The organism is Pseudorhodoferax sp. (genome assembly GCF_047601025.1).
Lineage (GTDB): Bacteria > Pseudomonadota > Gammaproteobacteria > Burkholderiales > Burkholderiaceae_C > Pseudorhodoferax.
This window is the reverse complement of sequence record NZ_JASGJZ010000001.1, coordinates 3,466,761-3,917,780: the sequence shown is the minus strand read 5'-3', so window position 1 is coordinate 3,917,780 and position 451,020 is coordinate 3,466,761. Positions and strand designations below refer to the sequence as shown.

At 70.5% G+C, this 451,020-nt stretch carries 404 protein-coding genes, 6 tRNA genes, 6 pseudogenes and 1 riboswitch (2 of these 417 running past the window's edge); of the genes and pseudogenes, 193 read left to right on the top strand and 223 right to left on the bottom strand.

The features are described 5' to 3' along the window. The 3 genes from QM782_RS18335 to QM782_RS18325 all read left to right on the top strand — a co-directional run. A protein-coding gene (locus QM782_RS18335) for a fumarate hydratase (RefSeq protein ID WP_415204325.1) crosses the window boundary here: on the top strand, positions 1-501 show its final stretch. 1,053 nt of this gene lie to the left of the window's left edge; 501 of the gene's 1,554 nt are visible here — the last part of the coding sequence; its start codon lies beyond the left edge, outside the window; its stop codon occupies positions 499-501. After that, on the top strand, positions 498-1,337 hold the full coding sequence (murI, locus tag QM782_RS18330; RefSeq protein ID WP_415204324.1) for a glutamate racemase: 840 nt from the start codon (positions 498-500) through the stop codon (positions 1,335-1,337). Before QM782_RS18335 ends, murI begins: the two co-directional genes overlap by 4 nt. 54 nt (positions 1,338-1,391) lie before the next feature. After that, positions 1,392-1,465, top strand: a tRNA-Cys gene (locus QM782_RS18325). A gap of 621 nt (positions 1,466-2,086) precedes the next feature. On the opposite strand, the gene QM782_RS18320 is transcribed toward QM782_RS18325, so the two are convergent. Next, a complete protein-coding gene (locus QM782_RS18320) occupies positions 2,087-2,332 on the bottom strand; it encodes a DUF2274 domain-containing protein (protein WP_415204323.1) in 246 nt (81 codons plus the stop codon). After that, positions 2,329-2,543: pseudogene (locus QM782_RS18315) on the bottom strand (conjugal transfer protein TrbI); the annotation flags it as partial. The pseudogene QM782_RS18315 and the gene QM782_RS18320, both read right to left, overlap by 4 nt. Positions 2,544-2,837: 294 nt before the next feature. Here QM782_RS18315 and QM782_RS18310 point away from each other — a divergent pair. The 3 genes from QM782_RS18310 to QM782_RS18300 all read left to right on the top strand — a co-directional run bounded on the left by QM782_RS18310 (position 2,838) and on the right by QM782_RS18300 (position 6,042). After that, complete coding sequence (locus QM782_RS18310; RefSeq protein ID WP_415204322.1) at positions 2,838-4,319, top strand: MFS transporter; 1,482 nt, start codon at positions 2,838-2,840, stop codon at positions 4,317-4,319. After that, positions 4,316-4,975 (top strand): aspartate/glutamate racemase family protein, encoded by a 660-nt coding sequence (locus QM782_RS18305; protein ID WP_415204321.1) that lies wholly within the window; start codon positions 4,316-4,318, stop codon positions 4,973-4,975. The genes QM782_RS18310 and QM782_RS18305 overlap by 4 nt, the downstream gene beginning before the upstream one ends. Before the next feature lie 440 nt (positions 4,976-5,415). After that, positions 5,416-6,042, top strand: coding sequence for a DUF6806 family protein (locus QM782_RS18300; protein ID WP_415204320.1), 627 nt, complete (start codon positions 5,416-5,418; stop codon positions 6,040-6,042). On the opposite strand, the gene QM782_RS18295 is transcribed toward QM782_RS18300, so the two are convergent. The 3 genes from QM782_RS18295 to QM782_RS18285 form a co-directional block, all read right to left on the bottom strand. Further along, complete coding sequence (locus tag QM782_RS18295) at positions 6,039-6,932, bottom strand: DMT family transporter (protein ID WP_415204319.1); 894 nt, start codon at positions 6,930-6,932, stop codon at positions 6,039-6,041. The genes QM782_RS18300 and QM782_RS18295 overlap by 4 nt on opposite strands. A 126-nt stretch (positions 6,933-7,058) precedes the next feature. Next, positions 7,059-7,415, bottom strand: a complete 357-nt coding sequence (locus QM782_RS18290) for a hypothetical protein (RefSeq protein ID WP_415204318.1) — start codon at positions 7,413-7,415, stop codon at positions 7,059-7,061. Between the two features lie 169 nt (positions 7,416-7,584). Next, positions 7,585-9,726 (bottom strand): ATP-binding protein, encoded by a 2,142-nt coding sequence (locus QM782_RS18285; RefSeq protein WP_415204317.1) that lies wholly within the window; start codon positions 9,724-9,726, stop codon positions 7,585-7,587. A gap of 17 nt (positions 9,727-9,743) precedes the next feature. Between QM782_RS18285 and QM782_RS18280 the strand changes: the two genes are divergently transcribed. Then, positions 9,744-10,487, top strand: a complete 744-nt coding sequence (locus QM782_RS18280) for a response regulator (RefSeq protein ID WP_415204316.1) — start codon at positions 9,744-9,746, stop codon at positions 10,485-10,487. A 66-nt stretch (positions 10,488-10,553) separates the two neighbouring features. Here the strand turns inward: QM782_RS18280 and QM782_RS18275 are convergent, their stop codons facing one another. Next, the gene (locus QM782_RS18275) at positions 10,554-11,525 is read right to left on the bottom strand and encodes a hypothetical protein (RefSeq protein ID WP_415204315.1); all 972 of its coding nucleotides are present in this window, start codon (positions 11,523-11,525) and stop codon (positions 10,554-10,556) included. A gap of 624 nt (positions 11,526-12,149) precedes the next feature. On the opposite strand from QM782_RS18275, the gene QM782_RS18270 reads away from it, so the two are divergent. Continuing rightward, positions 12,150-12,596, top strand: a complete 447-nt coding sequence (locus QM782_RS18270) for a septal ring lytic transglycosylase RlpA family protein (RefSeq protein WP_415204314.1) — start codon at positions 12,150-12,152, stop codon at positions 12,594-12,596. 239 nt (positions 12,597-12,835) lie between these two features. On the opposite strand, the gene QM782_RS18265 is transcribed toward QM782_RS18270, so the two are convergent. The 5 genes from QM782_RS18265 to QM782_RS18245 all read right to left on the bottom strand — a co-directional run bounded on the left by QM782_RS18265 (position 12,836) and on the right by QM782_RS18245 (position 15,926). Further along, positions 12,836-13,852 carry a nucleotidyl transferase AbiEii/AbiGii toxin family protein gene (locus QM782_RS18265; protein WP_415204313.1) on the bottom strand — a complete coding sequence of 339 codons (1,017 nt, stop codon included), beginning with the start codon at positions 13,850-13,852 and terminating at the stop codon, positions 12,836-12,838. After that, positions 13,845-14,456: a DUF6088 family protein gene (locus tag QM782_RS18260; protein WP_415204312.1), complete on the bottom strand. Its 612-nt coding sequence runs from the start codon at positions 14,454-14,456 to the stop codon at positions 13,845-13,847. The genes QM782_RS18265 and QM782_RS18260 overlap by 8 nt, the downstream gene beginning before the upstream one ends. A gap of 319 nt (positions 14,457-14,775) precedes the next feature. Further along, positions 14,776-14,964 carry a hypothetical protein gene (locus QM782_RS18255; RefSeq protein ID WP_415204311.1) on the bottom strand — a complete coding sequence of 63 codons (189 nt, stop codon included), beginning with the start codon at positions 14,962-14,964 and terminating at the stop codon, positions 14,776-14,778. A gap of 24 nt (positions 14,965-14,988) precedes the next feature. Next, positions 14,989-15,621: an integrase gene (locus tag QM782_RS18250; protein ID WP_415204310.1), complete on the bottom strand. Its 633-nt coding sequence runs from the start codon at positions 15,619-15,621 to the stop codon at positions 14,989-14,991. 50 nt (positions 15,622-15,671) lie between these two features. Then, on the bottom strand, positions 15,672-15,926 hold the full coding sequence (locus QM782_RS18245) for a hypothetical protein (protein ID WP_415204309.1): 255 nt from the start codon (positions 15,924-15,926) through the stop codon (positions 15,672-15,674). Between QM782_RS18245 and QM782_RS18240 the strand changes: the two genes are divergently transcribed. Together QM782_RS18240 and QM782_RS18235 are read left to right on the top strand one after the other, a co-directional pair. Next, positions 15,925-16,800, top strand: a complete 876-nt coding sequence (locus QM782_RS18240) for a tyrosine-type recombinase/integrase (protein WP_415204308.1) — start codon at positions 15,925-15,927, stop codon at positions 16,798-16,800. The genes QM782_RS18245 and QM782_RS18240 overlap by 2 nt on opposite strands. Positions 16,801-16,809: 9 nt before the next feature. After that, on the top strand, positions 16,810-17,988 hold the full coding sequence (locus QM782_RS18235; protein WP_415204307.1) for an IS91 family transposase: 1,179 nt from the start codon (positions 16,810-16,812) through the stop codon (positions 17,986-17,988). Between the two features lie 524 nt (positions 17,989-18,512). On the opposite strand, the gene QM782_RS18230 is transcribed toward QM782_RS18235, so the two are convergent. The 6 genes from QM782_RS18230 to QM782_RS18205 form a co-directional block, all read right to left on the bottom strand. Then, entirely contained in the window at positions 18,513-19,946 is a 1,434-nt protein-coding gene (locus QM782_RS18230; protein ID WP_415204306.1) for an SMODS domain-containing nucleotidyltransferase, read from the bottom strand. After that, complete coding sequence (locus QM782_RS18225) at positions 19,946-20,869, bottom strand: S-4TM family putative pore-forming effector (RefSeq protein WP_415204305.1); 924 nt, start codon at positions 20,867-20,869, stop codon at positions 19,946-19,948. The genes QM782_RS18230 and QM782_RS18225 overlap by 1 nt, the downstream gene beginning before the upstream one ends. A 17-nt stretch (positions 20,870-20,886) precedes the next feature. After that, a complete protein-coding gene (locus QM782_RS18220) occupies positions 20,887-21,183 on the bottom strand; it encodes a hypothetical protein (protein WP_415204304.1) in 297 nt (98 codons plus the stop codon). 194 nt (positions 21,184-21,377) lie between these two features. After that, complete coding sequence (locus QM782_RS18215; RefSeq protein ID WP_415204303.1) at positions 21,378-22,643, bottom strand: nucleotidyltransferase; 1,266 nt, start codon at positions 22,641-22,643, stop codon at positions 21,378-21,380. Positions 22,644-22,681: 38 nt separating this feature from the next. Then, the gene (locus QM782_RS18210; RefSeq protein ID WP_415204302.1) at positions 22,682-22,999 is read right to left on the bottom strand and encodes a hypothetical protein; all 318 of its coding nucleotides are present in this window, start codon (positions 22,997-22,999) and stop codon (positions 22,682-22,684) included. Between the two features lie 7 nt (positions 23,000-23,006). After that, a complete protein-coding gene (locus QM782_RS18205; protein ID WP_415204301.1) occupies positions 23,007-23,180 on the bottom strand; it encodes a hypothetical protein in 174 nt (57 codons plus the stop codon). A gap of 100 nt (positions 23,181-23,280) precedes the next feature. Between QM782_RS18205 and QM782_RS18200 the strand changes: the two genes are divergently transcribed. Continuing rightward, positions 23,281-24,225, top strand: a complete 945-nt coding sequence (locus QM782_RS18200; protein WP_415204300.1) for a WYL domain-containing protein — start codon at positions 23,281-23,283, stop codon at positions 24,223-24,225. Positions 24,226-24,319: 94 nt separating this feature from the next. Here the strand turns inward: QM782_RS18200 and QM782_RS18195 are convergent, their stop codons facing one another. The 9 genes from QM782_RS18195 to QM782_RS18155 all read right to left on the bottom strand — a co-directional run bounded on the left by QM782_RS18195 (position 24,320) and on the right by QM782_RS18155 (position 36,922). Next, a complete protein-coding gene (locus QM782_RS18195; RefSeq protein ID WP_415204299.1) occupies positions 24,320-26,119 on the bottom strand; it encodes a tyrosine-type recombinase/integrase in 1,800 nt (599 codons plus the stop codon). Between the two features lie 231 nt (positions 26,120-26,350). Further along, positions 26,351-26,426 (bottom strand) — tRNA-Gly (locus QM782_RS18190). Between the two features lie 65 nt (positions 26,427-26,491). Next, on the bottom strand, positions 26,492-28,918 hold the full coding sequence (lon, locus tag QM782_RS18185; protein WP_415204298.1) for an endopeptidase La: 2,427 nt from the start codon (positions 28,916-28,918) through the stop codon (positions 26,492-26,494). A gap of 126 nt (positions 28,919-29,044) precedes the next feature. Continuing rightward, positions 29,045-30,310, bottom strand: coding sequence for an ATP-dependent Clp protease ATP-binding subunit ClpX (gene clpX, locus QM782_RS18180; protein WP_415204297.1), 1,266 nt, complete (start codon positions 30,308-30,310; stop codon positions 29,045-29,047). A 114-nt stretch (positions 30,311-30,424) separates the two neighbouring features. Beyond that, a complete protein-coding gene (gene clpP, locus QM782_RS18175) occupies positions 30,425-31,045 on the bottom strand; it encodes an ATP-dependent Clp endopeptidase proteolytic subunit ClpP (RefSeq protein WP_415204296.1) in 621 nt (206 codons plus the stop codon). 74 nt (positions 31,046-31,119) lie between these two features. Continuing rightward, positions 31,120-32,436 carry a trigger factor gene (gene tig / locus QM782_RS18170; RefSeq protein WP_415204295.1) on the bottom strand — a complete coding sequence of 439 codons (1,317 nt, stop codon included), beginning with the start codon at positions 32,434-32,436 and terminating at the stop codon, positions 31,120-31,122. Between the two features lie 32 nt (positions 32,437-32,468). Next, positions 32,469-32,554 (bottom strand) — tRNA-Leu (locus QM782_RS18165). A gap of 23 nt (positions 32,555-32,577) precedes the next feature. After that, on the bottom strand, positions 32,578-35,781 hold the full coding sequence (locus tag QM782_RS18160; protein WP_415204294.1) for an efflux RND transporter permease subunit: 3,204 nt from the start codon (positions 35,779-35,781) through the stop codon (positions 32,578-32,580). A gap of 7 nt (positions 35,782-35,788) precedes the next feature. Continuing rightward, positions 35,789-36,922 carry an efflux RND transporter periplasmic adaptor subunit gene (locus tag QM782_RS18155; RefSeq protein WP_415204293.1) on the bottom strand — a complete coding sequence of 378 codons (1,134 nt, stop codon included), beginning with the start codon at positions 36,920-36,922 and terminating at the stop codon, positions 35,789-35,791. Between the two features lie 155 nt (positions 36,923-37,077). Here QM782_RS18155 and hpnC point away from each other — a divergent pair, with 155 nt between their 5' ends. Together hpnC and QM782_RS18145 are read left to right on the top strand one after the other, a co-directional pair. Beyond that, positions 37,078-37,920: a squalene synthase HpnC gene (hpnC, locus tag QM782_RS18150; protein WP_415204292.1), complete on the top strand. Its 843-nt coding sequence runs from the start codon at positions 37,078-37,080 to the stop codon at positions 37,918-37,920. 46 nt (positions 37,921-37,966) lie between these two features. Then, on the top strand, positions 37,967-38,551 hold the full coding sequence (locus QM782_RS18145) for a peroxidase-related enzyme (protein ID WP_415204291.1): 585 nt from the start codon (positions 37,967-37,969) through the stop codon (positions 38,549-38,551). 16 nt (positions 38,552-38,567) lie between these two features. On the opposite strand, the gene QM782_RS18140 is transcribed toward QM782_RS18145, so the two are convergent. Continuing rightward, the gene (locus tag QM782_RS18140; protein ID WP_415204290.1) at positions 38,568-39,350 is read right to left on the bottom strand and encodes an SDR family oxidoreductase; all 783 of its coding nucleotides are present in this window, start codon (positions 39,348-39,350) and stop codon (positions 38,568-38,570) included. Positions 39,351-39,460: 110 nt separating this feature from the next. Between QM782_RS18140 and QM782_RS18135 the strand changes: the two genes are divergently transcribed. The 6 genes from QM782_RS18135 (at position 39,461) to QM782_RS18110 (ending at position 48,727) form a co-directional block, all read left to right on the top strand. Then, complete coding sequence (locus QM782_RS18135; RefSeq protein ID WP_415204289.1) at positions 39,461-41,158, top strand: electron transfer flavoprotein-ubiquinone oxidoreductase; 1,698 nt, start codon at positions 39,461-39,463, stop codon at positions 41,156-41,158. Between the two features lie 128 nt (positions 41,159-41,286). Beyond that, positions 41,287-41,388: riboswitch (glycine riboswitch) on the top strand. Positions 41,389-41,441: 53 nt separating this feature from the next. After that, on the top strand, positions 41,442-42,578 hold the full coding sequence (gene gcvT / locus QM782_RS18130) for a glycine cleavage system aminomethyltransferase GcvT (protein WP_415204288.1): 1,137 nt from the start codon (positions 41,442-41,444) through the stop codon (positions 42,576-42,578). Positions 42,579-42,620: 42 nt separating this feature from the next. After that, complete coding sequence (gene gcvH, locus QM782_RS18125; RefSeq protein ID WP_415204287.1) at positions 42,621-42,989, top strand: glycine cleavage system protein GcvH; 369 nt, start codon at positions 42,621-42,623, stop codon at positions 42,987-42,989. 12 nt (positions 42,990-43,001) lie between these two features. Continuing rightward, positions 43,002-45,896, top strand: a complete 2,895-nt coding sequence (gene gcvP, locus QM782_RS18120; protein ID WP_415204286.1) for an aminomethyl-transferring glycine dehydrogenase — start codon at positions 43,002-43,004, stop codon at positions 45,894-45,896. Positions 45,897-45,920: 24 nt separating this feature from the next. Continuing rightward, positions 45,921-48,011 carry an ATP-binding protein gene (locus QM782_RS18115; RefSeq protein WP_415204285.1) on the top strand — a complete coding sequence of 697 codons (2,091 nt, stop codon included), beginning with the start codon at positions 45,921-45,923 and terminating at the stop codon, positions 48,009-48,011. Between the two features lie 71 nt (positions 48,012-48,082). Beyond that, positions 48,083-48,727 (top strand): pseudouridine synthase, encoded by a 645-nt coding sequence (locus QM782_RS18110; protein ID WP_415205681.1) that lies wholly within the window; start codon positions 48,083-48,085, stop codon positions 48,725-48,727. A 74-nt stretch (positions 48,728-48,801) separates the two neighbouring features. Here QM782_RS18110 and QM782_RS18105 read toward each other — a convergent pair whose 3' ends face one another. From QM782_RS18105 to QM782_RS18095, 3 genes are all read right to left on the bottom strand, one after another. Then, positions 48,802-48,990, bottom strand: coding sequence for a hypothetical protein (locus tag QM782_RS18105; protein WP_415204284.1), 189 nt, complete (start codon positions 48,988-48,990; stop codon positions 48,802-48,804). Positions 48,991-49,133: 143 nt separating this feature from the next. Further along, on the bottom strand, positions 49,134-50,009 hold the full coding sequence (locus QM782_RS18100; RefSeq protein WP_415204283.1) for an amidohydrolase family protein: 876 nt from the start codon (positions 50,007-50,009) through the stop codon (positions 49,134-49,136). After that, a complete protein-coding gene (locus tag QM782_RS18095; RefSeq protein WP_415204282.1) occupies positions 50,006-50,986 on the bottom strand; it encodes a tripartite tricarboxylate transporter substrate binding protein in 981 nt (326 codons plus the stop codon). The genes QM782_RS18100 and QM782_RS18095 overlap by 4 nt, the downstream gene beginning before the upstream one ends. A 111-nt stretch (positions 50,987-51,097) precedes the next feature. On the opposite strand from QM782_RS18095, the gene QM782_RS18090 reads away from it, so the two are divergent. Genes QM782_RS18090 through QM782_RS18065 form a run of 6 tightly spaced genes read left to right on the top strand, consistent with a single transcriptional unit; the run spans position 51,098 to position 56,667 of the window. Then, positions 51,098-51,814, top strand: a complete 717-nt coding sequence (locus tag QM782_RS18090; RefSeq protein ID WP_415204281.1) for an aspartate/glutamate racemase family protein — start codon at positions 51,098-51,100, stop codon at positions 51,812-51,814. Between the two features lie 14 nt (positions 51,815-51,828). Continuing rightward, positions 51,829-52,902: an isocitrate/isopropylmalate dehydrogenase family protein gene (locus tag QM782_RS18085; RefSeq protein WP_415204280.1), complete on the top strand. Its 1,074-nt coding sequence runs from the start codon at positions 51,829-51,831 to the stop codon at positions 52,900-52,902. 18 nt (positions 52,903-52,920) lie between these two features. After that, the gene (gene otnK, locus QM782_RS18080) at positions 52,921-54,192 is read left to right on the top strand and encodes a 3-oxo-tetronate kinase (protein WP_415204279.1); all 1,272 of its coding nucleotides are present in this window, start codon (positions 52,921-52,923) and stop codon (positions 54,190-54,192) included. Next, a complete protein-coding gene (locus QM782_RS18075) occupies positions 54,189-55,109 on the top strand; it encodes a GntR family transcriptional regulator (protein WP_415204278.1) in 921 nt (306 codons plus the stop codon). Before otnK ends, QM782_RS18075 begins: the two co-directional genes overlap by 4 nt. Beyond that, on the top strand, positions 55,106-55,795 hold the full coding sequence (locus QM782_RS18070; protein WP_415204277.1) for an aldolase: 690 nt from the start codon (positions 55,106-55,108) through the stop codon (positions 55,793-55,795). Before QM782_RS18075 ends, QM782_RS18070 begins: the two co-directional genes overlap by 4 nt. After that, positions 55,789-56,667, top strand: coding sequence for a methylglyoxal synthase (locus QM782_RS18065; RefSeq protein ID WP_415205680.1), 879 nt, complete (start codon positions 55,789-55,791; stop codon positions 56,665-56,667). The genes QM782_RS18070 and QM782_RS18065 overlap by 7 nt, the downstream gene beginning before the upstream one ends. Positions 56,668-56,674: 7 nt before the next feature. Here QM782_RS18065 and QM782_RS18060 read toward each other — a convergent pair whose 3' ends face one another. Both QM782_RS18060 and QM782_RS18055 read right to left on the bottom strand, forming a co-directional pair. After that, positions 56,675-57,499, bottom strand: coding sequence for a citryl-CoA lyase (locus QM782_RS18060; protein ID WP_415204276.1), 825 nt, complete (start codon positions 57,497-57,499; stop codon positions 56,675-56,677). A gap of 24 nt (positions 57,500-57,523) precedes the next feature. Then, positions 57,524-58,273 carry an ABC transporter substrate-binding protein gene (locus tag QM782_RS18055; RefSeq protein WP_415204275.1) on the bottom strand — a complete coding sequence of 250 codons (750 nt, stop codon included), beginning with the start codon at positions 58,271-58,273 and terminating at the stop codon, positions 57,524-57,526. 149 nt (positions 58,274-58,422) lie between these two features. Here QM782_RS18055 and QM782_RS18050 point away from each other — a divergent pair, with 149 nt between their 5' ends. After that, a complete protein-coding gene (locus QM782_RS18050; RefSeq protein ID WP_415204274.1) occupies positions 58,423-58,674 on the top strand; it encodes a DUF6364 family protein in 252 nt (83 codons plus the stop codon). Next, positions 58,671-59,087: a PIN domain-containing protein gene (locus QM782_RS18045; protein ID WP_415204273.1), complete on the top strand. Its 417-nt coding sequence runs from the start codon at positions 58,671-58,673 to the stop codon at positions 59,085-59,087. Before QM782_RS18050 ends, QM782_RS18045 begins: the two co-directional genes overlap by 4 nt. Before the next feature lie 65 nt (positions 59,088-59,152). On the opposite strand, the gene QM782_RS18040 is transcribed toward QM782_RS18045, so the two are convergent. Genes QM782_RS18040 through acnA form a run of 3 tightly spaced genes read right to left on the bottom strand, consistent with a single transcriptional unit; the run spans position 59,153 to position 63,784 of the window. Beyond that, entirely contained in the window at positions 59,153-60,220 is a 1,068-nt protein-coding gene (locus tag QM782_RS18040) for a lactonase family protein (RefSeq protein WP_415204272.1), read from the bottom strand. Next, complete coding sequence (locus QM782_RS18035) at positions 60,217-61,113, bottom strand: FCD domain-containing protein (RefSeq protein WP_415204271.1); 897 nt, start codon at positions 61,111-61,113, stop codon at positions 60,217-60,219. Before QM782_RS18035 ends, QM782_RS18040 begins: the two co-directional genes overlap by 4 nt. A gap of 34 nt (positions 61,114-61,147) precedes the next feature. Then, on the bottom strand, positions 61,148-63,784 hold the full coding sequence (gene acnA / locus QM782_RS18030) for an aconitate hydratase AcnA (protein ID WP_415204270.1): 2,637 nt from the start codon (positions 63,782-63,784) through the stop codon (positions 61,148-61,150). Positions 63,785-63,864: 80 nt separating this feature from the next. Between acnA and QM782_RS18025 the strand changes: the two genes are divergently transcribed. Together QM782_RS18025 and QM782_RS18020 are read left to right on the top strand one after the other, a co-directional pair. Continuing rightward, positions 63,865-64,857, top strand: a complete 993-nt coding sequence (locus tag QM782_RS18025) for a Bug family tripartite tricarboxylate transporter substrate binding protein (RefSeq protein WP_415204269.1) — start codon at positions 63,865-63,867, stop codon at positions 64,855-64,857. 19 nt (positions 64,858-64,876) lie between these two features. After that, the gene (locus QM782_RS18020) at positions 64,877-65,860 is read left to right on the top strand and encodes a Bug family tripartite tricarboxylate transporter substrate binding protein (RefSeq protein ID WP_415204268.1); all 984 of its coding nucleotides are present in this window, start codon (positions 64,877-64,879) and stop codon (positions 65,858-65,860) included. Between the two features lie 24 nt (positions 65,861-65,884). Here QM782_RS18020 and QM782_RS18015 read toward each other — a convergent pair whose 3' ends face one another. Next, entirely contained in the window at positions 65,885-66,640 is a 756-nt protein-coding gene (locus tag QM782_RS18015) for a sulfite exporter TauE/SafE family protein (RefSeq protein ID WP_415204267.1), read from the bottom strand. Positions 66,641-66,737: 97 nt separating this feature from the next. On the opposite strand from QM782_RS18015, the gene QM782_RS18010 reads away from it, so the two are divergent. From QM782_RS18010 to QM782_RS18000, 3 genes are read left to right on the top strand one after another with little or no spacing between them, the layout of a single operon-like run. After that, on the top strand, positions 66,738-67,664 hold the full coding sequence (locus tag QM782_RS18010) for a LysR substrate-binding domain-containing protein (RefSeq protein ID WP_415204266.1): 927 nt from the start codon (positions 66,738-66,740) through the stop codon (positions 67,662-67,664). Next, on the top strand, positions 67,637-68,392 hold the full coding sequence (locus tag QM782_RS18005) for an SDR family NAD(P)-dependent oxidoreductase (protein ID WP_415204265.1): 756 nt from the start codon (positions 67,637-67,639) through the stop codon (positions 68,390-68,392). Before QM782_RS18010 ends, QM782_RS18005 begins: the two co-directional genes overlap by 28 nt. Next, complete coding sequence (locus QM782_RS18000) at positions 68,389-69,183, top strand: alpha/beta fold hydrolase (RefSeq protein ID WP_415204264.1); 795 nt, start codon at positions 68,389-68,391, stop codon at positions 69,181-69,183. The genes QM782_RS18005 and QM782_RS18000 overlap by 4 nt, the downstream gene beginning before the upstream one ends. On the opposite strand, the gene QM782_RS17995 is transcribed toward QM782_RS18000, so the two are convergent. The 3 genes and pseudogenes from QM782_RS17995 to QM782_RS17985 all read right to left on the bottom strand — a co-directional run. Continuing rightward, positions 69,170-70,033 (bottom strand): hypothetical protein, encoded by an 864-nt coding sequence (locus QM782_RS17995; protein WP_415204263.1) that lies wholly within the window; start codon positions 70,031-70,033, stop codon positions 69,170-69,172. The genes QM782_RS18000 and QM782_RS17995 overlap by 14 nt on opposite strands. Positions 70,034-70,395: 362 nt before the next feature. Continuing rightward, complete coding sequence (locus QM782_RS17990; RefSeq protein ID WP_415204262.1) at positions 70,396-71,553, bottom strand: IS5 family transposase; 1,158 nt, start codon at positions 71,551-71,553, stop codon at positions 70,396-70,398. Positions 71,554-71,629: 76 nt separating this feature from the next. Continuing rightward, a pseudogene (locus QM782_RS17985) lies at positions 71,630-71,893 on the bottom strand (transposase); the annotation flags it as partial. 115 nt (positions 71,894-72,008) lie between these two features. Between QM782_RS17985 and QM782_RS17980 the strand changes: the two are divergent. The 3 genes from QM782_RS17980 to QM782_RS17970 are packed head-to-tail and all read left to right on the top strand — an operon-like array spanning position 72,009 to position 77,835. Beyond that, the gene (locus tag QM782_RS17980; RefSeq protein ID WP_415204261.1) at positions 72,009-74,618 is read left to right on the top strand and encodes an AAA family ATPase; all 2,610 of its coding nucleotides are present in this window, start codon (positions 72,009-72,011) and stop codon (positions 74,616-74,618) included. A gap of 10 nt (positions 74,619-74,628) precedes the next feature. Continuing rightward, positions 74,629-74,955 (top strand): CU044_2847 family protein, encoded by a 327-nt coding sequence (locus QM782_RS17975; RefSeq protein WP_415204260.1) that lies wholly within the window; start codon positions 74,629-74,631, stop codon positions 74,953-74,955. Positions 74,956-74,958: 3 nt separating this feature from the next. Beyond that, positions 74,959-77,835, top strand: a complete 2,877-nt coding sequence (locus tag QM782_RS17970; protein WP_415204259.1) for an NACHT domain-containing protein — start codon at positions 74,959-74,961, stop codon at positions 77,833-77,835. A 47-nt stretch (positions 77,836-77,882) separates the two neighbouring features. Here QM782_RS17970 and QM782_RS17965 read toward each other — a convergent pair. After that, positions 77,883-78,626, bottom strand: a pseudogene (locus QM782_RS17965) (IS5 family transposase). A gap of 212 nt (positions 78,627-78,838) precedes the next feature. Between QM782_RS17965 and QM782_RS17960 the strand changes: the two are divergent. Next, a complete protein-coding gene (locus QM782_RS17960; RefSeq protein WP_415204258.1) occupies positions 78,839-80,095 on the top strand; it encodes an amidase in 1,257 nt (418 codons plus the stop codon). A 78-nt stretch (positions 80,096-80,173) separates the two neighbouring features. Here the strand turns inward: QM782_RS17960 and QM782_RS17955 are convergent, their stop codons facing one another. The 3 genes from QM782_RS17955 to imuA are packed head-to-tail and all read right to left on the bottom strand — an operon-like array spanning position 80,174 to position 85,455. After that, positions 80,174-83,488, bottom strand: a complete 3,315-nt coding sequence (locus QM782_RS17955) for an error-prone DNA polymerase (protein ID WP_415204257.1) — start codon at positions 83,486-83,488, stop codon at positions 80,174-80,176. After that, positions 83,481-84,767: a DNA polymerase Y family protein gene (locus QM782_RS17950; protein WP_415204256.1), complete on the bottom strand. Its 1,287-nt coding sequence runs from the start codon at positions 84,765-84,767 to the stop codon at positions 83,481-83,483. The genes QM782_RS17955 and QM782_RS17950 overlap by 8 nt, the downstream gene beginning before the upstream one ends. After that, the gene (gene imuA / locus QM782_RS17945) at positions 84,733-85,455 is read right to left on the bottom strand and encodes a translesion DNA synthesis-associated protein ImuA (protein ID WP_415204255.1); all 723 of its coding nucleotides are present in this window, start codon (positions 85,453-85,455) and stop codon (positions 84,733-84,735) included. Before imuA ends, QM782_RS17950 begins: the two co-directional genes overlap by 35 nt. Positions 85,456-85,615: 160 nt before the next feature. Here imuA and QM782_RS17940 point away from each other — a divergent pair, with 160 nt between their 5' ends. The 18 genes from QM782_RS17940 to QM782_RS17855 all read left to right on the top strand — a co-directional run bounded on the left by QM782_RS17940 (position 85,616) and on the right by QM782_RS17855 (position 104,727). After that, positions 85,616-86,113, top strand: coding sequence for a sigma-70 family RNA polymerase sigma factor (locus QM782_RS17940; protein ID WP_415204254.1), 498 nt, complete (start codon positions 85,616-85,618; stop codon positions 86,111-86,113). Continuing rightward, the gene (locus QM782_RS17935; RefSeq protein WP_415204253.1) at positions 86,106-87,107 is read left to right on the top strand and encodes a FecR domain-containing protein; all 1,002 of its coding nucleotides are present in this window, start codon (positions 86,106-86,108) and stop codon (positions 87,105-87,107) included. Before QM782_RS17940 ends, QM782_RS17935 begins: the two co-directional genes overlap by 8 nt. Before the next feature lie 98 nt (positions 87,108-87,205). Further along, a complete protein-coding gene (locus tag QM782_RS17930; RefSeq protein WP_415204252.1) occupies positions 87,206-89,596 on the top strand; it encodes a TonB-dependent siderophore receptor in 2,391 nt (796 codons plus the stop codon). Between the two features lie 155 nt (positions 89,597-89,751). Continuing rightward, positions 89,752-90,939 carry a pyridoxal phosphate-dependent aminotransferase gene (locus tag QM782_RS17925; protein ID WP_415204251.1) on the top strand — a complete coding sequence of 396 codons (1,188 nt, stop codon included), beginning with the start codon at positions 89,752-89,754 and terminating at the stop codon, positions 90,937-90,939. Between the two features lie 7 nt (positions 90,940-90,946). Then, positions 90,947-91,723, top strand: a complete 777-nt coding sequence (locus QM782_RS17920) for a 2-keto-4-pentenoate hydratase (protein ID WP_415204250.1) — start codon at positions 90,947-90,949, stop codon at positions 91,721-91,723. Positions 91,724-91,950: 227 nt separating this feature from the next. After that, the gene (locus QM782_RS17915; RefSeq protein ID WP_415204249.1) at positions 91,951-92,730 is read left to right on the top strand and encodes an SDR family oxidoreductase; all 780 of its coding nucleotides are present in this window, start codon (positions 91,951-91,953) and stop codon (positions 92,728-92,730) included. 15 nt (positions 92,731-92,745) lie between these two features. Then, a complete protein-coding gene (locus QM782_RS17910) occupies positions 92,746-93,570 on the top strand; it encodes an ABC transporter ATP-binding protein (RefSeq protein WP_415204248.1) in 825 nt (274 codons plus the stop codon). A gap of 28 nt (positions 93,571-93,598) precedes the next feature. After that, positions 93,599-94,387 (top strand): transporter substrate-binding domain-containing protein, encoded by a 789-nt coding sequence (locus QM782_RS17905; RefSeq protein ID WP_415204247.1) that lies wholly within the window; start codon positions 93,599-93,601, stop codon positions 94,385-94,387. A 35-nt stretch (positions 94,388-94,422) separates the two neighbouring features. Then, the gene (locus QM782_RS17900; RefSeq protein ID WP_415204246.1) at positions 94,423-95,121 is read left to right on the top strand and encodes an ABC transporter permease; all 699 of its coding nucleotides are present in this window, start codon (positions 94,423-94,425) and stop codon (positions 95,119-95,121) included. Positions 95,122-95,123: 2 nt separating this feature from the next. Then, positions 95,124-95,843 carry an ABC transporter permease gene (locus tag QM782_RS17895; protein WP_415204245.1) on the top strand — a complete coding sequence of 240 codons (720 nt, stop codon included), beginning with the start codon at positions 95,124-95,126 and terminating at the stop codon, positions 95,841-95,843. A gap of 10 nt (positions 95,844-95,853) precedes the next feature. After that, positions 95,854-96,669, top strand: a complete 816-nt coding sequence (locus tag QM782_RS17890; RefSeq protein ID WP_415204244.1) for an inositol monophosphatase family protein — start codon at positions 95,854-95,856, stop codon at positions 96,667-96,669. A gap of 50 nt (positions 96,670-96,719) precedes the next feature. Further along, on the top strand, positions 96,720-98,210 hold the full coding sequence (locus QM782_RS17885) for a PLP-dependent aminotransferase family protein (protein WP_415204243.1): 1,491 nt from the start codon (positions 96,720-96,722) through the stop codon (positions 98,208-98,210). A gap of 167 nt (positions 98,211-98,377) precedes the next feature. After that, a complete protein-coding gene (locus QM782_RS17880; protein WP_415205679.1) occupies positions 98,378-98,869 on the top strand; it encodes a Fur family transcriptional regulator in 492 nt (163 codons plus the stop codon). A 743-nt stretch (positions 98,870-99,612) separates the two neighbouring features. Then, the gene (locus QM782_RS17875; RefSeq protein ID WP_415204242.1) at positions 99,613-101,994 is read left to right on the top strand and encodes a TonB-dependent receptor; all 2,382 of its coding nucleotides are present in this window, start codon (positions 99,613-99,615) and stop codon (positions 101,992-101,994) included. 58 nt (positions 101,995-102,052) lie between these two features. Continuing rightward, the gene (locus QM782_RS17870) at positions 102,053-103,201 is read left to right on the top strand and encodes an alpha-hydroxy acid oxidase (protein WP_415204241.1); all 1,149 of its coding nucleotides are present in this window, start codon (positions 102,053-102,055) and stop codon (positions 103,199-103,201) included. Next, positions 103,192-103,875, top strand: coding sequence for a Fe2+-dependent dioxygenase (locus tag QM782_RS17865; RefSeq protein ID WP_415204240.1), 684 nt, complete (start codon positions 103,192-103,194; stop codon positions 103,873-103,875). Before QM782_RS17870 ends, QM782_RS17865 begins: the two co-directional genes overlap by 10 nt. A 20-nt stretch (positions 103,876-103,895) precedes the next feature. Further along, positions 103,896-104,168 carry a PepSY domain-containing protein gene (locus QM782_RS17860; RefSeq protein ID WP_415204239.1) on the top strand — a complete coding sequence of 91 codons (273 nt, stop codon included), beginning with the start codon at positions 103,896-103,898 and terminating at the stop codon, positions 104,166-104,168. Then, positions 104,152-104,727, top strand: a complete 576-nt coding sequence (locus tag QM782_RS17855; RefSeq protein WP_415204238.1) for a cytochrome b/b6 domain-containing protein — start codon at positions 104,152-104,154, stop codon at positions 104,725-104,727. Before QM782_RS17860 ends, QM782_RS17855 begins: the two co-directional genes overlap by 17 nt. Positions 104,728-104,868: 141 nt before the next feature. Here QM782_RS17855 and QM782_RS17850 read toward each other — a convergent pair whose 3' ends face one another. Then, positions 104,869-105,135 (bottom strand): BrnA antitoxin family protein, encoded by a 267-nt coding sequence (locus QM782_RS17850; protein WP_415204237.1) that lies wholly within the window; start codon positions 105,133-105,135, stop codon positions 104,869-104,871. Next, positions 105,128-105,394 carry a BrnT family toxin gene (locus QM782_RS17845; protein WP_415204236.1) on the bottom strand — a complete coding sequence of 89 codons (267 nt, stop codon included), beginning with the start codon at positions 105,392-105,394 and terminating at the stop codon, positions 105,128-105,130. Before QM782_RS17845 ends, QM782_RS17850 begins: the two co-directional genes overlap by 8 nt. A gap of 150 nt (positions 105,395-105,544) precedes the next feature. On the opposite strand from QM782_RS17845, the gene QM782_RS17840 reads away from it, so the two are divergent. From QM782_RS17840 to QM782_RS17825, 4 genes are all read left to right on the top strand, one after another. Continuing rightward, positions 105,545-107,542, top strand: coding sequence for a peptidase U32 family protein (locus QM782_RS17840; RefSeq protein ID WP_415204235.1), 1,998 nt, complete (start codon positions 105,545-105,547; stop codon positions 107,540-107,542). Between the two features lie 130 nt (positions 107,543-107,672). Then, positions 107,673-109,265, top strand: coding sequence for a TIR domain-containing protein (locus QM782_RS17835; RefSeq protein ID WP_415204234.1), 1,593 nt, complete (start codon positions 107,673-107,675; stop codon positions 109,263-109,265). 161 nt (positions 109,266-109,426) lie between these two features. After that, entirely contained in the window at positions 109,427-110,557 is a 1,131-nt protein-coding gene (locus QM782_RS17830; RefSeq protein WP_415204233.1) for a branched-chain amino acid ABC transporter substrate-binding protein, read from the top strand. 36 nt (positions 110,558-110,593) lie between these two features. After that, entirely contained in the window at positions 110,594-111,529 is a 936-nt protein-coding gene (locus QM782_RS17825; protein ID WP_415204232.1) for a 4-hydroxyproline epimerase, read from the top strand. A gap of 709 nt (positions 111,530-112,238) precedes the next feature. On the opposite strand, the gene QM782_RS17820 is transcribed toward QM782_RS17825, so the two are convergent. Next, entirely contained in the window at positions 112,239-114,371 is a 2,133-nt protein-coding gene (locus QM782_RS17820; protein WP_415204231.1) for a bifunctional 2',3'-cyclic-nucleotide 2'-phosphodiesterase/3'-nucleotidase, read from the bottom strand. An 809-nt stretch (positions 114,372-115,180) separates the two neighbouring features. Here QM782_RS17820 and QM782_RS17815 point away from each other — a divergent pair. Both QM782_RS17815 and pstS read left to right on the top strand, forming a co-directional pair. Further along, a complete protein-coding gene (locus tag QM782_RS17815) occupies positions 115,181-116,863 on the top strand; it encodes a Na/Pi cotransporter family protein (RefSeq protein WP_415204230.1) in 1,683 nt (560 codons plus the stop codon). A gap of 8 nt (positions 116,864-116,871) precedes the next feature. Beyond that, positions 116,872-117,984 carry a phosphate ABC transporter substrate-binding protein PstS gene (gene pstS, locus QM782_RS17810; RefSeq protein WP_415204229.1) on the top strand — a complete coding sequence of 371 codons (1,113 nt, stop codon included), beginning with the start codon at positions 116,872-116,874 and terminating at the stop codon, positions 117,982-117,984. Here the strand turns inward: pstS and QM782_RS17805 are convergent. Beyond that, the gene (locus QM782_RS17805; RefSeq protein WP_415204228.1) at positions 117,912-118,694 is read right to left on the bottom strand and encodes a hypothetical protein; all 783 of its coding nucleotides are present in this window, start codon (positions 118,692-118,694) and stop codon (positions 117,912-117,914) included. The two genes, pstS and QM782_RS17805, sit on opposite strands and share 73 nt — an antisense overlap. A gap of 218 nt (positions 118,695-118,912) precedes the next feature. Here QM782_RS17805 and QM782_RS17800 point away from each other — a divergent pair, with 218 nt between their 5' ends. Genes QM782_RS17800 through QM782_RS17790 form a run of 3 tightly spaced genes read left to right on the top strand, consistent with a single transcriptional unit; the run spans position 118,913 to position 121,625 of the window. After that, complete coding sequence (locus QM782_RS17800; protein ID WP_415204227.1) at positions 118,913-120,010, top strand: NAD(P)/FAD-dependent oxidoreductase; 1,098 nt, start codon at positions 118,913-118,915, stop codon at positions 120,008-120,010. Next, complete coding sequence (locus QM782_RS17795; protein ID WP_415204226.1) at positions 120,007-120,258, top strand: (2Fe-2S)-binding protein; 252 nt, start codon at positions 120,007-120,009, stop codon at positions 120,256-120,258. Before QM782_RS17800 ends, QM782_RS17795 begins: the two co-directional genes overlap by 4 nt. 59 nt (positions 120,259-120,317) lie before the next feature. After that, on the top strand, positions 120,318-121,625 hold the full coding sequence (locus QM782_RS17790; protein WP_415204225.1) for an FAD-dependent oxidoreductase: 1,308 nt from the start codon (positions 120,318-120,320) through the stop codon (positions 121,623-121,625). Between the two features lie 10 nt (positions 121,626-121,635). Here QM782_RS17790 and QM782_RS17785 read toward each other — a convergent pair whose 3' ends face one another. Continuing rightward, positions 121,636-122,223 (bottom strand): hypothetical protein, encoded by a 588-nt coding sequence (locus tag QM782_RS17785; protein WP_415204224.1) that lies wholly within the window; start codon positions 122,221-122,223, stop codon positions 121,636-121,638. A 225-nt stretch (positions 122,224-122,448) separates the two neighbouring features. Here QM782_RS17785 and QM782_RS17780 point away from each other — a divergent pair, with 225 nt between their 5' ends. The 6 genes from QM782_RS17780 (at position 122,449) to QM782_RS17755 (ending at position 134,420) form a co-directional block, all read left to right on the top strand. Beyond that, the gene (locus tag QM782_RS17780; RefSeq protein ID WP_415204223.1) at positions 122,449-123,558 is read left to right on the top strand and encodes a metallophosphoesterase family protein; all 1,110 of its coding nucleotides are present in this window, start codon (positions 122,449-122,451) and stop codon (positions 123,556-123,558) included. Beyond that, positions 123,555-126,203: an AAA family ATPase gene (locus QM782_RS17775; protein ID WP_415204222.1), complete on the top strand. Its 2,649-nt coding sequence runs from the start codon at positions 123,555-123,557 to the stop codon at positions 126,201-126,203. The genes QM782_RS17780 and QM782_RS17775 overlap by 4 nt, the downstream gene beginning before the upstream one ends. A gap of 90 nt (positions 126,204-126,293) precedes the next feature. Beyond that, positions 126,294-130,535, top strand: a complete 4,242-nt coding sequence (locus QM782_RS17770) for a leucine-rich repeat domain-containing protein (RefSeq protein ID WP_415204221.1) — start codon at positions 126,294-126,296, stop codon at positions 130,533-130,535. 320 nt (positions 130,536-130,855) lie between these two features. After that, positions 130,856-131,671 carry a uracil-DNA glycosylase family protein gene (locus QM782_RS17765; protein WP_415204220.1) on the top strand — a complete coding sequence of 272 codons (816 nt, stop codon included), beginning with the start codon at positions 130,856-130,858 and terminating at the stop codon, positions 131,669-131,671. After that, on the top strand, positions 131,668-133,500 hold the full coding sequence (locus QM782_RS17760; RefSeq protein ID WP_415204219.1) for an amidohydrolase family protein: 1,833 nt from the start codon (positions 131,668-131,670) through the stop codon (positions 133,498-133,500). Before QM782_RS17765 ends, QM782_RS17760 begins: the two co-directional genes overlap by 4 nt. A 278-nt stretch (positions 133,501-133,778) precedes the next feature. Then, the gene (locus QM782_RS17755) at positions 133,779-134,420 is read left to right on the top strand and encodes a peroxiredoxin (RefSeq protein ID WP_415204218.1); all 642 of its coding nucleotides are present in this window, start codon (positions 133,779-133,781) and stop codon (positions 134,418-134,420) included. Positions 134,421-134,517: 97 nt separating this feature from the next. On the opposite strand, the gene QM782_RS17750 is transcribed toward QM782_RS17755, so the two are convergent. Both QM782_RS17750 and QM782_RS17745 read right to left on the bottom strand, forming a co-directional pair. Continuing rightward, positions 134,518-135,081, bottom strand: a complete 564-nt coding sequence (locus QM782_RS17750; protein WP_415204217.1) for a peroxiredoxin — start codon at positions 135,079-135,081, stop codon at positions 134,518-134,520. Positions 135,082-135,309: 228 nt separating this feature from the next. Next, positions 135,310-136,107 carry an IclR family transcriptional regulator gene (locus QM782_RS17745; protein WP_415204216.1) on the bottom strand — a complete coding sequence of 266 codons (798 nt, stop codon included), beginning with the start codon at positions 136,105-136,107 and terminating at the stop codon, positions 135,310-135,312. A 67-nt stretch (positions 136,108-136,174) separates the two neighbouring features. On the opposite strand from QM782_RS17745, the gene QM782_RS17740 reads away from it, so the two are divergent. The 3 genes and pseudogenes from QM782_RS17740 to QM782_RS17730 all read left to right on the top strand — a co-directional run. After that, complete coding sequence (locus tag QM782_RS17740; protein WP_415204215.1) at positions 136,175-136,924, top strand: RraA family protein; 750 nt, start codon at positions 136,175-136,177, stop codon at positions 136,922-136,924. A gap of 27 nt (positions 136,925-136,951) precedes the next feature. Beyond that, on the top strand, positions 136,952-137,941 hold the full coding sequence (locus QM782_RS17735; RefSeq protein WP_415204214.1) for a Bug family tripartite tricarboxylate transporter substrate binding protein: 990 nt from the start codon (positions 136,952-136,954) through the stop codon (positions 137,939-137,941). A gap of 43 nt (positions 137,942-137,984) precedes the next feature. Further along, positions 137,985-138,221 (top strand): annotated as a pseudogene (locus QM782_RS17730) (helix-turn-helix domain-containing protein); the annotation flags it as partial. 38 nt (positions 138,222-138,259) lie between these two features. On the opposite strand, the gene QM782_RS17725 reads toward QM782_RS17730, so the two are convergent. From QM782_RS17725 to QM782_RS17710, 4 genes are all read right to left on the bottom strand, one after another. Then, complete coding sequence (locus QM782_RS17725; RefSeq protein ID WP_415204213.1) at positions 138,260-139,192, bottom strand: ABC transporter permease; 933 nt, start codon at positions 139,190-139,192, stop codon at positions 138,260-138,262. Next, a complete protein-coding gene (locus QM782_RS17720) occupies positions 139,189-140,004 on the bottom strand; it encodes an ABC transporter ATP-binding protein (RefSeq protein WP_415205678.1) in 816 nt (271 codons plus the stop codon). Before QM782_RS17720 ends, QM782_RS17725 begins: the two co-directional genes overlap by 4 nt. Positions 140,005-140,048: 44 nt before the next feature. Next, positions 140,049-141,059 (bottom strand): ABC transporter substrate-binding protein, encoded by a 1,011-nt coding sequence (locus QM782_RS17715; protein ID WP_415204212.1) that lies wholly within the window; start codon positions 141,057-141,059, stop codon positions 140,049-140,051. A gap of 73 nt (positions 141,060-141,132) precedes the next feature. Next, the gene (locus tag QM782_RS17710) at positions 141,133-142,029 is read right to left on the bottom strand and encodes a TauD/TfdA dioxygenase family protein (RefSeq protein WP_415204211.1); all 897 of its coding nucleotides are present in this window, start codon (positions 142,027-142,029) and stop codon (positions 141,133-141,135) included. 517 nt (positions 142,030-142,546) lie between these two features. Between QM782_RS17710 and QM782_RS17705 the strand changes: the two genes are divergently transcribed. Beyond that, entirely contained in the window at positions 142,547-145,513 is a 2,967-nt protein-coding gene (locus tag QM782_RS17705) for a CHAT domain-containing protein (RefSeq protein ID WP_415204210.1), read from the top strand. Between the two features lie 45 nt (positions 145,514-145,558). Next, the gene (locus QM782_RS17700) at positions 145,559-146,602 is read left to right on the top strand and encodes a patatin-like phospholipase family protein (RefSeq protein ID WP_415204209.1); all 1,044 of its coding nucleotides are present in this window, start codon (positions 145,559-145,561) and stop codon (positions 146,600-146,602) included. A gap of 90 nt (positions 146,603-146,692) precedes the next feature. On the opposite strand, the gene QM782_RS17695 is transcribed toward QM782_RS17700, so the two are convergent. From QM782_RS17695 to QM782_RS17615, 17 genes are all read right to left on the bottom strand, one after another. Beyond that, positions 146,693-147,031, bottom strand: a complete 339-nt coding sequence (locus QM782_RS17695; RefSeq protein WP_415204208.1) for a DUF3325 domain-containing protein — start codon at positions 147,029-147,031, stop codon at positions 146,693-146,695. Continuing rightward, positions 147,024-148,769 carry a PepSY-associated TM helix domain-containing protein gene (locus tag QM782_RS17690; protein ID WP_415204207.1) on the bottom strand — a complete coding sequence of 582 codons (1,746 nt, stop codon included), beginning with the start codon at positions 148,767-148,769 and terminating at the stop codon, positions 147,024-147,026. Before QM782_RS17690 ends, QM782_RS17695 begins: the two co-directional genes overlap by 8 nt. Continuing rightward, positions 148,766-149,110 (bottom strand): hypothetical protein, encoded by a 345-nt coding sequence (locus QM782_RS17685; RefSeq protein WP_415204206.1) that lies wholly within the window; start codon positions 149,108-149,110, stop codon positions 148,766-148,768. Before QM782_RS17685 ends, QM782_RS17690 begins: the two co-directional genes overlap by 4 nt. A 41-nt stretch (positions 149,111-149,151) precedes the next feature. Continuing rightward, positions 149,152-151,632 carry a TonB-dependent receptor domain-containing protein gene (locus QM782_RS17680; RefSeq protein ID WP_415204205.1) on the bottom strand — a complete coding sequence of 827 codons (2,481 nt, stop codon included), beginning with the start codon at positions 151,630-151,632 and terminating at the stop codon, positions 149,152-149,154. Between the two features lie 267 nt (positions 151,633-151,899). After that, on the bottom strand, positions 151,900-152,931 hold the full coding sequence (locus QM782_RS17675) for a FecR domain-containing protein (protein WP_415204204.1): 1,032 nt from the start codon (positions 152,929-152,931) through the stop codon (positions 151,900-151,902). 13 nt (positions 152,932-152,944) lie between these two features. Further along, complete coding sequence (locus tag QM782_RS17670; RefSeq protein ID WP_415204203.1) at positions 152,945-153,469, bottom strand: sigma-70 family RNA polymerase sigma factor; 525 nt, start codon at positions 153,467-153,469, stop codon at positions 152,945-152,947. Between the two features lie 79 nt (positions 153,470-153,548). Further along, positions 153,549-153,683 (bottom strand): hypothetical protein, encoded by a 135-nt coding sequence (locus QM782_RS17665; RefSeq protein WP_415204202.1) that lies wholly within the window; start codon positions 153,681-153,683, stop codon positions 153,549-153,551. A gap of 210 nt (positions 153,684-153,893) precedes the next feature. Continuing rightward, complete coding sequence (locus tag QM782_RS17660; protein WP_415204201.1) at positions 153,894-154,052, bottom strand: hypothetical protein; 159 nt, start codon at positions 154,050-154,052, stop codon at positions 153,894-153,896. Between the two features lie 103 nt (positions 154,053-154,155). Continuing rightward, the gene (locus QM782_RS17655; protein ID WP_415204200.1) at positions 154,156-154,953 is read right to left on the bottom strand and encodes a DODA-type extradiol aromatic ring-opening family dioxygenase; all 798 of its coding nucleotides are present in this window, start codon (positions 154,951-154,953) and stop codon (positions 154,156-154,158) included. Continuing rightward, positions 154,950-155,303, bottom strand: coding sequence for a thioredoxin family protein (locus QM782_RS17650; RefSeq protein ID WP_415204199.1), 354 nt, complete (start codon positions 155,301-155,303; stop codon positions 154,950-154,952). The genes QM782_RS17655 and QM782_RS17650 overlap by 4 nt, the downstream gene beginning before the upstream one ends. A gap of 55 nt (positions 155,304-155,358) precedes the next feature. Continuing rightward, on the bottom strand, positions 155,359-156,135 hold the full coding sequence (locus QM782_RS17645; protein WP_415204198.1) for an ATP-binding cassette domain-containing protein: 777 nt from the start codon (positions 156,133-156,135) through the stop codon (positions 155,359-155,361). Positions 156,136-156,142: 7 nt separating this feature from the next. Next, on the bottom strand, positions 156,143-157,105 hold the full coding sequence (locus tag QM782_RS17640; protein WP_415204197.1) for an aliphatic sulfonate ABC transporter substrate-binding protein: 963 nt from the start codon (positions 157,103-157,105) through the stop codon (positions 156,143-156,145). A 17-nt stretch (positions 157,106-157,122) separates the two neighbouring features. Next, entirely contained in the window at positions 157,123-157,974 is an 852-nt protein-coding gene (ssuC, locus tag QM782_RS17635; protein ID WP_415204196.1) for an aliphatic sulfonate ABC transporter permease SsuC, read from the bottom strand. 13 nt (positions 157,975-157,987) lie between these two features. Further along, a complete protein-coding gene (ssuD, locus tag QM782_RS17630) occupies positions 157,988-159,175 on the bottom strand; it encodes an FMNH2-dependent alkanesulfonate monooxygenase (protein ID WP_415204195.1) in 1,188 nt (395 codons plus the stop codon). A 124-nt stretch (positions 159,176-159,299) separates the two neighbouring features. Next, on the bottom strand, positions 159,300-160,325 hold the full coding sequence (locus QM782_RS17625; RefSeq protein ID WP_415204194.1) for a sulfonate ABC transporter substrate-binding protein: 1,026 nt from the start codon (positions 160,323-160,325) through the stop codon (positions 159,300-159,302). Between the two features lie 183 nt (positions 160,326-160,508). Then, positions 160,509-161,378: an EamA family transporter gene (locus tag QM782_RS17620; protein WP_415204193.1), complete on the bottom strand. Its 870-nt coding sequence runs from the start codon at positions 161,376-161,378 to the stop codon at positions 160,509-160,511. Next, positions 161,375-162,103, bottom strand: a complete 729-nt coding sequence (locus QM782_RS17615; RefSeq protein WP_415204192.1) for a phosphonate utilization associated transcriptional regulator — start codon at positions 162,101-162,103, stop codon at positions 161,375-161,377. The genes QM782_RS17620 and QM782_RS17615 overlap by 4 nt, the downstream gene beginning before the upstream one ends. Before the next feature lie 110 nt (positions 162,104-162,213). On the opposite strand from QM782_RS17615, the gene QM782_RS17610 reads away from it, so the two are divergent. The 6 genes from QM782_RS17610 (at position 162,214) to QM782_RS17585 (ending at position 169,866) form a co-directional block, all read left to right on the top strand. Continuing rightward, positions 162,214-163,242, top strand: a complete 1,029-nt coding sequence (locus QM782_RS17610) for a putative 2-aminoethylphosphonate ABC transporter substrate-binding protein (RefSeq protein ID WP_415204191.1) — start codon at positions 162,214-162,216, stop codon at positions 163,240-163,242. 23 nt (positions 163,243-163,265) lie between these two features. Then, positions 163,266-164,354, top strand: a complete 1,089-nt coding sequence (locus QM782_RS17605) for a putative 2-aminoethylphosphonate ABC transporter ATP-binding protein (RefSeq protein ID WP_415204190.1) — start codon at positions 163,266-163,268, stop codon at positions 164,352-164,354. Between the two features lie 12 nt (positions 164,355-164,366). Next, positions 164,367-166,076, top strand: a complete 1,710-nt coding sequence (locus QM782_RS17600) for a putative 2-aminoethylphosphonate ABC transporter permease subunit (protein WP_415204189.1) — start codon at positions 164,367-164,369, stop codon at positions 166,074-166,076. Between the two features lie 84 nt (positions 166,077-166,160). Continuing rightward, positions 166,161-167,294 (top strand): TIGR03364 family FAD-dependent oxidoreductase, encoded by a 1,134-nt coding sequence (locus tag QM782_RS17595; RefSeq protein WP_415204188.1) that lies wholly within the window; start codon positions 166,161-166,163, stop codon positions 167,292-167,294. A 41-nt stretch (positions 167,295-167,335) separates the two neighbouring features. Continuing rightward, positions 167,336-168,163, top strand: a complete 828-nt coding sequence (gene phnX, locus QM782_RS17590) for a phosphonoacetaldehyde hydrolase (RefSeq protein WP_415204187.1) — start codon at positions 167,336-167,338, stop codon at positions 168,161-168,163. A 56-nt stretch (positions 168,164-168,219) separates the two neighbouring features. Further along, positions 168,220-169,866: a Na/Pi cotransporter family protein gene (locus QM782_RS17585; RefSeq protein WP_415204186.1), complete on the top strand. Its 1,647-nt coding sequence runs from the start codon at positions 168,220-168,222 to the stop codon at positions 169,864-169,866. A gap of 116 nt (positions 169,867-169,982) precedes the next feature. On the opposite strand, the gene eutC is transcribed toward QM782_RS17585, so the two are convergent. The 3 genes from eutC to QM782_RS17570 are packed head-to-tail and all read right to left on the bottom strand — an operon-like array spanning position 169,983 to position 172,959. Beyond that, the gene (gene eutC, locus QM782_RS17580; protein ID WP_415204185.1) at positions 169,983-170,774 is read right to left on the bottom strand and encodes an ethanolamine ammonia-lyase subunit EutC; all 792 of its coding nucleotides are present in this window, start codon (positions 170,772-170,774) and stop codon (positions 169,983-169,985) included. After that, the gene (locus tag QM782_RS17575) at positions 170,771-172,192 is read right to left on the bottom strand and encodes an ethanolamine ammonia-lyase subunit EutB (RefSeq protein WP_415204184.1); all 1,422 of its coding nucleotides are present in this window, start codon (positions 172,190-172,192) and stop codon (positions 170,771-170,773) included. The genes eutC and QM782_RS17575 overlap by 4 nt, the downstream gene beginning before the upstream one ends. Positions 172,193-172,194: 2 nt before the next feature. Next, positions 172,195-172,959: a DeoR/GlpR family DNA-binding transcription regulator gene (locus QM782_RS17570; RefSeq protein WP_415204183.1), complete on the bottom strand. Its 765-nt coding sequence runs from the start codon at positions 172,957-172,959 to the stop codon at positions 172,195-172,197. A 260-nt stretch (positions 172,960-173,219) separates the two neighbouring features. Here QM782_RS17570 and hisN point away from each other — a divergent pair, with 260 nt between their 5' ends. Next, positions 173,220-173,996, top strand: a complete 777-nt coding sequence (hisN, locus tag QM782_RS17565) for a histidinol-phosphatase (RefSeq protein ID WP_415204182.1) — start codon at positions 173,220-173,222, stop codon at positions 173,994-173,996. A gap of 148 nt (positions 173,997-174,144) precedes the next feature. On the opposite strand, the gene QM782_RS17560 is transcribed toward hisN, so the two are convergent. Further along, positions 174,145-174,220 (bottom strand) — tRNA-Lys (locus QM782_RS17560). Between the two features lie 153 nt (positions 174,221-174,373). Between QM782_RS17560 and QM782_RS17555 the strand changes: the two genes are divergently transcribed. After that, positions 174,374-175,303 (top strand): PfkB family carbohydrate kinase, encoded by a 930-nt coding sequence (locus tag QM782_RS17555; RefSeq protein ID WP_415204181.1) that lies wholly within the window; start codon positions 174,374-174,376, stop codon positions 175,301-175,303. Here QM782_RS17555 and QM782_RS17550 read toward each other — a convergent pair whose 3' ends face one another. Beyond that, positions 175,304-176,281, bottom strand: coding sequence for a GMP reductase (locus QM782_RS17550; RefSeq protein ID WP_415204180.1), 978 nt, complete (start codon positions 176,279-176,281; stop codon positions 175,304-175,306). Positions 176,282-176,451: 170 nt separating this feature from the next. Here QM782_RS17550 and nudB point away from each other — a divergent pair, with 170 nt between their 5' ends. The 13 genes from nudB to QM782_RS17485 all read left to right on the top strand — a co-directional run bounded on the left by nudB (position 176,452) and on the right by QM782_RS17485 (position 186,391). Then, positions 176,452-176,901 carry a dihydroneopterin triphosphate diphosphatase gene (gene nudB, locus QM782_RS17545; protein WP_415204179.1) on the top strand — a complete coding sequence of 150 codons (450 nt, stop codon included), beginning with the start codon at positions 176,452-176,454 and terminating at the stop codon, positions 176,899-176,901. 48 nt (positions 176,902-176,949) lie between these two features. Then, positions 176,950-177,957, top strand: a complete 1,008-nt coding sequence (locus tag QM782_RS17540) for a ligase-associated DNA damage response exonuclease (RefSeq protein WP_415204178.1) — start codon at positions 176,950-176,952, stop codon at positions 177,955-177,957. Continuing rightward, positions 177,954-179,666 (top strand): ATP-dependent DNA ligase, encoded by a 1,713-nt coding sequence (locus QM782_RS17535; protein WP_415204177.1) that lies wholly within the window; start codon positions 177,954-177,956, stop codon positions 179,664-179,666. Before QM782_RS17540 ends, QM782_RS17535 begins: the two co-directional genes overlap by 4 nt. A gap of 15 nt (positions 179,667-179,681) precedes the next feature. Then, the gene (gene folE, locus QM782_RS17530) at positions 179,682-180,413 is read left to right on the top strand and encodes a GTP cyclohydrolase I (protein WP_415205677.1); all 732 of its coding nucleotides are present in this window, start codon (positions 179,682-179,684) and stop codon (positions 180,411-180,413) included. A gap of 5 nt (positions 180,414-180,418) precedes the next feature. Next, entirely contained in the window at positions 180,419-180,841 is a 423-nt protein-coding gene (locus QM782_RS17525) for a BLUF domain-containing protein (RefSeq protein WP_415204176.1), read from the top strand. A 157-nt stretch (positions 180,842-180,998) separates the two neighbouring features. Continuing rightward, positions 180,999-181,376: a response regulator gene (locus tag QM782_RS17520; RefSeq protein WP_415204175.1), complete on the top strand. Its 378-nt coding sequence runs from the start codon at positions 180,999-181,001 to the stop codon at positions 181,374-181,376. A 273-nt stretch (positions 181,377-181,649) separates the two neighbouring features. Beyond that, the gene (locus QM782_RS17515) at positions 181,650-182,996 is read left to right on the top strand and encodes a CHASE3 domain-containing protein (protein ID WP_415205676.1); all 1,347 of its coding nucleotides are present in this window, start codon (positions 181,650-181,652) and stop codon (positions 182,994-182,996) included. 167 nt (positions 182,997-183,163) lie between these two features. Further along, positions 183,164-183,328 carry a DUF1328 domain-containing protein gene (locus QM782_RS17510; RefSeq protein ID WP_415204174.1) on the top strand — a complete coding sequence of 55 codons (165 nt, stop codon included), beginning with the start codon at positions 183,164-183,166 and terminating at the stop codon, positions 183,326-183,328. Between the two features lie 69 nt (positions 183,329-183,397). Further along, complete coding sequence (locus tag QM782_RS17505; RefSeq protein ID WP_415204173.1) at positions 183,398-183,811, top strand: hypothetical protein; 414 nt, start codon at positions 183,398-183,400, stop codon at positions 183,809-183,811. Between the two features lie 27 nt (positions 183,812-183,838). After that, a complete protein-coding gene (locus QM782_RS17500) occupies positions 183,839-184,222 on the top strand; it encodes a hypothetical protein (RefSeq protein WP_415204172.1) in 384 nt (127 codons plus the stop codon). Beyond that, positions 184,212-184,643, top strand: coding sequence for a hypothetical protein (locus QM782_RS17495; RefSeq protein ID WP_415204171.1), 432 nt, complete (start codon positions 184,212-184,214; stop codon positions 184,641-184,643). Before QM782_RS17500 ends, QM782_RS17495 begins: the two co-directional genes overlap by 11 nt. 167 nt (positions 184,644-184,810) lie before the next feature. Continuing rightward, positions 184,811-185,128, top strand: a complete 318-nt coding sequence (locus QM782_RS17490; RefSeq protein WP_415204170.1) for a BON domain-containing protein — start codon at positions 184,811-184,813, stop codon at positions 185,126-185,128. Positions 185,129-185,212: 84 nt separating this feature from the next. Next, positions 185,213-186,391 (top strand): putative zinc-binding metallopeptidase, encoded by a 1,179-nt coding sequence (locus QM782_RS17485; protein WP_415204169.1) that lies wholly within the window; start codon positions 185,213-185,215, stop codon positions 186,389-186,391. 48 nt (positions 186,392-186,439) lie between these two features. On the opposite strand, the gene QM782_RS17480 is transcribed toward QM782_RS17485, so the two are convergent. Then, a complete protein-coding gene (locus tag QM782_RS17480) occupies positions 186,440-186,883 on the bottom strand; it encodes a BON domain-containing protein (protein WP_415204168.1) in 444 nt (147 codons plus the stop codon). A gap of 11 nt (positions 186,884-186,894) precedes the next feature. Next, complete coding sequence (locus QM782_RS17475; protein ID WP_415204167.1) at positions 186,895-187,092, bottom strand: CsbD family protein; 198 nt, start codon at positions 187,090-187,092, stop codon at positions 186,895-186,897. A 195-nt stretch (positions 187,093-187,287) separates the two neighbouring features. On the opposite strand from QM782_RS17475, the gene QM782_RS17470 reads away from it, so the two are divergent. Then, positions 187,288-188,157, top strand: a complete 870-nt coding sequence (locus QM782_RS17470; protein WP_415204166.1) for a TIGR00730 family Rossman fold protein — start codon at positions 187,288-187,290, stop codon at positions 188,155-188,157. On the opposite strand, the gene QM782_RS17465 is transcribed toward QM782_RS17470, so the two are convergent. Genes QM782_RS17465 through pncB form a run of 5 tightly spaced genes read right to left on the bottom strand, consistent with a single transcriptional unit; the run spans position 188,145 to position 194,241 of the window. Next, the gene (locus tag QM782_RS17465; protein WP_415204165.1) at positions 188,145-189,323 is read right to left on the bottom strand and encodes an MFS transporter; all 1,179 of its coding nucleotides are present in this window, start codon (positions 189,321-189,323) and stop codon (positions 188,145-188,147) included. The two genes, QM782_RS17470 and QM782_RS17465, sit on opposite strands and share 13 nt — an antisense overlap. Then, complete coding sequence (locus QM782_RS17460; protein ID WP_415204164.1) at positions 189,320-190,630, bottom strand: DNA recombination protein RmuC; 1,311 nt, start codon at positions 190,628-190,630, stop codon at positions 189,320-189,322. Before QM782_RS17460 ends, QM782_RS17465 begins: the two co-directional genes overlap by 4 nt. Further along, a complete protein-coding gene (locus QM782_RS17455) occupies positions 190,623-191,606 on the bottom strand; it encodes a 2-hydroxyacid dehydrogenase (protein WP_415205675.1) in 984 nt (327 codons plus the stop codon). Before QM782_RS17455 ends, QM782_RS17460 begins: the two co-directional genes overlap by 8 nt. Before the next feature lie 11 nt (positions 191,607-191,617). After that, positions 191,618-193,045, bottom strand: a complete 1,428-nt coding sequence (locus tag QM782_RS17450) for a sodium:proton antiporter (RefSeq protein ID WP_415204163.1) — start codon at positions 193,043-193,045, stop codon at positions 191,618-191,620. Continuing rightward, entirely contained in the window at positions 193,042-194,241 is a 1,200-nt protein-coding gene (gene pncB, locus QM782_RS17445) for a nicotinate phosphoribosyltransferase (RefSeq protein ID WP_415204162.1), read from the bottom strand. The genes QM782_RS17450 and pncB overlap by 4 nt, the downstream gene beginning before the upstream one ends. A 177-nt stretch (positions 194,242-194,418) precedes the next feature. On the opposite strand from pncB, the gene QM782_RS17440 reads away from it, so the two are divergent. After that, positions 194,419-194,643 carry a CsbD family protein gene (locus QM782_RS17440; protein WP_415204161.1) on the top strand — a complete coding sequence of 75 codons (225 nt, stop codon included), beginning with the start codon at positions 194,419-194,421 and terminating at the stop codon, positions 194,641-194,643. Positions 194,644-194,674: 31 nt separating this feature from the next. Beyond that, a complete protein-coding gene (locus QM782_RS17435; RefSeq protein WP_415204160.1) occupies positions 194,675-195,085 on the top strand; it encodes a hypothetical protein in 411 nt (136 codons plus the stop codon). Between the two features lie 39 nt (positions 195,086-195,124). Here QM782_RS17435 and QM782_RS17430 read toward each other — a convergent pair whose 3' ends face one another. Next, positions 195,125-195,565: an acyl-CoA thioesterase gene (locus QM782_RS17430; RefSeq protein WP_415204159.1), complete on the bottom strand. Its 441-nt coding sequence runs from the start codon at positions 195,563-195,565 to the stop codon at positions 195,125-195,127. A 191-nt stretch (positions 195,566-195,756) separates the two neighbouring features. Here QM782_RS17430 and QM782_RS17425 point away from each other — a divergent pair, with 191 nt between their 5' ends. The 5 genes from QM782_RS17425 to rpoD all read left to right on the top strand — a co-directional run bounded on the left by QM782_RS17425 (position 195,757) and on the right by rpoD (position 203,097). Beyond that, on the top strand, positions 195,757-196,308 hold the full coding sequence (locus QM782_RS17425) for a phasin family protein (RefSeq protein ID WP_415204158.1): 552 nt from the start codon (positions 195,757-195,759) through the stop codon (positions 196,306-196,308). A 180-nt stretch (positions 196,309-196,488) separates the two neighbouring features. Next, the gene (locus tag QM782_RS17420; protein ID WP_415204157.1) at positions 196,489-197,529 is read left to right on the top strand and encodes an extracellular solute-binding protein; all 1,041 of its coding nucleotides are present in this window, start codon (positions 196,489-196,491) and stop codon (positions 197,527-197,529) included. 19 nt (positions 197,530-197,548) lie between these two features. Then, complete coding sequence (locus tag QM782_RS17415) at positions 197,549-198,307, top strand: SDR family NAD(P)-dependent oxidoreductase (protein WP_415204156.1); 759 nt, start codon at positions 197,549-197,551, stop codon at positions 198,305-198,307. Between the two features lie 45 nt (positions 198,308-198,352). Then, positions 198,353-200,194, top strand: a complete 1,842-nt coding sequence (dnaG, locus tag QM782_RS17410) for a DNA primase (RefSeq protein ID WP_415204155.1) — start codon at positions 198,353-198,355, stop codon at positions 200,192-200,194. 584 nt (positions 200,195-200,778) lie between these two features. Then, positions 200,779-203,097 (top strand): RNA polymerase sigma factor RpoD, encoded by a 2,319-nt coding sequence (gene rpoD, locus QM782_RS17405; protein ID WP_415204154.1) that lies wholly within the window; start codon positions 200,779-200,781, stop codon positions 203,095-203,097. 102 nt (positions 203,098-203,199) lie between these two features. Here rpoD and QM782_RS17400 read toward each other — a convergent pair whose 3' ends face one another. From QM782_RS17400 to badH, 6 genes are all read right to left on the bottom strand, one after another. Then, positions 203,200-203,643 (bottom strand): MaoC family dehydratase, encoded by a 444-nt coding sequence (locus QM782_RS17400; protein WP_415204153.1) that lies wholly within the window; start codon positions 203,641-203,643, stop codon positions 203,200-203,202. A gap of 152 nt (positions 203,644-203,795) precedes the next feature. Continuing rightward, positions 203,796-204,572 carry an enoyl-CoA hydratase-related protein gene (locus tag QM782_RS17395; protein WP_415204152.1) on the bottom strand — a complete coding sequence of 259 codons (777 nt, stop codon included), beginning with the start codon at positions 204,570-204,572 and terminating at the stop codon, positions 203,796-203,798. 60 nt (positions 204,573-204,632) lie between these two features. Further along, the gene (aliA, locus tag QM782_RS17390; RefSeq protein ID WP_415204151.1) at positions 204,633-206,276 is read right to left on the bottom strand and encodes a cyclohexanecarboxylate-CoA ligase; all 1,644 of its coding nucleotides are present in this window, start codon (positions 206,274-206,276) and stop codon (positions 204,633-204,635) included. Between the two features lie 37 nt (positions 206,277-206,313). After that, positions 206,314-207,465 carry a cyclohexanecarboxyl-CoA dehydrogenase gene (gene aliB / locus QM782_RS17385; RefSeq protein WP_415204150.1) on the bottom strand — a complete coding sequence of 384 codons (1,152 nt, stop codon included), beginning with the start codon at positions 207,463-207,465 and terminating at the stop codon, positions 206,314-206,316. A 46-nt stretch (positions 207,466-207,511) separates the two neighbouring features. Continuing rightward, entirely contained in the window at positions 207,512-208,294 is a 783-nt protein-coding gene (gene badI, locus QM782_RS17380) for a 2-ketocyclohexanecarboxyl-CoA hydrolase (RefSeq protein ID WP_415204149.1), read from the bottom strand. A 36-nt stretch (positions 208,295-208,330) separates the two neighbouring features. Then, complete coding sequence (badH, locus tag QM782_RS17375; protein WP_415204148.1) at positions 208,331-209,098, bottom strand: 2-hydroxycyclohexanecarboxyl-CoA dehydrogenase; 768 nt, start codon at positions 209,096-209,098, stop codon at positions 208,331-208,333. A gap of 140 nt (positions 209,099-209,238) precedes the next feature. On the opposite strand from badH, the gene QM782_RS17370 reads away from it, so the two are divergent. Beyond that, positions 209,239-209,769 carry a MarR family winged helix-turn-helix transcriptional regulator gene (locus tag QM782_RS17370; RefSeq protein ID WP_415205674.1) on the top strand — a complete coding sequence of 177 codons (531 nt, stop codon included), beginning with the start codon at positions 209,239-209,241 and terminating at the stop codon, positions 209,767-209,769. A gap of 175 nt (positions 209,770-209,944) precedes the next feature. Here QM782_RS17370 and QM782_RS17365 read toward each other — a convergent pair whose 3' ends face one another. From QM782_RS17365 to QM782_RS17345, 5 genes are all read right to left on the bottom strand, one after another. Then, complete coding sequence (locus tag QM782_RS17365; RefSeq protein WP_415204147.1) at positions 209,945-211,261, bottom strand: ATP-binding protein; 1,317 nt, start codon at positions 211,259-211,261, stop codon at positions 209,945-209,947. Beyond that, the gene (locus tag QM782_RS17360; protein ID WP_415204146.1) at positions 211,254-211,949 is read right to left on the bottom strand and encodes a response regulator transcription factor; all 696 of its coding nucleotides are present in this window, start codon (positions 211,947-211,949) and stop codon (positions 211,254-211,256) included. The genes QM782_RS17365 and QM782_RS17360 overlap by 8 nt, the downstream gene beginning before the upstream one ends. A gap of 235 nt (positions 211,950-212,184) precedes the next feature. After that, complete coding sequence (locus QM782_RS17355) at positions 212,185-212,655, bottom strand: Spy/CpxP family protein refolding chaperone (RefSeq protein WP_415204145.1); 471 nt, start codon at positions 212,653-212,655, stop codon at positions 212,185-212,187. A gap of 94 nt (positions 212,656-212,749) precedes the next feature. Next, positions 212,750-213,754 (bottom strand): aldo/keto reductase, encoded by a 1,005-nt coding sequence (locus QM782_RS17350; RefSeq protein ID WP_415204144.1) that lies wholly within the window; start codon positions 213,752-213,754, stop codon positions 212,750-212,752. Between the two features lie 23 nt (positions 213,755-213,777). Further along, entirely contained in the window at positions 213,778-214,701 is a 924-nt protein-coding gene (locus QM782_RS17345) for a helix-turn-helix domain-containing protein (protein ID WP_415204143.1), read from the bottom strand. 138 nt (positions 214,702-214,839) lie between these two features. Between QM782_RS17345 and QM782_RS17340 the strand changes: the two genes are divergently transcribed. The 5 genes and pseudogenes from QM782_RS17340 (at position 214,840) to QM782_RS17320 (ending at position 219,757) form a co-directional block, all read left to right on the top strand. Further along, a complete protein-coding gene (locus QM782_RS17340) occupies positions 214,840-215,655 on the top strand; it encodes an SDR family NAD(P)-dependent oxidoreductase (RefSeq protein WP_415204142.1) in 816 nt (271 codons plus the stop codon). A gap of 17 nt (positions 215,656-215,672) precedes the next feature. Beyond that, complete coding sequence (locus tag QM782_RS17335) at positions 215,673-217,436, top strand: FAD-dependent oxidoreductase (protein ID WP_415204141.1); 1,764 nt, start codon at positions 215,673-215,675, stop codon at positions 217,434-217,436. Next, complete coding sequence (locus QM782_RS17330) at positions 217,433-217,804, top strand: NIPSNAP family protein (protein WP_415204140.1); 372 nt, start codon at positions 217,433-217,435, stop codon at positions 217,802-217,804. The genes QM782_RS17335 and QM782_RS17330 overlap by 4 nt, the downstream gene beginning before the upstream one ends. Positions 217,805-218,274: 470 nt before the next feature. Then, a pseudogene (locus QM782_RS17325) lies at positions 218,275-218,463 on the top strand (DUF1016 N-terminal domain-containing protein); the annotation flags it as partial. Then, positions 218,384-219,757: a GIY-YIG nuclease family protein gene (locus QM782_RS17320; RefSeq protein WP_415204139.1), complete on the top strand. Its 1,374-nt coding sequence runs from the start codon at positions 218,384-218,386 to the stop codon at positions 219,755-219,757. The pseudogene QM782_RS17325 and the gene QM782_RS17320, both read left to right, overlap by 80 nt. 92 nt (positions 219,758-219,849) lie before the next feature. Here the strand turns inward: QM782_RS17320 and QM782_RS17315 are convergent, their stop codons facing one another. The 7 genes from QM782_RS17315 to QM782_RS17285 all read right to left on the bottom strand — a co-directional run bounded on the left by QM782_RS17315 (position 219,850) and on the right by QM782_RS17285 (position 227,678). Beyond that, on the bottom strand, positions 219,850-220,692 hold the full coding sequence (locus tag QM782_RS17315; RefSeq protein ID WP_415204138.1) for a shikimate dehydrogenase: 843 nt from the start codon (positions 220,690-220,692) through the stop codon (positions 219,850-219,852). Continuing rightward, positions 220,689-222,281: an acyl CoA:acetate/3-ketoacid CoA transferase gene (locus QM782_RS17310; protein ID WP_415204137.1), complete on the bottom strand. Its 1,593-nt coding sequence runs from the start codon at positions 222,279-222,281 to the stop codon at positions 220,689-220,691. Before QM782_RS17310 ends, QM782_RS17315 begins: the two co-directional genes overlap by 4 nt. A gap of 5 nt (positions 222,282-222,286) precedes the next feature. Next, positions 222,287-223,447: an acyl-CoA dehydrogenase family protein gene (locus QM782_RS17305; protein ID WP_415204136.1), complete on the bottom strand. Its 1,161-nt coding sequence runs from the start codon at positions 223,445-223,447 to the stop codon at positions 222,287-222,289. Between the two features lie 167 nt (positions 223,448-223,614). Further along, entirely contained in the window at positions 223,615-224,445 is an 831-nt protein-coding gene (locus tag QM782_RS17300) for a sugar phosphate isomerase/epimerase family protein (RefSeq protein WP_415204135.1), read from the bottom strand. A gap of 10 nt (positions 224,446-224,455) precedes the next feature. Next, positions 224,456-225,082, bottom strand: coding sequence for an NIPSNAP family protein (locus QM782_RS17295; protein WP_415204134.1), 627 nt, complete (start codon positions 225,080-225,082; stop codon positions 224,456-224,458). A gap of 18 nt (positions 225,083-225,100) precedes the next feature. Then, positions 225,101-226,822: an FAD-dependent oxidoreductase gene (locus QM782_RS17290; RefSeq protein WP_415204133.1), complete on the bottom strand. Its 1,722-nt coding sequence runs from the start codon at positions 226,820-226,822 to the stop codon at positions 225,101-225,103. A 19-nt stretch (positions 226,823-226,841) separates the two neighbouring features. Beyond that, positions 226,842-227,678 (bottom strand): IclR family transcriptional regulator, encoded by an 837-nt coding sequence (locus QM782_RS17285; protein ID WP_415204132.1) that lies wholly within the window; start codon positions 227,676-227,678, stop codon positions 226,842-226,844. 182 nt (positions 227,679-227,860) lie between these two features. Between QM782_RS17285 and QM782_RS17280 the strand changes: the two genes are divergently transcribed. The 10 genes from QM782_RS17280 to QM782_RS17235 all read left to right on the top strand — a co-directional run bounded on the left by QM782_RS17280 (position 227,861) and on the right by QM782_RS17235 (position 237,766). After that, positions 227,861-228,667, top strand: coding sequence for a shikimate dehydrogenase family protein (locus QM782_RS17280; protein WP_415204131.1), 807 nt, complete (start codon positions 227,861-227,863; stop codon positions 228,665-228,667). Further along, a complete protein-coding gene (locus QM782_RS17275) occupies positions 228,664-230,400 on the top strand; it encodes an FAD-dependent oxidoreductase (RefSeq protein WP_415204130.1) in 1,737 nt (578 codons plus the stop codon). The genes QM782_RS17280 and QM782_RS17275 overlap by 4 nt, the downstream gene beginning before the upstream one ends. 233 nt (positions 230,401-230,633) lie before the next feature. Beyond that, positions 230,634-231,416, top strand: coding sequence for an SDR family NAD(P)-dependent oxidoreductase (locus tag QM782_RS17270; protein WP_415204129.1), 783 nt, complete (start codon positions 230,634-230,636; stop codon positions 231,414-231,416). A 21-nt stretch (positions 231,417-231,437) separates the two neighbouring features. Continuing rightward, positions 231,438-232,289 carry a branched-chain amino acid ABC transporter permease gene (locus QM782_RS17265; protein ID WP_415202914.1) on the top strand — a complete coding sequence of 284 codons (852 nt, stop codon included), beginning with the start codon at positions 231,438-231,440 and terminating at the stop codon, positions 232,287-232,289. 83 nt (positions 232,290-232,372) lie between these two features. Next, positions 232,373-233,359 carry a branched-chain amino acid ABC transporter permease gene (locus QM782_RS17260; protein ID WP_415202915.1) on the top strand — a complete coding sequence of 329 codons (987 nt, stop codon included), beginning with the start codon at positions 232,373-232,375 and terminating at the stop codon, positions 233,357-233,359. Between the two features lie 31 nt (positions 233,360-233,390). Beyond that, positions 233,391-234,110, top strand: coding sequence for an ABC transporter ATP-binding protein (locus QM782_RS17255; protein WP_415202916.1), 720 nt, complete (start codon positions 233,391-233,393; stop codon positions 234,108-234,110). Then, positions 234,107-234,814, top strand: coding sequence for an ABC transporter ATP-binding protein (locus tag QM782_RS17250; RefSeq protein ID WP_415202917.1), 708 nt, complete (start codon positions 234,107-234,109; stop codon positions 234,812-234,814). Before QM782_RS17255 ends, QM782_RS17250 begins: the two co-directional genes overlap by 4 nt. Positions 234,815-234,846: 32 nt before the next feature. Continuing rightward, positions 234,847-236,037: an ABC transporter substrate-binding protein gene (locus QM782_RS17245; RefSeq protein WP_415204128.1), complete on the top strand. Its 1,191-nt coding sequence runs from the start codon at positions 234,847-234,849 to the stop codon at positions 236,035-236,037. 2 nt (positions 236,038-236,039) lie between these two features. After that, on the top strand, positions 236,040-236,942 hold the full coding sequence (locus QM782_RS17240; RefSeq protein WP_415205673.1) for an NAD-dependent epimerase/dehydratase family protein: 903 nt from the start codon (positions 236,040-236,042) through the stop codon (positions 236,940-236,942). After that, positions 236,939-237,766 carry an SDR family NAD(P)-dependent oxidoreductase gene (locus QM782_RS17235; RefSeq protein ID WP_415204127.1) on the top strand — a complete coding sequence of 276 codons (828 nt, stop codon included), beginning with the start codon at positions 236,939-236,941 and terminating at the stop codon, positions 237,764-237,766. The genes QM782_RS17240 and QM782_RS17235 overlap by 4 nt, the downstream gene beginning before the upstream one ends. A gap of 27 nt (positions 237,767-237,793) precedes the next feature. Here the strand turns inward: QM782_RS17235 and QM782_RS17230 are convergent, their stop codons facing one another. Together QM782_RS17230 and QM782_RS17225 are read right to left on the bottom strand one after the other, a co-directional pair. Further along, on the bottom strand, positions 237,794-238,639 hold the full coding sequence (locus QM782_RS17230) for a class III extradiol dioxygenase family protein (RefSeq protein WP_415204126.1): 846 nt from the start codon (positions 238,637-238,639) through the stop codon (positions 237,794-237,796). A 37-nt stretch (positions 238,640-238,676) separates the two neighbouring features. Next, positions 238,677-239,027, bottom strand: a complete 351-nt coding sequence (locus tag QM782_RS17225) for a protocatechuate 4,5-dioxygenase subunit alpha (protein ID WP_415204125.1) — start codon at positions 239,025-239,027, stop codon at positions 238,677-238,679. Between the two features lie 76 nt (positions 239,028-239,103). Here QM782_RS17225 and QM782_RS17220 point away from each other — a divergent pair, with 76 nt between their 5' ends. Together QM782_RS17220 and QM782_RS17215 are read left to right on the top strand one after the other, a co-directional pair. Continuing rightward, entirely contained in the window at positions 239,104-240,024 is a 921-nt protein-coding gene (locus tag QM782_RS17220) for a LysR family transcriptional regulator (protein ID WP_415205672.1), read from the top strand. 114 nt (positions 240,025-240,138) lie between these two features. Continuing rightward, a complete protein-coding gene (locus QM782_RS17215; RefSeq protein ID WP_415204124.1) occupies positions 240,139-242,571 on the top strand; it encodes a glucose/quinate/shikimate family membrane-bound PQQ-dependent dehydrogenase in 2,433 nt (810 codons plus the stop codon). A gap of 64 nt (positions 242,572-242,635) precedes the next feature. Here QM782_RS17215 and QM782_RS17210 read toward each other — a convergent pair whose 3' ends face one another. From QM782_RS17210 to QM782_RS17195, 4 genes are read right to left on the bottom strand one after another with little or no spacing between them, the layout of a single operon-like run. Beyond that, positions 242,636-242,965, bottom strand: coding sequence for a DUF2149 domain-containing protein (locus tag QM782_RS17210; RefSeq protein ID WP_415204123.1), 330 nt, complete (start codon positions 242,963-242,965; stop codon positions 242,636-242,638). Beyond that, positions 242,958-243,500, bottom strand: a complete 543-nt coding sequence (locus tag QM782_RS17205) for a MotA/TolQ/ExbB proton channel family protein (RefSeq protein ID WP_415204122.1) — start codon at positions 243,498-243,500, stop codon at positions 242,958-242,960. The genes QM782_RS17210 and QM782_RS17205 overlap by 8 nt, the downstream gene beginning before the upstream one ends. A gap of 29 nt (positions 243,501-243,529) precedes the next feature. Further along, the gene (locus QM782_RS17200; protein ID WP_415204121.1) at positions 243,530-247,537 is read right to left on the bottom strand and encodes a cobaltochelatase subunit CobN; all 4,008 of its coding nucleotides are present in this window, start codon (positions 247,535-247,537) and stop codon (positions 243,530-243,532) included. Continuing rightward, the gene (locus QM782_RS17195; RefSeq protein WP_415204120.1) at positions 247,534-249,462 is read right to left on the bottom strand and encodes a TonB-dependent receptor; all 1,929 of its coding nucleotides are present in this window, start codon (positions 249,460-249,462) and stop codon (positions 247,534-247,536) included. Before QM782_RS17195 ends, QM782_RS17200 begins: the two co-directional genes overlap by 4 nt. On the opposite strand from QM782_RS17195, the gene QM782_RS17190 reads away from it, so the two are divergent. Further along, a complete protein-coding gene (locus tag QM782_RS17190; protein WP_415204119.1) occupies positions 249,461-250,183 on the top strand; it encodes an IS4 family transposase in 723 nt (240 codons plus the stop codon). The genes QM782_RS17195 and QM782_RS17190 overlap by 2 nt on opposite strands. Before the next feature lie 480 nt (positions 250,184-250,663). Here the strand turns inward: QM782_RS17190 and QM782_RS17185 are convergent, their stop codons facing one another. The 4 genes from QM782_RS17185 to gcvA all read right to left on the bottom strand — a co-directional run bounded on the left by QM782_RS17185 (position 250,664) and on the right by gcvA (position 260,862). Then, positions 250,664-252,385 (bottom strand): ShlB/FhaC/HecB family hemolysin secretion/activation protein, encoded by a 1,722-nt coding sequence (locus QM782_RS17185; RefSeq protein ID WP_415204118.1) that lies wholly within the window; start codon positions 252,383-252,385, stop codon positions 250,664-250,666. 55 nt (positions 252,386-252,440) lie between these two features. Then, on the bottom strand, positions 252,441-258,542 hold the full coding sequence (locus QM782_RS17180) for a YDG domain-containing protein (protein WP_415204117.1): 6,102 nt from the start codon (positions 258,540-258,542) through the stop codon (positions 252,441-252,443). A gap of 122 nt (positions 258,543-258,664) precedes the next feature. Then, positions 258,665-259,702 carry a helix-turn-helix domain-containing protein gene (locus QM782_RS17175; protein WP_415204116.1) on the bottom strand — a complete coding sequence of 346 codons (1,038 nt, stop codon included), beginning with the start codon at positions 259,700-259,702 and terminating at the stop codon, positions 258,665-258,667. Positions 259,703-259,914: 212 nt separating this feature from the next. Further along, positions 259,915-260,862, bottom strand: a complete 948-nt coding sequence (gcvA, locus tag QM782_RS17170) for a transcriptional regulator GcvA (RefSeq protein WP_415204115.1) — start codon at positions 260,860-260,862, stop codon at positions 259,915-259,917. A 199-nt stretch (positions 260,863-261,061) separates the two neighbouring features. Between gcvA and QM782_RS17165 the strand changes: the two genes are divergently transcribed. From QM782_RS17165 to QM782_RS17135, 7 genes are all read left to right on the top strand, one after another. Next, positions 261,062-261,835, top strand: a complete 774-nt coding sequence (locus QM782_RS17165; RefSeq protein WP_415204114.1) for an SDR family NAD(P)-dependent oxidoreductase — start codon at positions 261,062-261,064, stop codon at positions 261,833-261,835. Between the two features lie 62 nt (positions 261,836-261,897). After that, positions 261,898-262,179 (top strand): hypothetical protein, encoded by a 282-nt coding sequence (locus QM782_RS17160; RefSeq protein ID WP_415204113.1) that lies wholly within the window; start codon positions 261,898-261,900, stop codon positions 262,177-262,179. A 61-nt stretch (positions 262,180-262,240) separates the two neighbouring features. Further along, positions 262,241-262,588 carry a carboxymuconolactone decarboxylase family protein gene (locus QM782_RS17155; protein ID WP_415204112.1) on the top strand — a complete coding sequence of 116 codons (348 nt, stop codon included), beginning with the start codon at positions 262,241-262,243 and terminating at the stop codon, positions 262,586-262,588. An 81-nt stretch (positions 262,589-262,669) separates the two neighbouring features. Next, positions 262,670-263,338 carry a cupin domain-containing protein gene (locus QM782_RS17150; RefSeq protein WP_415204111.1) on the top strand — a complete coding sequence of 223 codons (669 nt, stop codon included), beginning with the start codon at positions 262,670-262,672 and terminating at the stop codon, positions 263,336-263,338. Between the two features lie 2 nt (positions 263,339-263,340). Beyond that, positions 263,341-264,450 (top strand): flavin monoamine oxidase family protein, encoded by a 1,110-nt coding sequence (locus tag QM782_RS17145; protein ID WP_415204110.1) that lies wholly within the window; start codon positions 263,341-263,343, stop codon positions 264,448-264,450. Beyond that, positions 264,447-265,478, top strand: a complete 1,032-nt coding sequence (locus tag QM782_RS17140) for an alcohol dehydrogenase catalytic domain-containing protein (protein WP_415204109.1) — start codon at positions 264,447-264,449, stop codon at positions 265,476-265,478. The genes QM782_RS17145 and QM782_RS17140 overlap by 4 nt, the downstream gene beginning before the upstream one ends. A gap of 12 nt (positions 265,479-265,490) precedes the next feature. Continuing rightward, the gene (locus QM782_RS17135) at positions 265,491-266,711 is read left to right on the top strand and encodes an MFS transporter (RefSeq protein WP_415204108.1); all 1,221 of its coding nucleotides are present in this window, start codon (positions 265,491-265,493) and stop codon (positions 266,709-266,711) included. A gap of 930 nt (positions 266,712-267,641) precedes the next feature. Here the strand turns inward: QM782_RS17135 and QM782_RS17130 are convergent. The 29 genes from QM782_RS17130 to QM782_RS16990 all read right to left on the bottom strand — a co-directional run bounded on the left by QM782_RS17130 (position 267,642) and on the right by QM782_RS16990 (position 293,997). After that, positions 267,642-267,962 carry a hypothetical protein gene (locus QM782_RS17130; RefSeq protein ID WP_415204107.1) on the bottom strand — a complete coding sequence of 107 codons (321 nt, stop codon included), beginning with the start codon at positions 267,960-267,962 and terminating at the stop codon, positions 267,642-267,644. Then, entirely contained in the window at positions 267,946-268,482 is a 537-nt protein-coding gene (locus QM782_RS17125; RefSeq protein WP_415204106.1) for a lysis system i-spanin subunit Rz, read from the bottom strand. Before QM782_RS17125 ends, QM782_RS17130 begins: the two co-directional genes overlap by 17 nt. Positions 268,483-268,573: 91 nt before the next feature. Further along, positions 268,574-268,951, bottom strand: a complete 378-nt coding sequence (locus QM782_RS17120; protein WP_415204105.1) for a Gp49 family protein — start codon at positions 268,949-268,951, stop codon at positions 268,574-268,576. A 54-nt stretch (positions 268,952-269,005) separates the two neighbouring features. Beyond that, positions 269,006-269,581 carry a lysozyme gene (locus tag QM782_RS17115; protein ID WP_415204104.1) on the bottom strand — a complete coding sequence of 192 codons (576 nt, stop codon included), beginning with the start codon at positions 269,579-269,581 and terminating at the stop codon, positions 269,006-269,008. Next, positions 269,578-269,817, bottom strand: a complete 240-nt coding sequence (locus QM782_RS17110) for a hypothetical protein (protein WP_415204103.1) — start codon at positions 269,815-269,817, stop codon at positions 269,578-269,580. The genes QM782_RS17115 and QM782_RS17110 overlap by 4 nt, the downstream gene beginning before the upstream one ends. A gap of 14 nt (positions 269,818-269,831) precedes the next feature. Next, positions 269,832-271,916, bottom strand: coding sequence for a GDSL-type esterase/lipase family protein (locus QM782_RS17105; RefSeq protein WP_415204102.1), 2,085 nt, complete (start codon positions 271,914-271,916; stop codon positions 269,832-269,834). A 37-nt stretch (positions 271,917-271,953) separates the two neighbouring features. After that, entirely contained in the window at positions 271,954-273,576 is a 1,623-nt protein-coding gene (gene terL / locus QM782_RS17100) for a phage terminase large subunit (protein ID WP_415204101.1), read from the bottom strand. Further along, complete coding sequence (locus tag QM782_RS17095; RefSeq protein WP_415204100.1) at positions 273,563-273,883, bottom strand: hypothetical protein; 321 nt, start codon at positions 273,881-273,883, stop codon at positions 273,563-273,565. The genes terL and QM782_RS17095 overlap by 14 nt, the downstream gene beginning before the upstream one ends. Continuing rightward, positions 273,883-277,338 carry a hypothetical protein gene (locus QM782_RS17090; RefSeq protein ID WP_415204099.1) on the bottom strand — a complete coding sequence of 1,152 codons (3,456 nt, stop codon included), beginning with the start codon at positions 277,336-277,338 and terminating at the stop codon, positions 273,883-273,885. Before QM782_RS17090 ends, QM782_RS17095 begins: the two co-directional genes overlap by 1 nt. Positions 277,339-277,395: 57 nt before the next feature. Next, positions 277,396-278,595 carry a hypothetical protein gene (locus QM782_RS17085; RefSeq protein ID WP_415204098.1) on the bottom strand — a complete coding sequence of 400 codons (1,200 nt, stop codon included), beginning with the start codon at positions 278,593-278,595 and terminating at the stop codon, positions 277,396-277,398. After that, positions 278,595-280,577 (bottom strand): hypothetical protein, encoded by a 1,983-nt coding sequence (locus QM782_RS17080; protein ID WP_415204097.1) that lies wholly within the window; start codon positions 280,575-280,577, stop codon positions 278,595-278,597. Before QM782_RS17080 ends, QM782_RS17085 begins: the two co-directional genes overlap by 1 nt. An 85-nt stretch (positions 280,578-280,662) precedes the next feature. Further along, on the bottom strand, positions 280,663-281,157 hold the full coding sequence (locus QM782_RS17075; protein ID WP_415204096.1) for a hypothetical protein: 495 nt from the start codon (positions 281,155-281,157) through the stop codon (positions 280,663-280,665). Next, on the bottom strand, positions 281,133-281,594 hold the full coding sequence (locus QM782_RS17070) for a GNAT family N-acetyltransferase (RefSeq protein WP_415204095.1): 462 nt from the start codon (positions 281,592-281,594) through the stop codon (positions 281,133-281,135). Before QM782_RS17070 ends, QM782_RS17075 begins: the two co-directional genes overlap by 25 nt. A gap of 8 nt (positions 281,595-281,602) precedes the next feature. After that, positions 281,603-283,792 carry a hypothetical protein gene (locus QM782_RS17065; RefSeq protein WP_415204094.1) on the bottom strand — a complete coding sequence of 730 codons (2,190 nt, stop codon included), beginning with the start codon at positions 283,790-283,792 and terminating at the stop codon, positions 281,603-281,605. A 1-nt stretch (position 283,793) separates the two neighbouring features. Further along, positions 283,794-284,357, bottom strand: a complete 564-nt coding sequence (locus QM782_RS17060; RefSeq protein ID WP_415204093.1) for a hypothetical protein — start codon at positions 284,355-284,357, stop codon at positions 283,794-283,796. A gap of 56 nt (positions 284,358-284,413) precedes the next feature. After that, positions 284,414-284,866 (bottom strand): hypothetical protein, encoded by a 453-nt coding sequence (locus QM782_RS17055; RefSeq protein ID WP_415204092.1) that lies wholly within the window; start codon positions 284,864-284,866, stop codon positions 284,414-284,416. 12 nt (positions 284,867-284,878) lie between these two features. Then, positions 284,879-285,745, bottom strand: coding sequence for a phage capsid protein (locus QM782_RS17050; RefSeq protein WP_415204091.1), 867 nt, complete (start codon positions 285,743-285,745; stop codon positions 284,879-284,881). 181 nt (positions 285,746-285,926) lie between these two features. Next, a complete protein-coding gene (locus QM782_RS17045) occupies positions 285,927-286,778 on the bottom strand; it encodes a hypothetical protein (protein WP_415204090.1) in 852 nt (283 codons plus the stop codon). Positions 286,779-286,797: 19 nt separating this feature from the next. After that, positions 286,798-287,067 (bottom strand): hypothetical protein, encoded by a 270-nt coding sequence (locus QM782_RS17040; protein WP_415204089.1) that lies wholly within the window; start codon positions 287,065-287,067, stop codon positions 286,798-286,800. After that, the gene (locus QM782_RS17035; RefSeq protein ID WP_415204088.1) at positions 287,064-288,692 is read right to left on the bottom strand and encodes a portal protein; all 1,629 of its coding nucleotides are present in this window, start codon (positions 288,690-288,692) and stop codon (positions 287,064-287,066) included. Before QM782_RS17035 ends, QM782_RS17040 begins: the two co-directional genes overlap by 4 nt. Further along, on the bottom strand, positions 288,692-288,934 hold the full coding sequence (locus tag QM782_RS17030) for a hypothetical protein (RefSeq protein WP_415204087.1): 243 nt from the start codon (positions 288,932-288,934) through the stop codon (positions 288,692-288,694). Before QM782_RS17030 ends, QM782_RS17035 begins: the two co-directional genes overlap by 1 nt. A gap of 2 nt (positions 288,935-288,936) precedes the next feature. Beyond that, positions 288,937-289,335 (bottom strand): hypothetical protein, encoded by a 399-nt coding sequence (locus tag QM782_RS17025; protein ID WP_415204086.1) that lies wholly within the window; start codon positions 289,333-289,335, stop codon positions 288,937-288,939. A 76-nt stretch (positions 289,336-289,411) separates the two neighbouring features. Further along, positions 289,412-289,621, bottom strand: coding sequence for a hypothetical protein (locus QM782_RS17020; protein WP_415204085.1), 210 nt, complete (start codon positions 289,619-289,621; stop codon positions 289,412-289,414). 138 nt (positions 289,622-289,759) lie between these two features. Further along, positions 289,760-291,595, bottom strand: coding sequence for a toprim domain-containing protein (locus QM782_RS17015; protein WP_415204084.1), 1,836 nt, complete (start codon positions 291,593-291,595; stop codon positions 289,760-289,762). Further along, positions 291,592-292,422 (bottom strand): helix-turn-helix domain-containing protein, encoded by an 831-nt coding sequence (locus QM782_RS17010; RefSeq protein ID WP_415204083.1) that lies wholly within the window; start codon positions 292,420-292,422, stop codon positions 291,592-291,594. The genes QM782_RS17015 and QM782_RS17010 overlap by 4 nt, the downstream gene beginning before the upstream one ends. Further along, on the bottom strand, positions 292,412-292,780 hold the full coding sequence (locus tag QM782_RS17005) for a hypothetical protein (protein WP_415204082.1): 369 nt from the start codon (positions 292,778-292,780) through the stop codon (positions 292,412-292,414). Before QM782_RS17005 ends, QM782_RS17010 begins: the two co-directional genes overlap by 11 nt. Before the next feature lie 10 nt (positions 292,781-292,790). Further along, positions 292,791-293,303, bottom strand: coding sequence for a hypothetical protein (locus QM782_RS17000; protein ID WP_415204081.1), 513 nt, complete (start codon positions 293,301-293,303; stop codon positions 292,791-292,793). Between the two features lie 173 nt (positions 293,304-293,476). Further along, complete coding sequence (locus QM782_RS16995) at positions 293,477-293,680, bottom strand: hypothetical protein (RefSeq protein ID WP_415204080.1); 204 nt, start codon at positions 293,678-293,680, stop codon at positions 293,477-293,479. Continuing rightward, positions 293,671-293,997 carry an AsnC family protein gene (locus QM782_RS16990; RefSeq protein ID WP_415204079.1) on the bottom strand — a complete coding sequence of 109 codons (327 nt, stop codon included), beginning with the start codon at positions 293,995-293,997 and terminating at the stop codon, positions 293,671-293,673. The genes QM782_RS16995 and QM782_RS16990 overlap by 10 nt, the downstream gene beginning before the upstream one ends. Positions 293,998-294,104: 107 nt before the next feature. Between QM782_RS16990 and QM782_RS16985 the strand changes: the two genes are divergently transcribed. Continuing rightward, the gene (locus tag QM782_RS16985; RefSeq protein ID WP_415204078.1) at positions 294,105-294,305 is read left to right on the top strand and encodes a hypothetical protein; all 201 of its coding nucleotides are present in this window, start codon (positions 294,105-294,107) and stop codon (positions 294,303-294,305) included. A 7-nt stretch (positions 294,306-294,312) separates the two neighbouring features. On the opposite strand, the gene QM782_RS16980 is transcribed toward QM782_RS16985, so the two are convergent. Next, on the bottom strand, positions 294,313-294,564 hold the full coding sequence (locus QM782_RS16980) for a transcriptional regulator (RefSeq protein WP_415204077.1): 252 nt from the start codon (positions 294,562-294,564) through the stop codon (positions 294,313-294,315). Between the two features lie 106 nt (positions 294,565-294,670). Here QM782_RS16980 and QM782_RS16975 point away from each other — a divergent pair, with 106 nt between their 5' ends. The 3 genes from QM782_RS16975 to QM782_RS16965 all read left to right on the top strand — a co-directional run bounded on the left by QM782_RS16975 (position 294,671) and on the right by QM782_RS16965 (position 296,708). Continuing rightward, positions 294,671-295,072 carry a helix-turn-helix transcriptional regulator gene (locus QM782_RS16975; RefSeq protein WP_415204076.1) on the top strand — a complete coding sequence of 134 codons (402 nt, stop codon included), beginning with the start codon at positions 294,671-294,673 and terminating at the stop codon, positions 295,070-295,072. 144 nt (positions 295,073-295,216) lie between these two features. Next, a complete protein-coding gene (locus tag QM782_RS16970) occupies positions 295,217-295,666 on the top strand; it encodes a hypothetical protein (RefSeq protein WP_415204075.1) in 450 nt (149 codons plus the stop codon). A gap of 436 nt (positions 295,667-296,102) precedes the next feature. Further along, positions 296,103-296,708, top strand: coding sequence for a hypothetical protein (locus tag QM782_RS16965; protein ID WP_415204074.1), 606 nt, complete (start codon positions 296,103-296,105; stop codon positions 296,706-296,708). A gap of 97 nt (positions 296,709-296,805) precedes the next feature. Here the strand turns inward: QM782_RS16965 and QM782_RS16960 are convergent, their stop codons facing one another. Together QM782_RS16960 and QM782_RS16955 are read right to left on the bottom strand one after the other, a co-directional pair. Continuing rightward, positions 296,806-297,108, bottom strand: coding sequence for a HigA family addiction module antitoxin (locus tag QM782_RS16960; protein WP_415204073.1), 303 nt, complete (start codon positions 297,106-297,108; stop codon positions 296,806-296,808). A 12-nt stretch (positions 297,109-297,120) separates the two neighbouring features. Then, entirely contained in the window at positions 297,121-297,399 is a 279-nt protein-coding gene (locus tag QM782_RS16955) for a type II toxin-antitoxin system RelE/ParE family toxin (RefSeq protein WP_415204072.1), read from the bottom strand. Between the two features lie 429 nt (positions 297,400-297,828). On the opposite strand from QM782_RS16955, the gene QM782_RS16950 reads away from it, so the two are divergent. Together QM782_RS16950 and QM782_RS16945 are read left to right on the top strand one after the other, a co-directional pair. Further along, entirely contained in the window at positions 297,829-298,650 is an 822-nt protein-coding gene (locus tag QM782_RS16950) for a hypothetical protein (RefSeq protein ID WP_415204071.1), read from the top strand. A 348-nt stretch (positions 298,651-298,998) separates the two neighbouring features. Continuing rightward, the gene (locus tag QM782_RS16945) at positions 298,999-299,121 is read left to right on the top strand and encodes a hypothetical protein (protein WP_415204070.1); all 123 of its coding nucleotides are present in this window, start codon (positions 298,999-299,001) and stop codon (positions 299,119-299,121) included. A gap of 178 nt (positions 299,122-299,299) precedes the next feature. Here the strand turns inward: QM782_RS16945 and QM782_RS16940 are convergent, their stop codons facing one another. Continuing rightward, complete coding sequence (locus QM782_RS16940; protein ID WP_415204069.1) at positions 299,300-300,076, bottom strand: Arc family DNA-binding protein; 777 nt, start codon at positions 300,074-300,076, stop codon at positions 299,300-299,302. A 72-nt stretch (positions 300,077-300,148) separates the two neighbouring features. Between QM782_RS16940 and QM782_RS16935 the strand changes: the two genes are divergently transcribed. The 9 genes from QM782_RS16935 (at position 300,149) to xerC (ending at position 305,263) form a co-directional block, all read left to right on the top strand. Beyond that, complete coding sequence (locus QM782_RS16935) at positions 300,149-300,325, top strand: hypothetical protein (RefSeq protein WP_415204068.1); 177 nt, start codon at positions 300,149-300,151, stop codon at positions 300,323-300,325. Then, positions 300,322-301,122, top strand: coding sequence for a Bro-N domain-containing protein (locus tag QM782_RS16930; RefSeq protein WP_415204067.1), 801 nt, complete (start codon positions 300,322-300,324; stop codon positions 301,120-301,122). Before QM782_RS16935 ends, QM782_RS16930 begins: the two co-directional genes overlap by 4 nt. A 125-nt stretch (positions 301,123-301,247) precedes the next feature. After that, positions 301,248-302,051: a hypothetical protein gene (locus QM782_RS16925; protein WP_415204066.1), complete on the top strand. Its 804-nt coding sequence runs from the start codon at positions 301,248-301,250 to the stop codon at positions 302,049-302,051. Continuing rightward, the gene (locus QM782_RS16920) at positions 302,048-302,893 is read left to right on the top strand and encodes a hypothetical protein (RefSeq protein ID WP_415204065.1); all 846 of its coding nucleotides are present in this window, start codon (positions 302,048-302,050) and stop codon (positions 302,891-302,893) included. Before QM782_RS16925 ends, QM782_RS16920 begins: the two co-directional genes overlap by 4 nt. Next, positions 302,887-303,180, top strand: a complete 294-nt coding sequence (locus QM782_RS16915) for a hypothetical protein (RefSeq protein WP_415204064.1) — start codon at positions 302,887-302,889, stop codon at positions 303,178-303,180. The genes QM782_RS16920 and QM782_RS16915 overlap by 7 nt, the downstream gene beginning before the upstream one ends. Beyond that, positions 303,177-303,815, top strand: coding sequence for a Bro-N domain-containing protein (locus QM782_RS16910; RefSeq protein ID WP_415204063.1), 639 nt, complete (start codon positions 303,177-303,179; stop codon positions 303,813-303,815). Before QM782_RS16915 ends, QM782_RS16910 begins: the two co-directional genes overlap by 4 nt. Next, the gene (locus QM782_RS16905; protein WP_415204062.1) at positions 303,806-303,934 is read left to right on the top strand and encodes a hypothetical protein; all 129 of its coding nucleotides are present in this window, start codon (positions 303,806-303,808) and stop codon (positions 303,932-303,934) included. The genes QM782_RS16910 and QM782_RS16905 overlap by 10 nt, the downstream gene beginning before the upstream one ends. A 35-nt stretch (positions 303,935-303,969) precedes the next feature. Further along, the gene (locus QM782_RS16900) at positions 303,970-304,149 is read left to right on the top strand and encodes a hypothetical protein (RefSeq protein WP_415204061.1); all 180 of its coding nucleotides are present in this window, start codon (positions 303,970-303,972) and stop codon (positions 304,147-304,149) included. Next, the gene (xerC, locus tag QM782_RS16895; RefSeq protein WP_415204060.1) at positions 304,130-305,263 is read left to right on the top strand and encodes a site-specific integrase; all 1,134 of its coding nucleotides are present in this window, start codon (positions 304,130-304,132) and stop codon (positions 305,261-305,263) included. The genes QM782_RS16900 and xerC overlap by 20 nt, the downstream gene beginning before the upstream one ends. 98 nt (positions 305,264-305,361) lie before the next feature. On the opposite strand, the gene QM782_RS16890 is transcribed toward xerC, so the two are convergent. The 9 genes from QM782_RS16890 to thrS all read right to left on the bottom strand — a co-directional run bounded on the left by QM782_RS16890 (position 305,362) and on the right by thrS (position 313,349). Further along, a tRNA-Pro gene (locus QM782_RS16890) sits at positions 305,362-305,438 on the bottom strand. Positions 305,439-305,462: 24 nt separating this feature from the next. Beyond that, positions 305,463-305,915 (bottom strand): MerR family transcriptional regulator, encoded by a 453-nt coding sequence (locus QM782_RS16885; RefSeq protein ID WP_415204059.1) that lies wholly within the window; start codon positions 305,913-305,915, stop codon positions 305,463-305,465. 104 nt (positions 305,916-306,019) lie between these two features. Beyond that, entirely contained in the window at positions 306,020-306,382 is a 363-nt protein-coding gene (locus QM782_RS16880; protein WP_415204058.1) for an integration host factor subunit alpha, read from the bottom strand. 15 nt (positions 306,383-306,397) lie between these two features. Next, positions 306,398-308,824: a phenylalanine--tRNA ligase subunit beta gene (gene pheT / locus QM782_RS16875; protein WP_415204057.1), complete on the bottom strand. Its 2,427-nt coding sequence runs from the start codon at positions 308,822-308,824 to the stop codon at positions 306,398-306,400. A gap of 32 nt (positions 308,825-308,856) precedes the next feature. Beyond that, entirely contained in the window at positions 308,857-309,933 is a 1,077-nt protein-coding gene (gene pheS, locus QM782_RS16870; protein WP_415204056.1) for a phenylalanine--tRNA ligase subunit alpha, read from the bottom strand. Positions 309,934-310,048: 115 nt separating this feature from the next. Next, positions 310,049-310,408 (bottom strand): 50S ribosomal protein L20, encoded by a 360-nt coding sequence (rplT, locus tag QM782_RS16865; protein ID WP_415204055.1) that lies wholly within the window; start codon positions 310,406-310,408, stop codon positions 310,049-310,051. A gap of 25 nt (positions 310,409-310,433) precedes the next feature. Beyond that, the gene (gene rpmI / locus QM782_RS16860; RefSeq protein ID WP_415204054.1) at positions 310,434-310,637 is read right to left on the bottom strand and encodes a 50S ribosomal protein L35; all 204 of its coding nucleotides are present in this window, start codon (positions 310,635-310,637) and stop codon (positions 310,434-310,436) included. A gap of 155 nt (positions 310,638-310,792) precedes the next feature. Further along, positions 310,793-311,395: a translation initiation factor IF-3 gene (gene infC, locus QM782_RS16855; RefSeq protein WP_415205671.1), complete on the bottom strand. Its 603-nt coding sequence runs from the start codon at positions 311,393-311,395 to the stop codon at positions 310,793-310,795. 46 nt (positions 311,396-311,441) lie between these two features. Continuing rightward, complete coding sequence (thrS, locus tag QM782_RS16850) at positions 311,442-313,349, bottom strand: threonine--tRNA ligase (protein WP_415204053.1); 1,908 nt, start codon at positions 313,347-313,349, stop codon at positions 311,442-311,444. 304 nt (positions 313,350-313,653) lie between these two features. Between thrS and QM782_RS16845 the strand changes: the two genes are divergently transcribed. The 12 genes from QM782_RS16845 (at position 313,654) to QM782_RS16790 (ending at position 327,725) form a co-directional block, all read left to right on the top strand. Beyond that, positions 313,654-314,106, top strand: coding sequence for an SH3 domain-containing protein (locus QM782_RS16845; protein ID WP_415204052.1), 453 nt, complete (start codon positions 313,654-313,656; stop codon positions 314,104-314,106). Between the two features lie 45 nt (positions 314,107-314,151). Beyond that, positions 314,152-315,237: a lipocalin-like domain-containing protein gene (locus tag QM782_RS16840; protein ID WP_415204051.1), complete on the top strand. Its 1,086-nt coding sequence runs from the start codon at positions 314,152-314,154 to the stop codon at positions 315,235-315,237. A 92-nt stretch (positions 315,238-315,329) separates the two neighbouring features. Beyond that, a complete protein-coding gene (locus QM782_RS16835) occupies positions 315,330-316,286 on the top strand; it encodes a LysR family transcriptional regulator (protein WP_415204050.1) in 957 nt (318 codons plus the stop codon). Positions 316,287-316,294: 8 nt separating this feature from the next. Next, positions 316,295-317,791: an FAD/NAD(P)-binding protein gene (locus QM782_RS16830; RefSeq protein ID WP_415205670.1), complete on the top strand. Its 1,497-nt coding sequence runs from the start codon at positions 316,295-316,297 to the stop codon at positions 317,789-317,791. Then, positions 317,788-318,762, top strand: coding sequence for an ABC transporter permease (locus QM782_RS16825; protein WP_415204049.1), 975 nt, complete (start codon positions 317,788-317,790; stop codon positions 318,760-318,762). The genes QM782_RS16830 and QM782_RS16825 overlap by 4 nt, the downstream gene beginning before the upstream one ends. Next, the gene (locus QM782_RS16820; RefSeq protein WP_415204048.1) at positions 318,759-319,664 is read left to right on the top strand and encodes an ABC transporter permease; all 906 of its coding nucleotides are present in this window, start codon (positions 318,759-318,761) and stop codon (positions 319,662-319,664) included. The genes QM782_RS16825 and QM782_RS16820 overlap by 4 nt, the downstream gene beginning before the upstream one ends. Beyond that, positions 319,661-320,653 (top strand): ABC transporter ATP-binding protein, encoded by a 993-nt coding sequence (locus QM782_RS16815; protein WP_415204047.1) that lies wholly within the window; start codon positions 319,661-319,663, stop codon positions 320,651-320,653. The genes QM782_RS16820 and QM782_RS16815 overlap by 4 nt, the downstream gene beginning before the upstream one ends. Before the next feature lie 59 nt (positions 320,654-320,712). Beyond that, on the top strand, positions 320,713-321,792 hold the full coding sequence (locus QM782_RS16810; RefSeq protein WP_415205669.1) for an ABC transporter ATP-binding protein: 1,080 nt from the start codon (positions 320,713-320,715) through the stop codon (positions 321,790-321,792). 27 nt (positions 321,793-321,819) lie between these two features. Next, positions 321,820-323,406, top strand: a complete 1,587-nt coding sequence (locus QM782_RS16805; RefSeq protein ID WP_415204046.1) for an ABC transporter substrate-binding protein — start codon at positions 321,820-321,822, stop codon at positions 323,404-323,406. A 7-nt stretch (positions 323,407-323,413) separates the two neighbouring features. Then, the gene (locus tag QM782_RS16800; RefSeq protein WP_415204045.1) at positions 323,414-324,721 is read left to right on the top strand and encodes an acyl-CoA thioesterase/bile acid-CoA:amino acid N-acyltransferase family protein; all 1,308 of its coding nucleotides are present in this window, start codon (positions 323,414-323,416) and stop codon (positions 324,719-324,721) included. Then, positions 324,718-325,893, top strand: a complete 1,176-nt coding sequence (locus QM782_RS16795) for a CMD domain-containing protein (RefSeq protein WP_415204044.1) — start codon at positions 324,718-324,720, stop codon at positions 325,891-325,893. Before QM782_RS16800 ends, QM782_RS16795 begins: the two co-directional genes overlap by 4 nt. Then, the gene (locus QM782_RS16790) at positions 325,890-327,725 is read left to right on the top strand and encodes a bifunctional metallophosphatase/5'-nucleotidase (protein ID WP_415204043.1); all 1,836 of its coding nucleotides are present in this window, start codon (positions 325,890-325,892) and stop codon (positions 327,723-327,725) included. The genes QM782_RS16795 and QM782_RS16790 overlap by 4 nt, the downstream gene beginning before the upstream one ends. Before the next feature lie 251 nt (positions 327,726-327,976). On the opposite strand, the gene QM782_RS16785 is transcribed toward QM782_RS16790, so the two are convergent. The 10 genes from QM782_RS16785 to QM782_RS16740 form a co-directional block, all read right to left on the bottom strand. Continuing rightward, positions 327,977-328,954 carry a branched-chain amino acid ABC transporter permease gene (locus QM782_RS16785; RefSeq protein WP_415204042.1) on the bottom strand — a complete coding sequence of 326 codons (978 nt, stop codon included), beginning with the start codon at positions 328,952-328,954 and terminating at the stop codon, positions 327,977-327,979. Continuing rightward, positions 328,951-329,826: a branched-chain amino acid ABC transporter permease gene (locus QM782_RS16780; protein WP_415204041.1), complete on the bottom strand. Its 876-nt coding sequence runs from the start codon at positions 329,824-329,826 to the stop codon at positions 328,951-328,953. The genes QM782_RS16785 and QM782_RS16780 overlap by 4 nt, the downstream gene beginning before the upstream one ends. A 15-nt stretch (positions 329,827-329,841) precedes the next feature. After that, complete coding sequence (locus QM782_RS16775) at positions 329,842-331,035, bottom strand: ABC transporter substrate-binding protein (RefSeq protein WP_415204040.1); 1,194 nt, start codon at positions 331,033-331,035, stop codon at positions 329,842-329,844. Between the two features lie 40 nt (positions 331,036-331,075). Beyond that, on the bottom strand, positions 331,076-332,263 hold the full coding sequence (locus tag QM782_RS16770) for an ABC transporter substrate-binding protein (protein WP_415204039.1): 1,188 nt from the start codon (positions 332,261-332,263) through the stop codon (positions 331,076-331,078). 37 nt (positions 332,264-332,300) lie between these two features. Continuing rightward, the gene (locus QM782_RS16765; protein WP_415204038.1) at positions 332,301-333,011 is read right to left on the bottom strand and encodes an ABC transporter ATP-binding protein; all 711 of its coding nucleotides are present in this window, start codon (positions 333,009-333,011) and stop codon (positions 332,301-332,303) included. Then, a complete protein-coding gene (locus QM782_RS16760) occupies positions 333,011-333,781 on the bottom strand; it encodes an ABC transporter ATP-binding protein (protein WP_415204037.1) in 771 nt (256 codons plus the stop codon). The genes QM782_RS16765 and QM782_RS16760 overlap by 1 nt, the downstream gene beginning before the upstream one ends. 215 nt (positions 333,782-333,996) lie before the next feature. After that, entirely contained in the window at positions 333,997-335,553 is a 1,557-nt protein-coding gene (locus tag QM782_RS16755; protein WP_415204036.1) for a DHA2 family efflux MFS transporter permease subunit, read from the bottom strand. A gap of 22 nt (positions 335,554-335,575) precedes the next feature. Continuing rightward, the gene (locus tag QM782_RS16750) at positions 335,576-336,853 is read right to left on the bottom strand and encodes an efflux RND transporter periplasmic adaptor subunit (RefSeq protein WP_415204035.1); all 1,278 of its coding nucleotides are present in this window, start codon (positions 336,851-336,853) and stop codon (positions 335,576-335,578) included. 36 nt (positions 336,854-336,889) lie between these two features. Then, positions 336,890-338,362 carry an efflux transporter outer membrane subunit gene (locus QM782_RS16745; RefSeq protein ID WP_415204034.1) on the bottom strand — a complete coding sequence of 491 codons (1,473 nt, stop codon included), beginning with the start codon at positions 338,360-338,362 and terminating at the stop codon, positions 336,890-336,892. Next, entirely contained in the window at positions 338,359-338,871 is a 513-nt protein-coding gene (locus tag QM782_RS16740) for a MarR family winged helix-turn-helix transcriptional regulator (protein WP_415204033.1), read from the bottom strand. The genes QM782_RS16745 and QM782_RS16740 overlap by 4 nt, the downstream gene beginning before the upstream one ends. Before the next feature lie 91 nt (positions 338,872-338,962). Between QM782_RS16740 and QM782_RS16735 the strand changes: the two genes are divergently transcribed. Together QM782_RS16735 and QM782_RS16730 are read left to right on the top strand one after the other, a co-directional pair. Further along, positions 338,963-340,762, top strand: a complete 1,800-nt coding sequence (locus QM782_RS16735; RefSeq protein ID WP_415204032.1) for an ABC transporter transmembrane domain-containing protein — start codon at positions 338,963-338,965, stop codon at positions 340,760-340,762. Between the two features lie 125 nt (positions 340,763-340,887). After that, complete coding sequence (locus QM782_RS16730; RefSeq protein ID WP_415204031.1) at positions 340,888-342,192, top strand: Glu/Leu/Phe/Val family dehydrogenase; 1,305 nt, start codon at positions 340,888-340,890, stop codon at positions 342,190-342,192. Positions 342,193-342,195: 3 nt separating this feature from the next. Here the strand turns inward: QM782_RS16730 and QM782_RS16725 are convergent, their stop codons facing one another. The 35 genes from QM782_RS16725 to QM782_RS16555 all read right to left on the bottom strand — a co-directional run bounded on the left by QM782_RS16725 (position 342,196) and on the right by QM782_RS16555 (position 375,396). Next, positions 342,196-342,636: a DUF1178 family protein gene (locus tag QM782_RS16725; protein ID WP_415204030.1), complete on the bottom strand. Its 441-nt coding sequence runs from the start codon at positions 342,634-342,636 to the stop codon at positions 342,196-342,198. A gap of 9 nt (positions 342,637-342,645) precedes the next feature. Next, positions 342,646-343,248 carry an NUDIX domain-containing protein gene (locus tag QM782_RS16720; protein WP_415204029.1) on the bottom strand — a complete coding sequence of 201 codons (603 nt, stop codon included), beginning with the start codon at positions 343,246-343,248 and terminating at the stop codon, positions 342,646-342,648. Then, positions 343,232-343,555 carry a DUF2818 family protein gene (locus QM782_RS16715; protein WP_415204028.1) on the bottom strand — a complete coding sequence of 108 codons (324 nt, stop codon included), beginning with the start codon at positions 343,553-343,555 and terminating at the stop codon, positions 343,232-343,234. Before QM782_RS16715 ends, QM782_RS16720 begins: the two co-directional genes overlap by 17 nt. Position 343,556: 1 nt before the next feature. Then, entirely contained in the window at positions 343,557-345,044 is a 1,488-nt protein-coding gene (nuoN, locus tag QM782_RS16710; protein ID WP_415204027.1) for an NADH-quinone oxidoreductase subunit NuoN, read from the bottom strand. Between the two features lie 21 nt (positions 345,045-345,065). Then, complete coding sequence (locus QM782_RS16705) at positions 345,066-346,541, bottom strand: NADH-quinone oxidoreductase subunit M (RefSeq protein ID WP_415204026.1); 1,476 nt, start codon at positions 346,539-346,541, stop codon at positions 345,066-345,068. A 21-nt stretch (positions 346,542-346,562) separates the two neighbouring features. Continuing rightward, a complete protein-coding gene (gene nuoL / locus QM782_RS16700) occupies positions 346,563-348,590 on the bottom strand; it encodes an NADH-quinone oxidoreductase subunit L (RefSeq protein WP_415204025.1) in 2,028 nt (675 codons plus the stop codon). 28 nt (positions 348,591-348,618) lie between these two features. Continuing rightward, a complete protein-coding gene (gene nuoK, locus QM782_RS16695) occupies positions 348,619-348,927 on the bottom strand; it encodes an NADH-quinone oxidoreductase subunit NuoK (RefSeq protein ID WP_415204024.1) in 309 nt (102 codons plus the stop codon). Beyond that, the gene (locus QM782_RS16690) at positions 348,924-349,589 is read right to left on the bottom strand and encodes an NADH-quinone oxidoreductase subunit J (RefSeq protein WP_415204023.1); all 666 of its coding nucleotides are present in this window, start codon (positions 349,587-349,589) and stop codon (positions 348,924-348,926) included. The genes nuoK and QM782_RS16690 overlap by 4 nt, the downstream gene beginning before the upstream one ends. Before the next feature lie 27 nt (positions 349,590-349,616). Continuing rightward, positions 349,617-350,126 (bottom strand): NADH-quinone oxidoreductase subunit NuoI, encoded by a 510-nt coding sequence (gene nuoI / locus QM782_RS16685; RefSeq protein ID WP_415204022.1) that lies wholly within the window; start codon positions 350,124-350,126, stop codon positions 349,617-349,619. Positions 350,127-350,140: 14 nt separating this feature from the next. Then, positions 350,141-351,217 carry an NADH-quinone oxidoreductase subunit NuoH gene (gene nuoH / locus QM782_RS16680; RefSeq protein WP_415204021.1) on the bottom strand — a complete coding sequence of 359 codons (1,077 nt, stop codon included), beginning with the start codon at positions 351,215-351,217 and terminating at the stop codon, positions 350,141-350,143. Next, positions 351,214-353,358, bottom strand: a complete 2,145-nt coding sequence (gene nuoG / locus QM782_RS16675) for an NADH-quinone oxidoreductase subunit NuoG (RefSeq protein ID WP_415204020.1) — start codon at positions 353,356-353,358, stop codon at positions 351,214-351,216. Before nuoG ends, nuoH begins: the two co-directional genes overlap by 4 nt. A 17-nt stretch (positions 353,359-353,375) precedes the next feature. Beyond that, a complete protein-coding gene (gene nuoF / locus QM782_RS16670; protein ID WP_415204019.1) occupies positions 353,376-354,719 on the bottom strand; it encodes an NADH-quinone oxidoreductase subunit NuoF in 1,344 nt (447 codons plus the stop codon). Next, positions 354,716-355,258 carry an NADH-quinone oxidoreductase subunit NuoE gene (gene nuoE, locus QM782_RS16665; RefSeq protein ID WP_415204018.1) on the bottom strand — a complete coding sequence of 181 codons (543 nt, stop codon included), beginning with the start codon at positions 355,256-355,258 and terminating at the stop codon, positions 354,716-354,718. The genes nuoF and nuoE overlap by 4 nt, the downstream gene beginning before the upstream one ends. After that, a complete protein-coding gene (locus QM782_RS16660; protein WP_415204017.1) occupies positions 355,255-356,508 on the bottom strand; it encodes an NADH-quinone oxidoreductase subunit D in 1,254 nt (417 codons plus the stop codon). Before QM782_RS16660 ends, nuoE begins: the two co-directional genes overlap by 4 nt. A 28-nt stretch (positions 356,509-356,536) precedes the next feature. Then, positions 356,537-357,145: an NADH-quinone oxidoreductase subunit C gene (locus QM782_RS16655; protein ID WP_415204016.1), complete on the bottom strand. Its 609-nt coding sequence runs from the start codon at positions 357,143-357,145 to the stop codon at positions 356,537-356,539. Between the two features lie 3 nt (positions 357,146-357,148). Next, positions 357,149-357,631, bottom strand: coding sequence for a NuoB/complex I 20 kDa subunit family protein (locus QM782_RS16650; protein ID WP_056175322.1), 483 nt, complete (start codon positions 357,629-357,631; stop codon positions 357,149-357,151). Positions 357,632-357,658: 27 nt separating this feature from the next. Next, on the bottom strand, positions 357,659-358,018 hold the full coding sequence (locus QM782_RS16645; protein ID WP_415204015.1) for an NADH-quinone oxidoreductase subunit A: 360 nt from the start codon (positions 358,016-358,018) through the stop codon (positions 357,659-357,661). 59 nt (positions 358,019-358,077) lie between these two features. Beyond that, positions 358,078-358,162, bottom strand: a tRNA-Leu gene (locus QM782_RS16640). Positions 358,163-358,320: 158 nt separating this feature from the next. After that, positions 358,321-358,707, bottom strand: coding sequence for a preprotein translocase subunit SecG (gene secG, locus QM782_RS16635; RefSeq protein WP_415204014.1), 387 nt, complete (start codon positions 358,705-358,707; stop codon positions 358,321-358,323). A gap of 22 nt (positions 358,708-358,729) precedes the next feature. After that, positions 358,730-359,485 (bottom strand): triose-phosphate isomerase, encoded by a 756-nt coding sequence (gene tpiA / locus QM782_RS16630; protein ID WP_415204013.1) that lies wholly within the window; start codon positions 359,483-359,485, stop codon positions 358,730-358,732. Positions 359,486-359,490: 5 nt separating this feature from the next. Next, a complete protein-coding gene (locus QM782_RS16625; RefSeq protein WP_415204012.1) occupies positions 359,491-360,477 on the bottom strand; it encodes an NAD(P)H-quinone oxidoreductase in 987 nt (328 codons plus the stop codon). Positions 360,478-360,563: 86 nt separating this feature from the next. Further along, entirely contained in the window at positions 360,564-362,720 is a 2,157-nt protein-coding gene (gene pnp / locus QM782_RS16620) for a polyribonucleotide nucleotidyltransferase (RefSeq protein ID WP_415204011.1), read from the bottom strand. Between the two features lie 214 nt (positions 362,721-362,934). After that, positions 362,935-363,201, bottom strand: a complete 267-nt coding sequence (gene rpsO / locus QM782_RS16615; RefSeq protein ID WP_415204010.1) for a 30S ribosomal protein S15 — start codon at positions 363,199-363,201, stop codon at positions 362,935-362,937. A 182-nt stretch (positions 363,202-363,383) separates the two neighbouring features. Continuing rightward, positions 363,384-364,259 carry a neutral zinc metallopeptidase gene (locus QM782_RS16610; RefSeq protein WP_415204009.1) on the bottom strand — a complete coding sequence of 292 codons (876 nt, stop codon included), beginning with the start codon at positions 364,257-364,259 and terminating at the stop codon, positions 363,384-363,386. Positions 364,260-364,335: 76 nt separating this feature from the next. Then, positions 364,336-364,902 carry a dCTP deaminase gene (gene dcd / locus QM782_RS16605; RefSeq protein WP_415204008.1) on the bottom strand — a complete coding sequence of 189 codons (567 nt, stop codon included), beginning with the start codon at positions 364,900-364,902 and terminating at the stop codon, positions 364,336-364,338. Between the two features lie 45 nt (positions 364,903-364,947). After that, positions 364,948-365,997: a BMP family ABC transporter substrate-binding protein gene (locus QM782_RS16600; RefSeq protein WP_415205668.1), complete on the bottom strand. Its 1,050-nt coding sequence runs from the start codon at positions 365,995-365,997 to the stop codon at positions 364,948-364,950. 484 nt (positions 365,998-366,481) lie between these two features. Next, entirely contained in the window at positions 366,482-367,270 is a 789-nt protein-coding gene (locus QM782_RS16595) for an SDR family NAD(P)-dependent oxidoreductase (RefSeq protein ID WP_415204007.1), read from the bottom strand. A 66-nt stretch (positions 367,271-367,336) separates the two neighbouring features. Further along, positions 367,337-367,861, bottom strand: coding sequence for a gamma carbonic anhydrase family protein (locus QM782_RS16590; protein WP_415204006.1), 525 nt, complete (start codon positions 367,859-367,861; stop codon positions 367,337-367,339). 21 nt (positions 367,862-367,882) lie between these two features. Continuing rightward, complete coding sequence (locus tag QM782_RS16585; protein WP_415204005.1) at positions 367,883-369,769, bottom strand: TRAP transporter large permease subunit; 1,887 nt, start codon at positions 369,767-369,769, stop codon at positions 367,883-367,885. Beyond that, a complete protein-coding gene (locus QM782_RS16580; protein ID WP_415204004.1) occupies positions 369,766-370,779 on the bottom strand; it encodes a TRAP transporter substrate-binding protein in 1,014 nt (337 codons plus the stop codon). The genes QM782_RS16585 and QM782_RS16580 overlap by 4 nt, the downstream gene beginning before the upstream one ends. 29 nt (positions 370,780-370,808) lie before the next feature. Beyond that, the gene (locus QM782_RS16575; protein WP_415204003.1) at positions 370,809-371,633 is read right to left on the bottom strand and encodes an SDR family NAD(P)-dependent oxidoreductase; all 825 of its coding nucleotides are present in this window, start codon (positions 371,631-371,633) and stop codon (positions 370,809-370,811) included. A gap of 28 nt (positions 371,634-371,661) precedes the next feature. Beyond that, complete coding sequence (locus QM782_RS16570; protein ID WP_415204002.1) at positions 371,662-372,069, bottom strand: PPC domain-containing DNA-binding protein; 408 nt, start codon at positions 372,067-372,069, stop codon at positions 371,662-371,664. Beyond that, positions 372,066-372,623 carry a PPC domain-containing DNA-binding protein gene (locus QM782_RS16565; RefSeq protein ID WP_415204001.1) on the bottom strand — a complete coding sequence of 186 codons (558 nt, stop codon included), beginning with the start codon at positions 372,621-372,623 and terminating at the stop codon, positions 372,066-372,068. The genes QM782_RS16570 and QM782_RS16565 overlap by 4 nt, the downstream gene beginning before the upstream one ends. Positions 372,624-372,634: 11 nt before the next feature. Then, complete coding sequence (locus QM782_RS16560; protein WP_415204000.1) at positions 372,635-374,230, bottom strand: acyl-CoA synthetase; 1,596 nt, start codon at positions 374,228-374,230, stop codon at positions 372,635-372,637. 2 nt (positions 374,231-374,232) lie between these two features. Then, positions 374,233-375,396, bottom strand: coding sequence for an acetyl-CoA acetyltransferase (locus QM782_RS16555; protein WP_415203999.1), 1,164 nt, complete (start codon positions 375,394-375,396; stop codon positions 374,233-374,235). 526 nt (positions 375,397-375,922) lie between these two features. Here QM782_RS16555 and QM782_RS16550 point away from each other — a divergent pair. Then, complete coding sequence (locus tag QM782_RS16550; protein WP_415203998.1) at positions 375,923-376,843, top strand: LysR family transcriptional regulator; 921 nt, start codon at positions 375,923-375,925, stop codon at positions 376,841-376,843. A 19-nt stretch (positions 376,844-376,862) separates the two neighbouring features. Here QM782_RS16550 and dld read toward each other — a convergent pair whose 3' ends face one another. The 9 genes from dld to QM782_RS16505 all read right to left on the bottom strand — a co-directional run bounded on the left by dld (position 376,863) and on the right by QM782_RS16505 (position 386,842). Continuing rightward, complete coding sequence (gene dld / locus QM782_RS16545; RefSeq protein WP_415203997.1) at positions 376,863-378,566, bottom strand: D-lactate dehydrogenase; 1,704 nt, start codon at positions 378,564-378,566, stop codon at positions 376,863-376,865. Positions 378,567-378,656: 90 nt separating this feature from the next. Beyond that, positions 378,657-379,412, bottom strand: a complete 756-nt coding sequence (gene glcC / locus QM782_RS16540; protein ID WP_415203996.1) for a transcriptional regulator GlcC — start codon at positions 379,410-379,412, stop codon at positions 378,657-378,659. Between the two features lie 166 nt (positions 379,413-379,578). After that, on the bottom strand, positions 379,579-380,616 hold the full coding sequence (locus tag QM782_RS16535; protein ID WP_415203995.1) for an adenosine deaminase: 1,038 nt from the start codon (positions 380,614-380,616) through the stop codon (positions 379,579-379,581). Positions 380,617-380,683: 67 nt separating this feature from the next. Continuing rightward, positions 380,684-381,838, bottom strand: coding sequence for a BMP family ABC transporter substrate-binding protein (locus tag QM782_RS16530; RefSeq protein WP_415203994.1), 1,155 nt, complete (start codon positions 381,836-381,838; stop codon positions 380,684-380,686). A 35-nt stretch (positions 381,839-381,873) separates the two neighbouring features. Further along, complete coding sequence (locus QM782_RS16525) at positions 381,874-382,794, bottom strand: ABC transporter permease (RefSeq protein WP_415203993.1); 921 nt, start codon at positions 382,792-382,794, stop codon at positions 381,874-381,876. Beyond that, complete coding sequence (locus QM782_RS16520; protein ID WP_415203992.1) at positions 382,794-383,864, bottom strand: ABC transporter permease; 1,071 nt, start codon at positions 383,862-383,864, stop codon at positions 382,794-382,796. Before QM782_RS16520 ends, QM782_RS16525 begins: the two co-directional genes overlap by 1 nt. Then, positions 383,851-385,374, bottom strand: a complete 1,524-nt coding sequence (locus tag QM782_RS16515; RefSeq protein WP_415203991.1) for an ABC transporter ATP-binding protein — start codon at positions 385,372-385,374, stop codon at positions 383,851-383,853. The genes QM782_RS16520 and QM782_RS16515 overlap by 14 nt, the downstream gene beginning before the upstream one ends. A 170-nt stretch (positions 385,375-385,544) precedes the next feature. Further along, positions 385,545-386,396 (bottom strand): OmpA family protein, encoded by an 852-nt coding sequence (locus QM782_RS16510; protein WP_415203990.1) that lies wholly within the window; start codon positions 386,394-386,396, stop codon positions 385,545-385,547. Between the two features lie 44 nt (positions 386,397-386,440). Next, a complete protein-coding gene (locus QM782_RS16505) occupies positions 386,441-386,842 on the bottom strand; it encodes a DUF4398 domain-containing protein (RefSeq protein WP_415203989.1) in 402 nt (133 codons plus the stop codon). Positions 386,843-387,186: 344 nt separating this feature from the next. Here QM782_RS16505 and QM782_RS16500 point away from each other — a divergent pair, with 344 nt between their 5' ends. Further along, positions 387,187-388,167 (top strand): tripartite tricarboxylate transporter substrate-binding protein, encoded by a 981-nt coding sequence (locus tag QM782_RS16500; RefSeq protein ID WP_415203988.1) that lies wholly within the window; start codon positions 387,187-387,189, stop codon positions 388,165-388,167. 69 nt (positions 388,168-388,236) lie between these two features. Further along, positions 388,237-388,875 carry an FMN-binding negative transcriptional regulator gene (locus tag QM782_RS16495; RefSeq protein WP_415203987.1) on the top strand — a complete coding sequence of 213 codons (639 nt, stop codon included), beginning with the start codon at positions 388,237-388,239 and terminating at the stop codon, positions 388,873-388,875. A 73-nt stretch (positions 388,876-388,948) separates the two neighbouring features. On the opposite strand, the pseudogene QM782_RS16490 reads toward QM782_RS16495, so the two are convergent. Beyond that, positions 388,949-389,397, bottom strand: a pseudogene (locus QM782_RS16490) (DUF4172 domain-containing protein); the annotation flags it as partial. A gap of 114 nt (positions 389,398-389,511) precedes the next feature. Here QM782_RS16490 and QM782_RS16485 point away from each other — a divergent pair. From QM782_RS16485 to QM782_RS16465, 5 genes are all read left to right on the top strand, one after another. Next, complete coding sequence (locus QM782_RS16485; protein ID WP_415203986.1) at positions 389,512-390,933, top strand: TolC family protein; 1,422 nt, start codon at positions 389,512-389,514, stop codon at positions 390,931-390,933. Beyond that, positions 390,930-393,050, top strand: a complete 2,121-nt coding sequence (locus QM782_RS16480; RefSeq protein WP_415203985.1) for an ATP-binding cassette domain-containing protein — start codon at positions 390,930-390,932, stop codon at positions 393,048-393,050. Before QM782_RS16485 ends, QM782_RS16480 begins: the two co-directional genes overlap by 4 nt. After that, entirely contained in the window at positions 393,047-394,216 is a 1,170-nt protein-coding gene (locus tag QM782_RS16475; protein ID WP_415203984.1) for an HlyD family efflux transporter periplasmic adaptor subunit, read from the top strand. Before QM782_RS16480 ends, QM782_RS16475 begins: the two co-directional genes overlap by 4 nt. A gap of 28 nt (positions 394,217-394,244) precedes the next feature. Continuing rightward, positions 394,245-401,342 (top strand): beta strand repeat-containing protein, encoded by a 7,098-nt coding sequence (locus tag QM782_RS16470; protein ID WP_415203983.1) that lies wholly within the window; start codon positions 394,245-394,247, stop codon positions 401,340-401,342. Positions 401,343-401,428: 86 nt separating this feature from the next. Then, positions 401,429-404,098, top strand: coding sequence for a sulfotransferase (locus tag QM782_RS16465; protein ID WP_415203982.1), 2,670 nt, complete (start codon positions 401,429-401,431; stop codon positions 404,096-404,098). A gap of 9 nt (positions 404,099-404,107) precedes the next feature. Here QM782_RS16465 and cysC read toward each other — a convergent pair whose 3' ends face one another. After that, the gene (gene cysC, locus QM782_RS16460) at positions 404,108-406,012 is read right to left on the bottom strand and encodes an adenylyl-sulfate kinase (RefSeq protein WP_415205667.1); all 1,905 of its coding nucleotides are present in this window, start codon (positions 406,010-406,012) and stop codon (positions 404,108-404,110) included. 506 nt (positions 406,013-406,518) lie between these two features. Between cysC and QM782_RS16455 the strand changes: the two genes are divergently transcribed. The 17 genes from QM782_RS16455 to QM782_RS16375 all read left to right on the top strand — a co-directional run bounded on the left by QM782_RS16455 (position 406,519) and on the right by QM782_RS16375 (position 426,912). Continuing rightward, positions 406,519-406,734 carry a hypothetical protein gene (locus QM782_RS16455; RefSeq protein ID WP_415203981.1) on the top strand — a complete coding sequence of 72 codons (216 nt, stop codon included), beginning with the start codon at positions 406,519-406,521 and terminating at the stop codon, positions 406,732-406,734. A gap of 33 nt (positions 406,735-406,767) precedes the next feature. Beyond that, entirely contained in the window at positions 406,768-407,034 is a 267-nt protein-coding gene (infA, locus tag QM782_RS16450) for a translation initiation factor IF-1 (RefSeq protein ID WP_415203980.1), read from the top strand. A gap of 104 nt (positions 407,035-407,138) precedes the next feature. Further along, positions 407,139-407,438 carry an RNA recognition motif domain-containing protein gene (locus QM782_RS16445; protein ID WP_415203979.1) on the top strand — a complete coding sequence of 100 codons (300 nt, stop codon included), beginning with the start codon at positions 407,139-407,141 and terminating at the stop codon, positions 407,436-407,438. Between the two features lie 185 nt (positions 407,439-407,623). Beyond that, positions 407,624-407,761, top strand: a complete 138-nt coding sequence (locus QM782_RS16440; protein ID WP_415203978.1) for a hypothetical protein — start codon at positions 407,624-407,626, stop codon at positions 407,759-407,761. Between the two features lie 26 nt (positions 407,762-407,787). After that, positions 407,788-410,508, top strand: a complete 2,721-nt coding sequence (locus tag QM782_RS16435; RefSeq protein WP_415203977.1) for a LuxR C-terminal-related transcriptional regulator — start codon at positions 407,788-407,790, stop codon at positions 410,506-410,508. Between the two features lie 282 nt (positions 410,509-410,790). Then, positions 410,791-412,803 (top strand): hydantoinase/oxoprolinase family protein, encoded by a 2,013-nt coding sequence (locus tag QM782_RS16430; RefSeq protein WP_415203976.1) that lies wholly within the window; start codon positions 410,791-410,793, stop codon positions 412,801-412,803. Between the two features lie 3 nt (positions 412,804-412,806). After that, entirely contained in the window at positions 412,807-413,256 is a 450-nt protein-coding gene (locus QM782_RS16425; protein ID WP_415203975.1) for an acetone carboxylase subunit gamma, read from the top strand. Positions 413,257-413,269: 13 nt separating this feature from the next. Further along, the gene (locus tag QM782_RS16420; protein ID WP_415203974.1) at positions 413,270-415,408 is read left to right on the top strand and encodes a hydantoinase/oxoprolinase family protein; all 2,139 of its coding nucleotides are present in this window, start codon (positions 413,270-413,272) and stop codon (positions 415,406-415,408) included. A gap of 17 nt (positions 415,409-415,425) precedes the next feature. Further along, positions 415,426-417,666: a hydantoinase B/oxoprolinase family protein gene (locus tag QM782_RS16415; protein WP_415203973.1), complete on the top strand. Its 2,241-nt coding sequence runs from the start codon at positions 415,426-415,428 to the stop codon at positions 417,664-417,666. Between the two features lie 2 nt (positions 417,667-417,668). Beyond that, a complete protein-coding gene (locus QM782_RS16410; RefSeq protein WP_415203972.1) occupies positions 417,669-418,508 on the top strand; it encodes a hypothetical protein in 840 nt (279 codons plus the stop codon). Between the two features lie 5 nt (positions 418,509-418,513). After that, complete coding sequence (locus QM782_RS16405) at positions 418,514-420,508, top strand: acetoacetate--CoA ligase (protein WP_415203971.1); 1,995 nt, start codon at positions 418,514-418,516, stop codon at positions 420,506-420,508. After that, positions 420,505-420,708 carry a hypothetical protein gene (locus QM782_RS16400; protein WP_415203970.1) on the top strand — a complete coding sequence of 68 codons (204 nt, stop codon included), beginning with the start codon at positions 420,505-420,507 and terminating at the stop codon, positions 420,706-420,708. The genes QM782_RS16405 and QM782_RS16400 overlap by 4 nt, the downstream gene beginning before the upstream one ends. Before the next feature lie 24 nt (positions 420,709-420,732). Beyond that, positions 420,733-421,422 carry an OmpW/AlkL family protein gene (locus QM782_RS16395; RefSeq protein WP_415203969.1) on the top strand — a complete coding sequence of 230 codons (690 nt, stop codon included), beginning with the start codon at positions 420,733-420,735 and terminating at the stop codon, positions 421,420-421,422. 9 nt (positions 421,423-421,431) lie between these two features. Next, positions 421,432-422,238 (top strand): SDR family oxidoreductase, encoded by an 807-nt coding sequence (locus QM782_RS16390; RefSeq protein ID WP_415203968.1) that lies wholly within the window; start codon positions 421,432-421,434, stop codon positions 422,236-422,238. Between the two features lie 380 nt (positions 422,239-422,618). Further along, a complete protein-coding gene (gene mutS / locus QM782_RS16385) occupies positions 422,619-425,237 on the top strand; it encodes a DNA mismatch repair protein MutS (protein ID WP_415203967.1) in 2,619 nt (872 codons plus the stop codon). After that, the gene (locus QM782_RS16380) at positions 425,234-426,061 is read left to right on the top strand and encodes a peptidase (RefSeq protein ID WP_415203966.1); all 828 of its coding nucleotides are present in this window, start codon (positions 425,234-425,236) and stop codon (positions 426,059-426,061) included. The genes mutS and QM782_RS16380 overlap by 4 nt, the downstream gene beginning before the upstream one ends. Beyond that, entirely contained in the window at positions 426,061-426,912 is an 852-nt protein-coding gene (locus tag QM782_RS16375; protein ID WP_415203965.1) for an alpha/beta hydrolase, read from the top strand. The genes QM782_RS16380 and QM782_RS16375 overlap by 1 nt, the downstream gene beginning before the upstream one ends. Before the next feature lie 28 nt (positions 426,913-426,940). On the opposite strand, the gene QM782_RS16370 is transcribed toward QM782_RS16375, so the two are convergent. Genes QM782_RS16370 through QM782_RS16345 form a run of 6 tightly spaced genes read right to left on the bottom strand, consistent with a single transcriptional unit; the run spans position 426,941 to position 431,211 of the window. Next, complete coding sequence (locus QM782_RS16370; protein ID WP_415203964.1) at positions 426,941-427,354, bottom strand: hypothetical protein; 414 nt, start codon at positions 427,352-427,354, stop codon at positions 426,941-426,943. 15 nt (positions 427,355-427,369) lie between these two features. After that, positions 427,370-428,197, bottom strand: coding sequence for an IclR family transcriptional regulator (locus QM782_RS16365; RefSeq protein ID WP_415203963.1), 828 nt, complete (start codon positions 428,195-428,197; stop codon positions 427,370-427,372). A gap of 14 nt (positions 428,198-428,211) precedes the next feature. Then, complete coding sequence (locus tag QM782_RS16360) at positions 428,212-428,973, bottom strand: SDR family NAD(P)-dependent oxidoreductase (protein WP_415203962.1); 762 nt, start codon at positions 428,971-428,973, stop codon at positions 428,212-428,214. After that, a complete protein-coding gene (locus tag QM782_RS16355) occupies positions 428,970-429,938 on the bottom strand; it encodes a tripartite tricarboxylate transporter substrate binding protein (RefSeq protein WP_415203961.1) in 969 nt (322 codons plus the stop codon). Before QM782_RS16355 ends, QM782_RS16360 begins: the two co-directional genes overlap by 4 nt. Positions 429,939-429,967: 29 nt before the next feature. Further along, on the bottom strand, positions 429,968-430,687 hold the full coding sequence (locus QM782_RS16350) for an SDR family oxidoreductase (protein WP_415203960.1): 720 nt from the start codon (positions 430,685-430,687) through the stop codon (positions 429,968-429,970). Further along, positions 430,684-431,211, bottom strand: coding sequence for a 2,4'-dihydroxyacetophenone dioxygenase family protein (locus QM782_RS16345; RefSeq protein WP_415203959.1), 528 nt, complete (start codon positions 431,209-431,211; stop codon positions 430,684-430,686). The genes QM782_RS16350 and QM782_RS16345 overlap by 4 nt, the downstream gene beginning before the upstream one ends. A gap of 106 nt (positions 431,212-431,317) precedes the next feature. On the opposite strand from QM782_RS16345, the gene QM782_RS16340 reads away from it, so the two are divergent. The 5 genes from QM782_RS16340 (at position 431,318) to QM782_RS16320 (ending at position 436,891) form a co-directional block, all read left to right on the top strand. Then, a complete protein-coding gene (locus QM782_RS16340) occupies positions 431,318-432,508 on the top strand; it encodes a trans-sulfuration enzyme family protein (RefSeq protein ID WP_415203958.1) in 1,191 nt (396 codons plus the stop codon). Next, the gene (locus tag QM782_RS16335) at positions 432,508-433,323 is read left to right on the top strand and encodes a DUF3750 domain-containing protein (protein WP_415203957.1); all 816 of its coding nucleotides are present in this window, start codon (positions 432,508-432,510) and stop codon (positions 433,321-433,323) included. The genes QM782_RS16340 and QM782_RS16335 overlap by 1 nt, the downstream gene beginning before the upstream one ends. 158 nt (positions 433,324-433,481) lie before the next feature. After that, positions 433,482-434,168: a response regulator gene (locus QM782_RS16330; RefSeq protein WP_415203956.1), complete on the top strand. Its 687-nt coding sequence runs from the start codon at positions 433,482-433,484 to the stop codon at positions 434,166-434,168. Between the two features lie 8 nt (positions 434,169-434,176). Further along, positions 434,177-435,958, top strand: coding sequence for a hybrid sensor histidine kinase/response regulator (locus tag QM782_RS16325; protein WP_415203955.1), 1,782 nt, complete (start codon positions 434,177-434,179; stop codon positions 435,956-435,958). Between the two features lie 528 nt (positions 435,959-436,486). Continuing rightward, on the top strand, positions 436,487-436,891 hold the full coding sequence (locus tag QM782_RS16320) for a YybH family protein (protein ID WP_415203954.1): 405 nt from the start codon (positions 436,487-436,489) through the stop codon (positions 436,889-436,891). A gap of 388 nt (positions 436,892-437,279) precedes the next feature. On the opposite strand, the gene QM782_RS16315 is transcribed toward QM782_RS16320, so the two are convergent. Then, a complete protein-coding gene (locus QM782_RS16315; protein ID WP_415203953.1) occupies positions 437,280-438,296 on the bottom strand; it encodes an IS110 family transposase in 1,017 nt (338 codons plus the stop codon). Between the two features lie 145 nt (positions 438,297-438,441). On the opposite strand from QM782_RS16315, the gene QM782_RS16310 reads away from it, so the two are divergent. Continuing rightward, positions 438,442-439,053 carry a hypothetical protein gene (locus tag QM782_RS16310; protein ID WP_415203952.1) on the top strand — a complete coding sequence of 204 codons (612 nt, stop codon included), beginning with the start codon at positions 438,442-438,444 and terminating at the stop codon, positions 439,051-439,053. A gap of 353 nt (positions 439,054-439,406) precedes the next feature. Here QM782_RS16310 and QM782_RS16305 read toward each other — a convergent pair whose 3' ends face one another. Beyond that, positions 439,407-440,021 (bottom strand): IS110 family transposase, encoded by a 615-nt coding sequence (locus tag QM782_RS16305; protein WP_415203951.1) that lies wholly within the window; start codon positions 440,019-440,021, stop codon positions 439,407-439,409. A gap of 460 nt (positions 440,022-440,481) precedes the next feature. Between QM782_RS16305 and nirB the strand changes: the two genes are divergently transcribed. From nirB to QM782_RS16285, 4 genes are all read left to right on the top strand, one after another. After that, positions 440,482-443,013, top strand: a complete 2,532-nt coding sequence (nirB, locus tag QM782_RS16300) for a nitrite reductase large subunit NirB (RefSeq protein ID WP_415203950.1) — start codon at positions 440,482-440,484, stop codon at positions 443,011-443,013. Between the two features lie 10 nt (positions 443,014-443,023). Further along, a complete protein-coding gene (gene nirD / locus QM782_RS16295) occupies positions 443,024-443,362 on the top strand; it encodes a nitrite reductase small subunit NirD (protein ID WP_415203949.1) in 339 nt (112 codons plus the stop codon). Positions 443,363-443,571: 209 nt separating this feature from the next. Beyond that, a complete protein-coding gene (locus QM782_RS16290; protein ID WP_415203948.1) occupies positions 443,572-444,384 on the top strand; it encodes a formate/nitrite transporter family protein in 813 nt (270 codons plus the stop codon). A gap of 84 nt (positions 444,385-444,468) precedes the next feature. Next, complete coding sequence (locus QM782_RS16285; RefSeq protein WP_415203947.1) at positions 444,469-445,476, top strand: SpoIIE family protein phosphatase; 1,008 nt, start codon at positions 444,469-444,471, stop codon at positions 445,474-445,476. A gap of 199 nt (positions 445,477-445,675) precedes the next feature. On the opposite strand, the gene QM782_RS16280 is transcribed toward QM782_RS16285, so the two are convergent. The 5 genes from QM782_RS16280 to QM782_RS16260 form a co-directional block, all read right to left on the bottom strand. After that, a complete protein-coding gene (locus QM782_RS16280; RefSeq protein ID WP_415203946.1) occupies positions 445,676-447,190 on the bottom strand; it encodes a tripartite tricarboxylate transporter permease in 1,515 nt (504 codons plus the stop codon). Positions 447,191-447,202: 12 nt separating this feature from the next. Beyond that, positions 447,203-447,625: a tripartite tricarboxylate transporter TctB family protein gene (locus tag QM782_RS16275; protein WP_415203945.1), complete on the bottom strand. Its 423-nt coding sequence runs from the start codon at positions 447,623-447,625 to the stop codon at positions 447,203-447,205. A 160-nt stretch (positions 447,626-447,785) separates the two neighbouring features. Further along, entirely contained in the window at positions 447,786-449,186 is a 1,401-nt protein-coding gene (locus QM782_RS16270; protein ID WP_415203944.1) for a sensor histidine kinase, read from the bottom strand. Next, positions 449,176-449,856 (bottom strand): response regulator, encoded by a 681-nt coding sequence (locus QM782_RS16265; protein ID WP_415203943.1) that lies wholly within the window; start codon positions 449,854-449,856, stop codon positions 449,176-449,178. Before QM782_RS16265 ends, QM782_RS16270 begins: the two co-directional genes overlap by 11 nt. 24 nt (positions 449,857-449,880) lie before the next feature. Then, positions 449,881-451,020: the 3' portion of a sigma-54 interaction domain-containing protein gene (locus QM782_RS16260; RefSeq protein WP_415203942.1), read on the bottom strand. Its footprint extends 405 nt past the window's final position; only the last 1,140 of its 1,545 coding nucleotides appear in the window; its start codon lies off the right edge, out of view; its stop codon occupies positions 449,881-449,883.

Sequence of the window (451,020 nt, the reverse complement as noted above, 5' to 3'; positions counted from 1 at the left end):
CGCGACGCCGCGCACAAGCGCATCCAGGACATGCTGGCCAAGGGCGAGAAGCTGCCGGTGGACTTCACCAACCGCGTCATCTACTACGTCGGCCCCGTGGACCCCGTGGGCGACGAGGCCGTCGGCCCCGCCGGTCCCACCACCGCCACGCGCATGGACAAGTTCACCGACATGATGCTGGAGCAGACCGGCCTGATCGCCATGATCGGCAAGGCCGAGCGCGGCCCCGTCGCCATCGAGAGCATCAAGAACCACAAGAGCGCCTACCTGATGGCCGTGGGCGGCGCCGCCTACCTGGTCAGCAAGGCCATCAAGGCGGCCAAGGTCGTCGGCTTCGCGGACCTCGGCATGGAAGCCATCTACGAATTCGACGTGGTGAACATGCCCGTGACCGTGGCCGTGGACGCCGGCGGCACCAGCGCGCACATCACCGGCCCGGCCGAGTGGAGCCGGCGCATCGCCAGCGGCGAGTTCAAGGGCATCGAGGTCGCAACCGCGTGAGCCACGACGCGCCGACGGCCGCGGACCCACGCCCGATCGGCGTGTTCGACAGTGGCACCGGCGGCCTGTCGGTGCTGCGCGCGCTGCACGCGGCGCTGCCGCACGAGGACTTCGTCTACGCCGACGACAGCGGCTTCGCGCCCTACGGCGAGCGCGACACCGGCTTCGTCCAGCAGCGCACGCGCGCCGTGGCTGCGGCGCTGCGGCGCTGCGACATCAAGGCCCTGGTGATCGCCTGCAACACCGCCACGGCCGCCGCCGCCGAGGCCGTACGCGCCGAATGGCCCGAACTGCCGATCGTCGGCGTGGAGCCGGCCCTCAAGCCCGCCGTGGCCGCCACGCGCACCGGCCGCATCGGCGTGATCGCCACGCGCTCCACGCTAGGCAGCGCACGCTTCGCGGCCCTGCAGGCCGCCGTGGCCGGCGACGTGGCCTGCGTCGCGCAGCCCTGCGACGGCCTGGCCGCGGCGATCGACGCCTCGGTACAGCGGCCGGACAGCCGCGACGCCGAGGTGCTGGCCGCGCGCTACCTGGCGCGCATGGCGCCGTTCGGCTGCGGTCCCGGCGAGATCGACACGCTGGTGCTGGGCTGCACGCACTACGTGCTGATCGAGCCACTACTGCAGGCCATGGTCGGCCCCTGGGTGCGGCTGATCGCGACCGGCGAGCCGGTCGCACGGCAGACCCGGCGCCGGCTCGGCGAGCGCCTGGCACAGCGCACGCGGCTGGGCTACCTGGCGCTGCTGAGCAGCGGCGACCCGCAGAACCTGGAGCTCGCCGCGCGGCACTGGGTGCCGCAGCTGCACGTGCCGGCGGCCTGCGCGCGCATGGCCTGACCGGGGCGGCGGCTGGTCCGCACGCCTGGGCGTGGTATAGAATGGCGGGCTTTCGGCGCGATAGCAAAGCGGTTATGCAACGGATTGCAAATCCGTCTAGTCCGGTTCGACTCCGGATCGCGCCTCCAGACCTTGCAAGCCCCTGCAGCCCCCGTGCGGCAGGGGCTTCTTCTTGCCCAAACCGCCCGGCAAGGCGCCGCCACCGCGGCGCCCCGACGGTGAGAATGGCAGACACGGCGAACTTAGAATAGTTTCTTTCGTCAAGGCTTTTCTGCTTGACCACCGGACCGGAAGTTCGACCGTGAAAGCGGTTCGCAGACATCCCCGGAACGGCCTCGCAGCTCGGCTTGACGGCCAGAAGCCAGCGAGGCGCCCGTAGATGGAGGTCGGTGTTTTCAGTGCGGTGAGCCCTCCGCCCGAGTGGTGAAATCGGTAGACACAAGGGACTTGAACAATTTGAGCCTTCGGAGGGAAACGTCCGAAGTGAAGCCCGTCAAACTCGGCGAAAGCCCTGGATGCTTCGGCATCCGAGCCAACGCCGAGCCAAGCCCGAGCAACAGCTTGGGAAGGTGTAGAGAGCAGACGGCGGGCACCTGCGGCCGCAAGGCCATGGTGAAGGCGTGCTCCAGACCACGAACGCCCTGCGTCGAGCAGGGCGGCGGCGAAAGCCGAAGTGGGAAGAAAATCCCTCGCCGAAAGGCGTGCCGGTTCGATTCCGGCCTCGGGCACCAATCCAAAGCCGTCCCGGCTCACGCTGGGACGGCTTTTCCGTTCTTGGCCCACCACGTGCGCTGGAATCCCCGATCCCCCGCCATGCACGCCTCCGGCATATGCGGGATCAGCGTCGCCGCATCGACCGTCTCGCCGTAGGTCTGCGCGTGCGGCGTGGCGTAGCGGTCGAGGTCGGCTTTCAGACGGGCCGGACAGCCCAAGGTCAGCTTGACGCGCTCAGTCTTGGGCAGCGGCCCGAGACGCAGTCTCTTGGCCGTGCTCATTGCGAAGCTCCCCGCTGGAAGAGCAGCGGCTGGTACGGCCGCAGCACCAGATCCCGGTTGACGATGATGCGAACCGGCAAGGGCCCGGCCGTGCCGTCAAGGTGGACTGCATGTTGGGATCGCGCCTCGTCACCTCCTGGCCGAACTGGCTCACCGTGTCCTGCTCGCCGTCGCGCCCGGCGATGACGATGCGGTGGTCGTGCTGGCGGTTTCCGCCTTCTCGCCTGCCGTGGCGAGGCCGGGTCGCGCCCCGGCCGAGGCACGAACGGCGTCAGATCACGGCGCTCCGTCTCCCACGGAGGGCTGCCCGGGAGCCGGTGTGCCCCGGGGCGGCCCTGGAGCGAATAAGGAACGGGCCCGGTGGGCAATTCGCGTCGTCTCTGCTACCCTCATTTCGGGTGGAGAAATCAGATGATCGCGATTTGAAATCCCCTTGGAAGGCTGGCTCCCCGAAGATCCGGGGCAGCATGGCGGCCAGACCAATCATTTGCAATGGAGAGAGCACATGTCCCGTGATCAGCAGAGTGCACAGGCCGTGGGTCTTGCGAACCCGGCTTCGTCGAATTCCGCGAGAGCGCCTCTTGCGGAGCAGATCGAGAAAGCCTACTCGGGCATCAAGCTCAACAAGGCTCACTACTACATCCTGGCCATGCTCCTGCTGGGGGTCTTCTTCGACTCCCTCGAGCAGAACGCGGTGGGCATCACGGGCCCGGTGCTGCGGAAATTCTGGGGGCTGACCACCGGCGACATCGGGTTCCTGAACACGGTCACTTTCACCATGGTGGCACTCGGCCGCCTGCTCACGGGCGCCATCGCCGACCGCTATGGCCGCCGCACGCTGCTGATCGTCAACCTGCTGATCTTCGCGGGGGGGTCCCTGCTGTGCGCGCTCGCGCCCAACTACGCGATGCTGGCGGTTGGCCGCGGCATCGTCGGTTTCGGACTGGGCGGTGAAATCGCGGTGGCGGTCGTCATGGCCTCCGAGTACTTCGGGGCCAAGCAGCGCGGCACGGCAGTGGCCCTCATCAACGTGACGGCGGCCGGTTTCGGCAACATGCTGGCGCCGGCCTTCGGCATCCTGGTCTTCACCCTCTTTCCGGGGGACGACCGCTGGCGCTGGGTATTCGGGCTGCTGTTCATTCCTGCGCTGCTGGTGATCTTCTTTCGCCGCTGGGTGCCGGAGACGCCGCGCTTCCTGGCGCAGCAGGGCAAGATCCACGAGGCGAACGAGGTCATCTCCCGCCTGGCCACCGGCAACCTGACGCAAAAACACGTGGAGGTGACCGAATACATCACCAAGCCCGATGCCACGCAGGCCAACCATCGGGCCATGGTGCCCGCGCTGGCGCCCGGGCTGGAGGGCACGCGCATGGACATCTTCCGTGGCAAGTACCTGCGGCGCACCATCGTGCTGGCCATCGGTGTAGCCTGCTCCTACGCCGCCCAGTTCTCGGTGCTCACCCTGATGACGACCATCCTCGTGGCGTCGGGCTACACGGTGAACACTTCGCTGTGGTACACGCTGGTGATGCAGTCGGGCTCGCTGGTGGGCGCCTTGACGGCAGCGTTCTTCGCACGCCGCCTGCCCCGCAAGGTCACGCTGAGCATCGCGGCGGTGATCGGTCTGGCCGCCGCGGGGGTGCTCGGCGCCATCGGCGGATCGACCATCGGCATGATCATCGTCTGCGGCTGGATATTCAACTTCGCGGTCATCATCTGCAACACCACCATCTGGGTATTCGCCCCCGAGAACTACCCCACCCGCATCCGCGGCTTCGGCACCGCTTTCATTCTGGCGGTCGGGTCGCTTTCCGGCGGCCTGTTCCCGATGATTGCCGGCAAGATCTTCGATGCCTACGGGCTGGCTTCGATGTTCGGCATGCTGGCCTGCCTGTTCCTCGTCATCGGCCTCGTCATCCAGTTGATCCGGGAAACGCTCGGGCAGCCGCTGGAGGAAGAGGATGAAGTGCCGGAGGCTGCGCGATGAGCAAGAAGCGCGTACTGCTCGTCAATCCCAATTCGAACGAGGCGACCACGCAGATGATGTGCCGGCTCGCGCAGGCCGAACTGCCCGAGTTCGAGGTGGTCGGGGCCACGGCGGCGGGGGGCCCCCGGATGATCGTCGAGGAGACCGCCCTGCGGCAGTCGCGCCGCTACGTCGTCGCGGCCGCGCTGCGCGTCCTGCAGGAGGATGCCGGGATCGCCGGCCTGATGGTCGCCGCCTATGGCGACCCGGGGCGCGACATCCTCGAAGACCTGCTGGACATTCCGGTGGTCGGCATCGGCAGGGCGTCCATCCTGGCGGCCTCGGCCGGTGGCCGCACGTTCGGGATCGCCACCAGTACCCCGGGACTGGTGCCGCCGATCAACGCGATGGTGGAGTCAGCCCGGGGAAGCGCGCGCTTCGTCGGCGTCTGCGTGACCCGATCCGAACCGACGGTGCTGGCCGCCGACCCCGAACGGCAGTTCGAAGAGCTTCGGGATGCCGTTCAGGAATGCGTCGGCAAGGGAGCCGAAGCCGTGATCATCGGCGGCGGCCCGCTGAGTGAAACCGCCCGCCGGCTGGCGGAATTGGGCATCGGCGTCATCGTCGAGCCGGTTCCATCGGCCTGCGCGCTGCTGCGCAAAGAGCTGATGTCCTGAACGCATCCGATGCCTGCAAGGCAGGCGCCAGGATGACGAACGGCGAGTCCCGCCTACGGCAACCGCCGCGGCCGCGCCGGTTGCATGCGTCAAACTGGGCTCCAGCGCCCATCCAGAATGCTCTTGCAGCCATACAAGGCATGGCGATCATGAGGTGATCTGACGACCATCGGCGCACTCGGCGCCACGCCGAGCATCCAGGCGCGTACGGCGCCTTCACCCGGCTGGGCGGCAGTTCGAAGGAGCCGGTGCTGTCCTGCCGCGATGTGTGGCCCGGCCCGGCCGTGCCCATGGGCAGGAAGGTGTAGCACGCGCGGCCGACTAAAATCCCCGGTTTTCCCGCGAGGGGACGTACCGGTTCGATCCCGGTTCTGGGCACCATCCACGGCAGCCGCCGCGCCGCATTGGCGCATCCCTCCTGCACCCGCTACCATCGTTCCATGCCAAGCTACAACGCCCCCTTCGAGATCCACGTCCACGGCCAGGTGCCACTGCGCGCGGATGTGACCTACGAGCAGATCCAGGAGGCGCTGAAACCCCTGTGGAAATACGCCGGCGCCCGCTCGCTGGCCGCGGCCGCGGCCAGCGCCTACGAGGAGGAGCCCGGCATCCGCTTCGAGCCGGCCGAGCACCTGCTCGACATGTGCTGGACCGTGGCCGGCGACGAGGACTTCAAGCAGGCGCTGGACGAGATGTGCATGAGCCTGAACGAACTGTCCGAGCAGGGCGCGGCCATCGAGGTCAGCTTCTACGACGCCGAGTACGACGAGGACGAGGACGGCCCCGAGGACGAGGAAGCGCGCGACGACTTCGTGATGCTGTTCGTCGGCCCGAACCCGGCGGCCATCATGCAGGTGCAGCGCGACCTGCTGGTGCAGGACGTGATCCACACGATGGAGCGGCACTTCGACGCCAGCGAGCTGTCGGGCGTCGTGGCCGAGATCGACAAGCTGTTCACGCAGCGCTTCGACGCGCTGACCAACTCGCTGGACCTGGGCAAGCCTTCGCGCGGGCCGGGTTCAGGTGGCCACGGCTCCGGCGGCCGCCGGCCGCGCCACCTGCACTAGGAACGCGGCGCCCGCGTGAGATTCAGCAGGTTCCCGAGCAGGATCAACGCGGTTCCCAGCGCCATCACCAGGTCGATGCGCTCGGCATAGAACAGCCAGCCGGCCAGCGCCGACAGCGGCACGCGCAGGAAATCCATCGGCACGACCACGGTCGCGTCCGCATGCCGCATCGCGCTGGCCAGGCAGTAGTGGGCATAGGTGCCGGCCACCGCGACCATGGCGACCCAGCCCCAGCCCGCCGCGGTCGGCCAGCGCCATGCCGACAGCGCCGGCCACAGCCCCAGCACGGACTGCACGACCAGCATCCAGAACATGATGGTCACGGCATGCTCGGTGCGCGCCATCGATTTCACCAGGATCACCGACACCGCGAAGCCCAGCGCCGCCGCCAGCGCGATCGCCTGCCCCGCCCCCATGCCGGCCCCCTGGGGCCGCGCGATCATGGCCACGCCGACGGCGCCCATCAGGACGGCGGCCAGCTTCCAGCGGTGCAGCCGCTCGCCCAGGAACAGCGCGGCCAGCAGCACCGTCCAGATCGGCATCGTGAACTCCAGCGCCACGACCTGGCCCAGCGGAATCAGCGTCAGCGCCAGGAACCAGCCGTACTGCGCGCCGTAGTGCACGAGATTGCGCACCACGTGGCGTGCCAGGTGGCGCGTCTGCAGCGCCTGCAGCCCTCCGGCGGCGCGCACCAACGGTACCAGCAGCAGCAGGCCTGCCAGCGAGCGCATCTCCATGATCTGGAACACGTCCAGCTCGCGCGTGGCCTGGCGGCCGGCCACCGCGACGACCAGCATCAGCCCCAACCAGCCGGCCATCCACGGCGCGGCACGGCGGGCCTGGGCGGCCACGCCCGGGGCGGCGGCCGATGGCGGGAGGGGGTTGGACATGCGCGGCGCGTGGTTTCCGGGGAGAGCGGGCCGCACTGTACAGTGCTGGCACCGTACCCCGGCCTGCGCCATCACCGCCCTCTGCACCGGCACCCGCACGCGACGGCGCCGCTGCCGGGCAGGCCGCTAGCCGTGCAGCCGTGCGCGCGAGCGCTCCAGCATCGCAGCGGCCGTCAGGCTGTCGTGGCGGCGCACGTGCCAGGCTGCGGCACCGAGCGCGGCCAGCTCGGACTGCATGGTCTCGTCGCGGCTGGCTTCCAGCATCTGCATCGCATGGTGGATCGCGATCAGCGCCCGGGCGTCGTGGTCGCAGTACAGCTCGACCTGCGCGAGGCGCAAGTCGTCCTCCGCCTGGGCCTGCAACGCAGCGCGGGCGGGCGCGTCGTCGTCACGGGGCGGCGCATCGTGCCGGCGGCTGCCGTAGCTGCCCGCGCCGAGCAGCGCGTCGACCAGCGTGGATTGGGCGGTGAAACGGTTGGTCATGGTGTCCTCCTGGAATTGCAGTGACCCCGGGGTTTCCGGTGTCCGCCGCAGCGGTCCTCGTGCAGCGGATGGCGCCATGGTGGCCGCGGCACATTGCCCGTGCGCTACGGCGCGGACGCCGCAGGTTTCAGTTGCAACCTGCGGCCGCCGGACCGGCCCGGGCGCCGAGTCAGCCGGCGCCGCCCGGGCCCTGCGCCTGCAGCAAGGCCTGGGCGACGGCCCGTGCCAGTTCGGCGCGGACCAGCGGCTTCTTCAGCAGCACGCGTATGCCGGCCGCGGCGGCGCGCTGCTCCAGGTCCGGCCCGCCGTAGCCGCTGGCCAGCACGACGGGCAGCCCAGGACGGATGCGCCGCAGCGCCTCGGCCAGCGCGGTGCCGGCGAGGCCGGGCATGCGCTCGTCGGTCAGCACGAGGTCGAAGCGCGCGGGCTCCCGGCGCACGCGCTCCAGTGCCTCGGTACTGGAGCTCAGGCCGAAAGGCTCGTAGCCCAGACTGGCCAGCATCTCCTCGGCCAGGGTGACCAGGGCCGGCTCGTCGTCCACGACCAGCACCGCCTGGCCTTCGCCGAACGGCAGGCCGTCGTCGTCCGCGGCGGCATCACCCTGCGCGCCGGCGTCCGGCGGCGCGTCCACGCAGGGGAAGTACAGCGTGAAGCAGGCGCCCTGCCCGGGCGCGCTGCGCACGTCGATGCCGCCGCCCAACTCGGCCATCACGCCGTGCACCACGGCCAGGCCCAGGCCGGTGCCCTGGCGCGGGCCCTTGGTCGTGAAGAAGGGCTCGAACAGCCGGTCCATGACCTCCGGCGGGATACCGGCGCCGGCGTCCTGCACGCGCAGCCGCGCATAGCGGCCGGCGGCGAGCCACGACTCGTACAGCGCGCGCGGCGCAGCCACGTCTTCCTCGTCCAGCGCCACGCCGAGCGTGCCGCCCTGCGGCATGGCCTGCACGCCGTTCGTGCACAGGTTCATCGCGGCCTCGTAGACCAGCGTGGGATCGCCGGCGACCACCGCCGCGGGCGCATGCAGCGCCGGCGCCAGCGCCACGCCGGCCGGCAGCGTGGGCTGCAGCATTTCCAGCACCTCCTGGACCACCGGCTGCAGCAGGAAGCGCCGCGGCACATGCATGGCGCCGCGGCTGAACGACAACACGCGCTCGACCAGCGCGCGCCCGCGCTGGCCGGCCTGCAGCACCTGGTCGAGCTGGCGGGCCTGGTCCGAGCCGTCCGGCGCGGCGCTGCGCGCCAGTTCGCCATAACCGATGACCGAGGCCAGGATGTTGTTGAAGTCGTGGGCCACGCCGCCGGCCAGCGTGCCCAGCGCCTCCAGCCGGCGCTCGCGCGCGGCGCGCTGCTGCTCGGCCGCCAGCAGGGCCTGCGCGGCCAGCCGCAGCCGCTGCTCGCGCAGGTTGCGCGCCAGCAGGAACAGCGTGACCGTCAGCGCCGAGGCCGCGAACGCGGCCACCAGCCAGGCCTGCTCGGCCCAGTCGGCCAGCGCGGCCCGCAGGTCGCGGCCGACCACCACCATCAGCGGATAGCGGTGCAGCGGCTGCGCGGCGACCAGGCGCTCGCGCCCGTCGGGCAGGCGCTCGACGCGCGGCGCGGGAGCGTCCCACAGCGCGGCGCTGACGGCGGCCGGCAGCAGGTCGGCGCTGCCGTCGCCCGGGCCGTCGGACACCAGGGCGTGGTCGCGCCGGTAGATCGCCAGGCTGGTGTCGGCCGTGGGGGCGATGCGGCGGAAGTCGCCGTCCAGGAACTCCGGGTCGGCCAGCAGCACCACCGTGCCCTGCCAGCGCCCGTCGGCCGCGCGCCAGTCCATGGAAACGCCGACCAGCGGCTGGCCATCGAGCCGGCTCGTGAACGGGCTGCCGACGAACAGGCCGGGCGCGGCGCCCTGCTGCGGGGCGCGCACCTCGCCGTGGCCGGCCAGCGGCGCCGCGAGCAGCGGACCGTCCCACGAGCTGGCGACCACGCGGCCTGCGGTATCGAGCACCGCCAGCGCGCGGAACTGCGGCAGCGCCGCCATGCGCGCGTGCAGAACGGCCTGGGCGCCCGCGCTGCCGGGCACGATCAGGCCGCCGGCCAGCTCGCCGCGGGTGGCGCGCAGCGTCGCGTCGGCCACGTCCAGCGCGGCATCGGCCTGGGCCGACAGCGCCGCGGCCAGCGAGGCGAGCCGGCGCATCTCGCCGTCGAGCGACTGCTGGCGCAGCATCCACAGGCCCCAGCCCACGGCCGCGAGGATCAACGCCTCCAGCAGCAGCACGGCGGCCACGCTGCGCAGCTGCGGGCGGGCCGGGGCTATAGTCTGCGCGTCCATCCGAACAAGCCTAGCGCATGTACGCCCCGCCACCCGCAGTCGCCGCGCCCCACGTGCTGGTGGTCGACGACGACGTCGCCGTGCGCCAGCTGCTGCGGGAGTACCTGTCCGCCAACGATCTGCGCGTGTCCGAAGCCGACAGCGGCAAGGCCATGCTGGACGTGCTGGACCGCGAGGCCATCGACCTCGTGTTGCTGGACCTGCGCCTGCCCGGCGAGGACGGCATGCAGCTGGCCCGCGCGCTGCGCGAACGCGCCGGCATTCCCATCGTGCTGCTGACCGGCAAGGCCGAGGAAGCCGACCGCGTGATGGGCCTGGAACTGGGCGCCGACGACTACGTGACCAAGCCCTTCAGTCCGCGCGAACTGCTGGCGCGCATCCGCGCCGTGCTGCGCCGCTACCACGCGCAGGCCGGGCTGGCCGCGCGCGAGGACAAGCGCCGCGCCTACCGCTTCGAGGGCTGGGAGTTCAACCTGCGCACGCGCAGGCTCACCGCGGCCGATGGCCGCAAGCTCGACCTCAGCAACAACGAGTTCAGCCTGCTGGCCGCCTTCTGCAGCGCGCCGCAGCGCGTGCTGAGCCGCGACCAGCTGCTGCAGCTCTCGCGCCTGCACAACGCCGAGGTCTACGACCGCACCGTGGACGTGCAGGTGCTGCGGCTGCGCCGCAAGATCGAGCCCGACCCGTTCAACCCACGGCTGATCCTGACCGAGCGCGGCGCCGGCTACCTGTTCAACGCCCACGTCGAAACGCTGTATTGACCACGCCATCGGCGGGTTGAACAAGCCGGGCCCGGTGGTAAGGCGGCTCGGGTCTTCCTGCGACGGTCAGACGCTCCAGTTGCCGCCCATGCCGCCGTCGTCGCGGTCGTCGTCCCAGCCGCCGGCATCGGCCGCGCTGGTGCTCCGGCCGTCGTTCCAGCCGCCGTCGTCGCGCACGCCGAAGTCGGGATCGTCGGCCCAGCCCGCGGGGGCCACGGGTTGCGCCGCCGCCGCGCCGACGGTTTCCGAGCCGATCGGAGTGCCGTGCGAAAACAGGCGATGCGCCAGTTCCTGCCCGGCCACGGCGGCCGCACCCGCTGCCAGGCCGCCGGCCACGCCGGCCGCCACCTGCGAGCCCCAACCCGGGGTCGCACCGGCCGGCACCTGCGAGCCCCAGCCTAGCGCCGTACCGGCCGGCATGGGCATGGCCCCAGCGCCAACCGGCCCGGCGGCGCGTGGCCAGGCAGCCCCGGAGGCGCCGAGCGGCGAGACGACCATCGATGTCGCCGCAGCAGGCGGCACCGCGCGCGGACGGCCGACGCGGGTCAGCAGCCAGCCCAGCAAGGCACCGAAGGCCACGGCGATCAACAGGCCCCAGGCCGCAGTGCGGCCATGCGCGGGGCTGGCAGCCGGCAGGCTCGGCAGCGCTGCCGCGGGCACGGAAGTCTGGCGGTCCAGCACCTGGTGCAGGTGCTGCAGCGAGGCGTCCTGCACGAACGGCAAGCCGGGCGCCAGCCGCTCGGCCATGGCCAGCTCGGCCTGCGCGGGACCCAGCCGGCCCTGCTGCGCCAGCAGCTCGGCCTCCACGTAGTGCGCCTTGGCGCTGCGCGGATGGTCGCGCAGCACCGGGGCCATCATCTGCAAGGCATCGTCCACGTGGCCGCCATGGGCAGCCTGGTAGACCTGATCGAGGCTGGGTTCGGACTGCGCGAGCGCCTGGCCCGCCACGGCCAGCGTACAGGCCAGGGGCAGCGCCATCACCACGCTCGCCACCCAGCGTCCTGCCACGCGGGCTTGTCCACCTTTGAGAGTCGCCATGTGCATCTCCGTCGAACCGGTGCGGCACCGCTGCCGCACCCATGGGGAGACTGTGGCGTCGCGCCGCTTCGGGCGGGTTGCAGCCCGCGAGCGCCCGATGACATTTGCAACATGGGCCGGGGCCGGCCCTGCTGGTTCAAGCCGGCAGCCAGGCCTCCCGACTGCGGTCGCAGCTCAGACCCGGCGCCGGCCATGCCGCCGGCGGCGACACGCGCCGCGACGCGGGGGCGGCGCGCACCGGCGCCGGCTCGACAGGCGACGCCGCTGCGACGCAGCGCCACAGCTGCCGCGGGCAGCTGGCGGAGACATGGCCTTCACGGCCGCAAGCGATGCACTTCATGGCGTTGGCTCCCAGACTGGTGGCTGAATGAAGAATGGGCGCCAACCGGCGGGATTGCCAGTGACGGATTCCCGTTCTGGCGTCGGCAACAGTACCGATCGCGGCGATCGTGACACATGCCGCGCTGTCGGACGACACGACGCCAAGCGGAGCCCTCGCCTCCATCGAAGCGCCGGGCCCGCCATCCGCAGTGCCGGCGGCCTGCTCCGGAAGCGATGCAGGGCGTGCCGAGGCTCTCCGTCACAATGGCGCCCTCGACCTGTCACCCCGGAGGACGCCACCGCATGGAAATCCGCACCAAGCTGCACGCACGCGCCCGCATCGGCGCCGCCGCGCTGCTGCTGGCCGCCGCCACGGGCGCGTGGGCGCAATCGCCGGCGGCCTCCGTCTCCAGCCGGCTGGCCGACACCGTGCATGCCCTGGAAGGCAGGACCAGCTACTACGCGCACCAGTTGGCCGGCCAGTTGACGGCCAGCGGCGAACGCTTCGACCCCGAAGCCATGACCATGGCGCACAAGACCCTGCCCTTCGGTGCGCTGGTGCGCGTGGTCAATCCTGCGAACCATCGCTCGGTCGTCGTGCGCGTGAACGACCGCGGCCCCTGGACGGCGGGCCGCATCGGTGACCTTTCGGTGGCCGCCGCACGCGAACTCGGCATCCTGCGCAAAGGCATCGCGCGGGTGCGCATGGAAGTGCTGGGCCTTGGAAGCGCTGCCCAGGTACGCGACTGACGAAGCGGCAGCGCCAAAGACAAAAGGCCTTGCGAATTACTTCGCAAGGCCTTTGATTCTGGAGCGGGAAACGAGTCATGCACTAGGGCACTAAGTCGTTGATTCCCAAGCTCTTTCTCCGCCGAGGTAGGCAGCGAAGACCTTTGTTGTAGCCCCATTTTGCATCCTCGACGGCAGAGCTGTCCATCGACTTCCAAGGACGTCCAACGAGCGTCCATCTATCTGCTGCGAGCCACGGCTCATCCTTGGCAATTGATCTCCCTCTCCAACGCGGTCAGGCGCTCGACGATGCGATCGAAGGCCAAGGTCTCGCCGTAGAACATCTGAGCATCCAGCATGGCCTGGTAGTCCCGTTGCAACGCATGGAGCAATGGAGCACCGGGAATCAGCCGCAGGCCACCTGCCTGGCACAGTTCGTAGTGGCTGAACCCGCTGCGGTAAAAGGTCTCCTTGATGCGCAGCACGTCACGCAGCAACTCGGTATCGGCCAGTGCCCTGCGCCCCACTTCGTGATCGGCCAGGCGTGCCAGATCGTACCAATGTCGCGACAGCCGCTCGGCGCCGACGCGCAGGTCAGGACGATGGCACTCGACATGGATCAGCGTGGCTTTCTCCCAGAATGTACGCATCGGCGACAGCACCGCCACCTGGGCAGTCGGGAACGCGAGCCCCGGCACGTGGGCGGCCACATCCGGCACAATCGTCATGGTGTCCTGCGGCAGCGTGGCATTACGTCCACCGAATTCGAGCAAGACGCTCGGCCGCAGGTAGGCATCCGTGTTCTCCACCGCGCTCGGGTAGTACAGCCAGAGCTTCTCCGCGTCGTCGCTGACTTCGATGGTGACTTCATGCGCGGGGAGCGCTTGCGCCAGCGCTTCTCGCAGGGCCGGCACCAGTTCCTCGGTGACGTGCTTCACCAAAGCCACCTTGAGCGCATCGGACAGCTTCTTGCGCTGGGTGTTGGAAAGGCTTGCAAGGTCAGGCACATCGGCCACGAGACTCCGGTAGTCGATGGTGACGTCGATATCCTCGGAGAAACGTTCGATGGCCTGATAGACCTTGGACAGCGACGTGCCACCCTTGAACGCCATCGGCTTGCGAATCGGCAGCGCGAACAAGACACCCAGAACCTGGCACAGCCAGATGTCTTTTTCCAGAATTTCAGCGCGGCGGCCCAGCACCGGTGCCAGGCCATGCAACAACTCGGCCTGCTCGGCCAGGGACAAATCGAAGTAGTGCGCCGTGGATTCAGGCATGGGCCGGTTCGCTTCGCTCATAGCGGGCCAGGGCTTCCACCATCCAGGCCGGCATTGACGCCTTGGCTCCGCTCAGCGCCTCGAACTCGCCCGCCGGCAGTTTCTTCGCGATCTGCTTGAACGTGTCCGGTGTGACCTGGCTGCGCCCCAGGTACCAGAGGGCCGACAGCGCCTGCCCCGCAGGCCGCCCAGCCAGCGCCAGTTTGCGCGGCGCCACGTGCTGTAGCCGGACGACCAGTTTGCCCAACCGAAGCTGGTGCGAGGAACCTGTGGTCTGAAAAACCGCTTGCGCCGGCATCTGCGTGGACAGTCCCAGGCGCCGTGCGGCTTCTGCCCCGTGAACCTCGATCGTCGCCCCTTCCGCCTCGGCCACGGTCCGCGCCACCAGTTCGGGCGCGGGCATCGCCTTGATGCCGAACCGCCCGGCCTTGGGCACGAGATACAGGCCATGACCAATGCGCTCGACGCTGCCCGCCTTCGCCAGCCGCATCAAAGCCTGATCGATGGCCGCGCGCGAACCCAGCCCCGCGAACAATGCGGGGGTGAAGGGCTCGCCTGCGGGTTGCGAGGCGATGCGTTCACGGATGGCTTGGGACGTGCTCATGGCTGAATCGACTTTGATTGTTAGATATTTTAGTTAAAAATCCAACATCTGTCACCCACCTCGTTTCAGGGGCAATACGGGCACCTGGTTCTTGCCGAGTTCTCCAGCAGGGCCGCGCGATCACAGCCTCGATGTGAGCGTGCGCTCAAACCTAAAACGAGATCCTTGTAGATCTGCTAGCTCAACTTGTTCGCCAGCCGGGCAACTCCGGCAGTGGAGGGTTGTGCGGCTGGCCGAAGGATGCGCCAGCGTTCCGTCATCCGAATGGGATAAGTAACGCCGAACACGGCGCTGTTTTCCCTGACGTCAGCCTCGGTCGTCAGAGCGCGACATCGCCTTCAAAGTCCTCATCCAGGGCGGCTCCATGGCAAGCGAAGGTCTGCATGGCTTGGAGCCAGTCGTCCGGCAGCGGCTGGAGATGGCGTCCGGCGTCGATGTCCTTGTCCAATAGTCCAAGAAATGCCTGGAGGGCTGGGGTTTCTTGCTCGATTTTTGGGCGATGGGACATTTCACGCCTCCGCACCATTGTTCATCAATGCACGCCCAGCACGTTGAAGACGACTTTGGCGACTGCATCAATCGAATCCTCCGTCACGGCGTCGACCGGGGAGAGGCCGTTCAGTCCTTCGAGGGGATCGGACAAAGCCCGATAGAGCGTCCATGTGTCGGATTCGGGCACGCCCTGCAGCACCGTCTGGGTGAGCCGGTGTTTGACCGGATCGAGTTGCCAATCGGGCAGTTTGCGCCCGCGGGGGCCAACGTTGAGTGCCAGCAGTCGTCTCTCGTCGATGTCCTTGTAGATCTGCTGGCGGACTTTGTTCGCCAGCCGGGCAAACACCGGCAGCGGCAGGTTGTGCGGCCGGCCGTAGGCTTCCAGCATCGCCTCGCGGCCGCGCTGGATATCTGTCCTGCCGGGTGTCCAGCGGGTATCTGCCTTCAAGGCTGCGGCCTGGACAACCAAGGCATGCTCCACTGCTTGTCGGGACAACGCTATCTCCAGAGACGCGGGCAATTCGACCCGCTGCAGCCATTCCTGTATGAACACCTCCAGTTCGGCGGCAAAGGCCTCAGCATCACGGACCTCCACGGTGCCGACAAATCGACGCACTTCATCCGGCGTTACTCGAGGCAAGCGACCGGCGATGAGTCTCATGGCGTTCGGCAAGAAAACTCTCCTTCAGAGAGCCGTCAGCTTGTTCTCCTTTGTCTCCTGTGTCAACGATGCAACCGGATCAGCGCCCACTCAATCAGCCACCTGGAATCGGTCAGAGAAAATGCCATGGGCAATGGTTCAAGAACGACAGGAGAAGCCTCGTAGCCGTCATCTTCCCAGTGACAACTTTGCAGCGTGGGACTAAACCGCTCGCGCGGTAGGCGCTCCGCGCGATGCGTGGGCGCTTGATTGCCGCGTTGCTGCCACCGTTGACGGCGAGGCAATCCCGCCTCGCTCATCGACGGAGCAGCAACCATGGACACGATCATTGCGGCGGTAACCCCGCTGCGTCAGCGCATGCTCGAAGACATGCGCCTACGCAAGCTGGAGCCACGCACGCAGGAGGCCTACATCCGCGCCGTGCGCAAGCTGGCAGCGTATCTGCACCGCTCGCCTGACACGGCAACCGTAGAGGACCTGCGCAACTTCCAACTGCACTTGGTCGATACGGGCACCTCGCCTATCACCCTGAACGCCACGCTGACCGGCCTGCGGTTCTTCTTCGACGTGACGCTTGAGCGAATGGACCTGATGGCCCGGATGCAGCCGGTCAAGCTGCCACGCAGGCTGCCGGTGGTGTTCAGCTCGCAGGAGGTCTCGCGCCTGATCGCTGCGGCCTCCAACATCAAGCACCAGGTGGCGCTGTCGGTCGCCTACGGTGCCGGGTTGCGCGCCAGCGAGGTCGTCCACTTGAAGGTCACCGACGTGGACGGCGAGCGCATGACGCTGCGGGTGGAGCAAGGCAAGGGACGCAAGGACCGCTACGCGATGCTCAGCCCAGTGTTGCTGCAGCGACTACGCACCTGGTGGCGCATCGCCCATGCCCAGGGCCGCATGCTGCCCGGCGGCTGGCTGTTCCCGGGCTTGAACCCAACCGACCCGCTGACGCCCCGCCAACTCAACCGTGCCGTGCACGCCGTCGCCGAGGCCGCCGGCATCGACAAGCGCGTGTCACCGCATTCGCTTCGCCACGGGTTTGCAACGCACCTGCTGGAGCGCAAGGTCGACATCCGCGTGATCCAGGTGCTGCTGGGCCACAAGCGGCTTGAGACGACGGCGATCTACACCCACGTAGCCACCGATCTGCTGCGCGAGGTGATCGGCCCGCTGGAGCCGCTGCCGCCGTCTTGAGGCGCAGCCGTGAGACGGCCTGCCCTGGAGGTGGCCGACGTCTTTCACCAGCATGGCCCGGCATGGCGTGCCGCACAGCGCGGCCACCTGAGCCTGGGTCAGCTCAAGGTGATGTCGGCCATCGAGCGGTGCCGCAGCGCAGCACTGGGAGGACACGTGCTGCGCTGCGAAGGCTGCGGCACCGACCAGATCTCCTACAACTCCTGCCGCAACCGGCACTGCCCCAAGTGCCAGAGTGCGGTGGCGCAGCGCTGGCTCAATGCCCGCCAGGCCGATCTGCTGCCGGTCGAGTATTACCACGTGGTGTTTACGTTGCCGGCGCCGGTGGCGGACATCGCGTACCAGAACAAGGCTGTGCTCTATGGCTTGCTGTTCGACTTGGCCGCCGAAGTGCTGCTGACCATCGCCGCCGATCCGAAGCACTTGGGTGCCAGGATCGGTGCGACGCTGGTGCTGCACACCTGGGGCTCGGCCTTGACCCACCATCCGCACGTGCACGGCATCGTGCCCGGTGGAGGGCTGGGGGCCGACGGCAAGGCCTGGGTGGCATGCCGGCCGGGCTTCTTCCTGCCGGTACGGGTGCTGTCATGCCTGTTCCGGCGGCGCTTTCTCGAAGAACTGCAGCGATTGCATGCGAGCGGCAAGCTGCAGTTCTTCGGCGGGCATACCGCCTTGGCCGACGCACGGGCCTTCAAGCGGTGGCTGGCACCACTGCGCAGGGTCGAGTGGGTGGTCTACGCCAAGCGGCCGTTCGCCGGACCCCAGGCTGTCCTGGCCTACCTGTCGCGCTACACCCACCGGGTGGCGATCTCCAACGGCCGGCTGCTCGCGCTGGACGAGCGCGGCGTGACGTTTCGTTGGAAAGACTACCGCACCAAAGGCAGGACGCGGCACAAGACGATGACGCTGGAGCCGGCGGAGTTCATGCGTCGCTTCTTGCTGCACGTGCTGCCCACAGGCCTGCACCGCATTCGGCACTACGGGTTGTTGGCAAACGGTTGCCGCAAGGCCAGCCTGGCGTTGGCGCGCGAGCTGCTGCAGGTCCTGCCAGAGCCAATCGCACCGGACCGTGAGGCCACGGCGTCGACCTCTCCAGCTGCCACCTTCATCTGCCGGCACTGCGGCCAGCCGATGGGCGTCGTCCAGGTCTTCATGCGCGGCATGGCCATCCGCGCTCCGCCACCATGATCGGCAACGGCACGCACGCATCGCACGACGCGCTGATCGGCCACTGGCCGGCATCGGCGGGGAACACCCGCGCGTGGCGGCTACAACGCCATCGCGGAACGCGGTTCATCGACTGCCGCGGCCTCTTCCGAACAGGTGGCGTTGCCAAGGAAAGCTCCCCCCGGCGTGCGCGCATCTGCTACGTGCCAACCAAAACCCGAGCCGCACTCCTCAAATCCCCATAGGTCGTCGCGGCAAACTGCCGCAGCGACGCAATCCGCGGTTTCCTCCCTCGAGGCTTGTGCGACACCTGCCCTCAAGTCGTACCTCACCCACGACCTGTGGCTTGCCGGGCAGGTATCCCACAACCCTAAACATGATCGGTCTTTCAGCTCTTCGATCTCGGCGCCTGATAGCTGTCGTTCTATGGTTCCTCCAAAATATCGGAAAGAGCGATTGGACGTCGGGAAACTTCAATCATGCAGACGTCCAGTGCAGCAACCCTCAATGAGCGGGTCTGGGAAACCTAGGAGCCGCATGCCTAACTACTCGATGACAACGTAGAAGGGGTCTGACTGCCCCACCAGCCGGTTGTCGCGCTTGCGAATCAAAAATGCCTCAACAAAGTGAACGCCGCGGTACTCCAGCCTTTCCGAACGACTTGTGCCAGTATCGGAGGGATAGAACTCACCTCGAAGAGCACCCGCACGGGATGCGACCCTGTCAGTGTTCGTCACGCGCCATTGAACTTTGTAGTCAGCGGAGAACGGCATGCCGTGGGCGCCGCTAGCGTTAAACCGAACCCAATAGCTCGGCTGCAATGCCTCGGCCGACTGGATGGTCCGAACGGTATTTCCATACTGCCCGGTCCGTAACTCTGCGACCACTCGTATAGCATGTTGTTCTGGAGCCTTGCGCCAGGTGGGCCTTCGTACATGGGGCAACTGGCGCAGCTTCGCAGGTACTGCGGCAGCACCCAGAGCCTTCACCTTTTCCACCAGATCCTGGAAATGATTGCCCAGAACTAACGCGCCCGTGATAGCAGCCTCGCTGACTTGCTCGGCGGCCCGCTTCGCTTCGCTCGCAGCAAAGTTGTCACCAAAGACACGTTGCCACTTGCCAATACTTTCATCGCGGTCCGCCTCTGCATACGCATCGTCAATCCAACCACGGTAAAGGTTCACCTTGTCGCGAAAATTTCCATACTGCGTTTGGTCCCAGCCACTTGCTTGGTCTTCCTGAGGCAGCTTTGGATTTGGCACGACTGGCACGTTCGGCCGAGCCTGCAGCCAATCATCCAGGCGGCCGACCAGCGTTTTAAGCGTAGTGGTCAAGTCAGCAAACTGAGCACTGTCTCGGTCGCTTTCATAGACCTGCAGCCCCATCAGGGTGGTCAGCAAGAACGAGGGGCACGTGAAGTTGCCCTTGATGTCGCGCATGTACTTCAGTAGCCGGGTGACCTTCTTTAAGTCATTACCGCCGGCGACACCATTCTTGCCTTTCACCCACTCCGTGTATGCAGACGGCGCAGAGGCCTCGAACTGGTCGGCATTGCGATTGCAGACCTCGTACTGACCCGCATAGAGCCGATTGACCACACAAGGCGCAACGTCAATCTTGCGCTCGCCCGCGTACTCAATCGTGGCGCAATGCGAGTAACGACGGATTTTCCCTTCGTACTTGGAGAGCTGCCCGAGCTTGGTGGCAAGCTCGTTCACGTAGTCCTTCGGCGCCCAGCCCTCCTTCGCCTCGACGAACACCAACAAATCAGCATCGAATGGCTGTCCCAACTGTGGCTTGATGATGGTCTCATGGGCCCAGGAACCTTGCGGCGCGAACGAGATGATTTTCGGACCCCAGGCAAGGGCGCGTACTGCGTTTTCAATAGCAACAATGCTGTCCTCCAGCAAGCCGAGACGCGTGCTGTTCAGGTTGACATGGTCGTCGAGGAAAGTCTTGAAGTGTTCGTGCAGCTTCATCAGACCCCCGATAGGTTCAGCTTGCTCACGGCTTCGGCAACAAGCTTCTCAACTGCATGTTTAGCCTGCGCTTCTGTCTTCTTGCGAAGTCGGTTGTAGAGCCAGTCGAACACCAGCGGATTGCCCGCGCGGTGCCGATAAATGGCGTCCTGCAATGCACGCGAGTTCAGCGTCAGGTCCTCCGCCGATGCACCGGCGAGAGCTTTGTCCCAAATCTTTTCGATTTCCCCCTTCAGCGTCGTTAACGATTCGATGGTGTCCTCTTGCTTGCGGTATTCCCGCAGGACAAAACTGACCAGCGGCAGGACTGGAAGAGCTACCGAGATGATGAGCTCGTCGAGCTTGAGCCCCTGATAAAGACCAACGGCAAACAGCGCAACACCAAGAACTCCAGCGATGGAGAAAAGTGCTGCTGAATACTTTCGCCGCACTCGCAAGTCGTAGACCACGTTCGTTCGCTGGCATAGAAGCCGTCCCAATGGCAATGGCAGTCTGCTGATGGCGCCTTCGTACCAGGCTTCCAGTCCCTTCTTCTCCTTGTCGGACATCTCGTCTGGCGCAATAGCACGCAGCTCTTCAGGGTCCATTCGGTTACCAGCGACCAACTTGTTCCAGTCCAGCTTCAAGACCTCGGTGTCGAATTGCTCCTGAACCTTGGCTCCCGCCTTGCTACTAGCACGCTGCTTCGACGAGAGGATCGCCACGTCGAGAAGCAGTAGGGCAATAGATGCGAAGCCAAGATAGGATCGAATAGTTGGGAACTCAGCACCGAAAAGCAGCCCCAACACCGGCAGCATCAGGGCTGTGATGGCCACGAAGTTCTGATAGTTCTTCGCACGGGAATAGAAGCATCGCTGCGCGCGCAGTAGTTCCAGTCGTTCGGGCTTGTTTTGCTCGATGTCGATTCGATGTTCCGTTGTCATTGGTGGTTCTTCCCTTTTCAATGTTTTGTAGAGGTAGCTACGGCGTTTTGGATGAACGGCGGTCGCCGTCCCCACCTCCGCGTCTTGGGTTCTGGATGCTCTCCGCCGCCAGCCCAAACATCAGTCACGAGCCATTCCTCGAAGTAATCGAGCCACTCAGCGGCCCAGGGCAGATAGGTCTCGCGAAAACGCATCTGCGGCACCCATTCGTGCGTCCGCGGGAGCCAAAGACACAACTTGATACCCAGCCCTTTATGTGGATAGACGTGCGGCAACGTTCGCCCTGCAGCGAGCTCTTTCAGGTCCGGATCCATCACCAACAGCTCAGGGAAATTGGAGGTATAGACCTTCAGAAGACATTGATAGACCCGAGCCATTGGTGTTGGAGCCACCTTGAATCCGAATCTGAGCTCTCGGCCCTGGACGAACTCCAGCGTCGACTCTGGCCACCGGAGTGACTTCAATTCAGCGTGGCGCTGGGCAATGCTCGGAAGACGCAGCGGTGGCCTCAATTGGAAGGCCCTCCGAAATAGGTGTGCGCGCGGGCCGGAGTAACGACCGACGCCGCACCGGCAACCACAAAACTCGCCTGCTTTAACGTCCGGTGGCTCTCACGTCGTTGCGCGCTCTGCTGCAGCACGGCCTGCTTTGCTTGTGGGCCGAACGCGTTCTCCACTGCCTTCGAGACAGCACCGAGTCCCTGGTTGCCTTCGATGGCAGCCAGCAATCCGTCCAGGTCGGCCACGAACTTCTGTTGCCATTGAGAAAACGCTTGCTGGCGTTTCGACTCGTTCATGGAGGCAGCAAGGTTGTCAGACTGCGCGCACGGATTCATCAAAATCCAGATTTCCTTACCGGACTGAAGAATCTCCCGCTCAAACAGCTCCGGCAGGAGTTCCACGATGTCGAAGAACAAGTCCAGAGGACCATCGTGCGGCTTCGGCGCCAAGATGGCGTATGCCTTCGCGAACAAGCTCGTCAAAAACACCGAGGTCGGCGCAATGTCGGAACCTGCCTCCAGCTCTCCGAATGAAATGTTCCGGTGCACCTTCCCCAGCTGGACGAACCTGCTCAGAAGACGGGCAAATACCTCGTCCGCCACCGGCAGTGGCACGAGGTCGGCCTTGCGCGCCTCCGCAAATTCCGCTGTCAGAGCCTCCGAAAGCCGAAAAACTGGCGACACCTCTGCAGCCACATCAAATCCCAGGCAGTATCCCTTCGGATTGGTAGAAAGGTAGTTCTTGCGCTCGCGGTCAGGGATGCGCCCGTGGTGCTCGCCATAAGGAAGCACATGCCGCGGGTCGTCAATGACTGGGGCAAAGTCGGCTTGCATGTCACCCGAGTAGATAAGCGTCACGCACCGCTCCCATCGCTCGATGCCAAGTCCATGCCGCTCGGCATAACGCTTCAATACGACATACAAGTGCTCGAGCAACAGCGCCGCACCGCCGGGGCCGCCATATCTGACGAGTGCCGCCTTGGACAATCGCACCACCAGGTCAATGTCGAAGCCCTCGCGGTTCGCTTCCATAGGCCGGACGATGGTTCCCATTTGGCGGGAACCCTGTGCGTGTACCTGTTCCACTAACCCATCGAATTCAACGCAGTCGATGAGGTACTCGCCAGTCGCTTTATAGGCCCGCTCAAGCTCCTGGAGCTGTGTGACCGTGGGTTCGAAGGCCCTCGCAATGGCTTCCGCCAGGTACGTAAAGCGAGCCGACGCTGAGGCAGTGACTTTGCGAGTAGCGCGAGGGAAATAGCCGGTTCGGTTCATGGGGAGGTCTGGCTGTAAGGCTGTCGTTCAAAAAGGCGTCAGTTGCCCAGGTAGCGCTCGTAGACGCGTCCTGTGCGAACCGCAATCAAGCCTGCGATTAGCAACAGCATCGCCACTGCAAAGCCCAGCGCACTCTCCGGCATCCAGACGCTGAGGTAGCCGGGCAGCACATCTGACAGTGCGACCTCGGCTTGCATGCCGCCGCCCAGCCCTTTCACGGCCGATGCACCTGTGGTTTCTACCCGCCCTACGAGGCCAGCGACCACGAGGAAACCGCCTGCACGCACCAGCCCAGCCCCAAGCGTGACGAGGCGCCTTGGCTTGGCGATGAAGTAATCGGTCAGACGTTCGAGCATGGTCGGCCTACTTTTTTTCGCGCCGGACGCCCTTGAAAGGGGTCTTGTCCGACTTCACGTCCATGAAGCGCCCCGTCTGCGTATCACGCTTGACGTAGTGCCCCGAGGGCGTGATGGTCTGGCTGCGCTCGCATACAGCGCCGATTCGGTGCCCGTCGCCGGGCGGGTTGTTCTTTACCATTGCGACCTCATATTTCATTTTAGTTTAGTATATCTAATCATTTTGATGATGTCGCAATATTTTTTTGTTGTCGTTATGTCACGTCATCTATGATGCGGAGATGGCAGAAAACCTTGACCGGCGAACGCAGCGCCTCGCTGACTTGACCAAGACACAGCGGGAGCGGCTGTCGCACATTGACTTCAAGCTGTACTTCCTGGGCGAGCTCCGGCGAGCCGACGTTGTTGACCGCTTCGGCACCGGCCCCGCCGGCGCTACGCGGGACATTGCGCTCTATCGAGAAATCGCACCTGAAAACCTCGAACTGGACAGTTCCGATAAGGTCTACCGGCCGACCCCCGCGTTCAAACCGCTGTTCAAGCACAACCCTCGTCGAGTCCTTACTGCCCTGACGCAGGGCTACGGTGAAGGGTTGGGGGAGCTCCTAGGCGACGAGGCGCAACCCATGCTGAGGTGCGAGGTGCCGAACGCACTGAGCCTGCCGAAGATGGCGGTGCTGGCCCCCATTACTCGAGCCATCAACCGCGGCAAAGCTGTGCGCCTCGGCTACACGTCCATTGATAGCGGTCACACAGAACGCGAGCTGGTTCCTCTGGCGCTGGTAGACATCGGCATTCGCTGGCACGTCCGGGCCTTCGACCGGAGACGCAAGCAGTTCCGCGACTTCGTCTTCACGCGAATGGAGGAACCTGTAGTTCTTGAGGACAGCTCCGTTCAGCGCGAAGAAACGGCTGAGTTCGATATGCAATGGAGCCGCATCATTGAACTGGAGCTAGTGCCCCACCCCGAGCATCCCAGCCCGGAAATCGTGAAAATGGATTACGAGTTCCCGGAGGAAGGCGTGCTTCGAGTCCGCGTCAGAGCGGCCAATGCCGGGTATATGCTTCGTCGCTGGTCCGTGGACTGTTCGTCGGACCACCACCTGCGTGGTCTTGAGTACGCCCTATGGCTGCGCGACCCGCTCGCGCTCTACGGGGCAAGCAACGCACTGCTGGCTCCAGGATATCAGGCCCCACGCTCAGACCGAGAAATCAAGGCTCTCTGAACGTACTACCGGCAAATCTCTCAATCCATCGAACTAATGCCAGCATTGCGCATCATGCCAACCAATGCCGAGCACCCGCCAATTTCCCTTACCCTCATTCTTGCCCCATCAACGACCCGCAGACCATGCCTCCAACCTCCAGGACCGTCCCCGCCGTCACGATCTCCAAAGGGGAGTGACCCGACAGCCGAGCCGTTGGTGTGGAGAGGGATCGATAGACCGCCCAGGCGTCTGCCCCTTCCGCGTGGGTCAGAACGACCAGGGTCAGCAAATACTTAGTAGGATTCAACTGCCAGTCAGGGATGCGATACCCCCGATCGCTCAAATGCAAAGCCAGTAGCCGGCCAGCACGGATGTCTCGGAGGATCTGCTCCTCAGAATTTTGTGCCAGAGCAGCGAATATCGACAGCGGAAGGTTGTCCGGGCATTCATAGATACTCCGTTGCTCGCTCTCTGACAGGCAGGATGCCCTCGTTGGTGGATTCGGTATGCAAGCCTGCACCCCGGCTTTGTTTTGCGCATGTCCTGCAGAGATGGTGATGGTCACTGTGGTACCGCCATCCAACTCGACCACATTGGTAGAAGCAGATCCGGCTTCTTTCCACTGGAGCAATTCTGCAGGTACGCCCCGCGCAGGCGCACGAGCAGCGTCCACATTACCCCGTTCCAACAGATCCAGGCGATCCGCCCAGTCCTGCATCATTCGGCGACGCTGTTCGATGTGCTCTGCATGGTTGTAGGCATCCTGGTCTCCTTGGGGAGTCACATGCGACAGTTGAGCTGCCACCCAGGCACTCGGATATCCGAATTCATTCAGAGCGGTCGAGATGGTGGCTCGGATACCGTGTCCGGTCAGCAACCCGTCAAACCCAAGTGTCTTGAGACCTTGATTCAGGGTGCTTTCACTGATGGGTAGCCTAAGATCGCCGCGATGTGGCAGCAGGTAACGTTGAGCTGGGCGCATCGCATCCCACAACTGGCGGACGACCGCCATCGCCTGTGTTGACAAGGGCACCAAGTACGACGGGATGTCCTGGGGGCCAAGGCCTTCCTTGCGGATCTTGGCCTGCAGTTGCTTCACATGTACCGCCGGGATGGTCCAGAGCCCTTGAGTCAGATCAAACTGGTCTTGCGTTGCCTGCCTCAGCTCACCAGTCCGAACACCTGTCAGCAGCAGCAGGTGAAGTCCCATTTGAACGGCCCTGGTTCCTCGATAGCTGTGTAGTGCCTGAAGCAGCTCCGGCAGATCCTCGATCTGCAAGAAAGGGTTGTGGGCAACCGGTGGTCTGGGAATGGCCGCCACGACCAGATCCCGTGCCGGGTTCTTGTCCAACCCGGGAACCTTGACCATGGCGAACCGGAAGAGTTGCCGGAGCCATGAGCGGCATTTTTCGGCGGTGGTGAGTGCCTCGCGTTTCTCGATCCTGGACAGCACCTGCAGCAGGTCGGCCTGCGTGATCTCGTAGATCGACCGTTTGGCAAGGGCAGGCAGGATGTCCTTGCGGAAGATCCGCTGGATCTGTTCGAGTGTGCTTTGGCGCCCCGGTTGCAGGACAAGACTGCGGTGTGCGAGCCATTGATCGTAGACGCTCTGGAATAACCGATCTGCAGCCAAGTGCTTGACCAGGATCTCCTGCTGTCGATGCTTGAGTGGGTCGATTCCCTGTGCAACCAAGGTACGGGCGGCTTCGCAGCGACCGCGCGCCTCTTTCAGGCTGATCTCCGGGTACTTACCCAGCGCGATGCGTTTTTGTTTACCTACCCAGTAGTAGCGGAAATGCCAGCTCTTGCCGCCACCCGGCTTCACACACAAGCCCAGTCCGCGACCATCGGTGAGGGTGTAGACCTTGTCCTTGGGCCGGGCTTGCCGGACTGCGATGTCCGTGAGCGGCATGGCATTCCTCCTCTCGGGACGAAAGCTCGGTTCTTGGCCCGGTGGCCAGCGTAACCTCTATAAGTACTGCGCCGATGTGAGGCGGACGATGGCCTCAAAACGTGCCTTAAAAAGGCTGGCTGCAGATGGACGTCTCTAGAGCTCAGTGGACGGTCCAGAAACGAAAAAAGGAGCCGAAGCTCCTTTTCTCTGCACTCCATGGATCTCCGTGGATGTCTATGGACAAATACTTGGAGCGGGAAAACGGTCTCGAACCGTCGACCTCAACCTTGGCAAGGTTGCGCTCTACCAACTGAGCTATTCCCGCGTTATGAGCTTCAAATTATAGCCTGAAAAATCGGGGCTTCACAAGCTGATCTGATTTTTTCTGGATCAGTGCTTGGTCGACACGGCCGGCTCTGGCGAGGGCGGCACGTCCATGGCAGCGGGAGCGGCTGTGGCCTCTTCCTCGGACAAGGGCGTCGGCAACCGCTCCAGCGCCACCTCGAGCACCTGGTCGATCCACTTGACCGGCACGATCTCCAGGCCATTCTTCACGTTCTCGGGGATCTCCTGCAGGTCCTTGGCGTTCTCCTCGGGGATCAGCACGGTCTTGATGCCGCCGCGCAGCGCGGCCAGCAGCTTCTCCTTCAGGCCGCCGATGGCCGTGACCTCGCCGCGCAGCGTGATCTCGCCGGTCATCGCGACGTCGCTGCGCACCGGGATGCCGGTCAGCGCCGAAACGAAGGCTGTGGTCATCGCCGCGCCGGCGCTCGGCCCGTCCTTGGGCGTCGCGCCGTCCGGCACGTGGATGTGGATGTCGCGCTTCTCGAACACCTCGTCCTTGATGCCCAGGCGCCGCGCACGGCTGCGCACCACGGTGCGGGCGGCCTCGACCGACTCCTTCATCACGTCGCCCAGCGAGCCGGTCCGCAGGATCTGCCCCTTGCCGGGCATGATCGCCGCCTCGATCGTCAGCAGGTCGCCGCCGACCTCGGTCCAGGCCAGGCCGACGACCTGGCCGACCTGGTTCTGCTGCTCGGCGCGGCCGTAGGTGTACTTGCGCACGCCCAGGAAGTCGTTGAGGTTCTCGGCATCCACGACCACGCGCGGCGTCATCTTCTTGAGCTGCAGCGCCTTGACGACCTTGCGGCAGATCTTGGACAGCTCGCGCTCCAGCGAGCGCACGCCGGCCTCGCGCGTGTAGTAGCGCACCACGTCGCGCACCGCGTCCTCGGTGACCAGCAGCTCCTCGTCCTTCACGCCGTTGTTCTTGAGCTGCTTGGGCAGCAGGTAGCGCAGCGCGATGTTGACCTTCTCGTCCTCGGTGTAGCCGGACAGCCGGATCACCTCCATGCGGTCCAGCAGCGCCGGCGGAATGTTCATGGAATTCGAGGTCGCCACGAACATCACGTCGGACAGGTCGAAATCGACCTCGACGTAGTGGTCGCTGAAGGTGTGGTTCTGCTCGGGATCCAGCACCTCCAGCAACGCGCTCGACGGATCGCCGCGGAAGTCCGTGCCCAGTTTGTCGATCTCGTCGAGCAGAAACAGCGGGTTGCGCGTGCCGACCTTGGACAGGCTCTGCAGCACCTTGCCCGGCAGCGCGCCGATGTAGGTGCGGCGGTGGCCGCGGATCTCGGCCTCGTCGCGCATGCCGCCCAGCGCCATGCGCACGTACTTGCGGCCGGTGGCCTTGGCGATCGACTGGCCGAGCGAGGTCTTGCCCACGCCCGGCGGCCCGACCAGGCACAGGATCGGCGCCTTGACCTTGTCCACGCGCTGCTGCACCGCGAGATATTCGAGGATGCGATCCTTGACCTTCTCCAGGCCGTAGTGGTCTTCGTTCAGCACGCCCTCGGCATTGGCCAGATCGTGCTTGATCTTGGTGCGCTTGCTCCACGGCAGGCCGGTCAGCACGTCGATGTAGTTGCGCACGACCGTGGCCTCGGCCGACATCGGCGACATCAGCTTGAGCTTCTTGAGTTCGCCCTCGGCCTTCTTCAGCGCGTCCTTGGGCATGCGGGCGAGGCGGATCCTCTTCTCGATCTCCTCGATGTCGGCGCCCTCCTCGCCTTCGCCGAGCTCCTTCTGGATGGCCTTGACCTGCTCGTTCAGGTAGAAGTCGCGCTGGTTCTTCTCCATCTGTCGCTTCACGCGGCCGCGGATCTTCTTGTCGACGTTCAGGATGTCGACCTCGCGCTCGAGCTGGGAGAACAGGTTCTCCAGCCGCTCCTGCACCTCGGCCAGGTCCAGCACGGCCTGCTTGCTGTCGAGCTTGAGCGGCAGGTGCGCGGCGATCGTGTCGGCCAGGCGGCCGGGATCGTCGATGCTGGAGATCGACGTCAGGATCTCCGGCGGGATCTTCTTGTTCAGCTTGACGTACTGGTCGAACTGCTGCATCACCGCGCGGCGCAGCGCCTCGACCTCGGTGCTCCTGCCGGCATCGGCCGGCAGCTCGATCGGCGTGACGTTGGCGGTGAAATGCGCCTCGCCATCCTCGATGTGGTTCACGCGCGCGCGCTGCTGGCCCTCGACCAGCACCTTCACGGTGCCGTCGGGCAGCTTGAGCATCTGCAGGATCGTGGAGACGCAGCCGACGTCGAACATGTCGGTGACCAGCGGATCGTCCTTGGCGGCGGCCTTCTGCGCGACGAGCATGATGCGGCGCTCGGCCTCCATCGCCGCCTCCAGCGCCTTGATGCTCTTGGGCCGGCCGACGAACAGCGGGATCACCATGTGGGGGAACACCACCACGTCGCGCAGGGGCAGCAGCGGAAGATCCAGCGGCACGGCTGGCAGGGGAGTTTGACCGGACATGGGCATCCTTTGAGTGACCCGGTGAATATGGTCGCCGGCGTCACGAATTCAACCTGCGCCGCGCACGGCACAGGCGGGTTGAACGAAAACCGGCCCCACGACCCCGTGGCAGGGCCGGTCGCACGGTCAGGCCGTCTTGGCCGCTTCCCGGTAGACCAGCAGCGGCGGCTTGTTTTCCTCGACGGTGGACTCGTCGACCACCACCTTCTCGACGTTGGCGGCGTTCGGCAGGTCGAACATGGTGTCGATCAGCGACTGCTCGAGGATCGAGCGCAGGCCGCGCGCGCCGGTCTTGCGCGCCAGCGCCTTGCGTGCGATCGCCTTCAACGCCGCCGGCCGGATCTCCAGATCCACGCCTTCCATGGACAGCAGCCGGCCGTACTGCTTCACCAGCGCATTCTTGGGCTCGGTCAGGATCTGCACCAGCGCTTCCTCGGTCAGTTCGGCCAGCGTCGCGACGACGGGCATGCGGCCGACCAGTTCCGGGATCAGACCGAACTTGATCAGGTCCTCGGGCTCGACCTCGCGGAACACCTCGGTCAGTCCGCGCTCCTTCTTGCTGCGCACGGTCGCGCCGAAGCCGATGCCGGAGGATTCCTGCCGGCTCTCGATGATCTTCTCCAGCCCGGCGAAGGCGCCGCCGCAGATGAACAGGATGTTGGTCGTGTCGATCTGCAGGAAGTCCTGGTTCGGATGCTTGCGCCCGCCCTGCGGCGGCACGCTGGCCATGGTGCCTTCGATCAGCTTGAGCAGCGCCTGCTGCACGCCCTCGCCCGACACGTCGCGCGTGATCGACGGGTTGTCGGACTTGCGCGAGATCTTGTCGATCTCGTCGATGTAGACGATGCCGCGCTGCGCGCGCTCCACGTCGTAGTTGCAGCTCTGCAGCAGCTTGGCGATGATGTTCTCGACGTCCTCGCCGACGTAGCCGGCTTCGGTCAGCGTGGTCGCGTCGGCCATCACGAAGGGCACGTCCAACATGCGCGCCAGCGTCTGCGCGAGCAGCGTCTTGCCCGAGCCGGTCGGCCCGATCAGCAGGATGTTGCTCTTGGCGAGCTCGACGTCGTCCTTCTTGGCCGTGTCCTTGTGGCGCAGGCGCTTGTAGTGGTTGTAGACGGCCACCGACAGCGTGCGCTTGGCGACCTCCTGGCCGACCACGTAGTTGTCCAGGTTGGTCTTGATCTCGTGCGGCGTCGGCAGGTCGCTGCGGCCTTCGCGCGCCTCGCCGGCGGCCGGCACCTCGTCGCGGATGATCTCGTTGCACAGGTCGATGCACTCGTCGCAGATGAACACCGAAGGACCTGCGATGAGCTTCTTGACCTCGTGCTGGCTCTTCCCGCAAAACGAGCAGTACAGGGTCTTTTCGCTGGAGGAGCCTTTTTTCTCGGCCATGGAAGAACGCCTTCTACAAGCAGTTGGGCAATGATAACCAAACGAAAAACGGCGCCTTCCAGTGGAGAAAGCGCCGTTTTTCGCGCAGGCCGCGCGGCTGCAGCGTGGGCCGGATCAGGGCCGCCGCGCGATCACCTGGTCGACGAGGCCGTAGTCCTTGGCTTCGTCGGCGGTCAGGAAGTAGTCGCGCTCAGTATCGGCCTTGACCTTGTCCAGCGGCTGGCCGGTGCGCTCGGCCAGGATGCGGTTCATCTGGTCCTTGGTGCGCAGGATGTCGCGCGCGTGGATCTCGATGTCCGTCGCCTGGCCGCGGGCGCCGCCCAGCACCTGGTGGATCATGATCTTGGAATTCGGCAGCGAGAAGCGCTTGCCCTTGGCGCCGGCCGCCAGCAGGAACGCGCCCATGCTGGCCGCGAAGCCGCAGCACAGCGTCGACACGTCCGGCTTGATGAACTGCATGGTGTCGTAGATCGCCATGCCGGCCGTGACGCTGCCGCCCGGCGAGTTGATGTAGAACGAGATGTCCTTGTCGGGGTTCTCGCTCTCCAGGAACAGCAGCTGCGCGACCACCAGGTTGGCCGTCTGGTCGTTGACCTCGCCCACCAGGAAGATCACCCGCTCCTTCAGCAGGCGCGAATAGATGTCGTACGAGCGCTCGCCGCGGCCCGACTGCTCGATGACCATGGGGATCATGCCCAGGTTCTGCGTTTCGAGCGCACTGTTGTGGATGACCATGTTTTCTCCGGGAAGGTGGTGTCGCCAGTTCGGCACGTGGGGGCGGAGAACGCGTTCTCAACCCCCGCGTCCGTTCACCCCTGCTGCTGCGCCATCAGTTCGTCGAAGCCGATGGTCCTGTCGGTGACCCTGGCCTGCGACAGCACATAGTCCGTCACGTTGTTCTCGAGCACCGCGGCCTCCACGTCCGCCAGGCGATCGCGGTCGCCGTAGTACCAGCGCACCACGTCCTGCGGCTGCTCGTAGCTGGCGGCCAGTTCCTCGATGTGGGCCTTGACCTGCTCCGGCTTGGCCTGCAGGTCGTTCTTGCGCACCAGCTCCGCGACGATCAGGCCCAGGCGCACGCGGCGCTCGGCCTGCGGACGCACGATCTCCTCGGGGATCGGCGCCTTGTCGGCATCCTTCAGGCCGCGGGCCTTCAGGTCGGCACGGGTGCTGTCGATCATGCGGCCGACCTCGGCCTGCACGCTGGCGTTCGGAAGGTCCAGTTCGGCCTTGGCGATCAGCGCGTCCATCACGGCCTGCTTGTTGCGGGCCTGCAGGCGGTACTTGACCTCGCGCTCCAGGTTCTTGCGGATATCCGCGCGCAGGCCGTCCACGCTGCCGTCGGCGATGCCCAGCGACCTGGCCAGTTCGTCGTCGACCTGCGGCAGGCGCCCTTCCTCGATCTTCTTGACCGTGACCAGGAAATCGGCCTGCTTGCCGGCCACGTCCTTGCCGTGGTAGTCGGCCGGGAAGGACAGCGGGAAGGTGCGGCTGTCGCCGACCCGCATGCCGCGCACGGCATCGTCGAACTCCTTGAGCATCTGGCCTTCGCCGGCCACGAACTGGAAGTCCTCGGCCTTGCCGCCCTCGAAGGGCTCGCCGTCGATCTTGCCCTCGAAATCCACGGTCACGCGGTCGCCCGGATCGACGTAGCCGCCGGCCGGGCGCTCCAGGAACACGCGGCGCTGCTTGCGCAGGATGTCCAGCGTCTTGTCGATGGCCTCGTCGGTCACTTCGGCGTTCAGGCGCTCGATCTCGGCGGTGGACAGGTCGTTGACGACCACGTCGGGAAACACCTCGAACACGGCATCGAAGGTCACCTGGCCTTCGGGCGCGCCTTCCTTCTCGCTGATGCGCGGCTGGCCGGCCACGCGCAGGTTGGCCTCGTTGGCAGCGGCGGCGAAGGCTTCGCCGACCTTGTCGTTCATGACCTCGTAGTGCACCGAATAGCCATAGCGCTGGGCCACGACGTTCATCGGCACCTTGCCGGGCCGGAAGCCGTCCATGCGCACGCTGCGCGCAATCTTGCGGAGGCGGTTGTTCACCTCGTTCTGGATCGCCTCCACCGGCAGCGACAGGGTGATCTTGCGCTCCAGCTTTTCCAGGTTCTCAACGGTAACTGCCATGGTGGTCTCGGGATGAAGGAAATCTATGTCGATGGTGCGCGGGGGGGACTCGAACCCCCACACCATTGCTGGCGTCAGGACCTAAACCTGGTGCGTCTACCAATTTCGCCACCCGCGCGGGTTTCGGTCGAACCGACCATTTTAGCCCTTGGCGAGGGGGTTGCCGGCCACGGCCTGCGCATGCGCCTCGTCGGCCGGCTTCTTCACGCGGAACCAGGCGGCGTACATGGCCGGCAGCGCCAGCAGCGTCAGCGCCGTGGCCACGATCAGCCCGCCCATGATGGCCACCGCCATCGGCCCCCAGAACACCGAGCGCGACAGCGGGATCATGGCCAGCACGGCCGCCGCCGCGGTCAGCACGATGGGCCGCAGCCGGCGCACGGCCGACTCGACGATGGCGTCCCAGGCCGGCACGCCGCGCGCGCGGTCCTGCTCGATCTGGTCGATCAGGATCACGGAGTTGCGCTGGATCATGCCCATCAGCGCGATCACGCCCAGCAACGCGACGAAGCCGAACGGCCGGCCCAGCACCAGCAGCGCGCCGGCCACGCCGGCGATGCCCAGCGGCCCGGTCAGGAACACCAGCACCGACCGGCTGAAGCTCTGCAGCTGCAGCATCAGCAGCGTGAAGGTCAGGAACAGCATGATGGGCACGCCGGCCGCGATCGAGGCCGAGCCGCGGCTGCTCTCCTCCACCGCGCCGGCCACCTGGATGGCGTAGCCGCCCAGGCCCTGCTGCCGCCACTGGTCCTCCAGCCCGCGCAGGCGCGGCAGCAGCTCGTTGGTGACGGTCGCGCCCTGCAGGCCCTCGGCGATGTCGCTCTGCACCGTGATCGCGTACTCGCGGCCCTCGCGCCACATCACGCCGGGCTCCCATCCGAACACCGGCGTGGCGATCTGCGTCAGCGGGATCGCCCGGCCCGAGGCCGTGGGGACGTAGGCGTTCACGATGTCGGTGATCAGCGCCCGCTCGCTGGCCGGCTGGCGCAGCACGATGTCGATCAGCTTGTCGTGCTCACGGAACTGGCCGATGGTGGCGCCGGTCAGCGCGATGTGGGCGGCCTGGGCGATGGACTGGCTGGTCACGCCCAGCGAGCGCGCCTTGGCCTGGTCGACCTCCAGCCGCACGGTCTTGACCGACTCGTTCCAGTTGTCGTTGACGCCGCGCGTGTTGGGGCTCTCGCGCATCGCGGCCTTGACCTCGTCGGCGCGCCGGCGCAGCAGCTGCGGGTCCGGCCCGACCACGCGGAACTGCACCGGGTACGGCACCGGTGGGCCGTTGGGCAGCAGCTTGACGCGGCCGCGCACCTCGGGGAACTCCTCGGCCAGCAGCGCCGGCAGGCGCACGCGCAGCCGCTCGCGCAGCGGCAGCGACTGCGGCAGCACGATGAACTGCGACACGTTGGTCTGCGGGAACACCTGGTCCAGCGGCAGGTAGAAGCGCGGCACGCCCGAGCCGATCCAGGCCGTGACCGAGCGCACACCCTCCTCGCGCATCAGGCGCTCCTCGACGCGCCGGGCGATGGCTTCGTTCGACGCGAACGAGGCGCCCTCGGGCAGCCAGATGTCCACCAGGATCTCGGGCCGGCTGGAATCCGGGAAGAACTGCTGCTGCACCTTGCCCATGCCGACGAGGCCCAGCGCGAACACCCCCACCGTGGCCAGGATGACCAGCCAGCGGTGCGCCACGCACCAGTGCACCATGCGGCGGAAGGCGTTGTAGAAGCCCGAGTCGAACAGCTCGTGCGGCTGCCCCGGCACGCCGGCCCGCGGATGGGGCTTGAGCAGCAGCGTGCCGAGGTAGGGCACGAAATACACCGAGACGAGCCAGCTCAGCACCAGCGCGATCACGGTCACCGCGAAGATCGCGAAGGTGTACTCCCCGGTCACGGACTTGGCGATGCCGATCGGCAGGAAGCCCACGGCCGTGATCAGCGTGCCGGTCAGCATCGGCATCGCGGTGATCTCGTAGGCGAAGGTGGCGGCGCGGACCTTGTCGTAGCCCTCCTCCATCTTGCGCACCATCATCTCCACGGCAATGATGGCGTCGTCCACCAGCAGGCCCAGCGCGATGATCAGCGAGCCCAGCGAGACCTTGTGCAGGCCGATGTCCCAGTACCACATGGCCAGGAAGGTCGCGGCCAGCACCAGCGGGATCGTGACCGCCACCACCAGGCCCGGGCGCACGTCGATGTACCAGCGCCGCCACCAGCGCCGCTCGCCCGGCCGGCCATGCAGGCCGAGCGAGACGAAGCTGACGGCCAGCACGATGACCACGGCCTCGACCAGCACCTTCACGAACTCGTTGACCGAGCTGGACACGGCGCTCGGCTGGTCCTGCACCTGCGCCAGGTGCACCCCGACCGGCAGGCCTCGCTCGATGTCGGCGAAGGCCGCCTTGAGCGCCTTGCCGAGCCGGACGATGTCCCCGCCCTTGGTCATGGACACGCCGAGCGCGATGACCTCGCGCCCGTCGTGCCGCACCTTCACGGTCGGCGGATCGACGTAGCCGCGCCGGATCTCGGCGATGTCGCCCAGCCGCAGCTGCGCGCCGGAGGGCCCGCGGATCGGCATGGCCCGCAGCGCGCCGATGTCGCCGAACTGCCCCGTCACCCGCAGCTGCACCACGTCCAGCGGCGTCTGTACCGCACCGGCGCTGGCCACCGCGTTCTGCTGGCGCAGCTGCTCCAGCACCTGGTTGAAGTCCAGGCCCAGCTGGGCCAGCCGGCGCTGCGGCAGCTCGATGTAGACCTTCTCGTCCTGCACGCCGAACAGCTCGACCTTGGCCACGTCGGGCACGCGCAGCAGCACCTGGCGCGCGTCGTCGGCGAACTCCTTCAGTTCGGCGTAGCTGAAGCCCTCGGCCGACAGCGCATAGATCACGCCGTAGACGTCGCCGAAGTCGTCGTTGAAGAACGGGCCGGCCACGCCCTGCGGGAGCAGGTACTGCATGTCGCCGATCTTCTTGCGCACCACGTACCACAGGTTGGCCACGTCGCGGGGCGGCGAGTTGTCCTTGAGCTCGAAGATGATCTGCGACTCGCCCGGCTTGGAGTAGCTGCGGATGCGGAACGCGTACGGCACCTCCTGCAGCGTGCGCTCGAGCTTGTCGGTGACCTGCTCGGCCACCTGCTGCGCGGTGGCGCCGGGCCAGTAGGTGCGCACCACCATGGCGCGGAAGGTGAACGGCGGGTCCTCGTCCTGCCCCAGCTGGAAGTACGCCGCGAAGCCCAGCAGCATCACCACCACCATCAGGTAGCGCGTCAGCGCCGGGTGGTCGAGCGCCCAGCGCGAGAGGTTGAAGCCGGCCCCGGACCGGGCCGGCGGCGAGTTCGGTGCACTCATGGCGGATTCAACGCGGTGCGGAAGCGGGCGCCGCGGCCGGCGCGTCGGCACCGGTGCCGACGCGCGGCTGGTAGACGCTGACCTTCTGGCCCGGCGCCAGCACGTGCACGCCCGCGGCCACGACGCGCATGCCCGGCGCCAGGCCCGCGCTGATCACCGCCTCGTTGCCGTCGGCGGTGGCGATCTCCACCGGCTGCGAACGCACCGTCATGCTGGCCTCGTCCAGCAGCCAGACCGCCGTGCGGCCGTCGGACTCCTGCCTCAGCGCGCTGGTCGGCAGCTTGATCACCGGCTGGCCGCTGGTGCCCAGGTCGCGCGGCACGACGGAGACCGTCGTGCCCAGCGGCGGCGGGGTCGGCGTCTCCAGCGCGACCTTGACCTGGAAGGTGCGCGTGGCCGCGTCGGCGCTGGCCGCGACCTCGCGCACGCGGCCGGGCAGCACCGCCTCGGAATTCCACAGCCGCACCTCGACCGGCGAGCCGACCCGCACGGCGCGCACGCGATCTTCCGGCACCGAGAACACCACGTCGCGCACGCCGTTCTGCGCCACCTGCACCACCGGCGCGCCGGCCGCCACCACCTGCCCGGGCTCGGCCTCGATACCGGTCACCACGCCGGCCACGTCGGCCACCAGCCGCGCGTAGCCGGCCTGGTTGCCCTGCGCCGCCAGCTGGGCCTGGGCCTGGTCGAGCTCGGCCTGGGCGGCGCGGAACGCGGCTTCGCGCCGCTCCAGCTCGGCGTCGCTGATGAAGTTCTGCCGGCGCAACTCGCGGTAGCGCTGCAGGTCGGCCTGCGTCAGGTCGCGGTTGGTCTGCGCGGCCGCCACCTGGGCGCGCGCCGCATCGGCGGCCAGCCGCAGGTCCTGCGCGTCCAGCTCGGCCAGCAGTTGGCCCACGCGCACGGTCTGGCCCAGCTCCACGGCCCGGCGCACGATCTTGCCGGCCACGCGGAAGCCCAGGCGCGATTCCACGCGGGCGCGCACCTCGCCGGCGAACTCGAAGCCGAACGTGGCAGCCTCCGGCGCCACCGTCAGCAGCTTGACGGCGCGCACCGGCTCGGGCTCCGCCGGCGGTTTCTGGCAGCCCGCGAGCAGGGCCGCCAGGGCCAGGAGCGCTGCGCGCGGCCATCGAGTGCGGCGCATGCGCCTCAGTTGGTGTGACATGGGAAATCCCGAAAGCACTGCGGCCAGCGTGTGCTGATCCCCAGATGGTTCATCCAGCGGTGTGATCGACATATTGTCGATCGAATCGCCCGACCGCCGCGCCCGCAGGGGATGGCGGCGACAATGCCGCGCCCATGCCCTCGCCGACACAGGGCGCAGCCGCCGCGGCGGCCCGCGTCGACCACTACGAGAACTTCCCGGTCGCCTCCTGGCTGTGCCCGGCCGCGCTGCGGCCGACCGTCGCCGCGATCTACTGGTTCGCCCGCACGGCCGACGACCTGGCCGACGAAGGCGACGCGCCGGCCGACCGGCGGCAGGCCGATCTGCTCGCCTACCGCGCCGACCTGGCGGCGCTGTACGCCGGCGCCCCGCCGTCCGGCCGCTGGCCGCGCGTGTTCGGCCCGCTGGCCGGCGCGATCGAACGCCACGCGCTGCCGCAGGAGCCGCTGGACGACCTGCTGGCCGCCTTCCTGCAGGACGTGCGCAAGACGGCGGCCGGCGAGGGCTACGCCGACCGCGCCGAGCTGCTGGACTACTGCCGGCGCTCGGCCGCGCCGGTCGGCCGGCTGATGCTGCACCTGTACGGCGTGCACGACGCCCCGTCGCTGCAGCGCAGCGACGACATCTGCAACGCGCTGCAGCTGATCAACTTCTGGCAGGACCTCTCGGTCGACCTGCCGCGCGGGCGCTTCTATCTGCCGCGGGACCGCTGCGCCGCGCACGGCACGACGCCGGCCGCGCCGGTGCGCGCGCTGGTGGCCGAGGAGGCGCAGTGGGCACGCGCGCTGATGCTGCGCGGCGCACCGCTGGTGCACCGCGTGCCCGGCCGCACGGGCTGGGAGCTGCGCCTGGTCGTGCAGGGCGGGCTGCGCATCCTGGACAAGCTCGCCGCGCTGGACCATGCCAGTTGGCGCGAACGCCCGCGCCTGTCCAAGGCCGATGCGCCGCGGCTGCTGTGGCGCGCCTGCCGCATGTAGCACCCCTATCATGGCCCGCCATCTGCCACGACCGGAGACGCCAGCCATGTCCACCCGCTACCCCCTGCCCGACCTGGACCAACTGCCCGAGGACATCCAGGCCAAGATCCTCGAGGTGCAGCAGAAAGCCGGCTTCGTGCCCAACGTGTTCCTGGCCCTGGCCCGCCGCCCGGCCGAATGGCGCGCCTTCTTCGCCTACCACGACGCGCTGATGCTCAAGGAGGACGGCAACCTCAGCAAAGGCGACCGCGAGATGATCGTCACCGCCACCAGCGCCGCCAACCAGTGCCTGTACTGCGTGGTCGCGCACGGCGCGCTGCTGCGCATCTACGAGAAGAAGCCGCTGGTGGCCGACCAGGTGGCCATCAACTGGCGCAAGGCCGACATCGCGCCGCGCCAGCACGCGATGCTGGAGTTCGCGATGAAGGTCTGCCAGCGCTCGCACGAGATCGACGACGCGGACTTCGCCGCGCTCGCCGCGCACGGCTTCACCGACGAGGACGCCTGGGACATCGCGGCCATCGCCGCCTTCTTCGGCCTGTCCAACCGCCTGGCCAGCTTCAGCGGCATGCAGCCGAACGCCGAGTTCTACCTGATGGGCCGCCAGCCGCGGCCGAAGCAGCCCGCGTGAAGCCTGCGGGCGGCGCTCAGACCCCGAACCCGTCGTCGGCCGCGATCACCGCGCCGTTGACGAAGTGGCTCTGGTCGCTGGCCAGCAGCACGATCAGCGCGTCCAGGTCCTCGGGCTTGCCCACGCGCTTGCGCGGCAGCGCCTGCACCAGCCTGCGGCCCTGCTCGGTCTGCCAGTGCGCATGGTTCAGCTCGGTGTCGATGTAGCCCGGGCACAGCGCGTTCACGTTGATGCCGAAGCGGCCCCACTCCAGCGCCATCGCGCGCGTCATGTGCACCACCGCGGCCTTGGTCATGCTGTACACGCCGATCTTCGGCATGGTCTTGAGCCCGGCCATCGAGGCGACGTTGACGATGCGCCCGCCGGTGTAGCTGCCCGGGGCCGCGCCCTGCGCGCGCGCCAGCATGCGCCGGCCGACCTCCTGCGCGACGAAGAACGCGCCCCGCACGTTGGTGTCGAACATGAAGTCGAAGTCTTCCTCGTCCACGTCCTCCAGGCGCTGCGCGGTGCTCACGCCCGAGTTGTTGACCAGGATGTCGATCGAGCCGACCTCGGTCTCGGCATGCGCGACCGCGGCGCGAATGGAACCACGGTCGGTCACGTCCAACTCCAGCACATGGGCATCGCCGCCCTCGCCCTCGATCTGCGCGCGCAGTTCCCGCAGGCGTTCCAGCCTGCGGCTGGCCAGCACCACCGCCGCGCCCGCGCGCGCCAGCACCCGCGCGAACTGCGCGCCCAGTCCGCTGGAGGCGCCTGTCACCAAGGCGACGCGTCCATCCAATCCGATGCTGTACGCCATGCGAAAACCCCCACCTTCCACGTCCCGGAACACCGGTCGGCATTGTGACAGCAGCCCGCAACTCGCCGCTTAAAATCCGCCGCCGCATCCAACAGCAGAGAGACACCCCCATGACGAACGAAGAGATCCTGGCCCAGTACGGTCCGCGCGAGGCCATGGAATACGACGTCGTCGTCGTCGGTGGTGGCCCGGCCGGGCTGGCCACCGCCATCCGGCTCAAGCAGCTCGCCGCCGAGAAGGGGACCGACGTCTCGGTCGTCGTGCTGGAGAAGGGCTCCGAGCCCGGCGCCCACATCCTGTCCGGCGCCATCATGGACCCGCGCGCGCTGACCGAGCTGCTGCCGAACTGGAAGGAAGACGGCGCCCCGCTGAACCAGCCCGTCACCGACGACGCCATGGTGTTCCTGGGCGAGAAGTCCGGCCTGCGCACGCCCAACTTCCTGCTGCCGGCGTGCTTCCAGAACCACGGCAACTACATCATCAGCCTGGGCAACGTGGTGCGCTGGCTGGCGCAGCAGGCCGAGGGCCTGGGCGTGGAGATCTTCCCGGGCTTCCCGGCCGCCGAGGTGCTCTACAACGAGGACGGCTCGGTCAAGGGCGTGGCCACCGGCAACCTGGGGATCGGCAAGGACGGCGAGCCGACCGACGAGTTCCAGCTCGGCATGGAGCTGCACGGCAAGTACACGATCTTCGCCGAGGGCGCGCGCGGGCACCTGGGCCGCCAGCTGATCGCGCGCTACAACCTGGACGAAGGCCGCGACCCGCAGACCTACGGCATCGGCATCAAGGAAGTCTGGGAAATCGATCCCCAGCGCCACCAGCCCGGCTTCGTGCTGCACACGGCCGGCTGGCCGATGGACAACAAGACCTACGGCGGCGCCTTCCTCTACCACATGGAGGACAACAAGGTCACGCTCGGCTTCATCACCGGGCTGGACTACAGCAACCCCTACCTGAGCCCGTTCGAGGAATTCCAGCGCTGGAAGACGCACCCCAACATCCGCTGGTACCTGGAAGGCGACGAGGCCCACGGCATCAAGCCCGGCAAGCGGCTGGGCTACGGCGCCCGCGCCATCACCGCGGGCGGCCTGCAATCGCTGCCCAAGACCATCTTCCCGGGCGGCGCGCTGGTCGGCTGCGACGCCGGCTTCCTGAACGTCAGCCGCATCAAGGGCAGCCACGCCGCGATCAAGACCGGCATGCTGGCGGCCGAGGCCGCCTACGACGCCATCGTGGCCGGCCGCCAGCACGACGAGCTCGCGCTGTACCCCGAGCTGTTCGAGAACAGCTGGCTCTACACCGAACTGAACAAGGCGCGCAACTTCAAGGCCTGGTTCAAGAAGGGCCTGACGGTGGCCACCGTCATGAACGGCTTCGAGCAGTTCGTGCTCCGGGGCAACGTGCCGTGGACGCTGCACCGCAACAAGCCCGACCACGCCTACCTGAAGCCCGCGGCCGAGTGCAAGCCCATCGTCTACCCCAAGCCCGACGGCAAGCTGACCTTCGACCGGCTGTCCAGCGTGTTCATCAGCAACACCAACCACAACGAGCACCAGCCGGCGCACCTGACGCTGAAGGACCCCTCGGTGCCGGTCAACGTGAACCTCGCCAAGTTCGCCGGCCCGGAATCGCGCTACTGCCCGGCCGGCGTCTACGAGTTCGTGAAGACCGACGCCGGCGGCGACCGGCTGCAGATCAACGCGCAGAACTGCGTGCACTGCAAGACCTGCGACATCAAGGACCCGACGCAGAACATCGTCTGGGTCACGCCCGAGGGCGGCGGCGGGCCGAACTACTCCGGCATGTGAGCCCGGCCGCGCCGCTGGCTATACTGCGCGCCGGTCAGGAGAGAGCCCCGCGCCCCATGCGCAGCGGGGCCGCCGACGGCGCAGGCTCTTGCCCGGCGCCCGGGCAGAAGGACTGACCGAGGTCACCGGCCGTCCTCACTGGAGAGAGGCCCGCCCCTTGCGCGGGCCCACCGAAGGGGCGACCCGCGCAAGCGGCGAATCTCCCAGGTAAAGCGGACAGCGAGGCAGCCCGTGGCGCACACTACTGCGCCATGCCGTGAAACTGCCCCCGAGGAGTCGCGCGATGCCCGACACGCCGCTGCTGCACACCCCCTTGCACGCCCTGCACCTGGAACTGGGCGCGCGCATGGTCCCGTTCGCCGGCTACAGCATGCCGGTGCAGTACAGGGCCGGCCTGATGGCCGAGCACCTGCACGTGCGCCGCGCGGCCGGCCTGTTCGACGTCTCGCACATGGGCCAGCTGCAGCTGCAGGGGCCGGACGCCGCCGCCGCGTTCGAGAGCCTGGTGCCGGTCGACGCCATCGGCCTCGGCCTGGACCGCCAGCGCTACGGCCTGCTGCTGGCCGAGTCCGGCGGCATCCTCGACGACCTGATGTTCGTGAACCGCGGCGACCACCTGTTCGTGATCGTCAACGGCGCCTGCAAGGCCGCGGACACGGCGCACCTGCGGGCCCGCATCGGCAGCCGCTGCGCCGTCGTGCCGCTGGCCGGACACGGCCTGCTGGCGCTGCAGGGCCCCGCGGCCGCGGCCGCGCTGGCCCGCCTGCTGCCGGGCGTGGAACGGCTGGTCTTCATGACCGGCCGCGCCTTCGACTGGCAGGGCGCGCCGCTGTACGTCACCCGCAGCGGCTACACCGGCGAGGACGGCTTCGAGATCTCCGTGCCCGGGCCGCAGGCCGAGGCGCTGGCGCGCGCGCTGCTGGCCCAGCCCGAGGTGCTGCCGATCGGCCTGGGCGCGCGCAACTCGCTGCGGCTGGAGGCCGGCCTGTGCCTGTACGGCAACGACATCGACACCGCCACCACGCCGGCCGAGGCGCAGCTGCAGTGGGCGATCCAGAAGGTGCGCCGCACCGGCGGCGCGCGCGCCGGCGGCTTTCCGGGCGCCGGCACGGTGCTGGCCCAGCTCGACGGCACGGCGCCGCTCGCGCGCCGGCGCGTCGGCCTGATCGCGCTGGAGCGCGTGCCGGTGCGCGAGCACACCGCCCTGCAGCCGCCGGACGGGCCGGCGGCGGGCGAGGCCATCGGCGAGGTCACGAGCGGCCTGCTCGCCCCCTCGGTCGACCGGCCCATCGCGATGGCCTACCTGCGCACGGAATTTGCAGAACCCGGCACGCGCGTGCATGCCATCGTGCGCGGCAAGGCGGTGCCGATGGAGGTCGTGCCGCTGCCCTTCCTGCCGCCGCGCTACCACCGCGGCTGAACCTCTTTCCTACCTACCTGAACAGCAACCCGAGGACACACCATGATCAAGTACACCGAAGACCACGAATGGATCCAGGTCGAAGGCGGCGTCGCCACCGTCGGCATCACCCGGCATGCGCAGGACGCGCTGGGCGACGTGGTGTTCGTCGACCTGCCCGAGGTCGGCAAGACGCTGGCGCAGAAGGAAGTGGCCGGCGTCGTCGAATCCGTGAAGGCCGCGGCCGACGTCTACATGCCGGTCTCCGGCGAGATCACCGAGGTCAACGAGGCGCTGCGCGCCGACCCGGCCCTGGCCAACAGCGACCCGATGGGCGCCGGCTGGTTCTTCAAGGTCAGGCTCAGCGACGCCGCGCAGGTCGACGCGCTGCTGGACGAGGCCGCCTACGACACCTTCGCCGCCAACCACTGACCCGCCCGCGCCATGGCCGCTTCCCCGCCGTCGCTCGCCGACCTGGAAAACCCCTCGGAATTCATCGCCCGCCACATCGGCATCACGGCCGACGACGAGGTCCGCATGCTGGCCGCCGTCGGCGCCGCCTCGCGCCAGGAGCTGGTCGCCGGCATCGTGCCGGCCAGCATCGCGCGCGGCGCGCCGATGGACCTGCCGCCGGCGGTGGGCGAAGCCGCCGCGCTGGCCGAGCTGCGCGCCATCGCCGCGAGGAACCGGCGCGTCAAGAGCTGCATCGGCCAGGGCTACCACGGCACGCTGACGCCCGGCGTCATCCTGCGCAACGTGCTGGAGAACCCGGCCTGGTACACCGCCTACACGCCCTACCAGGCCGAGATCAGCCAGGGCCGCATGGAGGCGCTGCTCAACTTCCAGACCATGGTCGCCGACCTGACCGGCATGGACATCGCCAACGCCTCCATGCTGGACGAGGCCACGGCCGCCGCCGAGGCCATGACGCTGGCGCGCCGCAGCGTCAAGGCCGCGAGCCGGCGCTTCGTGGTCGGCGGCGACTGCCATCCGCAGACCATCGAGGTGGTGCGCACGCGCGCGCTGCCGCTGGACATCGAGGTCGTGGTCGCCGACTCGGCCGCCGCCTGGGAAGCGGCGATGCAGGGCGAGTTCTTCGCCGCGCTGATCCAGTACCCGGCCTCCAGCGGCTGGCTCATGGACTGGCGGCCCGAGGTCGAGCGCATCCACGCCCGCCAGGCCGCCGCCATCTTCGCCACCGACCTGCTGGCGCTGACGCTGCTGGTGCCGCCGGGCGAATGGGGCGCCGACATCGTGGTCGGCAGCAGCCAGCGCTTCGGCATGCCGATGGGCTGCGGCGGCCCGCACGCGGCCTTCCTGGCCTGCCGCGACGCCTACAAGCGCTCCATGCCGGGCCGGCTGGTCGGCGTGAGCCGGGACGCCGAGGGGCGCCCGGCCTACCGGCTGGCGCTGCAGACGCGCGAACAGCACATCCGGCGCGAGAAGGCCACCTCCAACATCTGCACCGCGCAGGTGCTGCCGGCCGTGGTCGCCAGCATGTACGCGGTATACCACGGCCCGGCCGGGCTCGCCCGCATCGCCGGGCGTGTGGCGCGCCTGGCCGCCATCCTGTCCGCGGGCCTGAAGCAGCTCGGCCTGGCCACGCCGCACCACGACAGTGCCTTCGACACCGTCTGCTTCAACACCGGCGCGCGCACCGCCGACTACGTGGCGCGCGCGCTCGCGCAGGGCATCAACATCCGCCGCGCCTGGGACGACTACGTGGTCATCGCGCTGGACGAGGCCACCACCCGCGCGGACGTCGCCGCGCTGTGGCGCGCCTTCGCCGCCGACGGCCAGGCGCTGCCGGACTTCGAGGCGCTGGCCGCCAGCGCCTCGCCGCTGATCCCCGATGCGCTGCGCCGCACCAGCCCCTTCCTCGCGCACCCGGTGTTCAACACCCACCACAGCGAGACCGGCATGCTGCGCTACATCCGCAGCCTGTCGGACAAGGACCTGGCGCTGGACCGCAGCATGATCCCGCTGGGCAGCTGCACGATGAAGCTGAACGCGACCAGCGAGATGATCCCCATCACCTGGCCGGAGTTCGCCGACCTGCACCCGTTCGCGCCGGCCGACCAGCTGCAGGGCTATGCCGAACTGGACGCGCAGCTGCGCGCCTGGCTCGGCCAGGCCACCGGCTATGCCGGCATCAGCCTGCAGCCCAACGCCGGCTCGCAGGGCGAGTTCGCCGGGTTGCTGGCGATCCGCGCCTGGCACGCCGCTCGCGGCGAGCCGCAGCGCACCGTGTGCCTGATCCCGGCCTCGGCGCACGGCACCAACCCGGCCAGCGCCCAGCTGGCCGGCATGCAGGTGGTGGTCACGGCCTGCGACGCGCAGGGCAGCGTGGACCTGGAGGACCTGCGGCGCGCCTGCGCCGAGCACGCCGACCGGCTGGCCTGCGTGATGATCACCTACCCCAGCACGCACGGCGTGTTCGAGACCGGCGTCCGGCAGCTGTGCGAGATCGTCCACGCCCACGGCGGCCGCGTCTACGTGGACGGCGCCAACATGAACGCGCTGGTCGGCGTGGCCGCGCCGGGCGAGTTCGGCGGCGACGTGAGCCACCTGAACCTGCACAAGACCTTCTGCATCCCGCACGGCGGCGGCGGCCCCGGCGTCGGCCCGGTCTGCGTGGTCGAGGACCTGGTGCCCTTCCTGCCCGGCCACGCCGCCAGCGGCCAGCCGGGCATGGTCGGCGCCGTGTCGGCCGCGCGCTACGGCAACGCCGCGGTGCTGCCGATCAGCTGGATGTACATCCGCATGATGGGCGCGGCCGGCCTGACGCAGGCCACGGAGACGGCGATCCTGTCGGCCAACTACGTCAGCGCGCGGCTGAAGGACCACTACCCCACGCTGTACGCCAGCGCCAACGGCCACGTGGCGCACGAGTGCATCCTGGACCTGCGCGCCATCACCAAGGCCAGCGGCATCACCGCCGAGGACGTGGCCAAGCGCCTGATCGACTACGGCTTCCACGCGCCCACGCTGTCCTTCCCGGTGGCCGGCACGCTGATGGTGGAGCCGACCGAGAGCGAGACGCTGCCGGAGCTGGACCGCTTCGTCGATGCGATGATCGCGATCCGTGCCGAGATCCGACAGGTCGAGGACGGGACGTGGCCCTGCGACGACAACCCGCTCAAGCATGCGCCGCACACCGCGAACCGGCTGCTGGCCGCCGACTGGGCGCGCCCCTACCCGCGCGAGCTGGGCGCCTTCGCGCTGCCGGCGCTGCGCCATGCCAAGTACTGGCCGCCGGTGGCGCGCATCGACAACGCCTACGGCGACCGCAACCTGTTCTGCAGCTGCCTGCCGGTCGAGGACCGGGCCCAAGCATGACCTGGCGGGCGCGGCCGTCGCGCGATGAACGCAGCGCGCCGCAGCACGCCCGTGCCCTCCCCCTCCGGGCCCGCGGTCGAGGGCTACCTGCTGCCGCAGCTCATCCGCGACCTGCGCAGCTACCAGGCGGAGCTGGAAAGCCAGAACAAGGTCCTGCGCTACAGCCAGGCCATGGCCGAGGCGGCCTCCCGGCGCTTCGAGACGCTGTTCTCCAGCGTGCCGCTGGCGCTGATGGTGGTGGACGAGCACGACCTCGTCGTGCAGAGCAACTCCATGGCCCGGCGCTCGTTCCAGCCGACCGAGCGCGACCCGCCGCTGAACTTCCTGATGCCCTTCGTCAGCGCGGCCAGCGCGGCGGCCGTGCGCGCCGCCTTCGCGCTGGCGCGCGAGCGCGGGCAGGCCGAGGCCAAGGAAGTCGTGTTCGCGATCGGCGCGGACCGCCGCATCACCGGCGACCTGCACATCGCCCGGCTCGACCAGGCGCAGGAGCCGGTCGCGCACTTCATCTGCGCCGTCATCGACCAGGGCCCGCTGCTGGCCGAGCGCCGTGCGCTGCTGCAAAGCGGCGCCGAGCTGCAGCAGCGCAACGAGCAGCTGCGCATCAGCCAGGCGCGGCTGGCCGACATCATCGACTCGTCGCTGGACGCCATCGTCTGCGTGGACCGCGGGCACCGCATCACCGTCTTCAACCCGGCCGCCGCCACGCTGCTCCGCTGCCCGCCGGCCGACGCCCTCGGCAGCCCGCTGGCGCGCTTCTTCCCGAACGCGGCCGAGCTCATGGCCCGGCACCCCGCCACCGCCCAGCTGCCGGCCACTGAGATGCAGGCGCTGACGGCCGACGGCGCCGCCGTGCCGGTGGAGGTCAGCGTGGCCTTCGGCGACACCGCCACGGTGTTCGCGCGCGACCTGACCCTGCGCAAGCGCGACGAGGCCCAGCGCGCGGCGCTGGAGGCGCAGTTGCGCCAGTCGCAGAAGATGGAGGCGGTGGGCACCATGGCCGGCGGCATCGCCCACGACTTCAACAACATCCTGCACGCCATCATGGGCAACGTGGCCCTGGCCAGGGAAGACAGCAGCCTGAACGCCGCCGCCCAGGAGAGCCTGCGCGAGATCGAGAAGGCCGGCCGCCGCGCGCGCGACCTGGTGCGCCAGATCCTGACCTTCAGCCGCAACGAGGCGCCGCGCCGCGTGCCGATCGACCTGGCCGAGGTACTGGCCGAGACCGAGCGGATGCTGCGCGTGACGCTGCCGCCGCAGGTGGAGCTGCACCTGCGCATCCACCACAGCGTGCCGGCCGTGCTGGCCGACAAGACCCAGGTCGGCCAGGCCGTGCTGAACCTGGGCACCAACGCGGTCCAGGCCATCCAGGGCGCGCCCGAGGGCCGGGGCGCGGTCTGGATCGACCTGCAGCGCGAATCGCCCGGGCCCGCGCGCTGCGCGCGGCTGGGCCTGGCGCCGGGCGTGTACGCCCGCGTGTCCGTGCGCGACGACGGCCCGGGCATGGACGCCGCCACGCTGGAGCGCATCTTCGAGCCCTTCTTCACGACCAAGCAGGTCGGCCAGGGCACCGGGCTCGGGCTGGCCGTCGTGCACGGCGTGATGCGCAGCCACGGCGGCGCCGTGGACGTGCAGAGCGCGCCGGGCCGCGGCAGCCGCTTCATGCTGTACTTCCCGGCCACCGACGCGCCGCCCGCCCCGCCGGCGGCCACCGCGCCGGCAAGCGCGCCCGCCGTGGCCGGCACCGGCCAGCACGTGATGTACGTGGACGACGACGAGGCGCTGGTCTTCATGGTCCGGCGGCTGCTCGACCGCCGCGGCTTCCGCGTCACCGGCTTCACCGACCCGCACGCCGCCGCCGCCGCGCTGCGCGAAAACCCGCAGGCCTGGGACCTGGTGGTCACCGACTACAACATGCCCGGCTACTGCGGCGTGGACCTGGTGCGCGAGGCGCGCGGCATCCGCGCCGACCTGCCGGTCGCGCTGGCCTCGGGCTACGTGACGGCCGAGATCGAGCGCGAGGCCCTGGCCGAAGGCGCCCGCGCGCTGATCCACAAGCCCAACGACGTGCAGGAGCTGTGCGCCACGGTGCAGCGGCTGCTGCAGGAGAACGCGTGAGCCCCGCCCCGCCGCCCGACGAGGCCCGCACCGCAACCCGTACGGACGAAGACGCCCCGGCGGGCGAGGCGCTGCAGGTGCTGCACGCCGACGCCGCGCTGCTGGTGCTCGCCAAGCCGGCCGGCCTGCTGTCCGTGCCGGGCCGCGGGCCGGACAAGCAGGACGCGCTGTCCGTGCGCGCGCAGCGCCGGTACCCGGACGCGCTGGTGGTGCACCGGCTGGACATGGCCACCTCGGGCCTGATGCTGATGGGCCGCGGCCCGGCCGCGCAGCGCGCGCTGTCCATGGCCTTCGAGCAGCGCCGCATCGCCAAGCGCTACGAGGCCGTGGTCGACGGCCTGTGGGCGCTGCCGCCCGGGCCGGAGGACGGCGACTGGGGCCTGATCGACCTGCCGATCCGCGTGGACTGGCCGCGCCGCCCGCTGTCCATCGTCGACCCGGCGGGCGGCCGCCCCAGCCGCACGCGCTGGCGGCTGCTGGCCACCGACGCGCGAGCCGGCACCAGCCGGCTCGCGCTGGAGCCGGTCACCGGCCGCTCGCACCAGCTGCGGCTGCACCTGGCGGCCCAGGGCCATCCGATCCTCGGCGACGCGCTGTACGCGCCGCCGCCGGTGCAGGCGCGCGCGCCGCGGCTGCTGCTGCACGCCTGCGCGCTGGCGCTGGCGCATCCGCTGGACGGGCGGGCGCTCGCCTTCGAGAGCCCGGCGCCGTTCTGACCGCCGCCGGCACGGTCAACGCCGCACGTCGACCTCCATCCGCGCCTGCACGCCCCGGGTGCGCAGCGCCACCGTCAGCGGCAGTACGCGCACTCCGTGACCGGGTCCCGCGCCCGCGCCCGCGCCGGCACGGTCGGCAGGTACGGCAGGTACGGCAGGTACGGCAGGTACGGCAGGTACGGCAGGTACGGCAGGTACGGCAGGTACGGCAGGCAGGCTAGCGCGACCCGCCGCCCTCCTCGATGCGGCGGTCGGATGGCCATGGCGGACGACGGTAGGCGCAACGGGAACGGCGGCGCTGATGGACAAGGTCGGCCGCGACTGCGGGCCGTGCCACCGCGACGCCCTGAAGAAAGCCAAAGGGTGCGGCGGCAGCCTTCCGGCGCCAGCGGACGGGCGGCTGCGGCTACCCCGCCCCGAAGCCATAGAGCCGCGCCGCGTTGCCCTCCAGCGTGCCGGCCGGCAGGCCCTGCGCCGCCAGCCAGGCCCGGCACTGCGCCAGCCAGGCGCGGTCGTCGACCTCGCGGAACGGCTCGGCCTGCGCCGGGTCGGCCGCGGCGCTGCGCGCCGCGCCCTGCGTGTGCGGCCAGTTCGAGCCCCAGACCAGCGCGCCGGGGTTGGCCGACGCCAGGTCGCGCACGAACGGCCGCAGCGCCGCGTACGGCGCCGGCGCGGACAGGTACGGCGCGGACAGCTTGACGCTCATCGCGCCCGCCGCCACCAGCCCGCACAGCGAACGCCAGGCCGGCGAGCGGAGCGCGGCCGGCCCGTCCGGCAGCCCCAGGTGGTCCAGCACGAAGTGGCGGCCGGCCGTGCGCAGCAGCCCGGCCAGCGCGTGGACCGTCTCCAGGCGCAGGTGCAGCTGCACATGCCAGTGCGCGGGAATGCGGGCCGCGGCGCGCGCGACGGCCTGGCGCGCCGCGGCCGCGTCGGCGATGCCCTCGACCACGAGGTTCACCCGCGCCGCGCGCACGCCGGCCGCATCCAGCCGCGCGATCTGCTCCGGCGTGGCGTCCGGCGCCGGCACGGCCACGCCGCGGCCGGCGCCCCGCAGCGCGGCCAGTGCGTCCAGCAGGCAGCCGTGGTCGTGCCCGTAGACGCTGGGCTGCACCAGCACGACCCGGCCCGCGCCGATGCGGCGCAGGTGGCGCTGCAGCTCGTCCACGCCGGCGCGCCCGGGCGTGAAGCGCCGCGCCGGCGCATACGGAAAGCGCGCCGGCTCGAAGACGTGGACGTGGGCGTCGCAGGCGGCGCCTGCCGCGCCGTCCGCCGGCCCGCTCACTGCGCCACGATCCCGGCGTTCCGGACCAGTTGCTGCCACTTGGCCAGCTCGTCGCGGATGAAGCCGCCGAACGCGGCGGGCGTGTCGGCCACCGGGCGGGCGCCCAGCTCCGCCAGCTTGCGCACGACCTCGGGATGCTGCAGCGCCTTGCCGATCTGCGCCTGCAGCGCGTCCAGCACCGGCTGCGGCGTCCGCGCCGTGGCGACGACGCCGACCCAGTGCACGACCGCGAAGCCCTGCAGCCCGGCCTCCGCGAAGGTCGGCACGTCGGGCAGCTGCGGCGCGCGGGTGGCCTGGCCGATGCCCAGGCCGCGGATGCGGCCCGACGCGAAGGCCGGGCCGGTGCTGGTGATGCTGTCGATCAGCAGGTCCACCTCGCCGCCCATCAGCGCCTTGAGCGACTCGCCGCCGCCCTTGTACGGCACGTGCAGGAACTTCGCGCCGGTGATCGTGCCGAGCAGCTCGGTCGTCAGGTGCGGCGTGCTGCCGACGCCGCCGGAGCCGTAGGTCACCGCGCCGGGGTGGGCCGCGGCATAGGCGATCAGCGCCTGCGCCGAGCCGAAGCGCGAGGTCGCGGGGACCATCATCACCATCGGCGACTCCGCGACCCGGACCACCGGCGCCAGGTCGCGCAGCGTGTCGTAGGGCATCTTCGGCTGCAGCGCCGGCGTCATCGTGAACGGCGCGCTGATGAAGCCCAGCGTGTAGCCGTCCGGCACGGCCTTGGCCACCGCGTCGGTGCCGATCACGCCGCCGGCGCCGGGCTTGTTGTCCACCACGAAGGGCTGGCCGGTGTCGGCGGCCAGCTGCCGGGCGAGCACGCGCGCCATCACGTCGTTCGGCCCGCCGGGCGCATACGGGACGATCAGCCGCACCGGCTTGTCCGGGTAGGCCGGGGGCTGGGCCAGCACCGGGGCGCAAGCGGTGGACAGGGCGAGCAGCGCGAGGGCGCGCCGCGTGCAGCGGTGCAGGATCATGGCGTGTGGTTCCGGAAAAACGCGGGTTCAGAAAAGGATGGGTGTCCGCATTTTTGTATTTATTCAAATAAAAGTACAATACGCAAAAACCATGACGCACACAGAACGCTCATGATTGCACCAAGAATCTGCTTGATACATGCTACACCACTGGCCGTCGCACCCGTGCAGGCCGCCTTCGAGCGCCTGTGGCCCGAGGCCGTGCGCATGAACCTGCTGGACGACCGCCTGGCGCCCGACCTGGAAGCCACCGGCCGCATCGATGCCGCGCTGATGGAGCGCTTCGCGGCTCTGGCGCGCTACGCGGTGCAGGCCGGCGCGCAGGGCGTGCTGTTCACCTGCTCGGCCTTCGGCCCGGCGATCGAGGCCGCGGCGGCGGCAGCCGGCGTGCCCACGCTCAAGCCGAACGAGGCCATGTTCGACGAGGCGCTGGACCGGTGCGCCGCGCGCGCGGCGCCGGGCCGGGCCGCGCGCATCGGCATGGTCGCGACCTTCGCACCCTCGGTGGCCGGCATGCGCGAGGAGCTGCTGGCCCTGGCCGCACGCCGCGGCATCGCCTGCACGCTGCAGGTGCAGTGCCCCGGCGGCGCGCTGCAGGCGCTGCGCGAGGGCCGCGCCGATGCGCACGACGCGCTGGTCGAGCAGGCCGCCGGCCGGCTGGCCGGCTGCGACGTGCTAATGCTGGCGCAGTTCTCGATGGCCCACCTGCGCGAGCGCGCGGCCGCCGCGGCCGGCATCGCGGCCCTGAGCAGCCCGGACAGCGCGGTGCGCCGGCTGCGGGCCTGCCTGGCCGACCCCATCCCTTCCCCTTCCACCCCGCACCCCTGACTGGAGAGAGACCCGTGCAATTCATCGTTCTGCCCTGCGACGGCATCGGCCCCGAGATCGTGGATGCCGCCGTGCACGTGTTCGAGGCCGCCGGCCGGCGCTTCGGCCTGCGCCTGCAATTCGACGTCGAGGACCTGGGCTTCGCCAGCCTGAAGAAATACGGCGTGACCATCCGCGACGAGCTGCTGGAGCGCTCCCGCGCCTACGACGGCATCATCCTCGGCACGCAGTCGCACGCCGACTACCCGCCGCCCGAGCAGGGCGGGCGCAACGTCTCGGCCGCCTACCGCATCGGGCTGGACCTGTACGCCAACGTGCGCCCGGCGCGCACGCGGCCGTTCCTGCCGTCCAACATGCGCGAAGGCCGCGCCATGGACCTGGTCATCATGCGCGAGGCCACCGAGGGCTTCTACCCCGACCGCAACATGGCGCGCGGCTGGGGCGAGATGATGCCCAGCCCGGACATGGCGCTGTCGGTGCGCAAGATCACGCGCCACTGCAGCGAGCGCATCGCGCGCCGCGCCTTCGAGCTGGCGATGACGCGGCGCAGGAAGGTCACCGCCATCCACAAGGCCAACAGCTTCCACATGACCGACGGGCTGTTCCTGCAGGCCGTGCGCGACGTGGCGCGCGACTATCCGCAGGTGCAGCTGGACGACCTGCTGGTCGACGCCGCCACGGCCCACCTGGTCAAGGAGCCCGAGCGCTTCGACGTGCTGGTGGCGACCAACTTCTACGGCGACATCCTGTCCGACCTGTGCAGCGAGCTGTCGGGCAGCCTGGGCCTGGCCGGCTCCATCATGGCCAGCGACACGCTGTGCTGCGCGCAGGCCCAGCACGGCTCGGCGCCGACCATCGCCGGCCAGGACAAGGCCAACCCGACCTCGATGATCCTGTCGGTCGCGATGATGGCGAGCTGGCTCGGCGACAAGCGCGGCGACGACGGCCTGCGCCAGGCCGGCCGGGCGATGGAGGCCGCGGTCGACGCCGTGCTGGCCGACCCGGCGACCCGCACCGCCGACATCGGCGGCACCATGGGCTGCAAGGCCTTCGCGGCCGCGGTCGCCCAGGCCGTGGCCGGCGGCTGAAACACGGGGGCGCACGCCATGGACACGCTGCACCTGGGCTGCATCGCCGACGACTTCACCGGCGCCACCGACCTGGCCAACAACCTCGTGCGCGGCGGCATGCGCGTCGTGCAGACCATGGGCGTGCCGGACGGCCCGCTCGACGCGTCGGCGGACGCCGTGGTCGTCGCGCTGAAGTCGCGCACCATCGCGCCCGGCGCGGCCGTCGCGCAGTCGCTCGCGGCGCTGCGCTGGCTGCAGGCGCAGGGCGCGCGGCAGATCTACTTCAAGTACTGCTCGACCTTCGATTCCACGCCGGCCGGCAACATCGGCCCGGTGGCCGGCGCGCTGATGGACGCGCTGGGCACCGACTTCACGATCGCCTGCCCGGCCTTCCCCGCCAACGGCCGCACGGTGTTCAAGGGCTACCTGTTCGTCGGCGACGTGCTGCTGCACGAGTCCGGCATGCGGCACCACCCGCTGACGCCGATGACGGATTCCAGCCTCGTGCGCGTGCTGCAGGCGCAGACCGCGCGCCGCGTCGGCCTGATCGACCACGCCTGCGTACGCGCCGGCGCCGACGCGATCCGCCGGCGCATCGCGCAGCTGCGCGGCGAGGGCGTGCAGATGGCCGTCGTCGACGCCGTGGACGATGCCGACCTGCACGCCATGGGCCCGGCGCTGGCGGAGCTGCCGCTGCTGACCGCCGGTTCGGGCGTGGCCATCGGCCTGCCGCGCAACTTCGGCATCGCGCCGGGCGGCCAGGCCGCGCAGCTGCCACCGGCGGCCGGCGCGCGGGCCATCGTGTCGGGCAGCTGCTCGGCCGCCACGCGCGCGCAGGTGGCCGATTTCATCGGCCGCGGCGGCGCCGCGTTCGCGATCGACCCGCTGCGCCTGGCCGCCGGCGAGGACCTCGCGGCCCAGGCGCTGGCGTGGGCGCGGCCGCGGCTGGCCGAAGGCCCGGTGCTGGTCTACGCGACCGCCGGGCCCGAGGCGGTGCAGGCCGTGCAGGCCCGCCTGGGCGTGGAGCGCGCCGGGCAGGCCGTGGAGGCCGCGCTGGCGGCCGTCGCGCGCGGCCTGGTCGAGGCCGGCGTGGGCCGGCTCGTCGTGGCCGGCGGCGAGACCTCCGGCGCCTGCGTGCAGGCATTGGCGGTCGAGCGCATGCGCATCGGCCCGCAGATCGCACCCGGCGTGCCCTGGTGCCATGCACGGACACCTTATGCTCAGGGGCTCGGCCTCCACTTGGCGCTGAAGTCCGGTAACTTCGGCGCGGTGGGTTTCTTCACCGACGCTTTCGAGCACCCGCCATGACACCCGCCCGCGCCCCGTCGTCCTCCTCTCCCGCCACCGGCAACGTCAGCCCGCTGATCCCGAGCCTGGCGGCCAAGATCCTGGAGATGGCGCGGCGCGAGGAGCTGCCCCGGGGCTACCGGCTGACCGAGCAGGCGCTGTGCGATGCCTTCGCCGTCTCGCGCTCGCCGGTGCGCAAGGCGCTGCAGTTCCTGGAATCCACGGGCGCCGTCAGCTCGATCCCGCACCGCGGCTTCCAACTGGCGCGCGACGGGCGCGAGTTCGCCGGCGTCGCGCTGGCCGACGCCGCGCCGCCGCTGGAAGACCTGTACCTGCGCGTGGCCAACGACCGCATCGCCGGCCGGCTGGCGCAGCAGGTGACCGAGGTGCAGCTGATGGAGCGCTACGGCCTGGCGCGCCCGCAGGTGCAGCGGCTGCTCAACAGGATGGCGCGCGACGGCCTGGTCGAGCGCAAGCCCGGCCGCGGCTGGATGTTCCGCCGGCTGCTGACCAGCGTGGAATCGCACCGCGAGAGCTACCGCTTCCGCATGATGATCGAGCCGCAGGCCATCCTGGAGCCCGGCTACGCGGTGGACCTGGAAGAACTGGAGCGCTGCCGGCGCGAGCAGCTCGACCTGCTGGACGGCGGCATCGAGCAGTGCACGCCGGCCCAGCTGTTCCAGGCCGGCAGCCATTTCCACGAGACCGTGGCGGCCGGCTGCGGCAACCGCTTCGTGCTGGACGCGCTGCGCAACGTGAACCAGATGCGCCGCATCGTCGAGTACGGCCTGCAGCTGGACCGCAGCCGGCTGCACCGCCAGTGCGAGGAGCACCTGCAGCTGATCGAGCTGCTGGTGCGCGGCGAGCGCATGGAGGCCTCGCAGTTCATGCGCCAGCACCTGAACACGGCACGCATCACCAAGGTGGGCAGCCCGTGAGCCCGGCCTGGGCCCGCGAGGAGATCTGCCGCGTCGGCGCCAGCCTGTACGCGCGCGGCTACGCCCATGCCACGGCCGGCAACATCAGCGTGCGGCTGGCGCCCGAGCACGGCGGCGGCTTCCTGATCACGCCGACCGACGCCTGCCTGGGCACGCTGGACCCGGCCACGCTGGCGCAGCTGGACGAGGCGGGCCGCCAGACCGGCGGCGACTGGGCCAGCAAGACCATCGCGCTGCACCGCCGCATCTACGCCGCCACGGCCGCCGCCGGCGCGCCGGCCGGCTGCGTGATCCACACGCACAGCACCCACCTGGTCGCGCTGACGCTGGGCGCGCCCGGCGCCGGCGTGCCCGCGGGCGAGCTGCTGCCGCCGATCACGCCGTACTTCGTGATGAAGGTCGGGCGCGTGCCGCTGGTGCGCTACCGGCGGCCCGGTGCGCCGGAAGCGGCCGACGCGGTGGCGCAGCTGATCGGCGAGTACGCCCGGCGCGGCATCGCGCTGCGCGCCGTGATGCTGGAGCGGCTCGGCCCGCTGGTCTGGCAGCGCTCCCCGGCCGAGGCCCTGGCCGCGCTGGAGGAACTGGAAGAGACGGCGAAGCTCTGGTGGATGTCCGGCCGCGCCTGCGCGCCGCTGGCCGACGCCGCGATCGACGAACTGCGCCAGTCCTTCGGGGCCACCTGGTGAGCCCGCGCCGCAGCTTCGGCCTGGCTGCCCATCCCCTGCACCACCAGGGCACCGACGGCAGCCTAGCGCAGTGGGTGCGCCACAGCGAGCAGGCGCTGCGCAGCCTCGGGCTCGGCATCGCGGCGGTGGGCTGCACCGCGGACGCGCTGCAGCACCTCGGCGCGCTGCAGGACCTGCCCGGCCTGGCCCGCCTGCCCTACGGCCGCGAAGGCGGCATCATGCGCATGGTCTCGCGCATCGCCGGCGGCGTGGACATCGGCAGCGAGCTGGCCGGCGCCATCTACCTGCTGGACCCGCTCCATCCGTCCTCGCTGTACCCCGAGGTCCAGGCGCTCAAGCGCCAGTGCGTCACGCACGACAAGCCGCTGCTGCTGACGCTGGCCGGCGCCATCGAGTGGATGGCGATCGAGCTGGCGCTGCACACCGGCGTGCCGCTGCGCGCGCAGCCGCCGGCCGGCGTGCTGCCGCCGCAGCAGCAATCGCTGGCGCTGATCGCGCACGACGCGCTGAAGCCGGCCATGGTCGCGTTCGCCGCCAAGCATTTCGACCTGCTGTCCAGCGCCCCGGAGCGCGTGGCCACTGGGACGACCGGCGGCCGGCTCAACGAGATGGCCTGGTCCCGCGGCTGGCCGCGCGAGCGGCCCTGGGTGCGCCCGCTGCGCAGCGGGCCGCTGGGCGGCGACGTCCAGATCGCCGAGCTGGTGCTGGACGGCCGCTGCCAGAAGCTGCTGTTCTTCGAGGACGTGCACGTCGCCCGCCCGCACGAGAACGACATCCTGACGCTGGAACGGGCGGTGTGCACGATGGGCAGGACGACGGCCTGCTTCAACACGCCGGCGATGGCCGACGCCTGGGCACGGGCCTGGAGCTGAGGGCGCGCTACGCGGGCGGCAGCTCGCGCGGCCCGGGCCCGTCGTAGGTCCACAGGTAGCCGCGCGGCACGGGGCCCTTGTTGCGCCCGCCCTGCCCGGCCTGCTCCCAGGCATGCGACAGGATGCCCACCGAGCGCGACAGGCAGAACAGTCCGCGGGCCAGCGGCGCCGGAAAGCCCAGCTCGGCATAGATGACCGCCGTCGCCCCGTCGATGTTCATCGGAATGCGGCGGCCGTTCCTGCGCGCCGCCAGCTCCGCCTCCACGCCGCGCCCGATCGCCGCGAAGCGCCCGCCGACGACGCCGGCGCGGGCTGCCTCGTCGACCAGCGCCAGCAGCCGCGGCGCGCGCGGATCCACCGGGTGGAAGCGGTGGCCGAAGCCGGCGACGAACTTGCCGTGCCGCGCGATGGCGGCCTCCAGGCCGCCGCGGACCGCTTCCTGCAGCGAGGCGCCGGCGTCCTGCCGGGCCGCGATGTCCTCGTACAGGCTCACGGCCTGCTCGCCGGCGCCGCCGTGCACGTCGCCCAGCACGTTGACGGCCGAGGCCATGGCGTTGTTCAGGCCGACGCCGCAGGTCGCCGCCATGCGCGCGACCGCGATGCTCGGCGCCTGCGGGCCATGGTCGACGGCGGACACCAGCGCGGCTTCGAGCAGCCGGCCCTGGCCCTGCGTCGGCAGTTCGCCGCGCGTCATCAGCCAGATCATCTGCGCGAAGCCGACGTTGCCGATCAGCTCCTCGATGGCGTAGCCGCGGTAGCGGATCACGCCGGGGCGCATCTCGATGATGGAGGTGCGCCACCAGTCGCCCACGCGGGGATCGTCGACGTCCATGCGCCGCCTCCTGCTGCGCCGGCGCTACGCCGCCGGCCCGGCGGCCGGCGCCACCGCCGCCCCCGCGACGCCGTGGCGGCGCAGCGCCTCGGCCACGAAGCCAGAGGCCTTCATGTCCTCCACGAACGCGGCCAGCGCGGCCTGGGCCGCGGCGCCCCGGCCCTCGGGCAGCCCCATGGCCTGCTGGATCACCATGAAGCGGCCCGGCAGCAGGCGCAGGCCGCCGAGCCGCGCGGCATCGGCCTCCAGCTGCTGCTTGACGCCGGCCGCGACCTCGGCGCCCTCGTCCAGGAAGCTCTGCACCACGGCCGGCGAGCTGGGCGCGCGCAGGATGGTCGCGGCCTGCAGCTCGCGCGTGAGGAACAGGTCGTAGGCGCTGCCCTTGCCGACCATGACCGTGCGGCCCGGCGCATCGACCTCGGCGTTGTCCCGCAGCGGCGAAGCCTCGCGCACCAGGTAGCAGCCCTCGATCAGCACGTAGGGCGCCGTGAAGCGGATGCCCTCGCCGCGCAGCGGATCGATCGCGAAGAAGCCGATGTCGGCCTGCCCGGCCTTGACCGTGTCCACCGACTTGCCGGCGGTGTCCAGCACCACCAGTTCCAGGTCCACGCCCAGGCGCTCGGCGAACGCGCGCGCGAGGTCGACCGACACGCCCCGGGCCTGGCCGTCGGCACCGCGGCCGGCCAGGATGGGGTTGCCCAGGTTGATGGAAGCGCGCAGGCGCCCCGCAGGGGTGAAGGCCTGGACGACGGCGGCGGGAATCGGAGTGCTCATGTTGTTCATCCTTGCGAAAAAACCCTGCAGGCCGGGCTGCCGCAGGCGGCCTCCCAGCCCGGAGAAACAGGCCTGCAATCGTCGGCATCCACCAGAGCGGATGGCAGACGTACAATTTCACGGATCTTATACGTCAATCGACCGGCGCCATGCAGACCAAGCTCACGCTGCGGCTCGACGCAGAACTGATCGAACAGGCCAAGGCGCAGGCCAGCCGCCATGGCAAATCGCTGTCGCAGCTGGTCGCCGACTATTTTGTGCAACTGGGCCAGCCGGCTCCTGCCCGGCAGGTCCCGCTGCCACCCATCGTCGCGTCGCTCAGGGGCGCGCTCAAAGGCACGCACGAGGAGGCGCCGGACGAACGGGACTATCGCGCCTACCTGGACAGCAAACACCGATGAACCTGCTCGTCGACACGAACGTCGTGCTGGACGTGCTGCTGGAGCGTGAGCCCTTCGTGCACGACAGCGCGCAGGTGCTGGCCCTGGTGGAGCGCGGGGAAGTGCAAGGCAGCCTGTGCGCGACCACGGTCACCACGCTGTTCTACCTGTGCGAGCGTGCACGGGACGCCCAGCAGGCGCGCGCGCACGTCGGCGCGCTGATGCGCCTGTTCGACATCGCGCCCGTCAACCGCGCCGTGCTGGGCGACGCGCTGGGCGCCGGCTTTGGCGACCACGAAGACGCCGTGCTGCACGAAGCTGCCCGCCACGCGGGTTGCCAGGCCATCGTCACGCGCAACGTGCGCGGCTTCCGCGCAGCCAGCCTGCCGGTCTACGCGCCGGGGGAACTGCTGCGGGCACGTGCCTCGTCCTGAGCCGGGCCGCAGGGACGGTACCGCCCTGCTCCGGGCCTGGACGGCGGCGCCGGCCAGCGCCATGCTCACGCCCCCAGCCCCGGCGAGAACACCATGCACACCGGGCTGCCGCAGGCGATGGACCAGCCCGTGGGCGCGAGCGTGCCTTCGGCGGCATCGACCGCGAACGCGGCGATGCCGTCGCTGTCCTCGTTCAACGCGAACAGGTGGCGGCCGTCCGGCGCCAGCGTGAAGAAGCGCGGCGTGCGCCCGCCGCTGGGCCAGGCGCCGAGCCAGCGCAGCCGGCCGGTGGGGGCGTCGATGCGGAACGCGGCGATGCTGTCGTGCCCGCGGTTGGATGCGTACAGCGTGCGCCCGGCCGCGTCGATGGCGATGCCGGCGGCGCGGCTGTTGCCGCAGAAGTCGTCGGGCAGCGTGGGCAGGATCTGCAGCGGCGCCAGCGCGCCGGTGGCGGCGTCGAAGCGGTAGGCGGTGACGGTGGAATCCAGCTCGTTGACGACGTAGGCGTACGGCGCCGACGGGTGGAACACCAGGTTGCGCGGGCCGGCGCCCTCGCGCGCGTCCACGTGCGGCTGGGCCGCAGGCGACAGCCGGCCGCCTTCGCAGCGAAAGCTGAACACGCGGTCCAGCCCTTTGTCGGGCACGACGACCCAGCGCCCGCTCGGATCGAACGGATTGAAGTGCGGCTTGGAGAACGGCTGCTCCCGGCGGTGCGGGCCGGGCGTGCCCGGCAGCGCGACGCGCTGCGCCACCGGGCCGAGCAGGCCGTCGTCCGCCACCGGCAGCAGCAGCAGTTCGCCGGTCAGGTGGCTGCTGAGGGCCAGGTGCCGGCCGCCGGGGTCCAGCGCCAGGTGCACCGGGTTGCGGGCCTGGCAGTCCCGCGTCTGCAGCAGCCGCAGCCGGCCGCTGGCGGCGTCGACGGCCAGCACGCTGGCCGCGCTGCCGTCGCCGTGCACGGTGTAGAGCCGGTCGCCGCGCCGGTTCAGCGCCAGGTACGACGGGTTGACCAGGCCGCCCAGCACCTGCACCGGCTCGAGCCGGCCTTGCGCGGCGTCGAGCCGGTAGACGCCGATGCCCTCGCCGCGGGCGTTGCGCTCGCGTGTGGTACGCGAACCGACATAGACGTAGGTCATGGCTTCAGGATCCCCCGGATCTTCTCGTGGTTGCGCAGCGTGGCGTTCAGGTGCGCGCGCATGGCCTCGGCGGCCTCCTCGTTGCGTTCGTGCTCCAGCAGGTGCAGCAGCTGCAGGTGCTGCCGGGCGTGCTGGGCATAGCGCTTGCGGTCGCGCATGGAGCGGTACGACAGCAGCCGCCGCACGCGGTTGACGCGGCGGATGGTGTCGATGAAGAACGGGTTGCCCGAGGCCTCGACCAGCGATTCGTGGAAGCGCACGCCGCGCTCGTGCAGCTGGTCGGCGGTGTCGGTCTCGATGCCGCCGTCCAGCAAATGCTGCTCGGCCGCGCGGCAGCGCGCCAGCACGGCCGGATCGAGCCGGTAGCCGGGCTCCAGCAGCGCCGCGGGCTCCAGCGCCAGCCGCAGCCGGTAGGACTGCAGCAGGCTGTCGGCCGTGGTCAGCATGCTGCTGAAGGCCCAGCCGTAGCCCGGCTTCTTCTCGGCCCAGCCCTCGCGGGCGATGCGGCCCAGCACGGCGTTGAGCTGCGCCGGCGTGAGGCCGTAGCGGCTCTTGATCAGCGCCTCGGGGAACTCGTCGGGCAGCTCGCCGCGCAGCCGGTCGTCGGCGATGCGGAAGTACGCGCTGGTCACGGCGTCGTCCCCGTCCAGCCCGAGCTGGTCCACCAGCTCGGCCAGCGGGCGCTCCACCGGCTGGGCGAGGAAGTAGCCGCGGTTGCGCTCGCGGTGCAGGATGCCCTTCTCGTGCAGCAGGCTCAGCGCGTCGTTGACGGGCGTGCGCGAGACGCGCAGCCGGTCCGCCAGCAGCTGCGCCGGCAGGTGGCTGCCGACCGGCAGGCCGTCGGCGCGGATCAGCTCGAGCACCCGGGCGGGGATGGATTTCTCGGTGGGCATGGCCACCGGATTCTGCCGGGGCGCGGACGCGCTGCTAGGCATGGGCGGCGATGGTCTTCTTCAGGATCGCCGGGATCACGCCGCCCTGGCGCAGCAGCTCGACTTCGAGCTGCGTCTCCACGGCCGCGGTGGCGGCGAGCGGCTCGGCCCGGCCATCGGCGCGCAGCACGCGCACGGCCACCGGCGCGCGCGGCGCGATCGCATCCGCCGCGGCGTCGACCGCGATGCGGTCGCCCGGCGCGAGCCGCAGCTGCTCCGGCCCCATGCCGGCCGCCAGGCGCAGCGGCAGGATGCCCATGCCGATCAGGTTGGAGCGGTGGATGCGCTCGAAGCTCAGCGCCAGCACCGCGCGGATGCCGAGCAGCCGCTGGCCCTTGGCGGCCCAGTCGCGCGAGGAACCGGTGCCGTAGCGCTCGCCGGCCACCAGCACCACCGGTTCGCCGGCCTCGCGGTAGCGCTCGGCCACGTCCCAGATCGGCTGCACCTGGCCGCTGGGCACGTGCAGCGTGTGCGCCACCGGCGCGCCCGGCGCCAGCAGGTTCTTCAGCGTCTTGCTGTGGAAGGCCGCGCGCAGCATGACCTCCCAGTTGCCGCGGCGCGAGGCGAACACGTTCAGGTCGTGGCGGTCGTCGCCGCGCGCCACCAGGAAGTCCGCCACCAGGCTGTCCGGCGGGATCGCGCTGGCCGGCGAGATGTGGTCGGTGGTGACGTCGTCGCCGAGCACCAGCAGCGGATACGCCGCGTAGCGGCCGAGCTGGCCGCCTTCGCCGGCGGCGGCGAACGGCGGGCGGCGCAGCGCGGTGGAGGCCGGGTCCCACGGGAACAGCGGGCCGTCGGGCGCCTGCAGCGCATGCCACAGCGGGTTGGCGGCGGCGAGGCGGAAGTCGCGCCGGTAGTCGGCCGGATCGGCCGCCAGCGCCAGGTGCGCGTCGATCTCCTCGCGCGTGGGCCACAGCTCGGCGAGGTGCACGGCGCGGCCGCCGGGCAGCGTCTGCACCGGCTCGCGGGACAGGTCGCGCGCGGCGTCGCCGGCCAGGCCGAAGGCGATCACCAGCGGCGGCGACATGATGAAGCTCAGCTCGATGTCCGGGTGCACGCGGCCGGGAAAGTTGCGGTTGCCCGACAGGATGGCGACCGCCTTGCTGGCGCCCTGCTGCTGCGCCGCGCGGATCGGCTCGGGCAGCGGGCCGGAGTTGCCGATGCAGGTGGCGCAGCCGTAGCCGACGATCTGGAAGCCGACGGCCGCCAGGTCGTCCAGCAGGCCGGCGCGCGCGAGGTACGTGGCCGCGGCCGGCGACCCGGGCGCCAGCGAGGTCTTGACCCAGGGCGCCACCGCCAGGCCCAGCCGGCGCGCCTTGCGCGCCAGCAGGCCGGCCGCGACCAGCAGGCGCGGGTCGGAGGTGTTGGTGCAGCTGGTGATCGCCGCGATGGCGACCGGGTGCCTGGGCAGCTCGCCCGGCGCCGCGGGCGCGAAGCCCACCGCCGCCAGCGCGCGGCCCGTGCCGCCGTAGGGCAGCAGGTCCTGCGGGCGGCGCGGGCCGGCCACGTGCAGGCCGATCGCCGCGAGGTCGATCTCGATCGTGCGCGTGTAGCGCGGCGACTGCGCCGGGTCGAACCACAGGCCGGCGCGGCGCGCGTAGGCCTCGACCAGGCGCGCCTGCGCCTGCGGGCGGCCGGTGGCGCGCAGGTAGTCCACGGTGCGGCCGTCGATGCCGAAGTAGCCGGTGGTCGCGCCGTACTCGGGCGCCATGTTGGCGACCACGCAGCGGTCGCCGGCCGAGAGCGTGGCCACGCCCGGGCCGAAGAACTCGACGAACTCGCCGGCCACGCCGATCGCGCGCAGGCGCTGCGTGACGGTCAGCGCCAGGTCGGTCGCCAGCACGCCGGGCGCCAGCGCGCCGACGAGCTTCACGCCGGTCACGTCCGGGATGCGCAGCATGGTCGGCATGCCGAACATCACGGTCTGCGCCTCCAGCCCGCCCACGCCCCAGCCCAGCACGCCGATGCCGTTGACCATGGGCGTGTGGCTGTCGGTGCCGATCATCGTGTCGGGCACGATCCAGCGCCCGCCCGCGCGCTCCTCGGTCGTCACCACCGTGGCCAGCTGCTCCAGGTTGATGGTGTGCATGATCCCCGTGCCCGGCGGATTGATGTGCACGCCGGCGAGCGCCTTGGACGCCCAGCGCAGGAAGCGGTAGCGCTCCTGGTTGCGGCGGATCTCGTGGCCCATGTTCAGCGCCGGCGCGTCGCCCCGGGCGTAGGCCTCCACGGCCAGCGAGTGGTCCACCGACACGTCCACGCGCAGCCCGGGGTTCAGCACCGCGGGGTCGACGCCGGCCTCGGCCAGCGCGTCGCGCATCGCGGCGATGTCCACCAGCGCCGGCGTGCTGGTGGTGTCGTGCATCAGCACGCGGCCGGGCTGGAAGGCGATCTCGGCCTCGCTCGTGCCGCTTTCCAGCCAGCCGAACAGCGCGGCCACGGCGGCGTCGCGCTCGGCGCCCCGCATGTGGCGCAGCGCGTTCTCCAGCAGCAGCCGCAGCACCAGCGGCAGGCGCTGCAGCCGCGCGCCGAAGCGGCCCGGCAGGTCCACCCATCGGAAGGACTGGCCTTCGAACGCGAAGGGCGCGTCGTCGCCGGCGCCGGGGCTGGTCTCGTGGTGTGTCGTGTGCATGACTTACATTTTGCTTTTTTCAAATTAAAAATGCAATCCTCATCGACCCATCGCCTCAACCAACCTCCAGGAGACCCCCGATGACCCGACCGACCCGCCGCGCGTTCGCTGCCGCCCTGCTCTGCAGCCTCGCGCTGCCGCTGGCCCTGCCCGCCGCGGCGCAGGACTACCCCGCCAAGACCATCACCATCGTCGTGCCGTTCTCGGCCGGCGGCGGCGTGGACGCGATGGCGCGGCTGCTGGCCGAGCAGCTGCGCGCCGACTTCAAGCAAAGCGTGGTCGTGGACAACAAGCCCGGCGCCAGCGGCATGCTGGGCGCCAGCGCCGTCGTCAAGGCCGCGCCGGACGGCTACACGCTGCTGCTGGGCTCGGCCGGCGAGACGGCGATCAACCCGTTCATCTACAAGGCGCGCATGCAGTACGCGCCGGCCAGGGACCTGGCGCCGATCACGCTGGTCACGCGCGTGCCCAACGTGCTGGTGGCCAATCCGCAGCTGCCGGTGAAGAACGTCGAGGAGCTGGTCGCCTACGCGAAGAAGAACCCCGGCAAGCTGACCTACGCGACCAGCGGCGTCGGCAACCCGCAGCACCTGAACGGCGAGCTGCTGAACAGCCTGGCCGGCATCCAGCTCGCCCACGTGCCGTACAAGGGCGCCGCCGGCCAGCTGGTGGACGTGGCCGGCGGCAACGTGGACCTGAGCTTCGTCAGCCTGGCCGGCGCCGCGCCCTTCATCAAGGGCGGGCGGCTGAAGGCGCTGGCCGTGACCTCGGCCCAGCGCGCCAGCTTCGCGCCCGACATCCCGGCGATCGCCGAGTACAAGCCGCTGGCCGGCTACGCGCTGGACAACTGGTTCGGCCTGTTCGCGCCCGCCGCCACGCCGCCGGCGGTGCTGCACAAGCTCAACGCCGCCGTCACCCGCGCGCTGCGCGACCCGGCGCTGGCGGCCCGGCTGCGCGAACAGGGCGGCGAGCCGGCGCCGATGACGGCCGAGCAGTTCCGCGCCTTCATCGAGGCCGAATCCCGGCAGTACGGCCGCATCGTCGAGGCCGCGAAGATCACGGCGGACAACTGAAGCCATCGGGAGAACCTCCATGAAGCGTTCCCTGACCCGACGCACCGCCACCGCCGCCGCGCTACTGGCGGCCCTGGCACCCACACTGTCCGCGCAGGCACAGCAGGACTATCCCAGCCGCCCGATCACGATCATCGTGCCCTTCGCGGCCGGCGGAAACACCGACGTCAAGACCCGGCTGCTGACGCAGCACCTGGGTGCAGTGCTGGGCCAGCCGGTCGTCGTCGACAACCGGCCTGGCGCCAGCGGCAACATCGGCATCGAGTTGCTGACCAAGGCGCAGCCGGACGGCTACACGATCGCGATGGGCAGCTTCGGACCGCTGGCCGTGAACCCCTGGATCTATCCCAGGCTGCGCTTCGATCCCAAGAGCCTGACGCCGATCGTCCTGCTGGAGAAGAGTCCGCTGGTGCTGAGCACGCCGGCCGCCAAGCCGTTCCGCACGGTGGCCGACGTGGTCGCGGCCGCCAGAGCCAGGCCGGGCGCGCTGAGCATCGCCAACGCCGGCCCCGGCGGCGCGCACCACCTGTCGGCCGAGCTGTTCGAGAACGCCGCCGGCATCGAGCTACTGGCCGTGCCGTACAAGGGTGGCGGTCCAGCCGCCAATGCACTGCTGGCCGGCGAGGTCGACCTGATGTTCGAACAGACCAGCGCGGCCCTCCCCTCCATCCAGGCCGGCAAGGTCCGCCCGCTGGCGGTCACATCGTCCAGGAGGCTGGCCGCGCTGCCGGACGTACCGACCTTCACCGAACTCGGGCTCCCCCAGGTCAGCGTGTCGAACTGGATGGGCTACGTGGCCCCAAAGGGCACACCGCCCGCGATCATCGCCAAGCTGCATGCCGCGTTCGTGCAGGCCATGGACAGACCGGAGGTCCGCGACCGCATCCTGTCGCAGAGCAACGAACTGGACGGCGGCAGTCCTGCGGATTTCGCGGCCTTCATCGACGCCGAGAGCGCGAAGTGGTCCCGGCTCGTCAAGGAACGCAATATCCGGATCGAGTAGATCCGGCGATGCCGGGGCCCCGCGTCAGCCACGCAGCAGCATGTGCCCGCCCAGCGCCAGCAGCCCGAGCAGCAGGCAGCGGCGGAACACGGCCGGCGACAGGCGCCGGCGCAGCCCGGCCCCGAGGGCCATGCCGGCCAGCGCCGGCAGCAGCATGGCCAGCGACAGCGGCCAGCCCGGCCCCGCGCCAGCGCCGGCCAGCCCCAGGCCAGCCGCCAGCGCCAGCGTGGACACGGTGAACGAGATGCCCATGGCCTGGACCAGTTCGTCGCCGTGCCAGCGCAGCGCCTGCAGGTAGGGCACGGCCGGCAGCACGAACACGCCGGTCGCGGCCGTGACCAGCCCGGTCGCCAGGCCGGCCAGCGGCCCCAGCACCGGCTCGGCCGGCGGCGCCACGGCCAGCCGCCGGCCGGCCAGGCTCCACAGCGCGTAGGCCACCAGCGCCAGGCCCAGCGCCCGCGGCGCCCAGGCGCCGGCCGGCGCGCCCCAGATCCAGGCCCCGCCCAGCGTGCCGGCGACGACGCCCGCCTGCATCGGCGCGAGCCGGACCAGCAGCGCCGGCAGGCGGCGCCAGGGCTGCATCTGCCAGAGGTTGGTGACGCACGAAGGCACGATCAGCAGCGCCGCCGCCTCGGCCGGCGTCATCCACAGCGCCAGCAGGCCCATCGCCACGGTCGGCAGGCCCATGCCGACCACGCCCTTGACGAAGCCCGCGAGCAGGAACACCGCGGCGGCCAGCGCCGGCAGCAGCCAGGAGGAGGAATCGGCGGACGGGAGCATGGCGCCGATTCTGGGCAGCGCCCCCTGCCACCGCCAGTCGGAATGCGCGCAGCCGGCCTCAGGCGGCGCCTGAGACGCGGCGTGTTAGCGTCGCCCGATGCGCTTCGACCTGACCGACCTGCGCCTGTTCGTGCACGTGCACGCGGCCGGCACCATCACCGGCGGCGCGGCGGCCAGCCACATGACGCTGGCCTCCGCCAGCGAGCGCATCCGGGCGATGGAGGATTCGCTGGGCGCGCCACTGCTGACGCGCCTGCCGCGCGGCGTGCAGCCCACGCCGGCCGGGCGCAGCCTGCTGCAGCATGCGCGCGCGGTGCTGCAGCAGATCGAGCGGCTGCAGGCCGAACTGGCCGACTACGGCGCCGGCCTACAGGGCCAGGTGCGCCTGCTGTGCAACACCTCGGCCCTGGCCGAGCACCTGCCGCCGGTGCTGAGCGGTTTCCTGGCCGCGCACGCCGGCCTGTCGGTGGACCTGGAGGAGCGCCCCAGCGAGCAGATCGCCGACGCGCTGCGGGCCGACCTGTGCGACCTCGGCATCGCCTCGGACGCGGCCGACCTCGCCGGCCTGCAGACGCATGCGCTGTGGCCCGATCCGCTGGTGCTGGTGGTGCCGCGCGGCCATGCCTGGGCCGGCCGCGCCGCCATCGGGCTGGACGAGGTCGCCGGCGCCGCGCTGGTCGGACTGGCCGAGCCCAGCGCGTTCCAGGCCCACCTGGCGCAGCAGGCGCGCCGGCTCGGCCGGCAGCTGGCCTACCGCGCACGGCTGCGCAGTTTCGAATCGGTCTGCCGGCTGGTCGGCCAAGGCATCGGCGTGGCCATCGTGCCGCTGGCCGTGGCGCGGCGCTGCGCCCGCACGGCCGGCGTGCAGCGCGTGGCGCTGGCCGAGCCCTGGGCCGCGCGCCGGCTGGTGCTGTGCCTGCGCGACGCACGGGCGCTGGCACCGGCCGCGCAGCGCTTCGTGCAGCACCTGCTGGGCAGCGGCACTACCATGCCCGCATGTCGTCCGAACACCTCACCATCCTGACCGGCGCCTCGCGCGGCATGGGCCTGGCCATGGCCCGCCAGCTGCTGCGCGAGGGCCACCACCTGCTGTGCATCGCGCGCCACGCCGATGCCGCCCTGGCGCAGGCCGGCGGCGCGCACTGCACGCAGTGGCAGGCCGACCTGGCCGACGGCGCCACCGTGGCCGCGCGGCTGGACCACTGGCTGGCCGCCCACCACGGCGCGCGCTGGACCAGCGCCACGCTGATCAACAACGCCGGCACCATCCCGGCGCTGGTGCCGCTGGCCGAGTCCGATCCGGCCGAGCTGGCGCAGGCGCTGCGCGTGGGGCTGGAGGCGCCGATGCTGCTAACGGCGGCCTTCCTCGGCGCCACGGCGGGCTGGAGCGGCCGGCGCCGCGTGCTGAACGTCTCCTCGGGCCTGGCCCGGCGCGCGCAGGCCTCGCAATCGGCCTACTGCGCGGCCAAGGCCGGCCTGGAGCACTTCACGCGCTGCGTCGCGCTCGACGAAGCGCCGCGGCCGAACGGCGCCAGGGTCTGCGCGCTCTCGCCCGGCGTGATCGACACGGCCATGCAGGCCCAGCTGCGCGGCGCCGACGCCAGCCGCTTCCCGGACCAGGGCGCCTTCGCCCAACTGCATGCGAACGGACAGCTGGCGTCTGCCGAGGCCGCCGCCGCGCGCGTGCTGGCGTACCTGGCGCGGCCGGACTTCGGCACCCAACCGGTGGCCGACGTGCGCGACGCTGCATGACGCCGCAGGACCACTGGATCGCCACGCCGGCCGGCCGGCTGTTCGCGCGCAGCTGGCAGCCCGCCGCAGCGGGCGCCGCCGCCCCGCTGCTGCTGCAGCACGACTCGCTGGGCTGCGTAGAGCTGTGGCGCGACTTCCCGGCGGCGCTGGCCGGCGCCACCGGGCGCCGCGTGCTGGCCTACGACCGGCTCGGCTTCGGCCGTTCCGACCCGCGGGCCGGCGCGCTGCCGCCCGACTTCGTCGCCCGCGAGGCGCGCGAGCAGGTGCCGCTGGTGCTGCAGGCGCTGGCCGTGGACCGCTTCGTCGCGCTGGGCCACAGCGTGGGCGGCGGCATGTCGGTGGAGACCGCGGCCGCCCATCCGGCGCGCTGCACCGCGCTGGTGACGATCTCGGCCCAGGCCTTCGCCGAGGACCGCACGCTGGCCGGCGTACGCGCGGCGCGGGAAGTCTTCCGCCAGCCGGACCAGCTGGACCGCCTGGCGCGCTACCACGGCGCCAAGGCGCGCTGGGTGCTGGACGCCTGGACCGAGACCTGGCTGTCGCCGGCCTTCGCCGGCTGGACGCTGGACGCCGCGCTGGCACGCCTGGGCTGCCCGGTGCTGGCGATCCACGGCGACCGCGACGAATACGGCTCGACCGCGCACCCGCAGCGCATCGCGGCCCGCGCCGCCGGACCGGTGCAGCAGCTGGTCGTCGAGGGCGGCGGCCACCTGCCGCACCGCGAGCAGCCGGAGCGGGTGCTCGCGGCCGTGGCGCGCTTCCTGGCCGGGCCGCGGATCAGTACTTGCTGACGTAGCCGTGGACCATCGCCCGCACCAGCGGCTCGAAGTCCAGGATCTTGTCGGTGTTCAGCACGACGCCCAGCGGCGCCGGTGACCCGGCGCGCGGGGCCGCGGGCACGGCCTGGCCGCCACGCAGGTGGCCGACGATGGGCTCCACCCCGCCCTCGCCGCCGTGCAGGCTGGCATGGCGCTGCGCCACCAGCACGCCCACCAGCGCCACGCCCGGCGAACGCTGCGGCACACCGCCCTCGCCAGGCAGCGCCGGCACGCGCAGGAACACCGGCGCGCCGCCCAGGCCCGCATGGCAGGGCGCGTCGATCAGGAATTCCGGCGCACCGCCGTAGGGCAGCCCGGCGTGCGTGGCCGTGACGCCCAGGCGCACCACGGGCTGCGTCTGCTGCGGGTCCGCCAGGCCGAGCGGAAAGCCGAGCACCGCCACCTCCTCCAGCGCCGCCAGCGCGGTGCGCTGCTCGCGCGGCAGGATGGCCGAGCGCGACAGGTAGGTCACGTGCAGCGCATGGCCCTCGGACCGCAGCGCCTGCAGGTTGATGCCGACGAACAGCAGCACCAGGTCGACCGAGGGGTCCGGATGCGGATGGCAGCGGTCCTGCAGGTCGTTGATGCGGAACTCCTGCGCACGGGTATCGCCCGGCTTGCCGGTCAGGAAGAAGCGCCCGCTGCGGGCGCCCTCCACCACGTGCCGGCTGGTGACCAGGCAGGGGCTGCGCTTGCCGTTCTCCAGCAGGAAGGCGAAGAAGAAGCCAGTGCCGCACTGCACGCCGCCCGGCGTCTCGCACTCGATCCGGGCGACGCCGTAGCCCAGTTCCTCCGTCAGTTTTTGTGATCCGGCAAGTGGCATGGTGAACACTCGGGGGCGGTATCGCCAGGGAATCGGATCGTAACCGAGCGAATGCAAGCGCCGCATCCGCACACAAGATGAAACATTCGGTGCGCGCCATGCATCCTGCACACCTCGGCCTCGAATGCCTCAGCGTATGCAAACGACCGCGTTCGCACACCGAACGTGCTCGATCTCGACCGCCTTCCCGCCATCCGGACGCCGGAAAGCCCGTCGAGCGGCCATACTCGCCGTCCTCGCACGTGCAGAGGGCAGATGGGCCGCGGGCACGACACCTTGCCTCCACGCCATCCATGTCGGGGCGGACCGGCTGCTCCGGAAGCGGCACGCCACCCCGGCGGGCTCAGAGGGTGTAGACGAAATCAACTACCGATAGCGAGCCTGCTGAGCAGGATACGCGCCTCGGCGAGCCAGACCCAAGCAGCGGATGTCGAGGTCTTACGATCGTGGTGCATGACCATGCGGCGCCAGCGCTCGTTCCAGGCATGGGTCCGCTCGACGACCCAGCGCTTGGGCAAGACGACGAAGCCTCGGATGGGCTCATGCCAGAGCGACTGTTGAGGATCGTGCAGGGTACCGGTCGAGCGGTTGCCAGGCCGGCGCACGACCTCGAGCCGGATGCCGTGAGTCTGCTCGATCACGCGGGCGCATTGACCACCGTAGGCCCCGTCGGTGTAGAGCCTCTCGATCGTAGGCACCTTGCGACAGGCCTGCACCACGACTTCCGCAGCGCCATCGCGGTCCTGTACGCTGGCAGCGGTCACCGTGACCGCCAGCAACCATCCCAACGTATCCACCACGATGTGGCGCTTCCTGCCTTTGACCTTCTTGCCCGCGTCGTAGCCGCACTCTCCGCCCTGCGGTGATGCCCGGTTGGACTGCGCATCGATGACGGCCGCGCTCGGTTCGGCCCCACGGCCCATGCGGGCCCGCCACTGCTGGCGCAGCCGGTCTTGCATGTGCTCGAAAGCATCGACCTCAACCCAGCGCACGAAGGCTTTGTAGACCGCCTGCCACGGCGCGAAGCTCGACGGCAGGAGTCGCCAGGCACAACCCGTCCGCAGTACGTAGCAGCAGGCGTCGACCAGGTGGCGGCGTTCATACCGTTCTGGTGCTCCGCGGCTACCTTCAGGACGCTCAAACAGGTCGGCGACCAAGCGCCATTCGGCATCGGTCAGATCAGTGCTGTACTCGCCGGCCTTGCGCCGATGCGCTACGGTATAGCCATATCGCCTGACCACGCCGACCGTTGCTTCTGGCTCGACCGACTCGCCCCGGGCCTGCCGCTTTGGCATCGAGCGCACGATGCCCTGCGCACGCAGCGTCCTGCGGATGGTCGCAGTGCAGACCTGCACTGCGCCGAGGTGGTCGAGCTCTGCTGCCAGTTCGTCGAGCGTCGAATGCAGCATCCGGGAAACGATCTCGCGCAGCAAGAGGATGTGCTGCGGCGTCAAGGCCGCGGGCCTGCCGCCTCGATTAACCGCATTCGAGCCACTATCGCCAGGCTTGGGTTCCGTCATCGAAATCTCCTGCACACAGAGCAGATGACTTTCAATGTTCAGGCCAGTTGATTTCGTCTACACCCTCTCAGAGTGACTAAAAAAACTCTAGAAGACTTCGCAAGCAGATCAGGAAACAGGCAACGTAAAGCAAGGCGAGATGCATGTCAATGCGGCGCTCGCACCGGGTACGTAGCTTGCCAAAGGCGGCCAGCCAGGTATGCGTGCGCTCAACCACCCAGCGGTGACGTCCGAGCCGATTACGGCGTTCCATGCCCTTGCGGGCGATGCGATCCTCAATGCCCCGGCGCTTCAAATGAGCACGGCATCGCCCACAGTCGTAAGCCTTGTCCGCATGCAGAGCGGACTTCCACATACGCAATATTGAGGATTTGCGGCGATCTTGCGCTCGCTATCATGTCTACACGGTCGCGCACATACCAGTGCCTCGGCCCTTCTTTCATGAAAGGATCGACATGGATGAGGACGAACTCCTCGACCTGCTCCAGGCCAAGCGGAAAGACTTGATCGATGCGGCACTGAACGGCTCGCCACCGGTGCAGGTGATCCGCCAGGCGATCGAGGCCACTCGGAACGCCATCGAGCCATTCGACGAGCGTTCCCTGGCCTCACTGCTGGTCGACGTCGATGCGGCGATCGTGCACCTGCTGTCCAAGGAAGGCATCGAACCGTATAGCCAGACTTTCCTTGCGGTCGGCGACGAGAAGATTCCGGTCAGCCTGTTCTATCGGCCGGCCGAGCAATTGCTATTCGCTGCCATCGACGAGCAACCGCCCGTCCTGCTCGCCACGACGCCTGAGCCCCAGCGGTTTATCCGGGCGTTGATGGTCAGATGTGCGACGCAGGGGTATGCCCGGCCGCTGCAGATGTGGTCGCCTGCGTCAGGCTTGTTCGAAATCAAGGGCGTCGGCAGCGAAGCAACCTTCCATGACGTCGCCAACCCTGAACGCCGCTTCGGTCAGGAAGTAAAGATCGGCGTCATGAGCGACAAGATCGATGGCGACATGGATCCGGAGGCGCGCAACACGCTGGTTCGGCTGCTTTTGAACGCTGATGATTTCAAGCTCGGAAAGGTCGATCTGGACGGCATGAGCTTCGGTGTCGCCATCAAGGCGCAGGAGTCCGGCGTCGAGATCGTGGTCGATGATCTGTCGGATGGGCCGACCCCCGGTCTCGAACTGACTGAGGCTCTTCGGGAACAACTCCGGCGGTGGGCCTTAGAGCTGGCAGCCGCTGCGCAGCACGCGCATCAGGTCAAGGAAAACCAGTTCCTCCAGGAAATCCCGTTCGGGAAGGTCATTGCCTATCTCATCGAGAAGAGTGCGCCTGGCTCCCTGGTGGTGCTACTTGATTGCCATCACCACCTAGCCGCCGAATCCCTTCAGTCCGGGTTGAACACCCGTGTCGTCAAGGACGCTTACTATCGCCTCAAGCGGGAACGCAAGAACATCACGCTGCTGATGTTCGCGAGTGAAACGACGCTGCCTGCCGACTTACGCGAAGAACTCCGTCGGATCAACCTGAGCCTTCCGTCACGCCACGAACTGCTGGTTGCGCTCAGAAAGCGAATCGCGCTTCGCGAGCTACCTTCGGCATTCCTGGAAGAAGGCCCGGAAGGTCATCTGATCCGGCTGGTCGAGGCAGCTGCAGGCATGACCCTCGGAGAGGCGTGCAGTGTCATCGACCGTTTCGCGCGACGTCCTCGTCTGCCGGCCGAACTCGTCGAAGCCATGCACGATGCGAAGAACGGCGCAGTCAATCGTAGCCAGGCGCTGGAAGTGGTCGAGACGCGCGGACAAGCAAGCGCTCAACTTGGCGAGGCGGACCAGCAACTGGGCGGCATGGAACGTCTAGTCGCCTGGCTAAAGAGCCGCCGCAAGGTGTTCGACCACCCCGAAGCCGCGCGTGCCGCCGGCATCGATCGCCGCCCCAAGGGGGTGCTGTTGCTCGGAATACCCGGTGCCGGAAAGAGCCTGGCGGCCAAGGTCGTTGCATGCACCTGGCGGCTTCCGCTGCTGCGCTTCGACATGGGCGCAGTTCGCGACAAGTACGTCGGCTCGTCCGAAGCGCGCATGCGGGAAGCCCTCAGGACCGTGACGGCGATGGCGCCTTGCGTACTCTGGATCGACGAGATCGACAAGGGTGTCGCTCAAGGCGACAACACGCATTCGTCGACCGCGGACCTGAATCTTCGCGCCTCCCTGCTGACCTGGATGCAGGAATACCGTGAGCCCGTTTTCATCGTCGCAACCGCCAACCGCATCAGCAGTCTGCCACCGGAGCTGATGCGCGCCGGCCGCTTCGACGCCCGCTTCTTCCTCGGCTGCCCGGGGCCCTCGGGTCGGCGCGAAATCCTCTCCATACACCTGACCAAACGCATGGTCGAGTTGAGCGACGACGACATCGACGCGATCGCTAATGCTTCGCACGGCTTCACCGGGGCGGAGCTTGAGCAACTGGTGCTGGACGTACTCTACGACTGCTTCAACGAGATCAACGAGATCGGGACCGTGCGTCCGACGCGCCAGCATTTCCTAACGCGTCTGGAAAACATGCAACCGGTCATCAAAACGGTGGGAATCAAAGGTGCGGACGGGCACTCGCATGGCGGATTGGACGAAGTTTGGGACCTCATCGAGGAAGGCCGCGTCGAGCTGGCCTCTGAATTCCTCCTGACGCGCTCGCAGGTGTCCAAGCTGATCGACCCCTACTTGTACCGCCCCGTCTATTGCCACAAGGAAAAGATCGAAGGCTTCGAGAAGCTACATACGCGAGCCGAGCGACTGGTCATGGGTTCTCCGTTCCACGCACCCGTGGCCACTGTCCTGGGCACCGGCGATTCGGACTGGATCTACGTGGAAACCAATGTGAAATTCGAGCCCAGCGACCTCGGTTGCTTCAAGTTCATCGACCAGTGGCCCACGGTAGAGGACAACGGCGTGTTCGACATGCTGATCACGCAGTACGGCATCGAGCAGATCATCTTCACCGACCCCGACTTGCTTAAGGCTTTCCAGAGGCGGGACGGCTTGGCCCAGTACAGCGAATTGCTGGTCTTGCAATGAAAGAGATCCCATGAGCAAAACAATCGATGTCGAAGTCCATGAGACCGGCGCGTCCGAGGACAGTCTTCAGCCGGGAAGTCTGTCACCGCGGGTTTTCGGTCCCAAGCAGGATATAGGCGAGGCCGCCAGGCTGGTGAAGCCCATCGACGCGGCCTTGCTGCGGGACCACATCTCCGGAATCGTCAGTGAGCTCGCCGGGGGGCTCAAGCCGAGCCCCGATGGCCCCAAGTCCTGCGAGATCACGTTCAGCGTGAAAATCGGCGCCGAGGGCAATGTCATCGTCTCCAAGTTTGCAGCCCAGGCTCAGTTGCAAGTAAAAGTTACCTGGGAACGCTGAGCGATGGTAGTCAACAAAGGCCTGGTGCCTCCTCTGGGCGGCGACGAGGACCCCGATCTCGGTGTGTTCTTCCTGCTAGCCTCGCGAAAGAAGGCCGGTGGCGCCATCACCAATCGCCAATGGAAAGAGGACGAGAGTGCCAACGGCATGGCCTTCGTCGTTCATGCCGACGGATTGCTGGCGACGGCAGCGCATGTGCTTTGGCTTCAGAAGATCGGTCCGGGCGATACCGTCGAGGTCATGGGCGCTTCTCCTGCGATTCCCCTGAGGATGCGCGCCCACGTACTCGAACGCGGCTGGTGCGGCCCCCGTGTGGAGCCCGGCGGTCTCGTTCCGATGCACCCGGAGTATCAAACCTATGCGGACTTCAGGCCCGACGTGCTGCGCGAGGATTGCGCGTTCCTGCAGTTGGACCTGCGCTCCGCGGTGCTGGAACCGCGCGGCGGAGCATGCGTAGATGCGAACGCGGCGTTGTCGAACTTGCGCACCTTGCCGGTCGGGGTTCCCGGCTATCCGCAGAGTTGCCAGCAGGAACTGGCGGCCTGGTGGGTACTTAGGAATTTCGGACAACCCACGCTTCATCGGGGCGTAGGCAAGTTCAAGAGCGACGAGCCGTCGCAGCATCGTGCCTTCAGCCTTTGGAGCAGCGAGATCACGCACGGCTTCAGCGGCAGCCCGGTGTGGGATCCTCAACGGCGCTTGGTGGTCGGCTTCGTGCGTTCCGGCGTGTCCCCCAAGATGCCGGACACGGTGATTGCCGGAGACACACGGGCACTGACTGTTCACCCGGCCGTGGTGCTGTCTGTCGACCGGGAACTGGAGGATTTCGCGAGAGCCGTGAGCTTTCTCCTCCAGACCGACGCATTCGTTCGCCATGCAGCGGTGGTCCAGCACGGGCACGGGGCATTCATCGAGCCGCGACTGTCGAAGGTGTCCAGCGAGCTGCGGCTGGAGGACGACGGCGCTCGCAAGGGCGGTCTGCCCGCGATCGCACACCTGGGTGAACTACTGAGACAGCATCCGGTCGTGGTCATCTGCTGCGGTGCGGGCACAGGAAAGTCGACCTTGATGGCCGAGTTCGCCCGCAGACTTCTCGAGCAACCGGACGCAATACTGCCAGGCCGCAGGTTGCTTCCGCTGCTGGTGACGGCGAGCGAGATCGCGGACAACAGCTGGAAATTGGAAGATCTCCTGAAACCGTTGTTGCGACGCCTGGATGCCCCGGCCAGCAATGCCTGGCGCCTGGCGACGGTCCTTCAGGTCAACGCCGTCGAGCTGATCCTCATGGTCGATGGCCTCGACGAAGTCGAAGCCGTCCAGGTGCCACGTCTGCTCGCCGAGCTTCACCGATTACAGCGGGACTCTGGCACGGTCGCGCGCATCGTGGTGACCACGCGCGATGCGATGGTGGTCGGCCCGAAAGGAAGCACCCACCGATGGCAGATGCCTGTGGTCGAAATTCTCCCGTTCGACCCGTCCGCCGTACGCCAGTTCGCGGAGGAACGGTTCCGCCACCGCATCAAAGACATCGATGGCTTTGTCCAGGCGCTGGCGGATAGGGATTGGGCCGTCGAGGCCACGCCGCTGCAGCTTGACATGGCTGCGACGCTGTTCGACCAACCGGGCGGCTTGCCCTCTCGGGAAGCTGATGTGGTGTTCGCCTATGTTGAGCACCGAATCGCGAACCCGCGGCTTTCCGCTGACCTATCGGTGGACCAATTCGACGATCCGGAGCATTGGCCCACGCTACAGCGCAATGTCGTTCAACTGCTGCGCGGCATCGCCTACTCGACCCATCGCAAAGGCGGCACCAGCCTAGCTGCGCTCCAGGCCGGGCTGGCAGAGCTGTCCGGATTGCCAGGTTACGAAGCTTTTTCGGCCACGCCCAGGGCCTGTCTGGATTTCATCGTGCGGCGTCTGTCTCGAAGCGTGGGCCTCGTCAGCGTCAGATGGCTTCGTAACGACCAGGAAACACCGGATGGCCGGCACGCCTTGCGTGCGCCGGGTGCCGAACCCGAGCTGGTGTGGGAGCACCAGACCATCATGCAGGCGCTCGCGGCCGAGGCGATCGTGGATTTGCGCATGCTCGGTGGTTGTCATCTCCAGGAGACACTCCCGGAACTCGAGTCCCGGGACGACCACCGCTTGCAGTTGACACTGCTGGCCGCACTCGATCGCCGCGATCAGTTGCGGATCGTGGAGCGCCGTTTGTCCAAGGCGATCGCATCGCCCTTCTCCATGCGAAAGGAGTCGCTGCTCGCTTTGCGGGCACTCGCCGCCGGCATCCGAGTCACGGACGGCCTTCGCGACAAACTCGTCCAGTTGCTGGTGAGGATCGCATTTTCCATCACCAGCGGCGGTGTCTTGTGCGCCGAGCTTTTCTATTCCGGCTCCCCACTGCCTTCGCCCGTCGCCATCCTTCGACGGCCTGAACTTCGCGACATAGTCAAGCACGCGCTATGGAACCGATTCAAGTTTCGCAACCCCCGTCGCCATGGAATGGACAAGCCGCTGTTGGTGACCGACGCCGAAGCCAAGGTCCTCGACGCCGTGGACATGTGGAACGAATGGATTCCCGATTTGTCTCTTCGACGCAGGAGCGAGCAGACTCCATTGCAGCGCCCGGAGATCTTTTCTCGAGGCGGGCAGCCCACATCCCTGCGGGTGATCGACCGCGGAGGATTCAGTGTGGCAGAGGGCGATTCGCCGCCGAGACGTTTCGAACTTCCCGCACGGGCCTTTCTCGAAGGTGCAGTCGCCATGGCGAGACAACTATCAACCGAAATGACGCCGAGTCAGGTCATCGACCTGTATTTGCAGGCAGCGGACATCTATCTGCGGGACATCCCAGGACAGGACGCTTCCGACCACGCTGCCTAAGGCGTGTCATCAATCGAATCCGCTTGGACAAAGCGGTCATTGCCTGCTCATGCCAGCCACACCATGGCCGCAGCCAGATGGATGGCGCCCAGGAAGTTGCCGACGGTCCTGTCGTGGCGCGTGGCAATGGCACGGTACTGCTTCAGACGAGCGAAGAAGTTCTCGATCAGATGCCGCGCCTTGTACAACTTGCGGTCGTGCTCGCGCGGCTGCCTGTTCGTCGCCCGCGAAGGAATTACCACGGTCTTGCCCTGGCCCGGCAGCGGCTCGATCAGCCGGGCCTGGACATCGTAGGCTTTGTCCGCGATGATGGTTTGCGCGGGCGTGTCCTCGAGCAGGACATCGGCGCCCTGCAGGTCGTGGGCCTAGTGTGAGGTGAAAAGCCCGTGGGGTTGCCCGGCGCATCGACCGTGGCATGGATCTTGGTGCTCAGCCCCATCGGCTGCGCCCGAGCGCCTGCTTGTACGCATCCCCCCTTTGCCCCCCAGCACTGTGCTGATGGTCGCATCGATCATCGCGTACTCGTTGTCCACGTCCTGTGCCAACGCCTCGAACACACGCTGCCACGCACCGCTTCGGCTTCAGCGCGGGTGGCGGGTGTGCACAACGCGGAAATCGCCAAAGCGCTCGGGCAGGTCTCGCCAGGCAATGCCTGCCCTGTCGCGGTACAGCACGGCATCCACGAAAAGCCGGTTGCCTTTTGCAGTGGCTCCAGGCTGGCCGGCCTGGCCGGGCAACAGGTCCTTGATGCGCGCCCATTGAGCATCGCGCAGGGCGTATCTTTTACTCACCGCCTTGACATGGAGCTTGGCTCACCCTCTTCAATCCTGCAGGGAATTGATTGATGACACGCCCTAGTCACTACGTGACGCGCCACCGTTTCTAGAGCGGCGAAGCCAGAATGGCACGGATGCTGCATGCGCCCCTGCCCATCGAACCGCACCGGATGGCCATGACCCCAGCAACCCCTTCCCGCCGACACTTTCTCCTGCAATCTTCCGCCGTGGCGGCCGCCGCCTCGGCGCTGGGCGCCTGCGGCGTATCGCCCCTTCGCCGCACCGCCGCCGTGGACGGCAGCGTGTGGCGCGTCCATGGCGAGCCCCTGCTGGCCGGCGCGCCGGGCGGTCCGCTGGCCGGCCTGCGCATCGCCGTCAAGGACCTGTTCGCCGTGCAGGGCCAGGTGGTGGGCGCCGGCAATGCCGCCTGGCTGGCCGAGCAGTCGCGCCCCGAGGCCGCCAGCGCCGACGCGGTGCAGCGCCTGCTGGACGCCGGCGCCTCGGTGCAGGGCATGGCCCGCACCGACGAATTCGCCTACAGCCTGGCCGGCACCAACGGCCACTACGGCACGCCGCCCAATCCGCGCGCGCCCGAGCGCATCTCGGGCGGCTCCACCTCGGGCCCGGCCAGCGCCGTGGCGCTGGGGCAGGCCGACATCGGCCTGGGCACGGATACCGGCGGCTCCATCCGCATTCCCTCGTCCTACCAGGGGCTGTGGGGCATGCGCCCCAGCCACGGCGCCGTGCCGGTGCGCGGGCTGGTGCCGCTGGCGCCGTCGTTCGACACCGTGGGCTGGATCTGCCGCGACGCCGCCACGCTGCGGCGCACCGGCGAGGTGCTGCTGCCCGCCGCGCCCGGGCAGCCGCTGCGGCGCGTGGTCGTCGCGCCCAGCCTGATGGCCGTGGCCGACGCGCCGGTCGCCGCGCTGCTGGCGCAGGCCCTGCGCGCCTGGGGCGGCGCGCTGCCCCGGCCGGAAGAAATCGCGTTCGACACCGCCCCGCTGCCCGGCTGGGTCAGGGCCTTCCAGACGCGCCAGGGCTGGGAAGCCTGGCGCGCCCACGGCGGCTGGATCGCCCGCCACTGGGACAGCCTCAACCCCGACGTGAAGAGCCGCTTCCAGGCCGCTGCGCGCTACACGGACGCCGACCTCGCCGCCGCCGACCGCGTGCTGGCCGAGGCCCGCGCCGCCATCACCGCGGCGCTGGGCGATGCGGTCCTGCTGCTGCCGTCGGCCTCGTCCTTCGCGCCGCTGCGCACCGAGGCGGCCCTGGGCGGGACGGTGATCGAGGCCGCGCGCGCCAAGACCTTCCAGCTCACCTGCCTGGCCGGCATCTCGGGCCGCTGCGCCATCAGCATGCCGGTGGCCACGGGCGGCGAACCGCCCGCCGGCCTGTGCATGGTGGGGCCGTGGGGCCGCGACCGCGACCTGCTGGCCCTGGCCCAGGCGGTGCAGGCGCAGGGCGTCGCCCACGCCGCCGCCTGACGCCGCCTGGCGCCGCTGCCTGACACCGCCGCCCGAAGCGACCGCCACGGGCGGCGGCGGCCGGGGGCCGCGCGCGCCTCAATGGAAGTCCCGGCTGCTGCTGCGCAGGCGCCCGAGCCGGCCGAGCAGCGGCGACAGGTCGCGCAGCCGCTCGGCCACGAGGTGGCAGACCTGGCCCCCGCTGTCCTCGTCGCGCTGCCACAGGCCCTCGACGGCCAGCAGGCGGGACTGCAGCAGGGCGTCGCGCTGGCGCTCGCGTACGTGCCGCCAGACGATCACGTTGACGGGGCCGGTCTCGTCCTCCAGCGTCACGAAGATCACGCCCTTGGCGGTGCCGGGCTGCTGGCGCACCGTGACCAGGCCGCAGGCCCGCGCGCGCCGGCCGTGCGGCAGCAGGCGCAGCGCGTCGGCGCTCAGCACGCGCCAGCGCGCCAGGCGCTCGCGCAGCAGCGCCAGCGGATGGCTGCGCAGCGTCAGGCCCACGGCCGCGTAGTCGAACAGGATCTCCTCGCCCTCCCGGGCCGGCGCCAGCGCCAGCGGCGCCTCGTGCACGGGCGCGCCGCGCAGCAGCGCCGGCGGGCGGTGCCGCGCGGCGGCCTCCCAGGCCTGCTGGCGGCGGTGGCCGGCCAGGCTGGCCAGCGCGTCGGCGGCGGCCAGCGCGTCCAGGTCGCGCCGGTCCAGCGCGGCGCGCAGCGCCAGGTCCTCCACGCCGGCGAACGGGCCGTGCGCCCGCGCGGCGACGATGCGCCCGGCCGCGGCCTGGTCCAGCCCCTTGGCCAGGCGCAGGCCCAGGCGCACGGCCGGCTGCCGGCGGTGCGGCGCCGGCCGGGCGCGCTCGCCCGGGGCGTCTTCCAGCGTGGCGTCCCAGTCGCTGCAGGCCACGTCGACCGGGCGCACCTGCACGCCGTGCCGGCGCGCGTCCTGCACCAGCTGCGACGGCGGGTAGAAGCCCATGGGCTGCGCGTTCAGCAGCGCAGCCAGGAAGGCGGCCGGCTCGTGGCACTTGAGCCAGCTGCTGGTGTAGGCCAGCAGCGCGAAGCTGTAGGCATGGCTCTCGGGAAAGCCGTACTCGCCGAAGCCGCAGACCTGCCGGTAGATGCGCTCGGCGAACGCCAGGCTGTAGCCGTTGCCGCGCATGCCGTCGACCAGCCGGTCGCGCCAGGGCGTGATGTCGCCCTCCTTCTTCCAGGCGGCCATGGCGCGGCGCAGCTGGTCGGCCTCGCCGGGCGTGAAGCCGGCCGCGATGACCGCCAGCTGCATGACCTGCTCCTGGAAGATCGGCACGCCCAGCGTGCGCTTCAGGGCCGCCTCGAGCTGCGGCTTCTCGTATGCGATGGCGAGCCCCTGCCGCACGCGCTCGCGCGCCTTCAGGTAGGGATGGACCATGCCGCCCTCGATCGGCCCGGGCCGCACGATGGCGACCTCGACCACCAGGTCGTAGAACGCGCGCGGCCGCAGGCGCGGCAGCATGGACATCTGCGCCCGGCTCTCGATCTGGAACACGCCGACGGTGTCGGCCGCGCAGATCATGTCGTAGGTCCGCGGATCCTCGCGCGGGATGCCGGCCAGGTCCCAGTCCGTGCCGCGCAGCGGGTTCACGAAGTCCAGGCAGCGCCTGAGCGCCGTCAGCATGCCCAGCGCCAGCACGTCGACCTTCATGAGGCCCATGCGCTCCAGGTCGTCCTTGTCCCACTGGATCACGGCGCGGCCGTCCATCGCGGCCTTCTCGATCGGCACCAGGCGCGTGAGCGGCCCCTCGGTCAGCACGAAGCCGCCCACGTGCTGGCTCAGGTGGCGCGGAAAGCCGCGCAGCTGCTCGGCCAGCACCAGCCACTGCTGCAGGCGGCGCGGGTCGATGTCGATCCGCAGCTCGGCCAGCAGCGCGTCCAGCCGCTCGCCGATCAGCTGCGGGTCGAACCAGTGGTGCTCCTTGGCGAAGGCATCGACCAGCGCGGGCGGGATGCCGAGGGCCGCGCCCACGTCGCGGATGGCGCTGCGGCGGCGGTAGCAGATGACGACGGCCGCGATCGCCGCGCGGTCGGCGCCGTACTTGCCGTAGATGTACTGGATGACCTCCTCGCGCCGCTCGTGCTCGAAATCGACGTCGATGTCGGGCGGCTCGTTGCGGCGCTCCTTGCTGATGAAGCGCTCCATCAGCGGGTGCGACTCCTGCGGGTCGGCCGCGGTGATGCCCAGGCAGTAGCAGACCACGGAGTTGGCGGCCGAGCCGCGGCCCTGGCACAGGATCCGGCGGCTGCGCGCGAAGCGCACGATGTCGTGCACCGTGAGGAAGAACATCTCGTATCGGCAGTCGGCGATGAGTTCCAGCTCCTTCTCGACCAGCGCGCGGATCGCCGGCGGCATGCCGCCGGGGTAGCGCAGCCGCGCGGCCTCGGCGTAGGTCAGCCGGCGCAGCGCCTGGGCCGGCGTGAGGCCCGGCGGCAGCGTCTCGCGCGGGTAGCGGTAGGCGATCTGCTCCAGGCCGAAGCGGCAGCGCGCGCGCACGCGCTCGGTGTTGGCCAGCAGCTCGGGCGGATAGGCCTGCGCCAGCGCCGCCTGCGGGCGCAGCCGGCGCTCGGCGTTGGGCTCCAGCGCGAAGCCGCATTCGGCCACGGGCCGGCCCAGGCGCACGGCCGTCAGCACGTCCTGCAGCGGCTTGCGCGCGCGGGCGTGCATCAGCACGCCGCCGGCCGCGACCAGCGGCACGCCGGTCAGCGCCCCCAGCCGCTGCAGCCGCCGCAGCCACTGCGCGTCGTCGGTCTCGCCGGCGAGTTCGGCGGCCAGCCACAGCCGCTCGCCGAACAGCGCGCGCAGGCGGCGCAGCCGGGCGCGCAGCGACAGCTCGTCCGGCGCGGGATGGCGCTCGGGCACGTAGAGGATCTCGCAGCGCTGCAGCGCCGCCCAGTCGTCGTCCCAGTCCACGCGGTAGTCGCCCTTGGCGATGTCCTGGCGCCGGCGCGCCCGGGAGATCAGCGTGCACAGCGCGCCCCAGCCGTCCAGGTCCTGCGGCAGCACGACCAGGCGGCAGCCGGGCAGCGCGAACTCGCTGCCGGGCAGGAAGTGGAAGGCGCGCCGGTAGCGCACGCCGGGCGCCTGCCGCTCGGCCTGCGCCAGCATGGCCTCGTAGTCCTGCAGCGCCGCGTGGGCGCGCACCACGCCGGCCACGGAGCATTCGTCCGTCAGCGCCAGGCCACGGTAGCCCAGGCGGTAGGCCTGCACCACCAGCTCGGCCGGGTGCGAGGCGCCGCGCTGGAAGCTGAAGTTGCTCAGGGCGTGCAGCTCGGTGTAGGCGCAGGGCGCGCCGGGCCCGTCCGCGGCCGGCGGCGGCAGCGGCCATTGCCAGGCGTCGCGCGAGGCCTGCTGCGCCTGGGCGTTGCGCGAGGGATCAGGCATACACGCCCTGCAGGAACCAGCGCGGCGCGGGCTGGCCGCGGTGCGGCGGCTCGCAGTACAGCCACAGCAGGCCGCAGCGCTCGCTCAGGGCCAGCCGGTAGTCGCGCCTGGCGGACCGGGGCGTGGACAGGTCCCACCAGCCGGGGCCGTCGATGCGGCGCGTGCGCGCCAGCAGCTGCAGGGGGCCGTGGAACACGGGCCGGCCGTCCTCCAGGCACAGCGGCAGCGGCGCCTGCAGCAGCCAGGCGGGATAGAGGGCGGCATCGGCCGCCGGCGCCGCCGCGCCGGCGCCGGCCTGCGGCGCCGGCACCCAGCGCTGCATGCACTCGGGGCGGTGGTCGGCCAGCAGCTGCGGCACCAGCACGCGGTCCGCGCCCAGGCGCGCGCCCAGCCGCTCGACGAGTTCGTGCAGGCGGTCGCCGCGCGCCTGCTCGTCGGGCAGCAGGCTGGCCGTGGCACCGGCGCACGGGGCCGTCTGCAGCGTGCGCAGGCGCAGGTGGTTGGCCGGCGCGGCCAGCGGCATGCGCGCCAGGTGCTCGGCCAGCAGGCGGCGCAGGTGGGCCAGGTCCTGCGTCGGCCGGGCCGTGCGCACGACCAGCTCGCCCCGGGGCGGCAGCGCGCGGCCGTCCAGCCGGCGCAGGTCGTGCGTCCACTGCAGCTGCAGCGCCAGCACGCCGCGCTGGCCGGCGCGCAGCCAGGCATGCAGCGCGGCCAGCAGGCGCTGGCCGGTCCACAGCAGCTCGGGCGCGGCGACGGCGGCGGCCGGCAGCTCCAGGTTCTGGTCGAACACCGGCGGCAGCCGGCACCAGGGGAAGGTGGACGGCCGGTCGCCGTAGGCCTGGTCCAGCGCCTCCAGCAGCGCGGCGCCGAAGCGGCGCGCCACGCCGGCGCGCGGCAGCGCGCGCAGCTGGCCCCAGCGGCGCTGGCCGGTGCGCGCCAGCACCGCCAGCGCCGGCCCGGCCGCGGCCAGGGTGTCCAGCGGCAGGCCGTCGGGCAGCTGCGCCGGGCGGGGGCGGCCCTGCCGCTCCAGCTGCAGCAGCGCCAGCGCCACCGGCGCCGTGGCGGCGCGCGCCCAGCCCTGGCAGGGCGCCAAGCCCTCGGGCTGCAACAGGCGCGCCAGCAGCGCGCGCAGCCCGCCCCACAGCCGCAGCGTGGCCGACACCTCCAGCAGCACGCCGCCCTGCGCCTCGGCCACGCGCGGCGTGAACTGCAGCGCATGCCAGCACCAGGCCTCGCGCTGGTCCTCAGGCGGCGACAGGGCGATCCAGCAGGTCGGCATCGCGGGTCTCCGGGCAGGCGGCCGGCTGCGCCACGGCGCCGCGCCGGCGCGGCGCCAGCAGCGCGGCCAGCGCCGGCGCATGGGCCGGCAAGGCGACCGGCTGCGCCATCGGCGGGCCGCGGCGCTTGAACACCAGCACCTGCAGCGCCCGGCCGCCCTGCAGCACGAGCCGCAGCGGCGCCGGCGAGGATTCGGCCTGCGCCGCGGCCGGGCGCAGCGCGAACAGCGGCCGCCCATGGTCCAGCGCGGCCAGGTGCAGGCGGCGCAGCCCGCCGGCGCGCGCCTGCGGCAGCCAGGCCAGCACGGCCGGCACGTCGGCGCAGCGCAGGGCCTGCTCGGCGGCCCACAGGCGCGCCGTGGCGTCCTCCACGCGCACCCACAGCAGCCGCGCGGCCGGCAGCCCCTGGGCGGCCAGCGCCGGCGCGAACGGCTGCACCCCCTCGGGCGCGCCGACCAGCGCCACGGGCCCGCGCGACGCGCCGGCCAGCCGGGCCAGCGCCGGCAGCAGCAGCCGCCAGGCGGGGCCGGCGCCGTACGGGCGCGGCGGCTGCAACAGCTCGGTCAGGCCGGCCGCGGGCCAGCCGCCGCCGGGCAGCTCGGCGTCCAGCGCGGCGTGGCCGCTGGGCAGCACGGCCGCGCCGGCCAGGCCCAGGGCGTCGGCCCGCCAGACATCGGGGCGTTGCGGCAAGGCAGGAAAGGACGGCATGGACATCGGGAAACTGTTTTTCCATCCAGTATCCCTGTCCACCGCCGGCCGGTCAAGGTGCATGCAACGCGCCGCACCGGCGGTGCACGGCAATAGAATCAAATGAGAAACGTTATTAATCTCCTTGCCTTCCGGCCGTTCCATGCAGTCCTCCCACTCCGAGTCCGTCAGCGCGCTGTATGCCGACCACCGCGCCTGGCTGCAGGCGCTGCTGCACCGCAAGCTGGGCTGCCCGCACAAGGCCGAGGACCTGGCGCACGACACGTTCCTGAAGCTGCTGGTGACGCAGGCCTCGGCCGTGCTGCGCGAACCGCGCGCCTTCCTGACCACGGTGGCGCACGGGCTGGTCGTCTCGCACTGGCGCCGGCTGGAGCTGGAGCGCGCCTACCTGGACGCGCTGGCCGCCCAGGGCCCGGCCCTGGGCGCCTCGCCCGAGGACCGCGCGCTGGCCGTGGAGGCGCTGCTGCAGATCGACGCCCTGCTGGCCGGCCTGTCCGAGCGGGCGCGCCAGGCCTTCCTGCTGGCGCGGCTGGACGGGCTGGGCTACGCCGAGATCGCGGCCGAGCTGGGCGTCTCCGAGCGCATGGTCAAGAAGTACATGGCGCAGGCCATGCACCACCTGCTGCTGCGCCATGGCTGAGGCCGGCCTGCCGCCCGCGGGCCTGCCGCCCACCGGCCTATCGCCCGCGGTGCTGCGCGAGGCGGCCGAGTGGTTCGCCACGCTCCAGGGCGGCGACGGCGGCGAGGCGGAGCGCCGGCGCTGGCGCCAGTGGCTGGCCGCCGATCCGCGCCATGCCCAGGCCTGGGCGCGCGTGGAGGCCATGAGCCAGCAGTTCGACCAGTTGGCGCCGTGCCTGCACCAGGGCGCCGCCCGCCATGCCCTGGCCAGCGCCGGCCAGCGCCGCCGCAGCCACATGAAGCTGCTGGGCGTGGCCGCCGGCGGCGGCCTGCTGGCCTGGGCCGGCCTGCGCGAGCAAGGCTGGCAGCGCTGGACCGCCGACTACGCCACGGCCGTGGGCGAGCGGCGCGAGGCCCGGCTGCCCGACGGCGGCCGGCTCTGGCTCAACACCGACAGCATCGTGCGCCTGGCCTTCGACGGCCAGCGCCGCCAGCTGCAGCTGCTGCGCGGCGAGGTGCGCATCGACACCGCGGCCGATCCGCAGCAGCCGCCCCGCCCGTTCGAGGTGGCGCTGGACGCCGGCTGGGTCCGCCCCGTCGGCACGCGCTTCTCGGTGCTGCGCGACGACGGCGGCGACGGCGCCCAGGTCGCCGTGCACGAGGGCGCGGTGCGCATCCAGCCGCGCCTGCAGCCGCAGGACCTGCTGCTGCCCGCCGGCCGGCAGCTGCACTTCGACGCCCGGGGCGCCGGCGCCAGCGAGCCGGCCCGGCCGCACGGCGACGCCTGGACGCGCGGCATGCTGGTGGCCGGCGGCATGCGCCTGCAGGCGCTGGCAGCCGAGCTGGCGCGCCACCAGCGCGGCCACCTGGCCTGCGCCGACGAAGTGGCGGACCTGCGCGTGGTCGGCGCCTTCCCGCTGGACCAGCCCGAGCAGATCTACCAGGCCCTGGAGCGCAGCCTGCCGGTGCGCGTGTTCCGCCCGCTGCCCTGGTGGGTGAGCATCGAAGCGGCGTGATGGAGGCGCCGCCCCGTCCGCGGCCCGCCGGGCCGGTGCCCGCGGCCGTGGGCCATCCGGTGCGGGCCGCACGCAGCAGCGCCGTGGAGCGCTGAACGATGCGGGCCTGGCTGAGCGCCTGCGCGCTGGTGCTGGCGGCCGCGGCCGCGCCCGCCTGGCCCCAGGCGGCCGGCGACGCGCCGCGCGACTACCGCATCCCCGCCGGCCCGCTGGCCCAGGCCCTGGCCCTGCTGGCGGCCGACGCCGGCGTGCTGTTCTCGGTCGACGCCCGGCTGGTGGGGGCACGCACCACGCCCGGCCTGCAGGGGCACCACACGCTGCCGGCGGCCTTCGCGCAGCTGCTGCAGGGCTCCGGCCTGGAGCTGGTGCAGGACGGCCCGCGCTACACGCTGCGCCCGGCGCCGCCGGCCGCGGCACCGGCGCCGATGCCGGCCCAGGCCGTGCCCGCCGCGCCCACGGCGCTGCCGCCGATCACGGTGCGCGCCGACGCCCCCGCCGCCGAGCGCCGCTACTACGCCAGCCCCGACGCCCCGGCCCTGACCCGCAGCGGCCTGCCGCTGCAGGACACGCCGGCGTCGCTGACCGTGCTGCCCCGCGACGCGATCGAGGACCTGGCGGCCGAGAGCCTGGCCGAACTGCTGCGCTACGTGCCCGGCATCGGCACCGCGCAGGGCGAGGGCAACCGCGACACGCCGGTGTTCCGCGGCCTGAGCTCGACCGCGGCCTTCCTGGCCGACGGCCTGCGCGACGACATGCAGTACTACCGCGACCTGTACAACATCGAGCGCGTGGAGGCGCTGCGCGGGCCCGATGCCATGCTGGTCGGCCACGGCGCGGTCGCCGGCCTGATCAACCGCGTCAGCAAGCAGCCGGACTGGACCACGCGGCGCGCCCTGGCCTTCTCCACCCGCCACGGCGGCCAGCAGCGCGTGACGCTGGACGCCGCGCAGCCCCACGGCGAGCAGTTCGCCTCGCGCCTGAACCTGCTCTACGAAGAAGCCGGCAGCTGGCGCGACCACTTCCGGCTGCGCCGCTCCGGCATCAACCCCGTGCTCGCCTGGCGCCTGCCCGGCCGGGCGCAGCTGACGCTGGGCTTCGAGCATTTCCAGGACACGCGCACGGACGACCGCGGCATCCCCTCCTACGCCGGCCGGCCCGTCGCCACCGACCGCGCCACCTTCTTCGGCAACCCCGACGACAGCGACACCTGGGTGCGCCTGAACGCGCTGAACGCCCGGCTCGACCTGGACCTGGGCGCCGGCCGCAGCCTGCGCAGCCAGCTGCGCCATGCCGACTACGACAAGTTCTTCCAGAACGTGTTTCCCGGCACGGTGCGCGAGAACGCCGCCGGGCAGTTGGAGGTCGCGCTGCTGGCCCACAACAGCCGCATGCGGCGCCACATCACCACCAGCCAGACCGACCTGACGCTGCCCTGGACCGCGGGCGGCCTGCAGCACACCACGCTGCTGGGCGTGGAGCTGTCGCGCCAGAGCGGCAGCAACCGGCGCCAGACCGGCTACTTCGGCGCGGACGGGGCCAGCACCACGCTCTACGTGCCGGTGGCCGAGCCCACCTCCTTCGTGCCGCTGCGCTGGCGCAGCACGCCGACCGATCCGGACAGCCGCAGCCAGGCCGGCGTGCTGGCGCTGTACCTGCAGGACCGGGTCCGCCTGTCGCCCGCCTGGCAGGCCACGCTCGGCCTGCGCCACGACCGGCTGGCCGTGGACCTGCAGGACCGGGCCGCCGGCCGCCAGCTCGCCAGCCGCGACCGGCTCTGGTCGCCGCGCGCCGCGCTGCAGTGGCGGCCGCGCGAAACGCTGTCGCTGTACCTGGGCAGCAGCGTCGGCTATGCGCCGCGCGCCGGCGAGCAGCTGTCCTCGCTGACCCTGGCCAACCAGGACCTGCGGCCGGAGCAGTTCGTCAACCACGAGCTGGGCGTGAAATGGCAGCCGCGGCCGGGCCTGCAGGCCAGCGCCTCCCTGTACCGGCTCGACCGGCGCAACGTCGCCGTCACCGACAGCGCCACCGGCACCACCGTGCTGGTCGACGGCCAGCGCACGCGCGGGCTGGAACTCGGCCTGTCCGGCCGCTGGCGCCCCGGCTGGCAGGTGCTGGGCGCCTACGCGTGGCAGGACAGCCGCGTGCGCAATACCCTGTCGCCGGCGGCGCCGGCCGGCGCCGTGATGCCGCACGTGCCGCGGCACAGCCTGGCGCTGTGGAACCGCGTGGCGCTGGACCCGCGCTGGGCCCTGGGCCTGGGCGTGAGCGTGCACGGCAGCGTGTTCGCCAGCACCGACAACAGCGTGCGCCTGCCCGGCTACGCGCGCATCGATGCCGCGCTGTTCCACGAGCCGGCCCCCGGCGTGCGGCTGCAGCTGAACGTCGAGAACCTGCTCGACCGGCGCTACTACGCCTTCGCGCACAGCAACAGCAACATCATGCCGGGCGCGCCGCGGTCGCTGAAGCTGTCGATGGCCGTGGAGTTCTGAAGCGGGGCCTCCCGGCCTTCGCGCTGCGCGCGGCGCCAGCCCCGGCGACCCGGCCCTGGCGCCGCGCGGGCCGCCACGCGCGCCAATTGGCCCGGCCCGCCGAGAAATATTGGTACTTGCCGGGCCGGTGAGGGGCCGGGATATTCGTGGCCACGATGACCGCCTCATGCATCACCCAGGCGCGGCCCGAGGTCCGGGCCCTGCGCTCTTCCAAGATCCGCGAAGTGGCCAATGCGGCGCTCGGCCGCCAGGACGTCCTGCCCTTCTGGTTCGGCGAGCCCGACGAGCCCACGCCCGAGGTCGTGCGGCAGGCGGCCATCGCCGCGCTGCAGGCGCAGCAGACCTTCTACGTCCAGACCCTGGGCGCGCCGGCGCTGCGCGAGGCCCTGGCGCGCTACCTCGGCGGGCTGCACGGCCGGCCCGTGCCGCTCGAATCGGTGGCGGTCACCAGCTCGGGCACCACGTCGCTGATGCTGGCCGTGCAGGCCCTGCTCAACCCCGGCGACCGCGTGGTCGCGGTCACGCCCCTGTGGCCCAACCTGGTGGAGATGCCCAAGGTGCTGGGCGCGCAGGTGGAGACGGTGTCGCTGGCCTTCACCGGCAGCGGCTGGCAGCTGGACCTGCAGCGGCTGCTGGACGCCCTCACGCCCGGCACCCGGGCCCTGCTGGTCAACTCGCCCAACAACCCCACCGGCTGGGCCCTGCCCCGCGCGCAGCAGCAGGCCATCCTGGCGCACTGCCGCCGCCACGGCATCTGGATCGTGAGCGACGACGTCTACCAGCGCCTGTACTACGCGGACCGCTGCGCCCCGTCCTTCCTCGACATCGCCGACGCGCAGGACCGGGTGATCAGCTGCAACTCCTTCTCCAAGGCCTGGCTGATGACGGGCTGGCGGCTCGGCTGGATCGTGGTGCCGCCGCCGCTGCTGCCCGAGATCAGCAAGCTGATCGAGTACAGCACCACCTGCGCGCCGCCCTTCGTGCAGAGCGCCGGCTGCGCCGCGCTGGCCCATGGCGAGGCGACCATCGCGCACACTGTCGAGCGCCTGCGGCGCGGGCGCGACCACCTGCAGCAGGGCCTGCAGGCGCTGCCCGGCATCCGCCCGGGCGCGCCCGCGGCCGGGGCCATGTACACCTTCTTCCGGCTGGAGGGCCTGAGCGACAGCCTGGCCTTCTGCCAGCGCCTGGTCGCCGACGCCGGCCTGGGGCTCGCGCCGGGCGTGGCCTTCGGGCCGGAGGGCGAGGGCTATCTGCGCTGGTGCTATGCGAGCAGCACCGAACGCCTCGACGAGGGGCTGCGCCGGCTGGCGCGCTTTCTCGCCGCCAGACCGCTCGTTCCTTGAGGTCCGCATGACGACGACTGTCGAAACGATTGCCGATGCGCTCTGGCGCGCGATGCAGGAAGGCCGCCACATGCCGCCCGAGTGGTCCGGCCGCTTCACGCTGCAGGAAGGCTACGCGGTGCAGCTGGCCATCCTGCGGCGGCGCCTGGCCGCCGGCGAGCGGCAAAGCGGCTGGAAGGTCGGGCTCACGGCCAAGGCCATGCAGGTCCAGCAGCAGGTGCACGAGCCCTGCTTCGGCTACCTGCTGGAAAGCGGCGCCCACCGCAGCGGCCAGCGCTACCGCTTCGGGCAGCTCATCGCCCCCGGCTTCGAGAACGAGCTGTGCCTGACCGTGGGCAAGACCCTGCGCGGCCCGGGCATCACGCTGGACGATGCCATCCAGGCCGTGACGCACGCCGCGCCGGCGCTGGAGATCGTGGAGGTGCGCGGCCCCTTCGCCGGCAACCTGCCGCTGGCCATGGCCGACAACGCGCAGCAAAAGGCCTACGTCACCGGCGCCGAGGTGCGCCTCACCGCCGGCAACCGCGACCTGGCCCGCGCCACCGTGGACGTCGAGGTCGACGGCCGGTTCTGCGAACGGGCGCAAGGGTCCGCCGTCATGGACGGCGGCGGCCTGCTGTCGGTGGCCTGGCTGGCCAACAAGCTGGCCGAGTTCGGCCTCGCGCTGGAAGCCGGCATGCGCGTGATGTCGGGCTCGTTCACACGCCAGTACGCGGCGGTGCAGGGCAGCACGGTGCGCTCGACGTTCACGCCGTTCGGCGCCGTCAGCGCCGGCTTCGACTGAGACGCCGTGAACGCCTCCCTGCACGCCCACGCGAGGCCGCCGATGAGCGCCCACCCGCATCGCCACCGCCGCGCCCGGGGCCTCGCGCTGCGGGCCGGGGCCCGCCAGGCCCCGTGCGGGCGCCGCGGCCCTGGCCCTGGCACCCATCCGGGCGGCGGCCCGCGGCCCGGCGCACCCCGCCGTGGGCGCGATCGGCTCCTTCACGGCTTCTGAGAAAGGACGACACGGTGGATCTCGAACTGCATGGAAAAACCGCCCTGGTGTGCGCCTCCAGCAAGGGGCTGGGCTACGGCTGCGCGCTGGCCCTGGCGCAGGAGGGCGTGGCCGTCACCATGGTGGCCCGCGGCCGCGAGGCGCTGGAGGCGGCCGCCGAGACCGTGCGCGCGGCCACCGGCGTGGCGGTCACCGCCGTGAGCGCCGACATCGCCAGCGCCGAAGGCCGCGCCAGGGTGCTGGCCGCCTGCCCCTCGCCCGACATCCTGGTCAACAACGCGGGCGGCCCCAAGCCGGGCGACTTCCGCGACTGGACGCGCGAGGACTGGCTGGCCGCGCTGGACGCGAACATGCTCGCCCCCATCGAGATGATCAAGGCCACGGTGGACGGCATGATGGCGCGCGGCTTCGGCCGCATCATCAACATCACGTCCTCGGCGGTGAAGGAGCCGATCGACATCCTGGGCCTGTCCAACGGCGCGCGCAGCGGGCTGACCGGTTTCGTCGCCGGGCTGGCGCGCAAGACGGCGGCACGCAACGTCACCATCAACAACCTGCTGCCGGGGCCCTTCGCCACCGGCCGGCTGGAGGCCACCCTGCGCGCCTCGGCCAGCCTGAACGGCTGCAGCTACGAAGAGGTGGTGGCGCAGTGGCAGGCGCGCAACCCGGCGGGCCGCTTCGGCGAGCCGATGGAGTTCGGCCGCACCTGCGCCTTCCTGTGCAGCGCGCACGCCGGCTTCATCAACGCCCAGAACCTGCTGCTGGACGGCGGGGCCTATCCCGGCACCTTCTGAAGCGGGGCCCTGCACATGTCCGCCAATGCCCCGTCCGCCGCGCCCCCGGGCGAAGCCGCCTCCACCCGGGCCGACGCCCGCGAGATCGTCAGCGCCGAGGGCATCCGCAAGCGCTTCGGCCCGCACGAAGTGCTGTCCGGCGTGGACCTGCGCGCCCGCGAGCACGAGGTGGTCACCATGATCGGCGCCAGCGGCTCGGGCAAGAGCACCTTCCTGCGCTGCCTGAATCTGCTGGAGGTGCCCGACGCCGGCGAGATCAGCATCGACGGCGAGCGCATCGCCATGCGCACCGACCGCGCCGGCCGGCGCGCGCCCGCCAGCGCCCGGCAGGTGATGCGCCTGCGCGCCGGCATCGGCATGGTGTTCCAGAGCTTCAACCTCTGGAGCCACATGACGGTGCTGGACAACGTGATCACGCCACCGATGAAGGTGCTGGGCCTGGGCCGCAAGGAAGCCGTCGCGCGGGCCGAGGCCCTGCTGGCCAAGGTGGGCCTGCACGACCGCATGCACCACTACCCGGCCCACATCTCGGGCGGCCAGCAGCAGCGCTGCGCCATCGCGCGCGCCCTGGCCATGGAGCCCAAGCTGCTGCTGTTCGACGAGCCGACCTCGGCGCTGGACCCGGAACTGGTGGGCGAGGTGCTCAAGGTGATCCGCCTGCTGGCCGAAGAGGGCCGCACCATGGTGCTGGTGACCCACGAGATGGCCTTCGCCCGCGAGGTCTCGACCGAGGTGCTGTTCCTGCACCAGGGCCGCATCGAGGAGCGCGGCACGCCGGCCAGCGTGTTCGGCAACCCGGCTTCCGAGCGCTGCCGCAGGTTCCTCGAACGCGTCCTGTAGTCCCTTTTTTTCCCCACTGGAGTCGACCATGAAGAAATGGCTGTTGATCGCAATGCTGGCCCTGAGCCCCTTCGCCGTCTCGGCGCGCGAACTCAAGGTGGGCGTGCAGTGCACCTATCCCCCGTTCAACTTCCGCGATGCCTCGGGCACGCTCAAGGGCTTCGAGATCGACATCGCGCGCGAGCTGGGCAAGCGCATGAAGACCGAGATGAACTTCGTCTGCATGTCCTTCGACGGGCTGATCCCGGCGCTGCTGTCCAAGAAGGTCGACATCGTCGCCTCCAGCCTCTCGATCACCGAGCTGCGCAAGAAGAGCATCGACTTCTCCATCCCCTACCGCGCCTCCACCGCCCGCTTCCTGGCGAAGAAGGGCGCGGGCCTGCAGCCCTTCAAGGACGGCCACACGCCCAACGTGGCGGGCCTCAAGGGCAAGGTGGTGGGCGTGCAGCGCTCGACCACCAACGACAACTACCTCACCGGCGAATTCCCCGGCGTGGAGATCGCCCGCTACGACTCGGCCGAGAACCTGCTGCTGGACCTGGTGGCCCAGCGCATCGACCTGGCCCTGGTCGGCCCGATCAAGGTCGAGATGGACTTCCTGAACAAGCCCGAAGGCAAGGACTACGAGTTCATCGGCCCCGAGCTGGACGCCGCCAAGTACTTCGGCGACGGCGTGGCCGTGGGCCTGCGCAAGGAGGACCAGGCCCTGCGCGGCGAGATCAACGCCGGCCTGCAGAGCATGTTCGACGACGGCAGCTTCAAGGCGATCAACCAGCGCTACTGGAGCTTCAGCGTGCTGCCGGCGGTGTGGAAGTGAACGGCGGGTGAACGGCTGAAGCAGGCAGGGCTGCCATGGACATCTTCGCGGGCTGGGGACCGACCATCGCCCAGGGCACCTGGATGACGGTCGAGGTCGCCCTGGTCTCCTCCGTGTTCGGCAACCTGGCCGGCATGCTGGGGGCGGCCGCCAGCCTCTCGCCGGTGCGGGCGGTGCGCGTCGCGGCCGACGCCTACATCACCGCGATCCGCGGCCTGCCGCAGCTGCTGCTGATCCTGCTGGTGTACTTCGGCAGCACGGTGGCGCTGACGCGGCTGATGTCGGTGTTCTTTCCCGACTTCGGCACCGTGGAGGTGCCGCCCTACCCGGCCGGCGTGTTCGCGCTGTCGCTGATCTTCGGCGGCTATGCGGCCGAGGTCTACCGGGGCGCCTTCCTGGCCATTCCGCGCGGGCAGGTCGAGGCGGCCCTGGCCGTGGGCATGAGCCGCCTGCAGGTCTTCCGCACGGTCGAGCTGCCGCAGATGATGCGCTTCGCCCTGCCGGGGCTGGGCAACATCTGGATCTCCACGCTCAAGGACACCTCGCTCATTTCCATCGTGGGCCTCGGCGAGCTGATGAAGGCCTCCGAGCTGGCCACCAGCGACACCCGCCGGGCGCTGTTCTTCTACCTCACCGCCGGGGCGATCTACCTGGCGCTCACGCTGCTCAGCTCGCTGCTGCTGCACCTGATGGAACAACGGGCCGCGCGCGGCCAGAAGAAGGCGCTGGCCTGACCATGGACTACCAACTGATGCTGGACAGCCTGCCGCTGCTGTGGCACGGCGCGCTGCTGACGCTCGAGCTGTTCGCGATCGCCATGGTGCTGTCCACCGTGCTGGCCGTCCCGCTGGCGATCGCGCGGGTGCAGCCGGCCTGGTGGCTGCGCTGGCCCGTCGAGGCCTTCTCGCAGGTATTCCGCGGCACGCCCCTGCTGGTGCAGATCTTCATCGTCTACTACGGCCTGGCGCAGCTGGAGTTCGTGCGCGACAGCTGGGCCTGGCCCTATCTGCGCAAGGCCTACTGGTGCGCGGTGATCACGCTCACGCTCAACACCGCGGCCTACCTGGTGCACATCCTGCGCGGCGCCATCGAGGCGGTGCCGGCCGGCGAGGTCGAGGCGGCGCAGGCCTTCGGCTTCTCGTTCTGGGCGCGCTACCGCTGCGTCGTCCTGCCGCGCGCCATCCTGCTGGCCCTGCCCTCCTACGGCAACGAGGCGATCAAGACCATCAAGCGCACCTCGCTGGCCAGCGCGATCACCCTGGCCGAACTCACCGGCGTGGCCAACACCCTGGTCTCGCGCACCTTCGCGCCCTACGAGATCTTCATCACCGCGGGGCTGATCTACCTGGGCTTCGCCTTCGCCGCCAACTACCTGGTCCGCCTGCTGGAGCGGCGCATGTCCCGCCACCTCGGCCCGGTTCCGCGGCCGGTGGTGGCCGCCGGCGGCCCCGACTGAAAGCCACACCATGTCCTTCCCGACCGATCCCTCCGGCGCCACCGACGCCCGATTCATCGCCGAGACCCTGGCCTTCGCCGAGGGCCTGGCCAACGCCAGCGGTGCCATCCTGCGCGAGAACCTGCACACCCGCCGGGGCTTCCACACCAAGCAGGACGACAGCCCGGTGACCGACGTCGACCGGCACGTCGAGGAAACGCTGCGCACGCTGATCCGGCACCGCTACCCCGGCCACGGCATCCTGGGCGAGGAGTTCGACGGCCAGAACCTGCAGGCCGAGTACGTCTGGGTGATCGACCCGATCGACGGCACCAAGGCCTTCATCACCGGCATCCCGATCTACGGCACCCTGATCTGCCTGGCCCGGCACGGCACCCCCATCGTGGGCGTGATCGACCACCCGGTGACCAGCGACCGCTGGACCGGCGCCCGGGGCCAGCCCTCGCGCTTCAACGGCAGGCCCATCACGAGCCGCCGCTGCGCCTCGCTGTCCGAGGCGCTGCTGTCCTGCAGCAACCCCGAGCCCTTCGGCCCCGGCGAGCGCGCCGTCTTCGAGACCCTGCGCGCGCAGACCAAGTGGTGCGTGTACGGCTCCAGCTGCTACGCCTACGGCTGCGTGGCCAGCGGCACCATCGACCTGGCCATCGACTGCGGCCGCCACCGCGAAGTGGACTATTGCGCGCTGGTGCCCGTCATCGAAGGCGCCGGCGGCGTGATCACCGACTGGGAGGGCCGCCCCCTGACCATCCACTCGGGCAACCGCCTGATCGCCGCAGGCGACCCCGAGCGGCACGCCGAAGCGCTGCGCATCCTGGCCGGCGCCTAGAATCCGGGCCGCCCTGGCCGCGGCGCACGCCGACCGGCGCCCCCGCCCTCATGGCCCAGAAGTTCAACTACCCGACCTGGAGCGCGATCGCGCTCGACCGCCAAGGCACGGCGCCGCTGCACACCCAGGTCTTCGAGCAGATCCGCCAGGCCATCATCGCCGGCCAGCTGGCCAAGGGCGCGCGCCTGCCGCCCAGCCGGCAGCTGGCGCAGGAGCTGCAGGTCTCGCGCAGCACCGTCCTGCTCGTGTACGAGCGGCTGCTGGCCGAAGGCTATGCCACCGGCCGCGTCGGCGCCGGCACCTACATCGCCAGCGTGCTGCCGGAAGACCGGCAGCCGCGCCGCGAAGCGCCACCGGCCAGGCCCGCCGGCGCCGAGGCCACGCGCCAGCTGTCGCAACGCGCCCGCTCGCTGCTGGGCCTGCGCCTGCCCTCGGAGCGCAACGGCGCCCTGGCCCTCAGCCCCACCGTCCCGGCGCTGGACCAGCTGCCCTTCGACCAGTTCGCCAAGGTGGCGGCCCAGTACTGGCGCGCCGCGCCCGCGGCGGACCTGGGCTATGGCGGCGTCCTGGGCCTGTCGGAGCTGCGCGCGCAGATCGCCGACTACCTGGGCGAAGCCCATGGCGTGGCCTGCCGGCCCGAGCAGGTGATGGTGGTGAGCGGCACCACCCAGGGCTTCATGCTGGCCGGCCACGTGCTGACCGACGCCGGCGACCGGGTGGTCGTGGAGGACCCGAACTACCTCACCCGGCTGGCCGCGCTGCTGGGCGGCGGGGCCGTGCTCACGCCCATCCCCATCGACCGCGAGGGCCTGGACAGCCGCGACCTCAGCGGCGATGCGGCGCAGGCGCGGCTGGTGGTGGTCTCGCCCACCAACCAGTTTCCGTTCGGCAGCACCATGCCGCTGGAGCGGCGGCTGTCGCTGCTGCAATGGGCGCAGGAACGCGACGCCTGGATCATCGAGTACGACTTCAACAACGCCTTCCATTTCAGCGGCCGCGCCCTGCCGCCGCTGGCGGCGCTGGACCGCGGCGGGCGGGTGATCTACGTCGGCAACTTCAACCGCTCGATCTCGCCGGCCTTCAGCCTGGCCTACCTGGTGGTGCCGCCGGACGTGATGGACGCCTTCACGCGGGCCAACCAGGTGCTCGCCTTCCATGCCTCGGCGCCCACGCAGGGCATCGTGGCCGACTTCATGAAGAGCGGGCAGCTGGCCGCCCACATCCGGCGCATCGGCAACCGCTACCGCGAGCGGGCCGCCCTGGTCGTGCATTGCCTCAACACCCTGTGCGGCGATGCCTTCGAGCTGTCGGCCACCGGCGCCGGCCTGCACCTGTCGGCGGTGGCCCGCCATCCGCTGGACGACGTGGCCGTGTCGCAGGCCCTGCTGGGCCACGGCATCGACGTGCCGGCGCTGTCGGGCTACTGCATGACCGAGCGCGTGCGCCGGGGCTTCGTGCTGGGCTTCGGCAACACGCCGGCCGAACGCATCGCCGGCGCGCTGGAAATATTCAGCACGCTGGTGGCGCAGGCACGCCGGTAGGGCCCCGGCGACGGCGGCCGTGCGGGCCAGCCCTGCGCGCAGGGCCTGCGCGGGCTCCCGGGCGAGCGGGTCGCGGCACGAACCGCCGAGCCGGCCCCTTCGCGCTCCTGGCTGTTCCCTTTTTCGGCGCTGGTGCGTCAAACGGTCGAGAGACCACCGTGCGCACCATGCCCACTCCCCTGCCGCCCCCGCCCGACCGCATCGCCGCCGAACAGCGCGCGGCCGCGCTCGCCATGCTGCAGCGCAGCGGCAACCGGCCGACGCCGCTGCGGCTCCACCTGCTCGAAAGCCTGCTGGCGCTGGAGGCCGAGAACGGCGGCGCCACCATCGACCAGCTCTACCTGCACCTGCGCCAGCGCGGCCTGCCGGCCAGCGTGCCCGGCATCTACAAGGTGCTGGCCGAGCTGGTCGCGGCGCAGGCCGTCGCGCGCCATGCGGTCGAGCACGGCCCGACCATCTTCGTCGTCGAGCGCCCCGAGTACCGCACCCACCTGGTCTGCACCTGCTGCGGCAAGGTGCATGGCCTGGCCACGTCGGCGCTGCGCGAGCAGCTGCTGGCGATCGCCCGGGCGCAGGGCTTCGAGGTCGAGGACGTGGCCTTCACGCTGCGCGGCCGCTGCCACGCCTGCGCCAGCCAGCCCCGGCGGGCGGCCGCCTGACCTTCCCGGAAAAGACGCGTCGAGGCCACATGCGCAAACGGTACGCACTGAGCGAGGCGCCAAGGGAACGCATCGAGGACTCGCGAGCCGGGCAACCGGGCCATCCAGGGGCATCGGGCGCAGCCGGCCATCGCATTCATCGTGGTCAAGGTTCTCTGACAGCCAAGGAGCCCCCCGGATTTCCACCCGCGGCAATGCATGCATCGAAGGGATGCAGAAAATGGCCCGCCGGCCATGCCGACCATGCCGGCCATGCCGGCCATGCCGGCCAGGGCGAGAGCATGACGCGACGCTGAAAATCCGCGGTCGCTGAAGACAGCCTTCACCTTCCGCGTGCGGGTGCGTGGAAGGACGCGGCTTTCCGTCAGCCCGCACGCTGCGCGCCAGGGCGCGCCAGCATGCACGACCGGCCCGCCCAGCCAGGAGCCTCCAGGCCGTGGTTCGCCCGCGGGGGGCCACCGGCCGCATCCATGGCCGAGCCGAGGCAAAGCGCCGAGGCCTGCATCGCCATGGCGTCGAAGCCGAGTGGGCGTCGGGCGCCCCGCACCTGCCGGTGCCTGCGGAGCCGGGTCGCCCGCGAAGCGAGGCCCGCGCCTACGCCGCGACCGCCAGCAGCACGGGGCTTCGTCAACAAATACCCAAAAAGCAACCGCAGCCGGTTCCCTTTTTCCGATCTCGTGCGGCAGGCAATCGAGCGCTCTGCCGCTCCCGCCTTTTCCATCCACCGCCAACAGGAACACACCATGCGCCCGCACCACAGAGCCGCCAAGATCCCCAGAAGCCTGCGCGCCGCCGCCAACCCCGCCACCGCCGGCACCCCCGCAGCCAGCCGGACCGGCATGGCCCTGGGCGTGAGCACGATGCTGCTGCTGCCGCTGGGCGCGCTGGCCCAGGCGAGTTCCGGCACCACGCTGGAAGAAGTCAAGGTCCAGGCCACCAAGATCGACCCGAACCCCAACGCCGAGGTGGGCGTGCCCTACAAGGCCAAGACCTCGGGCGACGAACGCCATACGCGCCCGCTGGCCGAGACGCCGCAGACCATCTCGGTCGTCACCAAGAACGCCATCGATGAGTCCGGCCATACCGACCTGAAGCAGATCCTGGCCGCACAGCCCGGCATCACGCTGGGCACCGGCGAGAACGGCAACGCCTTCGGCGACCGCTACATCATCCGCGGCCAGGAAGCCCGCAGCGACGTGTTCGTCGACGGACTGCGCGATCCCGGCATCACCACGCGCGAGAGCTTCGCGATCGAGCAGGTCGAAATCTCCAAGGGCCCGAACTCCAGTTTCGCGGGCCGCGGCACGGCGGGCGGTGCGGTCAATGCCATCACCAAGCAGGCCACGCTGGACTACGACTTCACGCGTGCCTCGTTCGCACTGGGTACCGACAAGCACCGCCGTGTCACGCTGGACGCCAACAAGGGCTTCACCGACCAGTTCGCGCTGCGCGTGAACGCGCTTTACGCCACCGAGGACGTGCCGGATCGCGGCCCTTCGGAACGCGACCGCAAGGGTCTGGCGCTGTCTGGCCTGTGGGAAGTCAACCAGGACCTGAACGTCACGCTCGACTACTACGGACTGCGCGCCAAGGACAGGAGGCCCGATATCGGCAGCTTCCTGGTGGGTACCTCGCCCTACCGCGTCCCGGCCGAATGGATGGGCATCGACGTGCCCGTCTATGCCCAGAAGAGCGACTTCCTGTCCAGCGATGTGGATTCGTTCACCGCGCGCATCACTTACCGCCTGAACCCCGATGCCCGCATCGTCAGCCGCACGCGCTACGGCACGGCCGACAATGCCTGGGTCACGACGGGTGCCGGATATGGCCCGGTGCGCACGGCCCCCGGCGCCACGCCCTTCAACGCGATCCGCATCGATGGCGGCCACACCGGCTGGCAGGACGTCGAATACTTCGCCCACCAGACCAACCTGCTGTGGAACGCCACCTTGGGTGGCATGAAGCACGAATTCGTCGGCGGCATCGAATACACCGACAACAAGGCGACTTTCGGCAACTATTCGCTCAACGGCAGCGGCCAGAACTGCATCAACGGCAACGGCAACGCGCTGAATGCCTACTGCGTCACCGATGCCAGCGGTGCCGTGATCCCGAACGTCGACTCGGTAATGCAGCGCAACATCGTCCGCAATGGCAAGAGCCGCGTGTGGCAGGTTCGCACGGTGGCCCTGTCGCTGATGGACACGGTGGACCTCACCGACCGCTGGACCGCCTTCGCCGGCGTGCGGGCCGACCACTACAAGTTCGACCTCAACAACTACACGGCTGCCACCGGCGTTTCCACCACTTCGTACGGGAACAGCGACACGCTGTTCAACGGCCATTTCGGCATCACCTACAAGATCAACCCCCAGGGCATGGTCTATGCCAGCGTCGCCACCGCCACCGACATCAACGGCGGGGAATCCGACAGCAGCGGCGTGGCCTATGGCGGCGCCATCGTCGCCGAAGGCAAGCTGGTCGGCAAACCCGAACGCTCCAGGTTGTTCGAGATCGGAACCAAGTGGAATCTGCTGGATGACAAGCTGCTGTTCACGGCCGCAGCCTTCCGCACCAACAAGAGCGATGTGCTCGAAGCTCCGGCCGACGCCACAGGCTACGGAGACATCGGCGCGAACACCGGCGGCAACCGCATCCAGGGTCTGGAATTCGGCCTCGTGGGCAACGTGACCGAGAAGCTCACGATGCAAGCCGGCCTGACGCTGATGAAGTCCAAGGTCACGAAATCGCTGTCGTCGCCTGCCACCCTTGGCGCACCGTTGGCCAACTTCGCCAACAGGGCTGTCTCGGTGCTGATGAAGTACCAGGTCACGGACGCCTTCGCCATCGGCGGCGCGGCCAACTACCAGAGCAGCATGTGCGGCGGCTCGCCGGACCAAGGCGCACCGCGCGATGCGGCCACCGGCCTGTGCACGCTGCCCGTGCCGTCGTTCACCAAGTACGACCTGTTCGCCTCCTACCGCTTCAACAAGAACCTCGACGTGCGACTCAACGTGCTGAACGTGTTCGACAAGACCTTCTACACGGCGGTCTACCGTTCCGGCGGCTTCCTGTACAAGGGCGACGCCCGCGCCACCCGCCTGACGGTGAACTACGAGTTCTGACCCGCCACGCGAGGTGTTCCAATGCCGGGTCTTCCCGGCATTTTTCCTTGGCTCGACGATGCGCGACACCGCTCCCCAGCCCCCGCTGGACCACATCCCGCCCGGCATCCGCTGCGCGCAGGACTACGAGGCGCTGGCCCCGCGCTTCATCGCCGCGCCGCGGCTGGCCTACATCGCCGGCGGCAGCGGCGACGACGCCACCGTCGCGGCCAACCGCCGGGCCTTCGCGGCCTGGTCGGTCTGGCCGCGCCTGCTGCGCGATGTGCGCCAGGGCCACACCCGGCTGGCGCTGGGCGGGCAGGCGCTGGCGCATCCGCTGCTGCTGGCGCCGGTGGCCTACCAGCAACTGGTGCACCCGGCCGGCGAACTGGAATCGGCCCGCGCCGCGCAGGCCCTGGGCGCCGGCCTGGTGCTCAGCACGCTGGCCAGCCGGCGGCTGGAGGACGTGGCGGCCCTGGCCGGGCCGCTGCGCTGGTTCCAGCTGTACTTCCAGCCCGTGCGGGCCGCCACGCTGGACCTCGTGCAGCGCGCCGAGGCGGCCGGCTACGGCGCCATCGTGGTCACGCTGGACGCCAGCATCCAGGTCGCCAGCCGCGCCGCGCAGGCGGCCGGCTTCCAGATGCCGGCGGACTGCCGCAGCGTCAACCTCGCCGCCTATGCGCAGGCGTCCGCGCGGGCGCTGGCCGAGGGCGACAGCCGCGTGTTCCAGGGCCTGATGGCCGACGCCCCGCGGCTGGACGACCTGGACTGGCTGCTCGGCGCCACGCGGCTGCCGGTGTGGGTCAAGGGCGTGCTGCATCCCGACGACGCGCGCATGCTGCGCGCGCGCGGCGTGCACGGCCTGGTCGTCTCCAACCACGGCGGCCGCGGGCTGGACGGCGCGCCGGCCTCGCTGGCCGCGCTGCCGGCCGTGCGCGCCGCCGTCGGCCCCGGCTACCCGCTGCTGCTGGACGGCGGCGTGCGCAGCGGCGGCGATGCGTTCAAGGCGCTGGCGCTGGGCGCCGACGCCGTGCTGCTCGGCCGGCTGCAGGTCTATGCGCTGGCCGTGGCCGGCGCGCTGGGCGTGGCCCACATGCTCAAGCTGCTGCGCGAGGAGCTGGAGGCCACGATGGCCCTGGCCGGCTGCGCCACGCTGGCCGACATCGGCCCCGGCTGCCTGAGCCCGGCGCTGCCGGGCGCCCCCGGAGAATCCGCCCCATGCTGCTGACCCTTGCGAACATCCTGTCCGCCGACGAGGTGCGCCAGTTCCGCCGGCACCTGGACGCCGCCGCCTGGCAGGACGGCGCCGCCACCGCCGGCAGCGTGGCCCGCCACGTCAAGCACAACCAGCAGCTCGACGCGCAGGACGCGACCGGCGTGCAGCTCGGCGAGCACCTGCTGCGCCGGCTGGGCCAGACGCCGCAGTTCATCTCGGCCGCGCTGCCGCGGCGCATCTACCCGCCCAAGTTCAACCGCTACGCCGGCGGCGGCCAGTACGGCGCGCACGTCGACGCCGCCATCATGCAGCTGCCCGGCAGCGGCCAGAGCCTGCGCACCGACCTGTCGGCCACGCTGTTCCTGACCGAGCCCGAGGAGTACGAGGGCGGCGAGCTGGAGATCGAGGACGCCTACGGCGTGCAGGCCGTCAAGCTGGCCGCCGGCGACATGGTGCTGTACCCCGCCACCAGCCTGCACCGCGTGACGCCGGTGACGGCCGGCGCGCGCGTCGCCGCGTTCTTCTGGATCGAGAGCCTGGTCGAGGACGACCGGGCCCGCACGCTGCTGTACGACCTGGACCAGACCGTGCAGGAATTGACCGCCGGGCTGGGCGCGCAGGACGCGCGCGTGCTCAAGCTCAGCGGCATCTATCACAACCTGGTGCGGCGCTGGGCCGCCACCTGAACCACCCGAAGGAGCCTTCCATGACCTCTCTCCTGCTGCGTACCGCGCCCCTGCTGCTGGCCCTGGCCGCCGGCAGCGCCCTGGCCCACGGCGACGTGAAATGCCCCAAGTACCCCAAGGCCGAATGGCGGCCGCACACCGAGCTGAACGACAAGCTCGTCAAGGAAGGCTGGACCGTGCGCCGCATGGAAAAGACCGACACCTGCTACGAGGTCTACGGCAAGGATCCGCAGGGCAAGCGCGTCGAAGCCTTCTTCGACCCCAAGACCCTGGAACGTGTCGAACCCCAGTGATGAGCTGAACGCTCCGGGGCAGCCCGGCGTGTCCCCGGTCTGGGACCGCCCGGTGCGCCTGCTGCACTGGGCGCTGGTGCTGTGCGTCGCCGCGGCCTGGTGGACCGGCGGACGCACCGACGGCTGGCACGAGAACCTCGGCTACGCCGTGGCCGCCATCGTCGCGCTGCGGCTGGCCTGGGGCTTCGCGGGCAGCCGCTACGCGCGCTTCGCGCAGTTCGTGCGCGGGCCGCGCGCCACCTGGGCCTATGCGCACGGCGTGTGGCGCGGCACCGCGCCGCGCTACATCGGCCACAACCCGCTGGGCGGCTGGATGGTGCTGGCGCTGCTGGCCTGCTGCGCCACGCTGTGCCTGTCGGGCTGGCTCTACACCACGGACTGGCTGTGGGGCTACGCCTGGCTGTACTGGACGCACTTCGTCGCCGGCTGGGTGCTGGTCGGCCTGGTCGTGCTGCACGTGGCCGGCGTCGCCTTCACCAGCTGGCAGCACCGCGAGAACCTGGTGCGGGCGATGGTGACGGGCGCCAAGCCGGCGGCGGGCGAGGCGGACGTGCGGTAGGACAAAGCCGGAGCGGAGCAGACGCGCATGCCGTGAGGGAAGCCCCAGCGCGGCGCCTGGAACCGGGCAAGCAACGCGTCCCCAGCCTCCTGCATGTCTTCGATGTGGCGCGACGACGGCGTGCCGGCTACGGCACGCCGCTTACTGCTGCTGAAGTTCTTCGCGAAGAATCTTCCGCAGGACCGCGGCGGTGAGAGGCTTGTCCTCGGACGATTTCCTTGGCTCTTCCGCGAGCGCCGCACGGAGCGCTGCATTGATCAGCGTCTGGTATCCCGTTCCCTGGGCCTCGGCCTTCGCGCGAAAGAACTCGATCACGTCGTCGTCGAGCATGATCGTGATCCGGGTCTTGCCGGGAGAGGCGACCACGGCGCCCCGCGTCGCCTTGGAGAAATCGTATTCCTTACGCACCGTACTGCTCCGACTCGCCTTTGCTGGCCTTGCGGGCCGAGATCACGCGGGTCTTGTCTCCGCGCGGCGTGTGGACGACGACGAGTACGCGCCCCAGGGCGTCCATTCCCAGCGTGACGAACCTCTGCTCGCCTTCGGCATCCGGGTCTTCGATGGTCAGTGCCATCGGGTCGCGCAGCGCCTGCTCGGCATGCGCAAAGCCGACCTTGTGCTTGTGCAGATTGGAACGGGCCTTGGCGGGATCGAACTCGATGTCCACCGGGTCATTATGCATACGATATGCATATCGTCAACGCGGCCGCCGCTGCCGCGGACACGGGCCGTGAACTCGGGCGCAGACCACGGCCGATAAAATCCCGCCCTCCCCACGCTAGCCACCCGCCGCCGCCCATGCGCGCGGCGCCTCGCCATGTCCCTGCTCGCCCACCAGCTCGAATTGCTCGCGCCTGCGCGCGACGCCGACATCGGCATCGCCGCCATCGACCACGGCGCCGACGCGGTCTACATCGGCGGCCCCGGTTTCGGCGCGCGCGCCTCGGCCGGCAACGGCGTGCGCGACATCGAGCGGCTGGCGCGCCATGCGCACCGCTTCCACAGCCGCATCTTCGTCACGCTGAATACCATCCTGCGCGACGACGAGCTGGAACCCGCGCGCCGCATGGCCTGGGACTGCTACCACGCCGGCGCCGACGTGCTGATCGTGCAGGACATGGGCCTGCTGGAACTGGAGGACATGCCGCCGATCCAGCTGCACGCCAGCACGCAGACCGACATCCGCACGCCCGAGAAGGCCCGCTTCCTGCAGGACGCCGGCTTCTCGCAGATCGTGCTGGCGCGCGAGCTGACGCTGGCGCAGATCCGCGCGATCCACGCCGTGCTGGACCCGGCGCGCTGCCAGCTGGAGTTCTTCGTGCACGGCGCGCTGTGCGTGGCCTACAGCGGCCAGTGCTACATCAGCCACGCCCACACCGGCCGCAGCGCCAACCGCGGCGACTGCTCGCAGGCCTGCCGCCTGCCCTACCAGGTGGTGGACGCCAAGGGCCGCTTCGTCGCGCACGACAGGCACGTGCTGTCGATGAAGGACAACAACCAGTCCGCCAACCTGGCGGCGCTGGTCGACGCCGGCGTGCGCAGCTTCAAGATCGAGGGCCGCTACAAGGACCTGGCCTACGTCAAGAACATCACCGCGCACTACCGCCGGCTGCTGGACGCGCTGATCGAGTCGCGCGAGGACGACCCGCTGCAGGCCCCGCTCGCACGCGCCTCCAGCGGCCGCACGACCTTCACGTTCACGCCCGACCCGGACCAGAACTTCAACCGCGAGTTCACCGACTACTTCGTCAACGGCCGCCGGGACGACATCGGCGCCTTCGACACCCCCAAGAACCCGGGCCGCGCGATCGGCTGGGTCGCGCAGACCGGCCCGAACTGGGTCGAGATCGAGGCCGCGGACGCCGCGACCGTGCTGCACAACGGCGACGGCCTGTGCTACTACGACCTGCAGAAGGAACTGGTCGGCATGCCGGTCAACCGCGCCGAGCCCGCCGGCCGCGGGCGCTGGCGCGTGTTCCCCCGCGAGCCGCTCGCCAGCCTGCGCGACCTGCGCAAGGGCACCGAGGTCAACCGCAACCGCGACATGGACTGGGTGCGCATGCTGGAGAAGAAGTCCAGCGAGCGGCGCATCGGCGTCTGGGCGCGCCTGGGCGAGACGGCGGACGGCTTCGTGCTGCAGCTGACCGACGAGGACGGCCACCAGGCCGAGGCGGGCGCGCCGCACGCGCACGAGCCGGCGCGCGACGCCGCGCGCGGCCTGGCCGTGCTGCGCGAGCAGCTGGGCCGCTTCGGCGCCACCGACTTCGCGCCGCTGGACATCGCCATCGACCTGTCGCGACCCTGGTTCGTGCCGGCCTCGCTGCTGAACCAGCTGCGGCGCGAGGCCTGCGCCCAGCTGATGGCCGCGCGCCTGGCCGCCTACCGGCGCCCCGAGCGCGCCCGGCCCGTGGAGCCGCCGGTGCCCTACCCCGAGGACACGCTGACCTACCTGGCCAACGTGTTCAACGACCAGGCGCGCCGGTTCTACGCGCGCCACGGCGTGCAGGTGATCGCCGCGGCCTACGAGGCGCACGAGGAGGAAGGCGAGGTCTCGCTGATGATTACCAAGCACTGCGTGCGCTTCTCGCTCTCGCTGTGCCCCAAGCAGGCCAAGGGCGTGACCGGCGTGCAGGGCCAGGTCCGGGCCGAGCCGCTGGCCCTGGTCAACGGCAAGGAGAAGCTGACGCTGCGCTTCGACTGCAAGCCCTGCGAGATGCACGTGGTGGGCCGCATCAAGCGCGCGGTGCTGAACGAGGCCAAGGCGCAGCCGATGACCTTCTACCGCACGCGGCCCGGGGCACAGGCCGCGCACTGAAGCAAGCGCGCGGCGCGGCCGCGCCGCAAGGCGCCCCAGCCGCGCGAGGCTGCACTAGACTTCCCGTCGGCCGCAGCGGCGCGCGTGGGCACCCCCGCCCGGCCCCTCCCCGGAGCGACGGAGAAAGTCCATGAACGCATCCGCTCTCCCGCCCGCGCAGGCCGCCGCGCGGGCCATCGAACAGGCGCTGCGCGAACGCAGCGACACGCTGGACCTGCACGGCCTGGGCCTGGTGGAGCTGCCGCCGCTGCCGGCCGCGCTGCACGGCCTGCTGCGCCGGCTGCGGCTCGGCGGCAACCTGCTGCAGGCGCTGCCAGCCACGCTCTGGCAGCTGGACGGCCTGGAGGAGCTGGACCTGTCGGGCAACCGCCTCGCCGCGCTCGACGCCGGCATCGGCCGCCTGCAGGCGCTCCGCGTGCTCGACCTGTCGCGCAACCGCCTGGGCGCGCTGCCGCCCGGGCTGGCGGCCTGCACCCGGCTGGTCCGGCTGGACCTGTCCGGCAACCGCCTGACGGCGGTCGACACGGCGGCGCTGCCGGCGGCGCTGCGGGAGCTGCTGCTCGACGACAACTGGCTGGCGCAGCCGCCGGCGCCGCGCCCCACGCTCACGCGGCTGTCGTGCCGCGGCAACCCGTTCAACGGCGCCGGCACGGCGCCGTACGCCGACGACCGGTTCGCCGATCGCGACATGGCCCTCCATGCCCCCCGCGCCGCCGAAGAGGCGGCGTCCTGGGCCGGTGCCCGGCCCGACCAGCCGGCGGTGAAGAGGCCGACCAGGCGCGGCGCCACGGCGGGGGCTGTGCCGCCCGAAGCTTCCGCGGCCACACTGCCCGCGGCCCTGCCCGCTGCGGCGCGCGACGCCGCCGTGCCGGGCGCCGAGGCCGTGGACGCCGCGGTGTTCTGCCCGCCCGAGGCGGGCCGCGGCAGCCAGCTCCTGGTGCAGGTGTTCCTGGTCCGCCCGCAGGACGCCGCGCAGGCCGAGCAGCAGGCGCGCCAGGCCGACGCGGCGGCCACCCACCGCGGCACCTATTCGCTGCCGCTGGACCTGGCGCCGGGCACGCGCGTCGACCTGCGCCTGGAAATGCCGACGCTGGCCGTGGCCGAGCCCGACGCCGTGCTGCTGTGGCGCGGCCGCACCAGCGCGGCGCAGTTCGAGGTGACGGTACCGGCGGACGCCGCGGCCGGGCCGGCGCTCGGCCGCGTGCGCATCGCCGTGGACGGCGTGCCGGTCGGCACGCTGCGCTTCCAGCTCGGCGTGGCGGAGGCCGGCGCCGGCTCCCGGCCCGCCGATGCGCGCGAACTGCACGCGCGCCGCTACCGCCAGGCCTTCGTCAGCTACGCCTCGCACGACCGGGCCGAGGTGCTGCGCCGCGTGCAGGCGTTCCGGATCGCCGGGCTGTCGGTGTTCCAGGACGTGCTGGACCTCGATCCCGGCGAGCGCTGGGAGCAGGCGCTGTACCGCGAGATCGACCGCTGCGACGTATTCCTGCTGTTCTGGTCCCAGGCCGCGGCGCACTCCGAATGGGTCGGCCGGGAGATCGACTACGCGCTGGCGCGCCAGCAGCGCGACGCCGCGCACCGGCCCGACATCCAGCCGGTGCCGATCGAGGGCCCGCCCCTGGTGCCACCACCCGCGAGCCTGTCGGCGCTGCACTTCAACGACGCGCTGCTGGCCCAGATCCGCGCCGCCGAGCCGTCGCCCTCGGCGCCGCCCGCCCGCTGAGCGCCGGCACGGCGCGGACGGCGGTGCCGGCGCGGCCCGTCGCCCATGGCTGGCGGCGCACGGGATCGCCAACACGCGGGCGGCGGGATTAGGATGCCTGCTGCCGCCCGGTGGCGGCAGCGCTCCACCCCTTGACGACAGACAAGCCCGAGGACACCACCATGCCATTCGCACTCCGCGCGCCGGCCCTGCTGGCCGTGGCCGCCATCGCCGCCGCCGCGGCCAGCGCCCAGGAACAGGTCATCCGCATCGGCCACAGCGGCCCGCTGTCCGGCCCCAACGCCTACGCCGGCAAGGACAACGAGAACGGCGTGCGGCTGGCCATCGAGGACCTGAACGCGAAGAAGATCTCCGTGGGCGGCAAGACGCTGAAGTTCGAGCTCGCCTCCGAGGACGACCAGTGCGACCCCAAGCAGGGCGTCAACGTGGCGCAGAAGCTGGTGGACAGCGGCGTGAAGTTCGTGCTCGGGCCGTACTGCTCGGGCGTGGCCATCCCGGCCTCGCGCGTGTACGACGGCGGCGACGTGCTGGTCTCCACCGTGGGCACCAACCCCAAGGTCACGCAGGGCGGCTACAAGCACCTGTTCCGCATCATCGCCAGCGACAACCAGATCGGCTCGTCCATGGCCGTCTACGCCGCGCAGGTGCTCAAGGTCAAGAAGGTCGGCGTGATCGACGACCGCACGGCCTTCGGCCAGGGCCTGGCCGACGAGTTCGTCAAGGAGGCCGGCCGGCAGGGCCTGGCGGTGGTCGGCAAGGAGTTCACCACCGACAAGGCCACGGACTTCTCGGCCATCCTGACCAACCTGAAGGGCAAGCAGCCCGACGTGATCTTCTTCGGCGGCTACGCGCCGCAGGCCGCGCCGATGACGCAACAGATGAAGCGGCTGGCGATCCCGGCCAAGCTGCTCGGCGGCGACACGCTGTGCAGCCCCGAGATGGGCAAGCTCGGCGGCGAGGCCGTCGACGACACGGTGTTCTGCGCCCAGGCCGGCACCATGGTGCAGGACGGCAGCCCGGCCGCGGCCTGGCGCGCCCGCTACAAGGCACGCTTCGGCCAGGACGCCGACGCCTACGCCGCCTCGTACTACGACCAGACCATGTTCATCGGCGAGGCCATGGCCAAGGGCGGCAGCACCGATTCGCTGAAGGTCTCCGAATACCTGCACGGCCACGCCTACCAGGGCGTGGCCGCCAGCTACGCCTACGACGCGCAGGGCAACCTGCAGAAGGCGCCGGTCACGGTCTCGACCTTCAAGGGCCAGAAGATGACGCCGCTCGCGAGCTACTGACCCGCCGCACCGCCCCACGCACTGGAGAAGCACCGCATGCACCGCATCCAGGTCATCGACTCGCACACCGGCGGCGAACCCACGCGCGTCGTCGTCGCCGGCTTTCCGGACCTGGGCTGCGGCTCCATGGCCGAACGGCGCGCGCTGCTGGCGCAGCGGCACGACCGCTGGCGCCGCGCCACGGTGCTGGAGCCGCGCGGCAGTGACGTGGTCGTCGGCGCGCTGCTGTGCGCGCCGGTCGACCCGGCGGCGGCGGCCGGCGTGGTGTTCTTCAACAACGCCGGCTACCTGGGCATGTGCGGCCACGGCACCATCGGCCTGGTGGCCACGCTGGCGCACCTGGGGCGCATCGGCGCCGGCGAGCACCGCATCGAGACGCCGGTCGGCACCATCACGGCCACGCTGCATGCCGACGGCAGCGTCGGCGTGCGCAACGTGCCGGCCTGGCGACTGCACCGGCAGGTGGCCGTCGCACTGCCCGGCCACGGCACGGTGCGCGGCGACGTGGCCTGGAGCGGCAACTGGTTCTTCCTGGCGTCCGGACACGGCCAGCGCGTGGCGAGCGACAACCTGGCCGCGCTGACCGCCTACGCCGCGGCGCTGAAGCAGGCGCTGGCGGCGCAGGGCATCACCGGCACCGACGGTGCCGAGATCGACCACGTCGAGCTGTTCGCCGACGACCCCGAGGCCGACAGCCGCAGCTTCGTGCTGTGCCCCGGCAACGCCTACGACCGCTCGCCCTGCGGCACCGGCACCAGCGCCAAGCTGGCCTGCCTGGCGGCCGACGGCCAGCTCGCGCCCGGGCAGGTGTGGCACCAGGCCAGCGTGATCGGCAGCCGCTTCGAGGCCAGCTACGAGCCGGGCGAGGACGGGCGCATCGTGCCGACGATCCGCGGCCGCGCCCACCTGAGCGCCGAGGCCACGCTGCTCGTCGACGAGGACGACCCCTTCGCCTGGGGCATCCAGCTCTGAGCAACCGTCTTCCGGGTCTTGCGCGGGCGTCGTTCCAGGGCGGCCCCGGCAGTCTTCATGGAGGACAGCCGGGGGCGTATGTATGGATCCAAGGTGCCTGCCGCACCACCTTTACACGGGGCGGCAAGTTCAACGGGAAGCAGGTGCGTAGGACACGACGAAGCCCCTTCGTCGCCGCCCTCCGACGTCCAGGGCGAGCCGTTCGCTGCAGAGTCCCGTGATCCATCGCCCCGCGGCAGCGCGAGCTACGCGGCAGCCCCATGCAGCGCACGGAGAATGGCAAGCCATGGGCGATGGACCGCTGCAACGGTTCGTCGAAGACCAGCCCGCAGCCGGTCGGGCTGCCAAAAAATGGCCTGTGTCCGTTTGGGGACTGGCGGTATTGTGGACTAGGTGCCACATAGAAGCGTCGGGAGAGCAGGCCGAGGCGCCCAGCAGCGCCGTTGGCCAGTGGCCCTGCGCGGCCCGGCCGCCATCAGGCCGGCCAGCAGCTGCGTGGGGGGGCGGGCCGAAGCCGCGTTCGGCGATGGCGCCCCACAGGTGCGCCCCACCACCCAGGCCAACTGCGCCACCGACAGCGACGCGCCAGCGGCCAGCGGCCAGCGGCGTCAGGATCAGGCCGTTGTGCAGGTAGGTGAGAGATAGGTCGTCACCGACACCTGCACCGCCGAGAAAAAATCGAGCACGCCGCACGCGGACGCGCGCCGGATCACTGGCCCAGGTCGATGCGGTACACCGTGTAGGTGCCGGTGCCGCCGTTAACGCCGGTGTCGTCGGCCTTCTCCACGCTGACGTTGACCAGGCCTGCGGCCTGCGCCGCGCCCAGTTCGTCCTTGCCAGACTTGAACAGCACCTTGCCCGCCGTGGACACCTTGGCGAAGCGCCAGCTGCTGCTGGCGCCATCGGCGGCGCGGGTGATGGCCTGGCGGCTCTTGACGTAGTTCAGCACCACTTCGCGGTTGGCGTCGGGCGAAGCCCAGACGATGTCGAACTTCTTGCCCGTGCCCAGGATGTAGGGGGCGCTGGCGTTGGCGCGGTAGTTATTGGTGGCGACGATGAACTCCTGCGCCGGGTCGATCGGCTGGCCCTTGTACTTGAGGTTCTTGATGCGCTCGCCACCCTTGCCCGGGTCGTTGACGTTGTACTTGGGCTGCGTCACGTCGATCTCGTAGCTGATGTCTGGCGTGGTAAAGACGTCGAAGTTGTAGCCCGGGAACGAGGAGCCGGGCTGCACGCCGGTCTTGCTGTCGTTGATGAGCCACTGCTCCTCGGTCTTGGCCGGGTCGATCTGGTTGAAGCGGTTGGCGGCGTTCTCCAGCCACTGCTTAAGCTGCGCGCCGGTGACCTTGACGGCGTTGATGGTGTTGTTGTCGTACAGGTACAGGTCGGCCACCGCGGCGACGGTCATGGTGCCGGCCTTGACGTCGGTGTAGTCCAGGCTGTTGCCGTAGCCGGCCTTGAACGGCGCGGTGACCGACAGCACCGGCAGGCTGGCGTACTGGGGCAGGTTGGCGCTGACGTAGCGGGCCACGTGGTCCTGCTGCGCCTGGTTGACGATCTGCAGGGCGCTGACGTCGCCGACATCGGCGAACAGCGAACTCAGGCGGAAGTCGCTGGTGCCGATGGGCGAGGCGACGTAGGCGCGGGTCTTCTCGTGCAGCTCCTGCACCGCGGCGGCCACGGCGGCGTCGGAGGTTACGTACTGGGCCGGGTTGGTGCCGGTCTGGATGGTGCGCACCTGCACGTCGGTCTTGGCGGTGTCCACCGACCACTTCTTGGCGGTGGCGTCCCACTTGAGCGCATAGTTCATGACGCCCAGTGCCTTGCCCCACGAGCTGGCCATGACCGCCGGCACGCCGTTGACCGTGCCCTTGGCGTTGTCCGCGCCATCGAACTTGTAGGCCGCCGTGGTGCCGCGGTCGGGGAAGGTGTTGTGCTCGTGGCCCATCACGATGCCGTCGATGCCCGGCACCTCCTTGGTGATGTAGTAGCCGGGGTTCTCCATGTCGGCGAAGTAGCCGCTGGCGCTCATGCCGCCATGCAGCAGCACGAACACCAGGTCGGCCTTGACGCGCACCTCGGGCACGTACTTCTTGGCCGTCTCCACGCCGTCCTGCGTGGTGACCTTGCCCTCCAGCTTGTCCTTGTCCCAGTTCATGATGCCGGGCGTGGTAATGCCGATGACGCCGATCTTGATCGGCAGCGTGGCGGCCGTGCCGTCGGCCTGAGTCACCTTGAGGGTGCGCTCCAGAATGACGTAGGGATCGAGCAGCGGCTTGCCACTCTTCACGCTGGTCACGTTGGCCACCACCACGGGGAAGCCCGGGCCCTTGTCCTTGCTGCCGACCTTGGGGTCCACGCCCTCGACGTCGAGGCCGCCGCCCAGGATCTGGCTCAGGTAGGGCAGGCCGAAGTTGAACTCGTGGTTGCCCACCGTGCCGACGTCATACTTCAGCGTCGCCATCGCCTTGTAGATGCCCAGCTGCTCCGTGACCGGCAGCGGAGCTACCTGCGCCTGGTAGGTGCCCAGCACCGTGCCCTGGATGGTGTCGCCGTTGTCCACCAGCAGGCTGTTGGGGAATTCCTGGCGCGCCTGGTGGATCAGCGTGGCCGTGCGCTCCAGGCCAACGGTGGGGTCATCCTTGTCCGAGTAATAGTTGTAGCTGCGCGCGTAGTAGTGCAGGTCAGTCGTGTCCAGCAGGGCCAGCTGGGCCGTGGCGTTCTGCGCGGCGGACGCGGGTGTGCCGGTGTCGTCATCACTGCCGCCGCAGGCGGTCAGCCCGGCGGCCAGCAGGCCGGCCAGCACGAAATGGCGGGGAAGTGCGGGAAGCAGTGTGGACATGGAAGAAATGACCCCGTCTGTTACAAAAACTCACTGCATGATTGCGTGACCATATGACACGACGTTGAAAAAATCGGGGCGGCCTGTAATCAGGCATGACGGTCCGATGACCGGCAGTCCTGCGCGGCGAGCTTCATGGTCCGAATCGGCCCGCAGCGCTCTACCTTCGGACACTGCGCGCTATCAATAGATAAGCTTTCACCGCCATCGCCCGATGGGACGGCCTTTTCAGCCGCTGCATTTTTCCTGCTCGAAGCGAGCTGGCCGAGCCTCGCCGCGGGGCGTTCCCTGCGCCACGTCCACGGCGGTCTTGGTGAGTTTGATCTTGGCCATGATGACTCCTCGAAAACGCCGGCTTCCAAGAGCCACATGGGAGCCACGAGGACGGAGACCGGGTCAGGTTTCAGAAAGCACCTGTATAAGATGAACGCGCCTGAGTTATTGATGAACCTTCTGTATCAAGCTCGGCGTAGTCCAGCGAAGTACCAGGCTGGAGTCATCGTCCAAAAAAGTCACCGTGCCGCAGCACGTGAACTAGGCGCTCGCGGCCAAGGGGTTTCTCCCAGGACATCAGGGTGTTCCGGAGTGGGCGGTGCTTCGATGGCGCCGCCTCGCATCAGTACAGGGGTTGGCCCGATAGGCCGTGGGGCCCTCTGCAGGCCGACGGCGTGGCGCAGGCATACGCGCCCGCGGGGTTTGCGGGCTGGCGGACGCAGCGGGGTGTCGAAGGGGTGACGGCCTGCGCCGTCATGCTCCTGTCACGCTGCCCCGGCAAGCTCCGGCCGGCACAACCCAACTCCCGAACAACCATGGAAATCGACATCTTCAGGGAGCTGCTGGTGCCCGTCATCGGCGGGCTCGGCATCTTTCTGCTCGGACTGGAATTCATGTCCGACGGCATCAACAACCTGGCCGCCAACAAGATGCGCGCCTGGCTCGCCAAGCTGGCGGGCACGCCTGTCAAGGGCCTGGCCGCCGGCACGATGATCACCGGCGTGCTGCAGTCGAGCACCGCCATGACGGTGATGGTGGTGGGCCTGGTGAACGCGGGCGTGGTGGGACTGCGGCCGGCCATCAGCGTCATCATGGGCGCCAACATCGGCACCACGCTGGGCAACGGCCTGATCGCCCTGCCGCTGGGCCCGCTGGGGCTGATCTGCGCGGGCCTGTTCGGCCTGGTCTACGTCTTCGGCAAGACCGAGAAGACCAAGAACATCGCGCTGGCCATCGTCGGCTTCTCGCTGATCTTCTACGGCCTGAACCTGCTGACCGGCGGCCTCAAGCCCCTGCGCAACATGCCCGAGGTGATGTCGGCCATCTCCAGCCTGAACGCCGACAGCTACACCGGCCTGGCCGTGTGCGTGCTGACCGCCGCCGGCCTCACGGCCATGATCCACTCGTCCTCGGCCACCATCGGCATCGTCATGGGCCTGGGCGCGGCGGGCATCCTCGACTGGCAGACCGCCGTGGCCTTCTCGCTGGGCGCCGACCTGGGCACCACCATCACCTCGTGGATGGCCTCGCTGAACCTGTCCAAGAACGCCAAGCGCGCCGCCTATGCGCACATCTCGTTCAACTTCATCGGCGTGGCGGTGATGTTCCCGCTGTTCTTCCTGTCGATGGACCTGCTGCAGTGGGCGATGGGCCTGTTCGGCATGGAGATCGCCAAGGCGGTGACGGTCGACGGCAAGGAGACCTTCCCGCTGGTGCCGGTGGCCGTGGGCCTGTATTCGATCGGCTTCAACATCTTCAACACGGTGCTGATGTTCCCCTTCATCGGCGTGTTCGACCGCGTGCTCTCGCGCATCGGCGCCAGCAAGGGCGACGAGGAAGACTACGCCATGCCGCGCTTCCTGGACCGTGGCGCGCTGGGCGACTTCGACGCGGGCGTGGCGGCGGTGAGCAAGGAACTGGCGCGCTACACCCAGGGCGCGGGCCTGCTGATGGCCGCTGCCCGCGGCGACGAGACCGCGCTGAAGAACGCCGCCGAGCACGAGCACGCGCTGGACACCCTGAGCCAGGAGATCCGCGCCTACACCGCGCAGTTGTTCAAGAACGACCTGACGCCGCACCAGACCCACCTGCTGGCCAGCCTGATCGAGGAGGAGGACTTCAGCGCCAGCCTCACGCAGACCCTGTCGCAGATCACGCGGCGCATCGAGCGCCAGCTGTTCTCCGCGAACGGCCAGGCCATCGTCAGCGCCATCCTCGACTTCGTGGAGCCGGCCGTGAAGAACGGTCCGCAGGGTGTGTACCTGCCGCAAGCCCATTCGAGGCAGATCGCCGAGTCGCGCGAGCGCTGCCTGCAGGCCGAACAGCAGCTGGCCTGGGACGAGCGCGGCGCCATCCTCACCCTGCTGGGCAGCGCCGAGCGCGCGCTGAACCTGGTGCAGCGCATCGCGGACGAGCGCCAGTCCGTCTCGCGCGAACCGAGCACCGGCACGCGGCAGGACAGCCGGATGCCGGCCGGCGCACTGGCCACCCCCGCGTGAGGCCGGGCATGCCCCTCGCCACGCGACACCTACAGCGCTGCCGCCTGCTGCAACTGGCCGCGGCCGGCGCCGTGGCTGGCGGCACGGTACCGCCGGCCCTGGCGCAGGACGCCTTCGGGCAGGCCCTGCTCCAAGGGGCGGGCTCCACCTTCGTGCTGCCGCTGGTGCAGCAGTGGATCAGGCAATACCGCGAAGGCCAGGTGGGCGCCGACCTGGCCGCCGGCAACGCCGGGCTGGACGGCGACCCGCTGGGCCGTGCCGCGCTGGACTACGAGGCCATCGGCTCGCTGGCCGGGCTGCAGCGCCTGCAGGCCAAGGCCGTGGACTTCGCCTTCAGCGAACTGCCGCTGTCGCCGCCGGCCCTGGCCGAGCGCGGGCTGATCCAGCTGCCGGTGGTGCTGGGCGGCGTGGCCGTCGTCGCCAACCTGCCCAGCCTCAAGAGCCGGCTGCGGCTCGACGGCGCCACGCTGGCCGCCGTCTTCCGCGGCCACATCACACGCTGGAACGACGCGGCCATTGCCGCCCTCAACCCCGACCTGCCGCTGCCCGATGCGGCCATCGCGCCCATCCACCGCGCCGAAGGCTCGGGCACGACCTATACGCTGACCCGCTACCTCGCCACGCAGGACGCGGGCTGGCAGCAGGCCGTGGGCGTGGACGCCCAGGTGCGCTGGCCCACCGGCACCGCCGCGCGCGGCAGCAGCGGCGTGGCGCGGGAACTGGCCGCCACGACGGGCGGCATCGGCTACCTGGATGCGGTCCAGGCCCGCGCCACCGGCCTGGCCGTGGTCATGCTCCGGAACGCCGCGGGGCGCTACGTCCTCCCCGAGGCCGCTGCCATCGAAGCCGCCGCGCAGGCCACACCGTGGCGGGCCGGCCAGGATGCGCAGCCCCAGTTCATCGACGCGCCGGGCGAGGCCAGCTACCCCATCGCCGCGACCGTGCTGGCCCTGCTGAACCGGCAGCCCGCATCGCGCGGCGACCGGCGCGCCCGCGCCTTTCTGGCCTGGGCGCTGGCCAACGGGCAGGACAGCGCGCGTGCGCTGGGCTACGTGGCCTTGCCCGCCGAGGTCGCGCAGCAGGTGCGCGCCCAACTGCTCGCCGGGCGGCCACAGGCGTAGGTCGGCAGCGCCGGCCCCTCGCCCGCTTCCAGGCCGAAGGCCTGCAGCAGCGCCCGGTCCAGGCAGGAGCGCTGCGGCGTGCCCGCCAGGCCCGGCGCGGCTGGGGGCGAGGCAGGCGGGTAGCGACCGCGGCGCCGGCGTCGAACCGCTCGATGCGCGCGAGGATGTCGTCGACCGGCAACACCACGTTGGTCTCGAGAACGATCCGCACCGGAATCCTTTGCCGCCTGCTGCGCCCGGCGCTCGGCGCGGGCCGCGTCGACCTCGGCGGCGATCGCGCCCTCGCTCAGGTCCTGGGCGCCAGCGGCTCGCAACGCGGGCGCGATGGCCAGCAGCCGGTCCAGCGCCGCACGCTTCCGGGCCCTGGCGGCCAGGAACTCCACGAAGGCTTCCACCTCGGCCACCTGCCGGGGCGACAGCATCCTGGTCTTGGGCCGCAGGCCTTGTTCGACGGCTGCAGTCATCACGATTCCCCTGGTCTGCGGCGCGCTCAACACGCCGGCGCCTGAAGGCAGGCGGCCCCGACTCGGTTGCGGCATGTTCTTCTGCTCGCGCAGGTCGCGCAGCCGCCTGGCGAAGCCCTCCTGCGCCTCGGTCATGTCCCGCGCGCCAGTCGCCGAAACGGTGTCCGATGGCGTCGTGCTGCCGGATTTGCTGGCGACAATCGCCGCCTGCCTGCCCGATTGCGCATCGTGAATACTTGACAACATCAAGCGGGCGGCTCAAAAACCAACATGGCCTGCCGATCCCTTGCCCGTGCCTGCGCGCCCGTCGGAGGCGCGCGTCACCGCGCGAGCTTCACGAAGGCCGGCACGGCCCCCATGCGTTCTGCACCCGGACGCGACCCCACTGCACAGGCCGCCCTGGCCGCCTCGACGGCGTCCAGGAGCCGCCGCGCCAGCCGGATCGCAAGAGACAGGACCGTCGCGTGGACGCCGACTGCATCGTGATCGGCGCCGGCATCGTCGGCGCGGCCTGCGCCCGGGCCCTGGCCCGGGCCGGCCTGGACGTGCTGGTGCTGGACGACGGCCGGCCCGGCGCGACGGCGGCCGGCATGGGCCACCTCGTGGCGATGGACGACAACCCGGCCGAGCTGGCGCTCAGCAGCGCCTCGCTGGCGCAGTGGCGCGACTGGATGCCCCGGCTGCCGGCCGCCTGCGAGCCGCGCGCCTGCGGCACGCTGTGGCTGGCCACCGACGCCGAGGAGGCGGAGGAAGCCGAACGCAAGCAGGCCCGCCTGGCCGCCGCCGGCGTGGCCAGCCGCTGGCTGGACGCCGCGGCGCTGCGCGCGGCCGAGCCCGCGCTGCGGCCGGACCTGCGCGGCGCGCTCCAGGTGCCCGGCGACGGCCTGGTCTACGCCCCGGCCGCGGCCGCCTGGCTGCTCGGCGAGGCCGGCCCGCGCCTGCGACGCGAGCGCGCGGCGGCCGTCGCGCTGGACGGCGACGCCGTGCGCCTGGCCGATGGCGGCCGGCGCCGCGCACCGCACCGCCTGCTGGCCTGCGGGCTGGACGCGCCCGCCCTGTGCCCCGACGTGCGGCTGCGCCCCAAGAAGGGGCACCTGCTGATCACCGACCGCTACCCCGGCACCGTGCACCACCAGCTCGTGGAGCTGGGCTACGTCAAGAGCGCCCACCACGCCGAGGGCGAATCGGTGGCCTTCAACCTGCAGCCGCGGCCCACGGGGCAGCTGCTGGTCGGCTCCTCGCGCCAGTTCGACACCACGGACCCGGCCGTCGAGCCGGCCATGCTCGCGCGCATGCTGCGCCGGGCGCTGCACTACCTGCCGGCGCTGGCGGGCCTGAACGCGATCCGCGGCTGGACCGGCCTGCGCGCGGCCACGGCGGACGGCCTGCCGCTGCTGGGCGCGCATCCGCGCCACCCCGGCCTGTGGCTGGCCCTGGGCCATGAAGGCCTGGGCGTGACCACGGCGCCGGCCAGCGCCGCGCTGCTGGCCGCGCTGGTCACCGGCAGCGCGCCGCCGCTCGACCCCGGGCCCTACGCGCCCGCGCGCATGATCGCGGCATGACGCAGCAGCGCCTCGCCTTCACGCTGGACGGCCGGCCCGCGGCGGCGCCGGCCGGCGTCTCCGTCGCCGCGGCGCTGCGCCATGCCGGCAGCGGCGACACGCGGCGCAGCGTGTCCGGCGCCGCGCGCGCGCCGCTGTGCGGCATGGGCGTCTGCCAGGAATGCCGCGTGCTGGTCGACGGCCAGCGCCGCCTGGCCTGCCAGACGCCGCTGGCCGACGGCATGGCCATCGCCACGGACCTGGGATGAGCCTCGCCCGGCCGCCCGAAGAGGCTCGCACCGCACCCCTTGCGGGCGCAGGTCGTCCAGTGCGCGCCACCGCGCACCGGACGGCCGCGCCGCTGCCGCTGGACAGCGTGGACGTCGCCATCGTCGGCGCCGGACCGGCCGGCCTGGCCGCTGCCGACGCCGCCGCCGGCAGCGGCGCGCGCATCGCGCTGCTGGACGACAACCCCGCCCCCGGCGGCCAGATCTGGCGCGACGGCCCCGGCGTGCAGCTGCCCGCCGCCGCGCGCCAGCTGCGCGCGCGCGTGGCCGGCCATGCCGGCGTGCAGGTCATCACCGGCGTGCGCGTGCTGGCCGCGCCGGCGCCCGACGAACTGCTGCTGGAGGACGCCGGGCGCGCCTGGCGGCTGCGCTGGCGCCGGCTGATCCTGGCCACTGGCGCGCGCGAGCTGCTGCTGCCCTTCCCCGGCTGGACGCTGCCCGGCGTGACCGGCGCCGGCGGCCTGCAGGCCCTCGTCAAGGCCGGGCTCCCGGTCGCCGGCGAACGCATCGTCGTCGCCGGCAGCGGCCCGCTGCTGCTGGCCGCCGCGGCCACGGCGCGCCGGGCCGGCGCCCGGGTGCTGCGCGTGGCCGAGCAGGCGCCGGCCGGCGCCGTCGCGCGCTTCGCGCTCGGCCTGCCGCACTGGCCGTCCAAGGCCTGGCAGGTCCTGGGGCTGCGCCAGCCGGGCTACCGCGCCGGCAGCTGGGTCATCGCCGCCGAGGGCGACGGCCGCCTGGCCGCCGTGCGGCTGCACCGCCCCGGCGGCCGGGAGGAGCGCATCGCCTGCGACCGCCTGGCCTGCGGCTTCGGCCTGGTGCCCAACGTCGAGCTCGGCCGGCTGCTCGGCTGCGCCACGGTGCCGGTGCACGGCGCCCCGGCCCTGGCCGTGGACGGCTGGCAGGCCACCAGCCGCCCCGGCATCCACGCGGCCGGCGAATGCACGGGCGTCGGCGGCAGCGAGCGCGCCGGCGTGCAGGGCGCCATCGCCGGCCATGCCGCCGTCGGCCAGACCGCCCAGGCGCAGACGCTGCGCCAGGCGCTGGCGCACTGGGACGCGTTCGCCGCGCGGCTGCACCGCGGTTTCGCGCTGCGCGACGCGCTGCGCGGCCTGGCCGCGCCCGACACGCTGCTGTGCCGCTGCGAGGACGTGCCCATGGCCGCGCTGGCCGGCTGCAGCGGCTGGACCGACGCCAAGCTGCAGACGCGCTGCGGCATGGGCGCCTGCCAGGGCCGCGTCTGCGGCGCCGCCGCGCGCGTGCTGTTCGGCTGGGAGCCGCCGGCGCCGCGCCCGCCGCTGGTGCCGGCGCGGGTGGAGACGCTGGCGGGGCTGGACGCAGGCGGACCGGATTGAGCGCGGAGGCTCAGCGCCCCTGCGCGGTCGCCGGGCAGTTCGCTTCCACCTCCATGCCCAGCGGCAGGTAGTAATGGGCGGCTTCGCGCCAGCGCCCCGAGGGCCCGCGCTCCGCCAGCCTGACGTGCAGGCCCTCCTGCGAGAGGCAGTGGTCGACGCGGACCGGCCGGCTGTCGCCGGGCCACCGCAGCAGCACGCGCTGCGCATTCACGTAGTCCACGCGCGGCGTGCGCGTGAAGACCAGGCCCACCAGCGGCGGCGCGGCGCGCGCGGACAGCCGGGCCGTCCAGCCCCGCAGCGGCCGATCCTCGCGCGCGCCGACCCGCTGGATCTGCGTGTCGGTCGGCTCGACCGCCTGCACGCAGCACAGCGGCTTGCAGGCGCCGGGCGGCGACAGGGGCAGATAGCGCAGGCGGGCGCCGGCCGGCGCCTCGGCCGCGTTCCAGGCCAGATGCGCGGCGCCGGGCTGCCGCGCATCGAGCAGCCCCACCCGCGCCGCCGGACCTGCCGCCGCCGGCGCCGCCAGCGCGCCGGCGCAGAGCAGCGCCAGGCAGGCAGCGGCTGCGTGCCGGGCGCGCCGGCGCCATGCCATGCCCATCGCCAGACCAGTGCGGTGGGGCCGAGGCCAGCTCGCATACACCGTGGAAGGCGCCGGGAGCCATCCACGCGGGTTCCTGGGTTCAGGCATTTCGCACTCCTTGGAACGGCTTCGCAGCCGGGCACCGATGGAGTGTCGCCAGATCGGCGATGGCGTCGACACGGGATCTCCTCCCTTCGGGGGATCGACCGGCCGCGCAGGCCTCGCCCGGCACAATCCCCGCCCATGCCCCGCTTCCTGCACACGGCCGACTGGCAGATCGGCCGCCAGTTCGCCACGCTGTCCGCCGAGAACGCGCCACTGCTGACCGAGGCCCGCTTCACGGCCGTGGAGCGCCTGGCCGCGCTGGCCGCCCGGGAGCGCGTCGACGCCGTGCTGGTGGCCGGCGACGTGTTCGACGCGCAGACCGTGTCGGACCGCACCCTGCGCCGCCTGTTCGGCCTGCTCGACGGCTACGCCGGCCCCTGGCTGCTGCTGCCCGGCAACCACGACGCCGCGCTGGCCGAAAGCGTCTGGACGCGCGCGCAGCGCCTGCACGCCGTGCCCGCCAACGCGCACCTGCTGCTGGCGCCCGAGGCGCACCGCTTCGACGGCTTCGCCGTGCTGCCGGCGCCGCTGACGCAGCGCCACACCCATGCCGACCTGACGGACTGGTTCGACCGTGCCGAGACGCCCGCCGGCCTGCCGCGCATCGGCATGGCGCACGGCAGCGTGCAGGGCATCCTGGCCGAGGACATCGACGCCGCCAACCCGATCGCGCCGGACCGCGCCGCGCGCGCCCGGCTCGACTACCTGGCCCTGGGCGACTGGCACGGCTGCAAGCGCATCGATGCGCGCACCTGGTACGCCGGCACGCCCGAGCCCGACCGCTTCCGCGCCAACGAGGCCGGCCAGGCGCTGCTGGTCGACGTGGCGGCGCCCGGCGCCGAGCCGCAGGTCGCGCCGGTGCCGGTCGCGCAGCACCGCTGGCAGCAGATCGACGCCGCGCTGCAGGTGCCGAGCGACCTGGACGCGCTACTCGGCCGCCTGGCCGCGCTGCAGGCCGCCGACGTGGTGGACCTGCGGCTGGCCGGCCGGCTCGACCTGCCGGCGCGGGCGCGCCTGCAGGTCGCCATCGCCCAGGCCGAGGGCCGCGTGCGCCACCTGCAGGCCGACCTCGCAGACCTGCAGCTCGTGCCCACCGAGGCCGACGTCGCCGCGCTGCAGGCCGACGGCTACCTCGGCGCGGTCGTCGCCGAGCTGCGCGAGGAAGGCGCAGGCGGCGGCGAGCAGGCCCGCACCGCGCGCGACGCGCTGGCCCTGCTGGCGGCGGCCCTGGCGGACCGGACGGCATGAAGATCACCCGCCTGCGCGTCGAGCAGCTGCGCCGCTTCCGCCGGCCGCTGGAGCTGGACGGCTTCGCGCCCGGCCTGAACATCCTGGCCGGCCCCAACGAGGCCGGCAAGAGCACGCTGGTGCGCGCGATCCGCGCCGCCTTCTTCGAGCGCCACAAGTCCGCCATGGTCGAGGACCTGCGCCCCTGGGGCGAAGGCGGCGGCGCCGCGCCGCGCGTGGAGATCGACTTCGACTTCGGCGGCGCGCCGCACCGGCTGGCCAAGAGCTTCCTCGGCCGCAAGCGCTGCGTGCTGCAGATCGGCACGCGCCAGCTCGACGGCGCCGAGGCCGAGGACCACCTGGCGCAGCTGCTCGGCTTCGCCTACGCCGGCAAGGGCGCGAGCAAGGCCGAGCACCAGGGCATCCCCGGCCTGCTGTGGGTCGAACAGGGCAGCGGCCAGGAGCTGGAGGTGCAGCACGCGCGCCGGCACCTGCACGACGCGCTGCAGGACCGGCTCGGCGACGAGGCCGGCGCGCTGGCCGCCACCGGCGGCGACGCGCTGCTGGCGCGGCTGCAGGCCTGGCGCGACGAACTGCTGACCGGCACCGGCAAGCCCCGCGCCGAGCACCAGCAGGCGCTGGACGCCGTGGCCGCGCACCAGCAGGCGCTGGCCGCGCTGGACGCGCAGATCGCCGGCTACCGCCAGCAGGTCGACCAGCTCGCCGCGCTGCGCCGCCAGCACGCGGCCGACGAACACGAGCGGCCCTGGGACGCGCTGGACGCCCAACTCGACGCGGCGCGCCGCACCCAGGCCCGGCTCGACGACGCCGGCCGCCAGCTGGCCGACAGCCGCCGGCGGCTGGACGAGCTGGCGCGCACCCGCGCACTGCTGGCCCAGGGCCTGGACGCGCTGGACCGCCCGCAGCGCGACCTGGCCGCCCGCACCGAGGCCCTGGCCCAGGCCGAGGCCGCGCTGCAGGCCGCCGACGCGGCCTGCGCCCAGGCGCGCGCGCAGGCCGAAGCCGCCGAGGCCCGGGCCGAAGCCGCCCGCGCCGCCGCCGACCAGGCCCGCCAGCAGGCGCTGCGCGACAGCCTCGCCGGGCAGCTGCAGCAGGCGCAGGGCGACGCCGCGCGCACGGCCCAGGCGCTGGCCCGCGCCCAGGCCGCCGAGGCCGCGCTGGCGCAGGCGCGCACGCAGGCCGCGGCGCTGCCGGCCATCGCCGAGGCCGAGCTGCAGCAGCTGCGCCAGCACGACCGCGCCCTGGCCGAAGCGGCGCTGCGCCACCAGGCCACGGCCACGCGCCTGGCCTGGACGCTGCCGCCCGGCCCGCCGCTGGAACTGCGCCAGCGCGGCGCCGGCCAGCCGCTGCAGGCCGAGGGCGAGCTGCTGCTGGACGCGCCGGCCGCGCTGCACCTGCCCGGCGGCGGCGTGCTGCGCATCACCCCCGGCGGGCAGGACCTGGCCCGCCTCGCCGACGCCCACGCCCGCGCGCGCCAGGCCCTGCGCCAGGCGCTGGACGCGCTGGGCCTGGCCGACCTGGCCGAAGCGGAAGCCCGCTTCGCCGCGCGGCAGGACCGGCAGGCCCGGGTGCGGCTGGCGGAACAGGCGCTGGCCATCGTCGCGCCGCAGGGCATGGCCGCGCTGCACGACGCCGCCACGGCCGCCCAGGCCCGCCTGCAGGCCGCGCAGGCCGCCTGCGCGCGCCTGCCCGCGACGCCGGCGGAGCCCCCCGCCGCGCCAGCCGACGCCGAGGCCGCGCTGCAGGCCGCCACGCGCGCCGCGCAGGCCGCGCGCGACACGCTGGCCCAGGCCCAGCGCCGCCAGGCCGCCGCCGCCGGCGGCCGCGACGCCGCGCGCGCCGAATGCCAGGCCGCCCAGGCCGCGGTGGACGCCCCGGACCGCCCGCAGCGCCTGGCCGACATCCAGCGCCAACTGCTGGACACCACCGCCGAGCAGCAGGCGCTGGCCGCCCAGGTCGCCGCGGCCGAGGCCGCGCTGCAATCGGCCCGGCCCGACATCGTGGCGCAGGACATCGCGCGCCTGTCGCGCAGCGCGGAGCAGCAGCGCCAGGCCCACCGCCTGCGCCACGAGCAGATCCTGGTGCTGCAGGCCGCGCTGCAGCAGGCCGGCGCCGAGGGCCTGGAGGAACGCCGCGCCGCGCTGGCCGGCGAGCTGGCCCGCGCCGAGCGCCGGCTGGACGAGCTGCGCCGCCGCGCCGCCGCGCTGGACCTGCTGTGCCGCAAGCTGCAGTCGCGCCGCCAGGCCGCGCTGGCGCGGCTGCAGGCGCCGCTGGCCGGGCGGCTGCAGCACTACCTGCCGCTGCTGCTGCCCGGCGCCGCGCTGCAGATGGACGAGCAGCTGGCGCCCGGCCTGGTCACCCGCGGCGGCGCCGAGGCCGGCCCGCTGCAGGCGCTGAGCTTCGGCGCACGCGAGCAGCTGGGCCTGATCGCCCGCTTCGCCTACGCCGACCTGCTGCAGCAGGCCGGCCGCCCCACGCTGCTGATCCTGGACGACGCGCTGACCCACAGCGACGCCGAGCGCCTGGCGCTGATGAAGCGCGTGCTGTTCGACGCCGCCCAGCGCCACCAGGTGCTGCTGTTCACCTGCCACCCGGAGCTGTGGCGCGACATGGGGGTGGCGGTGCGGCTGCTGGGCGGCGGCTGAGCGCGCCGCCGCGCCTCTCTCCCGCCGGCCGCCTGGGCCCCGCGTTCCCCGGCTTGCCTTGCCGGTGCGGCAGGCACGAAGATCGCAGGCATGACGCACGCCAGCCATGATGACCAGGATGCCGCGGAAGCCGAACGGCGCATCGAGCACGCCGAGAGGACCGGGGCAACCGCGCTGTCGCTGGCCAAGTTGCGGTTGCATGCGGTGCCACCTGCGATCGCCAGGCTCAGCGCACTGCAGCAGCTCGACCTGAGTTTTTGCTACCAACTGGAGGACCTGTCGCCCCTGGCCAACCTGGCCGCCCTGCAGCACCTCGACTTGAGTGAGTGCGGCCAACTGGAGGACCTGTCTCCCCTGGCCGGCCTGGCCACCCTGCAGCACCTCGACCTGAGTTGGTGCAGCCAACTACAGGACCTGTCTCCCCTGGCCGGCCTGGCCGCCCTGCAACACCTCGACCTGCGTGAGTGCAGCCAACTGCAGGACTGGTCTCCCCTGGCCAGCCTGGCCGCCCTGCAGCACCTCGCCCTGAGTTGGTGCAGCCAACTACAGGACCTGTCTCCCCTGGCCGGCCTGGCCGCCCTGCAGCACCTCGACCTGCCTGGGTGCGGCCAACTGCAGGACCTGTCTCCCCTGACCGGTCTGGCCGCCCTGCAGCACCTCGACCTGAGGTTGTGCGAACAACTGCAAGACCTGTCTCCCCTGGCCGGCCTGGCCGCCCTGCAACACCTCGACCTGCGTGAGTGCAGCCAACTGCAGGACTGGTCTCCCCTGGCCAGCCTGGCCACCCTGCAGCACCTCACCCTGGGTGGGTGCAGCCAACTGCAAGACCTGTCTCCCCTGAGCGGCCTGGCCGCCCTGCAGCACCTTGACCTGAGTGAGTGCAGCCAACTGCAGGACCTGTCTCCCCTGGCCGGCCTGGCCGCCCTGCAGCACCTCGACCTGAGTTGGTGCGAACAACTGCAGGATCTGTCCCCCCTGGCGGGTTTGGTCGCCCTGCAGCACCTCGACCTGAGTGGGTGCGGCCAACTGCAGGACTGGTCTCCCTTGGCTGGCCTGGCCGCCCTGCAGCACCTCGACCTGAGTGAGTGCAGTCAACTGCAGGACCTGTCCCCCCTGGCCAGCCTGGCTGCCCTGCAGCACCTCGACCTGAGTGGGTGCAGCCAACTGCAGGACCTGTCGCCCCTGGCCGGCCTGGCCGCCCTGCAGCACCTCACCCTGAGTTGGTGCAGCCAACTGCAAGACCTGTCTCCCCTGAGCGGCCTGGCCGCCCTGCAGCACCTTGACCTGAGTGAGTGCAGCCAACTGCAGGACCTGTCTCCCCTGGCCGGCCTGACCGCCCTGCAGCACCTCACCCTGGGTGGGTGCGAACAACTGCAGGACCTGTCTCCCCTGGCCGGCCTGGCCGCCCTGCAGCACCTCACCCTGGGTGGGTGCGAACAACTGCAGGACCTGTCTCCCCTGGCCGGCCTGGCCGCCCTGCAGCACCTCATCCTGAATGGGTTCAGCCAACTGCAGGACCTGTCTCCCCTGGCCGGCCTGGCCGCCCTGCAGCACCTCACCCTGAATGGGTTCAGCCAACTGCAGGACCTGTCTCCCCTGGCCCGCCTGGCCGCCCTGCAGCGCCTCGACCTGAGTGGGTGCGAACAACTGCAGGACCTGTCTCCCCTGGCCGGCCTGGCCGCCCTGCAGCACCTCATCCTGACTGGGTGCAGCCAACTGCAGGACCTGTCTCCCCTGGCCGGCCTGGCCGCCCTGCAGCACCTCATCCTGACTGGGTGCAGCCAACTGCAGGACCTGTCTCCCCTGGCCGGCCTGGCCGCCCTGCAGCGCCTCGACCTGAGTGGGTGCAGCCAACTGCAGGACCTGTCTCCCTTGGCCGGCCTGGCCGCCCTGCAGCACCTCGACCTGAGTGGGTGCAGCCAATTGCAGGACCTGTCTCCCCTGGCCGGCCTGGCCGCCCTGCAGCACCTCGACCTGAGTGGGTGCAGCCAATTGCAGGACCTGTCTCCTCTGGCCAGCCTGGCCGCCCTGCAGCACCTCGACCTGAGTTGGTGCAGCCAACTGCAGGGCCTGCTCCCCCTGGCCAGCCTCCGAGATTTGGCAGAACTTCATGCACAGGGCGTCCCTGTCGATTGCGCTCCCGGCGCGCAGCCCTGGTCGAGCTGGCCGACGCTCCAGACCGCTGTCGTCGACCAGGTGCTGGGCGCGCCCGCCGAGCTGGCCTCCACCGACCCATTCGACAACGCCCTGCCCCGCATCCGCGCCTGGGAGGCCGACCTGGCCCGCGGCGAGGCGCCGGCCAGCGCGCTGAAGATCTTCGTGCTGGGCAACGGGTCGGTCGGCAAGACGCAGCTGTGCCGCCGGCTGCGGGGCGAAGCCTTCGATCCGTCCGTGCCCTCGACGCACGGCATCCAGCGGGGCGCGATCGCGCTGCACCCCGGCGCGGGCCTGCCCGCGGTGCGCGCCCATCTGTGGGACTTCGGCGGCCAGGACATCTACCTCGGAACGCACGCGCTGTTCCTCGACGAGCACGCGGTCTACGTCGTCGCGTGGACGCCGGCGCAGGAGAACCGCGACGCCTTCGAGCAGCAGGGCGTGCCCATGCGCAACCGGCCGCTGGCCTACTGGCTCGCCTACGTGCAGGCGCACGCCGGCCCGCAGGCCTGCGTGCTCGTGGTGCAGACGCAGTGCGAGCGCGAGCGCGACGTGCGGCCGCCGCCGCTGCCGCAGGGCCACGGCTTCGCGCGCCTGCGCCACCTCGCCGCCTGCGCGCGCCAGGACGATGGCATCGAGGCATTGCAGCTGGAACTCAAGCACGCGGCCCGCTACCAGCTCGAACGCCACGGCAAGGTGCGCATTCCCGCCAGCTGGGTGGCCGTCGGCGCGGAACTGGACGCGCGGACGGCCGAACGCACGCTGCCGCGCGCCGCGTTCGAGGCGCTGTGCCGCGAGCGGCACGGCACGGCCGTGCCGTCCGTGGTGCTCCACTACCTGCACCGCAGCGGCCAGGTGTTCTGGCGCGACGGCCTGTTCGGCGACCAGGTCGTCCTGGACCAGGACTGGGCGCTGCAGGGCGTCTATGCGGTGCTGGAGCGCACCACCGTGCTGCCCACGATCCGCAGCCAGGGCGGCCGCTTCTCGCCCGCGCTGCTGGCGGCGCTGGCCTGGCAGGGCCATGGCGAGGCCGAGCGCCGGCTCTTCCTGTCGCTGATGGAGCAGTGCCGGATCTGCTTCCGGGTCACCGACGCGCTGTACGTCGCGCCGGCCCTGCTGCCGCCGCGGCAGGACGTGGCGGACGCCGTGGCCCAGGTCTGGCGCGATGCCGAGCCCGAGGCGGCCGTGCGGATCCGCTACGCCTTCCTGCACGAGCACATCCTGAACGCCATGCTGTGCGGCATCGGCGAACGGGCGGGCTGGCACGCCGTGTACTGGGCCCATGGCGTCTGCTTCCACGATGCCGCCAGCCGCGCGACGGCGCGCATCGACGCCGCGATGCCACCGGCGGACGCGGACGATCCGGGCGGCAGCATCGTCGTCGAGACCGCCGGCGCCGGCGCGGCGGCCCTGGCGCAGCACCTGTGCGACTCGATCCTGCGGGTCGCGGGGCAGCCGCCTGCCGAACTGGACTGGATCCGCGGCAGGCCCGGCGCGGGGACGGACACGCGGGACGACGCGCCCGCGGACTTCTCCGCCGTGCAGCCCGGGCCGCCGCCGCGCGCCGCCGGCGCGCCGCAGCCGGTCTACGTCTCCTACGCCTGGGGCGGCGACAGCGAACGCATCGTCGATGCGCTGGAGCAGCGCCTGCCGGCGGCCGGCTGCGTGCTGCACCGCGACAAGCGGGCGCTGCGGCCCGGCGACTGGATTTCTGCGTTCATGGCCCGCATCGGCCGCGGCGACCTGGTGCTGCTGGTGCTGAGCGAGAAGTCGCTGCGGTCGCTGTACTGCATGCAGGAAATGCTGCACCTGTACCACCGCAGCCTCGGCGACCGGGACGATCTCCTGCGCCGCATCGTGCCCGTCATCGTCGACGGCCTGCAGCTCGCCCGCGCGCGCGACCGGCTGCCGTACGTCAAGCACTGGCAGGACGAGAAGAACGCGCTGGACCAATGGGTCGCCCAGGTCGGCCCGGCCGGCCTGGGACCCGCCGACCGGGCCGAATGGCTGGACCTGCAAGACTTCGTGCACCGCGCAGGCGACATCCTGGCCTGGGTGGCGGACACCGTGATGCCGCGCGGCCTGCAAGGCGTCGACGCGGCGCTCGAGCTGCTGGCGCAGCGCGCGCGGCAGGCCTCGGCCGGTGCCGCCGGAGAGGACGGCCCGCACGGGCCATGACGGCAGCGCCGGCAGCGCGCGGCACGGACCGGCGCCCGCCCGCCCCACGGGCGCCGCGCGACTGACCGTGCGCGCAGGGATGCGTCCCGCTGCCCGGCATGCCCGCACCGCGGCCCTGGCGCTCGCCGCGATGCGCCGGCGCCGGGCGGTTGCTTCGCCCGGATCGATCCGCCCAAACCCACCGGCGGCACCCATCCGGCATTGCCGTTCGCCCCAGCGCCCTCCGCCGCAACCGGCCTGGGAGCGCGGCTTGACGCGGCGGGGCAGCCTGGCGACAGTCGGTTGCGCTGCAACGCGCGATCCCCTTCGAGGAGGCTGCCGTGTCCCATCCCTTCGATCCAGGCTACGTTCGCGAGCCGTTCCTGACGCTGTGTGCCGACTACCCCGGCACCGACGTCTACCCCACCGATCAGTTCCGCACCGAGTGGGGGCCGATCTTCCACCGCGGCCGCCTGGACGGCTCGGCCCGGGTGCTGCTCATCGGCCAGGACCCGGCCCAGCATGAGACCGTGGTGCGCCGCATCCTCGTCGGCGAGGCCGGCCGCCGCGTGCAGGGGCTGCTGTCCAAGCTCGGCATCACGCGCAGCTACGTCTTCATCAACACCTACCTCTACAGCGTCTACGGCAGCGTGCGGGCGAAGACGCGCCGCGCTGCGGCGCTCGTCGCGTACCGCAACCGCTGGCTCGACGCGCTGCTGGTCGGCACGCAGGTCGAGGCCGTGATCGCGCTCGGCACGGCGGCCAACGAGGCCTGGCAGATGTGGACGGCCACGCCGTCCGGCCAGGCAGCCCGGTTCGCCTATGCCGCGGTCACCCACCCCACCCAGCCGGAAAGTTCGTCGCAGAACGACAAGGCCAAACTCGCAGCGGCCACCGCCAAGCTGCTGAAGAACTGGAACACGGCGTTGCAGACGCTGGCGCCGGCCATCCAGCACCCCGACCAGCCGGCCGCCCTCATCCCCTACGGCGAGACCTGGGGCGCCGCGGAGCGGCCGCCGATTCCGGCGTTCGACTACCCGGCGGGCCTGCCCGCATGGATGTGCGAGCAGGACGGTTGGGCACGCCGGTCCGGCGCCGATGCGCTGGCCAAGCGCCGCAATCTGACCGTCACGGTGCCCAAAGGGGTGTTGCCATGAGCCCCGCCCGGCAGCCCGAAGAGGCGCGCGCCGCAGCCGGCCAGGACCAGGACGACGGAACGCTGGCGGGCACGCCGCGGCGGCGCTGGTTCCCGCTCGCCAGCCACGGCCATGCGGACACGGCGGCAGCGACCGCCCTGCGGGCCCCGGCCACGGGGCCGATCGACCCGCTCGACGGCCCCCGGCTGGCGCTGGCCGGCCGCGTCGTCACGATGGACGCGGCCTTCCGGGTGATCGACCGGGCCGTCGTCTACGTCGACCGCGGCACCATCGTCGACGTGCGCGAGCGCGCGGCGCCCTGCCCGCCCGGGTTCGAGGCGGTGCGCCCCGTCGCCAGCGGCGGGACGATCTACCCGGGCCTGATCGAGCTGCACAACCACTTGAGCTACAACGCGCTGCCGCTGTGGAGCCCGGTGCCCCGGCGCTTCGAGCACCGCGGCCAATGGCCGGACCACCCGGACTACCGCAAGCTGATCAGCGGGCCGATGACGGTCGTCGGCCGATACCGGGACGCCGCGGGCCAGGCGGCGCTGCTCGCCCCGCTGGTGCGCTACGTCGAGTGCCGGTGCCTGTTCGGCGGAGTCACGACCAGCCAGGGGATCATGCTGAGCAGCAATGCGGGCATCCAGCGCTACTACCGCGGCATCGTGCGCAACGTCGAGCGGACCGACGATCCGCTGCTGTCCGAGGCGCAGGGGCGCATCGCCGACGTCGACGCCAAGGATGCCCGCTCGTTCCTGTCCCGCCTGGCCAAGGAGGACAGCTGCTTCCTGCTGCACCTGAGCGAAGGCGTGACCCCCGACGGCCGGGCGGACTCGATCGCCAGGCGCCACTTCCTCGCGCTGCAGGTGGCCCCCGGCGAATGGGCGTTGAACGACCGCTTCGCCGGCATCCACGCCGCCGGGCTGCTGCCCGAGGACTACGAGGTGCTGGCCCGGCACGGCGGGGCGATGGTCTGGTCGCCGCTGAGCAACCTGCTGCTGTACGGCGCGACGGCGCGGGTCGATGCCGCGCGGGCGGCCGGGGTGCGCATCGGCCTGGGCAGCGACTGGTCGCCCTCGGGCAGCAAGAACCTGCTCGGCGAGCTGAAGGTGGCCTGGCTGTACGCGCAGCACCTGCTGGCGGGAGCGCTGAGCGCCCGCGACCTGGTCGCGATGGCCACCTGCGACGCGGCGGCGATCCTGAAGTGGCAGCAGGCCCTGGGCTCGCTCGAAGCGGGCAAGCGGGCCGACCTGCTGGTGGTCGACGGGGCCGCCGGCGATCCGTACGAGGCGCTGATCAAGGCCAGGGAAACCGATATCCGGCTGGTGATGATCAACGGGATCGGCCGCTACGGCGTGCCGGGGCTGATGGGCGCGGCCGGCGCCGCCGGGGAAGCGGTGGTCGTCGGCGGCCGTCGGCGCCGCCTGTTCGTGGAGCACAAGACCGGCGACCCGGACGTGGCGAACGTGTCGCTGGCGCAGGCGCGCGCGGCGCTGCGCACGGCGTTCAGGAACTTGCCGAAGCTGGCGCGCGAGCTGGAGAAGCCCAGGCGCGTGGTGCACGCGATGCTCGACGCGCCGCAGCCGGTGGTGTGGTCGCTGGCGCTGGACGAGATCCAGGACACCGGCGTGGTGCTGCGGCCCCGGCTGCCGTTCGACGGGCCGGCGGACTACTCCGGCGTCGAGACGGTGGCGGCGCGGGCCCCCGCGCCGCCGCTGTCGGCGATCCTGGAGCCCATCGCGCTGGACCCCCTGACGGTGGCCGACGATGCGCAGTTCCTGCAGCGCATCGCGGCGCAGCCGAATGTCCCGCCAGCGGTGCGCGACAACCTGGCGAGCCTGTACTGACCCTGCCGGCATGCGAGCGCCACCGGGCGCATGCAGGTGCGGGACGCGGCCCCGCGGACCGGCAGGCCGGGCTGCGCGGGTGCCGCGCAGGCCTGGCTGCCACCGGCACGCAAGGGCATGGCGCCGATGGCGGCGCACCTGACCCCGCCAACCACGCGCGCGCCCGGCGCGCCTGCGCCCCGCCCCTATGCGCGCAGCGGCTAAGCATCCACGCAAAGCTTCGTTGGCGCGCACGGCCCGGCTCTCCACAATGGCCTTTCCCAACCCGGAGTTCGCAGATGGCCACCTTGAGACTGGGCGACACCGCCCCCGACTTCACGCAGCAGTCCAGCCAGGGCACGATCCGTTTCCACGCATGGGCCGGCGACGCCTGGGTCGTGCTGTTCTCCCATCCGGCCGACTTCACGCCGGTCTGCACCACCGAGCTGGGCCGCACGGCGGCGCTGGCGGGCGAGTTCGCCCGGCGCGGCGTCAAGCCGATCGCGGTCAGCGTGGACCCGGTCGACCAGCACCTGCAGTGGATCGGCGACATCGACGCGACGCAGAACACCACGGTCGACTTTCCGATCCTGGCCGACGCGGACCGCACGGTCTCCACGCTGTACGACCTGATCCACCCGAACGCCTCGACCACGGCCACCGTGCGCAGCGTGTTCTTCATCGACCCGGCCAAGACCATCCGCGCCACGCTGACCTACCCGGCCAGCACCGGCCGCAACTTCGACGAGCTGCTGCGCGTGATCGACTCGCTGCAGCTGACCGACAGCCACAAGGTGGCCACGCCGGCCGACTGGAAGGACGGCGACGACGTGGTGATCCTGCCCAGCCTGCAGGACCCGGCCGAACTGGCCGAGCGCTTCCCGAAGGGCTTCCGGACGGTGCGGCCCTACCTGCGCATCACGCCGCAGCCGAACCGGTGACGCCGCCGGCCTGCGCATCACGCCGCAGCCGGACCGCGAACCCCGCCGGCCTGCGCACCAGGCGGCGCAGGCCGATCGAGGGCGGCGCGCCGCGGCGCTATGAACCGGCCGCGCCGGCTGGCGCGGCAAGGCGCTGGACCGCCTTCAGCGTACGCTCCACATGCGCCTCGGGGTCCGCGCCCTCATGCGCGAAGGCGACCTTGCCGTCCTTGCCGATCACGTAGGAGATGCGGTCGGCCATGCCGGGCCGCGCGGCGAGCTGCGCGTCGTAGGCGCGGATGACCTGGGCGCCGGCGTCGGCCGCCACCGCGAACTTGTTGCGGCAGGCCTCGACCGAGAAGCGCTGCAGCGTGCCGATGTCGTCGGCCGAGACGCCGATGACCGTGGCGCCGAGCGCGGCGAAGCGCTCGCTGGCCTCGGCGAACAGGTGCGCCTCGAGCGTGCAGCCCTGCGTGAACGCCTTCGGGAAGAAGTACAGCACCACCGGCCCGCGCCCCAGCGCCTCGGCCAGCTGGAAGCGGAAGGTCTGGCCGCCCAGCGCGGCCTCGGCGCCGAACGCCGGCGCGGCGTCGCCGGGCTGGAGCGCGGCCTGCGCGGACGCGGCGGTGAACACGCAGGCGGCCAGCACGGCCGCGGCGCGCAGGGAGGATGGCAGGGTCATGGCGGTGGTCTCCAGGGCAGCGGGTACGCGGGCAGTGTGCCACCGCGGCCGGGCTGGCCCGGCGCGCCGGCCGCAATGCCCACGCCCGCAGGTATTCCGGGCACCCGGGGACGGCCGGCGCGGTGGATGCCCGCGATCGCAGGCATTCCTACCGTGGCGCGGCGGCCCATGCCCAGGGCCTGCGAGCACTACGGCGGGGGTGCCCTGCGCAAGCGCGCGCGCCTCGCGTCAGGCCGGCACGGGCAGTTGCCAGGCCGAGATCTCCTGCGCCGCCGCCTCCACCGCCTGCGCGATGGCGCGGCGCCGCGCCGTGCTCTTGCCGGGATGGATGTAGACCGCCACCAGCGCGCCCAGCACCACGTCGCCGGCGCCGCGCACCAGCGTGGCGGCGGCGCCCACGCCGTCGATGCCCTCGCCGTGGCCTTGCACCGAGTCCGTGCGCCGCAGCAGCTCCAGGCTCTGCCGCAACTGCTGCGGGTCGCCGAAGGTGCGCGAGGTGCGCCGCTCCAGCGGCCTGGCCAGCACCTGGCGCCACAGTGCCGCGTCCGCGTGGGCCAGCAGCAGCCGCTGCGAGGCGCCCATGTGCAGCGGCAGCCGCGTGCCGGTGCGCGAGGTCACGCGCGCATCCAGCTCGGCGTCGGCCACGGCCAGCGTCACGGCCTCCAGGCCGTCGCGCACCACCAGCTTGACGGTTTCGCCGACGGTGCGCGCCAGGCGCTGCATCACCGGCCGCGCCAGCGTCACCAGGTCGCGCGGCGCCTGCACCTGCGCGCCGAGCCGCGCCAGCGCCGGGCCCAGGCGGTACAGCCCGTCGCGGCCCGGCGCGGCCTGCAGGAAGCCGTGCGCCAGCAGCACGCGCACGACGCGGTAGAGCGTGGCGCGCGGCATGCCGGTGGCCGCGGCCAGCGCCTGCGCGCCCAGGCCGTCCGGCGTCGCCGACAGCGCCAGCAGCAGCTGCACCGCGCGTTCCACGGCGGGGGCGCCGCTGTCGGCGGGCGCGGACCTGGCTTGACGTGCTGCTTCCATGCTTCCTATATTGGATCGTATGCGATAGGCAGTATCGCATATGAGACCAGCAACCGAAGGAGACGCGATGACCGATGCCCCGCCCCGGCTTCAGAAGGAAGCCATGATGATGAAGCTCGATGCGCTGATCGCGGCGCGCGAGGCCATCCCCGACGCGCCGTTTCCCATGCCCGTGGCCGAACTGCTGCGCCGCTACGAGCAGACGCAGGCGGCCGTGGTCTGCGACGTGCTGCGCGAACATTGCCTGCTCGACCAGGCCTTTCCCGGCCGATTGCAGGCGCTGCGGCCCGAGAAGACCGTCGCCGGCATCGCGTTCACCGTCAAGAGCGCGCCCAATACGCGCATCAGCGGCGAGCTGACCTTCCGCGGCCAGATGCTCGACGCGATGGGCGAGCACGCCTTCGTGGTCTGGGACACCTCGGGCGACGAGCGCGCCACGCTGTGGGGCGGCGTCATGACCGCCACCGTCAAGGGCAAGGGCGTGCGCGGTGCGCTGGTCGATGGCGGCATCCGCGACACGGCCCAGATCGTCGCGGCCGATTTCCCGGTCTACTACCGCTACCGCAGCCCCAACGGCAGCCTGTCGCGCTGCCTGATCACGCACTACCAGCTGCCGGTGCAGATCGGCGACGTGTTCGTGCGTCCCGGCGACGTGATCCTGGCCGATGCCGACGGCGCGGTCTGCGTGCCCCGCGAGCTGGCGGTCGCGGTGCTGGAACGGGCCGAGGCCGTGATCGCCAACGAGAAGAAGATCTTCTCCTGGGTGGCCGAGGGCCAGACCATCGAACAGATCACGGCACAGGGCGGCTATTTCTAGCCGCCGCACCGCGAACGGGAGACACGCATGCGACACGCTCTTTCCCTGCGCCGGCGCGCCGTGCTCGGCGCCGGCCTGGCGCTGGCTGCCGGCGCCACGCGGGCCCAGGCCGCGCCCTGGCCCAGCCAGCCGATCAAGATCCTGGTCGGCTTCCCGGCCGGGGGCGCTTCCGACGTCATGGCGCGGCTGATCGCCGCCAAGCTCAGTGCCGGCCTCGGCGGCCATCCGGTGATCGTGGACAACCGGCCCGGCGCCGCCGGCACGCTGGCCGCCTCGCTCACGGCGCGCGCGCCGGCCGACGGCTACACCCTGGTGCTGGCCTCGCCCACGGCCATCACGCTGGCGCCCTCGACCATGCAGGGCAAGCTCGGCTACGCGCCGGACAAGGATCTGGTGCCCATCAGCATGGTGGCCAGGTACCCGTTGTTCCTGGTAGCGCACCCGCAGCTCGGCGTGAAGAACGCGGCCGAGCTCGTGGCCAAGGCGCGCGCGAACCCGGGCAAGATCAACTTCGCCTCGTTCGGCACCGTGACCAGCGGCGGCCTGGCGGTCGAGCAGATCAAGCTGATGGCCGGCATCGACGTGCTGCACGTGCCGTTCAACGGCAGCGCGCCAGCGCTGCAGGCGCTGATGGGCGGCAACGTGGACCTGATGTTCGACACCGCCGTCACCGCGCTGCCCAACATCCGCGCCGGCAGGCTGGTCGGCCTGGGCGTGGCCAGCCTCGCGCGCAGTCCGCTGGCGCCGGAGTTGCCGACCGTGGCCGAGGGCGTGCCCGGCTTCGAGGCCGACAGCTGGAACGGCCTGATGGCGCCGGCCGGCACCCCGCAGCCGGTGATCGCGCGCATCCAGGCCGAGGTGGCGAAGTTCGTGCACGAGCCGGACGTGAAGGAGCGCTTCGCCACGCTCGGCGCGGACCCGCTGGGCAACACGCCGGCGGAGTTCGCACACTTCATCCAGGAGGAGACGGCGCGCTACGCGCGGCTGGTGCGCGAGGCCGGGATCAAGGTGGAATAGCCGCCGCCCAGGACGGGCAGCGCAAACGAGGGCAGCCGTTCCGGTGACCGGCACCGGCCAGGCCGGGCGGCCCTTCTCGCGCCGGCCCGCCACCGGGCGCACGCTGTTCGACCTGTTCGACCTGCGCCCGCCCGTCTTCGCGGCCAAGGAATCCGATCTGCGCCGCGGCGCCGAGCGCGCCTGCCTCTCGCTGGCCGCGGCCGGCACGCGCATCAAGCGGCTGGCGGACGACCTCGGCGCCAAGCTGCCGTACCGCGAACCCCAGGGGGCAGAGCCCACGCCGGCCGGCCGGCGGCGCGCTGCAGCCCCCGTGCGCACTCAGCGCTGCTGCCCCCAGCGCCGCACGGTCAGCCGCTCCAGCGTCGCGAAGCCCAGCGTCTCCACGGCCAGGCCGATCAGCACCACCGTCACCAGGCCGGCGAACACGCGGTCGGTGTAGAGCTCGTTGCGGTTCTGGAAGATGTACCAGCCCAGCCCGCCCTGCCCCGAGCTGGCGCCGAACACCAGCTCGGCCGCGATCAGCGTGCGCCAGGCGAAGGCCCAGCCGATCTTCAGGCCCGACAGGATGGACGGCAGCGCCGCCGGCACCAGGATCTGCAGCACGTAGCGCAGGCCCTTCAGGCCGTAGTTGCGCCCGGCCATGCGCAGCGTCTCGGGCACGCCCTGGAAGCCGGCGAAGGTGTTGAGCGCCAGCGGCCACAGCACCGAGTGGATCAGCACGAACACCAGGCTGCCCCGGCCCAGGCCGAACCACAGCAGCGCCAGCGGCAGCAGCGCGATGGCCGGCAGCGGGTTGAACATCGCGGTCAGCGTGGCCAGCAGGTCGCGCCCGAGCTGCGTCGACACCGCCAGCGTGGTCAGCGCGAAGGCCAGCAGCACGCCGGCCGCGTAGCCCTGCAGCAGCACCGACAGCGACAGGCCCACGCGCGCCGGCAGCTCGCCGCTGGCGATGCCCTCGGCCAGCGCGCGCGCCGTGGCGCCGAAGGTCGGCAGCAGCAGGTCGTTGTCCTGCCAGCGCGCCGCCAGCTCCCACAGCAGCGCCAGCGCGAGCAGGATCAGGCCGCGGCGCAGCCAGGCCTGCTGCCACAGGCGGGTGGTCCAGGGCAGCGCGCGCTCGACGCTGCCGGCGGTGTAGGGCTGCAGCCGCCACTCGGCCTCGGGCCGCACGGGCGGATCGAGCGCGGTCACCGGCGTACCTCCCCCCGTACGGGCTGCGGCGCGAGCACCTTGGTGCGGCCGGGCGGTACTCATGCCGCCACCTCCTCGAACAGCAGGTGGTGGATGTGCCGGGCCTTGGCCTGGAACGCGGCCCCGCCGGTGCTGTGCAGCCCGAAGTCGTGGCTGTTGATCTCCGCGCGCATGCGGCCCGGGTGCGGCGACAGCAGCGCGATGCGGCTGCCGACGACCAGCGCCTCCTCGATCGAGTGGGTGACGAACAGCAGCGTGAAGCGCACCTCGTCCCACAGCGCCAGCAGTTCCTCCTGCATCCGGCGGCGCGTCAGCGCGTCCAGCGCGGCGAAGGGCTCGTCCATCAGCAGCACGCGCGGCTGCATGGCCAGGGCGCGGGCGATCGCCACGCGCTGCTTCATGCCGCCGGACAGCTGGTGCGGATGCACGTCGGCGAACTTCGCCAGGCCGACCTTGTCCAGATAGTGCAGCGCGCGCTCGGCGGCTTCGCGGCGGCCCGCCGTGCGCGAGGCCAGCAGCGGGAACATCACGTTCTCGCGCACGGTCTTCCACGGCGGCAGCTGGTCGAACTCCTGGAACACGACGATGCGGTCCGGCCCGGGGGCGGCCACGCGGCGGCCGTCGAGCCGGATCTCGCCCTCCACCGGCGCGATGAAGCCGGCGACGGCCTTGAGCAGCGTCGACTTGCCGCAGCCGGAAGGCCCCAGCAGCACGTAGCGTTCGGCCGCGTGCACCTCGAAGCCGACGCGGTGCGTGGCGCGCACCACGCGCCCGGGGGTGCGGTACTCCAGGCTCACGCCGTCGACCTGCAGCAGCGGCTGCGGCGCGGCCGCCTGCTGCACGGGCGGCCGGGCGGCCGCGCCCGGACTGCGCAGCGGCACGGCCGGAGCGGCGCGGCGCAGGGCCAGCGCGTCCACCGTCAGTTCCCCGCCGCGCTGTGCGCGTCGTCGAAGAAGTAGTCGCGCACGGACGCGGGCTTGTTGCGGATCGCGCCGACGCGGTGCATGAACTCGGCCAGCGCGTAGGTGTTCTGCGGCGCGGTCTTGAACTGCACCTCGGGGTTCCTGATGATGGACAGCAGCAGGTCGCGGTCGATCCTGGCGTTGCCGACCTTCAGGTAGATGTCGGCGGCCTGCTCGGGGTGGGCCGTGATGAACTGCGCGGCCTCGTCCAGCGCGTCGATGAAGGCCTTGTAGGTCTTGGGGTTCTCGCGGCGGAACTTCTCGGTCGCGTACAGCACCGAGGCCGAGGCCGGGCCGCCCAGCACGTCGTAGGACTTCAGCACGATGCGGGCGTTCGGGTTGCCGGCCAGCTCCTGCTCCTGGAACGGGGGGGTGCCGAAGTGGCCGGTGATCTCGGTCCCGCCCTTGATGAGGGCCGCCGCGGCGTCCGGGTGCGGCACGGCCACGCTGATGCGGTCGAGCCGGGCGAAGTCCTTGTCGCCCCAGAGCCGGGCCGAGGCCATCTGCAGCACGCGCGACTGCACCGACACGCCGACCGCCGGCAGGGCGATGCGGTCCTGGTCGGTGAAGTCGGCGATCGATGTCACGGCCGGGTTGTTGGTGACCAGGTAGTACGGGAAGTTGCCGAGCGAGGCCACGCCCTTGACGTTCTGGCGGCCCCTGGTGCGGTCCCACAGCGTCAGCAGCGGACCGACGCCGGCGCCGGCGATCTCGATGTTGCCCGACAGCAGCGCGTCGTTGACGGCCGCGCCGCCGGACAGCGTGACCCACTCGACCTGGGCCTCCACCCCGGCGGCCCGGGCGTGCTTCTCGATGAGCTTTTGCTCCTGCGCGACGTTCAGCATCAGGTAGACGATGCCGAACTGCTGGGCGATGCGGATGCGGCCCTCGGCGTGGGCGGCCAGGCTGCCGGCGAGCAGTGCGGCGCCGGTGGCGAGGGCGGCGAGGCGGCGGGTGATGCGGTGCATGGGGGCGGTTCTCCAGGGTGAGCGCTGCCTGCCCGCGCGGCGGCGCGGGCGCGGCAGGCGGTTCGGGCGGTCCTCAGAAGGGCGTGTCGCCCTCGATCGTGGTGCGGTAGAGCTTGCGGCGCTCGGTGTCCGGCGTGCCGGCCGCCAGGTGCACGACCGAGCGGTTGTCCCAGAACACGATGTCGTGCGGCTGCCAGCGGTGGCGCAGCTGGAACGCGGGCTGCACGCTGGCGGCGAACAGCTGGTCCAGCAGCGCGCGGCTCTCGTGCCCGGGCAGGCCGACGATGCGCGTCGTGAAGTGCTCGCTGACGAACAGCGCCTTGCGCCCGGTCTCGGGGTGCGTGCGCACCACCGGGTGCACGACGGGCCGGACCTCGTCGAGCTGCGCCTGCGTCAGCGCCGGCCGCCAGGGGTTGCGCGCGCGCAGCTCGTCGTAGCGGGCCAGGTAGCTGTGCTCGGCGCGCAGCGTCGCCAGGCGCGACTTCAGCGCGTCGGGCAGCGCCTCGTAGGCGGCGTGCTGGTCGGCGAACAGCGTGTCGCCGCCGACGCGGGGCAGCTCCTGCGCATGCAGCAGCGATCCCAGGCTGGGCTTTTCCTTGTACGACAGGTCCGAGTGCCAGAAGTGGCCGGCATCGCCCAGGCCGATGGGCTCGCCGTTCTCGCGGATGTTGGAGACGACCAGCACCTCCGGATGGCCGGCCAGCTGGAACTTCTTCTGCACGTGGATCTGCAGCGGGCCGAAGCGGCGGCTGAAGGCGACCTGCTGCGCGGGCGTGATGCGCTGGTCGCGCAGCACGAGCACGTGGTGGTCCAGGTGGGCGCGGTGCAGGCGCGCGAAGTCGGCGGCGTGGAGCGGCCGGGCGAGGTCCAGGCCCAGCACCTCGGCGCCGAAGGGCGCGGGCAGGCGGCGGATGTCGAAGTCCTGGATGGGCACCTCGGACACGGGCGGGGAATCGAGCAAGGCGGACATGGCTGGCAGGCGTGGAGCTGTACGGTGCAGCGAGGCTGGCACTGTAGGCGGCGCCCCTGGCGCGGCCAACGACTGTTTACCTGCTTGCTTATGCGCAAATCTTCTGTGCGGCGCCTGTCGACTGCACGGGGGCATGCGGCGCCCCCCGGACATGGGAACGGCCCGTGGCCCGTGGCCCGTGGCCCGTGGCCCGTGGCCATACGGACCTTGCGCGCATCCACAAGTTGCAGGAGGCGGAACGCCGCGCAAACGCGCAACATCGGGCTTCCGGAGGACCCACCATGGCACACACCGCACTGTGCATCGGCATCGACGACTATCCCGGCACCGGCATGGACGGGGTCGGCTGCGTCCACGACGCGCCGGACTGGGCCGAGGCGCGGCGCGCCGTGTCCACATGATCACGCCGGCGCCACCGCGGCGGGCGGCCCGCGACGACGACGGCAGCGGCGGCATGCTGCCGGCTGCTGCTGCTGCCGCCGCAACCGCAACCGTACAGCCCGGGCCCGGCGCGGCCGTGGAGCGACTGCACGTGCGCATCGTCCACGGCGGGCTCGACTACGCGCGCTTTCCGCTGCTGATCGGCCACCACATGAACGAGGGCCTGAGCGCGGCGGGCCGGCGCGTGGACGCCAAGCTCGGCGGCCAGCTGCAGTGCGCGATCGACCTCAAGCTGTTCGTCGGCGCGCTGCGCACGGCCCAGTACCTGCGGCCCAACAACCATGGCGCCGGGCCGCCGGCGTATGCCGGCGCCGTGGTGCTGGGCCTGGGCGCGATCGGCGAGCTCACGCCCACCGGCCTGGCCGAGACCGTCACGCGCGGGGTGCTGCGCTATGCGTTCGAGCACGTCTACCGCGACCCCTTCGCCGCGCCGCGCGGCAGCCCCTGCGCGCTGCGCCTGTCCAGCGTGCTGCTGGGCACCCAGCTGCAGGCGCTGGCGACCGGCGACGCGCTGACGGCGCTGCTGCAGGGCGTCTGGCGGGCCGACCAGCTGATCGCGGGCATGAACCGCTCCGGCCGCCAGGTGCGGCTGGCCGAGCTGGAGATCATCGAGATCGACGAGAGCCGCGCCCTGGACGCCGCCTACGAGCTGCGCCGGCTGCTGAACCGCTCCGAATGGCGCGAGCGCTGCGACTGGCCGGACGGCCTGCTGGAGACGCGCGAAGGCGCGACCAGCGGCTACCGCCGCCATGCCGGCACGCCCGTCTGGCAGCGCCTGATCGTGCGGCAGGACACCGACGGCGGCCTGGGCTTCGCGCTGATCGGCGAGCAGGCGCGCGTGGAGGCCACGCAGGTGCAGTCCGACGTGGCGAGCCTGCGCCGCTTCATCGACCGCGTCAGCGACGACAGCGCCGCGCCCGGCGACCCGATCGAGCGCGGCACCGACCCGGTGCTCGGCGCCGTGCTGTTCCAGCTGCTGCTGCCGCAGCCGCTGCAATCGCGCATGACCAGCCTGGACGACACCGTGCTGGTCGTCGACGACACCACCGCCGCCTACCCCTGGGAGCTGCTGACGCCGCCGCCGCAGCTGTCCGACGACGACACGGCGCGGCCGATCGCGGTGCAGGCCGGCCTGGTACGCCAGCGCGTGACCAACGAGTTCCGCCAGCTGCCGCGCCTGCACACGGGCTTCCGGGCGCTGGTGATCGGCGCGCCGGACACGGGCGGCTGGCTGGACGAGCACGGCCGGCCCCTGCACTTCAACGACCTGCCCGGCGCGCGCGCCGAAGCGCACGCCGTGCTGCAGCTACTGAAGGACGATCCGTCGCGCGCCTGGGCGCACAACAGCTGCATCGGCCCGCCGCCCACCGCGCAGCCGGCACCGCAGGCGTCGCGCGTCGGCTTCGAGCAGGTACGCGTGGCGCTGCTCAAGGAGCCCGTCCGCGTGCTGCACATCAGCGCCCACGGCGTGGTCGACCAATGGGTCCGCCGCAGCGGCAGCGGGGCCGACGCGCGCGCCGTCCGCAAGACCGGCGTGGTGCTGTCGGACCAGGAGGTGCTGGGGGCGGTCGACGTCGAGTCGATGAGCTTCACGCCGGAGTTCGTGTTCCTGAACTGCTGCTACTCGGGCCGGCACGGCGAAGGGCTGGTCGCCGGCCAGGGCCCGCGCGCGGCGCTGGCCAGCAGCCTGGCGCTGAAGTTCATCGACATGGGCAGCCGCGCCGTGATCGCGACGGGCTGGCAGATCGACGACGAGGCGGCGCTGGACTTCGCGCGCGCGTTCTACGCCGAGCTGCTGGGCGGGCGCCGTTTCGGCGAAGCCGTGCGCCTGGCCCGCGCCGCCGTCTACGCAACCCACGGCGAGCTGACCAACACCTGGGGCGCCTTCCAGTGCTACGGCGATCCGAACTGGCGCCTGGAAGGCGGCCGCCAGGCCGGCGGCAGCGACGTCCCCTGCCTGCGCGATGCGCACGCCACCGTCAGCCCCGGCGAACTGGCGGCCCGGCTGGCCCAGGTGCAGGCGACCGCCGGCGGCGAGCGGCCCGAGGCCGTGGCGCAGCAGCTCGACCAGCTGATCGACCGGCTGCGCGGCGACCCGCTGCGCGCCGCCTGGCTGCAGGATTCGCGCGTGCTGGCCGAGGCCGGCCTCGCCTACCGCGAGCTGGGCCGGTTCGAGACGGCCGCCGGCTTCCTGCAGCGCGCGGCGCGCGGCATCGGCTCGCAGATGCGCATCGGCGACATCGACACGCTGGTGGACGCGCTGGTGCGCGTGGGCACCGGGCCCGACCGCCCCTCGGCCCGCGCCGCGGCGCAGCTGCTCGAACAGCTGGACCAGCTGGGCGGCGGCGACGCGGGCCGCTGGCCGCTGGCTGCGCACGAGCCGGAACTCGGGCCGAGCTGCCTGTCCGAGCGCGAATGCCTGCGCGGCGCGCTGGCGCTGCGCGCGGCCCATGCGCAGGACGGCTCCGAGGGCTTCGCCCACGCGCTGGGCGTCGCCGCCACCGCCTACGCCAGGGCCTACCGCATCAAGCTGGCCGAAGGCGACACGCCGGACCGGCGCGCACAGGCGCTGTCGGGCGCGCTGCTGTCGGCGGCCCTGCTGGCCTTGCTGGACGGTCCCGCGGCGGCGCGCGGCGCGCTGCAGGGCGCCGCCCCGGACGCGCGGCCAGACGCCCCGCCGGACTGGCACGGAGCCGCGCGCCAGCTGCTGCGGGACCTGGGCTGCGCCTCGGCCTGCCGCACCACGTTCTGGCAGCACGCCAACGGCGTGGAGCTGCGCACCGCCTGCGGGCTGTTCGCGCACGCCCTGGGCGGCACCACCGGACCGCCGGAAGACGACCTGGACATCGTGCGCGGCGAGATCCGGCGCCTGCTGCACCTGTGGCCCTCGCCCTCGCAGCTGGAAGGCACGCGTTTTCGCTTCCAGCTGGTCGAGCGGATCGCCGCCACGCTGCCGGCCGGCGACGCGGCGGCGGCCGCCATCGGCACGCTGGTGCGCGAGGCCCTGGACCTGCTGCAGCCGGAACGACGCGAGATCGGCTGAGCTTCCTGCAACGCAGGGGCAGCGTCGGCGTGGCATGCTCGCGCCATGCGTTGGCTGCCCTCCTCCCTGTTCGCCCCGCGCCGCCCAGCCCTGAACCTCGCGCTGCAGGGCGGCGGCGCCCACGGCGCCTTCACCTGGGGCGTGCTGGACGCGCTGCTGGAGGCCGACCGCTTCGCGATCGCCGGCGTCAGCGGCACCAGCGCCGGCGCCGTCAACGCGGTGCTGCTGGCGCAGGGGCTGCGCCGCGGCGGCCCGGCCGAGGCGCGCGCCGCGCTGGACGCGTTCTGGACCGCGCTGGGCAGCAGCCTGCCGTTCGAGTGGCTCACCCAGGGCCAGGACGATGCGCTGGGCTTCAACCCGCTGGCACGGCTGATGCTGCGCGTGTCGCAGCTGTTCGCGCCGCACGAGCTGAACCCGCTGGGCCACGACCCGCTGCGCGAGCTGCTGCTGCAGCACGTGGACTTCGCATCGCTGCGCGCCGGCGGCCCGCCGCGGCTGGCGATCGCCGCCACGCGCGTGGACAGCGGCCGCCTGCACGTGTTCGACAACGCGGCCATGTGCGTGGAGGCGGTGCTGGCCTCGGCCTGCCTGCCCACGCTGCACCACACGGCCGTGGTGGACGGCGAGCCCTACTGGGACGGCGGCTACAGCGCCAACCCGGCCCTGCAGCCGCTGCTGGCCGACCCACGCTGCGCGGCCGACACGCTGCTGGTGCTGCTGGCGCCGCGCCGGCACGAGCACACGCCGCGCCAGCGCCGGGAGATCGCCGAGCGCGCGATGGACATTGCGTTCCAGGCGCCGTTCCTGCGCGAGCTGGACCTGCTGGCCGCGCTGCAGGCCGATGCCGGCCGGCGGCTGTGGCCGGCCACCGGGCTGGCGGGCCGGATCGCGCAGGCACGCTGGCACCTGGTCGACGGCGGGCCGGTGCTGGCCGCGCTGCGCGGCGAGACGCGGCTGATCGCGCACCTGCCGTTCCTGCGCCGGCTGCGCGATGCGGGGCGCGCGGCCACGCAGCAGTGGCTGGACGGCCCGGCGGGCCAGGTGGGACGGCGCAGCAGCGTGGACCTGCAGGCGCTGGCCGCCGGCTGAGAAGCCGCGGGCGCCGCCGGTCCGGCGGCACGGACGGCTGCGCCGCCGCCGGGGCGCTCAGCGCGGCGCGCCGGCCGGCCGCGCCGCCTCTCACGCACCGCGGGGACTCCGGTCGCCCCAGGGCCACACGGCGCGCAGCAGCCGCGGCCTCCAGGTCAGCGCCAGCGCGACGACCGGCGCCGCAGCGGCCAGCAGCATCACCCAGACCAGCGCTGCCATGGAGGGAACATCCGCCACGAGGCACAGCCCGGCCGACACCAGCAGCCCCGCGGTGCCGAGCATGCGCAGCATGATGCGCACGCCGGGCGCGGGCCGCGTGCCCCCGTGCACCTGGCGCCAGTGCCCGTCCATGGCCAGCGCCAGCCAGGCGAAGCCGACGACGTTCGCCAGGGCCGCGCCGGCCAGCCACATCCAGCTCGGCTCAGACATGCCGCACCCCGGCAGTGGCCAGCGCGGGCTCGCCGGATTCGGCGGCCCCCGCCCGCTCGGCGCCACGGTCCCGCCGCGCCAGCCTGCGCGCCGCGAAGCCGGCGAGCGCCGCCGTCGCCAGCAGGCTCAGGTCCGCCCCCGCGACCGGCCAGTACGTGCTGGTGAACACGGTCCTGAGCAAGTGGTCGCCGGTGGTCAGCCAGTTCACCCCCACGGCCGCCACCGCGATCGCGGCGATCGCCCAGCATTGCTCGCTCCAGGCCCGCAGGTAGCCGTCCCGGCGCTGCCGCAGCACCCGCACCATCGCGTGCAGCGCGCACAGCAGCCAGGCGCCGTAGAACGCATACACCTCCAGATCGCGGCTGGCGATGCCCGCCAGCTGCACCCGGTTGTCCAGGCACCGGTTGGCGAGGAGGAAGGCCCCGGTCGCAGCCACGATGCCGGTGACCGCGGCGATGCTCAGCACGTTCATCCACGCCACGTTGGCGCGCGGGCCGCGCTTGCTCTTGTTGCGTGCCTGGGTCCAGTGCAGCAGGCCGGTGGCGATCATCGCGCAGGCGCCGAGCCCGCCGAGGAAGTACAGCCAGCGCAGCAGCCAGTGCTCGAACTGGAGATAGTGCATCCCGCCGATGAAGTTCCACACGTTGACGGTCGGCGACGCCTGGAACGGCTGCAGCGGCTCCCCCGTGGCCAGCGAGAAGCGCTGGTTGTCGATGGACAGGGCGACGCTGCGGTCGCTGCCCTGGCGCAGCGCGACGATGCCGCCGGCATCGCCGGGGTTGGTGACCCGGACCATGTACACCGACCCGGGCCCCCACGTCCGCTCGGCGGCGGCGACCATCGGGTCGATCGGCACCATGCCGGCGGGCTCGCCCACCTTCGGCGGCTTGACCCGTCCCAGCCCCTCGGCCAGGAACAGGCGCCGCGCCGGGTTCTGGGCCCGCTCGCCCCCTTCGGCACGGCCGCCTTCGGCCCGCCGGCCGCGCGCCTCCGCACGGGCGCGCGGTGCCTCCGGTGCCGCGCGCCGGGCCTGCGGGCCGGAGGCGGACGACGCGGCCGGCGCGCGGAAGACGCCCTCCGGCGCCTGCGGGAAGTAGATCAGGTGCGCGATGACCAGGCCCGACAGCGTGATGGCCAGCGTGAACGGCAGCAGCACGACGCCCGTCACGTTGTGCACGTCCAGGTTCGCCCGCCCGAAGCTGCGGAACAGCCTGAGCGTGAAGAACTCGGCGAAGATCTTGCGGTGGATCACGATCCCCGAGATCAACAGGCACAGCATGCCCATGCTCGCGATCCCGACCAGCAGCGCACCGACGTTGTTGCCGCCGCGCAGCGTCAGGTTGTGGTGGAACGGGTAGATGAAGTTGCTGGCGCCGCGGGTGTTCGAGGCCGCGAGCGGTTCGAGCGTGGCGGGGTGGAAGCGGTCCCGTGCCGGGATGTGCGATTCCTCGGAGTCATAGCCCAGGGTCAGGAACGGCTGGCGCTCGCTGGGCAGCAGGATGCTCCAGGCCGAGGCATCCGGGGCGCGCGCCCGCAGCATGGGCACGATGTCCCGGTCCACGGACAGCCCGGGCGCGCCGCGCAGGTCGATCCGCGTGTTCGGCATCATCCACCGATCGATCTCCTTGTCGAAGACGGACAGCGTGCCGGTCCAGAAAATGGCGAAGAGCAGCGCACCGAGCACCAGGCCGGCCCAGGTGTGGACCAGGTCCATGCGGACGCGGAATCCGTCCTTCATGGCTTGCCTCCCAGCATCCAGGCGCCGAGCAGGGCCAGCCCCGCCAGGCCGCCGGCGCAGAGCCAGGTGCGCAGCACGCCCCGGCGTGAGAAGGCCCAGAGCAGGATGAGCAGCAGGTAGAGAAAGCCGGCCATGCTGGCCGCCATCACGGCGTCGGGGAAGGTCATGCCCGCGCGGCGGAGCACGATGCCGGTCACGTCGACCAGGCGCGCGCTGGCCAGGTAGGCCAGCAGGCAGATGGCCACGGCGTGCACGGTCCAGCCGGCGCGGCCCAGCACGGCCGCGCCGGCTGTCGCGGCCGGTGGTTTGCTCCGGGGAGCGGATGGTGTGGAAGGCGTCATGGGTGTCGGGTCGTTGGGTGCCGGGAAGTGCCGGACGCGGTTCAGAACCGCCCCCTGACGCTGGCGTAGTAGCTGCGCCCGCGCTCCGAGTAGCGGTAGGCCCCGGTCTCGCTGGTCACCTTGAAGCGCTTCTGGTCGGTGATGTTGTCGACCGTGAAGCTGAAGGTCAGGAAGCGGTTGAGCGCGTAGCTCAGGCCCGCGTCGAGCGTGACCAGGTCCTTGTCGCTCTTGCTGACGGTGTTGTCGTCGAAGCTGACGGCGGTGATCTGCCCCTCGTAGTTCAGCCTCAGAAAGCTCCGCAGCGCGTCGCTGGGGCGATAGTCGAGCGTCATCGAGCCGTTGTGCTTCGGAATGCCAACCAGCGAGTTGCCGTCGAGCCGGGCCAGCGTGTCGCCGAAAGATCGCGGGCCCGCCGGCGTGTCGATCGTCACGTTGCCGGCGTCGATCCGCGAATGGGTGTAGGTGTAGTTGGCCTTCAGGCTCAGCGTCTTGTCGACCGCCCACTTGCCGTCCAGTTCGATGCCGCGGATGTTCGCGCCGTTGACGTTCAGCCAGGTGCCCCAGGCCGGGCAGTTGCGGGTTCCGACGGCACCCGCGTCGCAGTAGGCGGCGATTCGGCGGCCGTTGGCGTCGTCGAAGAAGTAGCCGTTGGTATTGACGATCTTGTTGTCGAACTTGTTGAAGAACAGCGTCAGGCCACCGCTCAGCGACTCGTCGCGGGTGTAGTGCGAGCTGATCTCGAAGTTCGTGCTCTTCTCGGGCCGCAGGTCCGGGTTGCCGAGGATCAGGAACTGGCTGGTGCCCCCGCCGCGCTGGGACGCCGTGGTGCCGTCGATCTGCGTGATCTTCGGGCTCTTGTAGCCCGTGGCGACGCCGCCCTTGAAGGTCCAGTGGCTGTCGTGGTTGTAGACCAGGTAGGTCCTGGGCGAGAACTGCTTGCCGAAGAACTCGTTGTCGGTCAGGCGCGCGCCGAGGGTCAGGAAGAGCCGCTGGCTCAGCAGCTCCCATTCGTCCTCGGCGAAGTAGGCCCGCTCGGTGAGCCTGCGGGTGCCGTAGTTGCCGCTGCGCCCGCCTCCCAGGTCGCTGTTCGTGAGCCGGTCGTTCGTCCACTGGGTGCCGAGGCTCAGCATGTGGTCGCCGATCCCGGTCACGAACTTGGCGTCGCCCACCTTGTTCGTCGAGCCGGTCGTGTAGGGGGTGTTGGACGGATGGGTCAGCCGTTCGTAGTCCTCCTGGTAGTACTTCAGCTCCAGCCTTCCCAGATCGAACCGCGCGTTGTAGGCGGCGCCCCAGGTGTCCCGGTTCCATTCCCGGTCGGCGATGCCGGCCGTCGGCAGCAAGGTGCCGCCCGGATTGCCGATGTAGTGCTGGCCGGACTTCGAGTAGTCCAGGGTCAGGTCATGGTTGCGGTGCGGCGTGAACCGCAGCTTGCCGCCGATGGTGTTCTTGGTCGACTCCTGGTAGCCGCCGTAGTACCGGTCCTCGTCCTGGTGTGTCTCGTTGCCCCACAGGGACAGGCCGACCAGCTCCTTGACGACGGGCCCCGAAAGGTAGAAGTCCTTCTGGGTCTGGTTGCCCATCGCGCCGCTGTCCGGGACGCGCAGGCCGTAGCCGGCGCTGGCGCTCCAGGTCGCGGGCGTCTTCTTGGTGATGACGTTGATGATGCCGCCCATGGCGTCGCTGCCGTACAGCGAGCTCATCGGCCCGCGGATCACCTCGATCCGCTCGATCGCCGACAGCGGCGGGATGTAGTTGCTGTCCAGGTCCTCGTTGTTCAGCTCTCTCGGGTTGCTGGTCTCGGACCGCACCCGCATGCCGTCGACCAGGATCAGCGTGTACCCCTTCTCCATGCCCCGGATCGAGATGCCGCTCTGCCGGCCGGAACCGATCACCGCGACGCCGGGCACCTCCCGCGCGATGTCCTGCAGCGAACTGAACTGCTTGCTCTCGAGTTCCTCGCTTCCGATGACGCTGATGCTGGCGGGGGCATTGCGGATGTCCTGCTCGTAGCCGGCTGCGCTGACGACGCGGACTTCCGCCAGCGTGGCCACCGGCTGCGCCGTGCTCTCCGCGGCTGGCGCAGCCGCAGGCTCCGCCGCCGCTGCGACGGGACGCAGCGCATACGTGCCATCGGCCTGGCGCACGGCCTGCAGGCTCTGGCCCTGCAGCAGCTGCGCGAAGCCTTGCTCGACGGTGAACTGGCCGGACAGGCCGGCACTGCTCCTTCCCTGCGTCAGCGCCGCCGGGGCCGAAAGAAACACCCCCGCCTCTTCGGCAAAGCGGTTCAGCGCCGACGTCAGGCTGCCGGCCGGGATGCTGAAACGCCGCGCCTGCCCGGCGGCGCTCTGCGCCTGGGCGCTCGGCGCCCAGGCCGCGGCGGCGAGCATCGTGGCCGCCGTGGCCAGGTGCACGGCCATCATCACGGGGCGGAGGGCGGCATGCGGGCCAGGGGCCGCGGGCAGCCGGGGAATGCACTGGCGTCCGGGCCCGGGATGCCCGGTGGAACTGCGGCGCAGGGACATGGATGGTTCTCCTCGAAAGTCACGAAACGGCGAGGCGACCATCGAGCGCACAGAACCATCTGCCGCTGCGCGCGCAGCGGCATTCTGGGCTCATGCCTGGGTGGGTACCGCGCGAAGCGGTGCTGCCTGGGGAGGATGGGACGAACCGTCGAACCGACCGTCGCCTCTTCCCTGCTCAATCGAACGAGACCGGAAAAGGGGAACCACGTCCGCCAAAAAATTCTTCCGGACAGCGCATGCGCGCCTGCCGGAAGGCGGCGCGCGGGCCTACCGCGCCTCGACCGTGGTCCACCACGGCAAGGTGCGCCGCACGCGGATCGGCAGCGTCTGCTCCAGCATGGAAAGGGCCCGCTCGACGTCGTCGGTGGGATAGACGCCACTGACCTTCAGGCCCGCCACGTCGCGCGCCACGCTGATGTGGCCATGGCGGTAGCGGCCCAGTTCCTCCAGCAACGCGCCCAGGGGCATGTCGTCCGCCGGCAGCTTGCCCCGGCTCCAGGCTTCCCGCAAGCGGTCGGCATCCTCGAGCGCGGAAATGGCCTGGGCGTCGAACGTGGCGGCCCGGCCCGCCTGGACGCGCAGCGCCTTGCCCGCCTGGGTGCGAATTTCCACCGCGCCCTCGAACACGTCGAGCCGGGTCCGGTCCGCGGCCTGGCGCACGGTGAAGCGCGTGCCCAGGGCCTGCAGCTGCCCGTGGCGGGTGCCCACGTAGAACGGGCGCTGCAGCCGGTCCGCGGCGGTCCGGACCAGGATCTCGCCATCCAGGAGCACCAGCCGGCGCTGGCTGGCCTGGTAGTCCACCTGCATGGCACTGCCGGTATTGAGCCAGATGCGCGAGCCGTCGCCGAGCACCACGTCCCGGCGCTCGCCGACGCCGGTGCGATGGTCGGCGCGCCATGCCACCACCCGCTCAGGCATGGGAAGGTGCCGCCAGCCCAGCCAAGTCAGGACGCCCACGCCCAGCACGCCGGCGGCGGTGCCGAGCGCCTGGCGCCGCCGCGGCGCCACCGTCGACCGCGCCGCGGCGACGCCGGCCACGGCGGCCGCCGTGCCCTGGGGGCCGTGGCCCCGCAGCGGCTCGAACCTGCGGCTCACGCTCTCGATGTGTGCCCAAGCCGACTGGTTCTGCGGCGAGTGCGCCAGCCAGGCGCGCCAGGCGGCCCGGTCGGCCTCGGCGGCGTTCTCGTCGCGCAAGGTCGCGTACCACTGCGCCGCCTGCTCCAGGCTCTGGACGCTGGGCCTGGCCGGCGGTTCGGCGAGGCCGGCGCGCAAGGCGGCCGTACAGGGCTTCACGGCCATGATGCGGACCGGGTCAGGCCAGTCCGGCCTCGATCAGCGCGCACTGGAGCATGCCTTGGGCGATGTATTTCTTGACCATGCGCTCGGAAACGGCCAGTTCCGCCGCGATGTCGCGGTACGGCACGCCGTCCACCTGCGCCATGACGAACGCCCTCGCCGCCTTCCGGGACAGGCGGCCGAGCATCGCGCCGATCTCGAGCAGCGTCTCGATCACGATGGCCTGGTGCTCGGGCGACGGCGCGAACCGTTCGGGCTGGACCGCCAGCGTTTGCAGCCAGGCTTGTTCGATCTCGCGGCGCCGCCAGAGGTCGACGCACAGGCCGCCGGCGGCGGTGCGGAGATAAGCCCGGGCCTCGGCGAAGCTGGCGAAACCCCGGCCGGCCGGCCGGGTCAGCAGCCGGACGAAGGCGTCATGCGCCAGATCCGCGGCATCGGCGGCGTTGCCCAACCGGCGATGCAGCCAGCCCTGCAGCCAGCGGTGGTGGTCGCAGTACAGAGTCTCCAGCGAGGGAGCAGAGGCATCGGCAGAAGCGCTCATAAGCTGTCACCACACCGCCGGGCGCTGCTCCCGCGGACCTGAAAACCCGATCATGTCAAATGAGAATTATTGACAATTATCACATGGATCGCGAATTTTTCGGCAGCTGCCGACCGCCTTCGACCAGCACGCCCTCCTGCGCCCGGGACAGCTCCAGGCCATGCCGGCCATCCATCGGACGGTGCCGGAGCACGGCGCCGAGCTTGGAAGCCATGCATGGATCGATCGCGCCCACGACAGGGTGCGCGTCAAGCCACAGGTGCAGGCGCGTCCGCGGCCCTGGCTTGGTGCCAGGGCGGGGACTGCAACGCCCGCATGGAGGCGTGCCCCGGCCCACAGGGCGAGGCTCCGGGCATGGCATTGGCGATGCGCGTGGACGTTCGTCGGAAATCTCGCGCGGGTGCGAGGGATGGCTGACCGCTTTTCAGCGCAGGAACGCCCACCAGTAGGCGGTGTAGATGCAGTCCATGAGGCCGTCGCAGGGAGCGTCGTGGCGGCCCATGGCGTGGGCGCTGGTGCCGAGCGAGGCACCGATCAGCACGGCGACGGCGAGTGCGCGGGAGCGGGTGACGAGTTGGCGCATGGGAACCTCCGGAGGGGTGTGGCCGCCGGAACATCCCGGCGCGAAGCCATTGTCCGAAGCGGGTCTGCGCCGCGCATCCCACGAACCTGGTAGCGCGGCGCGGTCAGCCGAACCGGTAGCTGGAGACCGACAGCCCGCCGGCGAAGGCATCCTCGTGGTAGACGCGGGTGGCGGGTTCGTGCTCGGCCGCGCCCACCGCCACCATCAGCGGGATCAGGTGCTCCTCGCGCGGGTGCGCGATGCGCGCGGCCGGCGCCTGCGCCCAGTCGAGCAGCGCCTGCGTGCGCGCCGCCGGCGGGCTGTGCAGCAGCGCCTGCGCCAGCCAGTCGTCGAAGGCGCGCGAGGGCACGGCGGCCTGCGGGCCGAACGCGCGCAGGTTGTGGTAGCTCAGGCCGCTGCCGACGACCAGCACGTCCTCGCCGCGCAGCGGCGCCAGCGCACGGCCCAGGGCCAGGTGCTCGGCCGGGTCCAGGCCCTGCCGCAGCGACAGCTGCGCCACCGGCACGTCGGCCTGCGGGTAGATCGCCTGCATCGGCGAGAACATGCCGTGGTCGTAGCCGCGCGCGGGGTCCGCGGCGGCCGGCAGGCCGGCGGCCCGCAGCAGCGCCTGCACGCGCTGCGCCAGCGCCGGCGCGCCAGGCGAGCGGTAGTGCACCTGGTAGGTGTGGGGCGGAAAGCCGTGGTAGTCGTACAGCATGCCGGGCTGCGCGGCGGACTGCACGGTGAAGGCCGGCGCCTCCCAGTGGGCCGAGACCATCAGGACGGCGGCCGGCCGGCGGCCGATCTGGCGCGGCATGTCGGCCAGCGCGGCCTCCAGGCGGGCATAGCGCGCGCCCATCTCGGCCTTCATCCAGGGCCAGGGGCCGCCGCCGTGGGAGATGAAGTAGGTCGGCAGCTTCATGGCATCTGCAGCAGGTCGAGCAGGCGGTGGGCGGCCGGGTCCAGGCCGGCGACGGGCTCGCGCAGCGACTGCAGCAGCCGCTCCACCGCCGGCTGTTGCGGCTGCACCGGGCCGCAGAACAGCGGCGCGCCGTCCTGCGCGATCAGCAGCACCGGGAAGGTCTGGATGTCCAGCACGTCGAGCACGTCCTCGTGCGCGTCCACGTCGATCCAGTGAAAGCGCCAGCGGGGATGGGCGGCGGCCAGGGCGTCGAACCGGGCGCGCCATTCGCGGCAGGCGCCGCACCATTCGGCGCACAGGCAATACACGTGGCGCACGCCGGCGCGGGCGGAGGCTTCGGGGGCGGACATGGCCGCCATCATGCCAAAGCCGCCGCGGCCTGCGCGGGACGGGCGGCCGGCGCGTTCAGGCGGCCAGGCGCAGCCCGGGCGTCGCCGGCTCCTCGTGCGCCGTGCGGCGCAGCACGCGGTCGAGGATGCGCTTCTCGGCCGCGGCCAAGGCCGCGTCGCCGTGCACGCGCGGGCGTGGCAGGTCGATGCGCTGGTCCAGCGCGACGCGGCCGTCCTCGACCAGCAGCACGCGGTCGGCCAGCGCCACGGCCTCCTGCACGTCGTGGGTGACCAGCAGCGCGGTGAAGCGGTGGCGCTGCCACAGGCCTTCGATCAGCCGGTGCATCTCGATGCGCGTGAGCGCGTCCAGCGCGCCCAGCGGCTCGTCCAGCAGCAGCAGCCGCGGCCGGTGCACCAGGGCGCGCGCCAGCGCCACGCGCTGGCGCTGGCCGCCGGACAGGCGCGCCGGCCATTCGCGCGCGCGCTCGGCCAGGCCGACCTGGGCCAGCACCTCCTCGCCGCGCCGGCGGGCCGATGCCGGCAGGCCCAGCAGCACGTTGTCCAGCACGCGCTTCCACGGCAGCAGCCGGGCTTCCTGGAACATGATGCGCGTGCGCGCGTCCAGGCCGGCGACCGCCCGGCCATCGACCGCCAGGCTGCCCCCGCTCGCGGCCTCCAGCCCAGCCACCAGGCGCAGCAGGGTGCTCTTGCCGCAACCGCTGCGGCCGACGATGGCGATGAACTCGCCGGGCGCGACGTCCAGCTGCGTGTTCTGCAGCACGGTGCGGTCGCCGTAGCGCTTGGACAGGTTGCGCGCCTGCAGGCGCACGCCTTCGGTCGGTGGAGTGGTCATGGCATCGTCAGGCGGGTTGGAACAAGGACACGTCCAGCGCATCCACGCGGCGCGGCAGCAGCTTCTCGGCGAAGAAGGCGTCGGCGATCTTCTGCTGCTCGGCCAGCCCCTGCGGCACGGCCGCCCGCACGGCATAGCTGCGCCGGCCGTTGGCCTGCAGCACCGTGGGCAGGTCCACGCCCCAGACCGGCGCCAGCAGCGCGGCGGCGGCGTCGGGGTTGGCCTTGACCCAGCGGCCGGCCCGGGCCAGCTCGTCGTAGAGCACCTGCAGCACGTCGGCGCGGGCCCGGGCGAACCGGGTGCCGGCCAGGTAGTAGCGCTGGTAGGAGGCGATGCCCGTGCCGTCGGCCAGCACGCGCGCGCCGGACTGGCGCTGCGCGGCCGCCAGGAACGGATCCCAGACGACCCAGGCGTCGATGGCGCCGCGCTCGAACGCGGCGCGGCCGTCGGCCGGCGTCAGGTAGGCGGGCGTGATGTCCTGGAGCGACAGGCCGGCCTGCGCCAGCGCGGCGATCAGCAGGTAGTGCGCGCCGGCGGCCTTGGCGAAGCCGACGGTGCGGCCCTTCAGCGCGGCCACGCCGCGCAGCGGCGAATCGGCGCTCACCACGATGGCCTGGGCCGAGGGCGACGGCGCCTCCTGCGCGACGAAGGTCAGCTGCGCGCCGGCGGCCTGGGCGAACACGGGCACGGTGTCGGCCACGTCGGCGCTGAAATCCAGGTTGTCCAGGTTCAGCGCCTCCAGCAGCGGCAGGCCGCTGGTGAACTCGTGCCAGGCGACCTCGGCGTTCAGCGGCGCGAGCCGGCGCTCCAGCACGCCCTGGGCCTTGAGCACCACGGTCAGCGTGGAGGACTTCTGGTAGCCGATGCGCACGGTGGCCGGCGCCGGCCGGGACCGCGCCGCGCCGGCCGCGAGCAAGGGAGCGGCCGCCAGCACGGTGCGGCGGCGCAGCGGGAAGTTCGGATGCGTCATGCGGTGGGCCTCGCGGTTCATCGGCCGTAGCCGGGGTGCCAGCGCAGCCACCAGCGCTCCAGCCCGCGCGCCAGCAGGTCGGCCAGCTTGCCCAGCAGCGCGTACAGCCCGATGCCGACCAGCACCACGTCGGTCTGCAGGAACTCGCGCGCGTTCATCGTCAGGTAGCCGATGCCGGCCTGGGCCGAGATGGTCTCGGCCACGATCAGGATCACCCACATCAGGCCGAGCGAGAAGCGCAGGCCCACGAGGATGGAGGACACCGCGCCGGGCAGGATCACCTCCCGGTAGAGCTGCCAGCGCGACAGGCCGTAGGTGCGGCCCATCTCGATCAGCTGCGGATCGACGTTGCGGATGCCGTGGAAGGTGTTCAGGTAGATCGGGAAGAACACCGACACCGCGATCAGGAACAGCTTGGCCGACTCGTCGATGCCGAACCACAGGATCACGAGCGGGATCAGCGCCAGCGCCGGGATGTTGCGCACCATCTGGATGGTCGAGTCGAGCAGCGTCTCGAAGAAGCGGACCGAGCCGGTGAGCAGGCCCAGCAGCAGGCCCAGGCCGCCGCCGATGGCCAGGCCCAGCAGCGCGCGGCCGGCGCTGACCTTCACGTGCGTCCACAGCTCGCCGGAGGCGGCCAGCGTCCACGCGGCGGCGACCACGTCGACCGGCGCCGGCAGCACGCGCGAGGACAGCCAGCCCTGCGCGGACGCCACCTGCCAGGCCGCGACCAGCGCCACCGGCACGAGCCAGGGCAGCAGTTGGTGCGCGATGCCGGCCAGCCAGGCCGGGGGCGTGCCGGGCGCATCGGCCACGTCGGGCAGCGGCGTGACCTGGGGCTCGCGGACGTCGGAACTCAGCGTGCTCATGGCATGCCTCTCCTCAGCTCTGCGCCGCCAGCCGCGCCGGCGCGTCCAGGTTCGCCACGACCTCGCCGAACGGCCCGGTCACGTGGCCGCCGGCCAGGCGCTCGCGCAGCGCGAGCGGCAGCAGCGGGAACACCAGCTCGGCGAAGCGGTAGGCCTCCTCCAGGTGCGGGTAGCCGGACAGGATGAAGGTGTCGATGCCCAGGTCGGCGTACTCCTGCAGGCGCGCGGCCACGGTCGCGGGGCTGCCCACGAGGGCCGTGCCGGCGCCGCCGCGCACCAGGCCGATGCCGGCCCAGAGGTTGGGGCTGACCTCCAGCGCGGCACGCGAGCGGCTGGACGGCCCGCCGCGGGCACGCGCCTCGGCATGCAGCGCCGCCATGCGCTGCTGGCCCACGGAATCCATCCTGGCGAACGCCGCTTGCGCGCGCGCCACGGTGGCGTCGTCCAGCCGGCTGATCAGCGCGTCGGCCGCGCGCCAGGCCTCGTCCTCGGTCTCGCGCACGATCACATGCAGCCGGATGCCGAACCTGAGCCGCCGGCCGCGCGCGGCGGCGCGCCGGCGCACCTCGTCCAGCTTGGCGGCCACGTCGGCCGGCGGCTCGCCCCAGGTCAGGTAGGCCTCGACCTGCTCGGCCGCCAGCTCCTGCGCGGCCGGCGAGGAGCCGCCGAACCAGACCGGCGGGTGCGGCCGCTGCACCGGCGGGAACAGCAGCCGCGCGCCCTTGACGCGCAGGTGCCTGCCGTCGAAGTCGTAGCTCTCGGTGCCGTGGCTGCGCGCCAGGATCTCGCGCCAGATGCGGATGAACTCGGCCGACTGCTCGTAGCGCGCCGCATGGTCCTGGAACACGCCGTCGCCCTCCAGCTCGCCCTGGTCGCCGCCGGTGACCAGGTTCACCAGCAGCCGCCCGCCCGAGAGGCGGTCGAAGGTGGCGGCCATGCGCGCGGCCAGCGCCGGCTGGTGCAGGCCGGGCCGCACGGCGACCAGGAACTTCAGCCGCTGCGTCGCGCCGATCAGGCTGGAGGCGATGACCCAGGGGTCCTCGCAGGAACGCCCGGTGGGAATCAGCACGCCCTCGTAGCCCAGCCGGTCGGCCGCGCCGGCCACCTGCTGCAGGTAGGGAAGATCGACCTGGCGCGCGCCTTCGCCGGTGCCGAGGTAGCGGCTGTCGCCGTGGGTGGGGAGAAACCAGAAGACTTGCATGGGAAGGGAGGAAGGACGAAGAGGAAAGGATCAGGCGGCGATGCCGGATGCAGCGGCGCCGGCGGCCGGGGCCGGGCGGTGGCAGGCACGGGAGAGCAGCGGGCCACGGCCCGCTCTCCCGGCGTCAGTCCTGGCCGAACACCACGGCGTCGCTGACCTTGATCGGCCGCGGGATCAGCTTGAGCGCGTGGAAGGTGTCGGCGATCTTCTGCTGGTCGGCCGCCACCTGGCGGGTGATGGGCTGGACGCCGAACTCGTAGCGCTGAAGCGCCTGTTCGACCACGTCCACCGGCAGGCCCTGCAGCGGCGCGATCAGCTCGGCCGCCTGGCGCGGGTTCTTCCTGAGCCACTGGCCCCGCTCCGCCGCGTCCTCGAACAACGCCTGCACCACCCGCGGGTTCTGCTGCACGAAGCCGCGCGCGCCCAGGTAGTACTGGTAGTTGTTGACCACGCCAGGCGTGCCGTCGGCCAGCACGCGGGCGCCGGTGGCCTTCTCGGCCGCGGCCTGGAACGGATCCCAGATCGCCCAGGCGTCCACGCTGCCGCTCTCGAAGGCGGCGCGGCCGTCGGCCGGCGCCAGGTAGACGGGCTGGATGTCGCCGATCCGCAGGCCATGCCGCTCCAGCTGGCGCACCAGCAGGTAGTGCACATTGCTGCCCTTGTTCAGCGCGACCTTCCTGCCCTTGAGATCGGCCACGCTGCGGATCGGCGCGTCGTGCCGCACCAGGATGGCCTCGGCACGAGGCGCCGCCGGATCGAAGCCGATGTAGACGAACTGCGCGCCCGCGGCCTGGGCGAAGATCGGCGGCGCCTCGCCGACGTAGCCCACGTCGACGGCCCCGACGTTCAGCCCCTCCAGCAGCTGCGGGCCGGCCGGGAACTCGACCCACTTCACGCCGAAGCCCAGCGGCGCCAGCCGCTTCTCCAGCGTGCCCTGCGCCTTCTGCAGCACGAACAGGCTGGCGGACTTCTGGTAGCCGATGCGCAGCTCACCCTGCGCCTGGGCATGGGCCACCGGCAGCGCCAGCAGGTAGGTGCCCAGGGCCAGCACCAGCACGCCGAGCACGGCGGCCAGGAAATGACGGGCGGCGCGGCGCCAGGCGGAGGACGGGGATTGGTCGGCGTGCGGATCGAAGGGGCCGGGGTGCATGGAACAGCCTGCGTCGTGGTGGAACTGCGGGCCAGTGTCCGCAGCCGTCCATGCGAAGGGAACGAAGAAAACCAGGCTTCCATATGCGGCGGGTGCATATGGCGCACCTGGCGGCGCTCCTCGTCCAGGCGCCGGGATGCGGTTCCCTGCTCGGCGCACGAACCATGCCCGTGCCCCGTGTCGCTACCCCAGCCGCAACAGCCACACCCCCGCGACGATGATGGACACGCCCAGCACCTTGGGCGCGCCCAGGCGTTCGCCGAAGCACAGCGCGCCGATCAGCACGGCGAACAGCACCGAGGTCTCGCGCAGCGCCGCCACCAGGGCCACGGGCGCGCGCGTCATCGCCCACAGCGCGATGCCGTAGCTGGTCAGCGAGGCCAAGGTGCCCAGCCCCGCCACCGGCCAGCGCCGGCGCATGTAGGCCCATGCCTCGCTGCGCTGCGCCGGTGCGCGGCGCGCCATCACCATCGTGAAGTACGGCACGGCATCTAGCATGAACAGCGCGGCCACATAGGCCACCGCATCGCCCGCTGCGCGCACGCCCAGCCCGTCGATCACGGTATAGACGGCGATCAGCGCGGCATTCGTCAGCGCGAAGCCCAGCGCCTTGCGGTGGCTGCCGCCAGGCGCGTGGCGGCCCGCGAAGCCCAGCGCCAGCACGCCCAGGCTGATCGCCAGCACGCCCAGCCATGCGATCCAGGCGATGCGCTCGCCCAGCACCAGGCTGCCGGCCAACGCCACCAGCAGCGGCGCCGATCCGCGCATGACCGGGTAGGTCAGCCCCAGGTCGCCGTGCTGGTAGGCGGCGGCCAGCGTAGCGTAGTAGGCCACGTGCACCACGATGCTGGCGGCGATGTACGGCCAGGCCGCCGCGCGCGGCCCGCCCCAGGCCAGCAGCAGCGCCAGGCCGACGAAGCCGCCCAGCGCGTGGATGAGCGCGGTGTCCAGCGCCTTGTCGGCGGCCGATTTGATGAGCGCGTTCCACGATGCGTGCAGCAGCGCGCCCAGCAGCACGGCGAGCACGATCGGGGTGGTCAGGCCACCCGTCATGACTGCGGGGGCGGCACGGATGCGGCGGCGGGTCCGGGCTCGCCATGCTGGCGGCGGTAGTTCTCCAGGGTTCGTTCGCGGCTGCCCATCACATGCCGGTACATGGCCTGCCCGGCGGCCTGGGCGTCGCCGGCCGCGATGTGCTTGACGATGTCCCTGTGCTCGGCCGTGTAGCGCCGCATGGATTCGGCGCTGAGGTTCTGGCGCCGGAACAGCGACAGCTCCTTGACCAGCCGCTGGTAGGTGTCCGTGAGCTTGCGGTTGCCGGCCAGCGCGAAGAGCCGGTCGTGGAAGCCGAGGTTGAGCCGGTGGTAGGCATCCATGTCGCCGTCGCGCGCGGCCTGCGCCATGTCGCGCAGCAGCGCCTTGAGCGCGCGCACGTCGGCGGGCGTGGCGACCTCGGCGGCCTTGGCGCCCACGTGCTGCTCGAGCAGCGCGCGCAGCTCGAAGATCTCCAGCGCCTCCTGCAGCGACACGCTGCGCACGAAGACACCCCGGTTCTTCTCGGTCTGCACCAGGCCCGCCTCGTCGAGCATGCGGAACGCCTCGCGCACCGGGCCGCGCGAGACGCCCAGGCGCTCGGCGATCGCCGCCTCGGTGAGCTTGCCGCCCGCGGGCAGGCTGCCGTCGAGGATGCGCTTTTCGATCTCGGCCTGCACCAAAGTAGCCAGCGAGTTGCGCTGCAACAGTGCAATGGCGGTGCTGTGCGGGGTGGCTTCGCTCATGGATGGCCTGATTCTATTGCAGATTGTCTACAATCTTCAATCAAGAACTGGCATCCATATTGCTAGAAGGCTTTCGTCCTCTTCCTTCTTCCACCCGACAAGGAGTCATGATGAAAGCCTGGAAAACACTTCTGGCAGGCCTGCTGGCCGCAAGCGGCGCGGCCCATGCACAAGGCACGCAGTTGACGGTCTATACCGCGCTGGAGACCGACCAGTTGCGCGCCTACCAGGAGGGCTTCAAGAAGGCGCACCCCGAGATCGAGCTGAAATGGGTGCGCGACTCCACCGGCGTCATCACCGCCAAGCTGATCGCCGAAAAGGCCAACCCGCAGGCCGACGTGATCTGGGGCGTGGCGGCATCCAGCCTGGCGCTGTTCGGCCAGCAAGGCATGCTCGAACCCTATGCGCCCGCCAACCTGGGCGCCATCTCGCCGCAGTACCGGGACAAGAAAAACCCGCCCGCCTGGTGGGGCATGGATGTGTATGGCGCCACCATCTGCTTCAACACGGTGGAGGCCAAGAAGCGCAACATCCCCCTGCCCACCAGCTGGCACGACCTGACCCAGCCCGCGTTCAAGGGACAGATCGTGATGCCCAACCCAGCCTCGTCGGGCACAGGCTATTTCGACGTGGTGGCCTGGCTGCAGCTGTGGGGCGACGACGGCGGCAAGGGCGGCGGCTGGAAGTACATGGATGCGCTGCACGAGAACGTCGCGCAGTACACGCACTCGGGCTCCAAGCCCTGCAACATGGCGGCGCAGGGCGAGTACGTGGCCGGCATCTCGTTCGAGTACCGCGCGCACAGCACCAAGGCCAAGGGCGCGCCGATCGAGCTGGTCTTTCCCAAGGAAGGGCTGGGCTGGGACCTGGAGGGCCTGGCGATCCACAAGGGCACGAAGAAGCTGGACGCCGCGAAGAAGCTGGCCGACTGGGCCTCGTCCAAGGACGCGATGGTGCTGTACGGCAAGAACTTCGCAATCACCGCCATGCCCGGCGTCGCGCCCAAGCTGGCGAACATCCCGGACGACTACGAGTCGCGCCTGGTCAAGATGGATTTCGACCAGTCCGCCGCGAACCGCGAGCGCATCCTGGCCGAGTGGTCCAAGCGCTACGACGCCAAGAGCGAACCGAAGAAGTGATCGCGCGCGAAGGCGGCCCGGCCATGTCCCCAGAGACGTACCTGCACATCGAGCACATCCACAAGTCGTTCGGCGCATTCACCGCACTCGACGACATCAGCCTGAGCATCCGGCGGGGCGAGTTCATCTGCTTTCTCGGGCCGTCGGGCTGCGGCAAGACCACCTTGCTGCGCATCGTCGCGGGGCTGGAGACGCAAAGCAGCGGCACGCTGCAGCAGGCGGGGCGCGATATCTCGCTGCTGCCGCCCGCGCAGCGCGACTACGGCATCGTGTTCCAGTCGTACGCGCTGTTTCCGAACCTGACGATCGCCGACAACGTGGCCTACGGGCTGGTCAATCGCAAGCAGCCGCGCAGCGCCGTGGACAGCCGCGTGCAGGAGCTGCTGCAGCTCGTGGGGCTGCCGGGCAGCGGGCACAAGTATCCGGCGCAGATGTCCGGCGGCCAGCAGCAGCGCGTGGCCCTGGCCCGCGCGCTGGCCACCTCGCCGGGCCTGCTGCTGCTCGACGAGCCACTGTCCGCACTGGACGCCATCGTGCGCGTGCGGCTGCGCAACGAAATCCGCGCGCTGCAGCAGAGCCTGGGCGTGACGACCATCATGGTCACGCACGACCAGGAAGAGGCGCTGACGGTGGCCGACCGCATCGTCGTCATGCGCGGCGGCGTGATCGAGCAGGTGGGCACGCCGATGCAGGTGTACCGCGAGCCGGCCACGCCGTTCGTCGCCGAGTTCGTCGGCAAGGCCAACCGGCTCGACGCGGTGGCCGAAGGCGGGCGGCGCTTTCGCTGCGGCCAGCAGGTGCTCGGCTGCGAGAGCGCCGCCAGCGCCGAATACCGCCCCGGCAGCGCCGTGTCCATCTACTTCCGTCCCGAGGACTGGCTGCCGAGCGGCGCCGTCGGCGCCGCCAGCGTGCACGGCACGGTACGCCAGGTGGAGTTCCTGGGCAGCCATTGCCTGGCCGAGGTCGAGGTGCCGCAGTGGGACGGGCAGGCGCTGCAGCTGCAGCTGTCGGCCCACCAGATGGCCGACATGCAGGTGCGCGCCGGCGCGCCGATCGGCTTTGCGCTGCAGACGGAGAAGTTCCGCGTGTTCCCGCGCCCCGAAGCCTCCTGAAAGGCCCGCACCATGACTTTCGTCGTCAAAGGCGCGCCGCTGCGGCTGCACACCCATTGGACGGAGCGCATCGCCCACGGCGTGCTGCTGGCCATCGCCTTGCTGCTGCTGGTCTTTCTGGCCGGGCCGCTGCTGGCGATCCTGCTGCACGCCTTCGCGCCCGGTTCCACGCAGGCCAGCGCCTGGCAGGCCTTTGTCGGCTACCTCGCATCGCCCGCGCTGCTGCACAGCTTCTGGAACAGCCTGTGGGTGTCGCTGCTGGTGACCGCCATCGTGATCCCGCTGGCCTTCACCTTCGCCTATGCGCTCACGCGCAGCTGCATGCCACTCAAGGGGCTGCTGCGCACCATCACCTTGCTGCCGCTGCTGGCGCCGTCGATGCTGTCGGCCATCGCGCTGATCTACTGGTTCGGCAACCAGGGCATCGGCAAGCAGTTCTGGCTGGCGCTGGGCTTCGACGGCATCTACGGCGCCTCGGGCATCGTGCTGGCCGAATGCTTCGCGGTGTTTCCGCACGCGCTGATGATCCTGGTCACCGCCTTGTCGATGGCCGACGCACGGCTGTACGAGGCGGCCGATTCGATGGGCACCAGCACCTGGCGCAAGTTCGTCACGATCACGCTGCCCGGCGCCAAGTACGGCCTCATCTCCGCCGCGCTGGTGGTGTTCACGCTGGTGCTGACGGACTTCGGCATCCCGAAGGTGGTGGGCGGCAACTTCAACGTGATGGCGACCGACGTGTTCAAGCTCGTCATCGGCCAGCAGGATTTCCAGCGCGGCGCCGTCGTCGCCCTGCTGCTGCTGCTGCCCGCCGTGCTGACCTTCGTGGTGGACTGGCATGTGCAGCGCCGCCAGTCGGCCATGCTCACGGCCCGGGCCGTGCCGCTGGCGCCCAGGCGCTCGCCGCGCTTCGATGCCCTGATGACGGCGTTCTGCGTGCTGGTCTGCGCGCTGATGCTGGCGATGTTCGGCATGGCGGTGTTCGCCTCGCTCGCCAAGTTCTGGCCCTATAACCTCAGCCCCGGCCTGCACCACTACATCTACGGCCTGGTGGAGGGCGAAGTGGGCGACGCGATGCTCAACAGCCTGAAGATGGCCGCGGCCACGGCCGTGATCGGCCCGGCGGTCGTGTTCGTCGGCGCGTACCTGCTGGAGAAGACCCAGGGCATGCCCGCCGTGCGCGCCCTGCTGCGGCTGCTGGCGATGCTGCCGATGGCCGTGCCCGGCCTGGTGCTGGGCCTGGGCTACATCTTCTTCTTCAATGCGCCGGGCAACCCGCTGGGGGGCCTGTACCAGACGCTGGCACTGCTGGTGCTGTGCACGACCGTGCACTTCTACACCACCGGCCACCTGACGCTGACGACGGCGCTCAAGGCGCTGGACGGCGAATTCGAGGCCGCCTCCGACTCGCTGAAGGTGCCGCTGTACAAGACCTTCTGGAAGGTGACGCTGCCGATCTGCCTGCCCGCGCTGCTGGACGTGTCGCGCTACTTCTTCATCAATGCGATGACCACCATCTCCGCCGTGGTGTTCCTCTACTCGCCGGACACCAAGCTGGCCTCGGTCGCCATCCTCAACCTCGACGAGTCCGGCGAGACCGGCGCCGCCGCCGCGATGGCGGTGCTGATCGTGCTGGCATCGGTGGCCGCCACTGGCCTCTACCACCTGCTGGGGCTGTGGATGCAGCACAGCACGCAGGCATGGCGGCGGGCGGGACGCTAGGGACGCTCGTTTTCCTCTCGCTGCCAGCGCTCGTACAGCAGGCGCTGGAGGCCGATTCCATGCAAACCACTTCTTGCACACACCATGACTGAATCCAACACCAGCTTCGACCTCATCGTCGTCGGCGCGGGCATCGTGGGCCTGGCCCATGCCTACGTCGCCGCGCAGCGCGGCCTGCGCGTGTGCGTGGTCGAACGCGACGCCGCCTGCGTGGGCGCTTCCGTGCGCAACTTCGGCTTCGTCACCGTCACCGGCCAGGGCGCGGGCGACACCCACCGGCGCGCACGCCGCGCCCGCGAGGTCTGGGCCGACGTGGCGCCCAAGGCCGGCATCGACGTGATCCACCGCGGCCTGTACGTGACGGCCTTCCGCCCCCGTGCGCACGCGGTGCTCGAAGAGTTCATGCAGACCGACATGGCCGCAGGGTGCGAACTGCTCACGCCCGCGCAGGCCGCCGGACGCGCGCCGCAACTGCGGCTGGACGCGGCCCAGTCGGTGCTCTACAGCCCGCACGAGATGCGCGTCGAATCGCGCGTCGCCATCGGCCAGCTGACGCACTGGCTGGCGCAGCAGATGGGCGTGACCTTCCGCTTCAACGAGGCCGTGCTCGAAGCCGCCGCGCCGCAGGTGCGCACCTCGCGCGGCGTGCTGCGGGCCGAGCGCGTGGCCGTCTGCACCAACATCGACATCAACGGCCTGTACGCCCAGCGCCTGTCCGCCTACCCCATCCGCCTGTGCCAGCTGCAGATGCTGCGCGTGGCGACGCCTGCGGGCTTCCAGCTGCCCGGCTCGGTCATGTCCGACCTGAGCCTGGTGCGCTACCACGGCTACAGCGCGCTGCCCGCGGCCGCCCGCCTGCTCGAGCAGATCCAGGGCGAGGCGGAGAACGAGGCGCTGGAACACGGTATCCACCTGATCGCCGTGCAAAGCGCCGACGGCTCGCTGGTCGTGGGCGACTCGCACCACTACAGCCCGGGCGCGCCGATGCCGTTCGCCAGCGAGCGCGTGGACACGCTGATGCTCGAGCAGCTGCAAAAGGCGCTGCACCTGGAGCAGCCCCGCGTGCTGGAGCGCTGGGTCGGCGTCTACCCCTCGTCGCCGCAGGGCGACTGCCTGATCGACGCGCCCGACGATGCCACGCGCCTGGTCATCGTCACCAGCGGCACCGGCGCCAGCACCGCCTTCGGCATTGCCGAAGACGTGTTCGAGGCCTGGTGAGCCACACCCTCCTTCCAACGACCTCTGCAAGAAACAACGCCATGCCAACACACGCACCCGACACCTTGAGCGCCGTCGTCTTCGACTGGGCCGGCACCATCGTGGACTTCGGCTCCTGCGCGCCCATGGGCGCCTTTGTCAAGCTGTTCGCCCAGTACGGGGTCCGCATCACCATCGACCAGGCGCGCGGCCCGATGGGCATGGCCAAGTGGGACCACATCCACGCGCTGGGCCAGCTGGCCGACGTACGCAGCCAGTGGCTGGCGCTCCACGGCCGGGAGTTCTGCAATGCCGACGTGGACGCGCTGTACGAGGTCTTCACCCCGATGAACGCCGCCGTGGTGGCCGACTTCGCCGACTTCGTCCCCGGCGCGGTCGAGACGGTGAACGCCGTGCGCGCCCTGGGCCTGAAGATCGGCTCCACCACCGGCTACAACCGGCCGATCATGGACATCCTCGCGCCGCTGGCCGCCGCCGGCGGCTACGTGCCCGACAACATGGTCTGCGCCGGCGACCTGGCCTCGGGCCGCCCTGGCCCGGCGATGATGTGGCAGTGCTTCGCCGACCTGGACATCTGGCATCCGCACACCGTGGTCAAGGTGGACGACACCGGCGTCGGCATCGAGGAAGGCCTGAACGCCGGCACCTGGACCGTGGGCCTGGCCGTCAGCGGCAACGCGGCCGGCCTGCCGCTGGCCGCATGGCAGGCGCTGCCGGCCGCCGCGCAAGCCGAGGTGCGCAGCGCGGCCGGCGCCACGCTGCGGGCCGCAGGCGCGCACTATGTGATCGACACCGTGGCCGACCTGCTGCCCGTGCTGGACGCGATCGGGCAACGTGTGAAGGCAGGCGAGCGGCCCCGTCCGGCCTAAGGCGGCCGCGCCGTACCGTCGCCTCGCCAGGCCCTGCCCAGGGCAGGGCTCCGTCCATGAAACATTTGCTGAATCTTCTCGCCGCCATCGCCCTGGTGGTCTGGGGTACGCACCTGGTGCGCACCGGCGTGCTGCGGGTATTCGGGGCCAACCTGCGCACCCTGCTCGCGCGCAGCATGGGCAATCGCTTCACGGCGGCGCTCTCGGGCATGGGGGTCACGGCGCTGGTGCAGTCGAGCACGGCCACGTCGCTCATGACCTCGTCGTTCGTGGGCCAGGGGCTCATCACGCTGCCCGCGGCGCTGGCGGTGATGCGCGGGGCCGACGTGGGCACGGCGCTGATGTCGGTGCTGTTCTCGTTCGACCTGTCGTGGCTCTCACCGCTGTTCATCTTCGTCGGCGTGGTGCTGTTCATCCGGCGCCAGGCCAACGCCGCCGGGCGCGTGGGAGAGGCGCTCATCGGCCTGGGGCTGATGCTGCTGGCGCTGGAGATGGTGGTGCAGGCCAGCGGCCCCATGCTGGCCTCGCCCGCCATCCGGGCCGTGCTGGGGTCGGTGAGCAGCGACATCACGCTGGAGATCATCCTGGGCGCGGCGCTCGCCGTCCTTGCGTACTCGAGCCTGGCCATCGTGCTGCTGATCGCGGCGATGGCCGCCTCCGGCGTGGTGCCGCTGGACGTGGCGCTGGGCCTGGTGCTGGGCGCCAACCTGGGCAGCGGGCTGGTGGCGGTGCTGACCACGGCCAGGTCGGCCGTGGAGGTGCGGCAGGTCACGGTGGGCAACCTGGTCTTCAAGGTGATGGGCGTCGTGATCGTGGCGCCGTTCATCGGCCTGTGGCTGCGCCACGTGCAGCCGCTGCTGCCCTCGGCCACGCAGGGCGTGGTGCTGTTCCACCTGGCCTACAACGTGATCATCAGCGTCGGCTTCATCGGTTTCACGCAGTGGGTGGCCAAGTGGGTGGCGCGGCTCATGCCGCGGCCCGAGGGCAACCAGCGCCACCGGCCGCACCACCTGGACCCATCGGCGCTGTCCACGCCGTCGCTCGCCATCTCGTGCGCGGCGCGCGAGGCGCTCCACCAGGCCGACGTGGTCGAGACCATGCTGCTGGGCATGCTGCAGGTCATCCGCCACGACGACCAGCCGCTCGCCGAGCGGCTGCGCAAGATGGACGACGAGGTAGACACGCTGTATTCGTCCATCAAGTACTACTTGACCCAGATCTCGCGCGAGGCGCTGGGCGAGGAGGAGAGCCGCCGCTGGGCCGACATCATCAGCTTCACCATCAACATGGAGCAGGTGGGCGACATCATCGAGCGCGTGCTGCAGGACATCGAGGAAAAGAAGATCAGCAAGGGGCGCGAGTTCTCCGAAGCCGGCATGGCCGAGATCGTCGAACTGCACGAGCGCCTGGTCGGCAACCTGCGCCTGGGCATGAGCGTGTTCCTCAACGGCAACGTGCGCGACGCACAGCGCCTGCTGGAGGAGAAGGTGCGCTTCCGCGAGCTGGAGCGCGCCTACGCCGCCACGCACCTGATGCGCCTGTCGGACCGCGCGGTGCAGAGCATGGAGACGAGCTCGCTGCACATCGACCTGATCAGCGACCTCAAGCGCATCAACTCGCACATGTGCTCGATCGCCTACCCGATCCTCGAATCCGCCGGCGCCCTCGCCCCCAGCCGGCTGCGCGCCACCGGGGATGCGTGACCGGCCACTGCGTCACACCCGGAGTCGTGCGTGGCGCGCAGGCAGCGCGGGCATCTGGGCGGCGTCCTGCGCAAGGCTTCGGCGACACGCCGCCGCAGCGTGAGCAGCTCGCCTTTTCATCGCAACGCGGTCCCCTGCACGCCTGCGGGCGCCAGCACTTCCACGTCGCTCATGTCCTTCAGGTTCACGCCCGTCAGCCCCAGGCGGCGGGCTTCGCGGCACAGCCACCACAGGCGGGCGGCGGCGGCCGGCAGGGGCAGCCCCTCGGGGCGGACGTTGGAGATGCAGTTGCGCTGCGCATCGTGGCGGCCCGGTTGCGGCTGCCACGTCAGGTAGATGCCGATGCCGTCGGGTGCCGACAGGCCGGGGCGCTCGCCGATCAGCACCGCCACCATGCGCGCCTTGAGCGCCGCGCCGATGTCGTCGCCCAGCGCCACGCGCGCCTGCGTGGCGATGACGACGGGGCCGATGCGCCAGCCCTCGGGCGCCGCGGCGCCGATGTGCCGCACCAACCCGGCAGCGTGGCGCTGCACGGCCAGCGACGAGAGGCCGTCGGCCACCACCAGCAGCAGGTCGCAGCCGCCTTCTTGCGACGCGGCCAGCGCCTGCGCATCGGCTGCGCCAAGACGCCGGCCCAGGTCGGGGCGCAGCAGGTAGGCGGCGCGATCGGGCGCGGCGCTTTGCACGTGCAGCGTGGCATGGCCCTGGGCCTGCAGTTCAGCGGCCACGGCGGCGGTGTCGAGCTGCACATGCACGGCGTCGCGCGCCTGCGCGTGGGCCAGGCCGAAGCGCAGCAGCTCGTGCGTGGGCATGGCCGCGCCGCTGCGGCCCAGCGCGATGCGTGCGGCCGTATGGGCGCGCAGGTCGGCCCAGGGATCGGCGGCGGGCTGGTGGCGGCCTTGGCTCATGCCGTCATCCCCAGTTGCCGCATGCGGGCCAGCGCCGGGTGGCTCTCGCCTGCCGGCAGCAGGCGGCCATCCTCGCCGGTGATGCGCATGCGCTCGAGCCAGGCCTCGAACTCGGGCGCGCGCTTCAAGCCCAGCACCTGGCGCAGGTACAGCGCGTCGTGGAAGGAGGTGCTCTGGTAGCCCAGCATGATGTCGTCCGCGCCCGGCACGCCCATGATGAAGGGCACGCCCGCCACGCCCAGCAGGGTCATCAGCGTGTCCATGTCGTCGGAATCGGCCTCGGCGTGGTTGGTGTAGCACACGTCGCAGCCCAGCGGCACGCCCAGCAGCTTGCCGCAGAAGTGGTCTTCCAGCCCGGCGCGGATGATCTGCTTGCCGTCGAACAGGTATTCCGGCCCGATGAAGCCGACCACGGTGTTGGTGAGCAGCGGCGCGAACGCCCGCGCCACGGCGTAGGCACGCGCCTCGCAGGTCTGCTGGTCCACGCCGTGGTGGGCATTGGCCGACAGCGCGCTGCCCTGGCCCGTCTCGAAGTACATGACGTTGTCGCCCACGCCGTCGCCGAAGTCCGCGCCGCGCTTCAATGACAGCGCCGCCTCGCGCGCCTCGCGCAGCAGCGCCAGGCTCACGCCGAAGCTGGCGTTGGCCGCCTCGGTGCCCGCCACGGACTGGAAGACCAGGTCCACCGGCGCGCCCTGCTCGATCATCTGCACGGTGTTGGTCACATGGGTGAGCACGCACGCTTGCGTGGGGATTGCCAGGCGCTCGATCACCTCGGCCAGCCGGTGCACCAGCCCGGTGAGCGCGGGCACGCTGTCGGTGGCGGGGTTGATGCCGATGACGGCGTCGCCCGCGCCATAGAGCAGGCCGTCGATCATCGACGCGGCGATGCCGCGCACGTCGTCCGTCGGGTGGTTGGGCTGCAGGCGCACGGCCATGTGGCCGGGCAGGCCGATGGTATTGCGAAAGCGCGTGACCACGCGGCATTTGCGCGCCACGGCGATCAGGTCCTGGTTGCGCATGAGCTTGCTCACGGCGGCAGCCATCTCGGGCGTGATGCCCGCGCGCACCTGGGCCAGCGCCTCGGGCGTGGCGGCGTCGGCCAGCAGCCAGTCGCGCAGCGCGCCCACCGTCAGATGCGCGATGGGGGCGAAGGCGCTGGCATCGTGCGTGTCGATGATGAGGCGGGTGATCTCGTCGCGCTCGTACGGGACCAGCGCCTCGGTCAGGAAACGGCGCAGCGGCACGTCGGCCAGCGCCATGCGCGCGGCCATGCGCTCGACCGCCGTGGCAGCGGCAATGCCCGCCAGCGCGTCGCCCGAGCGCGGCGGCGTGGCCTTGGCCATCAGCTCGCGCAGGCTGCCGAACTGCCAGCGCGTGCCGGCGGCGGTATGGGTATAGGGGGCGGATGGGGGCATGCTCACATCACCACCTGCCGCCCTGCGGCCTTCCAGTCCGCCAGCGCGGGCACCGCCCGCGCACCCGCGTCGGTGACGAGGGTGTCGATGCGCTGCGCCTCGGCATAGCACACGCGGCTGACCACGCCGATCTTGCTGTGGTCGGCCAGCACGATCAGGCGCTGCGCCTGCTGCGCCATGGCGCGGGCCACGGCAGCCTCCCGGTGGTCGAAGCTGGTGGCGCCGTGCTGCGCGTGCACGCCCACGGGCGAGAGCAGCGCGGCGTCGGCCCGCAAGCGGAAGATCTCGGCCACGGTCGCGCCACCATGCGTGGCCTGCAGCGCGGGGTCGACGCTGCCGCCCAGCAGGATCACTTCGTTGCGCCCCGGATGCGCGGCAGCCAGGCGCTGCGCCACCGCCAGGCCGTTGGTGACGATGGTCAGGCCCGCCAGCGCGGACAGTTCCTCGGCCAGGATCGTCGTCGTGCTGCCCGCGTCGACGAACAGCGTCTGCCCGGCTTCCAGCAAGCGCACGGCGGCGCGGGCGATGGCGCGCTTTTCCTTGGCACGCACCGCCTGGCGCACGGCCAGCGGCGGCTCGGGCTCCGGCCCCGCCGCGATCACGCCGCCGTGCACGCGGCGCAGCACGCCTTGCTCTTGCAGCGCCATGATGTCGCGCCGCACCGTCTCGCGCGACACGCCCAGTTCCTGCGCCAGGCGCTCGGTATCCAGCCGCGCCAGCGTGGCCAGCAGCGCGCGGATGCGGATGAATCGCTCTTCCTGCAGCATGGCGCCATTGTGTTATGCCGACCCGCCGTACGAGCGGGTGCATCGCGTGCCCACCCCTGCGCCGGCGGCAGACGACCGGGTGACGGCGGCGGCGGCAATGCCGGCAACTGGGCGCATGGCGGTTTTCTCCATATCGGTGCAGGGCGGGTGGCGCACCTCGAAAGAGCGCCTCATGATTGTGCGTTTGATTGCATTTGTGCAATTTATTGGTTTTGCACAATAATTTCCACGCATCAACCGTGCCACGACCACTGCACACCATGAACCACACCAGCCCGCCCTTCCTCGCCCTGGCCCACGCCCTCGCCGACGCCGCCCGCGCCCATGCGCTGCCCTACTTCCGCACGCCGCTGGACGTGATCAGCAAGGCCGACGAAAGCCCCGTCACCCGCGCCGACCGCGAAACCGAGGCCGCCATGCGCGCCCTGCTGGCCGAGCACGCGCCCACGCACGGCATCCTCGGCGAGGAACACGGCCGCGAGCGCCTGCAGGCCGAGTACGTCTGGGTGCTGGACCCCATCGACGGCACCAAGAGCTTCATCACCGGATCGCCGCTGTGGGGCACGCTGGTGGCGCTGCTGCGCCACGGCCAGCCCGTGCTGGGCCTGGCCGACATGCCGCTGCTGGGCGAGCGCTGGGTCGGCATCGCCGGCCAGGGCGCGGCGCGCAACGGCCAGCCGGTGCAGGTGCGCAGCTGCCAGACGCTGGCCGAGGCACGCATCCAGAGCACCTCGCCCGACATGTTCAACCCTGCCGAATGGGCCGCGTTCGACGCCCTCTCGCGCGCTTGCGCGCTGCGCCGCTTTGGCGGCGACTGCTACGCCTATGCCCAACTCGCGGGCGGCCAGATCGACCTGGTGGTGGAGACCGGGCTGCAGCCCTACGACTACCTGGCGCTCGCCCCCCTCGTCACCGAAGCGGGCGGCGTGATGACAGACTGGCGCGGCCAGCCGCTGGACATGGAATCAGACGGCCGGGTGGTCGCCGCCGCCACGCCCGCGCTGCACGCCCAGGCCCTCGCGTATCTGAAGAGCTGAGCGCCCGGGCGCCCGGAAATGCGATGTGCCGATGGGATCGCCATACTCTGACAGAGTTGGATATGAAACTGCGGCACATATCCGCGCTCCGCAAAAGAAAAAGCACTTAGCGCCTTCGCGCTAAGTGCTTGATCTACCAAGATATTCTTGGTGGGCCCTGAGTGACTCGAACACTCGACCTACGGATTAAGAGTCCGCTGCTCTACCAACTGAGCTAAGAGCCCGAAATACGGTGCTTCCGATGTTTCGGCCTTCTCGCATCAACTCTTTGTGTTGTGCGAAAGCCTGCGATTATAACCTATTTTTTACACCTTGCGCAAGAACTTCGTGCGGAACGTCCGCTTACCATCGCGGACCGACACCACGACAGGGAGGACATGATGGGCGAATGCGGCACCTGGCGGCTCTGCACCGTGGGCCATGCGGCGCTCGATCACTGCTTCGCGATCGACACGTTCCCGGCACAGCCGACCAAGACGCCGGCGAACGCCTACCGCGCGCTCTCGGGCGGCATGGCGGCCAATGCATCGATCGCCGCGGCCCGCCTGGGCGCGCAGGTCCGGCTGCACGGCGCGATCGGCGACGACGAGGCCGGCGCGTTCCTGCTGCGCCGGCTGCAGGCTTGCGGCGTGGATTGCCGGCAGCTGCAGCGCGTGCCGGGCGCGGCATCGTCGGTGTCCGCCGTGGTCATCGATGCCCAGGGCGAGCGGCAGATCTTCAACCACCGCGGCGACGCGCTGCTGCGCGCGGCGCCGCTGGACGTCTCGGTGCTGTCCGGCTGCGACGTGCTGATGGCCGATCCGCGCTGGATGCCCGGCGCACTGGCCGCGCTGGGCTGGGCGCGCCGGGCCGGCGTGCCTTCGCTGCTCGACGGCGACCTGTCGCCGGGCGAGGACCTGCAGGCGCTGGCCGCGCAGGCCGACTGGGCCGTGTTCTCCGAAGCGGGCCTGGCGGCCTTCGCGCCGCGCCGCACGCTGGCCGACGGCCTGGCCGCGGCGCTGCGCGCCGGCGCCCACCTGGCCGCGGTGACGCTGGGCGCGCAGGGCGTGCGCTGGATGCGCCCGGGCGGGCCGCTGCGCAGCCTGCCGGCCTTCGCGGTGCAGGCGGTGGACACCAACGGCGCCGGCGACGTGTTCCACGCCGCGCTGGCCATGGCGATGGCGCGCGCCCTGCCGGACGAGGAGGCCATGCGCTTCGCCTGCGCGGCCGCGGCGCTCAAGTGCCTGCGCGCCGGCGGCGTCGCCGAGGGGCCGGACTACGCCGAGGTCGAATGCTTCCTCGCCGCGCGCAGCCTGGTCGCGGCCTGACTACATCAGCAGGTGCTCGCCGGCGTTGTCGCCGCCCAGGATCACGTAGTTCACCTTGCGGATGTCCATCAGCTTGCGGCCGCCGGCATAGCTGATGGAGCTCTGCACGTCCTGCTCCATTTCCACCAGCGTATCGGCCAGCCGGCCCTTGATCGGCTCCAGGATGCGCTTGCCCTCGACGTGGCGGTACTCGCCCTTGTTGAAGTCGCTGGCCGAGCCGTAGTACTCCTTGTACAGCCGGCCGTCGACCTCCACGGTCTGGCCCGGCGATTCCTCGTGGCCGGCCAGCATGGAACCGATCATGACCATGGTCGCGCCGAAGCGGATCGACTTGGCGATGTCGCCATGCTCGCGGATGCCGCCGTCGGCGATGATGGGCTTGGTCGCCACGCGCGCGCACCACTTCAGCGCCGACAGCTGCCAGCCGCCGGTGCCGAAGCCGGTCTTGAGCTTGGTGATGCAGACCTTGCCGGGGCCGATGCCGACCTTGGTCGCGTCCGCGCCCCAGTTCTCCAGGTCGATCACGGCCTCCGGCGTACCGACGTTGCCGGCGATCACGAAGGCCGCCGGCAGCTTGTCCTTCAGGTACGCGATCATGTTCTTCACGCTGTCGGCATGGCCGTGCGCGATGTCGATGGTCACGTACTCGGGCACCAGGCCTTCGGCGGCCAGGCGGTCCACGGTGTCGTAGTCCGGCTGCTTCACGCCCAGCGAGATCGAGGCGAACTGCCCGGCCTGCCGCACGCGGCGCACGAAGGCCACGTTATCCAGGTCGAAGCGGTGCATCACGTAGAAGTAGCCGTGCTGCGCCAGCCACAGGCAGGTGCGCTCGTCGACCACGGTCTTCATGTTGGCCGGCACCACCGGCAGGCGGAAGCTGCGGCTGCCCAGCGTCACGCTGGCATCGCATTCGGAGCGGCTCTCCACGCGGCACTTGCGCGGCAGCAGCAAAACGTTGTCGTAGTCGAAGATTTCCATGGCAATCCAGCTTTCGTCAATGCTTGAACAAAGGATTGAGCGCTTGGACTGAAGCCGGCCCGCCCCCGCATGGCCTGGCACGCGGGCAACGAAAAACCGGGCTGCAATAACTTGGGCCCGGTGACTGATTCTAGCCGGGGCGCCAGGCCCCCGCTCCTAGAATCCCCCGGATGGCGCGCCCCTTCAAGATCCCGCAATCGGTGCTGGTGGTGATCCACACCCCGGCGCTGGACGTGCTGCTGATCCGCCGCGCGGACGCGCGGGCGCACTGGCAGTCCGTCACCGGCAGCAAGGACAGCGAGGCCGAGGACCTGCACGACACGGCCCGGCGCGAAGTGTTCGAGGAAACCGGCATCGCCTGCGGCGACGGCCTGCTCGACTGGGGCCTGGAGAACGTCTACGAGATCTACCCCGAGTGGCTGCACCGCTACGCGCCCGGCGTGCTGCACAACACCGAGCACGTGTTCGGCCTGCAGGTGCCGGCCGGCACGCCGGTGCGGCTGAACCCGCGCGAGCACACGGCCTGGCAGTGGCTGCCCTGGCGCGCGGCGGCCAATGCCTGCTTCTCCGCCTCGAACGCCGAGGCCATCCTGATGCTGCCGCGCTTCGCGGGCCGCTGATGGCGCGCCCGGGCCCGACCGCCACGCGCCGCCCGCGCTGAGCAGGCCATGGCCGACCTCGTCGTCCAGCGCCCCGAAGGCCTGTACTGCCCGCCCGGCGATTTCTACATCGACCCCTGGCGGCCGGTCGAACGCGCGGTGATCACGCACGCGCATGCGGACCACGCACGGCCCGGCCACCGCCACTACCTCGCCGCGGCCGCCGGCGAGGGCGTGCTGCGCCAGCGCCTGGGCGACATCGCGCTGCAGACGCTGCCGTACGGGGAGCGCATCGTGCACCACGGCGTGGAGCTGTCGCTGCACCCGGCCGGCCACGTGCTGGGCTCGGCCCAGGTGCGGCTGGCGCACGCGGGACGGGTGTGGGTCGCCAGCGGCGACTACAAGGTCGCGCCGGACCCGACCTGCGCCCCGTTCGAGCCACAGCGCTGCGACGTGTTCATCACCGAATCGACCTTCGGCCTGCCGATCTACCGCTGGCGCGCCGATGCCGAGCTGTTCGCCGAGGTCGACGCCTGGTGGCAGGCCAACGCCGAGGCCGGCCGCGCCAGCGTGCTGGCCTGCTACAGCTTCGGCAAGGCCCAGCGCATCCTGGCCGGGGTGAACGCGGCGATCGGGCCGATCCTGGTGCATGGCGCGGTCGAACCGCTGAACGCCGCCTACCGCGCCGCCGGCGTGGCCCTGCCCGCCACCGCGCTCGCCACCGAGGTGGCGGACCGTGCCCTGCTGCGCCGCGCGCTGGTGCTGTGCCCGCCCAGCGCCGTGGCCAGCCCCTGGGCGCGGCGCTTCGGCGAGTTCTCCAGCGCCTTCGCCAGCGGCTGGATGCAGCTGCGCGGCGCGCGCCGGCGCGGCGGCTACGACCGCGGCTTCGTGCTGTCCGACCACGCGGACTGGCCCGGCCTGCTGCAGGCCATCGGCGCCACCGGCGCCGGCCGCGTGATCGTCACGCACGGCAGCACCGCGGCCCTGGTGCGCTACCTGACCGAGCAGGGACTGCAGGCCGGCGCGTTCCGGACCGAGTACGGCGACGACGCGCTGGAGCCGGAGGGCGCCGCATGAAGCGATTCGCGCAGCTGTTCAGCGAACTGGACGCCACCACCTCCACCGCCGCCAAGGTGCAGGCGCTGCAGCGCTACTTCGCCGCCGCGCCGCCGGCCGACGCGGCCTGGGCCGTGTACTTCCTGGCCGGCGGCAAGCCACGCCAGGTGGTGCGCACGGCCACGCTGCGCGCGCTGGCCCGCGAGATGGCCGGCATCCCGGACTGGCTGTTCGAGGAGTGCTACCAGGCCGTCGGCGACCTGGCCGAGACCATCGCCCACGTGCTGCCGCTGGGCAGCGCCGGCGGCAGCACACTGGGCCTGGCAGCCTGGGTCGAGCAGCGGCTGCTGCCGCTGCGCGGCCTGCCCGAGGCCGAGGTCGCGGCCCGCGTGCGCGGCTACTTTCAGGAGCTCGATCCGCAGGGCCGCTTCCTGCTGGTCAAGCTGGTCGGTGGCGGCTGGCGCGTCGGCGTCAGCAAGCTGCTGGTGCAGCGCGCGCTGGCCGCGCACGCAGGCGTGGACGCCCGGCGCGTGGCCCAGCGCATGATGGGCTACACCGATGCGCGCAGCCTGCCGACGCCCGAGCGCCTGCACGCACTGACGCACGATGCGCCGGGCCAGCCCGCCGAGCCCGGCCTGCCCTACCCCTTCTTCCTCGCGCACCAGCTCGACGCGCCGCCAGCCGACCTGGCCCTGCGGCTCGGCCCCGTGGCCGACTGGCAGGTGGAATGGAAGTACGACGGCATCCGCGGCCAGATCGTCCGGCGCGCCGGCCAGGCCTGGCTGTGGTCGCGCGGCGAGGAACTGGTGACCGAGCGCTTCCCCGAGATCGCCGCCGCCGCGGCCACGCTGCCGGACGGCTGCGTGCTGGACGGCGAGATCCTGGTCTGGCCGGACGGCGCGCCGCAGCCCGCGCCGTTCGCCCCGCTGCAGCAGCGCATCGGCCGCAAGACGCTGACGCGCAAGCTGCTGGCCGAGCTGCCGGCCCGGTTCGTGGCCTACGACCTGCTGGAGCTGGACGGCGCGGACTGCCGCGCCCTGCCCCAGCGCGAGCGCCGCACGCTGCTGGAACGCCTGCTCGCCGGGCATCCGTCCCTGCGCCTGTCGCCGCTGGTACCCGGCGCCGACTGGCCGGCGCTGGCCGCCGCGCGCGCCCGGTCGCGCGAGGATGGCGTCGAGGGCCTGATGCTCAAGCACCGCGACGCCGCCTACGGCACCGGGCGCACCCGGCAGGGCGGCCTGTGGTGGAAATGGAAGATCGACCCGATGACGGTGGATGCGGTGCTGGTCTACGCCCAGGCCGGCCACGGCCGCCGCGCTTCGGTCTACACCGACTACACCTTCGCGGTCTGGAGCCGCACGCCGCGGGATGCCGCCGAGGCCCAGGCCGTGCTCGACGCCATCGCCGCGCGCCGCCCGGCCGAGCCGGGCGCGCTGCAGCTGGTCGCCTTCGCCAAGGCCTATTCGGGCCTGACCGACGAAGAGTTCCGCCGCGTGGACGCCGTGATCCGCCGAACCACGCTGGAGAAGTTCGGCCCGGTGCGCAGCGTGCGGCCCAGCCTGGTGTTCGAGCTGGGCTTCGAAGGCATCGCGCGCAGCCCGCGGCACAAGAGCGGCATCGCGGTGCGCTTCCCGCGCATGCTGCGCATCCGCGGCGACAAGCCGCTGCACGAAGCCGGCACGCTGGCCGAGCTGGAGGCGCTGCTGCCCGCCGCGGGGGTGCTGCGTTAATATTCCACGATGCTCATGCACCCGCCTGGCGCAGCAGCGCTGTCCCCCCAAACGTCCGAAGACGAAGGCACGCCGGTCTCGGTCAAGATCCGCGAACGGCTGGTGGCCGCCAGGAAGCGCTTCAACGCCAACGACAACATCGCCGACTTCATCAAGCCCGGCGAACTGGAGCAATTGCTCGACGAGGTCACGCACAAGATGGAGGGCGTGCTGTCCAGCATGGTCATCGACACCGAGGGCGACCACAACACCGGCGACACCGCGCGCCGCGTGGCCAAGATGTACGTGAACGAGGTGTTCCGTGGCCGCTACGTCCAGCCGCCCAGCATCACCGAGTTCCCGAACGCCGAGCACCTGAACGAGCTGATGATCGTCGGCCCGATCACCGTGCGCAGCGCCTGCTCGCACCACTTCTGCCCGGTGATCGGCAAGGTCTGGATCGGCGTGATGCCCAACGAGCACACCAACGTGATCGGCCTGTCCAAGTACGCGCGGCTGGCCGAGTGGATCATGGGCCGCCCGCAGATCCAAGAGGAAGCCGTGGTGCAACTGGCGGACCTGATCATGGAGAAGACCCAGCCCGACGGCCTGGCCATCGTGATGCAGGCCAGCCACTACTGCATGGCCTGGCGCGGCGTGAAGGACATGGACAGCAAGATGATCAACTCGGTCATGCGCGGCGTGTTCCTGAAGGATCCCAACCTGCGCCGCGAATTCCTCGCGCTGATCCCCCAACGCAAAGGCTGAACGACATGCTGGTACGCCTGCTGTACGCCAGCCGCGCCGTGGACACCGGCGCGCAGGCCATCGAGAACATCCTGGCCGAGGGCCGCTCCCACAACCCGCAGTGCGGCATCACCGGCATCCTGTGCTATGGCGGCGGCATCTTCCTGCAGGCGATCGAGGGCGGCCGCGCCGCCGTCAACGCGCTGTACGCCCACATCCAGAAGGATGCACGCCACAAGGACGTGACGCTGCTGCACTACGAGGAGATCTCCGAGCGCCGGTTCGGCGGCTGGACCATGGGCCAGGCCAACCTGAACAAGCTGAACCACTCGATCCTGCTGAAGTACTCCGAAAAGGCCGAGCTGGACCCCTATGCCGTCTCCGGCAAGGTGTCGCTGGCGCTGCTGGAGGAACTGATGGCCACGGCCTCCATCATCGGCCGGGCGTAGCGCGCCGGCCCGCCGGCGGCCTGTAGGCCGGCTCCTACGGCGAACGGCCCGGCCCGCTGGCAGAATGCGCGGACCCGGCGGCCGTAAAGTGCGGCCAGCCTCCCCCGCACGCCGCCAGAGCTGCCATCCGGAGCCCGCAGTCCGACAGAACACCACCGTGGCGCTCAGAACCTACATCGTCGAAGACAACCCGACCATCCGCGAGAACCTCGTCGCGACGCTGGAGGAACTGGCCAACATCGAAGCCGTAGGCAGCGCCGAGACCGAAAACGAAGGCAAGGCCTGGCTGGTCGGCAACGCCCAGCGCTGGGATCTGGCGATCGTCGACCTGTTTCTCAAGCAGGGCAGCGGCCTGGGCATCCTGAACGCCTGCCGCGACCGCGCGCCCGGGCAGAAGCTGGTGGTGCTGTCCAACTACGCGACGCCCGACATCCGCAAGCGCTGCGCCCAGCTGGGCGTGGACGCCGTGTTCGACAAGTCCAACGAGATCGACGCCCTGATCGATTTCTGCGTCGAGCACGCGGCGAAGACCTGAGAAGCCGTGAACGCATCCCTCACGCCCACGCGAGGTGCCCGATGAGCGTTCACGTGCATCGCCAACACCATGCCCGGGGCCTCACCCTTCGGGCCGGGGCATGCCAAGCCCCATGCAGGCGTTGCAGTCCTTCCCCAGGCACCAGCGGCCCGTCCCTACGCCCGTGGCCTGGCGCACCCCGTCGTGGGCGCGATCGATCCATTCTCGGCTTCTGAGCCCGTGAGCGCGCCGCACCCGCGCCCCCGACGGCCGCGCTGGCTGTCCATCCCCAAGATGGCGATCAGCCTGCCGCTGGCCCTGCTGGCGACCGTGGCGCTGATCGTGATCAACGAGACCGGCCACAGCCGCGCGATGGAAGCGCTGGCGAGCATGTCGCACGTGCAGCAGACGCGCGCCGCCGTCACGCAGCTGCTGCAGCGCATGCTGGACGCCGAGACCGGCCAGCGCGGCTACCTGCTGACCGGTGACGAGCGCTACCTGCAGCCCTACGAGAACGCCACGGCCGTGATCGCGCAGAACCTGGACCTGCTGCGCAGCCAGTACCTGCACGACCGGGCGGAGATGAGCATCTTCGCCGAACTGTCGCGCAACGTGCAGCGCAAGCTGGCGGAGATGGACGTCAGCGTGCGGCTGCGCAAGCAGGGCCACGAGGACGCCTGGAAGTTCGTGCTCGGCACCGGCGTCGGCCAGGAGCACATGGACGCGATCCGCGAACAATCGGGGCTGCTGCTGCAGACCGCCATGCGGCGCCAGGCCGCCAGCGAGGAACAGATCACCGAGGCGCTGCAGCGCTCGCGCATCGGCGTGGCCCTGGTCGCGCTGGTCGGCCTGCTGGCCTTCTACATGTACCTGCGCCAGACGCGACGGCTGCAGGCCGTGGACCAGCGCGTGCAGGAAGACCTGCAGCGCGAGCGCGACCAGCTGGGCCAGTTGGTCAAGGATCGCACCGCCAGCCTGGCCGAGCTGGCCACGCACCTGCAGCAGGTGCGCGAGCGCGAGCGCGGCCACCTCGCGCGCGAGCTGCACGACGAACTGGGCGCGCTGCTGACCGCCGCCAAGCTCGACGTGGCGCGGCTGAAGTCGCGCTTGGGCAACGACGCGCCGGACGCGCTGCAGCGCCTGCAGCACCTGACCGACACGCTGAACAGCGGCATCGCGCTGAAGCGCCGCATCATCGAGGACCTGCGCCCCTCCTCGCTGACCAACCTGGGGCTGGTGACCTCGCTGGAGATCCTGGCGCGCGAGTTCGGCGAACGCTCGGGGCTGCAGGTGACCACCAGCCTGGAGCCGGTGGAGCTCGACGAGGCCTCCGAGCTCACCGTCTATCGGTTGGTGCAGGAGTCGCTGACCAACATCAGCAAGTACGCCCGCGCCAGCCAGGTCGAGGTGCGCATGGAGCACCTGGGCAACCACATGCGCGTGGAGGTGCAGGACGACGGCCAGGGCTTCGACACCGGCAAGACCATGCCGGCCGACAGCCATGGCCTGGCCGGCATGCGCCACCGCGTCGAGGCCGCCGGCGGGCGGCTGAGCATCACCTCGGCGCCGGGCCAGGGCACGCGCGTGGCCGCGACGCTGCCGATGGCCACCGCCGCCACGCCGGCGGACGGCACGGCCTGAAGCCACCGCATGGCGCAGGTCGGCAGACTCCTACGCGGCCAGCGCGCCGCTGCCGACGAAGCGATCCGCCGGCAGCCGATCCAGCAGGGCCGGCAGATTCCATAAGCTGGCGCCAGACCAGATCGCAGCCACCGACCGGTCGCATCACCAGCCCCAGGAGATCCGCCATGTTGCATTACTCGGTTGTCTTTCTCGTCATCGCGCTGATCGCCGCGGTGTTCGGTTTCGGCGGCATCGCGGCCGGCGCGGTCGAGATCGCCAAGATCCTGTTCTTCATCTTCCTGATCATGGCCGTCGTAGGCTTCGTCGTGAGCCTGGTACGCCGCAACTAGCGGCAATCCGCCCGCCGGCCCACAATGCTCGCTCACCCCTTCCAAGAACAGTCAACGAGGAAACCTGCCATGCACCCTTCCACCGAAGACCGCCTGTCCCGCGACGCCGAACAACTCGGCCGCCACGTCACCGACCGGGTGATGCACACCGCCCAGGAAGCCGTCTCCTCGACGCGGGATTTCGCCAACCAGGCGCTCGACGGCGCCGACCGCACGGTGCGCCGCCTGCGCGACCGCCTCGACCCCACCGTCGAGCAACTGGCGGCCAGCGCCCAGCGGCTGGCGCACCGCAGCCTGGACCTGGCGAACGAGACCGGCGCCCGCGCCCAGCGCTCGCTGCGCCAGTACGCCGATGCCACCGAACGCTACGTCTCCGACCAGCCGGTGCGTGCGATCCTGATCGCCGCCGCGGCCGGCGCGGTGATCGCGGCACTGGCCCTGGCGTCCGCGCGCCGCCGCCGCGACCCACGCGACACGCGCTGACACACCGACGCCCGCAGAGCCGCCGCCATGCTGCACCCCATCTTCTCGACGGTCGTCGCGCGGCCGGATCTGGTCGTGGACCACCTCTCCGCCTACGTGACCCTGGCCGGCGAGGAAGCGGCGGCGACCGGCCGGGAATTCAAGCGGCGCATGCTCGCCTGGGCGGTCGCCGGCGTTGCCGCGCTGCTGTTCGTGGCGTTCGCCGGCATCGCGGCGATGCTGGCGGCCGTCAACGGCCAGTTCCATTGGGCGCTGGCCGCCGTGCCCGGCGCGGCGCTGCTGGTCGCGCTGCTGGCCCTGCTGGCCGGCCGCGCCGGCAGCGGCGCGCCACGCTTCGCCGAACTGCGCCGCCAGGTCGCCGCCGACGTCGGCCTGCTGCGCGCCAGCAGAGATGCCCGCCATGGACACTGAGCCGACGACGCCGCAGCAGCCCCCGCTGACGCCCGCGGAGCGGCTGGATGCCACGCGTGCCGCGATCGCGCTCCAGCTCGCCCGCCGGCGGCGCCGGCCGCGGGCGGCGGAGCCGCAGGAGCCGGCGCGCGGCTTCCTGCCGCGCGTGCGGCGCGCCGCCCGCGTCTGGTGGGATTCGCATCCGGTCCACGATGCGGTGGCGGTGGCCCGGCCCGCATTGGAGGACTACGCCCACGCGCGGCCCTACCGGCTGGTCGGCATCGCGGCCGGCATCGGCGCCGGCCTGGCGCTGCTGCGCGGCTGGCGGCTGCTGCCGCTGACCGGCCTCGTGCTGGCGCTGATGAAGTCGTCCGACGTGAAGGCCACCGTGCAGTCGTTCGCCGCTGCGCCCGGCGCACCAGGCGAACCGCTGGCACCATGAATACCGATGGCCTGCCGGGCCCGCGGCCCGGCCGCCCAGAGCTCTTTCTCCGTGAGGAGGAGGACATGCGTCGCTCCCTGCGGCACATGACGAGTCGGCGGGCCTCGTGCAGCCCGCCGCGCTTGCATCCCAGTGCACCACAACAATCCAAGACCAAGGAGCTCTCCATGCGCTACATCCGTCCCATCGCCTTTGCCCTGGCTGCCGCACTGAACGTGGCCGTCATCACCGGCTGCGCCGTCGCGCGCAACCAGGAAACCGTGGGCGCCTACGTCGACGACGCGGCCATCACCACCGCCGTCAAGGCCAAGTTCATCGAGGACAAGACGGTGGACGCCGGCGCCATCAACGTGCAGACGCTGAACGGCACCGTGGCCCTGTCCGGTTTCGCCAAGTCCAATGCCGAACGCAGCCGGGCCGAGACGCTGGCGCGCAGCGTCAAGGGCGTGCGCGAAGTGCGCAACACGCTGGCCGTGCGCCCCTGATACGGGCCGCCGCGCCCCATGGGTGGGGGGCGTGCGCCGGGACGGCGCGCGCCCCTTTTTTCGGGTCCTTGCCGGGAGCATTCCATGCAGATCTTCAGCTGCGACCACTGCGGTCACCCCGTCTTCTTCGAGAACGTGCAGTGCCTGTACTGCGGCAGCGCGCTCGCGTTCATTCCCGAGCTCATGGCGGTGGCGGCGATCGAGCCGGTGCCGGACCCGCCGCCTGCCGCCGACGGCGCCCCCACCGCCCCGCTGTGGCAGCGCCGTGCCGCCGACGATGCGGCGCCGGCGGACGCGGTGCCGCCGCACTACCGCCTGTGCGACAACCAGGTGCACCACCAGGCCTGCAACTTCACCGTGGCGCAGGACGATCCGAACCCGCTGTGCATGTCGTGCCGGCAGACCCGCATGCTGCCGGACCTGTCGGTGCCGGAAAACCTGACGCGCTGGATGCGCATCGAGACCGCCAAGCGCCGGCTGCTGTACACCCTGCTGCGGCTGGGCCTGGCCGATCCGCGCGCCGACGACGGCCCGGTCTACGAATTCCTGGCCGACCTGCCCGGCGAACCGCCGGTGATGACCGGCCACGCCAGCGGCGTCATCACGCTGAACGTGGCCGAGGCCGACGACGATGAGCGCGCGCGCCGCCGCGTCGAGCTGTTCGAGCCGTACCGCACGCTGCTGGGCCACCTGCGCCACGAGAGCGGGCACTACTACTGGGACCGGCTGATCCGCGACGATCCCGACCGCCTGGCGGCGTTCCGCGCGCTGTTCGGCGACGAGAGCATGGACTACATGCAGGCGCTGCAGGCGCACTACGCCGCCGGCGACCAGCGCCCGGACTGGCGGCCGGACTTCGTCAGCGCCTATGCCGCCGCCCACCCGTGGGAAGACTGGGCCGAGACCTGGGCCCACTACCTGCACATGGTGGACCTGCTGGAGACCGCGGCCTCCTACCGCACCCGCATCGTGCTGCCCGGCACCGACGGCGCGCAGCGCAGCCGCACGGCCGATCCGTTCGATGCCAACAGCGACTTCGACGCCTGGATCGACCAGTGGGTCCCGGTGACGCTGCTGCTGAACAGCCTGAACCGCAGCCTGGGCCAGGACGACGCCTACCCGTTCGCGCTGAGCGAGAACGCCCTGCGCAAGCTGCGCTTCGTGCACGACGTGATCGCCCAGGCCGGGCAGCGGGTGGCGCCGGCGGCACCGGAACCGGTCCCGCAACCCCAGGCCGCGCCCGACCAGGCGATGACGGCCTGAACCCGGGCTGCCGCGGCCGGCCTGCGGCCCGCCGCAGCAGACAGGGGATCAACCGGCCCGCACCTGCAGGTTGTTGTTCACGCCGGCCACCCCCTCGACCGCATGGACCAGGGTGGTGGCGCGCTGCTTGGCCGCCTCGGACGGCGCCGGGCCGGTCAGCGTGACGACGCCCGACTTGGTGTCGACATCGATCTTCATCGCCGAAAGGTCGGGATCCTTCGCCAGGCTGGCGTTGACCGCGGCCGTGATCGCCATGTCGTCCACCCGGCGCTCCACGTTCTGCGCGGCACGGCTCGCATCCTCGCGCAATTCCCCGGCCGCCTGCTCGGTGCGCTGGACGGCGGCATCGACCCGCTGCCCCACGGTGGGCTCGGTGGCCGGCGCCGTGCCGGCCGTGTCCACGCGCTCGCCGCAGGCCGCCAGGCCCAGTGCCAGCGCGCCGACCGCCAGCGCACCGGCCAGGCGCGCGTGGCGTTCGTGCGTCGTGTGCATGCCCGGCCTCCTCACAGCTTGTCGATCGCGTCCTTGGCCTTGTCCTTGGCGGCCTCGCGCGCGTCGCCGAAGTGCTTCTCGGCCTTGCCCAGGTTCTTCTGCACGTTCCCTTCGGCTTCCAGCGCGGCGTTGCCGGTGACCTTGCCGGCGACTTCCTTCACGGCACCCTTGGCCTGCTCGACGCGGCCGGTGATCTGGTTCTTGTTCATGGCGGTTTCCTTTCCTGGAGAGGTGGATGGAAGTGGAAGGCCCGCGGTGAGGCAGGGCCTGGCGTCATGATGCGTGCCGCCCGGCGGCCGGCCTGTCGGCCGCGGCCGAACCCGCCGTAGGACGCGGACGGCGCGCAACGCCAGCCGGGGAAACCCGCAGCCGCCAGACGGTTTGCGCGCACAATGCCGCCCACCATGGAAAACACCGACACGCTCGACAAACTCAACGTGGATGTCGCCGGCGCCTGGGCCCAGATCCAGGCGCATGCCGACCGCGGCGAAGCACTGCAGGCCGACGCCTACCGGCTGGCATTCGCGGACCCGGAATTCCTGCTGCGGCGCGAGACGCGCGGCATCCGCTTCCAGCTCGAGATGCTCAAGCCCGACCTGGAGCAGCAGGCCCAGGGCATCGAGCACACCATCGTGGTGTACGGCAGCGCGCGCTTTCCGCCGCCCGAGCAAGCCGAGCTGGAACTGGCCGCGGCGCGCCAGAGCGGCGACGAAGCCGCGCTGCGGCTGGCCGAGCGGCGCTGCCGCAACGCCCGCTACTACGACCAGGCGCGCCAGTTCGCGCGCCTGGTGGCCACCTACGGCAAGGAGCGCCCACCCGCAGAGCGCATCTACATCTGCACCGGCGGCGGCCCCGGCATCATGGAGGCGGCCAACCGCGGCGCGCACGACATGGGGGCGCAGAACGTGGGCTTCTCGATCGCGCTGCCGCACGAGCAGAGCGGCAACCGCTACGTCACGCCCAGCCTGAGCTTCAAGTTCCACTACTTCGCGCTGCGCAAGATGCATTTCATGATGCGCGCGAAGGCGCTGGTGGCCTTCCCGGGCGGCTTCGGCACGCTGGACGAGCTGTTCGAGGTCCTGACGCTGGTGCAGACCGGCAAGGCGCGGCCGGTGCCCATCATCCTGTTCGGCACGGAGTACTGGCAGCGCCTGCTGCACCTGGACGTGCTGGTCGAGGAAGGCGCGATCTCGCCGGACGACCTGAAGCTGGTCACCTACGTGGACACGCCCCAGGCGGCCTGGGACGCGATCCGGACGTTCTACGGCCTCTGAGTCTCGTCGGGCAGCCCGCGCACCGCGCGGGCACCCGCCGCCACCACGGCGCCGACCACCCAGAACACGCCGCCGATGCCGATCAGCGCGCCGATCGAGCCGAACAGCATCGGCATGGCCACGCTGGAGGCGTTGATCGTCATCAGCCGCAGGCCCAGCGCCTCGCCGTGGCGGTGGCCGGGCGTCATCTGGTGCAGCAGGCTCATGACCATGGGCTGCACCGCGCCCAGCGCGAAGCCCAGCACCACCGAGCACAGCCCCATCAGCCAGGGCGAGTGCAGCAGCGGATAGGCGGCGAACACCAGCGCCGTGACCACGGTGGAGGCGAAGATCACGCCGCGCTCGGTGGTGCGCGCGACGAGCAGCGGCAGCAGCATGCGCACCAGGGCCGCGGCGATCGCGAACGCGCCCAGCAGCGTGCCGATGACGGCCGCGCCCAGGCCGCGCTCGTGGCCCAGCAGCGGCAGCACGAAGGCGTGCACGTCCCAGCTGGAGGACTGCAGCCAGTTCACGAACAGCAGCCGGCGGAACATCGGCTGGCGCAGCAGGTCCCAGGCGCGCGTGCGCTCTCCCCCGGCCGGCGGCGCGGCGGGCGGCACCTCGCGCGCGCCGCGCGCCAGGGCCCAGCAGGCCAGCGGCAGCAGGGCCAGCAGCGCGAACGCCGCGCGGAACGCGAACAGGTCGGCCGGCGTTCGGCCCGCATGGTCGATCAACAGGCCGGCCGCGAACGGCCCGACGAAGTTGGCCGCGGCCGGCGCGATGGCCAGCCAGCTGAACATGCGCCGCAGCTGGTCGGTACCGGCGGCCGCGCGCCCGACGTGGCGCTGCAGCGCGATCACCGAGACGCCGGTGGCGGCGCCGGTCAGCAGCGCGGCCGCGCACAGCGCGGGAAACGCCGGGAACACCAGGGCCAGCGCGGCGCCGGCGAAGGCCGCGCCGACCGCCAGCACCAGCGGCCGCTTCAGCCCGTGCCGGTCGGCGTAGCGGCCGGCCGGCAGCGCCAGGAACACCTGCGTCAGCGCGAACAGCGCGATCAGCACGCCGACCGCCGCGGCGCTGTAGCCCTGCTGCAGCGCCAGCAGCGGCGCGGCCAGCCGCATGCCGGCCATGGTGGCGTGCAGGCAGACCTGGGCCGCGATCAGGCGCAGCAGTTCGGCGCCGCTCATGGTGCCTCGTCTCCGGCCTCGTCCGGCGCCAGCAGGGCCTGCGCCTGGCCATCGGGCAGCGCCTCCACCGCGCGCAGCCGCCGGTTCAGCACGTTGCTGCGCGTCTGCGCCTTGTCCAGCGTGTTCAGCACGGTCTGGGTCTGGCGCTTCACGTCGGCCAGCACGCCGCCGAACTTCAGGAACTCGGTCTTCACCGCGCCCAGCACCTGCCAGACCTCGCTGCTGCGCTGCTCCAGCGCCAGCGTGCGAAACCCCATCTGCAGCGAATTGAGCATGGCCAGCAGCGTGGTCGGGCCGGCCAGCGTGATGCGGTGCTCGCGCTGCAGCGCCTCCAGCAGGCCGGGCCGGCGCAGCACCTCGGCGTACAGCCCCTCGGTCGGCAGGAACAGGATCGCGAAGTCCGTGGTGTGCGGCGGCTCGACGTACTTCTCGGCGATGCCGCGCGCCTCCAGCCGGATGCGCTGCTCCAGCGCGCGGGCCGCGGCCTCGGCCGCCGACGGGTCGGCGCGCTGCTGGGCGTCGAGCAGGCGCTCGTAGTCCTCGTTCGGGAACTTGGCGTCGATCGGCAGCCAGCACGGCGCGCCATCGTCGCCGCGCCCGGGCAGGCGCACGGCGAAGTCCACCGCGTGGCGCTGGCCGGGCCGGGTCGCGACCTGGGCCGCGTACTGGCCGGGCGCGAACACCTGCTCCAGCAGCGCGGCCAGCTGGGCTTCGCCGAACATGCCGCGCGTCTTCACGTTGGACAGCAGGTGCTTGAGGTCGCCCACGCCCTGCGCCAGCGTCTGCATCTCGCCCAGGCCCTTGTGCACCTGCTCCAGGCGTTCGGCCACCTGGCGGAAGCTCTCGCCCAGCCGGGCCTCCAGCGTGCTCTGCAGCCGCTCGTCCACGGTGCGGCGCATCTCCTCGAGCTTGGCGGCGTTGCCGGCCTGCAGTTCGGCCAGGCGCCGCGCATTGGCCTCCGACAGGCCGGAGAGCTGCTGGTGCAGCGTGTCCGACAGGTTCTTGCCCAGCAGCGCGAGCTGCTGGGCGAAGGCGTCGATCTGGGCGTTCTGCGTGCGCGTGGCCTCGGCCGCCTGGGCCAGCAGGGTCTGCTGGAAGCGCGCCATGGCCTGCCCGCTTTCCTGCCGGCCGGCGCGCGCGCCCTCGGCGAGTTCCTGCCGCAGGCCGCGCTCGCTGCGCTCGATCAGGCCGGCCAGCTCGGCCGCACGGTCCGGCGGCGGCCGGCGCGACAGCAGCACCAGCAGCACGATCACGTTCAGGGCCGCCAGCGCCAGCAGCAGCCAGGTGTCCAGCGGCAGCTCAGGCATGCAGCACGGACGGATTCAGCGGATTCAGCGCTTGGCCCTGGGTCAGGTAGCCGATCAGGTTGTCGGCGGCCAGGTTGGCCATGGCCAGCCGGGTCGGGATACTGGCGCTGGCGATGTGCGGCGTGAGCACCACGTTGGGCACGGCCAGCAGTTCCGGGTGCACGCAGGGCTCGCCCTCGAACACGTCCAGCCCGGCGGCGGCGATGCGCCGCTCGCGCAGCGCGGCGGCCAGCGCCGCGTCGTCCACGATGCCGCCGCGCGCGATGTTGACCAGCGTGGCCGTGGGCTTCATCAGCGCCAGCTCGGCCGCGCCGATGGCATGGTGCGAGGCCGGCGAGTACGGCAGCACCAGCACCAGGTGGTCGGCCTGGCGCAGCAGCTCCTCCTTGCCGACGTAGCGGGCCTTGCAGTCGGCCTCCAGCGCCGGCGCCAGGCGCGAGCGGTTGTGGTAGATCACCTGCATGCCGAAGCCGTGGGCGCCGCGCCGCGCGATGCCCTGGCCGATGCGGCCCATGCCCAGGATGCCGAGCGTGGCGCCATGCACGTCGCTGCCGGCGAACAGGTCGTAGCTCCACTGCGTCCACTTGCCGGCGCGCAGGTAGTGCTCGCTCTCGGCGATGCGGCGCGCGGTGGCCATCAGCAGCGCGAAGCCGAAGTCGGCGGTGGTCTCGGTCAGCACGTCGGGCGCGTTGGTGGCCAGCACGCCGCGCGCCGTCATCGCCTCCAGGTCGAAGTTGTTGTAGCCGACGGCCATGTTGGCGGCGATCCTGAGGTCGGGGCAGCGCGCCAGCAGCGCGGCGTCGATGCGCTCGCTGGCGGTCGTGAACACGCCCTGCCTGCCGGCCAGGCGCGCGGCCAGCTCGTCCGCGCTCCAGGTCTCGTCGGCCTGGTTGGCGCTGACCTCGAAATGCTGCGCCAGGCGCTCCAGCACTTCGGGGAACACGGCACGGGCGACGAGGACGGCGGGCTTGGACATGGAGGGATCGGTCACGTGAAGAACAGGAAGGTGAGAACGACGAACAGCGGCACCAGCACGGCGCAGGACCAGCCCATGTAGCCGAAGAAGCTGGGCATGGCGACGCCGCGCTCCTCGGCGATGGCCTTGACCATCAGGTTGGGCGCGTTGCCGATGTAGGAGTTGGCGCCCATGAACACCGCGCCGGCCGAAATGGCGGCCAGCGTGGGCGCGAGCGTGGTCATGAGCTGCTGCGGGTCGCCGCCCGCGGTGTTGAAGAACACCAGGTAGGTCGGCGCGTTGTCGAGGAAGGAGCTGAGAACGCCGGTGGCCCAGAAGTACATGGCCGGCAGCGGCTGGCCGTCCGGCCCGGTGACGGCGCGCACCACGGCGCCGAAGGGCCCGTCCACGCCCGCGCGCAGCATGGCGATGACCGGGATGATGGTCAGGAAGATGCCGGCGAACAGCTTGGCCACCTCGACCATCGGCCCCCAGGAGAACTGGTTGTCCCGATGCACCTGGCGGGCCGTCAGCCCGAGCGACGCCAGCGTCACGGCGACCAGGCCGCCGTCGCGCACCAGCGCCGGCAATGGCAGCGGCGTGCCGAATACGTCGAACGCCACCTCGGAACGCCACAGCCCGCTCATCAGCACCAGGGCGACCACGGCGCCGAGCAGCACGAAGTTGATGCCGCCGTCGAAGCCCAGGCGGGCCGTGTCGGGCGTCGGGTCGACTGGCAGCACGCCCTCGCGCCGGTAGTACCAGCTGTCCAGCACGAAGAACAGCGCCAGCAGGCAGGCCAGCATGAAGGCGGTCTCGGGCAGGATGTTGCGCAGCGTCCAGAAGAATTCCACGCCCTTCAGGAAGCCGAGGAACAGCGGCGGGTCGCCCAGCGGCGTCAGCGAGCCGCCGATGTTGGAGACGATGAAGATGAAGAACACGACGACGTGCGCCCGGTGGCGGCGGTTGTCGTTGGCGCGCACCAGCGGCCGGATCAGCAGCATGGACGCGCCGGTCGTGCCCATGAAGCTGGCCAGCACGGCGCCCAAGGCCAGCAGCCCGGTGTTCAGCAGCGGGCTGCCGTGCAGGTTGCCGCGGATGTAGATGCCGCCGGCCACCGTGAACAGGGCCGTCAGCAGCACGATGAAGGGGATGTACTCGGCCAGCAGCGCATGCACCAGGCTGGCGCCGGCCAGGGCCGGGCCGTAGGCGACGAGGAAGGGCACGAAGAACGCCAGCGTCCAGGCCGCCGTGATCTTGCCGTAGTGGTAGTGCCACACGCGCATGGCGAACAGCGGGAACAGCGCGATCGACAGCAGCACGCCCGCGAACGGCAGGGCCCACCAGGCCGACAGCGCGCGGCCGTCGAGGTCGGCCGCGGAAGCGACGGCCGGCGCGGCCAGCGCACACAGGGCGGCGCCGAGCGGCCGCAGCGCCCGGCTCAGATCGGTCGGCTTCATGCGGCCGGCTGCTCGATCTCGAACACCTGGCGCAGGTAGCCCAGGTACCGCTCGTCCTCGCACATGTTCTTGGACGGCGTGTCCGACAGCTTGGCCACCGGCTGGCCGTTGCAGCGCACCATCTTGATCACGATCTGCAGCGGCACGTGCTGCGGCGGGTCGCCCAGGTCGTTGGTCAGGTTGGTGCCGATGCCGAACGCGAGCTGGCAGCGGCCGCGGAAGCGCTGGTACAGCTCGATGGTGCGCGGCACGGTCAGCCCGTCGCTGAAGATCAGCGTCTTGGTATGCGGGTCCACGCGGTTGTGGCGGTAGTGCTCGATCATGCGCTCGCCCCAGGTGAACGGATCGCCGCTGTCGTGGCGGGCGCCGTCGAACAGCTTGCAGAAGTACATGTCGAAGTCGCGCAGGAAGGGCTCCAGCCCGTACACGTCGGACAGCGCGATGCCCAGGTCGCCGCGGTACTCCTTGGCCCAGGAGTCGAACGCGAACACCTGGCTGTCGCGCAGCCGCGGGCCCAGCGCCTGGCAGGCCTGCATGTACTCGTGCGCCACGGTGCCCAGCGGCGTCATGCCCAGCTTCATCGCGAACAGCACGTTGCTGGTGCCGGCGAGCTGGCCCTTGGGGCCGGTGCCCAGCCGCGCGGCCAGGTGGCGCAGCACCTCCTCGTGCCAGGCCTTGGAAAAGCGCCGGCGCGTGCCGTAGTCGGCGATCTTCAGCTCGGCCAGGTCCGGGCCCTGCAGCTGGTCGATCTTGCGGTCCAGCCGCGCGCGGCCCTGGGCGAAGTCAGGGTTCTTCGCGGCGTTGCGGAAGTAGACCTCGTTGACGATGGCCAGCACCGGGATCTCGAACAGGATGGTGTGCAGCCACGGGCCCTGGATGCGGATGTCGATCTCGCCCGAGGGCAGCGGCTGGATGTCGATGTACTTCTCGTTGAGCCGGAAAAGGCCCAGGAAGTCGACGAAGTCGCTCTTGATGAAGCGCAGCGAGCGCAGGTAGGCCAGCTCCGCGTCCGCGAAGTGCAGCGTGCACAGGTGGCGCACCTGCTCGCGGATCTCGTTGACGTAGGGCGCCAGCGCGACGCCCTGGTTGCGGCACTTGAAGCGGTATTCCACCTGCGCGCCCGGAAACTGGTGCAGCACGGCCTGCATCATCGTGAACTTGTACAGGTCCGTGTCGAGAAGGCTGGTCAGGATCATGGTGGCGGTTTCGCGGCTTGTCTCCGTGTGGCAGGGCCGCCGACGGCGGCGACGGCATTGTCGCAGGCGGCCCGCCTACGCGTGCTGGCCGGCATGTCCTACCGGCCGGCCGGGGCGGCCTGCCTAGAGTAGCTCCACGTCCGCTGCAGGACGCATCCGATCCACCAGGAGCACGACATGAACAACGACACGATCCAGGGCAACTGGAAGCAGTTCAAGGGCAAGGTCCAGGAGCAGTGGGGCAAGCTCACCAACGACGACCTCGACGTGATCGAGGGCCGGCGCGAGCAGCTGATCGGCCGCATCCAGGAGCGCCACGGCCTCGCGCGCGAGGAGGCCGAACGCCAGGTGCGCGAATGGGAAGGCCGCAACCCCGACTTCTTCTTCGAGAAGTCCGTCTGAGCGCTCTCCTTGTTGACCGAGGAGCACCACCATGCCGACCCTTGCGAAGACGCCCCTCGCCGCCCTGGGCCTCGCCCTCGGCCTGTCGCTGGCCACGCATGCCGGCGCGATGACGCGCGACGAGTACAAGGCTGCGGAAGACCGCATCGAAGCCCAGTACAAGGCCGAGAAGGAGCGCTGCGACGGCCTGTCCGGCGACGCCAAGGACGTGTGCGTCAGCGAAGCCAAGGGCAAGGAGAAGGTCGCCAAGGCCGAGCTGGAAGCCCAGTACAAGCCGGGCGGCGAGGCCAGCGCCAAGGTCGCCGAGGCCAAGGCCGACGCGGCCTACGACACCGCCAAGCAGAAGTGCGATGCGCTGGCCGGCAACGCCAAGGACGTCTGCATGAAGGACGCCAAGGCGGCCCACGCCTCGGCCCGGAGCCACGCCAGGCAGGGCCGCTGAGCCCGCCCCGCGCCCGGCCCGGCCCGGGCGGGCCGGCACTCAGAGCAGCTGCTGCAGCACGGCGCGCAAGGCTGCCGGCAGCGGCACGGGCCGGCGGCTCGCGCGATCCACGTAGACGTGGACGAAGTGCCCGTGGGCGGCCGTCTGCGCCGCCCCCTGCGCGAACAGCCCCACCTCGTAGCGCACGCTGGTGCCGCCCAGGCGCGCCACGCGCAGGCCGGCCTCGATGGTCTGCGGAAAGGCCAGCGGCGCGAAATACCGGCACTGCGTCTCCACCACCAGCCCGATCACCGGGCCGTGCTCGACGTCCAGCACGCCCTCGGCGATCAGGTGCGCGTTCACGGCCGTGTCGAACCAGCTGTAGTACACGACGTTGTTGACGTGCCCGTAGGCATCGTTGTCCATCCAGCGCGTGGTGATCGGGCGGAACACGCGGAAGTCGCCGCGCGGACGCGGCTGGGGGCGGGCCGGTTCGGTCATGCGGCGGATTCTGGCAGCCGGCTGCCGGAATTAGATGCAGCCCTCTAGATTGCTGCACCGCAACAAAAAAGTCTTGCAAGCGGCCGACCCATCCCTATAATTCGCTCCATGCTGCACTGCAACATTCCTTCGGGTGGTGGCGCAGAAGCGGAATCCGATCCCTCATCAACTTTTTCAACTTGGAGAATCTCATGCTGACTGGAGACCAAATCATCGCCACCCACAAGGCCAACTTCGAACTGCTGTTCGGTCTGACCACCAAGGCCTTCGAAGGCGTGGAAAAGCTGGTCGAACTGAACGTGACCGCTTCCAAGGCCGCGCTGGCCGAAGCCGCCGACACCGCCCAGGCCGCCCTGTCCGCCAAGGACGCGCAAGAGCTGCTGGCCCTGCAAGCCAGCCTGCTGCAGCCCCTGGCCGAGAAGACCGCCGCCTACAGCCGCCACGTCTATGAAATCGCCCAAGGCACCAGCGCCGAACTGACCAAGGCCCTGGAAGTCCAGGCGACCGAAGCGCAGAAGAAGTTCCTGTCGGCCGTGGACGCCGCTACCAAGAACGCCCCCGCCGGCTCCGAAACCGCCGTCGCCGTGTTCAAGAGCGCCGTGGCTGCCGGTACCAACGCGCTGGAATCGGTGCAAAAGGCCGTCAAGCAAGCCAGCGACGTCGCCGAAGCCAACTTCAACGCCGTGGCCGCCTCCGCCGTGAACGCCAGCAAGACGGCCGCCACCGCCGTCAAGAAGCGCTGATTGCCTTCTTGGCTGGGAAGCCGGGCCACCGGCTCCCGACACCAGTTGTCTCCTCGGGTTTCTTCGAATTCATCGGAGTTCAGGAACCCCTTCAGAGGCCCCGCTCCGCGGGGCCTTTTTTTATGCGCGCGCCGCGTTGCCCTTAGGATCGCCCCTCTTCATCGCTCCAAGAGGAACCACATGCTGAAGAAAGCAGCCTCCGCCGGCGCCCTGCTGCTGGCCGCCGGCGCAGCTCTGGCCCAGTCCCAGGTCGTCAACCTGTACTCCGCCCGCCACTACGCCACCGACGAGGCGCTGTACAGCAACTTCACCAAGGCCACCGGCATCAAGATCAACCGCGTGGACGCCGGCGACGCCGACATCATCGCCCGCCTGAAGGCCGAGGGCTCGAGCTCGCCGGCCGACGTGATCCTGCTGGTGGACGCGGCCCGGCTGTACCGCGGCCAGGTGGACGGGCTGTTCCAGCCGATCCATTCCAAGCTGCTGGAAGACGCCATTCCGGCCAACCTGCGTTCGCAGCCGGCGGCCGACGGCCGCATCTCCTGGTTCGGCTTCTCCACCCGCGCCCGCGTGATCGTCTACGACAAGTCCACGCTCAAGCCCGGCGACGTGGACAGCTACGAGAAGCTGGCCTCGCCAGCGCTCAAGGGCAAGCTGTGCATCCGCTCCGGCTCGCACCCGTACAACCTGAGCCTGTTCGGCGCGGTCATGGAGCACATGGGCGAGACGCGCACCGAGGAATGGCTGCGCGGCGTCGTCGCCAACTTGGCGCGCGACCCCAAGGGCGGCGACACCGACCAGATCAAGGCCGTGGCCTCGGGCGAGTGCGCGGTCGGCGTGACCAACAGCTACTACCTGGCGCGGCTGATCCGCTCCACCAACCCGGCCGACCGCACCGTGGCCGAGCGCGTGGGCGTGGTGTTCCCGAACCAGGGCACCTGGGGCACGCACCTGAACATCGCCGGCGGCGCCGTGGCCCGCTACGCCAAGAACCGCGACAACGCCATCAAGCTGATGGAGTACCTGGCCAGCCCCGAGGCGCAGAACTACTTCGCCAACGGCAACAACGAATGGCCCACGGCCAAGGGGGTGCAGACGGACAACCCGGCGCTGGACCAGATGGCGCCCAACGGCTTCAAGGCCGAGACCATTCCGATCGGCGCGGTCGGCGCGCACCAGCTCAAGGTGCAGCAGATGCTGGACCGGGTGGGCTTCAAGTAGGCCCGGAGAAGGCCGCGGCATGGACATCGCAGGCAAGGTCTTCATCGTCACCGGCGGCGCCTCGGGCCTGGGCGAAGGCACGGCGCGGGCGCTGGCGGCCAAGGGCGGGCGCGTCGTCGTCGCCGACCTGCAGGCCGACAAGGGCGAGGCGGTCGCGCGCGAGATCGGCGGCGCCTGCGTGCGCTGCGACGTGAGCCAGGAGGCCGACGGCCAGGCCGTCGTCGCCAGGGCGCTGGCGCTCGGCAAGCTGGTGGGCCTGGTCAACTGCGCCGGCATCGCACCGGCCGAGAAGACCGTCGGCAGGAACGGCGCGCACCCGCTGGCGCTGTTCCACAAGACGCTGATGGTCAACCTGCTGGGCAGCTTCAACATGATCCGGCTGGCGGCCGAGGCCATGGCGGCGAACGCGCCCGAGGCCACCGGCGAGCGCGGCGTGCTGATCTCCACGGCCTCGGTGGCGGCCTACGACGGCCAGATCGGCCAGGCCGCCTACAGCGCGTCCAAGGGCGGCGTGGTCGGCATGACGCTGCCGATCGCGCGCGACCTGGCCCGCTCGGGCATCCGCAACATGACGATCGCGCCCGGCGTCTTCGGCACGCCGATGCTGTTCGGCATGCCGCAGGGGGTGCAGGACGCGCTGGCCGCCAGCGTGCCCTTCCCCTCGCGGCTGGGAACGCCGGCCGACTACGCCCGGCTGGCGATCCACATCTTCGAGAACGACATGCTCAACGGCGAGGTGATCCGCCTGGACGGCGCGATCCGCATGCCGCCGCGTTGAGGACTTCCGCCGTGGGCCGGCCACGGCCCGTATAAGCTTTCCCCCGTGGCCATTCCCCAGTCCTTCATCCAGGAGCTGCTGTCCCGCGTCGACGTGGTCGAGGTGGTGGGCCGCTACGTCCAGCTGAAAAAGGGCGGCGCCAACTTCCTCGGCCTGTGCCCGTTCCACGGCGAGAAGTCGCCCTCGTTCACGGTCAGCCCGAGCAAGCAGTTCTTCCACTGCTTCGGCTGCGGCAAGAGCGGCAACGCGATCGGCTTCCTGATGGAGCACACCGGCGCCGGCTTCCGCGACGCGGTGCAGGACCTGGCGCAGCAGGTCGGCATGGCGGTGCCCGACGACGACAGCACGCCCGAGGAACGCCAGCGCGCCGCCGCCCAGCGCGAGCGCCAGGCCACGCTGACCGAGGTGCTGGAAAAAGCCGGCGAAGCCTGGCGCCACCAACTGCGCCAGGCCCCCCGGGCGATCGACTACTGCAAGCGCCGCGGCCTGTCGGGCCGGATCGCCAAGCGCTTCGGCCTGGGCTACGCGCCCGAGGGCTGGCACTTCCTGTCCGGCGTGTTCCCGCGCTACGACGACGCGCTGCTGGTGGACAGCGGCCTGGTAATCCACCACGAGGAGGGGGAAGACCGGCGCTACGACCGCTTCCGCGACCGGCTGATGTTCCCGATCCGCAACGTCAAGGGCGAGTGCATCGCCTTCGGCGGCCGGGTGCTCGGCGATGAGAAGCCCAAGTACCTGAACTCGCCGGAGACCCCGGTGTTCAGCAAGGGCCGCGAGCTGTACGGCCTGTACGAGGCGCGCGAGGCGGTGCGCGACATGGGCTACGTGCTGGTGACCGAGGGCTACATGGACGTGGTGGCGCTGGCCCAGCACGGCTTTCCGAACGCCGTGGCCACGCTGGGCACGGCCTGCACGCCCGAGCACGTGCACAAGCTGTTCCGCTTCACGGACGCCGTGGTGTTCAGCTTCGACGGCGACGCCGCCGGCCGGCGCGCCGCGCGCAAGGCGCTGGAAGGCGCCCTGCCCTACGCGACCGACGTGCGCAGCGTCAAGTTCCTGTTCCTGCCGCCCGAGCACGACCCGGACAGCTACATCCGCGAACACGGCGCCGACGCCTTCTCGCTCAGCATCGGCGAGGCCCAGCCGCTGTCGCGCTTCCTGATCGACAGCGCGCGCGAGGGCTGCGACCTCGGCAGCGCCGAAGGCCGCGCCCACCTGGCCAGCAACGCCAGGCCGCTGTGGGCGCTGCTGCCCGACGGCGCGCTCAAGCGCCAGCTGCTGGGCGACCTGGCCGACCTGGTGCAGCTGGACGCGCGCGAGCTCGGCGAGCTGTGGGAGCCCCGCGCGGCACCCGACGCACCCCGGCCGCGGCGCCGCCCTTCCGGCAAGCGCAGCGCCGATGTGCCCTCCTCGACCATGCGCGGCCGCAGTGCAATCCGCCCCGCGCTGCAGGCGCACGCCAGCCACGTGGCCATGCTGCTGCTGCGCAACACCGGGCTGTGGGAACAGCTCGGCCAAGCCGACCACGACCTGCTGTGCGCCCTGGAAGGCGACTACGGCGAACTGTTCCGCTGGACCGACCAGCAGGTGCACGAACATGGCGCCCAGCCCTGGGCCGCGCTGGACATCGCGCTGGCCGGCCAGCCCTTCGAGGCCGAGGCGCGCCGGCTGGTCGCGCGCGACAGCCTGCAGCCGCTCGGCCGCGTGTTCGAGATCGAGGACGTGCCGCTGGCCGACGTGCGCGCCACGCTGACGCGGCTGCACCGCGACGTGATCGCCGAGGAACTCCGGCACCTGCAGACGCTGCCCGCCTCCGACCCCGAGCGCATCGGCCGCGAGCGCGAGCTGATCCTGCGGCAGCTGGCGCTGAAGAAGTCGCTGGCCTGAAACACCCTCAGTCTGCGCGCTGCGCGCTCCGCCGCCCCCCTCAAGACTTCCTACGCGGGAGCGCCGCTGGCGGCCATGGTGCTCACCCACCCCGCCGCCGGTCCAGCGCCGCGCCGGCCACCGACCGCACAGGAGTTGTTCCCATAGGAGACACTGCACCACGGCCCACACGGGCGGAGCTCTCCAATGAGGGCGCCGCCCGCGGTCCGGCGAAGCCGGCCCGTGGCGTGCGCTGGCGTGGCCTGCCCCGCGGCCGTCCGAGCCGCTGCTTGCGGCCCTGGTCCAGGCTTTGCAGATGACGCCAGCGCGATGGACATGCATACGGCTTGAAAAATCCGGCGCCGGCTATAATCTTCGGTTTGTCTCGCGGCAAGAGCGACAGCAGCACCTCCGAGCCCGGCCAACCGATTGCCACACAGCGCACGACCGGCCACCTTCATCGCAAGGGCTGCATTCCAAATGTTCGCCCCCACATCTTGCCCATAGGCCTTCCCGCCCGATCCAGGCGAGGCGGCCCCATTGCCCCGCGCCGGGTTCCGGCGGCGCTTGTGTTCTACGCGTTGTTCGTCGTGTCGAGGTCGTCCATGCCCAGCCAGAAGTCCGAGAAGCCCGTCCACAAGCCTGCCGCCCAGCCCGCCGCGACCGCCGCAGCCCAGGCCGCTACCCCGGCCACCACGAAAGTCAAGCCCGTGCCAGCATCCAAGACCCCCGCTTCGGAAAAGCCCGCCAAGAAGACCGCCGCCGCGGCCGCCGACGAGACCGTGACCAAGAAGAAGCCCGGCCGCCCGCCCAAGGCCACGGCCGCGGCCAAGAAGACCGCCGCCAAGAAGGCCGCGCCCAAGGCTGGGCTGGAGGACGAGGACGCGGTCGACGACCTGTCCGACATCGAGGCGGACTTCGCCGAGGAGCCCGCGCCGGCCGCCGATGCCGCCGCCGCGCCGGCCGAGAAGGCCAAGCCGCTGCGCATGAAGATCAGCAAGGCCAAGGAACGGGCCCTGATGAAGGAATTCGGCCTGGACGAGGCCGTGCTGTCCGAGGAGGACATGGCCAAGCGCCGGCTGCGCCTGAAGGCGCTGATCAAGCTCGGCAAGACGCGCGGCTACCTGACGCACGGCGAGATCTCCGACCACCTGCCCGACAAGCTGATCGACGCCGAGACGCTGGAGGTCGTGGTCAACATGCTCAACGACATGGGCGTGGCCGTCTACGAGCAGACCCCGGACGCCGAGACGCTGCTGCTGAACAACACCGGCCCGACCGCCGCCACCGAGGAAGAGGCCGAGGAAGAGGCCGAGGCCGCCCTGTCCACCGTGGACAGCGAGTTCGGCCGCACCACCGACCCGGTGCGCATGTACATGCGCGAGATGGGCACGGTCGAGCTGCTGACGCGCGAGGGCGAGATCGAGATCGCCAAGCGCATCGAGGGCGGCCTGATGCGCATGATGGAAGCCATCAGCGCCAGCCCCTCGACGCTGGCCGAGATCTTCAAGATGGCCGAGGAGATCCGCGAGGGCAAGGTCGTGATCTCCACCATCGTGGACGGCTTCACCGACCCGAACGAGGCCGACGACTACGTGGCCGAGGAAGACTACGACGAGTTCGACGCCGAGGACGACGACGACGGCAAGGGCGGCTCCAAGGCCCTGACCAAGAAGCTCGAGGAGATGAAGAACGAGGCGCTGTCGCGCTTCGACCGCCTGCGCGAGCTGTTCGAGAAGGTGCACCGGGCCTATGCCAAGGAAGGCTACGGCACGCCGGCCTACACGAAGGCGCAGACGGCCGTCAGCGAGGAGCTGATGACCATCCGCTTCACGGCCAAGACCATCGAGAAGCTGTGCGACCTGCTGCGCGGCCAGGTGGACGAAGTGCGCAAGAAGGAGCGCGAGCTGCGCCGCATCATCGTCGACAAGTGCGGCTACCCGCAGGAACAGTTCGTGGCCGAGTTCAGCGGCCGCGACCGCATGGGCAACAAGGTCCCCTCGCACCTGCTCGACCTCAAGTGGATCGAGAAGCAGGCCGCCTCCGGCAAGCCCTGGGCCGCGATCATGGGCCGCAACATCCCGCCGGTGCAGGACCTGCAGCAAAAGCTGATGGACCTGCAGTCCCAGGTGGTGGTGCCGCTGGACGAGCTCAAGGACATCAACAAGCGCATGAACGAGGGCGAGGCCGCCTCGCGCGACGCCAAGAAGGAGATGATCGAGGCCAACCTGCGCCTGGTGATCTCGATCGCCAAGAAGTACACCAACCGCGGCCTGCAGTTCCTGGACCTGATCCAGGAAGGCAACATCGGCTTGATGAAGGCGGTGGACAAGTTCGAATACCGCCGCGGCTACAAGTTCTCGACCTACGCCACCTGGTGGATCCGCCAGGCCATCACGCGCTCGATCGCCGACCAGGCGCGCACCATCCGCATCCCGGTGCACATGATCGAGACCATCAACAAGATGAACCGCATCAGCCGCCAGCACCTGCAGGAGTTCGGCTTCGAGCCCGATGCGTCCATCCTGGCCGAGAAGATGGAGATCCCGGAGGACAAGATCCGCAAGATCATGAAGATCGCCAAGGAGCCGATCTCCATGGAAACGCCGATCGGCGACGACGACGACAGCCACCTGGGCGACTTCATCGAGGACAGCGCCAACACCGCGCCGATCGACGCCGCCATGCAGGCCGGCCTGCGCGACGTGGTCAAGGACATTCTCGATTCGCTGACGCCGCGCGAGGCCAAGGTGCTGCGCATGCGCTTCGGCATCGAGATGTCGACCGACCACACGCTGGAAGAAGTCGGCAAGCAGTTCGACGTCACGCGCGAACGCATCCGCCAGATCGAGGCCAAGGCGCTGCGCAAGCTCAAGCACCCGAGCCGCAGCGACAAGCTGCGCAGCTTCATCGACTCGCTGTAACGGCCTTCCCCGTCCCCTCTTCCGAGCCCGCTCTCCGCGGGCTTTCTCGTTCTGGTCGGCAGCAGCGCACCGGCCCGGCCTCCTGCACCGCCCGGCCCGCCCTCACGAATCGGCGCCCAGCTCGAACAGCGTCGTCACTTCGAGGTCGAGGACTTCCTGGCCGTGCTGGTTGACCAGCCGCCAGCGCCAGCGCAGCTTTCCCAGGGTTTCGCGGCGGCGGCTGCGCGACACGTCCAGCACCTGCGCCTTCAGCCACAGCCGATCCCCTGCCCGGACCGGGTTCGGCCATCGGATGTAGGCTACGCCCGGGGAGGCCGAGGCCTCGGAGCCCGCCAGCGCAACGTCGGCGACCATCCGCATCGCCGTCGCGCAGATGTGCCATCCGCTGGCGATGACGCCGCCGAACTTTCCCCGGGCCGCGGCAGCGCGGTCCGTGTGGAACCACTGCGGATCGTGGTCCCGCGCGAACGCGATGATCTCCGCTTCGCCGATGGCAACCGGCCCGGCCTCGATGACCTGACCGGGCTGGAATTCCGAGAACTGCATGCGTCGCCCCTCCCTGTGGTTCCTTGGTTCGGTGACGGCCTTCCGGCCGAGCGGCCAGGGCGGTGCGCCCGGGTAGCACCATTGACCAGGGCCGCCTGGCGCACCGGCAGGCCGATGCCGCCGCATGCCTCGCGGACCGCCGGCCCGGCGCATCAGCGGTGCCGGAATGCGGGCGCGCGCTTTTCCAGGAAGGCCTGCATGCCTTCTCGCGCATCAGCGCTGGCGAAGCGCTCGTACAACAGGTGGCGCTCGAATAGGATTCCCTCGGTCAGCGGGCTTTCCCAGGCGCGGTTGACCGCCGCCTTGATCGCCATCAGCGCCGGCAGCGAGAAGCCGGCGATCTGCCCGGCCAGCGCCAGGGTGCGCTCCAGTAGCTCGGCATCGGGCACCACGCGCGAGACCAGGCCGTAGCGGTCGGCCTCGGCCGCGTCCAGCATGCGCGCCGACAGGCACATGTCCATGGCCTTGGCCTTGCCGATGGCGCGCGGCAGGCGCTGCGTGCCGCCGGCCCCGGGCAGCATGGCCAGCTTGACCTCGGGCAGCGCGAACTTGGCCGATTCGGCCGCGACCACGATGTCGCAGGCCAGCGCCAGCTCGCAGCCGCCGCCCAGGGCAAAGCCGGCCACCGCCGCCAGCACCGGCTTGCGCACGCGGCGGATGGTCTCCCAGTTGCGGGTGACGAAGCCGCCCTGGACCACGTCCATGAACGACCAGTCGGCCATGGCCTCGATGTCGGCCCCGGCGGCAAACGCCTTGGCGCTGCCGGTGACGACGATGGCGCCGATGCCGTCGTCCGCGTCGAAGGCCAGCAGCGCCGCGCCCAGCGCGTCCATCAGCGCGTCGTTCAGGGCATTGCGCTGGCGCGGCCGGTTCAGCGTGATCAGGCCGACGCGCCCGCGCGCTTCCACCAGAATGGGTTGGTCTTGCATGGCCATCTCGCGCTCCATCAAAGGCGGTCTTCTGTTGCCGGGCCGGCAGGGCACCGGCGCTCAGGACGGATCGCCGCGCAGCATCCCGCGCAGCTTGAACTTCTGGATCTTTCCGGACGGCGTGGACGGGATGGCATCGCGCACGACCAGGCGCTCCGGGATGTACTGGACGGCCACCTTCTGCGCCTTCAGGAAGACCTGGATGTCGTCGAGCGTGACGTCCTGCCCGGGCTTGGGCACCACCACCGCGCAGGCCCGCTCGCCCAGGCGCTCGTCGGGGTAGGCCACGATGGCGGCCATGGCGATGGCTGGGTGGCGGTACAGCAACGCCTCGATCTCCACCACGGGGATGTTCTCGCCGCCGCGGATGATCACGTCCTTGCTGCGGCCGGTGATGCGGAGGTAGCCGCTCTCGTCGATGCGGGCCAGGTCGCCGGTGTCAAACCAGTCGTCGGCATCGGTGCCGTTCAGGTGCGGCCGGTGCAGGTAGCCGCCGAAGTTGGAGCACGAGCGCAGCAGCAGCTTGCCCGGCTGGCCGGCCGGCACGGGGCTGCCGTCCACGTCCACCACCTTCACTTCGACGCCGGGCAAGGGGCAGCCGTCGGTGCTGAAGGAGCGCTCGTCGTCGTCGTCCAGCCGCGTCAACGTAACCGCGCCGTTCTCGGTCATGCCCCAGGCGGACACCACCTTGGCGCCCAGTGCGGCGCGGGCCTGTTCCACCAGCGGGCCGGGGATCGGCGCGCCGGCACACAGGAAGGTGCGCAGCGTCGGCACCTGCTGGCCGCTGTCGGCCACGGCCCGGGCCAGGTCGGTCAGGAACGGGGTGGAGGCCATCGTGAACGTCACGCCCTCCTGCCGCACCAGGGCGATGGCCTGCCTGGGGTCCCAGGTGTCCTGCAGCACCACGCTGGCACGCAGCATGACGGGCATCATCAGGCCGTACATGAAGCCGGTCTGGTGCGCCATCGGCGAGGCCATCAGCACCACGTCGTCGGCGCCCAGTTTCAGGCGCTGGGCGTAAGGAATGATGTTGGCCATCAGGGTATTGGCCGAGTGCATCACGCCCTTGGGCTCGCCGGTGGTGCCCGAGGTGTAGATCAGCTGGGTCACGTCGTCGGGCCCGGGCCGCTGGCGCGCCAGGATGTCGCGCGCATCGGGCGCCTCCTCCCAGGCCGGGCCGCTGAGCAGGGCCTCGAAGCTGTTGGCGCCCTGCCCGCCGACGACCGCCACATGCGCCAGGCCGGGCAGGCTAGGCTGCAGGCCGGCCAGCATGGCTTCGAAATCGAAACCGCGGAAGACCTTGGGCACGATCACCACCTTGGCCTCGCCGTGCTTGAGCATGAACGACAGCTCGCGCTCGCGGAAGATGTGCATCAGCGGGTTCATCACCGCGCCGATGCGCGAGCAGGCCAGGTAGGTCAGCGTGAACTGCCACCAGTTGGGCAGCTGGCAGGCGACCACGTCGTTGCGGCCCACGCCGAGCCGGGCCAGGCCCACCGCGATGCGGTCGGCCATGCGCGCCAGCTCGCGGTAGCTGAAGCGCCGCACCGCGCCGCCCTCGACCTGCAGCGCGGTGAGCGCGGTCTTGTCGGGGCAGGCCGCGACGCAGGCGTCCAGGTCGTCGTTGATCGTGCGGTCGTGCCACAGGCCCTGGGCCACCATGCGGGCGCGCCGGCCGGGCAGCAGTACGGCATCGAATTCCATGGGCTCGTCTCCTCGTCCTGGGAATGGATGGCGCGCTTCAGGCCGGCACGGCCTGGCGCCCGGCGCGGGTGCGCGCCACGATGGTTTTCATGATCTGGGCGGTGCCGTCACCAAGCTGGAAGCCCAGCACGTCGCGCAGGCGCTGTTCCATCACCCCGCGGTCGTAGCCGCCGTGGCCGAACATCAGCAGGCACTGGTGCACCACGTCGTAGGCCAACTTCGGGCCCCACCACTTGCACATCGCCGCCTCGGCGGTGTGGGGCAGGTGCCGGTCCTTGAGCCACAGGGTCTGCAGGCACAGCAGGCGCGCGGCCGTCACCTGGGTGTCCAGGTCGGCCAGCGGATGGGACACGCCCTGGAAAGCCGACAGCGGCTTGCCGAAGGCCTCGCGCTGCGCCACGTAGGCCCAGGTTTCCTCCAGCGCCACGCGGGCCACGGCCAGCACCTGCAGGCCGATCAGCGCGCGCGAGAAGTCGAAGCCCTGCATCACCTGCACGAAGCCCTTGTTCTCCTCGCCCAGCCGGTAGTCGACTGGCACGCGCACGTTCTCGAAGAACAGCGAGCCGCGGCCGATGGCCCGCTGGCCATGGCAGTCGAAACGGCTGCGCGTGACGCCCGAAGTGTCCATCGGCACCAGCAGCGCGGTCACGCCGTGCGCCCCCGCGTCCACCGGGCCAGTGCGGCCGAACACCACGGCGGCATCGGCCTGGTCGGCCGCCGAGATCGAGGTCTTCTCGCCGTTGATGACGTACTCGCTGCCCACGCGCTCGACCCGCAGGCGCAGGTTGGCCGCGTCCGAGCCGCCGCGCGGCTCGGTCAGCGCGATGGCGAGCAGCGCCTCGCCCTTGGTCAGCCGGGCCAGCCAGGGGGCGACCACCTCGGGCCGGCCGTGCTCCGACAGGATCTGCCCGTTCAGCGAGGCCAGCAGGTTGATGTAGCTGATGCTCAGGTCGGCACGGGCGATTTCCTCGTGGATGACGCCAGCGGCCAGCCGCCCCAGGCCCTGGCCACCCACCGCTTCGGGCAGCTCGGGGGCGATGAACCCCATCTCGCCCATCTCGCGCATCAACGTGCGGTCGAGCACGCGGGTGTCGTCGCGCGCCAGAAAGCCCGGCGCCACGCGGCCTTCGGCAAAGCGCCGGGCGTGCTCGGCCAGCGCGGCCAGGTCTTCATCGATGTAGGGGTTCACCTTGTCTCCTCGCGTATCTCGTTGCCTGGGCGGATCAACCGGCGTGCTACCTGGCGTACTTGCGGAAATCCGGCTTGCGCTTCTCGGCCAGCGCGGCCACGCCTTCGCGGGATTCCTCGGTGTCGTAGTACAGCTTGAGCGCATACATGCCCATGCCGGCAATGCCGCTCTGGTGCGCGGTGTCGGCGTTGAAGCTGCGCTTGGCGATGGCGATGGCCGTGGGGCTGCGCTCGCAAATGGTCTCGGCCCATTCCTGCACGGTCTCGTCCAGCTTTTCCGGCGGCACGCAGATGTTGGCCAGGCCCATGGCCACGGCCTCCTGGCCCGAATAGCGCTTGTTCAGGTACCAGATCTCGCGCGCCTTCTTCTCGCCCACCACGCGGGCCAGGAAGGCGGTGCCGTAGCCGGGGTCGACCGAGCCCATCTTGGGGCCGACCTGGCCGAAGACGGCCTTCTCCGAGCAAATCGTCAGGTCGCAGATGGTGCACAGCACGTTGCCGCCGCCGATGGCGTAGCCCTGCACGCGCGCGATCACCGGCTTGGGCACGTCGCGGACGGCGGCGTGCAGTTCCTCCATCGGCAGGCCGATGGTGCCGCGCCCGTCGTAGTTGCCGTTGTGGGCGGACTGGTCGCCGCCGGTGCAGAAGGCACGGTCGCCGGCGCCGGCCAGCACGATGGCACCCACGGCCTTGTCGTAGCCGGCCTTGTTCAGCGCGCGGATGATCTCGTCGCAGGTCTGGCCGCGGAAGGCGTTCATCTTCTCGGGCCGGTTGATCGTGATCCAGGCCACGCCGTTGCGGACCTCGTACAGGATGTCTTCGAAATTCATGGTGTCTCCTCGGTCAAGGGGTTGGGGGCGGCCGGGTCAGCCGTTCATGGTCAGGCCGCCGGAAACGCTGAGCACCTGGCCGGTGACGAAGGCGGCGTCCTCGCTGGCGAAGAACAGGATGGCGCCGGGCAGGTCCTGCGGCTGGCCGATGCGGCCCAGGGGGATGGAGCGCTTGAACGCTTCCAGCAGCTTCTCGGGGTTGCCCGCGCCTTCTTTGTAGTCGGCGAACAGGGCCGTATCGGTGGGCCCTGGGCAGACCACGTTGACCGTGATGCCATGGCGCGCATGCTCGCGGGCGATGGTTTTGGAGAAGGCCACCAGCCCACCCTTGCAAGCGGCGTAAACGGCCTCGCCGGAGGAGCCGACGCGCGCCGCATCCGAGGCGATGTTGACGATGCGCCCAGCCTTGCGGGCGGCCATGCCGGGCAGCACGGCGTGGTGCAGGTGCAGCGCGCCGACCAGGTTGATCGCGATCAGCTGGTCCCACTGCGCGGGCTCGGTCTTGGTGAACGGCTTGAACACGTCCCAGCCGGCGTTGTTGACCAGCACGTCGACCGGGCCCAGTTTTTCCTCGGTCGCCGCCAGCGCGGCATTGACGCTGGCGCGGTCGGTGATGTCGCAGCGCAGCGCCTGCGCGGCGCCGCCTTCGGCACGGATCTGCGCGGCCACTTTCTCGGCCGCGTCCAGGTTGAGGTCGAGCACCGCGACGCGGCCGCCCTCCTTGCCGAACCGCAGGCAGGTCGCCCCGCCGATGCCGCCGCCACCGCCGGTGACGACGATGGTCTTGTGTTCGAATCGCTTCATTGCATGTCCTCTGGAGGCTGTCAGGGTGGGCGGGCCGGTCGATGATGCATCGCCGCTTCGATCCAATTAGGTAAATATGTTGACTCAAGTCTATGACCGCATCAACCATGGACGCAAGCGCTTTCTCCCTGCGAAATCTCATGATTAACCCTAGAAAAGAATCGTCGGCAGCCAAGCTGGAGCTGGCCAACAGGTTGTTCTTCAGGCTCTACCAATGCGCAAACATGTTGCATAAAACCGGATCGCGCGCGGTGGAGGAGGAAGGCCTGACGACCCAGCAATGGGCGGTGCTGGGCGCGCTGTCGCGCGACCAGGCCAAAGGCGGCATGAGCATTGGCGACCTGGCCAAGTACCTGATGGTGAGCCGGCAGAACCTGTCCGGCCTGATCAGCCGGATGGAGCGCGACGGGCACCTGGCCGTCACCCCGGACGGGCGGGACCGGCGCTCGCGCCTGGTCACGATGACCGCGTCGGGCCAGCACGTCTGGCACGTGCTGGCGCGGCCGAAGATCCAGGCCTACTACGAGGAAATCCTGGGTGATTTCTCGATCAACGACGTCACCCACACGCTGCACTACCTGCTGAAGATCCTGGAGAACATGCAGCGCCTGGACGCCGACTGGGTCAACGGCGCAAGCGGGACCGAGGCGACGGACGCCGAGACGGCTTGAAGAGACGGGCCACTGCCCGGCATCCACGCCGACCCGCCACGGCCAGCACGGCCTGCGACCCCGAAGCCGCTTCGGTCGAGGATTTCCACCACCCTCTTCGGCGCCCGCGCCGTGCCGGACGCCCGCTACCGGCCGAGCGGGGACGGTGCCAGGGAACGATGGCGGCGCCGGCCCGTCAGGCCCGTTCCCGGCCTGCCGGCGCCGGCAGGTCCACCCGCACCTCCAGCCCCGGATGCGCGTTGCGCACCTGCCAGCTGGCACCGTGCGCCTGCGCGACCAGCCGGCACAGGTACAGCCCCAGGCCCACGCCGCCGCCGGCGCGCGCGCGGGCCGCGTCGGGCCGGTAGAAGGGCTGGGCCAGTTGCGGCAGCACGGCCTCGTCCACGCCGGGGCCGTGGTCGCGCACGCTCAGGCGGATGCCGCCGCGCTCGGGCGACAGCCGCAGCTCGGGCGGCCGCGCCGCGCCGGCGCTGTGGCGCAGCGCGTTGCCCAGCAGGTTGCGCAGCAGCAGCCGCATGCGCGCCGGGTCCAGCGCCAGCACCGGCAGGCCGGGCGCGGCCAGCAGGCGCGGCGCGGCGTCCGGCCCGGCCCCCATCGCGTCGACGACCTCGCGCGCCAGCGCGGCCAGGTCGGTCGGCTCGCGCTGCAGCGCCGCGTGGCGCGTGGCCAGGCGCTCGCTCTCCAGCAGGTCCGCCACCAGGTCGCGCATCAGCGCCAGCTCCCGCAGCAGCGCCTCGCGCGGGCCGGCCACCCCGGGCGCCTCGGGCAGCAGCTCGGTGTGCAGCCGCGCGCGCGTCAGCGGGCTGCGCAGCTCGTGGCTGATGGCCAGCAGCAGCGCGCGCTTGGCCTCCAGCATCTGGTGGATGTCCGCGGCCATCGCGTTCACGCCCTCGGCCAGGTCGCCGAGCTCGTCGTGCCGGCGCACCGGGATCGGCTGGCCGAACTCGCCCGCGCCGAAGCGCCGCGCGCCGGCGCCGATGTCGCGCAGCGGCCGCAGCAGTCGGTGCACGTAGCCCCAGGCCGCCAGCGTCAGCGCCAGCAGCACGGCCAGCGTCATCCAGCCGATGCGGCGCGGCCGCTCGCGCCAGACCGGGACCGACAGGCCCAGCTCGATCTGGTGGCCGTCGGCCGTGGTGCGGCGCAGGAAGTCGAGCTCGCGCGGGCCATGGCGCGGCTCGGGCTCGCTGCGCCAGTTCACCGCCGGGCCGCTGATCTGCACGCTGATCGGCAGCCGCTCGGCCAGCGCCTGCGCGCGCGCGACGCTGGGCGGGCTGCCGATCTCGGCCGCGAGCCGGTCCACGTAGTCGGCCACCAGCGGGCGCGCGGCGTCCTTCCAGCCGATCGACAGCGCGCGCTGCATGCCGCCCAGGAAGCTGGCCGCCAGCGCCAGCGCCAGCAGCAGGAACAGCGCCACCAGCCGCAGCCGCAGCGAATGGCCCACGGCCCGCAGCGCGCGCCGCAGCCGGCCGGCCCGGGGCGGCGCATCAGCCACGGCCGTCCGCCGGCGCCAGGGCCAGCGCGTAGCCGGCGTTGCGCAGCGTCTTGATCGCCTCCAGCGGCTCGAGCTTGCGGCGCAGCCGGCTGACGACGATATCCACGGCGCGCGTGTACAGCTCGGCCTCGTGGCCGCGCAGCTGGTTCAGGATGTCGTCGCGGCTCCAGACACGGCCCGGCTCGCGCGCCAGCAGCTGCAGCAGCTCGAACTCGGTGCCGGTCAGTTCGACGGCCTCGCCATGGCGCCAGACCCGGCGCGTGACGGGGTCGAGCTCCAGCCCGTCGAAGCGCAGCCGGCCGCCCTCGGCCGGCGCCGCCGCGCGAACCACGCGCCGGCGCAGCACGGTCTGCACGCGCGCGACCAGCTCGCGCGGCTCGAACGGCTTGGGAATGTAGTCGTCGGCGCCCAGCTCCAGGCCGACCACGCGGTCGGTCAGCTCGCCGCGCGCGGTCAGCATCAGGATCGGGATGTCGCTCTCCTGGCGGATCGCGCGGCACAGCGCGAAGCCGTCCATGCCCGGCAGCATCACGTCCAGGATCGCGGCGTCGAAGCCGCCGGCGCGCAGCAGCGCCAGGCCCTGCTCCGGATGCAGGGCCTGCTCCAGCACGAGTTCGAAGCGCGCGAAGTACGCGGCCAGCGGCGGGCCCAGCTGGGCGTCGTCGTCGATCAGCAGGATGCGCGGCATGGCGCCATTGTGTGGCCGCGCCTGGAGGCTGCGACCGAATCGACCGCGCCCGCGACGGGGCGCGCCGAACCGCAGGCGTCGGCGCGGGCCGCCACCCTGGCTGGTGCCGGTGCAAGGACCGCAACGGCCGCATGGGAGGCGCACCCCAGGCCCAGCCCCCGGGCATGGCGCCGGCGAAGCGCGTGGACGCTCATCGGGAGCCTCGCCTGGGTGCGAAGGATGCGTTCACCGCTTCTCAGCTGCGGTGCCAGCCGCCGCGGCGCTGCAGGAAGTCGCGCACCTGCTGCTGCTGGGCCGGGTTCAGGCTGTCGTAGAAGTCGCCGAGCGCGGCGACCAGTTCCGGGCTGCCGGCGTTCAGCGCGGCGGTCTTCTGCGTCACCAGCGCCTGCGCCGCGGCGCGGTCGAAGCGGTCGCCGGCCACCAGCGCGCGCACCTGCTCGCGCGGGTCGCCCTCGCCCATCAGCGTGCGGCGCTGCTCGGCCAGCCGCGTGGCCAGCGCATCGAGCTTGGCCTTCTGCGCCGCGTCCAGCTCCAGCTTGCGGGCCACGCGCTCGACCACGTGGGCGCGGCGCTCGGCCATCCGCTCGGTACTGGCGCCCCAGCCGTCGCCATGCATGCGGTGGCCGCAGGCCGACAGGCTGCCGGCCACGATGGCGGCGCCGAACAGGCCCGCGAGGCTGCGCTTGATCCAGGATTTCATGACCATGTCCTTCGTGTGGTGGTGGTGAACATGGCCGCGATGGTGCCGGCGGTCCGGCGCGCCGGGGTCTCGGCGCGGTTTCGCTTTGTTTCGTTTTATCTCAAGCGAAGTTCTCGGTATCGACCTCGCCCATGCCCTGCGGCGCATAGCGCGCGCCGGCCACGTTGTGCGGGCCGATCAGCGCCTCGGCGCGCGCCATCAGCGCGGGCGTCAGGCGCACGGCGGCGGCGTCCAGGTCCTCGCGCAGGTGGTCCGTGCTGGTGGTGCCCGGGATCGGCACGATGTGCGGCGCCTTGTGCAGCAGCCAGGCCAGCGCCAGCTGCGCCGGCGTGCAGCCGGCCTCGCGCGCCAGCTCCACGTAGGGCGGCAGCAGCTTCAGGTTGGCCGCGTAGTTCTCGGGCGAGAAGCGCGGCATCGGCCGGCGGATGTCCTTGGCGTCCAGGCTGGCCACGTCGGCCAGCGTGCCGGTCAGGTAGGCGCGCGCGAGCGGGCTGAAGGCGACGAAGGCCGCGCCGATCTCGCGGCAGGCGTCCAGCACCGCGATCTCGGGGTTGCGCGTCCACAGCGAGTACTCGGTCTGCACCGCGGTGACCGGGTGCACCGCGTGCGCCTTGCGGATCGTCGCGGCCGAGACCTCCGACAGGCCGATCGTGCGCACCTTGCCGGCGCGCACGAGGTCGGCGAGCGCGCCCACGCTGTCCTCGATCGGCACCTGCTTGTCCCAGCGGTGCAGGTAGTACAGGTCGATCACGTCGGTCTGCAGGCGGCGCAGGCTGTCCTCGCAGTTGCGGCGCAGCGTCTCGGGCCGGCCATCGATCACGCGGCGCAGCACGCCGTCCTCGCCGCGCACGCCGGCCATGCCGCCCTTGCTGGCCAGCGTGAAGCGGCTGCGGTGCGGCCCGAGCACGCGGCCCACCAGTTCCTCGTTGGCGCCGAAGCCGTACAGCGCGGCCGTGTCGAACAGCGTCACGCCAGCGTCCAGCGCCTGCAACAGCACGCGCTCGGCCTGATCGGCCGGCGGCGGCACGCCGTAGGCGTGGCTCAGGTTCATGCAGCCCAGCCCGATGGCCGAGACGGTGAAGGGTCCGATGGTGCGTTCTTGCATGGGCCGGGACTATACGGGGAGGTTCAGGCGCCTTCCAGCGCCTTGCCCGCGTCGTCGCCGCCGTCCTGCAGCGCGCGCAGCGCGCTCTCGCGGAAGGCGGTGGGCGTCACGCCCGTGTGCTTGCGGAAGAAGCGGCCGAAGTAGGCCTCGTCCGCGAAGCCCAGGCTGGCGGCGATCTGCTTGATGCTGCTGGGGGTGTAGACCAACTCGCGCTGGGCCTCGTGCACCAGCCGGGCGTTGACCACGTCCAGGCTGGACATGCCCAGCACCTCCTGGCACAGCCGCGTGAGCTGGCCGGCCGTCACCCCCAGCTCGGCGGCGTAGGCGGTGACCGGCAGGTGCTCGCGGAAATGCGCGTCCACCGCGCGCCGGAAGGCCTCGATCTGCCCGGCCTTGCGCGAGCGCTGCTGGCTCTGCAGGCCACGGCCCTGCTGGCGCAGCCGCGCGATGTGCACCGCCACCGCGGCCAGCAGCGCCATGCCGGCGGCCACGTGGCCGGTGTCGCCCGCGCGGTGCTCGCGCTCCACGGCCAGGAACAGCGGCATCAGCCGGTCCAGGTCGTCGCCGTTCAGCGCCATGACCTGCGGCAACCGCAGCGTCTGCACCAGCTCGGGCATGACCAGCGCGGCCAACGATTCCAGCGGCCGCTGCGTGGCGGTGACGACCGGCCCGTCGGTGTCGGGCGTGAAGCGAAAGCCATGCACGGTTTGTGCGGGCACGACGATCAGGCAGGGCGCCGCGGCCTCGATCGACGCATGGTCCAGCCGCACCCGCACCTGGCCCTGGGTCAGCATCAGCACCTGCACGAAGGCATCGTGCGTGTGCGGCTGGATGTCCCAGTTGTACGGCAGCGAGCGCTGCGGGATCCACTCGAAGTCGAAGGTCGCGAGCCAGGCCGGGCGGGCCTGGTCGCCGTACAGCGCGTAGTTCGGGATGGCGCGCGACATGGGCAAGCGGGTGTAGCGTCGAGGGTGGCAGGGTCTGCGTGAATTGTCCGGCCCTTGGCAGGAATCGTCAAAGCCCGGGGCGGCCCGCACTTCCAGAATCCCCGCCATTCATTCGCAAGCACGGAAGGAGACATACCCATGACGGACCAGCGTTCCCCCGCCCCGCACTGGCTTGGCCTGGATGGCCAGGTCTGCGTGGTCAGCGGCGCCGGCAGCGGCATCGGCGCGGCCATCGCGCAGGGCCTGGCCGCGGCCGGCGGCCGCGTCGCCCTGCTCGACCGCGACGCCGCGGCCGCCGAGGCCCAGGCCCGGGCCCTGCGCGAGACCGGCGCCGACGCGCTGGCCGTGCCCTGCGACGTGTCCGACGCCGCCGCCGTGGCCGACGCCGCCGCGCTGGTCCGCGCCCGGCTCGGCCCGGCCGGCGTGCTGGTCAACAACGCCGGCCTGCTGCGCGCCGGGCCGCTGGCCGAGGTGGACCTGGCGCGATGGAACGAGGTGCTGGCCGTCAACCTGACGGGCTACCTGCTGTGCGCGCGCGCCTTCGGCGCCGGCATGCGCGCGGCCGGGCGCGGCAGCATCGTGCACGTGGCCTCGATCTCCGGCCTGTTCCCGCAGACCGGCAGCGGCGCCTACAGCGCCAGCAAGGCCGGCGTGCTGCTGCTGTCGCGCCAGCTCGCCGTGGAATGGGGGCCGCAGGGCGTGCGCAGCAACGCGGTCTGCCCCGGGATGATCCGCACCGCGCTGTCGGCCAGGTTCTACGAGGAGCCCGGCTTCGAGGCCCGGCGCGCGGCCGTCACCGCCAGCCGGCGCATCGGCGAGCCGCAGGACATCGCCGACGTGGCGCTGTTCCTGGCCAGCCCGCGCGCGGCCTACGTGAACGGCGCCGAGATCGTCGTCGACGGCGGCATGTCCAGCATGCTGATGGACATGGTGCCCCGCCCAGGCTTCAACTGACCCGCAGGAGACGAGACATGCAGAACGACGACGACACCTTCGACCTGGTCGTGGCCGGCTCCGGCGCGGCCGGCCTGACCTGCGCCATCACGGCCAGGAAGCGCGGCCTCAGCGTGGCCGTGCTGGAAAAGGAGCCCGTGTTCGGCGGCACCACGGCGCTGTCCGGCGGCGTGCTGTGGATCCCGCTGGGCCCGCACGGCCGCCGGCAGAACCCAGCCGACACGCGCGAGGCCGTGCGCACCTACCTGATGCACGAGAGCGGCCGCTTCTACGACGAGGCCACGGCGCAGGCCTTCATGGACCACGGCCCGGCCATGGTCGAGTTCCTGCAGCGCGAGACGCAGATGCAGTTCGTGCCCACGCTGTACCCCGACTACCACTGCGACGCGCCGGGCGGCGTGCAGGTCGGCCGCTCCATCCTGGCCGCGCCCTACGACATCCGCGGCCTGGGCGCCGACATGGCGCGCCTGAAGCCGCCGCTGGAGACCATCACCTTCATCGGCATGATGTTCAACTCCTCCAACGCGGACCTGAAGCACTTCTTCCGCGCCACGAAGTCGCTGGCCTCGGCCATGTACGTGGCCAGGCGGCTGGCCACGCACCTGAAGGAACTGGCGCTCTACAAGCGTGGCGTGCAGGTCACCAGCGGCAACGCGCTGGCCGCGCGGCTGGCGCGCTCGGCGCTGGACCTGGGCATCCCGATCCTGACGAGCACGCCGGTGCGCGGGCTGCTGCAGGAACACGGCCGCGTGACCGGCGTGCGCGTGGAGGGCGCCGGCGGCGCCCGCGAGATCCGCGCGCGCCACGGCGTGGTACTGGCCTGCGGCGGCTTTCCGCACGACGCGAAGCGGCTGGCCGAGGCCTACCCGCACGTGCGGCGCGGCGGCGAGCACCTGTCGCCCACGCCCGAGAGCAACACCGGCGACGGCCTGGCGCTGGCCGAGACGGCCGGCGGCGTGGCCGACATCCGCTTCGCCGACAGCGCGGCGTGGATGCCGGTCTCGCGCGTGCCGCTGGGCAACGGCCGCTTCGGCGTGTTCCCGCACCTGCTGGATCGCTACAAGCCCGGCGTGATCGGCGTGCTGCGGGACGGCCGGCGCTTCTGCAACGAATCGGAGTCCTACCACGACGTGGGCGCCGCCCTCACGCGCGCCTGCGAGGGGCAGAAGGACACCGTGATGTGGCTGGTCTGCGACAAGGCCTGCCTGGCCAAGTACGGCCTGGGCTACGTCAAGCCCGCGCCGATGCCGATCGGCCGGCACCTGCGCAGCGGCTACCTGCTCGAAGGCCGTACGCTGGCCGACCTGGCGGCCAGGGCCGGCATCGACCCCAAAGGCCTGCAGGAGACCGTGCGCGCCTACAACCAGCACGCCGAACGCGGCGAGGATCCGGCCTTCGGCCGCGGCAAGACCGCCTTCAACCGCTACCTGGCCGACCCCGAGCACCGGCCCAACGCCTGCGTGGCGCCGGTCCGCCAGGGCCCGTTCTACGCGGTGCGCGTGGTGATGGGCGACCTGGGCACCTTCGACGGCCTGCAGACCAGCCTCACCGGCGAGGTGCTGCGGCGCGACGGCCAGCCCATCGAAGGCCTGTACGCGGCCGGCAACGACCGCGCTAGCATGATGGGCGGCAGCTACCCCGGTGCCGGCATCACGCACGGGCCGAACATGGTGTTCGCCTACGTCACCGCGCACCACATCGCCGACCGGGCGCAGCAGCCACCGCCAGGCGCGGCCGCGCCGCGCGCGGCGGTGCGCAGCGCACAGGGGGTGCCGGCATGACGACGGCCACGCCCTCCTCCCCCGCGCTGGCCCCGGCCGGCCTGGCCAAGCCGCTGGTGGACCACCGCGTCTACACCATCGCACTGCGCAAGATGCCCGAGTTCCTGCAGGTGTTCAACGAACTGGCGATGCCGGTGCTGCTGCAGACGCTGGGCCACCCGCTGGGCTTCTGGACCAGCCTGGTCGGGCCGCAGAACCAGTTCGTGCACCTGTGGGGCTACGACGACCTGGCCGACTACGAGCGGCGCAGCCGGGCGCGCGACGCGCACCCGGACTTTCCGAAGTACCTGGCGGCCTCGGGGCACCTGATCACCGCGCAGGAGACGCGGTTGATCCGGGCGGCAGCGATGCCGGCCTGGCCGGGCTGAGTCCGGCGACGAACCGCCGCGCGACGACGGCGGTCCGGCAGGATTCCGGCCTTTCTGGTCGGAATCCCGGGTGCCCCATCCATCACGCAAAGCTAGCGGATGCGGGGGCCGCCAAGGCCCGCTTTTCCGAACGTTTGGAGCAGGCCCAGCAGGAGCCGCCAAGCATCCCCATGCACCGCCGCTCCGTGGCGGTGGTCATGCCGCGCGAACGGTTCGACCGCCCTGAGCAGCGACGAACAGTCGCCGGTCGACTTGATGCGCGCATCGCCGCTGCATGGATGCGATGCCAACAATCCGAAGCATGGAGGCGCTGTCTGCACACGGCCATCTATTGGTATTCCCAGGCCAACACGAGAGGCGGTTCGCCGAGCATCGATGCATCCATCATCCTGGCGCAAGCCGCCTTGGAGCGATTGGCGCACCATCATCTGGCGATTAACCGCAAGATGATTTCGGCCAAGGGCTTCGACGACCTGCGCACCGCCTTTCCCGACATGAAGGGCTTTTCGCCGCGCAACCTGAAGTACATGCGCGCGTTCGCGGATGCCTGGCCGGACCAGGCATTTGTGCAAGAGGTGCTTGCACGATTGCCCTGGCACCACCACCTGGCGCTGCTGGACAAGCTGCCCGGCCCCGAAACCCGCACGTGGTACGCCGCCAACCGGCGAGATCCACATCGAGATCAACGGCCTGGCCAAGCCCAAGAGCAAGGAAGGCAAGCGCATCTGCAAGGAAGACCTGAACGAGGTCATCGCCGCCTTCATCCAGGACAAGCCGTCGCTGGAGCGCGGCACGCTCGACAAGGACAACACCATCCCGGAGGAACTGAGCATCGAGCGCCTGGGCAAGATCGTGCGCGAGCGCTACCCGGAGCTGAGCGAGGCCGACCAGGAGGCGGTACGCCACCGGCGCGCGCCGGGGCACGGCGAAGGCCGCGACATCTTCGAGCGCCTGTACGCCGTGCGGCTGGATCAGCTTCGCAAGCTGCCCGAGGCGCGTGCTTTGCTGTCCGAGCTGGACAAGCCTGGTTTGCTGTCCGAAGCGCCGGCCACTCGGGCCGATGTGGATGCGTTGGACGAAGACGCGTTGCTTGCAGAGCTGGGTATCAGTAACGACCCGTCGGACCAGGCCGACATCACCGTGCTGCGCCATGTGCGCCCGTACGCCGAAAGGCAAGCGGCGGAAGAAGTCGCCGACCGCACGCCGTGCGAAGACTTCGACAGGTTCCAGCCGGTGTTCGAGCAGGCGGAGCAGGAATTGAAGTCGGGTATGCGCAAGGCCCTTCGTTTCGGACGCGACACCAGCATCGACGAGGGGAACTTCTGCATCGTCGGCGGTCAGCTCGCCTACGTGGCCGAAGTCGGCGTAACCTTCAAGGCGCCGAACGGTGAAAGCGATGCACGCCTGCGTGTCGTCTATGCCAACGGCACCGAGAGCAACCTGCTGCGCCGTTCGCTTCAGCGTGCGCTCTACAAGGATGACTCGGGCCGGCGCCTGACCGACACGGACATGGGGCCGCTGTTCGGCGCCCAGGCCGAGCCCGATGACATCGAAACCGGGACGATCTATGTACTGCGCAGCTTGTCCACGCATCCGTTCGTCGCCGAGCATCGCGCGCTGATCCACAAGATCGGCGTCACGGGCGGCAAGGTCGAGACCCGTATCGCCGACGCCGAGAACGATGCGACCTACCTGCTGGCCTCGGTCGAGGTCGTGGCCGAGTACAAGCTGCACAACCTCAGCCGGACGAAGATGGAGAACATCTTCCATCGGCTGTTCGGCGCCGTTCAGCTGGACCTGACCATCGAGGACCGCTTCGGCAGGCCGGTCAAGCCACGGGAGTGGTTCGTCGTGCCGCTGCAGGTGATCGACGAGGCGGTCGAGCGCATTCGGGATGGGACGATCACCGAGCTTGTCTATGACCAGACAACGGCCAGGCTGACTGCCCGATGAGTGCTGGCAAGGCTTGGACGGCCTTACGAAATGCTCGCCGCTGTCGCGCTCAGGCAGACGAACGTATTCGATGGCGATCGTCCGCCGCAGCGCTACAACCCCTCCGCCATCAACGCCCGCAGCTCCGCCGTCACCTCCGGCTCCACCCCGAACCAGGCCGCGAACGCCGGCCGGGCCTGGTTCAGCAGCATGCCCAGTCCGTCCGACGTCGGATTGCCCCGCGCCCGCGCCGCCGCCAGCAGCGGCGTCTCCAGCGGCGTGTAGACCACGTCGCTGACCACGGCGGCGCGCGGCAGGCGCTCCAGCGCGATGTCCAGCGGCGGCTGGCCCTTCATGCCCTGGCTCGTGGTGTTGACCAGCAGCGCTGCGCCGTCCAGCAGCGCCTCGCGCTCGGCCCAGCCGTGCCCGGTGGCCACGCCGCCCAGGCTGGCGGCCAGGGCGTCGGCCTTCTCGCGCGTGCGGTTGACGATGCGGATGGCCGGCGCGCCGGCGGCGGCCAGGGCGGCCGTCACCGCGCGCGCGGCGCCGCCGGCGCCCAGCACCACGGCGGGGCCGGCCTCGGCGCGCCAGCCGGGCTGCGCGTCGCGCAGGCCGCGCAGCCAGCCTTCGCCGTCGGTGTTGCGGCCGACCAGCCGGCCGTCTTCCGTCACGACGATGGTGTTGACGGCGCCGATCTGGCGCGCCATCGGGTCGATCTCGTCCAGGTGCTCCATCACGGCCACCTTGTGCGGGATCGTCACGTTGCAGCCGGCGAAGCCGAGCGCGCGCAGGCCGCGCACGGCCTCGCCCACGCGCCCGGGCGGCACCGGCAGCGGCACGTAGGTGCCCTGCAGGCCGAGTTCGGCGATCCAGTGGCCGTGCAGCCGCGGCGAGCGCGAGTGCGAGACCGGCCAGCCCATCACGCCGGCCAGCGTGAAGCCTTTGCGCGCGTTCATGCCGCACCTCCCTGCGCCGTGAAATGCGCCGCGTCCATCACCGCCACCTCGCGCGCGATGCGCGGCGCGAAGTCCATCTGGTCCAGCACGTCGCGCTGCAGGTCGATGCCCGGCGCGATCTCGAACAGCTCCACGCCCTCGGGCGTGAGCCGGAAGCTCGCGCGCTCGGTCAGGTACAGCACCTGCTGACCGCGCTTGACGGCCTGCGGGCCGCTGAAGGTGATCTGGTCCACCTGGCGCACCAGCTTGCGCACGCCGCCCTGCTGCAGCACGCGCATGCGGCCGTCGCCGGTGGCGAGCTTCACGCCCTTGGCCGCCAGCGTGCCGCAGAACACCACCTTCCTGGCGTTCTGCGCGATGTCGATGAAGCCGCCCGGGCCCACCGTCACGCCGCCCAGGCGCGAGACGTTGACGCTGCCCGCCTCGTCCATCTCGCCGAAGCCGAGGAAGGCCACGTCCAGCCCGCCACCGCCGTAGAAGTCGAACTGCGTGGCGGCGTCCAGCATGGCGGTCGCGTTGCGCGCGTAGCCGAACAGCACGCCGTCCATCAGCGTGCCGCCGTAGGTGCCGTGCTCGATGGTCTGGTAGATGCGGTGCTGCTCGTTGCGCGCGGCGATCAGCTTGGCCACGGCATCGGGCACGCCCACGCCGTAGTTGATGACGGGCCGCGCCTTGCCGGTGTTGAACAGCTCCACCGCCGCGCGGCGCGCCACGGCCTGGCGTTCGCTGAAGGCCTCCTGCGCGGCGGCGACCTCGCGGGCGTGGTCGGCGGCCTCGCTCTCGGCGCGCGCGGCGCCGGTCAGCTCGCCGCTGAAGGCCGGGTCGAACGGGATGTCGTAGCTGGTGCGCTGCTGCGGGTCGACGACGATGGCGTCGACCCAGGCCGAGGGGATGCGCACCTCGCGCGCCTTCAGCGCGCCGCGGGGCAGCCGCTCGGCCACCTGCACGATGACGGTGCCGCCGCTGTTGCGCGCGGCCAGCGCGAGCGACTGGGCGTCCAGGTTGGCGGCCTCGTGCTCGAAGCTGATGTTGCCGTCCTCGTCGGCGGCGCTGGCGCGCACCAGCGCCACGTGGATCGGGAAGGGCTTGTAGCGCAGCCATTCGCGGCCGTCGATGGTGACGACCTCGGCCAGGTCGTCCCGGGCGGCCGCGTTCATGCGTCCGCCGCCGTGGCGCGGGTCGCACACGGTGCCCAGGCCGACGTGCGAGACCAGGCCCGGCCGGCCGGCACCGATCTCGCGCATCAGCTGGCTGCTCACGCCACCGGGCAGGATGTAGGCCTCGATCTTGTTCGCGAGCGCCAGCTGCTGCATGGCCGGCGACCAGACCCAGTGCCCGCCGATCACGCGCCGGACCAGGCCTTCGTGCGCGAAGCAGTTCATGCCCTTGGTCTTCTTGTCGCCGATGCCCAGCGCGTGGATCATCGTCAGGTCGCGCGGCGCCTGCGTCGCCAGGAAGCGCGCCTGCACCGCCTCGAACAGGTGCGTGGCTTCCATCAGCCCGCCGCCGCCGCCCATCAGGCCGACCGTGTCGCCGTCGCGGATCAGCGCCGCCGCCTCGGCGGCCGTCATGAATTTGCCGTCTGCCATGGCGTTCACCGGTCCACGTCGAACAGCGCCGCGCCCTTCTTCAGGGCGGCCTTGGCGATCACGCCGCGGTGGATCTCGCTGGTGCCGTCGAAGATGCGGTAGATGCGCGCGTCGCGGTAGTAGCGCTCGATCGGCAGCTCCTTGCAGAAGCCCATGCCGCCGAACACCTGCACCGCGCGGTCGACCACGCGGCCCAGCGTCTCGGCCGCGTGCACCTTGACCATGGCGATCTGCTCGCGCGCGTCCAGGCCCTGGTCCAGCATCCAGGCAGCCTGGTAGACCATCCAGCGCGCCGCGTTGATCTCGATGACGCTGTCGGCCAGCATCTGCTGGACCATCTGGAAGTCGCCGATGCGCGTGTCGAACTGCCTGCGCTCGCCGGCGTACTGCAGCATCAGCTCGCACACGTGGCTGGCCTTGCCGACCGCGCGCGCGCCCACCTGGGCCAGGCGCACCACGTTCAGCGCGCCCATGGCCAGCTTGAAGCCCTGGCCGCGCTCGCCCAGCAGCGCGGCGTCCTCCAGCGGCACGTTGTCGAAGAACAGCTCGACGTGCGGCGTGCCGCGGATGCCCATCATCTGCTGGTCCTTGCCGACGGTGAAGCCGGCGAGGCCCTTGTCGACCATGAACATGGAGATCTCCTTCTCGCCGGTCCTGGCCGAGACCAGGAAGAAGTCGCTCCAGTCGCCGTCGCTGATGAAGTGCTTGCCGCCGTTCAGCACCCAGCCCGTGTCGGTCTTCTTCGCGTGCGTGCGGATGCCGGCGGCGTCCGAGCCGGCGCCCGGCTCGGTGATGGCGATCGCGCAGGTGCGCCGGCCCTCGACGGTGGGCTTGAGCCAGCGTTCCACCTGCGCGCCCTTGCAGTGCAGCAGCGGCTCGTAGACGTTGCCGAAGGCGCGGCGGATCAGCTGGTCGCTGGTGTGGCCGAACTGCTCCTCGCACAGGATGCGGTCCAGGTTCGACAGGCCGCCGCCGCCCAGCTCGGCCGGCATGTTCAGCGCGTACAGGCCGAGCGCCCTGGCCTTGTCGTGGATGGCCTGCGCCTGCGCGCGCGGCAGCGCGCCCTCCTCCTCCATCCGCTGCTCCAGCGGATGCAGCTCCTCGGCGATGAACCGGCGGATCGTGCCGATCATCATCTTCTGTTCGTCGTTCAGTGCGAAATCCATGTTCTTCCTCTGTCGGTGTTCGGGTTCAGGTCGTGCGTGCAGGGGCGTGGCGCCCGTTCATGCGCTGCTGAACCAGCGGGCGCCGAAGAAGAACGGCAGCCGCGACAAACGGTCCGCGGTCACTGGACGCGCGGCGGTGCGAGCCGCTTCGGACGGCCGGGCGAGGCTCATTCCACGAACGGCCGGCTCGCGGCCAGGCAGGTGGCGGCCCACCGCATGGGGTCTTGCTGCTGCTCCAGCGGCAGGTTGATGACTTCCACGCTGATCGGCAGGTCGGCCGGCAGCGCGGCGAACAGGCCCGGCAGGTCGATGCTGCCCTGGCCCGGCAGCGCGCGCTCGGCGCGCGCGGTGTGGATCATCTGCTCGGTCGTGAACCCCGTGCCGGCCTCGGCGTCGCAGATCTGCGCGTAGTGCAGCAGGCTGCGCGGGATGGCGCGGATGTCCTCCAGCGTCGTGGCCGAGCGGCCGAAGTGCAGCGCGTCGACCAGGATGCCGGCGTTGGGCGGCGTGCCGGCGCCGCGCACGATGCGCAGCGCGGCCCGGGCGTCCGGCACGGCGGTCCAGGGCATGAACTCCAGATCGGCCGTCATGCCGTAGCGCTGCAGCACCTCGCACAGCCGGGCGTAGTTCTGCGTCAGGCGTTCCTCGACGGCGTCGTCGCCGGCCACCAGCACGGCCTTGGCCCGCAGCGCCGCGCCGGCGTCGTACAGCGCGTCCCAGCGGTGCGGGTCGAAGTCGGCGTCGATGCGGATGATCTCCAGGTCGAACACGCCGACGCCGGTGTCCTGCAGCGCGGCCTGGGTCTCGCGCAGCGCCTGCGGCTGGCCGAGCAGGTACTGCTGTTGCGCGCCCGGCGCGTTGGGCCACAGGCGCATGCCGACGAAGGCATAGCCGTTGGCCGCGGCGACGCGCACCGCCTCGGCGGGCGTGCAGCGGTGGGAGGTCAGGTAGGCCAGGGAATACACGCGGCCCGATGCGTCTGTGCGGCGGTCGTCCATGATGGCGCCCTCACCGCAGGGGGGACACGGCGGTCGGCAGCGCGATGGTCGAGACCATCTCGGCCGTCAGGTGCGACGGGCCGCCCTTGGGCGGCCACAGCCCCTGGGCCACGGCGTCGGCGCGGGCCTTGCTGCGCGCGTCCAGCGAGGGGTAGGCCCAGATGTTGGTGAAGCGCGGCGCGCCGTCCAGCGCCAGCATCGCCACCACGCAGGGCGAGAGCTGCTCGCGCGGCGGCAGGTATTCCTGCCACAGGTCGATCGTGGGCTGCGTGCCGCCCGGCCGGATGCCGTAGGTGCGGATCTCGTAGACGGGGCCGGCGATGCCGGACTCGGCGCTGGGCCGCACCGGCTTCATCCACGGAAAGCCCTGGAAGCTGTGCTGCTCCAGGCGCAGGTAGATCTCGCCGCAGCCGAACGGGCTGGCGTGCAGCTGCGTGCGGCTGCGCTCGGCCTGCAGCGCGGCCAGGCTGTCGAAGCCGCGCAGCACGATCATCTGGTTCAGCACGCCGATGTCGGAGGTCCAGCAGCCCAGCAGCTCGCCGCCGGCGTGGCCGGACGTGCAGTAGGCCTGCACGAGGGTGGCGGCCTGGCCGGCGGTGCCCATGGGCAGGGTCATGGTCGCGAGTTCGTAGTACATGCGAAAGCTCCTTGAAGTTCAGGCGTTGGAAGAATTGGCGCCGGCCGCGTGCCGCGCGGCCAGCCAGCCGTAGGTGATGGCCGGGCCGAGCGTGATGCCGCCCGAGGGATAGCAGCCGCCCATCACGCTGTTCATGTCGTTGCCGACCGCGTACAGGCCGGCGATGGGCCGGCCCGCGGCGTCGAGCACGCGGGCCTGGCCGTCGGCCTTCAGGCCGGCGAAGGTTCCCAGGCTGCCCGGCACCACCCGCAGCGCGTAGAACGGGCCGCGCTGCAGCGGTGCCATGCAGGCGTTGGCATGGCCGGCCGCGGCGTCGCCTTGCACGCGGTTGTAGGGCGTCTCGCCCTTGGCGAAGTCCTCGTCGCGGCCGGCGGCGGCCATGGCGTTGTAGCGCGCGACGGTGGCCTGCAGCCCCGCGGCGTCGATGCCGGCCCGGGCCGCCAGTTCGGCCAGCGTGCGGCCGCGCCGCAGGTAGCCGTTGGCCAGCCAGGGGCCGAGCGGCATCGGCGCGGGCTTGGCGGCGCCCAGGCCGTAGTGGCGGATGAAGGCATGGTCGCAGACCAGCCAGGCCTCGGCCGGCTGGCCGGGCGGCGTGGCGGCCAGCAGGCCCTGCACGAAGTCGTAGTACGAGTCGGCCTCGTTGGTGAAGCGCCGGCCGTCGGCGCGCACCGCGATCAGGCCGGGCTTGGCGCGCTCGATCAGGTGCGGGAAATGGGCCACCGATCCGTCCTTGCGCGGCACCAGCGAGACCGGCGCCAGCGCGGCGGCGCTCCGCAGCGTGCCGTCCACGACGCCGCCGGCGGTCTCGCCCAGGCGCAGGCCGTCGCCGGTGTTGCCCCAGTTGGCGGCGGACCAGTGCTCCGCCCCGGTCGGCGCATGCGGCAGCAGCGCCTTCTTGCGCCCGGCGTCGTGCGGAAAGCCGCCGCAGGCCAGCACCACGCCGCGCGCGGCCCGGATGTGCAGCACGCCCTGCGGGCCGTCGGCCACGGCGCCGCACACGCGCGTGGCGTCGCGCAGCAGGCGCCGCACGGTGTGGCGCGTGCGCAGGTCCACGCCGGCCTCGAAGGCCGAGGCCGCCAGCGCGCCGGCCAGCGCATGGCCGTTGACCAGGCGCATGCCGCGGCCGTGCAGCAGCCGGTCGCGCCAGTAGGCCAGCACGCGGCGCGTGACGTAGGCGAACGAGGCCGGCTTGCGCAGCGCGCCCAGGAAGTGCCGCAGCTCCGCGCCGGAGGCGATGCCCATGCCCCACAGCGTGGTCTCGGGCAGCGGCGGCTTGAGCTCGCGGATGCGCGCGCCCAGCCGCCGGCCGTCGAACGGCGCGGCGCAGACCGAGCGGCCGCCCAGGGCCGCGTCGGGCGTGCGGCCGTGGAAGTCGGGGACGGCGTTGCCGTCGATGAACTGCAGCGCGGTGCGCGTGCGGAAGAACTCCACCGCCGCGGGCGCGGCCTGCAGGTAGCCGCGCAGCCGCGCCTCGTCGAAGCGCTCGCCCAGCTCGTGGCGCAGGTAGGCCAGCGGCTTGTCGAGGTCTTCCTCGATGCCGGCCGCGCGCGCCAGCGGGTTGCGCGGCACCCACATCCAGCCGCCGGACCAGGCCGTGGTGCCGCCGTACTGGGCTTCCTTCTCCAGCACCACCACCTTCAGGCCCAGCTGCGCGGCGGTCACCGCGGCCGCCAGCCCGCCGGCGCCGGAGCCCACCACCAGCAGGTCGCAATCGATCGTTTCGGCCATGGGTCCGGACATGCGGTGCTTCTCTTTCCTCTTATTCGGCGTAGATGGGCCGCCGCGCGGCCGCGGCGCCGCCGGCCTGCCGCGCCTGGGCGGAGCGCTGGAAGAAGGGCGAGGTGCCGCTGGCCGCGGCCATCTGCCCGGCGATGGCCAGCAGGTCGGGCGCGAGCGCCTGCATGCGCGCCTCGGTCAGCCGCGCGGTCGGGCCGGCGATGGTGATCACGCCGATCGGCGGCTGGCCGGCCAGCTGCACCGCGGCCGCCATGGCCGACAGGCCGGGCGTGTAGGTGTCGACGGCCACGCTGTAGCCGCGCGCGCGCGCGGCGTGCACCAGGGCCAGCATCTCCTGCAGCGTGCGCGGCGCGTTGGGGCCGTACTCCTCCGGCCGGCCCAGGCCCTGGCGCGAGGCCAGCGCGATCGCCTCCTCGTCGGCGAGCGCGGCCATCCAGGCCAGGCCCGAGGACGAGCAGGACAGCCGCGCGTCGCTGCCCATGTCCGGGTCGTAGCGCAGGCCCTGGCGCGCGCCCTGGGCCCGCGCCACCCAGGTCAGCCGCTCGCCGTCGACCACGCCCAGGCGCACCAGCTCGCCGGAGATCTCGGCCAGGCGGTCCAGCAGCGGCTGCGAGAAATCGACGATGCCGCTGTGGCTCAGGAAGGACAGGCCCAGCGAGACCAGCTTGGTCGTCAGCATGTAGGGCCCCAGCTCGCGCGTCTGGCGCACGTAGCCGGTGCGGATGAGGTCCGCCAGCAGCCGGTGCGCGGCGCTGCGCGGCATGTTCAGCTGGTCGGCCAGCGAGGCCAGCTCCAGCCCTTCGCCGTGGCGCGAGAGCAGTTCGAGGATGCCGAGGGTGCGATCGAGTACGCCGCTCATGTGGGTGGTTTCCCGTGTCGTTCGTGGACCGGGGAGCGTACGGCATGGCACCCGGACGGGCGGGCGAGCCAAGCATGTCTCCTCGATGGACGCCACTGTAATCAATTTCAGAACTAAATTCAATAGTTGAACTTAGTTCCACTTTTCATTACGATCGCGGCCACCTCAACCGGAGACAGGCCATGTCGGACATTCAGCTCAGCGGCGCCACGCGCGTGCACTTCATCGTCGGCGACCCCATCGCGCAAGTGAAATCCCCCCTGGGCGTGACCCAGGCCTTCCACGCCCGCGGGCTGGACGCCATGGTCATGCCGGCGCACGTGGCCCCGGCCGACCTGGCGGCGTGGACGCACGGCGTCTCCGTCGCCAGGAACGTGGACGGCATCATCGTCACCGTGCCGCACAAGTTCGCCTGCGCGGCGCTGTGCGGCACGCTGTCCGAGCGCGCCGCCTTCCTGGGCGCGACCAACACCATGCGCCGCAATGCCGACGGCAGCTGGCACGGCGACATGTTCGACGGCCTGGGCTACGTGGAGGCGCTGCGCGCCCTGGGCTGCGAGCCGGCCGGTAAACAGGCCCTGCTGGTCGGCGCCGGCGGCGCCGGCAGCGCGATCGCCCATGCGCTGGTGATGGCCGGCGTGGCCCGCCTGGCCGTGCACGACGGCGACGCCGCGCGCCGCGACGCGCTGGTGCAGCGGCTGGCCGCGCTGGGGCGCTGCCCCGTGGCGGCCGGCTCGCCCGACCCCAGCGGCTACGACCTGGTCGTCAACGCCACGCCGGCCGGCATGCGCGAAGGCGACCCGCTGCCGGTCGAGGTGGACAAGCTCGGCGCCGGGACCTTCGTCGGCTGCGTCGTCACCCAGCCGGCCGTCACGCCGCTGATCGCCGCGGCGCGCGCCCGCGGGCTCGGCACCTGCACCGGCGCGGACATGTTCGCCAAGGTACGCGACCTGATGGTGGCGTTCCTGGCCGGCGGGCAGGCCGCATGAAGCGCCTCGACACGCTGCAGGCGCTGCCGCAGGATGCCGCCTGCGACCTGCTGGTCGTCGGCGCCGGCGGCGCCGGCCTGGCCGCCGCGCTGTTCGGCGCACTGCAAGGCCTGGACGTGCTGCTGGTGGAGGCCACCGAATACGTGGGCGGCACCACCGCCCTGTCGGCCGGCACCAGCTGGATCCCCGGCACCCGGCTCGGCGCCCAGGTCAACCCGCAGGACACCGCGGCCGAGGCCGCGCGCTACCTGACCAACGCCATCGGCGAGCGCACGCCCGCCGCGCTGCGCCAGGTGCTGCTGGACCAAGGCCCGGCCACCGTGGACGAGCTGGCCGCGCGCACCGAGGTCAAGTTCCGTCCCTACCCCAAGCACCCGGACTACATCTCCGACCTGGGCGGCTCCGCCATCAACGGCCGCGCGCTGGAGCCGCAGCCCTTCGACGGCCGCCGCCTGGGCGAGCTGTTCGGCCTGCTGCGCCCGCCGATCCCGGAGTTCACCGTGCTCGGCGGCATGATGGTCGACCGCACCGACATCAACCACCTGCTGGGCATGACGCGCTCGCTGGCCTCGCTGCGGCACTCCGCGTCGATCCTCGCGCGGCACGGCCGCGACCGGCTCAAGCACCCGCGCGGCACGCGGCTGGTGATGGGCAACGCCCACGTGGCGCGGCTGCTGTACTCGCTGTCCCGGCAGGACACGGTGGCGCTGGCGCTGCGCACCCGGCTGGCCGCACTGCAGCGCGGCGCCGACGGCAGCGTCGACGGCGCCGCGCTGGCGCAGGGCGACGTCCGCCGCAGCGTGCGCGTGCGCGGCGGCGTAGTGCTGGCCAGCGGCGGCTTCAACCGCCACCCCGAGCGGCGCCGCGCACTGCTGCCCGGCGCGGACATCGCCTGGTGCCCCGGCGCGCCCGGCCACACCGGCGAGGCCCACGCCATGGCCGAGGCCGTGGGCGGGCGCTACGGCGAGGGCGGGCTGAGCCCGGCCTTCTGGGCACCGGTATCGCTGCGCCGGCGCGCGGACGGCAGCACCGCCGTGTTCCCCCACTTCGTGATGGACCGCGCCAAGCCCGGCATGCTGACCGTGAACCAGGCCGGCGAGCGCTTCGTCAACGAAAGCACCTCGTACCACCTGTTCGGCATGGCGATGCAGCAGGCCGGCGCGGTGCCGGCCTACCTGGTCTGCGACGCCGCCGCGCTGCGCCGCTACGGCATGGGCATGATCCGCCCCGGCGCCAGCGCCAAGCTGCTGGGCTCGTTCCTGGCCGACGGCTACCTCGCCAAGGGCGACACGCTGGCCGACCTGGCGCGCGCGCTGCGCATCGACCCGGCGCGCCTGCAGGCCACGGTGGAGCGCTTCAACGGGCACGCCCGCGCCGGCAGCGACCCTGACTTCCACCGCGGCGAGACCGCCTACTCGCGCAACATCGGCGACGCCGGCTGGCCCGGCCCCAACCCCTGCCTGGGGCCGCTGGAGCAAGGCCCGTTCTATGCGGTGCGCCTGTATCCGGGCGACATCGGCGCGGCCCAGGGCTTCGCCACCGACGGCGACGCGCGCGTGCTCGATGCCGCCGGCGCGCCGATCCCGGGCCTGTACGCGGCCGGCAACGACATGCACTCGGTGATGGGCGGCGTCTACACCGCCCCGGGCATCACGATCGGCCCCGGCATGGTGTTCGCGCGCCAGGCCGCGCGCCATGCCGCCGCACGCGCCGCAGCCTCGGGAAAGCCCTGAGCGAGCATGCACGAAACGTCCGGTGATTCGCTGAAAACGTCGAATCCACCGGGCGGTGCAGCCCCAAGAATCCAGCGCCATGCAGCGGCCCCGCACGGCCGCGTTCCGACAGAGAAAAACAGGAGACAGAACGCCATGACCGACACCCATCGCAGCGCACCCGCCCCCTTGCTGGCCGGGCAGCGGCATGCCGGAATCGGCCGGTCCCGCGGCCACGCCGCGAAGGCCTGCGCATGAACGCCGCCATCGTCACCGGCGCGGCCGACGGCATCGGCTGGGCCACAGCGCAGCGCCTGGCGGCCGACGGCTGGCAGGTCGCGCTGCTGGACCTGCGCGCCGCCGCCGCCGAAGACCGCGCCGCCGCGCTCGGCCCCGCCCACCTGGGCCTGGGCTGCGACGTGACCGACGCCGGGGCCGTGCGCGCGGCCGTCGCCGCGGTGCTCGCGCGCACCGGCCGCATCGACGCGCTGGTCAACAACGCCGGCATCGCCGAGCAGGCCGCGCCCACGCTGGAGCAGACGGCCGAGGGCTTCGACCGCGTGCTGGCCGTGCACCTGCGCGGCAGCTTCCTGATGGCGCAGGCGGCGATCGGCGCGATGGTCCGCCAGCCGCGCGACGCGCGCGGCTGCCGCGGCGCCATCGTCAACATCGGCTCCATCGCCAGCTTCGGCGGCATCCCGGGCCGCAACGCCTACGCCGCGGCCAAGGCCGGCGTGCTGGGCATGACGCGCGCGCTCGCCGCCGAATGGGCGCGCGAGGGCATCCGCGTGAACGCGGTCGCGCCCGGCTACGTGCGCACCGCGCTGGTGGCCGGCCTGGCCGAGCGCGGCGCCATCGACGCGCGCGCCATCGACGAGCGCACGCCGCTCGGCCGCATGGCCGAGCCCGCGGAGATCGCCGACGCGATCGCCTTCCTGGCCTCGTCCGCGGCCAGCTACGTGACCGGCGCCACGCTGGCGGCCGACGGCGGATGGACCGCGCTCGGCGCCCCCGTCTCGGCGCTGGCGCCGCTCTGACCCGAACGACGGAGACCGACGATGCTGACCATCAACCTGTTCAACGGCCTGGTGTACGGATCGCTGCTGATCGTGATGTGCTCTGGGCTGGCGCTGATCTACGGATTGCGCCGGGTGGTGAACTTCGCGCACGGCTCGCTGTACATGCTGGGGGCGTACCTGGGGTACTCGATCGCGCAGCAGAGCAACTTCTGGGTGGCGCTGGTGGCCGCGCCGGCGCTGATGGCGCTGCTGGGCGTGGCGCTGGACCGCTACGGTTTTCGGCTGCTGCAAGAGCGCGACCCGCTGACGGTGGTGCTGGTCACCTTCGGGCTGCTGCTGGTGATCGAGGACGCGGTGCAGACCGTGTGGGGCAAGAGCAACCTGACGGTGGACACGCCGGCGCTGCTGGCGCGCTCGGTGGACTTCCTGGGCACGCCGCTGCCGGCCTACCGCCTCGCGGTGATCGCCATCGGCGCGGCCGTGGCGCTGGGCCTGACGGCCTGGCTGCGCTGCTCCCGGGTCGGGCTGTTCGTGCGCGCGGCCAGCACCGACCCCACCACCACCGCCATGCAGGGCGTCAACACCGACGCCCTGTCGGCCGGCGTGGTCGGCCTGGGCACCGCGCTGGCCGGCCTGGCCGGCGTGGTGGCCGCGCCGTTCCTGTCGCTGTCGCCCTCCATGAGCAGCGACGTGATCATCGACTCCTTCGTCGTGGTCGTGGTCGGCGGGCTGGGCTCGCTGGCCGGCGCCTTCGTCGCCGCCATGGTGCTGGGCATGGTGCAGGCGCTCGGCGCGGTCTACCTGCCCGACCTGTCGGCCGTGCTGCCCTTCGCGATCATGGTCGCCGTGCTGATCTGGAAGCCCTCGGGCTTCGCCGGCAGCCGCACCTGAGCGGCCGTGGACGCACCACTCGCAGTTGCCGGGCGCGCCACCCCCTTCCCCCCCTTTTTTTCCCCATTCCTCAGGAGACACCCATGACGATCGTCCGGATCGGGCTGTACACCGCCTGCGCGCTGGCCGCCGGCGGCGCGCTGGCCGCGCTGGTGGGCTCGGGCACCGTGCTGTCGCTGCTCACGCAGGCCGTGGTCTACGCCGTGTTCGCCAGCGGCGTGGGCCTGCTGCTGCGCCAAAACGGCATGGTCAGCTTCGGCCACGCGCTGTACTTCGGCCTGAGCGGCTACGCGATGGGCATCGCGCTGGAGCTGCACTGGCTGCCGGCCGAGCTGGCCATGCTGGCCACGCTGGCCGCCGTGGGCGTGTTCGCCTTCGTCATCGGCCTGGTCATCGTGCGCGTGCCCGGCGTGGCCTTCAGCATGATGACGCTGGCCATCGGGCAGATGTTCTTCCTGACGGCCTCGCGCTCGCGCGGGCTGACCGGCGGGGCCGACGGCATGAACGTGAACTGGCCGGCCACGCTGTTCGGCGTGCCGCAGTCGCTGCTGCTGCGCCCGGCGGTGCTGTTCCTGGTGTGCTGGTGCGTGCTGGTGCTGCTGGTGCTGGGCCTGGCGCTGCTGCTGCGCGGGCGCTTCGGTGCCGTCACCGAGGCCGTGCGCGACAACGAGGAGCGCGCGCGCTTCATCGGCCTGCGCACGCTGGTGCCGCGCGCGGCCATCTACGCGCTGTCGGCGGTGATCGCCGCGCTGGCCGGGCTGCTGTCCTCGCTGAACACCGGCTTCATCTCCCCGGAGGCGCTGCACTGGAGCGTCTCGGGCGTGGCGCTGATGATGGTCGTGGTCGGCGGCTACAAGGCCCTGTGGGGCCCGCCGCTGGGCGCCATCGTGTACTTCCTGTTCAAGGACGTGCTGGGCGAATGGGCCAGCCACTGGATGGCCATCTTCGGCGTCGCGCTGATCAGCGTGATCGTGTTCTCGCCCACCGGCCTGGCCGGCGCGCTGCAGCGCCTGCTGCCCGGCCGGCGCAAGCCGCGCGCCGCGCCCGCCCGCCCGGCCGCGGCCCACTGAATCCCCCCCTTGTGCACAGGAGAGAGCAGACATGACCGAGTACGTGTTGCAGGCCGAGGACGTGGCCATCCACTACGGCGGCGTCAAGGCGCTCGACGGCGTGGCGCTGACGCTCGAGCGCGGGCAGATCCGCGGGCTGATCGGGCCCAACGGCGCCGGCAAGTCCACCGTGATCGACGCCATCACCGGGCGGCGCCGGCTCACCCGCGGGCGGGTGCGCCTGGGCGGCGAGGACGTCACGCAGCTGGGCGCGGTGCAGCGCCGCGCGCGCGGGCTGTCGCGCAGCTTCCAGCGCACCAGTGTCTTCGGGCAGATGCAGGTGCGCCGCCAGGTCGAGCTGGCCGCGCACTGCATGAACCCGCAGAACAGCCAGGCCGACGCGCAGGCCGTGCTGCAGGAGCTGGACCTGCTGGCGCGCGCCGGCGACACCGCCGAGGACCTGGGCTACGGCGAGCAGCGCCGGCTCGACCTGGCGCTGGCGCTGGTCGGGCGGCCCACGGTGCTGCTGCTGGACGAGCCCATGGCCGGCCTGTCGGTCAAGGAGTCGCTGGACCTGGCCCAGCACCTGAAGGCGCTGACCACGCGCTGGAACGTCTCGGTGCTGCTGGTCGAGCACGACATGGACGTGGTCTTCGGCATCTCCGACGAGGTCACCGTCTTCGAGCTGGGCCGCGTGATCGCCAGCGGCAAGCCGGCCCAGGTGCGCGCCGACCCGCGCGTGCGCGAGGCCTACCTGGGGAGCGCGGCATGACGGGCGCGCTGCTGGAACTGGAGCAGGTCGATGCCTTCTACGGCTCCGCGCACATCCTGCACGCGCTGAGCCTGTCGGTGCGCGCCGGCGAGCGCGTGGCGCTGGTCGGGCGCAACGGCGTGGGCAAGACCACGGTGGTCAACACCATCCTGGGCATCGCCAGCCTGCGCGCCGGCACGGTGCGCGTGGGCGGGCGCACGCTGGCGCGCCCGCGCACCTACCAGGCCGCCCAGCACGGCGTGGTGGTGGTGCCCCAGGGCCGGCGCATCGTGGCCAACCTGACGGTGGAGGAGAACTTGCTGCTGGGCGCGGCCACCGGGCGCAAGGGGCCGTGGACGGTGCCAGCGGTCTACCAGCTGTTCCCGATCCTGCGCGAGCGCGCGCACACGCCGGGCACGGCGCTGTCCGGCGGGCAGCAGCAGATGCTGGCCGTGGGCCGCGCGCTGATGGCCAACCCGGCGCTGATCCTGCTGGACGAGCCCACCGAGGGCCTGGCGCCGGTCATCGTCGACCAGCTCGCCGACATCTTCAACCGCGTCGCCCAGCAGGGCACCGCGCTGCTGCTCATCGAGCAGAACATGAGCCTGGTCGTGCGCGTGGCTCAGCGCTACTACGCCATGGCCAAGGGCACCGTCATCGCCCACGGCCCCGTCCTCAACTCCCGCCAAAGCCTCCTCGACCTCGAGGCCCATGTGACGGTCTGATTTTTTCCCCACCCACCTCCAAGGAGACGAGCATGTTCCATCCACACACCATCGCGCGCCTGTGCGCCGCCGCCTTCGCCATGACGGCGGCCGCCGCGCTGGCGCAGGGCAAGGAGCCGGTCAAGATCGGCCTGGTGTCGTCCAAGTCCGGCGTGTTCGCGCAGCAGGGCGAGGAAGTCATCCGCGCCGTGAAGTTCGCCATCGACGAGGCCAACGCCCAGGGCGGCGTGGACGGCCGCAAGGTCGAGGTGGCCGAGGGCGACGACGAAGGCACGCCCGAGGCCGGCCGCCGCGTGGCCGAGAAGCTGGCGCGCGAGGGCCACAACCTGCTGATCGGCGCCATCCCCTCGTCGATCTCGCTGGCCATCGCGCAGAACCTGGACCGCTGGGACGCGGCCTACTTCATCGTGGCCAGCAAGAGCGACAAGCTCACCGGCGACACCTGCCGCCCGCGCAGCTTCCGCACCAACCACTCCGACGCGATGGACATCGCGATGATCAACGAGTGGGCCAAGGAGCTGAAGGAAAGCAGCTTCGCGATCCTGGCGGCCGACTACGTGTGGGGCCGCGACTCGGGCGAGTCGTTCAAGAAGGCCGTGGAGGCCAACGGCAAGAAGGTGCCGCTGTCGCTGTACGTGCCCATGGGCACCAAGGACTTCTCGCCCTACATCGCGCAGCTCAAGGCCGCCAATGTGGACGCCGTCTGGGTGGCCGAGGTCGGCCGCGACGCGATCGCCTTCGTCAAGCAGGCCGAGGAGTTCGGCCTGACGCCCAAGACGCGGCTGATCGGCCACTCGCTGATCCAGAACTTCATGGTCAACGCGACCGGCAACGCGCTGAAGGACGTGGTCGGCACCACCGCCTACACGCCCGACCTGGACCACGCCGCCAACAAGGCCTTCGTCGCGGCCTGGAAGGCCAGGTTCAACCGCCTGCCGACCGACAACGAAGGCCAGGCCTACAACGGCGCGCGGATCCTGTTCGCCGGCGTGCAGAAGGCCGGCAGCGTCAAGCCGGCCGACGTGTCCAAGGCGCTGCGCGGCGCGCAGTTCGACACCATCTACGGCAGCGTGACCATGCGCGCGGCCGACAACCAGCTGCTGCTGCCCAACTACGTGGGCCGCGCCAAGGTGGTCGACGGCGTGCTGCGCCCGGTGGTCGAGGAGACCTTCCCGCCGTCGCTGACGCCGCCGCCCTCGCCGCTGTGCAAGATGCCGGCGTGAGCATGCGGCACGGACGCATCCTGGTCACCGGCGGCAGCGGCTTCCTGGGCCAGCGGCTGGCGCACCGGCTGCTGGCGCGCGGCCTGCGCGTCCGGGTGATGGACCTGCCCGGCGCCCTGCCCGCCACGCAGGGGCCGGCCGACCCGGCCCTGCAGTGGCAGGCCGGCGACGTGCGCCGCGCCGAGGACGTGCGCGCCGCGCTGGCCGGCTGCGACGGCGTGGCCCACCTGGCCGGCCTGCTGACGCCGGCCTGCCTGGCCGACCCGGTGCGCGGCGCCGAGGTCAACCTGATCGGCACGCTGCAGGTGTTCGAGGCCGCGCGCGCCCAGGGCCTGGACCGCGTGGTCTACGCCAGCACGGCCGGCGTGTACGGGCCCGAACCGGGCCACCCGCTGCCGGTCACGCACTACGGCGCCTTCAAGCTGGCCGCCGAGGGCGCGGCCCGCGCCAGCTGGCACGCGCACGGCCTGGCCAGCGTGGGCCTGCGGCCCTACGTGGTCTACGGGCCCGAGCGCGCCCAGGGCGTCAGCGCCGGGCCGAGCCTGGCCTGCTGCGCGGCGGCCCTCGGCCAGCCCTGCACCATCGGCTACACGGGCGCGGCCGGCCTGGTCTACGTGGACGACGTGGCGCGCGCCTTCGAGCACGCGCTGCTGGACGCGCCGGCCCGCGGCGCACAGGTGTTCAACCTCGCCGGCACCGTGCACACGGTGGACGAGGTGATCGCCGAGATCCGGCGCCAGGTGCCCGGCGCGCGGCTGGACGCGGCCGGGCCGCCGCTGGGCATCGCGCCGGACATCGGCGAGGACGGCCTGGACGCCTGGTTCCCGGACCGCCCGCGCACCACGCTGGCCGACGGCATCGCCGCCACGCTGGCCCACTACCGCAACCAGGGAGCCCACCCATGACCGAAGACGGTACCCCCGCGCCGCGGCACGCGCTCGTGACCGGCGCCACCGGTGGCATCGGCCGCGCCATCTGCCTGGCGCTGGCCGCGCAGGCCCGCCGCGAGGGCTGCGTACTGCACATCAGCGCCGCGTCCACCCGCACCGGCGCACGGCTCGACCGCCTGCTCGACGAGCTGCGCGCGGCCGGCGCGCAGGCCAGCGGCGTGGCCGGCGACATCACCCAGCCCGGCGACTGCGCCCGCCTCGTGGCCGAGGCCCAGGCCGCCGGCGGCGACCTGACGGCGCTGGTCTGCAACGCCGGCGCCTCCGGCCCCGGCCGGCTGGCCGACCTGCCGGTCGCGCAGTGGGACCTCAGCTTCGCGCTGAACACCCGCAGCGCCTGGCTGCTGGCGCAGGCCGCGCGGCCGGCCCTGGCGCGCACGCGCGGCAGCATCACCGCGGTCGCCTCGATGTCGGGGCTGACGCCGCACCCGGGCTACGGCGCCTACTCGGCGACCAAGGCCGCGCTGATCATGCTGTGCCGCCAGCTCGCGCAGGAGTGGGCGGCCGACGGCATCCGCGTGAACACGGTCTGCCCCGGCATGATCCGCACGCCGCTGACCGAGGCCGTCTACCAGGACGATGCGGTCCGCGCGCAGCGCGAGGCGCTGGTGCCGCTCGCGCGCATCGGCCGCGGCGAGGACGTGGGCGAAGCGGTGGCCTGGCTCGCCAGCCCCGCGGCGGCCTACGTCACGGGGCAGAACCTGGTGGTGGACGGCGGCATCTCGGACCACATGCTGTCCATGATCCCGGGCCGGCCCGGCCGGCCGCCGGTGCAGGCGTAGCCGGGCCGGGCCTGGGTGCGGGGCGGCTCAGGCCGCTTCCAGCGCCATCACCGCGGTGGCGGTGTTGGAGATCGGGATGTGGTAGTTGGTGTGGATGCGCCGCACCTTGGGGCCGGCCGCGGTCAACGCGCCGCGCATGGCCAGCCACATCAGCAGCTCCACGCCCTGGGTGCCGCTCTTCTCGACCAGCTCGTGCACGCTGAACTGCGTGGCCCACTGCGGGTTGGACTCCAGGCTGTCGAGGAACTGCAGGTCGAACGGCTTGTTGATGAAGCCGGCGCGCTCGCCGTCGAGCTGGTGCGACAGGCCGCCGGAGGCCACCACGGCGACGCGCCGGTCGCTGTCCCACGAGGCGATCGCGCGGCCCACCGCCTGGCCCAGCGCATAGACGCGGCTGGCCTTGGGCAGCGGGAACTGCACGGTGTTGATGCACACCGGCACGATCTGCACCGGCACCTCGCCCTCGGGCCACAGCAGCTTGAGCGGCAGCGTGCAGGCGTGGTCCACCAGCATCTCCTGGCAGGTCACGACGTCGAACTCGGCGTCGATCAGCGTCTCGATCACGTGCCACGACAGGTCCAGGTTGCCCGCCACCGGCGGCTGCGTCGGGATGCCCCAGCCTTCGTCGGCCGAGATGTACTGCGGCGCCGCGCCGACGGCGAAGGTCGGCATCTTGTCGAGGAAGAAGTTCAGGCCGTGGTCGTTGTAGAACAGCACCACGACGTCGGGCCGGGCCGTGGCCAGCCAGTCGCGCACGGGCGGAAAGCCCGAGAAGAACGGCTTCCAGTACGGCTGGTCCTGCAGGCCCTTGTGGATGGCGCCGCCGATGGCGGGAATGTGCGAGGTGCCGACCCCGCCGATGATCTTGGCCATGGAATGTCTCTCCGGTTCGAAGGTGGGGGGGGCAGTCTCAGGAATGCGCGGCGGCGGCCAGCTTGGCCTGGAAGGCTTCCTTGCTCATGCCGGTCTGCTGCGCGCCGATGTCCTGCATGTCCAGCCCGAAGATGCCGGCGAACTTGGCCAGGTAGTAGGCGTTGCCGCCGGCGGCGATCAGCTGCAGCACGTTGCGCGCGCGGATCGCGGCGGCCTGCTCCTCGCTGAGCCCGTAGCGGCGCATGTAGCCCTCCTCGTCGGCGACGAAGGCATCGCGGTTGGCCTTGTCGTTGAAGGAAAAGCACATCTTGTTCAGCGCGTAGCCCTTGCGGGCCATCTGCGGGCCGAACAGCGTGGTGCCGGGGATGTCGGGCAGCTCGAAGCTCATGCGTGTCTCCTGGTGGGGTGTCGTCGATGGCTGCAGTATGGAACGGCGATTGCCCGGGATGAAGACATCATTCATGATGGAATCCATGAGCGATATCGATTGGTCCCACCTCGACGCGCGGCTGCTGCGCGGCTTCGTCGCGGTGTTCGAGGCCGGCTCGGTCACGGCCGCCGCGCAGCGGCTGGACGTGACGCAGTCCGCCGTCAGCCACCTGCTGGACCGGCTGCGCGCGATCACCGGCGACGCGCTGTTCGTCAAGTCCGGCCGCGGCATCGTGCCCACGGCGCGCGCCCAGGCGCTGGCGGCCGAGGCGCGCGAGCTGCTGGAGCGGCTGCAGGCCTTCGCGCGGCACGGCGAGTTCGACCCGGCGCGCTGGCGCGCCACCTTCACCATCGCCGCCAACGACTTCCAGCGCGACGTGCTGCTGCCGGCGCTGGCGGCCCGCCTGCGCGCGCAGGCGCCGGGCGTGGCGCTGCGCATCCTGGCCTCGGACGTGCCGACGCTGGACCTGCTGCGCGACGGCCAGTGCCACCTGGTGGTCAGCCCGCGCCCGCCCGACGGCGGCGACGTGCTGCAGCAGCGCCTGTTCGCGGACCGCTACCGCGTGTTCTACGACGCCGGCGCCCGCGCCGCGCCGGCCGGGCGCGCCGACTACCTGGCGGCCGACCACGCCACCGTGGTCTACGCCGGCAACCGCCCGCTGGCGCTGGACGCCGCGCTGGAGCACCGCGGCATCGCCCGCCGCTTCGCCGTGATGCTGCCGGGCTTCGCCGGGCTGCCGGCCTTCCTGCGCGCCAACCCCCTGCTGGCCACGGCGCCGGGCCTGCTCGGCGAGGGCCTGCTGCGCGGCTTCGCCAGCGTGCCGGTGCCCGTGCCCTGCCCGCCGATCGCGATGTACATGCTGTGGCACCAGCGGCACCGGCACGATCCCGCGCACGGCTGGCTGCGCGCGCAGATCACGGCGCTGGCGGCGGCCGTGCGCGGTGGCATGGGTTGAACGCCCGGTCCCTGTCGGCCGTGGCGCACGGACCTCGGGATAACCCCATGTCACGGTGCCGTACTGCGGTGCACGCATACTGATCCCTTCGAATCCATAGGGGAAATTCAGACCATGCGCATCGGCAATGACGAACGGCCCGCACCCATCTGGCCGCTGCGGCTCGTGGCGGCCCTGCTCATCGTGTTCGGGCTGCCTTTCGCGGGCGGCGGCGGCTACCTGGCCCGCCTGGGCGGCAGCTGGTATTTCGTGCTGGCGGGGCTGGGCCTGCTGCTGTCGGCGCAACTGATCCTGAAGCGGCGCCCGGCCGGCGCCTGGGTGTTCGCCGGCGTCGCGGTGGCCACGCTGGCCTGGGCGCTGGTCGACGCGGGCTGGGACTTCTGGCCCCTGTTCTCACGGCTGTTCGCCATCGGCGCGCTGGGCCTGCTGGTGGCGCTGGCCTACCCCACGCTGCGCCGGCACGCGGGCCAGGCCGGCGGCCGGGGCGGCTACGTGCTGGCGGCGGTGCTGGCCGTGCTGCTGGTGGCCGGCTTCGGCGCCACCTTCGTGCCCCATCCCTCGGTGGCGGCCACGGGCGCGGGCCCGGGCCTGACGCCGGTGGACCCGGCCCACGCCCAGAAGGACTGGGAGCACTACGGCAACACCGCCGGCGGCAGCCGCTTCGCGGCGCTGGACCAGATCAACCGCGGCAACGTCGACCGCCTGCAGGTCGCCTGGACCTACCACACCGGCGACGTGGCCCTGAGCGACGGCAACGGCGCGGAGGACCAGCTGACGCCGCTGCAGGTCGGCGACCGCGTCTACCTGTGTACGCCGCACAACAACCTCATCGCGCTGGACGCCGACACCGGCAAGGAACTGTGGAAGCGCGAGATCAACGCCAAGTCGGCGGTCTGGCAGCGCTGCCGCGGCCTCGCCTACTTCGACGCGGAGGCGCTGCTGCCGCAGCCGGCCGGGCCCGGCGCCAGCGCCGTGCCGCCGGTGGCGCTGCCGGCCGGCGCGAACTGCCGGCGCCGGCTGCTGACCAACACCATCGACGCGCGGCTGATCGCCGTGGACGCCGACACCGGCGCGTTCTGCCAGGGCTTCGGCCAGGACGGCCAGGTCGACCTGAAGGCCGGGCTGGGCGAAGCCCCCGACCCGCTGTACCAGCTCACCTCGCCGCCGCTGATGGCGGGCACCACCGTCGTGGTCGGCGGCCGCGTGGCCGACAACGTACAGGCCGACATGCCCGGCGGCGTGATCCGCGGCTTCGACGTGGCGACCGGCGCGCTGCGCTGGGCCTTCGACCCCGGCAACCCCGCGGACAGGGCGGCCCCGGCGCCGGGCGCCACCTACGTGCGCAGCACGCCGAACGTGTGGGCGCCGATGTCCTACGACCCCGCGCTGAACACGGTGTTCCTGCCGATGGGCAGCCCGTCGACCGACCTGTACGGCGCCCGGCGCACGGCGCTGGACCACAAGTACGGCGCCGCCCTGGTGGCGGTGGACGCCACGACCGGCGCCGAGAAGTGGGTCTACCAGACCGTGCACAACGATCTGTGGGACTTCGACCTGCCGATGCAGCCCAGCCTGATCGACTTCCCCCGGCCCGACGGCAGCCGCGTGGCGGCGCTGGTGATCGGCACCAAGGCCGGCCAGATCTACGTGCTCGACCGCGCGACCGGCCAGCCGCTGACGGAGGTGCAGGAAGTGCCGGTCAAGCCGGCCGACATCCCCGGCGAACCCTATGCGCCGACGCAGCCGCTGTCCGTGGGCATGCCGCAGATCGGCGCGCAGCGCCTGACCGAATCCGACATGTGGGGCGCCACGCCGTTCGACCAGTTGCTGTGCCGCATCGCGTTCAGGAAGATGCGCTACGACGGCCTGTACACCGCCCCGGGAACGGACGTGTCGCTGAGCTTCCCCGGCTCGCTCGGCGGCATGAACTGGGGCGGCATCTCCGTCGACCCGGTGCACGACTTCATCTTCGTCAACGACATGCGCCTGGGCCTGTGGGTCCGGATGATCCCGTCCGCCAACAAGGGCGGGGCCTCCGCGGGCGGAGAGGCCGTGAATACCGGCATGGGCGCGGTGCCGCTCAAGGGCACGCCATACGCGGTCGACAAGAACCGCTTCCTGTCGCCGCTGGGCATCCCCTGCCAGGCGCCGCCCTTCGGCACGCTCACGGCCATCGACATGAAGACCCGGCAGATCGCCTGGCAGGTGCCCGTGGGCACCGTGCAGGACACCGGCCCCATGGGCATCAAGATGCGCCTGCCGATGGCGGTGGGCATGCCCACGCTCGGCGGCACGCTGTCCACGCAGGGCGGCCTGGTGTTCATCGCCGGCACGCAGGACTACTACCTGCGCGCCTACGACAGCTCTGACGGCCGGGAAGTCTGGAAGGCGCGCCTGCCCGTGGGCAGCCAGGGCGGCCCGATGACCTACCGCTCGCCCCGCACGGGCAGGCAGTACGTCGTCATCTCGGCCGGCGGCGCGCGCCAGTCGCCGGACCGCGGCGACTACGTGATCGCGTTTGCGCTGCCGGGCCAGGGCGGGCAGTAGCGCGCCGCGGCCGCCGCCGCCCTGCGCCGCACCGGCACGGGGGGCGGCGCCCCATCGCGGCAACCTATTCCTCCTCCGGCACGTAGACCATCGAACCGTCCTTGAGCCGGTAGGCGCTGCCGGCCTTGGTGCCCTCGCCCTCGCCGATCTGGCCCGAGGACCGGTACTTCTTCAACTCGTTGCCCTTCTTGACCACCATCTCCATGTCGGCCTGGCCGGGATTGCGGATGACGATGGCGTCGCGGGTGGCGAAGGGATTGAGCGGGTTCTCGATCACGGCGATCAGCAGCACCGCGATGATGACGAGGAACACGTCGACGATGTTGACGACGCTCAGGATGGGGTCGTCGCCATCGTCGTCGTCCAGGATGTTCAGCGGCTTGCGTTCAGCCATGGACGACTCCCGCCGCATGCGGCGGCATCCCGGCGGGCGATGCGGGCGCGGGGCCGTGCTGGCCGCGCCGATCCAGCAGTTCGTTGAGCTCCGCCAGCAGCCACCTGCGGCGCACGGAGAGGATGACGTAGGTGATGGCCGCGGAGACCAGCGCGATCACCACCGCGGCGAAGGCCACCACCAGGTTCTGCGCCATGCCCTGTGCGTTGCCGGAGGAGACGGCGATCAGCGCCGGCCCCATGGGAATCATGGTGGCCACCAGTCCGAGCATGGGTGCGACGCGGCTGACGATGCGCAGCGGCTCGATCAGCTTGAGCAGGTGCAGTTCCAGCGCCTCCTGGTTGGCCCCGGGATGCGCCGCGGCATGGCGGTGCAGCGGCCGCCCGCCGGGCCGCGCCAGCGCACGCCGGCCCCATTCGACGAGAAAGGCGCCGGCCGCGAAGAAGGCATAGAGGAAGAACAGCGCCAGCACGATGAGCACGGGCATGAGGAACAGCTTGGATATTTCGTAGAAGACGCTCTCGACGGCATTCACGGCGTGGACTCCGGGGGAAGTTTCTGGATTCAGGAAAAGCGCGCCTGCGGGCTGGCGGCGCAGGTCCGCGACAAGGCCTCGCGCAGGCCGCCCGCGACCAGCGCGCCGAGCACGATCAGCCCGAACAGCCAGTTCGCCGGCGCCGCGGGAGGCGCAGCCGGCACTTCGCGCAGTTCCTGCCCGCTGACGATGTTCGGGCGGGCCGTGGCGGCCTGCGGCCCGGAGGGCGGTGGTTCCTGCGCGGGCGCCGGGGGCATGGCGGCCGCGGGCCGGGGGCCCAGGCCGAAGCCTGCCGCCGGCGGCGCCTGCGCCGCGGCTTTCGCAGCCATCGCCGCGGTGGCCTGCGCCAGCTTGCGCTGGTCGAGTGCTTCGGCCATGCGCGTGACCTCGGGGCTGCTGCACGCATCGGCGTCGCAGGCCACGCCGGCTTCGGCGATGACCTCGCGGTTGACGCGTTCCAGTTCGGCCTTGACCCGGGGGTCCGCCTTCCAGTAGCCCTTGTCGACCGCCACCAGCATGCGGTCCACCATGGCCTGGTAGGCCAGCAGGCCTCCGGCCTGGCGGAAGCGGTCGCGGATGTCCAGCTGGTTGCGGTCGGCGACGTAGGTCTCGTACATCTCCTGCCACTTGGCGCCATCGACCACTTCCGGCGTCACGACCTGCCAGGCCCACAGGCGTTCGTTGACGTCCCTGATCGCGCTGGCACCGGCCTGCCCCTCGGCCAGCATGGACTTGACCCATTCCGGGTTGGTGTAGCGGGCGCGCATCTCGCGGCCCATGAAGCGGTCCAGCGTCTCGAAGCGGCCGACGCGGCCTTCGGTGTTGAGCACCGTCATCTCCGGCGTCCTGCCGTCGATGTCGCGCACCGCCAGGGCCAGCCCGCCCACGTGGCGGTAGGTGGCGCTGTGGTCCAGGCTGGCGACGGTGTCGCCCGAGTAGGTGTTGAAGGCCGCCTCGGTGCCCGCCAGCGCGAGCTTGAAGACTTCCGTGCCGGTCCTGCTGCCGCCGGGCTGGTTGCCGGTGTAGCCCTGGCCGTAGAGATGGCCCATGCGGTTGTAGTAGACGCCCACGACCTGGCTCTCGTCGTTCCAGCTGTTGCTGGCCGGGATCACGTTGTCGATGCCGGTGCCGTACACACCCGCCGGCGCGCCGAAGACGCGCACGGTGGCCATGCGCTCGGCCTCGTCGGCGCCGATGCCCTGCGCCTGCAGCGCCTGGCGGGCCGTTGCGACGTGGGCGCGGATGGGGTTGTCGGGCTCGTCCATCGCCTTGGCCAGCGTGGCCGCCTGGTCGATCAGCGTCTGCATGTGGTTTTCCGTGCCATGCCCGCCGCCGCCGACGACGGTGGCGTCCACCCGGGGCCGGCCGAGTTCGGCGCGCGGAATGATCTCCACGCCAGTGACCCGGCCGCGCTCGTTCCAGACCGGCCGCGCGCCCATCAGCGCGAGGATCTGCGCATGCGCCATGCCGTCGGAGCGCAGCGAATCCCACAGCCCGGCGAAGGACACCCGCTGCGGATAGCGGCCGTGTTTGGCGTGGTAGTCCCGGACGAAGGTATCGGCCAATGCCAGGCCCTGGGCCCAGGCGGCGCGCGTCGGCAGCCGGTAGGGATCGTGGCTGTACATGTTGCGCCCGGTGGGCAGCGCCTCGGGCCTGCGGACCGGATTGCCGCCCGGGCCCGCCGCGATGTAGCGGCCGGCGAGCCCGCGCAGCAGCGCGTCCATCTCCGCCGGCCCGCTGTCGGCGATGCGCTGGGCGATGTCGGCCTTCCTGCGGGCGCGCTGCTCGGGGCGGTCGTCCTCGTCCAGGGTCATGACGGCCTCGGCGGTGGACAGGCGCAGCCGCTCCTCGGGCGCGACGCCGAAGGTGTGCAGGCCATGGAAGGTCGTGCGCTCGCCGATCTCCCGGATGTAGGCACGCAGGGCCTCGACGCCGGCGGCGTCGGTCAGCTTCTCTTCGCCGATGTCCTTGAGCAGGCCCAGCGCCCGTGCGCGGCCGTCGAGGTAGGCCAGCGCGCCCTCGCCGGCGATCTCGCTCTTTTGCCGCGCCACGTGGTAATCGTCGATGGCCCCGAGCACCTGCAGCAGCTCGCTATTGAGGGTGACGCGGTCCATCGGCGGCGTGAGGTGCGAGATGATGGCCGCCATGCCCCGGTGCCTGGCGGTGGTGGCGTCGCCGATGTTGCTGGTGACGAAGGGGTAGAGCTGCGGCAGGTCCGCCACCATGACCTCGCCCGGGTCCTCGGCCGTGAAGCCGAAGTCGCGCCCCGGCAGCCACTCGGTCGTGCCGTGCGCGCCCAGGTTCACCACGGCATGCGGCTTGAACTCCTTCTGCAGCCAGAGGTAGAAGGCCAGGTACTGGTGCGTGGGCGGCAGCTTGTCGGCGTCGTAGGCGCGCCGGATGTCGATGCCCCAGCCGCGCATGGGCTGCGGCGCCAGCAGCAGCTTGCCCAGGCGCAGCACCGGCAGCACGAAGGATGCAGCGCCCGAGCGATCCTTCCACAGCATCGCCTGGCTCGCCTCGGGCCTGCCCCACACGCGCTCGATGTCCCGGCGCAGCGAGGCGGGCTGCCCGGCCAGCCAGCGCTTGTAGGTCGCCAGCGGCAGCAGCACGGCCTGGCCGCCGCTCACCAGCTCGGCCAGCGCGCCGGGCGTGGTGGCGTTGACGGCATGGCGCAGCAGCAGCGCCTCCAGGGCCTGCGCGTCGGCCGGGCGGCCCGCCACGTCGTAGCCCTCGCGTTCGAGCGCGGAGAGCACCTGGAAGATCGAGCGCGGCGCGTTCAGGAAATCGGCTTCGATGCCGGCCGGCCCGCCATGGTCGTTGTAGTGCATCAGCGCCACGCGCTTGTGCGCATTGGGCGTGGTGCGCAGGGCCACGAACTTGCGCACCCGGTCGGCCAGGCGGTCCACGCGCTCGGGCACCGGTGTTTCGGCGATGTACTCCAGGCCGCTGGCGGCGTCGCGCGCACGCTCGCCGGTGGCGACGATGGTGGGCGCCACCGCGCCGGCCAGCTCGGGCTGGAAGACCTGGGAGAAGCGCTCGCCCAGCGTCAGGCCCACGGGCGAGGCTTCCCAGTCGGCCCGGCTCTTGTTGGCGACGGAGGTGGCCGCGGCCAGCGTGATGGCGTTGACCAGGGGCACGTCCAGCCGCTGCAGCGCGGCCCCCGTTTCCTCGGCGCCGATGCCGCTCTTGGTCAGCAGCACGGCGGCGGCGATGCGGCTGCGGCCCTGCCCGTCGAGCCAGAAGCGTTCGACCGCCTCGTGCAGGCGTGCGCCGACCAGCGTCACCACGTTGAAGCCCCGCGCCTGCAGCGCGGCTTCGATGGCGCGGGCCGCCCCGCGCTCGCCCAGCCGCAGGGACGACGGGCCGACGGCCAGCCCGACCCACGGCCGCCCTTCCCCGCGGGGATGCGCCGCCCGGTAGGCGGACGCATAGGCCTCGAAGCTGTCGTGCAACCGGTCCGCCTGCGTGTCCCACAGCGCCATGGCCGGCAGCGGTTGCGGCGGCGGCACGCCGTCGGTGGGCAGGCCGAGCTGGCGCCGCAGGGCCAGGCGCAGCATGGCTTGCAGGTTGCGCGCATCGCCGCGCATCGCATAGGGCGCCAGCACCGGGTCATGCGGCACGCCGGCCAGCGCCTGGCCGGGCTCGCGGCTGATGTCGAGCACGCGCGCGCCGCGCGCCATGCTGCTGGCCAGGATGGGCCCGAGCGTGGCCGCCAGCGCGGCATCGGGCTGGTGGACCAGCACCAGCCCGGCCTGCGCCACGGCGGCCAGTTGGGCGGGACCGGGCTCCCTGGCGGTCACCACGGCCAGGCTGGTGGCTTCGCCCAACTCGGCATCGCCACGGACGCCCTGGACCGCGGCGGCCAGCGCGGCCGCCTGCAGCTGGATCGCATCGCCCGTGACCAGCACCGCGCGCAGCGCGGGAGCCGCCTGGGCGGCGGTGCCGGCGGCCAGCAGCCACGCCAGCCAGAGGCCGCGCAGCAGCCGAACGCAGGCCGCCGCGCCGCTGCCGCGATGCGCCGTGGCCGACGTCACAGCGTCAACTCGAACGTCAGCTTGAAGGTCCGCGGCATGCCCGGATACAGGCCCGCGTCCCAGTAGCGCTTGTTCAGCAGGTTGTCGACATGCGCCCGCAGCACCGCGGGCGCTCCGTTGATCCGGGTGCGGTAGCGTGCCCCGGCGTCGAAAAGGCCGTAGCCCGGCAGAAAGCGCGTGTTGGTCGCATCCTGGGCGCGATCGCCGGTCCAACGGTAGCCGGCGTCCAGGCCGACGTCCTGCAGGAAGGCCGGCTCGTAGTCGAGCATGGCCGTGAACACCTGCCTGGGCACGCCGGTGGGGCGGCCGCCTTCCACCGCCGCATTGCCGGTGCGCTCCATGGTCGCGTCGATCAGCGACAGGCCGGAGACCAGGCGCAGGTTGCGCGTGAGCATGCCGTCGGCGGTGAATTCGAGGCCTTGGTGGACCTGGCTGCCGTTCTGGGTGTAGAGGTTCGTCGCGGTATCGGTGTAGCCCAGGCCCTTGTCGATCCTGTAGGCAGCCGCCGTCAGCGACCACGCCGCCGTGGGCTGCCACTTCAGGCCGACCTCGATCTGCTGGCTCTTGAGCGCGCCGAACACCGTGCCCGCGTTGCCGGTGTTGGTGGGCGCTGTGCCGCCTTGCTCCAGGCCCTCGGCATAGGACGCGTAGAGGGTGGTGCCTTCGACGGGCTTGAACACGATGGCGACCATCGGCGTGGTCGCGCTGGACTGGTAGGCCGGGGCCGCCGCCCCGGTGGCACCGAGGTTGCCGGAGCTGATCCTGCCGTACCGCAGTCCTCCAATCAGGCGCCACCGCTCGTTCAGGTGCAGCGTGTCCGTCAGGTACAGGCCCCGTTCGCGGTAGAAGGCGTTCTGGTACTTGCCGCGCACCGCGTACAGGTCGGACGCCGGCGCCGGGACAGGGTCGTAGAGGTTGGACGTCCAGCGGCTGGAGAACGCGTAGTCGCCGCGGTAGCTCCTGGTGGCGTGCCAGTCCAGGCCCATGCTCAGCTCGTGCAGCAGCGATCCGGTCTGCACGCGGCCCTGCAGCGAGACCTGCGCCGCCCACGAGGGGAAGTCCTGCAGCGCATCGCGCTGCGTGGAGCCCGTGAAATCCCCCCGCGCGTTGTTGATCGTGGCGAGGCTGAAGTACGCATCACGCGAGAACCACTGCTTCAGGAGCCCCGCGCTGAGCGACCAGTCCGCGCCGAGCTTCCAGTCGGCGCTCAGGCCCGCCAGGGTTTCCCTGGAGTCGTAGCCGGCGTAGTCCACGCCGTTGAACCTGGACCCGCTGGGCGCGGCGGGCACGGGCACGCCGCTGGCCAGCGAATAGGAGAACGGCTGGCCGGTGCGGTCGATCTCGTGGCGTTCCAGGTTCATCGCCACGGTCAGGTCGGGCGTCACGCGCCAGTCGAAATAGCCGCTGGCCACGGTGCGATCGAGCTTCACCGCGTCGATCGGCGTGTCGCCGTGCTCCTTGGCCAGGTTGACGCGGTAGCCGAAGCGGTCGTCCGCGCCGAAGCGCCCGCCCAGATCCGCCTGCGCGCGCAGCAGGGACTGCGACGTATAGCCCAGCGTCACGGCCCGGTAGGGTTGCTCGGTGGGTTTCTTGGACACGAAGTTCACGATGCCGCCCGGCGAGGAAAAGCCGTAGGCGAAGCCGCTCAAGCCCTTGAGCACGTCGATCCGGCCGACGCCTTCCATCGCCGTCTCGCCGAAGCGGATCACCGACAGGCCATTGAGCTTGTAGTTGGTGTTGTAGGCCAGCCCGAACCCCCGGATCTGGATCTGCTGGATCGTCCCGTAGCTGGCGGCCGCGCCGGAGCTCGAAAGCACCGACGGATCGTCACGCAGCGCCTCGGTCAGGAAGCGCGCGTCCGCTTCACGGATGCCTTCCTCGTCGACGGTGACGATGGAGAACGGGGTGTCCTGGATGGGCTGCATGCCCAACGCGCCCGCCCGCACCTCGTCGACGGGCTGGCTGCCCGTGACCACGACGGTCCTCAATGCCGGGGCCTGTCCTGCGTCGCCGGGAATTTCCGCGGCCGCTTCGGGCCGGGCCTGCGCCCATGCGGCATTGGCGGCAACAGCTGCAATGCCCAGGAGCGCCCAGGCCATTGCATGCGCATCCCGTCCGTCCCTTCCTCCCATCGAGCGTCCTCTCTCTTCCAATGATTGTGACTGTATAACATCACATACTATCATCGATGTGCGTCAGGAACGCGTCGACGTGCCGGGCCGACGGGAAGACGAAGCACCCTGCCGGCTCGCGCGCCATGCCTTCCGCAGCCTGCCGCGGAGAGCCAGGCCGGTGGGACGGTGCGGTGGGCTGGGGCTGCCCTCGACGTACGCAGGGCATGGCCCCGACCCGGAGAACGCCCGGACGGGGGCCGTCTGCATCCTGCTGAAGAAGAAGCCGCCGGACGAGGTGCCTCGGCTCGATCAGGCGATCCGCCTGATCGCCACGCTGGGCAGCTGTCCCGGGCGCAAGAGCGATGGCAAGCCCGGCATCAAGGCCACGTGGATCGGCCTGCAGCGCGTGGCCGACTTCGCCGTGGGCATGCGCTGCGCATGTCTCGCCCAGCCCCGATACTGTTCAGATCTTCGAAACAGCCCGAGGCTGATGCGGCGGGTGAAGGACGGCCCCCGATGGCACACGTCGTAGCGGCCCATCGTGCGCTGGTTCCCTGTGGGGTGCAGGCGGCCGCGGCTGCTGGCGGCCCGTCCCGCTGCGATTCGATGCCCCTGCAACGCCTGGCGCCATCGCGCCCACCGCGCCGGGGCAAATGGCCGCGGCGTGCGGCATCTCGTGCGCTTCGGCGCGCCGCGATCCCGCGCACGGCGTGCACGCGGCGCGGCCGGCCCGGATCCAGGCCATGCCGCCCGGCGGCCTGCGTCATGCGCTGGCGGCTTGCAAGGCGCGCCGGCCGCGGCCCCTACCGCTCCTGCCGCAGCAGCTCGGGCGCCGTGCCGTGCAGCACCGTGCCGCCGGCGCACCGCTGCGTCCCGGACCCGTCGGACCCGCCTTCGACCGCCCGGCGCCCGCGGCGCAGCGCCCTCGCGTCATGTACCACCGCAGCGCCGGCAGCCGCCGCCCGCGCGGGTTGGCCCGGCCGGTCCCGGCCCACACCCCGTCGGCCGACGCCTAGAACACCCAACCGCCCTGCAGCATCCAGCGCGTGCGCGCGGCGCTCTCGCTGCGCGGCTCGCCGCCTACCGTGCGGCGGGCCACCTGCAGCTTGGCGAAGCCGCCCCGGGCCATCGCCACGCCCAGCGACAGGCCGACGTCGCCCAGCGTGCGCCCCTGGCCGGCGTCGCCGACGGGCCGGGCCGCGCGGGCCCAGCCGTAGTCCACGAACGGCCCGGCCGTCCAGCGCAGCGCGTCGCTGCCCATGGCGCCCAGGTCCTTGGCCAGCTCCAGGTGGACCAGCGCCGCATGGTCGCCGCTGAGTTCGCCGATCGGATAGGCCAGCACGCCGCCGCCGCCGGACACGCCCATGCGCTCGCTGCCGTCCAGGTTGCGGTTGGACAGCGTCCACTGCGCGCGCGCATTGGTGTGCAGCGTCAGCCCCGCCGCCAGCAGCGTCGCGCGCGCCACGCCCAGGTTCAGCTTGGCATAGCCGCCCTGGGTGTCGTCGCCCGCCGCATCCAGCGCCTTCGCGGCCGCGTCGCGGAAGGCCAGCCGCCCGACGGTCAGCGCGGCCTCGGCCACGGTCAGCCCGTCGTGGCCGGCGATGGCGTGCTCGAGGCGCCCCTTCACGCTGGCGGTGGCGCTGTACGCCCGCTTGGGCGTGACCGTGCCGGTGCTGCCGATCTCGTCGCGCAGGCGCCGCGCCGCCAGGGTGAGGCCCGCTTCCACGCTGGCCGCGCGCGTGCGCTTGAGCGGCGTGGTCACGCCCAGTTCCAGCGCGTCGGCGGTGCCGGTGGCGTCCAGCGCCGCGTAGCGGTCGCCCAGCTCGTAGCGGGTGCGCGACAGCGCCGCCTCCAGGCGCGTGCCGTTGCTCGCCAGCAGCGCGGAATACGCCACGCGGCCGTTGGCCAGGCCGGCCTGCTCGGTCAGCAGGCCGCTGGCCGACAGGCGGTCGCCGCGGCCGGTGGGCGAGTTCCAGTCCACGTTGCCCGACAGCCGGCCCTTGCCGGTGTAGCGCGAGCCGTGGTTGTCGGCCAGCACGTAGCCGGTCACCGCCGGCGTGGCCTGGGTGCCGATGGCGAAGTCGCTGGTGCCCACGCGCTCGCCGGGCATCACGTCGGCGCGCACCACCTGCACGCCGGGCGTGTCGTTGATGATCAGCATCGCCCGCTCCAGCGTGTCCAGCGAGACGATGTCGTACTGCTTCACGTCGTCCAGCAGGCCCTGCACCACCGGGTCGTTCACGCGCGACTGGTTGTCCAGCACGAAGCGGCCGTAGTTGCCCTCCACCACGCGCAGCGTCAGCACGCCGTCGTGCAGTTCCTGCGCCGGCACGTAGGCCCGCGCGACGAAGTAGCCCTGGGCACGGTAGTAGCGCGTGAGCTTGGCGGCCACCGCCTCCAGCTCGGGCAGCGTGTAGCGCTTGCCGGCCTCGCCCTGCAACTCGCCCGCCAACTGGGCCTGCAGCGTGGCGGTGTCGATCACGCGGTTGCCGGTGATGTCGAAGCGGCTGACCTGCACGGCCGGGCCGCCGCCGGGCAGCGCCTGCATCGGCGGCGCCGGCGGGGCGTTGCCGATGGCCGGCAGGGCGGGTTCCTGCTCGGCCTGCCTGGGCGGGGCCGGCACCTGGCGCAGCGCATCGCCGATGCCCGGGGGCGTTTGTGGCGGTGTCTGCGCCTGCGCGGCCAGGCTGGCCAGCGCCAGGGCGATCGACACGGAGAGGCGGGACGTTGTCATGGAAGCCCGAAGGGTGGTGACCATTGGAATGAGTGGGTTTGACGGGGACATCGGGTCACTGCTCGGACTGGACGACGAACAGCAGCTGGTCCACGCCCGTGGGCAGGCGCACGCCGCCGTTGACGATCTCGGCCAGCGAGTTGCGGCTGACGGGCACGCGCACGTCCCGGCCCGCGCCGCTGCCGGCGATGGCCATGGCGCGCGCCTGGCCCAGCGTCACGGTGGCGGTCGGCTCGTCCTGGGTCGGTGCCAGCGCCAGCGCCAGCGGCGCGCCGGGGCTGAAGGCCGAGACTATGGCCGGCGGCACGTTCACCAGCGTCGGCGCCTTCGATGCCGGCGCACCGCTGCCCGGCGGCACCGAGGCCTGCGGCGTCGCGGGCTGCGTGCGCACCGCCTGGGCCACCACCTCGCGGATGGCGTTGTCCTGCACCGCGATGCGCAGCACCGTGTTGCCCGCGTCGGCGATCGCGTAGTGCGCGTCCTGCGCCGCGAACTGCGCGCGGATCTCGTACAGCCCCGCGTCGCGGATGGCGTCCACCTGCCGGCCGTCCTTCCAGATGGTGTAGGCCAGCGCGCCGGGCGCCGTGCCAGCCACGGTGTTGGCCCAGCTTTGCAGTACCAGCTGGTCCAGCTGCGCGGTGGTCACCAGGTCCGTGCCGTCGGCCATGTACAGCTTGTCCGGCGCGGTGCTGGCCAGGGTGTAGGTCAGCGGACGGGGCACCAGGTTGCCCGTCACGCCCTGGCCGGCGCCGCCGGCCAGCTGGTAGTTGCCGGCGTCCGGCCCGCTCAGGCCCAGGCCGGTGATGGCGACGGGCTTGCCGCGGCCGGCCGTGGTGTCGGCGAAGGCGGCGGTGTAGTCCACGCCGAACCGGTCGCCGGCGACGCGGTCGTCCGTGGCCTGCACGCTGGCGCCCAGCGTGCCGTCGAACACCTTGTCGGCCACCGTGAAGTGCACCAGCAGCACGCGCGGCGTGATCGTCACGCTACCGGACGGGCCGCCGGCCAGCACGTAGTTCGGGTTGCCCAGCGCCAGCGTGCCGGCAGACAGCGCCTGCGTGCCCACGCCCTTGCCCGACAGCGCCGCGCTGCCGGTCAGGCCCGCCTGCTCGCCGGGCAGCACGCCGCTCAACTGCAGCAGCTCCGCCCCGGCCAGCGCCGTGCCGTCGTAGGCCCGGCTGGCGCCCGGCGCCGCGCTGACGCTGACCGGCCGCGCCGTGATGGTCACGCTGCCCGTGGGTGTGCTGCCCACCAGCGTGTAGTTGCCCGCGTTCGCGCCCACCAGCGTCAGGCCGGCGAGGCCGGCGATGGCCTGCGTGCCGGCGTTGGCGCCGGCCAGCGTGGCGCTGCCGCCCACGGCCACGCTGTCGCCAGGCACGAGGTTGGTGATCTGCAGCAGCGTGCTGCCGGCGTCGGTGCTGCCGTCGTAGACCTTGCTGGCGCCGGCGATGCTGGCGATGCTGACCGGCCGCGCCGTGATCGTCACGCTGCCGCCGGGCGTGCTGCCCACCAGCGTGTAGTTGCCGGCATCCACGCCCACCAGCGTCAGGCCGGTGAGGCCGGCGATGGCCTGCGTGCCGACGTTGGCGCCGGCCAGGCTGGCCTGGCCCGACAGGCCCACGCTCTCGCCGGCCACGAGGTTGGTGATCTGCAGCAGCGTGCTGCCCGCATCGGTGCTGCCGTCGTAGACCTTGCTGGCGCCGGCGATGCTGGCAATGCTGACCGGCCGCGCCGTGATCGTCACGCTGCCGCCGGGCGTGCTGCCCACCAGCGTGTAGTTGCCGGCGGCCGCGCCCGTCAGCGCCAGGCCGGTGAGGCCGGTGAGGGCCTGCGTGCCGGCGTTGGCGCCGGCCAGGCTGGCGTTGCCGGCCAGTCCCACGCTGTCGTTGCCGGCGATGTTGGTGATCTGCAGCAGCGCGCTGCCCGCATCGGTGCTGCCGTCGTAGACCTTGCTGGCGCCGGCGATGCCGGCAATGCTGACCGGCCGGGCCGTGACCGTCACGCTGCCGCTGGGGGTGGCGCCCATCAGCGTGTAGTTGCCGGCATCCACGCCCGCCAGCGCCAGGCCCGTGAGGCCCGTGATGGCCTGCGTGCCAACGTTGGCACCGGCCAGGCTGGCCTGGCCGGACAGGCTCACGCTGTCGCTGCCGACGAGGTTGCCGAGCTGCAGCAGCGTGCTGCCGGCATCGGTGTTGCCGTCGTAGACCTTGCTCGCGCCGGCCACGGCGACGACGCTGACCGGCCGGGCCGTGACCGTCACGCTGCCGCTAGGCGTGGCGCCCACCAGGGTGTAGTTGCCGGCGTGCGCGCCGGTCAGCGTCAGGCCGGTGACGCCGACCAGCGCGCGGCTGCCCACGCCGGAGGCGGCCAGGCTGCCGCTGCCCGACAGGGACAGGGTGTCGCCGAAGGCGATGTTGGTGATCTGCAGCAGCGTGCTGCCCACGTCGGTGCCGCCGTCGTAGACCTTGCTGGCGCCGGCCAGCGTGGCCAGGCTCACCGGGCGCGGCAGCACCAGGTAGCTCGACCCGTTGAGGGTGTAGTTGCCGTTGTTCAGGCTCAGCGTGCCGGCCGAGGCCAGCGTCTGCGTGCCCGCGCCGGCACCGGACAGGATGCCGCTGCCGGTGGCGGTGACGATGTCGCCGGCCACCAGGTTCTGCACCACCAGGTCGGTGCCCGCGAAGGTGCTGCTGCCGTCGTAGGTCTTGCCGGCCTGCACCACGCGCGGGGTGATGGCGGTGCCGTCGGCGGCGAGCGTGACGCTGTAGTTGCCGGCCTTGCCGCCGTTCGTGCCGTCGGCCAGCGTGGCGCCGACCTGCGCGGTGGCGCCGGCGTTGGCGGAGGTAAACGTGACGGTGGGTGTGAACACCAGCGTTTCGTTGCCCACCAGGCCGCTGAGCGCGCCGCCCGTGGCGCTGCCGGCGGTGCTGCCGTCGTAGACCTTGGCAGCCACCGTGGCGCCGCTGAGCGTCAGGGCCTTGGGCGTGACGGTGGTGGGTACCGGCTGGCCGGTGATGGCGGTGAAGTCGTAGTCGCTGGGCAGGCCCACGCCGGTCACGCTGAGGCCCGCCACGTCCACGCTGGCGGTGCGGTTGCCGGCGTCGGCGCTGTCGAGCACGCCGGTGACGCCGGTGAAGCTGAGCGTGTCGCCCGCGACGCCGCCGACCGGGCTGGCCGTGACGCTGGCGCTGGTCGTGCCGTCGTAGGCGCGCGGCGCCACGCTCAGGTTGGCCGTCACCGCCGCCTTGCTGACCTCCACCGTGCCGGACGGCACGCTGTTGCCCAGCGTGTAGTTGCTGCTGTTGAGCGTCAGGCCGCCGATGCCGGCGACCGTGCGCGTGCCGGCGTGCAGGGAGTCCAGCGTGGCCGCACCGCCCAGGCTCACGCTGTCGCCGTTGACGGTGCCGGCGAGGTTGAACAGGCTGGCCGCGGCCAGGGCACTGCCGTCGTAGGCGCGCGTGGCGCCGCTGTTCACGGCCAGCGTCAGGGCGCGAGGGTCCACGGTGAAGAAGCCGGTGGGCAGCGTCACGTCGTAGTCGGACGGGTTGATGCCGCTGGCCCAGTTCAGCGAGAAGATGTTGGGCGTGCTGGCATAGGCGTAGCTGCCGGCGGGGGTGGTCGATGACAGCGCCGCGCCCCAGTTGACCGTCAGGCAGTTCCCGCAGCCGGTGAGGCTCAGGCCCGTGAGCACGGGCACCGTGTCGCCGTAGGTCATGGACAGCGGGCTGGACAGGCTCAGCAGCAGCGAGGTGGTGGTGGTCCAGGGCGCCTTGAGCACCGGGTAGCCGTCATTGAGCGTGCTCTTGTGCAGCCAGGGCCCGGTGGGGCCGAAGTCCCATCCCGCGCCGGTGAACGTCGTCGGATTCGTCATCTGAGCGGTGGTGCGCGAGCCGCCACGGGTGATCGTAATCGGTGCCGACCCTCCAACGCTGCCCACCGCCACAGTAGCCGCGCCGACGACCGAACCGTCCCAGAAACTGTCGGTGACCTTGATAGTCGGGCTGACTACAGGGGGGACAACGCCGACAAGACTTCCCGCGCCTCCCGGCACACTGCCTACGTGGTAGCTACGCTCAATAGTGATGTTGGCGCCCGCTTGGCCAACCAAGCCGCCACCGGCATAGAGCTGGCCCGTTGATCCTTGGACGAGGCCCGACGCCGACACGTTGACACGCGCGTAGGAATCGGCCACGTACACGGCCCCCAGGGCGTTTGCGACCAAGCCGCCTGCCACGACGCCGGACACCGTACCCTGGACCGAGCTGCGAACGATGTTGACACTACCACCGTTGTTCACGTAGCCGACCAGCCCACCGGGCGCATAGCCGCTCCCCGAGAGGCTCAGATTGGAAACGGAGACGCCTGAAATCCACACTGGCCCCGTCGCCTGCGCAACCAGGGCGGATGAATAGTATGTTGCGCTGAAGTTGTCGTGGGCGTTCACGTTGTCCAGGCGCAGGTCGCGCACCGTCAGGTTGCCCCGCGAGCCGCCGAAGAAGGCGGCGGACGGCCCCTGACCGACCGCGATGTCGATGTTGCTGATCTTGTGCCCCAGCCCGGCGAACACCGTGGGCGTGTTGCTGCCGGCCACGGAGTTCGTGAAGGCGATGTTGCTGGCGTCCAGGTTCGCCCCCAGCGCCAGGTAGGGGATCGCGGTGCTGCCGCTCAGCGCACCTATCAAGTCGGTGGCCGAGGTGCTGCCCAGCGCGCCCAGGCTGTTCACCACGGTGTAGGTGCGGGTGTAGTTGGCATAGCCCAGTTGCGTGGAGAAGTTCTGCCCGGCCTGCAACGATATCGGCGCGTTCACGTAGTAGTCCGAAGTCTGCCCGCCGACCACGCCATTGTTCGTCGCCATCCCAGGTGCCAATAGCAGGTGGCCGCTGGCGCCCGTGGCGGTGATGGGCTTGTTGATATAGATGTTGCGATCGGCGTACAGCATCAGCCTCGAGTTGGCGGACCAGTTCACCGCGTCGTTGACGAAGATGTCGCCGTTGCCGTTGATGTTGCTGCCGGTGGTGCTCTGGATCACGACGTTGTTGCCGGCCAGTTGCGCCGCCAGCGCCGCGCCGCTGATGTCGCCGCCGCTGGCGGCAATGGTGTAGTCATTCGGGTCGATCAGCCAGGTGCCGGTGCGGCCCTGCGCGGCCGCGGTGGTGATGCGCGCGCCGTCGGCGACCTTGACCTTGGCGGCGCTGGTCTCGATGAAGCCGCCATTCACACCATTCGCGCCGTCCGGCGCGCTGGCGTCCAGCGTGCCGCTGACCGTGGTCGTGCCGCGCTCCATGTCGCCCAGCAGCACGATTTTTCCCTCGTGCTCGGCGATGCTGCGCGCGCGGATCTCGCCGCTGTGGTTGACCATGCCGTCCAGCAACCCTTCGGCGGCTTTGGCGGTGAGCAGCACTTCGCCGCCGTCGGCCAGGATGGCGCCGCCGTTGGCCACCAGGCTGTCCAGCGCGCCCTGCTCGATGGTCACGCCGACCAGCGTGCTGCCGTTGAAGTTCAGCGTCACCTGGTTGCCGGCGGCCAGCGCCACGTGGCCCAGCTTGGCGCTGATGACGCCGTCGTTGCGCACCTGCTGGCCGATCAGCGCCACGTAGCCGCCATCGGCCGCGTTGAGCGTGCCCTCGTTGACGACGCTGCCCGCGCCGCTGCCGCTGAAGGTGGTCTTGCCGGCCATGAAGTCGGCATCGGACAGGCCGCGCGTGGAGGCCACCAGGCCGGCGGTGTCCACCCGCGCGCCCTTGCCGAACAGCACGCCGTTGGGGTTGAGCACGAACACCTGGCCGTTGGCCTGCAGCGCGCCGTCGATCACCGAGGCCTGCGCGCCCGTCACGCGGTTCAGCACCACGGCCTGCGCGTTGGGCTGCTGGAAGCGGACGCTGGCGTCCTTGCCGATCGAGAAGCCCTGCCAGTTGATCGCCGCGCGCTGGCTGCCCTGGGTCACCGTCATCGCGCTGCCCTGCTGCGCGATGGCGGCGCTGCCGGCCGTGACCTGCCCGCCGGTGGGCAGCGCCGTCGCCGCCGGGCCGGCCGCCAGCGCCGTCGTGCCGGCCAGCACCAGGCAGGCCGCGCCAGCGGACTTGCCACGGCTGCGGGCGGTTTCGGCGACGGCGACGAAGGCGCCCAGGCGCCGGCTCCAGACTTTGCGGTAGATACGATTCATGTGAGGCCCATGCAGGAAGACCCGGGAGTATTCGGGCGAACCGCGGCCCCATCTACACGCTTTGCGCAGACTTCTAGGCGCTTTGCGCAAACCCGGCCGTCCTGGCCGAGCGCCCGACCGCGTCAGAGCGCGCCGCCGGTCCGGCAGGTGGCGCTCGGCAGCTCGCCATAGCGCGCACGGTACGCCGCCGAGAAGCGGCTGGCGGTGCTGAAACCGCACTCCTGCGCCAGCAGCGCGATGCTGCCGAATTCGCCCTTGCGCAGTCGCTCGCGCGCGGCGGCCAGCCGCTGCTCGGCCAGCCAGTCGGACGGGCTCATGCCGAAGCGGCTCTGGAAGGCGTACTGCAGGGCCCGGATGGACATGTGGCCCCATATCGCCATGTCGGTCAAGGTGGCCCTTTGCGACAGGTCCTGCATCAGCCGGTCGCACACGCGGTCGATCGCGCGGCGCTTGTGGACCACGGACCCGGCGGGCAGCGCTGCCGGACTGCTGCCGACAGGGTGGGTGGGGGGCGCCGACAGCCAGTCCGGCCGGAACAGCAGCACCAGCTGGCGATAGATGAGGTCCTGCAGCCCCAGCTGGTGCAGCGCATCCGCGTCGAGCGCGCAGAGATCCACCAGCGCACCCCAGTGCCGGGCGATGGCCGCCACCGGAACGCCGGCAATCTGCGCGGGCAGCAGCCGCATATGGTCCATTTCCAGCGCCGGCTGCGGGCGGCTCTCCGGCCCGCGCATGGCCAGCGCTGCGCGCTCCAGCGCCATCGGATCCAGCGTGAGCAGCACGTACTCCCGCTCGCCGCCGACCGCCCACCGCACGCTATCGCCGGGTGCCATGTAGAGGCAGTACTGCCCCGTGCCCCAGTCCAGACGCCGGCCGCCGGATCGCATGCTGCCCTGCCCCTGCAGGGGAATCAGCAGCAGGCAATCCTGGCTGGCCGTGTACTCGATCCGCGTGGGCGACTGGGCGGACGCTGCCAGTTGGAGACCGGGAATGGAGAGGGTCGCGCTGCGGCTGTAGAAATCGACGTCGCCGAGCAAAGCCTCGTAGGAGTGCAAGCCCGGGTAGAGGCTGGCAATCAATTCGGCAAACCTGCGTGCATCGCTGTGATGGACGGCCTGACGACTTCCGAAAGCCAGCGGTGTAGGAGACGGATGGGGCATCGAATCGGCATGGAGCCGCGTGCGCCCCATCTCTTATCGTTTTACATGTCGATCACGATTCCGAGTGTGTCACAACCGCAGCCCTGCGCTTGCGTGCAGGCAGCACGGGCAGCGCGGCAGCGTCCCGAGCAAGGCCTTGGCGATACGCAGCCGCAAACCGGTGCTCGACGCGGGCGCGCTGGAGCAGGCCTGCTGAGCAGGCATGCGCAAATTCAGGTTGACGCGGCCCGCGCGACGCCGGAGCGCAGCGCCTGCCCAGCTTCCTTCAACAGCCAGTTCCGAAAGGCCGCCAGCCTGGGCAAGTCGGCGCACTCGGGGCGGTACACGACGTAGTAGGCCAGTTCGGACGCGAACTGGATTTCCGGGAACAGCCGCACCAGCCGCCCGGCGGCCAGATCGTCGTGCGCCATGACGCTGCGCGCCAGCGCCACGCCGCGCCCCTCGATCGCCGCCTGCAGGACCGCCGCCGAGTTGTTGATCCGCAGGCCGCGCGAGACGGCCACGCCGGTGATCCCCGCTTTCGCAAACCATTTTTCCCAGGTCGGGAAACCCAGGTGACCGTCCATCGACAGGTCGTGGATCAGGGTCGCGGCGCCGAGTCCTTCGGGCGCATGCAGGCGTCGATGCTGCCGCAACAGCGCGGGGGAGCAGGCCGGAAAGATTTCCTCGCCCATCAGCGGCTCCGCCGCCAGGCCCGGCCAGGTGCCGGTGCCGTAGCGCACGCCGACGTCCACCCGCTGGGCCACGAAGTCCACGGGCTTGAGGCTGGTCTCGAGGCGCACATCCGTCTCGGGGCACATGGCCTGGAAGCGCTCGAAGCGCGGCAGCAGCCACTTGGCCGCGAACGCGGGGCTGACCGTGACGGTCAGGACGCCGCCGGCCATGCCCTCCTTGAGCCGCTCCAGGCCTACCGTCAACCGGTCGAAGCCTGCCCGCAGGTCGGGCAAGGCGCGCAATGCGGCGTCGGTGGCCACGAGCCGGGCCTTGCCGCTGGTGCCGCGGACGAACAGCGGGAAGCCGAGCCATTCTTCCAGCCCGCGAACCAGCTGGCCCACGGCCGCGGGCGTGACGTTGAGCTCCTGCGCCGCCGCCGCGAAGCTCTGGTGCCGAGCACTGGCTTCGAGGGCGCGCAGTGCGTTCAGGTGGACCGGTGACTTCATGGCGACAAAGATTTTCTTTTCGGCATCGACACTTTATCTGAGTTGTCACCGGGGTCGGGGCCGCCAAGAATCCGTCCCACGCCGAGGACGCATGCCTCGTGCGCCACCCGGGCGGCCCTGCTGGCGGCGTTGGCACGGGTGGCCTGTCCTTTCTTTTTCAACCAACGCCTGCCGGTCGGCAGGCAAGGAGCGACATCCGATGCGCAATCCATTCAAGGGCAGGAAGCTGCTGGTCGTCGGCGGCACCAGCGGGATCGGCCTGCAAACGGCCCGCATGGTCCTCGCCGATGGCGGCAGTGCGGTGATCGTCGGCAGCCGCCCCGAGAAGACCGAGGACGCGCGCGAGGAGCTGGCGACGCAAGGCCAGGTGTGGGCCTTGACGGCGAACCTGGCCAGCGAGGAAGGCCTGGCCGCGCTGCTCCAGTCCATCGACGCGCAGCACGCCGACGTCGACCTGCTGGTGAACGCGGCCGGCGTGTTCTTCCCCAAGCCCTTCCTGGAGCACTCCCAGGCCGACTACGACCAGTACATGCAGCTGAACAAGGCGTTCTTCTTCATCACGCAGAAGGTCGCCAGCCATCTCGTCGCCAAGGACAAGCCCGGCGCCATCGTCAACATCGGCTCGATGTGGGCCAAGCAGGCCATCGCGGCCACGCCGTCCTCGGCCTATTCGATGGCCAAGGCCGGCCTGCATGCGCTGACCCAGCACCTGGCGATGGAGCTGGCCCCCAGGCACATCCGCGTCAATGCCGTGTCGCCGGCGGTGGTCGAAACCCCGATCTACGAAGGCTTCATCCCCAAGGCCGAGGTGCACGGCGCGCTGCAGGGGTTCAACGCCTTCCACCCCCTCGGCCGCGTCGGCACGCCGCAGGATGTGGCCGAAGCGGTCGTCTTCCTGCTCTCCGACAAGGCCAGCTGGGTGACCGGCGCGGTCTGGGACGTGGACGGCGGCGTGATGGCCGGCCGCAACTGACGCGCCGCGCGCCGTCCGTCCGACGACGTCCATTCTTCGAACCACTCGCCAAGGAAAAGCACATGGTCTATCTCCAGATCACGCTCCAGATCGCCGACGCCAACCGGGCTGCCGCGGCAGGCATCTACCAGAAGTACAAGGCCCCGTTCCTCGCGACGATCGCCGGCGCGCAGTCCAAGGCGCTGCTGGTGCGCGCCGAAGACGTGCAGGTGCTGCATGGGTTCGACACGCAGGAGAACGCGAACGGCTATCTGCGCAGCGAACTGTTCACTGCGGATGTGGTCGGCGGGCTCGAGCCGCTGCTGGATGCCGCGCCCGACGTCCGCATCTACCAGGTCGTATGACACCATCCCGCCGGGCGCCACGCCGGCGCCCGGACACACCAACCCAGAAAAGGACGACGACATGATGCAAGACTGGAACGCCTACCGTGACTCCCTGCTGGAACGCGTGGGCGACTACGCCAAGCACAGCCCCGACGTATTGCGCGGCCTGGCGACGCTGGACAACGCCGCCGCCAAGACCGGCCACCTGGAGCCCAAGGTGCACGAGCTGATCGCGCTGGCGGTGGCCGTCACCACGCGCTGCGACGGATGCATTTCCGTCCACACCAAGAAGGCCGTCGAGGCGGGCGCCACGATCGAGGAGATCTCCGAGGCGCTGGGCGTGGCCGTCGCGCTGAACGCGGGAGCGGCGCTGACGTATTCGGCGCGCGTGGTCGAGGCCTACCGGCAGCTGCCGGACCACCGATAGGCTGCATCGGCAGGAAGGAAGCGGCCGGCCCGCCCATCATCCGGCGGGCCGGCCGGCTCCTGCTGCACACGGACGTTTTCCATGCTGATCAACGCCGATTTCTCACGCCCTGCCATCGTGTCGCCCCGCCACTACCAATGGGTGGCGTCGCCTCAAGGAGGCGTGGAGCGCGTGATGCTGGACCGCGTGGGCGCGGAGAAGGCGCGTGCGACCAGCATCGTGCGGTACGCGCCCGGCTCCCACTTCCCGCTCCACCGGCATCCTGGCGGCGAGGAGATCCTCGTGCTGTCCGGCACGTTCTCCGAAGACGGCATGCACTACCCGGCGGGCTGGTACCTGCGCAATCCGCCGGGCTCCAGCCACCGGCCCTCCAGCCCGGAGGGCGCGGTCGTCTTCGTCAAGCTCCAGCAGATGCGGCCGCACGAACGGCGCGCCGTGCGCATCGACACGCGGGCCGCGTCGTCCTGGCACGGCGAGGCGGGCCGCGAAGCCTGCCCTCTTTTCTCGGACGAGGCCGAGCAGACCAGCCTGCGGCGGCTGGCACCTGGCGAGGCCGTGTTCACGGCGCCGATCGATGGCGCCGAGCTGCTGGTCCTGGCCGGGCATGTGGTGGCGGACGGCGCACGCTACGAACGCGGCAGCTGGATGCGCCTGCCGGCGGGCCCCTGTCCGGGCATCGCCGCGGGCACGCACGGCACGACCCTGTATCTCAAGGTCGGCCGCCCTGCCGGCCTGCTGGCGGAGGCATGACCATGCGGACGGCACGCATCGCCATCGTGGGCGGTGGCCTGGCCGGGCTGTGTGCCGCGCACTGGCTGGCGCGCCGGGGCATCCACGACCATGTGGTCCTGGAAGCGCGCGATGCCTGGGGCGGCCGGATCGCCTCCACGCCGCCAGCCGCGGGCGGGTCGCCGCTGGACCGCTTCGACCTTGGGCCGACATGGTTCTGGCCCGCCCATCAGCCGCAGCTGGATCGCCTGATCGACAGCCTGAGCCTGGAGCGCTTCGCGCAGCCCGAGGAAGGGGACATGCTCGTCGAGCACACGCCGAACACTGCGCCCGTGCGCATGCGCGGATTCGTCTCGGCGCCGCCTGCCATGCGGCTGATGGGAGGCATGGGCGCGCTGATCGACGCCTTGCGGCAGGAATTGGCGCCGGGAAATCTCATGCTCGGCCAGCGCGTGCTGCGCCTGCGCTGCGACGGCCGCCACGTGGAGCTGGATGCCGAGGATGTCCATGGGCGCGCCAGCACCTTCCGCGCCGAGCACGTGCTTCTGGCCGTGCCGCCGCGCCTGGCGGCGGTACGGATCGATTTTTCGCCCTCGCTGCCCGGGCCGCTGCTGCGCGCATGGCGGGGCACCCCCACGTGGATGGCGCCGCACGCCAAGTACCTTGCCCTCTACGACGAACCGTTCTGGCGCGCGCAGGGCCTGTCCGGCGCAGCGCGCAGCGCCCGGGGGCCGCTGGGCGAGATCCACGACGCCTCGATGCCCGGTGGCCGCGCGGCGCTGTTCGGCTTTTTCGGCGTACCGGCCCGTGTGCGCCGGAACGTCCCTGAAGAGGTACTGCGGGCGCACTGCCGCGCCCAGTTCGCGCGGTTGTTCGGCGACCAGGCGGCAGCGCCCCGGGCGGATTGCCTCAAGGACTGGGCCGCCGACCCCTGGACGGCCACCGATGCGGACCAGGACGCGCCAGGCGCCCACCACGGCATCGCGCCCGCGGCCTGCGCCGCCGAGGGCCCGTGGAAGAACCGGATCACGGGCGTCGCCAGCGAATGGTCGCCGCAGTTTCCCGGCTACCTCGCGGGAGCGGTGGAGGCCGCGGTGGATGGCGTCCACACGCTTCTGGAGCCACGGCGATGAAGGCCACCTACCGCGCCATGCAGGCGGCCCGGCCCGGCGTGCTGGAGCTGGTGGAGCGCGAGACGCCCGCGCCCGGACCCGGGCAGGTGTTGATTGCCGTCGAAGCCTGCGGCGTCTGCGGTGCCGACGCCACCGACATCGACCGGGCCGACCCCGCCGTGCAGCCGCCACGCGTGCCCGGCCACGAGGTCGTCGGGCGCATCGCAGCGCTCGGGGCCGGTGTTCCCGCGCTCTGGAAGCCGGGCCAGCGCGTGGGCGTCGGTCGCCTGGGCGGCCATTGCAATGCGTGCGCGCAGTGCCGGCAGGGACGATTCCAGCTTTGCACGAGCCAGCCCGTCGTCGGCAGCAGCTGCGACGGCGGCTATGCCGAGATGATGCTGGCGCGCAGTACCGCGCTGGTGGCGATTCCCGACGAGCTGTGCCCGGAAGACGCCGCACCCATCCTGTGCGCCGGCATCGCCACCTTCAACGCGCTGAAGAAATGCGGCGCGCAAGCCGGCGACACGGTCGCCATCCTGGGCATCGGCGGCTTGGGGCACATGGCGCTGCAGTACGCGCGGCGCATGGGTTTCCGGGTGGTGGCGATCGGGCGCGGCGGCGACATCGCGGCGGATGCGCTGGCACTCGGCGCGCACGTCTACATCGACAACCGCGAGGAAGATGCCGCGGCCAGGCTCAAGGGCATGGGGGGCGCGCAGGCCATCGTGACCATGATCGACCATGCCGATACCGTGTCGGCACTGCTGGCTGGCCTCGCGCCCGAAGGGCGGCTGGTCGTGCTCAATCCAGGCAAAGGGCCGCTGCAGGTGCCCGCCGGCCTGCTCGTCGGCGCGCAGCGCGGCATCCTCGGCTCGATCACCGGCACACCCTGGGACAACGAGAAAGCACTGCATTTCAGCGTGCTGGCGGACGTGCGGCCGCGCATCGAAGTCCTGCCCCTGGAACAGGCGAGCGAGGCGCTGCGCAAGCTGAAGTCCGGCGACGTGAAGTACCGCATGGTGCTGACCATCGGCAGCAACCGACCGTGAACGACCGAACAAATGGCCCTTGACCACACCACTCCCCCGAACGGCGAGTTGCCCGAAAGGGTTCAGCACGGAAACATCTGGCGCCTGTCCATCGCCCAGGCGCTGGCCGGCGCGAACTCGGTGGTGGTCTACGCCACCGGCGCCATCGTCGGCAATGCGCTGGCCCCCGAGCCGATGCTGGCCACCCTGCCGCTGTCCATCTTCGTGGTCGGCATGGCAGCGTGCATCCTGCCCGTGGGCGCCATCGCGCGGCGCCATGGCCGGCGCGCCGCCTTCCTCGCAGGCACCGGCACCGGGGCGCTGGCCGGCCTGCTGGCCATGCTCGCCGTCCTGCTCGGCGCGTTCTGGCTGTTCTGCCTGGCGACGTTCTTCGGCGGCTGCTACGCGGCCGTGGTGCTGTCCTTCCGCTTCGCGGCCGCCGACGGCGTGGCCCCGCAGCGGCGCGCTCGCGCGCTGTCGCTGGTCATGGCCGGCGGCGTGGCCGCCGGCGTGGTGGGGCCGCAGCTGGTGACCTGGACCATGGACCTGTGGCCCCCGCACATGTTCGCGGCCACCTTTCTCGTGCAGGCCGCGGTCGCCGTGGTGTCGGCGGCCATTCTGCGGGGCGTGCGCCTGCCGATGCCGACGGCCGAGGAGCTCGCCGGCGGCAGGCCGCTGGCGGAGATCGTGCGCCAGCCGCGCTTCGTGGCCGCCGCGATCTGCGGTGCGGTGTCCTACATGCTGATGAACTTCCTGATGACGGCCGCGCCGCTGGCGATGCATCTCCACGGGCATTCCCAGGGCAGCGCCAACCTGGGCCTGCAATGGCACGTCATCGCGATGTACGCGCCCAGCTTCTTCACCGGCCGGCTGATCGCGCGCTTCGGCGCCGGGCGCATGTCGACGGCAGGCCTGGTCTTGACGGGCCTGTCGGCCGCCATCGGGCTGGGCGGCGTGGACGTGGCGCATTTCTGGGCCACGCTGATCCTGCTGGGCCTGGGGTGGAACTTCGGCTTCCTCGGCGCTTCCGCGCTGGTGCTGGAGTGCCACCGGCCCGAGGAGAGGACACGCGTGCAGTCGCTCAACGACTTCATCGTCTTCGGCCTGATGGCGATCGGGTCGTTCTCCTCCGGCGGGCTGCTGTCCGCCTACGGCTGGAACACGGTGCTGTGGGTGTCGTTCGTGCCGCTGGCGCTGGCCGTCGTGGCACTGGCCGCGGCGATGGGAAGGGGCGCGGCCGCTACAGGGCAGTAGCCCATCGCGCATGGACAACGCACCTGCCGTGCCTGTCCCGACGACGGAACCGGGCGCAGCCCGCGCCCGCATTTCCGAGAGCACTCCGGATGCAACACAAGTACCCGTCCATTGCCCCGGCGCGGCAACGGAACGGGAAACCTGCCCGGCCACGCTTTGCGGCAGCGTGGAATCGAGCCGCCGCACAACCTGGCCGGCTTCGGCGACGAACGTGCCAGTGGCCTCCAGTCAGCCCGCCGCGTGCAGCACCGCAGGCGCACGGCGGTGCGCGCCGCCGCCTTCGCAAGCACTCCGTGTGCCGCTTCCAAACGAGCATCGCCTCTGCGAATTTGGACAGCACCGCTTCAGCCTTCATATCCAGGGCGGCAGGCGGTGGTAGTTGATGACGATGGCATCCGCCTGTTCCAGCGCCTCGCCGGCGCGCCGCGATGGGTAGCGCACCCCGAGCAGCAGGCGTCCAGGCAGGTGTCCCTCGCAGCCAGTGATGATCTGCGCCCGCGCAGGTGCGCTTGCACCGGGACGAGCAGCAGGTAGCCGATGGTCTTGGCGGCGCCTGCATCGGCTCGGTTACCGCGATTCGTCTTCGGGGCTCTGCCAACTCATTCAATCAAGCCGAGGGCGTTCCTTGCGCCCGGGTATCGGCGCGTGCAACTGGGTTGGTTCTGCAACGGGCGGTGATCGGGTTGCTGGCGGTCACCGATTTCGCCCGTGAGCATCGTGCAATGCACGCCGTTGCCCCGACGTGGTGACCAAAGAAAAACGGGCTAGCTGTGAAAGGATTCGAACCTTCGACCCCTTGCACCCCATGAGGTCGGGAGAAATGACGCAAGCTGTTGTTGGACCAGGAAAAATGGCCCTGTCATTTGACAAATTGATGATCGAGAAATCGTCTTTTCTGACATCGACGCCCCTCTGATGTGATCTGGTTTGTCAAAGGTTTAGCCCCCCGAAAAGTAGCTTCGCCACCAGGCGATCATTCCTGCGGCGCCGGCCCAGCGCCGTGCTCGCGCGGCCGTGGCGCTCAGACTCCACGCGCGTGATCCCGTACCGCTCGCGCAGCAGCGCCAGCAAGTCCAGCCAGTCTTGCCGCGGGATCGGCGCGCCGTCGGACAGAAAACCGCTCACGTAGGCCCGGCTGCCGCCCAGAATTTGCACGGTCGCGACGCCGACGAAGGGGTCGCGCGCCTCGTAACTCTTGCCGGCCTCGTAGCGCCGCAGCGTGATCGTGATGACCTCAGCGTGCCAGGGCATCAGCACCTCCAGCACGCAGACGGCGCGCGTATTCTTGAAGACCTGCCAGCTTCGCTCGGTCGCGTAGTAGGTCTTCCCTCAGATCGAGAACAGCCTGTCCAGTTGCTCCACCGAGCTCGACGGTGGTTCCAGCATCCAGGCCGGCGGTGGAGGCGGTGCCGGGCACACCAGCGCCGGCGGAGGATCCTGTGGGGCAGGAGGCTGCGATGCGCAGCCGGCGAGCGCCAGAACGCAGATCAGCACGCAAAGCATCGTTGTCGGCAAGTGCATGGGACAGCTCCTGGGTGTGCTGGATGTCGAGTGCGGCCACGGCCTGCTGCTGGGCCTGCTGCGCGTGCCGTGCGGCCGTGGCTGCAGTGGCCGTGGCCTCGGCGATGCGCTGCAGCTGCTGGGCGTGCTGAGCCCGCGTCTCGGCGTGCGCGGCGCGCTCGGCCGAGATCTGCTCGCGCTGATGGAGCACCAGGCCGCCCAGGGCCAGCGCGGCGACGAACGGAGCGAAGGTCAGGATGTCGCGGATCACAGAATCGGGCTCCAGAGCTTGTCGGGGCACGAGGCGGCGACGTGGCCGGCGCGGCCGCAGGCGGTGCAGCGGTCAGCCGGCGCGGAGTGCGTCAGCCCGCCAGCTTGCTGCGCAACTCGTAGCCCATGAGCGGCCAGATCTTCTGCACGGCGTTCTGGCGCGCGATCTTGCGGCCGATCTCGGCGTCGAAGTTCTCCGGGCTGGCGCAGGCCGACTCGCCGGTGACGGTGAAGCCGTTGCGCAGGACCAGTACGCAGAAGGTCAGCAGGGACAACGCAGGCGGGACTACGTCCGATCCCTTCGGCGGATCGAACGACGCAAAGACGCCCTGCTCGGCAGTGAAGTAGTACTCGCTGCTGATGTTGGCCTGGATGTCGGCCGGCGTCACACGCGCAGCAGTCTTGCCCTTGGCCTGGATCTCGCGCTCGATCGCGTTGTCGCTGGTATCCGGACTGGTGATGTGGTTCATGGCAGATCTCTGGTGTGCCGCACAAGGCGCGGGCGGCGTCGCGGTTGATGGTGTTCATGTCATGCCCTCGGCGCAGGTTGCGGCCTCATCGGCCCTCCGGTTCGCCAGGCCCTGCACAAAGCGCATCTCGGGCCGGCCGTCGGGCAGTACGCGGCCGGTGCGCACGTAGCTCCAGACCAGGCGGCCGTCGTCGCCGCGCGCCAGCCGCTGGCAACCCAGCGCCCACTGGCCGCTGTTCCAGGCCTGCATGGCGCCGCTACCGCACGTGGCCGGCGCTCCCAGGTTCCAAGCGTGCGACGTGGCAGCGTCGAAGATCTGCTGCGACGGGGCGCGCCTGAAGCATCGCGCCAGCTCCTGCTGCACGCGCACGACCGCGGCACGCTCCTCGGCCTCGCACTGCTCCAGCGTCCAGCGCTGGCCGACGATGATGGGCGCAGCCGTGACGTGCCGCGTCAAGCCGTTGCACACGGTCGGCAGGCCGCCGGCCAGCTTGTCAGCGTAGACCGTCAGCACCGGCCGCGCGCCGCCGCTTTCCCATTTGCCAAGGAACGACAGCAGGAACGGTGAGCCGGCCGCCAGCGTTGCCCCGGCGACGACGATGGTGCTGACGACGCGCTGGCGCGGGCTCAATCGTCCGGCTCCAGCGATGCCGGCCGCGTGATGCCGTGACGCTCGGCCCAGCGCCTGATTTTCAGGCCCCACTCCGTTTCCTCGCGCCACCATTTTCGGATCAGGTAAGCCACCTGCAGCACCAGAAACACGAAGGTGGCGACGGCAATCAATGCATCCATGGTCAAGGCCGTTCCGAGCAGGCCGGGAGTTACCTTCGCGGCAGCAATGACCACATCGGCGGTTTCTGTTTTCATGCGGAGCGCCCTTGTCACGCGGCCAGGAAGCTTGCACCATCCAGCGACGTATATGTGCTATCGAGCGCAGTCTGCGCAGTGACGTTGCCAGCGGCGTCAATCGCGATTGCGCCAATCGCGCCGCTCGACAGAAACACCGGGCAAATCGCGATCTGAGCGGGCCGCATGCCTGCCGGTAACGTGAAAATCAGCGTGGTCGCCGCGGTCGTACCGCCGCTGATCACCCCTTTGAGCAACACCCGCTTATCTGCAGAGATGACGGCGCCGGCGGACGAATAGGACGGGGAGAAAACGCCCCATCCGTTTTGGAGCGACGCGGCATGTTCGACACCAGACCATCCGCCCCACACGTCTGTCGCGCCGACATTCGTGCGAGCGGCGACGAGCGGCGAAGCATTAACCTGCGCCCCCGTGAGGCGCTGCGTGACGATCTGGTCTACGTGCCGCACCGTCTCGACGAGACCATCGATCGGCCAACCGTTTGCAACGGTCGCGCGACGCAACGAGTAGCCCATCGGATACGCGAATGGCAGATCCGCAGGGGAGCCTGCGGGGAATGCGACGGCGCCATCGTTGGTAAACACATTGCTGCGTGTTGGCACGATGCTCGACGCGGGGAATACTGCATCGAGCACTGCGCCCCAGATCCACGACTGCCCCATGTTCTCGGGGTGCACCGTCTCGTTGCCGCCGATCGTGCCATCCATCCAGAAACCCGATGCCTGGCGCACGTCCTGCAGCAAAGCGTAGGTATCGAAGTATGCGCACGAGTAGTCACGCGCTGCGGCGACATAGACGTTGCGCAGATCTTCGTACCATGAGGTGGTCAGGCCGAAAGCCTGGTACGTCGCGCTGGGAGCGACCAGCACGATGGACAGGCTGTTCACGCCGCGGGTCGCGCGGATCGCTGCCAGCTTGGCGCGCAGGTTGGTCGCAAAGCCGGTCAGGCCATCGAGGAAGTCGTTGATGCCGTACTTGATGAAGATCAGGTCTGTGTCATCGTCGATCAGCCCCACATTCATCGCCGACACTTTCGAGCCCGCGACACCGTGGTTGACCGCGGTCACGTTCGGAGCGCCCTTCGAGCGCAAGATCGCCGGCACCAAGTTTTCGAGCCTGTAGGGCGCCGTGTGGCTTGCCATTCCGGCTACGGTCGAATCCCCGAAAAGCCGGACCAGGAGGGTGGACAGCGGCGACGTGGAAACGAAATTCTGCAGCCTGGCATAGGCCCGATACAGGTATTCGCTGCCGAAGAATAAGCGTGCGTCCGGCGTGTACGAGTTGATCCGATACGTGCTCGGCTGGCCGCCGATCGTGATGTCCTGCATGACCTTTCCCGGCCCGGCGGCCAAGCGCACGCCCATCGGATTCGCCGGCGCAGCAGTGACCCGATATACGCCAGGCGGTACGTCGACTTCTGACGACACGCCAGCCGCGATTACGGCGTTGATCCTGGCGAGATCGTTGACGATGCTGTCACCCACGGCTCCGTAATCCCGGACACTGATGCGTTCGCGCGCCTTGTCCTGTGCGGTTCGGACGACGGCGCCGGCGCCGGACTGGATGAAGGCCAGAGCATCAAGCGTGCCGCCTCCACCGTACGCTGCAGCAATCGCGTTGCGTACCTGCTCGGACGTGTAGTCGGTGACGATCGGAAGCCCTGAGGGCGAGTTGAAAGCCAGCAGCCGGCCTGCACGAGCAGCGGCGAAAGGAAGCGGAGGAACCTGCTCCGTCAACGGAAGCCGAATCGCGCTTCCGATCTGCGCAGCCTGCCCCTGCAGCGCCATCCAGATCCGATTGAAATCCCTGTCGACGGTGTTGGCGCGGAAGTCCCCCAGCGTCTGGTAGTCGGTATCGCGCTCCAGCTTGATGGCCCGCTCCAGCAACAGCTTGCCGGCGGGCGGCGTGGAGAACGTGACGGCCCCACCATCCTGGTCCCCGACACCTGCGACCACGTAGCCGGACGGCGGTACGACGGCTCCGTCCAGGCTCACGACCAGATCGGCCTGGGCCAGCAGTTCGAACTCGTAGGGGTAGACGGTGGCGATGCCGTCGGCGTCGTACAGGTTGAACGGAACTTGCTCGATGATCGATGCCATGGGGCCGCCTCTTCGTAGGGAAGAGCGGTCGGGCCGCTCACTCGTCGTCGAGCGAGTACTCCAAGGCCCCGGTCGACAGGGACCAATGTTCTTTCTCAAGGGCGTCCAGAGTCCTGACCGATTTGCCGATTTGGGCAGGCTGGTCCGTCATAGCGGCGGCCTGGGCATCGAGGTAGTCGTCGTCCTGGTCGGGCTCTGCGGGGTTGAAGTCCTGCATCTGCGCCCAGACATCGCCCTGGAGCACGCTGGTGTGCGCCCACAGCATGCCGGCCGACAGCAGCGGCTCGAAGGCCTCCAGGATGCGCTTGGACTTTTTCTGCACGCTGTCCCGCATGACGATGGCGCAGGCCAGGCGGCGCTGGCGCAGCGCCATGCGCATGAAGGCCGGCGCGAACTGCCCGATGCCGTTGGTCTCGATCGTGATCCGCGGGATCTGGTACTGCTCGATCAGGTCGCACAGCTGCCAGACCTGCCCGCCGGTGATGGTCCTGCCATCGAGAGTAGTCTCGGCGATCTCCCCCTCCAGCGCGATGGCGCGGTGCCAGTAGTGCCGGCCGGCTTCGTCCTGGAGATCCAGTGCCGCAGCCGAAACGTCGGAATCCAACTTGCCGCTGGATGGGTCCCAGCGTAGCGACGCGCTGACGATCTGCACCGTGCCGAGCCACATGGACACACGCCGGTTGGCGTACAGCACGCGGGGCTCGACCTCGTAGGCCTGGATCTTGCGCGGGTCCAGGCGCACTTCGTGCACCGGCTTGCTGTGCAGTTGGTACTGGCTATCCCACGCGTTGATGGTGCGCGTGCGCTTGCGGCGCTTCTCGAGCTCGGGACCGTCGAATCGCTCCGGCCAGGCCACGCCGGCGTAGCAGTCGACCAGGCCACCTGGCGCGGCCGCGAAGATCAGCCGCGCTCCCTGGAGCCGGTAGTCGCGGCCTTCGATCAGGAGGCGTGCTGTCTTGCCGATGCCGGCGAACACGAACTGCGGCACGAACCCCACGTCGTAGGCCGCGCGCGTAGCGTCCTCGATGCGGAATTCCCGCTCGAACATGCGGATCGTCAGGCAGTCGGCACCGAGGCGTTCCATTTCGTCGTAAAGGGAGTCATGGGTGTGCGGCGTGCCGATGAACAACTGCCGGCCGCCCGGCACCAGGATGTGTATCTGCTCGCCCAGGCGGTAGCGCAGCTTCTCGCGCGCCTCCGACGTCTGGATGTTCCGGGGCACCTCCACGTCGTCGTTCTGGGCTTCATCGGCCCGGGCGCTGGTGACGTTGGAGAGGATACCGCGGGCGTACATGCTGGCATTGCGCGCATCGGTCGCACCGTGCACCCACCATTCCTGCACACCCCCTTCGCGGAACAGGCCCCGCGTGAGCGGGTGCGCGCGCAGCACGTTCTGCGTGTCGCGGCTCGTCTTGTAGGCCGTGGGGTCCGATTCGGACTGGTGCAGGATGCGATTGGCCGGGTCGCGATAGAAACGCCAGGCGTTATAGGCGGCCAGGATGGTGGATTTGGCGAAACCGCGGTGCGCACGCAACACAGCCAGGTCACCGCGATGCTCGAACCAGTGGCAAGCGTGCACATGGACAGGCGGCACCTTCCAACCGCGATGATCCCCCCACTGCAGGTAGAAGGCGGCGAACGAAATGTCACCCGCGGACACCCATGCCCTCCAGCACGCGCTTGGCCTCCCGCTCGAACTTGGCGATGTCGGCCTCCGGCGAGTCGTCGCCCTCCAGCGGCCTGCGCACGCCGCGCACGCGTTCCAGCAGATCCATCGCCCGTGCCGTCAACGCACCGGCCTGATTGGCGTTCTTCATGTCCCAGTTGCGGGCCCCGCGGGTCTCCTTGGTCATCTTGACCTGCGCCTGCCCGGCGCCCGTCCAGTTCGACGGATCGGCCTCGTTCAGGAAGACGTCCATCAGGTCGACGGCCAACTCTTCCAGCTTGCTGATCTGGTCTGCTCGCATCACTGTTCTCCTATGGCTCGGGAAAAGCCCGGCGCGCGCTCGGGCAACGTGTCGGCGGGGTCCCACCAGTACCCCTGGTTCCAGTCCTTCTGCGCGCGCTGGCGCATGCGGCTGAGATAACCCGGATTCAACGCTTCTTGAGCGGCGAACAGGAACCAGCGCTCGTAGGCGGCGCGGGACCACCACAGCGAGGCGTACGGCATCTGAGAGTTTCCCCAGCGCAGCGCCTCGGCAGCGGCATGGGTGTCCTTGCCCTGGGCCGCCTCCCAGATGTTGGAGCGCACCACGTCTTCGGCAAGGCCTGCTGCGGCACCGATCGATGGGCCCAGGATCGAGCCAACCGTCTGCTCGGCGCGCGTCATGCGGCTCTCGCTTGGATCCTTGAATAGCAGGTCGCCCAAGTAACCGGCGCCGCCACCCTGCGCCACAGCCCGGCCCCAGAACTTAGGGTCGGTCATGTCGTAGGGATCCCTGCCCTGAACGATGGCCTTGTTCTGCAGCACAACCGCACCCAGCATCATCAGCGACAGGTTCAGCCCGGCCAGTACTGCAGCGCGGTTCACGGCCGCACCGGCCCGGCTGCTCGCTCCGAACCCCGTCGGCGCGCCTTCCAGGCCCTGCGGCGTTTCCAGCGCACGGCGCCAGTGGCGCGTGAGCATGGCGATGGGGAAAGACTTGAACTGCGCGGCCGCGCGCATCGTCTCGCCGCGGACAGTCCCGGCCGGCATGCCGCCGCCGGTGACGATGGCCCGCGTCGCCAAGTCCGGATTCACCACGGCGAACTGTGCTTCGTCCAGCGTGTAGGCCAACATCTTGGTGGCTACTTGGTCACGCAGCCGCTGCGCCTCAGCCAGTACCGCGAGGCCCTCGCCAGCCTGGACTCGTTGGATCACGGCGGCGCGGCGCTGCTGGCGGTCCTGAGACCGTTTGATGAAGTCGGCCAGCTCCTTTCCCATCTCTGCGGCCTTCACCTGCGCTTGCCTGCCAGCCTTGTTCGCCTCGGCATGGGCATCCCGGTCCATCTGGGTTATGCGGCTCTCGATCTCCTGCATGCGGCGTTCGAGACGGCCTTTGGCCTCGCCATAGCGCTCTCCTAACCGGCGCGCCGTGTTGGCGCCTGCGTTGGCCGAACTGCGGATCTGCGCCACGTCGGCAATGGCGTCGCGCAACGCTTGGCGCTCGGCCTCCGGCGTGGCTTTCAGGACGATCTCAATGTCGTTCTGCGCCTGGGCGCGCTCTTGGTTCGCCGCCTCCACTTCCTGGCGGATGAGCAGGCGCTCGCCGTCGCCCGTTCGATCGAACTGCCGCTGAGCTTCGCGCACGCGCGCCTCACTGGAGGCCAAGCGCCGCCCCAGCGCCTTACCGCTGCTCTCTGCCGAGCGGGCCGCACCCTTCTCTGCGCGAGTGACTTCGGCTGCCGCCTCCTTCAGACCGGCCGAGAACTCTCGGATATCCTGCTGTGTGAAAAGCTTGTTGTACTCGGCCTCGATGTTCGCCTGCAGTTGAGCTTGCGCGCGCTGAGCCTCCAGCAGTTGCATGCGTTGTAGCAGCGGTTCGGTCGCCTTCTCGGTCGCCTTGAGCTTGCGCGCTAGCAGGTCCTTCACGACGCGGTTCATTCCGTCGCGCGCCGCGTCGAATTTTTCGATGCGACCCTTGATCCATGCGGCCTCCTGCTGGTTGCGCTGCGTCAGCTCGGCGGTCTGTGCGGCAATGCTGTCGCGGATGCGCTGAAAGCCGGCCGGCGCGGCACCCTCGAGGTCGGCGTCGCTCACGGCCCGGATTGCCTCCGGCGTCAGCATGGCATAGCCGTCGTGCACGGTAGGCTCGGCCTTCTGCACGATGGCCCATTCCTGCTCCGTGATGCCTTTGCGCTGCAGCAGATAGCGGTCCCACTCGTCCAGTTGGCCCCAGCTTTTCTTTGCCATGCGGGACAGGCCATGCATCATGGTCATGGAGAACGCATTGCGCAGGCCGTCGGTCCAGGCGTTCATCAGCGACAGCTTCATCACCGACCCTGCTACCCGGCCAGTCAGGTTGTGGGTCATGTGATCGCCGGTCCAGCGGTTGAGCGTGGAGACCAGGGTTTCGCCGATCACGCCATGTGCGCGCAGGAACGAACGCACCTCGGGGTTCAGCTGCTTCTTGATGTTCGACAGCATGTCGAAGTACGGCAACCGGTTGAAGTGCAGCGTAGTGGCGATGGTGGCCATGTCCGTGACGGACGACAGGACGGCACCGCCCAGCTTCGCGGCAGTCTGGATGTTCCGGGCGTTCTCGCCCACCATCGCCGCGATGCGGTTCTCCGGCGTGCTGGCCGCGCCGTTGACCAGCGACCAGTACGCGCGGGGCGTATTGCCTACCGATCGATTCTGGAGGGTGCCGGCACCGTCCGCACGCTCGGCCAGGTCGTTCTGCGCACGGAACTGCTGCTCCGGATTCGGTCCATAGCGCTCGGTCAATCCGATGTCGCGAGAAATGCCGCCGACGTGGCCCATCATGGCGTCGTACAGCGAGCCTTCGCCGTAGCGGTCCATTGCTTCCATCCAAGCATCTCCGTCGCGCAGGTGGATCACGCGGTGCTGGCTGCCACGGTTCGAACGCGCGCCAGTGCCGCGGAACGCGCCCGGCTCGGACTGGTTCAGGCCATCGCTGGCCAGCGTGGCATGCGCGGCTCGCAACATGTCCCGGATCTCCGCGTCGGTCATGAACCGGCCGTCCTCCTTGACGTAGGCCGAACGGTCCGTGCGCGGCAGCAGGAAGTCGGCGAAACTCTCGGCAGTCTCGCGCGCCACCCGCGCTGTCTCCCACAGGTTGGGCAGGTAGCCCACGTCGCGCAGCTTGCCGACGTTGCCGCCGGCCGCGTTGAAGCGCAGGCGCAGGCCTTCGATGGTGTCCAGCCAAGCCCGGGCCGCTGCCTTCGCCGCCGCGTTGCCGGTGCGACCGTCGGCTTGGCCGAACACCTCGCGCACCACGTCGCGCGTCATGACCGGGTTGTCCAGATCGAAGATCCGCATGCCCAGGTTGCGGGCAGCGCCGGCGCCGTCCCGGGTGGCGGCCGCGTCGATCAGGTCACCCAGGCCGGAGATGGCATCGTTGCGCACGGCGTCGATGTACTGGGCCGTCTGCTCGATGTCGCGCACCAGGCCGCGCGAGCGGTTCAGGCCACCATGGGCCATGGCCTGCTGGATCCGGGCGTCGGTCTCTGCGGTACGCAGCACCTGCAGCGTTCCGCGGTACTCCTTCAGCCGGGCCTCGGCCACCACGGAGTCCATGGCGGCCTTGGCCGCCTCGGCCATCTGCTGGTCGCGCGTGAGACTGCGCCAGCGCGGCGGATCCTGGCGGGCAAGGTCGCGCATTCTGGTGCTGATCGCGTCCTCCAGCGTCTTGATCTTCGCGTCACTGATCTGCCGGCCGCCTGCCGCAGCGCGCACGGCCTGAATGCATCGTGGGTCCATGTCGTCCTCAATCGGCGCAGCCGGGGTGAAGGCGAAGCTTCGCCGCGCCCGCCGCCGTCATGCAGCCTGCCCGGTAGCCAGCGCGCACTGCACGGCAACGTCCAATAGGCTCGCGTCCTGCGCGCCCAGTTCCGTATCGCTTCCTTCCTGCGCCTGCCGGCGGATGTTCTCCAGCGCCTGGCTGACCGTGGTCGGCGTGCCGTCCTCGGAACGGCTGACGACCATGTCCGGGGCAGCCGCCTCCAGCGCGTCGGCTCGGGCCAGCACGGACTGCATCGCAGCGTCCACTTGATCGGGATGCCGCGAGATGTCGCCGGCCTGGGCCAGCGGTTCGCGCGGCTCCATGCGCGCCAGATCCTCTGGCGATGGGTCCATGCGGCGATCTGCCGGCGGCGTGGCCTCGCGCACGTCCTGCTGCAGCGTCAGGTCATGTGTCATCAGCGCATCCACCTGTTCCGGCGTCACCCGGGCGCGCGCACCACGCACCGCATGGATGGCGAAGGCTCCCGGCACCAGCGAGGATAGGGCCAGCCCGACCGGATCCAGCGGATCGAACTGCTGTGAGATCTCGCCGTAGTCGGCCTCGGCCAGTAGTTCGCGGGTGGCAACCTGCTGTGCAATGAACGCGCCTGGTCCGCCGGCCGCCCACAAGCCCAGTGTCTTGGCAACCGAGCCTGGCGCCGCGACGGGCATCACCACACCTGCCGCGGCGGCCACGCCGGAAATCGCACCGGCTGCCTGTGCGGTCTGGCGATCGACGCCCTGACGCTGCAGGTCATCCGAAGTGACCATGGCCTCGTCGGCGCCCAGCATCAGAGGCCCGGCTGGGCCTGTGGTGGCGGTATAGCCGACGGCCTTGCCCAGAAAGCGCGTCAGATCGAACACCAGTCGCTCGGCCAGGCCAGCCGTGGCCGGATCTGGACGGTAGTCCTCGCCCACATTGCGCAGGCTGCGGCCAATCTCGGAGTCCGCGTCCACGCCCTCAGCACGGATGCGCGCGGCCTCCTGCTCGGACTCCTGCCGTTCGGCCTCGGTCTGCGCCGAGAACATGCCGCCTGCGCGCGCGCCGGCCGCGGCTTCGACCTGGCCATATCCCTTCAGCGCATCAGCACCGAATGCGGCCATCTCGGCAGCGCCGGCAGCCAGGCCGCGCAGCGGAGCGCTCCAGCCGTTCCACTTGCCCTGCGGGATCACGGACGGCGGATCGGCCGGCCGGCGCGCCAGCTCGTTCACCTGCTCCGTGGCGTCAAAGTCCATCAGCGCGCCCCCACTTCGATCACCTTGCCCGCACTGTTCGTCACAGGTCGGCCACCGACCAGAACGGCGTAGACACCCTGGCGGATCGGCATCAGCTGCTGGCCGGGCAACGTCTTGGCGAACTCGGCCACGGGCATGGATACGCCGGCCACGCGGACCGTGCCGTCCCTCGCCTGCTGCTCGAGCACCGGCCCGGCGCTGCGCAGGCGCTCGGTCAGTTGCTGCTCGTTCACACCTGCTGGCAGCGGGATCTTCCGGCCGTTGTGCTCGACCAGCGAGCCACCCAGGGCCATACGAATGGCGCGGCCCATGTCATTGCCGGCCAGCCGGCCGCCGCCCTCCGCCGCCATGCCATGCATGATCAGTTCGGCCGACTCGGCCAGATCGTTGGCATCCTGCTGGTTCGGGAACACGTCCATCAGCTCCCGCGCCGCATAGGACCGCCAGCTATTGGCCTTGACGTCGGGCTGCTGCTCGCCCTTGGTGCTGGTGCCGTCCGCCCGCGCCTGGGCGCCCTTCAGGATCAACTCGGACACCAGGCGCGGCGAACCGATCGGCGTGCCGAACATGCTGGTGGCCGGCGTGGTCATCCTCCCGGAGAACCGCATGGCCAGGGCCAGCGAACGGTCCTTGCCGCCCTCCATCTGCGCGGCGAAGGCGCGGCGCTGGCCCGGCGACATCACGGCAGCGAGCGCGTCCAGCGCCGGCGCCTTCTCCTGGGCCGGCAGCTTGCGCAGCGTGTCGCCGATCTGTTGGGCCTCGTCCGGGCGGAACAGACTCACGTCGCGGCCGGCCCACTGTCGCACGGCATCGGCGGCCTCGCGGCGCTGCATCAACTGCGCCGGCAGCGACTGCAGGTCCATGCGCAGCGGCTGCACGCCGTCGATGACACCGCGATCGGCGGCGGCTTGGTACGGATCGGCCAACAAGTCGCGCCGAGCATCGTCGCGCGCCTTCTCCATGGCGGCGATGCGCTTCTCCGTGGCGGGGTCCGTTCCGTGCTGGTTCAGGCGCGTGCGGGCCTGGCGCAGGACCTCATCCTGTGCTGCCAGCGGCTGCATGCTGAACGCCGTGCGCTCCGGCGCCTGCCGGACAAGCTCGGGCAACGCCTTGGCGTAGGGCGTGCCTGCCGTGGCCTGGGTCACGCCGGCGATGTAGTCGTCGCTGAGAATCTTGCCCGAAGACACCAGCGCGGATGCGGCCTCGAACTCTGCTTGGGCCTGCCGCAGGTGTCGCTCCTGCGCAGCCTCGGCACGGCGCGCAGCAGCCTCGGCGCGTTGGTCGTTGGAAACCCTGAAGCCCTCGATCTGGGCGTAGAGCGCGGTGCGGCGGGCCGGGTCCAACTGCGCGAACTCTTCCCCCTGCAGCGCCTGTTCGACCTGCCCGAGCGCGCGGTTGTCGCGGCGCGCAGCACTGACCAGCGCCTGCGCCTTGTTCAGCCGCGTGCCCTCCAGGTAGCCCTGGCGCAACTTGTGCAACTGATCGGGGGCCATGCCGCTGTGCGGGCCCTGCTGCTCCAGCGTCGCCAGCACCAGTGCGTCCGCCTTGGCCGGCTCGGCCAGATATAGGCGCTGCGCGGCCTCCAGTGTCTCACCGATGCCAGCGCGCACGTCCTGCTGGTCGCGCTGCGTGACGGCACGGCGCACACCGCGGCCGAGCCGGCCGACGCGGCTTTCCAAGTCGATGCGCGTCAACTCGGCATGCTCCATCGGCACATCGGCCATGGCTTGCGTCACGCGCTCCTGGGCGCGAGTGGAGAACTCGCGCTCGGCTGCGCGCTTGTCGATGTCGCCCGAGGCGATGCCCTCGGCGATGTCGTCGCCCAGCGTGTCCAGGTCGGCCTGCGCCTTGTACATCGTGCCCAATGCCTTCGCCCGGTCAGCCGCCTTGCGGACTTGCTCGGCTTCGACCTGCTGGCGGCGCTGCTCGGCCTGCAGTGCGGTCTGCTCCTGGCCCGCAAACCGGCCCACGGCGTCGAACACGCCGGCGGCATTGGCCACGCGCGCGGCGCGCTGCGGTTCAGGGATACTGTTGCCCAGGCCTTCGCCCGCGGGAATGCGCGCCACGTCAGTCCCCCATCGATTCAGTGCCGGTGTACCAGGCGCTGCTGCCGCCCAGCGACGTTCCGAGCCCGCCGCCCTTGGCCCCCTTCCAGCCGGAGTACACGCCGGCCACGCCGTTCAGCAGCGATCCCATGGCACCGATCCGCCCCTCGGCGCGCGCCGCGGCGGCCTGGGTCTGGGTCGCACGCGCCCGGCGCTGGCCGGTCAGGATCGACATGGCCGCGTCCATCTCGCCTGCCTCCTGGATGGCCTGCTCGTTGATCAGCGAGAATTCATCCAGGGCGGTGCCGCTGGCTGCGATGCCAGCCCGCGCAGCGCCGCGCTCGCGCCGGGTGGCCCGCAGGATGCGTTCGGCCTGCGCAACACCGGTGTCGCGCTCGCCAGCCGCCTGGGCCTCCAACTGCCGGGCCTGAGCGTTGCCTGCCATGAGGTTGGACACCATGCCGCCCGCGGCCGATGCCGCCTGCAGGGCCATCAGGCCGGTTGCGCCGATGCACATACGTCCTCCAAGATGAAGCCGCAGGGCCGCATGCCCATGCGCGCCAGCAGTTGCGCGGTGGCCTGCGGCTGCACGCCGGTGTTCACGCCAATGTCGATCAGCACCGCGCCCTTGGCTCGGGCCCAGATCCGGTACTGGTTGACCAGGCGAGCCGGCGCGATACCGCCACGGTGATCCGGATGGATGAACAGCGCCAGGTCTGTGGCCACCCGATCCAGGCTGGACCAGTGCGGCGCGCAGACTGCGGCCATCCCCCCGATGATCTTGCCGCCCTCCTCTGCCACCATCAGGAAGTGCTCGGCCATGACATGCAGCAGCGTGGCGCGCAGCACGTGCGGCGCAAAGGCCAGGCGCGAGAATCGAGGGCTCTCGGCGTGCATCACGGCGCCGAGCTCGACCAGGGCGTCCAGGTCTTCGGGGGTAGCGTTGCGAACCATGCTCTGTCCTAACCTGCGTTGACGGTGATTTCCCGGATGACGGCCAGGACCGTCCACGGGTAGGGCCGCGGCTGGGCCAGCACGACCGGCGAGTCCTCGGTGCTCCAGCCGAACTCCGGCACCTCCTTGATGCCGCTGAACGGCTGAGGCGCGCGGTCCAGCAGGTTGTCGCCGAAGTAGCGGAACACCAGCTCTTCAGCATTCGCCGTGCAGCCAATGGTGTCCAGCAGGCGCACGGAGATCCTGTTCGTGCTGATCGCCTGGCCCTGCGACGTGCCGCTGCGGGTCGGCAGTTCAGGTGCGTGCAGCTCCAGCGTTGGGGTGTAGGGAAGCCCGACCGCCACCTTCACGGCGCTGCGCGGCAGCGTGATCACGCCGCCCTCGACCGTGAACCGGCCCATGGCCACGTCGTCGGCCAGCACGGCAACTTCCCGGCCTTCCAGATGGCCGAAGCCACCCCATGCCATTGATGCGCTTCCTGTCTTCTGCATGCGCGCATCCATGCCCGGATACGCATCCCAATTCAGCCGCTCCATGAAGCGGCGCTGCACGCCGCCCACCTCGCGACGCACCAGCAGGTAGGTCGCATCGCGCCGGCCCTCGGGTACGGTCACGATCCACTCTAAGAAGCCCTCGGTGCTGCCGCGCGCGAAGGCAAGCACCTTCTGCTCGCTGCTGTACGTGATGGCAACGATCCGCCCGTCGCCAGTGGCGCACCAGACCACCGACTCAGGGGCCTGCTGGAACGACAAGCACCGCACGCCTTCCTGCATCAGGTGCTCGCTGAAGATGCTGATGTCGTTGGCCCCGTAGCCCTCGATCTCCAGCGCGTACAGAGCCCGCATCACCCGACCGCCACGCTGGACGAACAGCACGTTGTCGCCGACTTGCTCGGGCCGCACGTCGTCGCAGCCCCAATGCGTCTGCGGCGTGACGCTTGCATTGGTCTGGGTGATCGGCTTCTCCACCCCACCCTTGATCTCGAACTCGTTGCGGTAGGTCAGCGGGATCAGCGTCTTCAGGCTGTTCAGGAACAGGATCGGGTTCACCTCGTCGCTGTCCAGGGTCTTGTAGACCGCGCTGTCGTCGTCGGTTCCCGGCGTGAAGTCGTAGTAGGCCCCAGACATGCTGCCCCACACGGTGTTCGGGTAGCGCCGGGTGTTGGCCGCCCACAGCCGGCCCTGGTGCAGCGTGCCGGTGGCCGGATAGCCATCGACCGCGTTCCACGCCGGGCCGCGCAGGATCCAGCCATCGGCGATGGCCTCTACGGTGGCGGATAGCTCGCGCCGGATGATGCCGTCGGCGATCAGCGCCGAGGTCAGGCCGATGATCTCGACCAGCCCGCCATTGATCTCCACGTACCGGCCGACATCGTCTCCGCGCCAGGTGTCGATGCTGCCCGTCAGAGTGATGGCCGAGCCCACCGGATCGATGCCCGAATCGGCTGCAGCATCGGACGGCTTGACCGCGGACAGCGGCGTGCCCTCCAGCAACCAGGCGTTGCCAGCCAGGACCGCCCCATCGAACGCGGAAGTAATCTCCAGCGTAGCCGACGTTCCGCTGCCCACGGCTGTGACGCGCGCTGCGCCGGCACCGGCCGACAGAACACGACCCACGTCGGCGGCCGCGAAGACGACAGAAGCGGCGCTGGCCGTGCGGTCCGTGCCGACCGTGGTCTCGGACAGCGTGATGGCCACGCCGGCGCGGTGTCCGATCTCCGCCAGCGGGCCAGGCTTGAACGGCGCCTCCTCGATCCGCCAGTTCGCATCCCCGAAGCGGCGCAGTCGGTGCGGCGCGTGATCCGGGTGGAAGATGATCATGGTGTCCGCGGCGTGGCTGAAGTCCAGCGCGGCAAGTTCATCCTGGACGTAGGGCAACGCCAGCATGAAAGGAACACCCTGGCTCGACTCGACCAGAGCGCCCTGCTTCCACACCCGCATCAGTTGGTGGCCGAACTCCAGCACGTAGGAAGTCGTCGCCGAGTAGACGAAAGGGATGGGCCGGGCCAGGCTGGTGGAATCGTGCACCTCGCCCAGGAAATCCATGGGCGGCCGCGCCGTAGCCCCACCCTGTTTCAGGATGACCACGTTGTCCGCGGTCTTGGCGCCCGCGTTGAACTTCTCGATGTCCACGCGCCCGCGCAAGCGCGGCGAAAGCTCGCCGGCCGTGAAATTCGTGGTGATGGTCTGGATCTTCATGTCAGCCCCGCACGCTGATCAACGGGCTGTCGCCCCAGTCTTCGGGTGGGTTCTCCTGCGCATCCACACCCTTGGCGATCTGCAAAGCCTCGCGGTACTCGGCACCGCGCATCTCGGCCAGGCTCGTGCTCTTGGTGATCGGGTAGGCCAGATCGGCCACCATGCGCTTGACCATGACGCCAGTCAGCAGCGCATCCCAGCGGCCCTCGTCCACTTCGGCCATGTAGACCAGCGGCAGGCTGGCCAGATTGCTCAGGATGCGGTTGCCGGCGAACTCGTAGTCCGGCAACTGGCCAAGACGGCCGATCTGGATCAGTCGCAGCCAGTCGCCGGGCTTGGTGAACTGGTGCGCCCAGTCGAACGCGGGCTTCTCGGCCAGCGGGGCCAGCACCACGCGCGTAACGCCGCAGTTCCAGTTGTGCCGGCGCAGCACATCCTGGCGCGCCAGCGGGTAGACATTGGAGCAGATGACCGCCGCACGGGAGCCGGGCTCGGACAGCGAGGCGATGGGCGCCGCGCCCAACAGCATCAGGGCGTTCGAGCAGATCTGTACGTCGGTGGCCATGGTTCCTCCAGCAAAAACGGGGGCACGAAGCCCCCGCGGTCAATTGCCTGGCGCGATCACGCCGCGATGTAGCCGACCTCGACGCGGACGGCCTGGTTGGCCGGGGGCGTGGCGCCGCCGAAGGTCAGGTAGATCTCGGCGTCCTGGTCCAACACGTAGCGCTGGCCGCCGATCAGCTTCGTACCAGTGTTCACCTGCGCCGTGGCGGCCGCCGAGATCGAAGCGGCGCTCACCAGTGCGGCGGCATCGATGGCGGCCTTCGTACGTGGATTGCGCAGCCCCACCGACAAGGTGGCTGAGGCCGTACCCGCGGCGCAGCTGACGGTGACCGGACACAGGAAGCGCGTGCCCTTGGGCAGCACGATGCCCGAGCCGGCGGTGTCACCGTTGGCTGCCGCGTGCACGGCCGGCATCTCGACCACTGCCGTGCCGCTCTTGCCATCCGAGTCGAACAGCACCTTGCGGCCTGCGGCGATCTCAGCGGCGCCTCGTGCATTGATTTCTGCCATGGTGGCTTCTCCTTACTGAAACGCGAGTTCCACGACCTTCTTCTCGTCCTGGCGGCCGGCGCCATAGGACGCGCCCATGGACACCTGCCAGGAGTCCTTCTTGTCACCGCGGCGGGTCACGTTGCCTTCCTCGTAGCCCTTGCCGAAATGGATGCCGGACTTGGCCCAGGCGATCGTGTAGTAGGTACTGGCCGAGAACTCGATGCCGTTGAACGGGATCCAGTTGAAACCGCACCACTTCGCGGCGAGGTTCCCCTCCTGCAGCATCTTCACCGCCATGAAGTCCGCGCTGGTCAGCGTGGTGTCGGACAGCACGTCCTCCAGCATCTCGCTGTTGAACGTCATGAACAGCTCTTCGTCGTTCTGCTCGTCGGCCTCGTTGGCGCGGAAGATCTTCTTGGCCTGGATGATCTTGGCCTTGGTGAAGCCGGTGCCGCCGTGCGCGATCTTCTGGGTGTTCGGCAATGCGACAAGGCTGCCGTCCTTCTTCAGCTGCGCACCACGCGCCGCCTTGTAGATGATGTCGTCGATACGGCGGTTGCGGCGACTCATGATGTTGCGCATATAGTCGCCGCCGGTCACCGGGTTGACCAGCATCTTCGGGATGTCGTTGCGGTCCAACGGCGTAGCGCGGTAGAAGTCGGCCATGTTCACCACGCGAGCGTGGTGCTCTTCCAGGCTCCACTGCGTGTCACCGTGGCGCACGGTGTTCTCGTCCAGCAGGCCGCCGTCGTCTGCCAGGAAGTTGATGGTGAAGGACTCGCCGGTGATGCTGCCGCGGTCGGTCACGGCCTTCATCAGGCGCGAATCCTTCTGCGACGCTTCGGTACGCACGGCGGTATCCCACTGCGTGACGAACCATTGGGGGATCGTAGACATTGCTCTGAAGCTCCTGGGTTGGGCAGCCTGTTCAGGGTGTCCGGCGATCCGGGCCTGTGTACGGCAGCGGCGACCGGCCTTTCACGTCGCGCTGCTCGGGCAGTTGTCAGGGTGTCCGCATGCCACGTCGGGCCTGATGGCAGGAAGTGTCTTGCGGCCGCCCGCCCAGAGTCCTGACCGATTACAGGACGGGGGCAGCGCCTGCAGTGCGCTGGAAGTACTGCTGCACGCGCGCGGAGACGGCCGCGTGCTCGGGGTGCTTCGGGTTCTTGTACGCATCCGAAGCCATCAACGCCTCGACGCCGCCAGCGGCAGGCGCCGCAGCGGCAGCGGCTGGCGCACGGTCCTCGCGCATCTCCCGGCCGAAGGTCGCAGCGAAGCGGATGAAATCCGGATCGCGGCCGAATTTCTCGAACACCTTGTCGCGCAAGTCCTGCGGCGCGGCCGACACAGCACGGTTCGCAGCCGCTAGCCCCGCCTCAAACTCGCCCGGCTGCTGCCACACCTGCTGCAGAGCACTGCGCGCCTCCTCGGCGGTAAGGCTGGCCGCAGCGTTGAGCACGCTGGGCACCATGCCGAAGTACTCGCCCATGACGAACTCGTACTGCTGCTGCGTGAGCCCTGCCTCGTGGGCCCGCTGGCGAAAGGACGCGGACAGGTCGGCGTCGATCGGCACATCCTTGAACTGCTCGGGCGGCGTGTAGGTGTATGCGTCCGCCGTCTCGGGCCGCACGTCGCCGGTGCCCAGGCGCTTGGACGCAGCCGCATAGCCCTCGGCCAGCTTCTGGCTGGAGGCCTGCAGGTCCAGCGCGCCGTCGGTGCCGACGACGCGGTACTTCTCCGGCAGCCACTCGGGTACGGCTCCAGGCTGGGCCGGTGCAGCGGCGGCAGGGGCAGCAGTGGGCGGCGTCAGCAGCGATTCGTTCTGCGGCGCGGCCGGCGCCGGTGCAGCACCAGCCGCCGGGGCTGGCGCCGCACCGCCACCAGCAGCATCGGGGACGCCTTCGAGCAGGCGGGGAAGTTGCTTGAACATGGGTTCTCCTTGGTCGAAATCAGCCCGCCAGGTCGCCCGACACGCCGGCACCTTCTTCCATCAGGTCGGAGATGTGCCGGACAACCGACGCGCGTGCGGTGTCGTGGTAGGTCTGCAAGATCGCATCGATGCCGCCAGAGGTGTGCACCGTCGCGCTCCTGGCGAACTTGCGGTACAGGTAGGCGTAGATCTCCTGCCCGCGCCGGTCCAAGGTGAAGATGTCGTGGAACAAGCGAGCAAGGCGCTCGCGCTCCTCGGCCATGGCCCCGGCGTCCTCCTCGTAGCTCATGCGGCGGCCCTCGCCAGGTTCTGCGCCGCTGCACTCTGCATCTCGGCCTGGCCCTGCATCGCCAGCGCTTGCTGCGCCTGTTCCTGCTGCTGCACTTCGCGGGCCTGACGGATCTTCTGGATCGCCCGGGCATCACGCACCAAGGTCTGCGGCACGCCCAGCATCAGCGCGCGCATGCGCTGGCCGCCTTCGAAGTCGTACACGTCCAGCAGCGTCGGGTCTTGCTTGTTGGCGGCCGTGGCCACCAGACGGTCCTCGAATCGATCCATGGCGTTCACGTCCTCCAGCTTCTGGGCCCGGGCCAGCGGCGACAGGTAGCGCACGGAGAAGGTGCGGTTCAGCAGCGACTCGGGCGGGCGGCCGACCAGCCGGAAGCCGCTGGCGATGTTTGCGCGCCAGGCGATGCCGAAGGAGCGCTCGATCAGCGGCTGCAGGAACTCCGACTGGAAGCGGTCGAACATCGGGCCCATCATCTGGCGCAGCATCTGCACACGAACGGACCACTCGTAAGCGGTCTTTGTCGTGCCTTCCACAGGCGGCAGTTGGTCGGCCATCAGGATCTTGCGGATGGACGCCTGCATGCCGGTCACGGTCAGCGCGCCGGCCTTGATATCGGCACCGGTGACCAGCGGCTTAACGTCGTCTACCGACGAGGCCGGAATGATCTTGCGCGGCCCGATCTTGAGGTTCCTGGCGTTCACCACGCCGTCGTTGGCGACGACGATAGGCGGTGCGACCGTGGTCTCGGCGCCCATCAGCGTCCAGCGCGTGAGCTCGTTCAGGCTCTGCACTGTGGGCAGCGCGTCGGACATCGGGCCCGTGGCGTAGGGCGAGTTCGGCAGCCGGGTCCAGCGCGGGACCATGCAGGGGAACTCGTGGTAGCCGGACTCGCGCAGGATGGTGTCGGTAGCGCACTCCTTGTGCACGCTGGCCCAGCGCATGTTCCGGGCCAGCCTGGCGCCGCTGTCGCCCACTTCGCGCGGCTCGATCGCGTGCAGCAAACGGATCTTCACGTCGATTTCGCCGTCCTCGTACTTGCGCCGGACCTGCGCGGACACGGCATCCAGACCGTACTCGGCAACCACCTGGCCAACGGTAGCGTCCCACTCGCGATAGACGGTGTCGATCAGCGCCCCGTTGCGCGAACTGGCGATGGTGCACTGGCCCAGCGGCCAGCATTCGAAGTAGAACCCGCCCTCCTCGGCCTCGTCCTGATACAGCACGAACCAGCCGGCGATCAGGCTGTCCAGCAGGCCGTCGAAGCTCTCGGCATCGAAGTTGGCCGCATGGATGTTCTCCCACAGGAAGTCCGCCATGTCCTCGAGGAAACGGGTTTCGTCCTCGGTCTCCTGGCCCACGTCCAGGTCGAACCAACGCGTGTTCGCCGGCACCAGCCCGCCGGCCACGGTAGCCGCGCCAACCTTGACCGACTCGCCGGCGGTGCTGTCGAAGATCCTGGCCTTGTGCGCCTGCACATCGCTGGCGCCCAGGGCGTTGGTCAGCAGACCATCGCCGCGCACCGGCATGCTCAGATCGAAGCAGTTCTTCCAGACCGATGCATGCAGCAGCTTGTCGGCCTGCATGGCCGAATGCCGGCGCTGCAGACGCTTGGGATCGACGGCCATCAAACGCCCAGCGTGGTGCGGCCCGTGCCTTCGCCGGCGCCGGTCAGCAGCGAGTTGTCGCGCATGGCCTTGCGGGAAGCCGCCAGCTTGGCCGTGGCGTTCTGCGTGGCCGTGGCTTCCGCCTTGCGACGCTCGGCTTCGGGATCGGGCATGCTGGGCGTCTTGGGCGACAGCAGCGCAGATGCAACCGTGCCGGCAGCAGCACTGCCGGCGGCCAGCAGAAGTTCAGCGCCAGTGCACATGCTCAGGTCTTGGCGAAACCGTTGACGTCGCGCTCGATCTTCGCGTCCAGAGGGTTCTGGCACACGTAGCCGTCCTGCGACAGCACCGCCCGGCCGCCGCGAGCCTTCACGATGCGGATAGCTTCGTCCTGGGTCGGCAGCACGCCGGTCGGCCGCAGCGGCACCTCGATGGCCTTTCGCTGCTTGGCCCGCTCCTTGGCCATGCCCTCGGCCACCTTGGCGGCGATCAGGGCATCCAGGTCGGGCGGCAGTTGCTGGGGCTGCGGGTCGCCCCCGCCGGCCCCGGCATGCCCGGTCTCCTGCTCGAGATCCTCGGCGTCGCCGGCAGCGGTCTCCTGGTCGGCATCGGCAGCGCCCGGAGTCTTGACGTTGAGGGCGCGAGGCGATGCAGGCTTGATCATGGGGGCTCCTGGTCGGGTGGATCCCTGGCAGTCTGCGCAAACGCGTGCCCAGAATCCCGACCGATTGGCAAGCCCGCTACGCGCCCTCCCGGGCTATCGGCACCATGCCCCCCACCCTGTCATGCCACAAGCCCAGCAGCAGCATGCCGTCGTGGAACCGCGGCTCCGTGCCGTAGATGTTCTTCAGGTTCGCCACCCACCCCTTGCTGCGCCCGACCTCCACCGCCACGACCGAATGCGGCACGCCCGCGCGCTCCAGGTCGGTGATGACGCGCCACCAGTCCACCCTGTCGAGGTGCAAAACGCGCGCGGGAACATGGGTCGCTGCGTCGGAGCTCAGACAGCCTCCCTGCCGATCAGCTCGACGTGCAGAGCGTTCTGGCTCTGGCTCCAGCACAGGACGTACAGTCTGCGCAGCGCCTGGTCAGGTGTCGTGGTGGGCATGGGCGTCCTCCAAGGATGGGAACTCGACATAGGCAAAGGGGTAGCGGCGGGACTGCGTGCGGTACTGCATGGAAGCCTTGTCGAACCACAGCTGCAAGACGTAGTCCTGGAAGTCGCCATGCCGGTTCTTGGACATGACCAGCTTGCCGTCGGGCGCTTGCTGCTGCTCGTGCCACTTGGCCATGGCCAGCTGATCCTCGGGATCAGGCGGGGCCTCGTCCTTCTTGTTGCGCCAGACGGCGAACACGTTGTCGGCCGCGTTGATGATGTCCAGGCTCCCAGCGACCTCCATCTTCGACGGCGGCTGGCTCTCGTCCCTGCCCTTGCGCGGGTGGGCAACAAGGTGCACGTGCGCCCCGTGGCGCCGGGCGAACGCCACGATGGTCTGAATGGCGATCTTCTGCGCCGACAAGGCACCGGGGCCGTCCACCGGGACGTCCAGCATCATCAGGCTGTCGATGACGAAGTGGGATGCTCCGTACCGCCGGGCGGCATAGGTGAACACCTCGAGCAGGCGCGCCAGCTTCGCATTGCCGACCACGTCGAAGATCCACATCGACTCGCCCAGCCAGCGGCCCACGGCCCGGATGTACTCCTTCGACGGACGATCGAGCCCGGACGCCTGCTTGTGCACGCGCTTCAGGTGGCGGACGGCGGTCAGCTCGCCCGAGAACACGACCACGCGCTGGCGCTGCCTCATCAGTCCCAGCAGCACCTGGTCCAGGAACAGGCTCTTGCCATGGCCGTTCCATCCAGTCCAGGCGGTGTACTCGCCCGGATGGAAGCGGAACCAGTCGAGGTGCTTGTCGACGTACAGCGTGGGATGCTTCGGCCGGTCCTCTGGCGGATAGAACTCCTCGATGACCTCCTCGGTTCTGTCGTTGGCCGAAATCAGCTCGTCAGGGTCCATCGGACGCGCGGCCTCGACAGCGTCATGGAAATCCACGCGCTCCGCGCCTGTCAGAAGGTACTCATTGGCGTCCTTTGCGCCGGGAAAGCGCAGGCGCTTGCAGCGCTCCAGGCCCAGGCGCTGCATCACCTCCCGGGCGCCCTTCTCGCCCGGCTCGTCGCTGTCGAACGCCACGAGGAACTCTGTGAAGCACTCCAGGCGGGTCCAGTCGCTTTCGATCCAGTCGTGGCTGCCCGCGCCGTTGTTGATCGACACCGCGGCGATGCCCATCTGGTGCAGCGTCATCGCGTCGATCTCGCCTTCGGTGATGGCGAGCACGCGCGTCCTGGGCGCGATCAGGTGCCACCCGAACAGGCACGGCTCGGCGTCCTTCTCCTGCCGCATGCTCCGCTTGCTGTCGATGTCGCGGTACTTCGCGTTGACGTACTCGCCGTCGCGCAGGTACGGGAACACCGCGAAGACCTGCTCGCCACGCACCTGCTCCGCGATCTTGAACGCCTCGATCGTCTCGTCGGTCAGCCCGCGGTCGACCAGCCATTGGCGCGCTCTACCCTTCGCCTTCTGCGCCTGCGGCTTTGCCGGCCGGCTGTAGGTCTTCTTCGGCTGGTTGACGGGCATGTCGTCGCGGACACCCAGGAACGCCTTGGCGTCCTTGATCGCATCCGCCAGCGAACATGCGCGGCAGGCCATCCACAGGTCCAGCAGGTCGCCACCCTCGCCCGTCGCGAAGTCTGCCCAGACACCCGCTCGTTCGCCCTTCACGCAGACCGACAGGCTGCTGCCCTTGTCGCCGTTGGTGTCGCCAGCCTTCCACTCCCGCCCGGCCTTGCGTCCGGCCGGCAGCAGGTGCTGCGCAATGCGCTCTGCGTCGGCTGCCATGCGCTGGCTCAGCTCCTTCGCGTTCATGTCGTGGCCACCTCCTGCCGGCAGCCGCCGTGGAACTGCCGGTAATTGGCGCCGTGGCAGCCGGCGTTCAGCGCATCGCCCTCGGTGTCGAAACCGGCCTGGGCCCACCAACGCATTCCGGACGACTTCGGCTTCGCAAGCGTCGAGCCATCCTTGGCCGGGTAGAGCCCTTGCCAGCTGTTCTCGATCGCCGCCTCGATCACGAGCCGGGCGTCGTGGCCCTCGCCCCGAAATTTGGTCAGCTTGCCCAACTGCAACCGGGCAGCGTCCTCGGTGATCGGCTTCTTCGCCGCAGCCCGGTACTTGACCCACATGGCCCAGGTCTCGGCCTCCAGCCAGTCCGGCAGCTCGATGCTCAGCGGGTCGAAGCCTGCAGTTGTGCGAGCACGCGCCTTGGCGGTTATTTGACGGTTTACTGACGGTTTATGACGGTTATATGCGGGTGCAATGGGTTGCACCCTTTTCTGTTCCAGATTGCACCCTTTCGTGTCGCCGTTTGCACCCTTTTCTGTCGCGTCGCCCGTGGGCTGCAGTTCGGTCAATTCGGCACCGGCAAGCCATTCCGGGCTGATCCGGTACGAGGTTGAAGTGCTACGGCCGCCATTGCCTGAGCTGACCTTTTGAAGCCAGCCGGTGCTTTCCATGTTGCGGAGTTGGTACTGGACTGAGCGATCTGACTGGCGTGTCTTCTCCGCGAGATCTTTGATCTTTGGAAAGATATGCGTGCCATCCGAACGTGCATGGTCCGCCAGCGCGAGGGCTAGCAGCATCTCGCCCCCACCGCGCGGGTAACGCTTGAACACGGCGCTGATGACCTCAACGCTCAACCTGCACCTCGTTCGCTGCGCTACGGTACTCAGCGTAGCGGAGGGGAGGTGAGCCAAGATCCCGCAACTCGTTGGCGATTTCCAGTCTGGTCTGGATTGCATTGACTCGCCTGTCTCGCACTTCCTGAAAGTAGTCGCGCCCCTCAGACTCAGCAAGGACGAGTTTGATCCTGGCCACCTGTCGAACGCCGGACAAGGTTTCGTCAAAATTGCGAATGGCGCTTGATAGCCCTCCCACCTTCGCGAGGAGCCCAGCTATGCGCAACTCCAAGGGAGTTACAAACCGAACAAGCCCATGATCCAGATGCGCAGAAGGCGACGAACACGGTGGCCGCGTGTAGGTAATGTCGTTGCTCATGGGGCTCGATCTAGATCGGAGATTCGTTGCCAGGCGCTGCGGGCGCGCGCTGGCAGCGCAGCGCTGCGAGATCCAAGCGGTGTTGCCCAGCCTTGTCCCGCTCGATTGCGGCGTCGGTGTCGTGCCCGTAGGTCTCCAGGCGCTGGGCCCTGATCTCTGAAATCTGCCCCTGGAGCCGGTGCAGCACGATCTTGGCCTCGCGCTCTTGGTCAAGGAGGTCGCTGTACGCCAAGTCAGCCGCCAGGTGTTCGGCCTCTTCAGCGGTGGAGCGGATGAAGAACACCTGCCCGTCGTAGTTCTCCACGAACCACCCGCGTCGGTCCAGCCAGGCGATGAATGCATGGTGTACTTGCCCGTCGTAGCGGTCCGGGTCGGGGCATGCCAGCGAGCAGAAGATCGGCTCGCCGTCGGCCAGTGCGGCCTCGCCGCCGGTCCACACGCCATGCTGACAGGGCTTGTAGCCGAACTCGGCAAGCGGCCGAGCATGGATGCCGGGATAGGTCGCCTTCAGATCAGCGATCAAGGCGGCCTCGCTGGGCCAATGGGCAGGCACTGCTGCCGATGCAATCTGGTGTGTCACTGTTGCCTCTCGAAGTTGGGACACGCGCTCTTTCAATGACAAACCACAGGCAGGCAGGAAAGGCGGACTGCTTTTCGGCTTGGGGAGCTACCCCTCGCCTAGCCGTGGCGTCAAACTCATCTCGGGCCGGGAGCCCCGTCGTACTCGGCCAGCCACATCGCTGTCGAAAGCTCGTCCTCGACGGCCTCCAGCTCGCGGCGCTTCCGGTCGCGCAGCTGCTCCAGCTCCTCGACCGTGCGCGGTAGTGCGCAGTGGCGTTGATCCGGGCCTCCTGTGGCGACCGGCATGGACGTGGCGGATGGCGCGTCGGTCACGGGCAACCACCCATCTCCGTGTCCTCGAAGATCAGCCTGGCCGGCGTGGTCATGCTCATCGCCTTGGAAAACAGGACCTCGAAGGCGTCGAAGGTCTTCGGGTCGATACACCTGTGGGTAGAGGGCACGATCTTCATCCCGAGGTGCGCCAGGAACGCGCAGAGCTGCTCCAGCTGCTCGGTCTTGAACCGGCTCACCGTGCTCTCGCTGACGCCCAGCGCCGTGGCCAGGGCCACCTGGCGGCCAGGCTCCTGCAGCGCGCGCAGCACCGTCACATGGGCCTTGCGTGCCCGCTCCTGGGGTGTTGGTGCCGCGGCCGACATGTCAGGCTTCCAGCGCCTTGCAGACGGTTGCAGGCCTCGCAAGACGACGCAAGAGCGCAGCCGCCAGCTTGCTGGCCCTTGCGCGGCTGTGCGCCGACAGTACCGGCATGCACCCCCTACCCCGCGCCCTGCCCCTGCACCGCTCCACCCGGCTGTTTTCCATCCAGTTGCCCAACCGTGCGCAGACCCGCGTGCTGACGACCATGATCGTCAGCCAGGTCGGCCTGGACATCCGGGTGCGGTTCTCGGCAGTGCAGATGCCCGGCAGCGTGGCTGCTGCCAGGCGCAGCACGGGCTTTCGGCGGTAGGTCATGGTCAGGCCTGCGAGGCGGCTGAAGGCACGGCAGCACCAGGCTGCTCCCGCAGTACATGCCACCTCATGTCCGGGCGCAGATCCTCGCAGCGCACAACGCCGCCCGTAGCTTTTTCGATCAATGGGCAGTGCTCGGCGGGGACCCTGCGGCCTTCGCCCTTCCACTGGCTTACAGAACCGCGCGTCACGCCGCAGAGCTTCGCGAGCGCGGTTTGCGACCCGAGGACCTCGGCGGCTTTTTCAACTGGATTCACAGGTATGCTCCATGTGCAGAAATACATTACCAGTATAGGACCACAGCACAAGATTGGTCAAGAATTTCGACTCCACAGAGGTGCAGCTTTTCTCTACATTCGCAGCGTGAACATCAAAGACTGGGTACGCAGCGCGCGCCAACACGCCGGCCTCACGCAGGCACAGCTGGGCGAGGCTCTAAACGTGACGAAGGGCAATGTGTCGGGCTGGGAGAACGGCAGGCACAACCCGAGCTATGAGCAGATCCGAGCAATAGCGCAACGGACAGGGGTTCCGCTGCCGGACTCCGGGCCGGCGGACCTGGCCGCCCCACCGGCGCTAGGCCCGCCCCAGGGCAACGTCTGGTCCGCGGTCATGCGCATCGTGACTGCCTTCGCTGACCAAGACCAGGCGATCCGGAACGCAGCTGCCGAACTGCTGGCCGAAGCGGTGCGCCGGCCCGAGGTGGCCGACGTGCTGGCCGCCAAGCTCATGAAACTTAGCGACGAGCCGGGAGGACCGGCATGACTACCTTGCTCCACGTGTAGCAAGCCAGCGTTCCGACCCGAGTCGGGGCCGGAGGACTACGGTATTGGCGCTCTTGCGTGACAAATTGCAACCGAGAAACGTCCGACATCCGAAACAATCCGCGCGTCACAACACGGAGGTCGAATGGGAGCAATTGGCGAGCGGGCCATCAGCGCCGCTACTGCGGTAGCGATATTGGTAGGGGCGACGGGATGCGCCACGGCATCGAAGGACATCACAGCGGCCTACGTGTCGCCGATACAGTACGACAGGTTCGACTGCGATCAGATCGCTGCGGAGAACCAGCGCCTCTCCGCTCGCGTGGCCCAGCTGGGCGGCCGATTGGACGAGGCCGCCTCGAACGACAAGGCGATCACCGGAGTGGGTCTCATCCTGTTTTGGCCTGCGCTGTTCGCGCTCGGCGGCACCAAACAGCAGGAAGCAGAGTATTCCAGGCTCAAGGGTGAACACGATGCCCTGCAGCAGTCCGCGGTCTTGAAGAGATGCGGAGCGTCCACGCCGGCGGATCCAACGGTCGCGGTGTCCCAGCCGGCCGATCAGAAGCCGGCCGCCGTCCAGATGGTGGCGCAATGACGGCCGCCCTGGCGCTGCACGTCAGCGCTGGCCAGTGGTCGCGGTGGGAAGCCGAGCAACAACGGATGCCGCGCGCGCAGTTGCACTGACCCTCCCCCACCCCATCCCCCCCTCTTGCCCGCCCAGTGCGGGCTTTTTTGCACTTGGCGGGTAGCCCAGCCGGCCAATCAATGCGCGAGCGCCGCGCCTTGCGCCTGCCCGGCGCGAAGAATCACTAGGACCCCGCCAAGCCGCCTCCGGGCGGCTTTTCTCATGATGCTGAAGTACAGAAGTGCAAAACCCAGGAGTACAGCATAGATTGACTTCTGGTTCAGCGACTATGTACATTTGCTCCCGCCAGCCCACCCCGGGCTGAAGGAGCGAACATGCAAACACTTCACGATGCCATCGCAGTCGGCCTGATCGTCGTCTGCCTGGTTCTGTCCCTGGTGCAGTGGTGGGCCAGCTGATGCAGATGGAACTCAACGGCACCGAGAGCGCCGACCAGTTGATCAAGCAGCTGGTCGCCCTGAAGCTGTCGGCGCGCCAGCTGATCCGCACCGAGCAGCAGGCACGGGACAGGCGCGCGGAATGGGCCAGCGTGCGCGAGAACACACCCGACGCCGACCAGCGCGCCCAGGCCGTGCAGATGGTCGGCCGGCTCGACGAGCACCTGCTGCAGATCAAGTTCGCCCTGATCGACTTCGGCAACTACCTGCGGCCGCTGTGCGACGCGCTGGACGAGAAGGCCACCCGGGCGCAGGTCTTCGAGGCCCTGAACACGAACCCGGCCCACCGGGACACGCAGGAGGTGCGCAAGTACGGGGACCGAAGCCACGTCCTCATCGCCGTGCTGGACCTGGAGAACTCCGCGACCGAGGACGATGACTTCGAGATCCGCCCGCTCAAGTGGTGCCACACGATGGCGTTCATGAACCTGATGACGACCAGCGACAAGCTGGCCAAGATCATCCACGAGGGCGCGAACGAGTTCTTCGGCGGCGTGTTCGGCGAGTACCGGGAGCGGCCGCTGCTCGAGCGGCTGGTCGGCAGGCCGGTGTGAAGGCCTTCGTCAGCCGCGCCCGCGCACCAACCCGGCCTCAGCCCAGCCGGCCGGCCAGCACCAGCGAGGCGGCACAGCCCACTCCCGAGCAGTTGGGTTACGCAGACGCCGCCTCGTGCCTCTTGATCTTCGCCAGCACACCAGCCAGCGCGTCGCGTGCGATCTCCACGTCGTACTGCGCCTGCAGGTTGATCCAGCTCTGCGCGTCCGTGCCGAAGAAGGCGGCCAGACGCAAAGCCGTATCGGCGGAAATGCCGCGCAAGCCCTTCACGATCTCATTGATGCGGCGCGGCGGCACGTCGATGGCCTTGGCCAGCGCGTACTGGCTGATGCCCATCGGCTCCAGCCACTCTTCCATCAAAATCTCGCCGGGATGCGGCCACTTGACTTCACGGGTCATGACGAACTCCTTTCAGTGGTAATCCACGATCTCCACGCGGGTAACGCCGCTCTCGGACCAGATGAAGCACACGCGCCACTGGTCGTTGATCCGGATGCTGTGCTGCCCCTTGCGGTCACGTGTCAGTGCCTCCAGGCGGTTGCCCGGCGGTAGGCGCAAGAAGTCCAGCGTCGTCGCAGCATGCAGCTGCACCAGCTTGCGCATGGCTACATCGGCGATGTTCGCGAAGCGGCGGACTCGCTTGCCCTTGAACAGGGCCTCGGTGTCGGCGCAGCGGAAATCGGTGATCATGAGGTGATGATAACGAAGTTCGTTATTAACGACAAGCGTTATCTTCGCGGGGCATGCCCACCCTGTGCAGTAGGGGCAGGGCCTGGGCAGTGAGGTCGCCTACCCCCACCGGGCGCCCAGACCTGCAGCAGGGCTGCTTTGGCCTCCGCGAGCGGTCAGGGCTGCGCAAGCTGTCCCACATCAAGTTCTGCCGCCCGATCTGCCCCAGCCTTCATGACAGCTGCCAGTCGGTGGCTCGTCTTCCTGCTCTTTCTGCGGCATTTTGTACTTCACGCGTCCATCGACCATGACTCGCTGGGATTAGCTCGACATCGCACTATCCGTTCGGCGTGAAAACTTGGATAGCCGCGCAGACAACTGGCTGCCCTCTTCGTTTTTTTGATTACACTACGGGCCGCGCCGTCCTCTTCGACGGCAGTAGAGGTTCGTATGATCGAAAACCATGCCGCGAACGAGGTGATTGACGAGGAGCAGGATGGCGAGCCCAAGGGTGCACGCCAGCGCTCGACCATCGGATTCCCATATACCGACTACGAAGGTGCCGCGCAAGTCGCAGCGGCTATCTATGGCAATTGCGGGCACGGCACCTGCACGCTTGCCCAACTTGCTGCGTGGATGAACTCCAGCATGAAGAGCAGCAGCTTCCGCACATTGATCTCTGCTGCTCGGCTGTTCGGACTGGTTGAGAGCGATAACGCTGAGAGCTATCGACTTACCGACCTGGGGACCAAAATTGCGGATCCTTCTCAAGCCCGTGCGGCGCAGGCTGAGGCGTTCCTCAGGGTGCCATTGTTTGCGGCGTTGTTTGAGAAGTACAAGACCAGCATGATTCCGCCAAACGCAGCTCTTGAGCGTGAAATTGCGGCCCTGGGCGTGTCGGAGAAGCAGAAGACGCGTGCGCGGCAGGTGTTCGAGAGTTCCGCGCAGCAGACCGGCTTTCGTGCGCATGGCACCAATCGCTTAGTCATGCCGGCCGTTGTTGTCCCACCTTCAGGTGCGATCGGGAGCGGAACTGGCGCAAGCGGCGGCAGCGCGAGCAATGGTTCCGGTGGCGGCACTGGAGGTAGCGGTGGCGGCTCAGATGTGAATCTAGACCTTGATCCGCTGCTGATCGCGCTACTGCAAAAAATTCCACCCCAAGGTCAACCTTGGCCGAAAGAGCGTCGCGTCCGTTGGTTCAAGACGTTCGCCATGAACGTGAGCGAGGTGTACGACAGCGAAGGCGACCCTGTGGAAATGACCATCTCCTAGCGAAGCAGAGGCAGACATGAGGAGATAGGGCGTCCCCGGCAGAAACGGCCTGCCCTGCCGGGGCGGATATGGGAAGGGCTTCGTGATGTTTCGATCTTGACCGGAAAGCACACATCACGAAGCCCATGGCAGGTCACCTTACGGCGGCTCATCCCCGCTAACGACACGCACCAGATGGTGCGTTGAAAGCGACCAGCTATGCGTCAACACGGCTGGGTTTGATGGCTTCGTTCCCGCGGCCCGACGGACCGTCTGAAGCAGAACCACCACTCTAAGCAGAGCGATGAGATTTTAGGTCTCAGGGGGGTGCTTCGCAAGGAAGGGCCGCGCATAGAAAGGAGATTCACGATGGTGATCTGCTCCTACCCGCGCGCCGTGCACGTTGTCGCGTACATCCGCCGCCGCTTCGGCCGGCTGGAAAGTGTCCGCGAGCACTGCCGGAGCTATCCGCACACGTTGCCGCTGTTCTGATCGCAGAACCGGCACGGGCGATGCCCAACCATCAACTTCGTGCGCCCCAGTCTAGGAGGAACTGGGGCGTTCTTCTTTTAGTTGGCGCCACAGCTTATCGCCTGCCCAACTGCATGTCGGACTCGTCGGAAAAACGAACCGTCTCATATCGATCAGCCCCTCTACAGAGTGAGTTGGGCTACGGCATCCGCTTGCGGGCTTTGGGAGGTGGGGCCGGGTCCGACGCTTGGGCCCCGCGCAGAAGCGCATCGAGAGCCGGAAGGATGTCTTCACCGGTGTCTGAAGGGAGGTCGGACATGCGCACGCGCGACGCCCGCAGTGTGAAAACCTTGTCTTGCCGCGCGGTCTCAGCCGCCTTAGCGACCTCGATTTCCTCAGTAGTACCGCCAAGGGCCTTGAACTCTTCCCAGAGGCGGTCCTGGCGTGCGTGGGAGGCCTTGAACTCGGCCTCGACCTGTGGCGTGACGATCCGGTCGATGCGCTCGTAGCGCTTGCGGCTGTTGGCGCTGAACTTGGCCTCAATCGTCCTGATCTTGGCCTGCAGCGAGTACAGGCGCTCGACGAGGTCAACGAGGTCGGAGTCGACGCCCTGTGCAACCTTCACCGCGCGGTCAAGTTGCCCGGCGGGATCGCTTATCTCCAGCGCGCGCACTCGGGCCCACAGCGCATCCTTGTAGACCCGCTGCACCATCAGGTCTTCCTCAACCACATCGCGTTGAAGCTCGACTAAACGCTCCTCAACATGTAGCTCCCAGTCATCTAACTCCGGCACCCGCTCTTCGAAGGACGCCTGCAGGCGGGCGACGATCTCGGCGTTCATGCTGCGGCCACTTGCCTTGGCGGCAGCTTCGACGCGCTCTTTCAGCTCAGGCTGCAGGCGCAGCCCAAACGGTGGAATGTTCGCCGTTGCGGGACGGCTGATCTCTGTTCTCGCCATGACTACATGATGCAGCAAAAAAGTCTTGCGTCCGTGGCTACATCATGTAGTATTCACATCGCTACATCATGTAGTTAAACGGAGAAACAGATGCAGATACATCAGCCGCCGCTCGTCGTGAAGCCCATCATGGCGCGGCTGTCGCCCGAAGCCTACCAGTGGGTGCGGCAGGAGGCCGCCGCACATGAGCGATCGGCTAACTGGATCGTCGCCAAAGCCGTCGAGGAGGCGCGAAAGCAAGCTCAGGCCCAAGGAACCCAGGCGTGAGCAACATCGTTCCCTTCAACTTCGACGGTCATCCGGTCACCGTCATCGCCGACGCCGCAGGTGACCTGCAGTTCGTTGCGAAGGAAGTGGCGGACATCCTCGGCTACTCCGAGGCAAGCGCCATGACGCGCTACCTGGATGAAGACGAGAAGGGTCTGCTGGATTGGCAGACCCCTGGCGGCAAGCAGAAGGTCATCGCCATCACCGAGTCGGGCCTGTACTCGGCGATCCTGCGCAGCGAGCGGCCCGAAGCCAAGCGCTTCAAGAAATGGGTCACAAGCGAGGTTCTGCCCTCGATCCGCAAGACCGGCAGCTACGCGGCGCCGGCCGCCAAGGCAGCAAACCCGACCGGGCTGCCGGAGTTCCGCCGGGCCCGCGCACTCGACCTGGCGACCAAGACGGCGGAGCGCATCGTCGCCCAGTTCCCCAGCCTCAACGAGCAATCGCGGCAAGTCGTCTTCGCTAAGGTCATCAACCCGGTGGCCGGCATGGAAATCCTGGCCCTTCCCCACGTGGAGAAGAAGCACCATTCGGCCACGGAGGTTGGCGAACTCCTGGGCATCAGCGCCAACATGGTCGGGCGGATCGCCAACCAGCACGGCCTCAAGACTGCCGAGCACGGCCGGTACCAGCTCGACAAGTCGCGGCACTCTTCCAAGCAGGTCGAGGCGTTCGTCTACAACGACGCCGGCATCGAAGCCGTCAAGCTGCACCTGGACGCCGACAGGCTTGGACATCAACCAGCGGCCGAGGTCATCCTCGACACGACGGGCGAGCCCCGGGGCGCGCTGCAGTGAAAACAGTGGAGCGTCCCATCACCGGCCCGCCGCGAAGACGGAAGGCCCAAAAGGCGAAGCCGATTTGCGCTTGGACCCGCAAACCGGCTTCTGTGACCCGAGAACCATTGCAAGGAACCTAGATCATGCCGAATTGTGCAACGAGTGCGCCTGCGCGCGCCACTGAGAAGAAATCCAGCCGCGCGGCCAAGGAGGCCATCCCCGCCCCCAGGACGCTGGCCGAGGCCAGGCCGCTCGCGATCGCCGAGCTGTCCAAGGCCATCGAGCTGATCACCTTCGGCGGCGGCGACGACGCTGGCGACGCCATGGACCGCACCATGCGCATCGCCGAGGAGATCGTGCAGGAGGTCCGGGAGCAGTTGGACCGCGGACAGCATGGGGCGAGCGCACTGATGCATCGCCTCTACGACGCCCTGGCGCTGCTGCAGTGCGCGGCTGCCTACGACAAGAACGACGGCCGGAGCCGCGCCTCGGCCCAGGCCGCGCTGGTCGTGATGGACGCGATCAGCCTGATCGACCTCCCGTCCCCCCAGGCCGGAAAGCCCTCCAAGGCGGTGGTCGCGGAGGTGCCGATGGCCGACGGCGGCACCGCGCTGCCGAAGACCGCCGCGACTCCGATCGAGCAACAAGCCCATGCCGCCTGGCATGAAACCCAGTTCGGCTCCGCCAACGTGGCGCATGCCGAACCGCTGGCGTACGAGTGCACGTACGTCGTTGATTCCATCTGCCTCGATATCCTGAAGCGGGCCGAAGACGGCGCCGCCTCCATCGAGGAGGCCCACTTGCTGCGGCTGATGCAGACCTTCGCCCTGCGCATCCAGGGTGCGAACAACGTGCTGATGAGCTACCTGGACGGCAACGAAGTGACGGTCGACCAAGCCTACCGCCGCATCTACGGCATCGCCCCGGCCAAAGGGGGTGCAGCATGAGCACCACCACCATCAGGAAGCCGGGCAGGGCCTCCAAGCCCGCGGCGAGCGAGGCTGGCCAGCTGGTGCGCAAGATCTCCGGCGAGCTGAGCGCAATCCTTTCCGCGGACGCCAACGAGCTGTTCACCGCCTTCCCCCGGTGCCGGCATCTGGACCGGGCGGGTTGCATCCTCGGTCGCGTGGCCGATCCCCAGGCGTTCGACCCTGTCGAAGACGCGCCCGACGGCGACGTGGAGGCCATGCTCCAGGCGGCAAAGGCCTCGCTCAAGCTGGGCCTTGCCAGCATCGAACGCAACGCGGACAAGAGCCTGTGCGGCGCGCTGCACGATGGCATCCTGGCGCAGCACATCCATGCCTGCCTCGGCGAGCTGATCGATGCCTACAGCCGCGGGCCGGACTACATCCGGCAGCTCGCAGCGCTGACCACGTACCGGGGCATCCTCGACTGCAGCGCCAGCGCCGTCATCACCATGGAGCCGGTGGTGCGGCCGGAGGGCGGCCAGCCCGGCGAACTTCTCGATTTATGGGAACCTGTGGCCTACGCGGAAGCTGTGGCCCTGATGCTGGCTCAACAGGATGATGTGTCGCTGACCTGGGCACTGCACCGCGTCATTGCAGAGGCGCGGGATGCGGTCGAGGAGATCGAAAAACAGCCTGGTGATGATGCAGGCTTCGGCCGTGCGCACCGCATCTTGCGGGAAGCTGCCGCCTTCGCCGACTTCTGCTTCGAGCATCGCGACGTTCTACTGGATGGTGCCATCCGACACCTGCTGCATGAAGCGCTGGGGCGCTTGGAGGCGGCATCGGAAAGCCTTGTCCGCAAGGAGGCTGTTCCATGCTGACCCGTCCCGTCCACACCTGCGCCCTGCAGCTGATCCGCGCGATCTGCCGCGGCGCCGCCACGCCGCAGACCGCCCTGCCCCACATCCTGCGGCTGTGCGACGAGGCCCTGGGCCCGGAGCAGCGCGCCGGCACGCAGTTCGTCACGCACCAAGTCAGCACCGGCACCCCGGTGTCGGTGTGGCAGTCGGCATACCCGAAGGGCGAAGATCTCGATGCGGCCATCGACACCGCGCGCGAGGCAAGCAAGACCAGGGGATCCACCCCCGCAGGAAGGAAAGAAGCATGAGCGGCATCACCCCGTACAGCTTCGACGGCGCCAGCGTGCGCGTGGTGCAGATCGACGGCGAGCCGTGGTTCGTCGGCAAGGACGTGGCCGAGGTGCTGGGTTACGCCGACACGGCCAACGCCATGAAGCAGCATTGCCGTGGGGTGGCGAAACACCACCCCATCGCCGATGCACTCGGGCGCATGCAGGACACGCGGATACTCAGCGAGCCCGACATGCTGCGCCTGATCGTCGCCAGCAAGCTGCCGGCCGCCGAGCGCTTCGAGCGCTGGGTGTTCGAAGACGTGCTGCCCAGCATCCGCAAGACCGGCAGCTACTCGGCACCGGAGGCGCGGTCGCGCACCCCCTACTCCGTCGGCAAGACGGACACGCTGACCGCGGCCGAGGCCGGGCAGCTGCGCGACATGCTGACCGCCGGCGTCAAGGAGTTTCCGGCCAGCCTCCAGGGCCAGGCCATGCGCCAGGGCTGGAGCAAGCTCAAGAGCCATTTCGGCGTACCGTACCGGCAGATCCCGCGTGCCGAGCTGCCGGAGGCCCTGTCCCTCGTCGCCGGCACTTGGCGGGCTTCGAGCCGCAGCCCTTGGCGCTGCCTCAGCCAGATCCGATCCACAAGGCGCTGGACAGCATGCACCTGATGGCGGCGTCGCTGTCGGACCTGGCGGCCGCCGTCGTGAGCCTCACCGCGACCCGCCCGGCGCTGCGGGGATCCAGGAAGGCCGCGCGCGACGAGGCGCTGCAGGAGGTTGCCCCATGAAATGCCCGGCTTGCGCCAGCGAGGAGCAGCGCGTGATGTCCACGAAGGTCGGGGCGGAGAAGATCAGCCGGCTGCGGTGCTGCTGCGCCTGTGGCCACCGCTGGCAGACGGTTGAGCTCAGCACGTCCAACGTCAGCCGCATGGAGCAGGCTGTCGAAGTGGTCCGCTCCTTCGGCACCTTGAGCAAGGAACTAGATGCGGCCGCGCACGGTTAACCGCAAAATTCCCGATCTGCCCCGCGGCATGCGAAAGGTCGGGAATGCGTGGTATTGGCGAGGCACCGACAGGCTGACGAAGGAAGTTGCGGCAGCGTTGAAATCGGCAGGCGTGCCGATGCGCTGCGGCACGACCCCGCTGCAAGCCAGGCTGTGGTGGGAAAAGCACGTCTCCCCTGCCCTTGCTGCGGCGATGCCGGACGACACGATCGCCGGCACGGTCGAGGAGCTTATCCGCCAGTACCGTGCCGACGAGCTGCCGTCCTTCAGGCGCGAGCAGACCAAGACCGAATACGAAGGTCGGCTGGGCCGCATCCGTGCCGCCTTCGGTACGACACGCTACCCGAAGTCCGAGGCCCAGGCTCTGATGCCCGGCTACCTCTCTGCCGTGGCGATCACACGACACCTGCACGCGAACCGTGAGCGCGCATCATCGGCCAACAAGGACGTGCAGTTGCTGTCGCGCATGTTCCGGCTGGCCAAGATCAGGTGGGGGCTGACGACCTTCAATCCCTGCGAAGACATCGAGTACCTGGCAGAACGGCCACGCGACCAGTACGTGACCGACGAGCGATACGCCCAGATCTACGCGGCCGCGAGCCCGGTCCTCCAGTGCATGCTGGAAATCAGCACGCAGACCGGCGCGCGCGAAGGTGCGATCTTCGAGATCAGGATCGGGGACTTCACCGCGGACCGGATCGAGATCAAGGTGGGCAAGAAGAGGAACGCGGCCGGCTTCGTCGTGAAGCCCTTCGACATGACGCCGGACCTGTGGGCGGCGCTGTGCCGGGCGCTGGAACTGCGCAAGAAAAACCGCGGCGGCGCGGCCAGCTTGCCGAGCGACTACCTGTTCATCACCCGGCAGGGCAAACCGTATTCCAAGGAGAGCTTCAAAAGCCTGTGGCGCGTCGTGCGCAAGAAGTTGGGCCTGGCGCCGCGCGAGATCACGTTCCACGACATGCGCGCCAAGGCAGCCTCGGATGAGGACTCCGACGTCGCAGCACAGGAGTTGCTGCACCACGAGGACGCCAAGGTCACGCGAAGCGTGTACCGGCGCAAGGTCCCCACCTCGAAACCCCTTCCATCCGCAATTGGGGGGCGCGGCAAGGGGTAGGACGGTTCGGGTTTGTCAAAAGCCAGGCGATTTTGTCAATCGCAACGAAAAACGGGCCAGGCCTTTCGAGCCTAACCCGTTGATCTAATGGTTGTTATTGGTCGGTGTGAAAGGATTCGAACCTTCGACCCCTTGCACCCCATGCAAGTGCGCTACCAGGCTGCGCCACACACCGAAGCCTGCCATTATAGCCAGAGCTTCACATCGGATCGGAAAGCAGCATGCGAATTTCGCAGAGTTCGCGCCGCACCTGCTGCAGGCGCTGCACGGCATCGGCCTCGTCGCCCCCGATCAGCGTCTCCGGCTGGAGAACGAAGCCCGTGTCGGCATCGGCTGGAGCCACGTCGGGCTGCGGCAGGGCCTCCGGCGCGGCATCGCCGGGCACGCGTTCCACCGTCCCCTTTTCCTGCAGCTTGTTGCGCGCGCCACTGATCGTGAAGCCCTGGTCGTACAGCAGGTCGCGGATGCGCCGGATCATCAGCACCTCGTGGTGCTGGTAGTAGCGCCGGTTGCCGCGCCGCTTGACCGGCCGCAGCTGCGTGAATTCCTGCTCCCAGTAGCGCAGCACGTGCGGCTTGACGCCGCACAGCTCGCCGACCTCCCCGATCGTGAAATAGCGCTTGGCGGGGATGGCAGGCAGGGGGGGTCCCATGAGGATTCGGGGGCTCGGCGCGAGGAACCGCAAAGGTTAACCCAGGGACCGCGGCGGGCAAAGCCAACAATTACCGCCGCGGCGCCCGGCGCGCCGGCGGGTGGTCAGCCCTGGATCTGTTCCTTGAGCTTGTGGCTGGCGTGGAAGGTCACGACGCGGCGCGCCTCGATCGGGATCAGTTCGCCGGTCCGGGGGTTGCGGCCCGGCCGCGGCGCCTTGGTGCGGATGTGGAAGTTGCCGAAGTTGGAAATCTTCACGTCCGTGCCGTTCACGAGGCTGCCGGTGATCAGGTCGAAGAACGCGTCGACCATGTCCTTGGACTCGCGCTTGTTCAGCCCGATCTGCTCGAACAGCAGTTCTGCCAGCCGCGCCTTGGTCAGGGCCGGCGTCTCCAGGCTTTCCACGGCGATCTTCACCGCGCCGCCGTGTTCTTCGTCCGCATCGCCGTATTCGTCTCGTGCCTGCATGGTGTGCTCCTCAACTCAACTGCGCAGGCGTGCATCCAGGCGCTGGGCCAGTTGCGCCAGCACGGCCTGCACGCACGCCTCGATCTGCTCGTCCGTGAGTGTCGCATCCCCGCCGTTGAGCACCAGCCGGACGGCCAGGCTTTTCTCGTCGAACGCGAGCGTGGCCGACGGCGCCGCGCCGGGCTTGGCCCGGTAGACGTCGAACAGCTCGGCCCGGCGCAGCACGCCGCCGGTGTCGGCGGCGTGGATGGCCGCCATCAGCGCGGCATGGCCCACGGACTCCTTCACGACGACGGCGATGTCGCGCTCCACGTCCTGGAAGCGCGGCACCGGCTGGGCGGCCGGCACCGGGCGGTCCAGCACGGCGTCGAGGTCGAGCTCGAACAGCACTGGAGCCTGCGGCAGTTCCCACGACTGGCGCCAGCGCGGATGCAGCTCGCCGACCACGCCGACCGGCCGGCCGGCCAGCAGCACGCGGGCCGCACGGCCCGGATGCAGCGCCGGATGGTCCACCGGCTCGAAGGTCGCCGCGCGCGGCGCGAGCAAGGCTTCGACATCGCCCTTGACGTCGTAGAAATCGACCCGCTGGCCCTTGCACGACCAGTCCAGCCGGTCGGCGTCGCCGAACGCCAGCCCGGCCACCCGCATCGGCTGGTGGATGCCCTGCACCGTGGCATCGGTGGTCTGCACCGAGGGGTCGCGCAGGAACACGCGGCCGACCTCGAACACGCGCACGCGGCTGGCGCGGCGATCCAGGTTGAACTTCAGCACCTGCAGCAGCGAGCCGATCAGCGAGGAGCGCATCACGCCCATCGGACTGGCGATCGGGTTCAGCAGCTGGATCGGCTGGGCGTTGCCGTGCAGATCCTGCTCCCACTGGGCCTGCACGAAGCTGAAGTTGATGGTTTCCTGGTAGCCGAGGTCGGCGATGCGGTGGCGCAGCGCGAAGCGGCTGCGCCGCGCCTCGGGCAGCAGGCGCGCGGTGATCGGGGCCAGCGGCGCCGTAGTCGGCAGCCGCTCGTAGCCGACCAGCCGGGCGACTTCCTCGATCAGGTCTTCCTCGATCTGCAGGTCGAAGCGGTGCGGCGGCGGCGTGACCGTCAGCACGCCGTCGCCCTCCTGCAGCGCGAAGCCCAGCCGGCGCAGCGCGTCGCCGCATTCGGCCTGCGTGACCGGCATGCCGATCACGCGCGCGGCGCGGGCGACGCGCAGTTGTACCGGCCTGGCCTCGGGCAGCTTCAGCGTCTGGTCGTCGACCGGGCCGGCCTGGCCGCCGCAGACCTGCAGCACCAGCGCCGTGATGCGCTCGATGATCTCCACCGTCCGGCTCGGATCGACGCCGCGCTCGAAGCGGTGGCCAGCGTCGGTCGAGAAATTGAAGCGGCGCGAGCGGCCCTGGATCGCCTCGGGCCACCAGAACGCGGCCTCGATGTAGATGTTGCGCGTGTCGTCGGAGACGGCCGTGGCGTCGCCGCCCATGATGCCGGCCAGCGATTCCACGGCCTGCGCGTCGGCGATCACGCCGACCTTGGCGTCCAGCGTGACGGTGTTGCCGTTCAGCAGCTTGAGCTGCTCGCCCTCGCGGCCCCAGCGCACGGCCAGCCCGCCGTGGATCTTGTCGAGGTCGAAGATGTGCGTCGGCTGGCCGTACTCGAACATCACGTAGTTGGAGATGTCGACCAGCGGCGAGACGCTGCGCTGGCCGCAGCGCGCCAGCCGCTCGACCATCCAGGCCGGCGTGGCCACGCGCGTGTCCACGCCGCGCACGACGCGGCCGGAGAAACGGCCGCACAGGTCCGGCGCCTCGACGCGCACCGGCAACCGGTCGTCCAGCGACGGCGCGACGGCGGTGTGCGGCGGCACGGTCAGGGGCGCGCCGGTCAGCGCGGACAGCTCGCGCGCGACGCCGTACACGCTCAGCCCATGGGCCAGGTTGGGCGTGAGCTTGAGCGTCAGCAGCATGTCGTCCAGCGCCAGGTGCTCGCGCAGGTCCTGGCCGACCGGCGCATCGGCCTCCAGTTCCAGCAGGCCGCCCTGGTCCTCGCCGAGCTTGAGCTCGCGCGCCGAGCACAGCATGCCCTGGCTCTCGACGCCGCGCAGCTTGCCGAGCCTGATGCGCAGGGGCTGGCCATCCGCACCCGGCGGCAACTCGGCCCCGACCAGCGCGCAGGGCACCTTGATGCCGGCGCGCGCGTTCGGCGCGCCGCAGACGATGTTCAGCAGCTGCGCCTGGCCGACGTCGACCTGGCACACGCGCAGACGGTCGGCATCGGGATGCTGGACGGCTTCCTTGATCTCGCCGACGACGACCTTGGAGAACGGCGGCGCGGCGGGCCGGCGCTCCTCGACCTCCAGGCCGCCCATGGTCAGGGTCTCGGCCAGTTCGGCGCTGCCGATCGGCGGGTTGCAGAAGGCGCGCAGCCAGGACTCGGGAAATTGCATCGTTGTTCTCTATCTAGCCAATGGACGGCGGATCACTGGAATTGCGACAGGAAGCGCAGGTCGCCGTCGAAGAACAGGCGCAGGTCGTTCACCCCATAGCGCAGCATGGTCAGCCGGTCCGGCCCCATGCCGAAGGCGAAGCCGATGTAGCGCTCGGGGTCCAGCCCCATGTTGCGCACCACGTTCGGGTGCACCTGGCCGGAGCCGGCGACCTCCAGCCAGCGGCCGGCCAGCGGACCGCTCTGGAACTGGATGTCGATCTCGGCGCTCGGCTCGGTGAACGGAAAGAAGCTCGGCCGGAAGCGCAGCACCAGGTCGTCGCTTTCGAAGAAGGTCCGGCAGAAGTCGGTGAACACGACCTTCAGGTCCTTGAAGCTCACGTTCTCGCCCAGCCACAGGCCCTCGCACTGGTGGAACATCGGCGAGTGCGTGGCGTCGCTGTCCACGCGGTAGGTGCGGCCGGGCGCGATCACGCGGATCTCGGGCGCGCGCACCGCGCCGGTCGGGTCGGCGGCAGCGGCCTCGAACGCCGCCGCATGCTTGCGGATGTGCTGATGCGCATAGCGCACCTGCATCGGACTGGTGTGCGGACGCAGGTTGTAGGCAATGCCGTCGGCCCCCTGGATGTCCACGTAGAACGTGTCCTGCATCGACCGCGCCGGGTGGTTGGGCGGGTTGTTCAGCGAGGTGAAGCTGTGCCAGTCGCTCTCGATCTCCGGGCCGTCGGCCACGTCGAAGCCCATGCTCGCGAAGATCGCCTCGATCCGCTCCATCGTGCGCGAGACCGGGTGCAGGCCGCCGGCGCCGCGCTGGCGGCCGGGCAGCGTCACGTCCAGCGCCTCGGCCTTGAGCTGGCGCGCCAGTTCGGCATCGGCCAGCGCCTGGCGCGCCCGGTTCAGCGCCGCCTCGATCGCCTGCTTGGTCTGGTTGATGGCCGCGCCGCGCGTCTTCTTCTCTTCCACGCTGAGCGCGCCCATGCCCTTCATGAGCTCCGTCAGCCGGCCCGACTTGCCCAGGAAGCGGGCCTTGGCGTTCTCCAGGTCGGCGGGCGTGGCCGCGGCGGCGAAGTCCTCGCTCGCCTGCGCGAGGATGGCATCCAGATCGTTCATACGGAATTCTTGGCAAATGAAAAGGGCCGAGACTTTCAGCAAAGTCCCGGCCCCGAAATCCTGAAAGGATGTGGCGGACGGCTGGCCCGCAGGCCGGCCCGTCCCCCTCGGCCGATCAGGCCGCCAGCCTGGCCTTGACCTGCTCGACGATGCCCGCGAAAGCGGCCTTGTCGTGCACGGCGATGTCGGCCAGCATCTTGCGGTCGATCTCGATCGACGCCTTCTTCAGGCCGTTGGCGAACTGGCTGTAGGTCAGGCCCAGTTCGCGCGCGGCCGCATTGATGCGGGCGATCCACAGTTGGCGGAACACACGCTTGCGCGTGCGGCGGTCACGGTAGGCGTATTGGCCCGCCTTCATCACCGCCTGCTTGGCGATGCGGAAGACGTTGCCGCGGCGGCCGCGGAAGCCCTTGGCCAGGTTCAGAACCTTCTTGTGACGTGCGCGGGCGGTGACGCCGCGTTTGACGCGAGGCATAAGTTACTCCTTGTTCGTCGTTCGATCAGAGCCCACGGCCGGGCAGCATCTGCGCCATCGAGCCCATGTTGGTCTCGTGCACAGTCACCGCACCACGCAGCTGGCGCTTGTTCTTGGTGGTCTTCTTGGTCAGGATGTGACGCTTGAAGGCTTGACCGCGCTTGACGGTGCCACCGGGACGAACGCGGAAACGCTTCTTCGCCGCGCTCTTGGTCTTCATTTTGGGCATGTGCATGCTCCTTCTTGCTTGTGCTCGCGAGGCGCCGGGAACCGATCCCGGGCTTGTTGGCCCCGAGCCACTTTTGTGACGGCGGCCTTGCGGCCGCCATCTTCATGGCTGCCGGGCGACCAACCCGGCAGCGATGACTCTCGATTCGATCCGGCTCAGGACGCCTGGGCCGGCGCGGCTTCCGCCACCGCCGGCTTGGGCGCCACCTTCTTGCGCGCCGGCGCGATCATCATGATCATCTGCCGTCCCTCCAGCTTGGGGAACTGCTCGACCACGATCAGATCCTGCAGATCGTTGCGGATGCGCTGCAGCAGGGCCATGCCCAGTTCCTGGTGCGTGATCTCGCGGCCCCGGAAGCGCAGCGTGATCTTGCACTTGTCGCCATCGGCCAGGAAGCGGCGGATGTTGCGCATCTTGATGTTGTAGTCGCCGTCGTCGGTACCGGGCCGGAACTTGACTTCCTTGATCTCGATGACCGTCTGCTTGGCTTTCGCATCGGCCGCCTTCTTCTGCTCCTGGTACTTGAACTTGCCGTAGTCCATCAGCCGGCAGACGGGCGGATTGGCGGCGGCCACGACCTCCACGAGGTCGACGTCCAGTTCGCCGGCCATGCGCAAGGCATCCGCCAGGCTCACGATGCCCAGTGGCTCGTTGTTCGGTCCGGAGAGCCGAACCTCGGGAGCCATGATCTCCCGGTTCAGCCGGTGCTTGCGTTCTTCGCGGTGACGACGGTCACGAAAATCAGTAGCGATGGTGATTCCTTCAACATCAAGCGCTATTCAACATATAGCGAAAGCCGCCGCCTCACGCCTTGGAGGCAATGTCGCCGGCAAGCCTTGCCTGGAAGTCCTGCAGCGGCATCACGCCGAGATCGACATTGCCCCGTGCGCGCACTGCGACGGTACCTGCTTCCCGCTCCTTGTCGCCGACGACCAGAATGTAGGGCAGCTTTTGCAACGAATGCTCGCGTATTTTACGCGTAATCTTTTCGTTGCGCAGATCAAGGTCTACCCTAAACCCTTGATTCAGCAGCGCTTTGGCAACATCGCCCGCGTAGTCGGCCTGTCCGCTGGTGATGTTGAGCACGACCGCCTGCTTCGGCGCCAGCCATGCGGGCAGCGCGCCGGCGTGCTGTTCGATCAGAATGCCGATGAAACGCTCCAGGCTGCCGACGATGGCCCGGTGCAGCATGACCGGCCGGTGGCGGGCGCCGTCCTCGCCGACGAACTCGGCTTCCAGCCGCTCGGGCAGGTTCGGATCGACCTGGATCGTGCCGCACTGCCATTGGCGGCCCAGCGCATCCTTCAGCACGTACTCGATCTTGGGGCCGTAGAAGGCGCCCTCCCCCGGCAGGTACTCGAACGCGCAGCCGGAAGCGCGCAGGCCCTCGGCCAGCGCGGCCTCGGCCTTGTCCCAGCTTTCCTCGCTGCCGATGCGCTGTTCGGGCCGCGTCGACAGCTTGTAGAGGATTTCCGTGAAGCCGAAGTCCTTGTAGACCTTCTGCAGCAGCGTCGTGAAGGCCGTCACCTCGCCCTGGATCATGTCCTCGGTGCAGAAGATGTGGCCGTCGTCCTGCGTGAAGCCGCGCACGCGCATGATGCCGTGCAGGCCGCCCGTGGGCTCGTTGCGGTGGCAGTTGCCGAACTCGCCGTAGCGCAGCGGCAGGTCGCGGTAGCTCTTGATGCCCTGCTTGAAGATCAGGATGTGGCCGGGGCAGTTCATCGGCTTGAGCGCGTAGTCGCGCTTTTCCGACTCGGTGATGAACATGTTCTCGCGGTACTTGTCCCAGTGGCCCGTCTTCTCCCACAGGCTCTTGTCCAGGATCTGCGGGCCCTTGACCTCCAGGTAGCCGTTGTCGCGGTACACGGCGCGCATGTACTGCTCGACCTGCTGCCACAGCGCCCAGCCCTTGGGATGCCAGAACACCGTGCCCGGCGCATGGTCGTCGATGTGGAACAGGTCGAGCTCGCGGCCCAGGCGGCGGTGGTCGCGCTTCTCGGCCTCCTCCAGCATCGTGAGGTACTGCTGCAATTCCTCCTTGGTGGCCCAGGCCGTGCCGTAGATGCGCTGCAGCATCTCGTTGCGGTGGTCGCCGCGCCAGTAGGCGCCGGCCACCTTCATCAGCTTGAAGTGCTTGAGCTTGCCGGTGCTGGGCACGTGCGGGCCGCGGCACAGGTCCTCGAAGCCGCCTTCGCGGTACAGGGAGACCGCCTCGTCGGTCGAGATGCTCGCGATGATCTCGGCCTTGTAGTGCTCGCCCAGGCCCTCGAAGTACGCCACGGCCTCGTCGCGCGGCAGTTCGCGCCGCACCACCGGCTCGTCCCTGGCGGCCAGCTCGCCCATCTTCTTCTCGATCGCCGCCAGGTCCTCCGGCGTGAACGGGCGCTTGTACGAGAAGTCGTAGTAGAAGCCGTTCTCGATGACCGGGCCGATCGTGACCTGGGCCTCGGGGAACAGCTCCTTGACCGCGTAGGCCAGCAGGTGCGCCGTCGAGTGGCGGATGACCTCCAGGCCATCGGCGTCCTTGGCCGTCACGATGGACAGGGGGCTGTCGGCCGTGATCTGGTAGCTGGTGTCGACCACCTTGTCGCCGATCCGGCCGGCCAGCGCGGCCTTGGCCAGGCCGGAGCCGATCGAGGAGGCGACCTCGGCCACCGTGACCGGGCCGGGAAACGCGCGCTGCGAACCGTCGGGAAGCGTGATGTGGATCATGGGGTGAATGCTCGTCAGGGAAGAAGGCGCGCCAACAAAAAAGCGCGGAACGAGTCCGCGCTTTTCTGGTGGGTGGATGCAGGCAGGCGCGAACGTCGGCCTCAGCGGCCGGCAGAGGTCTCCGGGGTAGTTCGCGGTGTCATAACCAGCATGCCTTTCTCGCCCTTGTGCGTTGCAACGAAGCGCGCATTCTAGCCGCCGTGGCCGCATCGGACGCGGGCGTGGCGCCACGGCATGCCCATGCCGCCGCCGAAGATGTAACGAACCGGGAACTTCGATGGACGCGGCCTCGTCTTCCGGGGCCATGTCCATCCGCACCCGATTCCTCATCCCCCTCCTCGTCGCGGCGCTCGCGCTGCCGGCCGGCGCCGCCTGGGCGCAGCAGTACGTCGGCGTCGCCGCCCGCGAGGCCAACATGCGCGCTGGCCCCGGCGAGCGCCATGCCGTGCAATGGTCGCTGAGCCGCGGCTATCCGCTGCAGGTGATCGGGCGGCGCGGCGAGTGGCTGCAGGTGCGCGATTTCGAGGGCGACACGGGCTGGGTGCACCGCAGCCTCACCGGCAAGCCCTCGCACGAGGTGGTGCGCGCGCAGACGGCCCACCTGCGCCAGCAGCCGCGCGCGAATGCCCGCCTGGCCGGCCGGCTGGAACGTGGCGACATCGTGCGCCGGCTGGAACGCCGCGGCGACTGGGTGCTCGTGCAGCGCGCGAACGGCCAGCGCGGCTGGGTCGCGCAGCGGCTGCTCTGGGGCGGCTGAGTCCGCGCGCCGGCAGCGGGCGCAGGCATCGGCGATCATCGCCCGATGCCCGATGCGCGCGCCCTGCCCGGCCTTCCCCGCCGCCACCTGCTGGCGGCCCTGCTCGCCGCCGGCGCACTGCCGGCGCGGGCATTGCCGCCGATGCGGCTGCAGTTCCCGCGCGACCACGGCAGCCACCCGGCCCTGCGCACCGAATGGTGGTACCTCACCGGCCAGGCCGGGAGCGGCGCGCGGCGCTTCGGCTTCCAGATCACCTTCTTCCGCTCGCGGCTGGACGGGCCGCAGCCGCTGCACTCGCGCTTCGCGGCCAAGCAGCTGCTGTTCGCGCATGCGGCCGTGACCGACCTGGCCGGCCGCCGGCTCTGGCACGACCAGCGCATCGCGCGCGCCGGCTTCGGCATCGCCGAAGCCAGCGAGGCCGACGCCGACGTGCGCCTGCACGACTGGCGGCTGTGGCGCGCGCAGGACGCATCATGGGCCGGTGAACTGCCGGGCCGCGACTTCGGCCTGCACCTGCGCTTCGCCGAAACCCAGCCGCTGCTGCTGCAGGGCCGGGACGGCCTGTCGCGCAAGGGCCCGCAGCCGCAGCAGGCGAGCTACTACTACAGCCTTCCGCAGCTGGCCGTGTCCGGCGCGCTGGTGCTGCAGGGGCAGCGCTTCGCCATCGACGCCGCGGACAGCCGCGCCTGGATGGACCACGAATGGAGCGAGGCGCTGATGCACCCGCAGGCCGTGGGCTGGGACTGGATCGGCATGAACCTGGACGACGGCGGCGCGCTGGCGGCCTTCCGGCTGCGCCGGGCCGACGGCACGGCGCTGTGGGCCGGCGGCGCCTTCCGCGCCGCCGGCCAGGCCGCGCGCAGCTTCGCGCCGGACGACGTGGCGTTCACGCCCCGGCGCTGGTGGCTGAGCCCGGCCAGCCAGGCGCGCTATCCCGTGGAGTGGGAGGTCGCGACGCCGGCCGGCCGCTTCACCGTGCGCACGCTGCTCGACGCCCAGGAACTCGACAGCCGCGGCAACACCGGCGCGATCTACTGGGAGGGCCTGTCGGAGCTGTGCGACGCGCAAGGCCGCCGCCTGGGCCTGGGCTACCTGGAGATGACCGGCTACGCCGGCGCGCTGCGGCTGTGACCCCAGGCCGGACCGCATAAGCATCTTCGTTTTTATCATTTGCAATTTGCATGCTGAATGCTTCATCATCCGCAACCCGAATGATGCGAAGCATGGAAATCCGCCAGCTCGAAGCTTTCGCCGCCGTCATGTCCGCCGGCAGCGTGACCGGCGCCGCGCGGCTGCTGGAGCGCTCGCAGCCGGCCGTCACCAGGCTGGTGCACGAGCTGGAAGCGGCCACCGGCTATCCGCTGTTCACGCGCCACGGCCCGCGCGTGGCGCCGACGCAGGAAGGCTTCCTGCTATTCGAGGAGGTCGAGCACCTGCTGGGCGGCTGGCGCCGGCTGCAGGCCCGCGCGGCCGAGATCGCGCAGGGCACGGGCGCCGCGCCGCTGCTGCTGGCCGCCACCTCGGCCGTGGCGCTGGGACTGCTGCCACAGGCGCTGCGCGCGCTGGAGCGCGAGGCCGGCCCGGTGCCGGTGCGGCTGACCAGCGGCTCGCCCGAGCGCGTGCTGCGCGACGTGGCCGGCGGCGCCGTGCAGTTGGGCGCCAGCAGCCTGCCGCTGGAGCACCGCGGGCTGCAGGCGCTGTGGATCGGCCAGGCGCCCTGCGTCGCCGTGCTGGCGGACGGCGACCCGCTGGCCACCGCCGCATGCGTGCCGGCGGCGGCGCTGGCCGGCCGGCGCATCGTCACGCTGTCCAACCCCTACCGGCTGCGCCACCGCATCGATGCCGCGCTGGCGCCCGGCGGGCCGGCGGCGCCGGTGATCGAGACCAACTCCTCCGCCAACGCCCAGGCCCTGGTGCGGGCCGGGCTGGGCATCGCCGTGCTGGACCCGCTGACGGCCCACGGCGCGCCGCTGCAGGGCGTGCAGGTGCGACCGCTGGACGTCGACATTCCCTTCTTCTTCGGCGTGATCGCGCCCCAGGGCCGGCCGCTGGCGCCGCGCCTGCAGGCGTTGTCCGACGCGCTGCGCGAGGCCGCGCGCGCCCTGCCGGGCTTCGCGGAGCACCCGCCCGCGGCCCACGCCGGACTGCTGCAGGCCGCAGCCGGACTTTCTTCCCCATGAGCACCACGATGGACGACGCGCCTTCCCTTGCCGACACCCCGCCCCCCGCACCGCCCGGCCTGGCCGCGCTGGAGCAGCGCCTGCGCCAGGACCTGCAGTGGCTGTGCCTGCCGGCCCGCCCCTGGGTGCCGCCGTCCACGCGCGACGGCCAGCCGGTGCTGGACGTGGCCATCGTCGGCGGCGGCATGGCCGGCCTCACGCTGTGCGCCTCGCTCGCCCACCTGGGCCTGCGCGCCACCATCTTCGACCAGTCGCCTGCCGGCTTCGAGGGCCCCTGGGCCACCACCGCGCGCATGGAGACGCTGCGCTCGCCCAAGGAGCTGACCGGCCCGGCGCTGGGCCTGCCGGCGCTGACCTTCCGCGCCTGGTACGAGGCGCAGTTCGGCCTGGCGGCTTGGCAGGCGCTGGACAAGATCCCGCGGCTGCAGTGGATGGACTACCTGCGCTGGTACCGGCGCGTGCTGGACCTGGACGTGCGCAACCGCCAGCGCGTGGCCGCGGTGCTGCCGCGCGCCGACGGCGTGGTGCAGCTCGAGCTGGTGGACGAGGACGCCGGCCACACCTGGCGCGTGCTGGCGCGCCACGTGGTACTGGCCACCGGCCGCGACAGCCTGGGCGGCCCCTGGGTGCCGGCCTGGGCGCATGCGCTGCCGCGCACGCGCTGGGTGCATTCGGCGCACGCCTGGGACGGCGCCGCGCTGCGCGGCCTGCGCGTGGCCGTGGTCGGCGGCGGCGCCTCGGCCATGGACGCAGCGGCCACGGCGCTGGAGAACGGCGCCGCGCGCGTGGACCTGCTGATCCGCCGGCGCACGCTGCCGCGCGTCAACAAGGGCAAGGGCGCCGGCAGCCCCGGCATGTCGCACGGCTTCGGCATGCTGCCGGACGCATGGAAGTGGCACTTCCGCCACTACCTGAACCTGCAGCAGGTGCCGCCGCCGCAGGGCAGCACGCTGCGCGTGTCGCGCCACGCCAACGCCTTCTTCCACCTCGGCGCGGGCGCGCGCGGCGCGGCCGAGCGGCCCGACGGCGCGCTGCGCGTGGACACCGACAAGGGCCCGCTGGCGGCCGACTTCCTGATCTTCTGCACCGGTTTTCGCATCGACTGGGAGCAGCGGCCCGAATTCGCCGCGCTGCGCCCGCACGTGCGGCTGTGGCGCGACCGCTTCACCGCGCCCGCGGGCGAGGACGACGAGGAGCTGGCCGAGTCGCCCGACCTGGGCGAGCTGTTCGAGTTCCAGGAGAAGCAGCCCGGCAGCTGCCCCGGCCTGGCGCGCGTGCACTGCTACAACTACGCCGCCGCGCTGTCGCAGGGCGCCGGCGCGGGCGACATCCCGCAGATTACCGACGGCTCGCAGCGGCTGGCGCGCGGCCTGGCCGCGCAGCTGCTGATCGAGGACGCGGCACTGCACTTCGCCGCCATGCAGCGCTACGCCGAGCCGGAACTCGAGGGCCACGAGTGGACCGAGGCGGCGTTCCCCGCCTACGACGAAGGACGCCCGGCGTGACCGGCTGGCTGCTGCGCCGCATCGGCCAGGCCCTGCTGGTCGTGCTGCTGATGACGCTGGTGGTGTTCGTCGGCCTGCACGCGATCGGCAACCCGGTGGACATCCTGATCGGCGACGACATGAACCAGGCCGAGCGCGCCGCCGCCATCGCCCGGCTGGGGCTGGACCAGCCGCTGTGGCGCCAGTACCTGGCCTTCCTCGACGGCGCGCTGCAGGGCGAGCTGGGCAAGAGCTTCGTCTACCACGAGGATGCGATCCGCATCATCCTGCAGCGCCTGCCGGCGACCATGGAGCTGGCCGTGGCCGCCCTGCTGCTGGCGGTGCTGGTCGGCGTACCGCTGGGCCTGTTCGCCGGCATGAAGCCCGAGCACCCGCTGTCGCGCGCGATCATGGCCACCAGCATCGTCGGCTTCTCGCTGCCGGCGTTCTGGGTCGCGCTGATGCTGATCATGGTGTTCAGCGTGCAGCTGGGCTGGCTGCCGGCCGGCGGCCGCGGCGCCACGCGCACGCTGCTGGGCGCCGAGTGGTCCTGGCTGACCTGGGACGGGCTGCAGCACCTGCTGCTGCCGGCCCTGAACCTGGCGCTGTTCAAGGTCTCGCTGGTGCTGCGGCTCACGCGCGCCGGGGTGCGCGAGGTGCTGCCGCAGGACTTCGTGAAGTTCGCACGCGCCAAGGGCCTGGCGCCGGCGCGCGTGGTGCTGGTGCACGTGCTGCGCAACACGCTGATCCCGCTGGTCACGGTGCTGGGGCTGGAGCTGGGCTCGACCATCGCCTACGCCGTCGTGACCGAGACCATCTTCGCCTGGCCGGGCGCCGGCAAGCTGATCCTGGACAGCATCAACGCGCTGGACCGGCCGGTGGTGGTGGCCTACCTGATGGTGGTGGTGGTGATCTTCGTGACGCTGAACCTGGTGGTCGACCTGCTGTACCGGCTGCTCGACCCGCGCGTGCGGCTGGAGGGCGCGCGATGACGGCCGCGGCGACGCGCCCCGCGCGCGAGGATTCCTTCTGGTGGCGCGTGGCCGCCGACTTCCTGCGCTCGCGCATGGCCGTGGCCGGCCTGGCGGTGCTGGCGCTGGTGGTGCTGGCGGCGCTGGCGGCGCCCTGGATCACGCCGCAGAACCCCTACGACCTGATGCAGCTGGACGTGCTGGACGCACGGCTGCCGCCCGGCAGCCGCAACGGCGAGGACAGCTTCACCTACTGGCTGGGCACCGACGGCCAGGGCCGCGACCTGTACTCGGCCATCGTCTACGGCCTGCGCATCAGCCTGCTGGTGGGCGTGGGCTCGGCGCTGGTCGCGGCCGTGCTCGGCACGCTGGTGGGGCTGCTGTCGGCCTACGCCGGCGGCCGCGTCGACGCCGCGCTGATGCGGCTGGTGGACCTGCTGCTGTCCTTCCCCACGATCCTGATGGCGCTGATGATCCTGGCCTACCTGGGCAAGGGCGTCGCCAACGTGGTGCTCACGCTGGTGCTGCTGGAGTGGGCCTACTACGCGCGCACCGCGCGCGGCCAGGCGCTGGTGGAAACGCGGCGCGAGTACGTGGAGGCCGCGCGCGGCCTGGGCCTGCCGCCCTGGCGCATCCTGGTCGGCCACGTGCTGCCCAACTGCCTGCCGCCGCTGCTGGTGATCGGCGCGCTGCAGGTGGCGCGGGCGATCACGCTGGAGGCCACGCTGTCCTTCCTGGGCCTGGGCGTGCCCATCACCGAGCCGTCGCTGGGCCTGCTGATCGCCAACGGCTACCAGTACCTGCTGTCCAGCGAGTACTGGATCAGCGTGTTCCCGGGCATGGCGCTGCTGGCCGCCATCGTCGCGATCAACCTGGTCGGCGACCAGCTGCGCGACGTGCTCAACCCGAGGCTGCAGAAATGAGCGCCGATCCCGCACCGGTGCTGGAGCTGCGCGACCTGCGCACCCGCTTCCACACGCGCGACGGGGTACTGCCGGTGGTCGACGGCGTGTCGTTCACCTTGGCGCGCGGCCAGGTGCTGGGCCTGGTCGGCGAGTCGGGCTCGGGCAAGTCGGTGACCGGCTTCTCGATCATGGGCCTGGTCGACCCGCCGGGCCGCATCGAGGGCGGGCAGGTGCTGTTCGAGGGCCGCGACCTGACGCGGCTGCCGCCCCGGGAGCTGCGCGCGCTGCGCGGCAACCGGATCGCGATGATCTTCCAGGACCCGATGGCCACGCTGAACCCGGTGCTGCGCGTGGACGCGCAGATGGTGGAGGCGGTGCGCGCGCACCGCGCCGTGGACGCCGCGCGGGCGCGCCGGCAGGCTGCCGAGACGCTGGCGCTGATGGGCATCCCCAGCCCCGAGGAACGGCTGCGCGCCTACCCGCACCAGCTGTCCGGCGGCATGCGCCAGCGCGTGGCCATCGCGATCGCGCTGCTGCACCGGCCGGCGCTGATCATCGCCGACGAGCCGACCACGGCGCTGGACGTGACGATCCAGGCGCAGATCCTGTCGGAGATGCAGAAGCTGGTGCACAGCAGCGGTACCGCGATGATCTGGATCAGCCACGACCTGTCGGTGGTGGCCGGCCTGGCCGACGCCATCGCCGTGATGTACGCCGGCCGCATCGTGGAGATGGGCAGCGTGGACGAGGTGCTGGACCATCCGCAGCATCCCTATACCCAGGGCCTGATCGGCAGCCTGCCCAGCGCCAACCGGCGCGGCGCGCGGCTGCGCCAGATCCCCGGCATGGCGCCGCACCTGGCGCGGCTGCCGGCCGGCTGCGCGTTCGCGCCGCGCTGCGCGCGCGCCAGCGCCGGCTGCACCGGGCGCATGCCGGACCTGCTGCCCGCACCCGCCGCGGCGCCCGCGCACCTGGTGCGCTGCATCCATCCGGGAGCGATGGCATGAGCACCGCCCGACCGCCCCAAGGTGCCCGCACCGCCGCCCATCCGGGCGAAGGGACGCCAGTGCGCGCGGCCCGCCCCCCTGAAGACGCCCGCGCCGCCGCCCGTCCGGGCGACGACGGCCCCGCCGGCGCCACCCCGCTGGTGGAGCTGCGCGGCGTGTCCCGGCGCTTCGGCGAGCGCCCGGACGGCTGGCTGGAGCGCGGCCTGCGCCGCCTCGGCCTGGCGCAGCAGCCGCCGGCCGTCACGCACGCGGTGGACGGCGTGGACCTGGCCGTGCGCCCCGGCGAGGTCGTCGGCCTGGTCGGCGAATCGGGCTGCGGCAAGTCCACGCTGGGCCGCATCGCGGCCGGCCTGCTGCCGCCCAGCGACGGCGAGGTGCTGGTGGACGGCCGGCCGCTGGACGCGCTGGGCCCGCGCGAGCGCCTGGCCGCGCGGCTGAAGGTGCAGATGGTGTTCCAGGACCCGTTCGGCAGCCTGAATCCGCGCCTGCGCGTGGCCCGCATCGTCGGCGAGGCGGCGCGGCTGCACGGGCTGGCCGACGCCGCCGGCGAGGACGACTACGTCTGCGCCCAGCTCGAACGCGCGGGGCTGGACCCGAGCCTGCGCCACCGCTACCCGCACCAGTTCAGCGGCGGGCAGCGCCAGCGCATCGGCATCGCGCGCGCGCTGGCGGTCCAGCCCGCCATGCTGGTCTGCGACGAGGCGGTGGCGGCGCTGGACGTGTCGATCCAGGCGCAGATCCTGAACCTGTTCATGGACCTGCGCGACCAGCTCGGGCTGGCCTACCTGTTCATCAGCCACGACCTGGGCGTGATCGAGCACCTGTGCGACCGCGTGGTGGTGATGTACCTGGGCCGCGTGGTCGAGAGCGCGCCGGTGGACGCGCTGTTCGCCGGCCCGCGCCATCCCTACACCCGCGCGCTGCTGCAGGAGATCCCGCGCATCGCCACGCGGCGCGCGCACTTCACGCCGATCCGCGGCGAGATCCCGAGCCCGCTGGCGCCGCCTCCGGGCTGCCATTTCCATCCGCGCTGCCCGCACGCGATGCCGCGCTGCCGCACCGAGGCGCCGGTGCTGCGCGGCGTGGCGCCGCAGCACGCCAGCGCCTGCCATCTGGACGACGGCGGCGCCCTCCCCTGAATGCCTCACCACCTGGAAAGGACGCGCATGCACCCCCGACGACACCACCTCCCCGCCCTGGCCACGCTCGCCGCGGCCCTGCTGGCCACCGCCGGCGCGCAGGCGCAGAACAACCTGGCCATCGGCTTCGCCGACCCGATCTCCTCGGTCGACCCGCAGCTCAACAACCATGCGGGCGACCGCTCGCTGGCGCTGCATTTCTGGGACTCGCTGGTCGCCTCGCGCGACGGCGGCAAGCTGGACCCCGGCCTGGCCGCGAGCTGGAAGACGCTGGACGACAAGACCTGGGAGTTCCGGCTCAACCCCGCCATCAAGTGGCAGGACGGCACGCCGGTGACGGCCGAGGACATCGTGTTCTCGTTCCAGCGCGCGCGCAGCGTGCCCGGCTCGGTGGCTTCGTACGCCGGCGCGCTGCGCACGGTGGAATCGGCCACGGCCAAGGACGCGCACACGCTGGTCGTCAAGACCACGACGCCCAACCCGATGCTGCCGCTGGACATCGCCTCGATCTACGTGGTGAGCAAGCACGTGGGCGAGAAGTCCAGGACGGAGGACTACAACGCCGGCCGCGCCGTCGTGGGCACCGGGCCGTACAAGTTCATCTCCTACGCGCCGGGCGACCGCACGGTGTTCGAGCGCAGCCCGACCTACTGGGGCCCCAAGCCGCAGTGGGACCGGGTGACCTACCGCTTCATCAACAACGGCGCGGCGCGCACCGCGGCGCTGCTGGCCGGCGACGTGGACGTGATCGACAAGGTGGCCGTGACCGACGTCGAGAAGCTGCGCAAGGACCCGAAGGTCAGCGTCTACACCTACCCCGGCCTGCGCGTGCTGCTGCTGCAGCCCACGCTGCGCGCCGGCACCAACGAGTTCATCACCGACAACGCCGGCAAGCCGCTGGAGAAGAACCCGCTGCAGGACGTGCGCGTGCGCCAGGCGCTGTCGGCGGCGATCAACCGCAAGGCAATCGCCGAGCGCATCCTGCAGGGCACGGTGACCGAGGCCAACCAGTGGATGCCCAAGAACAGCTTCGGCTACAACCCGGAGGTCAAGGACATCGCCTACAGCCCCGAGCAGGCCAAGAAGCTGCTGGCCGAGGCCGGCTATCCGCAGGGCTTCTCGATCGCCATCCACGTGCCCGGCGACCGCTATCCGCAGGCGCCCGAGACGGTGCAGGCGGTGGCGCAGTTCTGGTCGCGCGTCGGCGTGAAGACCAAGGTGGAGGTGGTGCCCTGGTCGGTGTATTCGGGCCGCGCCTCGAAGAACGAGTACGCCGTCAGCGTGATCGCCTGGGGCAACGGCACCGGCGAGGCCGGCTACGGCCTGCTGCAGACGCTGGCCAGCTACGACCCCAAGCGCGGCCGCGGCATCAACAACTGGGGCCGCTACAGCAACGAGAACGTGGACAAGGCGCTGGACGCGGCGACCGTGGAGTTCGACGCGCGCCGGCGCGAGGCCATCTTCCGCCACGCCGCCAAGCTGGTGACGGACGACGTGGGCCAGATCCCGCTGTTCCACTACCAGAACATCTGGGCCGCGAAGAAGGGCCTGAAGGTGGAGCCGCTGCTGAGCGACCGCACGACCGCGATGCAGGTCACGCGCGTGGGCGGGTGAGGCCGGCATGCTGCACGCGACGCCTGCCGACGCACTGATCGACGTGCCGCGGCGCATCGCGGCCGAGGGCCTGGCGCCGGGCGAGGAAGTGCTGCTGGCCAGCCGCACCGTGCGCGGGCCGGGCATCGCCTGGACCGCGCAGGTGCGGCTGCGCGCCGACGCCCGGGGCACGGTGGACCTCGGCCGCGACGCGCCGCTGGACGGCAGCTACGCCGGTGTATCGCCCATGGGCCTGCTGTGGTCGCAATCGCCCGAGCGCGCCGGCGCGCCGCGCGAGGTCTTCGCCGCCGAGCCGGCCGCGCCGCTCGCCACCGAGCTGACGCTGCGGCGGGCCGACGGCAGCACCTGGCAGGCCAGCCTGGTGCAGCGCCTGGCCGGGCCCGGCGTCACGCGCCGCGAGGTACGCGAGCGCGGGCTGTCGGGCACGCTGTTCCTGCCGCCGGGGCCGGGCCCGCACCCGGCCGTGATGGTGCTGAACGGCTCGGGCGGCGGCATCAACGAGCCGCGCGCGGCGCTGTACGCCTCGCACGGCTACGCGGCGCTGGCGCTGGGCTACTTCAAGGCGCCGGGCCGGCCGGACTACATCTCCGATACCCACCTGGAGTACTTCGAGACCGCGCTGCAGTGGCTGCACGCTGAGCTGGCGCCGCGGGACGGCTTCGTCGCGCTGTCGGGCCAGTCGCGCGGCGGCGAGCTCGTGCTGCTGCTGGGCGCGCTGCTGCCGGAGCTGGTGTCGGCCGTGATCGGCTACGTGCCCGGCGCCGTGGTGCACAGCGCGCAGAACGCCTGCGACCCGGCCAACGGCCCGGACAGCCGCAACGGCCCGGCCTGGATCTGGCGCGGCCAACCGCTGCCGCACCTGTGGCAGGACAACCGCACCGCCACCTGGGCGCCCTGGGACGAAGGCCCGGAGCCGCGCCGCCACGCCAACGCGCTGCTGACCGCGCTGCAGGACGCCGACGCCGTGGAGCGCGCGCGCATCCGCGTGGAGCGCATCCGCGGCCCGGTGCTGCTGCTGTCCGCCAGCGACGACGGCTCCTGGCCGTCCAGCCTGTACGGCCGCATGGTGGCCGAGCGGCTGGCGCAGCACGGCCATCCGTACCCGGTCCGGCACCTGGATTTCGAGGGCGCCGGCCATTCCATCGTGTTCCCCTACGTGCCGACCACGCAACTCGTGTACGCCCACCCGGTGTCCGGCCGGCTCAGCACCACGGGCGGCGCGCCGGCGCCCAACGCGCACGCCGACGAGGCCTCCTGGGCCGCCGTGCGCGACTTCCTGCAACACGCCACCGCCGCGCCGCGGCCCACGCCATGACGACCATCACCACCCCCGACCTGATCGACGCGCTCGTGCCGCTGCCGGCCGGCACGCCTGCGCACGCCGTGCGCCACCAGCGCGACAAGGTCGTCGCCGCCACCCAGGGCAGCTACGAGCGGCTGTTCGACCCGGCGCTGCCGGGCCTGGCGCTGGCCGAGCGGCTGCTGGTGGCGCACGACATCGCGCGGCGCGCGGGCGGCGCCGCGCTGCAGGCCCACTACCGCGAACGGCTGCTGGCGCTCGGCACGCCGTCGCCCGCGCAGCAGGCCGCGCTGGACGGCCGGCCCCTGCTCGCCGCCGGCGACGCGCGGCTCGCGGAGATCCTGCGCTTCGCCGCGGTGCTGGCCGAGCGCCCGGTGGAAGGCGACCAGGCGGCACTGCTGCGCCTGCCGGCCGCCGGCCTGGACACGCCGGCCGTGGTGGCGCTGGCCCAGCTGATCGCCTTCGTGGCCTACCAGGTGCGGGTGGCGGCCGGCCTGTCGGCCATCGCGGCGGACAACGCGGCGAGCGCGCAGGAGCCCGCCGGCGCGCCCGCCGCCCCGGCGGAGCCCTTCGTGCATCCCGCCCACCTGCCCAAGCCCGGCGAGCCGCTGCGCATCAACGGCTACACCAGCGAGACGCTGGAATGGAAAGCCTGGCTGCCGGTGCTGGACCTGGCCGAGGCCACGCCCGAGCAGCTGGCCGTGCTGGAGGGCAGCCATCCCAAGGCCAAGAGCAGCGACTACTACCGGCTGCTGGTGCTGCAGCCGGCCATCCTGCAGGAGCGCGCGACCGTCTTCAACGCCATCATGTACGCGCCGGGCGGCCTGTCGCGCGCCGAGCGCGAGCTGGCCAGCACGGTGGTCTCGCGCGTCAACGGCTGCGTCTACTGCGCGTCGGTGCACGCGCAGCGCTTCGAGCAGCTGGCCAAGCGCAACGACGTGATCGCCCAGGTGTTCACCGAGCCGCAGGGCGCCGGCACCACCCCGCGCGAGCGCGCCATCGTGGCGGCGTCGATCGCGCTGACGCGCACGCCGGCCGCCTTCGGCGCCGCGCAGCTGCAGCCGCTGCGCGCGGCCGGGCTGTCGGCGCTGGAGATGCTGGACCTGGTGCACGCCATCGCGATCTTCGCGTGGGCGAACCGGCTGATGCTGAACCTGGGCGAGCCGGTGTTTCCTGCGGCGGGATGAGCCGGCTGTTCCGGTCGCGGGGGCCGGCTGCCCCGCCCGTTCGCCGTGCCCTGCTCGCGCTGGCCGCGGTGCTGCTGGCCGGCTGCGCCGGCGCGCCGCCGGCGCCCGCTCCTGATTCCGCACCGCCACCGGCCGCCACGGCCACCACGCTGCGCGTGATCGCGTTCAACGATTTCCACGGCCACCTGGAGCCGGCCGGCCTGGGCCTGGCGTTGCCCGATCCGCGCCGGCCCGGCACCGCGCTGCGCGTGGCCGCCGGCGGCGCGGCGCCGCTGGCCGGCCTGGTGGCCGCGCTGCGGCAGGACGCGCCGCACAGCGTGGTGGTCAGCACCGGCGACCTGGTGGGCGCGGCGCCGCTGGTGTCGGCGCTGTTCCGCCACGAGAGCACGGTGGAGGCGATGAACCAGCTGGGCCTGGACGTGGCCACCGCCGGCAACCACGAGTTCGACGCCGGCGCGGCCGAACTGCAGCGCCTGGTGGCCGGCGGCTGCGCCGCCAGCCGCCCCGGCGAGCCCAGCCAGAGCTGCGCGCGCGGCGGCCGCTATGCCGGCGCCCGCTTCGCGATGGTGCTGGCCAACGTGCGCGACGCCGCCGGCCACCCCTTGTTCGCCCCGGCCTGGGTGCAGCGCTACGGTGGCGTGGCGGTGGGCTTCATCGGCGCGGTCACGCGCACCACGCCGGGCATCGTCGTGCCCTCGGGCGTGGCCGGGCTGCGCTTCGAGGACGAGGCCGAAGCGATCAACCGCAGCGCCGACGCGCTGCAGGCCCAGGGGGTCAAGGCCATCGTCGCGCTGGTCCACGAGGGCGGCGCGCTGGCCCGCCCGGCCGACGGCGCACCGGCCGACTGGAACGACCCGCGCTGCCCCGGCCTGCGCGGGCGCATCGTCGACATCGTGCAGCGGCTGTCGCCGCAGGTCGACCTGGTGCTCAGCGCCCACACCCACCAGGGCTACAACTGCCTGGTCGACGGCCGGCCGGTGCTGCAGGCCTACGCCCAGGGCCGCGGCGTGTCGGTGGCCGACCTGGTGCTCGACCCGGCCACCGGCGACGTGGACCGCGCCCGCACCCGCACGCGCAACCTGCCGGTGCTCAACGCGCTGAGCGAGCCCGACGCGCGCCAGGCCCTGCTGGCGGCCGAGCCGGCGCCCTGGGGCCCGGCGCTGCGCCACGTCCGGCCTGACGAGGCGGTGGCCGGCATCGTGGCCGGCTATGCCGCCGCGGCCGCGCCGCGCGCCCAGCGGCCGGTGGGCCGCATCGCCGCCGGCTTCGACCGCCAGGGCCGCACCGACAGCGCTGCCGGCCGGCTGGTGGCCGACGCCCAGCTGGCCGCCACCCGCGCGCCCGAGCACGGCGGCGCCCAGCTGGCGCTGATGAACCCCGGCGGTGTGCGCACCGACCTGGCCTGCCACGGCACGCCGCCATGCACCGTCACCTATGGCGACGCGTTCGCGATGCAGCCCTTCGGCAACAGCCTGGTGGTGATGACGCTGACCGGCGCCGAGCTGAAGACGCTGCTGGAAGGCCAGCAGCCGCCAGGCCGCGCCGCGCCCAGTTTTCTGCAGCCCTCGGCCGGCTTCGGCTACCGCTGGCAGGCCGGCGCCCCGCCCGGCCAGCGGGTGCGCGACATGCGGCTGCACGGCCGGCCGATCGGCCCGCAGGACACGCTGCGTATTGCCGTCAACAGCTTCATGGCCGAGGGCGGCGACGGCCTGTGGATGCTCACCCAGGGCCGCGAGCGCATCGGCGGCGCCCAGGACCTCGATGCGCTGCTGGCCTACCTGCAGGTCAGCACGCCCGAGCCCACCCAGATGCGCATCGTCTGGGAAGATTGAGAACCTGCGAACCGATCTTCCGGGACCCGGCAGCGAGCGCCCTCTGCTACCGGTTCAGCGAGGCCACCATGCATGACACCCGCCGGCATCGTCACCGTGCAGATACCGCTGGACGCGCGGAAGCTCGGCAACCGTGGAACCACGACACGGCGTAACTGGGAGGGTTCTGTCTGCCCCGCTCAACACGCAAGGCCGGTTAGAGACGACGGACCACGCGCAGCGACTGCAACTGCGGCTGTAGCCCGCGCATCTCAAGTCTTCTTAGGTCGCTGCACGAAAGCCAGGACCTCGCCCATGATCCCGCGCCGGAAGACCAGCACGCAGACCACGAAGATCAGGCCGGTCACCATGGTCACGGATTCGCCCAGGGTGGTGAACCACTCGATGCCGGTCAGCGAGGCCAGGGCGTTGCCCATCTCGCCGATCTTGTTCTCCAGCATCACGACCACGGCCGCGCCGACCAGCGGGCCCGACAGCGTGCCCAGGCCGCCCAGCAGCGTCATCAGGATCACGCCGCCGGAGGCCGTCCAGTGCACGTCGGTCAGCGTGGCGAAGCCCAGCACCAGCGTCTTCAGCGAGCCGGCCAGCCCGGCCAGCGCGGCCGACAGCACGAAGGCCAGTAGCTTGAAGCGGTGCGTGTCGTAGCCCAGCGAGATCGCGCGCGGCTCGTTTTCCTTGACGCCCTTGAGCACCTGGCCGAACGGCGAATGGATGGTGCGCACGATCAGCGCGAAGGCGCCGGCCACGATGGCCAGCGTCACGAAGTACATGGTCAGGTCGTCCTGCAGCGACAGCACGCCGAACAGCTTGCCGCGCGGCACGCCCTGCAGCCCGTCCTCGCCGCCGGTGAACTTGGCCTGCAGCGCGACGAAGAACACCATCTGCGCCAGTGCCAGCGTGATCATCGCGAAGTAGATGCCCTGGCGGCGGATCGCCAGCACGCCGAACAGCCAGCCCAGCAGCGCGCCGGTGGCCGTGCCCAGCACCAGGCCGACTTCCGGGGTCACGCCCCAGACCTTCATCGCGTGCCCGGCCACGTAGGCCGAGCCGCCCAGGAAGGCCGCATGCCCGAACGACAGCAGCCCGGTGTAGCCCAGCAGCAGGTTGAAGGCCGAGGCGAACAGCGCGAAGCACAGCAGCTTCATCATGAAGACCGGGTACGCGCCGAGGAAGGGCGCGGCGATCAGCGCCAGCAGCAGCAGGCCGTAGCCGATGGAACTCTTGCTCATTTCTCTTTCCCGAACAGGCCCGCGGGGCGGATGAGCAGCACGACGGCCATGATGATGAAGACCACCGTGGACGAGGCCTCGGGATAGAACACCTTGGTCAGCCCTTCGACCACGCCCAGCCCCAGGCCGGTCAGGATGGAGCCCATGATGGAGCCCATGCCGCCGATCACGACCACGGCGAACACCACGATGATCAGGTTCTGCCCCATCAGCGGAGAGACCTGGATCACCGGGGCGGCCAGCACGCCGGCGAAGGCCGCCAGCGCCACGCCGAAGCCGTAGGTCAGCGTGATCATCAGCGGCACGTTGACGCCGAAGGCCTCCACCAGGCGCGGGTTCTCGGTGCCGGCGCGCAGGTAGGCGCCGATGCGCGTCTTCTCGATCAGGTACCAGGTGGCCACGCAGACCACCAGCGAGGCCACCACCACCCAGGCGCGGTAGTTGGGCAGCATCATGAAGCCCAGGTCGGTGGCCCCCTGCAGCGCGTCGGGCGTGTCGTAGGACAGGCCCGAGACGCCGTAGATCGAGCGGAACACGCCCTCGATCACCAGCGTCAGGCCCAGCGTCAGCAGCAGGCCGTACAGGTGGTCGAGCTTGTAGATCCAGCGCAGCAGCAGCCGTTCGATCAGGATGCCGAACAGGCCGGCCACCAGCGGCGCGACGATCAGCATCGGCCAGTAGCCCACCTCCCAGTACTCCATGGCCATCCAGGTGACCACCGCGCCCATCATGAACAGCGCGCCGTGCGCGAAGTTGATGACGTTCAGCAGCCCGAAGATCACCGCCAGCCCCAGGCTCAGGATCGCGTAGAAGGAGCCGTTGACCAGGCCCAGCAGCAGCTGGCTCAGCAAGGCGGGCATGGAGATCGTCATCGCCGGCTCAGCTGGTTACTTCCACAGCGCGCACTTGGACTCGGCCTTGGTCGTGTAGACCTCCTCGCCCTTCAGCCGGGTAACCACCTTGTAGTAGTCCCAGGGCTGCCTGGACTCGGACGGCGACTTCACCTGCATCAGGTACATGTCGTGCACGAAGCGGCCATCGGGGCGCACCTGGCCCTTGGCGTAGAAATCGTCGATCGGCGTCTTCTTGATGTATTCGATGACCTTGTCGGCATCGACCGTCTTCACCGCCGCCACGGCTTTCAGATAGGTCGTCACGGCCGAGTAGTTGGCCGCCTGGAGGTCGGTCGGCATGCGCTTGGTCTTGTCGAAGAACCTCTTGCCGAAGGCACGCGTGCTGTCGTCCAGGTTCCAGTCCCAACTGGTGGTCAGCAGCAGGCCCTCCGTGTTCTTCAGGCCCAGGCTGTGCACGTCGCTGTTGAACACCAGCAGGCCGGCCATCTTCATGGTCTTGCCGATGCCGAACTCGCGCGCGGCCTTGACCGCGCTGACGAAGTCGCCGCCGGCGTTGGCCAGGCCCAGGATCTGCGCCTTGGAGTTCTGCGCCTGCAGCAGGAAGGACGAGAAGTCCGAGGCGTTGAGCGGCGTGCGCACGCTGCCGACCACGGTGCCACCCTTCTCCTTGACGACGCGGGCGGTGTCGGCCTCCAGCGCATGGCCGAAGGCGTAGTCGGCCGTCAGGAAGAACCAGCTCTTGCCGCCCTGCGCCACCACGGCGCTGCCGGTGCCCTTGGCCAGCGCCACGGTGTCGTAGGCGTAGTGCACGGTGTAGGGACTGCACTGCTCGTTGGTCAGCACCGAGCTGCCGGCCCCGTTGACGATGTAGACGCGCTTCTTCTCCTCGGTGACCTTGGCCATGGCCAGGGCCGCGCCGGAGTTGGTGCCGCCCAGCAGCATGGACAGGTTCTGCGTGTCGATCCACTCGCGCGCCTTGGTGGCGGCGATGTCGGCCTTGTTCTGGTGGTCGGCCGACAGCAGCTCGATCGGCAGGCCGTTGACCTTGCCGCCGAAATCGTCGATGGCCATCTGGACGGCGATGGCGCCATTCTTGCCATCCCCGTCGGAATACAGGCTGGACATGTCGGTGATGAAGCCGATGCGAACCTTGTCCTGGGCATGGGCGGCGCCGACGGCGCAGCAGGCGGCGAGCGCCAGGGCGGAGAGCGGGTATTTGGCAGTCATGGCGGTCTTCAGGAACGGGCAGGCAATGGCGCGGCCGCGCTTACTTCCACAGCGCGCACTTGGACTCGGCCTTGGTCGTGTAGACCTCCTCGCCCTTCAGCCGGGTAACCACCTTGTAGTAGTCCCAGGGCTGCTTGGACTCGGACGGCGACTTCACCTGCATCAGGTACATGTCGTGCACGAAGCGGCCATCGGGGCGCACCTGGCCCTTGGCGTAGAAATCGTCGATCGGCGTCTTCTTGATGTACTCCATGACCTTGTCGGAGTCCGCCGTCTTGGTGGCCGCCACGGCCTTCAGGTAGGTCATCGTCGCCGAGTAGTTGGCCGCCTGGACGTCTGTCGGCATGCGCTTGGTCTTGTCGAAGAACTTCTTGCCGAACGCGCGCGTCTTGTCGTCCAGGTTCCAGTCCCAGCTGGTGGTCAGCAGCAGGCCCTCGGTGTTCTTCAGGCCCAGGCTGTGCACGTCGGTGGTGAACACCAGCAGGCCGGCCATCTTCATGGTCTTGGTGATGCCGAACTCGCGCGCCGCCTTGACCGCGCTGATGAAGTCGCCGCCGGCGTTGGCCAAGCCCAGGATCTGCGCCTTGGAGTTCTGCGCCTGCAGCAGGAAGGACGAGAAGTCCGAGGCGTTGAGCGGCGTGCGCACGCTGCCGACCACGGTGCCGCCCTTCTCCTTGACGACGCGGGCGGTGTCGGCCTCCAGCGCATGGCCGAAGGCGTAGTCGGCCGTCAGGAAGAACCAACTCTTGCCGCCGCCGTCGACCACGGCCGCCCCGGTGCCCTTGGCCAGCGCCACGGTGTCGTAGGCGTAGTGCACGGTGTACGGGCTGCACTGCTCGTTGGTCAGGGCCGAGCTGCCGGCGCCGTTGACCATGTAGACGCGCTTCTTCTCCTCGGCGACCTTGGCCATGGCCAGCGCGGCGCCGGAGCTGGTGCCGCCCACCAGCATGGACAGGTTCTGCGTGTCCATCCATTCGCGCGCCTTGGACGCGGCGATGTCGGCCTTGTTCTGGTGGTCGGCGGTCAGCAGTTCGATGGGCTGGCCCAGCACCTTGCCGCCGAAGTCGTCGATGGCCATCTGGATCGCGAGCGCGCCGTTCTTGCCGTCGACGTCGGAATACAGGCTGGACATGTCGGTGATGAAGCCGATCCTGACCTGGGCGGTGGCCTGGGTGGCGAAGCCGGCAGCGGCCAGCAGCAGCGCGAGCGGGGTCAGTTGACGTGTCATGGAGATCTCCTGGAGGTTGCGGTCACGGACAACGGGTTCAGACGCCGAGCAACTCGTTCAGCACGGGCATCTTCTGTGCGAGCTCGGCGGCGGCGAAGTGCTCCACCATGCGGCCGTGCTCCATCACGTAGAAGCGGTCGGCCAGCGGCGCGGCGAAGCGGAAGTTCTGCTCCACCATCACGATGGTGTAGCCCTTGGCGCGCAGCGCGGTGATCATGCGCGCCAGCGCCTGCACGATCACCGGCGCCAGCCCTTCGGAGATCTCGTCGAGCAGCAGCAGCTTGGCGCCGGTGCGCAGGATGCGCGCCACCGCCAGCATCTGCTGCTCGCCGCCGGACAGGCGCGTGCCCTGGCTGTGGCGCCGCTCGGCCAGGTTCGGGAACATCGCGTAGATCTCCTCGACCGTCATGCCCGCCGGCATGCCCTTGAGCTCCGGCGGCAGCAGCAGGTTCTCCTCGCACGACAGGCTGGCGAAGATGCCGCGCTCCTCCGGGCAGTAACCCACGCCCAGGTGCGCGATGCGGTGCGTGGGCAGGCCCATGGTCTCGGTGCCGTGGATGCGCACCGAGCCTTCGCGCCGGCCCGTCAGGCCCAGCACCGCGCGCATGGTGGTGGTGCGGCCGGCGCCGTTGCGCCCCAGCAGCGTGACCACCTCGCCCGGCTGCACCACCATGTCCACGCCGTGCAGCACGTGCGATTCGCCGTACCAGGCCTGCAGGCCCTTGATCTCCAGCGCCGGGGCCCCCATCAGTGCGCCCCTTGCAGCTCGCCGTCGGCCGTGCCCATGTAGGCCTCCATGACCTGCGGGTTCTTCGAGACCTCGGCGTACGGCCCCTCGGCCAGCACGGCACCGCGCTGCAGCACGGTGATGGTGTCGGCGATGGTGGAGACCACGCCCATGTTGTGCTCCACCATCAGGATGGTGCGGCCGGCCGAGACCTTCTTGATCAGCTGCGCGACGCGGTCCACGTCCTCGTGGCCCATGCCCTGGGTGGGCTCGTCCAGCAGCATCAGCTCGGGCTCCATGGCCAGCGTGGTGGCGATCTCCAGCGCGCGCTTGCGGCCGTAGGGCAGGTTGACCGTAACCTCGCTGGCGAGATCAGCCAGGCCGACCTGGTCCAGCAGGTCCTCGGCCTCGCCGTTCAGCCGGTCGAGCTGGCGCTCGCTGCGCCAGAAGTGGTAGGACCAGCCGAGCTTGCGCTGCAGCGCCAGGCGCACGTTCTCCAGCAGCGTCAGGTGCGGGAACACGGCGGAGATCTGGAACGAGCGGATCACCCCGCGCCGCGCGATCTGCGCCGGCCGCTCGCGCGTGATGTCCTGGCCGTTGAAGGTGATGGTGCCGGCGGTCGGTTCGAGGAACTTGGTCAGCAGGTTGAAGCAGGTGGTCTTGCCCGCGCCGTTGGGGCCGATCAGCGCGTGGATGCTGCCACGCCGGACCGAGAGATTGACGTTGCTGACCGCGGTGAAGCCCTTGAACTCCTTGGAGAGATCCCTGGTTTGCAGAATGATGTCCGCCAATTTGCCCGAGCCTTCCGCCTTGCATCCGTTGAGGGCCCGTCCCCTGGGACGGCGCTTTGCGGGGGCGACTGTACGAGCGCGCTCTCGCGTGCCGCACTAGGAAAAACGCCAATGCTGCACTGCGAAAAGGCGGTGATTTCAGGCTGGCGCGGCTCGCTTTGTCGCCAGGCCTGCAAGCTTGACGCGAAGCTGACGGAAACGCCGGCGCCAACGCCTCAATGCGCCCCGGCCGCGGCCTCCGCGCCGCCGGCGCCCGCCTGCCGCGGCCGCGTCACCCAGACCAGCGGGATCAGCAGCATGAACAGCACCGCCGAGCCGTAGAACACGTCGTTGGCCGCGAGCATGAAGGCCTGCTGGTCGACCAGGCGGTTGAGCTGCGCCAGCGCCTGGTCGGCCGAGCCGACACCCTGGAACAGCTGCAGCGCCTGCCGGGCGGCCTCGTCGCCCTGCTGCAGGTGCTCGACGAGCTGCGCATGGTGCAGCGCGGCCCGGTTCTCCCACAGCGTAGTGGAGACGGACGTCCCGATGGCGCCGGCCGTGATGCGCACGAAGTTGGTCAGGCCCGAGGCGGCCGGCATGCGCTCCGGCGCGATGCCCGACAGCGTGATCGTCGACAGGGGGATGAAGAAGAAGGCCATCGCCACGCCCTGGATCAGCGTGGGGACCAGGATCGTGCCCATGTCGGCCTGCGTGTTGAAGCGCGAGCGCATCCACAGCACCACCCCGAACACGAGGAAGGCGAAGGTCGCGTAGCGCCGCGGGTCGACGCGCGCGACGGTCTTGCCGACGATGGGCGAGAGCAGCAGCGCCAGCAGCCCCACGGGCGCGGTGACCAGGCCGGCGTCGGTGGCGGTGTAGCCCATGAACTGCTGCAGCCACAGCGGCAGCAGCACCACGTTGCCGAAGAACAGCCCGTAGCCGACCGAGGTGGCGACCGTGCCGCCCCAGAAATTGCGCAGGGCGAACAGCTTGAGGTCGACGACCGGATGCGCCTCCGTCAGCTCCCACACCAGGAAGGCCGCGAAGGCGACCGCGGCCAGCGCGGCCAGCGTGACGATCAGGCCGGAGTGGAACCAGTCGTGCTCCTTGCCCAGGTCCAGCATCATCTGCAGCGCGCCGACCCAGACCACCAGCAGGGCGAGGCCGACGGCGTCGATCGGCAGCTTGCGGATCGTGCTCTCGCGCGGCGCGTAGATGCGCCAGCTCGCCAGCGCGGCCAGCACGCCGACCGGCACGTTGATGTAGAAGATCCAAGGCCAGGAGATGTTGTCGGTGATCCAGCCGCCCAGCAGCGGCCCGACCACGGGAGCCACCAGCACGGTCATGGACCACATCGCCATGGCGCTGCCGGCCATGGCGCGCGGGTAGCTGCCCAGCAGCATCGACTGCGACAGCGGGATCATCGGCCCGGCCACGAAGCCCTGCACCGCGCGCATGGCGATCAGCGCCGGCATGCTGGGCGCCAGGCCGCACATCCAGGACGCCAGCACGAACAGCAGCACGCTGGCCACGAACAGCCGCACCTGGCCGAAGCGCTGCGACAGCCAGCCGGTCAGCGGCACCGAGATCGCATTGGCCACCGCGAAGCTGGTGATGACCCAGGTGCCCTGGTTCGGGCTCACGCCCAGGTCGCCGGCGATCGCGGGCAGCGACACGTTCGCGATCGAGGTGTCCAGCACGTTCATGAAGGTCGCGGCCGACAGCGCGAGCGTGCCCCACATGCGGGCGGAGCCCTGCAGCGGCGCGTGCGGTACGGGAGGAGTGGCGGACATGGCGGGTGGCCTGCGCCGTGCCTCAGTGGGCCGGCGCGGCGGCGACGGCCGCCGCCGCGCGGCCCAGGTTGGCCGCGATCACCTGCTGCACCGCGTCGTCGGCGCCGCGGTCGGCCTCGGCGTAGACGCCGGTGGTGGACAGTGGCGCGCCGCGCGGCGCCTCGGCCAGCGCCGGGCCGTCGTGCGTCACGTCCACGGTCGCGACCATGGACAGGCCCACGCGCAGCGGATGCTGGGCCAGCTGCTGCGGGTCCAGCGCCACGCGCACCGGCACGCGCTGGACGACCTTGATCCAGTTGCCGGTGGCGTTCTGCGCCGGCAGCAGCGCGAAGGCGGCACCGGTGCCCACGCCCAGGCCGGCCACGGTGCCGTCGTACACGACCTTCTTGCCGTACAGGTCGGCCGTCAGCTTGACGGGCTGGCCGATGCGGATGTTGCGCAGCTGCACTTCCTTGAAGTTGGCGTCGACCCAGAGCTGGTCCAGCGGCACGATGGACATCAGCGGCGTGCCGGCGGCCACGCGCTGGCCGAGCTGCACCGTGCGCTTGGCCACGAAGCCCTCGACCGGCGCCGGCAGCACCGTGCGGCGCGAAGCCAGGTAGGCCTCGCGCATCCTGGCGGCCGCGGCCTGCACGGACGGATGCCCGGCCACGCCGGTGCCTTCGGTCATGGCCTGGTTGCTGCCCAGCTGCTCGCGCGCGGCGACCCCGGCGGCCTGCGCCGCCGTCACGCCGGCCTGCGCCGCCGACAGCGCGGCCTGCGCGTTGGCGAGCTGGGTGCGCGCGTGCTCGAGTTCCTCGCCCGAGACCGCGCCGTTGCCGGACAGCGCCTCGCGCCGGTTCAGGTCTTCCCGCGCACGCGCGACTTCGGACTGCGCGCGCGTGACCTCGGTGCGGGCGCGCGCCACGTCGGCCTCGCGCAGCGACACCTGGGCCGCCAGCGCGCCGTTGTTGGCGTACAGCGTGCGCACCTGCCGCACCGTCTGCGCCAGGTTGGCCTCGGCCTGCTCCAGCGCCACGCGCGCGTCGGCCGGGTCGAACCTGACCAGCGGCTGGCCGGCCCGCACGCGGTCGGTCTCGTCGGCCATGATGGCCATCACGGTGCCGCCGATCTGCGGCGTGATCTGCACCACGTTGCCCTGCACGTAGGCGTTGTCGGTGTCCTCGTAGTGGCTGGCGACCAGCCATTCGTAGGCCGCGAAGCCCAGGCCGCCGAGCACGACGACGGCGGCAATCGCCGTCAGCGCCTTGCGGCGCTTGCCGGGCGTCCCGGCGGCGGAGGAAGAGGTGGAGGTGTTCATGGTCGGTTTCTGCGGGAAGCGTTCGGAAGGATCGGTTCAGCGGCGCGCCAGCGGCGTGCCGGGCAGCGGCTCGACGGCCACGCCGCCGCCCAGCGCGTGGGCCAGCTGGGCCTGCACGTCGAGCGCGCGCGCGGCCAGTTCGACCTGCTGGCGGCGCTGGGCCAGCACCGAGGATTCGGCCGTCAGCACCTGCAGGTAGTTGCCCAGCCCGGCGCGGTAGCGCTGCAGCGCGATGCCGTAGGCGCCTTCCGCGGCCTGCTGCGCGGCGGCCTGCTCGCGCTGCTGCAGCGCCACCGAGCGCGCCGAGGCCAGTTGGTCCGCGACCTCGCGCACCGCGCCGACGATGGCGCCGTTGTAGCTCTCGACGGCGGCGTCCAGGTCGGCCGTCCTGCCGGCCAGGTTGGCGCGCAGCCGGCCGGCGTCGAACAGCGGCAGGTGCAGCGCCGGGCCGATGCCCCACTGCAGGCTGCCGGCCTGCAGCAGGTTGTTCAGGCCGATGCTGGACAGGCCGGCGAAGCCGGTCAGGCTGATGTTGGGATAGAACTGCGCGCGCGCCGCGCCGACGTCCTGCACCGCGGCTTCGACGCGCCAGCGCGCGGCCGCCACGTCGGCGCGGCGGCCCAGCAGGTCGGCGGGCAGCGCGGCCGGCAGCGCCGGCGCCGGCAGCGCCGCCACGGACGGCGCGGCATCGGCCAGCGCGTCGGGCGGCAACGCGGCCAGCGCGGCCAGCGCGTGGCGCGCCAGCGTGCGCTGCTCGCGCAGCGCCTCGATCTGCTGGCGCGTCTCGGGCAGGCCGCCTTCGGCCTGGTACTGCTCCATGCGCGTGTCCAGGCCGGCCGACACACGGTCGATCACCAGCGTGCGCTGCTGCTCGCGCTGGGCCAGCGTGCGCTCGGCCACGGCCAGCAGGTCCTGCGTGCGCGCCAGCTGCAGCCAGCCGCGCACGATCTGCTGGGCCAGCAGCGCCCGCGCGGCCTGGGCGTCGGCGGCGGCCGCGCGGGCGCTGCCCAGCGCGGCCTGCAGGGCCGCGCCGTTGCGGCCGAAGAAGTCCAGCTCCCAGCTGCCGGACAGCTGCAGCAGCCCGGTCTCGCGCACCGAGCCGGCCAGCGGCGCCGGGACGGCCCCCGTTTCGGTGTAGCGCTGGCGCGTGAGGTTGGCGTCGGCGTTCAGCTGCGGCAGCAGCGTGGCGTCGGCGGCCTCGGCCGCGGCCTGCGCGCGCGCCAGGCGGGCGCGCGCCAGGCCGAGGCTGGGGCTGCCGGCCAGTGCCTGGTCGACCAGGCGGTCCAGCGCCGGATCGCCGAAGGCGCGCCACCAGTCGGCGGCGACTTCGGCGTCGGCCTGCGCCGGTGCGTCGGCCGGCGCAGGTGCACCGGCCGTCGGCAGGCCGACGCTGGCGGCCTCGCGCAGTTGCGCATGCGGCGCGATGCCGCCGGGATTGGCGCAGCCGGCCAGCGCCAACGCGAGCAGCGCCGGCAACAGCGCCCGGCGCGCGGAGAAACAGGAGTTCATGGATTCTTCTTTCCGGTGCAGCCTTGCTGCGCGTTGTCCAGGACGCGCGACAGGAAGCTCTTGAGCAACAGCCATTCCTCGCGCGAGAAGCCGGCCAGGTAGGCGTTCTGCACGCGGCTCAGCGCGACGGGGATCCGCTCGGCCACGGCGCGGCCCTGCTCCGTCAGCGCGAGGCGCACGACGCGGCGATCCTGCGCGCAGCGCTCGCGCTGGCACAGGCCCTTGCCCTCCAGGCGGTCGAGCAGCCGCGTCATGGCGCCGGCGTCGAGCTCGCACAGGCGTGCCAGCTCGGCCACCGTGGTGCCCTGGTGCACGTACAGCTTGAACAGCGGCACCCATTGGGCATGGGTCAGGCCGCTGGGCTCCAGCTCGCGCTCCACGGCGGCCGTCACGGCGCACAGGATGCGCCGCATCAGGTAGCCCACGCTGTCGTTCGGGTTGTAGCTGCCAGGCTCATAGAACGCGGCCGGTGGCCCGCGCCGCGCGGAATCGGAACTGTCCTCGCTCATGGCCGGCGAATATATTTGCCTAGGCAAATATTGTCAACAGCACTAATTGCCCAGGCAAGTTCCCCGGCACGGCTGGCTACACTCTCGGTCCATGCCTTCTCCTGCTCCATCGGCGGCCGAACCGGCCAAGGGTTCGCCGCGGTCGCTGCGCGGCCTGCTGCCGTTCCTCGCGCCCTACCGCGGCCACATCGCGCTGGCCGGCCTGTTCCTCGTGCTGGCGGCCGGCGCGACGCTGGTGTTCCCGCTGGCGCTGCGCGGGCTGATCGACAACGGCCTGGCCAGCGGCACCGGGCCGTCGGCCGGCGAACGGCTGGTGGCGCTGCGCACGCATTTCTTCGGGCTGTTCGCGGTGGCGGCGGCGCTCGGCCTGTTCTCGGCCGGGCGCTACTACATGGTCAGCTGGCTCGGCGAGCGCGTGACCGCGGACCTGCGCAACGCCGTCTATTCCCACGTGGTGCGCCAGAGCCCGGAGTTCTTCGAGACCACGCAGACCGGCGAGGTGCTGTCGCGCCTGACCGGCGACACCACGCTGGTGCAGAGCGTGGTCGGCTCCTCGCTCAGCGTGGGCCTGCGCAACGCGGTGATGGGCGTCGGCGCGCTGGCCATGCTGGTCTGGACCAACCCCTACGTGATGACGCAGGTGCTGGGCATCCTGGTGCTGGTGGTGCTGCCGACGGTGTGGTTCGGCCGGCGCGTGCGCCGGCTCTCGCGCGCCAGCCAGGACCGCGTGGCCGATTCCAGCGCGATCGCGGCCGAGGTGCTGAACGCGATCCCGGTGGTGCAGAGCTACACGGCCGAGGACCGCGAGGCGGCGCGCTTCACCCAGTCCACGCAGAACGCCTTCCACACCGCCGTGCGGCGCACGCGGGCGCGGGCGGTGCTGGTGGCCTTCATCATCATCGCCACCTCAGCCGCGCTGCTGTGGGGGCTGTTCCAGGGCACGCAGGCGGTGATGCGCGGCGACATCTCGGCCGGCCACCTGGGGCAGACCGTGGTCTACGTGATCATCCTAGCCGGCGCCTTCGGCGCGCTCAGCGAGGTCTATGGCGACCTGCTGCGCGCGGCCGGCGCGACCGAGCGGCTGATGGAGCTGCTGCACAGCGAGTCGCCGATCGCCTCGCCGCCGCGGCCAGTCGAACCGCCGGCCGGCACGGCCGGCAGCCGCGTGGCGCTGGAGCACCTGACCTTCCACTACCCGTCGCGGCCCGGGCAGGCCGCGCTGGCCGACTTCAGCCTGGCCGTCGAGCCGGGCGAGACCGTGGCGCTGGTCGGCGCCAGCGGCGCCGGCAAGAGCACGGTGTTCCAGCTGCTGCTGCGCTTCTACGACCAGGACAGCGGGCGCATCCTGATCGACGGCGTGCCCACGCGCGAACTGGCGCTTCAGGCGCTGCGCGCGCGCATCGGCATCGTGCCGCAGGATCCGGTGCTGTTCTCCACCAGCGCGCGCGAGAACATCCGCTACGGCCGGCCGGACGCCAGCGACGCCGAGGTGGAGGCGGCGGCGCGCGCCGCCTTCGCGCACGACTTCATCGGCGCGCTGCCGCAGGGCTACGACAGCTTCCTAGGCGAGCGCGGCGTGCGCCTGTCCGGGGGCCAGCGCCAGCGCATCGCGATCGCGCGCGCGATGCTCAAGAACGCCCCGCTGCTGCTGCTGGACGAAGCTACCAGCGCGCTGGACGCCGAGAGCGAGCGCATGGTGCAGGCCGCGCTGGAGACCGCCATGCGCGGGCGCACCACGCTGGTCATCGCGCACCGCCTGGCCACGGTGCAGCAGGCCGACCGCATCGTCGTGCTGGAACAGGGCCGCATCGTCGAGCAGGGCACGCACGCCAGCCTGGTGGCGGCCGGTGGCGCCTACGCCCGGCTGGCCGCGCTGCAGTTCACGGCCTAGCGCGCAGGGCCGGGCGCCGGCCTATGCATGATGCGCATAAAGCCTGAAGCACCCCCAGCGCGGCTTGGACAAGGCAGGGGCCGCCCGCCTAAGCTTGCGGTCTTCTTCACAACTGGAGCCGCTTCATGGCCAAGTCCTCGGGCCCGTCGCCCACCGCCCATGCACTGCCCTCGTACCTGCAGGCCGACCATCTCGGCCCCTGGGGCATCTTCCTGCAGCAGGTGGACCGCGTGGAGCCCTATCTGGGCAACCTGGCGCGCTGGGTCGAGACGCTCAAGCGCCCCAAGCGCATCCTGATCGTGGACGTGCCGATCCACCTGGACGACGGCACCGTGGCGCACTTCGAGGGCTACCGCGTGCAGCACAACACCTCGCGCGGCCCGGGCAAGGGCGGCGTGCGCTTCCACCAGGACGTGACGCTGTCCGAGGTGATGGCGCTGTCGGCCTGGATGTCGGTCAAGAACGCTGCGGTGAACGTGCCCTACGGCGGCGCCAAGGGCGGCATCCGCGTCGATCCGAAGACGCTGTCGCGCGGCGAGCTGGAGCGCATGACGCGCCGCTACACCAGCGAGATCGGCATCATCATCGGCCCGTCCAAGGACATCCCGGCGCCGGACGTGAACACCAACGACCAGATCATGGCCTGGATGATGGACACCTACTCCATGAACCAGGGCGCCACGGCCACCGGCGTCGTGACCGGCAAGCCGGTGGACCTGGGCGGCTCCCTCGGGCGGCGCGAGGCCACCGGCCGCGGCGTGTTCACGGTCGGCCTGGAGGCGGCGAAGAACATCGGCCTGGACGTGTCCACGGCGCGCGTGGCGGTACAGGGCTTCGGCAACGTGGGCGGCATCGCGGCCAAGCTGTTCGCCGAGGCCGGCGCGCGCATCGTCGCCGTGCAGGACCATGGCGGCGCGGTCTACCGCGAGGCCGGGCTGGACGTGCCCGCGCTGCTCAGGCACGTGGCCGAGAACGGCTCGGTGGCCGGCTTCGAGCACGCCGAGCCGCTGGCGGCCGACAAGTTCTGGGACGTGCCCTGCGACATCCTGATCCCCGCCGCGCTGGAGCAGCAGATCACCCAGGCCAACGCGCACCGCATCCAGGCCCGCATGGTCATCGAGGGCGCCAACGGCCCGACCACGCCGGAGGCCGACGACATCCTGCACGACCGCAACGTGCTGGTCGTGCCCGACGTGATCGCCAACGCCGGCGGCGTGACGGTCAGCTACTTCGAGTGGGTGCAGGACTTCTCGTCGTTCTTCTGGGACGAGGACGAGATCAACAAGCGCCTGGTACGCGTGATGCAGCACGCCTTCGCGGGTGTCTGGCAGGTGGCGCAGCAGCACCAGGTCAGCCTGCGCACGGCCACCTTCATCGTGGCCTGCCAGCGCATCCTGCAGGCGCGCGAACTGCGCGGCCTGTACCCCTGACGGCTACTGCACCGGCCCCTTGAGGGCCTTGGGCATCGGCAGCGGCAACACGGCGATGCCCTCTTCCAGCAAGGCCTCGGTCTCCTCGCGCGAGGCCTGGCCGCGGATGTTGCGCTCGGCCGCCTCGCCGTAGTGGATGCGGCGGGCCTCCTCGGCGAACTGGCCGCCCACGTCCTCGGTGTTCTCGACCACGTGGCGCACCATCTTCATCCAGGCGGCCTGCAGCTTCGCGTCCACCGCGGCGACCTCGCGCCCGGGCGCCGCCTCGGGCACCGCAGCCCCCAGGTTCAGGCGCGGCGCCGACAGCTTCTTGAGCACGGCCGTATCGCCGCAGATCGGGCACTCCACGAGTTGCCGCGCCAGCTGCGACTGGAAATCGTCCTCCGAGCCGAACCAGCCTTCGAAGCCGTGGCCGTGGGCGCACTGCAGGTCCAGGACTTTCATGGGACCCGATTATCCGGGCTGGACGGCATCAGGGCTGGCCTGCCATTGCAAAGACCAGGCGCCGCTGCGCAGGTTCTGCAGCCACAGCGCGGCCGACAGCGTCTTGGCGTCCGTCACCAGGCCGTCGCGGCACCAGGCCAGCAACTCGTCCAGGCTGGCGCTGAAGACTTCCAGGAACTCGCCGGCATCGAGCTGGCGCTGCTGCAGGGCCAGGCCGCGCGCGAACCAGATCTCGATGAATTCGGTGGAGTACGAGATCACCGGGTGCAGCACGCCGGCGCGCGCCCATTCACGCGCGACATAGCCGGTTTCCTCCCGCAGCTCGCGGCGGCCGCAGGTCCAGGCGTCCTCGCCCGGATCGAGCTTGCCGGCCGGAAACTCGATCATCACGCGGCCCATCGGATGGCGGTACTGGCGCTCCAGCACCAGCCGGCCGTCGTCCAGCAGCGGCACCACCATCACGGCGCCGGGATGCACGACGAACTCGCGCGTGTCGCTGCCGCCATCGGGCAGGCGCACCGTGTCGCGCAGCACGTGCAGGAAGCGGCCGCGCAGCAATTCCTCGCGTCGCGTGGTCTGCTCGATCAAGCGCGCGTCATCCCGCGGTTCCATGGCCCCTCCTGCGGTGCTTGAACAGATAGCGCCAGACGAAGCCCGGGAACGCCAGCGTCAGGAACAGCGCGCCGGTCACGGCGTAGAACTCCCAGCCCTGTGGCGCGATGCGGCCGGCGTTGCGCTCCAGCAGCAGGCCGAGGGCACCGACCAGGAAGTAATAGACCAGCAGCTCCAGCAGCCGCAGGGCCAGCGACTTGCCGCCGCTCAGGCGCACGACGAGGAACAGGCGCTGTGACAGGAACGGCAGGTTGGCGGCCGCCACGGCCGCCAGGATCACCAGCCAGACCGCCGCATCCGGCGCCAACTCAGGTGCCCAGCGTCAGCACGATGGCCTGGGCGCACAGGGCCATCAGCCCGCCGGGCACGATGCCCAGGATCAGCACCAGGGCGCCGTTGACGGACAGCACGGCCCGCACGTCCAGCGGCGCGGACACGGTGCTGGCGGTGATCGGCGCATCGAAGTACATGACCTTGATGACCCGCAGGTAGTAGAACGCACCGATCAGCGACATGATCACCGCGAACACCGCCAGGCCGATGTGGAAGGCATCGCCGGAAGCGACCAGCGCCTGCAGCACCGACAGCTTGGCATAGAAGCCGACCATCGGCGGGATGCCGGCCAGCGAGAACATGCAGATCGCCATGACGCCGGCGTACAGCGGGCTGCGCTGGTTCAGGCCGGCCAGGTCGGCGACCTCGTCGCTCTCGAAACCCTCGCGCGCCAGCAGCAGCAGCACGCCGAAGCTGGCCAGCGTGGTCAGCACGTAGGTGACGACGTAGAACATCGCCGAGCTGTAGGCGTTGGCGGCCGACAAGGTGTTGCCGTTGACCACGCCGGCCAGCAGGCCCAGCAGCACGAAGCCCATCTGCGAGATCGTCGAGTAGGCCAGCATGCGCTTGAGGTTGCGCTGCATCACGGCGGCCAGGTTGCCGATCAGCAGCGACGCCACGGCCAGCACGACCAGCATCTGCTGCCAGTCGATCGCCAGCGGCAGCAAGCCTTCGACCAGCAGGCGGATCGCCATGCCGAACGCGGCCAGCTTGGGGGCGCCGGCGATCAGCAGCGTGGTCGCGGTCGGCGCGCCCTGGTAGACGTCGGGCACCCACATGTGGAACGGCACGACGCCGAACTTGAACGCCAGGCCGGCCACGATGAACACCAGGCCGAACACCAGCACCTGGTGCTGCACCTGGCCCGAGGCCACGGCCTTGAACACTTCGCCGATGTCCAGCGAACCGGTGGCGCCGTACATCATCGACAGGCCGTACAGCAGGAAGCCCGAGGCCATCGCGCCCAGCACGAAGTACTTCATGGCCGCCTCGCTGGCGAGGGCGCTGTCACGGCGCAGCGCCACCAGCGCGTAGCTGGACAGCGTGAGCAGTTCCAGGCCCATGTACAGGACCAGGAAGTTGTTGCCGGAGATCATCACCGACATGCCCAGCAGCGCCAGCATGGACAACGTGAACAGTTCACCGCCGCGCAGCATGCCGCGGTCGCCGGAATAGGGGCGCGCATAGACCAGCGTGACCATCATGGCGACGGTCGCGAAGCACTTGAGCCAGTTGCCCATGGGGTCGCTGACGACCATGTTGCCGAAGCCGTACAGCGTGGTGTTGCCGGTGGCGTAGACCGCCTGCAGCACGGCGACGACGGCCAGCGACAGCAGCGTCAGCACATAGGTGGCCGTGCGGCGCGGGCTCCTGACGGCGAGGTCGACCAGCGCGATCACGCAGGCCATGACCAGCAGCACGATTTCGGGGTAGACGGTGATCCAGCTGATTTTGTCCATCATGTTCTCGTTTTCCTGCGCTGCTCAGTTCAGCTTGGACACCGCGACGTGCTTGAGCAGTTCGGCCACCGAGACGTCCATGACGTCGGTGAACGGCTTGGGATAGACGCCCATCGCCAGCACGGCGATCGCCAGCAGCGCCAGCATCAGGAATTCGCGGCTGTTGATGTCCTGCAATGCCTTCACGTCGTCGTTGGCGACGGCGCCCAGGTAGACGCGCTTGAACATCCACAGCGTGTACGCAGCGCCGAGGATCAGCGCCGTGGCCGAGATCAGGCCGATCCAGAAGTTGGCGCGCACCGCCGCCAGGATCACCATCCACTCGCCGACGAAACCGGCCGTGCCCGGCAGGCCGCAGTTGGCCATCGAGAACAGCAGCGCAAAGGCCGCGAACTTGGGCATGGTGTTGACCACGCCGCCGTAGGCCGCGATGTCGCGCGAATGCACACGGTCGTACAGCACGCCGATGCACAGGAACATCGCGCCCGAGACGAAGCCGTGCGCGATCATCTGCACCAGCCCGCCGGACACGCCCAGGTCGTTGAAGATGAAGAAGCCCAGCGTCACGAAGCCCATGTGCGCCACCGACGAGTAGGCGACCAGCTTCTTCATGTCCTGCTGCACCATCGCCACCAGGCCCACGTAGACCACGGCGACCAGCGACAGCGTGATCATCAGCCAGGCCCACTCGTGCGCCGCGTCGGGCGCGATCGGCATCGAGAAGCGCAGGAAGCCGTAGGCTCCGAGCTTCAGCATGATGGCCGCCAGCACCGCGGAACCGCCGGTGGGCGCTTCCACGTGCACGTCCGGCAACCAGGTGTGGACCGGCCACATCGGCACCTTGACCGCGAAGGCCGCGAAGAAGCCGAAGAACAGCAGCGTCTGCGCCGTGCGCGACAGCGGCAGGTCGTGCCAAGTCAGGATGTCGAAGCTGCCGCCCGCGTGGACATACAGGTAGATCAGCGCGATCAGCAGCAACAGCGAACCCAGCAACGTGTACAGGAAGAACTTGAACGCCGCGTAGATCTTGTTCGGGCCGCCCCAGATGCCGATGATCAGGTACATCGGGATCAGCGTGGCCTCGAAGAACACGTAGAACAGCAGGCCGTCCAGGGCCGCGAACACGCCGATCATCAGGCCCGACAGGATCAGGAACGCACCCATGTACTGGTTCACGCGCGAGGTGATGACCTCCCAGCCGGCGATCACCACGATGACCGTGATGAAGGCCGTCAGCAGCACGAACCAGAACGAGATGCCATCCACGCCCAGGTGGTAGTTCACGTTGAAGCGCTCGATCCACGGCGCCTTCTCGACGAACTGCATGGCCGCCGTCGCGTTGTCGAAACCGCTGTACAGCGGCAGAGTGACCAGCAGGCTGACGACGGCGCCGATCAGCGCGATCCAGCGCACGGCGCGCGCATGTTCGTCCCTGCCCAGGGCCAGCAGCACGGCGCCGAAGAAGATCGGCGTCCAGATCGCAAGGCTCAACAATCCCATTTTTCTTGTTCTCCCCGAGCCTTACTTGTTGAACCAGACGAAATAGGTCATCAGCACGAAGATGCCGAGGATCATGACCAGCGCGTAGTGGTAGAGGAAGCCGGTCTGCACGCGGCGCACCGCGCTGGCGATCCAGCCGACGAGCTTCCACGAGCCGTTGACCACCGCGCCGTCGATCACGGCCTGGTCGCCGCCCTTCCACAGGCCGATGCCCAGCCCGCGCGCGCCGCGCGCCAGGATGTTCTCGTTGATCCAGTCCATGTAGTACTTGTTCTCGAGCAGGCGGTAGATCGGGCCGGCAGCCTTCTTGATCGCCGCCGGCAGCGCCGGGTTGACCATGTACATGTAGTACGACAGGACCACGCCGGCCAGCGCCAGCCAGAACGGCGCGGTCTGCAGGCCGTGCAGGGCCATGGCGACGGGGCCGTGGTATTCCTCGGCCAGTTCGGCCATCGCATGGTGCAGCGAGCCGTTGACGAAGATCGAATCCTTGAAGAAGTCGCCGAACAGCATCGGGCCGATCGTCAGGTAGCCGATCACCACCGACGGGATGGCCAGCAGGATCAGCGGCACGGTCACGACCCAGGGCGACTCGTGTGGCTTGTGGTCATGGCCGTGGTGGTCGTCGTGGCCGTGGTGGTCGTCGTGGTGCGCGTCCGGGTTCTGATCGAAGCGCTCCTTGCCGTGGAACACCAGGAAGTACATGCGGAACGAATAGAACGCCGTGACAAAGACGCCGGCCATGACGGCGAACTGGGCGAAGCCCGCGCCCGGCAGGTGGCTGGCGTGCGTGGCGATGATGATGCTGTCCTTGGAATAGAAGCCCGAAAACAGCGGCGTGCCGATCAGCGCCAGCGAACCCAGCAGCGAGGTGATCCAGGTGATGGGCATGTACTTGCGCATACCCCCCATCCAGCGGATGTCCTGGTTGTGGTGCGCGCCCATGATGACCGAGCCGGCGCCCAGGAACAGCAGGGCCTTGAAGAAGGCGTGCGTCATCAGGTGGAACACCGCGACCGAGTAGGCCGAAGCGCCCAGCGCGACCGTCATGTAGCCCAGCTGCGACAGCGTGGAGTACGCGACCACGCGCTTGATATCGTTCTGGATGATGCCCAGGAAGCCCATGAACAGCGCCGTGATGGAACCGATCACGAGTATGAAATTCAACGCGGTGTCCGACAGCTCGAACAGCGGCGACATGCGCGCGACCATGAAGATGCCCGCCGTCACCATGGTGGCGGCGTGGATCAGCGCCGAGATCGGCGTCGGGCCTTCCATGGAATCGGGCAGCCACACGTGCAGCGGGAACTGCGCGCTCTTGCCCATGGCGCCGATGAACAGGCAGATGCAGATCACGGTGATCAGCATCCAGTCGGTGCCCGGAAAGCCGATCTGCGCCAACTCGCCGGCCTTGGCGAAGGTCTCCGTGTAGTTCAGCGTGCCGGCGTAGGCCGCGATCAGGCCGATGCCCAGGATGAAGCCGAAGTCGCCGACCCGGTTGACCAGGAAGGCCTTCATGTTCGCGAAGATCGCCGTCGGCCGGTTGAACCAGAAGCCGATCAGCAGGTAGGACACCAGGCCCACGGCCTCCCAGCCGAAGAACAGCTGCAGCATGTTGTTGCTCATCACGAGCATCAGCATCGAGAACGTGAACAGCGAGATGTAGGCGAAGAAGCGGTTGTAGCCCTCGTCCTCCTCCATGTAGCCGATGGTGTAGATGTGCACCATCAGCGACACGAAGGTCACCACGCACATCATCATGGCCGTGAGGCCGTCGACCAGGAAGCCGACTTCCATCTTCAGGCCGCCGACCACCATCCAGGTGTAGAGCGTCTCGTTGAAGCGCGCGCCGTCCAGCGCGACGCTCTTGAGCGTCATCGCCGAGATGACGAAGGCGATCAGCACGCCGAGGATGGTCAGGCTGTGGCTGGCGCGGCGGCCGATGCGGTTGCCGCCGAAGGCGGTGCCCAGAATGCCGGCCAGACCGGAACCGACGAGCGGCGCCAGCGGCACGGCCAGCAGTGTGGCGGCGGAGAGGGTTTGACTCATGTCGTTCTTGTGGTGGAGCTGGCGGGGCTCAGCCCTTGAGCGTGTTGAGTTCGTCCACGTTGATGCTGGACCGGTTGCGGAACAACAGCACCAGGATGGCCAGGCCGATGGCCGATTCGGCCGCGGCGACGGTCAGGATGAAGAACACGAAGATCTGGCCGTGCATGTCGTTCAGGTAGTACGAGAACGCCACGAAGTTCATGTTGACGGCGAGCAGCATCAGCTCAATCGCCATCAGCAGCACGATCAGGTTCTTGCGGTTCAGGAAGATGCCGATGACCGACAGCGCGAACAGCAACGCCCCCAGCGACAGGAAATGACCGAGACTGAGCGTCATGCCTTCTTCTCCTCGGCTGCAGCCGCCGCCGGCGGGGCGGGCGGGGGCGCGGGCCGCGTGGGATCCATCTTGACCATGGCCACGCGGTCGGCAGCACGCACGTGGACCTGGTCCTCGGGGCGCACGTTGCGGGTGTCCTTGCGGCCACGCAGCGTCAGCGCGATCGCGGCGATCATCGCCACCAGCAGGATCACGGCGGCGATCTGGATCGGATACAGGTATTCGGTGTAGAGCAGGATGCCCAGCGCCTTGGTGTTCGAGACCTGCGCGGCCGCGGGAGCGGCGGCACCGGCCAGGTTGCGCGACTCCTCGCTCACGCGGAATCCGCCCATCAGCACGGCGGCCATTTCCAGCGCGACCAGCGCGCCGATGGTCGCGGCCAGCGGGAAATGCCGCCAGAACCCGCGCCGCATGTCCTCGATGTCGATGTCCAGCATCATCACGACGAACAGGAACAGCACCAGCACCGCGCCGAGGTACACCAGCACCAGCACGATGGCCAGGAACTCGGCCTGCAGCAGCAGCCAGATGGCGGCGGCCTGCGAGAACGCGAGGATCAGGTACAGCACCGCATGCACCGGATTGCGCGAGGTGATCACCCGGAACGCCGCGAACAGCAGCACGAGCGAAAACAGATAGAAGAAGCCAGTCTTGACGTCCATGGAATTTTTCTAAGTCGAACTGGCCGCTCAGCGGTACGGGGCGTCGGCCGCCTTGGCCGCCGCGATCTCTTTCTCGTAGCGGTCGCCCACGGCCAGCAGCATGTCCTTGGTGAAGTACAGGTCGCCGCGCTTCTCGCCGTGGTATTCGAGGATGTGGGTCTCGACGATGGAGTCGACCGGGCAGCTTTCCTCGCAGAAGCCGCAGAAGATGCACTTAGTCAGGTCGATGTCGTAGCGCGTGGTGCGGCGCGAGCCGTCCTCGCGCACGTCGGACTCGATCGTGATCGCCATGGCCGGGCACACGGCCTCGCACAGCTTGCAGGCGATGCAGCGTTCCTCGCCGTTCTCGTAGCGGCGCAGCGCGTGCAGGCCGCGGAAGCGCGGCGACAGCGGCGTCTTCTCCTCGGGGAATTGCACCGTGACCTTGCGGCGCAAGGCGTAGCGGCCGGTCAGGACCATGCCCTTGAACAGCTCCGTCAGCATGAAGCTCTTCAGGAAGTCCTTGACGGAAAAGGTGGAAGCGGTTGCGGTGGTCATCGTGGGGTCTCCGCTTATTTCCAGATGTTCCAGGACGTCTGCATCCAGCCGCCGACCAGCAGCAGCCACACCAGGGTCACCGGAATGAAGATCTTCCAGCCCAGACGCATGATCTGGTCGTAGCGGAAGCGCGGGAAGGTGCCGCGGATCCAGATGAACAGCGAGACCACGAAGAAGGTCTTCAGGCCCAGCCAGATCCAGCCCGGAATGAAGTCGAGGAAGGCGAACGGCGGTAGCCAGCCGCCCAGGAACATCAGCACGGCCAGGATCGACACCAGCCACATGCTGGCGTACTCGGCCAGGAAGAAGATCGCGAAGCCCATGCCGGAGTACTCGACCATGTGGCCGGCCACGATCTCGGCCTCGCCTTCCACCACGTCGAACGGGTGGCGGTTGGTCTCGGCCACGCCGGAGATCAGGTAGACCAGGAAGATCGGCAGCAGCGGCAGCCAGTTCCAGGACAGGAAGTCCAGGCCGGCATTGACACCGATGCCCTTGGCCTGCGCGGCCACGATCTCGCCCAGGTGCAGGCTGCCCGAGACCATGATCACGATCACCAGGCAGAAGCCCATGGCGATCTCGTAGCTGACCATCTGGGCCGATGCGCGCAGCGCGCCCAGGAAGGCGTACTTCGAGTTCGAGGCCCAGCCGGCGATGATCACGCCGTACACCTCGATCGAGGTGATGGCCATGATCAGCAGCAGCCCGGCGTTCACGTTGGCGATCACGGCCTCGGGCCCGAACGGCACGGCCACCCAGGCGGCCAGCGCCGGCATGATGGCCATGATGGGCCCCAGGCGGAACAGGCCGCCGCTCGCCGCCGACGGGCTGATCAGTTCCTTGGTCAGCAGCTTCAGCGCATCGGCGATCGGCTGCAGCAGCCCCATGGGCCCAACCCGGTTGGGCCCGTGTCGCACCTGGATCCAGCCGAGGAACTTGCGCTCCCACAGCGTCAGGTAGGCGACCGCACCCATCAGCGGCGCCAGCACGCAGATGATCTTGATCAGACCCCAGATCACGGGCCAGGCGCCCCCGACCCACCAGGAAGCGCCGACCAGTCCCTGGCCGAAACCGTAGATGCTGTCGATCATGCTGCCAAAGCTCCCTCGGCCTGCCGCGCGTCCGCGGTCAATTGCAAGGACGTGGCCCGGCGCACCAGGCTGTCCAACTGGTAGATGCTGGCCACGGCGGGCGCCGCGACCGGAGCAGGCTGGGCGATGCCGGCGCGCGTCGCATTCGACAGCCGCTCGGCCGGCAAGCGCGTCACGCCATCGGCCTGAACGAGGCCCAGCGCGGCCAGCACGTCCTGCGAGGACTCCTGCTCGAAGCCGGGCAGGCCCAGCATGTTGCCCAGTACGCGCAGCACCTTCCAGGCCGGACGCGTCTCGCCCAGCGGGCGCACGACGGCGTGGAAGCTCTGCACGCGGCCCTCGGCGTTCGCGAAGCTGCCCGAAGTCTCGGTGAACGGCGCGATCGGTAGCAGCACGTCGGAGAAGGCCATGTTGGCCTTGAACGGGCTCAGCGTGACGACCATCTCGGCTGCGTCCAGCGCCGTGGCGGCGGCCGCACCGGCGGCAGAGTCGAACTCGGGTTCGTTGTTCAGCAGCACGACCGCCTTCAGGCCGCCGGCCAGCATCTGCGCGGCGTTGCGGCCATCGGCCCGGGGCTGGGCGCCGACGAACTGCGCGCCGACGGTGTTGGCGGCTTCGGTCAGGTAGCCGAAGCTGGCGCCGGTCTGCTCGGCGATCCACTGCGCCAGCGCCAGCAGGCTCGACGCCTGGGCGTGGTGCGCGGCACCGTTGCCCAGCAGCACCGCCTTGCGCTCGCCGGACAGCAGCGACTTGGCGATGGCTTGGGCAGCCTCGTTGGCCTGGCCGACCGCCGGGGCGGCGATGCCCTTCTCCGCCGCCACGGCGGCGGCCACGTCGGCCAGGGCCTGCAGCCAGTCGCCGGCCTCGGCCTTCAGCGTGGCGCCCAGCGTCATGGCCCAGGCATCGGCATGGGCCAGTTGGCGGCAGGAGGCGATCGCATGCACCTTGGCGCCCTTGCGGCTGGCCTGGCGGATGCGCTGCGCGAACAGCGGATGGTCCTTGCGCAGGTTGGAACCGACGACCAGCACGCGCTGCAGCGTGGACAGCGCCGTGATCGGCATGCCCAGCCAGCGCACACCCTCGCCCACCGCGAATTCCGCGTGGCGCAGGCGGTGGTCGATGTTGTCACTGCCCAGGCCGCGCACCAGAGAGACGGCCAGGCTCAGCTCCTCCAGCGTGCTGTGCGGGCTGGCCAGCAGGCCGATGCCGCCGGCACCGTGCTGGCCCTTGATCTGCTTGAGGCCGTTGGCCACGTACTCCAGCGCGGTCTGCCAGTCCACGGCCTGCCACTGGCCGCCCTGCTTGAGCATGGGCTGGGTCAGGCGCTCGTCGCCGTTCAGGGCCTCGTACGAGAAGCGGTCGCGGTCGGCGATCCAGCACTCGTTGACGGACTCGTTCTCCAGCGGCACCACGCGCATGACCTTGTGGTTCTTGACCTGCACGATCAGGTTCGCGCCGGTCGAGTCGTGCGGGCTGATGGACTTGCGGCGCGACAGCTCCCAGGTCCGCGCGCTGTAGCGGAACGGCTTGCTGGTCAGCGCGCCGACCGGGCAGATGTCGATCATGTTGCCCGACAGTTCGGAGTCCACGGTCTCGCCGGCGATGGTCGTGATCTCCGAGTGCTCGCCCCGGTTGACCATGCCCAGCTCCATGATCCCGGCCACTTCCTGGCCGAAGCGCACGCAGCGGGTGCAGTGGATGCAGCGGCTCATCTCCTCCATGGAGATCAGCGGGCCGACGTCCTTGTGGAACACCACGCGCTTTTCTTCCTGGTAGCGCGAGGCGGAGCCGCCATAGCCCACGGCCAGATCCTGCAGCTGGCACTCGCCCCCCTGGTCGCAGATCGGGCAGTCCAGCGGGTGGTTGATCAGCAGGAACTCCATGACCGACTTCTGGGCCTTGACGGCCTTGTCGCTCTTGGTGCGCACGACCATGCCCTGCGTCACGGGCGTGGCGCAGGCCGGCATCGGCTTGGGTGCCTTCTCGACGTCCACCAGGCACATGCGGCAGTTGGCGGCGATGGACAGCTTCTTGTGGTAGCAGAAGTGCGGAATGTAGGTGCCGGCCTTGTCGGCCGCATGCATCACCATGCTGCCTTCGGCGATCTCGACCTTCTTGCCGTCGATTTCGATTTCAACCATATCGGGGAGCTTCTCGTTCAGGCCTGCGCGGTTGCCGGCTTCTTGCACATGGCCTCGAACTCGTGCCGGAAGTGCTTGATCATGGCACGCACCGGCATGGCCGCCGCGTCGCCGAGCGCGCAGATCGTGCGGCCCTGGATGTTGTCGGCGACGGAGTTGAGAAGATCCATGTCGCTGGACTGCCCTTCGCCGCGGTGCACCTTGTCCACCAGGCGCCAGAGCCAGCCCGTGCCTTCCCGGCAGGGCGTGCACTGGCCGCAGGACTCGTGCATGTAGAAGTAGGACAGGCGCTTGAGCGACTCGACCATGCAGCGCGTGTCGTCCATCACGATCAGCGCGCCCGAGCCCAGCATGGAGCCGGCCTTGGCGATGGAGTCGTAGTCCATCGTGCACTCGTTCATGATCGCGGCCGGCAGCACCGGCGAGGACGAGCCGCCCGGGATCACGGCCTTGAGCGTGCGCCCCTTGCGCACGCCGCCGGCCAGTTCCAGCAGCTTCGTGAACGGCGTGCCCAGCGGGATCTCGTAGTTGCCCGGCAGCTCGACGTCGCCGGAGACCGAGAAGATCTTGGTGCCGCCGTTGTTGGGCTTGCCGCATTCGAGGTAGGCCTGGCCGCCGTTGCGGATGATCCAGGGCACGGCCGCGAAGGTCTCGGTGTTGTTGATCGTGGTCGGCTTGCCGTACAGGCCGAAGCTGGCCGGGAACGGCGGCTTGAAACGCGGCTGGCCCTTCTTGCCTTCCAGCGATTCCAGCAGCGCGGTCTCCTCGCCGCAGATGTAGGCACCGAAGCCGTGCGCGGCATGCAGCTGGAAGCTGAAGCCGCTGCCGAGGATCCTGTCGCCCAGGTAGCCAGCCGCGCGGGCTTCCTCCAGCGCTTCCTCGAAACGCTCGTAGACCTGGAAGATCTCGCCGTGGATGTAGTTGTAGCCCACCGTGATGCCCATGGCGTAGGCCGCGATGGCCATGCCTTCGATCACGATGTGCGGGTTGTACATCAGGATGTCGCGGTCCTTGCAGGTACCGGGCTCGCCTTCGTCGGAGTTGCAGACCAGGTATTTCTGCCCCGGGAAGTTGCGCGGCATGAAGCTCCACTTCAGGCCGGACGGGAAGCCGGCGCCGCCGCGGCCGCGCAGCGCGGACTCCTTGACGATCGCGATGACCTGGTCCTGCGTCAGGCCCTCGCCACCGTCGGCACCCAGGATCTTGCGCAGGGCCTGGTAGCCGCCACGCGCCTCGTAATCCTTCACGCGCCAGTTGCTGCCGTTCAGGTCGGCATAGATCTGCGGGCTGATGTGGCGGCCGTGGAAGCAGGTCTGCACCCCGGTAGCCGCGAATTGCGCGAGCACTTGTGCGGCGTTCATGCCTTGCCCTCCTGCGCGGCGGCGGCCCGCAGGCCGTCGACCAGCTGATCCAGCTTCTCGTCGCTCATGAAGCTGCACATCGTGCGGTCATTGACCAGCATCACCGGCGAGTCGGCGCAGGCGCCCAGGCACTCGCTCTGCTGCAGCGTGAACAGCCCGTCGGGCGTGGTCTCGCCCATGGCCACGCCGAGCTTCTTCTCGAGATGGTGCAGGGCCTTGTAGCCGTCGCGCAGCTGGCACGGCAGGTTGGTGCAGACGTTCAGCTTGAAACGGCCGACCGGCCGCTGGTTGTACATGTTGTAGAAGGTCGTGACCTCGCGCACCGCGATGGTCGGCATGCCCAGCAGCTCGCCGATCACCTGCTCGTGCTCGGGGTAGACGTGGCCGTGCTGCTGCTGCGCGATCGACAGGCAGGCCATCACGGCCGAGGCGCGGCCCTCGTAGGGGTACTTGGCGATCTCGCGCGCGAAGCGGTCCAGCGTTTCCTGCGACAGGGCAGGCGCCGGCGTCGCCGGGGCGGAATGGGAAGCAGAGCTCATCGGTCGATTTCTCCGAACACGATGTCCAGGGTGCCGATGATCGCAACGGCATCGGCCAGCATGTGGCCGCGCGACATCTCGTCCAGTGCGGACAGATGCACGAACCCGGGCGGACGAATCTTCAGGCGGTAGGGCTTGTTGGCACCGTCGCTGACCAGGTAGATGCCGAACTCGCCCTTCGGATGCTCGACGGCGGCATAGGCGTCGCCCTCGGGCACGTGGAAGCCCTCGGTGAACAGCTTGAAGTGGTGGATCAGCTCTTCCATGCTGGACTTCATGGATTCGCGCGACGGCGGCGCCACCTTGTGGTTGTCGGTGATCACCGGGCCGGGGTTGGCACGCAGCCAGTCCACGCACTGCTTGATGATGCGGTTGGACTGGGCCAGCTCTTCCATGCGGACCAGGTAGCGGTCGTAGCAGTCGCCGGTCTTGCCGACCGGGATGTCGAAGTCGACGCGGTCGTAGACGTCGTAGGGCTGCTTCTTGCGCAGGTCCCAGGCGATGCCGGAGCCGCGCAGCATCGGGCCGGTCAGGCCCAGGTTCAGCGCCCGCTCGGGCGACATGATGCCGATGCCGACCGTGCGCTGCTTCCAGATGCGGTTGTCGGTCAGCAGCGTATGGTATTCGGCCAGGTAGGTCGTGAAGCGCTGGGTGAAGTCGTCGATGAAGTCCAGCAGCGAGCCCTGCCGGTTCTCGTTCATGCGCGCCAGCGCCTTGGCGTTCTTGATCTTGCTGACCGTGTACTGCGGCATGGTGCCGGGCAGGTCGCGGTAGACGCCGCCCGGACGGAAATAGGCCGCGTGCATGCGCGCGCCGGACACCGCCTCGTACATGTCGAACAGATCCTCGCGCTCGCGGAACGCGTAGATCAGGATCGTGGAACTACCGCAGTCGTTGCCGTGCGAGCCGAGCCACATCAGGTGGTTCAGCATGCGCGTGATCTCGGAGAACATCACGCGGATGTACTGCGCGCGGATCGGCACCTCGATGCCCAGCAGCTTCTCGATCGCCAGGCAGTAGGCGTGCTCGTTGCACATCATGGACACGTAGTCGAGACGGTCCATGTAGGGCAGCGACTGGATGAAGGTCTTGCTCTCGGCCAGCTTCTCGGTGGCGCGGTGCAGCAGGCCGATGTGGGGATCGGCACGCTGCACGACTTCGCCGTCCAGCTCCAGCACCAGGCGCAGCACGCCGTGCGCAGCCGGGTGCTGGGGCCCGAAGTTCAGGGTGTAGTTCTTGATTTCTGCCATGGGGTGTCCGCGGGTCTGCTGGCCGCCGTCAGTGCAGGCCGCCGTAGTTGTCTTCACGGATCACGCGGGGCGTGATCTCGCGCGGCTCAATGGTGACCGGCTGGTAGACCACGCGGCGCAGTTCCTCGTCGTAGCGCATCTCGACGTGGCCGGACAGCGGGAAGTCCTTGCGGAACGGGTGGCCGATGAAGCCGTAGTCGGTCAGGATGCGGCGCAGGTCGATGTGGCCGTCGAACAGGATGCCGTACAGGTCGAAGGCCTCGCGCTCGAACCAGTTGCCCGATGCCCACAGATGCATGACCGAAGGCAGGATCGGCATGTCGTCGTCATCGCAGAAGACCTTCACGCGCAGGCGCTGGTTCAGGCTGACCGACAGCAGGTGCGAGACCACGCAGAAGCGCTGGCCTTCCCATATGCCGTCGCGGTAGGCGGAATAGTCCACGCCGCACAGGTCGATGAGCTGCTCGAACTTGCATCCGGGCGCGTCGCGCAGCGTCTGCATGGCCTCCAGGTAGTCGGCGGCCTTCAGCGTCAGCGTCAGCTCGCCGCGCACCAGGACGAGGGACTTCACCTTGTCGCCCAGCGTGGTGGCGACCGTGTCCTTCAGGATGTGGGGATCGACGGCAAATACGGTCATGGATCAGACCCGGGCGATGGTTTGGGTACGGCGGATCTTCTGCTGCAGCTGGATGATCCCGTAGATCAGCGCCTCGGCCGTCGGCGGGCAGCCCGGCACGTAGACGTCGACCGGCACGATGCGGTCGCAGCCGCGCACGACGGAGTAGCTGTAGTGGTAGTAGCCGCCGCCGTTGGCGCACGAGCCCATGGACAGCACCCAGCGCGGCTCGGCCATCTGGTCGTAGACCTTGCGCAGCGCCGGCGCCATCTTGTTGCACAGCGTGCCGGCCACGATCATCAGGTCGGACTGGCGCGGGCTGGCGCGGAACACCTCGGCGCCGAAGCGGCCGATGTCGTAGCGCGCGGCGGCCGCATGCATCATTTCGACCGCGCAGCAGGCCAGCCCGAAGGTCATGGGCCACAGCGAGCCGGTCTTGGCCCAGTTCACGACCGCGTCGTACGAGGTCGTGACGAAGCCTTCCTTGAATACGCCTTCAATGGCCATAGCTAATCTCCAGCTGTCCGGACCGGGTCATTCCCAGTCCAGCGCGCCCTTTTTCCATTCGTAGACGAAGCCCACGACCAGGATCGCCAGGAACACCACGACGGCCCAGAAGCCGGTCGCACCGACATCCTTCAGCGCCACGGCCCAGGGAAACAGGAACGCGATCTCGAGGTCGAACAGGATGAACAGGATGGCGACGAGGTAGTAGCGCACGTCGAATTTCATGCGCGCGTTCTCGAACGCCTCGAAGCCGCATTCGTACGGGGAGTTCTTGGCCGCATCGGGCCGGTTGGGACCGAGCAGGTAGCCCAGCAGCTGTGGCGCGATCCCTACACCGATACCCACCAGGATGAACAAAAGGACTGGGAGGTACTGGTCGAGGTTCATCTGGAGGACTTCTTCACCGCTGCGCCGGCATGCACGCAGGTTGCATGCCGGCTTCTTGTTGGTGCCGTCGGCGAGACTCGAACTCGCACAGCTTTCGCCACTACCCCCTCAAGATAGCGTGTCTACCAATTTCACCACGACGGCTGTTGTCTGTGTCCAGATGGCATGAGGATGCCTGGCTGTCAAGCTCGGCTTTGGCTTTCCGGACAGCATTCGAGTTTACCCTGGAAACCCCCTAGGTCCCCGGCCGGGGCCAGGGAATTTGCTGGCGCGTGGCCTGCACGCGCCAGTGTGCCGCCCCGTCACTGCGCCGGGATCTGGCCGGCGCCGGAGGCCGGCACGGCCGGTGCCACCGGTGCGGAGGGCGCGGCCGACGGGATCTGCGACGCCGGCGACGGCACCTCGGGCGCGACCGTGGTGCGCTCCAGCACGCTGCCCGCGCTGGCAGGCTGGCGGTGGCCGAAGTAGGCCAGTGCCAGCGTGCTGACGAAGAACACCACGGCCAGCACGGCCGTGGTGCGCGACAGGAAGTTGGCGCTGCCGCTGGCGCCGAACAGGCTGCCCGCGCTGCCGCTGCCGAAGGCCGCGCCCATGTCGGCCCCCTTGCCGTGCTGGATCAGGATCAGGCCGATCATGCCCAGCGCCGCCAGGATCTGCACGGCCAGGACCAGGTTCAACAACACATTCATCTCGATGGCTTCCTCTAAGCGTTCAGCGCGCGGCGGCCACGATGGCCAGGAAATCCGCGGCCTTCAGCGACGCGCCGCCGATCAGGCCGCCGTCGATGTCGGGCTGGGACAGCAGCGATGCCGCGTTGGCGGCGTTCATGCTGCCGCCGTACAGCAGGCGGATGCGGTCCGCGTGGTCGCTGGCTGCGCGCAGCTGCGCGCGCAGCGCGGCGTGGACCTGTTGCGCCAGTTCGGGCGTCGCGGTCTTGCCGGTGCCGATGGCCCAGACCGGCTCGTAGGCGACGACGACCTCGGTGATGCAATGGCCGTTCACATGGATCACGGCCGCCAGCTGGCGCCGCACCACTTCCTCGGTATGGCCGCCGTCGCGCTCGGCCAGCGTCTCGCCGACGCAGACGATGGGCGTGATGCCGGCGGCCAGCGCCCGCTGCGTCTTGGCGGCCACGAGCTCGTCGGTCTCGCCATGGTACTGGCGGCGCTCGGAATGGCCGACGATGCAGTAGCGCACGCCGAAGTCGCGCAGCATGTCGGCGCTGACCTCGCCGGTATAGGCGCCGCTCGCATGCGCGGAGACGTCCTGCGCGCCCGGCTGCACGGCCGACTGGCCGGCCAGCCAGCCCTGCAGCGCCGCCAGGTACGGCGCCGGCGCGCACATCGCCACGTCGCAGGCTGGCTGCGCCTGGGCCAGGCCGTCGAGCACGCCGCGCACCAGCGCCGCGCTGCCCTCCAGGCTGGCGTTCATCTTCCAGTTGCCTGCAATCAGTTTGCTCTTGCTCATCTCGTTCACCAGGTCAGGACGATCTTGCCGATGTGTTGGTTCGATTCCATCAGCGCGTGCGCCTTGGCCGCCTCGGCGGCGGGGAAGCGGCTGTGGATCACCGGCTTGACCCGGCCGGCTTCGATCAGCGGCCAGACATGCCGGCGCAGCGATTGGGCGATGGCCGCCTTGAAGGCCACCGGCCGCGGCCGCAGCGTGGAGCCGGTGACGGTCAGCCGCCGGCGCAGCACCAGCCCGGCGTTGAGCTCGCTCTTGCTGCCGCCCTGCACCGCGATGATGACCAGGCGGCCATCCTCGGCCAGGCAGCTCACCTCGCGCGCGACGTAGGGCCCGGCCACCATGTCCAGGATCACGTCCACGCCCTTGCCGTCGGTCAGCCGGCGGGCCTCCTCGGCGAAGTCCGCGGACTTGTAGTTGATCGCGTGGTCCGCGCCCAGCGCCAGGCAGCCGGCGCACTTCTCGTCGCTGCCGGCCGTCGCGATCACGCGCGCGCCCAGCGCCTTGCCGAGCTGGATCGCGGTCACGCCGATGCCGCTGGTACCGCCCTGCACCAGCAGGGTCTCGCCGCTCTGCAGCCGGCCGCGGTCGCACACGTTGCTCCAGACCGTGAAGAAGGTCTCCGGCAGGCTGGCGGCCTCCTCGTCGGTCAGGCCGACCGGCACCGGCAGGCATTGGCCGACGGGCGCGACGCACAGCTCGGCATAGCCACCGCCGGCCACCAAGGCGCACACCCGGTCGCCGACGTTCAGGCCTGCGGCGCGCAGGGCCTCGGCATCGCCGGACTCGATGACGCCCGCGACCTCCAGGCCCGGGATGTCCGACGCGCCGGGCGGCACCGGGTAGTTGCCGGTGCGCTGCAGCACGTCGGGGCGGTTCACGCCGCTGGCGCGCACGCGCAGCAGCAGCTCGCCGGCGCCGGGCACCGGGTCGGGCCGCTCGGCCGGCTGCAGCACCTCGGGCGCGCCATAGGTGGTGATCTCGATCGCTTTCATGGCAAGTCCTTTCGCAAGGTCGGGGTGCCGGCTGCAGCCGGCACGGCGCGCCGCATCGCCACGATGCGGCGCCGCGAAACGCCGGCTTACTCCGGCTGGCCCGGAGCCGCCTCGGACGGCTGGGGAGCCGGCACCGGCGCCGGCGGCGCGGAGCGGTCCAGCAGGGCCTTCATCGACAGCTTCACGCGGCCCTTCTCGTCGGTCTCCAGCACCTTGACCTTCACGACCTGGCCTTCGGTCAGGTAGTCGGTGACCTTCTCGACACGCTCGTGCGCGATCTGGCTGATGTGCAGCAGGCCGTCCTTGCCGGGCAGCAGGTTGATCAGCGCGCCGAAGTCCAGGATCTTGGTGACCGGGCCCTCGTAGATCTTGCCGACCTCGACCTCCGCCGTGATCTGCTCGATGCGGCGCTTGGCCTCGGCGGCCCTGTCGGCGTCGGTCGAGGCGATGGTGATCGTGCCGTCTTCGCCGATGTCGATCTGGGTGCCGGTCTCCTCGGTCAGCGCGCGGATCACGGCGCCGCCCTTGCCGATCACGTCGCGGATCTTCTCCGGGCTGATCTTCATCGTGTACAGGCGCGGCGCGTAGCTGGAGACCTCGGCCTTGGCCGCGCCCATGGCTTCCTGCATCTTGGCCAGGATGTGCATGCGCGCCTCCTTGGCCTGGGCCAGCGCGACCTGCATGATCTCCTTGGTGATGCCCTGGATCTTGATGTCCATCTGCAGCGCGGTCACGCCGTTGGTCGTGCCGGCCACCTTGAAGTCCATGTCGCCCAGGTGGTCCTCGTCGCCCAGGATGTCGGTCAGCACGGCGAAGCGGTTGGCGTCCTTGATCAGGCCCATCGCGATGCCGGCCACGTGCGCCTTCAGCGGCACGCCGGCGTCCATCATCGACAGGCAGCCGCCGCAGACCGAAGCCATGGAGGAGGAGCCGTTCGATTCGGTGATCTCGCTGACCAGGCGGATCGTGTACGGGAAGTCCTCCTTGGTCGGCAGCACGGCGACCAGCGCGCGCTTGGCCAGGCGGCCGTGGCCGATCTCGCGGCGCTTGGGGCTGCCCACGCGGCCAGTCTCGCCCGTGGCGAACGGCGGCATGTTGTAGTGCAGCATGAAGCGGTCCTCGTAGTCGCCCGAGAGCGCGTCGATGCGCTGCGCGTCGCGCTCGGTGCCCAGCGTGGCCACCACCAGCGCCTGCGTCTCGCCGCGCGTGAACAGCGCCGAGCCGTGGGTGCGCGGCAGCACGCTGCTGCGGATCTCGATCGGACGCACGGTGCGCGTATCGCGGCCGTCGATGCGCGGCTCGCCGGCCAGGATCTGGCCGCGCACGATGCGCGCCTCGATGTCGAACAGCAGACCCTCGACCTTGACCGGATCGAAGGCCACGCCCTGCTCCTTCAGCGCGCCCAGCACTTCGGCGTAGGCGGCGCGGCAGGCCTGCGTGCGGGCCTGCTTGTTGCGGATCTGGTAGGCGGCGCGCAGCTTGTCCTCGCCCAGGCCGGCGACCTTGGCGATCAGTTCCTCTTCGCGGGCCGGCGGCTGCCAGTTCCAGACCGGCTTGCCACCGTCGCGCACCAGTTCATGGATCGCCTCGATCGCGACCTTGCCCTGCTCGTGGCCGAACACCACGGCGCCCAGCATCACCTCCTCGGGCAGTTGCAGCGCCTCGGACTCGACCATCAGCACGGCCGCCTCGGTGCCGGCCACGACCAGGTCCAGGCTGGATTCCTTGCGGGCGGTCTGGCCCGGGTTCAGCACGTACTCGCCGTTGACGTAGCCCACGCGCGCGGCGCCGATCGGGCCGGCGAACGGGATGCCGCTGACGGCCAGCGCGGCGCTGGTCGCGATCAGCGCGGCGATGTCGGCATCGACCTCGGGGTTCAGCGACAGCGTGTGGATCACCACGTGCACTTCGTTGAAGAAGCCCTCGGGGAACAGCGGGCGGATCGGGCGGTCGATCAGGCGGCTGGTCAGCGTCTCGTACTCGCTGGGGCGGCCTTCGCGCTTGAAGAAGCTGCCGGGGATCTTGCCGGCGGCATAGCCCTTCTCCAGGTAGTCGACGGTCAGCGGGAAGAAGTCCTGGCCGGGCTTGCCTTCGGTGCGGCCGACCACGGTGGCCAGCACCACGGTGCCATCCATGTCCAGCAGCACGGCGCCGGTGGCCTGGCGCGCGATCTCGCCGGTTTCCATGCGGACCGTGTGCTGGCCCCACTGGAAGGTCTTGGTGACTTTATTGAACATCGTCATGTGGTTCTCCTAGGACGCAGCCTGCGGGCGGCTGCGGGGACGGTGGAGACAGGGCCGGCGAAGGAACGATGCCATTCCGCAAGCGGCCGCCGCGGCGGCTTGCGGAATGACACAGCGCGGACCTTGCGCAGGCGTCTGCCGGAAAGTGAGGAAGCGCAAAGCGCCTGAGCCAGCGAACCAACTCAGGCGCTCTGCACGCATCGGATCCCGCGGTTTACTTGCGCAGGCCGAGCTTGGCGATCAGGGCCGCGTAGCGGTCGTGGTCCTTGGCGTTCAGGTAGTCCAGCAGCTTGCGGCGGCGGCTGACCATGCGCAGCAGGCCGCGGCGGCCGTGGTGGTCCTTGGCGTGGGTCTTGAAGTGCGGCGTCAGTTCGTTGATGCGCGCGGTCAGCAGCGCGATCTGGACTTCGGGGCTGCCCGTGTCGCTGGCGCTGCGCGCGTTGTCCTTGACGATTTGGGCCTTGGCGGAAGAGTCGATCATGTGGTTTCCCGGAGGAACCGGAACCGCCCGCCCGTCGGCCATGGCGGCATCGCCCCGGAGAAGTGTCCGGGGGACGGCGCGAGACCGAGGGGGAATGCTCCGGTGGTTTCACTTGCGCTGGCAGACGGAACTGACCGCCAGCGTGCGCCCTGCACAGGGCAAAGCCTAAGGATTATAGCGGCTCAGAGCTGGTTCGCGCCGAAGGTGTCGCAGGCCTTGACGCTGCCGGACTTCAGGCCGGCGGCGAACCAGCGCTGGCGCTGAGCGCTGGTGCCGTGCGTGAAGCTCTCGGGCACGACGGCGCCGCCGCCGGAGCGCTGCAGCGCATCGTCGCCGATCTTGGCCGCGGCGTTCATGGCCGACTCGATGTCGCCGCTTTCCAGGATCTGGCGCGCCTGCTGCGCGTGGTTGGCCCAGACGCCGGCGAAGCAGTCGGCCTGCAGCTCCAGGCGCACGCTCATCGCGTTGTACTGCACCTCGCTCATGCGCTGGCGCATCTGCTCCATCTTGGCGGTGATGCCCAGCAGGTTCTGCACGTGGTGGCCGACCTCGTGCGCGATCACGTAGGCCTGGGCGAACTCGCCGGGCGCGCCCAGCCGGTTCTTCAGCGTCTCGTAGAAGCCCAGGTCGATGTAGACCTTCTGGTCGGCCGGGCAGTAGAACGGGCCCATCGCCGCCTGGCCCTGGCCGCAGGCCGTGCGCGTGGCGCCGCGGAACAGCACCAGCGAGGGATCGCGGTAGTTGCCCCCGGCCTCGCGGAACAGGTCGCGCCAGACGTCCTCGGTGTCGGCCAGCACGGTGGACACGAACTTGGCCATGTGGTCGTCCGCGGGCGGCCGCTGCGCCGGCGCCTGCTGCTCCACGGCCACCGGAGCGCCGCCGCCGCTCAGCATGCCCAGCAGCGTCAGCGGGTTGATGCCCAGCACCCAGCCGCCCACCAGCGCGATCACGATCGTGCCGATGCCGATGCTGCGCCCGCCGATGAAGCCGCCACCGCCGCCGCCCTGGCTGCGCCGGTCTTCCACGTTCTGCGATTCGCGATTGCCTTCCCAGCGCATGACGATCTCCTAGCGTTGCCTGCCGCGATGGTACCGCCGGCCCGCACGCGCGGCGCGGCGCCCGCCGAGCCCCCGGTCAGGCCTTGGGCAGCGTGACGCCGACCTGGCCCTGGTACTTGCCGCCGCGGTCCTTGTAGCTGGTCTCGCAGACCTCGTCGCTCTCGAAGAACAGCACCTGGGCGCAGCCCTCGCCCGCGTAGATCTTGGCCGGCAGCGGCGTGGTGTTGGAGAACTCCAGCGTCACGTAGCCCTCCCACTCGGGCTCGAACGGCGTCACGTTGACGATGATGCCGCAGCGCGCATAGGTGCTCTTGCCCAGGCAGATCGTCAGCACGTTGCGCGGGATGCGAAAGTACTCGACCGTGCGCGCCAGCGCGAAGCTGTTGGGCGGGATGATGCAGCTGTCGCCATGGAAGTCCACGAAGCTCTTCTCGTCGAAGTGCTTGGGGTCGACCACGGTGCTGTGGATGTTGGTGAACACCTTGAATTCCGGCGCGCAGCGGATGTCGTAGCCGTAGCTGCTGGTGCCGTAGCTGATGATCCTGTGGCCCTCGCGCTCGCGGATCTGGCCGGGCTCGAACGGCTCGATCATGCCGTGCTGCTCGGCCATGCGCCGGATCCACTTGTCGCTCTTGATGGTCATGGTGAAGGCTCTCGCGTCGGGGGCGGCGATTGTAGGAGGCGCTCCTCAGCCCGGCAGCCCGCCGGCCACGCCTGCGGCCAGCCAGTCCATGGCCAGGATCTGCGCGTCGTCCAGTGTCCGGCCGGCCGCGATCGCGGTGCGGCCGGCCGTGTCGCGCACGTCCGCCTGCGCATGGAACGGGTGCAGCCGCCCGGCCGCGATGTCGCGCTGGCGCGCCAGCACCTCCTCCTGCACGGCCTGCGGCACGCGCGGGCCGAAGTCGCCGACGCGCACCATGCCCTCGCGCACGCCGCCCCACAGCTGCCCGCTCTTCCACGTGCCGTCCAGCACCGCGCGGGCTCGGCGCGTGTAGTAGCCGCCCCACTCGTGCTTCACGGCGGCCAGTTGCGCGTCCGGCCCGACGCGGCGCATGTCGGAGTGGTAGGCCACGGCCAGCCGGCCGCGCTCCTGCGCCGCGGCCATCACGGCGCTGGAGCCGGTGTGGAAGGCCATCACCTCGGCCCCCTGGTCGAACAGCGTCATCGCCGCATCGCGCTCGCGCGGCGGATCGAACCACGCCTGCAGCCAGATCACCCTGACCTGCGCCTGCGGCGCTACCGCGCGCATGCCCAGCGTGAAGGCGTTGATGCCCTGCAGCACCTCGGGGATCGGGAAGCCCGCCACGTAGCCGGCCACCCCGCCCTTCGCCATGCGGCCGGCCGCGATGCCGGCCAGGTAGCGGCCCTCGTAGTAGCGCGCATTGGCCGTGGCCACGTTGGGCGCCGTCTTGTAGCCGGTGATGGACTCGAAGCGCACCTGCGGAAACTCGCGCGCCACCCGCAGCGTGGGTTCCATGTAACCGAAGCTGGGCGTGAAGATCAGCCCGCAGCCCTGCTGCGCCAGCTCGCGGATCACGCGCTCGGCGTCGGGCCCCTCGGCCACGTTCTCCACGTAGCGCGTCTGCACCTCGTCGCCCAGCGCGGCCTGCACGGCACGGCGGCCCTGCTCGTGCTGGTGCACCCAGCCCGCGTCGGTCAGCGGCGCCACGTAGACGAAGCCGATCTTCAAAGGCTCGCGCGCCGCCACCGCCATGCCGGGCAGCCAGCAGGCCGCCATGGCGCCGAGCAGGTGCCGGCGCGACAGCGAGGAGGAGGAAGAAGAAGGGGATGCCGTGCAGCGGTCGGCAGAAACGAAAGCGCGGCCGAAGCCGCTGCTGCGTATTTTAGAAGTGACGCTCTTCATGGGATGTCCGCCAGGGACGTGGAAAGGAAGACATATTGTCCCTCAGGTGGCGGAGGCATGTTGCACGTGCAATGTCTTTTCCTGCGGGCCGTGGCGGTTGCCGGGAGGTAGCCCGTGCGACCGCCGTCGCTCCTGGGACGCCCGCCAGGGCCGCCCGTTGCCCGCGCCCCTCGCTGATGCGCTCGGCGGTTCACATCGTCTTGGAAGGGACCGCGATCCACGACCATCTGAGCATGGGGTTGCGGTTGTCGGATCGCTGGTTGGAAAGCACCAAGCGCATGGCCACAATTTCACGCTTGACATGGCAATAGCGCTCGCTGATGGTGCAGGCATCCAGCAGGAAATCGTAGAGGTCCCCTCAGGCCACCTGCATTCGGCGCAATGTGGGAAGTCCCACACCAGTGGCGTCGAACCCCCCATCGACCGACAGGAATTGGCCATTGACATAGCTGGCCTGCGGGCTGCATAGAAAACCGACGGCATCAGCGATCTCATCGGCGCCGCCGTAGCGGCCCAGCGGGATGGCATCGTAGTAGTCCGAGCGAATGGCGGCACTGTGCACCAGCTTGGCCATCTCCGTTTCCACCGGTCCGGGGCAGACCGTGTTCACCCGGATGCCGAGAATCCCCAGCTCCACGGCCAGTTGCCGGGTCAGGTGGATCAACGCCGCCTTGCTGGTGCCATACGCGACACGCAGCGTGCTAGCGCGCAGTCCGGAGATCGACGCGATATTGACGATGGCGCCGCCGCGCGAAGACGGCATCAGGGCGGAGAACGCCTGGCAGCACAGGAACGCACCATCCAGGTTGGTGGCCATCACCTCGCGCCAGTCGGCAAAGCTGGTCTGCTGCACAGGCTTGAAGATGGCAACGCCGGCGTTGTTGACCAGGGCCGCTACGTTTCCCCACGTGGAGCGAACCGCGGATGCGGCCCTCTCCACATCCTCCGGCCGCGAGACATCGCGATCCAGCAGCAGCACATCGGCATTGGGGCCCATGGCAGATGCGGCCTCCTCCAGAGCAGCAGTGTCTCGATCAAGCAGCGCCACTCGATAGTTGTTGCGCAGAAACCATTGCCCGATGGCAAGACCGATGCCTTGTGCGCCGCCGGTGACCACGGCCACCGGTTTTCCCATGGATTCAGACATTTCTTCCTCTGAAGACGAAGCCCATAGCCCATGCCGGATCAAGCGATCCAGACATGGGGATGGGGGTCAAGCCAGGCGCTGCAGTGCGCTTTGGTAGTACGCGGCCCGTTGGGCGTAGTCCGCGGCGTTCCCCCGCAGGCCGGCCACTTCCGCGTCGCTCAGTTGGCGCGCCAACTTTGCGGGCGCGCCCACGATCAGGGAATTGTCGGGAAACTCCTTGCCGCCCAGCACCACCGCGCCGGCCGCCACGAGGCAGTTGCGCCCGATGACAGCGCCGTTGAGCACAACGGCCTGTATGCCGATGAGCGAGCCGTCGCCGATGCTGCAGCCGTGCAGCATGGCCTGGTGCCCCACGGACACCTGATTGCCGATCCTCAGCGGAAAGCCGGGATCGGTGTGCAGAACGGCGCCGTCCTGGATGTTGCTAGCTTCGCCGATGGTGATGGGCTCATTGTCGGCACGCAGCACGCTTTGCGGCCATACGCTGCCGCCGGTGCCGATGGTGACGGCGCCGATGACGGTAGCGTCTTCCGCTACATAGGCGCCTGCGCCCAGGTGTGGTTCGAGGTCATTGAGTCGATAGACAGCCATGATGAGTCATCCCTTGGAATGTCAGAGAAAGCCGATGGAGATCCACGGGAAGGCCGCGACCAGGATGATGCCGATCAGCAGCGCCAGCAGATACCCGCCAATGGGGCGAATACCCTTGTCCGGATGGACGCGCCCGATCGCACATGCGGCGTAGTAGCCGACGCCCAGCGGCGGAGCGAACAGCCCCAAGCCCATGGACAGGACGACAACCATCGCGTAGTGCACTTCATGCACGCCCATCTGCCTCGCGATCGGGAACAGCAGCGGTCCGAAAAGCACCACGGCGGGGATGCCCTCCAGCACGGAGCCCAGGAACACGAAGGCCACGATGGACACGGCGAGAAACATGGGCACGCCGCCGGACAGCCCCGTCATCATTTCCGCAAGCAGGCGCGAGAAGCCCGACTGCGTGAGTCCCCATGCCATGGCGGTGGCCGTGCCGATGATCAGCAAGATGGCGCCCGACAGCGATGCAGTGGCCACCAGCATAGGCACCACGCGCTTCCAGTCGAACTCCCGATAGACCAGCAAGCCGACGATGACGGCGTAGGCGATGCCCAGCGTGGAGACTTCGGTAGCCGTGGCCACCCCTTCGACAACCGCGGCCCGGATGATGAAAGGCAAGGCCAGTGCCGGCAGCGCAACCAAGGCCAGCCGCGCGATCTCCTTGGCTGGAATGCGCACCACACTGCTCAGGTCTTCGTGGCGGTAGCGAAACCAGACCACCACGCACAGCACGGCACCCAGCACCAGCGCAGGCAGCAGGCCGCCGGTGAACAGCGCCGCGATGGAAACGCCGGTGACGGAGCCAATCGTGATGAGCACCAGGCTCGGAGGTACGGTTTCCGTCTGCGCGCCTGTGGCGGACAGCAGCGCCACCAGTTCCCCCTCCTTGGCGCCTCGCTTTTGCATCTCCGGAAACAGCGCCGGTGCAATGGCCGCCATATCGGCCGCCTTCGACCCGGAGATGCCGGAAACCAGGTACATCGCACCGATCAGCACATAGGACAGCCCGCCCTTGACCCGTCCGAGCAGGCTGGCGAGGAAGGCCACCATGGCCCGGGCCATGCCCGTCATCTCGATGAGCAAGCCCAGGAAGACGAATAGGGGCACCGACAGCAGGATCAGATGCGACATGCCTTCGTCCATGCGGCCGACCAGCACCAGCAGCGGTGTGGAAGTCGCCAGCGCCAGGTAGCCGAACGCGCCCAACCCGAAGGCGAAGGCAATTGGTATGCCCGCGAAGACACTCCCCGCCCCGATGCCGACAAAGAAAATCAGCAGATTGAGCCTGCCCAGATCCTCGAACACCGGCCCGGCACCCCAGAACGCCGCCACGATGCCGGCGATGATGGCAACCGCCAGCGCAGCCTGCGCCAGCGATGCCTGGCCGAGCAGGCGCAGCAGTGCCAGCACCGCCATCAGAGCTACGCCCACCGGAAGGGCCGCAGCACGCCAGGCGTTGGAGATGCTCAGAGCCGGCGTGGTGATGGCCACTTCCTCGGCCGCATATTCATATGCAGGCCAGACGACCATGGCGAGAAAGGCCAGGGAAGCGACGGTTGCAATGGCCTCGAGCATGGCCATGCCCGTGGGACTCAGCCTGCCGACCAGGGCCGTCATCCGCATGTGCTCGCCGCGCCGCAGCGCGACGGCAGCGCCCAGCATGGCCAGCCAGACGAACAGGATGGAGGCCAGCTCATCGGACCAGACCAAGGGTGCATGCAACGCGAAGCGCGCAATCACCCCGGCCAGCAGCACTGCGATTTCCGCGGACACCAGCACTGCGGCCAGTGCCTCGACAGCGGAGCCAAGCACCTGATCCGACCGCGTGACCCAAGGCCGGGCCACGACGCCAGGGTGTCCGGCCCCCCCGCCGGGCTCGAGTTGGTGGACGGCGGGATTCATGCCAGCTTCCCCGTGTAGCGCTCCAGGGTGGCCCAGGCTTCGGCACCGAACTTGTTTTTCCACTCGGTATAGAAGCCGGCATCGCGGAGCTTGGCCCGGAAGGCATCGGGGTTGGTTTGCGCAAACACCATGCCCTTGCCGCTCAGGTCCTTCTGCACCGTGGCATTCAGCGCCTCGATATCGCCACGCTCCTTCATGCCGGCCTGATTGATGTGCTTGGCGACGATCGCACGGATGTCTTCCGGCAAGCGCTCCCAGGCACGCTTGTTGGCGAGGAACCAGAAGCCGTCCCACATATGGTTGGTCAGCGAGCAGTACTTCTGCACCTCGTTGAGCTTGGCGGTCGCCACCAGCGAGAGCGGGTTCTCCTGCCCGTCGACCACCTTGGTCTGCAGGGCGCTGTACACCTCGCCGAAGTTGATCGACGCCGGCGCCGCGCCGAAGGCCTTGAACATGGACGTCCACAGGGGCGAGACCGGAACGCGGATCTTGAAGCCCTTGAGGTCGTCGGGGGACTGGATCGGCTTGTTGGAGGACGTGATCTGGCGGAAGCCGTTGTCCCAGATCTTCTCCATGGCGACGAGGTTGGCCTTGGCGATCTCCCGGCGCACGAATGCGCCCAGGTCGCCGTCCAGTGCCTTCCAGACGGTGTCGTAGTCATGGAACGCGAACCCGATGCCGCTGATCGCCGCCGCCGGCACCAGCGTCGACAGGATCAGCCCGGACAGCGTGAAGAACTCGACCCCCCCCGAGCGCACCTGGCTCAGCATGTCCGTGTCGGAACCGAGCTGGTTGTTCGGGAACACCTGCAGATCGACGCGGCCCTGGGTCTCCGCGGCGATGGCGGCCGACATCTCCTTGGCCCGGACGTTCATCGGGTGGGTGTCCGGCAGGTTGTTGGCGAACTTCAGCTTGAACTCCGCGCGCTTTTGGGCACGGGCGATGGGCATGGAAAGGGCCAGCGGTGCAGCCATCGTGGTGGCCAGCAGGTTGCGGCGGGTGAAGGTCATGGCTTGTCTCCTTTGGGTGGTGGGGGGGATTAATGTGAGTCGGTGGCCGCACCAGATGCACGCGGCGCGCCTTCGAACAGATTGCGCACGAACAGGCCGCTGGCCAGGAAGCCACCATCGACGGCCAGCGTCTCGCCGGTGATGTAGCTCGCCTGCTCCGACAGCAGGAAAAGCACGGCATGGGCGATCTCGTCGGGGGTGCCGAAGCGGTTCATCGGTACCAGGTTCGCGTAGGTGGAGGTGGAGTCGCCACCGGCCATTTTTTTGATCAATGGCGTTTCGACAGGCCCTGGCGCCACGGCATTGACCGTGACGCCCCATTCGGCGGCCTCGACCGCGAACTGGCGGGTCAGCGCAATCAACGCGGCCTTGGACGTGCCATAGGCCAACCTGCCGCTGCCTGCGCGCACGCCGCTGATCGAGGCGATGTTCACGATCCGGCCCCAGCCCTTGCGCTTCATGTCGGCCAGGCATTGCTGGACGATGAGAAAGGGCGCGGTCACGTTGATGTCCAGCGTGGATTGCCACTGGGACATGGAATGTTCCAGCACTGGGGCGGTAGGCGCCACGCCGGCACAGTTGACGACCATGTCGGGCGCTCCGACCTGGTTTCTGACCTCGCCCAGCATGGCCTGGATGGCCTGGGCGTCGGCCATGTCGGCGCAGAACGGATGGGCGCTGCCGCCCTGGCCGGCAATGTGCTCGGCCGCGTCCCTGGCGCCCTGTGCATCGCGGTCCACGATGCAGACGACGGCATGTGCGTCGATGGCGAGGCGCTCCGCGATGGCGCGGCCGATGCCGCTGGCCGCACCGGTGACGAGTGCGATCCGGGGGGTGTTTTGCGGTTGATTCATGATTCGATGGACTACAAGGCAATGGGTGTCAGGCAGGCTGGCCCGGTTCGTCCGGGAGCCACTCTTCCAGCGTGACCTCGAAGGTCATGCAGATGGGGTTCAGGCCGGCGACGAAGGGCCCGCCATAGACCTGCCCGTCCGGATCGGCCACCACACCGGACAGCGAGGACCGGATGGAGCCGTCGGCCAGCGTGCGGACCTCGCCGGCCAGGCTGACGATTTCGACCGCCGGCCCCTTGATCTGCAGATACGAGCCGTCGCTCTTGAGCAGGCAGCCGTCGATGAGGCTGCCCAGCGCGCCGCGCACGAACGCGTTCTTGAAGCCTTCCGCAAGGCAGAGCTTCTCGACGCCGTGCAGCAGGTCCTCGTTGGGGGCGATGCGCGCGTAGGCCACGCGGCCCATGGCCCCGCTTTCGACAATGGCGGATGAGTTCATGGAGCTTCTCCGGAGGTGGAATCCAGGGGTTGGATCAAGGGGATGTTGGTTTCAGGGTCGTAGGCGACCCGCAGCTCGAAACCGTCGAGCGAGGTCACGAGCACCGAGAGGGGCTCGGCGGCAATGGCGGCCTGCGTGATGATGTGGCCGCCCTTGACCGCGCCGCTTTCGGTTCGGATCGCGGCATGGCAATGCACGATGGGCTGGCCGTCCTGGTTTTTTCCGACGGTGGCGTTGCCGAACACCATGTAGGTGCGGCCTGTGTCCACGGGGCTGGTGTACCGGATGATGGCCTGGCCCAGCGGATCGGGCGGCGCCATGCAGAACTGCATGCTGCTGAAAAGTCCTCCGAGGATCGTGGTCGATGCGCTGTGGATGCCGCGCTCGCTGAGCGGCTGCACCAGCGCGTCGAACAGGCTCGCGCCGGGCTGGATCTGCAGCCGGAAGTGCTGGGCATGCGTGGCATGCCGGCTCTGGATGCGTACCGGGTTGAACGGTCCGGGATGCACGAGGGTGCGTGCCCGGGGGTAGGGAGAAGATGGCGTGGTGTTCATGGCGCGTCTCCTCAGCCCCGCGTCGGTTGTGCGATGGCCCCGGTCTCTTCCAGCAGCCGGCGCACGTCCTTCTTTGTCACCTTTCCATAGCCGGACTTGGGCAGGCTGTCCCAGAAGAACACCTGGCGCGGCCACCGGTACTTCGCGCACCGGCCTTCGAGGTGCGCCAGCACGCCGGCTTCGTCCAGGGCCGGGTGGTCCGCACGGCGCACGATCACGGCGACGCCGATCTCACCCCATTTCTCGTCGGGCACGCCCAGCACCGCGACTTCGGCAACGCCGGGATGGGTGAGCAGCACCTCCTCCACCTCGCGCGGGTACACGTTCGATCCGCCGGAGATGTACATGTCGGATTCCCGGCCCGTGATGTAGAGCAGCCCGCGCGCATCCATGCGGCCCAGGTCGCCCGTGTGGAACCAGCCGCCGCGCAGCGCCTTGGCCGTGGCTTCGGGGTTGTCGTGGTACTCGGCGAGAACGGCGGGGCCTCGGCAGCAGATTTCACCGATTTCCCCGACAGGCAGGGGGGCCAGATCCTCACCCAGCACAGCCACTTCCATGCCCGTGCGCGGGTAGCCGCAGGTTCCCACCGGTGCCTGGGGATCGTCATCGTCGGCCGAGTGCATGTGCGGCGGGAGCACCGTGATGCAGCCAGTAACCTCGCCCAGGCCGAAGTACTGGACCAGCACCCTGCCCAGCTTCTGGAGTGCCAGCTTCTGATCGGCGCGGTACATCGGCGCGCCCGCGTAGATCATGTAGCGCAGCGAGCTGTGGTCGTAGCGGTCTACCGAGGGATGCTCCACCAGCATCTTGACGATGGTCGGCACGGTGAACAGGTTGCTGACGCGGTGCTGCTCCACCAGCTGCCAGAACGATTCCGGGTCGAGCTTCTCCCCTGGCGGCAGGACGGTCGCGGCGCCCCTGGCCACATTCAGCAGCGCATGGATGCCCGCGCCGTGCGACAGCGGCGCGACGGCGATGGAGCGGTCACGCTCGGTCGTTCCGGGAATCAGGTCGGCCAGGTGATTGGTGACGACGAAGTTCATCTGGCCGTGCGTCAGCACTGCCGCCTTGGGCTTGCCGGTCGTGCCCGAGGTGTAGAAGAACCAGAGCGGATCGTCGGCCCCGACCTGCGCCGGCTGCGGCTGCTCACCGAGATGGGCCCGCACCAGCTCCTCATAGGCCAGCTCGCCATCGCGGGGCTGGTCGATGCAGACAATGTGTTCCAGCGCAGGCGAGGCTGCACGCACCGCGTCGGCATGCTCGGCGAAATCGCGCTCGTAGAGCATCGCCTTGGCGCCACTGGACGCGCCCAGATAGGCGATCTCGAGCGGTGTCAGCCGGAAATTGGTCGGCACCCACACGCAACCGAGCCGGAACGCGATCCAGCAACTCTCGAAGAGCTGGAGGTTGTTGCGCGACTGGACCAGGATGCGGTCACCCGGACGCAGGCCCAGGGCGCGCAGCGCCGCCGCCATGGCGTCGACGCGCTGGTCGATCTCGCGCCAGGTCCACTGGCGCTCTCCCTGGATCAGCCCCGCATGGTCGGGGAACAGGCGTGCGGTCTGGGCCAGCAATTGCCCCAGGTTCATGGCTTGTGCGGCATTCATGATTACGCGGCCTCCAGCACGCTGAGATAGTTGGTCACGGCGGCCCCACCCATGTTGAAGACAGCACCCAGGCGGGCACCGGGGACCTGCATGGCATCGGCCTGCCCGGCAAGCTGCATGGCGGCCATGACATGCTGCGAAACACCCGTGGCCCCGATGGGGTGGCCGCGCGACTTCAGCCCCCCCGAGCGGTTGACGGGCAGCTTGCCGTCCCGCGTGGAAATGCCCTCCAGGATGACGCGCGCACCCTGGCCATGTTCCGCGAGGCCCATCGCTTCGTACTGGAGCAGTTCAGCCATGGTGAAGCAGTCGTGGGTCTCGACGAACTGCAGATCGCCCAAGCCGATGCCCGCGCTCTTCAGCCCCCGCTCCCATGCCTTGGCGGCGCCCTCGAAGCGGGTGACATCCCGCTTGCCGAGTTGCAGGAAGTCATTGACCTGCGTGCGCGAGCGCCAGCGGATGGCGGGACGGTTGGAGCCGCCCCGCTCCTTGGAAATCACCAGGGCCGCCGCGCCGTCGGACACCAGGGAACAATCGGACCGCTTGAGCGGACCGGCAACCACTGGGTTCCTGTCAGAGGCCGTGCGGCAGAACTCGAAACCCAGATCTCGGCGCATGTGGGCATAGGGGTTGTCCACGCCGTTGCGGTGGTTCTTGGCGGCGATGGCGGCGAGCGCATCGGACTGGTCTCCGAATCGGTCGAAGTACTCGCCCGCAATGCGGCCGAACACCCCTGCGAAGCCCATGGGGGTGTCGCCATCTTCCCGCACATAGGAACACTTCAGCAGTACTTCGCCGACCTGCGCCGAAGGTAGCGTGTTCATCTTCTCGAAGCCGATGACGAGCGCGCGCTGGCAGCGTCCGCTTTCCACGGCATCGAGCGCAGCCCAGACCGCAGCGGAACCGGTAGCGCATGCGTTTTCCAGCCGCACCGCAGGCGTATCCCGGAACTCGGGCATGGCCACGGAGACCAGCGAAGCGCTGAAGTCCTGCGGCACGAAGCCCGCGTTGAAGGTGCCGACGAACACGCCGTCGATGTCCCGGGCTTCGAGTCCTGCACTTTCCAGCGCCGGATTCGCCGCATCCCGGATCAGTTGCTCGATGTCTATCCTGTCGAGCTTGCCAAAGGGCGTATGGCCCCAGCCGATGATGTGTGGTGTCGTCATGGAGAACCTCCGTGGAGTGAGAAAGCCCGGTTTGGGCGTGCAGGCACACTGACGGCAATGCGCCAGCAATGTGCGGATGGGAACGGAACCGGCAGCGCAGTGCCGCGTCGAACTACCCCCCAGCGGGGGTACACCTTGCGATCAGGCACTGGCCAGATGCGGCGATGCCCGATGGCTCAACCGACGGCGGTGGAGAAGGGGCGTTGACCGAATCTTTTCTCGCCTATCGGCGAGCACTGCGCGTGCGGATCGGTGAGCTGTCAGCGAGACCCGTCAAGGGATACGGTGCGTATCAGGTCTCGTGCTTGCGCGGATGGCTGCGATGGCATCCTGCGCTTCAATGTCCATGGCCGTGCCGGATAGATGGCAGCCTGTCGTGACTTGCATGGTCTAGTCTCCTGATGCCGCGCCTTGCCAGCGTTGTGCACTGCCTCGGCCGACATGTGTCGTTGAATGGGCGCAAGTTTAGAAAGCAGGCATCATTAGGTAAAGTTCGATTTTTATATCGATTGTTTTGGAATCCAGAATGGAACTGAGACACCTGAGGGCGTTCATCGCGGTCGCCGAGGAAATGCATTTCGGCCGTGCGGCGGAACGCCTGCACCTGTCGCCGCCCCCCGTCAGCCTCGCCATCAAGGAGCTGGAGGATGAGCTGGGCATCAAGCTCTTTGAGCGCACATCCAGACGTATCGCGCTGACCACCGGAGGCCAGGAGGTGCTGCGCGATGCGCGAAGCATCGTCGCCCGCACGGAATCGATGCGGCTGCATGCACATGCGGCTGCGAGCGGACTGTCCGGCTCGCTGTCGGTCGGATTCACCAGCCCGCCGACCTATTCCTTCCTGCCCGATGTGCTGCGCCGCTTCAGCCTCGACTACCCCGAAATCCGTTTGTCGCTTCACGAGGCGAGCACCGATCGCATATACGACGATCTGGAGGCCGGGGTTCTGGATATCGGATTCATGTTCGCCTCACCCGGCAACTTCCCGTCGCTCACCTACCAGCCGACGAGCCGCTATGAGCTGATTGCGGCGCTGCCGGAAGCGCACCCATTGGCACGCGGCACACGTGTGCCACTGGAACGCCTGTCCGGTGAAAGGTTCTTGCTTTTCGAGCGCCATCAAGGCGCACTCATGTTCGACATGGTGGTGGCCACCTGCATGCACCATGGCTTCAGTCCGCGCATCTTTCACGCGCGCCAGCAGCACACCATCGTGAGTCTGGTTTCCGCAGGATTCGGGGTGGCCTTGGTGCCGGATTGCGTCCAGGTCATGCGCCGCGAAGGCGTTGTCTACCGCAGGCTGCGGGGCACGCCTCCCACCGTCGAGTCAGGCGTGGCATGGAAGACCGAAGACGATTCACCGACGCTGCATGCATTCCTGCAGTACGTCCCGCACCTCAAGCGCCAAGGCAGCGCCTCGGCACGGAAGAGGAAGGAGGAGCAGTAGACGAGCGGGATTGATTCGGTCAGGTCCGTACCGGATCGTCTCGGTACGCCGCGAACTTCGAGGTCTTGCCGATACCCGGATTGAGGCAGTTGCACGGGTCGAGCTGGCGGTAGAACGCCGCCAGTTGCGGCTTGGCCTCGTACAGGTGCCCGACGTTGTGCTCGGCCGGGTATTCGGCCCCACGCTGGTCGAGCAGCCCCAGCATGGCGTGCTCCAGCGCCAGGCAATCGTTGCCCTTGGCCACGATGTAGTCCTGGTGGAACACGTGGCACAGGAAGTGCCCGTAGTACAGCTTCCGCAGGATGGGCCGCTCGATCTGCGGCGGCAACTGCTCGAACCAGTCTCGGTCGTTGCGCCGCAGCGCGATGTCGAGCGCGACGATGTCCTCGACCTCCTTGTGGTGCACCGCGCGGTAGCGCACGGCGGCACTGGCAGCCGCGAAGCGGTGCAGGAAGGCTTTGCGCCCCTCCTCGCCGGTGCATTCGAAGTACCCGCCGCCGCCCTGTGCGAAGCGCTGGGCCAGATATGCCCGCGCTTCCTCCACGCCCTGCGCGGACACCTTCAGCATCAGGTGGTGCTCGTACTGGTCGCGGTAGGCTGCAAGGCGCGCGGGCAGGTGGTCCGGCAGGCAGCGGCTGAACCATTGCAGCACACGGTCGGTCAGGTGCCGGGGCAGGAAACCCAGGCGCTCGAACCACGCGTCGCAGCGCGTCTTCAGGCTGAAGAACAGCGGTAGCCGGTCCGTGCCCAGCTTGTCGATGATGACGAACAGGTCCTTTCCGTACTGGCGCGCGATGTCGAACGCATCGCGGTGCAGGTATTCGCCCGCGATCGGCAGGTGCGTGAACCGGGCGAGCGCACGGCGCCGGATGTCGGTGAGCACTCCGGTGTCGTTGGTGCCGATGTAGAACACAGTCGCACCGGCCTCGGCGGCAAACGTGTCGAGGCGCACCGCGAACGTCATCACCTTGCCGGCGGAACCGGATGCCTCGAACAGCCGCCGTGGGTCGGCGTTGAAGCGCGCGGGCGTGGGCGCATCGACATCGCGGACATGGGCCGCGTAGTCATGGTCCGATGCGGCGGCGCCCTCGTGCACGTCGGCCTCGGTGAAGGTCCCATTCTCTATGCGCGCCAGCACTTCCTCCGGCGTGCCGCCAAGTTCTATCCCCAGGTGGTTCACCAGGCGCGGCGTACCCGAGGCATCCACGGCGGCGAACAGCGCCATCTCCGTGTAGGCCGGCCCGCGGTGCACCAGCGAGCCGCCCGAGTTGTTGCTGATGCCGCCCAGCACCGAGGCGCCGATGCACGACGAGCCGATCACCGAATGCGGCTCGCGCCCCAGGGGCTTGAGCGTGCGTTCGAGGTGGTCCAGCGTGGCGCCGCCAATGCAGACCACCTGCCGCCCGCCGCCGATCAGGTGGATGCGCCGGATGCGCGTGGTGCTGACGATGACCACCTCCCGGTCGTAGCCGTCGCCATCGGGCGTCGAGCCGCCGGTCAGGCCCGTGTTCGATGCCTGCGTGATGACGATCACGCGCGCTGCCATGCAGGCGGCCAGCACCCGCCATTGCTCGACCAGCGTGCCGGGACGCACCACCGCCAGCGCGCGACCCGCGCCGAAGCGGTAGCCCGTGCGGTAGCGGCGCGTGGGCGCATCGCCGGTCAGCACGTGGCGCGCGCCGACGATTCCACCGAGCTTGCCGATCAAATCGGGCGGGGTCATCACGAGTCTCCTGGTGCTTTGCTGACGCCCATTGTTGAGCGCCTGCCAGGGACTGTGGAGAGACCTGACAGCTGGTCCGACCAGTTTGCGTCAACGCTTCAGCGTCGCCCGCACCAGGCACTGCTCCTGCGCCTCGATTTCCCGGAGGGTGGCGACCGTGGTGTCGATGTGCGCGCTGGCGATTTTTCGCGCCTGCTCGGATTGCCGGTTGATCACGGCCTGATAGAGCCGCGCGTGCTGCTGGTCTATCACCCGTTTTTCCGCCTCGCGGTGGTACAGGTTGTTGACGGACGCGAAGACCGAACTCAGCAGCAAGTCGGTAATGGAACTCAACGTGTGCACCAGCACCGGGTTGTGCGATGCCTCGCAGATCGCCAGATGGAAGGCGTGGTCAAGCCGTGCGCAGGTCGATGCGTCCATGTCGCATCCCTGGGCCGCAAGCATGTCCTCATAGCGGCGGGCAATCACCGCGAAGTCCGCCTGGGTGCCGCGCAGCGCGGCCAGGCGTGCGGATTCCGCTTCCAGCATCTCGCGCACCTCGAAGAGGTCGTACAGGGTTCTGGGCTGCGAGCCCAGAAGATGCAGCATCGGCGAGTGCGCCGGCTGGGTCGTCAGCACGGCCACGAACGATCCGCGCCCATGCGCCGTGTCGATGATGCCGCGCGCATGAAGCACCTTGAGCCCTTCCCGCACGGCGGATCGCGAAACGTCCAGCCGAGCGGACAGGCTGCGCTCGGAAGGCAGCGCCTGCCCCGGCTTTAGCACGCCATCGACGATCAGACCTTCGATCCGTCGTGCGACCACGTCTGCGATTGGCGGGGAAGTTCTGAGATTGTCCTTGTGCATAACGTGCTTCAGTGGTCATACCAGAATTACAAAACTTACATTCCTGATGTGACCGCGAGCCCCGCAGGGCATCCCGAGCGTTCAGCGAGGGGCGCAGGCAGCAAGCGGCAGCGACGGGTGCCCCGGCCCGGGCGGCCCGGCCACGAAGCGCCCACGGTCCACGTCGTCAGAACCCCTCGAAATACGCCCGCACCCGCTCGCGCCAGGCCTGCTTGTCCGCCGCCGGCGCAAAGCTCGCCGCGAAGCTGTTGTCCGCCAGCTGCCAGGCCTGCTGCGCCGTCAGCCCGGTGGCCGCGAAGGTCTGCACGAAGTTCTCGTTGACGTAGCCGCCGAAGTAGGCCGGGTCGTCGCTGTTGACGGTGGCGACCAGGCCCGCGTCCAGCAGCACGCCGAGGTTGTGCTGCGCCAGGTCGGGGAACACGCAGAGCTTCAGGTTCGACAGCGGGCACACCGTCAGCGGGATGCGGTCCTGGGCCAGGCGCCGCATCAGCGCCGGATCCCTGGTGCTCTGCACGCCGTGGTCGATGCGCTCGGCCTTCAGCACATCCAGCGCGGCCCAGACGTAGGCCGGCGGCCCTTCCTCGCCGGCGTGCGCGACGATGTGCAGGCCCAGTTCGCGGCAGCGCGCGAACACGCGCGCGAACTTCTCGGGCGGGTGGCCGACCTCGCTGGAGTCCAGGCCCACGCCGATGAGCTTGTCGCGGTACGGCAGCGCCTGCTCCAGCGTCTCGAAGGCGTCTTCTTCGCTCAGGTGGCGCAGGAAGCACAGGATCAGCGCGGCGTCCACGCCCAGCTTGGCCTTCGCGTCCTGGCAGGCGCGGTGCAGGCCGTCGACCACCGTCGCCATGGCCACGCCGCGCGCCGTGTGCGTCTGCGGGTCGAAGAACATCTCGGCGCGCAACACGTGGTCGGCCGCCGCACGCTGCAGGTAGGCCCAGGCCATGTCGTGGAAGTCCTGCTCGGTCAACAGCACCGAGGCGCCGGCGTAGTAGATGTCCAGGAAGCTCTGCAGGTTGGTGAAGGCGTAGGCGCGGCGCAGCTCCTCCACGCTGGCGTAGGGAATGGCGACGCCGTTGCGCTGCGCCAGCGCGAAGATCAGCTCGGGCTCCAGCGAGCCTTCGATGTGCATGTGCAGTTCGGCCTTGGGCATGCCGCGCAGCAGCTCGGGCAGGTGCTCGGCGGGGATGGGCTTGACGTTCATCATGGACTCCTCCAGAAACGGGAAGGGGGCCGCGTGCGGCCCCCTTCACAGCACGGCCGGCGGCCGGGGCTCACTTGTCGCCGGGCACCTTGCCTTCCACGCCCTTGACGTAGAACTTGATGCCGGTGAGGAACTGGTCGTCGGCCACGGCGCCCGCGGCCAGCACTTCCTTGCCGGCGTTGTCCTGGATCGGGCCCTTCCAGATCGCGAAGCTGCCGTCCTTCAGGCCGTTCTTGACCTCCTCGACCTTGGCCTTGACCTCGGCCGGCACGTCCTCGGCGATGGAGACCATGTCGATCGCGCCCTCCTTCACGCCCCACCAGGCGCCGCCGGTGGACCAGGTGCCGTCCAGCACGTCCTTGGTGGCCTTGATGTAGTACGGCGTCCAGTTGATGACGGCCGAGCCCAGGTGCGCCTTGGGGCCGTAGGCGGTCATGTCGCTGTCCCAGCCGAAGGCGCGCTTGCCCATGGATTCGGCGGTCTTGAGCACGGCGGGCGAGTCGGTGTTCTGGAACAGCACGTCGGCGCCGCCGTTGATCAGCGCGGTGGCGGCCTCGGTTTCCTTGGGCGGGCTGTTCCAGTCGTTCACCCACACCACCTTGGTCTTGATCTTGGGGTTGGTGGACTGCGCGCCCAGCGTGAAGCTGTTGATGTTGCGCAGCACCTCGGGGATCGGCACCGAGCCGACCACGCCCAGCGTGCCGGTCTTGGTCATGGCGCCGGCGATCACGCCGGCCAGGTAGGCGCCCTCGTAGGTGCGGCTGTCGTAGGTGCGCAGGTTGGGCGCGGTCTTGTAGCCGGTGGCGTGCTCGAACTTCACCTCCGGGTGGTCCTGCGCCACCTTCAGCGTGGGCTCCATGAAACCGAAGCTGGTGGTGAAGACGAGCTTGTCGCCCTGGCCCACCAGGTCACGCACCACGCGCTCGGTGTCCGGGCCCTCGTGCACGTTCTCGACGAAGGTGGTGCTGATGCGGTCGCCGAATTCCTTCTCCAGCGCCTTGCGCGCGTTGTCGTGCGCGAAGGTCCAGCCGCCGTCGCCCACCGGACCGACGTAGACGAAGCCGATCCGCAGCGGCTCGGCCTTGGCCGGCGCCGGCGCGGCGGCCGGCGTTTCGGCCGGAGCCGGGGCCGGCTCCTCCTTCTTGCCGCAGCCGGCAAGCGCGGCGGCGGCCACGGCGCTCAACGCTGCCACGCGCAGCAGCGAACGTCGGTTCTGGTCGGTCATGGAATCTCCTGGTTGCAACAAAAAACAGCGGGGCATTATGAGCCGGGATAAAAGGGCTTCCCGATGGCGCTGGGCATGTTCGCGCGGATCCAGGCCGGGTTGCGCGAGATCACGGCCAGCACCACCACGGGCGCCAGGTACTGCAGCATCGAGAGGAACTGGCTCGCCACCTGCACGCCCTGGCTCTGCAGGAAGAAGCCCAACTGCCCCACCCCGCCGAACAGGTAGGCGCCCAGCAGCACGCGCGCCGGCCGCCAGGTGGCGAAGGTGGTCAGCGCCAGCGCGATCCAGCCATTGCCGGCCACCATGCCCTCGACCCACAGCGGCGTGTAGGCCACGGACAGGTAGCTGCCGGCCAGCCCGCACAGCGCGCCGCCGGCCAGCACTGCCAGGAAGCGGATGCGCCGCACCGGGTAGCCCAGCGCATGGGCCGATTCCGGCGATTCGCCGACCGAGCGCAGCACCAGCCCCGCGCGCGTGCGCGCCAGGAACCAGATCAGCGCCAGCGCCAGCGCCATGGCCAGGTAGACCAGGGGATGGTGGCGGAACAGGGCCGGCCCGATCCACGGGATGTCCGACAGCACCGGGATCGGGTAGCGCGGCGGCGCCGGCAGCCGCTCCTGCACGTAGGGCGCGCCGACGAAGGCCGAGAAGCCCGCGCCGAACAGGCTCAGCGCCAGCCCGGTCGCGTACTGATTGGCGTTGAGCCAGATCACCAGCACGCCGAAGGCCGCCGCCAGCGCCGCGCCAGCCAGCATGCCGGCCGCGAAGCCGACCCAGGTGCTGCCGCTGTGCACCGCCGCGGCAAAGCCGGCGATCGCCGCGCACAGCATCATGCCTTCGGCGCCCAGGTTGATGATGCCGGCCTTCTCGTTGATCAGCAGGCCCAGCGCGGCCAGCGCCAGCACGGTGCCGGCGTTCAGCGTGGCCGCGAGCAGCAGTGCGTACGCATCCATCACGCGGCCCTCCCCGGCCTGGCCAGCCGCACGCGGTAGGCGATCAGCGTGTCGCAGGCCAGCAGCGTGAACAGCAGCAGGCCCTGGAACACCCCGGTCAGCGACTTGGGCAGGCCCAGGCGCGACTGCGCCAGCTCCCCGCCGATGTAGAACATGCTCATCAGGACCGCCGAGAACACCATGCCGACCGGGTGCAGCCGCCCGACGAAGGCCACGATGATGGCGGCGAAGCCGTAGCCGGCCGGCACGTAGGGCGTGAGCTGGCCGACCGGGCCGGCCACCTCCAGCGCGCCGGCCAGGCCGGCCGCGCCGCCCGAGGTCAGCAGCGCGATCCACAGCGCCCGGCGCGAGGAAAAGCCCGCGTAGCGCGCCGCCGCCGGCGCCAGCCCGCCGACCTGCTGGGCGAAGCCGGCGCGCGTGCGGAACAGGAACACCCACAGCGCCGCCACGCCGGCCAGCGCGATCAGCAGGCCCACGTGCACGCGCGAGCCCTTCATCAGCCGCGGGACCTGCGTCACCGCCTCGAAGGTCTTGCTCTGCGGGAAGTTGTAGCCCATCGGGTCCTTCCACGGCCCCTGCACCAGCCAGCCCAGCAGCTGGATCGCCACGTAGACCAGCATCAGGCTGACCAGGATCTCGCTGGCGTTGAAGCGGTCGCGCAGCAGCGCCACGATGCCGGCCCAGGCCATGCCACCCAGCACGCCGGCCAGCAGGATGGCCGGCACGATCCAGCCGGTCGTCGCCTTGCCGGCCTGCAGCGCGACCCAGGCGGCGCAGACCGCGCCGATGACGAACTGCCCCTCCGCGCCGATGTTCCAGACGTTGGAGCGGAACGACACCGACAGCCCCAGCGCGATGATCAGCAGCGGCGTGGCCTTGAGCATCAGCTCGCCCAGCGCGTAGGCGCTGCGCAGCGGCTCCCAGAAGAACACGCCGAGGCCGCGCAGCGGGTCCTTGCCCAGCGCGGCGAACAGCAGCATGCCGACCAGCACCGTGATCGCCAGCGCCAGCAGCGGGGAGCCGAAGCTCCAGAACCGGGACGGTTCGGGGCGCGCCTCAAGCCGCAGCATGGCCCGCCTCCCTGCCCGCCCACAGGCCGGACATCCACTCGCCGATCTGCGGCACCGTGGCCTGCGCCCTGGCCACCGGCGGCGACAGCCGGCCCTTGGCGATCACGTACAGCCGGTCGCTGATCTCGAACAGCTCCTCCAGCTCCTCGCTGACGACCAGCACCGCGCAGCCGGCGTCGCGCAGCGCCAGGACCGCGCCGCGGATCTGCGCGGCGGCGCCCACGTCCACGCCCCAGGTCGGCTGCGAGAGGATCAGCAGCTTCGGATGGGCGTCGATCTCGCGGCCGACGATGAACTTCTGCAGGTTGCCGCCCGACAGCGACTTGGCCACCGACTGCGGCCCGCCGGCCTTGACCTGGTAGCGCACGATGATGCTCTCGGCCTGCGCGCGCAGCCGGCCGGTGCGGATCCAGCCGCCCGGGCCCAGCGCGTCGTTGCGCGTCAACAGCAGGTTCTGCGCCAGGCTCAGCGTCGGCACGGCGCCGCGGCCCAGCCGCTCCTCCGGCACGAAGTGCAGGCCCAGCGCACGGCGCCGCCCCGGCGGCAGCCGCCCGGCGTGCTGGCCGAACAGCCGCACCATGGCCGGATCGGCCCGCCGGTCCTCGCCCGACAGCGCGGCCAGCAGCTCCTTCTGCCCGTTGCCCGAGACGCCGGCGATGCCGACCACCTCGCCGCCGCGCACCGACAGCGACACGCCGTCCAGGTCCACGCCGAACTGGTCCTCGCGCGCCAGCGTCAGGCCCTGCACCTCCAGCGCCACGGCGCCGGTACGCGGCGCGCGGTGCTCCAGCGCCGGCGGCTCGGCGCCGATCATCAGCCGGCTCAGCGAGGCGTTGCTCTCCTGGCGCGGGTCGCACACGCCCGTCACCCGGCCGCCGCGCAGCACGGTGCAGGCCGTGCACAGCGCACGGATCTCGTGCAGCTTGTGGCTGATGTACAGGATGCTGCAGCCCTCGGCCGCCAGCTTCTTCAGCACCACGAACAGCTTGTCGACCGCCTGCGGCGTCAGCACCGAGGTCGGCTCGTCCAGGATCAGCAGCTTCGGGTCGGTCAGCAGCGCGCGGATGATCTCCACGCGCTGCATCTCGCCGACCGACAGCGTGTGCACCGGCCGCGCCGGGTCCACGTCCAGCCCGTACTCGGCGGCCTTGGCGGCGATGCGCCGCGTGACCTCGGCGAGCGTCAGATGCCGGTCCAGCCCGAGCCAGACGTTCTCGGCCACCGACAGCGTGTCGAACAGGCTGAAGTGCTGGAACACCATCGCGATGCCCAGCGCCCGCGCCTCCTGCGGGTTGCGCACGTGCACCTCGCGGCCGTCGAAGAACACCTGGCCCTCGTCGGGCTTGACCGCGCCGTAGATGATCTTCATCAGCGTGGACTTGCCCGCGCCGTTCTCGCCGAGCACCGCATGGGTCTCGCCGGGCTGCACGGTCAGCGACACGTCGCTGTTGGCCACCACGGACGGGTAGCGCTTGGTGATGCGGGTCAGGGCGAGGCGTGGGGTCGTCATCGTGTGCAGCAGCTCCGGTGCCCGCCTCTCCTGCAAGCCCGATGCCATGTGGATGCACCAGAAGTGGGCAGACGGGGCGATGTTACGTGCCCACGCCGCCCGCGCCAGCCCCTCGGCCGCTGGCTGCGCGGCGGCCGCCCCGCGGGCGCGGCCGCCGCGCCAGGGCGCCGTCAGCGCGCCTGCGAGATCACGATCTCCACGCGCCGGTTGCGCTGGCGGCCTTCGGCCGTGTCGTTGCCGGCCACCGGCACGGCCTTGCCCAGGCCCTTGGTGGTGATGCGCGCGCCGTCCACGCCGCGGTTGACCAGCGCGGCCCGCACCGATTCGGCGCGGCGCTGCGACAGCGCCAGGTTCAGCGCATCGGAACCGGTGGAATCGGTGTGGCCCTCGATCTCCAGCCGGCGCTCGGGGTGGTCGCGCATGAACGCGGCCAGCCGGTCCAGCGTGGCGAAGGCGCCGGGCTTGAGCTCGGCGCGGCCGGTGTCGAACAGCACGTCGCCCAGCGTCAGCACCATGCCGCGGTCGGTCTGCTGCGCCTGCAGCGCCGCCATCTCCTGCTGCAGCCTGTCGGCGCGGGCCTGGGCGGCCTGCGCCGCCGCGCTCTGCTGCTCGGCCTGCCGGCGGGCCTGCTCGGCCTCGGCGCCGCGCGCGGTGATCAGGATGCGGTTGCGCGCCTCGGACGCGGTCGCCACCGCCTGATCGGCGCGCGCGATCTCGCCGGACTGCAGCGCGGTCGCCGCGCTCTGGCGCGCCAGGTAGGCGTAGTGCTCGACCGTGCCGGGGTCGTCGCCGCCCTGCAGCGCCGCATCGGCGCGCGCCAGCGCCTCCTGGGCGCGGCGCAGGTCCACCGGCGCGCTGCGCGCGGTGTCGGCGTCGTTGGCGGCGCGGGTGTAGAGGCTGCGCGCCTCCTCGACCGCCGGGTTGCTGGGCGGCGCGGAGGCGCAGGCGGCCAGCAGCAGCGCCGCCAGCGGCGCCAGCGCCAGGCCGCGGTGGAAACGGGGGATGGTGCGGATGTTCTGCATGTCGGTGTCCTCGGAATGTCGGGCGGTGGAGCGGCGCGGCGGGCTCACTGCGGCGCGCCCCGGGTGGCCTCGCGCTGCAGCGCGGCGTTGGAGCGCTCCAGCTCCACGGCGGCCTGGCGCGCGCGCTCGGCGCGGGCCTTGCGTTCGGCCAGCAGGCCGTCCGCCTGCGCCTGTTCGGCCAGGCGGCGGGCCTGTGCGAAATCCTTGGTGCCCATCGCCGCGTCGGCCCGGGACAACTTCTCGCGCGCGGCCAACAATTCGACCGGCGCCAGCTGGCCGGCCTGCGCGGCCTCGGCCTGCGTGACCGCGGCGCGGGCCGAGGCCAGCGCGTCCACCGGCGGCGGGCCCTTGCTGGCGCAGGCGCCCAGCAGCAGGGCGGCCGTCACGGCCAGCGCCGCGGCGGCCGGGCGCATCGTGCGGTGGCGAAGGAGTGCGTCTTGGATCATGGTGCGTCCTCGTTGTGGAATCGGGGAAGTCGTGCCAGGCCGCGGAGCGCAAGCCGGCGACGGCCCGGGAGCGCAGTCTCCCCGGCGCGCGCCGGCGCGGCCATCCCACGGCGCCGGCAGGCGCTGTAGGCCGAACACGCCATCCGCTGCGCGACGCCGCCGTCACGGCCGGCCGTCCGGGCCGGCGCGCTGGACGGTTCCCGGCGCTCCGGCGCCACCCCCGCGCACCGCATCCGCGGCCGGCTGGTCGGGCCACGGCGGGCGCCCGCGGCCCGGGCGCTATGCTCGCCGGCACGCGGCCGCGGCGAGGCCGCCCCGCCACCGACGACGAAAGGAGAGATCCCATGCCCCGACCGATTCCGCGGCGCGATGCCGCCCTGGCGCTGGCCGCGCTGCTCGCCCTGCCCGGCACCGCCGCGCGGGCCCAGCCGCTGGAAGGCGGCGGCCCGCTGCGCATCGTGGTGGGCTACGCCCCCGGCGGCGCGACCGACCGCGTGGCCCGCATCGTCGGCGACGCGCTGGCGCCCCGGCTGGGCGTGCCCGTCATCGTGGAGAACAAGGCCGGCGCCGGCGGACGGCTGGCGGCCCAGCAGGTCAAGGACGCCGCGGCCGGCCAGAACGTGCTGATGCTGGCCAACCCGGCCGTGATGGTGGTCGCGCCGCTGGTGTTCAAGGACAGCGGCTACGACCCCGAGCGCGACTTCCAGCCCGTCGCGCACGTCAACGACTACGAGTTCGGCCTGGCGGTCGGCAGCGCCGTGCCGGTCAAGGAGCTGTCGCACCTGCTGGCCTGGCTGCGCTCCAACCCCGACAAGGCCAACGTCGGCGTGCCGGCCACCGGCAGCCTGCCGCACTTCTTCGCGCTGATGCTGGGCGAGAAGGCCCAGGTGCGCACCGAGGTCATCGGCTACAAGGGCTCGGCCCCGGCCATCGGCGACCTGATCGGCGGCCAGCTGCCGGTGGCCGTGGACACCTTCGACGTGCTGCTGCCGCAGCACGAGGCCGGCAAGCTGCGCGTGCTGGCCATGTCGGGCGCGCAGCGGTCGGCCTTCGCGCCCGGCGTGCCGACCTTCCGGGAGGCCGGGCTGGAGCTCACCGCCCTGGGCTGGAACACCTTCTTCGCGCCGGCCGCCATGCCCGCCGCCAAGGCCGCGCGGCTGGCGCAGGCGATCCACGAGGCGATGCAGGACCCGCAGGTGCGCCGCAAGTTCACCGACGCGCGCATGCTCCCCGTGGCCGCCACGCAGGCGCAGACCGCCGCGATGCTGAAGGCCTACCGCGCGCAGTGGGCGCCGGTGGTGCGCACCTCGGGCTACCAGCCATGAGCCCGCCGCACGCCGCCGCACCGCGCGCCGGCCGGGCGGCGGCCTGACACCGGCCCCCGGCCGCCCGCCATGTACAACTCGCCCCACTTCGCCGAGCAGCGCCGCGCCGAGATCGAGCGCCTGCTGCGCGCGCACCCGCTCGGCACGCTGGTCGTGCAGACCGCCGACGGGCTGGACGCCCACCACCTGCCCTTCCTGTACGCCCCGGCCGAAGGCCCGCACGGCACGCTGCGCGCGCACGTGGCGCGCGCCAACCCGCTGTGGCGGCAGTGCCGCGACGGCGATGCGGTGCTGGCGATCTTCCGCGGGCCCGAGGCCTACGTCTCGCCGAACTGGTACCCGAGCAAGCACGAGGCGCACCGCCAGGTGCCGACCTGGAACTACCAGGTCGTGCACCTGCACGGGCGCATCGCCATCCGCGACGACGAACGCTTCGTGCGCGGCGTGGTCGCGCGGCTCACGCAGGCGCACGAGGCCGGCACCGGCGCCGGCACGCCCTGGAAGATGGGCGACGCGCCGCCGGACTACCTGGACGCGATGCTCGCGGCCATCGTCGGCATCGAGATCGCGGTCGAGCGCGTCGAGGCCAAGTCCAAGCTGAGCCAGAACAAGGACGCGCGCGACCGTCTGGGCGCGGCCGAAGCGCTGCAGGCACAGGGCCGCGACGCGCTGGCGCAGGCGATGCGGCAGGCGCCGCCGCCGCTCTGAGGGCGGTGGCGACGACGCAGGCGCATCCGTGCCGTACCGGGCCGGGCGCGCCCGCCGATGCGTTCCAGTACGCCAGCGCGTACGCCGTGCTGCGCCCGCCGCCGGACGACTTCCTCAGCACGCCTTGCTCCGGCAACTGCGTGATGTCGCGCAGGGCGGTGTCGGGCGAGCACTTGGCGATGGCGGCCCCTTGCGGCTGGTGAGCCGGCCCGCCGGGCCCTCGCGCAGGCGGCCCGGCAGCTGCACCTGCCGCTCGTTCAACGGCGTGCCGGCCCGGCGTTGCCAGAAGCGTGCCTTCGCCAGCACAGCGTCCAGAGCCGTGCCGTGCGCACGGGCGACGGCGCGGCCGAATGCGCCGAGACACCACGGCAACCAGCCCATGACTCGAGCGTGCCCCTCCAGGTGCGCCCCGGCACGTCGTCGCAAGTCCTTGCGCTCGCGCCGGATCTGCGCCGACTGGCTGTAGAAGCGTTGCGGGCTGCCGTCGGCGCACGCGAGGAACAGGTCGCCCACGGCACGAGCGCCCGCCGGGCCGCTGGAGCGGCTGGAAGTGCGCGCGGAACGGATATGCGCATCGAAAATCTAGCGACAATATTGCAATAATCTGAAAGTTTTTTCGCCCAAAATGAGAACAAGTTGAAGCTTAAGACCATCCGCGCGGGCCTGTTTCGGGAAACACGCCCTCCATGCGGCACGATCCAGGCCCGTTCCCGGCATGGATCGTCTTGGTCAACGGCTCTCAGCTTCGTCGCCCTGCTGGCGACCTGCCCGTGCAGCACGTCCGCAGCAGCGGCCGACATTCCCGCCCTGCTCCGCGAAGCCATCGCGCACCACCCCTCGATCCGCAGCCAGCAAGGCTTGCAGGCTGCCGCCGAAGCTGGCGTCTCGGCCGCACGGTGGTCGTTCTGGCCGACCCCGTCGATCGCGTCGGAACGTGCCGGCACGGGCCAGAACGATGCCGTCTACCGCGGCGGCAACACGGTCACCACCGTTCGCCTGCAGCAGCCGCTGTGGACCGGCGGCCGCCTGTCCGGCCATCTCGACAGGGCGCAGGCGCTCGCCCTGGCCGCCCAGGCCGATTTCGAAACGGCCCGCCAGCGCCTGGCGCTGCGCATCGTGGAAAGCGCCAGCGACATCCTGGTGGCCCAGCTCAAGCTCGACGCCTACCGGCAAAGCCGCGACGTCCATGCCCGCCTGCTCGCGATGGTCGAGCGGCGCACCCGCGAAGGCGCCTCCGCCCAGGCCGACGTCCATCTCGCGCATTCCCGCCTCGACGCCATCGAAGCCGATCTGCAGTCGGCCCGCGCCCAGCGCGACACCGGGCTGGACAGACTGCGGCTGCTCGTGGGCCGGCAACTCGCGGCGGAATCGCCGGACGCCCGGCTTCCGCCCCATCTCGACACGGAGCTCGACCTCGACCCCCTGCTGGCTTCCGCCCGCCAGCACAGTCCGCAGCTGATCAAGGCCCACGCCCAGGCCAAGGTGGCCGAAGCGGAGATCGGCATTGCCCGCGCCGCCCTGTCCCCGGAGATCTATGTGCGCGTGGAGCGCCAGTGGGGCAGCTTCAACGCCGCCAGCCAGGCTCCGCAGAACCGGGTCTTCGTCGGCATGAGCACCGCCTTCGGCGGCGGGCTGTCCAGTCTTTCCGGCATCCAGGCGGCGCAAGCCCGCCACGACGCCGCCCGCGACGACATCGAGGCCCAGCAACTGGCCATCGACGAGCAGATCCAGGGCGATCTCATCCTGTTCCGGACCGCGGGAACCCGGCGCGCCGGACTGGAACGGGCACGCCGTTCGGCGGCCGAGGTTTCCGCTTCCTGGGAACGGCAGTTCCTGGCCGGACGCAAGCAATGGCAGGACCTGATGAATGCCGCCCGCGAACTCGCCCAGAACGATGCCCAGCTTGCCGACGCCATCGGCGCGCAGTACCTGACCGGCTGGCGGCTGACGCTGCTCGCCCAGGGCGTCGACGGTGTTCTGGACGACGCCCTGGCTGCCAGGCAGGCAGCGTCCGGCGCCGAGCCATCGGCGCCCCCTCCGACGGGAACATTCCGATGATGCGCGACGAAGCCGCGACGCTGGCCCCTCCGCCGCTGCTCCTGGTGCTCGTCCGGCTCGCCGCGCTGCAGCGCGAAGCCGTCGACCGCCTGGCGCTGCAGGAAGCCGCCAGCTCGGCCCTGGGCCAGGCAACACCGCAGGCGCAGCTGGCCACCGTCACCGACCACCTGCAGCTGCGGCCGGCCCGCTGGTACGACGCCCCCGACGACGCCGACCTGCCGGCATTGCTGGCCGCCCCCGACGGCCGCTGGGGCATCCTGCGTGGCCGCAACACGGTGGGCCGGTGGATCGGCGAGTGGCCGGACCCGGCCGACCAGCGCTGGCGGGAGACCGCACACGACGGGCTTTCCGGATACCGGATCGCCACCCTGCGCCTGCAGCCGCCCTACCGGGCGACCAGCAGCCCGGTCCTCAAGCTGGTGCTCGACGAGATGCTGGCCCACAAGGGCCTGCTCGCGGAAGCCGGCGTCGGCGGCCTGTTGCTGGCCTTCCTCGGCCTGCTGATTTCCTTCTACAGCATGCAGCTGTACGACCGGGTCATCCCCACGGGCGCCACGCAGACGCTGGGCGTCCTGACCCTCGGCATCCTGCTGGCGATCGGCCTCGAATACCTGACCAAGCGCCTGCGCTCGCGCCTGTACGACAGGCTCATCGACCGGGTGGACCAGCGCCTGGCCCGCGCCGTCTATCTGCGCTTCCTGTCCATCCGGCTCGACCAGATGCCGGCCAGCGTGGGGACCCTGGCCGGCCAATTACGCGGCTACGAAAGCGTCAGGGCCTTCCTCGTCGCCGTGCTGACCCAACTGGCCATCGACGCCCCCTTCGCCCTCGTGTTCGCCGCCGTCATCGCGGCCATCGCCGGCCCGCTGGCCTTCATTCCGCTGATCTTCTTCGCCCTGTCGCTGGCCCGCGGCCTGTGGCACGGCGCGCGGATGCGCAAGCTGGCCGAGCAAAGCCAGGAAACGGCCAACCTGAAGACCGGCCTGCTGGTCGAAAGCGTGGAAGCCGCCGAGATCATCAAGTCCGGCCAGGGCGGCTGGCGCATGCTCGGCCGCTGGCTGGCCAGCACCGACACCGCCCGCGACGTCGACCAGCAGATGCGCCATCTCAACGAGAAGAATCTGTACGGCGCACTCGCCACGCAACAGGTGTCCTATGTCCTGCTCATGGCATGTGGCGCCTGGATGGCCAGCCGCAGCGAGCTGACGCTGGGCGGGCTGATCGCCTGCTCCATCCTGGCCGGGCGCGTCCTCAACCCGGTGACGCAGATCGGCCAGCAGATCGGCGCCTGGGCCAACGTCAAGGCGGCCCTGCGCGGGCTGGATGCGCTGTGGACACTCGAGGACGATCACGGCCAGTCGCAACCGGTTCACCTCGAGAACCTGCGCGGCCACTACCGCTGCGAGCAGGTCGTCATGAGCCTGCGCGGCAGGCCGGCGCTGAAGATCGGCCACTTGCAGATCCGCGCCGGTGAAAAAATCGGCGTCCTCGGCGCGATCGGCGCCGGCAAGACGACGCTGCTGCGCCTGCTGTCCGGGATGTACAAGCCGGGCGAAGGCCGGATCTGGCTCGACGACGTGGATCTGGCGCAGCTCTCCAAGCCCCTGCTCGCCGAGCATCTCGGCTACCTGCCGCAAGACGGACGGCTGCTCGGCGGCAGCCTGCGCGACAACCTGGTCCTCGGCCTGCTCGACCCGGGCGACGACGCCATCCTGGCCGCCGCCAGAACGACCGGGCTGTTCGAATCCGTGATCGCCCCGCATCCCAGCGGCCTGCAGCAGGCCATCGCCGAAGGCGGCAGCGGACTTTCCGGCGGCCAGCGCCAGTTGGTCAACCTGACCCGCGTTTTCCTGCGCCGCCCCACGATCTGGCTGCTCGACGAGCCGACCGCGTCGCTCGACCGCCATCTCGAACTGCAACTCCTCGCCGCCCTGAAACGGCAGTTGCGCGCCGAGGACACCCTGGTGCTCGTCACCCACAAGCCCGAGATGCTACAACTCGTCGACCGCCTGCTCGTCGTCGGCAACGGGCAGATCCTGCTCGACGGCCCGCGCGATGCCATCCTCGCCCGCCTGCAAGGGGGACTGCGCCCCCCCGCCCCCCGGGTCGCCGCATGAAGACCCCGTCCAGCGCGCCACGGCGCCACCCCATCCTCTGGCTGCTGGCCGGCACCGTCGCACTGGCGGTCGGCTTCGCCGCCGTCTTCGAGATCGACCAGGCCGTGCGCGCCCAGGGGCAGATCATCCCGGGCTCGCGCACCCAGGTCATCCAGGCCGTCGACGGGGGCATGCTCACCGCCCTGCACGTCCGGGAGGGCGATGCCGTCAAGGCCAGGCAGAAGCTCGCTGAACTCGAACCCGACCGTGCCGAAGCGGGGGTCGCCCAAAGCCGGGCGGAAGTCGCCAGCAAGCGCATCGCGCTCGTTCGCGCCCGTGCCGAACTGGCGGGACAGGCGCCCAACTACCCCGCCCGCGAATACGGCGACTACCCGGACTTCGTCGCGGCCCAGCAGGGCATCTACCGGCAGCGCAGGCAAAGCCTCGACGAGGAACTGTCCACCCTGCAGCAAGCCATGCAGCTCGCCGCGGACGAACTGAAGATGGCCCGCACCCTCCACGAGGGCGGCGACATCAGCCGCAGCGAAGTCATGCGCGCCGAACGCCAGGTGCTGGACCTGCGCTCGCGCATCAACGCGACCCGGAACAAGTACTTCCAGGAGACCCGCAGCGAAATCGCCAAGCTCGAGGACGAACTGTCGACCAGCCGCTACAAGCTCGACGAGCGGCAGAGCATCCTGAAGCACACCGACCTGGTGTCGCCGATGGACGGCATCGTCAAGCAGGTCCGCGTCACCACCGTCGGCGGCGTCTTGAAGCCCGGCGACGAACTGATGCAGATCAGCCCGGTCGATGACGAGCTGCTGGTCGAGATCAAGGTCAATCCGGCCGACGTCGGCCTGCTGAAACCGGGATTGCCGGTCACGCTGCGTTTCGACGCCTTCGATGCGAGCATCTACGGCAGCGTCCACGGCCGCCTGCGCTACATCAGCCCGGACACCCTGACCGAACAGGCCGCCAATGGCCAGACACAGGCCTATTACCGCGCACAGGTCGAGATCGACTGGCCGGAAACGCAACGGCATCCGGCCAACCGTGTCCAGTCCGCGGACCTGAAGCCCGGCCTCACCGCCACGGCAGACGTGCTGACCGGCCGGCGCAGCATTCTCAACTTCTTGATGAAACCCATCGGCCGCGCCTTCAGCGGCGCGCTGACACAACGTTGAAACCCATATCGGAGACGAGGAGCACACCATGACGAACGCCAAGCAGATCACCGTGCAGCAGGGCACCCCGCAAGCACTCCAGCCTGGCCGGAAGAACCTGGTCAGGATCGCCAAGGGCCAGCACTACCGCGTCCAGGACCTGGTCGACGGCCGTGCGCAGGACGCCACCGACGTCGTCGCCACCCGGCAGGGCAGCGACCTTCACCTGCGCTACGCCGACGGCACCGAGGTCGTCGTCCAGGACTTCTACGGCCAGTGCGCCGATCGCGCCTGCAGCGTCACCCTGCCCGGCAAGGATGGCGCCGGCTACGTCATCGACGCCGACACCGCCGCCGGCGCCAGCACCAGCGGCGGCGAATCCCTGGTCTACGCCCACGGCGAACACGACGCGCTGATGCGCCTGGCCGCCTCGGACAGCGCCATGAGCGACACCCTGGGCAAGCTCGGCGACGGCCTGGTGACCTGGCTGCCCGCATCCACCGCGTCCGGCGGCATGCACCCCGGGCTGCTCGCCGCCCTCGCCGTCGGCGGCCTCGCCGCCGCCGGTGGTGGCGGTGGTGGCGGTGGCGGCGGTGGTGGCAGCAAGGATCCGGAACAGCCCCCGGCCCGCACCATCCTGCACGGCAACGTCGTCGTCGCCGGCCCGGTCGTCGCCGGCCACGACCTGCAGGCCGCCGCCTACCGGGCCGACGGCACCGTCCTCGTCGGCAGCGCCGTCCGTGCCGACGGCACCTTCACGATGGACCTCCCCGGCGGCTATGCGGGCCCGGTGCTCGTCGTCGTCTTCGACACCTCGGCCAGCCACCCCGACTACTTCGACATAGCCGCCGGCCAGCCCAGGAACCTCTCCATCGACCTGCGCGCCGCCACCGTCATTCCCGGCCCCGGCAGCTACGACGTCAACGTCAACGTCCTCTCCGAACTGGCCGTGCGCGAACTCGGCCTGCCCGGCGGCGGCAACGGCCTGGCCGCCACCAGCCTGGCCGGCATCGCCGCCGGGCAGATCCAGGCCGCCAACCAGTCGGTCGCCCATGCCGTCGGCCTGCCCCAGGACCTGGTCGGCGGCAGCGCCCCGAACGCCATCGTCGATGCCGCAGGCCGCGACAACGCCGCGGCCAACGACTACGGCCGCCTGCTCGCCGCCCTGTCGGGTGCCGAGTCCGGCACCACCGCCGACAGCATGCTGGCCCGGCTGGCCGCGCAACTCGACGCCGGGCAACTGACCGAGGCCGGCCGCGCCCTTCTGATCGAAGGCGCCGTCGCCACGAGCGGCTTCGGCAGCGCGCTGGTCGACCGCATCTCCGACCTGACCAGCCAGTCCTCGGCGGTGTCGATCGACGCCGTCGCCACCGACAACAGCCTGGACCACACGGAAGCACAGGCCGGCCTGACGCTCACCGGCAGTTGCGCGAGCGGCGCGACGGTCACCGTGAACATCGCCGGCGCCCTCTACACGGCCACCGTCGCCGGCACCAGCTGGAGCGTCGCCGTTCCTGCCGCCGACCTGTCCGGCGTGCCGCAGGGCGCGCTGACCCTGTCGGCCACGCAAACCGCCGGCAACGCCAGCCAGTCGGCCAGCCGCACCATCTATGTCGATACCGTGCCGCCGACGGTGGCGATCACCTCGCCGGCGCTGAGCAACGAGGCCACGCCGGTGGTCAGCGGCACCGCCGAGGCCGGCACCACCGTCACCGTCGTCATCGCCGGCGCCACCTACGTCACCACCGCCACCAGCGGCGGCACCTGGAGCATCGCCACCGCCACCGCGACACCGGCCAGCGGTACGCTGAGCCTCGACACCAACGGCAGCAACAGCATCACCGCCACCGCCGTCGACGCCATCGGCAACGCCAGCAGCCCGGCCACCCAGGCCCTGGTCATCGATACCACGGCGCCTGCCACGCCTGCCAATGCGCCCGGCGGCTACGCGGACGACGTCGGCAGCCTCCAGAGCACCGGCAGCACGGCGGCGGCCACCGACGACACCTGCCCGGGCATCCTGGTCGGCGCCGGCCTGGCCGACGCCCCGTCGCTCTACGTCGATGGCATCCGGGTCGCCGCCACCTACGATCCCGCCGCCGGCACGCTGACACCGGACGTGGCGCTCGCCGAGGGCAGCCACGCCCTCACCTATACGCTGACCGACGCCGCCGGCAACGAGAGCGGCCAAAGCCCCGCGCTGGGCCTCACCGTCGATACCGCCGCACCGACGGTATCCATCACCTCGCCGGCGCTGAGCAACGCGGCCACGCCGGTCGTCAGCGGCACCGCCGAGGCCGGCGCCACCGTCACCGTCGTCATCGCCGGCGCCACCTACGTCACCACCGCCACCAGCGGCGGCACCTGGAGCGTCGATACCGGCACCGCCACGCCGGCCAGCGGCACGTTGAACCTCAACGCCAACGGCAGCAACGGCGTCGCCGCCACCGCCACCGATGCCGCCGGCAACGCCAGCGCCCCGGCCACGCAGGTCCTGGTGGTGGACACCACGGCGCCTGCCACGCCCGCCGCGCCCGGCGCCTATGCGGACGACGTCGGCAGCGTCCAGAGCGCCGGCAGCACGGCGGCCACGACCGACGACAGCCGCCCGGGCATCCTGGTCGGCACCGGCCTGGCCGACACCCCGTCGCTCTACGTCGACGGCGTCCGGGTCGCCGCCACCTATGACCCCGTCGCCGGCACGCTGACGCCGGACGCTGCACTCGCCGATGGCAGCCATGCCATCACCTACACGCTGACCGACGCTGCCGGCAACGAGAGCGGCCGGAGCCCCGCGCTGACCCTGACCGTCGACACCGCGGCCCCGGCCACACCGGCCGCGCCCGCCGCCTATGCGGACGACGTCGGCAGCCTCCAGAGCACCAGCAGCACGGCGGCGGCCACCGACGACACCCGGCCCGGCATCCTGGTCGGCACCGGCCTGGCCGATGCGCCCTCGCTCTACGTCGACGGCGTCCGGGTCGCCGCCACGTACAACGCTGTCGCCGGCACGCTGACCCCGGACACGGCACTGGCCGACGGCACCTACGCCTTCACCTGGACATTGACCGATCCCGCCGGCAACGAGAGCGCGCCGAGCCCGGCGCTGACGCTCACCGTCGACACCAGCGCCCCGGCCGTGCCGATGGCACCCAACGCCTATGTGGACGACATCGGCAGCCTCCAGAGCGCCAGCAGCACGGCGACGGCGACCGACGACACCCGGCCCGGCATCCTGGTCGGCACGGGCCTGGCCGATGCGCCCTCGCTCTACGTCGACGGCGTCCCGGTGGCCGCCACCTACGATCCCGTCGCCGGCACGCTGACCCCAAACGCGGCGCTGGCCGACGGCACCTACGCCTTCACCTACACCCTGACCGATGCCGCCGGCAACGAAAGCGGCCAGAGCCCTGCGTTGACCCTGACCGTCGACACCGCGGCCCCGGCCACGCCGGCCGCGCCCGCCGCCTATGCGGACGACGTCGGCAGCCTCCAAAGCGCCAGCAGCACGGCGGCCACGACCGACGACACCCGGCCCGGCATCCTGGTCGGCACCGGCCACACCGACACCCTGTCGCTCTACGTCGACGGCGTTCAGGTAGCCGCCACCTACGATCCCGTCGCCGGCACGCTGACGCCGAATGCAGCGCTCGCCGACGGCAGCCATGCCTTCACCTGGACCCTGACCGACGCCGCCGGCAACGAGAGCGGCCGGAGCCCCGCGCTGACCCTGACCGTCGACACCGCGGCCCCGGCCACGCCGGCCACACCCGCCGCCTATGCGGACGACGTCGGCAGCCTCCAGAGCGCCAGCAGCACGGCGGCCACGACCGACGACACCCGGCCCGGCATCCTGGTCGGCATGGGCCTGGCCGATGCGCCCTCGCTCTACGTCGACGGCATCCAGGTCGCCGCCACGTACAACGCTGTCGCCGGTACGCTGACCCCGGACACGGCGCTGGCCGACGGCACCTACGCCTTCACCTGGACCCTGACCGACGCTGCCGGCAACGAGAGCGGCCCGAGCCCCGCGCTGACCCTGACCGTGGACACCACCGCGCCGGCCATGCCCGCCGCGCCCAGCAGCTACGCGGACGACGTCGGTGTCATCACGAACCCCAGCAGCACGGCGGCCGCCACCGACGACACCCGCCCAGGCATCCAGGTCGTCGCCGGCCTGACCGACACCCCGTCGCTCTACGTCGACGGCGTCCCGGTGGCCGCCACCTACGATCCCGTCGCCGGCACGCTGACCCCGAACGCGGCGCTGGCCGACGGCACCTACGCCTTCACCTGGACCCTGACCGATGCCGCCGGCAACGAGAGCGCGCCCAGCCCGGCGCTGACCCTCACCGTCGACACCACGGCCCCGGCCACGCCGGCCAATGCGCCCGCCGCCTACGTGGACGACGTCGGCAGCGTCACGAGCAACAGCAGTACGGCGGCGGCCACCGACGACAACCGCCCCGGCATCCTGGTCGGTGCAGGCCTGTCGCTGACACCGTCGCTCTACGTCGATGGCGTCCGGGTCGCCGCCACCTACGATCCCGTCGCCGGCACGCTGACCCCGGATACGGCTGTCGCCGACGGCAGCCATGCCTTCACCTACACGCTGGCCAACGCCGTCGGCAGCGAAAGCGGCCGGAGCCCGGCGCTGACCATCGCCGTCGATACGACGCCGCCGGCAGTGGCCATCACCTCGCCGGCCCTGACCAACGACCCGACCCCGGTCGTCAGCGGAACCGCCGAGGCCGGCGCCACCGTCACCGTCGTCATCGCCGGCGCCACCTACGTCACCACCGCCACCGGCGGGGTCTGGAGCATCGACATCAGCATGGACACGCCGGTCAGCGGCGTGCTGGCCATCGACGCCAACGGCAGCAACGGCGTCTCCGCCACCGCCACCGACGCCGCCGGCAACACAGGCGGCCCGGCCACCCAGGCCCTGGTCATCGATACCACGGCGCCTGCCACGCCTGCCAATGCGCCCGCCGCCTACGCGGACGATGTCGGCGCCATCACGAACCCCGGCAGCACCGCCAGCTTCACCGACGATACCCGGCCCGGCATCCTGGTCGGCGCAGGCCTGACCGACACCCCGTCGCTCTACGTCGATGGCGTCCCGGTGGCCGCCACCTACGATCCTGTCGCCGGTACGCTGACACCGACCGCCGCACTGGCCGACGGCAGCCATATCTTCACCTATACCCTGACCGACGCCGCCGGCAACGAGAGCGGCCAGAGCCCGGCGCTGACCATCGCCGTCGATACGGCGCCGCCGGCGGTGGCCATCACCTCGCCGGCCCTGACCAACGACCCGACCCCGGTCGTCGGCGGCACCGCCGAGGCCGGCGCCACCGTCACCGTCGTCATCGCCGGCGCCACCTACGTCACCACCGCCACCAGCGGCGGCGCCTGGAGCGTCGACACCGGTACCGCCACGCCGGCCAGCGGCGTGCTCAACATCGATGCCAACGGCAGCAACGGCGTCGCCGCCACCGCCACCGATGCCGCCGGCAATGCCAGCGCCCCGGCCACCCAGGTCCTGGTGGTGGACACCACGGCGCCCGCCACGCCGGCCGCACCCAGCACCTACGCGGACGACGTCGGCAGCATTCGGAACACCAACAGCACGGCGGCCACGACCGACGACACCCGCCCGGGCATCCGGGTCGGCACGGGCCACACCACCGACACACCGTCGCTCTATGTCGATGGCGTCAAGGTGGCGGCCACCTACAACCCCGTCGCCGGCACGCTGACCCCGGACACGGCGCTGGCCGAAGGCACGCACGCCTTCACCTGGACCCTGACCGATCCTGCCGGCAACGAAAGCGGCCAAAGCCCTGCGCGGACCATCACCGTGGACACCACGGCGCCGGCGACGCCGACCACGCTCACCGCCTATGTGGACGACGTGGGCACCATCCAGAGCGCCGCCAGCACGGCGGCCACGACCGACGACACCCGCCCGGGCATCCGGGTCGGCACGGGCCACACCACCGACACACCGTCGCTCTATGTCGATGGCGTCAAGGTCGCCGCGACTTACAACCTTGTCGCCGGCACGCTGACCCCGACAGCCACGATCGCCGAGGGCATCCACGCCTTCAGCTATACCCTGACCGACGCCGCCGGCAACGAAAGCGCCCGAAGCCCCACCCTGACCCTGACCGTCGACACCACGGCGCCGACCGCCACCTTCACCGGCGCCACCTACGATGCCGCGACGGACACGCTGACGCTGAGCGGCGCCAACCTCGACACCCTGCTGTCATCCGGCGAGACGCTCGGCATCGACGTCAAGGACCGGCTGAACTGGAGCAAGCTGGCCTGGGACATCGACGGAAATGGCGTCGGCAACGGCAGCGGCATCGGTTTCTCGCTGACCGACATCGACAGCGCCCTGGTGGCCAGCGCCACCTCGCTGACCATCAAGCTGAACGCCAGCAAGGCAGCGGTGCTGGAAGCCGAGCCGGGTTTCGATGCGCTGACGACCGATGACAAGATCGATATCGGCAAGGGATTCACCAGCGATCTGGCCGGCAATGCGGCGACCACCGATGATTATTCCGGGCCGAGTCATGGTCCGAATGCAGGTATTGTCGTCTTCGACTACGTGCTGGGTGTGACTTCGGATCATAGCGGCAGAACCTTCGATGCGAATACGAGCTATACCATTTACATTCGCGTTGACTCCATATCGAAAGATTTGTATACAACTCCACAAGCGGGGGCCAACCTCAATGCGACATGGGCTAACTGGAGCGGCACCAGCAATCTGGGAAATGACGACCAAATTATCTTGGTGGGCAACAATGGCTTCGCCATGAGAGGGGTTAATCCAGTCGCTCAGGCAGCGTTAATGGAGACGAGCACTGTTGATTTTCTTAATCGTACATTTTTGTACAACAATATTGAATGGAAAACGGCCGGTGGCGGTGACGTGTTGATTCTGGTTTTGAATAATGGAGTGGGCACAAATATCGGAGGCGCCCTCAATAGAGTTACCGGGGCCGGCTGGAATGAACAAAATCCGATCAACGGCAACCCCTTGGGTGGTGTAATCCACCCTACGCAGCAAGTCGTTGTTGGTTTTGCTGGAAGCATGCAGGCCGGTGTCCTCACTAGCCAGGGGCTTATCTAAGCATCCTTCCGATCCGCGCTCACCCGCCCGTGCGGGTGGGGCGCATTGGCGGTTTCTCCGCACCGCAAACCCGCGATCGATTTTCCATGTCGAACTCCCCCACCTCCCTGCGCCAACTGCACGAGCAGCGCCGCTACACCGAGCTGCTGGCCGCCTCTCCCGCCGTTGACGGCCCGCCCGCCGAACAGGCGGCGCGCACGGTACTGCGGGCCATCGCCCATCATCACCTGGGCCAGTTCGCCGAGGCGCAGGCCTTGTTCGAGCGCTGGCAGGGCATGGTGGACCGCTTCGACGCCGATACGCTGGCCGATTGGGCGGCGCTGCTGATCCTGCGCGGCGACCTGCCCGGCGCACAGGCCGCGCTCGACACGGTGCTGTCCAGCCAGCCGGACCATGCGCTGGCGCTGGCCCGCCGCGCCTGGTGCAAGTCCATGACGGACGACCTGGCAAGCGCCGAGGCGGACATGGCACGTTCGCTGGCGCTGCAGCCCGAACGCCTGGCCGCCTGGCTGCTGCTGGCCCGGCTGCGCCTGGCCGCCAGGCAGCCGCGGACGGCGGATGCCGCGCCCGCAGCGGCGCAGGGGCCGCGCCACGCCGTCGACCGCGCCCGCGAACTGCTGGCCGCGCAAAACCCGCAATTGCCGGAAGACGCGGCCCAACAGTACGCCCGGCAAGTCGCCGAACTGCAACTGGCCTGCTGGCTCGACGACGGCCGGCTGGCCGAGGCCGAAGCCTGGGTCGCCGCGCAGCCGGACGACGAAGCCGTCGACTGGAGTTGCCAGCTCGCCCTGGGCCTGGCCCGTCACGACCGCCACGCCGAGGCCGAGGACAGCCTGCGCCGGGCCTTGCAGCGGCATGCCGACAACGTGCCGCTACTGCTGACGGCGGCCGAACTGGCCGAAGTCCAGGGCCGCAGCGGCCAGGCCATCCACCTGGTGCGCCAGGCCATCCGCCACGACCCGGACAACCCGCAGCTGCATGCCCGCCTCGCTCGCATCGGCGCCCGCGACCACGGCGGCGCATGCCGGCAGGCCGCCGAGAAGGCGGTGGCGCTGGCCGAGGCGCTGGTCGAAAGCGACACCTGGCCGGCCGCGCGCATCGCCGCCGTACGCCTGGACGCCAGGCTGGCGCTGGCCGAGGTGGAAAGCCAGGCCCAGCACTACGACGCGGCCGACGCGCTGTTCCGCGACGTGCTGGCCGAGCAGCCCTGGCACATCGGCGCGCTGCGCGCGCTGGGCGGGCAGGAACTGCAGCGCGGCCGCATCGACGAAGCGGTGGCGCTGTTCGAGCGCGTCAGGCAGATCGACCCGGTCAGCGGCCACACGGCGCTGATCAACGCCCGGCGCTTCCCCGAGGACGAAGCCACGCTGGCACTCCTGGACCGCGCGGCACGCCAGCCCAGCCTGGAAGGGCCGGCCCGCTCCAGCATCCTGTTCCAGTTGGCGGCCGCCTGGGAAAAGCGCGAGGACTACGCCAAGGCCTTCGCCTACGCCCGCGAGGCCAACGCGCTGTCGAAGCGCTTCCTGCGCTACGACCCCAAGGCCCATCGCCAGGCTTGCGCGCGCACGCGGCACGCCTTCTGCCGGGCGCTGTACACGCACCGGCGCGACAGCGGCCACCCGTCCACGCTGCCGATCTTCGTGCTCGGCATGCCGCGTTCGGGCACGACGCTGGTCGAGCAGATCATCGCCGGCCACAGCCAGATTTTCGGGGCCGGCGAACTGGGCGTGATTCCGCAGCGCATCGCCGGCCTGGGGCGCTGGGAACACCACGTCGGCTCGGGCCGCCGCTACCCGGATTGCGTCGACGACCTGACGCCCGAGGTCGTCAACGGAATCGCCGAAGGCATCCTCGACGAATTGCGCCAATACGCGCAGAACAGCAAGCCGAATGCCCGCCATGTGGTCGACAAGCTGCCGCACAACTTCGAGAACATCGGGCTGATCAAATTCCTGTTTCCCAACGCGAAGATCATCTCGGTCCGGCGCGACCCGCGCGATGTGGCGATTTCCAACTATTTCACCGACTATGCCGCCAAGCATGGCGGCATGGGCTTCGCCTACGACCTGGAATGGATCGGCGAGCAGCTGGCCGACCACAACCTGCTGATGCACCATTGGCGGCAGACATTTCCGGGCGAGATACTGGAAATCGACTACGAGGACGTGGTCGAAGACACCGAGGCCGCGGCGCGCAAGCTGCTCGATTACATCGGCGTGCCATGGGAGGCGCAGGTGCTCGACTTCGACACGCTCGACCGGCCGGTGAAAACCGCCAGCGTCTGGCAGGTGCGCCAGCCGATCTACAAGACCAGCACGGCGAAATGGCGCCATTACCAGGCGTACCTGGCGCCGCTGATCCAGGGCACCAACCGGAAAATCACCTGGGAAGCGATCGAGATGCTGTCGCTGCCCGAACCCGGCTTGCTGCAAAAGGGCGTGGCGCTCTACAAGGCGGACAGAGTGGACGAGGCGGAATACGAATTCCGCAAGCTCCTGCACCACCTGCCGGAGCACGCGGCGGCCCAGCACATGCTGGGCATCATCTACGCGTGCAAGGGTTATCTGCACGACGCCATCGCGCTGATGGAAAAAGCGCGCAAGACCTGCCCCTGGAATGCCGCCTGGCGCAAGGACCTGATCCAGGCGCTGGAAATGGGCGGCTTCACCGAGCGGGCCGAGCAGTTGAAGGCACCGGCCGCCGGTGGTGCGCCACAGCACCATGCATCCCCCCTGGCCGTGCCGGAGGCGCCGTAAGCGGCCGGATCAGGGAAAGATCTCGCGCAGGAGCCGCTGCACGATCGTGTCCAGGCCGTCCGAGGTCGTATCCAGGATGCAGTCCGGGGCGGGCGGCGGCTCGTAGGGACTGGCGATGCCCGTCATGTTGGGTAGTTGCCCGCTGCGCGCCTTTCTGTACAGGCCCTTGGGATCGCGCCGTTCGCACACCGCCAGCGGCGTGTCGACGAATACCTCGACGAAGTGCTCCTTGCCGATGCGTTCCCGCGCCATGTCCCGCTCCGCCCGGAAAGGACTGATGAAGGCCGTCATGACGATCAGGCCGGCATCCATCATCAGCCTGGCGACCTCCGCGACGCGGCGGATGTTCTCCACGCGGTCGGCATCGGTGAAGCCCAGATCCCTGTTCAGGCCCTGGCGCACGTTGTCGCCGTCCAGGAGGTAGGTGCGCTTGCCGCGGGCGTGGAGTGCCTGTTCCAGGGCGTTGGCGATGGTGGACTTGCCGGAACCGGACAGCCCGGTGAACCAGACGACCTTGCCCGGGTGGCCATTGAGGCGCTCGCGGTCTTCGCGGCCGATGCTGAGCGCCTGCCGGTGCACGTTCTGCGCCCGGCGCAGGTTGTGGCGGATCATGCCCATCGCCACCGTGGCGTGGGTGAATCGGTCCACCAGGATGAAGCCGCCCAGGGTCGGCGATTGCGCATGGGGCGCGAACACCAGCGGCTTGCTCGACGCAAGATTGGCCACGGCAATGTCGTTCAACACCAATTGCCGGCATGGCTCGTGCGCCAGGGTATCGACGTCGATCCTGTACTTCAGGCTCGTGATGCTGGCGCTGGCCTCTTGGTTGGCCAGTTTCAGTTCGTAGGTCCTGCCCATGTGCCCGGGTTCGTCATGCAGCCACACCACGGTGGCCTCGAACTGGTCGGTCATCTCCAGCGGCTGATCGGCCCGGGCGATCACGTCGCCGCACGAGGCATCCACCGTACGGTCCAGCACCAGGGTGACGGCGTCGCCGGCGCCGGCCGACGGCAGATCCCCGCCGGCGGTCACGATGCGCACCAGCACGGCGGTCTGGCCGGAGGCCGTGACGCGCAGGGTATCGCCCAGCGCCAGCCGGCCCGAGGCCAGCGTGCCACCGAAGCCGCGAGGGCCGCCATCGGACCGATCGACCCGCTGCACCAGGAACACCGCCTTGTGCTGGATGGGCTGCGGGACGTCGATGGTTTCCAGGCAGCCCATCAGCGTCGGCCCCTGGTACCAGGGTGTGTGCGCGGAACGAGTGGCGACGTTCTCGCCGCCGGGGGCCGACAGGGGAATGGGCGTGACGCGGTCGAACCCCAGCCCTTCGGCCATGGCCGAGAACCCGGCCACGATCGCGTCGAATGCGTCTTGCCGGTAAGCGGCCAGGTCCATCTTGTTGACGGCCAGCACCACATGCCGGATGCCGGCCAGGGACACCAGGCAGGCGTGGCGGCGGGTCTGGGTGACGATGCCCCGGCGGGCATCGACGAGCAGCACGACCACGTCGGCGGTGGAGGCGCCGGCCACCATGTTGCGGGTGGACTGCGCGTGCCCCGGAGGGTCGGCCACGATGAACTTGCGCCTTGGGGTGGAAAAGAAGCGGTAGGCCACGTCGATGGTGCTGCCTTGCTCGCGTTCGGCGGCTGGCCCGTCCGCCAGCAGGTCGAAGCCGATGCCCCGGCCTTGCGTGCCATGCCGCCTGGCGTCGGCCTGCAGGGCGTTCCGCGGGTCGTCGGAGCTCTGCCGCGCTTCCCACAACAGGCGGCCGATGAGAGTGCTCTTGCCGTCATCCACGCCGCCGCAGGCGACGAGACGCAGCGGATCCTGCCGGACCTGCCGGGACATCCATTCCTGGACTGCGGCGGCTTCGGGCGCAGGCGCCGGGGCGGTGGGTTGCTCGAGACGCGGCATCAGAAACAGCCCTCCTGCTTCTTCCTTTCCATGCTGCCGGTGGCGATCCTGCGGCCCTGGCGCTCCGTCCAGCTCGAGAGCGGAAACACCCGGATGCTTTCTCCCGGACGCTTGCGCTTGTTGTACAGGCTCCAGAACTGCTCGAATCTTCTCGTCATCTTCGCACCGTACCGCATCGGCCGGGTGTTGCATTTCGGATGCGGGACCGCGCTCCCTCCGAAATCGCCTACACTTGCAGGATCGACCGCGGCGTGCTCGTTGCCTCGGTCCTTGATTGACACCTCGCGGCCATCGTGGCCCGCACAGGCTTCGGCCCGGCAGGCGACCCGATCCTCGCCCCCACCGCCCGAACGTCATCCCCCCCCTCGGCGAGCCTATCGTCGGTCCGTTTCACAGAACCCTCCGCGGACCGTTCCCCTCACCACCGATCCACTGCGCATGCGGCGCGGGCCCCGGCCCTGGCGCATGCGGCGGCCGCCCTGGCGACGGCCCATCGATTCGACCCTATGCAGATTCCACACGCCCACGAGGTGGGCAAATACCTCGTCACGCCGATGACGCAGCGCACCGACACGGGCCAGTACGCGGCCTCGGTGTCGATCCGCCGCGGCATGCACGACCGCGTGTTCCGGCTCGTCCCGCGCTTCGACGACGCGGGCTGCGCCGCGCGCTACGCGCTGGCGCAAGGCCGCCACTTCATCCTGAACGACCAACTGGCCTGAGCGCGTCTCGGGCCGATCCAACGAAGGAGCCCCATGGGCAAGGAAGAACTGATCGAAATGCAAGGCCGCGTCGAGGAGGTGCTGCCCGATGCGCGCTTCCGCGTCGTGCTGGACAACGGCCACAGCCTGGTCTGCTACTCGGGCGGCAAGATGCGCAAGCACCGCATCCGCGTGCTCGCCGGCGACAAGGTCTCGCTCGAGCTGTCGCCCTACGACCTCACCAAGGGGCGGATCACCTTCCGCCATCTCGAACCCCGCTCCCAGGGCGGTCCCGCTCCCGCACGCCGTTTCGCACGATAAGCAGACGGCGCGCGCCATCGACCCTCCGGGCCCTCAAGCCCTCCGGGCTCTCAGTCCCTCCGGGCCATCGACAACACACCCCGGATCACACAAGGAACACTTCCATGGACAACAGACTCTACGTCGGCAATCTCTCCTACACGATGCGCGACGACTCGCTGCAGCAGCAGTTCGCGGCCTTCGGCCACGTCGCCTCGGCCAAGGTCATGATGGACCGCGACTCCGGCCGCTCCAAGGGCTTCGGCTTCGTCGAGATGGGTTCGTCCGCCGAGGCCCAGGCGGCCATCCAGGGCCTGCACGGCCGTGAAGTCGGCGGCCGTCCCCTGACCGTCAACGTCGCCCGCCCGCAGGCGCCGCGCGGCGAAAGCCGGGGCGGCTACGGCGGCATGCGCGACCGGTACTGACGCCATCGGCCGGGCAAGTACCCGGCCGCGGCCCGGGAAATCCCTGGCCGCGAACTACCCGAAGGGGTAGCCTGCGGCTCCCCCGCTTTCCCTAGACTGCACGCTGCGCTTGGGTCAAGGGAACCACCCGTGCGCTGGGCGTGGCCATCATGCCGCCGGTGGTCCCGCGCAACAGGACAAGCAGCGTGCAGATCGACATCGATTTCAGCCAGTGTCACGTGTCCGCCTTCGGCGGAACGACCGGCATCGCGCAGGCTGCCACCAGCCATGGCGGCGCCCTCGACAGGGTGGCGCCAGTCCCCGGGCGCGCCGGCGGCCCATGAATCCTGCGGGCCCGAGCGGGAAGCGAATGGCCGAAACGACCGACATGGAGCACGCCGCGGCGGACATCCGGCTCCAGGCCTACAAGCTGTTCCCGCCGCCCGCGCGGCCGGACACGGTGGTGCGCCGCAGCATCATCGAGCAGGTGATGCGCGTCGGCTCCGCGCCGCTGACCGTGCTGCAGGGGCCGGCGGGCAGCGGCAAATCGACCACGCTGCAGCAGATCCACGACGCCTTCCAGGCCCAGGGCTGGGCCACGGCCTGGCTGGTGGTCGACGATGCCGACAACGATCCGCAGCGCTTCGAGACCCAGCTGCACGCCATGCTGGCCTCGGCCGGCGCCAAGGAGGCCGTGGCACTGGCGCCACGGGCCGCCGGCGTCGGCCTGATCGAATGGGTGCTCGACGCGCTGGGCCGCTTCGACGCGCGCGTGGTGCTGTTCCTGGACGATTTCCAGGCCTTGCACGAGCCGTCGATCCTGCAATTCTTCCGCGACCTGCTCCGGCGCCTGCCGGCGCGGGTGCGCTGCTTCATCGGCTCGCGCGCGCTGCCGGAAATCGGGCTCGCCAGCCTGATGGTCGCCGGCCGCGCCACGGTGCTGCGCGCCGAAGACCTGCGCTTCTCCGCCGGTGAATCGCAGGCCTTGTTCGCCCGCGGCGAGGCCCCGATCGCGGCCGCCGACGAAGTCGAGCTGATCCACCAGCGCACCGAGGGCTGGCCGGCCGGCCTGCAGCTGTTCCGGCTGGCCTTCGCCAACCCGGCCGTGCGCGAATCGCTGGAAGAGCTGGCCGCCCATGGCCCGCGCGAACTGGCGGAATACCTCTCCGACAACGTGGTCTCGATGCAACAGCCCCAGGTGCGCGAATTCCTGCTGCGCACCTCGCTGCTGCGCCGGCTCTCGGGACCGCTGTGCGATGCGGTGCTGGGGCGCAGCGGCTCGCACGAAGTGCTGCGCCAGCTCGAGCACGACGGCCTGTTCATCTCGGCGCTGGACGCCTCGGGCACCTGGTTCCGCTACCACGGCCTGTTCGCCTCCTACCTGCGCGACGGCCTGGTGCGCGCGGACCCCGAGGCCGTGGAGGCGATCCACGGCCTGGCGGCGCGCTGGCACCTGGCCCATGGCGAACTGGAAGAAGCCGTCTACCACGCCATCGAGGGCGGCGACATGGCGCTGGCCGTGCAGGCGCTGGACCCCTGGGTCGAGCGGCTGATCTCGACCGCCGAGTTGGTGACGGCGGCGCACTGGTACGACCGCATCGGCCTGGAGGAAGCCGCGCAGCACCGCGGCCTGATGATCAAGATGGCCTGGGCGCTGATCTTCCTGCGGCGCAGCGCCAAGCTGCGCCCGCTGCTGGGCATGCTGCGCCAGCAGGCCGAACCCGGGCACGTCGATCACACCACCGACCCGGGCGTGGTGCTCGGCATGGCGGCGCTGTTCGAAGACGACCTGCCCGCAGCGGCCGCGCGGATCGCCCGCGTGCCGGACATCCAGCACCCGGACGCCACCGGCTTCGCGGCCTTCGAGCTCGGTGCTGCCGCCAACCTATTGGCCTTCCATGCGCTTGGCTTGGGCGAGGTCGACGTGGCGCACCGCATGCTGGTGCTGGCGCGCAGCCACAACGACCGCGCCGACGCCACCTTCAGCACCGGCTACACGATGGCGGTCGAAAGCATGGCCTGCATGCTGGCCGCGCAGCCGCGCCGCGTGCTGCGCATCCGCGGCACGGTGGCGCAGCGCGCCGACCGGCCGACCGGCGCGATGGCGTCCGCGGCGCTGGCCGCGTGCCAGATCTGGGCCTCCTACGAGATCGATGCGCTGGACGACGTCGAGCGGCTGGCCGAGCAGTTCGGCGACCAGATCGCACGCGGCGCGGTGCCCGACTTCATCGCGTCGGCGCTGATGGCCATCGCGCGCACGCACCAGGCCCGCGGGCGCCCCGACGAGGCGCAGGCCACGCTGGACGCGCTGGACCGCATCGCCTTCGAAAGCGGCTGGTCGCGGCTGGTCTGCATGGTCGAATGGGAACGCATCCGGCTGGCGGCGCTGAGCGGCAACGTCTCGCGCGCCCGGGCGATCGCGCAGCGCGTCGCGCAGCCCGCCCCGCATGCCGACGCGCGCTGGCTGCCGATCTCGGAACTCGTCGAGGGGCCGGTCCTCGGGCGCATCCGCCTGGCCTTGCACGGCGACGATCCCGGCGAGGCGGCGCGCCTGCTGCAGGCCGCCGAGCCGCTGTGCGCCGACCGCCCCCTGCTGCGCATCAAGACGGCGGTGCTGAAGGCCCTGCTGCTGGAGCAGCGCGGCCAGAACGCGGCGGCCCAGCGCAGCCTGCTCAAGGCGCTGGAACTCGCCGCGCCGGGCGAGTGCGTGCGGGCCTTCCTCGACCAGGGGCCGCGCGTGGTGCCGCTGCTGGTCCAGGCCCAGCACGCGCTGGCCCCGGGCGCGTCGTCGCCGGAAGCCGGGGCGACGCACGCCTTCGCCTGCCGGGTGCTGCGCGCGGCGGGACTGCAGCCGGACACCGGGACGGCGCCATCCGCACCGCCCGGCCCCGCCATGCCCTTGTCCGAACGCGAGCAGCACGTGCTGCGCCTGCTCTGCGAGGGTGCATCCAACCGGGATCTGGCCACCCAGCTGGCGGTGTCCGAGAACACGGTGAAGTTCCACCTGAAGAACCTGTACGGCAAGCTCGGCGTCGGCAGCCGCGCGCAGGCCATCAGCGTGGCGCACGGCCTGCTGCTGCCCAAACCCTAGGGTTTGCCGGGTGGCCCGGCTACCCGTTCGGGTGGCGGCGCCTGCAGGCCCCACTTCCACAATGGCTGCACCGCGACGAGGCATGTCGCTCCCCGCAAGGTGGCCGTGCCCCCGCAACAGGAGACAAGCCATGCAGCCCCAGACCGCTCCGCCTTCCTAGCCGCCGCGCAGGCCCGCCGCCTGCCCCCGCACACCCGCCGCCCCTCTTCCTTGCCGCCTGGCTCCGCAGGCGCGGCAGGGCTGGATGTCGCCGTTTCACCCCCTTCCCATGCTCCAACGCCCATGAACACCACCACCGCCCCCCAGGCCGCCAGCGAGGCGCCGGATGCCTCGCCGCGCCCCCATGCCGGCGCACGCAGCCGGCTCATCAACATCGACAACGGCGGCACGCTGACCGACATCTGCGTGATCGACGGCGAGCAGGTGCACCGCACCAAGACGCTGACCACGCCGCACGACCTGTCGCAATGCCTGTTCGACGGCCTGCGCAAGGCCTCGGCCGTGGTCTACGGCCAGGAAGACCTGCAGGCGCTGCTGCTGTCCACCGCGGCCATCCGCTACTCCACGACCCAGGGCACGAATGCACTGGTGGAGCGCAAGGGGCCGCGCCTGGGCGTGATTGTGGGCGACGCGCTCACGGTAGACGCCGTGCGCGGGGCCGACGGCGCGGCCGGCCTGTACGACGCGGTGATCGGCACGCGCGCCGTGCACCTGCCCGCGGCACTCGACGGCGGGGCGCTGGAGGCCGCCGCGGTGAAGGCCGTCGGCGAACTGGCCGCCGGCGGCGCCAACCGGCTGGTGGTCTCCTTCGGCGGCGCGCAGCGCCGCGAGCGCGAGGCGCAGGTCAAGCGCCGGCTGCTGCGCACCTTCCCGCCGCACCTGCTGGGCGCGCTGCCGGTGCTGTACGCGAGCGAGCTGGTGGACGACGCCGACGACCTGCGGCGCACCTGGACGGGATTGCTCAACGCCTTCCTGCACCCGGCGATGGAGCGCTTCCTCTACAGCGCCGAGCACAAGCTCAAGGAAGCCAGCGCGCAAAGCCCGCTGCTGGTGTTCCGCAACGACGGCCACGCCGGCCGCGTGGCCAAGACCATCGCCGTGCAGACCTACAGCTCCGGCCCGCGCGGCGGCATGGAGGGCGCGCGCGTGCTGGCCCGGCACTACGGCCTGCCGCGGCTGCTGTCGATGGACGTGGGCGGCACCACCACCGACATCGGCCTGGTCGATGCGAACGGCGTGCGCGCCGAGCGGCGCGGCCGCGTGGAAGGCGTGCGCACCTCGTTCGCGCTGTGCGACGTGGTCAGCGCAGGCGTGGGCGGCAGTTCGATCATCCGCGTGGAAGAGGGTGCCGTGCGCGTCGGCCCCGAGAGCGTGGGCAGCGCGCCCGGCCCGGCCTGCTTCGGCCTGGGCGGCACCAACGCCACGATCACGGACGCCTTCCTGCTCGGCGGCCTGCTCGACCCGGCCTCCTTCTTCGGCGGCGCGCTGAAGATCGACGCCGACCGCGCCCGCGCCGCCATCCGCGCCCACGTCGGAGACCCGCTCAAGCTCGGCGACGACGAGGCGGTGGCCGCGATGGAGGCCGCCTGGGTCGCCAAGGTGGCCGACGCGCTGCGCGACTACACCGCCATCGACGAGCACACCACGCTGGCGGCCTTCGGCGGCGGCGGCCCCTTCGTCGCCTGCCGCGTGGCCGACGCCATCGGCGTGCGCCAGGTGCTGATCCCCGGCCATGCCGCGGTGTTCTCGGCCTACGGCATCGGCTTTTCCGACGTCGGCCACAGCTTCACGCGCCAGGTCGCCGACGCGCAGCCGGCCACGCTGTCCGACGCGATGGCGCAGATGTCCACGCAGGCCGAGCGCACCATGTTCGGCGAGGGTGCGCAGCCCGGCGAATACCGCCTGGAATGGACGCTGGAGGAAGCACTGGCCGACGGCACGACCCGCGCCCATGCCCTGAACGGCACGGCACCACCCCAGGGGCTCCGGGCCGGCGCGGCGCTGACCCTCACGCTGACCGCCATCAAGCCCATGGCGCAAGCGCACATGCGCGGCCGGTTCGGCGGCGAGGCGCAGCCGGCCGTGGTCAAGGCGACGCGCGAGGTGCTGCTGGACGGCCGCCGCCAGGCCCTGCCGCTGGTGCGCGTGGAAGACCAGCCGCGCGGCGTGGCCGTGAGCCGGCCCGGCCCGGCGGTTCTCGAGGAAGCGTTCTTCACCGGCCGCATCGACGCCGGCTGGACGCTGCACATCAACGCCGCCGGCGACATCCTGCTGGCCCGCGGCACGGAGGCCTGAACCATGAAAGTCCTGATCACCGAGACCCTGCGCATCGACCTCGACAGCGAGCAGTGGGAATGCCGCCGCTGCGGCCACGTGCACGGCAGCGCGCGCGACAACTACAAGCGCGGCCTGCTGGTGCACGACCGCGACCCGCGCGAGGTGCACAAGCCGCTGCTGGACACCACGCTGTACCAGCGCACCTATTCGCCCGACCCCGACTGGTGCCGCATCCTCGAGTACTACTGCCCCGACTGCGGCACGCTGGTGGAGGCCGAGTACCTGCCGCCCGGCCATCCGCCGCTGCACGACATCGAGCTGGACATCGACGCGCTCAAGCTGCAGTGGAAAGACCGCCCCGAAATGCAGGAGCCCGCGCAGGCGCCCGACCTGGCGCTGGAGCGCGTGCTGCTGCAGCGCCAGCTCCATGCCCAGGCGCACCACGCCTGCCGTCCCGCCGACAACGCCTGAGAGGGAGCCCACCATGAACCGCGTTTCCGTCGACATCGGCGGCACCTTCACCGACTGCTTCGTCGCCTGGGGCGACCGCGTGGTCGAGGCCAAGTCGCTCACCACCCACCACAACCTGGCCGTCGGCTTCAACGACGCGCTGGCCGACGCCTGCCGGCAGCTGGAGATCACGCCGCACACGCTGCTGTCGCAGGTCGATTCGGTGCGCTACGCCACCACGCTGGGCACCAACGCGCTGATCGAGCGCAAGGGCCCGCGCGTGGGCCTGCTGGTGACCACCGGCTTCAAGCACACGGTGCCGTTGTCGCGCGCCCGCGGCTACGGCGAGGGCCTGACAGAGCCCGAGCAGATGGACATCCCGAACGCGCAGCGGCCCGAGCCGATCGTGCCCATCCCGCTGATCCGCGAGGTGCGCGAGCGCATCGACTACCGCGGCGACGTGTTCTGGGCGCTCGACGAGGACGACGTGCGCCTGCGCATCCGCGAGCTGGTCGACGCCGGCGCCCAGGCGCTGGTCGTGATGTTCACCAACAGCGTCGTCAACCCGGTGCACGAGCTGCGCGTGCGCGAGATCTTCCTGGAGGAATACCCGGCGCACCTGCTGGGCTCGATCCCGCTGCTGCTGTCGCACCAGGTGGCCGGCCGCAAGGGCGAGTACGCGCGCGCCACCTCGACCATCGTCGACGCCTACCTGCACCAGACCATGTACCACGGCCTGGGCACGCTGGAGCTGAACCTGCGCCAGCAGGGTTACGCCCGGCCGATGCTGGTGAACCACAACTCCGGCGGCATGGCGCAGCTGAACTCCACCGACGCGCTGCAGACCGTGCACTCGGGACCGGTCTCGGGCATCGCCGCCAGCGAATTCCTGGCCGCGGCCGCGGAACTGGGCAACGTCGTCGCCACCGACATGGGCGGCACCAGCTTCGACATCGGCATCGTCGTGCAGGGCGACCTGAAGTACTACGACTTCAACCCGGTGATCGACCGCTGGCTGGTCAGCGTGCCGATGGTGCACCTGGTGGCGCTGGGCGCGGGCGGCGGCTCGATCGCGCGCTACGACCGCATGTACAAGACGGTGGAGATCGGGCCGAAGTCGGCCGGCTCCGACCCCGGCCCCGCGGCCTACGACCGCGGCGGCCAGTTCCCCACCGTGACCGACGCCGACCTGCTGCTGGGTTACCTGGACCCGAAGAACTACGCCAACGGCCACATCCCGCTGAACCCGCGGCGCGCGCGCCAGGCGGTGCGCGACAACCTGTGCGACGAGCTGGACCTGGACGAGATCGGGGTCGCCAAGCTGATCAAGAAGCAGGTGGACGCCTCGATGGCCAACGGCATCGCCACCGAGTTGCGCACGCGCGGCTACGAGCCCAAGGACTTCACCGTGCTGGCCTACGGCGGCAACGGCCCGCTGCACGCCTGCGGCATCGCCGCCGCCTTGGGCATCAGCAAGGTGCTGGCGCCGCCGTATTCGTCCACCTTCTCGGCCTGCGGCGCCGGCAACGTGAGCCAGATGCACATCCACGAGATGAACACCTGGACCGTGCTGTTCAATCCGAACACCAAGTCCTTCTTCAGCGACTACGAGACCTTCAACCACAGCGTGGAAGAGCTGGAGCAGCGCGGCCGCACCGACCTGGAGCGCCAGGGCATGGACCCGGCCGACATCCGCTACCGCCTGGAGCTGGACATGCGCTACGGCAACCAGCGCGTGCAGACCGCGGTGGTGACGCACCTGTCGCGCCTGACGCGCCAGCGCGACGTGCTGGAGCTGATGGACCAGTTCCACGAGCGCTACGGCGAGCGCTTCGGCAAGGGCTCGCAGTCGCCCGAGACCGGCGTGCGCATCAACACCATCCGCGTGTGCGCCTACGTCGAGCAGCCGAAGGTGAAGTTCGCCCGGCTGGCCATCACGGGCGAACCCAAGGCGCCGCCGGAGCCGGTGTCCAGCCGCGCCTGCCACTTCGTGGGGCATGACGGCGCCATCGACACCCCGGTGTACGACGAGCGCGCCCGCGCCGAAGGCACCGAGATCAGCGGCCCGGCCATCATCACCACACGCGTGACGACCTACCTGGTCGAGCCCGGCTGGACCTTCCGTGCCGTCGCCCAGGGCGGCGCCTGGTTCGTGCGCAACAGCAGCCACTGACTTCCGGAGTGACCATCGTGACCACAGACATCCAGACCCTCGACGACAAGGCGCTGCGCGACAAGTTCATCGCCGACAACACGCTGTTCCTCGGGCCCGACCCGGAGATCATGCGCAACCACAGCATCCTGCCGCGCTCCCGGCAAGAAGAGGAGGTGCTGGCCAAGGGCATGGACCCGCACCAGGTCCACCATGTGCGCGGCCTCATCAACTCGGCCTTGTCCGAGTCCTTCCAGATGGTCAACCAGATGGGCGCCGCGCCCGGCGCCAAGTGGGGCGACCTGGTGACCGCGATCTACACCGCGCAGGGCGACCTGTCGATGATCGCGCCCTACGGCATCATCGCCTTCGCGGCCTGCTGCTTCTATCCGATCCGCTTCATCAACAAGTACTGGACGAACGACCCCACCGTGGGCGTGAAGGACGGCGACGGCTTCATCCACAACGACGCGCGCTACGGCGGCATCCACAACACCGACCAGTCGATGATGATGCCGCTCTTCTACAAGGGCGAGCTGGTGTGCTGGCTCTCCTCCACCATCCACGAGGGCGAGAACGGCGCCACCGAGCCCGGCGGCATGCCGGCCAAGGCCGAGAGCAAGTACGACGAGGGCATCAAGATGCCGCCGTTCAAGATCGTCGAGCACTTCGAACTCAAGCGCGACCTCGTCACCTTCCTGCAGAACTCGGTGCGCGACCCGCGCCTGCAGCTGGAGGACATGAAGGTCAAGCTGCACGCGGTGATGCGGCTGCGCGACCGCATCATCGCCATCCTCGACCAGTACGGGCGCGACGCGCTGATCGGTACCCTGCGCGTGCACCTGGAGGACGTGGAGACCGAGATGCGCCGCCGCATCCGCGAGCTGCCCGACGGCACCACGCGCGTGCTGCAGTTCATGGATTCGAGCCTGCGCGAGAACGCGCTGCAGAAGATCTCCTGCGCCATCACCGTCAAGGGCGACAGGATGACGATGGACTTCCGCGGCTCGGCGCCGCAGTTCCTGAACCGCTCGGTCAACACCAACATCGCCTCGTTCAAGGCGGCGCTGTGCACCGGGCTGCTGCAGAACATCTGGCCGGACCTGCCGCACACCATGGCGGTGCTGTCGCCGATCGAGATCGTCACCGACCGCAACTCCATCCTCGACGCCGAGGGCGAGATGCCGCAGGCCATGAGCCTGATGCCGCTGTTCAAGGGCTGCGTGGTGTGGACCATCCCGATGAACAAGTTCAGCTACAGCCTGCCGCACCGCTACTCGGCGATCATCGCCTCGCAGTACGACCAGGCCGCCACCTTCATCTACGGCGGCATCACGCAGAACGGCGACGTCACCGGCAACTTCTGCGCCGACATCAACGGCAACGGCCAGGGCGCGCGCAGCCACGCCGACGGCCAGCACTCGATCTCGCCGGTGTTCGGCTTCATGTGCGACACCGGCGAGCACGAGCTGGCCGAGGAGGAGACGCCGATCATCCGCCTGGGCGCGCAGCGCCTGGCCAAGGACCGCATCGGCTGGGGCAAGTACCGCGGCGGCATGGGCTACGAGCAGATCGCCACCGCGCGCGGCACGGGGCTGTGGGGCTTCATGACGGGCTGCGAGGGTTCCAAGTTCCCGTCGGCGCAGGGCCTGTTCGGCGGCTATTCCTGCCCCAGCTACCAGCTGATGAAGATCAAGGGCATCAACATCTTCGAGGTGCTGAAGAAGGACCCGAAGGCGGTGGAAGTCTTCGACATCGTCGAGCTGATGAACAAGCGCCCCATTCCCGGCGGCACCTACACCAGCCAGGACATGGGCATGACCTTCGAGCTGGCGAGCGAGGGCGAGATCTACATGATCTGCCAGGGCTCGGGCGGCGGCTACGGCGACGTGCTGGAGCGCGACCCGCAGCTGGTGATGAAGGACCTGCGCGAGGAACTGATGTCGCACGAGAACGCACGCGACATCTACAAGGTGGTCTACGACGCAGAAAGCCTGGTGGTGGACGAGGAGGCCACGGCCGAGCTGCGCGCCGCCGCCCGCCGCGAGCGCATCGCGCGCGGCAAGCCCTTCGACGCGTTCTGCAAGGAGTGGGTGACGGCCGAACCGCCCAGGAACCTGCCCTACTTCGGCAGCTGGGACAAGCCGGGCGAGATCTACGCCACCACCATGGGCCGGCGCGTGAAGATGCCTGCCGACCAGTTGCAGGGCGCCTTCATGCTCGACCCCAAGGACGTGCGCATCGCCGAGCTGGAAGCGCAACTGGCCGCGAGGGGCTGAGCATGGCCCGCCTGACCGACATGGCGGGCCAGAAGCGCCTGCTCTGGCTCGACCACACCGACTACAGCGCCCGCCTGCTGGCCCAGGGGCAGGCGCCCTGGCTCGACACCGCCGCCTGCGTGGCCTGGCTGCGCCAGGCGCAGGGCCTGCTGCGCCCGGACGTGCTGGCCCTGCCGCTGGCCGCGGCGGCGGCAGCCTGGCTCGATCGCCATGCCGAGCTGCAGGCGGCGATGGCCGGCAAGGCGAAACGCGGCCACGGCCCGCTGAAGGAACTGCTGGCCGCCGAGGGCCTGCGTGCGCACGCGGCGGATCTGGTGACGGCGCTGCGGGCGGCCATGCCGGGCGCCGTGCTGGCGCTGGTGCTCCCGTCGCCGCGCGACTGGGCCGGGCAGGCCATGCAGCGCGCGGGAGGCTCGGCCGACGCCGTCGACGAGGACGCGGTGGACGCAGCGGCGGCCACCGTGGCGGAATTCCTGCGCCTGTTCGCGCAGGCCGGGGTCGATGCCGTGCTGCTGCGGGAGTCCCGCCCCTGGGCGACCGACGAAGTGGAACTGCTGCTGGAGCTGTACCAGCCCGTGGCCAACGTGGCGCGCCACTACGGCTGGGACTGGGGCGTGCAGTGGCCCGAGGCCGTCGCGCTGCCGGCGGGCCAGGGGCCGGGCTTCACGATCGCGCCCGCGCGCTGCGGCGCAGCGCTGGCCGGGCTGGCGGTGCCTGCCGGCTTCTGGCAGGGCGAGGCGCCGCCGGCACCCGTGGCGGGCAGCTTCGAGCATGCGCACATCCCGGCCGATGCGCACCCGGAAACCGTGCTGGCCCGCCTGGCCCAGCTGCGCGAAAGGTGAGCGACATGGCGAACGAAGGCGACCTCCTCTGGACCCCCAGCGAATCCTTCGTGCGCAGCACGAACATGGCGCGCTACATGGACTGGCTGGCCGCCGAGCGCGGCCTGCGGCTGGACGGCTACGAAGCCCTGCGGCGATGGTCGGTGGACGAGCCGGATGCGTTCTGGTCGTCCATCTGGCAGTGGTGCGGCGTGCAGCACGACGGCAGCGCCGCGCGCGTGACCGACGGCGCGCCCATGCCGCACACGCGCTGGTTCCCCGACGCACGCGTGAACTATGCCGAGCACGTGCTGCGCCACGCCGCGCAGGCCGATGCGGCACATCCGGCCTTCCACCACCTGACCGAGAACAGCGGCCTGCAGACGCTGGCGCTGCGCGACCTGGCCTCGCAGGCGCGGCGCCTGGCCGAACGGCTGCGCGCCATGGGCGTGCAGCCCGGCGACCGCGTGGTGGCCTACCTGCCCAACGTGCCGGCCTGCGCGGTGGCCATGCTGGCCGCCACCAGCATCGGCGCCATCTGGTCGTCGGCGGCGATCGAGTTCGGCGCCCGCACCGTCATCGACCGCTTCTCGCAGATCGCGCCCAAGCTGCTGATCGCAGGCGACGGCTACACCTTCGGCGGCAAGGCCTTCGACCGCCGCGCCGAGGTCGCCGAGATCGCGCAGGCCCTGCCCGGCCTGGAGGCGCTGGTGTGGGTGCCGCAGCTCGACGCCGACCCGCGGATACCGGCTTCCGTGGCGCAGCTGCGCTTCGACGCGCTGCTGGAGGGCCCCGACCCCGGCGCCGCGGCCTTCCGCTACGAGCGTGTGGCCGCCGACCATCCGGTGTGGATCGTGTTCTCGTCCGGCACCACCGGCCTGCCCAAGCCCATCGTGCACAGCCACGTCGGCGTACTGGTCGAGCACCTGAAGCTGATGACGCTGCACATGGACCTGGGCCCCGGCGCGGTGATGTTCTTCTACAGCACCACCGGCTGGATGATGTGGAACCTGCTGGTGGCCGCGCTGATGACAGGCGCCAGCGCCGTGCTCTACGACGGCAGCCCCATGCACGGCGGCCCCGAATGCCTGTGGCGTCTCGCGCAGGACACGCGCGCCACCTGCTTCGGCGCCAGCCCCACCTTCGTGCAGATGATGGAGAAGGCCGGCCTGGAGCCGGGCCGGCGCTTCGACCTGTCGGCGCTGCGCAGCATCCTGCTGAGTGGCGCGCCGAGCACGCCCGAGACCTTCGACTGGTTCTACCGCACGGTCAAGCGCGACCTGTGGGTCACCTCGCAATCGGGTGGCACCGAGATCTGCAGCGGACTGGTCGGCGCCGCGCCGCTGCTGCCCGTGTACGCCGGGGAAATCCAGACCCGCATGCTCGGCATGGCCGTGGAGGTCTGGAACGACGACGGCCGCAGCGTGGTCGACGAGGTGGGCGAGCTGGTGGTCACCCGGCCCAGCCCCTCGATGCCCGTGCGCTTCTGGAACGACGAAGGCGACGCGCGCTACCGCGAGTCGTACTTCGAGCACTTCCCCGGCGTCTGGCGGCACGGCGACTTCATGAAGCTCAATGCGCGCGGCGGCTGCATCATCTACGGCCGCTCCGACGCCACGCTGAACCGCCACGGCGTGCGCATCGGCTCGGCCGAGATCTACCGCGTGGTCGAGGAAATGGACGAGGTGGCCGACAGCCTGGTCGTGTGCTGCGAGTTGCCGGGCGGGCACTTCTTCATGCCGCTGTTCCTGCGCCTGCGCGAGGGGCTGGAGCTGGACGACGGCCTGCGCCGGCGCATCGCCGAGCGCCTGCGCACCCTGTGCAGCCCGCGCCACGTGCCGGACGTGATGGTGCAGGCGGCGCGGATTCCGTACACCCTCACGGGCAAGAAGATGGAAGTGCCGGTGCGCAAGCTCCTGATGGGCTGGCCGGTGGAGCGCGCCGCCAGCCGCGGCGCCATGGCCGACCCCCAGGCGCTCGATGCCTATATCGAGTTCGCACGCACGCAGGCGCCCGCATGAACGCCCCCCGCGACTGCCCCGCGGGCCATCCGGCGCGCGGCGATGGGCAGCGGCTGCGCCCGGCCTGCTGCGCGCCGCTGGCCGCGCTGGCGCTGCAGGCCTTCTCGCGCGTGGGCGCGTGGACGCCGCCGCTGCCACCCAAGACCCCTGGCGCGGAAGAAGCGCGCCGCCCCCTTCCCGACGATGCGCGCAACGCGTGAAACCACACGACAAGGAGACTCCCTATGCCGAAGATCCATTCGACGCTGCTGGCGTGCCTGCTCGCCGGCCTCGGCGCCCAGGCGCCCGCCCAGACCCCGGTGAATTCCATCCAGCTGGGCGTGGCGGGCGTGGACTTCAATGCCAAGTCCCGCGACATGACCGGCCCCGCCGGCACCACGCCGCCCGGCATCCGCGCCGACGTCAGGGACAAGACGGTCTTCGCCTTCGTCTACGACCGGCGCATCGACGGACCCTGGTCGGTCACCTTCCAGGGCGGGCTGCCGCCGGTGCTCAAGCTCAAGGCGGCGGGGACGGCGGCGGCGCTGGGCGGGATCGGCTCGGTGCGCGCATGGTTTCCCGCCGTCATGGGCACCTACACCTGGGACGCCGGCCCGGCCTTCGCGCTGCACGCGGGCGCGGGCCTGCACTACACCTTCTTCACCGACGGCACGACCAATGCCGTCTATGACGGCGCGTTCGGCGGCACTTCCAGCCGGGCCAGGTTCTCCTCGTCGCTGGGCCCGATCATCAAGCTGGGCGGCACCTGGTCGATCGACCACCGCTGGTTCCTCGACCTCTCGTACAGCAAGTACTGGATCAAGACCACGGCCACGGTCACGACAGCCACGCCGGGCGTGGGCGACATCGAACGCAAGGTGAAGGTGCGCACCAGCCCCGATGTGCTCGCGCTGACCGTGGGCTACCGTTTCTGAAGGCAGCGCATGCGGATGGACATCGACTTCCAGGGCCGCCACGTCTTCGTCTTCGGCGGCACGACGGGCATCAACTTCGGCATCGCCCAGGCGTTCGCGCGCTGCGGCGCGCGGGTCAGCGTCGCCAGCCGCAAGCGCGAGAACGTGGATGCGGCGCTGGCGGTCCTCGCCGCCCAGGGGGCGCAGACCCACGGCGTGTGCGCGGACGTGCGCGACTTCGACGCCGTGGGCGCGGCGTTCGAGGACGCGGCGCAGCGCTTCGGCCCCATCGATGCGCTCGTCTCCGGCGCGGCAGGCAACTTCCTGTGCCCCGCGAACGCCATGTCGGCCAATGGCTTCCGCACCGTGGTCGACATCGATCTGGTGGGGTCGTTCAACGTGCTGCGCCAGGCCTACGCACACCTGCGCCGGCCCGGCGCGTCCCTCATCAACATCACCGCGCCGCAGGCGACGGTGGCCATGCGCTCCCAGGCGCATGCGGCCGCAGCCAAGGCGGGCATCGACCAGCTGACGCGCGTGCTGGCGCTGGAATGGGGCGCGGACGGCATCCGCGTGAATGCCATCTCGCCCGGGCCCATCGACGGCACCGAAGGCTTTCGCCGCCTGATCGCGCGCACGGAGGAAGAACTGGCGCTGGCCCGCGAGGCCGTACCGCTGCGGCGCTTCGGCACGCCCGACGACATCGCCAACCTGGCGCTGTTCCTGGCCTCGCCCTATGCGTCGTACATCTCGGGTGCCGTCATCCCGTGCGATGGCGGCGGCGCCATCGACAGCGTGAAGCCGGCGCTCGAACGCGCCAGCGCGCAGCAAGCCTGATGCCGCAGGCCGTTGCGGCATGGCGGGAACGCCCGCCCGTTCCGCCGCCATCGCGCTGACGCACCGGCGGATCGGCCCGGACTGCCGGACCGCGACGGCGCCGAACGCCTGCGCAAGCCGGCAGGCCGGCGCTGCATGAAGCCTTTCCCGTTCGAACGGGGGCGCGGGACTCGCGGCATTCGCCGGTCAGGCGGTGCCCGCGCCGGCCGGCCATGGCACTCCCTCCGATAATCCCCTCCCCGGCCGCCGCCGCCTCGCCGCGCGGCACGCCGGTCGCACCCCATCGATCCCGGGACATCCTCAAGGCAGGCCCACTCTTGCGCGCAGAAAACACCTCAGATCCCGCACCGGCGAAGGATGATCTTTCGCAGCACACGCCGATGATGGCCCAGTACCTGGCCATCAAGCGCGACTTCCCCGACACGCTGGTGTTCTACCGGATGGGGGACTTCTACGAGCTCTTCTATGCCGACGCCGAGCGTGCCGCGGCGCTGCTGGACATCACGCTGACGCGGCGCGGCCAGTCCGCCGGCGAGCCGGTGGTCATGGCCGGCGTGCCGTTCCATGCCGTCGAGAGCTATCTGGCCCGGCTGATCAAGCTCGGCGAGTCGGTCGCGATCTGCGAGCAGGTCGGCGAGGTCACCGGCAAGGGGCCGGTGGAGCGCAAGGTGGTGCGCGTGGTCACGCCCGGCACGCTGACCGACGGCGCGCTGCTGGACGACAAGGCCGAGTCCGTGCTGCTGGCGCTGCACCCGGGGCCGCGCCAGCGCTGCGGCCTGGCCTGGCTGGCGCTGACGCAGTCCGAGCTGCACCTGGCGGAGTGCAGCGTCGACGAGCTGCCGGCCTGGCTCGCGCGGGTGGCGCCGAGCGAGCTGCTGCTGAGCGCCGACGCGCCGGCCGCGCTGGCGGCGCGCGTCAAGGCGCTGCGCCTGGCCACGCCGCAGGGCGGGCCGCTGGCGCTGTCGCAGCGGCCGGCCTGGCAGTTCGACGCCGCGCTGGGCCTGCGCAAGCTGCGCGAGCACCTGAAGGTCGCGACGCTGGCGGCCTGGCACGCCGAGGAGCTGCCGCAGGCCCACGCCGCCGCGGCCGCGCTGCTGGCCTTCGCCGAGCACACACAGGGCCAGGCGCTGTCGCACCTGCAGTCGCTGCGCGTGGCGCGCGCGGACGCCGCGATCGAGCTGCCGCCGGCCACGCGCCGCAACCTGGAGCTGGTGCAGACGCTGCGCGGCGAGTCCAGCCCCACGCTGTTCTCGCTGCTGGACACCTGCATGACCAGCATGGGCAGCCGCCTGCTCAAGCGCTGGCTGCTGGAGCCCCAGCGCGACCGCGCCGACGCGAAGGCCCGGCTGCTGGCCACCACCGTGCTGCGCGAGGCCGCGGGCGCGGCCGGCTGGGCGCGGCTGCGCGAGCGGCTCAAGTCGACCTGCGACGTGGAGCGCATCACCGCCCGCACCGCGCTGTGCCAGGTGCGCCCGCGCGAGCTGCTGGCGCTGCAGCTGGCGCTGGACAAGGCCGCCGCGCTGGCCGCCAGCGTGGCCGGCCTGCCGGGCCTGCTGGAGCAGCTGGCGCAGGACCTGCAGCCGCCGCCGGACTGCGGCGCGCTGCTGGCGTCCGCCATCGCCGCCGAGCCGGCCGCGATGGTGCGCGACGGCGGCGTGATCGCGCCCGGCTTCGACGCCGAGCTGGACGAGCTGCGCGCGATCCAGCACAACGCCGACGCCTTCCTGGTCGAGCTGGAGGCGCGCGAGAAGGCGCGCACCGGCATCGGCAACCTGCGCGTGCAGTACAACAAGGTGCACGGCTTCTACATCGAGGTCACCCAGGGCGCGCTGGACAAGGTGCCGGCCGACTACCGCCGCCGCCAGACGCTGAAGAACGCCGAGCGCTTCATCACGCCCGAGCTGAAGGCCTTCGAGGACAAGGCGCTGTCGGCCCAGGAGCGCGCGCTGGCGCGCGAGAAATGGCTGTACGACCAGTTGCTCGGCCGGCTGCAAGCCTTCGTGCCCGCGCTCACGCGGCTGGCCCAGGCCATGGCCACGCTGGACGTGCTGTGCTGCTTCGCCGAGCGCTCGCTGACGCTGAACTGGTGCGCGCCGCAGTTCGCGATCGAGCCCTGCATCGAGATCGAGCGCGGCCGCCACCCGGTGGTGGAGGCACGGCTGGCCGAGACCTCGCAGGCGCCCTTCATCGCCAACGACACGCGCCTGTCGATCAGGCAGCGCATGCAGGTCATCACCGGCCCCAACATGGGCGGCAAGTCGACCTACATGCGCCAGGTCGCGCTGATCGTGCTGCTGGCCAGCATCGGCAGCCACGTGCCGGCGGCGGGCTGCCGCATCGGCCCGATCGACGCGGTCCACACCCGCATCGGCGCGGCCGACGACCTGGCCAACGCGCAGTCCACCTTCATGGTGGAGATGACCGAGGCCGCCCAGATCCTGCACGGCGCCACGCGCCACAGCCTGGTGCTGATGGACGAGATCGGCCGCGGCACCTCGACCTTCGACGGCCTGGCGCTGGCCAGCGGCATCGCCGCGCACCTGCACGACCGCACGCAGGCCTTCACGCTGTTCGCCACGCACTACTTCGAGCTGACCGAGTTCCCCGCCCGCCACCATGCGGCGCAGAACGTGCACGTCAGCGCGGCCGAGGCCGGCGGCGACATCGTGTTCCTGCACGAGATCCAGGCCGGCCCGGCCAGCCGCAGCTACGGCGTGCAGGTGGCGCGGCTGGCCGGCATGCCGGGGCCGGTGCTCGCGCACGCGCGCCACGCGCTGGAGCAGCTGGAGCAGCAGGCCAGCGCCAGCCGTGCGCAGATCGACCTGTTCGCGCCGCCGCCGGCCAGCCAGGCCACCGGGCCGGGGCCCGTAGAATCCGCGCTTTCCGGCATCGACCCCGACGCGCTGACGCCCCGCGAAGCGCTCGACGCGCTGTACCGGCTCAAGAACATCGCGCGCCGCGAGCAGGCCGCCCTCGCCAACGTCCCCACCCCTCCATGACCTACTGCGTCGCCATCAAACTGAACGCCGGGCTGGTGTTCCTGTCCGATTCGCGCACCAACGCCGGACTGGACCAGATCAGCACCTTCCGCAAGATGATCGTCTACGAGCGCCCGGACGACCGCTTCATGGTGCTGCTGTCCGCCGGCAACCTGTCGATCTCGCAGTCCGTGCGCGAGATCCTGCAGGTCGAGCAGCTCAAGGAATACGAGGACAGCGAGCCGATCACGATCTGGAACGCGCGCAGCATGTTCGACGCCGCGCGCGTGCTCGGCTCGGCCGTGCGCCACGTGTACGACCGCGACGCCACCGCGCTGCGCCAGTCCGGCGTGGAGTTCAACGTCTCCATGATCTTCGGCGGCCAGATCAAGGGCGAGAGCATGCGGCTGTTCCAGGTCTATTCGGCCGGCAACTTCATCGAGGCCACGCCCGAGACGCCGTACTTCCAGGTCGGCGAGTCCAAGTACGGCAAGCCGGTGCTCGACCGCGTGATCACGCCCGACACGCCGCTGGACGAGGCTGCCAAATGCGCGCTGGTGTCGATGGACTCCACGCTCAAGTCCAACCTGTCGGTCGGCCTGCCGCTGGACCTGGTGGTCTACGGCGTGGACGACTTCCGCACCGACAAGGTGGTCTGCATCGACGAGCACAACCCCTACTTCCGCATGCTGCACGGCTCCTGGGGCCAGAAGCTGCGCGAGGTGTTCGACAGCATCGAGGACCCGCACTGGGGCGCCGGCCCGACCGCGCTGCCGCTGATGGTGCAGGCCGGCCGCGGCAAGCCGCTGCGCAAGATCACGAATCCCGACGAGCGCCTGATCTGATGGCCGCCGGGCCGCGCGGGCTGATCGTCTTCTCGCACGCCAACAGCTTCCCGGCGCCCACCTACCGCGTGCTGTTCGCCGCCCTGCGCGAGCGCGGCTTCGCGGTCGAGGCGGTCGAGAAGTACGGCCACGACCCGCGCTACCCGGTGACCGACAACTGGCCGCACCTGGTGCAGCAGCTGGTGGACTTCGCCGAGCCGCTGGTCGCGCGGCGCGGCCAGCCGGCCTGGCTGGTGGGCCATTCGCTGGGCGGCTTCCTGAGCCTGATGGCCGCGGCCCGCGCGCCGCAGCTGGCGCGCGGCGTGCTGCTGGTCGATTCGCCGGTGCTGGGCGGCTGGCGCGCCAACGCGCTGGGCATGGTCAAGCGCACGCCACTGGTCGGCTCGGTCACGCCCGGCCGCATCAGCCGCGCGCGGCGCAACAGCTGGCCCGACGCGGCCAGCGCGCTGGAGCACTTCCGCCACAAGAAGGCCTTCGCCCACTGGGACCCCGAGGTGCTGCGCGACTACGTCGCCCACGGCACGCACGACGCGGGCGAAGGCGCCGAGCGCCGCCGCGTGCTGAGCTTCGACCGCGACGTGGAGACGGCGATCTACAACACCCTGCCCGACAACCTGGCCGGCCTGCTGCGCCGCCATCCGCTCAAGTGCCCGGCCGCCTACCTGGGCGGGCGCCAGTCGGCGGAGATGCGCCAGATCGGCATGGCGCTGACGGCGCGCGTGGTCGGCGCCGACGGCCAGGGCGACCCCGGCCGCGTGGCCATGCTCGACGGCAGCCACCTGTTCCCGATGGAGCGGCCGCTGGCCACCGCCGCGGCGGTCGAGTCCGCGCTGCTGAACATGGGGGCGTAGCGCCCCGGCCCGCCGGGCGGGCGCCGCGTCAATGCGCCGGCGCCGCCACCAGGTCCGCACGCACGCGGCGCACCCGCTCTTCCTCGTAGTAGCCGCCGTACTCGGTGTAGCGCAGCAGCACCGCCGCGCAGCGCGTGCAGCGCCACACGCCCGCGCGGTTGCACGGGAACCAGCCCAGCGCGACCGGCGCCTCGGGCGACCAGTAGCGCGTGCGCTGCGGGTGCCATTCGTCCAGCGTGGCGTCCTGGCCGGTGCCGTCGGCGCTGTCGGGCGCGGGCAGCCGGCCCAGCGCCTGCAGCCGCGCGCGGTCCAGGCCCGCGGGCACGGCCTGCCAGCCGCTGCCGTCCAGCGTGGCGCAGCTGTCGCAGGGCGTGCCAGCCTGCCCGGCCAGCTGGCGCAGCGCGTCGGCTGCGGCCTCGGGTGCATCGGTGATCTCGAACATCGGGCGATTGTGATCTCAGGCGGTGCCGCAGGGGTCGGGCCGGGGCTGCTGCGCCAGGCGCTCCGACACCGCCGCGCAGGCCGCCAGCAGCGGCGCCACGTAGGCCTGCGCCACGTCGGCGCGCTGGCGGAACACCAGCGTCGTGACGCTGATCGCGGCGACCGGGCGGCCGTCCGCGCCCAGCACCGGCGCGCCGAAGCAGTACACGCCGGTCTCGTGCTCCTCGCGGTCGGTGGACCAGCCGCGCGCGGCCGTCAGGTCCAGTTCGGCGCGCAGCGCGGCCGGGTCGGTCAGCGTGTGGTCGGTGTGGCGCGGCAGCGGCAGGCCGTCGAGCTGCGCGGCGCGCTCGGCCGGCGGCAGCGCCGCCAGCCAGGCCTTGCCGACGGCGGTGACGTGCAGCGGCACGCTGCTGCCGATGCGCGAGCTCATGCGCACGGCGGCCGGGCTTTCCAGCTTGTCGATGAAGACCATCGCGCGCCCGCTCGGCACCGCCAGGTGCACGGTCTCGCCGGTGGCGTCGCGCAGGCGGCGCAGCGCGTCGGCCGCGCCCAGCCGCAGGTCCGAGCGGCCCCAGGCCCGGCCCGCCAGCTGGATCAGCCGCGGCCCCAGGGCCAGGCCGTGGGTCGCGGGGTCTTCCAGCAGCATGCGCTCGGCCACCAGCGCGGCGACGATGCGGTGCACCGTGGGCCGCGGGAAGCCGGTGGCGCGCATCAGCGCGGCGACGTTGGGCGGCTGCTCGGCATCGGCCACCAGCTGCAGCACGCGCATGAACTTGCCGAAGGCCTGGGTGCCGGCCACGGCGGGCGTGTCGGCTTCGGAGGAGGAATGCGGCGCCGCGTTCATGACGGCGCGCATTATCAAGTCACCATGTAGCCGCCATCGACGGGCAGGATCACCCCGGTCATGAAGCCGGCGGCCGGCGTGCACAGGAACACCGCGGCGCGCGCCACCTCGTCCGGCGTGCCCCAGCGGCCCAGCGGCGTGCGCGCCAGGATCGGCCCGCTGCGCGCCGGATCGTCCTGCAGCGCCTGCGTCAGCGGCGTGGCGATCCAGCCCGGCGCCACCGCGTTGACGCGGATGCCGTCCGGCGCGTAGGCGATGGCCAGCGACTTGGTCAGCTGCGCCACGCCGCCCTTGCTGGCCGCGTAGCCCGGCACCAGGCCGCCGCCGAAGAAGCTCAGCATCGACGCGGTGTTGACGATGCAGCCGCGCCGCGCCTTCAGCCGCGCGCGCGTGGCGGTGCACACGCGCATGGTGCCGGTCAGGTTCACGTCCAGCACGCGCTGGAAGACCTCGAGGTCGTGCTCGGCCCCGCGCTGGATGATGCCGGCGCAGTTGAACACGATGTCCAGCTCGGGCAGGTCGGCCAGCGCGGCGTCCAGGCTCTCGGCCGAGGTCACGTCGCACTGGCGCGCCTCGACAGCGGCGGCCAGCGTGCCGTCGCCCGGCCCCAGGCCCAGCGCCGTGACCTCGGCGCCGAGCGCGGCCAGGTGGCTGGCGATGACGGCGCCGATGCCCTGCGTGGCGCCGGCCACCAGGGCGCGCCGGCCCTGCAGCAGGCCGGGCCGGTAGGTCTCTCCCAGAGAGCCTGGGCCCGCGGGCGGCTGGACGGCGCTCATCCGGCCTTGATCCCGAGCTTCTGGATGAGGGACTTGAAGTACGCGTCGTCCTGCATGATCCTGGCCTTGAACGTGGCGTCGTCGGCGTAGACGAAGCCCAGGTTCTGCTTGTCCAGCGTCTCGCGGAAGCTGGGCTCGCCGGAGGCCTTGAGGGCCAGGCCCTTCAGGTAGGCGACGATCTGCGGCGGCGTGCCCTTGGGCGCCGCGATGCCGCGCCAGGTGCCGATCACGAGGTCGATGCCGCGCTCCTTCAGCGTCGGCACCTTCTCGAAGCCCTTGACGCGCTGCTCGGCCATCACCGCCAGCGTCTTCAGCTTGCCGGCCTGCACGTACGTGGTGACCTCGGCCGGGCTCACGGCCACGGCGTCGATGTGGCCACCCATCAGCGCCAGCACGGCCGGGCCGGCGCCCTGGAACGGCACGTGGTTGAACTTCACGCCGGCCTTGTCCTCCAGCGCCGAGGCCGCCAGGTGCCAGATCGAGCCGGGCCCGGCGTTGCCCATGCCGATCTGGCCGGGCTGGCGCTTCGCGGCGGACAGGAACTCCTCCACCGTGTTCCACGGCGCCTCGGTGCGCACCGTGATCGCCGCCTGGTCGGCGTTGAGCTGGGCGATGGGCTGCAGGTCGTCGGCATGGATACGGCCGATGCCCATGTGGGCCAGCGTGGCCAGCTCCACGGTGATGACGGCCAGGCGGTAGCCGTCGGGCTTGGCAGCCATCACGTCCTGCCAGCCGATGGAGCCGCTGGCGCCGGGCTTGTTGACGATGATGAGGCTCTGCGTGGTGTGGCGGCGCGCGGCGTCGGCGAACGAGCGGGCCAGCGCGTCGGTGCCGCCGCCGGGCTGGAACGGCACGACCAGCTCGATCGGCTTGTTCGGGAAATCGGACTGCGCGTTGGCCTCGGCGGCCAGCAGCGGCAGCGCGGCCAGGGCGGCGAACTGCCGGCGGTTCAGGGGTGCGGTCATCGCGTGGGGTCTCCTTGGTGGTGATCGATTCAATAGGTGGCGCGGCCGCCGGACAGGTCGAACACGGCGCCGGTGTTGAAGCTGCACGAGTCCGAGCAGAGCCAGGCCGCCATCTCGGCGACCTCGGCCGGCTCGCCCAGCCGCTGCATGGGGCTCTTGGCGACCATGGTCTGCACGTGCGCGGGCGACATCTGCGCAAGGATCGGCGTGCGCACCGCCGCCGGCGCGATCGCGTTGACCAGGATGCCGGTCGTGGCCAGCTCCTTGCCCAGCGACTTGGCCAGCGCCAGCACGCCGGCCTTGGCCGCGCCGTAGGCCGAGGCGTCGGGCGTGCCCTCCTTGCCGGCCAGCGAGGCGATCAGCACGATGCGGCCGCGCCCGGCGCGGCGCATCAGCGGCACGACGGCATGGCAGACGTGGAAGGTGCCGAGCAGGTTGACCTCGACGACGCGCTGCCAGACGGCCGGGTCGAAGGCGTCCAGCGCCATCGTCGGGCCGGTAAAGCCCGCGCTGTGCACCAGCATGTCGATGCCGCCCCAGCGCGCGGCCGTCTGCTGCGCGGCGGCGGCCACGGCGGCGCGATCGGCCACGTCGACCTGCAGCGCGGCCTCGCCGCCGGCCGCCAGGTCCCAGGACACCACGGTGGCGCCGCTGCCCTGCAGCAGCCGCGCCGTCTCGGCACCGATGCCGCTGGCGCCGCCGGTGACCACGGCCACGCGGCCGGCGAAGTCGTAGCGGGCCTTGCTCACCGGATGAACTGCTTCACGTAGTCCGCACCCAGGCCGACCGACTCGAAGTGCCGGCGGCACATGTCGATCTTGGTGAACACGTCCTCGAAGCCCATCCCCTTGCCCCAGGGGTCGGTGTAGTACATGACGCCGTTGACCTGGAAGTAGGTGATCATCTCCTGCACGTCCTCGGGCACGTACAGCGTGTGCGTTTCGCCCGGGGGCTCGAACACGTAGCTGCCCTCGGTCGCCCACCAGTCGTGCTCCAGGTAGCGCCAGCGGCCCTTGAGCACCCAGCCGTGCACGGCCTGCGGATGGCGGTGGCGGCTCAGCACGCCGGACTTGCGCACGCGCAGCAGGTTCATCCAGTAGCCCTGGCTGGCATTCAGGCACAGCGGGCGGAACCACACGTTCTCGGCCTGCGGCACCCACAGCCGCTCGTCCGTCGGGATGGCGTCCGGGATCACGATCTCGGGCAGCGCCTCGGGCGGGTTCGGGTACTGGTAGGGCGTCAGCGGCTCGGCATCGGACTGTTCGAGGGGCATGGAGAATTGTCCATATTGTGGATTTATGTCCATATGGTAGATAACCTCGACCATCCTGCGCCCTCGGGATTACCCGGCCCGCGGCGCCATGGCGCACACTCGCGCGATGCGAGCGACCTCCCCCGATCTGCCCTGGCACGACGCCACGCGCGTGCTGCACGGCGATGCCGGCCTGTCCGGCGACAGCGCCGTCAGCCCGCCCATCCACTACAGCGCCACCTTCCGCGCGCGCGATGCGGAACAGTTCGCCGAGATGGCGTCCACGCCGCGCCACGCGGCCTACTACACGCGCTACGGCAACCCCACGCACGAGCGCGCCGCCGCCGTGCTGGCCGCGCTGGAAGGCACCGAGACCGCGCTGCTGACGGCCTCCGGCATGGGCGCGATCAGCACCACCGTGCTGGCGCTGGTGCAGGCCGGCGACCACGTGGTCGCGCAGACGCGGCACTACATGAGCACGGCCAAGCTGTTCGACGAGGTGCTGCCGCGCTTCGGCGTGGCGGTCAGCGTGGTCGAGCAGAGCGACCTGGCCGCGATCGAGGCCGCCATCCGGCCCGAGACGCGGCTGATCCTGCTGGAGACGCCGGCCAACCCCACGCTGGTGCTGACCGACCTGGCCGCCGTGGCGGCGCTGGCGCGCCCGCGCGGCATCCTGACGATCGCCGACAACACCTTCGCCTCGCCGGTCAACTGCAAGCCGCATGCGCTGGGCATCGACATCGTGGTGCACAGCGCGACCAAGTCCCTGGGCGGCCACCACGACCTGATGGCCGGCGCGATCTGCTGCACGGCCGCCCTGGCCGAACGCATCTGGCCGATGCACGTGACGCTGGGCGCCGTGCTCTCGCCGATGGACGCCTGGCTGCTGCTGCGCGGCCTGCGCACGCTGCCGGTGCGCATGGAGCGCATCAACGCCAACGCGCTGGCGCTGGCCGGCTGGCTGGAGCGCCAGCCGCAGGTCGAGCGGGTGCACTACCCGCTGCTGGAAAGCCACCCCCAGCACGCGCTGGCGCGCCGGCAGATGGCCGGCGGCGGCCCGGTCGTCGCGTTCTCGCTGAAGGCCGGGTACGCGGGCACCAGCCGCTTCGTCGCCTCGCTGCAGCTGGCCACGCAGGCGGTGAGCCTGGGCGGCGTGGAGACGCTGATCGTGCACGCCGCGGCGATGTGGGCCGGCACGATGAACGAGGCGCAGATGGCCGCCGCCGGCATCGCGCCGAACTTCGTGCGGCTGGCCGTGGGGCTGGAGCACATCGACGACCTGCAGCGCGACTTCGCGCAGGCGCTGGCGGCGCTGTGATGCGGCAGGCCGGCCCGCCGCGCACCGCCGCCCCGGGCCGCCCGCGGCGGCGCTGGCTGCGCTGGCCGCTCGGCCTGCTGGCCCTGCTCGCGCTGCTGCTGCTCGGCCCGGTCGGCGTGCTGGCCTCCGGCACGCTGGACCTGGACACGCCCTGGCAGCGCCGCTCGCACGCCCCGACCGGCCAGGCGCCCGACCCGGCCGCCGAGCGCCGCGCCGTCGTGCAGGTCTACGGCGCGCGCACCGTGCGCTGGCGCGGCGCCTTCGGCATCCACCCCTGGGTGGCCGTCAAGCGCGCCGGCGCCGCGCGCTACACCGTCTGGCAGATCGTCGGCTGGCGCGCCCGCCATGGCGGCGACGCGCTGATGGCCACCGAGGTCGCCGCGCCCGACACGCACTGGTACGGCGCCTTCCCGCAGCTGCTGGCCGAGCACCGCGGCCCGCCGGCCGAGGCCATGATCGACCGCATCGAGGCCGCCGTCGCCCGCTACCCCTGGCGCCACAGCTACCGGCTGTGGCCCGGCCCGAACAGCAACACCTTCGTCGCCTGGATCGCGCGCGAGGTGCCCGAGCTGCGGCTGGACCTGCCGCCCACCGCCATCGGCAAGGACTGGCTGGGCGCCGGCCGCTTCGCCGCGCCGGCGCCCAGCGGCACCGGCTGGCAGCTCTCGCTGCTGGGCCTGGCCGGCGCCACGCTGGCCCGCGACGAGGGCCTGGAGCTGAACCTGCTGGGCCTGGGCTTCGGCATCGACCTGGACGACCACGCCCTGCGCCTGCCCGGCATCGGCAAATGGCCGTCGGCGCGGCCGCCGGCCTGATCCATCACGCGCCCGCCGACCCGCCCGGATCTGTGACATATGCACGCCCGGGCGTCCTCAAAACTGAGGTTGAGGACAGCACCCGGCGGCGCCTACGATGGCTTCGCCCGGAACGATCAGCGCGTCGGCGGCGCCGGGCCCGCCACCAGGAGATGACGATGGAAGCCCTGCTGCAAGCCTGCCTGCCCGAGCCCGTGTTCGACGTCCCGGTGGCCGCCCCCGCCGCGCACCGCGTGCTGCTGGTCGACGACCACGAGCTGGTGCGCGCCGGCATCCGCACGCTGTACGCCGAGCTGGACGGCACCCGCATCGACTGGCTGGAAGCCGCCACGCTGGACGAAGGCCTGCGGCTCTACCGCGAGCAGGCCCCGATCGACGCCGTGCTGCTGGACCTGAACCTCACGGACTGCAAGGGCCTGCAGGGGCTGCGGCGCTTCATGCAGGCGTTCGCGAACGCGCGCATCGCCGTCTTCAGCGGCACGCAGGACGAATTCGTCGTGCGCCAGGCCCGCGCGCTCGGCGCCGCCGGCTACCTGCCCAAAAGCGCCCAGGCCGGCCAGCTGCGCGCCACGCTGGCCGCGCTGCTGGCGCCCCGCCCGCCGCGCCGCGCCGCCAACGACGCCACGCTGTTCCCACGCTTCCCGTCCTCGGCCATGTACGACCGCGTGGCCGAGCTGGGGCCACGCCACCTGGAGATCCTGGAGCTGGTGCTGTCCGGCTGCAGCAACCAGGAGATCAGCACCGCCACCGCGCTGTCGCTGGGCACCGTCAAGAACTACGTCTCCTCGCTGCTGCTGGCGCTGGACGTGCGCTCGCGCTCGCACATGATCAGCCTGTTCCGCTGAAGGCCGGCGTGGCCGCGCCGGACGCCGCCTTCGTGGCGGTGCCGGCGGCGCGGGACGGCCCCCCCGAGGCCGCCGCCGCGCCGCCCGCGCCGGCCGGGCGGCGTTCGCCGGCCCGCCGCCTGCGCGACGCCGGCATCGACGAGGTGCTGGCCACCTGGCCGCTGTGGCCGGCGCTGGCCGCGCTGCCGCTGCTGGCGCAGGCCATCGCCGGCACGCAGCGGCCACTGCCCTGGGCCGTGGCCGGCGCGGCCGCGCTGGCCGGCGCCGCCGGCGCCCCGCTCGCGCGGCGGCTGCTGCGGCTCGACCCGCGCGTGCGCCACCGCCGCCGCGGCGCCCGGCGCGCCTGCGCGGCCCTGGGCGCGGCAGCGCTGCTGCTGGCCGCCGCCCTGCCCTGGCTGCCGGCCGGCCCGGGCGCAGGCGCCGCCGCCATGCCGGCGCTGGTCCTGGCGCCGCTGCTGGCCTGGCTGCTGGCGCCGCTCGGTGCCGCCGCGGCGGCGCCGGCCATCCTGCCGCTGGCCCTTGCCGCCGCATCCGGCCTGCATGGCGGCGCGGCACCGGCGGGCGTGGCCGTGGCCATCGCCACCGGCGCCATCGCCGTGCTGGCCCACCGGCGCTGGCGCCGGCTCCGCGCCGCGCTGGACGAGCACGGCCGCCAGCTGCACCGCACCCGGCAGGCGCTGCTGGCCGCACGCCAGGCCGACCGCGACAAGAGCCGCTTCCTCGCCATCGCCAGCCACGACCTGCGCCAGCCGGTGCACGCGCTCGGCCTGTTCGCCGGCACGCTGGAACACCGGCTCGAAGGCACCGAGCACGCGCCGCTGGTGCGCAACGTCACGCGCGCCGTCGACGGGCTGGAGCGCTCGTTCAACGCCATGCTCGACATCTCGCGGCTGGACGCCGGCACCGTGGAGCCCAACGTGCAGCACTTCCCGCTGCGCGACGTGTTCCGCCGGCTGCACATGCAGTACGCCGGCCAGGCCGAGACGGCCGGCCTGAACCTGCGCTTCGCGCCCGGCGGCAAGTCCGTCAGCAGCGACCCGCAGTTGCTCGAACGCATCCTCGGCAACCTGCTGCAGAACGCGCTGCGCTACACCCGCCAGGGCGGCGTGGTCGTGGTCGCGCGCTCCACCCGCGCGCACGTGCACGTCGAAGTCTGGGACACCGGCATCGGCATCGCGCCGGCCGACCTGCCGCGCGTGTTCGACGAGTTCTTCCAGGTCGGCCACCACGAGCGCAGCCGCCAGCAGGGCCTGGGCATGGGGCTGGCCATCGTCAAGCGGCTGGCGCTGCTGCTGGGGCACGGGCTCACGGTCGCCTCCACCCCCGGCCGCGGCACCCTGTTCCGCCTGGCCATCGCGCGTGGCGGCCTGCCCGAGATCCGCGACGCCACGGCCGCCGCCGACACCCAGCCCCTGCCCGCCACCCAGCCGCGCGCCGTGCTGGTCATCGACGACGAGGAAGCCATCCGCGAAGGCCTGCGCATCCTGCTGGAGGAATGGGGCTACCTGGCCGTCACCGCCGCATCGGCCGACGGCGCGCTGCGCGCGCTGGCGGCGATGGAACTGCCGCCGGACCTGATCGTCTCCGACCTGCACCTAGGCGACGGCGCCGACGGCATCGCCGCCATCGCCGCCGTGCGCGCACGCTGCGGGTATGACGTGCCGGCGGTCGTGGTGACGGGGGATACCACGCAGGAGGAACTGCAGCGCGTGGCGGAGGCGGGGCATGCGGTGCTGACCAAGCCGCTGCAGGCGAGGCGGTTGCTGGAGGTGGTGCGGAGGATGGGGTGATGGTCGCGCTCGGAGGACCGTTCGAGGTTTCGCTTCGATCCGCCCGCAAGCGCACGTCGCACGGTGTCTGCATGCGTCACGGGGTTTACGTCATCGGCAGCCTGAAACAAAGGATTTTTATTTCAGTCCATCGCATCAGACCTGATACGGCCACGGTCCCGATGATGGAACCCTCTTTTGCACTACGCCACTGTGCAGTTTGGTCGGAATGATCGGACTGCGAGGCTTACATCAACCATGGACATGCCCCTCCGAGCAGGCATCGGCTCGCATATTTCACGATCGCGATTAGCATATAACGCTTAAGCGAACCTAACGCACCCAATGCAGGGCTTCTGAACACGGAGGAATCGGATCAAACGCGCAAGCCAACGCCGTCATCGAAAATTTAGACGACCTAAATCGGCAACACCTTCGCAAAGTTGATGAGGGACTTGGAGATTTCATCCATCAAGCGTTGACTTAGGCCATCGGGCATGCGTAAGATAGCGAGGCCTAAAATTAGTTAGGCACCATTGGGAGATCGTCATGAGCGACGAGAAAGAAATCCGAAATCTCGTGCAGAATTGGATGGCTGCAACAAAAGCCGGTGATTCTGCGACTGTGCTTAGCCTAATGACGGACGACGTGGTGTTCCTGGTTCCGGGTCAAGAACCTTTTGGCAAGTCCGTATTTGAAAAGGCATCGGAAGCCCAAGCCGAATCGTCAGTTGAGTTCGACGGTCATAGTGAAATCCTAGAGGTGAAAGTTCTAGGTGACTGGGCTTACATGCTCACAAAAATCAAAGTCGTCGCCACTCTGCCTGACAAAGAGAAACCCATGGTTCGCGCCGGTCACACACTTACCATTCTGCGCAAAGAGTCCGGGGAGTGGAAAATTGCTCGTGATGCGAACTTGCTTGCACAAGTCAATGAGTCCAGCGATGGCGCCTAACAATTCATTCAAGCCGACGCCGCTTCGCGGCGCGGCTTAACTCAGGCTACAAGGGCTTCCCCATCTGTCAAGCCAACATCCATGCGTCCCACGCAGTGGGACATTGGATCTTCCTGATTAACTGACTGCCGAGCGTTGCAAAAGAGTTGAGGTCAACAAGGTGCGGACTGGCCAGACTACAACCGGTCATCGATGCAGCCGTTCAATGGCTGCGGACCCTGATGAAGGACGCACGCGAGAGACCCATTCGTTAGCCGGCGACGGTGAGGCCGCCCTAGAGCTTATCGGTCACTTCCCGCGCAGGTCCAAACCTGTTGCCATCAACGCTTGCCGTCACGCGGCGGTCAATTTCGAATCCTCAATTGGTGCACGGCATTGGGCAGGTCGCTCAGGCCGGCATCGCAAAGTCCTCGCCGCGCCTGAGCACCGCCCAGGCCATGCGCGCATTCTTGGCCGCGATGGCCACCACGGCTTTCCAATAGCCGCGTCGTTCCTGCAACGCCAGCGCCCAGCGGCTGACCGGATCGGGCTGGTTCTTCGCCGTGGCCAGCACCGCCCTGGCGCCCATGACCAACAAGCTGCGCAGGTACGGGTCACCGGCCTTGGTGATGCGTCCCAGCCGGGCTTTTCCGCCGGAACTGTACTGCCCGGGCACCAGGCCCAGCCAGGCGGCCAACTGACGGCCGCACTCGAACTCGTGGCCGTTGCCGACCATGGCCAGCAAACAGGTAGCGGTGGTCTCGCCCACGCCGCGAAGGCGCATCAGCCGCTGGGCGCGCGCGTCCTGGCGGGCCTCCTGGCGGATATGTTGGTCGTACTGCGCGATGCGCTCATCGAGCCGGCTGACTTCGCTGAGCAGGTCGCCCACGATGGTGCTGGCCCAACCGGGCAGATCCTCCAGGCATTCGCAGGCACGCCGGCGCACGGTGGCGGCTTTGAGCGGCAGCACGATGCCGAACTCCGAGAGCAGGCCGCGGATGCGGTTGAGCGTGGCCGTGCGTTGTTCGACGAATCCCTGGCGGGCACGGTGCAGCATCAGTTGGGACTGCTGCGCCAGGTTCTTGATCGGCACGAAACGCATGTGCGGGCGCTGCACCGCCTCGCAGATCGCCGCGGCGTCGGCCGCGTCGTTCTTGCCGCGCCGCCCGCTCATGCGGTAGGGCGTGACGAACTTCGGTGCGATCAGGCGCACGGTGTGGCCGCTGGCGGTGAACAGCCGCGCCCAATGGTGCGCACCCGAGCAGGCCTCCATGCCGATCACGCACGGCGGCAAGGCGGCGAGCAGCTCGTGCAGTTTCTCGCGCGCCACGCTCGGCCGGACCAACTCGGCCCGGCCGGCCTCGTTGACGCCGTGCACGGCAAAAACATTCTTGGCGAGATCGATACCGACGCATACGATGGCCATGGACTTCCCCTTTCGAACGAGTTGACGAGAGTTCGCACTTCCCATCGTGGCACTGAGTTGCCGGTTGCCGCAATGCGGCTAATTCGGGACGGGGAAGTCCCTTTCATTCGTTAGGCCCCGCAACCGATCCCACCAAGGAGTACGCATGAATTACTACCGTCCTCTAGCCATCGTGGTGAGTACAAGCCTGCTGCTTGGCTGCGAATCGTCCAAGCTGCTACCCGGCGCCGGTTATGTCGGCGTGCCACAACTTGAACTGCAACGGGCCGTCGACACTCGATTTGGCCAGTGGTCACGATCGTGGAGCATTGACAGATACATACCATCAAGCACCAAGATCCAAGAGAGTCAAGCCCAAGGGCCCGGTACGTACTATGCAAAGGGTACGTTCCAGTTTGTGCGCTTTGGCTCCAGATACGAAATACCTTTCGCTGCCACCCTTGACTCGAAGAACAACGACCTCACGGTCCGAAATCTATGCTACCGGGACAACACGTCCGGCATGAACGACTGCTTGGCCGCGGGTGCTGCGGGCTCGGGCTCATCACAGTTGCTGGGCGCCATCCTCCTTCTCGGTGTCGTAGCCGCCCTCGCTGGTAGCGACGCTTCATCCCCCCAGTCAACACGACCGCCCCAACCAACAACTATTTATCGCGAGCAACAGTGCACCGTAGAGACAACCTGCGAGCCCTCCTACTATGATTTATATGGTGGCTGGAATAGAGGTGAATGCAGAACCGAGAAGCGCTGCTATTGATGCTACTGAGTCAGTACCTTGCTCAGCACAGAATCTCAAGCGAGGCCCAACCCTTCTACAGGGACTTCCCACTCCGTCAACACCACCTCATAGGCTTTCTTCCTGATCAACGGTATTCGCATTCATTGATCGCAGACGCACGATGAAGCCGGAAGCCACCGCAAAAGGACAGACTGCACATCTACAGGCGGGCTTGTGTCGGCCAATTGGTCCGAGGCCCCAGATACGAACCGCTCGGCAGGACTCCATTCGTTCGTCGTGCTTGAAGCACGCCAGGGTTACCGAGCTCACCTGCCGCCGGTCTGACCTGTGGTGGGTATCTGCTTGTCGCACTTCCAATTCAGAACAACTCTTCAGGTCGGCGCCGGCTTTTGCCGCACCGCTGGTATCGCGGGCACATGGTCGGGGTCGAACGCGCCATCGCGCGTAAGCACCGCCCACAAGATGCGGGCGTTCTTGTTGGCCAGCGCCACGACGGCCTTTTGCCAGCCCACGCGTTCTTTGAGTTGTACCAGCCAGCAGCTGATGCGATCGCTGCGTTTGGCTGCGCTCATCACAGCCGACTTGGCGCCCTGGATCAGCAGCGTGCGCAGGTCGTCGTCGCCGCGTTTGGTGATGCCCCCGAGCCTGGCTTTGCCGCCGGTGGAGTTCTGGCTGGGCACCAGGCCGAGCCAGGCACCGAACTGGCGCGCATGGGCGAACGGGCCGAACTCGCCGATGCTGGCCACCAAGGCCGATGCCGTGGTCGGGCCCATGCCCAGCAGCGCAGCGGCCTTGGTGGCCTGCGCATCCGCGCGCACATGGGCGGCGATGCGCTCGTCGCACCAGGCGATCCGCAGGTCGATGTCGATCCAGTGCAGATGCGCACGCTGCAAGGCCAACCGTGCCACGCCGGGCATTGCGTTGCTGGCGTCCTCGATCACGCCGGCCAGCGTCTCGGCGAACAGCGCGCGCTGCTGCGCCGTCATGGCCTCTGTGCCGGCGCCGCACTTCCAGCGTTTCAGGCATGCCAACTCCAGGGTGAACTCGTCGAAGCGCGGCCAAGTTCATCCTCCGGATGGATGAGAACCTGCGCCTGCCGCACCAGCCCATGACAGAGCACGGAACGCACGTTCACGAAGCGAAGCCGCACCAAGGACGTGCAACCGACTGCAGGCGCGCCGGCCCGCAGCTGCCAAAACCATTGGCACGCTGCTTGCGGTCATCTCCCCGTCGCGCGGCACCGTAGCCGCCGACGGGGCGGCCCCCTGCCACCCCACCCTCTCCGCCAACGGTGGCGGAACCTCCCGTCCGCATGCGGCCCCTGGCTGCTGCGGCGGTGTTCCCAACCAACCGGCGGAGCAGCGCGCCAGCGCTGCCCGCCTGGGTCGGCCCCGGCGCGGTCTTCACCGCGCTCCGCGGCCCGCCCGCAGCCAGGAGTGCAGCACTATGAAGATCGTCCTTGTCGGCCACGGCATGGTGGGCCACAAGTTCCTCGAAAGCCTGGCCGAGAGCGGCCTGCCGGACCTCGACGTCACGGTGCTGTGCGAGGAGCCGCGCGCCGCCTACGACCGCGTGCACCTGTCCGAATTCTTCAGCGGACGCACGGCCGAGCAGCTGTCGCTGGTCGCGCCCGGCTTCTTCGAGCGCACCGGCTACCGCCTGCGCCTCGCGGCGCGCGCCGTGGCCGTGGAGCGCCGCGACAACACCGTGACCACGGCCGACGGCGAGGTCATCCGCTACGACAAGCTGGTGCTAGCCACCGGCTCCAGCCCATTCGTGCCTGGCGTGCCGGGCCGCGACCGCCCCCACTGCTTCGTCTACCGCACCATCGAGGACCTGGAGGCGATGCAGGCGGCCGGCGCGAAGTCCCGCAGCGGCGTCGTCGTCGGCGGCGGCCTGCTGGGCCTGGAGTGCGCCAAGGCGCTGCGCGACATGGGGCTGCAGACGCACGTGGTGGAGTTCTCGCCGCGGCTGATGGCGGTGCAGGTGGACGAAGGCGGCGGCCGCGTGCTGCGCACCAGGATCGAGGCGCTGGGCGTGCAGGTGCACACCGCCCGCAACACCACCGGGATCACCGACGGCGCGACCGCGCGCCACCGCATGGTGTTCGCCGACGGCACGCACCTGGAGACCGACATGATCGTGTTCTCCGCCGGCATCCGCCCGCGCGACGACCTGGCGCGCCAGTGCGTGCTGGCCATCGGCCCGCGCGGCGGCGTGGTCATCGACGACCACTGCCGCACCAGCGACCACGACGTCTACGCGATCGGCGAATGCGCGTCGTGGAACGAGCAGGTGTTCGGCCTGGTGGCGCCGGGCTACGACATGGCCCGCGTGGCCGCGCGCCACATCGCGGGCGACGCCGCGGCGGCCTTCGCCGGCGCCGACATGAGCACCAAGCTCAAGCTGATGGGCGTGGACGTGGCCAGCATCGGCGACGCGCAGGGCAAGACGCCCGGCGCCCGCAACTACCAGTACGTGGACGAGCGCAAGCAGGTCTACAAGAAGATCGTCGTCAGCGAAGACGGCAAGCGCCTGCTGGGCGCGGTGCTGGTCGGCAATGCCGAGGAGTACGGCACGCTGCTGCAGACCGCGCTCAACGGCATCGCGCTGCCGGACGATCCCGAGTTCATGATCCTGCCCTCCAGCGACGGCCAAGCCAGGCCCGGCCTGGGCGTGGAAGCCCTGCCCGACAGCGCGCAGATCTGCTCGTGCAACAACGTCAGCAAGGGCCGGATCTGCGCGGCCGTGGGCGAAGGTGCCTGCAGCGTCGCCGACCTGAAGGCCGCCACCCAGGCCGGCGCCACCTGCGGCGGCTGCGTGCCCCTGGTCACGCAGGTGATGAAGTTCGAGATGGCGCGCCGCGGCATGGCCGTGAACAACCACGTCTGCGAGCACTTCGCCCATTCGCGCCAGGAGATCTACCACCTGGTGCGTGTGGGCGACATTCGCACCTTCGACGAGCTGCTGGCCAAACACGGCAGGGGCCTGGGCTGCGACGTCTGCAAGCCCGTGGCCGCCAGCGTGCTGGCCTCGTGCTGGAACGAATTCGTGCTCGAGCCCCGGCTGGCCAAGCTGCAGGACAGCAACGACTACTTCCTCGGCAACATCCAGAAGGACGGCACCTACTCCGTGGTGCCGCGCATGCCGGGCGGCGAGGTCACGCCCGACGGCCTGATCGCCGTCGGCCAGGTGGCGAAGAAGTACGGCCTGTACACCAAGGTCACCGGCGGCGCGCGCGTGGACATGTTCGGCGCGCGGCTGGAGCAGCTGCCGCTGATCTGGGAGGAACTGATCGCCGCCGGCTTCGAGAGCGGCCATGCCTACGGCAAGAGCCTGCGCACCGTGAAGAGCTGCGTGGGCAGCACCTGGTGCCGCTACGGCGTGGACGATTCGGTCGGCCTGGCGGTGCTGCTGGAGAACCGCTACAAGGGCCTGCGCGCGCCGCACAAGATCAAGTTCGGCGTTTCCGGCTGCACGCGCGAATGCGCCGAGGCCCAGGGCAAGGACGTGGGCGTGATCGCCACCGACAAGGGCTGGAACCTGTACGTCTGCGGCAACGGCGGCATGAAGCCGCGCCACGCCGAGCTGATCGCCAGCGATCTCTCCAGGGAACGGTTGATCGCGCTGATCGACCGCTTCCTGATGTTCTACGTGCGTACCGCCGACCGGCTGCAGCGCACCAGCACCTGGCGCGAGAGCCTGGAAGGCGGGCTGGACTACCTGAAGCAGGTGCTGGTCGAAGACAGCCTGGGCATCGGCGCGGAACTGCAGGCGCAGATGCAGCACGTGGTCGACACCTACCAGTGCGAATGGAAGACCGCCGTGGCCACGCCGGCCGTGCGCCAGCGCTTCAGGAGCTTCGTCAACAGCGACCAGCCGGACGAACGCATCGTCTTCGTGAAGGAGCGCGGGCAGATCCGCCCGGCGCGGCCGGAAGAGCGTGCCGAAGAACGCGGCGACGCCGTCACCGCCTGAAGGAGCCCCCATGCTGACCAAGACCCTGAACTGGACCGCCGTCTGCGCGGCCGACGCCATCGTGCCGGACACCGGCGTCTGCGCGCTGGTGGACGGCCACCACGTGGCGGTGTTCCGCCTGGGCGAGGACCGCTTCTTCGCCATCGACAACGTGGACCCCAGGTCCGGCGCCAGCGTGCTCGCGCGCGGCCTGATCGGCAGCCTGGGCGAGCGCACCGTGGTCGCCTCGCCGCTCTACAAGAACCACTTCGACCTGGCCACGGGCGCATGCCTGGAGGCGCCGGAGCATTCCGTGCGCATCCACGCCGTGCGCGTCGAGAACGGCCAGGTGCTGGTCGCCGTGACATGACGCCACCCCCGTTTGGATGCCTCGCCGCGTGTCGCCAGCCCATCCACTTCCAGGGGGCGCCGCGAGCGGCCGGGCGAAGCCCGTTCCACCGCGTCCGCGGGCATGGCCTGCTCCGCGGCCTGTCGATCCGCGGCTCGCGACCGGCGTCGCGCCCTGCGGGCGGCGCGCCAGTTCAACCCTGACCGACTTCATTCTTCACAGGTACTCCCATGGCCTACCTCGCCCCCACCGAATTCGTGACCAAGATGGTCGACGCCGGTGAATCCAAGCTCCTGATGTCCACGCGCGACACGCTGATCCGCGCCTACATGGCCGGCGCCATCCTCTCGCTGGCGGCGGCGTTCGCGGTCAGCGTCACGGTGAACACCGGCAACCCGCTGGTCGGCGCCATGCTGTTCCCGGTCGGCTTCATCATGCTGTACCTGCTGGGCTTCGACCTGCTGACCGGCGTGTTCACGCTGACGCCGCTGGCGGTGCTGGACAAGCGGCCCGGCGCCACCTGGCGCGGCGTGCTGCGCAACTGGGGGCTGGTCTTCTGCGGCAACTTCGCCGGCGCGCTCACCGTGGCCGTGTTCATGGCCATCATCTTCACCTTCGGCTTCTCCGAGGCGCCCAACGCCATCGGCGTGAAGCTGGGCCACATCGGCGAGGGCCGCACGGTGGGCTACTCCGCGCACGGCGCGGCCGGCATGCTGACGCTGTTCGTGCGCGCCGTGATGTGCAACTGGATGGTGTCCACCGGCGTGGTGGCGGCCATGATGTCCACCAGCGTCTCGGGCAAGGCCATCGGCATGTGGATGCCCATCATGGTGTTCTTCTACATGGGCTTCGAGCACAGCATCGTCAACATGTTCCTGTTCCCCACCGGCCTGATGCTGGGCGGCAACTTCACGCTGCTGGACTACATCGTCTGGAACGAGATCCCGACCGTCCTGGGCAACCTGGTGGGCGGGCTGACCTTCGTGGGGGCGACGCTGTACTCCACACACTACAAGACGGCCGCCAGGCGCCGTGCGGCTTGAGGTCGCGCTGGGCCAGCACTCGCAGGCCGGCGGCCCGGGGCCGAACCAGGACTTCCCCTGGAGCAGCTGACCGAGGACCACCGCGTGCACCTGGGTGGCGGCCGGTCCTGCCTGGGCCGCGCGCTCGGCGCCACGCCGCATGTGGAGATCGACCACCGCCGCCTGGAGGCCGAGCCCGGCGCCACCTACCTGCTGGCCAGCGACGGCGCCTACGAGCGGCTGGACGCCGCGGCCGTGCACGCCGCCCTGGCCTGCCGGCCCAGCGACCTGGACGCCGCGGCCAGGGCGCTGGTCGACACGGCGCGCGAGCGCGGCAGCACCGACGACGCCACGGTGCAGTTGCTGCGCATCGACGCCCTGCCCCCGCCCGACGCGCAGCCCTGGCAGGCGCAACGCGCCCGACTGCGCCTGCCGCCGCCGCTGGCGCCGCGCATGGCCTTCGAGGGTTTCACGGTCGTGCGCGAGCTGCATGCCAGCGCACGCAGCCAGGTCCACCTGGCCATCGACGCAGCGACCGGCCAGCAGGTCGCGCTCAAGACCCCGGCGGCCGGGCTGCGCGAGGACGCCGGCGCGCTCGACCGCTTCCTGCTGGAGGAATGGGTGGCGCGCCGCCTGCGCAGCCTGCACGTGCTGCAGGCCTGCACGGCGGACCAGCCGCGCGCGCACCTGTTCGTCGCCATGGAATACCTGGAGGGCCAGACGCTGGCGCAGTGGATGACGCACCACCCGCGCCCCGCGCTGGGCGAGGTGCGCGGCCTCGTCGCCCAGCTGGGCAAGGGCCTGCAGGTCACGCAGCTGCGCCGGCCTGCGGACCTCAGGCGGCTGCGCTACGTGCCGCTGCGCCACCACCGGCCCGACCTGCCGGCCTGGCTGGACGCGGTACTGCACAAGGCCCTGCAGCCCGACCCGGCACGCCGGCACGAGGCCGTGTCGGAGTTCGTGCACGACCTGCACCGGCCGTGCGCCGCACGGCTGCGCACGCGCGCGCTGCCGCTCGTGGAGCGCAATCCGGTTCTGTTCTGGCAGGTCTGCACGGTGGTGCTGGGCCTGGCGACCGTGGTGCTGGCGGGCCTGCGGGCGCTGGGGCACTGAACGGAATGCTCCTGCATCTCGCGCTGGTGGGCCAGGCCGATCTGCTGGTCAGTGGCGACCTCGACCTGCCGGACCTGGGCGCCGTGGCAGGTCTCGCCATCGTGACGCCAGCCCAGGCCTGCGCCGGCCTGGACATCCGATCGAAACAGCAAGGCCCGCACGCTGGCGCGTGCCGGCCTCCGTCGCCATCAGCCGGCGCTCAGTGCGTCGCGACGGCAGGCTCCGCCTGCGCGCCTCCCTTGCGCAGCTTCATGATCGCCATCGTGGACTGCCACACGATGAACGCCGCCACCAGGGCGAACAGCGTGCCGGCGATCGGGCGCTCGGCCATCTGCACGAAGCTGCCGCGCGTCAGCAGCATCGCGCGGCGGAAGTTCTCCTCCAGCATCGGGCCGAGGATGAAGCCCAGCATCAGCGGGGCGGCGTCCAGGCCCAGGCGCATGAACATGTAGCCCAGGGCGCCGAAGAAGGCGGTGACGAAGATGTCGTCGACGTTGTTGTTGACGCTGAACGAGCCGATGCAGCAGAAGAACAGGATCGCCGGGAACAGCACGTTGTACGGGACCTTGAACAGCGTGAGCCAGTAGCGCACCAGCGGCACGTTCAGGATCAGCAGGAAGCAGTTGCCCACCCACATGCTGGCCACCAGGCCCCAGAACAGGTCCGGGTGCTCGGGGATCAGGTTGGGGCCGGGCGTGACGCCCTTGATCATGAAGGCGCCCATCATCAGCGCCATCACCGCGTTCTCGGGGATGCCGATGCTCATCAGCGGGATGAAGCTGGTGCGCGCGGCGGCCTCGTCGGCGGCGGCCTGGCCGGCCACGCCCTCGATGGCGCCCGTGCCGATCTCGTGGCGGTACTTGCTGACCTTCTTGTCGACGGCGTAGGCCGCGAACTGCGCGATCACCGGCCCGCCGCCCGGCAGGATGCCGAGGAAGGAGCCCAGCACGCTGCCGCGCAGCGCGCTCGGGATGATGCGCTTGAACTCGGCCCAGGTCGGGATCAGTTTGATCGCGCCGCTGAACGGCGTGCGCTCCTCGCGCGCATCCAGGTTCTTGGTGATCTCGGCGATGCCGAAGCAGCCCAGCGCGATGCTGACCAGGCCGATGCCGTCGGCCATGAAGGCCAGGTCCATCGTGAAGCGCTGCACGCCGCTGTTGACGTCGGTGCCGACCTGGCCCAGCAGCACGCCCACCATGCACATGGCCAGGCCGTTCAGCAGGCTGCCGGTGGTCACGAAGCTCACGCAGACGAAGCCCACCAGCATCAGCGCGCAGTAGTCGGCCGGGCCGAACAGGAAGGCCACCTGGCTCAGCGTGGGCGCCAGGAAGGCCAGCACCACGATGGAGATGGTGCCGCCGATGAAGCTGGAGAAGCCCGCCGTGAACAGCGCCAGCCCGGTCTTGCCCTTGAGCGTCAGCGCGTAGCCGTCGATGCAGGCGACGATGGAGCTGGCGTGCGGGATCTTCATCGTGATCGCGCTGACGCTGTCGCCGTACTGCGCACCGTAGTAGATGCCGGCCAGCATGATCAGCGAGCCGGTCAGCGGCATCGAGTAGGTCAGCGGCAGCAGCAGGCTGATGGTGGCCAGCGGCCCCAGCCCCGGCAGCAGGCCGACCATGGTGCCCACGGCGCAGCCGAGGGCACAGTACATCAGGTTGCTGAGCGTGAGCGCGTGCTCGAAGCCGAACAGCAGGTTCTGCAGGACGTCCATGGGGTGCTCCGTTCAGAACAGCGGCAGGCTCAGGCCGAGCAGTTTCTGGAACGCGAACGCCACCACGATCAGCCCCAGGCTGATCTTGATGTTGCGCGCGACGGAGTACGTGGCCGCCGCCCGGCCGGAGATGAACACCATCGCGACGATGCCCGCCAGCATGTTCACGTACAGCGACAGCAGCGCGAACACGCACAGCGACACCAGCAGCAGGCCGATGTTGCGCAGGTTGAACTCGAGGCGCTCCCTGGGCACGAAGCGCGAGCGCACCACGATCGCCAGCGCGATCAGGAGCAGCACGCCGCTGACCAATAGCGGAAAGAGACCAGGCCCGGCGTGGCTGAGGCTGCCGATCGAATAGCGCAGGGCGTTGCCGCCGAACACCAGCGCGATCACCCCGAGGAACAGGCCCCGGGCAAGGTTGCGGTCGATCATCTGGAACCTACCGAAAACGAAAAGAGAGAACCCATGCAGGCCATCGCCGCGCGATGCGGGCCACGGCCTGCGCCTATGGGGCCCGCGGGCGCATGGCCCGCCGGCCTTGGCGAGGATTCTTGGCGGCGCATCGCCGCGCCGCACTGTCGGTTTCCACCTACTACAGCCCAGCGACAGCTTCGGCCGCGCGCGGCAGCCGCAGGCGTACGCACAGCCCGCGGCCGGCCGCGCCGGGCCGCAGCGCGGCGTCGCCGCCGTGCAGCAGCGCCACCTGCCGCACCACCGCCAGGCCCAGCCCGCTGCCGGGCCCGCTGGCGCCGCGGCCGCGGTGGAAGCGCTCCCAGGCGCGGGCGCGGTCGGCCTCGTCCATGCCGGGGCCGTCGTCCTCGACCTCCAGCACGGCCCAGTCGCCGTCCTCCACGCCGGTGCGCACCGTCACGCAGGCGCCGCGGCCGGCGTGCTGCTGCGTGTTGTGGACCAGGTTGGCCACCGCCTCGCGCAGCAGCCAGGCCTCGCCCAGCACCGGCGCGCGCTGCAGCGCGAAGCCCAGGTCCTGCCCGGCGGCCAGCGCCGCGCGCACCCATTCCGGCGCGGCCTCGGTGACGAGCTGTGCCAGGTCGAGCGGCCGGCGCTGCAGGCGCCGCTCCAGCGCCGCACCCTCGGTGCGCGCCAGCGTCAGCAGTTGGTGCGACAGGTGGGCGCTGCGCTCGGCCGCCGCGTGCAGCCGCTGCAGCCGCGCGTGCAGCGCCGGCGGATGCGGCTGCTCCAGCGCCTGCGCCGATTCGGACAGCAGCACCGCCAGCGGCGTGCGCAGCTGGTGCGAGGCATCGTCGAGGAAGGCGCGCTGCGCGCCCACGGCGGTGCGCAGGCGCTCGAACAGCGCGTCGATCGCGGTGCCGAGGAAGGCCACCTCCTGCGGCAGCAGCCGCGGCGGCAGCGGATCGAGCTGCTGCAGCGAGCGCCGCTCCAGCTCGCGGGAAGCCTGGCGCAGCGGCGCGAGGCCGCGCTCCACGGCCACCCAGGCCAGCAGCAGCAGGCAGACCGCCAGCAGCAGGCTCACGCCCAGCGCGGCCAGCGCCACCGAGCGCGCCGCGGCATTGCGCTTGCCCAGCGATTCGGCCACGACGATGGCGCAGCCGTGCGCGCCGCAGGCGGCGCCGTGCGCCACCACGCGCACCGCCTGGCCCTGCCAGGTGGCGTCGAAGAAGCGCCAGGTGCCGCGCGCCGGCCGCGGGGCCAGCGCCAGCAGCGCGGCGTCGCCGGCCAGCAGCGCGCCCTGCGCATCGCCGACCGCGAACACCACCTGGTCCACCAGGTCGGCGCGCAGCGCATGCGCGGTCTGCGCGGACAGCGGCAGCACGGCGCGGCCGTCGCGCTCCTCCAGGATGTCGGCCAGCGCCACCGCGGTGTCGGTCAGCGCGCGGTCCAGGCTGTCCAGCGCGGGCTGCACCGCCAGCCAGTACAGCAGCGCCGCGGCCAGCGGCACCAGCGCCACCAGCGGCAGCGCCAGCCAGCCCATCAGCGTGCGCCGCAGGCTGGGCGCGGCCCGCTCAGCGGCCATCGGGCGCTGCGGCCTCCAGCAGGTAGCCCAGGCCGCGCACGGTGCGCAGCCGCACGCCGGCCGGCTCGATCTTGCCGCGCAGGCGCGACAGCAGCAGCTCCAGCGCGTTGTCCGAGGCGGCGCCGGCCCAGCCCGGCACCAGCGCCGTGAGCTGCTCGCGCGAGACGATCTGGCCGGCCTTGGCCATCAGGTACTGCAGCACCACGGACTCGCGCGCGGTCAGCGCCAGCGGCTGCTCGCCGACCCAGGCGCGCAGGCCCTGCGCGTCGAAGCGCAGCGCGGCCAGCGCCAGCACGCCCGCGCGCCGGTGCTCGTGCCGGCGCACCAGCGCGCGCAGCCGGGCCACCAGCTCGGCCGGCGCGAAGGGCTTGCACATGTAGTCGTCGGCGCCGGTCTCCAGGCCGGCCACGCGGTCGTCGATGCCGTCGCGCGCGGTCAGCACCAGCACCGGCTGCAGCCAGCCGCTCTCGCGCACGCGGCGCAGCGTCTCCAGCCCGTCGATGCCGGGCAGGCCCAGGTCCAGCACCAGCAGGTCGTAGGCGTCCTGCGCCAGCGAGCGCGGCACCGGCTCGCCGCGCTCGCTCACGTCCACGCGCCAGCCCTGCGCCTGCAGCGCGCCGGCGATCGAGGCGGCCAGGGCGGCGTCGTCTTCAACGAGCAGGATGTGCATGGGAGGGAAAACCGCGGGCGGGGATCATCCGGCCAGTGTGCCATCGCGGCCGCAGGCTTCCTCGTCCCCGGCCGCGCCGCCCAGCCGCGCGTACAGCGTGGCGCGCGAGATGCCCAGCAGCCGCGCGGCGGCCAGCTTGTTGCCGCCGGTCTCGGCCAGCGCGGCGGCGATCGCGCGCGCCTCCAGCGCGGCCACCTGCTCGGCCAGCGGGCGCAGCAGCGCGGCGCGGCCGCCGTCGCCGGCCGGCGAGGGCGCCGGCTCGGGCGCGGCAATGGCCTGCACGCCGGTCTCGGCCAGCACGCGGCGCACCTCGGCCGCGTCCACGCGGGTGCGGTCGCAGCGCATGGCCAGCTGCTCCAGCAGGTTGCGCAGCTCGCGGACGTTGCCGCGCCAGTGCTGGCCGGCCAGCAGGGCCAGCGCGTCGGGCGTCAGCTCGGGCGGGGCCTCGCCGCTGCGCAGGGCCAGGTCCTCGCTGAGCGCCTCCACCAGCGCCGGGATGTCGCCGCGGCGCTCGCGCAGCGGCGGCAGCCGCAGCGGCAGCACGTTCAGGCGGTAGTACAGGTCCTCGCGGAAGCGGCCGGCCTGCACCAGCGCCGGCAGGTCACGCGAGGTGGCGGCGATCACCCGCGCGTCGAACGGCACCAGCCGGTTCGACCCGAGCGGCTCGATCTCGCCCTCCTGCAGCGCGCGCAGCAGCTTGGCCTGCAGCGTGGGCGGCATGTCGCCGATCTCGTCCAGGAACAGCGTGCCGCCGTCGGCCAGCTTGAACTTGCCGTCGCGCCCGCGCCGGTCGGCGCCGGTGAAGGCGCCGGGCGCGACCCCGAAGAACTCGGCCTCCAGCAGCGTCTCGGGCACGGCGGCGATGTTCAGGCTGACGAAGGGGCCGCGCGCGCGGGCCGAGGCCAGGTGGATCGCATGGGCCAGCAGTTCCTTGCCGGTGCCGGTCTCCCCCAGCAGCAGCACCGGGCTGGCCGACTGCGCGGCGCGCCGGGCATGGCGCTTGGCCTCCACCGCCGCCGGGCTGGCGCCGATGAAGCTGGCGAAGGTGTACTTGGCGCGGCGCTGGCCGCCCTCGCCCTGCAGCAGCGCGCGGCTGCGCTGGCGGGCCAGCTCGCGCCGCGCGTCGTCCAGGTCGCGCTGCAGCAGCGCGAACTTCTCGATCAG

What these genes read in the sequence shown, in the direction of transcription:
- QM782_RS18320 (WP_415204323.1), bottom strand. Translation starts at nt 2,332, where the DNA reads ATGAGCACGGCCAAGAGACTGCGTCTCGGGCCGCTGCCCAAGACTGAG.
- QM782_RS18310 (WP_415204322.1), top strand. Translation starts at nt 2,838, where the DNA reads ATGTCCCGTGATCAGCAGAGTGCACAGGCCGTGGGTCTTGCGAACCCG.
- QM782_RS18305 (WP_415204321.1), top strand. Translation starts at nt 4,316, where the DNA reads ATGAGCAAGAAGCGCGTACTGCTCGTCAATCCCAATTCGAACGAGGCG.
- QM782_RS18300 (WP_415204320.1), top strand. Translation starts at nt 5,416, where the DNA reads ATGCCAAGCTACAACGCCCCCTTCGAGATCCACGTCCACGGCCAGGTG.
- QM782_RS18295 (WP_415204319.1), bottom strand. Translation starts at nt 6,932, where the DNA reads ATGTCCAACCCCCTCCCGCCATCGGCCGCCGCCCCGGGCGTGGCCGCC.
- QM782_RS18290 (WP_415204318.1), bottom strand. Translation starts at nt 7,415, where the DNA reads ATGACCAACCGTTTCACCGCCCAATCCACGCTGGTCGACGCGCTGCTC.
- QM782_RS18285 (WP_415204317.1), bottom strand. Translation starts at nt 9,726, where the DNA reads ATGGACGCGCAGACTATAGCCCCGGCCCGCCCGCAGCTGCGCAGCGTG.
- QM782_RS18280 (WP_415204316.1), top strand. Translation starts at nt 9,744, where the DNA reads ATGTACGCCCCGCCACCCGCAGTCGCCGCGCCCCACGTGCTGGTGGTC.
- QM782_RS18275 (WP_415204315.1), bottom strand. Translation starts at nt 11,525, where the DNA reads ATGGCGACTCTCAAAGGTGGACAAGCCCGCGTGGCAGGACGCTGGGTG.
- QM782_RS18270 (WP_415204314.1), top strand. Translation starts at nt 12,150, where the DNA reads ATGGAAATCCGCACCAAGCTGCACGCACGCGCCCGCATCGGCGCCGCC.
- QM782_RS18265 (WP_415204313.1), bottom strand. Translation starts at nt 13,852, where the DNA reads ATGCCTGAATCCACGGCGCACTACTTCGATTTGTCCCTGGCCGAGCAG.
- QM782_RS18260 (WP_415204312.1), bottom strand. Translation starts at nt 14,456, where the DNA reads ATGAGCACGTCCCAAGCCATCCGTGAACGCATCGCCTCGCAACCCGCA.
- QM782_RS18255 (WP_415204311.1), bottom strand. Translation starts at nt 14,964, where the DNA reads ATGTCCCATCGCCCAAAAATCGAGCAAGAAACCCCAGCCCTCCAGGCA.
- QM782_RS18240 (WP_415204308.1), top strand. Translation starts at nt 15,925, where the DNA reads ATGGACACGATCATTGCGGCGGTAACCCCGCTGCGTCAGCGCATGCTC.
- QM782_RS18245 (WP_415204309.1), bottom strand. Translation starts at nt 15,926, where the DNA reads ATGGTTGCTGCTCCGTCGATGAGCGAGGCGGGATTGCCTCGCCGTCAA.
- QM782_RS18230 (WP_415204306.1), bottom strand. Translation starts at nt 19,946, where the DNA reads ATGAAGCTGCACGAACACTTCAAGACTTTCCTCGACGACCATGTCAAC.
- QM782_RS18225 (WP_415204305.1), bottom strand. Translation starts at nt 20,869, where the DNA reads ATGACAACGGAACATCGAATCGACATCGAGCAAAACAAGCCCGAACGA.
- QM782_RS18220 (WP_415204304.1), bottom strand. Translation starts at nt 21,183, where the DNA reads ATGGATCCGGACCTGAAAGAGCTCGCTGCAGGGCGAACGTTGCCGCAC.
- QM782_RS18215 (WP_415204303.1), bottom strand. Translation starts at nt 22,643, where the DNA reads ATGAACCGAACCGGCTATTTCCCTCGCGCTACTCGCAAAGTCACTGCC.
- QM782_RS18210 (WP_415204302.1), bottom strand. Translation starts at nt 22,999, where the DNA reads ATGCTCGAACGTCTGACCGATTACTTCATCGCCAAGCCAAGGCGCCTC.
- QM782_RS18205 (WP_415204301.1), bottom strand. Translation starts at nt 23,180, where the DNA reads ATGGTAAAGAACAACCCGCCCGGCGACGGGCACCGAATCGGCGCTGTA.
- QM782_RS18200 (WP_415204300.1), top strand. Translation starts at nt 23,281, where the DNA reads ATGGCAGAAAACCTTGACCGGCGAACGCAGCGCCTCGCTGACTTGACC.
- QM782_RS18195 (WP_415204299.1), bottom strand. Translation starts at nt 26,119, where the DNA reads ATGCCGCTCACGGACATCGCAGTCCGGCAAGCCCGGCCCAAGGACAAG.
- lon (WP_415204298.1), bottom strand. Translation starts at nt 28,918, where the DNA reads ATGTCCGGTCAAACTCCCCTGCCAGCCGTGCCGCTGGATCTTCCGCTG.
- clpX (WP_415204297.1), bottom strand. Translation starts at nt 30,310, where the DNA reads ATGGCCGAGAAAAAAGGCTCCTCCAGCGAAAAGACCCTGTACTGCTCG.
- clpP (WP_415204296.1), bottom strand. Translation starts at nt 31,045, where the DNA reads ATGGTCATCCACAACAGTGCGCTCGAAACGCAGAACCTGGGCATGATC.
- tig (WP_415204295.1), bottom strand. Translation starts at nt 32,436, where the DNA reads ATGGCAGTTACCGTTGAGAACCTGGAAAAGCTGGAGCGCAAGATCACC.
- QM782_RS18160 (WP_415204294.1), bottom strand. Translation starts at nt 35,781, where the DNA reads ATGAGTGCACCGAACTCGCCGCCGGCCCGGTCCGGGGCCGGCTTCAAC.
- QM782_RS18155 (WP_415204293.1), bottom strand. Translation starts at nt 36,922, where the DNA reads ATGCGCCGCACTCGATGGCCGCGCGCAGCGCTCCTGGCCCTGGCGGCC.
- hpnC (WP_415204292.1), top strand. Translation starts at nt 37,078, where the DNA reads ATGCCCTCGCCGACACAGGGCGCAGCCGCCGCGGCGGCCCGCGTCGAC.
- QM782_RS18145 (WP_415204291.1), top strand. Translation starts at nt 37,967, where the DNA reads ATGTCCACCCGCTACCCCCTGCCCGACCTGGACCAACTGCCCGAGGAC.
- QM782_RS18140 (WP_415204290.1), bottom strand. Translation starts at nt 39,350, where the DNA reads ATGGCGTACAGCATCGGATTGGATGGACGCGTCGCCTTGGTGACAGGC.
- QM782_RS18135 (WP_415204289.1), top strand. Translation starts at nt 39,461, where the DNA reads ATGACGAACGAAGAGATCCTGGCCCAGTACGGTCCGCGCGAGGCCATG.
- gcvT (WP_415204288.1), top strand. Translation starts at nt 41,442, where the DNA reads ATGCCCGACACGCCGCTGCTGCACACCCCCTTGCACGCCCTGCACCTG.
- gcvH (WP_415204287.1), top strand. Translation starts at nt 42,621, where the DNA reads ATGATCAAGTACACCGAAGACCACGAATGGATCCAGGTCGAAGGCGGC.
- gcvP (WP_415204286.1), top strand. Translation starts at nt 43,002, where the DNA reads ATGGCCGCTTCCCCGCCGTCGCTCGCCGACCTGGAAAACCCCTCGGAA.
- QM782_RS18115 (WP_415204285.1), top strand. Translation starts at nt 45,921, where the DNA reads ATGAACGCAGCGCGCCGCAGCACGCCCGTGCCCTCCCCCTCCGGGCCC.
- QM782_RS18105 (WP_415204284.1), bottom strand. Translation starts at nt 48,990, where the DNA reads ATGGCCATCCGACCGCCGCATCGAGGAGGGCGGCGGGTCGCGCTAGCC.
- QM782_RS18095 (WP_415204282.1), bottom strand. Translation starts at nt 50,986, where the DNA reads ATGATCCTGCACCGCTGCACGCGGCGCGCCCTCGCGCTGCTCGCCCTG.
- QM782_RS18090 (WP_415204281.1), top strand. Translation starts at nt 51,098, where the DNA reads ATGATTGCACCAAGAATCTGCTTGATACATGCTACACCACTGGCCGTC.
- otnK (WP_415204279.1), top strand. Translation starts at nt 52,921, where the DNA reads ATGGACACGCTGCACCTGGGCTGCATCGCCGACGACTTCACCGGCGCC.
- QM782_RS18075 (WP_415204278.1), top strand. Translation starts at nt 54,189, where the DNA reads ATGACACCCGCCCGCGCCCCGTCGTCCTCCTCTCCCGCCACCGGCAAC.
- QM782_RS18060 (WP_415204276.1), bottom strand. Translation starts at nt 57,499, where the DNA reads ATGGACGTCGACGATCCCCGCGTGGGCGACTGGTGGCGCACCTCCATC.
- QM782_RS18055 (WP_415204275.1), bottom strand. Translation starts at nt 58,273, where the DNA reads ATGAGCACTCCGATTCCCGCCGCCGTCGTCCAGGCCTTCACCCCTGCG.
- QM782_RS18050 (WP_415204274.1), top strand. Translation starts at nt 58,423, where the DNA reads ATGCAGACCAAGCTCACGCTGCGGCTCGACGCAGAACTGATCGAACAG.
- QM782_RS18045 (WP_415204273.1), top strand. Translation starts at nt 58,671, where the DNA reads ATGAACCTGCTCGTCGACACGAACGTCGTGCTGGACGTGCTGCTGGAG.
- QM782_RS18040 (WP_415204272.1), bottom strand. Translation starts at nt 60,220, where the DNA reads ATGACCTACGTCTATGTCGGTTCGCGTACCACACGCGAGCGCAACGCC.
- QM782_RS18035 (WP_415204271.1), bottom strand. Translation starts at nt 61,113, where the DNA reads ATGCCCACCGAGAAATCCATCCCCGCCCGGGTGCTCGAGCTGATCCGC.
- acnA (WP_415204270.1), bottom strand. Translation starts at nt 63,784, where the DNA reads ATGCACACGACACACCACGAGACCAGCCCCGGCGCCGGCGACGACGCG.
- QM782_RS18025 (WP_415204269.1), top strand. Translation starts at nt 63,865, where the DNA reads ATGACCCGACCGACCCGCCGCGCGTTCGCTGCCGCCCTGCTCTGCAGC.
- QM782_RS18020 (WP_415204268.1), top strand. Translation starts at nt 64,877, where the DNA reads ATGAAGCGTTCCCTGACCCGACGCACCGCCACCGCCGCCGCGCTACTG.
- QM782_RS18015 (WP_415204267.1), bottom strand. Translation starts at nt 66,640, where the DNA reads ATGCTCCCGTCCGCCGATTCCTCCTCCTGGCTGCTGCCGGCGCTGGCC.
- QM782_RS18010 (WP_415204266.1), top strand. Translation starts at nt 66,738, where the DNA reads ATGCGCTTCGACCTGACCGACCTGCGCCTGTTCGTGCACGTGCACGCG.
- QM782_RS18005 (WP_415204265.1), top strand. Translation starts at nt 67,637, where the DNA reads ATGTCGTCCGAACACCTCACCATCCTGACCGGCGCCTCGCGCGGCATG.
- QM782_RS18000 (WP_415204264.1), top strand. Translation starts at nt 68,389, where the DNA reads ATGACGCCGCAGGACCACTGGATCGCCACGCCGGCCGGCCGGCTGTTC.
- QM782_RS17995 (WP_415204263.1), bottom strand. Translation starts at nt 70,033, where the DNA reads ATGCCACTTGCCGGATCACAAAAACTGACGGAGGAACTGGGCTACGGC.
- QM782_RS17990 (WP_415204262.1), bottom strand. Translation starts at nt 71,553, where the DNA reads ATGACGGAACCCAAGCCTGGCGATAGTGGCTCGAATGCGGTTAATCGA.
- QM782_RS17980 (WP_415204261.1), top strand. Translation starts at nt 72,009, where the DNA reads ATGGATGAGGACGAACTCCTCGACCTGCTCCAGGCCAAGCGGAAAGAC.
- QM782_RS17975 (WP_415204260.1), top strand. Translation starts at nt 74,629, where the DNA reads ATGAGCAAAACAATCGATGTCGAAGTCCATGAGACCGGCGCGTCCGAG.
- QM782_RS17970 (WP_415204259.1), top strand. Translation starts at nt 74,959, where the DNA reads ATGGTAGTCAACAAAGGCCTGGTGCCTCCTCTGGGCGGCGACGAGGAC.
- QM782_RS17955 (WP_415204257.1), bottom strand. Translation starts at nt 83,488, where the DNA reads ATGCCTGATCCCTCGCGCAACGCCCAGGCGCAGCAGGCCTCGCGCGAC.
- QM782_RS17950 (WP_415204256.1), bottom strand. Translation starts at nt 84,767, where the DNA reads ATGCCGACCTGCTGGATCGCCCTGTCGCCGCCTGAGGACCAGCGCGAG.
- QM782_RS17940 (WP_415204254.1), top strand. Translation starts at nt 85,616, where the DNA reads ATGCAGTCCTCCCACTCCGAGTCCGTCAGCGCGCTGTATGCCGACCAC.
- QM782_RS17935 (WP_415204253.1), top strand. Translation starts at nt 86,106, where the DNA reads ATGGCTGAGGCCGGCCTGCCGCCCGCGGGCCTGCCGCCCACCGGCCTA.
- QM782_RS17930 (WP_415204252.1), top strand. Translation starts at nt 87,206, where the DNA reads ATGCGGGCCTGGCTGAGCGCCTGCGCGCTGGTGCTGGCGGCCGCGGCC.
- QM782_RS17925 (WP_415204251.1), top strand. Translation starts at nt 89,752, where the DNA reads ATGACCGCCTCATGCATCACCCAGGCGCGGCCCGAGGTCCGGGCCCTG.
- QM782_RS17920 (WP_415204250.1), top strand. Translation starts at nt 90,947, where the DNA reads ATGACGACGACTGTCGAAACGATTGCCGATGCGCTCTGGCGCGCGATG.
- QM782_RS17910 (WP_415204248.1), top strand. Translation starts at nt 92,746, where the DNA reads ATGTCCGCCAATGCCCCGTCCGCCGCGCCCCCGGGCGAAGCCGCCTCC.
- QM782_RS17905 (WP_415204247.1), top strand. Translation starts at nt 93,599, where the DNA reads ATGAAGAAATGGCTGTTGATCGCAATGCTGGCCCTGAGCCCCTTCGCC.
- QM782_RS17900 (WP_415204246.1), top strand. Translation starts at nt 94,423, where the DNA reads ATGGACATCTTCGCGGGCTGGGGACCGACCATCGCCCAGGGCACCTGG.
- QM782_RS17895 (WP_415204245.1), top strand. Translation starts at nt 95,124, where the DNA reads ATGGACTACCAACTGATGCTGGACAGCCTGCCGCTGCTGTGGCACGGC.
- QM782_RS17890 (WP_415204244.1), top strand. Translation starts at nt 95,854, where the DNA reads ATGTCCTTCCCGACCGATCCCTCCGGCGCCACCGACGCCCGATTCATC.
- QM782_RS17885 (WP_415204243.1), top strand. Translation starts at nt 96,720, where the DNA reads ATGGCCCAGAAGTTCAACTACCCGACCTGGAGCGCGATCGCGCTCGAC.
- QM782_RS17880 (WP_415205679.1), top strand. Translation starts at nt 98,378, where the DNA reads ATGCCCACTCCCCTGCCGCCCCCGCCCGACCGCATCGCCGCCGAACAG.
- QM782_RS17875 (WP_415204242.1), top strand. Translation starts at nt 99,613, where the DNA reads ATGCGCCCGCACCACAGAGCCGCCAAGATCCCCAGAAGCCTGCGCGCC.
- QM782_RS17870 (WP_415204241.1), top strand. Translation starts at nt 102,053, where the DNA reads ATGCGCGACACCGCTCCCCAGCCCCCGCTGGACCACATCCCGCCCGGC.
- QM782_RS17865 (WP_415204240.1), top strand. Translation starts at nt 103,192, where the DNA reads ATGCTGCTGACCCTTGCGAACATCCTGTCCGCCGACGAGGTGCGCCAG.
- QM782_RS17860 (WP_415204239.1), top strand. Translation starts at nt 103,896, where the DNA reads ATGACCTCTCTCCTGCTGCGTACCGCGCCCCTGCTGCTGGCCCTGGCC.
- QM782_RS17840 (WP_415204235.1), top strand. Translation starts at nt 105,545, where the DNA reads ATGTCCCTGCTCGCCCACCAGCTCGAATTGCTCGCGCCTGCGCGCGAC.
- QM782_RS17835 (WP_415204234.1), top strand. Translation starts at nt 107,673, where the DNA reads ATGAACGCATCCGCTCTCCCGCCCGCGCAGGCCGCCGCGCGGGCCATC.
- QM782_RS17830 (WP_415204233.1), top strand. Translation starts at nt 109,427, where the DNA reads ATGCCATTCGCACTCCGCGCGCCGGCCCTGCTGGCCGTGGCCGCCATC.
- QM782_RS17825 (WP_415204232.1), top strand. Translation starts at nt 110,594, where the DNA reads ATGCACCGCATCCAGGTCATCGACTCGCACACCGGCGGCGAACCCACG.
- QM782_RS17820 (WP_415204231.1), bottom strand. Translation starts at nt 114,371, where the DNA reads ATGTCCACACTGCTTCCCGCACTTCCCCGCCATTTCGTGCTGGCCGGC.
- QM782_RS17815 (WP_415204230.1), top strand. Translation starts at nt 115,181, where the DNA reads ATGGAAATCGACATCTTCAGGGAGCTGCTGGTGCCCGTCATCGGCGGG.
- pstS (WP_415204229.1), top strand. Translation starts at nt 116,872, where the DNA reads ATGCCCCTCGCCACGCGACACCTACAGCGCTGCCGCCTGCTGCAACTG.
- QM782_RS17805 (WP_415204228.1), bottom strand. Translation starts at nt 118,694, where the DNA reads ATGTTGTCAAGTATTCACGATGCGCAATCGGGCAGGCAGGCGGCGATT.
- QM782_RS17795 (WP_415204226.1), top strand. Translation starts at nt 120,007, where the DNA reads ATGACGCAGCAGCGCCTCGCCTTCACGCTGGACGGCCGGCCCGCGGCG.
- QM782_RS17785 (WP_415204224.1), bottom strand. Translation starts at nt 122,223, where the DNA reads ATGGGCATGGCATGGCGCCGGCGCGCCCGGCACGCAGCCGCTGCCTGC.
- QM782_RS17780 (WP_415204223.1), top strand. Translation starts at nt 122,449, where the DNA reads ATGCCCCGCTTCCTGCACACGGCCGACTGGCAGATCGGCCGCCAGTTC.
- QM782_RS17775 (WP_415204222.1), top strand. Translation starts at nt 123,555, where the DNA reads ATGAAGATCACCCGCCTGCGCGTCGAGCAGCTGCGCCGCTTCCGCCGG.
- QM782_RS17770 (WP_415204221.1), top strand. Translation starts at nt 126,294, where the DNA reads ATGACGCACGCCAGCCATGATGACCAGGATGCCGCGGAAGCCGAACGG.
- QM782_RS17760 (WP_415204219.1), top strand. Translation starts at nt 131,668, where the DNA reads ATGAGCCCCGCCCGGCAGCCCGAAGAGGCGCGCGCCGCAGCCGGCCAG.
- QM782_RS17755 (WP_415204218.1), top strand. Translation starts at nt 133,779, where the DNA reads ATGGCCACCTTGAGACTGGGCGACACCGCCCCCGACTTCACGCAGCAG.
- QM782_RS17750 (WP_415204217.1), bottom strand. Translation starts at nt 135,081, where the DNA reads ATGACCCTGCCATCCTCCCTGCGCGCCGCGGCCGTGCTGGCCGCCTGC.
- QM782_RS17745 (WP_415204216.1), bottom strand. Translation starts at nt 136,107, where the DNA reads ATGGAAGCAGCACGTCAAGCCAGGTCCGCGCCCGCCGACAGCGGCGCC.
- QM782_RS17740 (WP_415204215.1), top strand. Translation starts at nt 136,175, where the DNA reads ATGACCGATGCCCCGCCCCGGCTTCAGAAGGAAGCCATGATGATGAAG.
- QM782_RS17735 (WP_415204214.1), top strand. Translation starts at nt 136,952, where the DNA reads ATGCGACACGCTCTTTCCCTGCGCCGGCGCGCCGTGCTCGGCGCCGGC.
- QM782_RS17725 (WP_415204213.1), bottom strand. Translation starts at nt 139,192, where the DNA reads ATGAGTACCGCCCGGCCGCACCAAGGTGCTCGCGCCGCAGCCCGTACG.
- QM782_RS17715 (WP_415204212.1), bottom strand. Translation starts at nt 141,059, where the DNA reads ATGCACCGCATCACCCGCCGCCTCGCCGCCCTCGCCACCGGCGCCGCA.
- QM782_RS17710 (WP_415204211.1), bottom strand. Translation starts at nt 142,029, where the DNA reads ATGTCCGCCTTGCTCGATTCCCCGCCCGTGTCCGAGGTGCCCATCCAG.
- QM782_RS17700 (WP_415204209.1), top strand. Translation starts at nt 145,559, where the DNA reads ATGCGTTGGCTGCCCTCCTCCCTGTTCGCCCCGCGCCGCCCAGCCCTG.
- QM782_RS17695 (WP_415204208.1), bottom strand. Translation starts at nt 147,031, where the DNA reads ATGTCTGAGCCGAGCTGGATGTGGCTGGCCGGCGCGGCCCTGGCGAAC.
- QM782_RS17690 (WP_415204207.1), bottom strand. Translation starts at nt 148,769, where the DNA reads ATGAAGGACGGATTCCGCGTCCGCATGGACCTGGTCCACACCTGGGCC.
- QM782_RS17685 (WP_415204206.1), bottom strand. Translation starts at nt 149,110, where the DNA reads ATGACGCCTTCCACACCATCCGCTCCCCGGAGCAAACCACCGGCCGCG.
- QM782_RS17680 (WP_415204205.1), bottom strand. Translation starts at nt 151,632, where the DNA reads ATGTCCCTGCGCCGCAGTTCCACCGGGCATCCCGGGCCCGGACGCCAG.
- QM782_RS17675 (WP_415204204.1), bottom strand. Translation starts at nt 152,931, where the DNA reads ATGGCCGTGAAGCCCTGTACGGCCGCCTTGCGCGCCGGCCTCGCCGAA.
- QM782_RS17670 (WP_415204203.1), bottom strand. Translation starts at nt 153,469, where the DNA reads ATGAGCGCTTCTGCCGATGCCTCTGCTCCCTCGCTGGAGACTCTGTAC.
- QM782_RS17665 (WP_415204202.1), bottom strand. Translation starts at nt 153,683, where the DNA reads ATGGCTTCCAAGCTCGGCGCCGTGCTCCGGCACCGTCCGATGGATGGC.
- QM782_RS17660 (WP_415204201.1), bottom strand. Translation starts at nt 154,052, where the DNA reads ATGCGCCAACTCGTCACCCGCTCCCGCGCACTCGCCGTCGCCGTGCTG.
- QM782_RS17655 (WP_415204200.1), bottom strand. Translation starts at nt 154,953, where the DNA reads ATGAAGCTGCCGACCTACTTCATCTCCCACGGCGGCGGCCCCTGGCCC.
- QM782_RS17650 (WP_415204199.1), bottom strand. Translation starts at nt 155,303, where the DNA reads ATGTCCGCCCCCGAAGCCTCCGCCCGCGCCGGCGTGCGCCACGTGTAT.
- QM782_RS17645 (WP_415204198.1), bottom strand. Translation starts at nt 156,135, where the DNA reads ATGACCACTCCACCGACCGAAGGCGTGCGCCTGCAGGCGCGCAACCTG.
- QM782_RS17640 (WP_415204197.1), bottom strand. Translation starts at nt 157,105, where the DNA reads ATGACGCATCCGAACTTCCCGCTGCGCCGCCGCACCGTGCTGGCGGCC.
- ssuC (WP_415204196.1), bottom strand. Translation starts at nt 157,974, where the DNA reads ATGAGCACGCTGAGTTCCGACGTCCGCGAGCCCCAGGTCACGCCGCTG.
- ssuD (WP_415204195.1), bottom strand. Translation starts at nt 159,175, where the DNA reads ATGCAAGTCTTCTGGTTTCTCCCCACCCACGGCGACAGCCGCTACCTC.
- QM782_RS17625 (WP_415204194.1), bottom strand. Translation starts at nt 160,325, where the DNA reads ATGCACCCCGGCCCCTTCGATCCGCACGCCGACCAATCCCCGTCCTCC.
- QM782_RS17620 (WP_415204193.1), bottom strand. Translation starts at nt 161,378, where the DNA reads ATGACGGGTGGCCTGACCACCCCGATCGTGCTCGCCGTGCTGCTGGGC.
- QM782_RS17615 (WP_415204192.1), bottom strand. Translation starts at nt 162,103, where the DNA reads ATGAGCGAAGCCACCCCGCACAGCACCGCCATTGCACTGTTGCAGCGC.
- QM782_RS17610 (WP_415204191.1), top strand. Translation starts at nt 162,214, where the DNA reads ATGAAAGCCTGGAAAACACTTCTGGCAGGCCTGCTGGCCGCAAGCGGC.
- QM782_RS17605 (WP_415204190.1), top strand. Translation starts at nt 163,266, where the DNA reads ATGTCCCCAGAGACGTACCTGCACATCGAGCACATCCACAAGTCGTTC.
- QM782_RS17600 (WP_415204189.1), top strand. Translation starts at nt 164,367, where the DNA reads ATGACTTTCGTCGTCAAAGGCGCGCCGCTGCGGCTGCACACCCATTGG.
- QM782_RS17595 (WP_415204188.1), top strand. Translation starts at nt 166,161, where the DNA reads ATGACTGAATCCAACACCAGCTTCGACCTCATCGTCGTCGGCGCGGGC.
- phnX (WP_415204187.1), top strand. Translation starts at nt 167,336, where the DNA reads ATGCCAACACACGCACCCGACACCTTGAGCGCCGTCGTCTTCGACTGG.
- QM782_RS17585 (WP_415204186.1), top strand. Translation starts at nt 168,220, where the DNA reads ATGAAACATTTGCTGAATCTTCTCGCCGCCATCGCCCTGGTGGTCTGG.
- eutC (WP_415204185.1), bottom strand. Translation starts at nt 170,774, where the DNA reads ATGAGCCAAGGCCGCCACCAGCCCGCCGCCGATCCCTGGGCCGACCTG.
- QM782_RS17575 (WP_415204184.1), bottom strand. Translation starts at nt 172,192, where the DNA reads ATGCCCCCATCCGCCCCCTATACCCATACCGCCGCCGGCACGCGCTGG.
- QM782_RS17570 (WP_415204183.1), bottom strand. Translation starts at nt 172,959, where the DNA reads ATGCTGCAGGAAGAGCGATTCATCCGCATCCGCGCGCTGCTGGCCACG.
- hisN (WP_415204182.1), top strand. Translation starts at nt 173,220, where the DNA reads ATGAACCACACCAGCCCGCCCTTCCTCGCCCTGGCCCACGCCCTCGCC.
- QM782_RS17555 (WP_415204181.1), top strand. Translation starts at nt 174,374, where the DNA reads ATGATGGGCGAATGCGGCACCTGGCGGCTCTGCACCGTGGGCCATGCG.
- QM782_RS17550 (WP_415204180.1), bottom strand. Translation starts at nt 176,281, where the DNA reads ATGGAAATCTTCGACTACGACAACGTTTTGCTGCTGCCGCGCAAGTGC.
- nudB (WP_415204179.1), top strand. Translation starts at nt 176,452, where the DNA reads ATGGCGCGCCCCTTCAAGATCCCGCAATCGGTGCTGGTGGTGATCCAC.
- QM782_RS17540 (WP_415204178.1), top strand. Translation starts at nt 176,950, where the DNA reads ATGGCCGACCTCGTCGTCCAGCGCCCCGAAGGCCTGTACTGCCCGCCC.
- QM782_RS17535 (WP_415204177.1), top strand. Translation starts at nt 177,954, where the DNA reads ATGAAGCGATTCGCGCAGCTGTTCAGCGAACTGGACGCCACCACCTCC.
- folE (WP_415205677.1), top strand. Translation starts at nt 179,682, where the DNA reads ATGCACCCGCCTGGCGCAGCAGCGCTGTCCCCCCAAACGTCCGAAGAC.
- QM782_RS17525 (WP_415204176.1), top strand. Translation starts at nt 180,419, where the DNA reads ATGCTGGTACGCCTGCTGTACGCCAGCCGCGCCGTGGACACCGGCGCG.
- QM782_RS17515 (WP_415205676.1), top strand. Translation starts at nt 181,650, where the DNA reads ATGGCGATCAGCCTGCCGCTGGCCCTGCTGGCGACCGTGGCGCTGATC.
- QM782_RS17510 (WP_415204174.1), top strand. Translation starts at nt 183,164, where the DNA reads ATGTTGCATTACTCGGTTGTCTTTCTCGTCATCGCGCTGATCGCCGCG.
- QM782_RS17505 (WP_415204173.1), top strand. Translation starts at nt 183,398, where the DNA reads ATGCACCCTTCCACCGAAGACCGCCTGTCCCGCGACGCCGAACAACTC.
- QM782_RS17500 (WP_415204172.1), top strand. Translation starts at nt 183,839, where the DNA reads ATGCTGCACCCCATCTTCTCGACGGTCGTCGCGCGGCCGGATCTGGTC.
- QM782_RS17495 (WP_415204171.1), top strand. Translation starts at nt 184,212, where the DNA reads ATGGACACTGAGCCGACGACGCCGCAGCAGCCCCCGCTGACGCCCGCG.
- QM782_RS17490 (WP_415204170.1), top strand. Translation starts at nt 184,811, where the DNA reads ATGCGCTACATCCGTCCCATCGCCTTTGCCCTGGCTGCCGCACTGAAC.
- QM782_RS17485 (WP_415204169.1), top strand. Translation starts at nt 185,213, where the DNA reads ATGCAGATCTTCAGCTGCGACCACTGCGGTCACCCCGTCTTCTTCGAG.
- QM782_RS17480 (WP_415204168.1), bottom strand. Translation starts at nt 186,883, where the DNA reads ATGCACACGACGCACGAACGCCACGCGCGCCTGGCCGGTGCGCTGGCG.
- QM782_RS17475 (WP_415204167.1), bottom strand. Translation starts at nt 187,092, where the DNA reads ATGAACAAGAACCAGATCACCGGCCGCGTCGAGCAGGCCAAGGGTGCC.
- QM782_RS17470 (WP_415204166.1), top strand. Translation starts at nt 187,288, where the DNA reads ATGGAAAACACCGACACGCTCGACAAACTCAACGTGGATGTCGCCGGC.
- QM782_RS17465 (WP_415204165.1), bottom strand. Translation starts at nt 189,323, where the DNA reads ATGAGCGGCGCCGAACTGCTGCGCCTGATCGCGGCCCAGGTCTGCCTG.
- QM782_RS17460 (WP_415204164.1), bottom strand. Translation starts at nt 190,630, where the DNA reads ATGCCTGAGCTGCCGCTGGACACCTGGCTGCTGCTGGCGCTGGCGGCC.
- QM782_RS17455 (WP_415205675.1), bottom strand. Translation starts at nt 191,606, where the DNA reads ATGTCCAAGCCCGCCGTCCTCGTCGCCCGTGCCGTGTTCCCCGAAGTG.
- QM782_RS17450 (WP_415204163.1), bottom strand. Translation starts at nt 193,045, where the DNA reads ATGAAGCCGACCGATCTGAGCCGGGCGCTGCGGCCGCTCGGCGCCGCC.
- pncB (WP_415204162.1), bottom strand. Translation starts at nt 194,241, where the DNA reads ATGATCCTGACCAGCCTTCTCGACACGGACCTGTACAAGTTCACGATG.
- QM782_RS17440 (WP_415204161.1), top strand. Translation starts at nt 194,419, where the DNA reads ATGAACAACGACACGATCCAGGGCAACTGGAAGCAGTTCAAGGGCAAG.
- QM782_RS17435 (WP_415204160.1), top strand. Translation starts at nt 194,675, where the DNA reads ATGCCGACCCTTGCGAAGACGCCCCTCGCCGCCCTGGGCCTCGCCCTC.
- QM782_RS17430 (WP_415204159.1), bottom strand. Translation starts at nt 195,565, where the DNA reads ATGACCGAACCGGCCCGCCCCCAGCCGCGTCCGCGCGGCGACTTCCGC.
- QM782_RS17425 (WP_415204158.1), top strand. Translation starts at nt 195,757, where the DNA reads ATGCTGACTGGAGACCAAATCATCGCCACCCACAAGGCCAACTTCGAA.
- QM782_RS17420 (WP_415204157.1), top strand. Translation starts at nt 196,489, where the DNA reads ATGCTGAAGAAAGCAGCCTCCGCCGGCGCCCTGCTGCTGGCCGCCGGC.
- QM782_RS17415 (WP_415204156.1), top strand. Translation starts at nt 197,549, where the DNA reads ATGGACATCGCAGGCAAGGTCTTCATCGTCACCGGCGGCGCCTCGGGC.
- rpoD (WP_415204154.1), top strand. Translation starts at nt 200,779, where the DNA reads ATGCCCAGCCAGAAGTCCGAGAAGCCCGTCCACAAGCCTGCCGCCCAG.
- QM782_RS17400 (WP_415204153.1), bottom strand. Translation starts at nt 203,643, where the DNA reads ATGCAGTTCTCGGAATTCCAGCCCGGTCAGGTCATCGAGGCCGGGCCG.
- QM782_RS17395 (WP_415204152.1), bottom strand. Translation starts at nt 204,572, where the DNA reads ATGCAAGACCAACCCATTCTGGTGGAAGCGCGCGGGCGCGTCGGCCTG.
- aliA (WP_415204151.1), bottom strand. Translation starts at nt 206,276, where the DNA reads ATGGAATTCGATGCCGTACTGCTGCCCGGCCGGCGCGCCCGCATGGTG.
- badI (WP_415204149.1), bottom strand. Translation starts at nt 208,294, where the DNA reads ATGAATTTCGAAGACATCCTGTACGAGGTCCGCAACGGCGTGGCCTGG.
- badH (WP_415204148.1), bottom strand. Translation starts at nt 209,098, where the DNA reads ATGAAGCGATTCGAACACAAGACCATCGTCGTCACCGGCGGTGGCGGC.
- QM782_RS17370 (WP_415205674.1), top strand. Translation starts at nt 209,239, where the DNA reads ATGATTAACCCTAGAAAAGAATCGTCGGCAGCCAAGCTGGAGCTGGCC.
- QM782_RS17360 (WP_415204146.1), bottom strand. Translation starts at nt 211,949, where the DNA reads ATGCCGCGCATCCTGCTGATCGACGACGACGCCCAGCTGGGCCCGCCG.
- QM782_RS17355 (WP_415204145.1), bottom strand. Translation starts at nt 212,655, where the DNA reads ATGGTCATGAAATCCTGGATCAAGCGCAGCCTCGCGGGCCTGTTCGGC.
- QM782_RS17350 (WP_415204144.1), bottom strand. Translation starts at nt 213,754, where the DNA reads ATGCAAGAACGCACCATCGGACCCTTCACCGTCTCGGCCATCGGGCTG.
- QM782_RS17345 (WP_415204143.1), bottom strand. Translation starts at nt 214,701, where the DNA reads ATGTCGCGCGCCATCCCGAACTACGCGCTGTACGGCGACCAGGCCCGC.
- QM782_RS17340 (WP_415204142.1), top strand. Translation starts at nt 214,840, where the DNA reads ATGACGGACCAGCGTTCCCCCGCCCCGCACTGGCTTGGCCTGGATGGC.
- QM782_RS17335 (WP_415204141.1), top strand. Translation starts at nt 215,673, where the DNA reads ATGCAGAACGACGACGACACCTTCGACCTGGTCGTGGCCGGCTCCGGC.
- QM782_RS17330 (WP_415204140.1), top strand. Translation starts at nt 217,433, where the DNA reads ATGACGACGGCCACGCCCTCCTCCCCCGCGCTGGCCCCGGCCGGCCTG.
- QM782_RS17315 (WP_415204138.1), bottom strand. Translation starts at nt 220,692, where the DNA reads ATGAACGCGCGCAAAGGCTTCACGCTGGCCGGCGTGATGGGCTGGCCG.
- QM782_RS17310 (WP_415204137.1), bottom strand. Translation starts at nt 222,281, where the DNA reads ATGGCAGACGGCAAATTCATGACGGCCGCCGAGGCGGCGGCGCTGATC.
- QM782_RS17305 (WP_415204136.1), bottom strand. Translation starts at nt 223,447, where the DNA reads ATGGATTTCGCACTGAACGACGAACAGAAGATGATGATCGGCACGATC.
- QM782_RS17300 (WP_415204135.1), bottom strand. Translation starts at nt 224,445, where the DNA reads ATGGACGACCGCCGCACAGACGCATCGGGCCGCGTGTATTCCCTGGCC.
- QM782_RS17295 (WP_415204134.1), bottom strand. Translation starts at nt 225,082, where the DNA reads ATGTACTACGAACTCGCGACCATGACCCTGCCCATGGGCACCGCCGGC.
- QM782_RS17290 (WP_415204133.1), bottom strand. Translation starts at nt 226,822, where the DNA reads ATGTCCGGACCCATGGCCGAAACGATCGATTGCGACCTGCTGGTGGTG.
- QM782_RS17285 (WP_415204132.1), bottom strand. Translation starts at nt 227,678, where the DNA reads ATGAGCGGCGTACTCGATCGCACCCTCGGCATCCTCGAACTGCTCTCG.
- QM782_RS17280 (WP_415204131.1), top strand. Translation starts at nt 227,861, where the DNA reads ATGTCGGACATTCAGCTCAGCGGCGCCACGCGCGTGCACTTCATCGTC.
- QM782_RS17275 (WP_415204130.1), top strand. Translation starts at nt 228,664, where the DNA reads ATGAAGCGCCTCGACACGCTGCAGGCGCTGCCGCAGGATGCCGCCTGC.
- QM782_RS17270 (WP_415204129.1), top strand. Translation starts at nt 230,634, where the DNA reads ATGAACGCCGCCATCGTCACCGGCGCGGCCGACGGCATCGGCTGGGCC.
- QM782_RS17265 (WP_415202914.1), top strand. Translation starts at nt 231,438, where the DNA reads ATGCTGACCATCAACCTGTTCAACGGCCTGGTGTACGGATCGCTGCTG.
- QM782_RS17260 (WP_415202915.1), top strand. Translation starts at nt 232,373, where the DNA reads ATGACGATCGTCCGGATCGGGCTGTACACCGCCTGCGCGCTGGCCGCC.
- QM782_RS17255 (WP_415202916.1), top strand. Translation starts at nt 233,391, where the DNA reads ATGACCGAGTACGTGTTGCAGGCCGAGGACGTGGCCATCCACTACGGC.
- QM782_RS17250 (WP_415202917.1), top strand. Translation starts at nt 234,107, where the DNA reads ATGACGGGCGCGCTGCTGGAACTGGAGCAGGTCGATGCCTTCTACGGC.
- QM782_RS17245 (WP_415204128.1), top strand. Translation starts at nt 234,847, where the DNA reads ATGTTCCATCCACACACCATCGCGCGCCTGTGCGCCGCCGCCTTCGCC.
- QM782_RS17240 (WP_415205673.1), top strand. Translation starts at nt 236,040, where the DNA reads ATGCGGCACGGACGCATCCTGGTCACCGGCGGCAGCGGCTTCCTGGGC.
- QM782_RS17235 (WP_415204127.1), top strand. Translation starts at nt 236,939, where the DNA reads ATGACCGAAGACGGTACCCCCGCGCCGCGGCACGCGCTCGTGACCGGC.
- QM782_RS17230 (WP_415204126.1), bottom strand. Translation starts at nt 238,639, where the DNA reads ATGGCCAAGATCATCGGCGGGGTCGGCACCTCGCACATTCCCGCCATC.
- QM782_RS17225 (WP_415204125.1), bottom strand. Translation starts at nt 239,027, where the DNA reads ATGAGCTTCGAGCTGCCCGACATCCCCGGCACCACGCTGTTCGGCCCG.
- QM782_RS17220 (WP_415205672.1), top strand. Translation starts at nt 239,104, where the DNA reads ATGGAATCCATGAGCGATATCGATTGGTCCCACCTCGACGCGCGGCTG.
- QM782_RS17215 (WP_415204124.1), top strand. Translation starts at nt 240,139, where the DNA reads ATGCGCATCGGCAATGACGAACGGCCCGCACCCATCTGGCCGCTGCGG.
- QM782_RS17210 (WP_415204123.1), bottom strand. Translation starts at nt 242,965, where the DNA reads ATGGCTGAACGCAAGCCGCTGAACATCCTGGACGACGACGATGGCGAC.
- QM782_RS17190 (WP_415204119.1), top strand. Translation starts at nt 249,461, where the DNA reads ATGCCCAACGCGCCCGCCCGCACCTCGTCGACGGGCTGGCTGCCCGTG.
- QM782_RS17195 (WP_415204120.1), bottom strand. Translation starts at nt 249,462, where the DNA reads ATGCAGCCCATCCAGGACACCCCGTTCTCCATCGTCACCGTCGACGAG.
- QM782_RS17185 (WP_415204118.1), bottom strand. Translation starts at nt 252,385, where the DNA reads ATGACAACGTCCCGCCTCTCCGTGTCGATCGCCCTGGCGCTGGCCAGC.
- QM782_RS17180 (WP_415204117.1), bottom strand. Translation starts at nt 258,542, where the DNA reads ATGAATCGTATCTACCGCAAAGTCTGGAGCCGGCGCCTGGGCGCCTTC.
- QM782_RS17175 (WP_415204116.1), bottom strand. Translation starts at nt 259,702, where the DNA reads ATGCCCCATCCGTCTCCTACACCGCTGGCTTTCGGAAGTCGTCAGGCC.
- gcvA (WP_415204115.1), bottom strand. Translation starts at nt 260,862, where the DNA reads ATGAAGTCACCGGTCCACCTGAACGCACTGCGCGCCCTCGAAGCCAGT.
- QM782_RS17165 (WP_415204114.1), top strand. Translation starts at nt 261,062, where the DNA reads ATGCGCAATCCATTCAAGGGCAGGAAGCTGCTGGTCGTCGGCGGCACC.
- QM782_RS17160 (WP_415204113.1), top strand. Translation starts at nt 261,898, where the DNA reads ATGGTCTATCTCCAGATCACGCTCCAGATCGCCGACGCCAACCGGGCT.
- QM782_RS17155 (WP_415204112.1), top strand. Translation starts at nt 262,241, where the DNA reads ATGATGCAAGACTGGAACGCCTACCGTGACTCCCTGCTGGAACGCGTG.
- QM782_RS17150 (WP_415204111.1), top strand. Translation starts at nt 262,670, where the DNA reads ATGCTGATCAACGCCGATTTCTCACGCCCTGCCATCGTGTCGCCCCGC.
- QM782_RS17145 (WP_415204110.1), top strand. Translation starts at nt 263,341, where the DNA reads ATGCGGACGGCACGCATCGCCATCGTGGGCGGTGGCCTGGCCGGGCTG.
- QM782_RS17140 (WP_415204109.1), top strand. Translation starts at nt 264,447, where the DNA reads ATGAAGGCCACCTACCGCGCCATGCAGGCGGCCCGGCCCGGCGTGCTG.
- QM782_RS17135 (WP_415204108.1), top strand. Translation starts at nt 265,491, where the DNA reads ATGGCCCTTGACCACACCACTCCCCCGAACGGCGAGTTGCCCGAAAGG.
- QM782_RS17130 (WP_415204107.1), bottom strand. Translation starts at nt 267,962, where the DNA reads ATGCCCTGGCACGCTGAGGTCATCACGATCACGCTGCGGCGCTACGAG.
- QM782_RS17120 (WP_415204105.1), bottom strand. Translation starts at nt 268,951, where the DNA reads ATGAACCACATCACCAGTCCGGATACCAGCGACAACGCGATCGAGCGC.
- QM782_RS17110 (WP_415204103.1), bottom strand. Translation starts at nt 269,817, where the DNA reads ATGAAAACAGAAACCGCCGATGTGGTCATTGCTGCCGCGAAGGTAACT.
- QM782_RS17105 (WP_415204102.1), bottom strand. Translation starts at nt 271,916, where the DNA reads ATGGCATCGATCATCGAGCAAGTTCCGTTCAACCTGTACGACGCCGAC.
- QM782_RS17095 (WP_415204100.1), bottom strand. Translation starts at nt 273,883, where the DNA reads ATGCGAGCAGACCAGATCAGCAAGCTGGAAGAGTTGGCCGTCGACCTG.
- QM782_RS17090 (WP_415204099.1), bottom strand. Translation starts at nt 277,338, where the DNA reads ATGGACCCACGATGCATTCAGGCCGTGCGCGCTGCGGCAGGCGGCCGG.
- QM782_RS17085 (WP_415204098.1), bottom strand. Translation starts at nt 278,595, where the DNA reads ATGGACTTTGACGCCACGGAGCAGGTGAACGAGCTGGCGCGCCGGCCG.
- QM782_RS17075 (WP_415204096.1), bottom strand. Translation starts at nt 281,157, where the DNA reads ATGTGCATCGGCGCAACCGGCCTGATGGCCCTGCAGGCGGCATCGGCC.
- QM782_RS17070 (WP_415204095.1), bottom strand. Translation starts at nt 281,594, where the DNA reads ATGGTTCGCAACGCTACCCCCGAAGACCTGGACGCCCTGGTCGAGCTC.
- QM782_RS17065 (WP_415204094.1), bottom strand. Translation starts at nt 283,792, where the DNA reads ATGAAGATCCAGACCATCACCACGAATTTCACGGCCGGCGAGCTTTCG.
- QM782_RS17060 (WP_415204093.1), bottom strand. Translation starts at nt 284,357, where the DNA reads ATGGCCACCGACGTACAGATCTGCTCGAACGCCCTGATGCTGTTGGGC.
- QM782_RS17055 (WP_415204092.1), bottom strand. Translation starts at nt 284,866, where the DNA reads ATGGCAGAAATCAATGCACGAGGCGCCGCTGAGATCGCCGCAGGCCGC.
- QM782_RS17050 (WP_415204091.1), bottom strand. Translation starts at nt 285,745, where the DNA reads ATGTCTACGATCCCCCAATGGTTCGTCACGCAGTGGGATACCGCCGTG.
- QM782_RS17045 (WP_415204090.1), bottom strand. Translation starts at nt 286,778, where the DNA reads ATGTTCAAGCAACTTCCCCGCCTGCTCGAAGGCGTCCCCGATGCTGCT.
- QM782_RS17040 (WP_415204089.1), bottom strand. Translation starts at nt 287,067, where the DNA reads ATGAGCTACGAGGAGGACGCCGGGGCCATGGCCGAGGAGCGCGAGCGC.
- QM782_RS17035 (WP_415204088.1), bottom strand. Translation starts at nt 288,692, where the DNA reads ATGGCCGTCGATCCCAAGCGTCTGCAGCGCCGGCATTCGGCCATGCAG.
- QM782_RS17030 (WP_415204087.1), bottom strand. Translation starts at nt 288,934, where the DNA reads ATGTGCACTGGCGCTGAACTTCTGCTGGCCGCCGGCAGTGCTGCTGCC.
- QM782_RS17025 (WP_415204086.1), bottom strand. Translation starts at nt 289,335, where the DNA reads ATGATCAAGCCTGCATCGCCTCGCGCCCTCAACGTCAAGACTCCGGGC.
- QM782_RS17015 (WP_415204084.1), bottom strand. Translation starts at nt 291,595, where the DNA reads ATGAACGCGAAGGAGCTGAGCCAGCGCATGGCAGCCGACGCAGAGCGC.
- QM782_RS17005 (WP_415204082.1), bottom strand. Translation starts at nt 292,780, where the DNA reads ATGAGCAACGACATTACCTACACGCGGCCACCGTGTTCGTCGCCTTCT.
- QM782_RS16990 (WP_415204079.1), bottom strand. Translation starts at nt 293,997, where the DNA reads ATGTCGGCCGCGGCACCAACACCCCAGGAGCGGGCACGCAAGGCCCAT.
- QM782_RS16985 (WP_415204078.1), top strand. Translation starts at nt 294,105, where the DNA reads ATGCACCCCCTACCCCGCGCCCTGCCCCTGCACCGCTCCACCCGGCTG.
- QM782_RS16970 (WP_415204075.1), top strand. Translation starts at nt 295,217, where the DNA reads ATGGGAGCAATTGGCGAGCGGGCCATCAGCGCCGCTACTGCGGTAGCG.
- QM782_RS16960 (WP_415204073.1), bottom strand. Translation starts at nt 297,108, where the DNA reads ATGACCCGTGAAGTCAAGTGGCCGCATCCCGGCGAGATTTTGATGGAA.
- QM782_RS16955 (WP_415204072.1), bottom strand. Translation starts at nt 297,399, where the DNA reads ATGATCACCGATTTCCGCTGCGCCGACACCGAGGCCCTGTTCAAGGGC.
- QM782_RS16950 (WP_415204071.1), top strand. Translation starts at nt 297,829, where the DNA reads ATGATCGAAAACCATGCCGCGAACGAGGTGATTGACGAGGAGCAGGAT.
- QM782_RS16945 (WP_415204070.1), top strand. Translation starts at nt 298,999, where the DNA reads ATGGTGATCTGCTCCTACCCGCGCGCCGTGCACGTTGTCGCGTACATC.
- QM782_RS16935 (WP_415204068.1), top strand. Translation starts at nt 300,149, where the DNA reads ATGCAGATACATCAGCCGCCGCTCGTCGTGAAGCCCATCATGGCGCGG.
- QM782_RS16925 (WP_415204066.1), top strand. Translation starts at nt 301,248, where the DNA reads ATGCCGAATTGTGCAACGAGTGCGCCTGCGCGCGCCACTGAGAAGAAA.
- QM782_RS16920 (WP_415204065.1), top strand. Translation starts at nt 302,048, where the DNA reads ATGAGCACCACCACCATCAGGAAGCCGGGCAGGGCCTCCAAGCCCGCG.
- QM782_RS16915 (WP_415204064.1), top strand. Translation starts at nt 302,887, where the DNA reads ATGCTGACCCGTCCCGTCCACACCTGCGCCCTGCAGCTGATCCGCGCG.
- QM782_RS16910 (WP_415204063.1), top strand. Translation starts at nt 303,177, where the DNA reads ATGAGCGGCATCACCCCGTACAGCTTCGACGGCGCCAGCGTGCGCGTG.
- QM782_RS16905 (WP_415204062.1), top strand. Translation starts at nt 303,806, where the DNA reads ATGCACCTGATGGCGGCGTCGCTGTCGGACCTGGCGGCCGCCGTCGTG.
- QM782_RS16900 (WP_415204061.1), top strand. Translation starts at nt 303,970, where the DNA reads ATGTCCACGAAGGTCGGGGCGGAGAAGATCAGCCGGCTGCGGTGCTGC.
- xerC (WP_415204060.1), top strand. Translation starts at nt 304,130, where the DNA reads ATGCGGCCGCGCACGGTTAACCGCAAAATTCCCGATCTGCCCCGCGGC.
- QM782_RS16885 (WP_415204059.1), bottom strand. Translation starts at nt 305,915, where the DNA reads ATGGGACCCCCCCTGCCTGCCATCCCCGCCAAGCGCTATTTCACGATC.
- QM782_RS16880 (WP_415204058.1), bottom strand. Translation starts at nt 306,382, where the DNA reads ATGCAGGCACGAGACGAATACGGCGATGCGGACGAAGAACACGGCGGC.
- pheT (WP_415204057.1), bottom strand. Translation starts at nt 308,824, where the DNA reads ATGCAATTTCCCGAGTCCTGGCTGCGCGCCTTCTGCAACCCGCCGATC.
- pheS (WP_415204056.1), bottom strand. Translation starts at nt 309,933, where the DNA reads ATGAACGATCTGGATGCCATCCTCGCGCAGGCGAGCGAGGACTTCGCC.
- rplT (WP_415204055.1), bottom strand. Translation starts at nt 310,408, where the DNA reads ATGCCTCGCGTCAAACGCGGCGTCACCGCCCGCGCACGTCACAAGAAG.
- rpmI (WP_415204054.1), bottom strand. Translation starts at nt 310,637, where the DNA reads ATGCCCAAAATGAAGACCAAGAGCGCGGCGAAGAAGCGTTTCCGCGTT.
- thrS (WP_415204053.1), bottom strand. Translation starts at nt 313,349, where the DNA reads ATGATCCACATCACGCTTCCCGACGGTTCGCAGCGCGCGTTTCCCGGC.
- QM782_RS16845 (WP_415204052.1), top strand. Translation starts at nt 313,654, where the DNA reads ATGTCCATCCGCACCCGATTCCTCATCCCCCTCCTCGTCGCGGCGCTC.
- QM782_RS16840 (WP_415204051.1), top strand. Translation starts at nt 314,152, where the DNA reads ATGCCCGATGCGCGCGCCCTGCCCGGCCTTCCCCGCCGCCACCTGCTG.
- QM782_RS16835 (WP_415204050.1), top strand. Translation starts at nt 315,330, where the DNA reads ATGGAAATCCGCCAGCTCGAAGCTTTCGCCGCCGTCATGTCCGCCGGC.
- QM782_RS16830 (WP_415205670.1), top strand. Translation starts at nt 316,295, where the DNA reads ATGGACGACGCGCCTTCCCTTGCCGACACCCCGCCCCCCGCACCGCCC.
- QM782_RS16820 (WP_415204048.1), top strand. Translation starts at nt 318,759, where the DNA reads ATGACGGCCGCGGCGACGCGCCCCGCGCGCGAGGATTCCTTCTGGTGG.
- QM782_RS16815 (WP_415204047.1), top strand. Translation starts at nt 319,661, where the DNA reads ATGAGCGCCGATCCCGCACCGGTGCTGGAGCTGCGCGACCTGCGCACC.
- QM782_RS16805 (WP_415204046.1), top strand. Translation starts at nt 321,820, where the DNA reads ATGCACCCCCGACGACACCACCTCCCCGCCCTGGCCACGCTCGCCGCG.
- QM782_RS16800 (WP_415204045.1), top strand. Translation starts at nt 323,414, where the DNA reads ATGCTGCACGCGACGCCTGCCGACGCACTGATCGACGTGCCGCGGCGC.
- QM782_RS16795 (WP_415204044.1), top strand. Translation starts at nt 324,718, where the DNA reads ATGACGACCATCACCACCCCCGACCTGATCGACGCGCTCGTGCCGCTG.
- QM782_RS16790 (WP_415204043.1), top strand. Translation starts at nt 325,890, where the DNA reads ATGAGCCGGCTGTTCCGGTCGCGGGGGCCGGCTGCCCCGCCCGTTCGC.
- QM782_RS16785 (WP_415204042.1), bottom strand. Translation starts at nt 328,954, where the DNA reads ATGAGCAAGAGTTCCATCGGCTACGGCCTGCTGCTGCTGGCGCTGATC.
- QM782_RS16780 (WP_415204041.1), bottom strand. Translation starts at nt 329,826, where the DNA reads ATGACGATCTCCATGCCCGCCTTGCTGAGCCAGCTGCTGCTGGGCCTG.
- QM782_RS16775 (WP_415204040.1), bottom strand. Translation starts at nt 331,035, where the DNA reads ATGACTGCCAAATACCCGCTCTCCGCCCTGGCGCTCGCCGCCTGCTGC.
- QM782_RS16770 (WP_415204039.1), bottom strand. Translation starts at nt 332,263, where the DNA reads ATGACACGTCAACTGACCCCGCTCGCGCTGCTGCTGGCCGCTGCCGGC.
- QM782_RS16765 (WP_415204038.1), bottom strand. Translation starts at nt 333,011, where the DNA reads ATGGGGGCCCCGGCGCTGGAGATCAAGGGCCTGCAGGCCTGGTACGGC.
- QM782_RS16755 (WP_415204036.1), bottom strand. Translation starts at nt 335,553, where the DNA reads ATGTCCGCCACTCCTCCCGTACCGCACGCGCCGCTGCAGGGCTCCGCC.
- QM782_RS16750 (WP_415204035.1), bottom strand. Translation starts at nt 336,853, where the DNA reads ATGAACACCTCCACCTCTTCCTCCGCCGCCGGGACGCCCGGCAAGCGC.
- QM782_RS16745 (WP_415204034.1), bottom strand. Translation starts at nt 338,362, where the DNA reads ATGAACTCCTGTTTCTCCGCGCGCCGGGCGCTGTTGCCGGCGCTGCTC.
- QM782_RS16740 (WP_415204033.1), bottom strand. Translation starts at nt 338,871, where the DNA reads ATGAGCGAGGACAGTTCCGATTCCGCGCGGCGCGGGCCACCGGCCGCG.
- QM782_RS16735 (WP_415204032.1), top strand. Translation starts at nt 338,963, where the DNA reads ATGCCTTCTCCTGCTCCATCGGCGGCCGAACCGGCCAAGGGTTCGCCG.
- QM782_RS16730 (WP_415204031.1), top strand. Translation starts at nt 340,888, where the DNA reads ATGGCCAAGTCCTCGGGCCCGTCGCCCACCGCCCATGCACTGCCCTCG.
- QM782_RS16725 (WP_415204030.1), bottom strand. Translation starts at nt 342,636, where the DNA reads ATGAAAGTCCTGGACCTGCAGTGCGCCCACGGCCACGGCTTCGAAGGC.
- QM782_RS16720 (WP_415204029.1), bottom strand. Translation starts at nt 343,248, where the DNA reads ATGGAACCGCGGGATGACGCGCGCTTGATCGAGCAGACCACGCGACGC.
- nuoN (WP_415204027.1), bottom strand. Translation starts at nt 345,044, where the DNA reads ATGATGGACAAAATCAGCTGGATCACCGTCTACCCCGAAATCGTGCTG.
- QM782_RS16705 (WP_415204026.1), bottom strand. Translation starts at nt 346,541, where the DNA reads ATGGGATTGTTGAGCCTTGCGATCTGGACGCCGATCTTCTTCGGCGCC.
- nuoL (WP_415204025.1), bottom strand. Translation starts at nt 348,590, where the DNA reads ATGAGTCAAACCCTCTCCGCCGCCACACTGCTGGCCGTGCCGCTGGCG.
- nuoK (WP_415204024.1), bottom strand. Translation starts at nt 348,927, where the DNA reads ATGACGCTCAGTCTCGGTCATTTCCTGTCGCTGGGGGCGTTGCTGTTC.
- QM782_RS16690 (WP_415204023.1), bottom strand. Translation starts at nt 349,589, where the DNA reads ATGGACGTCAAGACTGGCTTCTTCTATCTGTTTTCGCTCGTGCTGCTG.
- nuoI (WP_415204022.1), bottom strand. Translation starts at nt 350,126, where the DNA reads ATGACCACCGCAACCGCTTCCACCTTTTCCGTCAAGGACTTCCTGAAG.
- nuoH (WP_415204021.1), bottom strand. Translation starts at nt 351,217, where the DNA reads ATGATCGACAGCATCTACGGTTTCGGCCAGGGACTGGTCGGCGCTTCC.
- nuoG (WP_415204020.1), bottom strand. Translation starts at nt 353,358, where the DNA reads ATGGTTGAAATCGAAATCGACGGCAAGAAGGTCGAGATCGCCGAAGGC.
- nuoF (WP_415204019.1), bottom strand. Translation starts at nt 354,719, where the DNA reads ATGAACGCCGCACAAGTGCTCGCGCAATTCGCGGCTACCGGGGTGCAG.
- nuoE (WP_415204018.1), bottom strand. Translation starts at nt 355,258, where the DNA reads ATGAGCTCTGCTTCCCATTCCGCCCCGGCGACGCCGGCGCCTGCCCTG.
- QM782_RS16660 (WP_415204017.1), bottom strand. Translation starts at nt 356,508, where the DNA reads ATGGCAGAAATCAAGAACTACACCCTGAACTTCGGGCCCCAGCACCCG.
- QM782_RS16655 (WP_415204016.1), bottom strand. Translation starts at nt 357,145, where the DNA reads ATGACCGTATTTGCCGTCGATCCCCACATCCTGAAGGACACGGTCGCC.
- QM782_RS16650 (WP_056175322.1), bottom strand. Translation starts at nt 357,631, where the DNA reads ATGGCCATTGAAGGCGTATTCAAGGAAGGCTTCGTCACGACCTCGTAC.
- QM782_RS16645 (WP_415204015.1), bottom strand. Translation starts at nt 358,018, where the DNA reads ATGAACCTCGACCAGTACCTCCCAGTCCTTTTGTTCATCCTGGTGGGT.
- secG (WP_415204014.1), bottom strand. Translation starts at nt 358,707, where the DNA reads ATGAATGTGTTGTTGAACCTGGTCCTGGCCGTGCAGATCCTGGCGGCG.
- tpiA (WP_415204013.1), bottom strand. Translation starts at nt 359,485, where the DNA reads ATGAGCAAGAGCAAACTGATTGCAGGCAACTGGAAGATGAACGCCAGC.
- QM782_RS16625 (WP_415204012.1), bottom strand. Translation starts at nt 360,477, where the DNA reads ATGAAAGCGATCGAGATCACCACCTATGGCGCGCCCGAGGTGCTGCAG.
- pnp (WP_415204011.1), bottom strand. Translation starts at nt 362,720, where the DNA reads ATGACGATGTTCAATAAAGTCACCAAGACCTTCCAGTGGGGCCAGCAC.
- rpsO (WP_415204010.1), bottom strand. Translation starts at nt 363,201, where the DNA reads ATGATCGACTCTTCCGCCAAGGCCCAAATCGTCAAGGACAACGCGCGC.
- QM782_RS16610 (WP_415204009.1), bottom strand. Translation starts at nt 364,259, where the DNA reads ATGCGCTGGGAAGGCAATCGCGAATCGCAGAACGTGGAAGACCGGCGC.
- dcd (WP_415204008.1), bottom strand. Translation starts at nt 364,902, where the DNA reads ATGACCATCAAGAGCGACAAGTGGATCCGGCGCATGGCCGAGCAGCAC.
- QM782_RS16600 (WP_415205668.1), bottom strand. Translation starts at nt 365,997, where the DNA reads ATGGCGGCCTGCTGGCTGCCCGGCATGGCGGTGGCGGCGCGCGAGCCT.
- QM782_RS16595 (WP_415204007.1), bottom strand. Translation starts at nt 367,270, where the DNA reads ATGTCTGAATCCATGGGAAAACCGGTGGCCGTGGTCACCGGCGGCGCA.
- QM782_RS16590 (WP_415204006.1), bottom strand. Translation starts at nt 367,861, where the DNA reads ATGGCTGTCTATCGACTCAATGACCTCGAACCACACCTGGGCGCAGGC.
- QM782_RS16585 (WP_415204005.1), bottom strand. Translation starts at nt 369,769, where the DNA reads ATGAATCCCGCCGTCCACCAACTCGAGCCCGGCGGGGGGGCCGGACAC.
- QM782_RS16580 (WP_415204004.1), bottom strand. Translation starts at nt 370,779, where the DNA reads ATGACCTTCACCCGCCGCAACCTGCTGGCCACCACGATGGCTGCACCG.
- QM782_RS16575 (WP_415204003.1), bottom strand. Translation starts at nt 371,633, where the DNA reads ATGAATCAACCGCAAAACACCCCCCGGATCGCACTCGTCACCGGTGCG.
- QM782_RS16570 (WP_415204002.1), bottom strand. Translation starts at nt 372,069, where the DNA reads ATGAACTCATCCGCCATTGTCGAAAGCGGGGCCATGGGCCGCGTGGCC.
- QM782_RS16565 (WP_415204001.1), bottom strand. Translation starts at nt 372,623, where the DNA reads ATGAACACCACGCCATCTTCTCCCTACCCCCGGGCACGCACCCTCGTG.
- QM782_RS16560 (WP_415204000.1), bottom strand. Translation starts at nt 374,230, where the DNA reads ATGAATGCCGCACAAGCCATGAACCTGGGGCAATTGCTGGCCCAGACC.
- QM782_RS16555 (WP_415203999.1), bottom strand. Translation starts at nt 375,396, where the DNA reads ATGACGACACCACACATCATCGGCTGGGGCCATACGCCCTTTGGCAAG.
- QM782_RS16550 (WP_415203998.1), top strand. Translation starts at nt 375,923, where the DNA reads ATGGAACTGAGACACCTGAGGGCGTTCATCGCGGTCGCCGAGGAAATG.
- dld (WP_415203997.1), bottom strand. Translation starts at nt 378,566, where the DNA reads ATGACCCCGCCCGATTTGATCGGCAAGCTCGGTGGAATCGTCGGCGCG.
- glcC (WP_415203996.1), bottom strand. Translation starts at nt 379,412, where the DNA reads ATGCACAAGGACAATCTCAGAACTTCCCCGCCAATCGCAGACGTGGTC.
- QM782_RS16535 (WP_415203995.1), bottom strand. Translation starts at nt 380,616, where the DNA reads ATGATGAACGTCAAGCCCATCCCCGCCGAGCACCTGCCCGAGCTGCTG.
- QM782_RS16530 (WP_415203994.1), bottom strand. Translation starts at nt 381,838, where the DNA reads ATGACCGACCAGAACCGACGTTCGCTGCTGCGCGTGGCAGCGTTGAGC.
- QM782_RS16525 (WP_415203993.1), bottom strand. Translation starts at nt 382,794, where the DNA reads ATGGATGCGTACGCACTGCTGCTCGCGGCCACGCTGAACGCCGGCACC.
- QM782_RS16520 (WP_415203992.1), bottom strand. Translation starts at nt 383,864, where the DNA reads ATGCTGCGGCTTGAGGCGCGCCCCGAACCGTCCCGGTTCTGGAGCTTC.
- QM782_RS16515 (WP_415203991.1), bottom strand. Translation starts at nt 385,374, where the DNA reads ATGACGACCCCACGCCTCGCCCTGACCCGCATCACCAAGCGCTACCCG.
- QM782_RS16510 (WP_415203990.1), bottom strand. Translation starts at nt 386,396, where the DNA reads ATGCAGAACATCCGCACCATCCCCCGTTTCCACCGCGGCCTGGCGCTG.
- QM782_RS16505 (WP_415203989.1), bottom strand. Translation starts at nt 386,842, where the DNA reads ATGATCCAAGACGCACTCCTTCGCCACCGCACGATGCGCCCGGCCGCC.
- QM782_RS16500 (WP_415203988.1), top strand. Translation starts at nt 387,187, where the DNA reads ATGCCCCGACCGATTCCGCGGCGCGATGCCGCCCTGGCGCTGGCCGCG.
- QM782_RS16495 (WP_415203987.1), top strand. Translation starts at nt 388,237, where the DNA reads ATGTACAACTCGCCCCACTTCGCCGAGCAGCGCCGCGCCGAGATCGAG.
- QM782_RS16480 (WP_415203985.1), top strand. Translation starts at nt 390,930, where the DNA reads ATGATGCGCGACGAAGCCGCGACGCTGGCCCCTCCGCCGCTGCTCCTG.
- QM782_RS16475 (WP_415203984.1), top strand. Translation starts at nt 393,047, where the DNA reads ATGAAGACCCCGTCCAGCGCGCCACGGCGCCACCCCATCCTCTGGCTG.
- QM782_RS16470 (WP_415203983.1), top strand. Translation starts at nt 394,245, where the DNA reads ATGACGAACGCCAAGCAGATCACCGTGCAGCAGGGCACCCCGCAAGCA.
- QM782_RS16465 (WP_415203982.1), top strand. Translation starts at nt 401,429, where the DNA reads ATGTCGAACTCCCCCACCTCCCTGCGCCAACTGCACGAGCAGCGCCGC.
- cysC (WP_415205667.1), bottom strand. Translation starts at nt 406,012, where the DNA reads ATGCCGCGTCTCGAGCAACCCACCGCCCCGGCGCCTGCGCCCGAAGCC.
- QM782_RS16455 (WP_415203981.1), top strand. Translation starts at nt 406,519, where the DNA reads ATGCAGATTCCACACGCCCACGAGGTGGGCAAATACCTCGTCACGCCG.
- infA (WP_415203980.1), top strand. Translation starts at nt 406,768, where the DNA reads ATGGGCAAGGAAGAACTGATCGAAATGCAAGGCCGCGTCGAGGAGGTG.
- QM782_RS16445 (WP_415203979.1), top strand. Translation starts at nt 407,139, where the DNA reads ATGGACAACAGACTCTACGTCGGCAATCTCTCCTACACGATGCGCGAC.
- QM782_RS16435 (WP_415203977.1), top strand. Translation starts at nt 407,788, where the DNA reads ATGGCCGAAACGACCGACATGGAGCACGCCGCGGCGGACATCCGGCTC.
- QM782_RS16430 (WP_415203976.1), top strand. Translation starts at nt 410,791, where the DNA reads ATGAACACCACCACCGCCCCCCAGGCCGCCAGCGAGGCGCCGGATGCC.
- QM782_RS16425 (WP_415203975.1), top strand. Translation starts at nt 412,807, where the DNA reads ATGAAAGTCCTGATCACCGAGACCCTGCGCATCGACCTCGACAGCGAG.
- QM782_RS16420 (WP_415203974.1), top strand. Translation starts at nt 413,270, where the DNA reads ATGAACCGCGTTTCCGTCGACATCGGCGGCACCTTCACCGACTGCTTC.
- QM782_RS16410 (WP_415203972.1), top strand. Translation starts at nt 417,669, where the DNA reads ATGGCCCGCCTGACCGACATGGCGGGCCAGAAGCGCCTGCTCTGGCTC.
- QM782_RS16405 (WP_415203971.1), top strand. Translation starts at nt 418,514, where the DNA reads ATGGCGAACGAAGGCGACCTCCTCTGGACCCCCAGCGAATCCTTCGTG.
- QM782_RS16400 (WP_415203970.1), top strand. Translation starts at nt 420,505, where the DNA reads ATGAACGCCCCCCGCGACTGCCCCGCGGGCCATCCGGCGCGCGGCGAT.
- QM782_RS16395 (WP_415203969.1), top strand. Translation starts at nt 420,733, where the DNA reads ATGCCGAAGATCCATTCGACGCTGCTGGCGTGCCTGCTCGCCGGCCTC.
- QM782_RS16390 (WP_415203968.1), top strand. Translation starts at nt 421,432, where the DNA reads ATGCGGATGGACATCGACTTCCAGGGCCGCCACGTCTTCGTCTTCGGC.
- mutS (WP_415203967.1), top strand. Translation starts at nt 422,619, where the DNA reads ATGATGGCCCAGTACCTGGCCATCAAGCGCGACTTCCCCGACACGCTG.
- QM782_RS16380 (WP_415203966.1), top strand. Translation starts at nt 425,234, where the DNA reads ATGACCTACTGCGTCGCCATCAAACTGAACGCCGGGCTGGTGTTCCTG.
- QM782_RS16375 (WP_415203965.1), top strand. Translation starts at nt 426,061, where the DNA reads ATGGCCGCCGGGCCGCGCGGGCTGATCGTCTTCTCGCACGCCAACAGC.
- QM782_RS16370 (WP_415203964.1), bottom strand. Translation starts at nt 427,354, where the DNA reads ATGTTCGAGATCACCGATGCACCCGAGGCCGCAGCCGACGCGCTGCGC.
- QM782_RS16365 (WP_415203963.1), bottom strand. Translation starts at nt 428,197, where the DNA reads ATGAACGCGGCGCCGCATTCCTCCTCCGAAGCCGACACGCCCGCCGTG.
- QM782_RS16360 (WP_415203962.1), bottom strand. Translation starts at nt 428,973, where the DNA reads ATGAGCGCCGTCCAGCCGCCCGCGGGCCCAGGCTCTCTGGGAGAGACC.
- QM782_RS16355 (WP_415203961.1), bottom strand. Translation starts at nt 429,938, where the DNA reads ATGACCGCACCCCTGAACCGCCGGCAGTTCGCCGCCCTGGCCGCGCTG.
- QM782_RS16345 (WP_415203959.1), bottom strand. Translation starts at nt 431,211, where the DNA reads ATGCCCCTCGAACAGTCCGATGCCGAGCCGCTGACGCCCTACCAGTAC.
- QM782_RS16340 (WP_415203958.1), top strand. Translation starts at nt 431,318, where the DNA reads ATGCGAGCGACCTCCCCCGATCTGCCCTGGCACGACGCCACGCGCGTG.
- QM782_RS16335 (WP_415203957.1), top strand. Translation starts at nt 432,508, where the DNA reads ATGCGGCAGGCCGGCCCGCCGCGCACCGCCGCCCCGGGCCGCCCGCGG.
- QM782_RS16330 (WP_415203956.1), top strand. Translation starts at nt 433,482, where the DNA reads ATGGAAGCCCTGCTGCAAGCCTGCCTGCCCGAGCCCGTGTTCGACGTC.
- QM782_RS16320 (WP_415203954.1), top strand. Translation starts at nt 436,487, where the DNA reads ATGAGCGACGAGAAAGAAATCCGAAATCTCGTGCAGAATTGGATGGCT.
- QM782_RS16315 (WP_415203953.1), bottom strand. Translation starts at nt 438,296, where the DNA reads ATGGCCATCGTATGCGTCGGTATCGATCTCGCCAAGAATGTTTTTGCC.
- QM782_RS16310 (WP_415203952.1), top strand. Translation starts at nt 438,442, where the DNA reads ATGAATTACTACCGTCCTCTAGCCATCGTGGTGAGTACAAGCCTGCTG.
- QM782_RS16305 (WP_415203951.1), bottom strand. Translation starts at nt 440,021, where the DNA reads ATGACGGCGCAGCAGCGCGCGCTGTTCGCCGAGACGCTGGCCGGCGTG.
- nirB (WP_415203950.1), top strand. Translation starts at nt 440,482, where the DNA reads ATGAAGATCGTCCTTGTCGGCCACGGCATGGTGGGCCACAAGTTCCTC.
- nirD (WP_415203949.1), top strand. Translation starts at nt 443,024, where the DNA reads ATGCTGACCAAGACCCTGAACTGGACCGCCGTCTGCGCGGCCGACGCC.
- QM782_RS16290 (WP_415203948.1), top strand. Translation starts at nt 443,572, where the DNA reads ATGGCCTACCTCGCCCCCACCGAATTCGTGACCAAGATGGTCGACGCC.
- QM782_RS16280 (WP_415203946.1), bottom strand. Translation starts at nt 447,190, where the DNA reads ATGGACGTCCTGCAGAACCTGCTGTTCGGCTTCGAGCACGCGCTCACG.
- QM782_RS16275 (WP_415203945.1), bottom strand. Translation starts at nt 447,625, where the DNA reads ATGATCGACCGCAACCTTGCCCGGGGCCTGTTCCTCGGGGTGATCGCG.
- QM782_RS16270 (WP_415203944.1), bottom strand. Translation starts at nt 449,186, where the DNA reads ATGGCCGCTGAGCGGGCCGCGCCCAGCCTGCGGCGCACGCTGATGGGC.
- QM782_RS16265 (WP_415203943.1), bottom strand. Translation starts at nt 449,856, where the DNA reads ATGCACATCCTGCTCGTTGAAGACGACGCCGCCCTGGCCGCCTCGATC.